Source organism: Priestia sp. USM5, assembly GCF_058323215.1.
Genome location: NZ_JBSGKN010000001.1, coordinates 288,357 through 749,729 on the forward strand (window position 1 = coordinate 288,357; position 461,373 = coordinate 749,729).

A 461,373-nucleotide genomic window follows, 5' to 3' on the forward strand; every position below is an offset into this window, starting at 1 on the left:
CTCAAGCGGGACGTTTCCGTCAATTCGTTCAGTTTGGCGTAGAAGCATTAGGGGTAAATGATCCAGCTATCGACGCTGAAGTTCTTGCCCTGTTAATGAGCTTTTACCAATCGCTTGGATTAAAAAAATTAAAGCTGGTTGTTAACAGTTTAGGAGATACAGAAAGTCGTCAAGCTCACCGTCAAGCACTTATCGATCACTTTGCACCTCGCATCGGAGAGTTTTGCAGCGACTGTCAAAGCCGATTGGAGAAAAATCCTCTTCGTATTTTAGATTGTAAAAAAGATCGTGACCACGAACTGATGGCTACAGCGCCGTCTATTCTTGATTATTTAAACGACTATTCAAAAGAATATTTTGAAAAAGTACAGCAGTACTTAACCGATTTAGACATTGACTATGTTGTAGATCCGACGCTAGTACGCGGGTTAGATTATTATAATCACACAGCATTTGAACTAATGAGTGAAGCAGAAGGATTTGGCGCCATTACAACTCTTTGCGGCGGAGGCCGTTATAATGGGCTGATTCAAGAAATCGGCGGACCTGAAACACCAGGTATCGGATTCGCTTTAAGCATTGAACGCTTATTATCTGCATTGGAAGCAGAAGGAATTGAGCTTCCGGTAGAAACTGGCGTAGATTGCTATGTAGTGACAATGGGCGATGAGGCGAAAGAAAAATCTGTTTCAATTGTAAATACGCTTCGACGTGCAGGTTTTGTAGCAGATAAAGATTATCAAGATAAAAAAATGAAAGCTCAGTTCAAAGCAGCTGATCGTGTACAAGCAAAATTTGTTGTTGTTCTAGGTGAAGATGAGCTAGCAAAACAAGTTGTAAACGTAAAGAATATGGAATCTGGCGAACAGCAAGAAGTATCAATTGATCAATTGGTTAGCTATTTGCAGGAACAAGTATAAGGGGGAACCATGATGACAAAACGTTCATACTACTGTGGAGATGTAACAGAACAAGCAACTGGCGAAACAGTTCTATTAAAAGGATGGGTTCAAAAGCGCCGTGATTTAGGCGGATTAATTTTTATTGATTTACGCGACCGCGGCGGAGTTGTGCAAGTTGTATTTAATCCTGAAAAATCTGCTGAAGCGCTAAAAATTGCTGAAGATGTGCGTAATGAATTCGTACTGGAAGTGCAGGGAACTGTTGTAGCTCGTGAAGAGGGAACTGTTAACCCGAACTTAAAAACAGGTAAAATTGAAGTTCACGCTGAGCAAATTACGGTGTTGAATAAAGCCAAAACACCTCCTTTTGCCATTGCGGATCAAACCGAAGTATCAGAAGATGTTCGATTAAAATATCGTTATTTAGATCTTCGACGTTCTGAAATGTTTAACACGCTTAAAATGCGCAATGACATTACAAAAACAATTCGCGACTTCTTAGATCAAAATGACTTTTTAGATGTTGAAACACCTATTTTAACAAAAAGCACGCCAGAAGGTGCACGTGATTATCTTGTGCCGAGCCGCGTACACGAAGGTGAGTTTTATGCTCTTCCTCAATCACCGCAAATCTTTAAGCAGCTGTTAATGGTAAGCGGAGTTGAGCGTTATTATCAAATTGCTCGCTGCTTCCGCGATGAGGACTTGCGTGCAGATCGTCAGCCTGAATTTACTCAAATCGATATTGAAACATCATTTTTATCTCAAGAGGACATCATGACAATGACGGAAGAAATGATGTCTAAAGTAATGAAGCACGTAAAAGATTTAGATGTAACGACGCCTTTCCCGCGCATGTCATATGATGAAGCGATGAGCCGCTACGGTTCAGATAAGCCGGATACACGTTTTGAAATGGAGCTAGTCAACTTATCAGAGCTTGTGAAAGACTGCGGGTTTAAAGTATTTAGCGCAGCAGTTGAAAACGGCGGAGAAGTAAAAGCGATTAACGTAAAAGGTGCCGCTTCTAGCTATTCACGTAAAGATATCGATGCTTTAACAGAGTTCGTGAAAATTTACGGTGCTAAAGGGTTAGCATGGCTGAAAGTTGAAGCAGACGGCTTAAAAGGACCGATTGCAAAATTCTTCAACGAAGATGAGCAAAAGCAATTTGCTGAAGCTCTTCAAACGGAAGAAGGAGATTTACTTTTATTTGTAGCTGATAAAAAGTCAGTTGTAGCAGATGCACTTGGCGCTCTTCGTCTAAAGCTTGCAAAAGAACAAGGGATTATTGATGAAACGAAATTTAACTTCCTATGGGTAACAGATTGGCCTCTTCTTGAGCATGACGAAGAAGACAACCGTTACTACGCGGCTCATCATCCATTCACAATGCCAGTTCGTGAAGATTTACCAATGTTAGAAAGCGATCCTGGACAAGTCCGTGCACAAGCATATGACTTAGTGTTGAATGGTTACGAACTTGGCGGAGGATCTTTACGTATTTATGAGCGTGATATTCAAGAAAAAATGTTTAAAACGCTTGGATTTACATTAGAAGAAGCATATGAGCAGTTCGGTTTCTTACTTGAAGCATTTGAATACGGTACTCCTCCTCACGGCGGAATTGCGTTAGGTCTTGACCGTTTGGTTATGCTTTTAGCAGGACGCACAAACTTGCGCGATACAATTGCCTTCCCTAAAACAGCAAGTGCAAGCTGTCTATTAACAAACGCACCTGGTGAAGTAAGTGAAGCGCAATTAGATGAGCTGCATTTGCAGGTAAAAAGGCAAAAAACAGAAGCGTAATCGATTAAACCATCTGTTAAATCGAGCCTGTCACTGGAGCACGACAGGCTCGATTTTTTTGTTTTACTTATTAATTGCAAAGTGATTTTTTCTGTGATAAGATACTTTCAAGAACTAAATAGTCCTGATGTGTTCGTCCTTAATCCAGTTTTGACCGAACAATTTTTTGCTTGGGAGCTCGGAGTTTTCAACGAGCGTACATGCCTCATCTCGAGGACTTACAATGGTTAAAGCAGAGCACCCACCTGCCGAGAGCGGGTTCAAAACGAAGGCACTCGAGACGGCACGATCGGGACTAGCATACATATAAGAAATCCTCTATGTAATGATTTGCATAGAGTTTTTTTATGGAGAAATATCGAATGCTCATGTTCGTTTTGCTAAAAATATGGTATAGTCAATTTCGTTGTTTATTTGAATTAATCATACACGTTGGTGTATTTAATAGAGGAGTGTTTTAACATGTTGCATCAGTTTTCGCGTAATGAACTGGCGATAGGAAAAGAAGGGTTAGCTACTTTAAAAGGCAGCACGGTTGCTATTTTAGGGATAGGAGGAGTAGGGTCGTTTTCTGCTGAGGCTTTGGCTCGATCAGGAGTAGGTCGTTTAATTCTTGTAGATAAAGACGATGTTGATATTACAAACGTAAATCGTCAAATTCATGCGCTGCTTTCGACGGTAGGTCAGCCCAAGACAGAATTAATGAAACAGCGTATTTTGGATATTAACCCAGACTGTGACGTCGTTTCTCTTCAAATGTTTTATACGGAAGAAACGTATGAAGAGTTCTTTAGTTACAAACCGGACTTTGTAGTGGATGCATCCGATACGATTTCGTATAAAATTCATTTAATGAAAGAATGTTTAAAACGTGATATTCCGATTATTTCAAGTATGGGTGCTGCGAATAAAATGGATCCAACACGTTTTAAAATTGCAGACATTTCAAAGACGCATACAGATCCGATTGCAAAAGTGGTTCGTACTCGTCTGCGTAAAGAAGGAATTCGCAAAGGAATTAACGTCGTTTTTTCTGATGAACGTCCAATCGTTATTCGCGAAGAAGTTCGCAAAGAAGTAGGAAACGATCAAGCGCAAATTCGAAAAGCGAAAATGCCCCCATCTTCTAATGCTTTTGTTCCATCTGTAGCGGGATTAATTATGGGCGGTCATGTTATCAATGAATTATTAAGTAATATTAAGATTCGCCGCGTAGGTGATCAATAAAAAGAAGGCTATCGCAGCCTTCTTTTTTTTATGGAAATATCTGTTCTATTTATGCTTTGGATGGAATCTTCTGTTTGATATGTATAAAAAGTACTAATAAATTGAAAAATATGGCTTGATGGTGAATTTACACTGTAGTAAAAAAAGAGATTTATGTAAATTTATTTAACGCTTTATTTACATAAAATTTACGTTTTGGCTTTCTTTCTGTTGTATCTTCTACAGTAATATTCAGAAAGTCTTATATATCAAGGGTTTGGATAGAAATAAGAAAAAATAAACCCCAAATAAGTAAGTTTACAGTAACTTAAAATTCACTTCATATAAAGACAACAATCTACTCGTATAATGTGTCTTGTACCTGTTGTTCGAGTACAAAGGACTAGTACTAATTACACATATATTTATTGGAGGGTAATGTAATGAAAACAAAGGGTTTTAAAGTAACATTAGCAGCTTTTTTAATGGTAGGAGCACTAGCAGCATGTGGTAAAGACGGAGCAAGCAACGACAGTGGTTCGGGCAGCAAAGAAGAAGTGTCAGGTACGTTAACAGCGGCGGGATCTACAGCTTTACAACCACTTGCAGAAGAAGCAGCGAATGGAATTACGGAAAAATATCCAAACCTTTCAGTAACGGTACAAGGTGGAGGTAGTGGAACTGGTGTTAACCAAGTAGCATCAGGAGCAGTTGACATTGGAAACTCTGACGTTCCAGCAGCCGATAAAATCGAAGATAAATCAAAAGCAGATAAACTTGTCGATACGAAAGTAGCGGGCATCGGGTTCGCACTTGTTGTAAATAAAGATGTAAAAGTAGAATCGTTAACAAAAGAGCAAATTCAAAAGATTTTCTCTGGCGAAATTAAAAACTGGAAAGAAGTTGGCGGAAACGACGAAAAAATCAACGTAATCAACCGTCCAGCATCTTCTGGTACACGTGCTACATTCGAGAAAACATTAATGGGTGACGCGAAAGTAAATGACAGCGTTGGTACAGCTCAAGATTCAAACGGAGCGGTTGAGCAATCAGTAAACTCAACGCCAGGAGCAGTGAGTTACCTTGCTATGTCGTATTTAATTGGCGATAAAAAAGAAAGTTTAAAAATGCTTAATATTGATGGTGTAGAGCCAACAACAGAAAATATTGTTTCTGAAAAATATCCGTTCTGGGCTTATGAGTACATGATTACAAACGGTGAGCCAAAAGATGGTGCAAAAGAGTACATTGATTATGTATCTGGTAAAGACTTTGCTAAGCAAGTAGAAGATATGGGCTATATCCCAATGACTGAATTCAAAAAATAAAAGTGTTTTTAAAAAGAATAGGGCTGACTAACACAGTCAGTCTTATTCTATTTGAATGTTAATAAAGTATATAGCAAATAAAAAGAAAAGCGAATATATACTGAATATGTAAGGAGACAGAGCGATGAAGGGGAAAAAATCCATTAATTATGTAAAAAGCGAATACATTGGCCGTACGCTTTCTACATTTTGCGGTATTTTAATTGTACTTGTTACGTTAGCTATTATCGTGTTTATTTGTGAAAAAGGCATACAGTCATTTTTACAAAGCAATATATCAATCGGTGAAATGTTGACTTCAACAAAATGGAGCCCAAACAATAAAGAATACGGGGCACTTGTATTTATACTAGGTTCCATGCTTGTATCAATCGGAGCCGTTATTATAAGTGCTCCAATTGGAATTGCTATTGCCATTTTTAACAACTATATTTCGCCTAAATTTGGTTCAACGGTTTTACGACCGGTTTTAGAACTTTTAGTCGGAGTTCCTTCAGTGGTATACGGTCTTTTAGGGGTTACCATTTTAGTGCCGCTTCTTCGCGATAACTTCGGCGGAGTGGGCTTTAGTTTGATTGCCGGAATTATTGTCTTAAGCGTCATGATTCTTCCGACAATTGCAAGTATTGCTGACGATGCAATTCGAAGCGTAGCACCTGAATATTTAGAAGCTTCTTATGGACTAGGTTCAACAAGATGGCAGGCAATTAGCCGAGTTATTATTCCATCTGCTAAAACAGGTATTTTAACAGGTATCGTGTTAGGGCTTGCCCGTGCATTCGGAGAAGCGCTAGCTGTGCAAATGGTTATCGGAAATACGGTTAAGCTTCCTGAAAGCTTATACAGCCCAACGGCAACATTAACAGGTATTTTAACAATGGATATGTCTAATACGTTAAACGGAACGGCATGGAATAACGCATTGTGGACGTTAGCCATGATTTTACTGCTTATTTCTTTCGTGTTCATTTTAATTATCCGAGCAATTGGGAAACGAGGTGCTCATCAATGAGAAACAAAAATGCACGCACAGTAAATAATATATGGACAGGTATTTTTTATGGCATTGCCGCTCTAGTTGTGGCGCTATTAGTGTATTTAGTTGTTGAAATTATCGCCAAGGGCTGGGGATTTTGGGATCCGAACTTTTTATTTGGAAAGCCAAGCAATACGATGGCAGGTGGTGGTATTGGACCGCAGCTGTTTAACTCGTTTTACATGCTTGTTTTAACGCTGATCATTTCTATTCCTCTTGGTTTAGGAGCCGGAATTTACTTAGCGGAGTACGCGAAGCAAGGTCGTTTCCTAAATTTCGTCCGCTTATGTATTGAGACAATGGCGTCATTACCGTCCATTGTAGTTGGTTTATTTGGATTATTAATTTTCGTCACATTTTCAGGCTGGGGCTATACGCTTATCGGCGGAGCACTTGTGATTACAATTTTAAATTTACCAGGTTTAACGCGCGTATGTGAAAGTGCGATTGCATCTGTTCCTGCGAGTGTAAAAGAAGCGAGTTTAGGCTTGGGTGCGACTAAATGGCAAACAATTGTTAAAGTAGTGATTCCATCAGCGATTCAACAAATTATCACGGGCGTTATTTTAACAGCGGGACGAATCTTTGGAGAGGCAGCTGCGCTGATTTATACAGCTGGCTTAACGACGCCGATGTTAAATTCAAATGCCGACTTAACGAGTCCTGTAAACCCGTTTAATATTTTTCGACCAGCGGAGACGCTTGCCGTCCACATTTGGAAATTAAACTCTGAAGGAATTGTACCTGATGCGAGATTGATTGCAACAAAGTCAGCTGCTATTCTAATCATTATGGTTCTGTTGTTTAATATCATCGCTCGTTTAGTAGCAAAACTTTTAGACAGCTACTTTAAAGGTTCAACAAAAACGAAAAAACGAAAAGACGTTAAAAGTGCAGCTTAATAGATAAAGACAAAAAAGAAAATGGCTTTGAAACTGAGCAACAGTTTCAGCCATTTTCTTTTTTTAATGTCTCTAAACGATTGAAAACTTTTGAAAAGTATTTTTCTTGTCCATTTTGTTTAGGATGAAAATATTGTTTGTTTTTGATGCGATCCGGTAAATACTGTTGAAGGACCCATCCGTTATCAAAATCATGCGGGTATTGATATTCAACGCCTCGTCCAAGGTTCTCTGCTCCTTTGTAATGAGCATCCTTCAAATGAATGGGAACGTCGCCGGACAACCCTTTTTTAATATCACTTATCGCTTCATCTAATGCTTTGTAAGCAGCGTTGGACTTCGGTGATAGGCAAAGCTCAATAACGGCGTTTGCAAGCGGGATGCGTGCTTCTGGAAGTCCTAATCGCTCAGTTGCTTGAATAGCTGCTAGTGTCCTCATGCCGGCATCCGGATCAGCTAGTCCAATGTCTTCATAGGCAATGACTAAAAGGCGACGATTGATGCTGATCAAGTCTCCTGCTTCAATTAGCCGTCCCAAATAATGAAGAGCGGCATTTACGTCGCTGCCGCGAATCGATTTTTGAAAAGCCGATAATACATCATAGTGAGCGTCACCATTTTTATCATGTGAAAAATACTTTTGCTGCAGACATTCTTCTGCCGTTTGTAAGGTAATAACGATTTTACCATCGCTTTCACTTGTTGATAAAACAGCTAGTTCCAGAGCATTCAAAGCCGAGCGCACGTCACCGTTACAGCTGTTGGCAAAGTGGTTCATGGCGTCATCTTCTACGGCAATTTTTCTATCCCCAAATCCGTTGGATGAGTCGTTGAGTGCTCTTGTTAGCGCCATTTTGATATCATCTGGCGTAAGAGATTTTAATTCGAAGATTTGGCATCTGCTTCGAATAGCAGGATTAATCGCGTGATAAGGATTGCTTGTTGTCGCTCCGATTAGAATGATCATGCCGTTTTCTAAATAAGGAAGCAAAAAGTCTTGCTTGGCTTTGTCAAGGCGATGAACTTCATCTAGCAGAAGAATTACTTTGCCTGACATTTTGGCCTCTTCGGCGACAATTTCCATATCTTTTTTATTGTTTACAACGGCATTTAACTGACGAAACGCCGTGTTGGTTGTTTTTGCGATAGCTGTCGCAATTGTTGTTTTCCCGACGCCTGGAGGCCCATATAAAATCATCGAGCTTAAGTGATTTGCTTTTACCATTCGATAAATCATTTTATCTTTGCTAACTAAATGCTGCTGCCCGATAACGTCATCTAAATGAGTCGGACGCATTCGAAATGCGAGAGGTTTTGTAGACATGTTTTTCTCCTTTCTTTTCTTTCACTGTATCACAAGAGGTGAATAGGTGGTGGAAATTTATCTTATAGGCATAGTATGTTATAATATCAACAGTTACATTTGCAAGAAACGCGTATAGAGAAGTTCATATAGCTTAGTAAAAAACGACTCATCACAGCATTCAGTGACAACGTGAGGGTCTTATTTTTTTCATAAATAAAAAAAGTGTATTGAAGGAGTGTATCGTATGAAAATTTCAACAAAAGGACGCTACGGTTTAACGATTATGATTGAGCTTGCGAAGCGCTTTGGAGAAGGTCCTATCTCGCTTAAAACTATTGCTCAAACGCATGATTTATCTGAACATTATTTAGAACAACTTATTTCACCGCTGCGTAACGCTGGGCTTGTAAAAAGCGTGCGCGGAGCTTATGGAGGTTACATCTTGGCACATGAACCTGCTAACATTACTTCTGGCGATATTATTTCCGTTTTAGAAGGTCCTATTAGTCCTGTAGAAGGAATTGAAGATGAAGAGCCTGCAAAACGCGAGCTGTGGATTCGTATTCGAGATGCAGTTAAAGAAGTGCTAGATAGTACAACGCTTGAAGATTTAGCCAATCATTCTGATGATGATCAAGCGTCTTATATGTTTTATATTTAATAATGAGCTAGGAGGCGTTTATTTTGGAACGTATTTATGTTGATCATGCAGCAACGTCTCCAATACATCCAGCAGTCGTTGAGAAAATGACGACTTTTATGCATGAGTACTTTGGAAATCCGTCTAGTATTCATCACTACGGGCGGGAAAGTCGACGCTATTTAGACGAAGCTCGCCAAACGATTGCAGCAAGTATTGGAGCACACGAAAATGAACTGATTTTTACAAGTGGTGGGACAGAAGCAGATAATATGGCACTGATCGGAGTCGCTCTTGCAAACCGCCATAAAGGAAATCATATTATTACCACGCAAATTGAACACCACGCTGTGCTTCATACGTGTGAATATTTAGAAACACAGGGCTTTGAAGTGACTTACCTACCAGTTAATGAGTACGGACAAGTATCTGTGGATGAAATAAAATCAGCCCTAACGGATCAAACAATTCTTGTGTCGGTGATGTTTGGAAATAATGAAGTAGGTGCTATTCAGCCAATTGGAGAAATTGGAGTTCTATTAAAAGAGCATGGAGCATATTTCCACACGGATGCAGTGCAAGCTTATGGATTAATTCCGTTAAATGTGCAACAATTAGGTGTCGATCTTTTATCCGTTTCGGCTCATAAAATTAACGGACCAAAAGGGATGGGCTTTTTATATGCAGCTGCTCACGTTTCACTGTCTCCTTTGCTATTTGGAGGAGAACAAGAGCGCAAACGACGAGCTGGAACTGAGAACATGACAAGTATCGTCGGGTTTGAAGAAGCTGTGAAAATTTCGCAACAAACGCTGCAAACACGTGCAGATGAATATAGAAGATACAAAGAAATAATGGTAGCTGTGTTGAAAGAAGAAGGTATTTCATTTGAAATTAACGGACATCTTGAAAATGCTCTGCCACATGTGTTAAATTTATCATTTCCAAAAACAAATGTTGAATCGATGCTCGTAAATTTAGACTTAGCAGGAATTGCGGCATCGAGCGGTTCAGCTTGCACAGCGGGAGCAATCGATCCTTCTCATGTGCTTGTTGCTATGTTTGGAAAAGGGTCTGAGCGTTTAACAACTTCTATTCGATTTAGCTTTGGCCTAGGAAACTCTGCTGAGCAAATTGAAAAAACCGCACGTCAAACAGCAAACATCGTTAAGCGACTAACGATGTAAATAGCAGCCATCAGTAGGGTCTTCATCCCTCACTGATGGTTTGTGTCGTTTCTTTCGCTTTTTAGCGAACAATTTAATTAAAATGAAGAAAACGGAGGTGGCGAAGTTGACAAAATCACCTAAAGATACACGTGTAGTAGTCGGAATGAGCGGAGGCGTTGATTCATCTGTAGCAGCTCTTTTATTAAAACAACAAGGATACGATGTGATCGGAATCTTTATGAAAAACTGGGACGATACGGATGAAAACGGCGTTTGTACTGCGACTGAAGATTATAACGATGTTATTCGCGTATGTAATCAAATTGGTATTCCCTACTATGCAGTCAACTTTGAGAAACAATATTGGGATAAAGTATTTACCTACTTTTTAGATGAATATAAAGCAGGTCGTACACCGAATCCTGATGTAATGTGTAATAAAGAAATTAAATTCAAAGCCTTTTTGGAGCATGCAATGACGCTAGGAGCAGACTATCTAGCGACAGGACATTATGCACGCGTTGCGTATCGTGACGGGGAGTATAAAATGCTTCGAGGCGTAGATGGAAATAAAGATCAAACGTATTTCTTAAATCAATTAGGACAAGATCAGCTTTCAAAAGTAATGTTCCCAATTGGAGAAATTGAGAAATCAAAAGTGCGTGAATTTGCAAAAGAAGCAGGCCTTGCTACAGCAACGAAAAAAGACAGCACAGGTATTTGCTTTATTGGCGAACGCAACTTCAAGGAATTTTTAAGTCAGTATCTTCCTGCTCAGCCAGGTGTGATGCAAACGCTTGACGGCGAAGTGAAAGGCAAGCATGACGGCCTTATGTACTACACGATTGGTCAACGCCATGGTTTGGGTATCGGAGGCAGCGGCGAACCTTGGTTTGTAGTTGGAAAAGATTTAGAAAAAAACGTTTTATACGTCGATCAAGGCTTTCACAATGAGCTGCTTTATTCTACATCTCTTACAGCAACAAATGTCAGCTGGGTAAGCGACCGTGACTGGTCGTCACCAATGACGTGCACAGCAAAATTCCGCTATCGTCAAACCGATTCAGCAGTAACCGTTGAGAAAGTCGATGATGATACAATTAAAGTTATTTTTGCTGAACCCGTGCGGGCAATTACGCCAGGTCAAGCAGTTGTGTTTTACAAAGATGACGAATGTCTTGGCGGAGCAACTATTGACAAAGTATTTCAAGAAGAAGAGCAAATTTGGTACGTATAATTTATATAAGCAAGAACGAAAAACCTCAGCTGTATATAGCTGAGGTTTTTCTATGATATACTTTACTTATTGGGTAAACTAATAACTTACATATTCTAGATTTTCATGATGTGAAAATCTTTTAAATCATAACTAAAACAGTGGAGTGAACGAAAAAATGACAGATAAAAATCAGCTAGGAATTCAGTATATGCAGGAAGGGAAATTTGAAGAGGCTGCTAAAACATTTTCAGAAGCAATTGAAGATAATCCAAAAGATCCAATTGTGTATGTGAATTTTGGCAATTTGTTAGCGGCTGTTAGTGAGATGGATCGTGCTTTGAAATTTTATGAACGTGCGATTGAATTAGATGAAGAAACGGCAACAGCGTATTACGGAGCAGGAAATATTTATTTTAATGCAGAGCAGCTTGAGCAGGCAAAGCACTACTTTGATTTAGCAATCAAAAAAGGCTTAGATTCATCCGATGCCTACTTTATGCTTGGTTTAACGCTGTTTCATATGGAAGAAATTCGTTTTGCGATGCCTTATCTGCAGCGAGCGGTAGAACTAAACGAACATGATGTAGAAGCAAAATTTCAGTACGGTCTTTGTTTAGCACAGCTCGAAATGGTAGATGAAGCGATTGCTGAATTTCTTAAGGTAGTAAATCAAGAGCCAGAACATGCCGATGCTTTCTATAATTTGGGCGTAGCGTATGCCATGAAAGATGATAAGGACAAAGCAATTGAGATGTTAGATGAAGCTTTAAACGTGCAGCCAGATCACGTAATGGCAGCAAATGCTAAACAAGTTCTGTCTACATTAGAACATTAAGAAAGCGGGTAAAGGAAGGATAACATGAACGAAGAACTAGTGAACCCTTCACAGCCAGAACGTCATTATATAAGCGGCACGTCAATTGTAACGGTTTTTCATAACGAAGAAAACTTATATAACGTTACGCGGATACGGATCAAAAAAACAAATTTAGAGATTGAAGATAAAGAAACGGTCGTTACAGGCTATTTTCCTAAGCTTAATGAAGATGAAGTATACACATTTTACGGGGACTTCAAAGAGCATCCAAAGTTTGGTCTGCAATTTCATGTTGAGCAGTTTAAAAAAGAACTTCCGCAATCAAGGCAAGGGGTTGTTCAGTACCTATCAAGCGATTTATTTCACGGAATCGGTAAAAAAACCGCTGAAAATATTGTGGACGCCCTAGGAGAACGCGCTATTTTTCGTATTTTGCAAAATGAGTCCGTGTTAAAAGAGGTTCCGAGGCTTTCAGCCGACAAGGCAGAGGCTTTAGTAACGCAGCTTCGTGAACATCAAGGGTTAGAAGAAGTAATGGTAAAGCTGACAGACCTCGGGTTTGGACCGCAGCTTTCGATGAAGATTTTCCAAGCGTACAAACAAGAAGCGCTTGAAATTGTTCAAAATAATCCTTATCAGCTCGTAGAAGATATTCAAGGTATTGGTTTTAGCAGGGCCGATGAACTTGGAAAGAGGCTTGGTATGGCAACCAACCATCCTGATCGTTTGCGTGCAGGTATTTTATACGTCATTGAGCAAGAATGTAATCAAATGGGACATGTATACGTCACGGCAGATCAGCTGTATGGAAAAACAGCAGAGCTTCTTCGAAAAAGCAGGCATGAGAATCTGTCTGAAATGGATCTTACAAGAGAAGTGGACGCATTAAAAGCAGACAAAAAGCTTATCATTCAAGACGAAAAAATTTATTTTCCTCCCCTTTTCTATGCTGAAAAAGGGCTGGTTAAAGCTATTCAAAAAATTATGGCCCAAACGCAATACGAAGAGCAGTTTCCAGAATCAGAATTTTTACTAGCTTTAGGTGAACTAGAAGAGCGATTAGACGTGCAATATGCACCGTCTCAGCGCAAGGGCATACAAACTGCTTTAATGTCTCCAATGCTTCTTTTAACAGGTGGACCAGGTACAGGGAAAACAACGGTTATTAAAGGAATAGTCGAACTCTATGCAGAACTTCACGGATGTTCGTTAAATCCAGGGGATTATAAAAAAGATGAAGCTTTTCCTGTTTTACTTGTGGCCCCTACTGGACGCGCTGCTAAACGAATGAGCGAAGCGACCGGACTTCCGGCAGTTACGATTCACAGATTATTAAAATGGAACGGACAAGAAGGATTTGACCATAATGAGGAGAATCCAATTGACGGAAAATTATTGATTGTGGATGAAGTATCGATGGTAGATTTGTGGCTTGCTCATCAGCTGTTTAAGTCTCTTCCTGCTAATTTACAGGTTATTTTAGTTGGAGACGAAGACCAGCTTCCTTCAGTAGGTCCGGGACAGGTGTTAAAAGATTTACTAAGTTCAGAAGTAGTTCCTACCGTCCGTCTGACAGATGTATACCGGCAAGCGGAAGGGTCGTCGATTATTGATTTGGCTCATGAAATAAAAAAAGGAAAGCTTCCGGAAGACTTATCGAGGCAGCAAGGAGATCGTTCCTTTATTCGCTGTCAAGGACAGCACATCACGAATGTCGTGCAACAAGTTTGCGGGAATGCGTTAAAAAAAGGCTATACGGCTAAAGATATTCAAGTTCTAGCTCCTATGTATAAAGGTCCTGCAGGGATTGATAAACTGAATGAAGTTCTTCAGGAATTATTTAACCCGGCTTCTGAGCAAAGAAGAGAGCTTAAGCACGGAGATATTACGTACCGAGTCGGAGATAAAGTGCTGCAGCTTGTAAATCAACCGGATAGCAACGTATTTAACGGAGATATGGGAGAAATCGTCTCAGTTTTCTTTGCCAAAGAAAATACGGAAAAACAGGATATGCTGGTTATTTCATATGAAGGAAACGAAGTAACTTATACAAAGCAAGACTTTAATCAAATAACTCATGCATACTGCTGTTCCATTCATAAATCGCAGGGAAGTGAATTTCCCATTGTTGTGCTTCCAATTGTCAAAAGCTATTACCGAATGCTGCGACGCAATTTACTTTATACCGCCGTTACGCGAAGTAAACAGTTTTTAATTTTATGCGGCGAAGACGAAGCGTTTCAGCTTGGAGTCAGCCGGAATGAAGACAGCATTCGACAAACGAATTTACAGCCCCTGCTTCGAGAAAGCTTGGATAACGACATAGAAGATCCCGAAATTCCATTTATGAAAGATGCAAATATTGGGATGGAAAACGTTACGCCGTATGATTTCATGTAACCTTTCGCATGCTAACAAAGAGTTAAATAAACTCCTTTGTTGCCATCCTTCTTTGCTAATTGTCAGAAAATAAAGTATGGGCGTGAAAAAAAGTGGACATAATGCGTTTATATAAGTAGAACGTATAAAGAGGTGTCGACTTTGTTTAAATGTCCAAACTGTAAAAGTATTGACGTTGGCAAAATTGGTGTAAATCAGTATTACTGCTGGAATTGTTTTATTGAAATGACTATTTCAAAAGGACAAATTAATACTCACCAAGTAGAAGAAGATGGAACATTGAGCTCGCTTGATGATTTGTTCTCAGATGACGAGCGCACAATCAATTTCTAATTCTTTTTTACCGGGAGGAAGAGCAATGGGCAGAATCATTCCGTCAGTAGTCGCTTTCGGTCTTGGAGCTTATGCATTTAAAATGGCAGATGATCGAGAGATGTTTACAAAAAGAAATATGAAAAAAATGCGTAAACGTATGATGAAAGCTATTCACTAATAAAAAAGCACTATTGCACTGAGCTGCAATAGTGCTTTTTTGCAGGCAGAAGATACAACTGCATGTATAAACTCCTTTCTTTATCAAAAAATAGAAGAGAGGAGGAGTTTACGTTGAAAGATAGTTCATTCAAATGGTTCTATAGATTCGGACTGCTGTTATTAGCACTGCTGTGCGTATTAGTCTTTTTTAAAGTCCAGTTTTTATGGCTTCCTGTTATTTACATGTTTTTAAAAGCACTGCTGCCTTTTTTTATTGCAGCATTCATTACATATTTACTTCATCCGCTTATTGAAAAAACGCATGATAAAGGCGTGCCTCGTCCTCTAGCTATTTTACTGATCTACATTATCTTTTTTGGAGGAATCGGGTTCGGAGCCTATAAGTCGTATCCTATTTTTGTGGAACAAGTAAAAGATTTAAATGAACAGCTGCCTCATTTTACGAATACATATAGACATTGGGTAGAATCGATTCATGATCGTACAACTTCACTTCCAAACGGTGTACATGAGAAAATTGAAGGCAGCATTGATGATGTAGAGGCTACGCTCAACGTGTGGCTTACAAAAGTGGCGGAAGGATTAAAATCATTGATTACCTCTTTTTTGATTTTAATCATTATTCCATTTATTGTTTTTTATATGCTGAAGGATTTTTCCTCTATTAAGAAAGCAACAGCTTATGTCACACCTAAAAAGTGGCACAAACCAGGCGAACGTTTTTTATCGGATGTGAATGAATCGCTTGGCAATTATATTAGAGGACAATTTTTTGTTTGTCTCATTATTGGTGTGATTGCCACAGCAGCACTTTGGTTCTTTCATGTACCTTATGCACTTCTTTTAGGCTTTATTATTGGCGTAACGAATATCATTCCGTATTTTGGCCCGATTATTGGTGCGGTTCCAGCAGCTATTATTGCAGCAACTATCTCGATAAAGTTGGTTATTACCATTGTCATTATTATCTTTGTGCTGCAGTTTCTAGAAGGAAATGTGCTGTCTCCGCTTATCGTAGGAAAGAGCCTTCATATTCATCCTTTGTTTATCATGCTTGCGCTCCTTTTAGGAGGAGAGTTTGGAGGAGTATTGGGTCTCATTTTGGCTGTGCCAATTTTAGCAGTCGTTAAAATATCTATTTTGCATATTCGCTCTTATACGCTCAAACATTGACAAAGAGCGGTTAATTTGTCATAATATCGCCATAAGAAAACGCTACATATTTTGAACACAATGATGGATCGAGTACGTTGCACACTGGTTTTTAGAGAAGGGCTTCCTTGGCTGAAAGAAGCGCTAAACAAAGAGCAGCTGAACGCTAGTCCAGAGTGCAGGCTAAAACCTGCCGTGTCAGCAACGTTAACGCTATGAAGGTGATAAATGCTTTTGGCATTTATAATCAGGGTGGTACCGCGAGTTCAACTCTCGTCCCTGCTACAGGGATGAGAGTTTTTTTGTGTGCAAATAACTAGCAATTACTTTTGGACACAGGGAAAATAGATGCTTTTATGTCATCATTTTTTTGTCTATAAATAAGAAGAGTATTAAAGGAGGACCAATCATGAAAAAACTGACGTCAGCACAAGTTCGTCAAATGTATTTAGATTTCTTTAAAGAAAAAGGCCATGATGTAGAACCAAGCGCATCTTTAGTTCCGCATGAAGATCCATCTTTATTATGGATTAACAGTGGAGTAGCTACATTAAAAAAATATTTTGATGGTCGTGTTATTCCTCAAAATCCGCGTATTTGTAACGCACAAAAATCTATTCGTACAAACGATATCGAAAACGTAGGTAAAACGGCTCGCCATCATACGTTTTTTGAAATGCTTGGTAACTTCTCTATCGGTGATTATTTCAAAGAAGAAGCAATCCAATGGGCATGGGAATTCTTAACGAGCGATAAATGGATTGGATTCGACGCAGATAAGCTATCTGTAACAGTTCACCCTGAAGATGAAGAAGCATTTAAGATCTGGAATGAAAAAATGGGCGTGCCTAAAGAGCGTATCATTCGTTTAGAAGGTAACTTTTGGGATATTGGAGAAGGTCCGAGTGGTCCAAATACAGAGATCTTTTATGATCGCGGAGAAGCATATGGAAATGACCTAACTGATCCCGAATTATATCCAGGTGGAGAAAATGAGCGTTATTTAGAAATTTGGAACCTTGTATTTTCTCAGTTTAATCATAATCCTGATAATACGTACACGCCGCTTCCAAAGAAAAATATTGATACAGGAATGGGCTTAGAGCGTATGGTTTCTGTTATTCAAGATGTGCAAACAAACTTTGATACAGATTTGTTTATGCCAATTATTGAAGCAACAGAAAATATTTCAGGCGCTAAATATTGTACAAATGATGAGCAAGATACGGCATTTAAAGTCATTGCTGACCACATTCGTACGGTAACATTTGCTGTAGGTGATGGTGCTCTTCCTTCAAATGAAGGCCGCGGGTATGTGCTGCGTCGTTTGTTACGCCGAGCAGTTCGCTATGCTAAAAAGTTAAACATTAATCGTCCGTTCATGTACGACCTAGTGCCGGTAGTAGGTGAAATCATGGTTGATTTCTATCCGGAAGTAAAGGAAAAAACGGATTTTATCCAGCGCGTAGTCAAAAATGAAGAAGAGCGTTTTCACGAAACGTTAAATGACGGACTAGCTATCTTGGCAACTGTTATTAAAAAAGAAAAAGCGCAAAACAGTGATACGGTACAAGGCGAAGATGTTTTCCGTCTATATGATACGTATGGCTTCCCTGTTGAATTAACGGAAGAATACGCAGAAGATGAGAACATGAAAATCGATCATGCTGGTTTTGAACGTGAAATGGAAGCACAGCGTGAGCGTGCGCGTGCTGCTCGTCAAGATTCTAGTTCTATGCAAGTTCAAGGCGGCGTACTTGGTGAAGTAACGGTTGCAAGTGAGTTTGTGGGCTATGATAAAAATGAAGTAGAAACAGTTGTTGAAGCAATTATTGTAGACGGTGAGCTTGTTGACCGTGCTGAAGCTGGAACAGAAGCGCAAGTCATCTTAAGCCACACGCCATTCTACGCAGAAAGCGGCGGTCAAATTGCGGACCAAGGTACGATCCAAAGTGCTTCAGGAAAAGCGGAAGTAAAAGACGTTCAAAAAGCGCCAAATGGTCAAAATGTCCAAACGGTATCTGTAACAAGCGGTGAGCTTGTAAAAGGTGAAACATACATGGCAACGCTTGATGAAGAAAACCGCAGTGCGATTGTGAAAAACCATACGGCAACGCATTTATTGCATCAAGCATTAAAAGATACGTTAGGAACGCATGTTAATCAAGCGGGTTCTTTAGTAACAGCGGATCGCTTGCGCTTTGACTTCTCTCACTTTGGTCAAGTGACACAAGAAGAGATTGAGAAAATTGAACAAATCGTTAATGAAAAGATTTGGGACAGCATCTCTGTACAAATTGAAAACAAAGCAATTGACGAAGCAAAAGCGATGGGTGCAATGGCGCTATTTGGTGAGAAATACGGAGATATCGTGCGCGTAGTACAAGTAGGCGACTACAGCTTAGAATTATGTGGTGGATGTCACGTACCAAATACATCTGTTATCGGTTTATTTAAAATTGTATCAGAATCTGGAATCGGTGCAGGTACTCGACGTATTGAAGCTGTAACTGGAAAAGCTGCCTATCAGTTAATGAATGATCAAGTAGGTTTACTAAAAGAAGCTGCGGCAAAAGTAAAATCCAACCCGCGCGATTTAGTAGGGCGCGTTGAAGGATTACTAGAAGAAATTCGTAATCTTCAGCGTGAAAATGATTCACTATCTACAAAGCTTGGCAATATTGAAGCTGGCAATCTTGTTGACCGCGTACAAAACATTAATGGTGTAAATGTCCTATCAGCAAAAGTGAATGCAACGGATATGAATAACCTTCGTGCAATGGTTGATGATTTAAAACAAAAATTAGAATCTGCTGTGATCGTATTAGCTTCTCCACAAGGTGAAAAGGTAAATATTATTGCAGGTGTAACAAAAGATTTAATTGCTAAAGGCCATCATGCTGGCAAACTTGTTAAAGAAGTAGCAACGATTTGCGGCGGAGGCGGAGGCGGACGCCCTGACATGGCGCAAGCTGGAGGAAAAGACGCTAGCCAAATTGAAAAAGCACTTGGCGCTGTAGAAGAATGGGTTAAATCCGTTTAATTCTCCTCTTTCTTGGTGTACAATATAAATAAGACTTAGCATAGTGCACAATGTGTTCACAAATTAAGAGAGTGAGGTGGGACCGTGAGTTCATTTGATAAAACCATGCAATTTAATTTTCAAGATGAGCCAGCTGAAACAAACGTACATGAAGTATTGTTTACGGTTTATGACGCACTGCAAGAAAAAGGCTACAACCCGATTAACCAAATCGTTGGGTATTTGTTATCAGGAGACCCTGCTTACATTCCTCGTCATAACGATGCGAGAAACACAATTCGCCAGTTAGAGCGAGACGAGCTCATTGAAGAACTTGTTAAATCTTATTTACAACAGCATCGAAAGGATTCATAAATGCGCGTATTAGGATTAGATGTAGGAACCAAAACAATTGGTGTGGCAGTTAGTGATGAAATGGGATGGACAGCGCAAGGAATTGAAACAATTAAAATTGCAGATGAGCAGATGGAGCAATCATATCCTCGTTTACAGCAGTTAATTGACGAATATTCCGTAGAGAAAATCGTAGTGGGTCTTCCTAAAAATATGAATGGTACGATTGGCCCTCGAGGCGAAGCGTGCATCGAGTTTGCTGACAACGTCAAAGAAAAACTTAACATTGAAACGATGATGTGGGACGAGCGCTTGTCAACGATGGCAGCAGAGCGAGTACTGCTGTCTGCCGACGTAAGCCGCAAGAAACGCAAAAAAGTAATCGATAAAATGGCAGCTGTTATGATTCTTCAAGGATACTTAGACAGCAAGCAATAAGAAAAGCAGCAGGCTTTGCTTAAGCTGACAAGTTATGACTTTCCCTTTTACATATTCTTTTGTACGTAAAAGGGAAGTGAAATAACTGAACAGCTTGCTTTTCGCTGAAGAAAAAGTTAAGCTAAGAGCTTACAATATAAAATGAGGTGCAAACATGAGCGTAGAAGAAAATAAAATTACAATCGTCGATGAGAATGGAAATGAGCAGCTATGCGAAATTTTATTCACATTTGATTCTGATCAATATAACAAATCATATGTAATTTACTATCCAATCGGAGCAGACCAAGATGATGAAGAAGAAATTGAAATTCATGCATCTGCTTTCACACCAAGTGAAGACGGTCAAGACGGCGAGCTTCAACCGATTGAAACAGAAGAAGAGTGGGACATGGTTGAGGAAATGGTTAACACATTCCTTGACGAAGAAGGCGAATAATTATAGTGAAAAAGCTGATGACAATCGTTATCAGCTTTTTTTTACATAGCGGCCGTTCTTTTTAGATATAAAAAGGTTTTTCCTTGCATTCTTAGGGGAGATTGTATGATAATGACGAAAAATGAGATAAATTGTAGTATAATAATTCCTGCGTGTGAGAGTGCATTTTAATAAAAGAATTCATTGTTTGAACGGATGAAACTAGACTTTGGGCAGACAATAACATAAATCATGGAAAAAATTTAGGAGAGGCGATAGTTTAAGGAAGCGATACCATCTCACACCTATAGGAGATACGAATGAATCGCAATCTCATGTATCCTCTCTGTTCATACTTACAAAAAATCAAGAAGAAAAGAGGTGAAACTGGTTGTATCTTCTTTTACAGAAGTAGATTTAACCAGGAAGCTGCTTGTCGCAACAAACATTTTTACCACCTAATCGTTCAAGGAAAAAACGAGTTATTTTTATTACAATTATCGTACTTCTTTTACTTGTTGGCGGTGCATTTTTCTATGCTCAATCCCGCTTAACACCCGTGGATCGAAACAGCAATAAAAAAGTAAATGTGACCATTCCACAAGGTTCTTCCGTTCAATCGATTGGTACGGTATTGAAAAAAGAAGATTTAATTAAAAGTAAAAGTGCCTTTCGCTATTACGTAAAATTAACTCATGTATCTGGATTTCAAGCTGGAACGTATTTATTTTCTCCTTCCATGAGCTTAGGGGAAATGGTTGAAAAAATGGAAAAAGGCGAGGTTTCAAAACAACCTGATATTCGTGTCACCATTCCAGAAGGACGCCAGCTTGTCGAAATTGCTGATATCATTGCTAAAAATACAAAGTTTACAAAAGACGAAGTCATGAAAAAGCTAGACGATAAGGCATTCATCAATAAAATGAAAGAAAAGTATCCAGATTTAGTAACGGATGAAGTGATGCAAAAAGATATTAAGCATCCGCTAGAAGGTTATTTATATCCCGTTACGTATGATTTTTATGATAAAAATGTGTCGTTAGATGAAATATTGGATAAAATGGTAGGGAAAACAAATAATGTATTAGGTCAGTACAGTGGGCAAATGGAAAAGAAAAAATTCAGTGCACATAAATTGTTAACCATGTCTTCTCTAATTGAAGAGGAAGCGACTGCGAAAGTCGACCGAGAAAAAATTGCCAGCGTCTTTTATAATCGCCTTGAAAAAAACATGCCTCTTCAAACGGATCCAACCGTATTATATGCCTTAGGAGAGCATAAAGACCGGGTGTTCTATAAGCATTTAGAAGTGGACTCTCCTTACAATACGTATAAAGTAAAGGGGTTGCCTCCAGGACCAATTGCCAGCTCTGGATTGATGTCAATCAAAGCTGCGTTACATCCAGCCAATACAGATTATTTATACTTCTTGGCTACACCTGAAGGAAAAGTTATTTTTACCAAAACGTTAGAAGAACATAACAAAGAAAAAGCCAAGCATATTACAGGTAAAGAAAAGCAAAATACCGAAAAATAATTGGAAATTTAAAATTGGGGAATCGCGATACTTCGCATTCCCCATCTTTTATGTTAAAATATATCGGGTTTACGTAAAAACGAAAAAAACTTATAATAGACTAGTTGTCTTACTATTTTGCAGTAATGAAACGTTATGAAAACATAATGTAAAATGTACTTCTGAGAACGGAGGAAGTGTTTTGCTTTTACAAAACGTAGAGCAGTATGTGGAAAAGCTTATTCCTAAGCGCCAGGAGCTTATTGAAGAAATGGAAGCTTATGCAGAAGAACATCACGTTCCGATTATGGAATTGATTGGTGTTGAAACGCTATTGCAAATTCTTCGTCTTCATCAGCCAAAACATATATTAGAAATTGGAACAGCGATTGCATATTCGTCTATTCGAATCACCCATACGCTTCCAGAGGCACGAGTGGTTACGGTAGAACGAAATGAAGAGCGTTACCAAAAAGCGCAAGAGTTTATTGAACGGGCGGGAAAACAAGATAAAATTGTGTCGTTGTTTGGAGATGCACTTGAGCTTAGAGATGAAATTGAACGTCATGGTCCTTATGATGCAGTCTTTATCGATGCAGCTAAAGGTCAGTATCAGCGTTTTTTCGAACATTATGAGCCGATGCTATCTTCTAAAGGAATGATTATTTCGGATAACGTACTATTTAAAGGTCACGTAGCGACCGATTTGGCGGAAGTAGAAACACGTCGACGCCGCAGCTTAATTAAAAAAATTCAGGCATACAATACGTGGCTGATGAATCATCCCGATTATTATACAACTATTCTCCCTATTGGAGACGGAATCGCGATTAGTATTAAAAGAGGTGACCAAGAATGAAAAAACCAGAACTATTAGTGACACCAACTGCAGTTTCGGAAATCGAATCATTACTACAAGCTGGAGCAACAGCTATTATGGTTGGTGAACAGCGCTACGGTTTGCGTTTAGCAGGTGAATTCAAACGTGAAGATATCGTAGAAGCTGTAAATATTGCTCATCAGCATGATGCAAAAGTCTACGTAGCGATGAACGGATTATTTCACAATGATAAAATCGCCGAATTAAATGAATATATTTTATTCTTAAAAGAAGCAAGCGTGGATGCGATTGTATTTGGAGATCCGGCTGTATTAATGGCAGTGCGTGAAACAGCTCCAGAAATGAAGATGCACTGGAGTACTGAAACAACGGGAACAAACTGGTATTCATGTAACTACTGGGGCCGCAAAGGAGCTAAGCGTGCAGTTCTTGCTCGTGAGCTAAGCATGGATAGCATCATTGATATCAAAGAAAAAGCCGAAGTAGAAATTGAAGTTCAGGTGCATGGCATGACGTGTATGTTCCAATCGAAACGTTCACTTCTTGGCAACTACTTTGAGTATCAAGGAAAAGTCATGGAAATTGAAAATCGTAAAGTAGAAAAAGATATGTTTTTACTTGATAATGAGCGAAACAATAAGTATCCAATTTTCGAAGATGAAAATGGAACGCACATTATGAGTCCAAATGATATGTGCATTATCGATGAGCTTTCCGAAATGATTGACGCTGAAGTAGATGTATTTAAAATTGACGGCGTATTAAAGTCACCGCAATATATTTTAGAAGTAACAAAAAAATATCGTCAAGCGATTGATTTATGTGTAGATGACCGTGAAGAATACGAAAACGTTAAAGACGATTTGTTAGAAGAAATTGAAAGCTTGCAGCCAATTAACCGCCCGCTAGACACAGGGTTTTTCTTTAAAGAAACGGTATATTAAAAAGCATGCAAAGAAAGATAAACAAAGGAGGTACAAACGATGGCTGTTCAAATCGATACTGTAGTAGAAGGTAAACGAGTTATTACTAAAAAGCCTGAGTTGTTAGCTCCAGCCGGTAACCTTGAAAAATTAAAAGTTGCCGTACACTATGGAGCAGATGCTGTGTTTATCGGAGGAAAAGAGTTTGGCCTTCGTTCAAATGCAGATAACTTTACATTTGAAGAAATGGCAGAAGGTGTTCAGTTTGCAAACAAATACGGCGCACGTATTTATGTTACAACAAACATTTTTGCTCACAATGAAAATATGGACGGACTTGAAGATTATTTAATGGGATTAGAGCGCGCTGGCGTTTCTGGAATCATCGTAGCTGATCCGTTAATTATCGAAACCTGTCGACGCGTTGCACCTAAGCTTGAAGTACACTTAAGTACCCAGCAATCACTTTCAAACTGGAAAGCCGTTCAATTCTGGAAAGAAGAAGGATTAGAACGTGTTGTACTTGCTCGTGAAACGGGTGCTGAAGAAATGCGCGAAATGAAAGAAAAAGTGGATATTGAAATTGAAGCTTTTATTCACGGAGCGATGTGTATTGCTTATTCAGGCCGCTGCGTGCTAAGTAACCACATGACAGCGCGTGATTCAAACCGTGGAGGCTGCTGTCAATCATGCCGTTGGGACTATGATTTATTTAAAGTAGAAGACGGTAAAACGGAAACGCCTTTATTTGATGAGCAAGACGATCCGTTTGCAATGAGTCCAAAAGATCTAAATTTAATTCAATCTATCCCTCAAATGATTGAGCTGGGTATTGATAGCTTGAAAATTGAAGGACGTATGAAGTCGATCCACTATATTGCAACAGTGGTGAGCGTATATCGCAAAGTGATTGACGCATACTGTGCAGATCCTGAGAATTTTGTGATTCAAAAAGAATGGCTTGATGAGCTAGACAAATGTGCGAATCGCGATACGGCTCCCGCCTTTTTTGAAGGGGTTCCTGGAGTGGATGAACAAATGTTTGGCGTACACGGCAAGAAAACAAAATTTGATTTTGCTGGTTTAGTATTGAATTATGATGAAGAAACAAGCATCGTGACATTGCAACAGCGTAACTATTTTAAACCGGGAGAAGAAGTGGAATTTTTTGGTCCGGAAATTAAAAACTTTACGCAAAAAATAGATAAAATTTGGGACGAAGATGGCAATGAACTAGATGCTGCGCGTCATCCGCTGCAAATTGTGAAATTTAAAGTGGACCAACCTCTATTTTCATATAACATGATGCGAAAGGGGATTTAAATATAAAATGGGGAAAAAGCCCGTTGTAATCGGTATCGCTGGTGGATCCGGTTCTGGTAAAACAACTGTAACCAAAGCTATTTATGAGTATTTTAAAGGGCATTCTATTATGCTTCTTGAGCAAGACTATTATTATAAAGATCAAAGCGATGTACCGTTTGAACAGCGTTTGCAAACAAATTACGATCATCCTCTAGCATTTGATAATGATTTGCTGATTGAACACTTGCAAAACTTATTAAATTATGAGAGCATTGACAAACCGGTATATGATTACGCAATTCATACGCGCTCTGAGAAGGTAATTAAAGAAGAACCAAAAGATGTTATTATCTTAGAAGGTATTCTTGTACTAGAAGATCAGCGCTTGCGTAATTTAATGGATATCAAGCTATACGTAGATACAGATGCGGATCTTCGTATCATTCGTCGTATGCTTCGTGATATTAAAGAACGAGAGCGTACGCTTGAGTCAGTTGTTGATCAATACGTATCTGTCGTTCGCCCGATGCATAATCAGTTTGTTGAACCAACAAAACGCTATGCAGATATTATCATTCCTGAAGGCGGTCAAAACCACGTAGCGATTGACTTGATGGTCACTAAAATTCAAACAATTCTTGAACAAAATGCCATTTTATAATAACATAGCATAGATGCAGGAATTTTTTTGAAGACAATGCAGACATATTCTGCTAACTAAACACAAACATTATAAAGAATAGAGAAACGAGCAGCTTCTATTTTGAAGCTGTCATTTCTCTATTAACTGATTTTTCCACAGAGTGGAAAATTTTTTGTACATACAGAAATCGACTGTATACACTAGAGATTTTGAGTTCAAGAAGGAGTGAAGGGATTATGGCACAAGAAAAAGTATTTCCAATGACAGAAGAAGGAAAGCTAAAGCTAGAGCAAGAGCTAGAATATTTAAAAACAGTAAAACGTAAAGAAGTTGTAGAGCGTATCAAGATCGCCCGCAGTTTTGGAGATTTATCGGAGAACTCTGAGTACGATTCTGCAAAAGACGAGCAGGCTTTCGTGGAAGGACGTATTACAACGCTTGAGAATATGATTCGCAATGCGAAAATTATTGAAGAAGATGTAGAAAATTCTTCTATCGTATCATTAGGTAAATCTGTAACATTTGTAGAGTTGCCAGATGGTGACGAAGAAACGTATACAATTGTAGGTAGTGCAGAAGCAGATCCATTTGAAGGGAAAATTTCAAATGATTCGCCAATTGCTAAAAGTCTAATGGGCAAACAAATTGGAGATCAAGTAACTGTTCAAACTCCTGGTGGAGATATGTCAGTGAAAATTGTATCTGTTAAGTAAAACATATGGTTGGAAGCGTTCTACTGAATGCTCGTAAGTAAAAAAGCTGACACGCGTCAGCTTTTTTTATATGATTTAAAAAAACGGAGAGAATAGAAAAGATATGTAGGAAAGGAAAGATGAAGATGAAAGATATCGATTTTACTAAAACAGCGCTTGTTTTAATTGATTTACAAAAAGGGATTGTTCCAATTGGAGGAGACGAAATTGTAGAAAAATCTGTTCAGCTTGTGAATCGTTTCCGCGAACAAAATGGATTTATTAGCTTTGTACGAGTAGATTTTCAAGATGGAAAAGATGCGTTGACGCCAGAAACGGATCAAAAGCCATCTGCTCCTCAAGAAAGACCTGCAGACTGGGCAGAATTCGATCCAAGACTTAATGTTCAAGAGAATGATTACATTGTGACAAAACGTCAGTGGGGAGCCTTTTTTGGGACAGATTTAGACCTTCAGCTTCGCCGAAGAGAAATTGATACAATTGTCCTTTGCGGAATTGCAACAAATATTGGTGTGGAAAGCACAGCTCGTGAAGCATTTCAGTATGGATATAACCAAATTTTTATCACGGATGCCATGGCGACATTTACAAAAGAAGAGCATGAAGCCACTCTTTCTTACATCTTTCCGAAAATAGGAAAGCTACGAACAACTCAACAATTTTTAACGGAAAATGAATAATAAAAACTTGCTGAATCAGCAAGTTTTTTTATGGAATGAAAAAAAGAATGAATATTTCTTAAGATAATGGTTTTAAAAGTAATGGCAACGTCGACACTTGTAAAGAGTGAGGTGTAGTCATGAAAATAATTCACAAGCGAATTTATATTACTCTTATTTTTATTTTATTATTAATTAGTGGACTGGGAGCACGGCTTGTTCAACTCCAGCTTGTCAGCACAGAATCTTTTACTGATAAAAATATTAACTTAATTGAAGGAAGCGTAAAACAGCGTACGCAGGAAATGGTGGTAGACGACGGACGAGGGAAATTCGAAGATAAAAATGGACAGTCTTTAACATCTATCACGCATAATCGCTTAGTCCTGTTTCCATTTTTAGAAAAAATGAAGTGGCCCGTTCAGCAAGTAAGCGAAATTGTGGGAATGCAACCACAGGAATTAACGAACAGACTAGCGAATGCTAAAACACCGGTTGTTATTACAAAAGAATTATCCCATGCACAAGTCGAAAAAATAAATGCATTAAAGGTACCTGGCGTGTTTGGAATTCCTCTAAAAGATGAGCGTCCAGTTCCTCTTGCTGAACATTTAATCGGACTAGAAGCACAAAGCAAACAAATAATTGAAGAGAAGTACAGTGATAAATTGAAAAATGGAGCTATTAAATCAACTACGCCTGTAGGTATCTCAGGGATGCAGAGGGCTTTTGACGAGTTTTTGCTGCCTGAACAAGAGTCTAAGCTCCTTTATCATGTTGATCGACTAGGTGGGCCTATGTTTGGCATCGATGTAAAATATACGGGCACAGCTAACCCTTATTATCCAGTCAGTGTGCGTACGACGCTTGATTTGTCTGCTCAGGAGCTAGTGGAGAATACATTGAATCATTATAAGTTAAAAGACGGAGGAGCCGTCTTAATTGATATAAAAAACAATAAAGTAATTGCGATGGCCAGCAGGCCTTCAATTAATAAGAAAGATCCATTTAAAAAGCAAAACGGTTCAGACAGCGTAGAAAATCGTTTGCTGACGCCGCAAACTCCTGGATCTATATTTAAAACCGTAACAGCAGCTGCAGCGCTTGAACAAAATAAAATTCAGCCTTCTTTTACCTATAACTGCGATAAAAGTATTTATGGCAATAATGTAGAAGAAGATCATCAAAAAGGGCAGCTGACGTTTGAAGAAAGCTTTGCGCAAAGTTGTAATGCAACGTTTGCCCAGCTAGCAAAAGAAATGATAATATCTAATCCGGATATCATTGAACAATATGCTGATAAGTTAGGGCTTCTTCAGCCTGTAGGATGGACGGGTGATGTGTTTCACTTTGAACATTTTAAGCAGTTTTTAGGAGAAAAATCGGGAAGAGTTTGGACAAATGATAGAGAAAAAAAAGTACCAAATGCTGTAGCGCAAACAGCAATTGGACAGCTTGATGTAAAAGTGACTCCGCTTGCAGTAGCAAATATGATGGCGACAATTGCACGGGGAGGAGAAAAGAAGCAGGTAAAAGCGGTAGATGCGCTGGACTATAAAAACAATACGTCACTGTATACGTTTAAAGAGCATGAGCTAAAAGGAGATACGATTAATGAAGCCACAGCTGCTTCTATGCAGCAGCTTTTAAAAGGCGTCGTACAGAGCGAAAAAGGAACAGGAAGAAGATTTCAAACGCTTCCTTATGAAGTGGCAGGAAAGTCAGGAACTGCTGAAATCAATGTGAAGGCCGATATCGTCAATAAATGGTTTGCGGGTTACTTTCCGGCAGATGATCCAAAATACGCAATGGTAGTAGTGGATTTAAATACAAAAAGTGCGATATCTCCCACAAACAGCGTATTTTATGATATTGTTAAAGGGATGTATGACTTAAATACACGTTAAAACAAGAAGAATTTGTAAAAAATATTACAAATATACTTCAAATAAATTTTGATGCTTCATGTATAAGAAAACACATGTTAGAATAAAGCATTATAAAAGTTGGAGGAAATTGTAGCAATGAATAACAATCGTTCTTCAAGACACGAAAACAAAGAAAAAAAAGTAAACCGATTATATAATCTGTTAATTGCTGTCGTAGCGGTTTTAATTGTATTTGTCGGTGGTACGATGATTCTTGGAAACAAGGATAAATCGGATAACCAGGCGGAAACAACTCAAAACAATCCGCAAACAAATGACCAAAAAACGGACAAGACGGCTAAAAAAGACGATGATTCTTCGAAAGATGATCAAGCAACAGAGGATCAAAGCTCTGAGGAAGATCAAAGCTCTGAAGATGACCAAAGCTCTGAAGATGATCAAGCAACCGATGAAGAATCAAACGACTCAGATTCACAGGCTGAAGTAGAGAAAAATCCAGAGCCTGGCGTGGCAGAACGCAAGGTAGATCCTTCATGGGATTCAGTAGGTACATCACAAGATGCTCCTGCAGCAACATATAAAAAAGGATCAACGGACTGGAACGAAATGCTAAAAGCTGTAGGCGAAGGGTCAGGCATTAGCCCAAGCAATATGACCGTATGGCGTCTAGGTAATAACGGTGGCGTAGGTAAAGCTGTAGCTACGGTTAGTCCTAAAGGCAACTCATCAACAAAATACCGCGTTCAAATTGAATGGGTAGATGGAGAAGGCTGGAAGCCCGCAGTAGTGGATAAGCTTCAATAAAAAAAGCAGCGCGCTAGCGCTGCTTTTTTATTTTGAAATGAACAACTGCAGAGTACAGTTTTTTACCTTGTTCATAGTCCACAGACATTTGATGAGATACGCTATGTACCTCAAGTAAAATCGCCTTATTTTGATCAATTTTTTCAGCAATTTGTTTTTCAAGCATTTTAACATCAGGCGCTTCAAAAAATTCTATTTTATCTTCAATCATTTCAAATTCAAAATTCATCTTACGGCCTCCTTACCTCATTACTATAGTATAGCAAATAGAAAGTTAAAAGCTTAAAATATTTGTAAATGAAGAACAAACGATGACTAAAAACATACTATATCCATAAGAATTATTAGTTATGAGGAGGCGTTTTTTATGGGGCTAGAGTTTTTAGATATCTTTGAAAAGTGGGCGAATGAGTATGATGCATCGGTAAGCGGGAAAGATGAACAGTATAGAGAAGTGTTTCGCAATTATAATGAAATCTTAGAATATGTAGCAGACCGTTCAATAGGGCATGTGATAGAATTTGGAACAGGCACTGGAAACTTAACAAAAAAACTTTTAGAAAAAGAACTTACGGTAGTAGGAATTGAGCCGTCAGTGCCAATGAGACAATTGGCACACCAGAAATTAGGAGCAGATGTTTTAGTCACACCGGGAGACTTTTTACAGTTTGATACATCGTTGTTTCCAGCAGAGAGCTTAGTTAGTACGTATGCATTTCATCATTTAACAGATAAAGAAAAAGAAGAAGCTGTGATAAACTATGGAAAGTTACTTCAAACCGGTGGTAAAATAGTGTTTGCCGATACAATGTTTGAAACAGCGGATTCATTTGCTGATACCATTGTTCAGGCAAAACAAAAAGGGTATACGCAACTAGCAGAAGATCTAGAGAGGGAATACTATACAACGATCCCTGTCTTAAAGCAAATCTTTGAAAGCAATGGTTTTCACATAACCTTTACACAATTTAATCACTTTGTGTGGGTATTGGAGGCAACGAAACAATAGTAGAAAGAGGTTTTAAAATGAAAGTAGCAATCATTGGAGCAATGGAAGAAGAAGTGACGATTTTACGCGATAAAATTGAGAATCGTCAAGAAACAGTAATCGCAGGATGTGAATACTCAACAGGAACAATCAGCGGCGTGGAGGTTGTATTATTAAAATCAGGTATTGGAAAAGTAAATGCGGCGTTATCTACAGCCATCTTACTAGAGAAGTTCAAACCTGATTACGTTATTAACACAGGATCAGCAGGCGGTTTCCATCCAGAGTTAAACGTAGGGGACGCGGTTATTTCAACAGAAGTTCGTCATCATGATGTAGATGTAACGGTATTCAACTATGAATACGGTCAAGTGCCAAACTTGCCTGCAGCTTTTAAAGCAGATGAAAAACTAGTTCGCCTTGCTGAAGAAAGCGCTCTTGAAGTAACGGATATGAAAATTGTAAAAGGATTAATTGCTACAGGAGATTCGTTCATGAACGATCCTGTGCGCGTAGAGTTTGTTCGCTCTAAGTTTCCAGACCTTTATGCAGCTGAAATGGAAGCAGCGGCTGTTGCTCAAGTATGCTATCAATTTGGCGTACCGTTTGTTATTCTTCGTGCTCTTTCTGACATCGCCGGCAAAGAATCAAATGTTTCTTTTGAGCAATTTTTAGAAAAAGCAGCTGTTAATTCAACGAAATTAGTATTGAATTTTATTACAAAATTAAAATAAGCTGTTCATAAAATATAGAGTTTGTTTTCGTCTACACTCTGCATCGTTTGTCATAACATGGGGTGTAGACTATATTTTTATCTTAATTCCTACTTTATTTATAGGTTAAGTTATATTATTTCGATAGCGAGGTGTTCAAGATTATGAAGGTAGTCAAAAACGTTCATGAATTGATTGGAAACACACCTATGATTGAGATTACACAATTTGATTTACCTAGGGAAATCAGGATATTTGCCAAGCTGGAATATGTTAATCCAGGAGGAAGTGTAAAAGATCGTTTAGGAAAAGAACTGCTGCAAGAAGCTCTTGGCTCTGGAAGACTGAAGCGAGGCGGAACGCTGGTTGAGCCTACTGCTGGGAATACGGGGATCGGGCTGGCTTTAGCTGCTCTTCAGTACGAAATAAACGTCATACTATGTGTTCCAGAAAAATTCAGTATTGAAAAACAGCAGCTTATGAAGGCTTTGGGGGCAACGGTGGTTCAAACGCCTACTGAAGCTGGTATGAAAGGTGCTATAAACAAAGCTCAAGAGCTGCTGCGTGAAATCCCTGGTTCTTATTGTCCTCAACAGTTTGCTAATCCGGCCAACCCTATGACTTATTATAAAACCTTAGGGCCAGAAATATATGAACAGCTTGATGGAAAAGTTGACGTGTTTGTAGCTGGAGCAGGTACAGGGGGGACATTTATGGGTACAGCGAAATTTTTGAAAGAAAAAAATCCTTCTCTAAAAACAGTCATCGTGGAGCCAGAAGGTTCAATTTTAAACGGGGGGAAATCCGGTCCTCACTTAACTGAAGGAATTGGAATGGAGTTCATCCCTGATTATATGGAGCGATCTTATTTTAATGCTATTCATACTGTTGAAGATGTTTATGCTTTTCAAAGAGTGAAAGAGCTGGCTTTAAAAGAGGGGTTACTAGTAGGTAGCTCTTCAGGAGCAGCCTTTGAAGCAGCCCTGATCGAAGCAAAAAATGCAGAAAAAGGGGCTCATATCGTCACGATTTTTCCGGATAGCAGTGAACGGTACTTAAGTAAAAATATTTACAGTGGAGGAAGATAAGATGAAACGTAAAACACAGTTGATTCATGGTGGAATTGTTGGCGATGAACAGACGGGTGCTGTCTCTGTTCCTATTTATCAAGTGAGTACTTATAAACAAGAGGGAGCGGGAAAACATACGGGATATGAGTATTCGAGAACCGGTAACCCTACACGTCATGCCCTAGAAGAACTTATCAAAGAAATTGAAGGAGGATATGCTGGGTTTGCGTTTGGATCTGGTATGGCCGCTACTACTGCCGTGTTCATGCTGTTTAACAGCGGAGATCATGTGTTAATTACAGATGACGTATACGGAGGAACGTATCGAGTGATCACAAAGGTACTAAGCCGTATCGGCATTGAGGCTACTTTTATTGATACAAGCGATATCCAAAATATCGAGAAAGAAATTCGCCCTAACACAAAAGCCATTTTGATTGAAACTCCAACGAATCCTCTTCTAAAAATTACTGACTTGCAGCATGCTTCTTCAGTAGCTAAACAACACCATTTACTTACCATCGTTGACAACACATTCAGTACGCCGTATTGGCAAAATCCTATCGAAAAAGGCGCAGATATTGTTCTGCACAGTGCAACTAAGTATTTAGGGGGACACAGTGACGTTGTAGCAGGGCTGGCAGTGGTGAATTCGCCTAAATTAGCTGAAGACCTTCATTTTATCCAAAATGCGACTGGAGGCATTTTAGGACCTCAGGATTCTTGGCTTTTAATGAGAGGGATTAAAACATTAGGAATACGAATGGAAGAACACGAATTCAACACGGGGAAAATAGTAGAATTTTTACTTGCCCATCCTGCTGTGGCAAAAGTATATTATCCAGGATTAAAAACCCACCCAAACCACCTCATTGCTAAAAAGCAAGCAAGAGGTTTTGGGGGAATGGTTTCGTTTGATGTGGGAAGCGAAGAGAAAGCGGAAGAAGTACTGAGCAAAGTGAAGTATTTTACATTAGCAGAAAGTTTAGGAGCCATCGAAAGCCTCATTTCCATTCCTTCTAAAATGACTCATGCTTCTATACCGAGCGACCGACGTAAAGAGCTAGGAATTACAGATGGATTAATTCGTATTTCTGTAGGTCTTGAAGATGTAGAAGATTTAATTGAAGACTTAGAAAGAGCATTGGAATAAAGGTGGTAAAAATAGGATTTTTATAGACCTATAGATCTATGATAGAGTAGAGTTATAACATTCTACTGAGAAGGTGATTGTATGAAAGCTCAACACATCAAAGCAAAAATTGAAGATTACAGCCGCTTTATTTACGTCCTTCTAGCCGTAAGTACATTCTTGTATATTGGTGTTATGATTGGCCAAGGTGAAAAAAGTGATATGCAGCTTGGAATAATGGAAGCGATCGTTATTCTTTTTACCGCCCTTGCTTTTTATTTTAGTTATCAAACTAAAAAACTAAAAAAAGAATTAATGAAAGAAAAAGAATAATAGATACAAAAAGGCGATGATCCATCGTCTTTTTTTTATGAGGGTTAAAAAATAAAAAAATTCCCTATTTTTCAAAAAAACAGTTTACTTTTTATAAGTTCGTGGATATAATTACCATTGTAAGGAAAATACTTTATTAAAAGGAGGTCGAGTCATATGTTAAGACGTTTATCAGGTATGGATCATTCAGTTTGGGCTATGTTCAAAAATCGTCTATATATGTATACTATTCGGCCGTGTTCCTGTATCAAGTAACTTTCTTACCTTGATCGTTAAAACACGTTAATTCACCACAGGTGCGAATAGTAGCCCTGTGGTTTTTATTGTTTTTCAGCCACAGGATGCTTATGCATAACTGTGGTTTTTTTTGTATAAGGAGGTGATTGGAATGACACTGAATATTTTCTTTTTAACTATTACCATAAAGTCCCGTCAATACTCAGAGGAAGAAATTAAGCATGAACAGTATGTAAGACAATTAGAAGAAGAAATAAAAGACCGCAAGTATGAATTTTATCGTCATTTCTAATTTGAATAGTGGAAAGGAGTGGATGAATGATGATTAATCAAAAAGGATATATCGTTGTATGGCTGCTTGTGGAGAAAGATTCCACCTAAATGACTAGTAGGGGGAGTAATGATGTGTTTGCTGCGGATTATCATTTGGAAATTATTTTAAAAAAAGAGCGGAAAGAAGGATTAATTCTCCTTCTTTCCGCTCTTTTTTTTCTCTTTTTCGGCTCTGTAAAATTCGTGAAACATTTTCATCAGCGCTCGCTTTTCAATTCGCGAAACATAACTTCTTGAAATATTTAATTCCTTTGCAATTTCTCGCTGGGTTTTTTCATCCTGCAAATCCAAACCGAAGCGGCCAACAATTACTTCTTTTTCTCGATCATCGAGGATATCGATGTATTCTTTTATTTTTTCTAATTCCATATTTAGTTGAATCATATCAATTACATCGTCTGATTCTGATTTTAATACATCAATCAAACTGATTTCATTTCCTTCTTTATCCTGGCCAATTGGATCATGCAGCGACACATCTTTTTTTGTTTTTTTGAGCGCTCGCAAGTGCATCAATATTTCATTTTCAATACAGCGTGCGGCATAAGTAGCTAATTTTGTTCCTTTTCCTTGCGAATAACTTTCGATTGCTTTAATTAAACCGATTGTCCCAATTGAAATTAAATCTTCCGCATCCTCTCCCGTGTTTTCAAACTTTTTAACAATATGCGCAACGAGTCGGAGATTGTGTTCAATAAGAAGGTTTCGCGCTTCTTGATCTCCTTGTTCCATTAAAGATAAATATCTCTTTTCTTCAGCAGCAGACAAGGGTTGAGGAAACGCATTGTTTTTTACGTAGGAAACAAGGAAAACCAATTCTTTAAAGAAATAGCCTAGTGCGGTAAATAATGCAGACATCTCTTCACCTCCATAAGGGGATATCAACCTGTGAGAGACTAACATTACACTATATGTAAAAAGAAGGATGTCTTTGCCTGTACGTTTAAAATTCCCCCCAGGGACAAGAGAGTTTGAAAAAGTCCACAGATTTTTCTTTAGAGATAGTTACCAGCCTATACAGAGAAAAAGTATGTACATACGCTAGTAGTAGTTCATAGTGTAAGGAGGGAGAGTATGTACGGTTACGGAGGCTGCTGTTATCCTAATTATCCAGCTTACCCATGCGGAGGAGGGTTCGGCTGGGGACTTGGATTGTTGATTGTTCTATTTGTTCTGTTATTAATTTTCGGAAGCTTCTATTGGTTTTTTAGCTGCTGGTGTTAAAAAAAACTCATGCATGTGCATGAGTTTTTTTAGATGACATATCCTACCGAATAGAACTATTCATTTTTAAGAATTCTTAAGGAATTTTCGCTTTGTTTCTTAAAGAAGATGATTTATTCTATAATTAAGAAAAGAAGCAAGATGATAATATTCCTTTGTAAAAGTAAATGGAGCTCTATACTTTTTTTAGCTTGAACGTACTAATCATCAAGCAAGCGAGTACGATAATTAAAAACATATAAAAGTGTGAAGGCAAATAAGGGACGCCCAAGTAGCTAAGAGTTAATAAACAACCTGCTGCGGTAATAGGGAGCCCTGTAAAATACCCAGTATTTTCTGTGATGTTAAAGCGGGCAAGACGAAGTGCTCCGCAAGCAATGTAACAGATGGTAACAATTGAACCTGCAGCACCAAAGTGAGATAAAATACTTTGATAAAGTAGTAGAGCTGGAGCGATGCCAAATGATATAATATCGCACATGGAGTCCAGTTGTTTTCCAAGTTCAGATTCAATTTGCAGCTTTCTGGCTACCATGCCGTCGAATCGGTCTGCTAACGCTCCTAAAAAAATTAGTAATAAACTTAAGTTCAATTCATTTTTCATGACAAATAAAATAGCAAAGCTTCCTAAACTTAAATTAACAATCGTTAAGGAGTTTGCCGCTTGGGATCTCAGCTTTTTAATTGTATGATCTAGATAGTCTAATAAAAACAATTTCCTCACTCCTTTAAAGGATGGAATGAACTAAAGGTAAAAATAATGGTAATTTCATTGTAGACGCAAACCTTATTCTAGTAAAGAACTATTCAGTATGTGGAGGTAAAATTATTGTTGCAGCACCTGTATCGAACGTTTATTGAGCTTACGAATCACCAGGGATCATCGAAGCTCATTCGAAAATTCACTTTCTCTAAATGGAGTCGGTTTATTATACCCTCCTATACAAAAGTTTTTAAAGTAAATAAAGAAGAAATGGACAAGCCTCTGCATCATTATCAAAACTTACACGAGCTATTTATTCGTCGTTTGAAGCCTTCTGCCCGTCCGGTCGATCAGCAGAAAGACAGCGTTGTCAGTCCTGTAGATGCAAAGATAGAAGCATATGGAGTCATTACGCCTCAAAAAGAAATGATTGTAAAAAACAAACCTTATTCTATACAGGAAATGGTTTCAAATGATCTCATTCTTGAAAAATATATAGAAGGACAGTTTATCATCCTCTATCTTAGTCCAAAAGACTATCATCGCATTCACAGTCCTCTTAAAGCACAAGTAGGGAATACGTGGACCGTTGGACAAAAGTCTTATCCAGTAAATTCATTAGGAATCAAGTATGGGAAAGAACCGCTTGTGAAAAATTTCCGGAAGCTCACGGAGTTAACATTTGAAAATGGTCACATGCTGATGGTAAAAGTAGGAGCCATGTTTATAAACAGCATTGAAGCGGTTTATAAAAAAGAAGTAGTCGAAAAAGGGGAAGAAATGGCTTACTTCACGTTTGGCTCGACTGTCATTTTATTATTTGAGAAGAACTCAATCACTTTTGATTCTAACGTCCACTCAGGTTCTTACGTAAAATGTGGAGAACCAATTGCTCATTTGAAAAAATAGAGCCTATATAATAAAAGAGTAGATAGATAAATGAAGATGCAGCTTTCTTTTATTAAGAAGGCTCTTTTATTCGTTAAGAAGGCTCTTTTATTCGTTAAGAAGGAATTTGTATGCTAATCTTTAATGATCTTCTTTCAATTTCCTCTTCAATTAATTTTATAAAATCAGGGCTTAATTGCAGTTCGGTTGCTTTGCTGTATGACTCAATAAGCAGCTCATCTGATAATTTTCTCATAAGATTGCCGCCACCTCCTACTAAAATAAATATCCTAAAAAGTTATATTTAAATGCTAATAAATTCCTTATTTATAATCTAACATGAATCAAATAAAGGAACAATCGTTCTGTTATCCACAGCTTTCGGTGGATAAAATGTGGGTATGTTGTTTATAATTACCATTAATTGCTGAACTATAACAGAGGATAATGTGTATAACCTTATCCACATAGTTGGGGTTATCATTTTTTGTCGAAAACTTTTAACAGAATTTGTTTACCACTTACCCTATTTGATAAGTAATAAACGTTTTCTGCACTATTTTTTATTTTAAGTTTGCAGTGGGTAAATATATCGTAAGCTCACGAACAAATGGAGGTTTACTGCCTTTTGTCAATAACTTTCTGTATAAAGTTAAAGCATTCACAAGGCATATCCTTTATACTAAGAAAAGACCTGTTTTTGAAGAGAATAAAATTTTAGGTTGGAAAATAACAAGAAGTCGTTATAATGATAGACGGCGTTAATTTTAGTATGTAACTATATATTCGAGGTGCATGATACGTGTTGAAACTTTTTTTACCAAATGAACATGTGAAAAACGTGTTTCAAATTAAGCCAGACGATTTGAAAGAGCGCGGGATAAAAGGAATTATTACCGACTTAGATAACACGTTGGTGGAATGGGATCGCCCTGATGCCACTCCGGAATTAATTGAGTGGTTTCAGTTAATGAAAGATAGTGGAATTAAAATTACGATTGTATCGAATAATGTGGAGAAACGAGTCAAGCTGTTTTCAGATCCAGTTGGACTTCCATTTGTATATAAAGCACGCAAACCGATGCGTAAAGCATTTAGAAGAGCTCTTCGTGATATGGAGCTGCAAAAAGATGAGGTTGTGGTCATTGGCGACCAGCTTTTAACGGATGTATTAGGAGGAAATCGCCTAGGCGTATATACGGTTTTGGTTGTACCAGTTGCGCAAACAGATGGATTTGTAACGAAATTTAACCGTAAAATGGAACGAAGAATTTTAGGTTGGATGAAACGAAAAGGTATGATTAACTGGGAGGATTAAAACGTGAGTGAAGAAAAAATACAGTGCGTAGGATGCGGAGTGGAGATTCAAACAGAACGACCGAATGAACTTGGCTACGCTCCAAAATCAGCATTAGAAAAAGAAGCTATTATTTGCCAGCGATGCTTTCGCTTGAAGCATTATAATGAAGTACAAGATGTTTCCTTAACAGACGATGATTTTTTAAAAATCTTAAATGGAATTGGTCAAACGGACGGTTTGGTTGTAAAAGTTGTAGATATCTTTGACTTTAACGGCAGCTGGTTACCTGGTTTGCATCGATTTGTTGGAAATAATAAGGTTCTTTTAGTGGGAAATAAAGCAGATTTACTGCCGAAGTCTATAAAGAAAAATAAACTAATTCATTGGATGAAGCGAGAAGCGAAAGAGCTTGGCCTAAAATCAGTGGATGTGTTCCTCATGAGCGCGCAAAAAGGACAAGGAATTCGAGAAATTGCCGAAGCCATTGAACATTATCGCGAAGGTAAAGATGTATATGTTGTTGGATGTACAAACGTTGGTAAATCGACATTTATTAATGCCATTATTAAAGAAGTAACGGGAGAAAAAGATATTATTACTACGTCTCAATATCCGGGCACAACGCTTGATATGATTGATATCCCGCTTGATAACGGCGCGTCTTTATATGATACGCCTGGCATTATTAATCATCATCAAATGGCTCACTATGTAGATAAACGAGACTTAAAGTTAATTTCTCCTAAAAAAGAAATAAAGCCGAAGGTTTATCAGCTAAACGAAGGGCAAACGTTATACTTTGGAGGACTGGCGCGCTTAGATTATGTACAGGGAGGCCGCAAGTCGTTAACATGTTATGTATCGAATGATTTGCATATCCATCGTACAAAGCTTGAAAAAGCAGATGAGTTGTATGAAAAGCAAGCAGGTGAACTGCTTCAGCCGCCGCGCCCAGAGCAAATGAGTGAGTTTCCTGAACTTGTTGCACATGAATTTACAATCAAAAATGAAAAGACGGATATTGTTTTTTCAGGGCTTGGCTGGGTGACGGTTAATGAGTCAGGTTCAAAAGTTGTGGCGCATGCACCAAAAGGAGTCGGCGTATTTGTGCGCGATTCTTTAATTTAAACAAAAAGGGGAAAAAATCTTGAGTACATTATATGGGCTAGTTGGTTATCCGCTTGGGCATTCACTATCGCCATTGATGCAAAATGATGCCTTTAAACGTCTGAACATGGATGCGCATTATGAGGCTTTTCCAATTGAACCTGTTCATTTTGAGTCAGCTATTGGAGAGCTAAAAGATAAAAACATTCAAGGATTTAATGTCACGATTCCGTATAAAGTTGATATTATGAATCATTTGGATGAAGTCGATTCATTAGCAAAGGCAATTGGCGCTGTAAATACAGTTGTTAATCAAGATGGCCGTTATATTGGATACAATACCGACGGAGAGGGGTATGTGACTTCTTTACTCAAAGCAGTAGAAGGCGGCTTATCCCAAAAAAGAATTTTAATTATTGGAGCTGGAGGAGCTGCAAAAGCTATTTTTTATACAATTGCAGCTCAGCACGCTCCCGATGTAATTGCGATATGCAATCGTACCGTCGAAAAAGCAGCTTTACTAGCCAACGAGCTGCCTTTTTCGACGAAAACGGCGGCGATGTCTATTTCTGATGCGGAAAAACAACTAGATACATTCGATATTATTATTAATACCACTTCGGTGGGGATGTATCCTAACGTTGATGAGCTGCCTTTAGCACTTACTTTATTGCAAAAAGAAGCGGTAGTCAGCGATATTATTTACAACCCTTTAAAAACAAAGCTTTTGAAAGAGGCTGAAGCAAAAGGGGCAGGCACTCATAACGGTGTCGGTATGTTTGTACTGCAAGGTGCACTTGCATTTGAAAAATGGACGAAGGTCCGTCCTGACGAAGAGGCAATGGAACACATTGTTCTTTCAACACTAACTAAGAGATAAGATACAACGGAGGTTTTTATGTTAACAGGTAAACAAAAACGTTTTTTACGTTCAAAAGCACATCATTTAAATCCAATTTTCCAAGTAGGAAAAGGTGGAGTCAATGAAAATATGATTGGTCAAATTGCTGATGCATTAGAAGCAAGAGAATTATTAAAAGTAAGCATTCTGCAAAACTGTGATGAAGATCGTGACACGGTTGCTGCTCGATTAACAAAAGGAACAAAAGCAGAGCTTGTACAAGTGATTGGAAATACAATTGTGTTATATAAAGAATCACGTGAAAATAAGCAGTTAATGCTTCCAAAAGTGAAATGAAATAGAGCGGGGAAACCCGCTCTATTTAAAAATGAAGTAAATTAAAGGAGTCGGGGATTGTTGAAGAGTATTGGAATTTTAGGTGGAACGTTCAATCCGCCTCATTTGGGGCATTTAATGATGGCAAATGAGGTTTTGCATGCCTTGAAATTAGATGAGATATGGTTCATGCCGTCATATATTCCACCTCATAAAACAATCAAAGAGCCTATTGAGCCATATCATCGTTTACAAATGCTAAAGCTAGCTATTGAAGAACATGATCAATTCACCCTGCAGCCGATTGAATTTGAGCGCAAAGAGCCTTCATATACATATGATACGATGAGAATACTAACAGAGAAATATCCAACGTATCAGTTTCATTTCATCATTGGTGCTGATATGGTAGAATATTTGCCGAAGTGGTATGAAATTGATGAATTAGTCAATTTGGTTACATTTGTAGGTGTAAAGCGCCCGGGGTATACCATTACGTCCCCTTACCCGATAAAAGAAGTAGAAGTTCCGCAGTTTGATGTCTCCTCTTCCTTTATTCGCGAACGAGTAGTAAAGAAAGAAACCATTCGTTATTTTATACCTGCTGGTGTTAAACAATATATCGAGGAGAATCAATTATATGAATCGAACTGAGGCATTAGAAATCGTAAAGAAACAGTTAACAGAACGTCGTTATATTCATACTGTCGGGGTAATGGAAACAGCAATTGAATTAGCTAAACGTTTTGAAGCAGACGAAAAAAAAGCAGAACTGGCTGCTATTTTTCATGACTATGCCAAGTTTCGTCCAAAGGAAGAGATGAAGCAAATTATTATTGATCAAAACATGAACTCTTCTTTATTGGAATACAATACCGAATTATGGCATGCTCCAGTAGGCGCGTTTTTAGTGAGAAATGAAGTAGGGATTACGGATAAGGAAGTATTGGATGCAATTGCTTACCATACATCCGGAAGACCTGGCATGACGTTACTTGAAAAAATTGTGTACGTTGCTGATTATATTGAACCTGGAAGGAGATTTCCAGGTGTTGATGAAGTGCGGGAGTTAGCTAAAACCGACTTAAATGCAGCACTTATTCAATCATTAAAGAATACTATTTCTTTTTTAATGACCAAACATCAGGCCGTTTATCCCGATACGATGATGACATATAATGATTTAATCTTAGGAGGTCAAACACATGACAGAACGTGAATTGCTATCTCTTGTTGTAGAAGCAGCCGATGATAAAAAAGCAATCGATATCGTAGCGTTAAATATGGAAGGAATCTCACTTGTGGCAGATTATTTTGTTATTTGTCACGGTAACTCAGATAAACAAGTGCAGGCAATTGCTCGTGAAATTAAAGAAAAAGCACACGAACAAGGCATTTCTGTGAAGCGTTTAGAAGGGTTTGAGCAGGCTAAGTGGGTGCTTGTTGATCTTGGAGATGTTGTGGTTCACATTTTCCATAAAGATGAGCGCGGATATTATAACTTAGAACGCTTATGGGGAGATGCACCATTTGTAAGTTCAGAAGAGCTACAGCTATGAGCAGGTACGGAGAATTTGCCTACGTATATGATCAGCTAATGGCAGACGTTCCGTATGACGATTGGGCTGAATTTTTTAATCAGCAGGTGGCAAAAGCAAAAACAAAGCCTAACAGTATATTAGACCTTGCCTGCGGCACGGGAGAACTCTCCGTTCGATTTGCAAAAGAAGGTTTCTCCGTAGTCGGCGTTGATTTGTCTGATGATATGCTTATGGTAGCTCAAGAGAAGGCAGCAGAAGCAGGGGTAACGCTATCTCTTTTTCAGCAAAACATGGCGGAACTTGAGTTATTGAAAGAGTTTGATTGTGTAGTAATCTTTTGTGATTCTTTGAACTATTTGCAAGGTGATAAAGAAGTTCAAGAAACCATTCAACGTGTATATAAACACTTAAAACCAGGTGGGCTCTTTATATTTGATGTTCATTCAGTGCACAAGATGAAGGACGTATTTGGAAATCAATCTTTTTCTTATGTAGATGAAGACGTGTCATATATTTGGAACTGCACCTATGACGATACGGACATGCGTGTAGAGCATGATATTACGTTTTTTGCTTATGATGAAGAAATCGATGCATATCATCGCTTTGATGAGGTGCATGCTCAGCGCACTTGGTCGATTGACCATTATCAATCATGGCTGAGCCAAGCTGGTTTTATAAATATAGAAGTAAGTGCAGATTTCAAAATGAGTAAGCCTACTTCAAACAGTGAGCGCATCTTTTTCTCTGCGCAAAAAAAAGAAGCCGAGTAGAGGCTTCTTTTTTTGTTTCAAAGCAGGATTTCTACAGAAATTATGGAATAAGACTATCAAACTGATTGTGAACAAGCTCAATGTCTTCGTCAAATTTTTCGTGTGTTTTTTGAAATACGTGCACAAACATCTCTCCGAGTTCAGCTTCTAAAACTTTAATACCTTCTCCGGTTACACCGCCTTTTACGCATACTTTATCCTGCAAGGTAGGAAGCGTAAATATTTCTTTTTCCAACAGTTTTCCCATTCCAATAATCATATCGCTGGCCATGACGGTAGCTTCTTCTTCAGAAATATTTGTTTCTTGAACTGCTGCATCAATAAAGCGTTGAAGCAAAAAGCTGAAGAATGCAGGACCGCAGCTTACGATATCGGATGATACGCGGGTAATCGTTTGATCAATAGCCACAGGCTTTGACATAGATGAAAATAATTCATGTAAATAATTTTGGTAAAAAGGCGTGCATCTTTCTCCAAACGTGAAAAGAGAAACACCTGCTAATGCCCGATTCGTAATGCTAGGGATAATTCTAGCTGCTTGACTCGGAATGAGGCGTTCGATTTGTTCTACGCTAATTGGACTGGTAATGGATACAATGCAGTGATCTTTCGTCAGCAGTGGTTCTAATTGTATTAAAAGGGGGTGAATATCCAATGGCTTAACACAAATAAAAATGACTTTGGATGCGTGAACAACTTCTTCAGCTGTATCAGCAACATGAATTTTTTTATGCTGCTGTTGAATCTCTTTGGCCCTTTTTTTTGTACGATTCATAATAGTAATTTTAGAAGGACGTACGGCTTTTGATTCAATAAACGCATCAATTAATATTTTCCCCATGTTTCCTGTTCCGATAAACCCTATGTTCACTGATTCATTCCCTCCTTCAAAAGCCTTTTCTTCTAAACACTATGAAGACGTAATGGAATTTATGACGTTACTTCAAAATTCAAAGGAGTGTACAAGTTGACTTTTTCAAAAAAACAATGGCTAATTGGGTGTATTTGCTTAGCAGTTGGGTTGGCTTTTTATATCTATCGAACAGGAGGAGAGAAACCGGAAAGTTCTCTTCAAACCTCAGATATAATCAAGGCAGAATCTTCTGGTACAAAAAAAGAAGGAGAGTCGTCTAATCAAGTAATTTCAAGCCAAGATTCCCCGTTTGTGATGGTGGATATTAAAGGAGCTGTTCAGAAGCCTGGTGTATACCAGCTTCCGAAAGATGCAAGGGTAAAAGATGCTCTAGCACAAGCCGGAGGCGCTACGAAAGAAGCGGACTTAAGACAGCTCAATTTAGCTAGCAAGCTACAAGATGAAATGGCTGTGTATATTCCAGCTGCTGGAGAAGAAATCCCCCCTTCATCTCCAGTTTCTTCAATTTCTTCCTCAGGAACTTCAAATGATCAGCCCCTTGTTAATATCAATACAGCGAACACTGATGAACTGCAAACGTTAAATGGCATTGGACCTTCAAAAGCCAGTGCCATCGTTTCATATCGAGAGGAAAATGGCTTGTTTCAAACAGTAGAGGATTTGGGAAAAGTATCAGGTATTGGCGAGAAGTCGCTAGAAAAAATCAAAGCTCAAATTACGGTACAGTAGAGACTTATTGACGAAAAAGGAAAAAAAACGCTACACTATGAAAGAGAAAAGTATCATTATTCAGTTTTAAATAAAAAGGCAGGGAATGAGATGAACCGGATTTCATGGGATCAATATTTTATGGCACAAAGCCATTTGCTAGCTTTAAGAAGCACTTGTGAACGTCTGGCTGTTGGAGCTACAGTGGTGCGTGATAAACGTATTATAGCTGGAGGATACAACGGTTCGATCAGCGGAGGCGTGCATTGTGCTGACGAAGGCTGCTATGTAATTGATGGCCACTGCGTAAGAACTGTCCATGCAGAAGTGAATGCACTCTTGCAGTGTGCTAAGTTTGGTGTAAAGACAGAAGATGCGGAAGTATACGTCACGCATTTTCCTTGTTTAAACTGCTGTAAAGCTCTTATTCAAGCGGGAATTAAAACAGTATATTATGCTAATGATTACAAAAATCATCCGTATGCTGTTGAGTTATTTGAACAGGCGGGAGTGAAAACAGCAAAAGTTGAACTTGATGAAGCAATCATTGACTTAAAAAGTAAAGAGAAGCTTCAATTTGTAACGGATGTTCTCGCTCGTTTAGAAAAAAGCGGAGCTGACGAAGCAGAAGTGATGAATTTACAGCGTGAAGCTCTCGCTTTGTTTACGGCAAATTAAAGGTAAAAGAGGTTTTTTACTTGGTAACAGTAAGAAGCCTCTTTCTTTTAAGGAAGAAAGGAGCTAAAAGTGAAAGGATATTATATTTACTGTGCTTTTAGCATGATGCTAGCCTTATATGTATATGATAATCATTCCGCTGTAAGCCTGTTTTTGCTAATCGTGCTTTTCATTTTTCAATGGCTACAATGTCCGAGGAAAGTGGTTATTGCTTCTGCACTGTTGAGCGTTTTGTGCGTCTACCTATTAGCTGAGGCAAATAACCATAACAAAACGGTTCTTTTAGCTGAATCTTCTACTTTTATAGGCGAAATTTCATCTGTTCCGCATAGTGACGGCGACAAGCTTACTTTTAAGTTTACGGTTCAAAATGAAGAAGTCATGGCTTTTTATAAACTAAAAACGCTGGAAGAGAAACAGCAGCTCGAAAAGCTAACGATTCATCAAGTTTGTCAACTAGCAGGGCAATTAACTTCTCCTTCAGCTGCTCGCAACCTTCATGCATTTGATTATCAGCAATATTTATACCATCAGTCTATTCATTGGCAGCTTAACGTCAAGAGACTTGATTTGGCAAAATGCCAGCTCCCCACCTTAACTCCACTTACGTACCTTACCTTTATTCGTCAAAAAGGAATTAATTATATTCAACAAAACATGTCGGATCCAGGCGCTGGATTTATGCAGGCACTAATTTACGGCGAGCGTACTGGGATCGAAGAAGAGAGTATCAAGCGCTATCAGCAATTTGGTTTAATACACTTGCTTGCCATATCAGGTCTTCATGTTGGACTGCTGACAGCGATGTGTTTTTATTTGCTTATTCGGATTGGAATAACGCGCGAGCGAGCCATTATGCTTTTACTTTTGCTTCTTCCTGTATACATGGTTTTGGCCGGTGGCAGCGCTTCAGTTGTCCGAGCTGTTTTTATGAGTATGCTGATGCTTATATCGATAAAAATACAAAGAAAAATTCTTTTGGTTGATAGCATCAGCCTTGCTTTTATGAGCATGCTGCTTTTCAAACCGTACTATTTATTTGATGTAGGATTTCAGCTTTCTTTTGCCGTTAGTTTTGCCTTGATTTTATCGAGTCAGACAATTTTACCTCGTTTTCATTCTTCTTTCAGCCAGCTCATGGCTGTTTCAGCGATTGCACAAGTCAGTTCACTTCCTTTATTGTTGTACTATTTTTATGGAGTATCTCTCCTCAGTTTGCCATTAAATATGGTTTTTGTACCGTTGTTTTCTCTTGTTGTATTACCTCTTTGTTTGCTCATTCTTTTTGTTCGTATCATCTTGCCGGGAGTGAGTGAATTGCTGGAGCAAATTCTTCATGTTCTTTTACTTGCTTGTGAAAAATTGCTTGATTTTTTTGAGTGGATTCCCGCTGATTTCGTAACGGGAAAACCCCATATTTTGCTGTTTTTGGGCATGTACCTATGCATTTATGCTTTATTTGTGGCGGTCGAAGAAGGGAAATTTTTCGTTCGCTATATGTTTCTTCTCGCGGCATTGTTAGCCGCACAATGTATGTATCCTTATTTGAATCCAAAAGGAACGGTCACAATGGTCGATGTAGGACAAGGAGACTGCTTTATCATTGAGCTTCCTTATCGAAAAGGCGTGTATATGATCGATACCGGAGGAACCGTTTCATTTCCAAAAGAACCATGGCAAAAACGCCGTTCTTCTTTTGACGTGGGAGAAGACGTACTTGTTCCCTTTTTGCATTCAAAAGGAATGACAAAGGTAGATAAAATGATTATTACACACGGCGATTATGATCACGCAGGGGCGGCACAGCATTTATTTTCACAAGTGGCTGTCGGAGAGCTGGTGCTTGGGAAAAAAGCCGAATTAAATGACGTAGAGACTGGCTTGGTGATCGCTGCTCAAAAACAAAGCGTGCCTGTTCAAATTGTTCAACAAGGAGATAGCTGGCAAGAAGGAGGTGTCTTATTTCAGGTTATTTCTCCCATAGGTTTCGAAGAAACGAGCAACAACGGCTCAATTGTAATAGACGCTAAGTTAGGAAATTTAAGATGGCTATTCACCGGAGATTTAGAAAAGGAAGGAGAACAAAGAATATTGAAAGACTTTCCCAACCTTAAAGCAGATGTATTAAAAGTGGGTCATCATGGCAGTAAAACCTCAACTTCAGAAGAGTTTGTTCAACATTTAAACCCTAAAGTAGCGCTTGTTTCAGCGGGGCAAAAAAATCGTTATGGTCATCCTCATCAAGAAATATTAGAGCTTCTGAAAAGCTACGGGGTGTATATTTACCGAACGGATGAAGATGGTGGGGTAATGTATGAATTTACAAAAAAGTCAGGAACGTTTTCGCAGCAACTTCCATAGTCTATAGTAAGAAAAACGAACTGAAAAAGACTGCTAAGAAGCAGCCTTGAAGCAATTTTACGAACCCAAGTAGTGAATCACAGTTGCAATAACAAATAAGGCAGTGAAAAAGCCAAATGAAACACCAAATCCTACGGCAGAATCGACAGCGTCGTTGCGTTTACTTTGGACACTTTCTTCAAATTGGTTCATTAACACCCCTCCTGTTTACAGTATAATCTAACTTTTTTTAAAAATCTAGACAATTTAAGAGCGTTTTCACAAACTGACAACAGTTAACAACTATACTTTATGAGCATGAGGAGAAAATAGAGATAAGGGTTTAATCATTAACAAATAAGTAACCTAGGGCTTATATTGTTGATGTTTATCATAAACTGAGGAATTGTCGTTTTAAGACAATTCCTTTTGTATTGTTGCCAAAAACTCATAACACCTTTACGATAGAAATTGTATTTTGTTTATCAGTAACTATACATAATCAATATAGATGAATAAAAAAAGAGGAGCGTATATACGTTGGCAGTTGATAGCTTAAAAAGTATTACCAAAAATAATATCGCCCCCGTTTATTTAATACACGGGGTTAATGCATTTATGAGTAAAAAGATTAGAGATAAAATCGTCGACTATACGTTGAATGAAGAAGATAAAGAATTTAACTTGTCCCTATACGATTTAGAAGAGACATCGATTGATCAAGTTCTAGAAGATGCTGAAACGCTTCCTTTTTTAGGAGACAAGCGTGTAGTGGTTGCGAAAAATGCAGCATTTTTAACGGCTGAAAAATCAAAAGATAAAGTTGAGCATGATCTGGCAAAACTTCAGCAATATGTCGAACAGCCCACGTCTTTTTCAACGTTAATTCTTCTAGCCCCTTATGAAAAGCTGGATGAAAGAAAAAAAATAACAAAATTATTAAAAAAACAAGCAGCTTACATCGAAGCGAACGAATTTGGTGAAAAAGAAATGAAGCAGTGGATTCATAATTTGCTTTCAAAAGATGGAGTGAATATGGATGAAGATGCTGAAACGCTGCTTATTCAGCTTGTGGGGCTTAATGTAACGCTCGTGACAAATGAAATTGAAAAAATGGTGTTATACGTTGGACAAGGAGGAGTCATTACAAAAGAAGTGGTGCTTAAGCTTGTGGCAAAAACGCTTGAACAAAACGTATTTACGCTTATTGATGCTGTTATTCAGCGAAAGGTTTCTATCGCTTTAAATATGTATCAGGATTTGCTGCGTAACAACGAAGAGCCTATTAAAATTTTATCTTTGTTAGCGACGCAGTTTCGTTTAATTTATCATACGAAGCAGCTGTCTAGTCAAGGGTACGGTCAGCAGCAAATTGCTCAAACGATTAAGGTTCATCCGTTTCGTGTGAAAATCGCTTTGCAGCAGAGCAGAAGTTTTGAGGAACAGCAGCTTAAAGGAATTTTAAAGGATTTAGCAGAGGCAGATTATGAAATGAAGACGGGAAAAATGGATAAAGCGCTTATTTTACAGCTGTTTTTATTAAAAAGAGCGCAATAAAAAAACGATCCTAATGGGATCGTTTTTGTCTCAATTATGCAGATAAACCGTTAAGTTTTACTGCTAAGCGAGATTTTTGACGAGCTGCAGCATTTTTGTGGATAAGACCAGATTGTGCGGCTTTGTCTAATTTTTTAGAAGCAACAGCAAATGCTGCTTTTGCGTTATCTACATCGTTGTTTTCAACTAAAGCTTCAAAGTTTTTGATTGCAGTACGCATAGCTGATTTAGCTTGAATGTTATGAGCACGGCGAGCTTCAGTAGTTTTTACACGTTTGATAGCTGATTTAATGTTTGGCATCCGTTTCACCTCCCGAAATGATAACAATCGAGATTATATAGAACTCGACATTCTTCACAATAAGAACAAAAGATATTTTATCAAACACAAGGACAGAATGCAATAGCCTTGACAAGGAATTTTATATGACAGACCTCTCTTTAAAAGCTTGTAGCTGATATTGCGCCCTTCCTTCTACTTTTCGTTTCTTAAATGCATGAATCTGCCAGTCCTCGGTGACAATAATTTCAACAAAGATTGTCTAGGAGGTTAAGAAATGGAAAAAGAACTTGATTTAAGTCAATATAGCGTGCGCACGGATCTAGCTGTCGAAGCAAAAGACATAGCGTTAGAAAATCAGCCTAAACCGAATAACCAGTCAGAAATCAACGGCGTAATTGTAAAAGAAAAAGAAGAACAAGGTGTCAAAATTTCAATGGTAGAAATTACGGAAGAGGGCGCAGAAGCAATCGGTAAGAAAAAAGGCCGATATGTAACCCTTGAATCGGTAGGCATTCGCGAGCAGGATACTGAAAAGCAAGAGGCTATGGAAGAAGTATTTGCTAAAGAGCTGAATTTTTTTATTAAAAGCCTCAACATTCCAGATGATGCTAGCTGTCTTGTAGTGGGTCTTGGAAACTTAAGTGTGACACCAGATGCGCTTGGACCAAAGGCAGTAGATAATTTGTTGATTACAAGACATTTGTTTGAGTTACAGCCTGAAAGCGTGCAAGATGGCTTTAGACCCGTTAGCGCCATTGTTCCGGGAGTAATGGGAATGACGGGTATTGAGACAAGTGATATTATCTTTGGCGTTGTAAAGAAAGTGAATCCGGATTTTATTATTGCAATCGATGCGCTGGCCGCTCGTTCGATTGAACGGGTAAATGCTACCATTCAAATTTCAGATTCAGGTATTCATCCTGGGTCTGGGGTTGGAAACAAGCGCAAAGAAATCAGTTATGAAACACTTGGCATCCCAGTTATTGCAATAGGTATTCCAACGGTGGTGGATGCTGTGTCCATTACAAGCGATACAATTGACTTTATCTTAAAACATTTCGGCCGAGAAATGAAAGAGCAGGGAAAGCCGTCTAAGTCGCTGCTTCCGTCCGGTATGACGTTTGGAGAAAAAAAGAAGCTCACGGAGGATGATTTACCCAATGAAGAGCAGCGTCAAACGTACCTCGGTATGATTGGCACTCTTCCCGATGAAGAAAAAAGACGTCTTATTCATGAAGTGCTTGCACCTTTAGGTCATAATTTGATGGTTACACCAAAAGAAGTGGATATGTTTATTGAAGATATGGCTAATGTAGTTGCAGGAGGACTTAACGCTGCTTTGCATCATGAAGTGGACCAAGAGAACTTTGGGGCATATACTCATTAATACGCTTTTAGATGAATGAGTTCTTCAGAATATAGTCATAATGGTTAGTACTACAGAAGATAAAGAAGTAAGGGGCCTAATAATATGATTAAATTTACTTTAAAATCAGTAGTGCTAACTATTTTTTTACTGTTCGTCGTATTTTTAGGAATGCAGACGGCTCAGCAAGGGCTGATTAAAATGAAGGGATATAATGATCCTTCGATTGAACATGTTATTAATGTGTCTAAAACGTCAGATGGTCAGGTGGAAGCTGCTGTTTTAGGTTCAAAAAAAGTTGTGAACATTGATGAAAAACAGCAGCTTTTAGAAAAACGAAAAGCTTTTAACTTTTTCTCCTCGCTAGGTCAAAGTCTAGCGGAAGGCGTGAAAAGTACAATAGGAAAAGCTTTTAAGGCTATCCATCATCTTCTTAATTAAAAGCAGAATCTCTTTCTGCTTTTTTGTATGGAAAAATCCCCAATGGAATGCTTATTGAATGTTGACGAATGTGTTGTTATAATTTAGTTTAGTGTATTTTGGCGATTTTCAGTAGGAGTGAAAAAAATATGGATAGAGAAGCAAGATTGAAACGACAATCGAAAATCAGAAACTTTTCGATTATTGCTCATATAGACCACGGTAAGTCAACATTAGCAGACCGTATTTTAGAAAAAACAAATGCGTTAACACAGCGAGAAATGAAAGCTCAGCTTTTAGATTCGATGGATTTAGAACGTGAACGTGGAATTACCATTAAATTAAATGCTGTGCAGCTTCAATACAAAGCAAAAGATGGAGAAGAGTATACTTTTCATCTAATTGACACACCGGGACACGTCGATTTTACATATGAAGTGTCGCGAAGTTTAGCCGCGTGTGAAGGTGCTATTCTAGTAGTAGATGCAGCTCAAGGTATTGAAGCTCAAACACTAGCAAACGTATATTTAGCGCTTGATAACAACCTTGAAATTTTACCTGTCATTAATAAGATTGACCTGCCGAGCGCAGAGCCAGAGCGAGTGCGCCAAGAGGTTGAAGACGTAATTGGATTAGATGCGTCGGAAGCTGTATTAGCTTCAGCTAAAGCAGGAATTGGAATCGAAGAAATTTTAGAACAAATTGTTGAAAAAGTTCCTGCTCCTGAAGGGGATCCAGATGCACCGCTTCAAGCGCTAATCTTTGATTCATTTTATGATGCATACCGAGGTGTAGTTGCATCTATTCGTATCGTACAGGGACGAGTAAAAGTAGGCGACAAAATTAAAATGATGGCAACAGGAAAAGAGTTTGAGGTAACGGAGCTAGGTGTGTTAACGCCAAAAGCCGTTGCTAAAGATGAACTTTCTGTTGGCGACGTAGGGTTTTTAACAGCAGCTATTAAAAATGTTGGAGATACGCGAGTAGGGGACACGATTACTCTTGCCAAAAACGGAGCAAGTGAACCTCTTCCTGGCTATCGTCGTCTGAATCCAATGGTATACTGCGGACTGTATCCGATTGATACAGCGAAGTATAACGATCTTCGTGAAGCACTAGAAAAGTTAGAGCTAAATGACTCCGCACTTCAGTTTGAGCCAGAGACGTCTCAGGCCTTAGGGTTTGGTTTCCGATGTGGATTCTTAGGACTGCTTCACATGGAGATTATCCAAGAGCGTATTGAGCGTGAATTTAAAATTGATTTAATTACAACAGCTCCAAGCGTTATTTATGACGTATATTTAACAGACGAGACTCATCTGTCTGTAGATAACCCTTCTAATATGCCGGATCCACAAAAGATTGAACGCGTGGAAGAACCGTATGTGAAGGCCACAATGATGGTACCAAACGATTATGTTGGTGCTGTGATGGAGCTTTGTCAGAAGAAGCGAGGCAACTTTATTGATATGCAGTACTTGGATGCTAATCGCGTGAGTATTGTATACGAAATTCCGCTGGCTGAAATTGTATATGATTTCTTTGATCAACTAAAATCAAATACAAAAGGCTACGCGTCGTTTGACTACGAGCTTATCGGATATCAGCCTTCGAAGCTTGTGAAGATGGATATTCTCTTAAACGGTGAAACGGTCGATGCGCTGTCCTTTATCGTTCACAGAGATTCAGCTTATGATCGTGGTAAAGTCATTGTAGAAAAGCTTAAAGAGCTTATTCCACGTCAACAGTTCGAAGTGCCGATTCAAGCGGCAATCGGTCAAAAAATTGTGGCGCGTTCAACAATTAAAGCCATTCGCAAAAACGTTTTAGCAAAATGTTACGGAGGAGATATCTCTCGTAAACGTAAACTTCTTGAAAAACAAAAAGAAGGTAAAAAACGTATGAAGCAGGTCGGTTCTGTTGAAGTACCGCAGGAAGCATTCATGGCTGTGCTTCGCATGGACGAAGATTAATAGCTGAAATTCTATTATTTAACATGTCAAATTAGTTTTGAAAATGAAGCGAATCTGATACGATAGTAAAGAGTTTTGAGCGCTGTAAATAAGTGTGAACGAACATAGATAAAAATACCGCAGAGAGACTCTGCGGTATTTTTATCATTTATAAATGTGATTGAGGTGAAAGTCCATGGTGAAGGCAGCATATCTGCATATCCCGTTTTGTCATCATATTTGTCACTATTGTGACTTTAATAAAGTGTTTTTCAAAAATCAGCCCGTTATGCCGTATTTGGAAAGCATGCGAGAAGAAATGAAACAAACAGTCGAACGTTATCCAACGACCAATTTGAACACGATATTCGTTGGGGGTGGAACGCCCACAGCCTTAGATGAACAGCAGCTGGAGTATTTTTTAGAATCCATTCGTATGTATCTTCCTTATGATGAGAAAGGTGAGTTTACATTTGAAGCGAATCCGAATGAATTGACAAAAGAAAAGCTTCAGCTTCTCCATGACTATGGCGTGAATCGTTTAAGTATTGGTGTACAAACGTTTAATGAAAGGTTATTGGAGAAAATTGGACGTGTGCATTCAAATAGGCAGGTATTTGATTGTATTGAGCAAGCGAGAAAGATTGGAATGTCGAATATAAGCTTAGACTTAATTTATAGCTTGCCGGAACAAACGGTAGCTGATTTTTCTTCTACGCTTCAAACCGCTTTTTCATTAGAGGTAGAGCATATGTCTGCCTATTCGTTAATTATTGAACCTAAAACGGTATTTTATAATTTAATGAATAAAGGGAAGCTGCCGCTGCCTGCTCAAGAAGAAGAAGCAGCTATGTATGAGCTGCTTATGAAAGAAATGGACAAACAAGGTTTTCATCAATATGAAATCAGTAATTTCGCAAAGTCAGGCTACGAGAGTATTCATAATCTAACATATTGGAACAACGACGATTATTACGGAATTGGTGCAGGCGCACATAGCTATATTGACGGAATAAGACGAGCAAATATTGGACCATTAAAAAAGTACATTGATTCAGTCGAGCAAAAAGGAAATGCATATCTTAATGAAGTGAGCGTGACCGAGGCTGAAAAAATGGAAGAAGAAATGTTTTTGGGCCTTCGTAAAACGAAAGGAGTCTCAAAAGAGGAGTTTAAGCAAAAATTCAATCGAGAATTAAAAGATGTATTTGGAGAACCTATTCAAGAATACAAAGAGAAAGGACTTTTGGGTGAAGACAATAGCTCCGTCTTTTTAACACACAATGGTCGATTTTTGGGGAATGAAGTTTTTCAAGCCTTTATTGGGATAATCTAATACCAAATCGTTGACATCGCTATAGTGATTTGGTAATTTATTATTAGATTTAGCACTCAGAGTTTTAGAGTGCTAACAGAGGTGATGAAGCGTGCTTACTGATCGACAGTTATTAATTTTACAAGTCATTATTGATGATTTCATTCGATCTGCGCAGCCGGTAGGCTCTCGAACATTATCTAAGAAAGAAGAGTTTAATTTTAGTTCGGCTACGATTCGTAATGAGATGTCAGACCTAGAAGAACTTGGATTTATTGAAAAAACTCATACTTCTTCAGGGCGCGTTCCGTCTGAGAAAGGCTATCGTTATTATGTTGATCACCTAGTGTCCCCGCAGCACTTGAAAGCAAGCGATGTTTCTACAGTACGTTCGGTATTTGCTGAGCGCATTGTAGAACTGGAGCAGCTCGTTCAAAAATCAGCGCAAATTTTATCTGATTTAACGAGTTTAACGTCCATTGTGCTAGGGCCAAAAGCGGTCAGCCATAAGTTAAAACAGCTGCAGATTTTACCTTTAACGGCTCAGTCAGCTGTTGCCATTATTGTGACTGATACAGGACACGTTGAAAGTCGGACGATTACGTTACCAAGCAGTATTCAACCTTCCGATATTGAAAAGATGGTTAACATTTTGAACGAAAAGCTCATCGGCGTTCGCATTACTGATTTACATGATAAAATGTACAAAGAAGTAGCGACGCTCTTAAAAAGCCACATTCAAGGGTATGAGCAGACGATGGATATACTCAATGATGCATTAAAGCTCAACATGAATGGTAAATTAGTAGTTGGCGGCAAAACGAATATGTTTGCTCAGCCGGAATTTCATGATCTTAATAAAATTCGCGGGCTGTTCAACATTATTGAACATGAACAGCAGTTTTATAAGCTGCTAAGCCCAAATGAGGCTGGCATACACGTGAAAATTGGTCATGAAAATAAGTTGAATGAAATGGTAGGCTGCAGCTTAATTACAGCTAGTTATTCTTTTGGTCACGAACAGCTCGGCACAATTGCTATACTGGGACCGACCCGCATGGAATATGCGCGTGTGATTAGTTTGCTTACACTGCTATCATCAGATATGTCTCAAGTGTTAACAAACTTGTATAAAGAATAAAGGAATCGGGTGGAATATATTACTTCCATCCTTTCCCTGTGATAAAATAAAAATCGTTGTTTAAAATGTGAAAATGTGTGTAAACATTTAAGGGAGGTGAATGAATTGTCAAACGAAAAGCAAGTAGAAGAACAAAACGAAGAAGTGGTTGAAGAAGTTCAAACAGAAGCTGCTGAAGCAACTGAAGCTGAAGCGTCTGAGGAAGTAAACCCTCTTCAACAAGAAAATGATCAATTAAAGCAACAGCTTGAAGAAGAAGAGAATCGCTACTTACGTCTACAAGCTGATTTCGATAATTTCCGTCGTCGTTCACGTCTCGATGCAGAAGCTGCTCAAAAATACCGTGCTCAATCATTGGTTGCGGATATTTTACCAGCACTTGATAACTTTGAACGTGCATTACAAGTTAACACAGCGGACGAACAAACTAAATCTGTGCTACAAGGTGTAGAAATGGTATACCGTCAATTGGTAGAGGCACTTCAAAAAGAAGGTGTTGAAGCAATTGAGTCAGTTGGGAAAACATTTGATCCATACGAGCATCAAGCAGTGATGCAAGTAGAAGACGATGAATGCGAACCGAACACGGTAGTAGAAGAGCTTCAAAAAGGTTACAAATTAAAAGATAAAATCATCCGCCCTGCGATGGTTAAAGTGAATCAATAACACTACATATTATGAAGGAGGTCATTGTCAATGAGTAAGATCATTGGTATCGATTTAGGTACAACTAACTCTTGTGTCGCTGTATTAGAAGGCGGCGAACCAAAAGTAATTCCAAACCCAGAAGGAAACCGTACAACGCCATCAGTTGTGGCATTCAAAAACGGTGAGCGTCAAGTTGGGGAAGTAGCGAAACGTCAAGCTATTACAAACCCTAACACAATTATTTCAGTTAAACGTCATATGGGTACAGACCATAAGGTGGAAGCTGAAGGCAAGCAATACACGCCTCAAGAAATGTCAGCTATCATTCTTCAACATTTAAAAGGTTATGCTGAAGAGTATTTAGGTGAGCCTGTAACAAAAGCTGTTATCACAGTTCCTGCTTACTTTAATGATGCTGAGCGTCAAGCGACAAAAGATGCTGGTAAAATTGCTGGTTTAGAAGTAGAGCGTATTATTAACGAGCCTACTGCAGCAGCGCTTGCATACGGATTAGAAAAAACAGATGAAGATCAAACAGTTTTAGTTTATGACCTTGGTGGCGGTACGTTTGACGTATCTATTCTAGAACTTGGCGACGGCGTGTTTGAAGTTCGCGCAACTGCAGGTGACAATCGCCTTGGTGGTGACGACTTTGACCAAGTAATCATCGACTATTTAGTAGCTGAATTCAAAAAAGAAAACGGCGTTGATTTAAGCAAAGATAAAATGGCGCTTCAACGTTTAAAAGATGCGGCTGAAAAAGCGAAAAAAGATTTATCAGGCGTAACATCTACACAAATTTCTTTACCATTTATCACTGCTGGAGAAGCTGGTCCTCTTCACTTAGAAGTATCTTTATCACGTGCTAAATTTGACGAGTTATCAGCAGGTCTTGTTGAACGTACAATGGCCCCTGTGCGTCAAGCTTTAAAAGATGCAGGTCTTTCTGCAAGCGAACTTGATAAAGTAATCTTAGTTGGTGGTTCAACTCGTATCCCAGCGGTACAAGATGCAATCAAAAAAGAAACTGGTCAAGATCCTCATAAAGGTGTAAACCCTGATGAAGTAGTTGCACTTGGTGCAGCAATTCAAGGTGGCGTATTAACTGGTGATGTAAAAGACGTTGTATTACTAGACGTAACGCCTTTATCACTAGGTATCGAAACAATGGGTGGCGTATTTACAAAGCTAATTGAGCGTAATACGACAATTCCAACAAGTAAATCACAAGTATTCTCAACGGCTGCAGATAGCCAAACGGCTGTAGATATTCACGTTCTTCAAGGTGAGCGTCCAATGTCTGCAGACAATAAAACGCTAGGACGTTTCCAATTAACAGACATTCCTCCTGCACCACGCGGAGTACCTCAAATCGAAGTATCATTCGATATTGATAAGAACGGTATCGTAAACGTTCGTGCAAAAGATTTAGGTACAAACAAAGAGCAGGCGATTACAATTAAATCTTCAACTGGCTTATCAGATGACGAAATCGAACGCATGGTAAAAGAGGCGGAAGAAAACGCAGATGCTGATAAGCAACGTAAAGAAGAAGTGGAACTACGCAACGAAGCAGATCAACTAGTGTTTACAACTGAAAAAACATTAAAAGATCTTGAAGGAAAAGTAGAAGAAGCTGAAGTAACAAAAGCTAACGAAGCAAAAGATGCTTTAAAAGCTGCGATTGAAAAGAATGACCTTGAAGAAATCAAAGCGAAAAAAGATGAACTTCAAGAAATCGTTCAAGCGTTAACTGTAAAATTGTATGAGCAAGCTCAACAAGCTCAGCAAGCAGGTGAACAAGGCGCTCAAAATGATGATGTTGTAGATGCAGAGTTTGAAGAAGTAAACGACGACAAAAAATAATGCATCTTGACGACTAACGTGAATGACGCCATGGTGCGATTCACATCTTTTTAAAAAGTCAAAGTCAAGCTTATTTCTTGGCTTTGACTTTTTTAACGTGGAAAAGCGAAAGGGGAAGTTTTTCTCTTGGCTCTCTGCGTGCACGTGAGCAATAGAAAGTAACTTTTATGTTGCTATGGAATTATTAATAATGATACAATTACGTTTATGTGAAACGATTCGGGAGTGAGTATTGATGAGTAAGCGAGATTACTATGAAGTACTCGGTATCAGTAAGAGCGCTACAAAAGATGAAATAAAAAAAGCATACCGCAAGCTTTCTAAACAATATCATCCAGATATTAATAAAGCGGAAGATGCTGCTGACAAATTTAAAGAAGTAAAAGAAGCATATGAAGTATTGAGTGATGACCAAAAAAAAGCACAATACGATCAATTTGGTCATACTGATCCAAATCAAGGCTTTGGCGGCTTTGGTGGAGGCGGCTCAGACTTTGGCGGCTTCGGCTTTGAAGATATTTTCAGCTCGATCTTTGGTGGTGGTGGTCGCAGACGTGACCCTAATGCTCCGAGACAAGGTGCCGATTTACAATACACGATGACACTTTCTTTTGAAGAAGCTGTTTTCGGAAAAGAAACAACAATTGAAATTCCACGTGAAGAAACGTGTGAAACATGTCACGGTTCAGGTGCAAAACCTGGAACAAAAGTTGATACATGTTCGCACTGTAATGGTTCAGGTCAGTTAAACGTTGAACAAAACACGCCGTTTGGTCGCGTGGTAAATCGACGTGCGTGTCATCATTGTAATGGTACGGGAAAAATCATTAAAGACAAATGTGCAACGTGCCACGGTGACGGTAAAGTAACAAAACGACGTAAAATTAATGTTAAAATTCCAGCTGGTGTAGATGATGGTCAACAGCTGCGCGTTAGTGCTCAAGGAGAACCAGGGGTAAATGGTGGTCCTCCGGGAGATTTATACGTAGTGTTCCACGTGCGCACTCATGAATTCTTTGAACGTGATGGAGACGATATCTACTGCGAAATGCCTTTAACGTTTGCTCAGGCAGCACTAGGTGATGAAGTAGAAGTACCAACTCTACACGGCAAGGTGAAGCTGAAGATTCCTGCTGGTACACAAACGGGGACGAAATTCCGTTTAAAAGGAAAAGGTGTGGCAAACGTACGAGGGTATGGCCAAGGAGATCAGCATATTCACGTTCGCGTTGTAACGCCAACAAAAATATCAGAAAAACAAAAACAATTATTGCGTGAGTTCGCTGAACTGAGCGGTCAAGAAGCCGTTGATGAGCAGCATGATTCCTTTTTTGCAAAAGTAAAACGAGCAATTAAAGGAGAATAATTGTCTTTCATAATAAACAGAGACAGGTTGGTAAAGGTACTTTGCCAACCTGTCATCTGTCATGTTCATATTTAAAATCCTATATTACTGAAGGCAGAAAGGATGAAGTTGGTAGCAATGAAATGGTCTGAAATTTGTATTCATACAGCGCAAGAAGCAATTGAACCCATCTCTCATATTTTACATGAATCAGGAGCTAGCGGGGTAGTCATTGAAGATCCTGCTGATTTAGTGAAGGACAGAGATACAACTTTTGGTGAAATCTATGATTTAAACGTAGAAGACTACCCAGAGGAAGGTGTAGTGATTAAAGCATACCTTCCAGTTAACAGCTTTTTAGCAGAAACTGTGGATGGTATCAAAAAAGAAATTAATGGACTGCTTGTTTACGACTTTGATTTAGGAGCTAACAAAGTTACGATCAGTGAAGTGAACGAGGAAGAGTGGGCCACTGCTTGGAAAAAATATTACCACCCTGTGAAAATTTCAGAGCGTTTTACGATTGTACCAACTTGGGAAAACTATGAAAAAGTAAGCACAGATGAATTGATTATCGAGCTTGATCCCGGAATGGCTTTTGGTACAGGTACGCATCCAACGACGGTTATGTCTCTTCAAGCATTGGAAAGAACAGTGAAAGCAGGAGATACCGTTATTGACGTGGGTACAGGCTCAGGAGTGCTAAGTATTGGCGCAGCCCTGTTAGGAGCAAGTAATGTACAAGCTCTAGATCTTGATGAAGTAGCCGTACGTTCTGCCCGCGAAAATATTGAACTGAATCAAGTTGGAAATATCGTAACAGTAGGTCAAAACAACTTATTGCAAGGCATAGAAGGGCCGGTTGACATTGTTGTGGCGAATATTCTAGCTGAGGTAATCGTTCGTTTTGTAGACGATGCTGCAAAGGTATTAAAGCCAGGAGGCATGTTCATTACATCAGGTATTATTAGTGCGAAAAAAGAAGATGTCAAAAAAGCGTTAACGGAAGCGGGCTTTGCTATTCAAGAAGTAACGCTTATGGAAGACTGGGTAGCAATTATTGCGCAAAAACAAGCTTAACAAGTGAGAAGGTGTCAAGATGCAACGTTATTTTCTGCCAAATGATCAATTTCAAGAGCAAAGTGTCACAGTGATACAAGATGATGCCCATCATATCTCACGCGTCATGAGAATGAATGAAGGATCACAGTTTATTGCCTGTAATGAACAGGGGCAAGCTGCTTTGTGTGAAATTGAAAATATTTCCGCTAACGAAGTGAAAGCATCTATTATAGAATGGATAAGCGAAGAAAAAGAGCTTCCAGTCCATGTTACAATTGTGAACGGTCTGCCTAAAGGGGATAAGCTCGAGCTTATTATCCAAAAAGGGACAGAACTTGGAGCGTATAGGTTTATCCCTTTTATTGCGGCTCGTTCAGTTGTTAAATGGGATGATAAAAAGAGTCAAAAAAAAGTAGATCGCTGGAACAAGATTGCTAAAGAGGCTGCAGAACAATCTCATCGTACGATTGTACCAGCAGTAGAAGCCCCAATTTCTTTTAAGAAACTAGTAGAAATTAGCGGTGACTATACTCATAAAGTTGTAGCCTATGAAGAAAGAGCAAAGCAAGGAGAAACATCTCATCTGCATGCTGTTCTTTCAGCTTTAAAACCCGGCAATTCCGTGCTTGTGGTTGTAGGCCCCGAGGGTGGTTTGACCGAGCAGGAAGTAGAAGTATTAGAAGAAAATGAATTTACAATAAGCGGATTTGGTCCGCGGATTTTACGAGCAGAAACAGCTCCATTATATGCGCTGTCTGCTATATCTTATCAAACTGAGTTAATGAGGTGACGATTATGTCAACAGTTGCTTTTCACACGCTAGGGTGTAAAGTAAATCACTATGAAACAGAAGCAATTTGGCAATTGTTCAAAGGCCAAGGCTATGAGCGTGTTGAATATGAACAAACTGCCGATGTATATGTAATTAATACATGTACGGTAACAAATACAGGAGATAAAAAGAGCCGTCAAGTTATTCGCAGAGCTGTGCGAAAAAATCCAGATGCGGTTATTTGTGTAACTGGATGTTATGCTCAAACTTCGCCAGCTGAAATTATGGCCATTCCTGGTGTTGATATCGTAGTAGGTACACAAGATCGTGTTAAGATGCTTGAGTATATTGAACAATTTAAAAAAGAGCGTCAGCCGATTAACGGTGTAGGAAACATTATGAAAACACGCGTATATGAAGAGCTAGATGTACCGGCATTTACAGACCGTACGCGTGCTTCGTTAAAAATTCAAGAAGGCTGTAACAACTTCTGTACATTCTGTATTATTCCATGGGCACGCGGTTTAATGCGATCTCGTGATCCTAAAGAAGTAGTAGCACAAGCACAGCAGCTAGTGGATGCAGGCTATAAAGAAATCGTGTTAACAGGTATTCACACTGGCGGATACGGAGAAGACATGAAAGATTACAATCTTGCCCAGCTTCTTCGTGATTTAGAGTCTCAAGTAAAAGGATTAAAACGCATTCGTATTTCGTCAATTGAAGCAAGTCAAATTACGGACGAAGTGATAGAGGTACTAGATCAGTCAGAAATGGTTGTACGTCATTTGCATATCCCTCTTCAATCAGGTTCAAATACGGTATTGAAGCGCATGCGTCGTAAGTATACAATGGAGTTCTTTGGCGAGCGCTTAAACCGTCTGAAAGAAGCTCTTCCTGGATTAGCGATTACATCAGATGTGATTGTCGGGTTCCCAGGTGAGACAGAAGAAGAGTTTATGGAGACGTATAACTTTATTAAAGAGCACGGTTTTTCAGAGCTTCACGTATTCCCGTATTCTAAACGTACAGGTACGCCAGCAGCTCGTATGACCGACCAGATTGATGAAGAAGTAAAAAATCAACGTGTGCACCGTTTAATCGAACTTTCAAACCAATTGGCAAAAGAATATGCTTCAACGTTTGAAGGAGAAGTACTGGAAGTAATTCCGGAAGAAAAATATAAAGAAGATCCTGAAAGTGGTTTATATGTAGGATATACTGATAACTACTTAAAGGTTGTGTTTAAAGCGTCTGAAGAAATGGTTGGAAAGCTTGTAAAAGTGAAAATTTCAAAAGCTGGATATCCTTATAATGAAGGTGAGTTTGTTCGCGTGCTAGATGAGGTTCATCTTCAAGATCAGGTGAAAATGAGCTCATAACACTTATTGGAAAGCTGCGTGTTTGCGCAGCTTTTTTCATACGTATAAAACAGCTGAGGAGTAATGTTTTATCAAGAAAGTTCATAAAATAAAGGGGGAATAACTGCATTACTTTATGTAAAGCGGTTGACCTTAAGGAATCATTATATTATAATTGCAAAAGACATGTCTAACATGTCATTTCATTATGATGTTAGTGGTTTTGTTCGGAGGGAGGGAATTAGAATGTCAAGAACAGTTGTTCGTAAAAACGAATCGCTTGAAGATGCTCTTCGTCGCTTCAAACGTTCAGTTTCAAAAACTGGTACGTTACAAGAAGCAAGAAAGCGCGAATTCTATGAAAAGCCTAGCGTAAAGCGTAAGAAGAAATCTGAAGCTGCTAGAAAACGCAAGTTCTAATAAGAGGGTGGATTTATGAGTCTTCTCGAGCGTTTAAATAGTGATATGAAACAAGCGATGAAAAACAAAGAGAAAGAGAAGCTTGGGGTCATTCGTATGGTCAAAGCATCTCTTCAAAACGAAGCCATTAAGTTAGGCACTGACCTAACTGAAGCAGACGAGTTGACGGTTATTTCTCGCGAATTCAAACAACGTAAAGACTCCCTCCATGAATTTGAGAAAGCAGGTCGTCAAGATCTTGTTGATAAAATTCATTCTGAATTAGCGGTTTTAGAAGTTTACGCTCCTAAACAGCTAACTGAAGAAGAGTTATCTGAAATTATTAAAACGACGATTGAAGAAACGCAGTCTTCCTCTAAAGCTGATATGGGGAAAGTTATGGGAGCGCTTATGCCGAAAGTAAAAGGCAAAGCGGATGGCTCTCTTGTTAATAAGCTTGTCCTTCAACACTTATCATAAAAAACACCTTACCTTGTGTAAGGTGTTTTTTATATAGATAATATCCGAACGTATGTTTTGTTTCTCTGGTGCAAAGAATAAAATAGATAAATTTTAAAAAATTTGAAACTATTGTTAAAGTTATTCGTATATACAGATACATACTCATACTATCTATGGAAGGAGGGAAGTGTATTCGGTGAAAACCTTATTTTCTTTCGTGTGCTTTCTTATTTTAGCCACTGGGTTATTCCCCACTATTAGCACCGCTGACGTGAAGCGTGTACACATTATTCCTGTCAATAAAACGGTAGAAAATGGACTGCTTTCTTTTTTAAACAGATCCATTGAAGATGCGGAAAATGACGGTGCAGATTTGATTATATTGGACATAGATACTCCTGGAGGAGCTGTAGATGCAGCTTCTGAAATAGCTAAAAGCTTAACCTCAACACCTATTCCTACCGCTGCTTTTGTCGACAAAAAAGCATTATCGGCCGGAGCGTATATTGCACTTAACGCCGATCAAATTTATATGACACCCGGTTCTACAATGGGATCGGCAGCTGTGATTGACCAACAGGGAAATGCAGCAGGAAAAAAAGCTCAGTCCTACTGGTTATCGGCTATGAAGAGCGCAGCAGAACAAAATAACCGAAACCCTAAATATGCAGAAGCGATGGCAAACACAAAGATGGTCATACCTGAGCTCAACTTAAAAGGAAACGAATTGTTGACGCTAACTCCGAAGCAAGCCGAGCAAGTTGGTTATTCAGAAGGAACTGTAAAAAATTTAGATAATCTCCTGAGCGTGCTTGGCTATGAAGATGCTAAACTGACGTATGCAAAAATGAGTGTAAGTGAACAAATTGCTCGTTTTCTTACCCATCCGCTTGTTGTTCCCATTTTATTATCTATTGGTGCTTTAGGAATTGTAATTGAATTGTTTACGCCTTCATTCGGTATTGCGGGCTCCATTGGAGTAGCTTCACTTCTTTTATTTTTCTATGGTCATATGGTAGCAGGATTAGCAGGAATGGAAGCCCTCGTTTTATTTATAGCAGGAATTATACTGCTTCTATTAGAGATTGTAGTGCCAGGCGGCGTTTTAGGGCTGCTAGGGCTTGGAGCTATCATTTTAAGTTTTTTTATGTCAACAGATAATAATGTCGAAATGGGAATTTCTCTTGTAATTGCAATAGTGGTGGCACTGGGAGGTGCGTTTGTGATGATGAAATTTTTTAAAAGAAAGCTTACACCTTTCAAAAAAATGGTGCTTAATGATTCACTTAATACCGAATCTGGTTATGTATCGAATCAAAATCGGTATGAATTAATAGGAAAACAAGGTAAAACAACAACACCGCTGCGTCCTTCAGGCACCGTGCTCATCGATGAAGAGTATGTGGATGTAGTCACTGAAGGCGGATATTTAGACAAAGATGTGTTAGTGAATATTATAAAAGTAGAGGGATCAAGGGTTGTGGTGCGGAAGCTCACAGAGCCTTTGAAAAAGGAGGACCTTAATTAATGGAAGCAGGTAGCGTATTGTTTTTTGTAGTTATTGGCCTAGCAATTATTGCTTTAGCCGTTTTTTTCACTTTTGTACCGATTATGTTATGGATCTCAGCATTAGCAGCAGGCGTTCGTATTAGTATTTTCACACTGGTCGGAATGAGACTTCGTCGAGTGATACCATCTCGCGTTGTGAACCCGTTAATTAAAGCAAGTAAAGCCGGTTTAGGTATTACCATTAATCAATTAGAAAGCCACTATTTAGCAGGCGGTAACGTGGACCGCGTGGTAAATGCGTTGATTGCAGCGCACCGAGCAAATATTGAGTTAACATTTGAGCGCGGAGCAGCTATCGACTTAGCGGGCCGTGATGTGCTAGAAGCTGTACAAATGAGCGTTAATCCAAAAGTTATTGAAACACCTTTTATTGCAGGGGTGGCTATGGATGGAATCGAAGTCAAAGCAAAAGCCCGAATTACCGTTCGTGCAAACATTGATCGACTAGTAGGGGGAGCTGGAGAAGAAACGATTATTGCCCGTGTTGGCGAGGGGATTGTTTCTACAATCGGTTCACAAAAAGATCACAAAAAAGTATTGGAAAACCCTGATATGATCTCTCAAACGGTTTTAGGAAAAGGGTTGGATTCCGGAACAGCGTTTGAAATCTTATCCATTGATATTGCTGATATCGACATTGGTAAAAATATTGGGGCAGTTCTTCAAACAGACCAAGCAGAAGCAGATAAAAATATTGCCCAAGCAAAAGCCGAAGAACGTCGTGCTATGGCCGTTGCTCAAGAACAAGAAATGCGTGCAAAAGTAGAAGAAATGCGTGCAAAAGTAGTAGAAGCAGAAGCAGAAGTACCATTAGCGATGGCAGAAGCACTGCGCTCTGGCAATATTGGCGTCATGGATTATATGAATATTCAAAACTTGACTGCTGATACGGATATGCGTGATTCAATTGGAAAAATGTCTAAAGAAGACGATGAGAAATAATGAATCAGTTTAACAAGGAGGTTTTCTCCTAATGAATATCGTTGAAACGCTTATTAAACTAATTATTAATAATGCTTTCATTTTTGTCATCATTGGAGGGATTATTTTTAACGTTGTGCAGCGTTTTATGGCTCAGTCAAAAGAGGAAGAACAGCAGCGTTCTAAAAGAGCTCCTATGCCTCCTGTAAACAATCCTTCAAGGCGGGAAAGACCTAGATATCGCCCTGTCAAAGAAGAGCCAAAAACAGCTCGTATGGAGCCAGAAACTGTTCCTTCAGCGGAAACAAATCCTTTGCAAGAAAAACTGGAAGAGCTAAAAAACCGTTCGTATCATGAACCTTCTATTCAAAAGAAAATTGCAGTTGAAAAACCAAAAACAACTAATGAGAAAAACGTTTTTAAGCCCATTTCTCGTAAAGAAGCTGTTCAAGGAGTGATATGGTCCGAAATTCTAGGGCCGCCAAAATCGAAACAACGTAAATATAAACGATAAATAGATGTGATACATTAACCCCCTTTCTCATAAACATGAGATGAAAGGGGGTTCTTTTTATGAGCAAAAAGTGGAGACACCAAATGAAAAGATGGATGACAAAAACAATGGAACTACCCGCTGATGTATTAATGGATCTTCCCCGTATTACGTTAGTTGGACAAATACACATTTATATTGAAAATCATAAAGGTTTATTAGCCTTTTCTGATACTGAAATACGCGTGTTACTAAAACAGGGACAAATGTTAATTCGAGGTGAAGGACTGGTCATTAAAGTAATACTGCCAGAAGAACTGGTTTTAGAAGGTAAAATCAATCAAGTTCTTTATTTAGAACAATAACACAAGGAGGAAAAAAATGAAGAATGGATGGACAAACTTTGTTATTGGTACCGTACGTATTCGAATTGTTGGAAAAGGAATTGAACGTTTTTTAAATAATTGTGTGAGACAACAGATTATGATTTCGAATGTCCATAAAGTTGACGGTCAGCTAGCGACAGCAACGATATTATTGAAAGATGTAAAGAAAATTCGTATACTAATTCGCAACGCAGACTGTAAAATTTATTTTATAAGAGGCCGAGGTTTTCCTTTTTTAACAAAACGAGTGATTAAAAATAGTGGATTTGCTTTAGGTTTTCTTTCTTTTTTTATTATTCTTGGTTTGCTTTCCAACATGGTGTGGAAAGTGGAAATTAGCGGTGCAGAACCACAAACAGAACATCAAATGACGAAGCAGCTGGCCAAAATAGGTGTAAAAAGAGGAGAGTTTCAATTTCTGTTAGAGAGTCCTGAAAAAATTCAGCGCTATTTAACGGATAATATGAACAATATTACCTGGGTGGGAGTAGAAGTGCGCGGCACTTCTTATCACTTCCAAGTGGTTGAAAAAAATGAGCCCAAGCCTCAGCAAAAAACACCTTACCAACATTTAATTGCTAAAAAGAAAGCTATTATTACGAATTTGTTTGTCGAAAAAGGACAACCTTTAGTCAAGGTTAATGATTTTGTCAACGAAGGCGAGGTCTTAGTTTCCGGTATTATTGGAAACGAAAAAAATAAAAAAGTAGTAGCTGCTAAAGGAAAAGTCTACGGTGAAACATGGTATAAGTCTGAGGTGGAAGTGCCTCTAAAAACTGATTTTCAAGTATTAACGGGTAATGGATATACGAAGCACTATTTAGATTTTCAAGCTTTTAAAATGCCTCTTTGGGCTTTTAACAAAGAAAAATACGCCTCAAAGGTGACAGAAAAAGTGGAGCATCCACTCTATTTTTTTAAATGGAAATTACCTCTGTCGTATGAGAAAGTTGCTGTACGAGAAGAACAAAACTCGCAGCGCGTCTATTCTAAACAAGAGGCGGTGGAAAAAGCTTTGGAAATCGGTCGAAAAAAATTACTATCAACTTTAGGTGAGGATGCTAAAATAAAAGGTGAAAAAGTTTTGCACCAAGAACAGGACAATGGTAAAGTTAGATTATCAATACATTACCAAGTTATAGAAAATATTGCGAACACTCAACCAATTATTCAAGGAGATTGATGAATGTCAGAACAGCTAGTAACAATTAACGTACAACTTGATGATTCAAACGAAGCCATTTCATTATTTGGCGTACAAGATGCGAATTTAAAGCGAATTGAAGAAGAAATGCAGGTCTCTATCATTTCAAGAGGTGAGACTGTTGTAGTCTCCGGAAGTACAGAAAATGTTCAGCTAGTGGAAGAAATGCTTAAAAAGTTACTGAACATTATCCGAAAAAATATTTCCATATCTGAACGAGATGTTGTGTATGCGATTCAATTAGCTAAGAAAAATTCTCTTGAGTTTTTTGAAGATGTATATGAAGAAGAGATTGGTAAAAATGTAAAAGGTAAGACTATTCGTGTTAAGACATTAGGACAAAGTCAATACATTTCGTCTATTAAGAAAAATGATTTGGTATTTGGAATTGGGCCTGCTGGTACCGGTAAAACGTATTTAGCCGTTGTCATGGCCGTTAATGCTCTTAAAAATGGTCACGTACAGCGCATTATTTTAACACGTCCTGCTGTTGAAGCAGGTGAAAGTCTTGGCTTCTTGCCAGGAGATCTGAAAGAAAAAGTAGATCCGTACTTGCGGCCTCTGTACGATGCATTACATGATGTATTAGGAACAGAACATACGCAACGCCTAATCGAACGCGGAGTTATTGAAATAGCACCCCTTGCTTATATGCGAGGTCGTACACTAGATGATGCGTTTGTTATCTTAGACGAAGCGCAAAACACCACGATGGCGCAAATGAAGATGTTTTTAACACGACTAGGATTTGGGTCTAAAATGGTGATTACAGGAGATATTTCACAAATTGATTTACCAAAAGGAGCTCAGTCTGGTCTAGCGGCTGTCTCGAAAATCCTGACCAATGTTAAAGGTATTTCGTTTGTTCATCTAGAACAGTCAGATGTTGTGCGCCATCCACTTGTGGGACGCATCATTCAAGCGTACGAACAAGCTGACCAAAAGACCCTTTCTTAATAGGGTCTATTTTTTGTAAAGGGGGTACGTTTGTGTCAACGTTTCGGATAATCAAGCAAACAATGGCACAGATCGAGCGATTACGGTTAATTCAAATTGGGTTATATGCCTTGTTAGGTATAATGATGTTTGCGTCTATGTATAGCAATGTAAAGCCGCAGGAATTAGATCTCAGACTATTGTCTATTTCCCCGCAAACCATTTACTCACCCGTTACCATTGAAGATAAAGAGAGCACAGAGAAAAAACGGGCAGAGGCAGAACAAGCCGTTGAAGATGTGTATACACAAAAAACAGAATACGCACAGAACCAAGTCGATCTTGTTGCATCTATTTTTGATGCGATGATGGAAGTTAATACAGAATATGAAAAAGAAGATCATGAAGATGACAGTATCGATGCCGTATTAAAAACCAAACAAAAAATGTTAGAGGACAAGCTTCCTGAAGACATTCAAAAAAACTTGCCAAAGGATACCATCAAGCAGCTGCTTCAGTCTTCTAACAGTGATTTATCGATTGCGAAAGACGCTGTAGTTACAGCCGTTCATCATGTGATGAAAGATCAAGTGAAGATTAGCGATGTAGAAGAGAAAAAAGACCAGGTAGAAGGTCAGCTTGTTTACACCAATGTCAGCAACTCTCTAAAAGATTCAATGAATGCAATTGCTAAATTCGCTATCATTCCAAATGTGATTTATGATCCCCAAAAAACAGCTGAAAACCGTCAAGCAGCTGTGGAAAAAGTGGAGCCTGTTCGAATTAAACAAGGTCAGATTATTGTAGAAGAAAATCAGCTTATTAATCCTGATATATATCGTCAGCTCCAGCTCGCGGGATTGTTGAATAATAAAGGATCTATTCAGCCTTTTGCGGGATTAGCTTTGCTGATTGTGATGATGATAGCGGGCCTCATTTACTATTTGCGTGAATTTCACACCAAGACATATCAGCCCTTGTTGTTGTATGTATTGGTAGCAACCATTACGATTGGCCTCATGAAAATCTTAAGCGTGTTTCAGCAAATTGATTTATCGGAAATAGGTTTCTTAGCTCCTGTTGCAGTGGGAGGTTTGCTGATTCGAATTTTAATGGATGAACGCATTGCTATTTTATCAAGCATTGTATTTGCTATTTGTGGAAGCATTATTTTTAATGGTGAATTGACAACCTCGTTTAATATGAACATCGGGATCTACTTTTTAATTAGCAATATTGCTGCTATTTTATTTTTAAGCAGGCAGCACAGGCGTTCACGGATTTTGCAGGCAGGTCTATTTGTGGCTATGGTAAACGTAATTATCAGCTTTGCTATTATTTTTATTAAAAATGGCCAAATTGGCACTGTAGAGCTTGGCTATTACAGTATGATGTCAATTGCATCTGGTGTTATTGCTTCCGTTTTAACTATAGGTTTGCTTCCGTTTTTTGAAAGTGGATTTGGCATTTTATCTACGATGAAGCTGATTGAATTATCGAGTCCTAATCATCCGCTATTACGTAAAATCTTAACCGAAACACCGGGAACGTATCATCACAGTGTAATGGTGGCAAACTTATCTGAAGCGGCGTGCGAAACGATAGGAGCTAACGGTTTATTAGCGAGAGTGGGGGCTTATTACCACGATATTGGTAAAACGAAGCGACCGCAGTATTTTATTGAAAATCAAATGAATATTACCAATCCGCATGATAAACTAAGTCCGAAGACTAGTAAAAATATTATAATCGCACATGCTACAGATGGAGCGACCATTTTGCGAAATCACAAGTTTCCAAAAGAGATTGTAGATATTGCAGAGCAGCATCACGGAACGACCCTGCTTAAGTTTTTCTATCATAAAGCACTTGAACAAACAGAAGAAAAAATTGATGAAAAAGAATATCGCTATCCTGGACCAAAGCCTCAGTCGAAAGAAGCAGCGGTTATTTGCATAGCTGATAGTGTAGAAGCAGCCGTAAGGTCAATGTCCAATCCGACTCCGGAAAAGATTGAGAACTTGGTGCGAAATATTATTAAAGATCGCCTGCAGGATGAGCAGCTTAGCGAGTGTAACGTAACGCTCAAAGAACTAGAGTTAATTCGCCAAGCACTATGTGAAACGCTAAATGGGATTTTTCATTCCCGAATCGAATATCCAGAGATAAAAAAAGAGAAGGTGAAGGTATGAGTTTAGTTATTGATTTTATTGATGAAACAAACGAAGTGAGTGAACAGCAGCAAAAAGAGCTTGAGAAGCTGCTTGAAGCCGCTGCTATATATGAAAATCTTCAAGAGGATGCAGAAGTATCCGTTACATTTGTGGATAATGATCGAATTCAAGAAATCAATCATCAATACCGCCATAAAAATCAGCCAACGGATGTAATATCGTTTGCGCTAGAAGAAATGGGCGAAGATGAAATGCAAATTATCGGAGATGAGATGCCAAGAGTCCTGGGGGATATTGTCATTTCGATTCCAAAAGCTCATGAGCAAGCAGAAGAATACAATCACTCGTTTATGAGGGAGCTAGGATTCTTAACGGTTCACGGTTTCTTGCACTTGCTTGGGTATGACCATGAAACATCAGAAGATGAAAAAGAGATGTTTACACGTCAAAAAGATATTTTAGAACAATATGGACTCTCGCGATAAAAAAGGGATAGCTAAAGTTGTCAGTAGCTTTGGTTATGCAATAGAGGGGTTTCTCTATGTTTGTAAAACACAGAGAAATATGCAAATTCACGTAGCAGCTTCTTTCATCGTCCTTCTCTTAGGAGCCGTGCTGTCAATTACAGCTGGTGAATGGACGGTTGTGCTGCTTCTCATTGCAGGCATGTTCAGCTTAGAGTTAATGAATACAGCGGTGGAAAAAGTTGTCGATTTAGTTTCTCCTGAATATCACATACTAGCAAAACACGCAAAAGATGCAGCCGCAGCAGCGGTGTTGGTCTATGCGTGTTTTGCTGTCCTTATAGGAGGAATTATTTTCTTAAAGTATTTGTTTTAAAAAGGATTCTTTTTGGTTCTTTACACCCCCGTGGTATAATAAAAAAGGACAAGTTAAAAGACATGTAGAAGCGCAAAAGGAGAGCGGATAAATGGATAAGACCGGACTGATTGATGAGGCGAAAAAAGCTCGTGAAATGGCTTATGTACCGTATTCAAAATTTAAAGTTGGTGCAGCTTTATTGACCAAAGATGGAAAGGTTTATCGCGGCTGCAATATTGAAAATGCGGCTTATAGCATGTGCAATTGTGCTGAGCGTACGGCTTTATTTAAAGCCTATTCAGAAGGAGATAAAGAGTATGCAGCACTTGTTGTAGTAGCTGATACTGATCGTCCTGTTTCTCCGTGTGGAGCATGCAGACAAGTAATCTCTGAGCTTTGTCCAAAAGAAATGAAAGTTATATTAACCAATTTAAAAAATAACATACAAGAACTAACTGTGGAAGAATTACTTCCAGGAGCATTTTCATCGGAGGATTTACATGAGTAATAATGAATTTAAGTCAGGTTTTGTTTCAATTATTGGAAGACCAAACGTAGGGAAATCAACTTTTTTGAACCGAGTAATCGGTCAAAAGATTGCGATTATGAGTGACAAACCGCAAACAACTAGAAATAAAATTCAGGGTGTGTACACGGAAGATCAGGCGCAAATTGTGTTTATTGATACACCAGGAATTCACAAACCAAAGCATAAATTAGGCGACTTTATGATGAAGGTAGCGCAAAATACGCTTAAAGAAGTAGATTTAATTTTATTTATGATTAACGCAACAGAGGGTTTAGGTCGAGGCGATGAATTTATTATCGAGCGTTTAAAAGATACAAAAACGCCTGTTTTCCTTGTGATTAATAAAATTGATGAAATTCATCCAGACGAATTGTTTTCAATTATCACGAATTATAAAGACTTATATCCTTTCGCTGAAATTGTGCCAATTTCAGCTTTACAAGGAAATAACGTGGAGCGCTTGCTTGATCAAATCAAGCAGCGATTGCCGGAAGGTCCGCAGTATTACCCGGCAGATCAGGTAACAGATCACCCAGAGCGCTTTATTATTACGGAATTAATTCGTGAAAAAGTACTGCATGCAACGAGGGAAGAAATACCTCATTCTATTGCCGTTGTGATGGATTCTATGCAAAGACGAGATAATGGCGCTGTTTACGTCGGCGCTACAATTATCGTCGAAAGAGATTCACAAAAAGGCATCGTAATTGGAAAGCAAGGAAAGATGTTAAAAGAGGTAGGAAGAAAAGCAAGAGCAGACATTGAAGCTCTTTTAGGTTCAAAAGTATTTTTAGAACTATGGGTAAAAGTGCAAAAAGATTGGCGAAACCGAGCGTCGCATCTCCGTGACTTTGGATTTAGAGAAGACGAATATTAATCATTTGAGTTCTTGTTGGCGTCGATTTATACCCCTTCATAAAAGAAGGTAATTTGTAAAAAATTGTGTTACATGATTTTACGTCGGAAGGCTATTCTAAACATAAGGAATTGAAATATGTATCTGATCTTTATGGTTAGAAAGGTGGGAGTTCTATGTTGAATTTTACTTGGAACATTTTTTCACAAACAGGTAGCATTGATACTTATCTCATTTTTAAGGAACTTGAAAATGAAGTGAAAGAAAGACCCGAAACATATGAGGACAACAGCGAAAGTCTCAATTCTCCCTTGTCTTAGCCTTCTGTAAGATGGCGGTGATGATGATTGTTTAAAAAGTGCGAAGGAATTGTCATTCGAACGAATGATTACGGTGAATCAAATAAAATTGTCACCATTTATTCACGTGAACTCGGAAAAGTGGGTCTTATGGCAAGAGGGGCAAAAAAGCCCAGTAGTCGCTTAGCTTCCGTCACACAATTATTTACGTATGGATACTTTTTTATACAAGCAGGTTCAGGAATGGGTACTCTCCATCAAGGAGAAGTTATCTCATCTATGAGAAGCATACGCGAAGATATCTTCACAACAGCGTATGCTTCTTATATTCTTGAATTAACAGATAAAGCTACTGAGAACAATAAACCAAATCCATTTCTATTTGAACTGCTGCACCAAACCATTCATTATATGAACGAAGAGTATGATGCAGAGATCTTAACATTTATTTATGAAATGAAAATGTTAAACGTTCTAGGTCTTCATCCTACATTAAATGAATGTGCAGTCTGCCATCAAGGTGAAGGAACATTTCATTTTTCCATTCGAGAAGGCGGGTTTATTTGTCATCGATGCTTAGAAAAAGATCCTTATCATTTGAAAATTAGTCCGATGACGGTTAAACTATTAAGGCTATTTTATTACATTGATTTAAAGCGGTTAGGTTCTATTTCTGTTAAACCCGAAACAAAAAAACAATTAAAGTTTGTAATTGATCAATATTATGAAGAATATTCAGGATTGTTTTTAAAAACAAAGCGGTTTTTGAATCAGATGGAGTCTTTAAAACAATCGCTCTCTGATAAGAAATAGAAAAGATAATCAGTGATATGCAAGGAATTGCTGTCGCTAGGGTGCCTCGTAGTGTGTAGAGGACACCCTTTTTACTGTGGAGCGAAGGGATAGTTTCGCTTATTGTAAGCGTAATGTCTGCTTTTTTTGAGAAGCCATGGTAAAATAAACGGCATTCTAAAAAGATAAAATGCTAAAATTAATAAGTTATAGCTTTTACTTTTGCTTAAAAAGTATATAATGTTTTATAAATAGTATGTCACATTTAATGATTAGGTGGTGAGTACAATCGAACTGAACAAACGACAAGAACAAATTTTACAAATTGTCAAAGACGAAGGCCCTATTACAGGCGAGCATATTGCAGATCAGCTTAGCCTTACGCGGGCCACGCTAAGACCGGACTTGGCTATTTTAACAATGGCTGGTTATCTAGAAGCGCGACCGCGCGTAGGTTACTTTTACACAGGTAAAACAGGAGCACAGCTTCTTACAGATAAAATAAAAAAAATACAGGTGCAAGAATATCAGTCTATCCCTGTAGTCGTGAACGAAAATGTGTCGGTATATGATGCTATTTGTACAATGTTTCTAGAAGACGTGGGGACCCTTTTTGTAGTGGATGAGAAATCACAGCTAGTGGGAGTACTGTCGCGTAAAGATTTATTGCGCGCGAGTATCGGAAAGCAAGAGCTCACATCTATTCCTGTTCATATTATCATGACGAGAATGCCCAACATTACATATTGTTATCGCGAAGATTTGTTAATTGATATTGCTAAGATCTTAATTGAAAAACAGATTGATGCTATGCCCGTTATTAAAGAGGGAGACGGCAATTTTGAAGTGGTGGGACGCATTACCAAAACAAATATTACAAAATTACTAGTAGCACTAGCAAATGATGAAGTATTATAAGTGAAAAAGGATTAAAAAGGGGATGCACAAAATATGAACAACCCATGTCTTTATGTCATTTCGGATTCTGTAGGTGAGACAGCTGAACTAGTTGTAAAGGCTGCATCAAGTCAGTTCAATATGACGGACTTTGTAATTAAAAGAGTACCTTACGTAGAGGACATTGCAACACTTTCAGAAGTGGTTTCAGTAGCGAAGTTGAACAACGCTATTATTGGCTTTACGCTAGTAAAGCCCGAAATGAGAGAATTTTTAATTCAAGAAGCGTCCAAAAACGGGGTAGAGGTATTTGATATTATTGGACCTTTAATTGATAAAATTCAATCTTCTTATCAACTTTCTCCTCGCTATGAGCCTGGAATGGCTAGAAAGTTAGACGAAGATTATTTTAAGAAAGTAGAAGCGATTGAATTTGCAGTGAAATATGATGATGGGCGTGATCCAAGAGGCATTCTTAGAGCGGATATCGTATTAATCGGTGTATCAAGAACATCTAAAACACCTCTTTCTCAGTTTTTAGCACACAAGCGTTTGAAAGTAGCCAACGTTCCGATTGTACCTGAGGTAGATCCACCAGAAGAGCTGTTTCACGTATCACCTGAGAAGTGTATAGGGCTTACTATCAGTCCTGAAAAATTAAACGATATTCGTAAAGAGCGTTTAAAGTCTCTTGGGCTAAACGATAAAGCAATTTATGCTAATATTGGCCGTATTAAAGAAGAACTTGAATTCTTCCAAGGAATTGTAGATAAGATTGGCTGTGAAGTGGTTGATGTATCCAACAGAGCCGTAGAAGAAACAGCTGGTATCATTCTCAATACCATCAAAAAGAAATAAACGATGAATCTCCTCTGTGCGTGACAGAAAGGAGATTGCTTTCTTATGTTTGTATGCTGTAAGCCTAAGAAAATATACCAAAGATGAATATGACAGAACTTTTAAAAACAAGTGACTTTGGTATAGAAAATATAGGTTGTTTATATTATAATAAAAAATTGTGATAAAAAAGAATAGTTTTAGGTTTAGACTTTGTTAAGAACGAATAAACTATTTATATAAAAGTCAAGTCAAAATCCAAAAAAGTATTCGACAAATGCCATCTACAGGAAATAACAAATTGTTAGAAGGAATCTCTGGAGGGATGTAGAATACAGAGTTATAGCAAAAGAAAAAGTAAAGTTTTTGTCGATGCTGATGCATGCCCTGTTAAAGCAGAAATCGTTGAACTTACACATACATATGACATCGAGCTTGTGTTTGTTGCTTCCTATGCTCACATGCAAACAAATCCTACACCAGGAAAATGGGTCTATGTAGATGCAGAAAAGGAAGCCGCAGATTTATATATTTTAAATCACGCAGCCAAGCAGGATATTGTCGTAACTCAAGATACTGGCTTAGCAAGCATGTTAGTAAGTCGAGGGGTTTACGCACTGTCTCCTCGTGGAAAGTACTATAATGACGACGAAATGAATACGGTGCTTTTCTTTCGCTATGTTTCTGCAAAAGAGCGACGGTCAGGGCGTCATACTAAAGGCCCAAAGGCATTTAGTGAAGAAGATCGCCAGCATTTCATTCAAGCTTTTGAAAAAATGTTGTCGAAACTTGCAGGAATTTAGCACTTAGTGAAGAATATTATATGAAATACGGAGCTGTTACTATGGCAAATCGAATTCCTGATGAAGTAATCGACCGTATTCGGCATTCAGTAGATATTGTCGACGTCATAAGCGATTATGTACAACTAAAAAAACAAGGGCGCAATTATTTTGGACTCTGTCCGTTTCATGGGGAAAGCACACCATCTTTTTCAGTATCGCCTGATAAACAAATTTATCATTGCTTTGGATGCGGTGCAGGAGGGAATTCATTTTCATTCATAATGGAATTAGAAGGACTGTCCTTCACGGAAGCAGCTCAGCAGCTTGCTGAAAAAGGAGACATTCCTTTTGAACATGAGATACATCCTCATGAAGAAGATAATCAAAAGCCTAGCAATAAAATGATTGAAGCACACGAGCTTTTAAAGAAATTTTACCATCATTTATTGGTAAATACAAAAGAAGGCCAAGATGCTTATGATTATTTAATAAATCGAGGGTTTTCACGAGAAATTATCGATGAATTTGAGATAGGTTTTGCTTTAGATTCGTGGGAATTTGTAAGTAAGTTCTTAACAAAACGTGGGTTTAATCCGCAAGAGATGGAACATGCAGGTTTAATCATTAAACGCAACCAAGATGAAACGTACTTTGATCGTTTTCGCGATCGAATTATGTTTCCTATTGCTGACTTGCAAGGCAAAACAATTGCATTTTCAGGGCGCCTGCTAAAAGAGATAAAAGGGCAGCCTAAATATTTAAACAGTCCCGAAACTTCTATTTTTAACAAAAGTCGCACACTCTACAACTTTCACCGCGCTAAAAAACATATACGCAAAAATCAGCAGGTTATTTTATTTGAAGGATTTGCAGATGTTATTTCAGCTGTTAAAGCGGGGTGCCCAAACGCAATTGCAACAATGGGAACTGCCTTAACAGAAGAACAAGCCAAAATTATTCGCCGAAATGTAGAGTCCGTTATCATTTGCTATGATGCAGATTCTGCTGGAATTGAAGCAGCGCACAAAGCAACTGCTATCTTAACAAATGTGGGTTGTACCGTTAAGATTGCTGTGATGCCGGATGGTTATGACCCGGATGATTATATTAAAGAATACGGGGCAGAGAAGTTTCAAAATGATGTTATTAATAGCAGCTTGACCTTTATGGCATTTCAAATGAGGTATCTCCGCCGAAAGCGAAATCTACAAAATGAATCTGAACGTATGCAATACATTGAAGACGTTTTGAAAGAAATAAGCCTCCTTACAAAAGCTGTAGAGCGAGATCATTATTTACGCCAATTGGCACAAGAGTTTTCCATTTCATTAGATGCGCTTAAAGAACAGCAGTATCAAGTGTATCGAACGGAAAAAAAGAAAAAGGATAATGATTCTCCAAATCGAAATAATATAAATAGACAACCAGTCGTAAAGAGAAGCTTATTACCGGCTTATCAAAATGCAGAACGTTTTTTGATCGCTCATATGTTGAAAGATAAGGATGTAGCATTTAGAATTCAAGACCGACTTCAAGGTCAGTTCAATGTCGAAGAACATCGTGCGCTTGTTCTATATTTGTATGCCTATTACGAGGAAGGACACGAGCCTAATCCGAGCGGATTTATTGAGCGGTTGCCCGAATCTTCGTTGTCTAGTCTAGCTTCAGAATTGGCGATGATGTCAATCAATGATGAATTGTCGGAGCAAGCTTTGAATGATTATATCCAAACGATATTGATTTATCCACAAAGGGTAGCGATAGAAAAAAAAGAAGCAGAAAAGCAAGAAGCAGAGCGTCAAAAAGATTATTTAAAAGCTGCGACAATAGCAATGGAAATTTTACAGTTGAAAAAAACGTTAAAATAAACGATGTTGCGTATTAGTCCCACTTTTAGAAGGTTTTCCTTAAAATTTTGGAAGGAGGGGATCTGATGGCTGAAAAATCAGCTCAATCAAAACAACTTGATTCAGATTTAACAATTGAACAAGTAAAAGATCAATTGACCGAAATCGGAAAAAAACGTGGTGTGCTAACATACGAAGAAATTGCAGAGCGTATGGCGAACTTCGAAATTGAATCCGATCAAATGGATGAATATTATGAATACCTTGGAGAACAAGGTGTTGAAGTAATGAGTGAATCTGAAGCAAATGATGACGATGCCGATCCCGATATTCAAGAACTGTCAAAAGAAGAAGAGTTTGATTTAAATGATTTAAGTGTACCTCCTGGTGTGAAAATTAATGATCCAGTTCGTATGTACTTAAAAGAAATCGGACGCGTTGACTTATTGTCGGCAGAGGAAGAAATCAATTTAGCAAAACGTATTGAAGAAGGCGATGAAGAAGCGAAACGTCGTCTTGCTGAAGCAAACTTACGTCTTGTGGTAAGTATCGCTAAACGCTATGTTGGACGCGGTATGCTGTTTCTTGATTTAATTCAAGAAGGAAACATGGGTCTTATTAAAGCGGTAGAAAAATTTGATTATCGCAAAGGTTATAAATTCAGTACGTATGCGACATGGTGGATTCGTCAAGCTATTACTCGTGCGATTGCTGACCAAGCAAGAACGATTCGTATCCCTGTTCATATGGTTGAAACGATTAACAAACTAATTCGTGTTCAACGTCAGCTTCTACAAGATTTAGGTCGCGAACCATCTCCTGAAGAAATTGCAGAAGATATGGACTTAACACCAGAAAAAGTTCGTGAAATCTTAAAAATTGCCCAAGAGCCGGTTTCTCTTGAAACGCCAATTGGTGAGGAAGATGATTCTCATTTAGGTGACTTCATTGAAGACCAGGATGCAACATCACCTTCTGAACATGCTGCATATGAATTATTAAAAGAGCAGTTAGAAGACGTCCTTGATACGTTAACAGATCGCGAAGAAAATGTTCTTAGACTCCGCTTTGGTCTGGACGATGGGCGTACGCGTACGCTTGAAGAAGTAGGAAAAGTATTTGGCGTAACGCGTGAGCGTATTCGTCAAATTGAAGCTAAAGCGCTTCGCAAGCTTCGTCACCCTAGTCGAAGCAAACGTTTAAAAGATTTCTTAGAATAGATAAAAGCGTAAATAGCGCTTATGAGATAGCTTCTTTCCCTGCGGAAAGAGGCTGTCTGTTTTTTTATGGAATAAATTTCATGAAAACGCATTTTAAAGAAGTATATTGATTTTTTTACCAACTTTTCTTCTTTCATATATTTTACTGAATTGTCCTTCGTTTTGCAAATGCTCCTTTATATTCTTTTGTTATAGAAGCGTAAGATGTTCAAATTTCATTTAAACATCCGAAAAAAATGGAATCGCTCTCATTTTATTCTTGCATTGATGAATACTCCTCTATTATAACATGAAAAAATTAAAACGTTTTAAAAGTTGAGAAAATTTACAAAAATGAATTATAATTAGATAATGTAAGCGTATACATTTTTAGGGGGAATAAAAATGAATTATGAATTAACCAATGAACAAAAGATGATTCAACGGACGCTGAGAGAATTTTCAGAAGCTGAAGTAGCACCAAATGCACTAGAGCGCGATCGAAGTAAGCAATTTCCGCTTGATGTTTTTAAAAAGTTAAGTGAGCTTGGTGTAATGGGCCTTCCTTTTCCTGAAGAGTATGGTGGCGGAGGCGCAGATACGGTTAGTTTTGCTATTGTCGTAGAGGAGTTAAGTAAAGCTTGTGGCTCTACAGGAATTACATACTCAGCTCATGTTTCGCTCGGGGGGGCACCTATTTATTTATTCGGAACAAAGGAGCAAAAAGAACAGTACCTACCTGCTTTATGCTCCGGGGAATCTTTTGGAGCGTTTGGTTTAACCGAACCGAACGCAGGAAGTGACGCGGGGGGAACGGAGACCGAAGCAGTGTTGAAGGATGGAACATTTAGGATTAATGGAAGTAAATGCTATATTACGAATGCCAGCTATGCAAAGTTTTTAGCTTTAACAGCTGTTACAAACCGTACAGAAGGTAAAAAAGAAATTTCAGCTATTATCGTGCCTACAGAAGCTCGAGGTTTTACTGTAATAGACAATTACGAGAAAATGGGTCTACATGCTTCAAATACAACTGAACTCGTTTTAGAGGATGTTGAAGTGCCTGAAGAGAATTTACTCGGTGTAAGAGGAGAAGGATTCAAACAATTTCTAATGACGCTTGACGGGGGAAGAATTGGAATTGGGGCAATGGCCGTTGGAATCGCTCAAGCGGCTTATGAAAAAGCACTGTCATATGCGCAGGAAAGAAAGCAGTTTGGGAAAGCTATTTCATCGTTTCAAGCGATTCAGTTTAAATTAGCTGATATGGCCATGAAAATTGAGTTAGCAAGAAATATGGTGTATAAAGCAGCGTGGTTAAAAGACCAAGGAAAGCCATTTACGAAAGAAGCAGCTATGTGTAAACTGTATGCTTCTGAAATTTGTATGGAAGTAGCCAGTCAAGCTGTGCAGATTCATGGAGGATACGGCTACATGAAAGAGTATCACGTGGAGCGGTATTTACGGGATGCCAAGCTTTTAGAAATTGGAGAAGGAACTTCGGAAATTCAGCGCTCTGTTATTGCAAGGCAAATTGGCTGTTAAGATAAGCAATAAGAAATTAGTTAATTATGTAAATAAAACCCTTTCACTTATGAGCATTTTCAAGTAAAATAAAAGTGCTTATACTATTTTGTTATTTCTAGGGATGGGAATACATAAAGGGGGTATAGTGAGTGAAGCGAAATCCGCTAATACCATTTTTATTAATTGCGGTAATCGGGATTGCTTTAATGTTAACGCTTTCGTTCAACGGATTGAACAATGCAAAAGAAATCGCGGCTGAAAAAGAAGGCGGTGGCGCGGAACAGCAGGCTTCAGCTAAACCAGAAGAAATTTATCAAAAAACTTGTATTGGTTGTCACGGCGATCAGTATCAAGGTGGAGTAGGTCCTTCGTTAAAAGGAATTGGGAAAAAAGTTTCTCAAGACGAAATTGCAGATATTGTTGTAAACGGTAAAGGAAACATGCCGCCGGGGCTGGTTCCTCCGGAAAAAGCGAAGGAAATGGCTAAATGGGTATCCGAAATTAAATAGAGTTCAGAAACATGATTTTCTGGAAAGCCGCTCATTTATAAAGCAGGCTTTTTTTTTATGATGTTTTTATATGCATTCAGCTAGAAGGAAAACATGAAGAGAAATAGGAATCATGCAGCTATCTATGTTAAAATAATGAACAGTAATCACATAGAGAATAGGTGACAAAATGAATGAATTAAACTTATCAGCAAGACTTGAAGAAGTAGTAAAGTCGATTCCTTTGGGAGCAAAGATAGCAGACATTGGCTCAGATCATGCGTATTTGCCATGTTTTGCTTATTTAAATGGATATATTAGCGGCGCTGTAGCAGGTGAAATTACAGAAGGTCCCCTGCAATCGGCTATTCAGCAGGTGAAAAAAACAAGCTTAACGGATGTTATTGATGTTCGAAAAGGAAACGGCCTAGAAGTAATATCGCCGAATGAAGTAGACTGTATTACAATCTGCGGAATGGGCGGAACGCTTATTACGATGATTTTAGAAGAAGGAAAGGCAAAATTAGAAGGAGTAAAACGACTTGTGCTTCAGCCAAATATTGGTTCACATCATATTCGCAGCTGGCTGATTCAACACAACTGGGAAATCATTGATGAAAAAATCATCGAAGAAGACGGTCGTATGTATGAAGTCATCGTCGCTGAACCTGGAAACCCTTTAGCTCCGTATAACGGGGAAGTGGAAGCCGGTGTGTTAATGGGCCCTATTTTAAAAGAAAAGCGCTCTTCTGCTTTTATGACAAAGTGGACGCATGAACTAAATCATCTTAAACAAATTGTCAGTCAAATGGAACAGGCTCAGTCAGAGGAAAGCAAAGCAAAACTTCAAAAACTTACCCAAGACATCTCATTAATTGAGGAGGCGTTAAAATGAGTAAAATCCCTAACGGATTTCAAGTAATTGAGGCATTTGAATCATTTTCTCCCAAGCATTTAGCGGTTGAAGGAGATAAAATTGGTTTACAGATTGGAACGTTAAACAAGCCTGTAAAAAAAGTAATGGTAACGTTAGATGTTCTTGAAACGGTCGTAGACGAAGCAATTGAAAAACAAGTGGATTTAATTATTGCTCATCATCCTCCTATTTTTAGACCTCTAAAACAAGTGGTTACAGATCGTCCTGAAGGGCGTATTTTAGAGAAATGCATTAAGCATGATATTGCCGTATATGCTGCTCATACAAACTTAGATATAGCTAAAGGCGGAGTAAATGACTTGTTAGCCGAAGCGTTGGGGCTACAAGAGACAAAAGTGCTGGTTCCGACAACGTCGATTCAATTGAAAAAGCTAGCTGTATTTGTTCCTTCAAATGACGCTGAAGCAGTGCGCACAGTTATTTGTGATGCGGGAGCTGGACATGTTGGCCTTTACAGCGACTGTACGTTTTCAACAGAAGGCGAAGGCACATTTAAACCTTCTTCAGAAGCCAATCCATACATTGGCTCAAAAGGAGAGCTAGAACGTGTCAATGAAACAAAAGTTGAAACTATTTTTGAAGCGGGTCAACAAAATAAAATTATTCGTGCCATGCTCAGTGCTCATCCTTACGAAGAAGTAGCCTATGACATTTATCCAGTGGAACAAACGGGCGAAACGCTTGGACTTGGACGAATTGGTAAGTTAAAAGAAGAGATGACGTTAAAACAGTTTGCCGATCACGTTAAACAAGCATTGGATGTAGATGGTGTCAGAGTAGTAGGGTCTATGGATGCCACTGTGAAAAAAGTAGCTGTTCTTGGCGGAGACGGAAACAAATATATTACAAACGCAAAATTTAGCGGAGCAGATGCCTATGTAACAGGTGATTTGTATTTCCACGTTGCGCATGATGCAATGGCAATGGGATTAAACGTTGTAGATCCTGGTCATCATGTTGAAAAAGTCATGAGACAAGGTGTAACACGCGTATTAAACAGTCTTTTTGAAGCGAAAAACTTTGAGTGTGAAGTATTTGATTCAAAAGTAGACACAAACCCATTTACGTTTATGTAACAAAGAAGGTGTTGACGAATGTCAACACCTTCTTTTGCGTCTATTAAGACGATTTTTTTGTTCGAACTTTTGGTAAAATTTTTGAAAGAGGCACACTTTTTTCACGTGTCCATGTTGTTTCATCTTCCGGATCGAACTGATCTAGAAAATTGATGACCTCTTTTGTGATTGGAGTAGGGGTAGATGCGCCTGCCGTAACAGCTACGGTTTTCGCGTTCATCAACCATTCGATCTGAAGCTCTGAGATGTCACCGATGCGATATGCCTCAGTGCCGGCAATCTCCATTGATACTTGAGCTAGACGGTTTGAATTGTTACTTTTAGGATCTCCTACTACGATTGTAACATCTGCTTCACCTGCTTGCTCAGCTACAGCTTCTTGGCGAACTTGTGTAGCTAAACAAATTTCCTTGTGAACTTCAGCGTGCGGATATTTTTCTTTTACTTTTTCCATGACATCTGCAACGTCCCACTGACTCATTGTTGTCTGATTGGTTACAATGACTTTTTCTCGTTGAATATTTAAATGGGCTACGTCTTCTGCTTTTTCAATTAAATGAACGATATCTGGTGCGATGCCAAGTGCACCTTCTGGCTCAGGATGATTTCTTTTTCCGATATAAATAACGTCATAACCTTCTTTTTCTTTTTGGCGAATAAGGTCGTGGGTTTTTGTAACATCCGGACATGTAGCATCGATTGTTGTTAAACCTTTTTCTTTTGCTCGTTCTTTTACTTCTGGAGATACTCCGTGCGCCGTAAAAATAACGGTTCCTTCATTTATTTGGTCTAAGATTTCTAGGCGATTAGCACCGTCCAGTGTGATAATGCCGTCCTCTTCAAACGCATCTGTAACGTGTTTATTATGAACAATCATTCCTAAGATATAGATTGGTCGAGGCAATGATTTATCTAAAGCGGCGTTTCGTGCAATGACCATTGCGTCTACTACACCATAACAATAGCCGCGCGGTGCGATTTTAATAACTTTCATTTCAATTTCCTCCTCATCATAATCCTGACGAGCAATTCAACTCGCTTCTATTATATAAAAGAGGAAGGAAGAATACAAAGATATTCTTTTTTTACTTACTGTCTTTACTTACGGAACTAGCAGATTTATCAAATATAAAGTTTTGGTTTAGACACTCGATCTCTAGAGGAAAGTTCAATTTCTTCTTCGAAGAAATCCAGCTCATCATCAGATGAATCCGTGCTTTCTGCGCCTGTTGACAAAACCTTACTGTCTTTGCTTTCATCAGTTTCAGCAACCTCTGTTCCTTCTGCTTCGAGTACTTCATCTGTATCGTCACTTGAGCGCAGGGCCTGATAGATTTTCCATAGAGAAGGAGCATTTTTGACAAGAGGTCCGTATTGTTGAATCATAGGTCCCATCGTTTCCGCAGCTTTTAATACTCGCTGAACATTTCCCATCATGGAGCTTAAGTTAGCAGGGTTCGTTAAACCTTGTAAACCTCCAAGCAGGGAAGAAGAGTTGGTCGCTCCTGCAGCACCTTGGGCTCCTGAAAGGCCTGAAAACAAAGAACCTCGAGGAGCAGCAGCTGCTGCTTGTTGAAAGGGGATGTTTCTATTCCCGCCTCTTCGGAATAGGCGAGTTAAGAAGTTACCTCCTCCACGGTTCAGGCCTTGCTGATTCGGGTAAAATGATTGTTGAGCATTTGTTTGCTGGGCAAAGTTACGAAACTGCTGTAATGGATTAAATTGGCCAAAGTTACCAGGTTGTTGCCCAAAACCGTTTTGCGGTGGCATTCCTGGCATCATTCTTCTTTGCATACCGGGTGGAAATGGTGGTCTTCGCTGTAGCAAAGGACGCACCTCCTTTAGTAAAGTAGATTTTCTTTTACTATCGTATGCAACTCGCGATAAAATGTTTTTGAAACAGGTAATAAGTTTTAGTAATATGAATGAGAAGTAGTCACAGAAGGAAAAATCGATTATAATCATATATTGTGCCTTAAAAGATGAACGTGAATGTAAAAAAGGAGACTATTATGGAAAAAACAAACTTTGAACGTTTTGAGTTTCAACCATTTTTAATAGAAGCAATTAAACAATTAGGTTTTTATCAGCCTACAGAGATTCAAGAGCGCTTAATTCCTTCCGTTTTAAAAGGGGAAAGTGTAATTGGTCAGTCACAAACAGGGACGGGCAAAACACACGCTTATTTATTGCCTTTACTTGAAAAGGTAGATCCTAAAAAAGAAGAAGTACAAGTTGTAATTACCGCTCCAACTCGTGAGCTTGCTTCTCAAATTTATCAAGAAGTCTTAAAGCTAACAAAACACAGTGCTGAAGGAGAAGAAATTTCAGCAAAATGTTTTATCGGCGGTACAGATAAGCAGCGTACAATCGACAAATTAAAGAAACAGCCTCAAGTGGTTGTAGGAACACCGGCTCGTTTGTTTGATTTAGTAAATGAAAAAGCGTTAGTTGTGTATACAACTAAGGCGTTAGTAGTAGACGAAGCTGATTTAATGCTTGATATGGGATTTTTAGAAGATGTGGACCGTTTGGCAAGCAACATGCCTGAAAAATTACAGATGCTTGTTTTTTCAGCAACGATTCCTGAAAAATTAAAGCCATTCTTAAAAAAATACATGGAAAATCCAAAATTTACGCATGTTTCGCCGAAGCAAGCAGCAGCGGCTAAATTAGAGCATGTATTAGTTCCACTACGTCATCGTAACAAGTTTAAGCTGCTGCACGATATGCTTATTTCGTATAATCCTTATTTAGCTATCGTCTTTACAAATACAAAGAAAATGGCGGACGAAGTAGCAGATGACCTACTGTCTAAAGGCTTAAAAGTAGGAAGAATTCACGGAGACTTATCTCCTCGTGACCGTAAGAAAATGATGAAGCAAATTAATAATTTAGAATTTCAATACGTAGTAGCGACAGATTTAGCAGCTCGCGGTATTGATATTGAAGGGATTTCACACGTTATTAACTTTGAGCTTCCTTCAGATCTAGATTTCTACATTCACCGCGTAGGCCGTACAGCTCGTGCTGGTCATTCTGGAATTGCTGCTACAATCTTCGATGTGGAAGATGAAGATGCAGTAAATAAGCTAGAGAAAATGGGAATCGAGTTTGTAAACAAAGATCTTCAAAAGCAAGAATGGGTTTCTATTGATGACCGTAACCGCCGTAAAAAGCGTGTGAAGAAAGCGGATGAAGTGGGAGAAGAGGCACATCGCTTTATTCAAAAGCCTAAGAAAGTAAAGCCTGGCTATAAGAAAAAACGTGCTCGTGAAATTACAAAGTACGTGCAAAAGAAAAAGCGTAGTGAAAGACGCAACAATCGTTAATCGCAATAGGTTAGAGGTGTAAAAAAGAATGTTGAAAATTGGTTCTCACGTATCGATGAGCGGCAAAAAGATGCTTTTAGGAGCAAGTGAAGAGGCAGCTTCTTATGGAGCAAATACGTTTATGATCTATACAGGCGCTCCACAAAATACTCGTCGCAAAAAGATTGAAGAGCTTAATATTGAAGCTGGTCTTTTGCATATGAAAGAGCATGGAATGAAAGATATTGTTGTACATGCTCCTTATATAATTAATTTAGGGAATACAACAAAGCCCGAAACATTTGAGCTTGGAGTAGATTTCTTAACGTCTGAAATTCAGCGCACCCATGCTCTTGGCGCAAAGCAAATTGTTCTTCATCCAGGGGCTCATGTGGGGGCCGGAGCAGATGCTGGTATTCAGCAAATTATCAACGGTCTAAACGAAGTGTTGACAGCTGATCAAGAAGTTCAAATTGCGCTTGAGACAATGGCTGGAAAAGGAACAGAGTGTGGAAGAAGCTTTGAAGAAATCGCCCAAATTATTGATGGTGTGACGTACAATGAAAAGCTCTCTGTTTGTTTTGACACATGTCACGTACATGATGCTGGTTACGATATCGTTCAAGACTTTGACGGTGTATTAAATGAATTTGACAAAACCGTAGGAATACAGCGAATTAAAGTGCTTCACATCAATGATAGTAAAAATGTATGCGGTGCTCGAAAAGACCGTCATGAAAACATTGGGTTTGGTGAAATCGGATTTGGTGCACTGAATTATATTGTTCATCACCCAGCGTTTAAAGAAGTTCCTAAAATTCTAGAAACTCCTTATGTAGGAGAAGATAAGAAAAATAAAAAAGCGCCATATCAATTGGAAATTGATATGATTCGTGCACAAAGCTTTGATTCAGAATTAAAACAAAAGCTTATGTAATTTCATATGTGATTGAAAGAGGTCATGTCTACAGACATGACCTCTTCTTTTACATTAACTGCTGAAATAATTCGTTCACGCGTCTGGCAGTTTCACGATCTGTTACTTGAGCAATTTGTTTGATTAAATTTCGGCGCTCTTCAAGGTTATAAATATTTACGGGCTGCTGTCTAATGACAGATACAAGGGTGTGTGCCTGCTGATCTGTAATGGGGATGTTGTATTGTTTGCTATACTTTAAAAGCTCTTTCGGGGTAATATTGTTTACTTTCTTATTGACAATCTGCTGTACAATTTTCATATGATTACCTCCTCGTCATATACAGTTTATGAATAAAAAAGAAAGATGTGACTATATTGTGTAATAAAACAACATTTTGAGTCGGATGAACCTACGGGGGTAAGAAAGCGAAAGAGTGAAACGGCTTAGTTTACAAATAAAAGACAATCCTGTATACTACATTAATGACTAAATCGTAATGATTCTGAGAAAGTAAATGGGTAACGGAGTATACGATAGAAACCGTGCCCTCTTTTGTATGGAGAAATATAAAAAAAGAATGGTGAGGCGCATATGAATACACCTGATATCATTGAAATTGATCATTTATCATTTCAATATGATGGAGTGAATGTATTAGAAGATATAAGTTTTTCAATTCCAAAAGGAGCTTTTTTGGGGCTCGTTGGTCCAAACGGTTCTGGGAAATCAACGCTAATCAAATGTTTGCTTGGTTTGCAAAAACCATCTCAAGGTTCAATTCGTTTATTTGGAAAAGATCAGAGAAGGTTTAAAGAACGAAGTAAAATTGGATATGTATCGCAAAAAGCGAATAGTTTCAACAGCGGCTTTCCTGCTACCGTTTTTGAAGTGGTTTCCACGGGCCTTACTTCAAAACTAGGTTTGTTTCGCTTTATGAATGCTTCTCATAAACAAAAGGTAAAAGAAGCGGTAGAAGCAGTGGGGATGAGCGAATTTTTAAATCGAAACATAGGAGAGCTATCCGGTGGTCAGCAGCAGCGAATTTTTATTGCACGCGCGCTTGTAAGTGAGCCCGAGCTGTTAATTTTAGATGAGCCTACGGTCGGAGTGGATGCACAAAATGTATACACTTTTTATGAGCTTCTTGAAAAGTTAAATAAAGAAAAAGGAATTACGCTTGTGCTTGTTACTCACGATATTGGAACTGTCTCGGAAAAAGTAACCCACGTTGCTTGTTTAAATAAATTTTTACACTTTCATGGGAATGCCAAAGAATTCGAACAGCTTTGTGAACATGACGTATCTATGTTTTATGGTCATAATGTTCATGTGTTAACCCATGATCATCATCATGGAGGGCAGCACGTATGATAAGCAGTTTATTTCAATTTGAGTTTTTGCGAAATGCATTTTTAACAGGTATGATTATTGGCGTCTTAGCTCCTTTATTGGGCACGTTCATCGTAGTAAGACGTCTTTCTTTAATTGCAGACGCGTTAAGTCACGTGACGCTAGCCGGAATTTCTGCGAGCTTGCTTCTTAGTCAGAAAATAGGGTTTATGCAAGGAGTGAACCCCGTCTATTTAGGAATGGTGTCTTCCGTTACAGGGGCTCTTTTTATCGAGAAGCTTCGAGGGGTCTACAAGCACTATCAAGAGCTGGCCATTCCGATTATTTTATCGGGCGGAATTGGTATTAGTGCAATTTGTATCTCGCTGGCAGACGGTTTTAATAATGATTTAATGAATTATTTGTTTGGAAGCGTGAGTGCAGTTAGTCGTTCGGATCTTTGGACAGTTGTTGTCATAGCCGTATTTGTAATAGCTATTGTCTTTTTCTTATATAAAGAATTATTTATTTTATCTTTTGACGAGGAGCATGCTTCTGCTTCTGGAATTAAATCGAAGTGGATGCACTTTTTATTTATCGTGATGGTTGCTCTTGTCATTGCTGTATCGATGCGTATCGTCGGTATTCTATTGGTGTCATCGCTTATGACTCTTCCTGTAGCAGCAAGCATTCGCTTAGCTAGAGGCTTTAAACAAACGATTCTGCTTTCGGTGATTTTTGGTGAAATATCTGTTTTAGGCGGATTATTTTCAGCGTACTACTTGGATTTAGCACCAGGCGGTACAATTGTTGTCATTGCTGTTGTTATTTTAATCATATCTATTATGATTAATAAAGGACGGAAGGGGAAACAAAAATGAATTTAACTGAAGCCATTCATTTATTAAAAGATCAAGGATATAAACATACAGGAAAACGTGAAGAAATGCTTGCCTTGTTTTCAAAATCAAATAAGTACTTAACGGCAAAAGATGTATTAGAATATATGAAGCCTGATTATCCTGGTCTAAGTTTTGATACAATCTACCGTAATTTATCATTATTTGTAGAGTTAGGCGTACTTGAAATGACGGAGCTTTCGAGCGAAAAGCACTTTCGATTTAAATGTGCAACTGCTCATCATCATCACCACTTCATTTGTTTAGATTGTGGAAAAACAAAAGAAATTGAAGCTTGTCCGATGGAGTATGTAGACGAGGATTTGCGAGGGTATAATATTACAGGCCATAAATTCGAAATTTACGGTCAATGTATAGAATGTAATCAATAAAAAAGAGAGGGTGCTATGCACCTCTCTTTTTTATTTTTGCTGTTCTTTTAACCAGTCGGCTACCCACTGATCTGCTTCTAGCCAGTTATATACGCGAACCACTCCTTTTGGAACAGGTAAGCGATTATAAGGAGTATCAAATAAGATAACGGGAATATTGCATTCTTCACTGATTTCACAAGCATTATCATGTTTGTCTTCAAAAAAGATATCAACATCGTATCGTTTTGCTGTCTCAACTTTAAAATGAGAGCCGACTAACTCAATGTGATGAAACGATAGCTCATTTTTTTGAAACCATTCTTCCGTGACGTCCAATAGCTGATCGTGCCTTGCACTAATAAAGAATAATTCGTGCTTTTGATGCCACTTTTGCAAAACCGCTTTTGCATCGTCTGCAAGTGGAGAGGTTTCGTAAATAGAGCGTTCATTTGCTTTAAACCATTTCCCGAGTTCTGCAGGTGATACATTTACAAAAGGGCTGAAATCATATTCTGTAATATCTTCAAGTGTTAAATTTAAGTTAAAGGCTTTATTTAAATGAGGAACAAAAGTTTCAGGAGAGGTAACAGTTCCATCAATGTCAATTCCAAACTTTTTTGTCAACTACGTGCACTCCTTTAATACGTTTATTCTACTTAGGTGCTTGATTATTCTTGTCTAGTGTAACATAAAGCCTAAAGAGAAACAGTAATACTTTTTATACTCCTTAAGAAAAAAGATAAGGATGATTATACGGTGTGGGAATCGTGCAGGTATCTATTTTTGCAAGAAAATGAGCAGCTGTATAAGATTAACACTTATAATTTTTTCTCGCATTCAGATACTATAAATGCTCCTTATTTACGAAAGCGAGGGATTAAGCATGGAGAATGAAGAACAAAGGCGTAGAAAAGATGTATATGAAGCTGATTTCATGGAAGAAACTGCAGCTGAAGTGGGCGTTCCTTACCGAGTAGGAGAGCCACATGCAGAGCGTGAAGTTATAGATATTGACCGCAATCGCAATCATGAAGTCGCTGGACGAGGAGAAGGAACGGGATACGGTCGTTTCGCACTCGTGCTTTCGATTCTTTCACTATTCTTTTTACCAATTATTCTTGGTGCCGCTGGGATTATTCTAGGGTTTATCGCACGCAGAAAAGGAGCACTTACGCTAGGAGCATGGGCAATAGGGATCGGAGTTGTATCGATTATTGTCGGTACGTTTATATTACCGTTCTTTTCATAAAAAAAGCGAGGCGCATATGCGCCTCGCTTTTTTTGGTTATGATTTAGCTGCAGCTTTTTCAGCTTCTTGCTTTGCGTGATATTCAGCAGCAATTTTATCAATTTCTTTTTTTAGTTCCTCAACCATTGTTTCTTCCGGAACTTTGCGTACGATTTCACCTTTGCGGAATAGAAGACCTTCACCGCGTGCTCCTGCAATCCCGATATCAGCTTCACGAGCTTCGCCAGGACCGTTTACAGCGCAGCCAAGTACCGCTACTTTAATCGGTGCTTTTACAGTTGAAATATACTCTTCAACTTCATTAGCAATGCTAATTAAATCAATTTCAATACGTCCGCAAGTTGGGCAAGAAATAAGCGTTGCAGCATTGGAAGCTAAACCGAATGATTTTAGCAACTCGCGTGCAACTTTTACTTCTTCTACAGGATCCGCACTTAAAGAAATACGTAATGTATTTCCGATTCCTTTAGACAAAATAGCGCCAAGACCTGCTGCACTTTTTACAGTTCCCGCAAATAATGTACCCGATTCTGTAATTCCTAAGTGAAGAGGGTAGTCAAAAGCTTGAGCAGCTTTTTCATATGCTTCAATTGCCAAGTTAACATCGGATGCTTTCATTGAAACGATGATGTCATGGAAATCAAGGTCTTCTAAAATTTTAATGTGATGAAGTGCACTTTCTACCATGCCATCTGCTGTCGGATAGCCGTATTTATCTAAAATACGTTTTTCCAGTGAACCGGCGTTAACTCCAATACGAATTGGAATATTTTTAGCTTTTGCAGCATTTACAACAGCTTCCACTTTTTCACGGCGTCCAATATTACCTGGGTTGATACGGATTTTATCCGCTCCGCCTTCAATTGCTTTTAACGCTAAGCGATAGTCAAAATGAATATCTACAACTAATGGAATGTTAATGCGTTTTTTAATTTCAGGGATTGCATCTGCTGCGCGCTCATCTGGACAAGCAACACGAACAACTTGGCATCCTGCTTCTTCTAAACGTTTAATTTCTGCAACCGTTGCTTCAACATCATGTGTTTTAGTGGTTGTCATACTTTGAATAACTAATTCGTTACTGCCCCCAATTGTTAAATCTCCAACTTTAACGGGGCGTGTTTTTGTACGATGTATAATTTCACTCACGTGATAATCTCTCCTTCAAAATGAAATCAAGAATTTGAATTCATTAATAGAATAACTCTTTATGAACAAAATAACTAGTAGAAAGTACTACCTTAGCTATTTTAACAATGACTATCCCATCTTGACAAGAAGAATGCTGTCATTACTTGTAAATAGGGAACTTATACGTTTTTCCAATTTGAATATCTTCAGGCGCTGTACCGTTATTTAACTTCTTAAAGTCTTTAATCATTTGGTTCATAGAAACCGGTATCGATTTTTTTGTAAGCTCTTCAATGACGGACAAAACTGTATCGCCTGGCTTAATTTTTATTTTTGTATAGGTGGAAGAAGAGCTGGCGGCTTTTGTTTCTGCAGGCTGCGCTTTGCTGACTTGAACTGCTTCAGTCGCAGTAGGAATGGTCCCGTATTTAATGTCGTAGTGACAAATATATCCGATAAAAGCGAAAGCGGCTAATGCACATAGCTTTTTCATTATGCTCCTCCTTCATTCTTTTGCTTATGTGTAAAGCCTATGCTTGTCTTACTTAAATATGATTGGAGAACGAAAATTGAAAGAAAAATTAATGATTGTTTCATTAGGCTTATTGCCTTTAATCATGGTGCTGGGAAATTCCATGCTCATTCCTCTGCTGCCAAGCATTCAAAAGTCACTTCACTTAAGTGGAGTCCAAACCAGTTTGATACTGAGTGTATTTTCGATTCCGGCTGCATTGTGTATTCCTGCGGTAGGAATTCTATCAGATCGATATGGACGTAAAAAATTAATTATGTATTCCCTCATCGTGATGATAATCGGTAGCCTTGTCGCTGCTAGTAGCGCTTTGGTCTCTTCTGGAAGCTTTGCTGTGTTGATGGCTGGAAGAGTGATTCAAGGGATTGGCGCTGCTGGTACTACAACGTTGGCAATGGCATTAACTGGAGATGTATTTACAGGGGAAAAAAGAGCAAAAGTCCTTGGGATTTTAGAAGTATATAATGGAGCTGGAAAAGTGGTTGCACCTATAATTGGAGCAACGGCGGCACTCGTTGTATGGTATGCCGCATTTTTTGTGTATCCTTTAGCTGCAGGTGCTGCTTTAGTAGGTATAGCCATGTATGTGAGAGAAGCGAAAACAGGTTCAGATTCAGTATCTGTTGGAGAGTATTTAAAGAGAGCCATTGGGATCGTCTATGATAAAAGAAAATCGCTTTTTCCTTTATTCTTTGTCGGGGGACTGGGGTTGTTTTTATTATTTGGCATTTTATATTACTTATCTTTTTTAATAGAGGAAACGTATCATATAGACGGTTTTTTCAAAGGAACCGCTTTTTTATTTCCTCTTGGCGCGATGACGCTCGTTTCTTATTGGACCGGTCAGCGAATCAAAACAGATGTAGTGCTCATGAAAAAATTGATGATAGTAGGAATGATTCTTTTATTCGTAATGTTTGGAGTATTAACGGTGATTTATACGCTTCCTGTGCTGATGTTTTGTTTGACAGTCGCCTTTGGCGGCTTAGGATTTGTTCTTCCTTGTATTAATATGATGATTACTTCAGCGGCTTCAGACGAAGAAAGAGGATTTATTGTATCCATTTATGGAACGGTGAGATTTTTAGGAGTAGCGTTGGGACCCGTTGTTTTTGAAGTGTGGATGCATACTGAAAGGCTGATGTTTATTTATAGCTTTAGTTTGCTCGCAGCAGGAGGTTTGTGGGTTTTGTATCAGTTGAAAATTTTTTCTTCTGCAATGGGGAGAAGAAAAGTTGTACAGAAATAAAGAGGCTGGGACAAAAGTATGTTAGTTGAAGAAGCTCCGAACAAATTTGATTCTTGATCAAGAATTAAATTCGTTCGGAGCTTTTCATTGGCAGGGTAAACATAGATTTTATGTATGTAGGTGCTTCTAGCCGTTGATTGGATTCATTTCGTTATGTTTCAATCGCTTTATTAGGTTTTACCTTTTTTCTCATAGGAACCCTTGTGACGAGCAATAAGTAAATGAAGAACGTTCCTATCCAGTAAAGAGAGCTATGTGTTGCTAGAGACAAAGAAAAAGCTTCAAAAAGCGTATAAAGCAGCGTGAAGGCTACCGTACTATAAGCGCTCAGTGCCCATAGCTGTTTGAAAGGAAGCTGCTTCTTAGTGATGAGTCCAATCAGTTTTCCAAGATAAGCAAGGCAGGTAATAGAAAGGAAGTTTAGTCCAGATGTTAATACGTACAGTAAAAGCATAGCGATAGGGACAAGTATGTATAAAGAAAATTTTTGTTCGTGCAGCAAGTTTAACAGTTCATTTTTATCTTTATGATGCCAGTTTAGCAACTCATATGAATACGTTTGTGTTTGTGAATTAGTCGTGATGTAAATTCCATCCTTTAAAAAACCAATTGCATGAGCAGGGGAATGAAACCGTTCAATAGACTGTGAGGGGTCTAAAATAAAAGCGGTACCGTTTACTTTTTTTGTGAAAGGTTGGCTTGACGTAAGCTGTGAATTTGAAATAGAAAAAGAAGAAACCGATTTCGGAAGCTCTGTTGTAGCAATGTGATAGCCGTTTACAATTGTCAACGTCATAAAGAAAAATGTAGGCAGCAAAGAAATAAGTGTTAAAAACAATATGAAGCCAATGGTTTTGTTTGTATGCTCAAAGCGAAGAGACCTCATTTTTTGAAAGGAAGTAAGACTCCATCCCATCTTTTTTAACATGATTATTGTAAACCCTCCTTTTATTAAAAAATTCTAACTATAATTTATTCTATAGCGGAAATTCAAGGTTTACAATAGATTCTAGAAATCGTTTCCAATTACAATGTAAATATACTGTTAAGTTATTGTAAACATTAGCGTAAAAACGTTTACAGTGCTTTTAAGATTCGTTAATAATAGTGAGGACTTCTCTATGTCGTTAGAAAAAAATCAAGGAGTTGAGGTGTTTGGAACTAGATGTTCAAAAAATGATTTTTGAATTTATCGGTGGACTCGGAATCTTTTTATTCGGGATTAAGTTCATGGGAGATGGGTTGCAAAAATCAGCAGGAGATAGATTGCGCGATATTTTAGACAGATTCACAACTAATCCGTTTATGGGAGTTCTAGCAGGTATTCTGGTTACCGTTCTTATTCAGAGCAGCTCAGGAACCACTGTTATTACGGTAGGCTTAGTAAGTGCCGGTTTTATGACTTTGCGCCAAGCTATAGGGGTTATTATGGGCGCAAATATCGGTACGACAGTTACAGCTTTTATAATCGGAATTGACATTTCGAGCTACGCTCTTCCTATTCTCGCAGTGGGAGCGATTTTACTCTTTTTCTTTAAAAGTAAACCTGTTCAAAATTTTGGTCAAATCGCTTTTGGGTTTGGAATGTTATTCTTTGGTCTAGAGCTTATGGGAAGCGGGATGAAGCCGCTTCGCTCACTTCAACAGTTTCATGATTTAACTGTAAGCATGAGTGATAATCCGATTTTAGGAGTTGTAATTGGCACTTTATTTACGGTGATTGTGCAAAGCTCTAGCGCTACTATCGGAATTCTACAAGAACTTTTTGGACAGGGCGCTATTGATATACATGCCGCGCTGCCTGTATTGTTTGGAGACAACATTGGTACGACTATTACCGCTATTTTAGCTTCAATCGGGGCAAGTGTGGCAGCAAGAAGGGCTGCTTTAACGCACGTAATGTTCAACTTAATTGGTACAACTATCTTTTTAATTATCTTGCCGTTATTTACTCGTCTTGTGGAGTACTTGAGAGAGACGATGGGCTTAAACCCAGAAATGACGATTGCATTTGCTCATGGTCTCTTTAACACAACCAATACAATTATTCAGTTCCCTCTTATCGGTCTGCTTGCGTTAATTGTTACAAAGCTGATTCCTGGTGAAGATGCTGTTATAGACTTTAAACCTAAACATCTTGATCCTATTTTTATTGAACAGTCTTCTTCAATTGCTCTTGGGCAGGCAAAAGCAGAGCTTATTCGTATGGGAGAATTCGCGACGATTGGGTTAGAAGAAGCCAATAGTTATTTGAAGACGCGCCATCCTAAACATTCTGATGCTACTATGCAAATTGAAAATGCCATTAACAATTTAGATAAAAAAATCACGAATTATTTAGTGTTGTTATCCCGCTCTTCCATGTCAGAAGCTGAAAGCGAAGAGCATTCTGTGCTTCTAGATACTGCGCGAGATATTGAGCGTATTGGCGATCATTTTGAAAATATCATTGAACTTGTTGATTATCAAATTACAAATAAGGTGAAAATGACAAAAGAAGCTAATACCGACTTAGCTGATATGTTCGAATTGACTATTGTAACAGTTAAAGAAGCTGTTTTTGCTTTAGAAAAAGTAGATAGAGAAAAAGCAGTCCAGGTCATTCAAAAAGAAGAGCAGATTGATGCAATGGAGCGTCTGCTTCGTAAGAAGCACATTTTACGTCTAAATGAAAATGTATGTACAGGTTCTGCTGCTATTGTTTTTGTCGATATCATTAGCAATTTAGAACGAATTGGAGATCATGCTGTTAATATTGCGGAAGCGGTACTCGGAGATCGCTATCTAAAGACATATTCAAAGGTAAAATAAAGAAAGGCCTTGCTCATGCAAGGCCTTTCTTTATAAGAGTGGTTATTGTATGATAAATAGTAATAATAAAAAGGATAGGTGCGGGCATGGCTATTTTATGTTGGGCATTAGTTATCATTAGCTTTGTTGTATCGTTTGTTGGGTTGGTTTATCCCATCATCCCAAGCGTGCTATTTGTAGCGCTAGGATTTGTCATATACGGTTTATTTTATGATTTTAGCTCCTATAGCTGGTTATTTTGGGTGATACAAGGATTGTTAGTTGTCGCACTTTTTTTAGCAGACTATATCGCTAATATTATTGGTGTGAAAAAATTCGGAGGCACTAAAGCAGGCGTTTGGGGAAGTACAGTTGGATTGCTTGTGGGTCCGTTTGTTATTCCGGGATTTGGAATTATTTTAGGGCCGTTTATCGGAGCGATTGTAGGAGAACTGATTGTTCATCGGACCACAATTAGCAACGCAGTAAAAATTGGAGTAGGTTCGGTTATTGGCTTTTTTAGTGGCGCTATCTCGAAAGGATTTATTCAACTGTTGATGATTGCCTATTTTTTATACGCTGTTTTAAAATAATATATTGACTTTAGGCCAGAAACATGTTAAATTTTTAATGTCGCTAGTAAATGTTATATTGTTCCACAGTAGCTCAGTGGTAGAGCTATCGGCTGTTAACCGATCGGTCGTAGGTTCGAGTCCTACCTGTGGAGCCATGGCGGTGTAGCTCAGCTGGCTAGAGCGTACGGTTCATACCCGTGAGGTCGGGGGTTCGATCCCCTCCGCCGCTATTTTCCAATTTACGTTTGTGACATACATAATTCATATTGTTCCACAGTAGCTCAGTGGTAGAGCTATCGGCTGTTAACCGATCGGTCGTAGGTTCGAGTCCTACCTGTGGAGCCATGTGGACCCTTAGCTCAGCTGGTTAGAGCAGACGGCTCATAACCGTCCGGTCGCAGGTTCGAGTCCTGCAGGGTCCACCATTTATAGGGTTGGAGGAATACCCAAGTCCGGCTGAAGGGATCGGTCTTGAAAACCGACAGGGGTGTTAAAGCCCGCGGGGGTTCGAATCCCTCTTCCTCCGCCATACTATTGTCTATTCAAAGCTTCTTTTGAGAAAAAGAAGCTTTTTTTTATGTTTAAAAGAATAGCGAATGGGAATTAGGTAAATATAAATCATGGATTAGGTACTTTTTATTTGAAAGAGTAGGGTAAATTTGCTAATCTAAACGTATATGGTGCTTTTGCGCCAAAATGCTTACATATTTTGAAGGAGGAATTATTCATGGCTTACAAATTACCAGAACTACCTTATGCATACGATGCACTGGAACCACATATCGACAAAGAAACAATGAATATTCACCACACAAAACATCACAACACATATGTTACAAACCTAAACGCTGCTGTTGAAGGCAAAGCGGATTTAGAAAGCAAAAGTATTGAAGAGTTAATTTCAAACTTAGATGCTGTTCCTGAAGATATCCGTACAGCAGTACGCAATAACGGTGGCGGTCATGCGAACCACTCATTATTTTGGACAATCCTTTGCCCTAACGGCGGCGGTGCTCCAACTGGTGAATTAGCAGACGCTATCGCTAGCAAATTCGGCAGCTTTGATCAATTCAAAGAAGAATTTGCAAATGCAGCTAAAACTCGCTTCGGTTCTGGCTGGGCTTGGTTAGTTGTAAACAACGGCGAATTAGAAGTAACAAGCACACCAAACCAAGATAGCCCATTAATGGAAGGCAAAACGCCAATTCTTGGTCTAGACGTTTGGGAGCACGCTTACTACTTAAATTATCAAAACCGCCGTCCAGATTACATTTCAGCATTCTTTAATGTTGTAAAATGGGACGAAGTTGCTAAGCGTTACGACGCTGCAAAATAAGCTGAAGACGTATTTAAGAGCCAGTAAAGTAATTATTACCTTTACTGGCTTTTTTGTTTTCCAATTCTTTTACATATCTCCTTTTCTTTTTCACACACTAGGTGTAGAAGAGAAAAGGAGTTTTTTGATATGCCTTTATTAAAAAAAGTAGTTGGAGATGTAGAAGTTAGTAAAGATTTACTTTTGCTTTTAATTATAGGCGGTCTTTATGCCTTGGCTATTTCAATTTCCAATTCGTTTGTTAACATTTATCTGTGGAAACAATCAGGCGAATTTTCGGATCTCGCTATTTATAATTTAGCGGTAGTGGTGCTTCAGCCGCTTACGTTTATTTTAGCAGGTAAATGGGCCAAACGAATTGACCGGGTTGTGGTTTTAAGGTTAGGCGTATCTTTTTTAGCTGTTTTTTATATCGCTGTATTGGTCAGTGGAGCTAACGCAGCCGAGTATTTAGTATTGCTTGGTGGACTGCTGGGTATAGGATATGGCTTTTATTGGCTAGCTTTTAATGTGCTAACTTTTGAAATTACAGAACCTGATACAAGAGACTTTTTTAACGGATTTTTAGGGATCTTAAACTCTTTTGCAGGGATGATTGGTCCTTTAGGAGCGGGCTTTGTTATTTCCGCTTTGTATGAATCACTTGGGTATAAAATTGTGTTTGGTGTATCTCTGCTATTGTTTGTCGGTGCCGTTGTGCTTAGTTTTTTTATTACAAGACGCGCAGCTGAAGGAGTATACAAATTTAAAGAAGTGTGGGCTGAACGAAAAGTCAACAAAGACTGGAATCGAATATTACAGGCTCATTTCTTTCAAGGATTGCGTGAAGGTACGTTCATTTTTGTCGTATCCGTTATGGTATTTATTACGACGGGAAGTGAATTAGCTTTAGGAACTTATGGACTGGTGAATTCAGCGGTGGCGTTTGTAGGATACTATGTAGCCTCAAGATTTATTAAGCAAAAAAACCGCCTTCGATTTATTTTCACCGGGGGCCTCCTTCTCTATGGAGCAGTCTTTTTGCTTATCTTTAACTTATCGTATCCAAAGTTAATTATATATGCTGTTTGTATTGCCATTGCCTATCCTATTTTGTTGGTTCCATTCATTTCTCTAACGTACGATGTGATTGGACGAGCAAAGGACGTTGTTTCAAAAAGAATCGAATACATTGTTGTCAGAGAAGTATTTCTGAATATTGGGCGCGTTGTTTCCATATCTTTATTTTTAATAGCCGTACTATTTTTTGATGAAGCAAAAAGTATTCCCATTTTATTAGCTATTGTTGGAGCAGGGCATACGATCATTTATTTTTGTGTAAGACATATCTCACAGCCTCTGCACAAAAAAGAAACGACTGTTACTCCTCCAGTATTAAATGAAGGAGACGGAGAGTCTCCAGCTTAGAGTATTATCAGCTCCTTCATTTGTACTATGGAAAATGCCTCGCTTTTCTTTTAGAATAAATACGTTGTGTAAATAGGCACCTGCCAGGTGTCTATTTATTTGCTAAATGTCTGATTTTATGGTGTTATGGTATATATGTTTTATAAAGTGTAGGTGTTGGTATGAAAAAGAAAAAAAGAAGAAAAAGTCACGTGCCTTTTCGTGTGAACTTACTTTTCTTGACCGTATTTGCCCTATTTTCCGTATTAATTTTGCGGTTGGGACTTGTTCAAATTGTGTACGGTGAGAATTACGAACGAGAAGTCGAAAAAACACAGGACGTTACAGTCAGTACGCCTGTTCCTCGAGGGAAAATGTACGATCGGTATAACCGCGTAATTGTAGATAATACCTCTTTAAATACGATTACATATACTCGTTTTCAAGGAAATACAGCTGAAGAAAGGCTGCGCATCGCTAAAAAGTTAGCCACTATGATCGATGTTCCTTACACCACAAATGTGATTGATATTCCAGAAAATAGAAAGAACAAAGATGCTAAAAACGTGGTAAAAATTACAGAACGCGACATGAAGGATTATTGGATTATGCTTCACCCTAAAGAAGCGGAGCAGAAAATTACGAAAGCTGATCGTAAAAAAGTTCAAGATGGTGAAATGACTGATGACGAACTGTATCAACGTCAGTTAGACCGCATTTCTAAAAAAGATTTAGAAAGTTTAAAGAGTGATTTAGAAGTTCTAGCTATTAAGCGCCAAATGGAGGCAGGGTATTCTAACACCCCGCAAATTGTTAAAAGCGGTGTGACAAATGAAGAGTATGCCGTTGTAAGTGAGCATTTAGATGAACTTCCGGGTGTTGATACAACAACGTATTGGGATCGCTCATACCCAGAAAACAGCACTCTCCGTACTTTGCTTGGAAATGTATCCTCTGCCAACGAGGGTCTGCCCAAAGATAAAGTACAGTATTACTTATCAAGAGGCTATAGTCGAAATGACCAAGTTGGGACGAGCTATTTAGAGAAGCAATACGAAGCTCAGCTCAGCGGTCAAAAAGAAAAAGTCCAGTATGTAACAGATGATAAAGGAAATCTCCTTGATACAATTCAAGTGTCGAAAGGCGAACGCGGCAGTGATTTAGTTTTAACTATTGATATGGAGCTTCAAAAAGCGGTAGAAAAACAAATTACGGACCAGCTTTTAGCCAAAAAGAAAATGAAAGGAACGCAGTTTTTAGACCGTGCTTTTGTGATTATGATGGATCCTCACACAGGAGAAATCTTAACAATGGCAGGTAAAAAATACACCATTGATAAGAAGACTGGGGTACCTAAAATAGAAGATTTTGCATTAGGGAATATTTCAACATCTTATACAATGGGCTCTGTTGTAAAAGGGGCAACGGTTCTAGCTGGCTTAGATTCAGGAGCTATTAAGCCAAACACAGTGTTCGTTGATGAACCGTTAAAAATTAAAGGAACACCAATTAAGAAATCAGCTGAGGCTGAGGGGTTAGGACCCTTAACGTATTCATCCGCGTTAAAATATTCATCCAACGTATTTATGTTTAAAACGGTAATGGCGATGGCTGGATTACAGTACCACAAGAACATGACTTTACCGATTAAACCTGACACATTCAGCGAACTGCGTTCGTACTACAGTCAGTTCGGCTTAGGCGTATCAACAGGCATAAACCTCGATAACGAATCAACAGGTGTACAAGGCGGAAGCAATGTTCCAGGTACAGCGCTTGATTTAGGAATTGGCCAGTATGATACGTACACGCCGCTGCAGCTTGTTCAATATACTTCTGCAATAGCTAATGGAGGGTATCGCATCAAGCCGCAGCTAGTAAAAGAAATCCGAAAGCCAACGATAAAAACCGATGAAATTGGCGGTACGCAGCATTCATTTGAACCTGATGTGTTAAATCGTATCACGATGAAAGAAGAATACATTAAAGATGTTCAAAATGGCTTTAAGCGGGTTACGCAGGAACAAGGCGGTACAGGGTACGCAGCTTTCCATACAGCGAACTATAATCCTGCTGGTAAATCTGGAACGGCACAAGCCTATGAGAAAAACCCAAGCGGAGGGGATCCAATTAAAGTTAATAATTCAAACTTTGTGGCCTTTGCTCCGGCAAATGATCCTGAAATTGCAGTAGCTGTCGTGGTACCATCGGCATTTGTGCCAAGTGCACCAAATACCATTACAAAAGAGCTTGCTCGTTCTGCGCTCGATACGTATTTTGATTTAAAGAAAAAAGGTGAACAAGAAGTAAAAGATCAAGAAGAGAATCAACAGGCTGTCATTGCAAACGACGCCAATTAAAGAGGCTGGGAAAAAGCATATTAGTTGAAGTAAGATCCGAACGACGTTGATTAAGAATCAACGCTGTTCGGATTTTTTTATTGAGAGGGTGAACGTAGATTTCATGTAAGTAGGTGCTTTAAGCGGTTGATTGGAGGGCAGGGCGAAGACTTCTGCCGGAAAAGCGGAAGAAGTGAGACCCCGCAGGAGCGGAAGCGACAACGAGGCTCACCGGCCGACTGCTTGCACGGAAATCAACAGTGGTGTCAGAAGAAGTGATTCGTACTGGCTTATTTATCTAATTTACTTATCTTTATATCAAATTAATTTAGTTATGTCTCAACCTCTTCTTTTTTGTTAGAAATCTTTACATATATGGTTTTTTATTGAATTTAAGGGTCGTAAGAACTAGTTTTTTACCTAAAAAACACGCAGATAGGCCTTCATTTACAAAAGCTTTACATTGAGTTAAAACACAATTAATAGTCGGCTATTATTCTGTAAGTGTAAGGATTAATAGAAATGATCAAAATAAGGGGAAGCGTTCGGCTTCTCGTATGTATTTACACTAATAGTAAACAATAGATATTAAATAGACATAGAGAGACTTTTATTGTGCTCAAAACGGTTAAAGACGATGAAGGAGGATTATCCAATGGCAATAACAATGGAATTGACTAACAAAGAAAAAGTGAATACTCCGCAAACAAAAGAAATTGTATATAAAACAAAAGGTTTGAATTTATGGTATGGCAACACACATGCCTTAAAAAATATTGATTTAGACATTCATGCTAACGAAGTTACCGCGATCATCGGTCCATCGGGCTGCGGAAAATCAACATATATTAAAACGTTAAATCGTATGGTAGAAATGACGCCAATTGTCCGTACATCAGGTGAAATTGAGTATAGAGGAAAAAATATTTTTGATAAATCGTACCATGTGGAAGAGCTGCGCACGCAAGTAGGAATGGTTTTCCAAAAACCAAATCCGTTCCCAAAATCTATTTATGATAATATCGCGTACGGTCCAAGAATTCATGGCGTTCGCAACAAGAAAAAACTAGATGAAATTGTTGAAAAAAGTTTACGAGGAGCAGCTATTTGGGACGAAGTTAAAGATCGTTTGAATCAAAATGCGAATGGGTTGTCAGGTGGACAACAGCAGCGTATCTGTATTGCGCGCTGCTTGGCTATTGAACCCGACGTTATTTTAATGGATGAGCCTACTTCTGCACTCGATCCAATTTCGACATTAAAAGTAGAAGAGTTAGTACAAGAATTAAAGAAAGACTTCAGCATTATTATTGTTACACATAATATGCAGCAAGCGGCACGTATTTCAGATAAAACAGCATTTTTCTTAAATGGAGAAGTGGTAGAGTACGCAGAAACAGATAAAATCTTCTCAATGCCATCTGATAAACGCACAGAAGATTATATTACAGGTCGTTTCGGTTAAGACATACAAGGAGATGGGATGAGTGGTTGTACGCGAAAAGTTTCATGGTGATTTAAAGATATTACGTGAAAAATTATTAGAAATAGGGCGCTTAACGCATGAGGCGTTATCAAAATCAATTGAAGCGTTGCAAACAAGTAACGTTGAGCTGGCGCTAGAAATTATCGACGGTGATTCATACGTGGATGACTTAGAAGAAGAAATTAATGACCTAGCTATCCTACTGATTGCAAAGCAGCAGCCCGTGGCTATTGATTTAAGACGTATTATTGTGGCAATTAAAATTGCTTCGGATGTTGAGCGTATGGCAGATTTTGCCGTTAATGTAGCAAAATCAGCTATACGAATTGGAAACGAAGAATTAATTAAGCCGTTAGAACATGTAAAGAAAATGCACGATATTTCGATTGAAATGCTGAGCCTTTCGTTAAAAGCTTATCACGAAGAAGATCTTGTGTTGGCTAAAAAAGTAGCGGAAATGGACGATCAAGTGGATGAGCTTTACGGAATAACAATTAAAGAACTTTTAAGTCTTGCTAAAGAAAAGCAGGAGGCTATGAATCAAATTACACAGCTTTTATTTGTAGCCCGTTATTTAGAGCGTATGGCTGATCATACCACTAACGTAGCAGAAAGCGTATTTTACCTTGTAAAAGGCAAACGCTACGATTTAAATGAATAGTGGAAAAAGAGGCTGGGACAAAAGTGTTTTAGTTGAAGGAAGATCCGAACGATGAATCGTTCGGATTTTTTTCATTGTATCGAGAAACGTAGGTTTAATGTAGCTGCTTCTAGCTGTTAATGAGAGGGAAGGGCAAAGACTCCTGCAGGAAAAGCGGAAGCGACGAGGAGGCTCATCGCCGCCCTCGGAAAGCGACATTTTGCACGGAAATCAACAGCGGTGTAACAAACGATTCATACAGGCTCATGCATCCAATTTGCTGGCCTGGATTTTTTAACACAAATCGACAAATTGCGTTTATTGTAGCAACTTTTTCTGAATGGTAAGATGTTAATAAGTTTATACGGCATTTATATGTAGAAAAAACAATCTAAGAAACGAAGTGATAAAACAGTGGCTCCTAATCTTATTCAAAACTTAAATGTGTGTATAGCTACTCAGCTTGACTCATCTCGTATTTATGTTCACTGGTCGTTTTCAGAGCATATTCGAGAAATGGTAGAAAGTATGTTTTCGACACGATGGGAAGAATTGAATCTAGCTATGTGTACGTATGATATAACAGGCCTTCATTTTAACGGCCATGAATCAAACCGCTATTATATGAAGGGTCTTACTCCTAAGCAAGACTTCATATTTATGAATAGCTTGGAAAGTGAGCGCACGTATGTAATAGATATTGGTATTCAAGATAAAGAAGGAAGTTTTTTTTCCCTTCTTCGTTCGAATCCGGTTTATTTGATGAAAGAACAGCATGAACAAGTGAATGTAACGTCGTTGAGCTGGATGTACGAACCTGTAAAAGTTCACCAGGGTGTTCAAAATGAATTTAGCACATATTCCTTATATTCAAATGACTTGGAGCAGGTGAAGAAGCAATATGAATAGTGATGACTGTATTCTTTTAACTTATATGCATTATCCGTTGCTACATGTACTTCAAGCAGAGAGTGAGTATCCGCTGTTTGAACAAGTAACGAACGAATTCATCCCTTTTTTAGATCAAATTGAGTCTGAAAAATTGATAGGTGCAACAGCTGTGATGTCTTGTGTATTTTTGAACGTATTAAACGACGAGGAGTTTAATACTCGTTACGCTCAGTATTTACACCAGTTTTCAAGCCGGCAGCATCAGAGAGCACTCACTTTTTTAAAAAAGTGGGACGGGAGCTTGTTCTCAGCCTGCAAATATTTCTTTCAGCATGACATGCTGGAATGTATTCCTACTACCGTAACGAACGCGTTCGTTTCCATCCTTAAAACAGAACAAACATTAAATCTCCAAATTACAGAAGCAATACGTGTTTTTCAACAGTTTTTTGAAAAAAAGCCCGTCGGTTTTTTTATACAGCAAGGAGAGTATACTCATCAAGTAGATATGCTCCTGAAATCTCATGAAATGCGCTATACCTTTGTGAAGTCATCAACAGATGAACTAAAAAAGTCCCCTGCTGGTATTATCTTGTTTCCATATCCTAAGCAAGGAAAACAAGTTGAGGAAGGAACAATGAATAAAGCGAGCGCTGTTTTGGATTTGAAAGCGAAGGACACGCTTGGCTTTCAGCGAATGCAAGCAGCAAGCGGTACATTTCAATATCCTTTAGATTACGCGAGGGATATAGAGTTTTATCAAAATGAAACTCTTGCACTCTACGGTGCAACAAAAAGCGCCGAATTTGTCAGTGAGAACAATCAATTGTTTATTTCAACCGTACAGAAGTCAGAGGCGATGCTAGGTGTGATCGATTTTAAACATCCTAGCGTGGTGAATGCCATCTACCGACAGTGGCTCCTTTTAAGTAGCAGCGATTGGCTTTATACTTTTGAAAAAGTCAGGGGTGAATACGAAAGGCAAATAAAGCTGTTTGATTTTCTCTGTCACGAAGAGAATCCAAGGATGGATAGTGAAAACAGTTTTCTTTCAGGAAGTTCTTTTTTATACCCTGTAAAAGAGATAGAGCCGTCGGCTTTATCAGTAAATCAATATAAAGGCGGTCTCTCCATTTTAATGCTTGCATGGGAATTCCCTCCTCTAGTTATCGGAGGACTTGCACGACATGTATTTGATTTATCCAGAGCGTTAGCTAGAGCGGGTCATCACGTTAGTGTATTAACGACGTATGTAGAGGGGCTGCCGGAATATGAACGTTTATACGGTGTTCACGTTTACAGAGTTAAAAGCCTGCAGCCTCATCATCCGGATTTTTTGACATGGGTAAACAGTTTGAACGTGGCTATGGCTCTTAGAGGACTGGAGTTAGGCTACAAGCTGTCTTTTGACGTTATTCATGCTCATGACTGGCTTGTTGCATCCGCAGCAAAATGTTTAGCAGATAAAACGGATAGGCCGCTAATTACGACCATTCATGCGACAGAACATGGGCGCAATAATGGTATTCATAATGACATGCAGCAGAAAATTCACTTGCAAGAAGAGGAGCTGATTCGACAATCAAGCTCAATCATTGTCTGCAGCGACTATATGAAGAAAGAATTAATCACTTTATTTCACGTAGAACAGGATAAAATTGCTATATTTCCAAATGGAATTGACAAGCAGCTGGTAGTCGACGCAGTAAATGAACGGTTAAAAGAAAGTTTACAAAAGAAATATAATTTTAGAAAGGCCCCTATTATTTTTTCAATTGGACGAATTGTATATGAAAAAGGATTTCAGCTATTTATTGAAGCAGCGGAACTATTTAAGAAAAAACAAATAGATGTTCAATTTGTTGTGGCGGGAAAAGGGCCTTTACTTCATGAATTTCGAACACAGGTAAGTGAAAAGCAATTAGACAAATACGTGTATTTTATTGGATACATTACCGATAACGAACGAAATCAACTTCTTCAAGCTTGCAAAATGGTTGTTTTTCCAAGTCTATATGAACCTTTTGGAATTGTGGCTTTAGAGGGGATGGTAGCCAAGAAGCCAACCATCGTTGCCGATACAGGAGGTCTAAGCGATATTGTTTCACATTTCGACACGGGCCTGACGTTTGCCAGAGGAGATACGCTCGAATTAATCAACTGTATTGAATTTTTGTTAAAAAATGAAAAAATAGCTGCGAAAATCAGCGAAAATGGGTATAGAAAAGCAACAACGATGTTTAGCTGGGAGAAAATCGCTATCGATACAAGTAAGCTGTTTCAACATCACATTTGCCAGGATAAAAAAAGGAGGGAGGCAAAAAATTGAAAGCCATTATACTTGCTGGCGGTAAAGGAACAAGACTGCAGCCCTTGACCTACACGATTCCAAAGCCTATGCTGCCGCTTTACGATAAACCTGTGATGGAATATAGCATTGAACTGCTTAAGAAACATGGAATTACAGAGATTGGGATTACGCTGCAGTATAGGCATGAACAAATTATTGAATACTTTGGGGATGGCTCTCAGTGGGGAGTGACGCTTACTTATTTTATCGAAAAAGAGCCTCTTGGAACAGCGGGCGGAATTAAGCGAGCAGAGGCCTTTATTGAGGAAGACTGTATTATTATTAGTGGAGATGCCTTAACAGAAATTAATCTTCAAGACGTTATTCATTTTCATTATGAACAAAAAAGCGAAATGACCATTGTTACAAAAGAAGTAAACGACGTGCGGGGTTATGGAGTGGTGACGATAGATGAAGGGAATCGAGTCACGGGATTTGTAGAGAAACCGACCTACGAACAGGCCAATAGCCGATTGATTAATACGGGAGTGTATGTGATCAAAAAATCCGTTCTTGATTACGTGAATTCTTATGGTCCTACAGATTTTAGCTTTGACATTATCCCGCTTCTTTTGGAATATAATCATACTGTGTGCAGTTTTGTAACAGAGGATTATTGGATTGATATTGGGCAAATCCACCATTATCGTCAAGCACACTATGATCTGTGGAGCAAGTGGTTTGGCGATAGACAGGAAAGTATTGTCTCAGATGACGCGCTTATAGAAGAAGGGGTGACTGTTTACGATCCGGTTTACGTAGGAGAAAATGTGGTGATTAGAAAAGGTGCTTCAATTGGTCCTTACACGATTATCGGAACCAATAGTATCATAGAAGCACATGCTGCAATCGATAAAACGATTTTGCTTCAAAACGTAACGGTGGGGGCAGAATCGTTTTTATACAACGCTACGATAGGTCCGTATGTAAATGTTCAAGCAATGACTACGTATGTCCAAGATACAGTAGCTGAAAATCAAGTGCTACCTCAACTTTCTGTAAAACCAGATGTTTCTATCTTCAAAAACGGTCGCCTGTATGTACATTCATCTGTTGATCGAGAAAGACTATACAATGCGTTATTACTTGTATGCAAACATCAAGGATCGTTCTGTCTAGCAAGCGATGATGAAGGAGAAGCCACTCAACTTCGCAAAGAATGCTTTTCTTTTTTACGGAGTAATCATTCAGCTGTGTATGATATTAAAAAAGAAGCTCTTCCGGTATTTCGATATTACATGATGACTTCACAAGCGAGCATTGGTATTTATATTGGTGTGGATAGCAAAAACAGCGGTCTGTTTTTAGAAATATATGATAATAAAGGACAATTAGTTAATCAGCTTATTGAAAAAAAGATTGAGCGGATGTATCTTCAAGCTAAAAAAGCAAACATAACGACTTCTGTTTCACTTAAAGAAACAAGCATAGGAAATATCAGGGAAGAATATTGTGATGCTTTAGTAAAATCAATTAATCAGCATGTTTTATTAGAAGACAGTACGCGGATTGGTGTGATTTGTTCACCGTTTATACAGGAAGTTGTCGAATTATTATGTAAGCGTCTTCGTATCCATGTGTTATTTTTAAACAAGTGGGAGAAAACAGAAGAAACCAAACGAATAATTAAACGAAATAAGCTGTCTTTTTGTATTCAGATTAAAGAAGATGGAGAAACATTTGCTCTATATGATGAAAAAGGCTGCAGCGTAAATGACTCAGAAATTATGTCGCTTTATATTTATAGCGTATACATGACAAAAAAAGTAGCATTCGTTCCTATTCCTATACACTATTCATCCACATTAGAAACATTTGCTCAATCTCTCAATCAATCATTTATGAGGACAAAAGCAAAAAAACGTGATTTGCTTAGTCTTTTGGGGCCTGTTCAATTTCAGTTAGATGCCATGTACGCTTTATGTCAGCTGATCGAATTAATTATGGTGCAGCAGCGGAAAATTTCTGAAATGATTCAATATGTCCCCCACGCTTATATGAACTGGCGCTATATTTCATGTCCGCTAGAAATTCAAGAACAAGTGATGAAGAAGTTATTAGAAGAAGCAATCGGTAAACAAGTGTATGTCATTGATGGTTTAAAAATTTACCATGATCCTCATGAATGGACGCTTATTTTGCCCGATGGTCACTTGCCTGTATTAAATATTTATTCAGAGGCGTTAAACACTCAGACTGCCAAGAAGCTGTCGGCATATTTTGTAGAAAAAATACAAGAATATCAAAGAGTGTAAATAATGGATTTTATTTAAAAGAAAGGAAGTACGCCTCTCATAAAAAGAGTTCCGCCTATTTTAAGAAACTTCATCTATATATAAGGCGTAGCAGAGAAGGAGCTCAGGACTCTAAGAGGAAAGAAAAAGTGAAGAAATGAAATTAAATGACTTTCTTCAAAAAAACAGACTGGCATTTCCTTTCGAAAAATGATATTATATTAAAGTCTGATTTATGTTTATAATGTTTGGAGGGAAAATAGATGCGCGTAAACGTTACATTAGCTTGCACTGAGACTGGTGACCGTAATTACATTACAACTAAAAACAAGCGTAATAACCCAGATCGTCTTGAGTTAAAAAAATACAGCCCAAGACTTAAAAAAGTTACACTTCATCGTGAAACAAAGTAAGCAGTAGGAGTACAATCCTGCTGTTTTTTTTTATAGGGGGGAATTAAAATGAAATCTCATCTGCGCAAAGAGATGAAGCGCGTTCTTAATTTAATTTCTGAAGAGCAGCACGAGGCACATTCAACGAGCATAGCAAATGCACTGTATGAAACTTGTTTATGGAAAGAGGCTAGAGTCATTGCAGCTACGGTTTCAAGAAATAAAGAAGTTAATACGAAAGCCATCATTGAACGGGCTTGGAAAGATGGAAAGAAAGTAGCTGTTCCAAAATGCAACCCCACAACATCTCAAATGGTTTTCTACGAGATTACGAATTTTTCACAGCTTGAAACAGTGTACTACGGGTTAGCCGAACCAATTGTTGAAGAAACGGTTCCCATTTCAAAATCTTCAATTGATTTACTCCTTGTGCCTGGCGTGGTATATAGCAAGAATGGATATCGTATCGGCTATGGAGGCGGCTATTACGATCGTTATTTAACAGATTATACCGGACAGAAGCTAAGCCTTGCGTTTGATTGTCAAGTCGTTTCAGAGGTTCCATATGAATCTCATGATATTCCCGTTGAATATATTTTGACAGAGAAGGAGCTTATTTGCTGTGAATCCGTTTGATGCTGTCATGATAATCGTGATATTACTCATGGCAGGAGCGGGCTACATAGCAAAAGCACTGACAGTATCGGGAGCCTGCATGTCTTTCATCGTAGGAGCGAGCGTTTATATCGGTTTTTCGCTTCAAGGTTTTTTACTCTTACTCTTATTTTTTAGCACTTCTACGTTGTGTAGTAAGTATAAAAAAGAAAAAAAACGCGCATTAGAAGAAAAGCTAGAGAAGCACGACAGGCGAGATTACATTCAAGTCCTTGCTAATGGAGGTGTAGCTGCTGCTTGCGGTTTGTTATATGCTGCAACAGCTTTGCCTGTTTACATGTGGATGTTTATGATTAGTATCTCAGCTGCTAATGCTGACACATGGGCATCTGAAATAGGGTCTCTTAGTAAGAAGCTGCCGTTTTACATTTGGACGTTAAAGAGAGTAGAAGCGGGTACTTCAGGAGCCGTTTCACTTTTAGGTACAGCAGCCGGAGCAGCCGGAGCTTTTCTTATTGCTGCCGCTTGTTATTTTGCTTTTCCATCCGTATCGCTGAGTAGTATATTGCTAGTTGGGTGCTTTGGTTTTATTGGAAACGCTATAGACACTCTTCTTGGAGCAAGTGTGCAAGTTCGCTTTCGCTGTCAAAGCTGCGGTATTGAAACGGAACGGAAAGATCATTGCGGCAAGCCAACCGTAAAAGAAAAAGGAATAACGTTCTTTAACAATGATGTTGTGAATCTTGCCGCTATTTTGCTTGCTGCTTTTACAGGCGGAATCCTTATCCTGCTTTTACCTATATAAGAGCATAAAATGTTCGTCATAGGAGCAAAGTAAACGTAAGGAGGCTTGAAAATGAGACATATTGTATTAGTACTTACGCTTTTAGTTGTTGGAACGCTGGGCTACCAAATGAGATACCGTGTTTTAAATTCGCTGTTTGGAAATTCATTTATCCGCAGTCTAGCTGTTCGTTCATTTTTTAATTTGCCGTTTGTTCGGGATCGTTTAATGAAGCAGGTCTTCCGCTAAGAGCGAAAGATACATAAAAAACACCTTACAGACATGTAAGGTGTTTTTTCGTAGAAAAAGAAAAAGGGAAAATCGTTGCTTTTTTCCTGGCTTTCTGCCATCTTTACATATAGAGAGTGTGAGGAGGTGACTATTTGTCTAGGCAAGATTTTTATTATTTGCAGGTGGTACAGCAATTGCTTGGCCATTCTTCATATGAGCTGATTTCGATGAAAGCTGATGCTTCAGAGCTATGGTTTCAATCTCACTATCGCAAAGATAAGTCAATAATCCGCATAGTCCGCCGTAATTTTAAATCAGTCGTTGAGCAGCAAAAAGATGTATTGTATGCATTACAAAGAGCTGAGAATGTGCGAAAGCAGAGCGGTAAATCAACGCTTACTCTTAACACAATTTACTTTGCTGATTTTGATCCTTTTTATACAGAGCAGTCCTTAGAAAGTGCGCCGAGTCCTTCTAAAGTGAATAGTTATGTTGAACAACTAACGGCAGAGAAAGCAAGCGCTTATGAACCTCTATTCGAACGGCTGGGTCTTACATTAGAAAGCGCAGACAATTTCTCTTCCGAAGAAGAAGCTCAGCGGATAGAACAGTGGAAACATAAAATTGTGCTTTTTGTGCAGAAAAAACAAAGCGAAGAACAGCAAATAGCTGGATACGGAAAGCCTATTTTTACATATATATTTTTAGCGATGCAAATCTTAATGTTTCTATTTCTGGAGTGGAAAAGCAGTACGCAAAATACGCTCACTCTGATTCAATACGGAGCTAAATATAACCCCTTAATTATAGAAGGCGAATGGTGGCGTTTTTTTACACCTATAATTTTGCATATAGGACTTCTGCATTTGCTTATGAATAGTGTAGCCCTGTATTATTTAGGAACGCTTGTAGAGAGGATATATGGCAGCGGGCGTTTTGTCTTTATTTATATATTTGCCGGGTTTGCAGGATCTCTAGGAAGTTTTATATGGAATACGTCTATTTCCGCAGGAGCCTCAGGGGCCATTTTCGGTTGCTTTGGAGCTTTACTGTTTTTAGCAAGAACAAATCCACGCTTCTTTTTTCGAACAATGGGATCGAGTTTCATTGTCATCATTGTGATTAACTTGATTTTTGGATTTGTTGCGCCGAACGTCGATAATGCAGGGCATATTGGCGGTTTGGTTGGCGGATTTTTAGCTGCAAGCATCGTCAGTTTACCGAAACAAAAAAAGCTGTATATTCAGATTCCGGCTTTCATTTGCACGCTTTTATTAGTAGGAAGTCTGCTTTTTTATGGATATCATGAGCGTTCTGTTTATCAAGATGAGCCATATGCACTCAGCGTAGCGGCTACGTATCTTCAGCAGAAGCAGTATGAAGAAGCAAAAGACGCCATCAAGCTTTTTATTGAAAAAGGGACAAGCAATAGTGACATATATTTTATCAGTGCTAGCGCAGAATTTTATCTTGAAAATTATAAAGAAGCTAAACAGCAATTGAATCAGGCTGTAAAGTATGATTCAACTTTTCATGAGGCGTATTACAATTTAGCTTTGGTGAATATAAAACTGAATGATATTACAGCGGCCACACAAAATATCGACAAAGCAATTGCGCTTGAACCACAAAGTAAAAAATATGAAAAGCTGAAGCGACAGCTAGAAAATTAAAACTGTTGAATGACGAATTTAATATTTTATACTTTACTATTGTGAGAACGTTTACTAGAATATTAATATGTAGACCTAGCAGTGGGCGTTAAATACGGCCGCTGTTTATGACTGAATGACTGTTGAGTTATCTCAAAATAAATGAATCATATCACCTAGAAAATAGGATAAAGGTGACAGAATGAATACGTTATATGATGTACAACAATTATTAAAGTCCTTCGGCATTTTTATATACGTAGGCGATCGTACTGCTGATTTAGAGCTGATGGAAGCGGAAGTAAAAGAATTATATCAGTCTAATTTGATTGATGTACGTGATTACCAAATGGCAATTCTTTTGCTTCGTCGAGAGTTAAAACAACAAAAAGAGAAAAAGGATGAATGAACATGGATGACAAATGGTTAGTTGGAGTTGATTTAGGCGGTACAACAATAAAAATGGCCTTTATTAATCATTATGGAGAAATCATTCACAAGTGGGAAATTAATACGGATGTGAGCGAGCAAGGCCGTAAGATTCCAACAGATATTGCAAAAGCAATTGATAAAAAGTTAAACGATCTTGGAGAAGTAAAGTCAAGGTTGGTGGGAATTGGTATTGGTGCACCGGGGCCTGTCAACTTTGCAAACGGTTCGATTGAAGTAGCTGTCAATTTAGGTTGGGAAAAATTCCCTATCAAAGATATCTTGGAAGTAGAAACTTCCCTTCCTGTTGTAGTAGACAATGATGCAAACATTGCAGCGATTGGAGAAATGTGGAAAGGTGCTGGAGACGGAGCAAAAGATTTGCTGTGCGTTACGCTTGGCACAGGTGTTGGCGGCGGCGTCATTGCCAACGGTGAAATTGTACAAGGCGTAAATGGAGCAGCTGGTGAGATTGGCCACATCACATCTATTCCTGAAGGCGGGGCACCGTGTAACTGCGGCAAAACCGGCTGTTTAGAAACAATTGCTTCAGCAACTGGGATTGTACGTTTAACGATGGAAGAGTTAACGGAAACGGACAAACCAAGTGAGCTTCGCACAGTGTTAGAACAAAACGGACAAGTTACATCTAAAGATGTATTTGATGCAGCTCGTTCAAAAGACGAGTTAGCTATGCATGTTGTAGATAAAGTTGCCTTTCATTTAGGCCTAGCACTAGCAAACTCTGCTAATGCATTAAACCCTGAGAAAATCGTTCTAGGTGGCGGTGTGTCTCGTGCAGGCGAGGTATTACTTGCACCGGTAAGAGATTATTTCAAACGTTTTGCATTTCCTCGCGTAGCGCAAGGTGCTGAGCTAGCAATCGCTACTTTAGGAAACGATGCGGGAATTATTGGAGGAGCTTGGTTAGTTAAATCCTATTTTGAATAATAAGCATGAATCTAACTGAGATAAAAAAGCGCTTTGACTAAATGTCAAAGCGCTTTTTTATCATGCATCTTTTCAATCTTTACATATACATAGTGTAAAGGAGTGAAGATTATGCGAATTATAGATATCCAAAAGCCTTACGATTACAAGCGAACCATAAAAGACATACAAACACTTTTGACTTATTATCCCTATGGTTCTCTTGAATGGATAGGGTGCAGCGTGCTTGGAAAGCCGATTCCACATATTTTAATTGGAAACGGAAAGAGAAAGGTTCATATCAATGCGTCGTTTCATGCTAATGAATGGATTACGACAAATGTTCTTCTACAGTTTATGGAAGATTATTTAGCTGCTCTTCATTATGATCAGGCGTTGAACGGGCAAGATTCAAGAGCTCTTTTTAATCAAATTACGCTTTCTGCAGTTCCAATTGTTAACCCAGACGGAGTAGATCTGGTCTTAAAAGGTCCTGGTGTAGGCGAACCTTATGCGTCTTTTCTTTCTAAAATAGGGAGGGATTTTCCAGATTTTCAAAGCTGGAAAGCAAATATCCGAGGGGTGGACTTAAACAATCAGTTTCCGGCTTATTGGGAAATCGAAAAAAAGCGTAAAGAACCTAAAGCGCCGCATTATCGAGATTTTCCAGGCTATGAATCTCTCTCTGAACCTGAAGCTCAGGCAATGGTAAAACTCGTTGAGCGTCATGATTTTGATTGTGTGATTGCTTTACATACCCAAGGAGAAGAATTTTATTGGGGGTATATGAATGAAGAGCCTGAGGAAGCAGAGGAAATAGCAAGCTATTTTGAAAGGGTAAGCGGTTATAAAGCTGTCAAAACGATTGATAGTCACGCGGGATTTAAGGATTGGTTTATTTTAGAAAAGAAAAAGCTGGGGTTCACCCTAGAATTGGGGAAAGGGATTAATCCGCTGCCTTTATCTCAAATATCGCGCGTATATAATCCGACTAAAGCTATTTTAGTTGCGGCAATGGATTATCTGTCTATTTAAAAAGCCACGCAAAGCATATGCTTTGCATGGCTTTTTTAATGATGTACCGCCGGATAGCCGTGATGTATGATGGTCATCACGGTAAACCATCCGAATACACCGAATGTTAGTACCGAAAAACCAATGCCTAATATGTTTTTATTTCTCAAAGATGAAATAGCTGCAAATACGCCTAGCAATGTTGTTAGTGCAAAAATAATCATAAGACCCACTCGAAGAAACCTCCTTTAGGTAACTTAAAATTAAAGCGCTATCATTAGCTTATCCCTTCAATTGTAAAACTTTTCTAACCGTTTGTCGAGATGAAAACCAATCTTTCTTTTGCTTCTTTGGCTTAGAAAGGTCCTTACTTTCATTTATAAGATGATGTGTGTATGATAATGCATATAACGGAAATAAATTTACACAAGGAGGACACATTATGAACTATCATCGTATACCGCTAGGACCTATTCAAACGAATTGTTATGTCGTTGCTAACGAAAAAAAAGAATGTTTAATTTTTGATCCGGGAGCTCAGGGAAAACAGCTCGTTGAATTTCTCGAAAAACAAACGTATAAACCATTAGCTATTTTGCTGACACACGCTCATTTCGATCACATTGGAGGAGTAGATGAGGTGATGAATCACTACTCTATCCCGCTTTATGTACATAAAAACGAAAAAGAATGGCTTCATAATAGTGACTTAAACGGGTCGAAATTTTTTGACCTAGGAGAAATTACAGCTCCAGATGCAACCGATATTATTTCATCAGAAGGCAATTTAACAATCGGTTCATTCCAATTCGAGGTGTATGAAACGCCTGGTCATTCTCCTGGCAGCGTTTCATATTATTTCAAACCGGGTAACTTTGTAGTATCTGGTGACGCGCTTTTTGCAGGCGGCATCGGGCGCACAGATTTACCTGGAGGTAATCAAGCTCAGCTGTTAGAAAGCATCGAATCGAAATTGCTGTCCCTTCCAGAAGATACGCTTGTACTAAGCGGTCACGGACCTGAAACAACTGTGGGACACGAAATGGATCAAAATCCTTTTCTAAATGGGTTTTAAGAATACAAAAAGCGATGGAAGCCCATCGCTTTTCTCTTTACTGTCCTGGTGTCATCATAAAAGTTGACCAGTACGTGAACCCCACAAAAAAGACGGTCAAATATGCTCCAAAAACGTAAATGTACATTCTTTCAGACAGCTTTAAATAACTAAGAATTACAAAAAAGCCTGTTTGAGCTAAAAAGAGTAAAGAAGTCTTATGCATGTGACCGAGGTAAAACATTACAGTGAAAATTGCTGTCCAGAACCCCATTACACGGTACATTCGTTCCACGTCCATTTCCTCCTTTATCAAACTTAGTTAGTGTCATGATGAATGTCATCGCTGTGTAAGCACTAGAAAGCACTTATGAAACTATATCGATACTTTTCCATTATAATACATCCTTTCTTTCCTGAAAACGCTATCTTTTCCTTGAAATACGACAGAAGAAAAAAAGTTATACAAAACGTATGCAAAATACTATACAAAGGTTATACAAAACGTGTACAATGTATATAAACAATCTATAACTAAAAAACGGGAGGGTTTCATATGGAAGAAATTAAATTTTATACGTACCCGAGCTGTACATCATGTCGTAAAACGAAAAAGTGGCTAGTGAAGGAAGATGTAAATTTTAAAGAGCGTCATTTATTTAGAGAAACACCTACTCATAAAGAAATGCTTGAACTTCTTTCTATGACAACAGAAGGGATGGATGAACTTCTTGCTAAAAGAAGTCAGGAATATAAAAAGTTAAATGTTGATGTGGACAGCATGACGTTATCACAAGTAGTCAATCTATTAATTGAACATCCTCGTTTGCTTCGCCGCCCCATTTTAACGGATGGCAAAAAGCTTGTAGTAGGTTATAACGAATCTGCACTTAAAAATTTGGTCAAGAAAAAAACAAGTCTTGCGTCTCTAGTTGTGTAAGCATACATGATGAAGAAGCTCAATTCAGTAAATAACGAATAAAACGACAGCGTAGAGTTTTACATCACGTTGTCTTTTTTTATGTAATCGTTTAGAGGTGTACAGAAGTTGTACATCGTGTACAAGGACTGAAGCGAAGAAAAGAAGCGTATACGAAAAAAATTATAAAAATGAAAAAAGAAGGAGGAAAATCTCGAAAAGGGTCGAAATTACTGTTTCTAGGTGTTTTAAGAATCATCTTCATTACAAATAAAGGAGTGATGATCGTTTGACCGAAATTGAACAGTTTGCTACTTACGTTATACGAGATGCATGTGAGTGTCGAAGTTCTGATGTGCATATTGTGCCCCGAAAGAAAGATGCTGTGATTCAGCTGCGAATTGACCAGGAGCTTATTTTAAAGAGGGTTATTTCAAAGGAAATGTCTGAACGGCTCATTTCGCATTTTAAATTTTTAGGGGGAATGGATATTGGGGAGCGCAGAAAACCTCAAAATGGTGCATTGACCACTTCCGTTGATCACTATCAAGTAAATTTGCGTTTATCAACTCTTCCTACTTCTCATGATGAAAGTCTTGTTATTCGGCTTTTGCCCCATCAACAATCTACCTCTCTCAAACATTTATCTCTTTTTCCTGAACATACTAAAAAGCTTATTTCTCTCTTGAAATTCTCTCATGGATTAATTATTTTTACCGGTCCTACAGGATCAGGTAAAACCACTACTCTATATACTCTTTTACACGAAGTAAAGCACCTTTTTAATCGAAATGTTATTACACTAGAAGATCCTATTGAAAAACCGAGTGAAACCGTGCTTCAAGTGCAGGTAAATGAACGCGCAGGGATTACGTATACGACTGGTTTAAAAGCTATATTGCGCCATGATCCAGACATTATCATGGTGGGAGAAATAAGAGATAGTGAGACCGCCAAAATTGCTGTGAGAGCAGCGCTTACCGGACACTTGGTTTTGACAACGATGCATACTAAAGATACAAAAGGATCTTTGTACAGGCTGCTTGAGTTTGGCGTTAGCTTTCAAGAAATGGAGCAGACTCTTGTAGCAGTAGCTGCACAGCGTCTTGTAGAAATTCGCTGTCCGCTGTGTTCGGGAAAATGCCACCCTGCTTGTAAAAAAATGAGGAAGCATCGTCAGTCCAGCATATACGAATTGCTTTATGGCAAGGAGCTTAGCGCAGTGATGAGAGAAGTGAAAGGAGAAAATGCGGATTATGATTATAAGACGCTCCGAGATGTTATTCTAAAAGGAATCGCGCTAGGCTATTTATATCCGCATTCGCTAGACGGATGGGGGTAAAGACAAATAGACAAAAAAGGTGGTCTCTCGCTCAGCAAGCAAAAATTCTTAAGCGGGTCTCCAAGCTCTTAGAAAAAGGCTACACTCTTTCTCAAGCTCTTTCATTTTTGACGTTTCAAGTATCTAACAAAGAAAAAACGGATATTGAAAAATGTCTTGAGCAGTTAAAACGAGGAGAATCTTTGCACGATGCTTTTGTTAAACTTCAGTTTCACCGTGATATTTTAAGCTATTTATATTTTGCGGAACAGCATGGAAACCTTCAATTTGCTTTAAAAGAAAGTAGCTCAATGATTGAAGAAAAAGTAAGGCATCGTAAAAAATTTCAAAAGCTTGTTCAATATCCCGTATTGCTACTTCTGTTTATTCTTTCCATTTTATTTGTTTTAAGTACGGTTTTACTTCCGCAGTTTGAAGCTCTGTACTTATCCTTTGGAAACAGGCAGTCTTCGTTTATCCTCTTATTTATGCAGGCGATGTCGTTCTTTCCTTTTGTGTTACCTGCAGTCATCAGTATGCCAATCATCCTTTATTTGTTTTATGTAATTTACATTAAAAAATTGCCTCCAGTAGTTCAAATGCAGCTTTTTATGAGAGTTCCCGTTATCCGAACGTTCACACGACTATTTAACTCCTACTTTTTTTCTGTTCATATGAGCAATTTATTAAACGGTGGTTTATCTATTTATGAATGTTTTGCTCTTTTTCAAAAGCAGGAGCATCATCCGTTCTTTCAAGTGGAAGCTTTTGCTTTTACAGATCAACTTTCCTCAGGAATGCGATTAGATCATATCGTTTCAGCTAAATCTCATTATGAAAAAGACTTGGCTCATGTTATTGTGCATGGCCAGCAGAACGGTGAGCTTTCTCAAGAGCTGTATGATTACAGTCTATTTATGATGGAAAGAATGGAACAATTTATTTTTCGTATTTTAAAATATGTACAGCCGCTTACATTTTTGTTCATCGGAATTGTCATTCTGCTTATGTATATGTCCGTTATGCTTCCGATGTTAGAAGTGATGTCGAGCTTGTAGAAGGGTGAAAGAATATGATTCTAAAAGGTAATAAAGGGTTTACCCTTATTGAAATGTTAATCGTTATGCTCGTTATTACCGTGCTTTTGCTCATTATGATTCCAAATGTATTAAAGCATAATACGGTTATTAACAACAAAGGCTGCTCAGCTCTTGTCAAAACCGTAGAGGCTGAGGTACAAGTATATGAGCTTGAAAACGGCGAAAAACCAAGTCTAGAAGAGCTTGAAGCAGGAGGTTACTTAAAAGAAGGCACCGTGTGTCCAAATGGTCAAGCTATTCAAATTGACGGTACCGGAAAGGTTACGGCTAGTGGTTCTTCTTAAGCAAAAAGGATTTACCCTCATTGAGATGCTGATGGTTTTATTTATTGTGCAAGTGATGATGTTTTCCATTATCGTAACCATTCGGCCGCTTGTGGAATATTACAAAATCACATTATTCTTGCGACAGCTGCAAAGCGACACGTTTTATGTGCAGCAGACAGCCATGAACCGAGAATCTCCAATTAAAATTAACTTTGCACCGAAGGGAACAGAATATATTGTTTCTGATTCTCGTGCCGTTCTTTATAAGCGCGCCTATGACTCCACCATTCATATCACGTTTGGAAGCGGCAATTCCACGATACAATACAACAAAAACGGCAATATTTCTCAAGCAAAGACCATTTTTATCAGCAGTCAAAAGTTTAAATACAAAGTTACTTTTCAAATAGGTAGAGGGCGTTTTTATGTGGACAAGATGTAAGGGTCAGCAGGGCTATACCTTGTTAGAAATGCTTGTTTCATTTAGCATGCTTTTACTCCTAACCGGTACAATTATTCCTTTGTATGTTCAGATGAAGGAAGAAGAAAAGAAGCAATATGTTTCGTATCAAGCTGATGCTATCTTGCACGAAGAGCTATTGAAATATAAATATGAAACAGGATATAAACGGCGAGAAAAAATCGTAAAAGAAAACGTTGTGTTTTATCTGAAGTGGAACGGAGAAAGTGCTCAAAAGCTTTGTGTAGAATGGACAGATTCCGCTGATAAAATGAAAAAGAAGTGTGATGTGATGTTGAAGTGAAAAGTGAAAAAGGCTTTACGCTTGTAGAGATGTTAGTCAGTTTTGCTCTTTTTTTGATCATTGTTTCATTTTTCCCCATTATCATTCCGCTAGCTAAGCAAACATATAATCCAGACTTTAGTATGAATGAAATGGAGTGGGAAATTTTTGTGAATCAACTTGCTATGGAATATCGAGAAGCAAAAGAAGTGAGAATTCATGCGACTACGCTTACGTTGAAAATGGAAAATAATCAGATCATCACTTATGAACGATACGAAGACAAGATAAGAAGACAAGTGGATGAAAGTGGTCATGAAGTTGTGCTGCAGCATATTAAGAATATCATGTATGAACAGCAAAAAGAAAGGCTGCTGATTCGTTCAACAGACGGTGTTAACAAAGTTAGAGAAGAAACCATTACGACGTTTTTGATGCTTGCTTATGAAACATAATGAGCAAGGGTTTATTCTCCCGGTTGTGTTGGCATTTTGTGCGCTTTTTCTTCTGTTAGTAGCTCAGCAAACTACTTATTTTGTGACGAAAAGTTCATTTTATCAAGAAGTAGAGCAGAAAAATCGTCTGCAGCATCTTTTAGAAAACGCGGTTGTACATGTAAAAAAAGAAATAAAAGAACATAATAAATCTCCATCTGCACCCTTAGTGTTAGAAACGGGTACGGTTTCATACGACGTAGTAAGTGAAGATGAACAGATGATTATCCTAAAAATAAAGTGTCAAACACTGCAAGGAAGAGCATTGACAGAAACCGCATATATTCAAAAAAAGGACCAACACATTGTGAAGTGGACGGATTAAGTCTCTTTCTCTCCGGATATAATAGTGCTGAGGAGATGATTATATGAAAACGAATGATTATGTAAAATATATGACTCAGCAATTTGTACAATATATGGATCAGCCAAAAGAAGAGAGGAAAACGAAAAAGATTCAAAAAAAAGAAGAGCGAGCACCTTTTGCGAACAGATGGTTTGGAATGATTCCACTGTCGTTTATGCTGTGGTACCGAAAGAAAAAAGAAAGATGAGCATATCATATGCTCATCTTTTTTTAACCGGCTTGTGTTTTATTAAATTGACGTGACATCGTTTCTGGCGATATGTAAAATAAGCCACCGTTTATAAACTTAAATAAGATCGTCGGCTCGTATAGCTCTTGAAGCGCTGTTTTTTCGGTCATATATATTTCTGGCAGCTCTTCTGCTGTTTCGTAAAAATGATCAAGAAGCGCTAAGTCTTCGTACCATCTTTCCTGCGCTTTTTCTGCCCATTCAGTCGGTTGAGTTTTAACGTAGTCAGTCACGTATGATGTGAGTCGTGCAATCGCACTTTTCGGCTTAATAAAAGGTGAAAGAGTAAAGCAATAGTCCGAGATTTTAGATGATAAATTTTGATTAATGATTGATTCATGAAATGATTCAACGATTTGTCCGTTAATTAAATTAATGCCAAGCGACAAGAGCTCATCCTTTTTACGGTCGCATTTGTATGAGACTTTAATATTTAACGCAAGCCAAGGGTGTAAAGGCTGATTTGTTGGCTGAGCTGATGAAACTTGTTCATACAGATGAATAAACCCGCCTAGCTTTTGAGTAGAAGCGAAAATTTGATGCAGCCTAGGTGAGCCAAAATGAATTCGTTCTCCTTGAACAGAATCGTCTTCAAACGCGGGATCTGTAATGAAAGTGAGTGAAGCAGGATTTGCTTCTCCGCCTGTCTTTTCAACATAATGCCAATAAAATGGACGATTCATCAACTCTTTGTCAAGTTCGATTGTTAATTGAACCTTTAGATAAGATGGTGTTTCTGTGACAATAGAACAATTATTAGCTAGAAAGTAACGCTTTAAAAATTGATGAATATCAGTTTGCTGCATGCTGATCCTCCTCGCTGTCTTCGTATTGAATAATAGACGTCAAGTTCTCCATTTTGATTTTTATTTCTCCTTCACTCCGTGAATGAAATAAAATATCTTGAATATGCTCTTCGATATTTTTTAAATCAAGCTTTGTTAAAATATCATCTAACTCTCCAACAACTCGTTCAAAAAGGTTTATTTTTTCGTATAACAATTTTAAAATATGTTCTTCGACCGTATGTTGAATCGCTAAATTGTAAATGTGAACATCATGCTTTTGACCTAAACGATGTACCCTTCCAATTCGCTGTTCTAGACGCATTGGATTCCACGGTAGATCATAGTTAATAATATGATGACAAAACTGAAGGTTGATTCCTTCTCCGCCCGCTTCAGTGGCAATAAATACTTGCGCGTGGCTTTCAAAAAGCTGCTTCATCCAGTCTTTTTTACCTCGCTTAAATCCTCCTCTAAACGGTACAGAGGTAATTCCATGCTGTTTTAAATACCACTGTAAGTACAGTTGAGTTGCTCTGTACTCAGTGAAAATAATAACTTTGTCATCAATTTTTTGAACGAGCTCCAGAACTTTTTCTGCTTTTGCATTTTGCGGCACTTGCTGAAGTAGTTGCATTAACGGAGTAATCATATGTTCCGTTAATGCGCTGTTTTGATCTTCCTGACGTTCCAGCATGTTTTTTAATGTCATATACACCGCTTCACGGCTGCTGCAGGCCTCTCGCTGCAGGGTTAAAATTGAAAAAGCACTTGAAGGGTGCAGTCCGTTTCCTTTAAAAGACGTAATCGCATCGTATAGCTCGCGTTCTTTCGGTGAAAATTCAACAGGAATGGTTTGAACAATTCGCTTCGTCCATTCGATACCAGTATCATGGCGGCGATTTCGAATCATAACTTTGTTAACAAGCTCTTTTAAGTGCTCATCGTTTTGCAAAGAGCGTTTTTTAGCAGAAAATAATTCTTCGAAATAGTCTTTATTGCCGAGATGGCCAGGCTTTAAAAGAGAGACTAAGTTGAAAATTTCTTCAATTCGATTTTGAATCGGTGTTGCGGTTAGCAACAGACAAAATTTCTTTTTCAGGCTTTGAACAAATTCATAGTTTTTTGTTTTGTTGTTTTTAAGTTTATGAGCTTCATCAATGATGATGAGGTCGTAGTCTTGTTCTAGCACAATTTCTCGATGAGGGGAACGTTTTGCTGTATCAATTGAAGATACAACGATGTCACACTGATCCCACACATATGATTTTCTTTGAGGGACCGCGGGAATATAAAATTTTTGATTCAATTCCATAGCCCACTGTGAAACAAGCGAAGCTGGAACTAAAATGAGAACTTTTTTAACAAGCCCGCGAATCATATATTCCTTCAAAATTAACCCTGCTTCAATCGTTTTCCCTAGTCCTACTTCATCTGCTAAAATGGCTTTCCCATTCATTGTTTCGACTACTTGTTTGGCTACTTCGAGTTGATGAGGAAGCGGCGTTAAATCGGCTAAATGTTTTGGGCTTTGTAGCCCTTCAAATTCTGAGATAAGCGTTTGGTCTTCTATTTCATAGGCAAGTTTATACAAATCCCATGCAGACCAAGGGCCGTCTTGCTCCAATTTAGTTGAGAAGGCTGCTTCCCATGTTTCATCGATGTTTAATTTCACTTTCATGATAAAAATGCTCCTTTGTAAAAAATTTTTATTGAACAAATGATAAGAATCAGGTAGGATAAAAATATATTTAGAAAATTTGAAAAAGAAAATAGATTAGCACTTTACAAATGATTGTGTGAATAAAGAAAGATACATCTTTCAGTAGTATGCCCAACTTTACCAACTTTATAGAAGCGAATGACGACACGGGGAGAGACTACTTGAATGTAGCGCCGAAGGAGCAAGCAATAAAATTGTGAATCTCTCAGGCAAAAAGACTCTTGTTTGACGCAGCTCTGGAGAGTGTCTATGCGTTTATAGACCACCCACGAGGCAAACCTATTCGTTTATAGGTAAACTTTCAGGTGAAAAGGACAGAGACTTCCTACTAAATACAGTAGGGGGTTTTCTGTCCTTTTTTGTTTGGATACATAGTGATCCCCACACTATTTGAAAACTCCCCGTTATGAAAAGTTTCACGTGAAAAAGAGGAGGACATAAATATGACAACAGAATTACACAAAACGCCGCTTTATGATACCTATCAAAAATATGGTGCCAAAACAATTGATTTTGGAGGATGGGCTCTTCCCGTTCAATTTTCTTCTATTAAAGAAGAGCATGAAGCTGTACGTACAAAGGCAGGTCTTTTTGATGTCTCTCATATGGGAGAAATTCTTGTGACAGGAGCTGATAGCTTAGCTTTTCTTCAGCATACGATGACAAATGACGTTTCTACCCTTGTAGATGGAAAAGCGCAGTATACGGCTATGTGTTATGAAGACGGAGGCACGGTAGATGATTTGCTGATTTACAAAAAAGCAGATCAAGAGTATTTGCTGGTCGTAAACGCTGCTAATATTCAAAAAGACTATGAGTGGCTTGTGTCTCACAAACAAGGAGATGTAACGCTCGTTAATCAATCTGATGAAACTGCGCAGCTAGCATTACAAGGTCCTTTAGCAGAAAAAGTTTTACAAACGTTAACGAATGAAAATTTAGCTTCATTAAAGCCATTTACATTTGCTGATGATGTAGAAGTAGCGAATGTAAATGCTCTCGTTTCACGTACTGGATATACCGGAGAAGATGGTTTTGAAATTTATTGTTCTTCAGCTGACGCCTCTCACTTGTGGACGGCTATTTTAGAAGCAGGAAGTGAGGACGGTGTGTTGCCTTGCGGACTAGGAGCTCGCGATACGCTTCGTTTTGAAGCTACTTTGGCTTTATATGGCCAAGAGCTTTCAAAAGATATTACGCCCATTGAAGCTCGAATTGGATTTGCAGTAAAGACGAACAAAGACAGCTTTATTGGAAAAGAAGTGTTAAAAGAACAGCGTGAAAGCGGGGCACCTCGTAAGCTGGTAGGAATTGAAATGATTGATAAAGGTATACCAAGACACGGTTACGAAGTATTTGCAGATGAAGAACAAATTGGATTTGTGACAACAGGTACACAGTCACCGACATTAAAGAAAAACATCGGTTTAGCGCTATTATCAGCAGAGTATACAGAGCTTGGTCAAGAAGTGGAAGTGCAGGTTCGGAAAAAACGCTTAAAAGCAAAAGTGGTTTCAACACCTTTTTATAAACGTTCAAAGTAAGCTTTGGGGAGGAATTTAACATGTTACATCGCTATTTACCAATGACAGAACAAGATCAGCAGCAAATGTTAGCAGCAATTGGTGTTTCATCTGTTGATGATTTATTTTCAGATATTCCGCAGCGCGTTCGTTTTCAAGGAGAATACAATATTAAAAAAGCGGCTTCAGAGCCTCAGTTGTTAAAAGAATTAAATAATATGGCTGCTAAAAATGCTCATTTAAAAGACTATGCTTCTTTTTTAGGAGCAGGAGTTTACGATCATTACATGCCGGTTATTGTTGATCATGTTATTTCTCGTTCAGAATTTTATACGGCCTATACTCCGTATCAACCGGAAATTTCTCAAGGAGAACTTCAGGCCATCTTTGAATTTCAAACAATGATTTGTGAGTTAACGGGGATGGACGTGGCCAATTCTTCTATGTATGACGGAGGAACTGCTTTAGCAGAAGCCGCTATGCTCAGTGCGGGTCAAACGAAAAAGAAAAAAGTACTTGTCTCTGCGGCCGTTCACCCTGAGTCAAAAGATGTGTTAAAAACGTATGCGAAGGGTCAATACATTGAAGTGGTAGAAATCCCTGCAGCAGACGGCGTAACAGATATGATTGCATTAGAAAAAGAGATGGGAAGTGACGTGGCAGCTGTTATTGTCCAGTATCCAAATTTCTACGGACAAATCGAGCCGTTAAAAGAAATTGAAGAAATTACTCATCAAGAAAAATGTATGTTTGTGGTTTCAAGCAATCCTTTATCATTAGGTTTACTTACGCCTCCTGGAGAATTTGGAGCTGATATTGTCATTGGAGATGCACAGCCATTTGGTATTCCAAGTCAATTTGGAGGCCCGCACTGCGGATACTTTGCAACTACGTCTAAGCTTATGCGGAAAATTCCAGGACGATTAGTAGGGCAAACGGTGGATGAAAACGGTAAGCGAGGGTTTGTTTTAACCCTTCAAGCTCGTGAGCAGCATATACGCCGTGATAAAGCGACGTCTAACATTTGTTCAAATCAAGCGTTAAATGCTTTAGCGGCATCAGTTGCCATGACAGCTTTAGGCAAGCAAGGTGTAAAAGAAATGGCGCTGCAAAACTTATCAAAAACGCATTATGCATATGAAGCGTTAAAGGCAAAAGGGGTAAATGTAGCATTTGAAGGACCGTTTTTTAACGAATTAGTCGTGAAGCTTCCTGTTTCGGTAACAGAAGCAAACAATCATTTATTAGCATCAAAAATAATTGGCGGTTATGATCTTAGCCGTGATAACCAAGCGCTTGAAAATCACATGCTGCTTGCTTTTACAGAACTCCGTACAAAAGAGGAAATTGACCAACTTGTAAATGAATTGGGGGATCTTCATGCTTAATCAAAATCAATCACTTATTTTTGAAAGCAGTAAAGAAGGGCGAATCGGCTATTCATTGCCGGAGTTAGATGTTCCGCAAGTAAATGCTGAAGAGCTGCTTGGAAAAGCGTATGTCCGTACCGAAGCTCCTGAGCTTCCTGAAGTATCAGAACTCGATATTATGCGTCATTACACCGCGCTTTCAAAACGAAATCACGGAGTGGACTCAGGGTTTTATCCGCTTGGTTCATGCACGATGAAATATAATCCAAAAGTGAATGAACAAGCAGCACGGATTGCTGGGCTAGCGCATATTCATCCGCTTCAAGATGAGCAAACGGTTCAAGGTGCTCTCGAACTTTTATATGATTTACAAGAGCATTTAACAGAAATTACGGGAATGGATGAAGTAACACTTCAGCCAGCAGCGGGTGCTCATGGCGAGTGGACCGGGCTTATGATGATTCGTGCCTATCATGAAGCAAATGGTGAGACGCAGCGAACAAAAGTCATTGTTCCAGACTCAGCTCACGGAACGAACCCTGCTTCGGCAACAGTTGCGGGATTTGAAACGGTAACGGTAAAATCAAATGAACATGGTTTAGTGGACTTAGAGGATTTACGCCGCGTAGTGGGAGAAGATACAGCCGCTTTAATGTTAACAAACCCAAATACGCTAGGGTTATTTGAAGAAGATATTTTAGAAATGGCTGAAATTGTTCACGCAGCAGGTGGAAAGCTTTATTATGACGGTGCAAATTTAAACGCAGTATTAAGTAAAGCCCGTCCTGGAGATATGGGGTTTGACGTGGTTCATTTAAACCTTCATAAAACGTTTACAGGCCCTCATGGAGGAGGCGGTCCTGGTTCTGGTCCGGTAGGGGTAAAAGCAGATTTAATTCCTTATTTGCCTAAACCAGTGCTTGTGAAAACAGAACAAGGCTATCACTTTGACTATAACCGTCCTCAGTCAATTGGACGCGTAAAGCCGTTTTACGGAAACTTCGGCATCAACGTTCGCGCTTATACGTATATTCGTTCAATGGGTCCAGACGGCTTAAAAGCCGTAACAGAAAATGCTGTGTTAAATGCCAACTATATGATGCGTCGTTTAGCAGAGCACTATGAGCTGCCGTTTGACCGTCACTGTAAGCACGAATTTGTTTTATCAGGAAAACGTCAGAAAAAGCTTGGTGTGCGCACATTGGATATCGCGAAACGACTGCTTGATTTTGGCTATCATCCGCCGACGATCTACTTCCCTCTTATCGTAGAAGAGTGCATGATGATCGAACCAACGGAAACAGAGTCGAAAGAAACGCTAGATGCGTTTATCGATGCGATGATTCAAATTGCAAAAGAAGCAGAAGAAACGCCTGAAGTCGTACAGGAAGCTCCTCATACAACGGTTGTGAAGCGCCTTGACGAAACGCTGGCAGCTAGAAAGCCAGTGCTTCGCTATCAGAAAGAACAGGCTGTTCAAAACGTCTAACAAAAAACCTCGCCCAAAGGCGAGGTTTTTCTATATACATACCATTATTTTTTCTTTTTCACTTTACCGTTCCACATTTTGAAGCCGCCTTTTAAATCATAGATTTCTTTAACACCGTGGCGACGAAGCATTTGTGCTGCGCGTCCTGTGCGCATTCCGCTTTGACAATAGATGTAGACAGGCTGATCTGAACGAAATTCTTTAATGCGCATACGGAACTGTGACAGCGGAATATTTCGTGCGCCTAAAATATGTCCGTTTTCGAATTCATTCGGTTCACGAATATCAACTAGCTGTGCCTTGCGGTAGCCGCTGCGGAATTCTTCTTCAGTTAACGTTTTCATAATGCGACGTTGGATAAAGAACATAACGACAGAGTATATGATGATTACTCCAAGTAAAATGAGTACTGCTGTAATTGCTGACATGCTGATTCTTCCTTTCTTCGACAAAATCCATACTCTTATTATATAAGTGAATGAAATTAGAAGTAAAGCGATTTTGCCTTGAATCTAGCGGATTTCTTCCCGAAAATGAAAAAACTACCACATTTGAATTCGCAGTTTTATGTTGCTCTTTGCTTTTCCTTAGCTCAATCTTTTGGTAGACTAAAAAACGGATTTATTTTTTATATTACATATAGCTGAGGATGAGGTAGATGAAAGCAAAGTGGAGATTTATTGATTCCAACAACCGTTCGCCTTATTACAATATGGCGTTAGATGAAGCGTTATTAGAATGGCATAGTAAAGGGGAAATTCCACCTACGATTCGTTTTTACGGATGGAACCCTCCAACGCTGTCGATCGGTTATTTTCAAAAAGCTGAAAAAGAAATTAACTTTGATAAAGTAAAAGAATTAGGATTAGGCTTTGTGAGACGTCCAACGGGCGGCAGGGGCGTGCTTCATGATGAAGAGCTTACTTACAGCGTCATTGTATCTGAAGAGTATCCTAATATGCCTAAGACAGTTACAGAGGCATATCGCGTCATCTCTGAAGGTTTACTGGAAGGATTTCGTTCGTTAGGGCTCGAGGCTTATTTTGCTATTCCTCGTTCAGAAGAAGAAAAAAATAGCTTAAAAAACCCTCGTTCGTCCGTATGCTTTGATGCTCCTTCTTGGTATGAACTTGTTGTAGAGGGCCGCAAAATTGCTGGAAGTGCCCAAACTAGACAAAAAGGAGTTATTCTACAGCACGGCTCTATTCTGTTAGAGATTGATGAAGATAAATTATTCAGCGTGTTTAATTATCCAAATGACCGCGTGAAAGAAAGAATGCAGCGCGCATTTCGTTCTAAAGCCGTAGCGATCAATGCAATTGCGGGCCGCAAAATTTCTATCGAAGAAGCAAAAGAAGCGTTTTATAAAGGATTTGCTTCTGCTCTTGATATCGATTTAGAACCGTATACACTGTCTGAAGAAGAGGAAGCATATGTAGAAGAACTAGCGCGCACAAAGTACGGATCGGATGAGTGGAACTTTAAGCGCTAAACGAATGCGGATGGTAAATAGATAAAAGTGCAACTTCTTATAAGTTGCACTTTTTATTGGAATTTTTAGAAACAATGCTTGGCTAATAGAATATATAGGGAAGAAAAGTCAAACACTTTTTTTACGAAAAAAAAAATATTTCACTTGACACCCTTCTATATGTAGATGTTTGGAGAAGTGTCAAATACTATATATTGAATTCGTCCAAGCCGTGTGGTAAGTTATTGATAGTTGATTGAAAAACTCTATTTCCTTTAAAAGGAAATAGAGTTAATAAATTTATAGATGTTCGATAGGTAAGGAGTTGTGAGAATGACTGTTTTGTTAAATCAAAAAGTGAATATGAATGTTGAAAAGCTCAATTCAGATATTGAACGCTTTCCGCAAGTACATCCGATTACACCGGATATGAAGTTAACTCATAAAGGTGTTTCAAGATTGGTAATGTTAGACCGCTATGCGTTTAAAGATACGGAAAAATTAACGTTATCAGAAGGAGATTTTGTTGTTCTAACTGTAAAAGAAGACCCAAAATTTCCAGCACGAGGACTTGGCTATGTGGAAAGCATTAATTTTGAGCAAAAAACCGCTGTTGTCAAGGTAGAAGATGAGTTTAGAGGAGCTTTATCACCTGAAGAAGCAGAAAATGGGTTAATTACTCGTTCTTTAGATGTTATTGAAAAACCTCTAGAGGTCTTCTATGAGCAAATTGCAAAACGTAATGCAACAGGCTTAGCTTCTGTGGAAAAAACAGAAGAAAAGCGCAAAGAGTGGTTTGAAAAGTTCTATCAAGAGCTTGTTCAGCTAAACTTTGTACCAGCTGGCCGCGTTCTTTACGGTGCAGGTGCTGACACGGACGTAACGTACTTTAACTGTTACGTAATGCCTTATGTAAAAGATTCACGTGAAGGTATTTCAGAACACCGCAAACAAGTAATGGAAATCATGAGCCGCGGAGGCGGTGTTGGAACGAATGGTTCAACTCTTCGCCCGCGCAACACGCTGGCTCGCGGTGTAAACGGCAAATCATCTGGTTCGGTTTCATGGTTAGATGATATTGCTAAACTGACGCATCTTGTTGAGCAAGGTGGGTCACGTCGTTAACAAACCGGCGACGTAATCTCGTGAATTGCTGGAACACCCTTAGAGCTTTCTTCACCACAACGTGATCGGCAACGATGAGCGTGATGGTTAGAAAAGAGGAAAGATTGGGCAATCAGCAGCCAAGTGTCTTTGGAAACGAAGATAAAGGTTCAACGACTATTGAAACTTCCTAAAAGTTCTAATGCAATAAAACTTTAGTGAATAAAGTAGGTGTTATGATGGAAGCAAAGGAAGGAGTAAACCATAGCAAACGGCAACGTCGCTATGGGGCACGAGACAAAGAAGAAATCATAAAATCAGTTATCAAGTTACATGATCAAGGTTATAGCCAAGTAGATATATCAAAAATGTTAGGTATAGCACGAAACACGATTAAAAGATGGAATGATGAACTTCACTTTTTTGAAGCTAGAACACCAGGCGAAGCAGGGAAATTAAAAAATAAAATCTATAGATATAATGAAGATTATTTTGAAAATATCCTCACGCCTAATCAAGCTTATGTAGTAGGTTACATCACTGGAGATGGAACAGTTTTCGACAGAAAGAAGTCGAAAAGGTTGGTCCTAGTTCTAGCGGAGCAAGATAAACAATTACTACAGGATATCAGTGAAGAATTGAATATAGAGGATGCTATCAAATTCAGAAAAAGAAATGCTAGCAACGAACAGAATAAATATTCATTAACCATCAATTCAACTAAAATGTGTAATGACTTAATAATGTTAGGAGTCGGCCCTAAAAAAACAGGCTTTGAAAAGTGGATCGATTTTGAAAATGAGGAATTACAATGGGCATACTTACGAGGATTCTTTGATGCAGATGGTCATATCAGAGTTTATGAAAGAAATGGGTATCAAAAAGCGAGAATAGGCTTCACAGGAAACTCTAAGATGCTAAAAGAAATCCTAGTATTTCTTAAGTCAAAGGGATTTGCAGTAAATGTTAACTGTATTACACAAAAACAGGGCTGTTGTGACTTATACCTTAGCAGTATTAAAGAAATTAAACTACTTGGAAAAGAACTATACAAACATGGAACCATTAAACTGAATCGAAAATATGAGAAATTTTCTTCTTTGATGATATAGTCTGATCTTACATGAAAGTGTAAGAGTACGGCAGAAATGACCGTACCCTTCTTAACGAAGAGTAACAAATTGGGGGCCCAAATGATCATGCTTGCCGACTGGCATCCTGACATTGTAGAATTTATTATTTCTAAAATGCAAAACCCTCGCATTTTACGTTTCTTAATTGAAAACACAAATGACGAAATGATTAAAAAGCACGCTCAAGATAAATTGAAGTTCACGCCGCTAACAGAGTCTGAAGAAGCAATGTACCAAGGAATCATTAACTATAAACAAATTCCTGGTCTTGGTGGATTTAATGAAAAAATCATTAAAGATGCAGAAGAAAAGCTGCAAACAGGCGGAACGTACAGCGTTCATAACTCAGAGTTTTTAACAGGAGCAAACATTTCTGTATGCTTAACAAAAGATTTTATGGATGCTGTTGAAAACGACGGTGAATACGAACTTCGCTTCCCAGACGTAGAAAGCTATTCAAAAGAAGAAATGGCTAACTACAATGAAAACTGGCACGAAGTAGGCGACGTGCGCGAGTGGGCAAAACAAGGAAACAAAGTTCGTACGTACCGTACTATCCGTGCAAAAGAGCTATGGAACTTAATTAATATTTGTGCAACGTACTCAGCTGAACCAGGCATTTTCTTCTTCGACAATGCCAATGACATGACAAATGCTCAAGCATATGGTCAGCACGTTGTTGCAACGAATCCATGTGGTGAACAACCACTTGCACCATTCTCTGTTTGTAACTTAGCTGCTGTTAACTTAGCGCAAATGGCAGATAAAGAAACAAAAACAGTTAACTTTGAAAAGCTACGTCAAACGGTTGAAACGGGCGTTAGAATGCAAGATAACGTTATTGATGCAACTCCTTATTTCTTAGAAGAGAACCAAAAGCAAGCGCTTGGCGAACGCCGCGTTGGTCTTGGTGTAATGGGTCTTCACGATCTTCTTATTTATTGTGAAACAGAATACGGCTCTGACAAAGGCAATGAGTTAGTAGATAAAGTGTTTGAAACAATTGCCACGACGGCTTACCGCGCGTCTGTAGAGCTTGGAAAAGAAAAAGGAAGCTTCCCGTTCTTAGTGGGCGAAACAGATGCTGAAACGGCTTCTTTACGTGAAGCATTCACAAATACAGGCTTCATGAAAAAAATGCCTGAAGATATTCGTGAAAACATTAAAGAGCACGGTATCCGAAACTCTCATTTATTAACAGTAGCGCCAACAGGCAGTACTGGAACGATGGTTGGAGTATCAACGGGTCTTGAACCTTATTTCTCATTCTCATACTTCCGAAGCGGTCGTTTAGGTAAGTTTATTGAAGTGAAAGCTGATATCGTTCAAGAGTATTTAGATCAGCATCCAGAAGCAGATCCAAACAATCTTCCTGAATGGTTCATTTCAGCTATGGAACTTGCACCACAAGCTCACGCGGACGTGCAATGTGTGATTCAGCGCTGGATTGATAGCTCAATTAGTAAAACAGTAAACGCTCCTCGTGGTTACACGGTAGAGCAAGTTCAAAAAGTGTACGAGCGTCTGTATAAAGGCGGAGCAAAAGGCGGTACGGTGTACGTAGACGGAAGCCGTGATGCACAAGTCTTAACGCTAAAAGCAGAAGAAAATACATTTGATGAAGAAATTGAAGTGCCAAAAGAAGAAACAAAACCACACGTTGTGTTAGTTGATACAATTAATGAAATTCGTTCAACTGATGTAACAATCGGTTCTGAAGTAGGTAATACGTGTCCGGTTTGCCGTCAAGGAACGGTAGAGGAAATGGGCGGATGCAACACATGTACAAACTGTGGTGCACAGCTGAAATGCGGCCTTTAATTTTTAATCATGATTGACTAGTAAAAGCTGACTCAAGTGAGTCGGCTTTTATTATGTATGAAAATGGGGCATAAATAAGAAGCGGGAGAGAACGGTTCTTGTATTTGTATAAGCATTGTAGTATGATTTTAATTGAATGTCTTTTATCCAGTTTTATCTTATGACATCGCTTTATTTACACGTTTTTTTCACATAGATTATCAAACATGAACACGATATCACTATAAGAAACAGACATTTATGACTTATTATTAGCAATACATAATATTAATTGGGGGAGATTTCATGCCTACACCGAGTATGGAAGATTATATTGAACAAATATATATGCTAATTGAAGATAAAGGATACGCTCGAGTGTCTGATATTGCTGATGCATTGGCGGTTCACCCCTCATCTGTAACAAAGATGGTTCAAAAACTAGACAAAGATGAGTACTTAATTTATGAAAAATATCGAGGCCTTGTTTTAACAGCTAAGGGACAGAAGATTGGAAAACGTCTTGTTTATCGCCACGAGCTCTTAGAGCAGCTATTGCGAATCATTGGCGTGGATGAGAAGAATATTTATGATGACGTAGAAGGAATTGAACATCATTTAAGCTGGAATTCCATTGATCGAATTGGGGACTTGGTTCAATACTTTGAAGAAAATCATAACCGTATTCAAGATCTTCGCAATGTACAGAAACGAAATGAAGAAGAGCAAAAATTATAAGGAAAAAGCAGCGGCCAATAGCGTCACTGCTTTTTTTCTTTTTATCATAACTTGTTGCTGAGTCGACTACAAATGTAGAGTAGGTAGTTTGGAGGAGAGGCTGTGTACGTCGACGGAGTATTTTCAGGTGGCGGTATTAAAGGGCTTGCACTGATTGGTGCGTTACAAGCTCTAGAAGAAAAAGGCTTTATTTTTCGGCGGTTAGCGGGAACGAGTGCGGGTTCCATTATTTGTGCATTTGTAGCAGCTGGTTATACAAGTGAAGAAATCGTTGAAATGATGAATGAAATTGAGTTATCTTCTTTCCTAGATCAAAGAATGTCCTTTTTACCATCGAGCTTGACAAAATGGCTGTTTTTATATTGGAAAATGGGATTATATAAAGGAGAAAGGCTTGAAAAGTGGATTGCTGAGAAGTTGCGGAGCAGAGGAATTCGTACATTTGCTGATTTGCCTGATCAGTCGCTGCGTATTATTGCGTCAGATTTGACCAACAGTACGATGCTTGTTCTTCCAGATGATTTGCCTAAATATCACATTGATCCGAATCGTTTTTCTGTAGCAAGAGCCGTTCGGATGAGCTGCAGCATTCCATATTTTTTTGAGCCGGTTAAATTAAAATCTACTCCAAGCAGTTTAATAGTCGACGGGGGAGTGTTAAGCAACTTTCCAATTTTTTTATTTGATGATGATAAAAGTTTGAAGAAACGACCGGTAATTGGTGTGAAGCTGAGTCCGAAGGACGAAGAGAGAGAACGGAATAAAATTAAAAATGCCGTTGGTTTATTCAGTGCGCTTTTTGAGACGATGAAAGATGCGCACGATGCAAGACATATTTCAAAACGTCACGAAAAAAATATTATCTTTTTACCTGTTAATCAAGTTTTTGCGACAGAATTTACCCTCACAGAAGAACGGAAGGAAGAGCTGATTGCGTTTGGCAAAAAGCGTACAAGGGCATTTTTGAAAAAATGGTGCTATTAAAAAAACAAGGAGGCTTTTCTCCTTGTTTTTTTAAAAGAATGCTCTATTTTTCTTTTTTCCTTTTTTACCTTCGATGACGGTCAAGTGTGAGTTGTTTTTCTTTTTCTTTAGCGGTTTCGTTGATTTGGATACCGGGCGCTTATTTGAGCTTCGGTACGTATGCATATCAACTTTGTTGCTTCCTCGCTCTTTTTCTTTTTGACGCAGTTTCGATTGCTTTACTGCGCGCACATAGCCTCTATCTTGACCTTTTGTCTGAGAAGGGCGGAGAATAAACCGATAAACTAAGTAAAACAAAATGATAAACAGAAAAATATAACCTGCTTGACGTAATAAAACAGCTGGATCTGTAATCAACGTAAATGCAAAGCCAATGACTCCTAACCCGATTAGACCATATACAAGTGGTTTCACGAATGGACGTCTCATTTTGTTCACCTCCTAAAATAGTAAAAAAAGAAAGCAAAACGGTGTGGATTAGACAACTTGTTCGTCAGTGGTAGAAGAAAGTTCATTTTCAACGCGTAAAAGTTCTTTAAATGAAGCAATCGCAACTTCAACTTGATCATCTTTTGGTTCTTTGGTTGTTAAAAGCTGAAGCCATAAACCGGGATAACCTAAAAAGCGAAGAAGAGGGACATGACGAACTTTATTGGTTAACTGTAACACTTCAAATGATAAACCAAGGACAACTGGAATTAATGCAAGGCGATCCACAATTCGTAACCAAAGAGGATCCGTTGGAACTAGTAGGTAGACAAACATTCCTACAACTACGGTAAAGAGGATAAAGCTACTTCCGCAGCGATAATGAAGTCGAGATTGTGCTTGAACGGCTTCTACCGTAAGTTCAGCATTGTTTTCATATGCATTAATGACCTTGTGTTCTGCTCCATGATATTGAAACACCTGTTTAATAAGTGGCGTTTGTGAAATCACATAAATATAGCCAAGGAGCAATAATAGTTTAAATACTCCTTCAATAAAAACTTGAGCTACACTTGAAGTGAAAACAGGACGTGTCAATTGTGCTAAAAACACAGGAATCAATGTAAATAGTACTTTCCCGAAAAGAAAGGATATTACACCAATAGTTGCAACGCCAAATATTAAAGATAGTTTTGATTCTTTTTTCTCTTTTTGTTGTTCTGCTGCTACTTGAGCATCATCTTCTGGATTCACGTCATAGCGTTCAGAGGAAAAGTTCAAGTGCTGCGTACCGTTTGCACTGGCTTCAACAATAGCAGCAATTCCTCGTAAAAAAGGAATTTTTTTTAAAGCAGTGAGTACGGAATTTGATTTTCTTTTTGAATGAAAATAATCAATAGATTGATCTTTGCGGCGAATAGCCGTCACCATCATACGTTTGCCACCGAACATGACACCTTCTATAACGGCTTGACCACCATACGCAGGTTTTTGTAATTTAGACATTTCAGGCACCAACCTAACTTAACTAGACTAGACTTCTTAGTATTTTATATTCTACAGCAAAATCAAATAAACCTCTAGGCGGATGCATGTTATCTAGTTTAGCCAATATTTTTCATCTCCACACCCTTCATATGAATTTTTTTCCTTTCATTTATAAAATTTGTTTATGAAACTCTGTGCGAAGTAGTTTTAAAATGTCTCTGCGATATCAGGCGCCCTTCTTGCGTATAGGAAGAGTAATAAACGTAAAAACTTAGAAATGAGTCGGTAGGAAATGAGAAAAAAGTTCATACTACATCAAGAGGTGATTAATATGTCAGAACCTAAAGAACAGCATGAAAAAAAACAGGATAACCAACCTACGCATAAACAGGAAATATCTTTTTTATTTAAAGCCATCTTTATTTCCTTTTTTGGAGGGGTTTTCTGGAGCTTTATTGGCTATTTAAATTATCTGTTTAGCTTTAGTGTTATCAATCCAAATATGCTTTTAGATCCATGGGCATTAGGTAATTGGAAGGATAAAGGAATAGGTGTTATCGTCAGTATTTTTCTCATAGGGGTATTATCTATTGTTGTCGGGTTGTTATACTACGTCCTATTAAAGAAGTTTAAAACAATTTGGATAGGTTTTGCTTACGGCTTATTATGGTGGGCAATCGTATTCGTTGTTTTGAATCCGCTCTTTCCTAACTTGAAAACAATTGGAGAGCTTCCAGCTAACACAATTATTTCATCCCTCTGTATTTATATTTTATATGGTGTATTCATCGGATATTCCATTTCTTTTGAAGCGGCAGAGCTTCAAACAAAAGATGAATCTACAGATTTTCAAACGGCGAATAAGTAGTGTGAATGTTCCAACGTATGCTAATATATTCTATATAATGATTTAAAAAGAAAAATAAAGTGTGAATTCACACAAGTGAGCTGCATAAAGGGTTCGTAGTAGGGGAGAGTGTTGAAATAAGATGAATAAGATTTTAGTAATAAACGGTCCTAATTTAAACCGTTTAGGCGTACGCGAACCAGCGGTATATGGGACAGATAATCTTCAAAATCTTGAAGAGAAGCTTCAGCGAGCAGGCAGAGACCATGGGGTAGAAGTTGAGTGCGTACAGTCTAATCACGAAGGTGTAATTATCGACTGGATTCACGAAGCGGATGAGAAGTTTGATGGGATTATGATCAATCCTGGTGCTTTTACTCACTACAGTTATGCCATTCGAGATGCGATTGCCAGTATATCTGTTCCTGTTATTGAAGTGCATATTTCGAACGTACATAAGCGTGAAGAGTTTCGCCACCATTCGGTGACGGCACCTGTTACGCATGGTCAAATTGTCGGGTTAGGTTTATACGGATACGAGCTTGCTCTGCAGGCACTTTTACAATTAAGGGGGAAATAAAATGAAAATCGAAAAACTACGCGAACAGTTTTCAAAGTTGAATGTAGACGGTGTTGTCGTTACAAGTGAATATAACAGACGCTATATGACCAATTTTACAGGATCTGCTGGTGTCGTTATCATTTCTGAAGACAAAGCGGCATTTGTAACAGATTTTCGTTATGTTGAACAAGCAACTAGTCAAACAGAAGGTTTTGATATCGTTCAGCACAAGGGTCCTATTGTAGAAGAAGTAGCGAATGTAGTGAAACAATTTGGAATTAAAAAGCTTGGTTTTGAACAGAATTATGTTACATATGGACAGCATCAATTATTTGATAAGCATATCGGCGCGGAACTTGTTCCAATCTCGCACGCAATCGAAAACTTACGCTTGATAAAGAGTGACTCAGAGATTAAGATATTAAAGGAAGCTGCAAAAATAGCAGATGCAGCATATGAACATATTTTAACCTTTGTTCGTCCTGGTTTAACAGAGCTTCAAGTATCGAATGAACTGGAGTTCTTTATGAGAAAACAAGGCGCAACATCTTCATCTTTTGATACAATTGTTGCTTCAGGGCATCGGGGGGCTTTACCGCATGGTGTTGCTTCTGACAAAGTAATTGAAAAAGGCGAACTTGTAACGCTTGATTTTGGCGCATACTATAATGGTTACTGTTCAGATATCACACGAACATTTGCCGTCGGTGAAGTAAGTGATAAGCTAAAAGAAATTTATAATGTCGTACTGCAAGCAGAGCTTAACGGAATGAACGGTATCAAAGCAGGTATGACGGGTAAAGAAGCAGATGCGCTAACGCGTGATTATATTACAGAACACGGATACGGCCAGTATTTTGGACATTCGACCGGTCACGGCGTAGGGTTAGAAGTACACGAAGGCCCATCGCTTTCTGTGAAATCTACAGATGTACTGCAGCCAGGTATGATTGTAACCGTTGAACCAGGTATTTACATACCAGACTTAGGGGGCGTTCGTATTGAAGATGATACGGTCGTCACAGCAGAAGGTAATGAGGCATTATCGCACTCATCAAAAGAGTTCATTATTTTATAAAATGTAGGAGGATTTCTTCATGATTTCAGTAAATGATTTTCGTACAGGTTTGACAGTAGAAGTAGACGGGGGTATTTGGCGTGTAATGGATTTCCAACACGTAAAGCCTGGTAAAGGCGCTGCATTCGTTCGCTCAAAACTACGTAACCTTCGTACAGGAGCTGTGCAAGAAAAAACGTTCCGTGCAGGTGAAAAGGTAGGAAAAGCTCAAATTGATAATCGTAAAATGCAATATCTATATGCAAGCGGCGATCAGCACGTATTCATGGACAACCAGTCTTATGAGCAATTAGAGCTTCCGGCGAGTGCAATTGAATATGAGCTAAAATTCTTAAAAGAAAATATGGAAGTCGCAATTATGATGTATCAAGGTGAGACATTAGGTGTTGAACTTCCAAACACAGTTGAGCTTAAAGTAACAGAAACTGAACCTGGTATTAAAGGTGACACAGCTTCTGGCGGTACAAAACCAGCAACTGTTGAAACTGGTTTAACAGTAAACGTTCCTTTCTTCGTAAATGAAGGCGACGTATTAATTATTAACACAACAGACAGCAGCTACGTATCACGCGCGTAATTCGGTCGTGTAAGCAAGCTGCAAACACACGAAAAAGGCAGAGAATGATTCTCTGCCTTTTTTGTGTGTTTTTTTGTGCTAACCCTTCCTTATTTTGCATAGGTTGTACTAAACAACGCAGAGATATAGGAGGGGCTTATGAAGCAGTGGTTGGATCATTTAAACGGTACGGTATTAACGATGGCGTGCCTTCGATTTATTTCTTCATTTATTGAGTTTATTGCCGCTATTTTAATTGTCACAAACAATGATGTGAAAAAAGCGTTAATGATTAATGGAATGCTAGCGCTTGTTGGTCCGATTGTAATGGTGAGTTCTTTCACCATTGGTTTAGTGTCCGTAGCAGATCAATTATCTTTTGGAAAATTAATCATGATTGTAATAGGAGTGCTCTTCATTTTAATCGGTGTTTTTAAATAAAAGGTAGGCATAAAATGGTCAAGCTCATAATACATTGAAGTGAGTTCAAATATGAGGGGATGAATATGTTAAACGAAATACTTGCAATTTTTCCGCCTAATTTAAAAAAGACTGTTGAATTTTATGTCACAAACCATTCTCATGTGCTAGAAGAAATTCGAGTGCGCATAGGAAGACCTGTCGAATTTACAATCAACAATCAGCCTTATTTCGAATCGTATCTTCCAAGTGCAGAAGATGCTTTATTTATCTTAAATAAACTAAGCCAGTTTTCGATTTATATGATTGAAGAAGAATTAAAAAAAGGATATGTCACCATTGAAGGTGGACACCGGGTTGGACTAGCGGGAAAAGTTGTAACGGAAAATGGACAGGTTCGTGTGATTCGTGATGTATCATCCTTTAATATCCGGATTGCTAAACAAAAGATTGGCATTTCGAATCAGCTTATTCCTTTTTTATACAATCGCTATTGGCAAAGTACGGTCATTATAGGACCTCCTCAAACAGGAAAAACAACCATGATTCGTGATTTAGCCAGAGTAATAAGCACTGGCATAGAGCGCTCTAAGATTCCTCCGTTTAAAGTAGGGATTGTAGATGAACGATCAGAAATTGCTGGGGCTGTTAAAGGGGTTCCTCAGCATACATTCGGATCTAGAATGGATTTATTAGATAGCTGTCCGAAAGCTGAAGGCATGATGATGATGATTCGCTCCATGAGTCCCGATGTACTGATCGTGGATGAAGTTGGAAGTGAAGAAGATTGTAAGGCCGTACTTGAAGCCGTTAATGCTGGTGTTCGTGTCATTATGACTGTTCATGGGTATGACATTGACGATTTAATGAAGCGTCCCACTTTGCAAGCTTTAATGAAACTTCACGTATTTAAAAGGTATGTTGTGCTATCGAACAGCCGAGGTCCTGGAACACTTCAGGCTATCTATGATGAGCATTATAACTCCATGAAATTGACCGCTGAAAAGTCGCTTATTGAAAATAGTAAAGGGTGATGGTGTATGAAACTGTTTGGTGCCATCTTTATCTTATTTGCTTCCACTTACACAGGATTTGAGTTTGCAAAGCAGCTTAGCGAAAGACCTAGGCAGCTCAGGCAATTAAAAACGGCTCTTCGGTCGTTAGAAGCGGAAATTATGTATAGCAACCGGCCTCTTCAAGAAGTTGCTCATTTGTTATCTCTACAGCTTCCTAACCCTTTAGCTTCTTTATTTAGTGAGTTTTCAATGAAATTAAAAGAAGGTACTGAAAGTGTCAAGGAAGCTTGGGAAAAGACGTTGGACCAATTTTGGAAACAAACCGCACTTAAAACAGGAGAACTGGAAATCTTAAAACAATTTGGTGAAACGCTTGGTCAGCATGATCGTTATTCGCAGCAAAAGCATATTTTGCTGACGCTGAACCATCTCGAACGCGAAGAACAAGATGCAGTTGATAAGCAGAATCGCTATGAAAAAATGGTTAAAAGTTTAGGCTTTCTATCTGGATTGCTACTGGTCATCCTATTGATGTAGCGATGGAGGAGGATTGAATGTGGGAATTGATATGAACACCATTTTTCAGATTGCTGGGATTGGTATCGTCGTAGCTTTTTTAGTCACCGTACTCGAACAGATGGGAAAAAAAGATTACGCGAATTGGGTTACCCTCATCGGTTTTATTTATATTTTATTTATGGTTGCTTCGATTGTGGAGGACTTATTTCAAAAAATCAAATCGGTTTTTTTATTTCAAGGGTAGAGGGGTGATTTGCCATTGAAATGCTTCAAATTGTGGGCTTAGGATTAGTAGCGACATTTTTGGCACTCATTTTAAAAGAACATAAATCACCTATTGCTTTTTTACTTGTCGTATTCGTGGGATCCGTGATCTTTCTTTTTTTAATTGATCAAATCTACGAGATTATTAAGATGGTCGAGCGGCTGTCGATCAATGCTCACGTTAACATGATTTATGTGGAAACCATTTTGAAAATCATTGGTATTGCCTATATCGCCGAATTTGGTGCTCAAATTACGAAAGATGCAGGACAAGGTGCCATTGCTTCTAAAATTGAATTAGGTGGAAAAGTGCTGATTCTCTCCATGGCAATTCCTATTTTGACGGTCATTATTGAAACGATTATTTCAATGCTGCCCAATTAATTTTACTTAATATGAGGTGACGAAATGAAGCGGTGGACGTTTAAAGTGAATATACTCGCTCTTCTTTTGTTCCTCTTTTTTTTCTTTCCAGAAAATGTACAAGCTTCCGAACCCCCGAAGCAGCAAGAACTTGTCAATGAACAAATTGATAAGCTCGGTATCGATGAAGTCAAACAGTTTTGGGACGATATTATTACCCAATACGGCGGCTTTTTACCCGAGAGTCAGAAGGGAAGTTTAGTCGATTTTTTAAAAGGAGAAAAAGAGTTCTCTCTTAAAGAATGGCTAGGAGGTCTTGTAAAGTTTTTATTTCACGAAGTATTAGCGAATGGAAAGCTCCTCGGTACACTCATTATGCTAACGGTTTTTAGCGTGTTTTTGCAAACGCTCCAAAGTGCGTTTAATCAGCAAACCGTAAGTAAAGTAGCGTATGCGCTTGTATATATGGTTTTGATCATCATTGCTCTTAATAGTTTTCAAATTGCTATTTCTTATGCAACAGGAGCGATCGAGACCATGACCAAATTCATTTTAGCTCTGGTGCCGCTGTTGCTTGCCTTAATGGCATCATCAGGAGGAGTTGTATCGGCAGCCTTTTTTCATCCGATGATTTTGTTTTTAATGAACACCAGCGGTTTGCTTATTCAATACGTAGTGATGCCGCTGCTTTTTCTTTCAGCACTGCTTAGCATTGTGAGTACGATTTCAGATGAGCATAAGGTTACACAGCTTGCTCAGCTGTTGAGAAATATAAGCATTGGCGTGCTTGGAATATTCCTAACTGTTTTTTTAGGTGTGCTATCCGTCCAAGGTGCCACATCAGCTGTTGCTGACGGTATTACGATTCGAACGGCAAAGTTCGTCACAGGGAACTTTATACCTGTTGTAGGACGTGTGTTCACAGATGCGGCTGATACAGTCATCAGTGCCTCGCTTCTATTAAAGAATTCAGTAGGGATTGCTGGAGTAGCAGTCTTACTGTTAATCGTCGCATTTCCGGCTATTAAAGTGTTAACGCTCGCTTTTATCTATAAGCTAGCAGCAGCTCTTCTTCAACCCATTGGAGGAGGACCGGTTATTTCCTGCTTGAGCATTATCAGCAAAAGCGTCATCTATATTTTTGCGGCGCTTGCTGTTGTCTCGCTTATGTTTTTCTTATGTTTAACGGTCATCATTACAGCGAGCAACGTCACAATGATGGTGAGGTGAAGAAATTGCAGGCCTTAACGACGTGGATTACGAATATCGTTCTTTTTATCTTATTAGCTACCATTATTAATTTACTGTTGCCCAATTCTAGTTTTCAAAAGTATACGAAGCTGGTGGTTGGACTTCTTTTGATGCTGATTATTATTACACCCGTTTTTCAAATTTTTAAAGTGGATGTTAATCAAATGCTGAAATCACTTAGCTTATCATCTATTCGATCCGATCAACAGGTAGAAAATTCAATAGAAAATCAGAAAAAAGAAATACAAGCTTCACAACGTGCATATATTTTAGAACAAATGGCTGTCCAAATGGAGGCAGATGTAAAAGAGGAGTTGATGGATCAGTATGGTGTAGCAATTGATCGAATTCACATTGAAACAAAAAAGCCGAACGACGAACCTACCGCTGATAATATTAAATCCATTTCAGTTGCCGTAAGTAAAAAAGCATCGGGTGATTCCGAGGTTGTTTCAGCTGTGAAAGTTATTTCTATTGATACCTCCACACCGATCGAAACAAACAAACCAACAGAATCCAAGAAATTATCCAACTATTTAGCAGCAAAATGGGATGTAAAACAAGGCCAAGTTGTTGTGAATATGGAGGAGGGAGACACGAAATGAGTCAAAAGCCAGAAAAAGGTGACCCATCATTTTTTCAGCGGTTCTTTTCACTTAAACAGTCATCAACTACGAAGAAACCTTCAAAGTTAATGTATATAGGTATTTTACTAGCTGCAGGCGTTATCTTTATGGTATTTAGCAACTCACTCACAACATCTATGAATTCAGGCGGATTATTAAAGAGTGCAAGCAAAGAAACCAGCGCACCACCCGTATCACAAGATATTCCCGCTTTTAGCTCCAAAAAGACAACAACGATGACAGGTTATGAAGAGCGGTATGAGGAAGAATTGAAAGATATTTTAGATCAAGTTAGAGGCGTAAGTAAGGTAAAAGTAATTGTGAACCTAGATGCAACAGAATCCAAAATATATGAAAAAAACAGCGTGACAAAATCGCAAACGACCAACGAGACGGACCGTGAAGGAGGGACTCGTAAAGTTGAAGATTCCTCAACAGATGAACAGCTGGTCATTGTAAGAAGTGGAGAACAAGAAAAGCCTGTTGTAGTCAAAACCGAAAAGCCAAAAGTCAGAGGTGTGTTAGTTGTCGCTAAAGGAGCTGATAATATCGAGGTAAAGAAATCTATTATTGAAGCCGTGACAAGAGCGCTCGATATACCAAGTCATAGAGTAGCAGTATTAGCGAAAAAAGGATGAGGGGGAAATGAATATGTTATTAAAAAAGCAAACGGTTTGGTTATTAACAATGTTAAGTTTAGTTGTTGTGTTATCGGTGTACTATATGACAACGCCAGAAAATCCTCAGAGTAATGTTGCGCTAGTAGACAATGAAAAACAAAGCGAAAAACAGGCTGATGACAAGGCTCCTGCAGAAGATACAAAACAACAGGCAGATGAGAAATCAGGAACAAAAGAAGATTCAAAAACTGAAGGCTCAGCAGAAGATGTAAAAAAGGAAACGGCTAAAAATGCAAAAGAATCAGCGGTTGTATCAAGCACAGATAGCGACGAGCTATTTACGGCGCTCCGCTTGGAATTAAATGATGAAAGAAGTCAGCTGAAAGAAGAGTATCAGGAAGTAGCGGCATCAAAAAATGTAACGCCTGCAGAAGTAAGCAAAGCGATGGATAAAATCGATGAATTATCAAAGCTCGGGGAAAAAGAAGCAACACTCGAAACATTAATTAAAGCAAAAGGATACAGCGACGCGCTAGTAAGAGCAGATGGAAAACAAGTGCAAATTACCGTTAAGACAGAAAAACACTCAAAAACAAAAGCCAATCAAATCATTCAGCTAGTCAAAAAAGAAATGGGTCCAAAAGAAGTAGCGGTAGAGTTTCAGCCAACTAAATAAAGGGAATAAAAGAAGTGTAAAACAGCCGCAAATTGGGGTTGTTTACACTTCTTTTTTTATGAAATGACTAAAATCTAAGCGAGACGGGAAAAATTTTAACATGGCTTTCTTTTTTTACTTCGGTTATAATAGGTTTCATAATCTTATATTAGTACTAGGTGACAAATGTTTTCATAAGTATTGTCATCTGTAAAGCTATGTTTCCATTTATAAAACAATAACGCTAAAAAGTTATTATAGAGTAAGTGGAACTTCTTTTTAATGTTTGCCAAACGAATTGAATGGCTGTAGCCATTTATCGTATTATTAACATTGTAGAGAATTCTATTTTCATGAGGTAGGAGTGTTCAATATGTTAAAAATTCAAGAGATCCGTGAGATCATTAAACTAGTTGATCAATCATCAATCGAGGAGTTCACCTATGAGCACGAAGGCTCCAAAATCAAGATGAAGAAAAAAGACGCAATTGTTTCCAAACAAGCGCAGCAAGTAGTGGTTTCGGCACCTGAACAAGCAGCAGCACCTGCACCGCAGGCAGCAGCGGCTCCAGCGCCAGCCCCAGCAGCACAGTCTGCTCAACCAAAAGAAGAACAAGCGGCCCCAGCGGTTGATGAAAGCTTACATAAAATTACATCTCCGATGGTAGGGACATTCTATGCGTCATCATCGCCAGAATCAGATGTATACGTAACGCCTGGAGATAAAGTACAAAAAGATTCGGTTGTATGTATCGTAGAAGCAATGAAATTATTTAATGAAATCGAAGCAGAAGTTAAAGGTGAAATCGTTGACGTATTAGTTGAAAATGGACAACTTGTAGAATACGGTCAACCTCTTTTCTTAGTAAAGCCTGAATAAGGAGCGGTAAATATGATTAAAAAGCTATTAATTGCGAATCGAGGAGAAATTGCGGTTCGAATTATTCGAGCGTGTAAAGAGTTAGGTGTAGAATCAGTAGCTGTTCATTCTCAAGCTGATCGCGACTCTTTGCATGTACAATTAGCAGACGAAGCGTATTGTATTGGACCAACGTCATCTAAAGACAGCTATTTAAACTTTACAAATATTATGAGCGTTGCGATGCTAACGGGCTGTGACGCCATTCACCCTGGATACGGCTTTTTAGCTGAAAACGCTGATTTTGCAGAGCTATGCAGAGAGTGTAACGTTACATTTGTAGGACCAAGTCCGGAGGCCATTAACAAAATGGGAACAAAAGACGTAGCGAGGGAAACGATGCGTGAAGCCGGTGTCCCAATTGTTCCTGGTTCCACTGGAATTGTAGAGTCAGTGGAAGACGGTATGTCAATTGCTAATGATATTGGCTATCCTGTTATTATTAAAGCAACGGCAGGAGGCGGAGGAAAAGGAATCCGCGTTGCGAAAAATGAACAAGAGCTTATTAAAGGTATTACAATTACGCAGCAAGAAGCTGCTACAGCTTTCGGTAACCCTGGTGTGTACATTGAAAAGTTCATTGAGGATTTCCGTCACGTTGAGATCCAAGTGTTGGCTGATTCTCATGGAAATACTGTACATTTAGGAGAGCGTGATTGCTCGATTCAACGCCGTCTTCAAAAATTAATTGAAGAAACGCCTTCTCCAGCGTTGGACGAAAAAACGCGTGAATTAATGGGCGACGCTGCTGTTAAAGCCGCTCAAGCCGTTAATTACACAGGAGCCGGAACCGTGGAATTCATTTATGATTATCGTGAAAACAAATTTTACTTCATGGAAATGAATACGCGTATCCAAGTAGAACATCCTGTTACAGAGATGGTGACAGGAGTTGACTTAATTAAAGAACAAATCAACGTGGCAAATGGTGAAACTTTACCGTTTACGCAAGAAGAAGTGACGTTTAACGGATGGGCAATTGAGTGCCGAATCAACGCAGAAAACCCAGAGAAAAACTTTATGCCATCACCAGGTACGATTCAAATGTACTTGCCGCCAGGTGGCTACGGAGTGCGCGTAGACTCTGCTGCATACCCGGGCTATGCAATCCCACCTTACTATGATTCAATGGTGGCTAAATTGATTGTTCATGCGCCAACTCGTGAGGAAGCTATTGAACGAATGAAGCGCGCGTTAGATGAATTTGTTATCGATGGCGTTGCGACCACTATTCCTTTTCACCAAAAGCTATTAAATCATGAAAAATTTGTTAGCGGTGAATTCAACACGAAGTTTCTTGAGCTATATGACGTAATGAATTCTTAGTATAATATAAACTATAGGAGGTGCTGTACATGAATGAAAATCATGTATTAGAAATGGAAGAACACCCAAATTCTCTTGGCAAAGTAGAAATTGCTCCTGAGGTTATTGAAGTCATTGCGGGTATTGCTGCTTCTGAAGTAGAAGGCGTTTCTGCAATGAGAGGAAATTTTGCAGCTGGCGTTGTGGAGAAACTAGGAAAGAAAAACCACGGTAAAGGTGTAAAAGTGGACTTAACAGAAAACGGGATAAAAGTAGACGTGTTTTGTATGATGAAGTTTGGTGTATCTATTCCAAACGTAGCGCAGCAAGTACAAGATAACATTCGTCAAGCCCTTAAAAATATGACAGCTATTGATCTCGATGAAGTAAACATTCATATCGTAGGGATTCAGTTTGATACGCAAAAAACTGATATTGAAGAAGTTGAATAAAACAAACGTTTACCTAACGGCTGTTGCTAAAATGGAATAACGTATGATTACTTGTTCCTTTTCAACACAAGCTATGGTAAAGTGAAAAAGACTGTCTCGTCATAAAGACGGTCTTTTTCGTGTTCTACAAACTTCGTATAAGAACAATCAAGTATCGTTTCATAAACTATGCTATTATCTAGGTATACTAGTTGAAGAAGATAAATAAAGGAGCAAAAATAATGAAAAGACATACAGCACGCCAAAAAGCATTACAAGCACTATTTCAGCATGATTTAGGGCAAACCGAGCCAATGGAGGCAATCGGAAATGTTGTACAAAACGAAAAGTCTGATCAATTTTTAGAAAGTCTTGTGCTAGGTGTAGTTGAGCATCAGCAAGAAATTGATGAACTTTTACGCAATCATTTAGAAAAATGGACGTTAGACCGCGTAGCTACTGTAGACCGCGTAATCCTGCGTATTGCCGTATACGAAATGAAGTATGAAGAAGAAATTCCTACGAGCGTTACGTTAAATGAAGCGATTGAATTAGCAAAAACATTTGGCGATGATCAATCAAGCAAGTTTATCAACGGCGTATTGTCTAAAGTGTTAACAACTTTATCTAAATAAACGTTCATCTTGCCAAATCAAGTGACTAAAATGCTTCTCTCCTTTATATAAAGGGGAGAGGGTGACTGCAAAGGAGGCAAAATGATGAGTGAAGTGCGTTATCTAACCGTTACCGCTCTTACACGATACATCAAGCGCAAGTTTGACGTAGACCCTCACATGCAAGATGTATGGATTAAAGGAGAAATTTCTAACTTTAAACGTCATAGTCGAGGACATATGTATTTCACCTTAAAAGATCAAAATGCTCGTATCGCAGCCGTTATGTTTGCTGGGCATAACCGTCAGCTTAATTTTCAGCCTGAAGAAGGAATGAATGTACTGATTCGAGCTGAAATTTCGGTTTATGAACCAAGCGGAAATTATCAAATGTACGTAAAAGAAATGCAGCCTGACGGCGTTGGAAACTTATACTTGGCCTACGAACAGCTGAAAAAAAAGCTGGAAAAAGAAGGCTTGTTTGATCATGCTAGAAAACGAAAACTTCCGAAGTATCCAACAACAATAGGTGTGATTACATCTCCTACTGGAGCCGCCGTACGTGATATTATTACGACATTAAAGCGCAGATATAACGCGAACATTATTGTTATGCCCGCTCTTGTTCAAGGAGTGAATGCGGCACCGTCTATCATCAAGGCAATTGAAGAAGCAAACCGTCGTAAAGAAGCAGACGTATTAATTGTCGGCCGCGGCGGCGGGTCAATTGAAGAGCTTTGGGCGTTTAACGAAGAAAGCGTAGCTCGTGCAATTTTCACTTCTACTATTCCCGTTATTTCAGCGGTTGGACATGAAACCGATTTTACAATTGCAGACTTTGTAGCAGATTTGCGAGCCCCTACTCCAACGGGTGCTGCGGAGCTGGCCGTACCTCATATCAGTGAAATTACAGAAAGATTGACTCAGCGAAATATCCGTCTTCTTCGTTCGATGAAAGAGATGCTTCAGTCTAGTAGCCGCAGGCTTGAACGATCTCAGAAATCATATGCTTTTCGTTACCCTCAAAAGTTGGTCGAGCAAAAAGAGCAGCAGTTAGATCAGCTGATGGAGCGTTTTTATCGTGAAGGTAGAAGGTACATTGAGCATAAACGGACGAACTACGAGCAGCTAACAGCCGCTTTGTTGCGCAATCACCCCGAGCATCAGTTAACGAAAGCGGCAGACCGTCAACAGCAGCTGACGAAAATGCTGACAAAAGAGATGCAGCAGCTGCTAAAGCAAAAACAGCTTTTATTTGCCACGGCAACGTCAAAATTACATACGCTTAGTCCATTAAAAACAATGGAAAGAGGCTACAGCTTAGTATACGATAAAGAAAAAGAGTTAATTAAATCAACCAAACAAGTATCCAAAGGTGATGTGGTAAACGTTCGTTTGACCGATGGACAGTTGCAGTGTGAAGTTTCGAAAATAGAGGAGCGATGAAAAATGGCGACAAATAAAGAGTATACGTTTGAAGAGGCGATGGAGCAGTTAGAAACCATCGTAAACAAGCTAGAAGAAGGCGACGTGCCTTTAGAAGAAGCAATTCAACAATTCCAAGAAGGAATGACTCTTTCAAAATTCTGTCACGATCGTCTTCAGCATATTGAAAAGCAAATGGAAACTATTTTACGTGAAGACGGAACGCTTGAGCCATTCTCGGTACAGGAGGAAGAGTGATGGTGAATGAAATGAATTTAAAAGAGTATATTTCTTTTACAAAAGATCGAGTAGAAACACGCTTGCCTGAAGTGGTAAAGGCATTACATGCTCCGGTTAACTTAAAGGAATCCATGCTTTACTCGCTTACGGCAGGAGGAAAGCGACTTCGCCCAGTGCTGTTGTTTGCAACGCTACATGCATTTGGAAAAGACGAGAGCATCGGACTAGAAACAGCCTGTGCAGTGGAAATGATTCATACATATTCGCTCATTCATGATGATTTACCTAGTATGGATGATGACGACTTAAGAAGAGGTAAACCGACAAATCACAAGGTGTACGGCGAAGCAACGGCTATATTAGCTGGAGATGCTCTTTTAACAAATAGCTTTCAGCTCATTTCTGAAGCGGTACATCCTGAAATTACATCACATATGAAACTTCAGCTCATTACAGAACTGGTAAAAGCAAGCGGAACAGAAGGTATGATCAGCGGACAGGTTGCAGATATGGAAGGTGAAAAAAAGCAGCTCACGCTAGATGAGCTTGAATATATTCATCTTCATAAAACGGGGAAGCTGCTAGGATTCTGTGTAAAAGCAGGAGCAATTCTTGCAAAAGCTACGCCTCTACAGCAAGAATTATTAGAAGAATTCAGTAAGCATGTAGGGTTAGCGTTTCAAATTCAAGATGATATCTTGGATGTGGAAGGGTCTGAAGAAAAGTTAGGAAAGCCAATTGGCAGTGATACAGAAAATGAAAAAACGACATATCCTTCTTTATTAGGTATGGAAGCGGCCAAAGAAAAGTTACAGTATCATGTTGAACAAGCACTTCTCTCGTTACGTCAAGCTCAAATTAAGCACGGATTACTAGAAGAAATTTGTTTATATATAGCAAAACGTGATAGTTAATGACGATTTCTGTCAGGTTTTTTGAGTGATACAGTAAAATAAGATTGAGTCCCAATAGGGGCTATGCTATAATGATTTTACTACTGTATAAAAGCGTAGTGCATAGGTTTGAAAGACATATACAATATCTTGGTGGCCGTTATCACATTTGTGTTAGCGGCTATTTTTTCACTATTTTCCTTTGAATATCACTGGTTTACTGATAGAATATCAAAGGTATTGTAAGTAATAAGGAAATACTAAAAATTGACTATACGTATAAAACAATAGACAATGTATTAAGGTAACTTTATAACAAGTACGAAAGTGAGTGATCCACCTTGGATCTTACAACGATAAAAAATCCTGAGTTTTTAAAGAAAATGTCAGTAACACAATTAGAAGAACTAAGTGAAGAGATTCGTCGTTTTTTAATTACAAAGCTTTCTGCAACTGGTGGTCATATAGGGCCAAATTTAGGGGTTGTTGAGTTAACGCTTGCACTCCATAAAGTGTTCGACAGTCCAAAAGATAAATTTTTATGGGACGTCGGGCATCAGTCGTATGTCCATAAAATTTTAACAGGACGAGCGGGAGAGTTTGATACAATCCGTCAATATAAAGGATTATGCGGCTTTCCAAAGCGAGATGAAAGTGAGCATGATGTATGGGAAACGGGACATAGTTCTACATCTCTTTCAGCCGCAATGGGAATGGCTGCTGCAAGAGATTTGCAAAAAACAAAAGCTCACATTGTTCCTATCATTGGTGACGGAGCTTTAACAGGTGGTATGGCTCTTGAAGCGCTTAACCACATCGGGCACGAGCAAACGGATATGACCGTTATTTTAAATGACAATGAAATGTCTATCGCTCCTAACGTCGGGGCTGTACACAGCATTCTGGGGCGTTTGCGCACGGCGGGCAAATACAACTGGGTAAAAGATGAGCTTGAAGTTCTACTGAAAAAAGTGCCTGCGGTAGGCGGTAAGCTCGCGGCAACGGCAGAACGTGTAAAAGATGGCCTAAAGTACATGGTTGTGTCAGGCATGTTCTTTGAAGATCTTGGCTTTACGTATTTAGGACCGGTTGACGGCCATAGCTATGACGATTTATTGGAAACGTTACAATATGCAAAGAAAACAAAAGGACCGGTACTGATTCATGTGATTACGAAAAAAGGGAAAGGGTACTTGCCAGCGGAAAGCGATAAAAGCGGAGCGTGGCATGGTACAGGCCCTTACAAAATTGAGTCCGGTGACTTTATTAAAGACAAAAATGTTCCGATTGCTTGGAGTAAATTAGTAAGTGATACGGTATTGAAAATGGCTAGGGAAGATGAGCGTATCGTAGCAGTAACGCCAGCAATGCCTGTAGGTTCAAAACTTGAAGCGTTTCAAAAAGAGTTTCCGCATCGCATGTTTGATGTTGGGATTGCAGAGCAGCATGCAACAACAATGGCCGCTGGTCTTGCAACTCAAAATATGAAGCCCTTTTTAGCTATTTATTCGACGTTTTTACAGCGTGCATACGATCAAGTGGTTCATGATATTTGCCGTCAGAAGCTAAATGTATTTATTGGGATTGATCGAGCTGGACTAGTAGGTGCTGATGGTGAAACGCACCAAGGGGTATTTGACATTGCGTTTTTACGTCATTTGCCTAACCTTGTTATTATGATGCCAAAAGACGAAAATGAAGGTCAGCACATGGTTCACACTGCTTTGACTTATGAAGAAGGTCCGATTGCGATGCGCTATGCGAGAGGAAACGGATTAGGTGTTGAACTAGATTCAGAACTGAAAAACATTCCGATCGGTACATGGGACGTATTAAAAGAAGGTTCGGATACAACCATTTTAACGTTTGGTACAACGATTTCAATGGCGATGGATGCAGCAGCAGAACTTGAGAAGCAAGGAATCAGCGTCAAAGTGGTCAATGCTCGTTTTATTAAACCGCTGGATGAAAAAATGCTTCACGAGATTTTCCAAACGAATAAGCCTGTGATTACGGTGGAAGAAGCGGTACTTCAAGGCGGTTTTGGAAGTGCGGTGTTAGAGTTTGCATCAGAGCACGGCTATTATAATACTCGCGTTGAACGTATGGGTATTCCTGATCGCTTTATCGAGCACGGCAGCGTAACAAAACTTTTAGAAGAAATTGGCTTAACCAAAGAAGAGATTATAAATCGAGTTAAAAAACTCGTAACACCAACACAAAAGAGGCTTGAAGTTAAGTGACAAAAAAAGAACGAGTAGATGTATTATTAGTAGAACGAGGTTTGATTGAAACAAGAGAAAAAGCAAAGCGTACAGTGATGGCAGGACTTGTTTATGCGAATGAAGTCCGTTTGGATAAGCCGGGAGAGAAAATTGAACGCGATACGCCGCTGACAATTAAAGGTGCAGTGATGCCTTACGTCAGCAGAGGCGGCTTTAAGCTTGAAAAAGCGATTAAAGAATTTAATGTCCATGTAGCGGATAAAATCATGATTGATATTGGTTCTTCTACTGGAGGCTTTACCGATTGTGCGCTTCAAAATGGAGCGAAGATGTCCTATGCGCTAGACGTAGGCTATAATCAGCTAGCTTGGAAGCTTCGTCAAGATGAGCGAGTAGAAGTAATGGAACGAACAAATTTCCGTTATGTGACACCAGCTGATTTATCAAGAGGCTTGCCTGAATTCGCTTCTATTGATGTATCGTTTATTTCCTTAAGACTCATTCTCCCTGTGTTAAAAACACTTCTTGTTCCATACAGCGATGTTGTTGCACTTGTTAAGCCACAGTTTGAGGCTGGAAGAGAGCAAGTTGGGAAAAAAGGAATCGTGCGTGACTCAAAAGTGCATGAAGAAGTCCTTCAAGGAATGGTGGATTTCTCCCTTCGTCAAGGATACGATGTATATAACATGTCGTATTCACCGATAACAGGAGGAGATGGAAATATCGAATTTCTTCTTCATCTGAGCTGGAAAGGCGAGCGTGAACTTGGTGAAAATCAAGCTCCGCTTACTGTGCGTGAAGTGGTCGAAGAAGCACATAAGACGTTAAAAGAGAAAAAGTAATAATGGCCAATGTTAAGCAAAAACTTAGCATTGGCGATTTGATTATGACTCTTTATACAAAAGGTGCATAATCAAGTTGAACACATTATGATACTTAATTAGTGAAAGACTTATAAACAACAAAACAAAAAGAAGATTACATATTAATGTGAGGTGCCAACATGAATAAAGGGCAAAGACATATTAAAATTCGTGACATTATCACGAATAATGATATTGAAACACAGGATGAATTGGTAGATATTTTAAAAAACCAAGGTTTTAATGTAACACAGGCAACAATCTCTCGTGATATTAAAGAACTGCACTTAGTCAAAGTGCCTTTGATGGACGGACGATACAAATACAGCTTGCCTGCAGATCAGCGTTTTAATCCCTTACAAAAGTTAAAGCGCTCTCTTATGGACGCATTTGTAAAAATTGATTCAGCCGGGCATATGCTGGTGATGAAAACATTGCCGGGAAACGCAAATGCGATTGGCGCATTAATTGATCATTTGGACTGGGATGAAATATTAGGAACAATTTGTGGAGACGATACATGTTTGATTATTTGCCGTACTCCTGAAGATACGCAAATTATATCAGACCGATTCTTAGAAATGTTATAAAGGTGAGTGAAGCAGGTTGTTAGCTGAATTATCCATTAAAAACTTTGCGATTATTGATGAACTTTCTGTTTCATTTGAAAAAGGCTTAACGGTATTAACAGGCGAAACAGGAGCGGGAAAGTCGATTATTATTGATGCCATTTCATTGTTAGTAGGTGGAAGAGGCTCTTCGGAGTTTGTCCGCCATGGAACAGACAGAGCCGAAATTGAAGGGCTTTTCTTATTTGATGAAGAACAGCATCCGAGTCACGAAAAAGCCAAACAAGTCGGTTTGGAAGTGGAAGATGGAATGATTGTGCTTCGCCGAGATATCACTACAAATGGGAAAAGTATTTGCCGTATCAATGGGAAGCTCGTCACGTTAGCTATCCTACGTGAAGTCGGACAGACGTTAATTGATATACATGGACAGCACGAGCACCAAGATTTAATGAATCAAGATCGTCACTTAACTCTTCTTGATCAATATGGAGGAGAAAAAGTAGAAGAGGCTTTGACGGAGTATCGAGAGGTATTTTCGAGGTATACGTCGCTAAAAAAGCAGTTGGATCAATTAACTGAAAATGAGCAGCAGATGGCACATCGCCTCGATCTTATTCAATTTCAATTAGATGAAATCAAAGCCGCAAATTTGCAGCTCAATGAAGACGAGGAACTAAATGAAGAGCGTTTGAAGATTTCCAACTTTGAAAAGATCTATACGTCGCTAAACGATGCGTACAATGCGCTGCACGGTGAACATCAAGGTCTGGATTGGGTAGGCGTAGCAATGAATCATACGGAGGATATTTCGTCACTGGAAAAAAACTATGCCGAAATTTCGGAGATTATTTCATCGAGCTTCTATCAGTTAGAAGACGCATCTTATAAAATTCGTCAGCAGCTGGATTTATTAGAATTTGATCCGAAACGCTTAGACTTTATTGAAGCGCGTTTAAATGAAATTAATCACTTAAAGCGTAAATACGGTCAAAGTGTAGATGAAATTCTAGAATATGCAGCACAAATTGAAGATGAAATTGATCGTATTGAAAATCGAGATACGCACGTGAGCAAGATCAAAGAACAGTTAAACAGCGTAGCACAGGATTTATTAGTAGAAGCTAACAACGTTTCAGCTATTCGAAAAAAACTTGCTCAGGAGTTAACGGACAGCATCCATCATGAGCTTCAAGAACTCTATATGGCTAAAACCGTATTTCAAATTAAATTCTCTGTCGTAAATGCAGGTAAAAATGACGTTGAAGTAAATGGCGAAAGAATAAAATTCACCAAAGACGGCATTGACAACGTAGAGTTTTATATTTCTACCAACCCTGGTGAACCGTTAAAGCCTCTTGCGAAAGTAGCATCAGGCGGAGAACTGTCAAGGATCATGCTGGCGTTAAAGAGCATCTTCTCTAAGCATCAAGGCGTGACGTCCATTATCTTTGATGAAGTTGATACAGGCGTAAGTGGAAGAGTAGCTCAATCGATCGGTGAAAAAATACATGCCATTTCCGTTGATTCGCAGGTTCTTTGCATATCTCATTTGCCGCAGGTAGCAGCTATGGCAGATACTCATCTCTTTATTGCTAAAGAGATAAAAGGTGATCGTACAACGACATCTGTTCTTCCATTAACTCTTGATGAAAAAGTAAAAGAAATTGGTCGAATGATTGCAGGAGCTGAAATTACAAGCTTAACGAAGGAGCATGCCAAAGAGCTTTTAGATTTAGCGGATAAGATGAAGCAGACCATTTAAAAAAACACCTTTTAACACGTAACAGTATGTGTTAAAGGTGTTTTTTTATACAAAATGGAGGAACTGAAAATGTTTCCTTGCACTTCTTTTCATTTTTCTCTGAACTTCTGTTATAAATGCGCTCTAAGAAGGCTAAATTAAATGTGTAGCCATTTAGGCGAGGAAGCGAGGAGAGTGAAAACATGCAAAATCGATACAGACATATAATTGGTGCGATTCTCCTTGTTTCGTTCATTTTTGTAGGATTTATTCCAGTTGTGCAACAATATATACACATTCCAAAACAAATCGTCTTATTTGAACAGCAAAAAGAAAAAATTAATACGACATTACCGCTTAGCGTAGAAGCTTCATCACCTGTTTACGATGTAACAAGTAACAAGGCGAAGCTGACCGTAGCAGGCAAACAGGTAGGCAAAGAAGAGTTGATGCTTCATTTGGCCGGTATTCCTGTAAAGCGTGTAGACGTGCAGGTATTATCTGATTTTAAAGTCATTCCTGGTGGACAATCAATCGGTGTGAAATTAAATTCAAAAGGTGTTCTTGTTGTAGGCTATCATCAGGTAGATACAGCAAAAGGTAAAAAATCTCCTGGCGAAATTGCGGGTATTCAAGTTGGAGATATGATTACGAAGATTAATGGTAAAACCATTGAAAAAATGAGTGATATTACACCGTTTATTCAGCAGGCAGGGAAAACGGGTGAACCATTAAATCTGCATATTTTAAGAGAAAAAAAGCAGTTTGACACGAAGCTGTATCCGTTAAAAGATAAGCAAGATTATGCGTACAGAATCGGTTTATACATCCGTGATTCAGCTGCAGGAATTGGCACAATGACTTTTTATGATCCAAAATCTAAAAAATACGGCGCTTTAGGCCATGTTATTTCGGATATGGATACAAAAAAGCCAATCGTAGTAGAAGATGGACAAATTGTCCGTTCGACCGTTACATCAATTGAGAAAGGTTCGAACGGCGTTCCCGGCGAAAAGCTAGCGAGGTTTTCTGAAGATAGACAAATCATTGGAAATATTACACGAAATAGTCCTTTCGGTATTTTTGGAAAATTGTCTTCAACGATGGAAAACGGAATAATGGATAAAGCAATGCCAATTGCTCTATCTCATCAAGTAAAAGAAGGACCTGCTAAAATTCTAACGGTAGTAGATGATGATCAAGTGGAAGAATTTGATATTGAAATTATGAGTACTATACCTCAAAAGTTTCCGGCTACTAAAGGAATGGTCATTAAAATTACAGATCCTAAATTGTTAAAGAAAACAGGTGGAATTGTTCAAGGAATGAGCGGGAGTCCGATTATTCAAAACGGTAAAGTCGTTGGAGCGGTTACCCATGTTTTTGTAAATGATCCTACCTCCGGTTACGGTGTCCATATTGAATGGATGCTTAATGAAGCAGGAATCGATATTTATAAAAATAATCGAAAAAAAGCGAGCTAATGTTGTCATTAGTTCGCTTTTTTTGATAAAAATTATTGTCGTAAATGTACGAGAAAAACGTCGAAAAACAAAGAAAATAAGAGAAAATCGAATAAATTCCATTTAAAAGACTTTTTTCTAAAAAAATAAAGGAAATAATGTTGCATTGTCGAATTTGTCCTTTAGAATAAAGAATAGAGACACGTAGGAAACGACGTATAACATAAAGGACTGAGGAGGAATCTGCATTGAAAAAAATTAAAGTATGCTTGGTTGATGATAATCGGGAACTAATTGGTTTGCTTGAAGATTATATTTCAGAGCAAGAAGACATGGAAGTAATCGGAGTAGCTTACAATGGACAAGAGTGTTTATCCATTTTAAAAGATAAAGATCCGGATGTTCTTGTATTAGACATTATTATGCCGCATCTAGATGGATTAGCAGTTTTAGGTCAGTTAAAAGAAATGAAAAAAGAAAATTATCCAAATGTCATCATGCTAACAGCATTTGGGCAAGAAGACGTAACGAAAAAAGCGGTTGATTTAGGAGCTGCTTATTTTATTCTAAAGCCGTTTGATATGGAAAACTTAGTGAATCATATTCGTCAAGTTAGCGGACAAACATCTTCATTTATGCAACGTTCATCTTCTTCCATGCGTTCGCATCGCGACAGCAAACCAGCAAATTTAGATGCAAGCATTACGAGCATCATTCACGAAATTGGTGTACCTGCTCATATTAAAGGCTATTTATATTTGAGAGAAGCCATTTCAATGGTATATAAGGATATTGAGCTGCTTGGGTCGATTACAAAAGTGCTGTATCCTGACATTGCAAAAAAATACAATACAACAGCAAGCCGCGTTGAGCGCGCCATTCGTCATGCCATTGAAGTAGCATGGAGCCGAGGGAACATTGATTCTATTTCTTCATTATTCGGATATACTGTCAGCATGTCAAAAGCAAAGCCGACAAATAGTGAATTTATCGCCATGGTTGCGGATAAATTACGCCTTGAACATAAAGCGAGTTGAAAGGGATAGGACTGCTGGAATTACGGGGTTTTGAGTGAGCTGATACCTTTTGTAATACAGAGTACATGCCGATAAACTTTTGGAATTTACACTAGATAGCAAACTGAAAATCAATAAACTTTTTACTGGAGGGCCGATGAATTTTAATCATTCATGGGTCCTTTCATTTTGTTTTAAGAGTTGGAAATAGGGAGGTTAAGGGAATGTACATCTTGTGATCCATAGTAGTGTATTTTATTGAAATAATTTATTTAATTGTTATGAGGGCTTTGTGTTTGAAAGAAGATTTAGAAGATGTGTTAAAAAATTCATCTACATATATGGATAAGTAAATGATAAAAAAAGCAGCCTTCAGAAAAGGCTGCTTTTTTTAATCCATTAATTTAGCAATCGGTTTTGAAAGGAACAAAACAATAATTCCAAGTACAATTGTTACAGCTCCGATTAAGCTGAAGATGTCGAAATAACCTAACGACTGTGTATAAGATGCAAGAACACCCGCTAGCTTATTAGCAACAGCAGAGCTTGCCATCCATACGCCCATTAAAAGAGAAGCAAGCTTTAATGGAGCCAGTCTACTTACCATAGACAACCCTACTGGCGAAATCATAAGCTCAGCTAGCGTGTGCAGGAAGTAAGTGAAAATCATAAATAGAATATTTACTTTTAAAGCTGGGTCATTACCAGTATACATAACGGCTGGAATTAAAATTAAGAATCCTAATCCGACTGTTACAAGTCCCATACCCATTTTTGTTGGTGTTTTAAAATCACCGCGTTTTGAATTTCCTAGCTTGTACCAAACAAGTGACATAATTGGTGCTAAAATCATGATAAACAGTGGATTCAATGATTGGAACCACTCTGTTGGAACCGTAAAACTACCGATTTGACGATCAATTTGATCTTGAGCATATAGCGTTAAAGAACTTCCAGCCTGTTCAAAAGCTGTCCAGAAAGCAATAACAACGAAAGCTAGAATAACGATAGCAACCGTTCTTTTCTTTTCTCGTGCTGTCAGCGGAGCAGTTGATGTTTGAGATGCTGCTGCATGAACTTTTCCTGTAGGCTCTTTCCCAATATCACCTAAATAGCGATTAGCCAGTAGGTTAAATAAAATTTGTCCAACAACCATTCCGATAGCTGCTGTTAAAAATCCGTATTTATAACTCATTAATCCAACAACTAATGGGGCGAAAAATGCACCAAAGTTAATACCCATATAAAAAATGGTAAAAGCACCGTCACGGCGAGGATCATTTTCTGCATAAAGATCTCCGACCAATGTGGAGATATTTGGTTTGAAAAAGCCGTTTCCGATAATTAATAAAGCAAGTCCGATATACAAAGCGGCTACGCTTTGATGAATGAAGATGGAAAAATTCCCGAGTGCCATAATCACACCACCGATTGTGATGGCTAGCCTTCTTCCGAGGAAGCGGTCTGTTAAATATCCGCCAATCATCGGCGTAATGTAAACAGCACTAGTGAATGTTCCATATAAGCTCAGTGCAGTTGCTTTATCTACCCCGAGTCCACCTTGAGCAGCGGTAGCAGTTAAATAAAGAACCAGAATGGCTCTCATTCCATAATAACTAAATCTTTCCCATGCCTCAGTCGCGAATAATAAGTACAGTCCAGGAGGGTGTTTTTTCCTAGACTCATTTGGCTGCTGATTTTCGTGTTGTACAGCTGCTTGCATAATGAAGTCCCCCTAAAATTTCTCTCATACTATTTAATTCTTTTATTTGAATTGATCAAAAAATCAAAATATAAGTACTGGAATAAATATAATGTATTTTTATTTTAGTAGAAAAACAATAATTTCGTCAATGAAATTATATGGAAAAATCAAAAAATAATTAAATATACACAAAAAAGTATTAAATTACTTATTTAAAAGCATTTTTAAAAATATATTTATATTATTAAATATTCTAATATATGTTATGGGAAATGAAGTAAGAAAGTAATACTATTTTTGGAAACGAAAACTCGAAAGAAAAAAGGATCTGTTATTCAGATCCTTTTTTATCTTCGCCCGCATTTAATTCAGCAAGCTTCTGCAGCAAAATATGCTGAGGCATATGCATCAATTGCTCGAGGGGGATATTTAATTGTTCTGCTAATTTTACGGCTGTATCCGGAGAAATTTGCAGTGGTCTCATACACAACGACCTCCTTTTGCATATAAAGTAATGAAAGTGAAGAAGTATAAACAGTAAATTCGTGCTTTCACTATTAAGTAATGCTAAAGTTAATAATAAGTGATAATAGAGGAGTTGAGCAAGTATGTTTGTAATAGGTCATCGCGGCGCAGCTGGAACGTTTCCTGAAAATACGATGATTTCCTTCAAAGAAGCAGCGAGAGTCGGAGCACACGGAATTGAACTTGATGTGCATATGACAAAGGATGGAGAACTTGCTGTAATTCATGATGAAAAAGTAGATCGAACGACGAATGGAAAAGGGTATGTAAAAGATTTTACGTATCAAGATTTACAAAAATTAGATGCGAGCTATAAGTTCAAAAAAAAGTACGGGGGATGTAAAATTCCCATGTTAAATGAAGTAATGGAGTGGGCTTCAAGTGAAGGAATTAGCGTAAATATTGAGTTGAAAAACAATATATTTGACTATCCATACTTAGAAATGAAAGTTTTAGATTTAATTTATTTATACAAGATGAAGGATCGAACGATGATTTCATCTTTTAATCATAACAGCTTAGCCCGAATTGGTTCTTTGGATTCTACGATTGAAACAGCTATTTTATATTCTTATCCGATGTATGAGCCTTGGGTATATGCGCAGCATCTTGGCGCAAAAGCTCTTCACCCTAATCAGCGTACCGTGAATGAAGTAAATGTAGCCGCTTCAAAAGATTGTCAAATTCCAGTGCGACCTTACACAGTAAATGATGTAAAAGTAGCTGAGCAGCTTCGGAAATATGGATGTGAATCCATTATTACTGATTATCCTGAAAAAATGGTGAAGCAATTTGGGGGACGCTTTTCGTAAAAAAACATCGCATTAATGCGATGTTTTTTTATCTTTTTGAAATCTGTTTTGAACTTTGTTTCGCTTGCGGTCTCTGTGCAGAATAAAGCCAGCAACAAATCCAAGGCCGATTACAAATAACAGAAGGCCGACTGAAAATTGCAAAAATAAAGAAGGGAACGGGAATTGCAGGATGCCAAAAATCATATCTCTCATCAGTTTAATGCCATATCCAGCGAGTATACCAGGAATAAGTAAGATTAGCAGGGCAATAATTCGAACCATAGCTTCTCCTTTCGCTTCTCTTTTTTAAAATGAATGCGTTTACATTATAAAACCGTTATACTTGAATCATAAAAGAACTAAATAAATTGTCAAGAGCGTTTCTTTTTTTATATGATAGGTATATGCAATATTTTGCACGGAACATGTACATATTAAGTAGAAAAGGTGAAAAAATATGCAAAATGTGTTGATCGTTGGAGGAGGAAAAGGCGGATTAGCTATTCTGAAAATCTTGTTGGAAACCGAATTTATGAAAGTGATTGGTGTAGTAGACGTACGAGCTGACGCGCCGGCTGTTTTGCATGCGAAAGAACAAGATATTTCAACCGGAATGAATTGGGAGCCTTATATGACAAAGCAGCTCGATGTCATTGTTGAAACAACAGGTAAACAAGGTGTTTTTCAACAATTGCAGAGAAGCAAACCAGCTGATGCACTGGTAGTTCCGGGATTGGTTGCTGAAATTATGGCCAATCTGATGGAGGAAAAAGAAGAGTTAATTCAGCGGTTAAAGCAAGAATCGTATAAATATGATCTTATTTTTAACGCGGCTCATGATGCGATGGTCGTGATTGATAGGAATGGATATATTACGCTATTTAATCAAAGTGCCGAGCGTTTGACGAACTTTTCACACAGAGATGTAATTGGTAAGCATCTTCATGAAGTCATTCCAAATAGTAAACTTGTTGATGTTCTTCATACAAAAACGATTGATCAAAATAGTGAATTTGTGTTAGATAGCGGACGGAAGGTCATTACGACTAGAATACCAATACTCGACGAGAATAGAGAGCTGTTTGGTGCCTTTTCGATTTTTAAAGATATTACGGACGTTGTCGGATTGGCAGAAGAAGTTACGAACTTAAAAGAAGTACAAACTATGCTTCAAGCTATTATTCAATCTTCTGAAGAAGCTATTTCGGTTGTCGATGAAGAAGGAAGAGGGATTTTAATTAATCCTGCTTATACGAGAATTACGGGTTTAAAAAAGACGGATATTATTGGTCAGCCCGCGACTGCCGATATCTCTGAAGGAGACAGTATGCACATGAAGGTGCTGCAAACAAGACGTCCTGTTCGAGGTGTAAGAATGAGGCTTGGTCCGAGTAAAAGAGACGTAGTTGTGAATGTTGCCCCTGTTATTGTGGATGGAAAATTAAAAGGCAGCGTTGGCGTTATTCATGATATGTCTGAAATTCAAGAGCTTACAAATGAACTCAAAAGAGCGCGTCAAATTATCCGAACGCTTGAAGCGAAATATTCATTTGCTGATATCATTGGTCAGTCTGAAGAATTTCAGTTAGCAATTGAGCAGGCTAGACTTGCTGCTAAAACACCAGCTACTGTTTTGCTTAGAGGTGAATCTGGGACGGGTAAGGAGCTGTTTGCACATGCGATTCATAATGCGAGCAGCCGAAAGTTTAATAAATTTGTTCGGATCAACTGTGCTGCACTTTCTGAGTCTTTGCTTGAAAGTGAACTTTTTGGGTATGAAGAAGGAGCTTTTTCCGGGGCAAAACGAGGCGGAAAACGAGGTGTTTTTGAAGAAGCCAATAACGGTAGCATCTTTTTGGATGAAATCGGGGAGCTTTCAGCTCATATGCAGGCTAAGCTGCTTCGAGTGCTTCAAGAAAAAGAGCTTATTCGCGTTGGAGGCACGACCCCTATTCCGGTGAATGTTCGCGTGATTGCAGCTACGAATGTGAATTTAGAAAAAGGAATGGCTGATGGAAGCATTAGACAGGACTTGTATTATCGGCTAAACAAAATTCCGATTCACATACCTCCTCTTCGGAAGAGAAAAGAGGATATTGGAGCGCTTGTTACACACTTAATTACAAAAATTAATCAAGATTACGGCCGACATGTTGAAGGGGTAACAGATCGGGCCTTACAATCATTGAGATCATACGACTGGCCAGGAAACGTCAGAGAGCTTGAAAACATATTAGGAAGAGCTATTATTTATATGCACTATACGGAAACAATGATTGATTCTGTTCATCTCCCTTCACTTGAAGGCAAGGGCAAAAAAGAAAAAAATCAGGCGAATGAAGAGGTAGTATTCGAAGGGAAGACTTTAGCGCACATGATGGAAAATTATGAAGCTGAACTTATTCAAAAAGTGCTGATTGCAAACAAGTATAACCGAACGAAAACAGCAAAACAGCTCAATATTTCCCTGCGTTCTCTGTATTATAAGTTGGAAAAATACAATCTTGCAAATAACAGCATGCAATAAAATGCATGGTGTGCAAGTTATTGCATATAAATAGAGAGGTATTCTTTTTTTCTGTTTGTCGTTAGAATCAATAAAAAAATTTTTTTGTGCGTAGAAACGGATATAAGCAGCTATATTATGTAATATATGCAGAGTGTGGCACAAATCTTGCATATATTTTAAGTGACTGCATAAACGCGCAGTATGCTCTTTAAAAAGGGGCAAAAGAAAGAATGAAAAAGGAGAGGTCGAACATTCCATGACTCTTGCTACCATCTTATCTCGGGTTGCTAAGCAGTCTTCTTTGACTGTTGCTGTTGCTGCAGCTGAAGACTTAGAAACAATTGAGGCAGTGTATGAAGCTGTGTCAAGGGAAGTTTCTGAATTTATTTTGTTTGGCAACGAAACAACAATTAATGAATTATTCAGGCAGTACCGCCCATCCTTACTCACTCATAAGGCTGTGACGGTCGTACATACGGAGTCCGTTTTAGAAGCGGCTCAATTGGCTGTGCGTTCAGTTCAGCAAGGTCAAGCTCATATCGTAATGAAAGGGAATTTATCCACATCGCTTATTTTAAAAGCTGTGTTAAATAAAGAGCATGGTTTGCGTACGGGAAATGTTTTATCACACGTAGCTGTGTTTGATGTTCCTCACTATGACCGCCCTATTCTTGTAACAGATGCAGCTATGAATATTACGCCATCTCTGGAAGAGAAAGTTCAAATCATTCAAAACGCGGTGAACGTTGCTCACTCGATTGGGATAGAGGTGCCAAAGGTAGCTCCTGTTGCAGCGGTTGAAGTTGTGAACCCTTTGATGCCTGCCACAGTAGAGGCTGCACTTCTTACACAGATGAACCGCAGAGGACAAATTAAAGGTTGCGTTATTGATGGACCTTTAGCACTCGACAATGCCATTAACATAGAAGCAGCCAAGCAAAAAGGCATTCAAAGTGAAGTTGCCGGTCAAGCAGATATATTACTCGTTCCAGCAATTGAAACAGGGAACGTCTTATATAAATCCCTTATTTATTTTGCTAAAGCAAAAGTTGGAGCTATTCTAGCGGGGGCAAAAGCTCCGGTCGTCTTAACATCCAGAGCAGATTCATCAGAAAGTAAATTATACTCACTGGCGCTTGCTATCAGCGTCGCTCAACAGAATTCTTAGGAGGCACTAACAATGAAAATTTTTGACTATATGGAAACATACGATTATGAGCAGTTATTATTTTGCCAAGATAAAGATTCAGGCTTAAAAGCCATTATTGCGATTCATGATACAACAATTGGACCAGCTCTAGGCGGTACGAGAATGTGGACATATGAATCAGAAGAGGCTGCAATTGAAGATGCGCTTCGTTTATCACGCGGAATGACTTATAAAAATGCAGCAGCAGGCTTGAATTTAGGAGGAGGAAAAACGGTTATTATGGGAGATCCTCGCAAAGACAAAAATGAAGCGATGTTCCGTGCATTTGGCCGCTTTATTCAAGGGTTAAATGGTCGATATATTACAGCAGAAGATGTGGGCACAACGGTAGAGGATATGGATATTGTATATGAGGAAACGGATTATGTAACGGGTGTATCTCCTGCCTTCGGTTCATCAGGCAATCCATCACCAGTCACAGCCTACGGCGTATACCGAGGAATTAAAGCAGCAGCAAAAGAAGCATTTGGAACAGATATGCTTGAAGGAAAAGTAGTAGCTGTCCAAGGTGTAGGAAACGTAGCATATAATTTATGCCGCCACCTTCACGAAGAAGGGGCAAAACTTATTGTAACGGATATTAATAAAGAAGCTGTTCAGCGTGCGGTAGAAGAATTTGGTGCGCAAGCAGTAGACCCAAATGATATTTATGGTGTAGAATGTGATATCTATGCTCCTTGTGCACTCGGAGCAACGATTAACGATGAAACGATCCCTCAAATAAAAGCAAAAGTTATTGCAGGGGCAGCTAATAATCAATTGAAAGAAACGCGTCATGGTGATTTAATTCATGAATTAGGCATTGTATATGCACCGGACTATGTTATTAATGCAGGAGGCGTTATTAACGTAGCTGATGAGCTAGTTGGATATAACCGTGAGCGTGCGCTGAAAAAAGTTGAAGGTATTTATGATAATATTGAAAAGGTAGTTGAAATCTCAAAGCGAGATGGCATTCCAACCTATCTAGCAGCAGATCGCTTAGCTGAAGAAAGAATTGAAAAGCTGCGTCGTTCACGCAGTCAATTTTTACAAAATGGACAGCATATTTTAAGTAGACGTCATACGCGCTAATGTTTGAGCTGAAGGCTAGGCAAAAGGAATAAATGAAATCCTTTCGACCTAGCCTTCGTTTATGAGAATGATAAGGTAGGAGGACATGTGTTGGATATGCACGAATATCGAATGCTGATAATAAATCCGGGTTCAACGTCCACAAAAATTGGCGTGTTTCACAACGATAAACCAATTTTTGATCGAACAATCCGCTACGATTCACAGCAAATGAATCAGTTTGAGACGATATATGCACAGTATGAGTTCCGTAAAAACTCGATTTTAGAGGCACTTGATGAAGAAGGGATTAATTTATCTAAATTAAGTGCAGTATGTGGAAGAGGAGGGCTTTTACGCCCGATTGAAGGCGGCACATACGAAGTAAATCAAGCCATGCTCAAAGATTTAAAAGACGGTTATGCCGGCCATCATGCTTCAAATTTAGGCGGGATTTTAGCGTTTGAGATTGCGTCTGGATTAAATATTCCAGCATACATTGTTGATCCAGTGGTGGTAGATGAGCTAAGTGACATCGCTCGTATCTCAGGAACTCCTTTTATGGAAAGGAAAAGCATCTTTCATGCGCTGAATCAAAAATCGGTGGCTCGAAAAGTGGCCAAAGAAATGAATAGCACATACGAACAAATGAACGTTATTGTTACCCATATGGGCGGGGGCATTACAGTTGGAGTTCACAAGTGCGGAAAAGTAATTGATGTGAACAATGGCCTGCACGGCGACGGTCCTTTTAGTCCAGAGCGCGCTGGCGGTGTACCGGTTGGTGAATTAGTTCGTCTTTGCTTTTCAGGTCAGTATTACCGCGAGGAGATTATGAAAATGCTTGTAGGAAAAGGCGGACTTGTCGGTTATTTGGGCACATCTGACGTGCAGAAAGTCGAAGCGCTAGTGAAAAATGGAAACGAAAAAGCTAAGCTTATCTACGAAGCAATGGCTTATCAAATTTCGAAGGAAATTGGAGCTGCCAGTACGGTATTGCATGGAAAAGTAGATGCCATTATTCTAACGGGAGGCATTGCTTATTCAAAAGCGTTTGTTGAGCTGATTATTAATCATGTAAAGTGGATTGCAGATGTCATTGTTTATCCTGGAGAAAATGAGCTTCAAGCGCTAGCTGAAGGGGCTCTCCGAGTGCTTACAGGTGAAGAAGAAGTAAAGGAATATAAAGGCGCTTAATAGCGTTTGCAGAAAGGTGTGAAGCAGTGTGGCAAAAGAATATGATTTGGTCATTCTCGGCGGTGGAACCGGAGGGTACGTAGCAGCTATTCGTGCCTCTCAGTTAGGTCTATCGGTAGCGGTTGTGGAAAAAAATAAGTTAGGCGGCACATGCCTGCACGCAGGGTGTATCCCAAGCAAAGCTTTACTAAGAAGTGCAGAAGTCTATCAAACGGCTAAGAAAAGCAGTGAATTTGGCGTAGAAACGTCCAATGTACTATTGAACTATGCTCGTGTACAAGAACGAAAGTCAGAAATTGTTTCACAGTTACATAATGGTGTCAAACAGCTAATGAAAAAAGGTAAAATTGACGTATATGAAGGGATTGGACGTATTTTAGGACCTTCTATTTTTTCTCCTATGCCAGGAACCATCTCCGTCGAATTAAAAAGCGGTGAAGAAAACGAAATGCTTATTCCAAAGAATGTAATTGTCGCAACAGGGTCTCGTCCTAGAACATTACCTGGTTTAACAATCGATGGAGAGAAAGTAATCACTTCAGATGAAGCATTAAAGCTGGAAACACTTCCTGCTTCTATTATTATTGTGGGAGGCGGCGTCATCGGAATTGAATGGGCGTCAATGCTCACAGATTTTGATGTTGATGTAACGGTTGTTGAATACAGCGATCGAATTTTACCAACAGAAGATCAAGATATCTCCCGTGAAATGACGAAGCTTTTAAAAGCAAAAGGAGTGACCATTATTACTTCTGCTAAAGTAATGGCTGATACACTGTCTGTTGGTGGTCAGGTGAAAATTTCTGCTCAAGTAGGAGACGATATGCAAGAATATGAAGCAGAAAAGCTGCTTGTATCTGTAGGGCGTCAAGCGAATGTCGAAGGAATTGGTCTCGAGAATACCGATATTGTAGTAGAAAACGGTGTGATTGCCACAAATGATTTTTATCAAACGAAAGAATCTCATATCTACGCAATTGGAGATGTGATTGGTGGACTGCAGCTTGCACATGTAGCTTCTCATGAAGGAATTGTAGCTGTTGAGCATTTACACGGTGAAAAGCCTTTGAAGATTGATTATACAACAATCTCTAAATGCATATACAGCAGCCCGGAGGCAGCAAGTGTAGGATTAACAGAACAAGAAGCAAAACAGCAAGGATTTCAGCTGAAGGTTGGAAAGTTTCCGTTTAAGGCCGTTGGAAAAGCTCTTGTATATGGAGAGGCAGAGGGATTTGTTAAAATTATTGCCGATGCCGACACAAATGATGTTCTTGGTGTGCATATGATTGGACCTCACGTGACGGATATGATTTCTGAAGCGGGTCTTGCAAAGGTATTGGATGCTACACCATGGGAAATTGCTCATACCATTCATCCTCATCCTAGCCTTTCAGAAGCGATGGGAGAAGCTTCATTAGCTGTAGATGGAAAAGCGATTCATTTTTGATGATTAAAGGAGGTTTAAACATGACAAAAAACCGTCATGAATCATTAGGATTAACTGATGAACAAGTACTTGAAATGTACCGCACTATGCTGCTTGCACGAAAAATTGATGAGCGTATGTGGCTATTAAACCGTGCAGGGAAGGTGCCTTTTGTTATTTCATGTCAAGGTCAAGAAGCCGCTCAGGTTGGCGCAGCTTTTGCCTTAAACAGAGAGAATGATTACATATTACCTTATTACCGCGATCTGGGTGTTGTGCTGGCATTTGGAATGACTGCGCGCGATTTAATGCTTTCTGGGTTTGCTAAAGCAGAAGATCCAAACTCAGGAGGTCGTCAAATGCCAGGTCACTTTGGCCATAAGGAAAAGCGAATTGTAACAGGATCTTCTCCAGTTACAACACAGGTGCCTCATGCAGTAGGAATCGCTTTAGCAGGACGATTGGAGAAAAAAGACTTAGTCACGTTTGTTACGTTTGGAGAAGGATCTTCTAACCAAGGAGACTTCCACGAAGGCGCGAACTTTGCAGGTGTTCATAAGCTTCCTGTTATCTTTATGTGTGAAAATAACAAGTATGCGATTTCTGTTCCGGTTGAAAAGCAGCTAGGGTGCGCAAAAGTATCTGATCGTGCGATTGGATATGGTATGCCAGGCTACACAATTGATGGAAACGACGTCCTTGAAGTATACCGAGTGGTAAAAGAAGCAAGAGATCGTGCATCCAGAGGAGAAGGGCCTACTCTTATTGAAACTGTTTCAGAGCGTTTGACTGCCCATTCAAGTGATGACGATGATCGTGCATATCGCGGCGCAGAAGAATTGTCTGAAGCTAAAAAGAGTGATCCGCTTGCGTACTTTGCGGCTTATTTAAAAGAGGTTAACGTGTTAACCGATGAACGAGAAAAACAAATGCTTGATGATATTATGAACATCGTTAATGATGCAACAGATTATGCTGAAAACGCTCCTTATGCAGAAGCGGAATCGGCTTTAAAATACGTGTACGGTGAGTAAGGAGGAGAACATATGCCGGTTATTTCATATATTGATGCAGTAACAATGGCCATTCGTGAAGAAATGGAAAGAGATTCCCGCGTGTTTGTATTAGGAGAAGACGTAGGGAAAAAAGGCGGCGTATTTAAAGCAACCAACGGACTGTACGAACAGTTCGGAGAAGAAAGAGTCATTGACACACCTCTTGCAGAGTCCGCCATTGCGGGGGTAGGAATCGGAGCGGCAATGTACGGCATGCGTCCAATTGCTGAAATGCAGTTTGCTGATTTTATTATGCCTGCAGTCAATCAAATTGTGTCAGAAGCAGCAAAAATTCGCTATCGTTCTAATAATGATTGGAGTTGTCCAATTACAATTCGAGCTCCTTACGGCGGCGGAGTTCACGGTGCTCTTTATCATTCTCAATCTGTTGAAGCACTCTTTGCCAATACGCCAGGGTTAAAGATTGTGATGCCTTCTACGCCTTATGATGTAAAAGGATTATTAAAAGCAGCTATTCGTGATGATGATCCAGTTCTTTTCTTTGAGCATAAGCGTGCGTACCGTTTGATTAAAGGAGAAGTCCCTGAAGATGATTATGTACTTCCGATTGGCAAAGCAGATGTAAAGAGAGAAGGAGACGACATCACGGTTATTACATATGGTCTTTGTGTACACTTTGCTCTTCAAGCTGCTGAAAAGCTAGAAGCAGACGGTATTTCAGCACACATCTTAGATTTAAGAACGGTCTATCCACTTGATAAAGAAGCTATTATAGAAGCAGCATCTAAAACAGGTAAGGTCCTGCTTTTAACGGAAGACAACAAAGAAGGCAGCATTATGAGCGAAGTAGCAGCTATTATTGCTGAACACTGCTTATTTGATTTAGATGCGCCAATTCAGCGCCTTGCTGGCCCCGATGTTCCAGCTATGCCGTATGCACCAACAATGGAAAAATATTTTATGGTGAATCCAGATAAAGTAGAAAAAGCAATGAGAGAATTAGCTCAATTTTAAAAGGAGTTGTATCAATTGGCTATTGAAAAAATTACGATGCCGCAGCTCGGTGAAAGTGTAACAGAAGGTACAATTAGCAAATGGCTCGTTTCTGTTGGAGATCACGTAAATAAGTACGACCCGTTAGCTGAAGTCATGACGGATAAAGTAAATGCTGAAGTGCCTTCTTCTTTTAGTGGAACAATTAAAGAGTTAATTGCAGGTGAAGATGATACTTTACCCGTGGGAGAAGTGATTTGTTTAATTGAAGTAGAAGGAACTGTACCTCAAAAAGAACAGAAAACGTCTGATAAGACTGTAGAAGAATCAGCGCCAAAAACAGCGGACAGTCAATCCAATAAAAGCCGATACTCTCCAGCTGTTATGCGTCTGTCACAAGAACATAATATTAATTTAGATACCGTGACAGGAACAGGAGCGGGCGGCCGCATTACGAGAAAAGATATTTTAGCTGTTATCGAAAAAGGCGGAGCTGCTGAAGTGAAAGAAACACCTGCATCAACAGTTCAGCCAGAAGCATCCGTAGCGGCAGCTGCTCCAAAAACGAAGCAACCCGCGCCGGTTGTGTCTGCAGCCGGAGATCAAGAAATCCCTGTTTCAGGCGTGCGTAAAGCTATTGCAGCAAATATGCTTCGCAGTAAACACGAAATTCCGCATGCATGGACAATGGTTGAAGTTGATGTAACGAACTTAGTTTCTTATCGTGATGCATTAAAGACGGAGTTCAAACAAAAAGAAGGTTTTAACTTAACTTATTTTGCGTTCTTCTTAAAAGCAGTGGCTCAGGCTTTAAAAGAATTCCCTCAAATGAATTCAATGTGGGCAGGAGACCGTATTGTTCAGAAAAAAGATATTAATGTATCCATTGCTGTTGCAACAGACGATGCTTTATTTGTGCCGGTTATTAAACAAGCCGATGAAAAGACAATCAAAGGCATTGCGCGTGAAATTACAGAGCTTGCGCAAAAAGTTCGTACGGGTTCATTGAAGTCTGAAGACATGCAGGGCGGAACGTTTACTGTTAACAACACAGGCTCATTTGGTTCCGTGCAATCAATGGGGATTATTAATTACCCGCAAGCGGCTATTTTACAAGTAGAATCTATTGTAAAACGTCCGGTTATTATTGATAACATGATTGCTGTTCGAGATATGGTTAACTTATGTTTATCACTTGATCACCGCGTGTTGGACGGCTTGGTGTGCGGCAGGTTCTTGGCAAGAGTTAAAGAGATTTTAGAATCTACGTCTAAAGAGAATACGTCCGTCTATTAAAAAAAGCAAATGGAGCTTTCTCCATTTGCTTTTTTATTTTGAAGCAATGATTGAACAATTTGTAAAAGATGTATTAAAATAAAAGAAGAATCATCAAACTTCAAAGTGTAATCATCTAGGTCTAGCAGGCAGCTATTAACTGTAAAGGGGCATGGAAATGAAAACAAATACATTATCATTTCATGAATTTACACGTACACCTAAAGAAGATTGGGCACAGGAAGTTAGCAAAAACACCGCGCTCCGCTCAAAAGAAACGTTAGAAAACATCTTTTTGAAACCGCTTTATTTTGAAAGTGATACGGCACATTTAGACTACTTGCAGCAGAGTCCGGCGGGAATAGATTGTTTAAGAGGAGCCGGTAAAGAATCATACATACTAGGGGAATGGGAAATCACCCAAAAAATCGACTTACCTTCTATTAAAGAAAGCAATAAACTTCTTTTACACAGTTTGAGAAATGGACAAAATACGGCCGCTTTTACGTGCAGTGAAGCAATGAGGCAAGGAAAAGACGTTGATGAAGCAACTGAAGCTGAAGTAGCCTCAGGCGCTACAATTTCTACTTTAGAGGATGTTGCTCATTTGTTTCAGCATGTAGCTCTTGAAGCTGTGCCTTTATTTTTAAATACGGGATGTACATCCGTTCCACTTCTTTCGTTTCTAAAAGCATACTGTGTTGATCATAACTTTGATATGAGACAGCTAACAGGTACGGTTGGAATGGATCCGCTCGGCACTCTTGCTGAATACGGGAGAGTTCCACTTTCTACTCGAGATTTATACGATCATTTAGCTTACGCAACGCGTTTGGCTCACAGTAATGTTCCAGAGCTCAAAACGATCATTGTATCAAGCATTCCTTACCATAACAGCGGTGCAAACGCTGTTCAAGAACTAGCTTATATGCTTGCTACAGGAGTGCAGTATATTGATGAATGCATGAAACGCGGTCTGTCCTTACATCAAGTTTTACCTCACATGACCTTTTCTTTTTCAGTTAGCTCACATTTATTTATGGAAATATCAAAACTTCGTGCTTTTCGCATGCTTTGGGCAAATGTGGTTCGTGCTTTTGATGACACGGCCGTTTCAGTGCCGTTTATTCATACGGAAACGTCACGTCTTACACAGTCTAAAGAAGATATGTATACAAATGCATTAAGGAGCACGGTTCAAGCGTTTGCTTCTATTGTAGGAGGAGCGGATAGTCTGCATATTGAACCATATGATTCCGTTACATCCTCATCTTCTCAGTTCGCTCATCGCCTTTCCCGTAATACTCACTTAATTTTGCAGCACGAAACACATATATCAAAAGTAATGGATCCTGCCGGAGGCTCTTGGTACGTTGAAGCTTACACACATGAATTAATGACAAAAGCTTGGGAGTTATTTGGCAACATTGAAGACCACGGCGGAATGGAAGAAGCTTTAAAACAAGGGCGAATTCAAGATGAAGTTGAACAAATGAGAGTAAAAAGACAAGGAGATATAGAGTGCCGAATTGAGCGCTTGATCGGAGTCACACACTATGCTCCTAAGCAACACGCTGCATCTGAAGAGATAAAAAGCACTCTGTCTAAAAAAGAAGAAAGAAAAATGAATAAATACAGTGACCAGAACACTTCGGAATTTTCATCAAATCTTTCGCTAGAGGACTATACAAAGCTAGCATCTAAAGGGGTAACAGCAGGGTGGATGCTAAAACAAATGGCGAAGCAGTCACAGCCAGACAGTGTTGTGCCGCTCACTAAGTGGAGAGCAGCAGAGAAGTTTGAAAAAATACGGGTTTATACAAAGGGAATGAGCATTGGCATTATGGAGCTCGCCGATCCTAGCAGCCATAAAAAAGCTGAGATTGCCCGGTCTTTATTTGAAAGCGCAGGCTTTGCGTGTGAAACAATTAAAAACATAGATTCCTACGTCGAGATAGCAGATTGGATGAATGAACAAAAGCACGAAGCATATGTAATCTGTGGAAGTGATGAACTCGTGGAAAAGCTCTTAACAAAAGCGATGACTTATTTTGAGGAAGATTCCGTTTATGTGTACGTAGTAGGGGAAGAACACGTATCACGCAAAACGCAGTGGCAGCAAAAAGGTGTAATGAGCGTCATACATCCTAAGACAAATGTTATTCAATGCGTTAAGAAGTTATTATGTGCTTTGGAGGTAGAAGTTCATGTATAAAAAGCCTTCTTTTTCTAATATTCCATTATCATTTTCAAAGCAGCAAAGGGAAGAGGACGTGGCTCAAAGTTCATTCACTGCTTTTCAAACAAATGAACAAATTGAATTAAAATCATTATATACAAAAACAGACAGAGATGACCTCGACTTTATTCACTTTGCACCTGGTATTCCACCGTTTGTGAGAGGACCGTATGCAACGATGTATGTGAATCGGCCTTGGACGATTAGACAGTATGCAGGATACTCAACGGCGGAGGAAAGCAATGCCTTTTACCGCCGAAACCTAGCTGCTGGACAGAAAGGGCTATCTGTTGCTTTTGACCTCGCTACCCACCGCGGCTATGACTCTGATCATCCAAGAGTTGTTGGAGATGTAGGGAAAGCAGGAGTGGCAATTGATTCAATGATTGATATGAAGCAGCTGTTTGAAGGGATTCCGCTTGATCAAATGTCCGTGTCGATGACGATGAACGGGGCGGTTCTTCCTATTTTAGCTTTCTACATCGTAACAGCTGAAGAACAAGGAGTAAAAAAAGAAAAGCTGGCTGGAACGATTCAAAACGATATTTTAAAAGAATATATGGTGCGCAATACGTATATTTATCCTCCTGAAATGTCCATGCGAATCATTGCGGATATTTTTAAATATACAGCGGAGCATATGCCGAAATTTAACAGTATTAGTATATCAGGCTATCATATGCAAGAAGCAGGCGCTCCAGCAGACTTAGAGCTTGCTTATACGCTTGCAGATGGACTTGAATATGTACGAACCGGCTTGAAAGCAGGAATTTCAATTGACGCGTTTGCACCGAGACTATCCTTTTTCTGGGCAATTGGAATGAACTACTTTATGGAAGTAGCGAAAATGAGAGCGGGGAGGCTGCTGTGGGCAAAACTCATGAAACAGTTTGAGCCGGACAACCCTAAATCACTCGCTCTTAGAACGCATTCTCAAACGTCCGGATGGAGCTTAACCGAGCAGGATCCATTTAATAATGTTATTAGAACATGCGTCGAAGCTCTGGCTGCAGTGTCAGGACATACGCAATCGCTTCATACAAACGCACTGGATGAAGCGATTGCTCTTCCGACTGATTTTTCAGCTAGAATTGCTCGAAATACGCAGCTTTATTTGCAAAATGAAACGGAGATTTGTTCCGTCATTGACCCTTGGGGAGGCTCTTATTATGTGGAATCATTAACGAATGAATTAATGATAAAAGCGTGGAAGCACCTTGAAGAAATAGAACAGCTCGGCGGAATGACAAAAGCAATAGAAGCAGGCGTACCTAAAATGAAGATAGAAGAAGCTGCTGCGCGCAGACAAGCAAGAATAGACTCGCAGGTAGAAATTATTGTAGGTGTGAATCAGTTTCAGCCGGAGCAAGAAGAACCGCTTGATATTCTTGATATTGATAACACAGCAGTTCGAATGAAGCAGCTGGAAAAGCTAAAGAAAATACGCAGTGAACGTAACGAACAAGCGGTACTCGAAGCGCTTAATCGACTGACCACTTGTGCCAAAACAGGCGAAGGGAATCTCCTTGCTTTTGCGGTTGAAGCTGCAAGAGCTAGAGCTACACTAGGTGAAATTTCAGAAGCCATTGAGAAAGTGGCTGGAAGACATCAGGCTACTTCTAAGTCAGTCAGCGGGGTATACAGTGCGGAGTTTGCGCATCGAGATCAAATCGAAGAAGTTCGAAAGCTCACGGCTGAATTTTTAGAGGAAGAAGGAAGACGCCCAAGGATTTTAGTGGCGAAAATGGGGCAAGACGGTCATGACAGAGGATCAAAAGTGATTTCAACAGCCTTTGCTGACCTTGGATTTGATGTGGATATTGGCCCTTTATTTCAAACGCCTGAAGAGACAGCAAGACAAGCTGTAGAAAACGACGTACATGTGATTGGGATAAGCTCTTTGGCAGCCGGGCATAAAACGTTACTGCCGCAGCTTGTTGATGAGTTAAAGAAATTAGAGCGCGACGATATCGTTGTTATTGTCGGAGGCGTTATTCCTAAACAAGACTACTCATTTCTTTTAGAGCACGGCGCTTCTGCAATCTTTGGACCTGGAACAGTAATCCCAAAAGCGGCCGTTTCCGTCTTACATGAAATAAAGAAACGGTTAGAAGAATAGTTGGTGAAGACAATTGGTGAAATTAAAAACGGTACAAGATTATAAACAAGGGCTGCTTGAAGGGAAAAGAACAGCGTTAGCTCAAGCCATTACTTTAATTGAAAGTAAAGCGCCGAAGCATAAAGCAATAGCACAACAGCTGATTAAAGAAATCTATCCCCATACGGGGCATTCAGTGCGCATTGGTTTTACTGGCGTACCAGGAGCAGGAAAAAGTACGCTGATTGACAAATTTGGATCGTATCTATGCAAAAATGGCCATTCCGTTGCAGTTTTAGCAGTCGATCCAAGCAGTACCTTGTCTGGAGGAAGTATTTTAGGAGATAAAACCAGAATGGAGCTGCTTGCCAAACAAGAGAACGCTTTTGTCCGTCCTTCACCTTCTCAAGGAACGCTTGGAGGTGTTCATCTTAAAACGAGAGAAGCCATTTTTCTTTGTGAAGCGGCTGGGTATAACATCATATTTGTCGAAACGATGGGTGTTGGCCAAGGTGAAATGATTGTAAAAGAGATGGTAGACTTCTTTGTTTTGCTTGCTTTAACCGGAGCAGGAGATGATTTGCAAGGAATTAAAAAAGGGCTGCTTGAATGGGTTAATTTAATTTGTGTAAATAAAGCAGACGGGGATAACCGGCTAAAAGCAGAAGTGACTGCAAAAGAATACAAAAGTGTCATCGGTTTTCTTCACGGTCATTCCGGAGGGTGGAAACCACAGGTCATCACAACTTCTGCTTATGAAGAAGCGTCGTTTCAACATTTATGGCAGATAATTTGTGACTATAAGGAATGGATGAATAAAAAAGATCTGTTTTATGCAGTAAGACAAAAGCAAATGAAGGCATGGTTACAAGCAAGTGTTAATGAATATTTACAAGAATCATTTTATGAACATCCTTTAGTTAAGCAAACATTAGGGGATGTTGAAAAACAAATGATGACCGGAGATGCCACAATGGCTGAAGCTCTCCAACACTTGATTAAAATCTATCAGCAGGCGATGAAAGAAATGTAAAAAAGGATCCTGCATTTTATGCGGATCCTTCTACACTAGGGAGTTAAGAGTATGGTTTTCTAGCTGTAAAAACAGTATCACCATTTCTTTTCTTGTTTAATCTTGATTACCAAGAAAAAATGAGTCAAAGCAATCGCCTTTTTAGTTTTCGTTTGCTATGATAAAGGATAGATAGCAAAAGGGAGGTATGAAAATGAATATCGATTTTAACTTGTTTATGAACGACGTTGTTCGTCAGGCCCGTAAAGAAATTACAGCTGCTGGTTATACAGAATTAACGACGGCTGAAGCGGTAGATGAAACGTTTAAACAGCCTGGCACAACGCTTGTAATGGTGAATTCAGTTTGCGGTTGTGCAGGAGGTATTGCAAGACCTGCTGCAGCGCACGCTGTACATTATGATAAACGTCCAACAAACTTGGTTACAGTATTTGCTGGGCAAGATAAAGAAGCAACTGCGCGTGCACGCGAATACTTTGAAGGTTATCCGCCTTCATCTCCATCTTTCGCTTTATTAAAAGACGGAAAAATTATCACAATGGTAGAGCGTCACGAAATTGAAGGCCATGAGCCAATGTCAGTTGTGATGAAGCTGCAAGAAGCGTTCGAACAGAACTGTGAAGAAGTGTAAGAGAGAAGCCGTTTTGAACGGCTTCTTTTTTTATGCATTTTTTTATCCGTCTGTATGCAGGCTTTCTAATGAGTGGAAAATGTTGAGAAAAGGTATTTTCAAATAGTGAAACTTATATTTAAAAAAGATATTGCATATTTATAATGTTGTGTTAAAATACATTTATATGAATATATATTTAAATTTCGACATTTACTTGCAATAGTAAAAAACTTATTTCATAATATTATTAATTTTTAAAAAATAATGTAAGGAATAAACTAGGGGGAACGAAGATGAAATTGAAAAAGTGGTTATCGGTAACGGCAATTGGTCTCTTAACAGCAGGCGTTTTAGCTGCATGCGGAGCAGGAGAAGGAACGTCTAATGGCGGAGCAAGCAGCGACGACAAAGATAAAAAAGTACTTGTAATGGGAACATCAGCAGATTACCCACCATTTGAATATATTGATACGGCAAAAGGTGATAGTGAAGCAATCGGATTTGACGTAGATTTAGCAAAAACAATCGGTAAAAAGTTAGGCTATGACGTGCAGGTAAAGGATATGGAATTTGGCGGATTAATTCCAGCTTTACAATCTAACAAAGTCGATTTAGTTTTAGCCGGTATGACGCCAACTGAAAAGCGTAAAAAGAACGTGGACTTCTCAGACGTATACTATGAAGCAAAAAACATGATTGTATCGAAGAAAGATGCGCCAATTAAAAACGCAGAAGAACTAAAAGGAAAAACAGTCGGTGTACAAACTTCTTCTATTCAAGCAGACGAAGCAAAAGAAATTGCAAAAGAAGTTGACGGAGTAAATGTAACAACGCGTGACCGTATTCCAGAACTAATTCAAGAAATGAAATCAAATCGTATCGATGCAGCGATTATTGAAGATACAGTAGCTAAAGGGTATGTGAACAAAGACAAAAGCTTGCAAATGTCTGATACAGGACGTCCCGATTCAAGTAAAGGATCAGCAATCGCATTTCCTAAAGACAGCAAGCTAACGAATGACTTTAACCGTGAATTAAAGAAAATGAAAGAAAACGGTGAATTGGATAAATTAATCGTTAAGTGGTTTGACGACCAAAAATAAGAATGATAGTTAGAGAGGAATGGAACTAGGCATGAATTTGGATTTTTCGCAAATCGTGCCTTCTATGCCTTATATTTTAAAAGGGATAGGGGTAACGATACAGATAGTCCTAGCTTCAGCAATTTTAGGGTTTGTGCTGGGAGTTATTTTATCTTTATGTAAAATCAGCCGCAATAAACCTCTTCAATGGTTTGCGGATGCATATACGTCCGTGTTTCGCGGAACACCGCTTGTACTGCAATTATTATTAATATACTTTGGATTACCTCAGCTGCTCGGGTTTGATATTGCCCCGTTTCCAGCGGCCGTTGCTGCGTTCGGGCTAAACTCTGCAGCATATATATCTGAAATTATTCGCGCTGGTATTTTAGCTGTTGATAAAGGACAGCGTGAAGCGGCATTAGCGTTAGGAATTCCTTATCGCCGCATGATGGGACAAATTATTTTGCCACAGGCACTTAAAAATATTTTACCTGCTTTGATGAATGAGTTCATTACATTAACAAAGGAATCAGCTATCGTTACAGTTATTGGAGCACTCGACATTATGCGACGTGCTTACATTGTAGGTGGAGAAAAATTCGCCTACCTTGAACCGTTAATTTTTGCAGGGTTGATTTATTATGTAATGGTAATGGGCTTAACGCTCCTTGGTAAAGCAGTCGAGAGGAGAATGAGAAAAGGTGATTAACGTTGAAAATTTACACAAATCATTTGGTAAGAATGACGTTTTAAAAGGTATTTCAACTACGATTAAGGAAAAAGAAGTCGTAGCTGTTATTGGCCCTTCTGGTTCTGGTAAATCTACTTTTTTACGCTGTATGAACCTGCTTGAAGAACCGACGAGCGGATTAGTTTCCATTAACGGTCAAGTGATTACAGATAAAAAAACAAACATTATGCGTGTGCGTGAAAATGTAGGAATGGTATTTCAGCATTTTCACTTGTTTCCACATATGACAGTGCTTGAAAATTTGACGTATGCTCCGATGACGGTAAAAGGCGTGTCAAGAGAAACGGCTGTTGCTAAAGGCAAAGAATTACTCCAAAAAGTTGGACTTGCTCAAAAAGCCAACGAGTTTCCAAGTCGCTTATCGGGCGGTCAAAAGCAGCGTGTAGCTATTGCAAGAGCATTGGCAATGGAGCCGAAAGTAATGCTGTTTGACGAACCAACATCAGCATTGGATCCAGAGATGGTAAAAGAAGTGCTAGATGTAATGAAGTCGCTAACAGAAACAGGAATGACGATGGTCATTGTAACGCATGAAATGGGATTTGCACGAGAAGTAGCGGATCGTGTGCTGTTTTTAGACGGCGGTGTGCTTGTTGAAGATGCGCCTCCGGCCGAATTTTTCTCAGCCCCTAAAAGCAAGCGTGCTAAAGATTTCTTAGAAAAGATTTTATAATAAAAAAAGTGCAGGAAGAGTACGATCTTTTCTGCACTTTTTTTATTGAAATTTATAAAGTACAGCAAGATTTAAGGTTGTGTTATTTTTCTATTCGTGTTAATAAAGAATAGAGTATTTTATCACACTAAAAAGAAACCAACATGTAGGAGTCTAGAAAATGAAATTTAAAATTGGGTACCGGACAATTAAAACAGCCGTCGGTACATCACTGGCTATTATTATAGCTCAGTTCTTTCACCTCGAGTTTTTTGTATCAGCTGGAATTATCACCATTTTGTGCATTCAAAATTCAAAGAAAAAATCGCTGCGAAGCGCAAGCGATCGTTTTATTGCTTGTTCTTTATCCATTCTGTTTTCGTTTATATTCTTTGAAGGGATTGCTTATCATCCACTTGTTATAGGACTGATGCTGCTTTTGTTTATTCCGGTTACGGTTATATTCAAAGTTAATGCAGGCATTGTTACAAGCTCCGTTATTTTGCTTCATATTTACTCCAAAGGCAATATGACGTGGGGAATCGTCTTTAATGAACTTGGCTTAATTGTAATTGGGATAGGGGTTGCCCTGCTTGTGAATTTATATATGCCAAGTTTAGATCAAGAGCTTCGCACGTATCAGCAAGAAATTGAAGAAAATTTCCGATCGATGTTAAAGGAAGTTGCCCTGTATCTCAGAACCAATGACAGCAGCTGGGACGGTAAGGAAATTGCAGATACGGTAAAAATTTTAGAAAAAGCAAAAAGCCTTGCGTTTCGTGATGTAGAAAATCATTTTGTACGTGGGGAAAATTATTATTACCGCTATTTTAAAATTCGTGAAAAACAGCTTGAAATTATTGAGCGTACGCTTCCTCTCATTACCGCTATTGATTTGGTGGTAGAACAGCGCTACATGATTGCCGATTTCATTGAAGAATTAAGTCTATCCATCCACCCCGGTAATACAGCAAAATTATTTTTAGCCAAACTTCAGCATTTACGAGAAGCGTTTGCAGAGATGCCGCTTCCCAAAACGCGGGAAGAGTTTGAAGCGCGTGCCGATTTACTGCACGTAGTCAAAGAAATTGAACAATATTTGGTTATTAAACAAACCTTAAAAATAAGTTAAACAGCATGCATGTTGTGTATCTTGCTTACGAACACTAAATAAGACAAGAGATGTCTCTCTTGTCTTTTACTTAGGACTAACGTAAGGTGGTGGATTACGTGCATGTGTTTGCTTTTATCCTTTTACTACTATCTCCGGTTTGGCCATTAGGAGAAAATCCGTTGCCAAATGATCCTTATATTATTATTAATAAACAAAGCAATGAGCTTGCTTACATTCAAAATAAAGAAATTAAACAAATTATTAAAGTAGCAACGGGGAAAACAGTTAATCTGACGCCCGAAGGGGAGTTCACGGTAACAGTAAAAGCTGTTAATCCTTATTATCGGAGAAGTAACATTGAAGGAGGCGCTCCTCAAAATCCTCTAGGTGTAAGGTGGATTGGGTTTGATGCAAGAGAGACTGACGGACGTATTTATGGCATTCACGGTACAAATCAGCCGGATTCCATCGGTAAATATGTATCGAATGGCTGTATTCGCGTAGAAAATCGTGAAGTAAGCCATTTATACGATCAAGTCCCGTTAGGTACAAAAGTATGGATTGTATCTACAGATCAATCTTTTGAAGAGTTAGCCGCTCAAAAAGGCATTGTGAATATACAGCAAAAGACTGGTGACTAGTCACCAGTCTTTTTTATATGTTTGCATTGCACAAAGAAACAGCAGTGCATCTATGTTTTTAGTCATCAGTCTCGATTAAAACCACATCGCAAGTCCCGCTAGAAGCGTAGATATTAACATGACAAGAAGCATTAAAAACACAATGGTTTTTTGGATTTTCTTATTAGACATACAACCAAAGTCCTCCTACACGTTTTTTTCTTATTTTACATGTCTTCCGCTGCTTAGACAAGCAACTTTCTGTACATACGCGAGCAGGAGATTTCTTTTGTTTTCAAGAATATGTGTAAATGAAAACGCTTTTTTAAAGAGGTGAGAAAGTGATAAAAGGAATTGATCACATAGGAGTAGCTGTAAAATCAATTGAAGGCAGCCTCCCTTTTTACGAAAAGGTATTAGGACTGTCTCTATTAAAAGTAGAAAAAGTAGAAGAACAAGGAGTAAAAGTGGCTTTTATTCAGTGCGGCAACGTAAAAATTGAATTATTAGAGCCGCTCTTTGAAGACAGTGCAGTCGGTGCGTTCATCAAAAAGAGAGGTGAAGGTCTTCACCATGTTGCTTTAGGTGTACGTACGATTGAAGAACGGATTAACGAGTTAAAAGAAAAAGGTGTACAAATGATTGACGATGTTCCGCGAAAAGGCGCAGGGGAAGCATCCATTGCTTTTTTGCATCCTAAGTCAGCAAACGGTGTTCTTTATGAGCTCTGTGAAAAAACACTAGAGGAGGAGAAGAAGCATGGTTGACATTTATGATAAATTAAATGAATTGTACGATAAGCGCCGGAAAATCGAGTTAGGCGGTGGAGACGAAAAAATTGAAAAACAGCACCATAAAGGGAAGCTAACGGCACGTGAACGAATCGAAATTCTTTTGGATGAACATACATTTGTCGAGTTAAATCCGTTTATTGAGCATCGGTGTGCTGACTTCAGTATGAATAATCAAGTAGGACCAGGAGACGGGGTAGTAACAGGCTACGGCAAGATAAACGGTCGCTCAGTCTATTTGTTTTCGCAAGATTTTACGGTATTTGGAGGCGCGTTAGGTGAGATGCATGCTAAAAAAATTGCGCACGTAATGGATTTAGCGGCTAAAACAGGCGTGCCGTTTATTGGTTTAAATGACTCAGGCGGGGCTCGTATTCAAGAGGGCGTCATGTCTCTTGATGGATACGGTCATATTTTTTATCGAAACGCCATTTATTCAGGTGTTATGCCTCAAATATCTGTTATTATGGGTCCTTGTGCAGGCGGAGCCGTGTACTCACCGGCGATTACGGACTTTGTTTTTATGGTAGAAGAAACAAGTCAAATGTTCATTACCGGACCAAAAGTAATTGAAACCGTAACGGGGGAAAGCATTTCCTCTGAAAATCTTGGAGGAGCAGCTGTTCATAACGAAATTAGCGGTAACGCCCATTTCAGAGGTTCAACAGAACAAGAGGTACTAGAACAAGTACGAACGCTCTTAAGCTATCTTCCGCAGTCTAGTCAAGAGCAGCCTCCTTTAGCTTCAGAGGCACAGAGTGATCATTACCGTCCGGATTTATTAGACGTTGTCCCGTTTGATGCCGTGCGTCCTTACGATGTGCGTCAAGTCATTCACCAAGTAGTGGACGAGCACTCCTTTTTTGAAGTGCAAAAAGACTTTGCCAGAAATATTGTCATTGGTTTTGCCCGCATAGATGGAAAAGTTGTCGGACTTGTGTGTAACCAGCCTAAAGTAATGGCAGGCAGTTTAGATATTAACTCCTCAGATAAAGCAGCAAGGTTTATTCGGTTTTGCGATTCATTTAATATCCCACTTATTACATTTGAAGATGTTACAGGTTTTTTCCCAGGTATCAAGCAGGAACATGGCGGAATTATACGACATGGTGCTAAAATTTTATATGCATACTCCGAAGCTACCGTTCCGAAAATCACGGTGATCTTGCGAAAGGCGTACGGAGGTGCGTATGTAGCTTTAAATAGTAAATCGATTGGAGCCGACCTTGTGTATTCGTGGCCGAATGCAGAAATTGCTGTTATGGGTCCTCAAGGTGCTGCAAATATTATCTTTGCAAACGACATTCGAGGCAGTGAAAACCCAGATGAAACAAGACATGAAAAAATTGAACAGTATCGCGAGAAATTTGCTAATCCTTACGTAGCAGCAAGCGCTGGAATGGTGGATGATGTGATTGATCCTCGGGAAACACGAATAAAATTAATACAAGCGCTTGAAATGTTGCACAATAAAAAGGAAGAGCGTCCAGCAAAAAAACATGGTAACATACCATTGTAGGTTATTTTTGGAGGGATTACATATTATGATTAATGAACAACGAATCGTTGATTTATTTATTGAATTAGTACAAGTAGACTCAGAAACAAAGCATGAAGAAAAAATTGCTGTTGTACTAAAAGAAAAATTTACTGCATTAGGCGTCGAAGTAGTAGAAGATGATGCCAAAGAAAAAACCGGACACGGAGCCAACAACTTAATCTGCACACTGCCAGCTACAAAAGAAGGAGTAGACACAATCTACTTTACTTCTCATATGGATACAGTCGTACCTGGAAACGGTATTAAACCGTCTATTGAAGATGGCTATATTAAAAGTGACGGCACGACAATTCTTGGAGCGGATGATAAAGCAGGCTTAGCAGCAATGCTAGAAGCCATTACCGTATTAAAAGAAGAAAACATCGCGCACGGCAAAATTGAATTTATTATTACAGTAGGAGAAGAATCTGGCTTAGTGGGCGCTAAAGCTCTTGATTCTAGTCTCGTAACGGCAAAATTCGGCTATGCTTTAGATAGCGATGGCAAAGTGGGAGACATTATTGTTGCTGCGCCGACGCAAGCAAAAGTAAATGCAACAATTTATGGAAAAACAGCTCATGCAGGTGTAGCTCCTGAACGAGGCGTTTCTGCTATTACGATTGCTTCAAGAGCCATTTCTAAAATGCCGCTTGGACGTATTGATGAAGAGACTACAGCGAATATTGGACGTTTTGAAGGTGGAACGCAAACGAATATCGTGTGTGACCGCGTTGATATTTTAGCAGAAGCTCGTTCATTAATTCCAGAAAAAATGGAAGCACAAGTAGCGAAAATGAAAGAAGCGTTTGAAACAGCTGCACAAGAAATGGGCGGACGTGCAGAAGTTGATATTAAAGTGATGTATCCAGGCTTTAAATTTGGCGATGGAGATCATGTTGTCGAAGTTGCTAAAAAAGCTGTGGCTAATATCGATCGTCCTTCACGCCTGCTTCAAAGCGGAGGCGGAAGCGATGCAAATGTAATCGCAGGGTTTGATATCCCAACAGTAAATTTAGCAGTTGGTTATGAAGACATTCATACAACCAATGAAAAAATTCCGGTAGAAGAACTGGTGAAGACATCTGAACTAGTAGTGTCGATTATTAAAGAAGTAGCAAAATAATAGTTGTAGCCTTGCTTTTATATAAAAGCAAGGCTTTTTACATAGTGAATAGTAAATAGTCTGAATTTTTTAACATAATGTATAATGAAGAAAAGACGGTCGTTTTGTACAATAAAGTTAGTAATACATTTTACCAAAGTAGAAGTTGAAAATAACGTATATAAAAAATATGTAAGCGCTTTCAATTTTGGTTTTATCAACAGATATCCTTGGGAGGTTGATGCAATGAAATCACAGGAAAGTTTGCAGTCCATCATTCAAAACTTTAATGAAGTAGAAAAAGGGTTGTCAAATAGAGAAGCAGTCGAAGAATCTAATCGATGTTTGTACTGTTATGATGCACCCTGTATTCAGGCATGCCCTACAGGAATTGACATCCCGACGTTTATTAAAAAAATTGCATCGGGCAATTTAAAGGGGTCTGCCGAAACGATTATGTCTTCTAATCCCGTAGGAGCAAGCTGTTCGAGAGTTTGTCCAACCGATGAACTATGTGAAGGAGCGTGTGTGCTTAACCACTCAACCAAACCAATTATGATTGGAGATTTGCAGCGCTACGCAACGGATTGGGCTATTCAAAATGAACAGGTGCTGTTTGAGAAAGGAAGAGCAAACGGCAAAAAGGTAGCAATTGTTGGTGGAGGTCCGGCGGGTCTCTCTGCAGCAAGAGAACTGGCGCGATTTGGGTATGACGTAACCATTTTTGAAGCGGAAAAACAAGCAGGAGGGTTAAATACATATGGAATCGTGTCGTTTCGTCTTCCTCAAGCGATTTCATTTTGGGAAGTTGAACAAGTAAAAAGCTTGGATGTAAAAATTAAAACAAACGTAAGAATCGGAGAAGATGTTCTTCCAAGCGAATTGCTGCAGTCATATGACGCGGTTGTATTAGCTATTGGTATGAGCAAGGTGCCTTCTCTACATGTTGAAGGTGAAGAGCTAGACGGTGTGTATGATGCGATTGATTTTGTGAAAAAAACGAAGTCAGAAGCCCTATCAACAGAATTTGTGGGTAAGCGTGTAGCCGTCATTGGAGCGGGAAATACTGCGATTGATGGTGCTACGTGTTCCGTGCGCTTGGGAGCTGAAAATGTTCAAATTTTATACCGTCGTACACGAGAAGAAATGACGGCCTATGATTTTGAATTTGAATTTGCGAAACAAGATGGTGTTGAATTCCGCTGGTTAACGGCGCCTATACGAATTATTGGAGATGAAAATGGTAAGGTGAGCGGGATTGAATGCGTAAAAATGACGTTAACAGATCCAGATGCAGACGGCCGCAGAAAGCCTGTTCCTGTTGAAGGTTCAACGTTTACGATTCCAGTCGATGCTGTTGTTAAAGCAATTGGTCAAGAACGGTACCTGTCTTTGATTCAACAATTCCAGCTGCATCATGAAGACGGAGTTGTCTTAATCAATCAAGAGACGTTCCAAACATCAAATCCAAAAGTATTTGCTTGTGGAGATGTCATTTTTGGTAAAGGACAAGGAGAAGCGATGGTCGTGACCGCTGCTCAGCAAGGAAAACAAACGGCGTTAAATATTCATATGCAGTTAACAAAAGAAACAATGGAAACAGCTTAAAATCAGGAGGAGGAGAAATCTATGGCAGATTTAACAACAAATTTAGCAGGTATTCAATCACCAAATCCGTTTTGGCTGGCATCCGCACCGCCAACCAATTCAGGTTATCAAGTGCAGCGTGCATTTGAAGCAGGATGGGGAGGCGCAGTTTGGAAAACGCTTGGTGATCCGATTTTAAATGTTTCCTCTCGATTTGCTGCCGTTGGCTTCAACGGTCAGCGCGTAGCCGGCTTTAACAATATTGAGTTAATCACCGATCGTCCGCTTGAAGTTAATTTGAAGGAAATCTATGAAACGAAAAAGAAGTTTCCTAACCACGCAATTATTGCCTCTCTTATGGTAGAGCCTCAGCAAGAAAAATGGCATGAGATTGTCAAAAAAGTAGAAGACGTAGGAGTGGATGGACTAGAGCTGAACTTTGGCTGTCCGCATGGAATGGCAGAACGAGGGATGGGTGCTGCCTCTGGGCAAGTCCCTGATTTAGTTGAAAAACAAACGTATTGGGCTAAAGAAGTTGCTCAAACACCGGTCATTGTTAAATTAACCCCAAATATCACAGATATCACCGTTACAGCAGAAGCAGCGGTTCGAGGCGGTGCTGACGCTGTTAGTATGATTAACACCATTAATAGTTTAGCAGGAGTAGACATTCATTCATGGAATACAATTCCACACGTAGCGGGAAAAGGCGCTCACGGAGGCTATTGCGGCCCGGCTGTTAAGCCGATTGCATTAAACATGGTTGCTGAATGTGCAAGAAGTCCGTTTATTAACGTTCCAATATCTGGTATGGGGGGCGTTTCGAACTGGCAAGAAGCAGTGGAATTTATGCTCATGGGTGCTACAGGTGTGCAAGTATGTACAGCTGCTATGCATCACGGATTCCGCATTGTAGAGGATATGATTCAAGGTCTCAACTATTACTTGGATGAAAGAGGAATCGAAAAAGTAAGCGATATTGTAGGGAAAGCCGTTTCAAAATATTCCGACTGGGGCAACTTAGATCTCAATTATAAAGTAGTGGCTCGCATCGACCCTGATACGTGTATTAACTGCAATAAGTGTCATATTTCTTGTGAAGATACTTCTCACCAATGTATTGATATGTTGAAAGATCCTTCAGGGAAACCTTATTTAAAAGTACGAGAAGAAGATTGTGTAGGCTGTAATTTATGTTCGATTGTATGTCCTGTGGACGGAGCTATATCTATGGTTGAATTACCAAATGAACAACCGCCAATGACGTGGAATGAACGCCAAGCTGCTTTACAAGCGACGGCTGCACAGCGATTGGACGTATAAATACAAAGGGGATGAAGAAATGAAGAAAATCGTTAAAAATGGTGTCATAGTCACAGCAACAGATACGTATAAAGCCGATATTTTAATTGAAAATGGAGTGATTTCGGCAATTGGCTCAGCTTTTGAAGAACAGGGATGCGAAGTGATTGATGCAAAAGGCAACTATGTATTCCCAGGAGGCATCGATCCCCATACTCATTTGGATATGCCGTTTGGAGGGACCGTTACAAAAGACGACTTTGAAACAGGTACAAGAGCAGCAGCTTTTGGAGGTACGACAACTGTTATTGATTTTTGCTTAACCAATAAAGGCGAACCGCTCCAAAAAGCGATCGGCACATGGCATGAAAAATCAAAAGGAAAAGCGGCTATCGATTACAGCTTTCATCTAATGATTGGAGAAATCACGGAAGATGTATTAAATGAGCTTCCTACGATTATTGAAAAAGAAGGAATTACTTCTTTTAAAGTGTTCATGGCCTATAAAAATGTTTTTCAAGCAGACGATGCTACCCTTTACCAAACGCTAGTGCAAGCTAAAAAACTAGGGGCGCTTGTGATGGTACATGCTGAAAATGGAGATGTTATTGAGTATTTAACGGCAAAAGCGCTGGAGCAAGGACAAACTGATCCTATCTATCATGCACTCACTCGTCCTCCGGAAATAGAAGGAGAAGCTACGGGAAGAGCCGCAGTGCTAACCGAGCTTGCTGACTCACAGCTCTATGTTGTTCACGTATCTTGCGCTGAAGCAGTTAAAAAGATTGCTGAAGCAAGGGAAAAAGGCGTAAATATCTGGGGCGAAACGTGTCCGCAGTATTTGACGCTTGACCAAACCTATTTAGAGAAACCGGATTTTGAAGGAGCAAAATACGTATGGTCGCCGCCTTTACGTGAAAAATGGAACCAAGATGTTTTGTGGAATGCCCTGCGTAATGGCGACTTGCAAACGATTGGATCAGATCAGTGCTCGTTTGATTTTAACGGTCAAAAAGATCTAGGAAAAGGAGATTTTACAAAGATTCCAAACGGAGGACCTATTATCGAGGATCGCATGAGCCTTTTATTTTCAGAAGGAGTAGTGAAAAACCGAATTAATATCAATCAGTTTGTGGATATAACGTCAACAAAAATCGCGAAGCTGTTCGGACTGTATCCGAAAAAAGGAACGATAGCAGTTGGTGCAGACGCGGATCTGCTTATATTTGACCCTTCTGTTGAACGTGCGATTTCAGCTAAAACGCATCATATGGCAGTTGATTATAGCGCATTTGAGGGAATGAAAGTTACAGGTGAGCCGGTTTCAGTGCTTTGCCGAGGAGAATTTGTCGTAAAAGATAAGCAGTTTGTCGGTCAAAAAGGCTATGGACAGTATACAAAAAGAGCAAAGTTTAATGAGTTAAACACGGCTAACGAAGCTGAAAAATTAACGTTATAAAAACAGATGCCAAAATAGATTGGAGGCAGGGGAATGTCAAGTTACCATGAATATATGGCAGAGCGGGAAAAGATTGATTTTTTGCTGCAAAAAGGATTTAAAATAACGGCTGTAACAGAGAATCTAAGCGGGGCGTTTGTGACGTTTGAACGCATCGAAAAGAATCAAACCGAACAAGAAACGCTTCATATATTGACGGCGGATGCTAGAAAGTATTTTTCATCCTTACTGATTCAACAAGTATAAAAACGAAGGCTGAGACAAAATTATTTTAGCTGAAGGAAGATCCGAACGATGAATCGTTCGGATTTTTTTATTGGTAGGGTGAACGTAGGTTTCACGTATGCAGGAGCTCCTAGATGTTGATGGAAGTAATTTAGTTATGTCTCAATCCCTTTCTTTGTTTACTAAGACCTATAAGTTTTTTACTATATTGGCTGACAAAAGTGATCCGTTTTTGTGTTTTTTTCGTTTTGGATGTGAAACAAAATAACTAGATATTATCCATTGACTGTATTACAGTTGTTACATTTCGTTTACATCGAAAGAGAAAAGGTTTAGTTATCTAGTAAATTGTAGTAAATATTATAGTAGAACGTTTTCACAATAAATCTATTAAATATAAAAAGGGTGTGACACGGATGGATCAAGCTACGCAGTGTATGACACAAGAAGAAACAAAAATTATTGATAAATTAAAAATGGAAATGTTAAATGCAGTGTCACTACAAGATTTGCGTTTTTATAAAAAAGAAATTCACCGAATTAAAGAACAAGCGGTTAAGCGCCACGGTTTTTTTAATAAATTACAGCAAACGGCTCAGAAGCTGTAACGATCCATTATCGTTACAGCTTTTTTCGTTTCTTTTATTAAATATTTTATTTCTTCTAAATATTTAATATAATGTAAGAAGATATAGCTTTTGTTCTACACATATGCGAAATACGCGTTAATGATCCAGGAGACATGATGTGAAATTCGCTAGGGGCGGTGTTGACTTGAAATCATATTTAACAGTAACAGAGATTTTAACAAGGAAACATTTTGTAAACTGTGAAGTAATAGCTGGAGAGAAAGGGCTTACTAATTCTGTGAAGTGGGTGCACGTGATGGAAGTGACGCGCATTAATGAGCTGCTAAAAGGAAACGAGCTCATTTTATCAACAGGGGTAGGCTGGGGAGAAGATCCTCAATCTTGTTTATCATTTCTTCAGCAATTAATTTCTTGTAAGGCATCAGGACTGTGTATTGAACTTGGCACTTATACTTCTAAGATTCCGCAAATTGTCATTGATAAAGCGAACGAATGTGATTTTCCGATTATTTTATTTCACGAAGAAGTTCCGTTCGTTGAAATTACGCAAGATGTTCACTCACTTTTAATTAATCAGCATTATCAAATGATTTCCGATTTAGAACAGTATTCTCATCGGCTAAATCAGCTGCTGTTAACAGTTAATGACCCGGCCGTTATCTTACAGTGTTTATATGAATCTACGGGGCTTCTTGTCGGCCTTAAAGTTTCAAATGAATTATTTACCTTTGCTCCGGAGATGGACTTACTCAAACAGCAGCTTCTACTTCATTATATAAGCAGGGAAAATGAGAGTCCGCATTTTAATGAGCAGCCTATTCATTTATTAGGACAAGATTATGCTCAGCTGTATGTCGCCTCTATAAATGAAGCGTTAACAGAACTTGAAGTGCTCACCGTTGATCGGACGGCAACTGCACTTGCTCAGCATTTTTTGAAGGACTTGTATGTCGAAGAGAAAAAAAGAGTAGATGAAACTGAATGGATGACGAAATGGATGAACGGAGAGCTAACTCTTGAACAAATAAAAGATTCTATGCACGAGGTGTGTTCAGATTCTCCTATTCGCGGGGGTATCGTTGTTTGCTGTAAGTGGCAAAGACGGGAAAAGTTTGATCGAACGTATTTTAAGCTGATCTTACGAAGCATCTTTGAACAAGAAGGCTTTCACTTATTAGTCTCCGAGCGAAATCGCGAAGTGTTATTTATTCTTTTGAACAAACGAATGGTTAGCACGTGGAGAGAGAGATTAGAAAGCAGCCTTCACCGCTGGATGAATCAATACGAATCGGATGAAAACTCAAAGCGGAACGCTATTAGCTTTATCGGAATTGGCCAATACTGTGAACAGCTTGACTGTATGCATAAAAGCTATGAAACGGCTAAAGAAACAATTTCGATTCAAGAAATGCTGCAAAAACAAACCATTATTCATTTTTATGATGATTTGCATATGTACCGAATTATTTCGCTTTTACATCAGCATGAAGACTTACAGGAAGTGGTGTTTGAATATCTGCAGCCCGTTATTACATATGATGAAACGTACAATGCAAAACTCATGGAAACATTAAAAATTTATTTAGCATGCAACGGATCTAAACAAGAGACGGCTAAGCGTTTATACATTGTGCGGCAAACGCTGTATCACCGCATTGAAAAACTAGAAAAGCTGCTGGGTGAAGATTTTATGGAGCCGGAAAAACGATTGGCGATTGAATTTATGATTATGGCATATGAATATTTGTTTATGATGAAAAAGTCGCGTGCGGAATTTATAAACGGATAAGTAAGCAGCTGGAAACAGCTGTTTTTTTATGTTGAGGATGATTTTACTATATGTTCATTTTAGTTCATGCTTTCTCCGAGTTCACTGCGCAAAATGTGAAACGAGAATCTAGAGTTGTTTCACATTTTGTCTAATGCAACCACCATTTATTTATTCAATAATAAAGGTAGATTTGTCATTTCTTATTTTTTGAGGAGGCCAAGCGATATGTCAGTTGTGAATAATGATACGCAAGTTTTAAAAAATTACGTGGGCGGAAAATGGGTTGATACGGCAGGGCAAAAATTTGGAGAGGTAATTAATCCATCGACGGGCGAAGTAATTGCAAAAGTACCGCTTTCTACAAAAGAAGACGTAGCCAATGCGGTGGAAACAGCGCAAAAAACATTTGAAACATGGCGTAACGTTCCTGCTCCAAAACGAGCAAGATTAATGTTTGCGTTTCAGCATTTACTAGTTAAGCATCACGAAGAGTTAGCGAAATTAGTTGTACAAGAAAACGGCAAGGCTTTTAAAGAAGCTTACGGTGAAGTACAGCGCGGTATTGAATGCGTGGAGTTTGCTGCGGGTGCTCCTACTTTATTAATGGGAGAATCATTAAATAACATAGCGGAAGAAATTGATTCTGAAATGTTCCGTTTCCCACTTGGTGTTGTCGGAGGCATCACACCTTTTAATTTTCCAATGATGGTACCGCTGTGGATGTTCCCACTTGCCATTGTATGTGGAAATACGTTTGTATTAAAACCGTCTGAGCGAACGCCGCTTTTAGCAACGCGACTTGCTGAACTTTTTACAGAAGCAGGAGCACCGGATGGATTATTAAATATTGTACACGGGGCACATGATGTCGTGAATGGATTAATAGAGCACGAAAAAGTTAAAGCGATTTCATTCGTCGGATCGCAGCCGGTAGCAAAGTATGTTTATGAACAAGCTGCAGCTCAAGGGAAACGAGTTCAGGCTTTATCCGGAGCTAAAAATCATCATGTTGTGATGCCAGACTGCGATATGGATAAAGCGGTATCCCATATTATCAGCTCGGCTTATGGAAGTGCCGGCCAGCGATGCATGGCTTGCAGCGCGGTGGTCGTAGTTGGTGAAAAAGGAGATGAATTCGTCGCGAAATTAAAGCAAAAAGCAGATGAATTAATTATGGGAAGCGGATTTGATGATGAAGTGCTTCTAACGCCCGTGATTCGAAAAGAGCACCGTGATAAGGTGCTGGATTATATTGAACTTGGCATGAAAGAAGGGGCGGAACTCATTCGTGACGGACGTAAAGAAATGGATGAACATGCAGAAGGAAATTTCTTAGGAGCAACCATTTTTGACCGCGTAACTCCTGATATGACCATTGCTAAAGAAGAGATTTTTGCACCTGTACTAAGCTTGCTTCGCGCTGACACATTAGATGAAGCACTTCGCTATATGGAAAAATCTCGTTTTGGAAATGGAGCAACGATTTATACAAAAGATGCAAAAGCGGTGCGTCAATTTAGAGAAGAAGCAGATGCGGGTATGCTCGGCATTAACGTAGGAGTACCTGCTACGATGGCCTTCTTCCCATTCTCCGGCTGGAAAGACTCTTTTTACGGAGATTTGCATGTAAACGGCAAAGACGGTTTGAACTTCTTTACACGTAAAAAGATGGTTACATCACGCTTTGACTTTTAACATATAGATGAATATAGCAAGTGGCTTCGGCATTTTGTCGAAGTCTTTTCATACAGAAAAAAATACCGCGCTAGCGATTTGGGAGTGGATAAGATGGTACAGGTCAGTCAAAATGAAAAAGATCTGCGTGCAAAAGATGAGCAGTATGTATGGCATGGAATGAAACCATACAGTCCGGATGCAACGATGGTAGCTACAAAAGCAAAAGGTGCTTGGATTACAGATGAACAAGGAAATCGCTATTTAGATGCAATGGCAGGGCTTTGGTGTGTAAATACCGGGTATGGACGGGATGAGTTAGCGCTCGCAGCTTACGAGCAGCTAAAAGAACTGGCTTATTTTCCGCTCACTCAATCTCACGTACCTGCTATCAAACTAGCAGAGAAGCTAAATGAAATGCTAGGTGATGACTATGTTATCTTCTTTTCAAATAGCGGATCTGAAGCAAATGAAACGGCTTTTAAAATTGTGCGTCAATACCATCAGCAAAAAGGAGAGCATTCTCGCTACAAATTTATTTCGCGTTACCGAGGGTATCACGGAAATTCAATGGGCGCACTAGCAGCAACGGGCCAAGCTCAGCGTAAATATAAATATGAACCGCTTGCTCCTGGCTTTATTCACGTTGCGCCGCCTGATTCATACCGAGGGCAAGATGACTACCATGCGCCAAAAGAAGAGCTTCAATCTGTAAAAGATATTGACAATGTCATGACGTGGGAGCTAAGCGAAACGATTGCCGCTGTTATTATGGAGCCAATTATTACAGGTGGAGGAATTCTTTTACCGCCTCAAAATTATATGAAAGGCGTAAAAGAAACGTGTGAAAAACACGGTGCACTTCTAATTGTAGATGAAGTTATTTGCGGCTTTGGACGTACAGGAGAAGCCTTTGGTTTTATGAACTACGATGTAAAACCAGATATCATTACCATGGCAAAAGGAATTACAAGCGCATATCTTCCGCTCTCGGCAACTGCTGTTAAAAAAGAAATCTATGAAGCGTTCAAAGATAGCGATCAGTACGAGTATTTTCGTCACGTTAATACATTTGGAGGAAGCCCGGCTGCGTGTGCACTGGCATTAAAGAATTTAGAAATTATGGAAAGAGAAAATCTGTTTGATCGTTCTAAACAGCTCGGGGCTTACGTATTAAGTGAGCTAACGCCGCTTATTGATAGCCACCCATACGTTGGAGATGTAAGAGGTAAAGGGCTTTTAATCGGAATTGAACTTGTAGCTGATAAGCAAACGAAGGAACCGCTAGACGTTAATCTTGTAAATGAAGTGATTGCTAAATGTAAAAGCAAAGGAGTCATTATTGGGAAAAATGGAGCAACGGTAGCCGGCTATAATAATGTTCTCACGCTCTCGCCGCCGCTCAACATTGAGGAAAGTGATATTGAGCTGTTATTAGCTACTATTACGTATGCGCTTGACAGCATCAAATAGGTAAGTTTGCAAAAAGCCTGTATAATATACTTACAGGCTTTTTGTGCGTGTGAAGGAGGAAGTAGAAAATGGAATTGTTATTTTTAGGAACGGGTGCAGGAGTACCAGCAAAACAGCGGAATGTTTCATCTCTTGCGCTCGAACTTTTGCAAGAAAGAGGGGCGGTGTGGCTTTTTGATTGCGGAGAAGCAACGCAGCATCAAATTTTACATACAACCGTTAAACCGAGACGAATTGAGAAAATTTTTATTACGCACCTTCACGGTGATCATATTTATGGCTTACCTGGACTCCTTGGAAGCCGTTCGTTTCAAGGCGGAGAATCGCTGCTTACTGTATACGGGCCAAAAGGAATTAAAGAATTTATTGAAGTCACGCTGGCTGTAAGTCAAACTCATATGCAATATCCTCTAGAGGTTGTTGAAATAGAAGAGGAAAGTGAAAGTGGAACGATTTTTGAAGATGAAACTTTTTCAGTGAAGTTTGGCAAACTTGAACATGGCATTTTATCTTATGGATATCGCGTTGTCGAAAAAGATTTGCCAGGGTCACTGGACGTTCAGCGTTTAAGAGAAATGAATATTCCCCCAGGGCCTCATTATCAGCAGTTAAAAGAAGGGAAAGAAGTAGTATTAAAAGATGGGCGTCTAATCAATGGACAAGAGTTTGTAGGAGAACCTAAAAAAGGGAAGGTCATCACGGTTTTAGGAGATACAAGAAGGTGCACGCAAAGTGTTCAGCTTGCTATGCATGCGAATGTGTTAATCCATGAAGCTACGTTTGCAGCGGGAGACGAGGAGCTTGCTTACAACTATTTTCATTCTACTGCAAAAGAAGCCGCTGAAATTGCTAAAACAGCATCGGCCGAGCGTCTTATTTTATCTCATATCAGTTCGCGTTACCAAGGAGACGCAGTCAGCCAGTTAGCAGAAGGAGCAAAAGAAATTTTTCCGAATACCGATATAGCAGAAGACTTAAAAAGGTTTACGATTTCATAAAAAAAGCCGAGGATATCCTCGGCTTTTTTTACCATCCGCGTTCGTACTGAACGGGTGCTGAAAGTGTTTCATTTAATTCTTTTGCCGCCGTGCGCGGGAAGTACGGATCGCGCAGAAGTTCGCGCGCAACAAAAATTAAATCAGCGCGTTCGCTTTGTAAAACCTCTTCAGCTTGTCGTCCAGTTGTAATTAATCCAACTGCGCCTGTATCAATATTTGCCTGCTGCTTAATTTTATCTGCAAACGGAACTTGATAGCCAGGGTATACGTTAATTGGAGCATGTACAAGAGCACCGGAACTAACGTCAATTAAGTCGACGCCTTGTTCTTTCATCCATTTTGCAAATACAACGTGATCATCGACTGTTAATCCGCCTTCTGTATAGTCAGAAGCAGAAACACGGACAAATAAAGGACCGTCCCACTCTGTTTTCACAGCGTCAATAATTTCCTTTAAGAAACGATAGCGGTTTTCTGCGCTGCCGCCATATTCGTCGCTGCGTTTATTGCTTAGCGGTGATAGGAATTGATGTACTAAATAACCGTGTGCCGCGTGAAGCTCGATAATATCAAATCCAGCTTCCTTTGAGCGTCGAGCGCTTTCTTTAAAGGCAGAAATCGTTTCATGAATTTGTTCTGTGGTCATTTCCACAGGTTTTTTACTTTTATCATCAAAAGCAATCGCAGAAGGAGCATAAATATCGCCTTCAACAGTTGCTTTACGTCCTGCGTGTGCAAGTTGAATGGCCGTTTTTGCACCGTTTTCTTTTAGCTGTGTCACAAGTTTTGTTAATCCATCTCTTTGCTCATCATTCCAAATCCCTAAGTCTTGAGCTGAAATACGACCTTGTGGGACGACAGCTGAGGCTTCAACCATAATGAGACCTACTTGTCCAACCGCGCGAGTTGTGTAGTGAACCATATGAAAGTCGGTTACTACTCCGTCTTCTTTTTCGCATGAATACATGCACATTGGTGACATTACAATTCGGTTTTTTAATGTTACGTCTTTCACTGTATAAGGTGAAAATAGTTTTGTTGTCATTCGGTTTAACCTCCAATTATTTCGATACTCTAAACAAAAGTTATTATATCACCGCATTGAAATATCTTTCACATAATCTGCTTATCCATTTTTAATCATAAAAAAACCTCTTTCTTTTTTTAGAAAGAGGTGAACCTTTACGAACGTTTACTCGAGATTTTTTCGTCAATCGTATCTCCTAAATATTTAGAGCGAATGGTAGCTTGTTCAATACACTGCATCATCGCTTCTTGGAAGTTATGAGAAATAAGCTGTTCGATTCCTGCTTCTGTTGTACCGCCAGGACTCATAACTTCTTTTCGAAGTACGGCCGGTGTTTTAGGTGACTGTTTCAGCATTTCTGCAGCACCGATAAGCGTTTGAAGAATTAGTTCATTTGACACTGACGTATCCAAGCCTTGTTTTTCAGCTGCTTTTTCCATTGCTTCTACTAAATAATAGACATACGCTGGGCCGCTTCCAGATAGTCCTGTTACAGCGTGAAGCTGCTCTTCCTCTACAGTTGTAACCGTACCAATCGTTTCAAATAAAGCAGTAGTAACGTTCATATGCTCCGCTGTAGCAAACTTCCCGGGTGCAATGGCTGTAGCCGATAATCCAATAGAAGCAGATGTATTTGGCATAGCTCTTACAACCGCTACTTCTTGGTCAAACAAGTTTACAATTGTGGCAGTCGATACACCCGCTAAAACAGAGAGAACGAGGTGATGGGGACGAATATAGGACTTAATCGTATTGATGCTTTCGGCTACGTCTTTTGGTTTAATAGCAAGCACGACGATATCGCTTTTTTCTATGAACAAGGCATGATTACGCGTAATGTTAATTCCATAGGCGTTTCGAAGTTCGTGAAGTCTTTTATCGCTGCTATGATTTGTTACGGTGATTTGATTGGGGCGAAGCTTTTTATCTGACAGCAGCCCTGAGATCATGGCTTCAGCCATTGATCCAGCTCCAATAAAGGCGATGTTTAAATCCGTTTTCATTAAAATTTCCTCCAGTCATTTGCTATCCAATGAAAACAGATACTGAAATTTCAGTATCTGTTAAAGGTTTGTGTTTGTGTATCTCTTCTTTATAAAATGCATAGTTATCTAAAGATATGAATAAAACTTCACTATATTTCTGTCATTATGCAATGAAAAAGAGAGGGATGTCAATGTAATTTTCAGAAAACGAAAGCAATTGTATAAATAAGGGGAAAAATCGTGTAAACTTAAAAGAAAATGCGATGGTAAAGGAGCAAAAATACAGATGAATGAGCAATTGTATAAAATTGTGCTGCCTACTCCTTTTGCGGTAGGAGATGTGAATGTTTTTGTTATAAAAGGTCAGACCGTTACGCTAATCGATGCTGGTATTAAAACGGAGGCAGCGTGGTCTGTATTTAAAGAAAAGCTTAATGAAATAGGATTAAAACCAGATGATATTAAACAAGTTGTCCTAACTCATCACCATCCTGATCACGTAGGAATGCTTGATTTTTTTGATAAAGATATCGCCATAGTCGGTCATGCGAAAAATCAGCCTTGGATCTCTCAGAATCCGGATTTTTTTGAGTGGTACGATGCGTTTTTTGAAGATCACTTTATGAAAGCGGGCGTAGATGAAAGATTTCGCCCCTATTTAAAACGTTTAAAAGCATCAATGAAGTATTCATGTCACCGTTCTCTTACGACTTCTGTGCAGGAAGGAGATTACATTCCGGGCCTAGAGAGTTGGAAAGTGCTTGAAGTGCCCGGTCATGCTCAAAGCCATATTGCATTATACAATGAAAAAACAGCGGTTATGATTGGAGGAGATTTGCTGTTAAAGCATATTTCATCTAATCCGCTTATTGAACCTCCTATGAAACCAAGCGGCGAGCGGCCTAAAACGCTTCTTCAATATAATCATTCGTTAAGACGTCTGCTTGACTTAGAGATAAGCTGTATCTATACAGGTCATGGAGATGAAGTATTACATGTCCGTGAACTTGTACAAGAGAGGTTACAAAAGCAAAGCGACCGAGCGGATAAAGTGCTTAGCATGATAAAAGAACGCCCTCAAACAGCGTTTGATATTTGCAAACAGCTATTTCCTACTATTTATGAAAAAGAACTAGGGCTAACTCTTTCTGAAACAATTGGTCAGCTCGATTTTTTAGAAGATGCAAATAAAATCAGTACACATGAAAAGGAAAGTACGCTTATTTATTCTGTGTGCTCTTAACTTACAAAAAAGGTGTGTTATATTTGAAATCCTCGTTAAAGAACCAACATGTCGTGATTACAGGCGCTTCAGGAGGTCTTGGAGAACATTTAGCTTATGAAGTGGCCAAAAGAGGGGGCGTCCCCGTTTTACTTGCACGTACAGAAGAAAAGCTGCAGCGAGTAGCTGAGCAAATTAATCAAAAGTATGGGATTACCTCTTACATATATAAAGCTGACGTAGCGAACGTAGAGGAAGTCAGAAGTGTTGTTCAGAAAATGATAAGTGAAATTAAGCGTGTTGATGTGCTGATTAATAATGCAGGCTTTGGTGTATTTGAAGAAGTGAAAGAAGCATCCATTTCGACAATTGCATCAATGTTTCAAGTCAATGTTATTGGATTAATTGCATGTACACAAGAAATTTTAGCTTATATGCTAAAAGAAAACAAAGGACATATTATTAACATTGCTTCTCAAGCAGGCAAACTAGCAACGCCTAAATCCAGTGGCTATTCAGCTTCTAAACATGCCGTGCTAGGGTTTACCAACAGCCTGCGAATGGAATTAGCAAAAACGGATATCTATGTAACCGCAGTGAATCCAGGTCCTATTCAAACCAACTTTTTTTCAATAGCGGATCAGTCAGGAAACTATGAAAAAAGTGTAGAAAAGTTTATGTTAAAACCTCAATACGTAGCTGAAAAAACGGTCAATATTATTGGGAAATCAAAACGAGAAGTCAACTTGCCTAAGTGGATGAACATGGGTTCGAAGGTGTATCAGCTTGCCCCGGGGCTCGTAGAAAAATTGGCAGGGGATGCGTTTAATAGAAAATAACCTGTGCTTTAATCACAGGTTATCAATGTTTTTCGTTAATGCTTTCGTTCAGTAAAGCTGTATTTCTATGAATCTACTGCTCGTCTAAAACTTTTGCAGCGCGCACACAAGAGTCGAATTTTCCTTTATGATTTCCGTCGCAAAAGGGCATCTTTTGCGACTGGCCACATCGGCATAGTGAAAATGTCGGCTTTGTTTCAAATTTATTGCCGTCTGCATCAATTAATTCAACGTCTCCAGTGACACGGAAAGAACCGTTATCCATTACTTTAATTTGTACTTTTGACATAGAAAAACCTCCTTTTTGTACACACCTATATGAAGCGCCAGAGTTTAATGAAAGCAAGATGTGTATTATACTCATTATATAAGCAATTTTCGTTTGTTTATACAATTAGTTTAAAAGGAGTTAAAGGAAAATGAATATTACCTTTACAGATAAAGCAATAACAAAAATACAAGAAAAGTACGGAAAAGATTCTTCACTATATTTAAAATTGAAATACGATACGGATGGATGCGGCTGTGTGGTGAGCGGTGTAACGACGCTATGGATTGTTGATGAAAAAGAGAGCGATGATGTGACCATCGAGACGAATTTTGTTCCCGTTCTTGTCGAAAAAACAAAGCAAGTATTTCTAGATGATAATATGACGGTTGACTACAATGAAAGTGCATATGCGTTTATGCTAAAATGTCCTTCTCAAATTTTAAATCCGCGCATGTCATTCATCGATAAAACAAAAGAAGCGCTTTAATGCGCTTCTTTTTGTATTTTTTCTAAAAATGATTCAATAACTTGTTCATATTCCCCTGGATTATCAGCATACGAGCGGGCATGAGTGCCTACAGGTGCCAAATACATCCGTTTTGCACCCATTTTTTTGGCATGCAGCTGCTCCGTCATTTTAGGAAGAATATAGTCATCTTCTTTACTATGGATAAACAGAACAGGATGTTTTATTTGATCTACGACTGAAATGGGGGATACGTCTTTAAATGAATAGCCTTCTCGCCATTTTAAAATAATATTGGCTGCTGGCATCACAAGCTGTTTGGGCAGATGGAAATCTTGTTTTAAGCGATAGGCAAGAAGTTCTTCCAAGTCTGAAAAAGGGCAGTCGACAATATAAAAATCAGCTCCGTCTTCCATTCCAGCATACAAAAGAGTGGTCGCAGCTCCCATAGACTCCCCGTGAATCCCAAGGGAAATAGTTGAACCGAATTGTTCTTTTACCCAGTGAACAACAGATTGAAGGTCCAGCTTTTCATAATAGCCGTAGCTCGTTGTTTTCCCTTCAGACTTGCCGTGACGGCGATGATCATAAAGAACGACGTTCCATCCAAGCTTCAGAAAAAGCCGAGCATATTTCATAGAATTCAGTGAATGAACTGTGACTCCATGCGAAAGAATCATAAATCGGTTGTTATCGTGTTGTTTAATAACGGTTCCAGCTATGTTATAGCCTAGAGAAGAAGGAAGTACAAATGCTTCTTTAGGAAGAGTGCTATAGACTTTCTCATCATAAAAGCCATCTTCCGTATCGCGGTCAATAATAACTTTGTCGGTCTTTTTACGGATGTACATCATTTGATTTGTAAAAAAGATGCCAAGAGCGGCAAATGCTCCGAGAACGCTTCCTACTAATAATAGCCATTTTTTCATGATTAGCGGCTCCTTTTGTTAATATAGCTATTAGTTATTATAGCATCGCTCTCATAAAAACCTAATTTTTAACGCTGTGCAAATAAAGAGTATTGCTTGCTTTCAATCGGTCTTGAAATGTAAGGAGCGATAAAATCGACCGCTTCGAGCAGCTTTTCTTCATTAATAGAAGTGGAAATACCCATTTCATGAAGCATAAAGACAAGATCTTCGGTAGCTACGTTTCCCGTTGCTCCCTTAGCAAATGGACATCCTCCTAGCCCGCCAGCGGATGAATCGAACCTGTTAATACCGGCTTGCAGAGCTGCATAGATATTGGCAATAGCCAATCCTCTCGTATCGTGAAAGTGCGCAGCAAGTAGCGTGTGGGAAAAACTTTGTTTTAATTTCGAGAAAAGTGAAAATACATCTTTAGGATTTGCCATGCCAATTGTATCGGCAACGCTTAGCTCATCTACTCCAGCTTCCACAAAGCTTTCGCAAAGGCTCAGCACGTCACGTTCATTTATTTTTCCTTCATATGGGCAATAAAAGGCGGTGGAAATGCAGGTGCGAATAAAACATTCTTGCTGCTTAAGCTGCTGAATGAGAGGAAGCAGCGTTTGGACAGCTTCTTCGGTGTTTTTGTTAATATTTTTTTGATTAAAAGTATCGCTTACGCCAATAAAAAGCGCAACCGAGCGGCAATCAGCTTGCAGTGCCTTTTCCAAGCCTTTTTGATTCGGCACCAGTACAATGTTTCGGCATGTATCAGGCTGGAATATAGGTGCAATAGTAGAAGCATCTTTCATTTGAGGAACCCATTTTGGAGAAACAAAGGATGTAATTTCGATTTCAGATAGTCCAGCTTCTTTTAATTTTTTGATAAAATTAATTTTTTTATCAGTTGGAACAAAATTTTTTTCATTTTGAAGTCCATCTCGTGGACCAACTTCTATAATTGTTACTTTTTCAGGAAATCCCATAAACCGCTCTCCTCCCACAATGTAAACGCTTACTAATATTTATTTTAATTCTAAAAAATTAAAATTCAATAAAAATTATAAATTTTTACAAAAAAAGAGGAATTTCGCAAGCGATGTCGAAATTAATACAAGTGACAGTTAATCACAGTAATCAAACAGTAAGGAGAGGTTTTCGACATGGGTCAAACAGAAGTAGTCATTGTAAGCGCTGTACGTACAGCAATCGGCAGCTTTGGGGGAAGCTTACAAAATGTATCCGCAACAACTTTAGGTGGTACTGTAATTAAAGAAGCTTTAAACAAAGCAGGGGTATCAGCAAACGAAGTAGATGAAGTTATTATGGGAAATGTCTTACAAGCAGGTTTAGGACAAAATCCAGCACGACAAGCAACTTTAGCAGCAGGGTTACCTGAAACTGTTTCAGCATTAACCATCAATAAAGTATGCGGATCAGGACTAAAAGCAGTACATCTCGCTACACAGGCGATTCTTGCTGGGGATGCTGATGTGATTGTTGCTGGTGGAATGGAAAACATGAGCCAAGCACCATACCTATTAAAAAATGCACGCAACGGGTTTAAAATGGGCGATCAAAAAGTAGTCGACAGCATGATCCAAGATGGATTATGGTGTGCATTTAACGACTACCATATGGGCGTTACAGCTGAAAACCTGTGTGATAAATATGAAATTACTCGCGACGAACAAGATGCATTTGCAGCTTCAAGTCAGCAAAAAGCAGAAGCAGCTATTCAATCTGGCCGTTTCGCAGATGAAATTGTGCCAGTAGAAGTGCCTGGAAGAAAAGGCCAAGTAACAATTTTTGAACAAGATGAGTTCCCACGCGCAGGCACAACGGCTGAAAGTCTAGGAAAGCTACGTCCAGCTTTCAAAAAAGACGGTTCAGTAACAGCTGGTAATGCATCTGGTATCAATGACGGTGCAGCTGCAGTAGTGGTAATGAGCCGTAAAAAAGCAGACGAGTTAGGCCTAACACCATTAGTGTCTATTAAAGCTAATGCAACTGCTGGAGTAGACCCAAGCATTATGGGAATCGGTCCTGTAAGCGCAGTGAAAAAGGCGCTTGAAAGAGCTGCTGTTTCATTAGAAGACGTTCAACTAGTAGAAGCAAACGAAGCATTCGCTGCACAGTCAATCGCTGTGGATCGTGAACTTCAATTTAACCATGATATTTTAAATGTAAACGGTGGAGCAATTGCGCTTGGACATCCTATTGGTGCAAGTGGTACACGTGTCCTGGTTTCACTTATTCATGAAATGCAAAAACGCGACGCAAAACTTGGTTTAGCAACGTTATGTATTGGCGGAGGCCAAGGTGTTGCAACAATCGTTGAACGTCCTTAATTTTTGATATAGCTTTAACAAACATTAAAGCTATATCACAACGCCACAGATTCCAAACATACTGCTTTGGAACTCGTGGCGTTTTTGTTTTTCTTTGAATTTTGTCTACTAATATAACTTTTTTGACAAAAAAATGATTAAATTATAATTTTTAGTTATATATATATTTAAAAAGAAATAAAAATCTTTTATAATAGATTAGAAAGCGTTTTCAAAAATAACGAAGGGGTGGTTATGTATGAAACAAGTACATACGTCGTTTAAAGAAGCGGTGAAAGATATTCACGACGGTGCTACGATGATGGTCGGTGGTTTTGGTTTATGTGGAATTCCGGAGAATTTGATTTTAGCGTTAGTTGAAACAGGGGTAAAAGATTTAACCGTAATTTCAAATAACTGCGGCGTAGACGACTGGGGACTTGGACTGCTTCTGAAAAACAAACAAATTAAAAAGATGATTGGCTCTTACGTGGGAGAAAATAAAGAGTTTGAAAGACAAGTATTGTCAGGAGAAATTGAAGTAGAATTGCTACCTCAAGGCACGCTAGCTGAAAAGATTCGCGCCGGCGGAGCGGGCATACCTGCATTTTATACACCAGCGGGAGTGGGAACACCCATTGCTGAAGGAAAAGAAGTTCGTGTGTTTGATGGGAAAGAATATTTACTAGAAGAGGCGTTAAAAGCTGATTTTAGTTTGGTTAGAGCTTGGAAAGCCGATCATATGGGGAATTTAGTGTATAACAAGACAGCGCGCAATTTCAGCCCAATGATTGCAGCAGCAGGAAAAGTGACGATAGCAGAAGTAGAGGAACTTCATCCAACAGGTTCACTTGATCCAAATATTATCCACACACCTAGTGTATATGTTCAATCGTTAATTATTGGTGAACAAGAAAAACGTATTGAGCGTTTAACCGTTCAAAAATAACAAAAGGGGAGAGATTTTTCATGATTGAAAACGGCGTGAACGTGAGAGAGCGAATTGCAAAACGTGCTGAAAAAGAAATTTTGGACGGATTTTATGTAAACCTTGGAATTGGTATTCCAACGCTTGTGGCTAATCATATCTCAGATAATAAAACGGTTGTGCTTCAGTCCGAAAACGGTCTGTTAGGCATTGGACCATATCCGAAAGAAGGAGAAGTAGATCCTGATTTAATTAATGCAGGCAAAGAAACCGTAACGGCGACAAAAGGGGCTTCTTACTTCGACAGTGCTGAATCGTTTGGCATGATTCGCGGAGGGCATATTAATATTGCGATTTTAGGAGGCATGGAAGTCTCAAAAACTGGTGACTTAGCTAACTGGATGATTCCTGGAAAAATGATTAAAGGAATGGGCGGTGCAATGGATTTAGTTCATGGAGCGCAGCGCATCATTGTTATTATGGAACATGTGACGAGAAAAGACCAACCTAAAATCTTAAATGAGTGCACCCTCCCTCTGACAGGAAAAGGGGTAGTAGATCGTATTATTACAGATCGAGCGGTCATTGACATTACGGCAGAAGGCCTAAAACTTGTCGAAGTAGCGAAAGGCTATACGGTAGAAGATATTCAACAGTCTACAGAGCCAACTTTAATCATTGATGAACATGTAAAACTAGATGCATTTTGATTTTTGGTAACAAAAGCAAGAATATGATACAATATCTCTCAATTAAAGTAGCGGGGGAATTGTGATGGCTAAAAAAAAGCAAAAACAATCAGCACAAAAACAAAATGATCAGCTCAGTATCAAAGATCAGCTAAATGATAGCTTATTAAAACAGCTTCAGGCTAAAAAACAGGCGCTTTCTTTAAAAGAAGAAGAGCAGAAAGAAACAGAACGTAAAGAAGCTGCTCGAATTCGAAAAGAAAAAGAAAAACATAAATCGTTTGAAGAGCTGTTAAATGAAAGTGATATGAACTGGTCCGAATTTAAAAAATAAAAGCGCCGATAAAGGCGCTTTTATTTTTTAACGATGAGCTTCATATTGGTTTGCTTTAAAGATCGAGTGCAGTTTGTTAACTTCAGTAGGCTGTAGGGGGGAGGTCTCGACAGCCTTTACGTTTTCACGAAGCTGTGAAGAAGAGCTTGCTCCCGCTACAACTGAGGCTACCGTAGGATTAGCTAAACAGTATTGAAGTGCAGTTGAATTCAGAGAGTGATTTGGTCGTACGTGACGAAATGCTTCAATCGTTTTTGATAATTCCGTACCGCTATAGTCTAAGTATCCCTTACCTTCGAATGCAGCAAGCTTTTGCTCTCCTTTTTCGGTTAGCAGCCCTTTGGCTACTGGACCTCTGGCTACAACGCTAATGCCGTTATCGTGCAAAAGGGGAAGTGCACTTTCTTCAGGACGTCTGTCTAACAAGCTATATTGCATCATGACACTGACAATAGAAGAGTTTTGCACATACTCTCGAATCACATTCGGCCGGATAGATGAAATACCATAGTAGCGAATGACGCCTTCTTGTTTTAATTCTTCAAATGCTTCAATCGTTTCTTCAATATTGTCTTCAACAGTCCCTCCGTGCAGTTGATATAAATCGATGTAATCCGTTTGAAGCCGGCGCAGGCTTTCTTTTACTTCATCTTTTATGTAAGCTTTAGACGGATCCCACGTCCAGCTGTCTTTTGCATCATTCCAGCGATTTCCTACTTTTGTGGCTAAAACAATATCATGTCTGCGGTTTTTTAAAGCTTGTCCCACAAACTCCTCGTTTAAGCCAAAGTCATATAAATCTGCTGTATCAAAATAATTAATGCCATATTCCAGAGCTTCATCAATCATATTGACAGCGTGTTTCTGTTCCGTGCCAAGAGACATGCATCCTAAACCTAATGTACTGACCAGCAAATCTGAAGTACCTAAGCGTCTTTTTTCCATATATGCCACTCCTTATTTTTTACTTGTTTCTATCTATTGTAGCGCTATGATAGAGAGAAACTCAAATAAGAAGATTAAAAAACTGCAGCACAATTAGTGTCTGCAGTCTGCTTGTTGTTTGTAAGAATTAAAATTTTGAGAGATAGCGTTCGTCCACTCATCAACATACTGAAATTGTTCGCCGTATTCTTTTAACTTTTGCTTAATTTCCCATGCTTTACCGACTAAAATGATTTGCTTCTCGTGAACATAAACTTTCATTTTTTCTACCTCCCAAGATTCGTATGATAGAATATATGTAAGAGTCAAAAAAATAGAACGAGGTGGAGAAAATGGATCATTTAACAGAAAAAATGCGGTCTTCTGAAAAGCTGTTTGGAGGCAGAGTGATTGATTTGTACTTAGAAGAAGTAGAGCTTCCGAACGGAAAAACGAGTACAAGAGAAGTAGTTAAGCATCCTGGAGCTGTCGCTGTCATTGCGTTAACAAGCGATCATAAAATGGTTATGGTCAAACAGTATCGCAGACCGATGGATCGTATTTTAGTGGAAATTCCAGCCGGCAAGCTGGAAAAAGGAGAAGAGCCGATTGTAACGGCAAAACGTGAGTTAGAAGAAGAAACGGGCTATACAACAGATTCCCTTAGCCATATTATTTCTTTTTACACATCGCCAGGTTTTGCAGATGAGTTGGTTCACGTTTATTTAGCAGAAGATTTAAAAGTGATGACCACCAAAGCGGAATTGGACGAAGATGAATTTGTTGAAGTGATGGAAGTTACTGTAGATGAGGCCCTTACTCTTATTCAAAACAAAGAAATTTACGATGCAAAAACAGCATATGCTGTGCAGTACTTACAGTTAAAAAGCGGATTAGGAGAGTAAGAGAGTTTTTTCTTTTACATACGTACGGCAATCTAGCAATTTAGAGGTTTACATTGAAACGTCATTTGATGTGAGAAAAAACAGGCATGCGCGTATCTCTAGCTTAAAAAATGTGTGACAACCATATATTAGTTGAAGAAAAATCCGAACGATAAATAGAGATTCTTGATTTAGAATCAAATTCGTTCGGATTTTTTTTAAGTTGATGGTGAACGTAGCTTTCATTTATGTAGTTGGTTCTAGCGGTTGATTGGAGGTCAAGGCGAAGACTCCTGCGGGAAAAGCGGAATAGGTGAGACCCCGCAGGAGCGTACGCGACGAGGAGGCTCACCGGCCGCCCGCGGAAAGCGAAGCCTTGCATGAAAATCAACAGCGGTGTCACAAGCTATCCATACTATCTCATTTGTTCTTATTTAGATTAGATTAATTTCATTATGTCTTAATCTCTTTTTTATGTGATAGATTTAAAAGATTCTTGGCATAGTTTTTGTACTCTATCATACACTCTATTAAGCGATTAATAGGAGGAAGACGATGAGAAAAAAACAATTGCCATTATCGTATGCAAGACATTTTCAAGAAAACAGTTCTATTTATTTATTTGTAACCGTGCTGTTTTTAATGGGAATCATTTTTGGGGCTATTGTTGTAAATAGTTTGACGCTTGATCAAAAAGAAGACCTGTACTTCTATTTAAACCGGTTTTTCGGACAGGTAAAGAGTGGGGAAGTAGCAAGCAGCGTTGAAATGTTTCAGCAAAGTTTTTTTCACAATGTTAAATACTTAGGGCTCATTTGGATACTAGGAATTGCTATTATTGGTTTGCCTGTAGTGTTAATTCTGCTGTTTTTAAAAGGAATGGTGATTGGTTTTACCGTAGGCTTTTTAGTCAATCAAATGGGACTCTCTGGGTTTGCGCTATCTTTTGTATCTGTTATGCCGCAAAATATCTTTCTCATACCGGCATTTCTGATTCTGTCTGCAGCTTCAGTTGCCTTTTCTTTGAAGCTCGTGCGGCAGCAGTTTTTTAAAAAAGCAGCGGAGCCAATTTCTGCATCCTTTTTACGCTATAGCGGCACGATGATTGCAATGATATGCTTGGTTGCCTGTGCAGCTACAGTTGAAGCTTACGTATCACCTACTTTAATGAAAAGTGTAATGGCTCTATTAAATAAGTAAGAATAAGTATTAAATAAAAAGAATTCTTTTTTCTTATTAAGAATAACTTTATTTTGACACCCTCGACACATCTGATATAATGGATTAGTGAATGGCGAGGGAGGGAATAATTATGGAAAGTCGAATTGAGCGAATTAAGCAGCAGTTGCACTCAGCTAGCTATAAATTGACACCTCAACGTGAGGCGACTGTAAGAGTACTTCTTGAACATGAAGAGGATCATTTAAGTGCCGAAGATGTATATCTCCTCGTCAAGGAAAAGTCTCCGGAAATTGGATTGGCAACTGTTTATCGTACGTTAGAATTGTTAACTGAACTTAAAATTGTTGATAAAATAAACTTTGGCGATGGCGTTTCTCGCTACGATTTAAGACAAGAAGGAGCCGCACACTTTCATCATCACCTTGTGTGTATGGAATGTGGATCTGTGGACGAAATTCAAGAAGATTTGCTTGAAGACGTTGAAGAAATTGTGGAAAAGCAATGGAATTTTAAAATTAAAGATCACCGCTTGACATTTCATGGCATTTGCCATCGCTGTCAGGATAAAGAAGACAAGCAGTAAAAGCCTTTTCCATAATGGAGAAGGTTTTTTGTTGTACATAAATAGAAAAAATAACGAGGTTACAAGCTATATGGTTTTATAGAAAGGAAGGAAATGACAAGGAGAGAACTCAGCGTATAAAGGCAAGAAACATGTATAAAACCTGTCCCAATTGGCATATCTTCTAATAGAATCAAAAATTGGAGGAATTGTTTCATGAAATCATGGGCTGAAATGGTATATAATACATGTAAAGTATTTATCTTATTTACCGGGTTTACTCTTTTGTTTTATTTTGGAATGATATGGGTATCTCAAGAGTATCAAAATTATAAACGTTATGATGAGCCGTCGGGTTCAGCAGTTAAGGTCATGCAAGCAAGTGTGAACAAAGATCAGACGTGGCTGGAGCGTTTATTTATGTTTTATCAAAACGGGGAGTAGAGGCTATTGAATGATCAAATTCAAGATTTTATTCATTATTTAGTAGTAGAGCGGGGACTGGCGAAAAATACGATTGATTCGTATGAACGAGATTTAAAAAAGTATGCTCAATATTTAGAGCATGTAGAGCAGCTGAAATCATTTAATGAAGTAACAAGACTCCACATCGTTAATTTTCTGAAATATTTAAGTGATCAGCAAAAATCATCTAAAACGATTGCGAGACATGTGGCTTCAACTAGATCTTTTCATCAATTCTTACTAAGGGAAAAAGCAGCGGATACAGATCCATCCGTTCATATTGATACTCCGCAGCTTGAGCGCAAGCTGCCAAAAGTGCTAAATGCAGAGGAAGTAGAGGCGCTGTTAAATGTGTTTGATACTTCGACGCCTTTTGGCATACGAGACAAAGCGATGCTTGAATTGCTTTATGCTACTGGAATTCGTGTATCTGAACTCGTTAACTTAAATATTGATGATGCACATTTGACGATGGGATTTATTCGGTGTATCGGAAAAGGGAATAAAGAAAGAATTGTCCCCATCGGAAGGTTGGCAACAGAGGCGATTGAAGAGTACTTACAGCATGGCCGGAGTATTTTAACAAAGCAAAAGGAACAGGACAAAGCACTTTTTGTTAATCATCATGGAAGGCGCTTGACAAGGCAGGGGTTTTGGAAAATATTAAAAAAGTTAGCTTCTGAAGCAAAAATTGAAAAAGAATTAACTCCACATACGTTACGCCATTCGTTTGCTACTCATTTGTTAGAGAACGGCGCGGATTTGAGAGCTGTTCAAGAAATGCTCGGGCATGCGGATATTTCGACCACTCAAATTTATACACATGTCACAAAAGCGCGTTTAAAAGATGTATACAATCAGTTTCACCCGCGAGCGTAGGAAGATCCCAATGTCCAGTAAGTTCATAGACATTGGTTTTTTTGATTGAAAACACTTTCATTCCTGTGTACAAAAAAATAAAAAGCGTCTATACTAATAGAGAGGTCAGACTTCTGACCAATAAGAGAAGATGGTTAAATTATTTCCAAACGGGAATTTTATAGAGAATAAATAAATTGATATTTGGAGGGAATAAAATGGCGCATACATATAAACGCGTATTTTTAGTTGTCATGGATTCAGTAGGTATCGGTGAATCACCGGATGCTGAAAAATACAATGATAAAGGTGCCGATACGTTTGGTCATATTGCAGAACACTGCAACGGTCTTCATATGCCTAATATGGCTAAGCTTGGTCTAAGCAATATCCGTGAAATTAAAGGAATTGATAAAGCCGAAAAGCCGTTGGCTTACTATACAAAAATGCAGGAAGCTTCTGCCGGAAAAGATACAATGACAGGTCATTGGGAAATTATGGGTCTTAATATTGATACGCCTTTTAATGTGTTTCCAGACGGATTTCCAGAAGAGCTGATTTCACAATTAGAAGAAAAAACAGGCCGTAAAATTATTGGAAACAAACCAGCATCTGGTACAGAAATTTTAGATGAGCTAGGAAAACAGCATATGGAAACAGGTGACTTAATCGTCTATACATCAGCAGATTCTGTTTTGCAAATTGCTGCTCATGAAGAAATTGTTCCAATTGATGAATTGTACAAAATTTGTGAGATTGCTCGTGAATTAACGCTTGATGATCCATATATGATTGGACGTGTTATCGCTCGCCCGTTTTTAGGTGAACCAGGTAACTTCACTCGTACATCCAATCGTCATGACTATGCATTAAAGCCTTTTGGACGTACAGTAATGAATGAATTAAAAGACAATGACATCGATGTTATTGCTATCGGTAAAATTTCTGATATTTACGACGGAGAAGGGGTCACAAAATCTCTTCGTACCAAGTCGAATATGGACGGCATGGATAAGCTAGTTGATACATTAAACATGGACTTCACAGGCTTAAGCTTCTTAAATTTAGTTGATTTTGATGCTCTCTATGGCCATCGCCGCGATCCACAAGGATATGGGCAAGCGCTTGAAGAATATGATGCACGCTTGGAAGAAGTATTTGATTTATTAAAAGAAGATGATTTATTGATTATTACAGCGGATCATGGAAATGACCCTGTTCATCATGGGACAGACCATACGCGTGAATACGTGCCGCTTCTTGTGTACAATAAAGGCATGAAAGAAGGAAAAGAACTTTCTATTCGTCAAACGTTTGCGGATATTGGCGCAACGGTAGCAGAAAATTTTGGCGTAGCAATGCCTAAGCATGGAAAAAGTTTTTTACAAGAGCTGAATTAAGCAGGGGGAATGGAGTATGAAAAAAGAATATATTGAAAAAGCAGCAGCATATATTAAAAATCAATCAGCTGTTACACCAACCATTGGGCTTATTTTAGGTTCTGGACTAGGGGTATTAGCTGACGAAATTGAAGGCGCGGTAAAAATTCCGTACAACGACATTCCTGAGTTCCCGGTTTCAACAGTTGAAGGTCACGCAGGTCAATTAGTAATAGGTACTATTCATGACGTACCGGTTGTAGCTATGCAAGGACGTTTTCACTTTTATGAAGGGTACGCCCTTGATAAAGTAACATTTCCAGTGCGCGTAATGAAAGAAATCGGTGTAGAAACGTTGATTGTAACGAATGCAGCAGGCGGAGTAAACGAATCCTTTAATCCAGGAGACTTAATGATTATTTCTGATCATATTAATAACTTTGGAACGAACCCTTTGATTGGACCTAATGACTCTGATTTTGGCGTAAGATTCCCGGATATGTCAACTGCTTACTGCAAGGACCTTCGTCAATTAGCGAAGAAAGTAGGAGCTGATTTAAATATCGCCTTACAAGAAGGTGTATATGTAGGAAATACAGGTCCAACATATGAAACGCCTGCTGAAGTACGAATGCTTCGCATTATCGGGGGAGACGCGGTCGGTATGTCTACAGTACCAGAAGTTATTGTAGCACGCCATGCAGGTATGAAAGTACTGGGTATTTCTTGTATTTCTAATATGGCAGCTGGTATTTTAGATCAGCCGTTAAATCATGAAGAAGTGATTGAAACGACTGAAAAAGTAAAACAGCAGTTTTTATCGCTTGTAAAAGAAGTAGTAAAGCAACTTCCAGCTGATCAAAAATAAGAAGAAAATATGACTTCAAGCATCGAGAATTTCTCGATGCTTTTTTTATTTCGTTTAGTATAAATCGATTATACCTTGGAAAAAATAGGTTGTATAAAGAATGGAGGTTTGTGGAGATGAAGCGAACTATTGTAAAGTTACTCGTTGTCATATTTTTATTTCCACTTATGACGCAACCTGTTTTAGCCGCAGAAAAAAAGAGTTCTGAGCTTGCTGACAGTGCTAGGTCAGCTATTTTAATTGAACGGGATACAGGAAAAATTCTATACGAAAAAAATAGTAATCAAGAACTTCCCCCTGCCAGTATGACTAAAATTATGACAATGATTTTAATTATGGAGGCTTTGGATAAAGGGAAAATTACCTTAAAAGATAAAGTGCGAGCAAGTGAATATGCCGCTTCAATGGGAGGCTCACAAATCTTTTTAGAGCCCGGAGAAGAAATGACGGTAAATGATTTGCTAAAAGGGATTGCGATAGGTTCTGGTAACGATGCTTCTATGGCAATGGCTGAATATTTAGCTGGATCAGAAGAAAAGTTTGTAGCAAAGATGAACCAAAAAGCGAAAGAGCTTGGTTTGACTCATACAAAATTTCAAAATCCGACAGGCCTGCCTGTAGAAAATCACTATAGTACAGCTCATGATATGGCCATGATGGGCAGAGAGCTACTAAAGTATGAAAAAATTATTAACTATACAAGTAAATACGAAGCTTATTTACGCACGGATACAGATAAGAAGTTTTGGTTAGTAAATACGAATCGCTTAGTGAAGTTTTATCCCGGGGTTGATGGACTCAAAACGGGATTTACAGGTCAAGCTAAGTATTGCCTAACAGCTACCGCTAAAAAGGGAAATATGCGTGTGTTAGCGGTTGTATTCGGTGCAAGCACGCCAAAAGATCGCAATAATCAAGTAACCAAAATGTTAGACTACGCATTCAGTCAATATACAACGAAGCCTTTATACAAAAAAGGAGACGTTATTGCCAAGATAGATGTAAACAAGGGTAGTGAAGATCAGGTAACAGCCGTTACGTCAGAGCCTATTTCTGTTTTATTGAAAAAAGGAAATGCAGCCAAAGATGTTAAAACAGAAGTGAAAATGAACGAGAAGTTAAATGCGCCTATTCAAAAAGGCGACAAAATTGGAACGTTGACCATTAAGAAGGACAACAAAGTAATGAGTTCTTCACCGCTTCTTGCAAAAGAAGATATCGATGCTGCTTCTTGGTGGAAGCTATTTAAACGTACGTTCTCTATTTTCTCTCAAACATCTTAAACAGCTAAATGTGACGAAATAGAACTAGTTTTGTCGGTGAGAAGGATTCTATTCTGTTGGCAGCGAAAGATTGACTATAAGATTTCCGAGGAGGTTTGTATAGTGAGTCTTTCAATTGAACTGGAATTCAAACAAGATGTCTTGTTGGTTCGATTAACAGGAGAATTAGATCATCATACGGCAGAAGAGCTAAGAAGCAAAATCACCCAAGCGATAGAGAAGGAATCTATCAGCCATTTGATTTTAAATCTACAGCATTTAACCTTTATGGACAGCTCTGGCTTGGGGGTTATTTTAGGGAGATACAAACAAGTTCATAATAACGGTGGGGAAATGGTTGTATGCGCTATTTCTCCCGCTGTAGAACGTTTGTTTAATATGTCAGGCTTATTTAAAATTATTCGTTTTGAACCTAATGAAGAAAACGCTCTTCAAAAATTGGGGGTGGCATAATGAAAAATCAAATGAACCTCCAATTTTCCGCGCTTAGTCAAAATGAATCGTTTGCCCGCGTCACGGTAGCATCATTTATTACACAGTTAGATCCAACAATGGATGAGTTAACAGAAATTAAAACAGTCGTATCTGAAGCAGTAACAAATGCTATTATTCACGGCTACGAAAGCAATCCGGATGGTGTGGTATATATTTCTGTGACGCTTCATGAAGACGGTGTAGTGGAGCTGATGATTCGTGATGAAGGAATTGGTATCGATAACGTGGATGAAGCAAAGCAGCCTTTATACACAACGAAACCAGATCTAGAACGCTCTGGAATGGGTTTCACCATAATGGAAAACTTTATGGACGAAATTCGAGTAGAGTCTACTGTATTAGAAGGTACGACCTTATATTTAAAAAAGCACTTAACAAATAGTAAAGCGCTATGTAATTAAGGAGACTTGCCAATGGATGTGGAGGTCAAAAAAAATAAAAACGAACCGTATTTAAAGGATCATGAAGTTAAAGACCTCATCAAGCGCAGTCAGCAAGGTGATCAAATTGCACGAGATACAATCGTCCAAAAAAATATGCGGCTCGTTTGGTCGGTTGTTCAACGTTTTATTAACCGTGGTTATGAGCCCGATGATTTATTTCAAATTGGATGTATAGGACTATTAAAGTCCGTTGATAAATTTGACCTATCGTATGATGTTAAATTTTCAACATATGCTGTTCCGATGATTATTGGTGAAATTCAGCGGTTTATTCGTGATGATGGCACGGTAAAGGTTAGCCGTTCTCTGAAAGAAATGAGCAATAAAATACGTAAAGCAAAAGATGAGCTTTCCAAATTGCTTGGACGCGTCCCTACAGTCGCTGAGGTTGCAGAACATTTGGATCTCACTCCTGAAGAAGTAGTGCTGGCTCAAGAAGCTAATCGTGCTCCTTCGTCTATTCACGAGACCGTCTATGAAAATGATGGAGATCCAATTACCCTTCTTGACCAAATTGCTGATCATACGGAAGCGAAGTGGTTTGATAAAATTGCTTTAAAAGAAGCAATTGAAGAACTTGATGAGCGTGAAAAGCTCATTGTCTATTTGAGGTATTACAAAGATCAAACTCAGTCCGAAGTGGCCGCAAGGCTGGGAATTTCTCAGGTTCAGGTATCGAGGCTTGAGAAGAAAATCTTAAAACAAATGAAGCTGCATATGAATGACACGTAATACTTAAGAAGCAATCCGTTTTGCTATTCAAAGAAGAATAGTGAAACGGATTGCTTTTTTTATTTGGTAATTAATGGTCTGTTCAGAAACGTGAATTAGAAAATTTAAGAAAATCCATACTACACGTACAGGGAGATAATGAATCGTAAGGTGTGATATGAATGGAAAACGTTCTTTATCTTAAAATGAGGCATCGTATTCAAGTAAAACCTGATGAAGCTGTAAATATTGGACAATTAGCAATGGTTATAGCAGGAGATTCTGTTCAAAAGCAAATTGAAAAGCTAATTGTCTATCAAGTAAGTATGAGTGATCGAAATATTATCATTGTTGATTTAATGAAGGTAATTGAAAAAGTTGCCTCTCAGTATCCGCACTTAGACATTCAGACGATTGGACCCGCTCAAACAATTGTAGAGGTCGTGTATAAAAAGAAACAATATTCCTTTTTGTTTTTTCTAGCTGTTTGGTTTCTTCTCTTCATCGGAGCTGCTTTAGCAATTATGAACTTTCACGAAGATGTGAGTATGAGACAAGTACATCAAAAATTGTTCTATATGCTGACCGGTCTGAGAGATAAGCAGCCTTTGCTGATTCAAGTGCCTTACTCTATCGGTTTAGGGTTGGGAATGATTCTGTTTTTTAACCACGTCTTTAGAAAACGAATTAATGAAGAGCCTAGTCCTCTCGAAGTCGAAATGTTTAATTACCAGCAAGACTTAGATCAATACGTCATTATGCACGAGAATAAAGAAAGTATGAAAAAAATTGATGATCATTAACATTGTGATGACCATTGTAATTGGACTTGCGGGAGGATTGGCTGCAGGTGCTGGGTTTGTAGCATTTTTAACGGTGCTGGGCATTATTCCGCGTTTGATGCAGCTGACCAAAACCATGAAATACATTCAAGCATATGAGTGGGGAGTCGTAGGTGGTGCCGTTACAGGCGGTTGGTGCAGTCTTCATCAATACACGTGGCAGTTTCCTGCGGTGCTTATTATGATCATAGGTCTAACGAGCGGTATTTTTATTGGGATGCTGGCAGCAGCGTTAACAGAAGTGCTTAATGTATTGCCGACGTTAACGAAACGAATAGGAATGGAAGGCAAGCTTATTTTATTGTTAATGGCCATTGTACTCGGCAAAGTATGCGGGTCATTATTTCATTGGATTTATTTTGTTAATCAATAAGAAAAGGATGTATGTAACATGGCAAATAATCAAAAATTAAAAGATAACTATCAAGAAAGCATTAAACCATTTCAGCCTAAACCTTCATATGTGGCAAATTGCCTAAAGGCCTTTTTGGTAGGGGGAATCATTTGTACATTAGGACAGGCAATTCAAAATTTCTATATTGCATTTTTTGACTTTAATGAAAAAAATGCAGGTAATCCTACCGTCGCAACCCTTATTTTAATATCTGCGCTCTTAACCGGGTTTGGGATATATGATCGTATTGGTCAATTCGCAGGTGCAGGTTCAGCCGTTCCTGTTACGGGTTTTGCCAATTCCATGACGAGTGCAGCGCTTGAACATCGAAGTGAAGGAATTGTTCTCGGCGTTGCGACCAACATGTTCAAGCTGGCTGGAAACGTCATTGTATTTGGAACGGTTTCGGCTTACGTTGTAGGAATCATTCGCTACCTTTTTAAAACTTATTTGCTATGAAAAGAGGGGGATTATGAGAAAAACTGGAAAGCAAACGTGGGTTTATGAAAATCCTATTTACATTAATGCTACAGGAACAGCAGTAGGGCCAAAAGAAGCAGATGGACCATTGGGAGAAACATTTGATATTACACATAAAGATTTGCACTGTGAAGAAGACAACTGGGAGTTAGCTGAAAGAAGACTGATGACGGAGTCCATTGACTCCTGCTTGCAAAAAATAAATTTATCCTATGAAGACATTGATTTGTTTTTGGCTGGAGATTTATTAAATCAAAACGTAACGGCTAATTTTGTAGCTCGACATAACCAAATTCCATTTCTATGCATGTTTGGCGCTTGCTCCACATCAATGGAAACGCTGGCAACAGGGGCAGCTCTTGTGGATGCGGGATTTGCTAATCGTGTTATTGCATCAGCGAGCAGTCATAACGCAACCGCTGAGCGCCAATTTCGAAATCCTACCGAGTACGGAGGACAAAAACCAGATACGGCAACGGCAACTATTACGGGAGCAGGGGCAGCGCTGGTCTCGAAAGAAAAAGGTATTGTGCGTCTCACGTCTGCAACGATTGGGCGTGTAATGGATTATGGGATTAAAAACGCAAACGATATGGGTTCTGCTATGGCACCAGCTGCTGCGGATACCATTCAAAGGCATTTGGAAGACTTAAACGTCGCGCCAAGCGAGTATGATCTTATTTTAACAGGAGATTTATCTGGTGTAGGCAGTCCAATTTTAAAACAGCTGCTCAAGGACGAAGGCTACGATATATCAACCAATCATAATGATTGCGGATTAATGGTATATCGCCCCGACCAAAATGTATTTGCAGGAGGAAGCGGCTGCGGCTGCTCGGCTATTGTCACGTATGGTCATATTTTAAATGAATTAAAATCGGGAAACTTAAAGAAAGTGTTTATGGTGGCAACAGGAGCTCTTTTAAGTCCAACGATGATTCAGCAAAAAGAGTCAATTCCAACAATTGCTCATGGCGTCGTCTTAGAACATATCGGGGAGGGGGATGATCAATGGAGTATGTAATAGCTTTTGCTGTAGGAGGAATCATTTGCGTTATTGGGCAGCTGCTGCTGGATCTTGCTAAACTTACTCCAGCGCATGTTATGAGTTCGTTTGTAGTTGCGGGAGCGATTTTAGATGGATTTGGTCTTTATGATAAGTTGATTGAATTTGCTGGCGCCGGAGCGACGGTTCCAATTACAAGCTTTGGTCATTCCTTGTTGCACGGAGCGATGAAGCAAGCGGATGACCATGGATTTATCGGGATTGGGATTGGGATTTTTGAACTTACCTCGGCTGGAATTTCAGCAGCTATTTTATTTGCTTTTATTATCGCGTTAATCTTTAAACCGAAAGGATAAAAGATTATGAAAAAAAGAAGGATCATTATTGTAACCGATGGCGATGAATATGCGCGCAAAGCAATTGAGCATGTAGCTAAATCCGTTGGTGGCAGGTGCATTTCGAGGTCATATGGAAACCCTACTACGTTAACAGGGAGTCAAACGGTAGATTTAATTCTTCAAGCACCATATGATCCCGTCTTTGTGATGTTCGACGATAGCGGTTTCTTAGAGGAAGGACCTGGGGAAATTGCTTTGCTGCATGTAGCAAAGCATCCTCAAGTAGAAGTTCTTGGAGTGATTGCCGTTGCATCACGTACTCATCAAAGCGAATGGACAAGAGTGGATGTGACCATTGATCGTTTTGGGGAAATATCGCATTACGGCGTGGATAAAAGCGGAATTCAAGAGTTAGAAGTCGGACGAATTAATGGAGATACAGTTTACTGCTTGGATCAGCTCGATATTCCCTTAGTTGTAGGAATAGGAGATATCGGCAAAATGGCTAGGATGGATGATGTCAAACTGGGATGTCCTATTACTGAAAAAGCAGCAAGACTTATTTTAGAAAGGAGCGGTTCGTTTGGGTAAGCTAGCAGAGAAGAAAACAGCTATTTTTTCAAAAGTGCAAAAAAACGATCAGTGGTTCAAGGAAAACGCTAGTATGAACACAAGCTTTGATGTGGGCGTACGTAAACTGCTTATTTTGGATCGAGAAGTTCATATTTACTACGTAACGGGGCTGTGTGATAGTTCATTTATTATTGAAATTGCAAAAGTACTCATTCAAATTAATGATAATGAAGTTGAACGAGCAAAGTTAAAGGATATTGTTGAAAACCGTCTTATTCATCAGCAAGTCAAGCCTTTAAAGACGCTGGATGATGGAATGGTATCGGTTTTATCAGGACTGCTATTCGTTTTAATTGACGGTGAAGAAGTTGGCTTTGAAGTCGATGTGCGTACATATCCTGGCAGATCCCCTGAAGAAGCGGATACAGAGAAAGTGATTCGCGGAGCACGAGATGGATACACTGAAAACATCATTATCAATACAGCGTTAACAAGAAGACGAATTCGTGACGGAAGATTTCGTTTTGAAATTATGAAGGTAGGCGAACGATCAAAACTGGACGTAGCGATTGGGTACATAAATGGCGTAGCTGATCCAGGGCTGGTTAAACTGATAAAAGATGAACTGGAAGCAATTGATATAGATGGTTTGCCGATGGCTGACAAATCAATTGAAGAGTTTTTAGTCAAACAAGGAATTAATCCTTTTCCAATGGTACGCTATACAGAACGTCCGGACACAGCAGCAGCTCATGTGCTGGAAGGGCATGTGATTATTATTACCGATACGTCTCCAAGCGTTATTATTACGCCAACTACGCTGTTTCATCACGTGCAGCATGCGGAAGAATACAGGCAGGCTCCTTCTGTCGGTACGTTTATCCGCTGGATACGGTTTTTAGGAATTCTTGCTTCTCTTTTCTTATTACCGTTATGGCTGTTATTTGTACTTGAGCCAGACTTGCTGCCGTCAAAATTGCAGTTTATTGGGCCAAACGAAGCAACAAATATTCCAACTGTTGTTCAAATTTTCCTAGCTGATTTTGGGATTGAATTTCTGAGGATGGCGGCCATTCATACGCCGACGCCGCTTGCCACGGCGATGGGCTTGATTGCCGCTGCGCTTATTGGGCAAATTGCTATTGATGTAGGTCTTTTTGTTCCCGAGGTTATTTTGTATGTGGCTATTGCAGCAATTGGTTCATTCGCGACGCCAAGCTATGAGTTAGCGGTAGCAAATAAAATGCTGCGATTGTTTCTGTTAATTTTCGTGGCGGCCTTTCATACTCCAGGGTTTCTTATTGCGACAACGTGTATCATTCTCTACATGGCGCGACTAAAATCATTAAATACGCCTTATTTGTGGCCGTTTCTTCCATTTAATCCGCAGGCTTTGTGGCAGATTCTCATCCGCACACCGGTTCCTGGAGCGAATCCGCGACCTAGTATTGTGCATCCGCAGGATAAAGACCGCCAGCCTGCAAAACCTTAAACAAAATATGTGGTTGAAACCTGTATGAAGATGTGATAAATTTGTTTTAAATATGGAAAATAATAAATATTTAGACAGTTAGCAGCGAATTGCCGTTAACTGTCTTTTTTACACTATACACAGGAACGGGGTCTAAACATGTTTTTACACGGAACAAGTCGCATAAATAAGCAGGGGCATCTTGAAATTGGTGGAGTTGATACGGTTGAATTAGCATCAAATTTTGGGACACCCCTTTACGTATATGACGTGGCTTTAATTCGGCAGCGTGCTAGAGGATTTAAAGAAACATTTGAAAAGCATGGGGTAAAAGCACAGGTCGCTTATGCAAGCAAAGCTTTTTCGACAATTGCAATGGTCCAAGTCGTTCATGAAGAAGGTCTTTCGTTAGACGTTGTTTCGGGGGGAGAACTGTATACGGCTTTAGCAGCTGACTTTCCAAAAGAACGGATTCATTTTCACGGAAACAATAAAAGCCGAGCAGAACTAGAAATGGCCGTCAAAGAAGATGTAGGATGCATTGTAGTTGATAATTTTTATGAAATTGCATTGCTTGAGGAAATAACGGAACAGTATCAAAAAAAGATGCCTGTTCTTCTCAGATTAACACCTGGAATTGAAGCTCATACACATGATTATATCTTGACAGGGCAAGAAGACTCGAAGTTTGGATTTGATCTTCAAAACGGTCAAGCAGACGAAGCTGTGCGTCTTGTGCAAAATAGCAAGGGGCTAGAACTTTTAGGTATTCACTGTCATATAGGATCGCAAATTTTTGAAACAACGGGATTTATTATGGCGACTCAAAAGCTTTTTGCAAAAATGAAAGAGTGGAAACAACGTATAAAATTTGTTCCGCAAGTATTAAATTTAGGCGGGGGTTTTGGCATTCGTTATACGGAAGAAGATCAGCCTATCCCTGTTTCTCAGTATGTGGAGGTTATTATAGAAGAGGTCAAAAAGCAGTCCAAACAGTTAGAAGTAGAAATTCCTGAAATTTGGATTGAGCCCGGGCGCTCTCTTGTAGGAGATGCTGGAACGACCCTGTATTCAATCGGTTCTCGTAAACACGTACCGAATGTACGTGAATATGTAGCGATTGATGGAGGCATGAACGACAATATTCGTCCCGCACTGTATCAAGCGAAATATGAAGCGGTCATTGCCAATCGAATGAATGATGAGAGTGATGAGCTCGTATCCATCGCAGGTAAGTGCTGCGAATCGGGGGATATGCTGATGTGGGATGTACATCTTCCAAAAGCAAACCCAGATGATTTATTAGCGATGTTTTGTACAGGCGCATACGGTTATTCTATGGCAAGTCACTATAACCGTTTGCCAAAGCCAGCTGTCGTGTTCGTAGAAGATGGAGAAGCACAGCTAGTCGTAAAACGCGAAACGTATGAAGACATTGTAAAAAATGACGTGAAATACAAAGTGACGGTAAAAAAGTAACGAGTGATTAACGTAAAAAAAGAGCCTCTTGTTCAAGAGGCTCTTTTTTATGAGAATAACGATTTAATAGCATCAATAATATCAACAAAGAATTGCTTTAATTTATCAAGAAATGATTGGCCTTCTTCTGACTGAAGAAATGTTGTTACTTTTTCCTTTGTCGCAGAAAGCTGGTCTTTTACTTGGTTCCAATCGATGTTCATATCTTTTAACCGATTGAAAAAGTCAACCAGTGTATTAAGCTCTGAATCTGTTAATTTAATACCTAAATCATCAGCCACGCGCTGAATTAACGTGCGTAAATCGTCCTTTGTTTGAGGATTTTCTTTAGCAATTTCTTCTTTAATCGTTGCCATAAACTGCGCTGCTTTTTCTTTACCGATTTTTTCACCAAGTTCAGATGTTTGAACCATCTCTTCGTTGGCTGCTTTTTTTACTTCTTCTGGGATTTTTTGATCTGTTTGAACTTCATATGCTTTCATAATACCTGTTAAAGCGGCTGTACCAGATACTTCAAATGGAGCAGTAATCTGGATTTTTGCATCTTTAACGCCGGCGGTCATTAAAGCATTAATATACATGTCATCTGTAATACCATTAATATTTTGAGTTGATACGCTTAAACCAGAATCTTTTGAGCCAAGGGTAATACTAGAAGATGAAATAGCACGAGATCCAATAGTAGCCTTTGGAATAAAGTCACCTAAGTATTCATGCTCTTCTTGGTTTGTCACGGTTACTGTTTGAGCATTGCTTGGTGCATCAAGGTCATTTAATACCTGTTGCTTCTGAGAGCTGGTTAAGTCCTGACCTAATGTAATAATCACATCGCCCGGAGCAGCATCTGCAAAACTTTTTAAGGGTGCGGTTAGGAATAGAAGAAGACCTAATGTCACCATCATTGCTTTTATCGTTAATTTCAAACCTTTTTCCTCCTTTAATCCCATACTTGCCCTATTATAATACGGGCAGGTCTGAAGTAACAGAGCCAATTCATCATTTTCCCATAAATCAGTCTAGAGGCGTAGATTTCTATATAAAATGAAATCTATGTATCTCCATCACTGTATTAGACGGATGATACTATAAAAAGTTTCATCTCACAACTACTATTTTTTATTTAGAGCCCTACGAGAAGAAAGTGAAAAAGTGCATTCATTGAATTCATGAGCTTGTTTGTAGTAGAATAGAGTGAGTTTATAAATGTAAGTGTTCTGCCTCTAGGTGGCATTTACAACTTTTACGTTTTGCCGCTTTGACGGGGAAGATAGAGCCTGTAGCGGTACTAATACATATATTGGAGGTCATTTATATGAAAAAAGCAAGTATTTTAATGGAAAATGGTGAAAAAATTCTAATCGATTTATTTCCGAACGAAGCACCAGGAACAGTAGAAAACTTTGAAAAGTTAGCTAATGAAGGATTCTACAACGGCGTAACGTTCCACCGCGTTATCCCTGGATTTGTTTCTCAAGGAGGAGACCCAACTGGTACAGGTGCTGGCGGCCCTGGCTATTCAATTAAATGTGAAACAGAAGGAAACCCTCACAAACACGAAGCGGGTTCTCTATCAATGGCGCATGCTGGTAAAGACACAGGCGGCAGTCAGTTCTTTCTTGTTCATGAGCCACAGCCTCATTTGAACGGTGTTCACACTGTATTTGGAAAAGTAACAGAAGGACTTGATACAGTGTTGAAAATGAAAAATGGCGACGTAATGAAAGAAGTAAAAGTCTGGGAAGAATAAGAGCATACTGCTATAAATGGATATCAGCTAATAAAACGTCATAACAACCTTTTACAGGGGGTTACGGCGTTTTTTCTTCGCGCAACAGCTCAAAAAGCGTAATAGATTAGGTTTCTCATACACGCGTGACATATGACAAGCTTTTGTGTAATATTGCTATTTACTTATAAATTTTGTATGATAAAAGCAGTAAAAAACGCAGCGCATTAATTTGTAGGAAAGTTTGAGGACGAGGGAGAATCGTATGCTTATTCGCTATAAACGAAACTATGAAAAAATTGCCATGGGTCTTCTATCGTTTGTACCTACGGAAAAAGATTTAAAAAAACTTCAACAAACGATGAAAGAATATGAGCAAAACGAACATTGGCAGCTGTATCTTTGGAAGCAAGAAGAAGATATTATTGGAATTGTTGGCATTTCCATGCTCGATAAAAGTTTGATTGAGGTTCAACACGTCAGTGTAAACCCTTCACACCGCCAACAGGGCATTGGCAAAAAAATGATTAAAGCTCTTAAAGAAATGTATACGACTGCACAAATTAAGCCGAGTGAAATCATCGCTCCTTTTTATGAAAAGTGTCAGGCGGATGAATAAAGAAAAGCATGATTAGTTGAGGTGCGAAAGCGTCTTTCACATCTTAGTCATCATAAAACAACAGGTAGCTTCTAGCTACCTGTTGTTTTGTTTTGCCAATAAGTTCGCTTGTCTTTCCGCAATCACATCTGAACGATCTCGTGTACTGTGACGATGAACAATCGCATCATTTTGCAGATTAGAAGCTGATAACCAGACAAGCTGTTTATCAGTGCTTCTTCGTTTGCAAGCTCGTAATAATGCTGGATCTTCAATAGGTAAGTTAATGCTTTTATATGGCTGATAGGTATCGATTAAAGCTAATTGTTTGCGAAGAAGTTTAAGCAGTGAAGGATAATTAAGTCCAAGCTGTGCAATGTTTTCTTCTTCCTTCGTTAAAATTGCCAGTGCCTTTTGCATCGTTCTTTTGGCTCCGGCGAAATTTTGACGTCGATGATGATAGAGTGAAACAGCAATTTGAATAAGGCCAACCCAAATAATATTGCGGTGTCCTCTTTCGTCTTTTTTCCAGTGTTCTTCTAGCAGTTCATGGCATTCAAAGTAATCCCGGTCGCCATGAAAATGAACTAAATAATCAATATAGGCTTGTGAATACAATCTTGTTCCCTCCTGGTAAGACTCTATATGTAGTGTATCACAAAAATTAGCTATTCATCAGCGCTGTGCCTTTAAAGAGACAAACGTGCTCAAGGTATGGCGAACACGTTTGTTTTTATTCAATATGTGTGGTTAGAAGCGTAAGCAAGAACAACCAACAATAATTAATAAAATAAACAGTACAACAATTAAAGCGAAACCGCTACCGTATCCACAAGATTTTTCACCCATGCGAGTTCCTCCTTCAGCCATTTGAAAATGTTATTACCTTGACATCATATGTATGTTTAAACTTTTTGTATGGGCAAATGACCTATTTTTACGTTAATTTGTATTGGACATGTGTCTATAATCCTCTATACTAATGATAGTAACGTTATATAAAGCAGCAGAAATGATAAGCAATTGAAAAGTGTTGGTGAGATAAAAGTGGAGTACAGTGTAAAAGTAGATGCGTTTGAAGGACCTTTAGATCTTCTTCTGCATTTAATTAACCGATTTGAAATTGATATTTACGATATCCCAGTAGCGACAATTACTGAGCAATATATGATGTTTATACATACAATGAATGAGCTTCAGCTAGACGTTGCCAGTGAGTATCTAGTCATGGCAGCAACTTTGCTTCAAATTAAAAGTAAAATGCTTCTGCCTACGTATGAAGAAGATATGGATGAAATTGAAATGGTCGATGAAGAAGATCCGCGTGAAGAATTGATGCAGCGCTTAATTGAATATCGAAAGTTTAAAGAAGCGGCAGTAGAGCTTCAAAAGCTGGAAGAAGACCAAAGTCATGTGTATACAAAACCTCCAAGTAATGTGCAAATAAATGCAGAAGAACGTACGCAGCCTCAGGACGAAGGGTTGGATATATCACTGTATGATATGCTAAGTGCTTTTCAAAAGTTAATGAAACGAAAGCAAAACAAAAAGCCTATGCAGACGAAAATAGCAAGACAAGATATTCCAATTGACAAGCGCATGAGTGAAATTGTGAATGAATTAAAAGCCTTTAAAGGGAAAAAAAGTTTTTATCAGCTGTTTCCTTATCAAGAGCGTGATCATATTGTTGTAACGTTTTTAGCTGTGCTGGAATTAATGAAAGAAAATGAAATCGTTGTGGAACAGCAGCACAATCTAGACGAGCTTTATGTATCGTATCGAGAAAGGAATGAAGAGGAATGACAACGAATAATCTACAGGCTATTATTGAGAGCTTACTTTTTGTTTCTGGTGATGAAGGTCTGTCTATTAGCCGGTTAGCTGAGATTATAGAAAAGCCTCATGAAGACATTCAAGGTGCTTTGGAAAGCTTAGAGCAAGAGTGTAAGTTCAGAGGAGTTACACTTGTTGAAATAGGCGGGGCCTATCAGCTTGTTACAAAAAAAGAGCATGCACCATATATTGAGAAGCTCGTAGAAGCTCCTGCTAATCAATCATTGTCACAAGCAGCGCTTGAAACGTTAGCTATTGTAGCTTATAAGCAGCCAATTACAAGAGCTGAAATCGAAGAGATTCGCGGAGTGAAAACGGAAAAACCTCTTCAAACTTTAATTGGAAAGGTTCTGTTAAAAGAAGTGGGACGAGCGGAAGGCGCAGGGCGTGCCATCTTATACGGAACGACAAAAGAATTTTTAGGCTATTTTGGGCTTAAAAGTATCGAAGAGCTGCCGCCGCTTCCAGAAGATTTGTTACAAGAAGCAACCGATCAAGAGGCAGATTTATTTTTTCAATCGTTTCAAGAAATGAAGTGAAACCGTAAAAGAACATAGAGTTTTTCTATGTTCTTTTTTGTATGGACAAATCTTTTCATTCATAACCAAAAAAGACGAGCATAAACTTGTACAAACAGGTAGAGGGACGGGGATGACATGAAAAGAAGCAAAAAAAGTATCATCTATCTATTTATTGTATTGCTATGTCTCAGCGGTTGGCCTTCCGTATCATCTGCAGCAGGTAGCGTAAGTGCTCATAGTGCTATTTTGATGGAACAGAAGTCAGGAAGAGTGTTATACGCTAAAAATGCAGATCAAGTTAGCCGAATTGCTAGCATCACAAAAATTATGACAGCAATACTGGCGATTGAATCTGGCAAAATAAATAAAAAAGTTACCGTTAGCCACAACGCAGTTGGCGTTGAAGGTTCTTCTGTGTATTTAGTTGAAGGTGAAAAAATAAAATTAAAAGATTTAGTGTATGGCTTGATGCTTCGCTCAGGTAATGATGCTGCTGTAGCTATCGCAGAAGCCGTTGGAGGAAGCGAAGATGGATTTGTTTATTTGATGAATAAAAAAGCAGAAGAAATTGGCATGACGAATACAACATTTCAAAATCCGCATGGATTAGACGATCATGAAAATCATCGCTCAACAGCGCACGATATGGCTCTGCTTATGCGCTATGCAATGAATAATAAAATTTTCAAAGAGATTTCAGGAACAAAAGTCTATCGAATGAAGCACCCTGAAGAGAAATGGGATCGAGTGTGGAAAAACAAAAATAAACTGCTGACAACACTATATGCATACTGTACTGGCGGAAAAACAGGATATACAAAATTAGCAAAACGAACGCTTGTGACAACTGCTACAAAAGATGGAATGGATTTAATCGCCGTAACGATTAATGCGCCAGATGATTGGAACGATCACATTTCCATGTATGAAAATGCATTTGATAAATATGATATGACCAGTTTAGCTGCAAAAGGCGAATTGGCAGATATAAAAGATTCTTTCTATAAAGATCAGTTGTATATTAAACGAAATGTCGTCTATCCTCTTACAAAGAAAGAACAGAGCTCTGTAGAAGTGAAAACAACGTTAATTCAGCCTAAAAAGCAGTGGGAAGAAACAGGGAAAGTTCCTAATGTTGTAGGGAAGCTCGATATTTATAGAAGTGGAGAAACGATTGACAGTGTTCCTATTTATTTCGAAAAGCAGGCCGAGCAGCAAGAAGGTTTCTTTAATCGAGTGAAGCGATTAATGTTTATTCAGTCTGGAGCCAAAACAGATGGTTAATATTATTTGGATGCTGCTGACCATTATCGGAATTGTTTTTGCAATTATAAATGGGAAAATTGGTGATGTAAACAAAGCAATTTTTCAAGGAGCAGGCGAAGCGGTGACCATCAGCATTGGATTAATCAGCGTGCTGGTCTTTTGGTTAGGTATGATGAATATTGCTCAAAGTGCAGGGCTTCTCGACAAGTTAGCGAAACTATTTCGACCCATTATTACTAGACTTTTCCCTGATGTTCCAAAAGATCATCCGGCCTTAGGATACATATTGTCCAATATGATGGCGAATATGTTTGGGCTGGGGAATGCGGCAACTCCTCTTGGTATTAAAGCGATGGAGCAGCTTAAAAAACTGAACGGCGACAGAGACGAAGCAAGCCGTTCTATGATCACACTTTTAGCACTTAACACAACCAGTTTAACGCTTATACCGACCACAGTTATTGCCATTCGAATTACGTATAACTCGGCTAATCCTACTGAAATTGTGGGTACTACGCTTTTAGCAACTGTTGTAGCTACGATAGGAGCTATCATCATCGATCGCTTCTTTTATTATCGACGTACGCGAAAAGGAGGAAAACGAAAATGACGATGCTTAATCAAGTATCATTGATGTTTATTCCTCTTATCGTAGGCTGTATTTTACTTTATGGAACCTACAAAAAAATTCCTACGTATGAAAAGTTTGTAGAGGGAGGGAAAGACGGATTACAAATTGCTTTTTCCATCATTCCTTACTTAGTCGGCATGTTAGTGAGCATCTCTATTTTTCGAGCTTCAGGAGCCCTTGATTTTTTCTTATCTGTTTTAAAACCTATGCTGCAAGCAGTCGGCGTTCCGGCTGAAATTGTACCTTTAGCTCTTATTAAACCGATATCTGGAACGGCTGCCCTTGGTATCACAACGGATCTAATTTCTACATATGGACCTGATTCTTTTATCGGTCGTTTGGCATCGACCATGCAGGGAAGTACAGATACCACGTTTTATATTTTAACGGTTTATTTCGGAGCAGTAGGTATTAAAAAAATGGGAGATGCGCTGAAGGTTGGTTTACTGGCGGATTTGGTAGGGATTATTGCATCAGTTGTGATCGTAATCCTTGTATTTGGCCGGTAAGAAATCGAAAATTCTACCTCTGTGTGGCAAATAGACTTGTGTATTACTTCGTAAACAAGTAAGATGTTACAAGAGGTGAAGTGTTAATGGAACGATTACAAAAAGTGATTGCTCACGCAGGTGTAGCATCAAGACGTAAAGCTGAAGAATTAATCGGCCAAGGCCGAGTGAAAGTAAATGGAAAAGTTGTAAAAGAATTGGGCACGAAAGTAGGTCCTAACGATAAAATTGAAGTAGACGAAGTGCCGGTAGAAAGCGAAGCGCCCGTTTATTTTATGCTATACAAACCAAGAGGCGTGATTTCAGCTGCTAACGACGACAAAGGAAGAAAAACAGTCGTTGACTTCTTTCCGCATGTAGAAGAAAGAATTTACCCGATTGGACGTCTGGACTATGATACGTCGGGTCTACTTCTTTTAACAAATGATGGTGAATTTGCTAATCAGCTAATGCACCCGAAATTTGAAGTGGATAAAGTGTATGTAGCTAAAATTAAAGGAATCCCAAGTCGTGAAAGCATCAGACAGCTGCAACGCGGAGTGATGCTTGAAGACGGAAAAACAGCACCAGCTCGTGCAAAAGTTCTTTCCATTGATAAAAGCAAGCAGACGGCGATCGTAGAACTGACGATTCACGAAGGGAAAAATCGTCAAGTACGTCGCATGTTCGATGCAATCGGACATTCTGTATTAAAGTTAAAACGTGAGCGCTACGGACCTTTAGACTTACGCGGATTAAATGCAGGAGAAGCACGCGAGCTTACGGCTCATGAAGTCAAACAATTATATTCAATGTCTCAAACAGGTAAGTAATTTTCACTTACCTGTTTTTTTTATGAAAAATGTCGTGAATTAGAAAATCAAGCAAGGTTTTTTGAAAAAATGTCGAACTTGTAGAATGAGAGGAAGACTTCACAGAAACGTCGAAATATTATCGGAAAGCCACTACCAAAAAAATGATATAATGGTAGAAAAAAAGCGTATTGAAAGCGGTTAAAAGGAGTTCGTGCTATGAAAAAAAAGCGCTTGATTATTCGAACAGTTATATTAGCAGTTTTACTGTGCGCGGTTGGATATACCCTTTATGCTCAATTTTTTGCTGATAAACAAAAGGTATCGGTAGGAGATGAGGCACCTGACTTTATATTAAGAGATATTAATGGAGAAACTCATCAGCTATCAGATTACAAAGGCAAAGGAGTTTTTTTGAATTTTTGGGGAACATGGTGCAAGCCCTGTAAACAAGAGATGCCGGCGATGGAAAAGCAGTATGCAGCATATAAAAAGCAAGGCGTTGAAATTTTAGCTGTTAACGTTGCAGAAACGAATATAGCGGTAGAGCAGTTTGCTAAACAGTATGGGCTATCTTTTCCAATTTTGATGGATAAAGATTCACAAGTGTTGGGTGCGTACGGGATAGATCCTCTTCCGACTACGTTTTTAATTGATAAAAACGGAAAGATTGTAGACAGCTTTATTGGCGGATTAGAAGAATCTAAAATAAAAGAATATATGGAAGAAATTAAACCATAGGGAGTGTTGACAATGAAACACGTAAAATGTGAATGTGGACACGTTAACCCGCATGGTACGATTTTGTGTGAAGCCTGTGGTAAACCAATTGCAGAAGAAACAACTGAAAAATTAGTAGATATGCGTTATGAAGGAAGCGCAAGGCGATCGCAAACGTACAATAAAACAGTTATCGATAAAATATGGAATTTTTTCTCTTCTGTAAAGGTAGGCATTTGGATCATTATTGTGACGCTTGTTGCGTCTGCAGTCGGAACCATTTATCCTCAAGAAGCTTACATACCTCCTAATGTGACAGCAGGTGAGTATTATCAAAAGGAATATGGATGGACAGGAGAGCTTTATTATAAGTTAGGTTTTCATCATCTCTATGAATCGTGGTGGTACTTGCTTTTAATTGCTGCTTTAGGAATGTCGTTAGTCATTTGCAGTTTAGATCGAGTAGTGCCTTTGTACCGAGCTCTAAAAAAGCAGAGTGTAACAAAACATCCAAACTTCTTAAAGAGACAGCGTTTATACAGCACTTCATCATCGTGGACGGATCAAGATTATGAACATGTAAAAAGCATGCTGAAAAAAAGAAGATACTCTATTCGCGAAGAAAAGGGCAATCTGCTGGCTGAAAAAGGACGCTTCTCAAGATGGGGTCCATACGTTAATCATATCGGTCTCATTATCTTTTTACTAGGTGCTATGCTTAGATTTGTACCAGGTATGTATATAGATGAAGTTCTTTGGATCCGTGAAGGTGAAACAAAAGTTATTCCTGGGACGAACGGAGAGTATTTTTTGAAAAACCATCGTTTTACTGTGGAAACGTATGATAAAGATAGCGAAAGCGCCGTGTTTCAAGAAGCAATTGATCGTGCAGGGAATAATAAAGTAGCCAAAAAATATGAAGCGGATGTTAGTCTGTATAAGCGCGAAGGAAAGCTTATACCGGGAGCAGATCCAAAGCTAAAGAAAATAAAAGATTCAGAGATTCGTGTGAATCAGCCGCTTAAGTTTGAAGGATATGCCATGTACCAAGTGGACTTCAAGTTAAATGAGTTTAGCTCTATGTCTTTCCATTTAACAGATAAAAATGCAAATAAAAACGTTGGTTCACTTACAGTAGATTTACATAATCCAAAAGCAACATATGATTTAAAAAACGGATATAAAGTCAAGCTCATGAGCTACTTTCCAGACTTTTTCTTTGATGATGAAGGAAACCCAAATACAAAAACAAGAGTGCCTAACAACCCGGCTTTTGTATTTAAAATGATTACGCCTCAGCATAAAAAAGGCGAAGTTGCTTTTGTTGGAATTAGAGAGAACTTGGAACCACTAGGAAATAACGATTATAAAATGACCTTTGCTGGTGTGGAAACGAAAAATGTAACGGGATTAACCGTTCGCAGAGACTATACGCTTTGGTTTTTAGGGATTGGCGGAGCCATCTTTATGATTGGTGTGATTCAAGGGATGTATTGGAATCATCGCCGCATGTGGATTCAAAAAGTCAATAATGAGATATGGTTGGCCGCACATACAAATAAAAACTGGTATGGTCTTAAAAAAGAATTAAATGGTTTATTAGAATCCACATCCCTCACACAGCTGAAGGACCAAAATGATAAAGAAACAAAATAGGAGGAAAAAGCATGGATTACGCGAGTATAAGTAGTAATTTACTGTATGTGGCGTTTATTGCTTATTTAGTTGCAACCTTTTTTTTCGGAGGAGCTATTCGAGATAAGCGAGCAGCTCAAAAGAAAACAAAGTGGGCAACGTTTGGAATTGCGGTTACCATCATCGGTTTTATTGCACAGATTGGCTATTTCATTACAAGGTGGATTGCATCAGGCCACGCTCCTGTTAGTAATTTATTTGAATTTACGACGTTTTTTGGCATGATGCTTGTTGGCGCATTTATTGTTATTTACTTTATTTATCGTCTTAGCATGCTTGGACTTTTTGCCTTGCCGGTGGCTCTTTTAATCATTGCTTATGCAAGCATGTTTCCAACTGAAATTACGCCGCTGATACCAGCTCTCCAGACGAATTGGCTGCATATTCACGTTACAACGGCAGCTACGGGTGAAGCCGTGCTTTCCATTAGCTTTGTTGCAGGATTGATTTATTTAATCAAAACAATTGATCAATCCAAGCGAAATAAAAAAGCATTTTGGCTGGAATTCATCCTGTATACGCTTATTAGTACGCTTGGGTTTGTAGCGGTGACGCTGGCTTTTAATGCGGCTCACTACGAGTCATCATTTAATTGGGTTAATAAAAGTGGCGAACAAGAGCAAGTCGTATATCATATGGTTCCGCTAGTGGGGCCTCATCAAAGTGAGTGGACAGACGGGAACGACATACAGCCGCTTGTTGATATGCCGGCTATTATCAATGCTAAAAAATTAAATACGGTTATTTGGTCGTTAGCCGGTGGGTTTGTCTTATATTGGCTGATTCGTCTTATTTTACGGAAGCGAATTGGAGCCGCGCTGCAGCCGCTTGTGAAGCAGGTAAACAGCGACTTGCTTGATGAAGTAAGCTACAGAGCAGTGGCGATTGGATTTCCTATTTTTACATTAGGAGCACTTATTTTCGCTATGATTTGGGCTCAGATGGCCTGGACGCGCTTTTGGGGATGGGACCCCAAAGAGGTGTGGGCGCTGATCACCTTTTTATTTTATGCCGCTTTTCTTCATCTTCGGCTGTCTAAAGGATGGCACGGTGAAAAATCAGCTTGGCTGGCAGTTGGCGGATTTGCCATCATCATGTTCAACTTAGTGGCCGTGAACCTAGTTATTGCAGGTTTACATTCATATGCGTAACCTTTAAAAATAGAATAGAGGCTGAAATAAAGATATTTTAGTTGAAGAAGATCCGAACGATGAGTTGAGATTCTTGATGGAGAATCACATTTGTTCGGATTTTTTTATTTGCATGGTGAACGGAGGCTTCATATATGTAGTTGCTTCTAGCTCCTGTATTTTATTTGTCCATCTGTAGATTGGATGGATTTCGATATGTCTCAACCTCTTTTTTGAGGAAAAAAGCTATTTTTCATAAAGGTGTTCACGAATTGTCACATTGTTTGGGTAACATAAGTAGAACTCGCCGGTTTTTTTTTGTACACTAAGACTAGGAGGTTGAAAATACATGCAAAACGAACAAAGATTACTGCTAGTAGACGATGAAGATCGCATTAGACGATTGTTAAAAATGTACTTAGAAAAAGAAGGATACATCATTGAAGAAGCAGCCGACGGGCATGAAGCAATCGAAAAAGCGTTACACATAGATTATGATTTGATTGTATTAGATTTAATGATGCCTGGCATAGACGGTATTGAGGTCTGTAAACAAATTCGCGAGAAAAAAGCAACTCCTATTATCATGCTTACAGCTAAAGGTGAAGAAGTAAACAGAGTCCAAGGGTTTGAAGTAGGTACAGATGATTACATCGTTAAGCCGTTTAGCCCAAGAGAAGTGGTTCTTCGCGTAAAAGCACTGCTTCGACGTTCTTCTCAAGCAACGTTTATTCAGCCAGAAACGAGCGTGAAAAACCTCATTGTCTTTGATCACTTAACGATTGATAATGATGCACATCGCGTTACAGCAGACGGAAAAGAAGTTAACTTAACTCCAAAAGAATATGAATTATTATGCTACCTTGCAAAAACGCCAGATAAAGTATACGACAGAGAGCAGCTGCTGCGTGAAGTGTGGCATTATGATTTCTTTGGAGATCTTCGTACGGTAGATACGCACGTCAAGCGTTTGCGTGAAAAGTTAAATCGCGTATCGTCACAAGCGGCGAAAATGATCGTAACCGTTTGGGGAGTAGGGTATAAATTTGAGGTTGAAAATAACTGATGTTTTGGAGAAGTGTAGTTGGTAAACTATGGTTTACTATCCTATTGCTCGTTACGCTTGTTTTATTTATTTTGACCATTTTACTGCTTCAGTTTTTTGAAAATTATCATGTTGTAGACGCAGAAAACCGTTTAACTAAAACGGCTGCTAAAATCTCTACCATTGTGCAGGAAACAGAGGATGAAAAGCTAGGACTATCCATTGCTCGTGAACTTGCAGATCAAGCAAGTGTAGTTATTGTTCAAGATAAAGATTTCTATTGGCATTCCACACATCCTGATAAAGAAAATAAGAAAGCTATTTCGGCCATTGTTAAACAAAACGATCAGCTAAATCAAGTGGTTGAAAAAGGTAAAGTAATACGGGAAAAAATGTACATGACCACAAAGAAAGACACGAGTGATGAGCCTTTAATGTTTGTTGTCGGTGTACCTTTAATGAAAGATAATAAACCGACAGGCGGCGTTTATCTGTATCAATCTCTTTCTGAAATTGAAGAGCCCGCTCAATATACGACTAAGTTCATTTTATTGGCTGCAGGTATTGCTATTATTTTAACTACTATCTTTGCTTTTTTCTTATCCACTCGAATTACAGCACCTCTTAGAAAAATGAGGCAGGCGGCATTTGAAGTAACAAAAGGGAACTTTGATACAAAAGTACCTATTTTAACTCACGATGAAATTGGAGAGTTAGCGATTGCTTTTAATCAAATGGGCAGGCAGTTAAAGTTTAATCTCAATGCGCTCAATCAGGAAAAAGAACAGCTTTCAAGTATTTTAAGCAGTATGGCAGACGGTGTTATTACGTTTAGTAGAGACGGATCGATTTTAATTACCAATCCCCCAGCGGAGCATTTTCTTCAGACTTGGTATTACGAGCAGGATGTGAACAACCAGCAGGTGCCTGAGCTTCCAGCAAACGTCGTGCATTTGTTTCAAACGGTAGTAGAGACTGAAACGGAGCGAAGTGCAGAGTTGAAAATTCAAGGGAAAACGTGGGTCATTTTAATGTCACCGCTCTATAATCAAACGAAAATCCGCGGTGCTGTAGCTGTACTGCGAGACATGTCTGAAGAGCGTAAACTTGATAAATCAAGAAAAGATTTTATTGCAAACGTGTCTCATGAATTGCGTACACCCATTTCTATGCTTCAAGGTTATAGTGAAGCTATTATTGACGATATTGCAAGTACGGATGAAGAAAAGAAAGAAATTGCACAGGTGATTTATGATGAATCACTCCGTATGGGCCGGCTTGTAAATGAACTTTTAGATTTAGCGCGAATGGAAGCGGGACATGTGCAGCTTCACTTAGAATCTGTAGCAATGGTTGAATTTACAGAACGTGTTTTGCGCAAGTTTCAAGGGTTAGCTAAAGAAAAACATATTAAACTGTCTCTTAATGGAAAAATAGAAGATGAATTTGAAGCGATGATTGATTCAGACCGTATGGAACAAGTGCTGACAAACTTAATTGATAATGCCATTCGTCATACGGATGACTACGGAGAAGTAAAGCTGCATCTTGATAAAAGTCAATCCGAAATCCATCTTTCTGTTCAAGATACGGGAGCAGGGATTCCAAAAGAAGATCTTCCGTTTGTATTTGAGCGATTTTATAAAGCTGATAAAGCCAGAACGAGAGGAAAGTCAGGAACTGGTCTTGGGCTTGCGATCGCTAAAAATATCGTGGAGGCACATCAAGGGATTATTGCAGTTGAAAGTGAATTAAATGAAGGAACAACTTTCTTTATCAAACTGCCAAAGTAAACACATGCTAAATAACAGTTTGTCTTCGGCTGAAATAATAAGAATAGCAAAGAGATGTGATTCATTGGAGAATCACATCTCTTTATTTTTTCTATAAACAAGTCTAAAAGAGAAGGAATTGGCATATAGTATGTTTTGTGTGCAATGATCTACATAGGAGGTTCTTTCTTCATGATTGACGTGTTAAGAAGAATATTGGTTGTATTAGTGATGGGATTGTGTATAGGTCTTTTATTTTTGGGCGGGCAAATGGTAAAGGCAGAAGAGAAGCAGTGGGAGTGGCCGGTTGAAGGAGTCTTAACTGATATATTTGGTTCTCGTCACGCCAAACACTTTGGAATCGATATAGCAGCACCTGTTGGTACACAGGTGTATGCTGTTGCAAAAGGAGTGGTGAGCCGCTCTTATTATTCAAATACATACGGGCAAGTTGTTTTTATCAAACAAACGAATGGATACGAAACGGTCTATGCTCATCTAGAGAAACGACTTGTTGCAGAAGGAAATTCTGTATCCGCAGGTCAAAACATTGGATGGGTTGGCAATACAGGACGATCTTCAGGTGCACATTTGCATTTTGAAGTTCATCAAGGAAGTTGGAATCCGGATAAAACCAATGCGGTAAACCCACTCGCCAAATTGGACAAGCAAAAACTATCGGCATACGTAAAAAACGATTTAGCTGCCACGGTTTTTCAGCAGTTACATCAGGCTTCTGATAACTGTATTCTTATCCATCAAGGAGATACATTATCTGAACTTGCGGCCAAATATGAAGTCGATGTGGAGCAGCTAAGAAAGTGGAATCATTTAGAGAACACCGCTTTAAATGCAGGACAAGTGTTAAAAATAAGTCCATAAAAAAAGAGCCGCTAAGGCTCTTTTTTCAATGTCACAACTCAATGCGCTGTATGGTCACGATTTCGCTTGTTTGTTTTAATGAATTGATGACAGAATCATCTAAAAGTTTATCAAACGTGAGCATCATAATGGCTTCTCCGCCTTTTTGCTTACGGCCCACTTGCATGGTAGCAATGTTAATACGTAAATCTCCAAGTACTTTCCCTACATTTCCAATAACTCCGGGCTGATCACTGTGACGGATATAAAGAAGATGTCCTTCTGGATAAAAATCAATATCAAACGAATCAATATTAACAATTCGAGGTCCATATCCTGCTATATAAGTGCCCGTAATCGTAAATGTACGCTGTTCGCCTGTTACTGTAACGTCAATTATATTAGAATATCCTTGCGTATCTTCCGATGTTTTTTCACCAAATGTAATTCCTCGTTCTTTGGCAATCATAGAAGCATTGACTTCGTTAACAGGTGAGTCAATACGATGGGTTAAAAAGCCTGATAACAAGCTCCGTGTAATATAAGTGGTTTCTAAATCCGTCACTGTACCTCCGTAGGAGATCGAGATATGCTGAACGGGTTCTCGCATGCATTGAGATAAAATAGCTCCCATTTGTTTAGTAAGGCTCGTAAACGGCTGAATTTTTTCAAAAACTTCTTTAGAAAGCGTTGGTAAATTAATGGATGAACTTACAGGATTACCTTCTAGAAAACGCAGAACGTCATGTGCCACGTCTTCAGCAACGTTAAGCTGGGCTTCTTTTGTAGAAGCTCCTAAATGGGGAGTTGTAATAACTTGATCAAAATGTAACAAAGGGTTATCAATCGGCGGTTCAACTTCAAATACGTCAATAGCTGCACCTTGAACATGGCCAATTTCTAAATAATGAACTAAGGCTTTTTCATCAATGATCCCGCCGCGTGCGCAGTTTAATAAAAATACACCCTTCTTTGTTTTGGCTAATGTTTCATGATTGAGCAATCCCTTGGTTTCTTTCGTAAGCGGAGTGTGTACGGTAATTACATCCGCTGCTGCTAGTAATTCATCCAGGGATAATAGTTCTACGCCTAGCTTTTCAGCTCGGGAAGAGGTTAAAAAAGGATCGTAAACGTGAACGCTCATATTGAAGGCTTTTGCGCGTTTAGCAAGCTCTGAGCCAATTCGTCCAAATCCGATAATGCCCAGGTGTTTGCGATTAAGCTCTGTTCCAACAAATGCTGAGCGGTTCCATTCGCGCGCTTTGACTGAAGCATTTCCTTGGGGGATATGCCGAAACAAGCTAGCCATCATAGCAAATGTATGTTCCGCCGTTGAAATGGTATTTCCGTTCGGCGCGTTAATAACGACAACCCCTCGTTTGGTTGAGGCTTCAATATCAATATTATCGACACCTACTCCAGCGCGAGCAACAATTTTTAAATTCGGCATTTTTGCCAGCAAATCCTCTGTAACCGTCGTAGCACTCCGTACTAAAAGCGCATCGTACGTATGCAAATCATTCTCAACTTCTTCAACTTTTTTTCGCGTAAGATTCACATGAGGAGCTTCGAGTAGTGGAGCAAGACCTTCATTGCTAATTGAATCAGCTACTAATACGTTATACATGACGTGAACATCTCCCTTGGATTTTACTATCATCAAATATTTGATAATTTACCATGTTAAAAAAATTCTGTCAATTATATTTTTTAAACTTTACAATTAGTTATCAAATACACAATTGTAAACGTAAAATTGAAACTATAAATATGTCATAATGCTGTTGGTTATGCACTTATTTCCTTATTTTACATATAAAACAGTAATGAAGTTTATAAAAGACATCAATTTAATAGGAATTAAAAAAACTTCTTTATTTACTTTTAATTCGAGATAACATATAATAAATTCATAATTAAATATTGGTCTATCTTCGGGGCAGGGTGAAATTCCCGACCGGCGGTAAAAAAACAAATTGTTTTGAGCCCGCGAGCTTATATGTAATACATACGAGCAGATTTGGTGAAATTCCAAAGCCGACAGTACAGTCTGGATGGGAGAAGGTGGAGGTTCAGCGTTCAAAACCTAATGTGATGAACGTTTATTAAATATGCCTGCCATGTCTCCTCTCAACGAATCATTTGTTGGGAGGTTTTTGCGTTGGGATATGAAGTTGAACCTTTCTTCTTTGAAGAGTGGATCACAAAGAAGGAGAGAGGCAAGATGCAACAAAGTAAGAAAACTCAAAAGCTGGTTATACTAGGAATGTTAAGCAGTATTGCTTACATTTTAATGATGATTAATTTTCCGATTCCTGGATTACCTCCGTTTTTAACAATTGATTTTAGCGAAATTCCTGCACTCGTAGCAGCACTTGTATTTGGACCTATGGCTGCTGTTATAGTAGAAGGAATAAAAAATTTATTGAATTATTTAATTCAAGGAAGTGCTACAGGGGTTCCGGTTGGTCAAGTGGCGAACTTTGTAGCTGGTTTACTGTTCGTTCTTCCTGTATCATATATGTTCCGTCGATTTAAAACAGCTAAAGGCGTAACGATAGGTTTGGTTACGGGTACGGTTGTAATGACGGTACTCATGGCTGTCTTAAATTATTATGTCTTTTTACCGGCGTATACAATCTTCTTACAATCGCCAGAAATGTCTAGTGAACAGGCCCGTCAATATATCGTTGCAGGTATTTTGCCGTTTAACTTAATAAAAGGAGCAGCAACAGGGGTTATTTTTGTCTTATTGTTTTCAAAAATGAAGCAATGGATCACGCGCCGCGTTGCTGTTTAATTCAATCGCTCTCCCGGGGAGAGCGATTTTTATATATAAAAAAACCTGCAGCATGTACTATACTACAGGTTTGTTCAATACTTATTCGAATTTATTAGCATCGCCTTCGAATTTTTCATCCGCTACGCGAATTGAATCCGTAGGGCAGCCTTCCATTGCATCCATCATATCATCTTCTAGATCTTCTGGAATTTCTACTACACCTTGGTTATCATCTAATGTTACGAATGCAATACCTTCATCATCATAATCATAAATGTCTGGTGCTGCTGCTCCGCAAGCGCCGCATGCGATGCAAGTATCTTTATCAACAATTGTATATTTTGGCATAACAAGACCTCCTGTAAAGTGTTCGAAAATTTCTTATTATATAATCTCTTCGCGAATCAAGAGTGAAATTTCTCCTTATTCATTGTAAAATGATTTATAAAACTTTTCAATAGAAAAGTCACTGAGAATGCTTATCAAATCAAGGTTTCTTCACTTATCCAAACGTTTTGATACATAAAGGAAAGAGCTAAAAAGCCTTTATCTCACATGCTATTGGTCACTTTTGGTACAATGAATGAGAAAGGAAGTTGACACCTTTGAATTATATTCAAGTTAGCATTTTATTTTGTATAAAACAGTTAAAAGGTGAGCGAACCGCCTATGGTATTTATCATTTATTAACAGGTAAAAAGTCAGCGCAAACAATTCAAGACGGAAAAATTTTTGGAATCTCTTTTCTTTTTCAGTCATTTCTTTACTTAGATAAACGGTCTTTTGAAACCTGCGTTGCATATTTAAAAGAACAGCAGTATATCGAAGAAACTGAAAATCAAAAGTATGTGATGACAGATAAGGGACGAACACGCCTTGAAGATGAACTGACGGCTCGGCCCTTTCATCCAGCTTTAGACGGATGGAAATTCGCAAGCAGTACTCAATTATTTTTAGCAAGAATCACTTTGTTCATTCAGACCTTATCAAACCTACAGTATTTTCAAAAAGGGTTTTTACCCATTTCCAAAAATCCTGAGGTCATTCAATGGGTCAAAACGTATATTATGTCTCAAAAGCAAACGCGTCAAGAGTTAGCCGCCGAGCTATTCAAAGAGCTCCGAACGTGCTTGAAAGATTGTACGGAACGGGATGCGTCTCTTTTTGTTTTGCAACTGACTGGATACGAAAGAGTAGGCTTTACAAAAAATCAGTTAGCATATCAATATGAACTCGATGAGCATTATGTGCATATTCAACTTTTAGGGGTTATTCATCATATCATTGAAAAAGTGAGTCAAAATAATGAAAGCTTTCATGTACTTTCTTCTTTTTTGCATGATCTATATTTAGAATTGCCTTTGACAAGCTCGACGTTAAAAACGTATAGCTGGCTTCAAAAAGGAAAGGCGCTTGAAGAAATTGCTTATATAAGGCGTTTAAAAGAAAGTACAATTGAAGATCATATTGCAGAATTAGCTCTGTTTGTTCCATCTTTTTCAATCGATGCATACGTATCGCCTAAGCAGCAGGAAGAAATTATCTCGGCTTTTGAAAGTTTGCGTACAAATAAATTAAAGGCGATAAAGGAAGAAGTAAAAGACGACGTTACCTATTTTCAGATTCGTCTCGTATTAGCAAAACATTTTACCTGATACTAAAAAAAGTGGTGTTTGATGTGAAGATAGAACAACTTCTACAGAAACAATTTGGCTATAGCCAATTTCGACTAGGACAAAAAGAGATTATTCAAGATATTTTAACAGGTCATAATGTGTTAGCGGTTCTTCCTACAGGAACAGGGAAATCATTGTGCTATCAGCTCCCCGCTTATGTGTTGAACCGACCGGTGCTGATTGTATCTCCTTTAATTTCACTGATGGAAGATCAAGTTCAACAACTAAAGGCAAGTGGAGAAAAGAGAGTTATTGCCTTAAATAGTTTCCTACAACAAGAAGAAAAAAGACGGGCGCTAAAAGATTTAGCTTTTTATCGTTTTATTTATGCATCTCCTGAAATTTTGCAAAACGCTGTTGTGGTAGAAGCATTAAAACAGGCAAAGGTAGGCCTTTTCGTTGTGGACGAGGCGCACTGTATTTCTCAGTGGGGACATGATTTCCGTTTGGATTATCTTCAGTTAGGAGATATATGGAAGGAACTTGGCAGTCCGCTATGTCTGGCACTAACAGGAACTGCGACTAGGGAAGTAGTGGAAGATATTAAGCGTTACTTATCGCTGCCTGCTGTCAACGAGCACATCTATTCCATGAATCGAAGTAATATTGCGATGAAAGTTGATTTTGTTGCAAGTATTGAAGAGAAAAAAGAGAAGTTGCTGATGTACGTTAGTGAACTGCAAAGTCCAGGAATTATCTATTGTTCCAGCCGATCTTGGACAGAAGCATTAACACAGCTTCTAAAGGAAAATGGGATACAGCGAGTGCAGTATTACCATGGGGGAATGGAACCGAATGAAAGAATGCTTGTTCAACAGCAATTTTTAGAAAATCAGCTGGATATCATTTGCTGCACAAGTGCATTTGGAATGGGGGTTAATAAATCGAATGTTCGCTTTGTTATTCATTTTCATACACCTACGCAGCTAGAAGCATACGTACAGGAAATTGGAAGAAGTGGACGCGATCAGCAAAACAGTATTGCGATTTTGCTTTATGCTGAAGGAGACGATGATTTTGCTCATTCTTTACTTGAAATTGAGCTTCCTTCTTCAGATATCATCTTATACTGCCTGTCGTATTTACGAAATCATGATCAGGCCATTCCTTTAAAACAAGTAGAGTCTCATTTTCTTTATACAGTGGGTATTCAAGAAACACATTGGCGATTTATTCGTTATTATTTGTACAGAGAAAATGTAGTGGAAAATGAACATGTTGAACCTAGGAAAATCCCTGAATCGCTGCATGAAACGATTGTTGCAGCTGTAAATAAACGTCTTCGAAACAAACATGACAAGTACCGTGCGATGAAGGAGTTTATTGAGGCAAAAGAATGCCGTCGTCAGGTGCTGCTTGGCTATTTCAATGAGCTAGGAAAATCAGAGCTTCAGAATTGTTGCGATTGCTGCGGATTGGATTTAGAAGCCTATAAAAAAACAAATGGTGAGCAAGAGCAATGGACATTTCAAGGCTGGGAATTAGAATTAGCTCGTTTGCTTCGTCAAGGAGAGATATAATGGCAAAGTCACAGCAAGAGCTTATTTCATCCATGACGGATGCAGAGCTGGTTAAAAATTTATATGTAACGCAGCTGCTCATCTGCTTTATTGCTTTAGGCATCGGTTTTTTCACATTTGATTCGTGGCATTCCTTTTTACAGTTTTTTGAGCTGGATTGGGCTTCTATTTTATTGTACGGGGGAGGTACAGCTCTCTTGGTAGTAGGAGGAGATATGCTTCTAATGAAGTGTGTACCCGAGCATTTATATGATGACGGAGGGATTAATGAACGTTTATTTGCTAATCGTTCCATTCCTCATCTAGCCCTTATTTGCCTAATCGTTGCATGTTCAGAAGAAATATTATTTCGAGGGGTTATACAAGTTCAGTTCGGCCTTTTTTGGGCGAGTATCGTATTTGCACTCGTTCACATTCGATATTTAAAAAAGTGGTTTCTTTTTATTTCGGTTGTGGTTTTAAGCTTTTTAATAGGGTTGCTGTTTTGGTGGACTGAAAATTTGTATGTCACGATTTTCACTCATTTTCTCATTGATTTTTTATTAGGCCTGCAGATACGAAAGTCAAAAGGGAAATCTGTACAGCCAGAAGAACTCATGCAGTAAAGGTTAAGGAAACAGCCATTATTTTCAGTGTTATCCACATAATCTTTTATATTCACTCATATGTTGTACTAGCATACGAGGGGGTGGAATGTTGGAAAACAAGTTGATAGACTTTGAAAGCGATGAAACACTTCAATATATATTAGCGAGCGTTATCAAAAGAAAAGAGACGGTTAATAAGCTGAAAGCTAAAGAGAAAAGATGGAAGCTTTTGTTTTTAGCCAGCTTAACGGCTGTTATTAGCTACTTTTTTTTCATATTTCAAAGCGGTTTTTTTACGACGTTTAGCGAATTTTTCTCATTTTTGTTAGGTAACATAGGGCATTTGATGTTTCTATTGTTCACCGTCTCCCTTTATTTTTATACTGTACAGCTGCAGAAAAAAAGCGAGAAAGCGGAAAAGACTTTTCAAGACTTGCGCTGTGAGATTATTAAAAGAAGCAAAGAGCTATGGGCGACGCCTGAAACATGGGAGAACCGAAAAGAAACGTTCCGCTGGATGCAGTCCACTTATGGAATTAATTTATATCATGAAAATAAATAGAATCGCATGAAAAAGCCTCTTTTTACATAGAAGTTTAGTGAAGGGGGTTTTTTTGTGAGAGATTGGTTTAACTTGCTGGGTGCGTGGTTATGCAGTTATTATATCAGCAGTTTAACGGCTGTAGGCTCAAAAGCTTCGTTAACCTATTTACTTATTCAAATGATTTTACATCCGTTAGATGTGTTTGGTATTATAATCTTATTTTTCACGGCTCTTTTTTGTCTGTCGGCGGCAGTTCGTAAAGTGTTTCTGCAAAGTCGGTTGTTTCTAAAAGGCTATAAGGTAAAATGGCATGAATATCTTGTTTCATGTCTATGTGTGATAGGAGTTTTATCGTTAAGTACAGTTGCGCTTTATCAAGTAGTAGGTTTGTTAACAATTGCGACAATTTATGCCCTTTCTTCTTTAACAGAAACACACCGTGTATAAAATGAAAAGAAGGAGAATATATGGTTATTTCTTTAATTATTTTAGCGTTAGGCATAGGCCTGCTGATTTTTATGTTTTCGGAAGCTCATCGTACATATGTAGAAGAAAGAACGATTCATTTATCAACATTTCCCGGAAATCAGCAGCCTTTACGCCTGTTTTTTATATCGGATGTACATAAGCGAACAGTTTCGTCGAAGCTGTTGGAAAAAATACCTGGTGAAGTAGATTTTGTGATCATAGGCGGTGACTTACTAGAAGGAGGAGTACCTTTATTGCGTGCTCGTCAAAATATTCAAAAGCTTAAAACGCTTGGACCGGTCTATTTTGTATGGGGAAATAATGATTACGAAGTAAGTCAAGTGCAATTGAAGCAGATGCTTAAGGATGAGGGAGTTATTACCCTTAAAAACGAGCATGTCTCTGCAGTTTCTAAACATGGTACTACATGCAATTTTGCGGGAGTAGATGATTTATCCGAAGGTGAGATGGATCTAAAGCGAGCTGTTTCTTCCATTGAACCTGACCAGCTTACCATTCTTCTAAGCCACAATCCTGATGTTATCTATTATGTAGATGAAAAATCAAAAGTAGATTTAATTTTGAGCGGACATACACACGGAGGACAGATACGCTTATTTAATTTTGGTATGTATGAATTAGGAGGGCTGAAAGAGAAAAGACAGATTCCTCTTTTTGTTAGTAATGGATATGGTACAACCTCCCTGCCTCTCCGTTTACAAGCTAGAGCACAAACGCATTATATCACTTTAAAAAGGAAAGAATAGCCTTGAACAAACTCTTTACATAGCATATACAAATTTTACACACAGGATAACTTATCCTATAATTCAATTAATAGAAACAGTTCACGAAGAGTAGTTGGAGGTTACGTATGGCTCACGAAGGGAAGTATAATATTAAAGCCATCTCAAATATGGTCGGGATCCAGCCGGGAACTTTGCGTGCATGGGAACGACGCTATCAAATTTTAAATCCTGTCCGCAATGAATCGGGGCATCGGTTATATACAGAGGAAGATTTGCGGAAATTAAAATGGCTCACGGAAAAAGTGAGCGGAGGTTTTACGATTAGTCAAGCGGTTTCGTTATTAGAAACGGAAAGTAGTACAGTAGGAGCGTTTGAAGAAGAAGGAGAAGTAGATTCCCCTCAGAAAATTAGGGATGAGCTGTTAACGATGCTTCTATCTTTTGAAGAAGGAAAAGCACAGGATTTAATTAATCATGCGTTTAGCCTGTATTCGGTAGAAAAAGTGGTTATTGATATTTTGGGTTCTCTACTCGTGACGGTTGGAGATATGTGGGAAAAAGGGCAAATCACAAGTGCTCATGAGCATTATACGACTCAAGTATTAAAAACGCGTATCAGCATGATTTTTTATTCGCTGCCTTCAAATGGCTTATTGCCTAAAGCGATTGCTGTATGTGGGCCTAATGAGACACATGAAGTTGGACTTCTAGTCTTTACGCTATTTTTACGCCGTAAAGGGTTTGAGGTTATTTATTTAGGAAGCAGCATTGAAGATAAAGATGTTGAGCTAATTGTTAAAGAAGTAGACCCAACGTTTTTATTTATGTCATGCACAATGATGGAAAATGCCGAGAAAACACTGAATTTGACGAACCAAATGATAAAGAAATTCCCGCATCTTAAAGTAGGATTAGGCGGTTATGTGTTTGATGGTTTAGATAGCAAAAGAAAAGGCGAGGCTCAGCCGTTTATTTTAGGAAATACAAAAGAAGAGTGGAACAGCTGGCTAACAAAAAAATTAGCAGAAATTGATTGAGAATAGCTTGTCTTTCCTTTCATAAACCTGTAAACTCGTAAGTAAACATCACGAACCGTTTTCCAAAAAATACATATACTGCATTATCGAACCATGTGGTTATGAGTGCAAGCGGGGAGGGACGCTAATGAGGCTTGAACGATTAAACTATAATAAGCTAAAAGTTTTTTTGACCTACGATGATTTAAAAGAAAGAGGGTTAACAAAAGAAGATCTATGGACAGATACATTCAAAGTAAAACAGCTCTTTCGTGAGATGATAGAGCAAGCTTCTCAAGAACTGAACTTTGAACCTACAAATTCTCTTTCGGTAGAAGTTTTTTCACTTCAAGCACAGGGAATGGTTGTATTTGTGACAAAGCAGTATGAAGAAGAAACTAGCTACGGTGAGTTCGATGAAGACGAGTTCGAGGACTTCATTGAAATGCAGGTCATGCTAGATGAAAGCGAAGACATGTTTTTTGAGTTTGATTCATTTGAAGATGTCATTCAGCTGACCAAGCGCATGTCAAACTTTTACGATACGGATAGCGTGCTCTATTCATTCGAAAAACGTTTTTACGTGCTGTTGGATTATCACATGCTGTCACCGGCTGAAGTTGGGAATATGATTGCGGTTTTGGCGGAGTATGGAAATCCCTCTACAATTACAAAGCACCGCGTAAATGAATATGGAAAAATATTAGTAGAAAAGAGAGCTCTGGAGTATATTAACTCTGTCTTTTCTTAACTGTTTAATTGAAATAATTACACCCGTGAAGGATAAAGCACTTTTATTAAAATAAGAGTGGCTGCACTTTCAGCTTGTACAAAGTTGTTGAAAGTGCTCTTTATCACCGGGTGTTTTTTATTTTTTTAAGACGATTAACGCATACTAGGAAAGAGGCAGACTTAAAACATTGTAGCATACCTTGTAAAGTTATTGGAAGCGTTTTCTTGGGAGAACACAAAAAATACTAAAAGTTCGATATTTTCCTTTGCAATGTAAAACTAAGGGTGTATACTATGTCATGAAAGAAGCACCATTCAATTAAAAACGAATAATTTTCGATACATTTTAGGAGGTTTACAGATGGTAGCCGACAAGATGCAAGACAGTAAAAATAGTCAAGAAGAGAAGCATGATGTTTTAAAATCTACACAAACAGTGATACATAAAGCGTTAGAAAAACTAGGCTATCCTGATGAAGTGTATGAACTATTAAAAGAGCCATTACGAATGATGACAGTAAAAATTCCTGTTCGTATGGATGACGGATCAGTTAAGATTTTTACAGGTCACCGAGCGCAGCATAACGATGCAGTTGGTCCTACGAAAGGTGGAATTCGTTTTCACCCAAACGTAACTGAAAAAGAAGTAAAAGCTCTATCTATATGGATGAGTTTAAAATGTGGAATCGTTGACCTTCCTTACGGTGGAGGAAAAGGTGGAATTGTTTGTGATCCTCGAAATATGTCTTTTGGAGAATTAGAGCGTTTAAGCCGCGGATATGTTCGTGCGATTAGCCAAATTGTTGGACCAACAAAGGATATTCCAGCGCCGGATGTGTTTACAAATTCACAAATTATGGCTTGGATGATGGATGAATACAGCCGGATTGATGAATTTAACTCGCCTGGCTTTATTACTGGAAAGCCCCTTGTCTTAGGTGGTTCGCACGGCCGTGAAACAGCGACTGCAAAAGGAGTAACTATTTGTATTCGTGAAGCAGCGAAAAAACGAGGCATTGAATTACAAGGTGCACGGGTAGTAGTACAAGGGTTTGGAAATGCAGGAAGCTTTTTAGCTAAGTTCATGCACGACGCTGGTGCTAAAATTGTAGGGATATCTGATGCATACGGAGCGCTGCATGATCCTAATGGTTTAGACATTGATTATTTATTAGATCGACGCGATAGCTTTGGTACAGTAACGAAATTATTCAATAATACTATCAGCAACAAAGAGCTGCTTGAACTTGACTGTGACATCCTGGTTCCAGCTGCGATTGAAAATCAAATTACAGAAGAAAATGCCCATAACATTCAAGCGAGTATTGTGGTGGAAGCAGCAAATGGACCAACAACTCTTGAAGCAACGCGCATCTTGTCAGAGAGAGGGATTTTATTAGTTCCAGACGTTTTGGCAAGTGCTGGCGGTGTAACAGTCTCTTATTTTGAATGGGTGCAAAATAACCAAGGTTATTATTGGACGGAAGAAGAAGTAGAAGAAAAGCTTGAAAAAGTAATGGTGAAATCATTTAATAACATCTACGAAACTTCTACAACTCGAAAAGTCGACATGCGTCTAGCTGCTTATATGATAGGCGTAAGAAAAATGGCAGAAGGCTCTCGATTCAGAGGCTGGATTTAAAAACAGAACAGCAGAACAGCAGAACAATTGCGTAAATAGAAAAAATCTCCTATCATTAATGAGGAGATTTTTTTGTTTTACACTGCGTTAAAATAAAAAAAAGGTGCGTTTACAACTGAAGGAGTGACAGGCATGAAGAAAGAAAAAGTAATTATTGTTGGCGGAGGACCATGCGGGCTTTCAGCAGCTATTGAGCTTCAACATACAGGTATTGATGCCCTTGTAATTGAAAAAGGCAATATTGTGAATGCAATTTATAACTATCCGACCCACCAAACGTTTTTTAGTTCAAGTGAAAAACTAGAAATTGGGGATGTCCCTTTTATTACCGAAAATCGTAAGCCTGTGCGCAACCAAGCTCTTGCTTACTACCGAGAAGTGGTGAAGCGCAAGCAAGTTCGAATTCAGCCGTTTGAACGTGTCTTGCAAGTAGACAAACAAGCGGAAAATCAAATTATTGTCACAACATCCAAAGAGACATATGAAGCGGAGAATGTCATTATAGCTACGGGCTATTACGATCATCCTAATTATATGAATGTTCCTGGTGAAGATTTATCAAAGGTATTTCATTATTTCAAAGAAGCGCATCCGTATTTTGATAAAGATGTAGTCGTTATAGGCGGAAAAAACTCTAGCGTCGATGCAGCTCTGGAATTGGTGAAGTGTGATGCAAGGGTGACGGTTATTTATCGTGGCTCAGATTACTCCCCTAGCGTAAAACCTTGGATATTGCCTGAATTTGAAGCGCTGGTTCGAAATGGAACGATTGGGATGCATTTTAACGCTCATGTAACAAAGATAACGGATGAAGCAGTAACATATGAGCAGGAAGGGAAAGAATTTACGATTAGTAACGATTTCGTTTTTGCCATGACTGGCTATCACCCTGATCACTCGTTTTTAACAAAAATGGGTGTGGAATTAGATGATGAAACAGGCCGCCCTTCTTTTACCGAAGAGACGATGGAAACAAACGTGGAAGGAATTTATATCGCTGGTGTGATTGCTGCAGGAAACAATGCTAATGAGATTTTTATTGAAAATGGACGTTTTCATGGGAAATCAATCGCTTCTCATATTATCAACAAAAACAACGCATAGGCTTCTATGCGTTGTTTTACTAATGATTAAATAGCTGCTGCAGCTCATCATGATTCGTTGTTACTTGGAGAGCAACCAACAGTTTAATGCGTGCTTTAGGACCATTTAAGCCATTTGAAAAAATAACGCCCATCTCTTTTAACAGCTTGCCACCGCCTTCATACCCATATACATCTTGAGCAATTCCATTAAAACAGCGAGAAACGAGCACGATGGGTATCTTTCGCTTCAAAAGCAATTGAATTCCTGGAATGGTGAGAGGAGGCAGATTTCCTTGACCGAGGGCTTCAATTACAAGTCCGTCAACATTCATTGAAGCCACTGCTTGAAATAAATGGTCGTCCATTCCTGCATAAGCTTTTAATAAAGTGATTTGTTTATCTATTTGATTAACAGGATAAAATTCATGTTCTGTAGGCATGTGGTGAAAAGATACGCCGCGTTTTGTGATTAATCCTATTGGCCCGTACTGAGGGCTTTGAAATGTCGCCACGTTGCTTGTGTGGGTCTTGGTCACATTTTCAGCGGTATGAATTTCATCGTTCATCACAACTAAGACACCTTTTCCTTTTGCCCCGTCACTAATAGCCACCCGAACCGCAGATATAAAATTATAAGGACCGTCTGAACCGATTTCATTGCTTGATCTCATAGCTCCAGTTAAGACAATTGGAATATCTGTATGCACTGTTAAATCTAAAAAATAAGCGGTTTCTTCCAGCGTGTCCGTGCCGTGGGTTAACACGACTGCATCAATTTTGCCTTCATTAATTTTATCGCGTATTTTTTTTGAAAGTATAAGCATTTCCTTAGGAGTAATGTGAGGAGAAGGCAGATGAAATGCTTCTTCTACGATTACATTGGCCATACCTGAAACAGATGATGTTGAGCGGTGAAGCGGGTTTTGAATATCTGGTGCTACCGCTCCAGTTGCCATGTCTTCTTTCATCGAGATTGTGCCGCCGGTGTGAAGAATATAAACAGTTTTCATAGAGAGCTCCTTTCAATTTTTCGTATAAGTATGATACATTTTTTGGTATACTTGTTTAAGGTCTTTGTTAGGCTTTGTAAATCGACAGCAAGTTATGTGAGCATTTACATATAAAGATAAGGACATTATAGACGGAGATTTTCATCCTAAAGATAACATGTTACTATTAAAAAAAATAGAGGAGATGAGGCGCTATTTATGTTGGCGATTGTATCTGCAGGCATTGCGCCAGGATTGGCATTGTTAAGTTTTTTTTATTTGAAAGATGAATATGAAACTGAGCCTATTTCAATGGTATTAAAAACATTTATTTTTGGAGCAATGCTTGTTTTGCCAATTATGTTTATTCAATATGTATTTGGTGAAGAACACGTTTTTCAATCACCTTTTCTTGAAGCATTTTTTACGACAAGCTTTTTAGAAGAATTTTTCAAATGGTTCATTTTATATTTCACGATTTATCAGCATGTGGAATTTGATGAGCATTACGATGGAATTGTTTACGGGGCAGCTGTTTCATTAGGTTTTGCTACCGTTGAAAATATTTTATATTTATTTGCAAATGGTTTAGAATCAGCGCTAGGAAGAGCCATTTTACCCGTATCTAGTCATGCTTTATTCGGCGTCATTATGGGGTATTATTTAGGAAAAGCAAAGTTTTCTGAAGGAAAGGAAAAAACGAAGTGGACGCTGTATTCCGTATTTGCGCCGCTCATTTTACATGGAACATATGATTATATTTTAAAAACAATGGATCATTGGGTATTTATTATTATTCCATTTATGATTTATTTATGGTGGCTGGCATTAAGAAAAGTAAAAAAGGCCAAACAGCCATCGATTGTCTAGGCTCAGCTTGTAAATCTTTTTTGAGAGATTTACGAGCTGAGTTTTTTCATTTCGGTAAATTTTGCGCATCTTGTATAAAAAAACAACCTTTACAAAAAATACTCCTATCATCTTATCAGTTACATACGATGTAGGAGGTTTTGTCATGTTATCATTTCGATGTTTTAAAAAGTATGCATGTCTCATATGCATATGTTCATTTATTGCAGCGTCCGTTGTGAGTCCAAAGGCCGCTCACGCGTTTTCAAATCAAGTCATTCAGCACGGAGCAGTTGGAGATGACGTTATTGAGCTGCAGTCGAGACTTCAGTATTTAGGTTATTATAACGGGAAAATTGACGGTGTATTTGGATGGAGCACATACTGGGCACTGCGCAATTTTCAATATGAATTTGGCATTAAAAAGATTGACGGTTTAGCAGGCTGGCAAACAAAGATTAAATTAGCTAACGCAACAAAATATCACGAAAGCTATGTGAAAAATCAAATTAGAAAAGGCAATAAGTTTACGCACTATGGCGGTAAGCCTCTTGATCAGCAGTCTAAAGGAAGCGGTAGCAGTGGAAAAAGCAGCGGGAACAATGGTCAGCAAAAAGCACAAAGCGGATCTTCTCAAGCAAAAAAACCTGCCAGTCAGCCGCAGCGTAATACGTCTAAAGGAAATTCTGAACAACAGAAAGAAAAAGCACAAAAGCCAACAGCGGTGAATGTACCGAGCGGGTTTTCACAAAATGATATTCAGCTCATGGCAAATGCTGTGCATGGTGAAGCGCGGGGTGAACCATATAATGGCCAAGTAGCCGTAGCGGCCGTTATTTTAAACCGAGTTAACAGTCCGTCATTTCCAAATACAGTCGCTGGAGTTATTTTTGAACCGCGTGCATTTACTGCCGTAGCAGATGGGCAAATTTGGCTTGAACCCAATCCAACATCTAAAAAAGCGGTTATGGATGCGATTAACGGATGGGATCCTACTGGGAATGCTATTTATTACTTTAATCCGGATACAGCAACAAGCGCATGGATTTGGTCACGTCCTCAAATTAAGCAAATCGGGAAACACATTTTCTGTCGATAAAGAGAGGTGAAGGAAACATGATTCGAACAATTTTAATTGTATTATTAGCTATTGGTGTTGTAGGTGTAGGGTATTGGGGGTACAGCGAACATCAAGAAAAAGATGCTGTGCTGCTTCAAGCGGAGAATACGTATCAACGAGCATTTCATGATTTGTCGTATCAGCTAGATTTATTAAATGATAAAATCGGTGGCACGCTTGCCATGAGTTCGAGAGATCAGCTTTCGCCCGCGCTTGCAGAAGTATGGCGTTTAACTTCTGAAGCTCATAACAATGTAGGACAGCTACCTTTATCGCTTTTACCGTTCAATAAAACAGAAGAGTTTCTTTCAGATGTTGGTGACTTTACGTACAAAGTGGCGGTAAGGGATTTAAGCAAATCTCCCCTAACAGATAAAGAGTATAAAACGTTAAATTCGCTTTATGATCAGTCAGGCGAAATTCAAAATGAAATGCGCCAAGTACAGCATCTAGTCATTGATAATAACTTGCGCTGGATGGATGTTGAGCTAGCTCTAGCCACAAAAGAAAAGCAAGGGGACAATACGATTATTGACGGATTAAAAACCGTTGAAAAAAGTATGGATTCTTTTGCCGAAACAGATTTAGGCGTTATGAATGCAACGAATGAACAGGAAAAAAACGCTTTTCATCAATTAAAAGGTAGAGAAGTTAGTGAAGATGTTGCCAAACAAGTGGCGCGTTCGTTTTTGAATTTAAAAGGAAATGAACAAATTCATATTGTAAAGAGCGGAAAAGATGCCGACTATGAGGTGTACAGCTTAACCATTACAGATCCAAAGACTAAACAAGAGACTTATATGGATATTACCCAAAAAGGTGGATATCCGCTTTGGGTGCTCGAAGATCGAGATATTAAAAAACAAAATATTAGTTTAAACGATGCTATGAACAAAGCGACTAAGTTTTTAAAAGATCATCGTTTTGAAAGCCTAGTGATGGCTGAAAGCGCTCAATACGATAACATGGGAGTCTTTACATTCGTAGAGCAAACGGAAAGTGGAGTTCGGATTTATCCGGATTCAGTTAAAATGAAAATGTCTTTAGAAGATGGATCTGTGATTGGATTCTCAGCTAAAGACTTCTTATTAAAACATCGTACAAGAGATATTCCAAAACCTAAAATTTCGAAAGAACAGGCAAAAACCAAGCTGAACTCGAATGTAAAAGTGATGGAAGACCGCTTGGCAATTATTACAAATGATTTAAACGAAGAAGTGCTATGCTATGAGTTTTTAGGGACAATTAAAAATGATACGTATCGTATTTTTATCAATGCCGATACGGGTTTTGAAGAGAAAGTCGAAAAACTGCAAAACTCAGAACCTTTATATAATGAAGTATAAAGCTGAGAAATCGGTGTCTATAGACACCGGTTTTTTTGTGTTGTATAAGTTTTTTTGAGTCTAAATGACTAATTTTTATTTACAAAATAAATATATTTGACTATGTTTAAATAAAGGGAGAAAGTGTATATAGTGGAACTGAAGGAGAGAGAAGATGATAAAAGCGGGAATGAGGTTGACGTTAGAGAGCGGGCACAGAGAGTCTACCTTACAACAAACGTATCGATGTAAGGTAGTTGAGTTTACGGAAGACGTGATTTATATTAGCTATCCGCTAAATGAAGAAACGCAGCGAAGTGCTTTTTTACTAAAAGGTACAAAATTGCTGGCTACGTTTATTGGATATAATCAAAATGTATATACCTTTCCAACTGAAGTAACAGGACGCGAAATAAAAGGCATGCCTGTTGTGAAGCTCTTTTACCCGGGCGATAAAAAGTTAAAGTCCATCCAAAGAAGAAATTTTTTCCGTGTGCCGCTTACAGTGAAGGCGGTGATAGAAAGTGAACAAGAACAGCAGGCCGTAATGGAAATCATGACTAAAAACATCAGTGCAGGTGGCATAGCCGGCTCCTTCCATCATTCGCTGCTTTTTAATGAGAAAGATTCCGTTGTTGTACGATTAAGTCTTCCTAATCGTGAGGGAACTTTGCAGCATCTTGAATTAAAAGGGGAAGTTGTACGAATTACCGCCCCGACTTCCTGTAAAGTAGGTCAGCTATCTATTAAATTTATGGACATTGAAAAACAAACGAAAGAAATGATGATTCGTTATACCTTAAAGCGTCAGCTCGACCTAAGGAGAAAAGGTCTTCTTTAGCGTATAAAAAAAACTTCTCTTTCCTAAACTGTAAGCAAAGGTATTACTTCTTACAAAAGGAGAAAAAGATGAATCGAATAGAACGAATTTTAATTAAATTAGTGGTTATTCAATTTGTGTTTTTAATAATTGCCCAATGTATTTTACTATCTAGCAGTCACAGTACATATTTCTCAAAGGTCATTCAGTATGAGGGAGTTAGCAAAAATAATTTTAATAAAATTATTGAAACATTCGACCAGTAGTCGGACGTATGGTAGAATAACTAGGAAAGAAACATGGAGTGAACACCAGGCAGGAGAAGACCCCCTGCTCTTTTTTTCGTTTATAAACGTTTCATATAAAATGGCTCATTGTATAAAAGATGAAAGTGGTTTGTTCCTGTTTTGAAATTAAGGGAGGCACTTATGGAAAAACAAATTTCAATCGCGATTGACGGTCCTGCAGCTGCTGGGAAAAGTACAGTGGCAAAGATTATAGCAGAAACCTTATCATATATTTATGTTGATACAGGAGCGATGTATCGTGCTCTAACGTATCAAGCGCAGAAAAACCAGGTGGATTTGCAAAATGAAGAAGAGCTATTGCATTTGCTTAATGAAACAGTAATCGATTTAAAACCGTCTGAATCTGGGCAGGTAGTCATCTTAAATGGACAGAATGTTACAAGTGAAATTCGTTCCGCAGAAGTAACTAACTCTGTATCCATCGTAGCGAAACATCGTGCAGTTCGTGAAGAGATGGTAGCGAGACAGCAGGGCCTTGCTAAAGATGGAGGCGTTGTAATGGATGGACGTGATATCGGTACACACGTGCTTCCTCAGGCAGAAGTCAAAATCTTTTTATTAGCGTCTGTGGATGAAAGAGCACAGCGACGCCATGATGAAAACATAAAAAAAGGTTTTGAATCAGATTTAGAGCGTTTAAAAGAAGAAATTGCCCGCAGAGACAAGCTGGACTCTGAGCGTGAAGTAGCACCTCTTAAAAAAGCTGAAGATGCAATTGAAATCGATACAACTTCCTTATCGATTGAAGGAGTTGTAGAAAAAATACTTTCTATTACAAACGAAAGGATTGGATGATTTTGAGCTTTTATATGTTTGCACGTGGCATTGTAAAAGGTATTTTAACACCAGTTTATCGTTATGAAGTAATCGGTGCAGAAAATATCCCTTCAGAAGGCGGAGTTTTGCTTTGTTCAAATCATATTGACAACTTAGATCCGCCTACGGTAGGTGTGACATGTCCAAGGCCTATTTCGTTTATGGCAAAAGCAGAGCTGTTTAAAGCACCTTTTCTGAAGACGGTTCTGCCAAAGTTAGAAACGTTCCCTGTAAAGCGGGGGATGGCAGATCGTGAAGCTTTGCGCCAAGGGTTAAAGATTTTAAAAGAAGGAAAAGTGCTTGGATTATTTCCAGAAGGAACAAGAAGTAAAGATGGAAAATTAGGAAAAGGAATGGCTGGAGTAGGCTTTTTTGCTTTGCGTTCAAAAGCAGCTGTTGTTCCTTGTGCTGTTATTGGTCCATATAAGCGTTTTGCAAGGTTAAAAGTAGTGTACGGACCGCCAATTCAGATGGATGAACTTCGTGAACGAAAGGCATCAGCCGAGGAAGTAACCGAAGTTATTATGAAAAACATTGGTGAATTAATTGAAAAATATCAATAGTTTGTAACCTTATGACTTGACAAAAGATTCTATTTATTAGAAGTTAGTAACAAAGAGAGTTTTTTCTATACAGAGCTATATACAATAATGATGAGCTAAAAGAGTGAAGAACTCTTACAAGGGAATACATATTGTAGATGGATATTGGAGGAGGAAAAGACGATGACAGAAGATATGAATCAAGTAGAGGTAACGTCATTAAAAGTAGGAGAAACAGTAAAAGGTACTATTACAAAAGTAGAAGAAAAGCAAGTGTATGTAGATGTGCCTAACAGCAAACTAGACGGTATTATTCCAATTAGTGAATTAGCGAGCTTACATATTGAAAAAGCAGGGGATGTAATCCAAGAAGGTGCCGAAGTCGAAGCGAAAGTAATTAAAGTGGAAGACGATGTGCTTGTGTTATCTAAACGGGCTGTAGATGCTGAAAAAGCATGGGACGGTTTAGAAGCAAAACTTTCTTCAGGTGAAGTGTTTGAAGCGGTAGTCAAAGAAATTGTCAAAGGCGGATTAGTAGTAGACATTGGTGTAAGAGGGTTCATTCCAGCTTCTCTTGTTGAAACTCATTTCGTTGATGATTTCGCAGAATATCAAGATCAAACTCTTACAGTCAAAGTAGTGGAATTAGATAAAGAAAAAAATCGCGTAATCCTTTCGCATCGTGCAGTTGTAGAAGAAGAGCTTGTACAACAAAAAGAAAATGTTCTTGAGTCATTAAAAGAAGGTCAGGTTTTAGAAGGAACCGTTCAGCGCTTAACAGACTTTGGTGCGTTTGTAGATGTAGGCGGAGTAGATGGGCTAGTGCATATCTCTCAGCTTTCACATACGCGTGTAGAAAAGCCTTCAGACGTAGTAGCTGAGGGAGATACTGTGAAAGTCAAAGTATTATCTGTTGACAAATCAACGGGTCGTGTTTCATTATCTATTAAAGATACGTTAGAAGGTCCATGGTCCAACATTTCTACGAAGCTTCGCCAAGGTGATGTAGTAGATGGAACTGTTAAAAGACTTGTATCTTTTGGAGCTTTTGTGGAAGTTCTACCTGGAGTAGAAGGACTTGTACACATTTCTCAAATTTCACATAAGCATATCGGGACACCGCATGAAGTTCTTTCTGAAGGCGAAAAAGTGACGGTAAAAGTACTTGATGTGAATGAACAAGAACGACGCGTTTCGTTAAGCATTCGTGACCTTGAGGAAGAAGAACAAGAAGATTACGGTGACTATGAATTACAAGAAGAGTCAAAAGGCTTCCAATTAGGTGATATGATTGGGGATCAATTAAAAAAATTAAGATAAGTAATGGTGATGATTTGTGAGCAGAGCAAAACGTAAAATTGATCACATTCATCATGCGATTCAAACGGGACAGCATCGGCTGCACGGGCTAGATGATATTCGCTTCGTTCATAATAGCTTACCAAATACAGGCGTGCACGATGTTCATATGGATACAAAAATTGGCGAACTTTTGTTAAGTTCGCCAATTTTTATAAATGCTATGACGGGTGGAGGCGGACAAGAAACGGAACGGATTAACCGTTCGTTTGCTCAAATTGCTCATCATGGTCAATTAGCAATGGCCGTTGGATCGCAGATGGCTGCGATTAAAGATGAAAAGGAAGAACAATCATACAGAGTAGTGCGTCAAGAAAACCCTAACGGAATTATTTTTGCCAACCTAGGCAGTGAAGCTACAGTTGAACAAGCTAAAAAAGCGGTTGATATGCTTGAAGCAAATGGACTTCAAATTCATTTAAATGTTATACAAGAACTGGTCATGCCAGAGGGAGATCGTGATTTTACCGATGCATTACGTCGTATTGAACGAATTGTCCGAGAAGTAACCGTTCCTGTAATTGTCAAAGAAGTAGGTTTTGGGATGAGCGCTCAAGCAGTGCAAAAACTTAAAGATGTTGGTGTTGAAATCGTTGATATTGGTGGGTACGGTGGTACCAATTTTTCGAAAATCGAAAATGAAAGACGAGCAAAACATTTTCACTTCTTTAATGATTGGGGAATTTCCACAGCAGCTTCTTTAGCGGAAGTATCTCAGCACGTAGAAGGTATATCCATTATTGGTTCAGGAGGTATTCAAACCTCTATGGATGTTGCTAAGTCCATTGCGTTAGGAGCTTCTGCAACGGGAATGGCAGGATATTTTCTATCCATTTTAATGAAGTCTGGTTTAGAAGCAGTCGTAGAAGAGATAGCCGAGCTGCATGAGGAGTTAACGTTTATCATGGCTGCATTAGGAGCAACTTCTATTGCTAAGCTTCAGCAAATGCCTCTAGTTATTACAGGGGATACCCATAGCTGGCTGACTCAGCGAAATGTATCTATAGAAACATTTAATAACAGATGATAAAAAAGCAAGCAGTTAACTGCTTGCTTTTTTATTTCCTTAGAAGATGAATGATCGCGTTTTCATTAAAAAAAACAAAAAATATTGGCAGAAGAAGTGACAAAAAGCATGAAATCCCAAACTTTAGCCACTTATAATAAGTTAAATAAACAGAAAGATCAGAAAAAAGAGGTGGCGTAATGAAAAAGGGACATCCTATATTTACAATTTTTCTTTTCTTTTTAGGCTGGGTTTTCATGTATGCAGATCGTAATATTTTATCTCCAGTTATGGGAGATATCGGTGCGCAGTGGGACCTTAATAAAGCTGAACTTGGTCTAATGTCTACTGTGTTTTTTGCAGCGTATGCAGCTATGCAGATTCCAACGGGTTTTTTGGCAGATCGATTTGGTCGCGTTAAGATCTTAGTAGCTGGATACATTTTGTTTGGAGTTGCCACATTCTTTACAGGACTTACGACTACTTTCGGTATGTTCTTACTCATGCGGGCGCTGACAGGACTTGGAGAAGGAACGTATTATGGTTCACAATACGGAATTTCTTCAAGCATCACGTCTGAACGATACCGAGGTCTAGTGTCTGCGCTCATCAATAGTGGAATGGCTTTTGGTATATCGCTTGGTTTTATCGGTTCTACATACATTACATATACGTTAGAAAAAGACTGGCAGTTTACTTTTTACTTATTTGCTATTCCGACTATAGTAATAGCTATTTTAATAGCTTTCTTTGTAAAAGATAAGCAAAGGGATCAGGAAAAAAATTCGCTAAATAAAGAAACAAAGCAGTCGCTAAAAGTATTATTTACAAAAAATCATATTTTCGTATACATTTTAATCTTCTGCTCTCTTTACGGATTTTTTGGGATGCTGACGTGGCTTCCTTATTATTTGCAGCACTCGCGCGGCTTAGAAGGGTCTCAAACAGGCATCATAGCATCTTTAGTACCGTGGGCGTCTATTCCAGGAGCAATCTTCTTTGGATATATATCGGATCGAATTGCAAATAAAAAAGCATTAATTGTGAGTTTGTCAGTAGCGGGCGCTTTATGTCAATTTTTTATTCCCTATACAGAGAGTTATTCTTGGCTATTAATCGGCTTAATTGTGTACGGTCTGATAGGGAAATTAGCATTAGATCCGATTTTAATTTCGTATATGGCGGATATTACTCCCTCTTCCATGTACTCTAAAGTGTACGGTTTTTTTAACTTCAGCGGCATGCTGTCATCGATCTTTGCACCATACATTACCGGATATTTTGCAGATAAACTTGGAAGTATGGAATTCGGATTTTATTTGTCAGGAGCACTATTGTTAGTGGGAGGAGTTCTCTTTTTGTTTACAGGAAAGAAAGAACGTTCCTATCCTGTTTCACATCCAGTTTTAAAATAAAAAATGCGCTGACTTAGTCAGCGCATTTTTTATTTATGCTCATTTAACTCGCGCGCTTCTTCAGGACTTTGCAAGCTAGTTGCTCCCGGATAGTGAAGTCCTTGATCACGGTCAGATTCAACTCGTTTTGATTCCTTTAATTTTTTCTCTTGACGATCTTTTCCCATTTTATATTCCCTCCTTTTTTCTGATAGGTTGTCCAAAATAAGCGGTTCTATTCTAAAACCCCGATTAAGTTTTCCAAAATTGATACATACTGATGACAGATAGGGGAGGTGCCATATTCAGTGGACGGAATTTTTTTTTATTGGCTTTCGTGGATGGGATGGATTGTTGCGACTTTTCTTATGCCCAAAACAGCTAGGCGTTGGAAGGTAGCAGCCATTATATTAATCAGTATACTCCTAAGCGGAATGAACATGCATATGACTCAGTTTTCATGTAGCTACACCGCTTTGTTTTTAGTGGGAGTAGCGTGTGTGTATGCTTCAGGCTACAGCCGATTTCAGCAGTTATATTATGTTATTGTATGCGGCATTATAATAATTGCCTATGCTAGTTTTTGTTTACTTGAGCTCTATGATCCTGTCTGGATTTTTATTGATCGTAAGTGGATTTTGACTGGACTTATCTTATATATTTGCTTTATGGTGGTTAAAGATGCTGAAAAAAGATTCGCAGCGATCATTTTAGGTGTAGTTGGAGGAGACTTTTTATACGCAGTTGTCATTCGGGATATCGCATCTTATGAAATAGGGTCTCTTCGTACACTCGACGTTTTAGCCACAGCAGTAGGAGCGATGTTTATTTGGGAGATGCTGGTTTATTTCTCTGCTTATTTAGATTTGTACGTGCTGAAGTCTCACAGGCAAAAGCAAAGTACTTACAAATAGAAGAAGAGATTTCGTAAAATTATATTGTTGTTACCGGTGATTTTTGATAAAATTGTTTGATTGAAAGAGTAATGCTTATTCAGCGGATAGGCAGTTAATTAGTTCAGTGTAAGAAAGAGCTGATAAAAATCCTGCTTTATCGCTTATGATCGATTAGTAGAGGTCATGCCACGCTGCATGGCCTCGATTTTTGAAAAAAGAATGATCTTATTTATTTGTACATGTAGATAAATACCTTTAGTCGATTAAAGACTGGTTGCCGATACATAAAAAAGATCAAGGAAAGGGAAGAATCGTATGCCAAAACCAATTATTGCGATTGTTGGTCGTCCCAACGTAGGAAAATCAACAATTTTCAACCGAATTGTAGGAGAGCGAGTATCTATTGTAGAAGATATTCCGGGTGTAACTCGTGATCGTATCTATAGTTCAGGTGAGTGGCTGAATTTGGACTTTAACATTATTGATACTGGCGGTATTGATATTGGAGATGAGCCATTTTTAGAACAGATCAAACAGCAGGCAGAAATTGCAATTGATGAAGCGGACGTAATCATTTTTCTAGTGAATGGACGCGATGGAATTACTGCAGCTGATGAAGAAGTGGCGAAAATTTTATACAAATCCAAAAAGCCCGTCGTCCTAGCCGTTAATAAAGTAGATAATCCTGAAATGAGAGAATTAATCTATGATTTCTACGCACTAGGATATGGAGAACCGTTCCCAATCTCAGGAACCCATGGCTTAGGTTTAGGTGACCTGTTAGACGAGGCAGCTAAGCATTTTCCAAAAGAAAAAGACGAAGACTACGGAGAAGAAGTCATTAAATTTTCATTGATTGGTCGTCCTAACGTAGGGAAATCTTCATTAGTTAATGCTCTTCTAGGTGAAGATCGTGTTATTGTCAGTGATCTTGCCGGTACGACACGCGATGCTATTGATACGAAGTTTACAAAAGAAGATCAAGAATATGTTGTTATTGATACAGCTGGAATGAGAAAGCGTGGAAAAGTGTACGAGAGTACTGAAAAATACAGCGTACTTCGCGCATTAAAGGCAATTGAACGCTCAGACGTTGTCTTAATTGTATTAAATGCTGAAGAGGGTATTATTGAACAAGATAAGAAAATTGCTGGCTATGCACAAGAAGCTGGAAAAGCTGTCGTCATTGTTGTGAACAAATGGGATACAGTAGAAAAAGATGAAAAAACAATGAAAAAATTTGAAGAAAATATACGCGAGCATTTTCAGTTCTTAACATATGCTCCAATTGTATTCCTTTCAGCTAAAACGAAAAAACGTACGCATACCCTATTGCCAATGATTGATCTTGCAAGCGAAAGCCATGCTGTACGTGTAGAAACAAGCATCTTAAACGATGTAATTATGGATGCAGTAGCAATGAACCCTACGCCTACTCACAACGGCAACCGCTTAAAAATCTATTACACAACTCAAGTAGCAATCAAGCCGCCAACTTTTGTTGTGTTTGTAAATGATCCTGAGCTAATGCATTTTTCATATAAACGTTTCTTAGAAAATAAGCTTCGTGAAGCTTTTGGATTCGAAGGAACTCCAATTAAAATTATTGCAAGACCAAGAAAATAACAGAGGATGTGATCGGCGTGGAAAGAATAGCTGTACTAGGAGCAGGGAGTTGGGGAACTGCATTAGCTTTCGTATTGGCGGAAAATGGACACGATGTTCGCATTTGGGGACATAGACAACAAGTCATTGATCAAATCAACGAGACGCATCAGAATGAAAAATATCTGCCTGGTGTAGAGCTTCCTCATCAGATTAAAGGTTTTACGTCATTAGAAAAGGCAATAGAGGGTGTTGAAACCCTTATTTTAGCTGTTCCAACGAAGGCCATTCGTGAAGTGTTGCAACAGCTAAAATCCCTTACCGATGAACTGTTTACAATTGTTCACGTAAGTAAAGGAATTGAACCGGATTCTCTTTTACGTATATCTCAAATGATTCAACAAGAAATTGATACAAAAGACATCGTTGTCTTATCAGGTCCGAGTCATGCTGAAGAAGTAAGTAGAAGGCAACCGACAACCGTGACGTCAGCTTCAACAAATATACAAGCAGCAGAAAAAGTGCAGGATTTATTTAATAATCAACAGTACTTCCGTGTTTATACAAATCCTGATGTGATTGGTGTGGAAATTGGGGGAGCGTTAAAAAATATTATTGCTCTTGCTGCTGGTATCACGGATGGACTTGGATATGGTGACAATGCGAAGGCCGCTCTTATGACTCGTGGCTTAGCTGAAATCGCTCGTTTAGGTACGGTGCTTGGCGCCAATCCTCTGACGTTCTCAGGTTTAACCGGGATTGGAGACTTGATTGTAACGTGTACAAGCGTTCATTCTCGAAATTGGCGCGCTGGTAATCTTCTTGGAAAAGGCAAAAATTTAGACGAAGTATTAGAAAATATGGGAATGGTTGTAGAAGGTGTACGCACGACGAAAGCAGCTTACCAGCTATCTCAAAAATACGACGTAAAAATGCCGATTGCTGATGCTTTATATAATGTACTGTTTAATGATGTGAAGGCAAAAGATGCAGTAGACGCGCTTATGTCTCGTACTAAAACACATGAAATGGAAGATTTAGCGAATGTTTTAGGAGAAAAATTAAATTAAGTGCAAAGAAATATGAAAAAATAGGCAATTGGTGATACCCAAAATCATTTACTTGCATAAAATAACGTGTAAATAAAGATGAGTAGAACTGTTAGTATGGGAATATTTAGTTACGGTCGAAGCGAAGAGCCCCCTTCGCTTCGATTTTTTTTATGTGAAAAAGCAGGAATTTGTCAATTTAATAGGAAAGTAATTACTATAGAGCGTAAATCAATGGAAGGTAAATAAATATTAAATTTAGAATGTTCTATTAATATCCATCTTAACTATAAGTCCTTATGTTATAATAACGGTGAAAAAAGGAGTGGATGCAATTTGTCGCCAGGTTTGTTAAAGATGTGGATTTCATTGGGTTCCATTGTATTTATGTTTATTGCGGTATTTTCTATTTACTTTAGTCGTTATAAAATCACGAACCGCGTTGGTAAAATTGTACTCGCTTTCATTGCCTATTCGCTCATGATTGTAGCAGGTCTTATTATGGTAATTGTTGTATTCAGTGGTCCGACAGATGCTTAATGTACATATGGTAGGGTGAGGAAAATGAAAAAATTCATGCTAACGTCTATTGTTGGGTTAACCATTTTTGTATTATCCGGTTGTTTGTACCCGACGGAAAGAATGTCTCAAAATCAAGTTCCTTATAAAGATCAAGTTGCTTCCGTACAAACGGCCGTTGATCAATTTAAAGAAGAAAGCGGAGGCTTATTGCCGATAAAAACGAAAGATATGGACACGCCGATTTATCAAAAATATCCGATTGACTTTACGAAAATTGTTCCTAGATACATGCAAGACGCACCTGGGAATTCGTATGAAAGCGGAGGGATATTTGCGTACGTGCTTGTGGATGCAGAAACAAAGCCCACGGTTAAATTATTAGACTTACGGATGGCGGATACGATTCAAGATGTTAATGTACATTTGAATATATACCGTCAAAACCATAAAGGATACGTACCGTTTAAAGACGTCATCGCTCCCGGCGTATTCTCTATTAACTATAAGAAATTGAATATGAAAGAACCCCCTGTCGTTACTAGCCCGTATACAGGGAATAGTCTTTCTTTAATTGTTAATGGGCAGGGAGATGTATTTGTAGATTATCGTCCTGATTTGTATGATGCCATTCAAAAGCATAAAAGCTCCTACAAACCGGGTGAAGATATCCGAAAGCTCCTTGTGGAAAACAGTGATTTTGTACCTGCTTACTCTCTTCCTTATACAGTTAACGATAAGAATGAACCAATATTTTTTAAAAAATAAGTCATGAACCCCTTCTCCTTGAATAATATTCAGAGAGAAGGGGTTTTCTCTTTCTTGTACACCAATAATGAAAATCAGAATGACTAAGTCAGCATGTGCATGAAAAAAATCATAAATTTTTCTATCAAAAGTCATATTTTAATAGGACAACGTCATAACTATATAGTGTCCTAATTTACTCTCGCAATGGATGTCATATTCCATGAACTCATAGATCGGAGGGGATCTTTTGGAAAAGGTGGATGTATTTAAAGATATCGCTGAACGTACAGGAGGCGATATATATTTAGGTGTGGTGGGAGCAGTTCGAACAGGAAAATCTACATTTATTAAAAAGTTTATGGAGCTGGTGGTCCTGCCTCACATCGAGAACGAGGCAGAAAGAGCTCGCACACAAGATGAACTACCACAAAGTGCAGCTGGAAAAACGATTATGACAACTGAGCCGAAATTCGTACCGAATCAAGCAGTCAATGTTTTGGTAGATGACGGGCTAGAAGTTAACATACGGTTAGTAGATTGTGTAGGATATACAGTGCCAGGCGCTAAAGGGTACGAAGATGAAAATGGACCTCGAATGATCAATACACCTTGGTATGAAGAACCAATTCCATTTCACGAAGCGGCTGAAATTGGAACGAGAAAGGTCATTCAAGAACACTCAACGATTGGTGTCGTCATTACAACAGATGGCTCAATTGGAGATATACCTCGTCAAGATTATGTGGAAGCAGAAGAGCGCGTCATTAATGAGCTAAAAGAAGTAGGCAAACCCTTTATCATGGTTATTAATACCGTACAGCCATATCATCCCGATACAGAAAAGCTTCGTGCAAAGCTTAATGAAAAATATGATATCCCAGTATTAGCGATGAGTGTGGAAAGCATGCGCGATACTGATGTGATGAATGTATTAAGAGAAGCACTATACGAGTTCCCTGTATTAGAAGTCAACGTTAATCTACCAAGCTGGGTAATGGTTTTAAAAGATAAACATTGGCTGCGTGAAAGCTATCAAGAAGCCGTTAAAGAAACGGTAAAAGATATTAAGAGACTGAGAGACGTTGAACGGGTAGTAGAGCAATTTAGCCAGTTTGAGTTTATCGATCAGGCTCGATTAGCCGGAATTGAGATGGGGCAGGGGATTGCCGAAATTGACTTATACGCTCCAGATGACTTATATGATCAGATTTTGAAAGAAATCGTGGGAGTAGAAATTCGCGGAAGAGATCATTTGCTGCAGTTAATGCAAGACTTTGTGCATGCAAAAACCGAGTATGATCAAGTCTCTGATGCACTTCGCATGGTTAAGCAAACGGGTTATGGTGTAGCTGCACCTTCGCTTTCAGATATGAGCCTTGATGAACCTGAAATTATTCGCCAAGGATCGCGTTTTGGAGTTCGTTTAAAAGCAGTGGCACCTTCTATACACATGATTAAAGTGGATGTAGAATCAGAATTTGCGCCGATTATCGGAACGGAGAAGCAAAGCGAAGAATTAGTTCGTTATTTGATGCAAGACTTTGAAGATGATCCGCTTTCAATTTGGAATTCAGATATATTTGGCCGCTCTCTAAGTTCAATCGTAAGAGAAGGGATTCAAGGAAAGCTGTCGCTGATGCCTGAAAATGCGCGATATAAGTTAAAAGAAACGCTAGAACGGATTATTAACGAAGGATCTGGAGGTTTAATCGCGATTATTTTATAAGAATACAAGGTTAGGCTCCTCATAAAGGAGCCTCTTCTTTTTGGATAGATCATACAAAACTTTACATATATTGTGATAGATCGCGTGGTTATCCTATTCCTGCGTTATTTTCTGCTTGCTATGCCTTGTTCAATATGTTAATCTTTTAACAGAAATCGATCGATCATACTGTTTTCACTACATACATACGGCAGATGAATGAAAAACATTGAATTATTTAGTTCAATCGTTTATGATTAGGCTTGTCGATACATAGGTTATGTATAATATCCATTTGTTTTGTTAAAGAATGAGATATAACGAATTACTAGATTCCTTTTCTAACAAGGTTTTTAGTTATTATATGATCCGATTTTGGGAGGAGGTGAATGGCATGAACAAGACAGAATTAATTAATGCTGTTGCAGAAGCAAGTGAGCTTTCAAAAAAGGATGCTACAAAAGCAGTTGATGCTGTTTTCGATACAATTTTAGAAGCTTTAAAAGCTGAGGACAAAGTTCAACTTATCGGTTTTGGTAACTTCGAAGTACGTGAACGTGCTGCTCGTAAAGGACGCAATCCACAAACTGGCGAAGAAATCGAAATTCCTGCTAGCAAAGTTCCTGCATTCAAACCAGGTAAAGCTCTTAAAGATGCTGTAAAATAATATCTACATAAAATGGCTTTATTCATAGCCGTTGATGAAGAGCTTTGAAAGGTCGCACATTTGCGACCTTTCTTTTTTGCCTTTGGTATATACATATGCTAGAATTTTTTTCATAAAGTCGTAATGCAACGAATTGGAGGGCAACAACATGTCATCTGTAAATAAACCACAGATCGAACAAGCTGTGAGACTAATTTTAGAAGCAATTGGCGAAGATCCAAACCGTGAAGGATTATTAGATACACCAAAGCGAGTAGCTAAAATGTATGAGGAAGTCTTTTCCGGGTTGAATGAAGATCCAAAAGAGCATTTTAAAACAGTTTTTGGAGAAGATCATGAAGAGCTAGTGCTTGTAAAAGATATTCCTTTTTACTCTATGTGTGAACACCACTTAGTGCCTTTTTACGGAAAAGCTCATGTTGCGTATATTCCAAAAGGCGGACGAGTGACCGGTTTAAGTAAGCTGGCAAGAGCGGTAGAGGCTGTTGCGAAACGTCCTCAGCTTCAGGAGAGAATTACATCTACAGTGGCGGATTCTATTGTAGAAACATTAGAGCCGCACGGGGTAATGGTAGTAGTGGAAGCAGAGCACATGTGTATGACCATGCGAGGCATTAAAAAGCCTGGGGCTATGACAATCACTTCTGCTGTGCGTGGAGTGTTAGAACACGATGCAAGTTCTAGAGCTGAAGTTTTATCATTGATTAAATCATAATGTGGATGATGAAGGAGAAGAGAATATGACACAAAAAGGAACGCCAGAGTATATTGTCATTAAAGCGGTCGAAGATGGAGTTAACGTAATTGGCTTAACGCGAGGAGCAGATACGCGATTTCATCATTCAGAAAAACTAGATAAAGGCGAAGTGATGATTGCGCAGTTTACTGAGCATACATCCGCAATTAAAATTCGTGGCAAAGCCGTCGTTCAGACTGTTCACGGAGAAATTGAATCCGATACGAAAAAATAAGCAGGGATTTTCCTGCTTTTATTTATATTTAAAATAAATGAATAAGAACAGGAAAAACATGGTGAAACTAAAAGCAATATCTTAAATTACTGTCTAAGAAATCAAGATGGTATGTAGATGAACGGTGTTCAAGCGGATGAGCAGCTAAAGGATTTAAACCGTGAAAAAGCTTCAAAAGAATTTAAAGGATATTTTATAATGTAATTATGTTATAATTGACACTATCGATTTGGAGTTAAAAGAACTTTAAACAAATAGTGATGGAAAGGGAGACAAGGATGATGAGCGTAAAAACCATCTATGATATTGTGGCCAACATGAAAGAACAGCTTCATGTTGAATTAAGTCATCCATATGTAAAAAAATATATTCATCATCCGCGTATTGATGAAAATAGATTACTGTACATGTGTTCGTTCTTAGATACTCTTTCAATGGAAGAAGAAAAAAAGAACAGCTCTGTGCTATCTGTGATGCTCGTTCAAACCGCACTTGATACCCACGATCTAGTCTCCACTCAAAATGTTAGCGGAAATGAAGGGAAGCTGCATGAGAGGCAGCTGGTAGTTTTGGCCGGAGATTATTACAGCGGCCTGTACTATTACTATTTAGCTCAAAGCAGCCAGCTGAATTTAATGAAAGTTATAGCATCTGCTATTAAAGAAATTAATATCGCTAAGATACACATTTATAACAATCGCTCTACTAATCCACACGACGTTATGAATAGTTTTTTAGCAGCAGAATCATCGTTTGTAAGATGCTTATGTGACTATTTTGAACGTGAAGAGTGGAAAGAACTTTTAAAACATGCAGCGTATTTGAATGGGATATTAAAGCAATTAAAGTCATTACAGCATAAAGAGCCTACTCTCTTGCTAAACTATTGCAAACAAATTGGCATGAATCAAGAACAAATAAAAGAATACCTTTATTCGTATACTCAACAGTCTGTAAATATTGTTAGAGGGTACTTGCGAAGTGAATTTGCGATGAATGAGTTTTTAAGAGAGCACTTAGATGAACTTACATCTAGCTTAGAAGTGTTGAAAAATGTCGTAGGAGAAGGATAGAGATATGCAGCAATCAAAAGAACAGCGTGTCCATGGCGTATTTGAAAAAATATACAAAAATTATGATCAAATGAATTCTGTTATTAGTTTTCAGCGTCATAAGGCATGGCGCAAAGATACGATGAAGCGAATGAATGTTCAAAAAGGAACAAAAGCTTTAGATGTTTGTTGCGGAACTGCGGATTGGACGCTAGCTATGGCTGAAGCAGTTGGAGAAACAGGAGAGGCAGTTGGCCTGGATTTTAGTCAAAATATGCTAAAGATTGGTGAAGAGAAAGTAAAAAACTCACCTTTTTCAAATATTACTTTACTACATGGCAATGCAATGGAGCTTCCTTTTGAAGATAATTCATTTGACTATGTAACGATTGGATTCGGACTGCGCAACGTGCCCGATTACCTTCAAGTTTTAAAGGAAATGCAGCGCGTCGTGAAACCTGGCGGAAAAGTGGTTTGCCTTGAAACGTCTCAGCCAACGATGATTGGTTACCGACAAATGTACTTGCTTTATTTTAAGTATATTATGCCTGCGCTTGGAAAGATGGTCGCTAAAAGCTATGATGAATATTCATGGCTTCAAGAGTCAGCTAGGGACTTTCCAGGTCAAAAGCAATTGGCTGATATGTTCCGTGAAGCCGGTTTGACAGATGTTGAAGTGAAATCTTACACAGGTGGAGTAGCGGCGATGCATCTAGGGTACAAACGATAAAAGAGAAAAAGCTTGTCCTACAGGTGCAACAGCCTGTAGGATAAGGAGTAAAGAATGAATATATAATGCAAGGTGAGTCCAATGAAACTAAAAATGATGTACGCTTTTTTGAATACGGATATTACCCTTATTGAGAAAGAACTTGAACAAACTGTTCATACCGATGAAACACTTATCACAGATGCTTCTCTTCACCTTTTACAAGCAGGGGGGAAACGAATTCGCCCTGTATTTGTTTTGTTGGCAGCTAAATTTGGGCATTACAATATCGACCAAATCAAACATGTGGCAGTAGCGCTTGAGCTGATTCATATGGCGTCTCTTGTTCATGATGATGTTATTGATGACGCTGATAAGCGACGGGGAAAACCAACAATTAAGGCAAAATGGGACAATCGTATTGCTATGTATACAGGGGATTACATCTTTGCTCGTGCACTTGAAGTTATGAGTGAGGTTAAAGATGTGGAAGCACATAAAATTTTATCTAATACGATGGTGGAATTAACGCTCGGTGAAATTGAACAGATTAAGGACAAATACAACCTAAACCAAAACTTACGCGTGTATCTGCGTAGAATTAAACGTAAAACGGCACTGCTAATTGCTGCAAGCTGTCAGTTAGGCGCAATTGCAGCGGGAGCTCCTGAAGATATACATAAACGTTTATTTTGGTTTGGATATTACGTGGGAATGTCATTTCAAATTACGGATGACATTTTAGATTTTATCTCATCAGAAGAACAGCTTGGGAAACCAGTTGGCAGCGACTTACTGCAAGGAAATATTACGCTGCCAGTTTTGTATGCCATTGAAAATGCTGAGTTTCGAGATAAAGTAGAACAGCTTTTCGAGAGGGAATATGAGCAAGAGCTGATCGATGAAATTATTTCTGATATTAAATCTTCTAACGCCATTGAACGTTCATTTGAGATGAGCGATCGTTATCTGCAAAAAGCGATGAGCATTTTAGAAGAACTGCCGCCAAACAAGGCGAAAAAAACGCTGCATCAAATTGCGAAGTACATTGGAAAACGGAAATTTTGATTTATTTACTTTCATAAGTTGTAAACTGCTCGAAACAATGTTAATATCTTCATGAGGTGTGATTGCGCTTTCAAAACTTGTTTACATATCATGAACTTCAGGGGTGGAGAGTAAAATGATACAAAAAACGTTTTTAATGGTCAAACCAGACGGGGTACAAAGAAGCATTATTGGTGAGGTTATTTCTCGCTTTGAGAAAAAAGGTTTTCAATTAGTTGGAGCTAAGCTTATGCATATTTCGCAGGAATTAGCTGAAACACACTATGGTGAACATAAAGAGAAACCTTTCTTCGGTGAGTTAGTGAAATTTATCACATCAGGTCCAGTTTTTGCTATGGTATGGGAAGGTGAAAACGTGATTTCAGTATCACGTCAAATGGTGGGGAAAACTAACCCTCAAGAAGCGCTTCCTGGAACTATTCGAGGTGATTATGGACTGATTGTGGATAAGAATATTATTCACGGCTCAGATTCACCAGAAAGTGCGGAGCGTGAAATCAGCTTATTCTTTGAAAGTGAAGAGCTGACTTTCTATAAAAAAGACGCAGACGCTTGGATTTACTAATTTAGATAGCGCAAAAAGACGAATGAATTTTCATTCGTCTTTTTTATTGTGTGTATAAACAGGCTTCTAGGCTATTAAGTGCAAAGATTTCCCCGCATAAACATTTTCATAATGTATTCCGATATATTAATAAGAAGATAAGCGTATATAAAGGTTTTATTTCTTTATACGTCTAACATAAACGTATAGGAATGAGAAAGGAGAGTCAAAAATGATAGATGAATACGACGCGTTTGTGGAGAAAATAAAAACAAAAACAGGCATTGATTTATCACTATATAAGCAGTCTCAAATGCACCGCCGCCTCACCTCGCTGTATGAAAAAAAAGGTTTTTCTAGTTTTTTTGAATATTATCGAGCAATGAACAGTAACAACGAACTGCTTGAGGAGTTTTTAGATCGGATGACGATTAACGTGTCAGAGTTTTATCGCAACTATCAGCGGTGGGATATATTGGAGCAAAAAATTTTACCGACTCTTGTAAAAGGAAAATCAGATCTGAAAGTGTGGAGCGCTGCCTGCTCAACAGGGGAAGAGCCGTATACACTAGCGATGGTTTTATCAACATTTTTTCCGCTTTCGCGTATTTCTATATTGGCGACCGATCTGGATGAAAAAGTGATAGAAAAAGCAAAAATAGGCTTTTATGATGAACGTTCACTTCAGGAAATGCCTGTTTCGATGAAAAATAAGTACTTTCAACAAAGAGGAACCGGGTACTTATTAGATGAAAAAATCAAAAAAACAGTTATTTTTCAAAAACATAACTTACTGTCAGACTCTTTTCCTAAAAACGTTGACTTGATTGTTTGTCGAAACGTGCTTATTTATTTTACCGATGAAGCAAAGCATGCTTTATATGAAAAGTTTAGCAGAGCTTTAGCACCTGGAGGCATCTTATTTGTAGGGAGCACAGAGCAGATTTTCACTCCGCAAAAGTATGGGTTTGAAACGGCTGATACGTTTTTTTACAGAAAAGTAAAGACCATTTAATTGAGATAACCTGAAGCGATTTCTTACAAGCTGAGGTGAAACTTTTTATATATTCTTATGTTATAGTATGGTATAGTCATATTTAAAAATGGAAAAATTCTGACGAATAATACATATTAAGCGGAGGTACGATTATGCGATATTTAACAGCAGGAGAATCACATGGTCCACAGTTGACTACTATTTTAGAGGGTGTTCCCGCAGGGCTTCCTTTAACAGCCGAAGACATCAATACAGATTTAGCGCGAAGACAAAAAGGTCATGGTCGCGGAAGACGTATGCAAATTGAAAAAGATCAAGCGGAAATTTTAAGCGGTGTTCGCCACGGCTATACGCTAGGATCTCCTATTACGTTAGCGGTAGAAAATAACGACTGGAAACACTGGACAAAAATTATGGGCATCGAGCCAATTTCTGAAGAAGAATCAGAAGAAGTAAAGCGTAAAATCTCAAGACCAAGACCAGGGCATGCCGATTTAAACGGCGCTATTAAATATGGTCATCGCGATATGAGAAATGTATTAGAACGTTCTTCAGCTCGTGAAACAACTGTAAGGGTAGCAGCAGGTGCTGTGGCTCGTCAAATCCTTGCTCAGTTCGGGATTTCTGTAGCTGGACATGTATTAGAAATTGGCGGCGTACAGGCAAATCCTCCTCAATACAAAAGCTTAGAGGAACTTCAAGAAGTCACTGAAGCTTCTCCAGTAAGATGTTTTGACTCAGCTGTTGAGAAAGACATGATGCAAGCAATCGATGATGCTAAGAAAAACGGCGATTCGATCGGAGGCGTAGTAGAAGTTATTATTGAAGGCGTGCCAGCAGGAGTGGGCAGCTATGTCCATTACGATCGTAAATTAGATGCGAAGATTGCTGCAGCTGTTATGAGCATTAATGCATTTAAAGGCGTTGAGTTTGGGATTGGATTTGAAGCGGCTCGCAGACCAGGAAGCGAAGTTCATGACGAAATTCTATGGGATGAAGAGAATGGATATACCCGTAAAACAAACAACTTAGGCGGCTTTGAAGGTGGCATGACAACAGGTATGCCAATTGTAGTACGTGGTGTAATGAAACCTATTCCAACGCTTTACAAGCCGTTAAAAAGTGTTGATATTGAAACGAAAGAAGCCTTCGAGGCAAGCATCGAACGTTCAGACAGCTGTGCTGTGCCGGCAGCAAGCGTTGTAGCAGAAGCCGTTGTAGCTTGGGAATTGGCTGATGCGCTAATCGAACAGTTTGGACAAGACCGAATTGATTTAATTGCTGAAAATATTGAGAAAATGCGTGTACATGCGAGGGAGTTTTAATGTTGCAAATTGATATTCAAACTTTATCCAAAACATATCCTCTTTATTTAGGAAATGGATTAATTGAAAAGCTGCCTTCTATTATTGAGAGTGTAAAACCTAATCTGTCGTCGGTGTTAATCATCACTGATTCAGCTGTAGATTCATATTATGGAGAAGCGGTTGTAAAAGCGATTGAGACGCAGTTTAAAGTGGCTAAATACGTAGTACCAAGCGGTGAACACGCAAAGTCATTTCAACATTACTACGATTGTCAGACTTTTGCACTCGAGCAGCAGCTTGACCGCAATGCGCTCGTTATTGCTTTCGGCGGAGGGGTAGTTGGCGATTTAGCTGGATTTGTAGCCGCTACATACATGAGAGGGGTTTCGTTTATTCAAGTGCCAACGACGCTTCTTGCTCACGATAGTGCTGTAGGCGGTAAAGTAGCCATTAATCATGAGCTTGGAAAAAATATGATTGGCGCTTTTTATCAGCCTGAAGCGGTTGTTTATGACATTGATCTTCTTAAAACGCTTCCTGAAAGAGAGTGGCGTTCTGGTTTTGCAGAAGTGATTAAACATGCTTTTATTCACGATGAAGCATTTTATGAATGGCTTCAGCAAAATATACAATCGCTGACTGATTTACAAGATGAAAAATTAATTTATGCTATTCAAAGCGGTATTTTAGTCAAAGCATCTGTTGTAAAAGAAGATGAGACAGAAGCTGGCGTTCGCGCTCACCTGAACTTTGGACATACGTTAGGTCATGCGATCGAAGCAGAGTGCGGCTATGGACAAATCAGTCACGGAGAAGGCGTAGCCATTGGGATGCTGTTTGCTATGAAAGTCAGCAATACGCTTGGGAAAAGCGAGTTCCCTGTAGCTGAAATTGCGAAATGGTTTGAAAAATTTGGCTATGAGACGTCTGTTCCAAACCACCTTTCAGCTGAAAAGCTGCTCGTGAGAATGAAAGCAGACAAGAAGTCCAAATCAAGCAATGTTCATATGGTACTGCTTGAAGGCGTAGGAAAACCTTTTGTTCAACAAGTAGAAGATGAAGTGATTCTTAAGCTGCTGAATGAAGAGCTTCAAGCGTAGTTTCTTCAAAAGCCAAGTAGATAGTAGTTGACAAATGAATTTGAAACGTACTACAATTGGTAACAAGTTAGTTTAGAGATTTTAGTTATGAGAAAAAAATAGACAGTTTAGTTGAGATTAGGGTAGACGAGAATGAGACAGTTGAGCAGAGTTTAGTTGAGTGAATTTTACCATTCGTATACCCAAAGGCCCATTTTTGATGTGTCTTTGGGTTTATTTATTATATCCTCTTTTATATAACCTCATCTATTCTCATTCTCCATGAAATGGAGGATTGAAAGATATGACGAACACGTATACTTCTTTTTTAGAAGACTCTACAAAGTATTTAACCATTCCAATCATAAAAAAAATATTTATCGATAGCATGACACCTGTTGATCTTTTTCAGCAAGTAAAAGATGAAGCTGTATATTTGCTTGAAAGCAATGATGAATCATCACCATGGTCCAATTATTCTTTTATTGGCTTGAATCCGTTTTTGTATGTAGAAGAAGAGAACGGAACCTATCTAGCAAAAAACAAGCAGCTTCAACCTGTGCTGCAAGGAGACAGCTTTAAAGAGGTATTTTGTAAAATTCAGCAAGAGCTGAAAGTGAAAGTACCAGACCTTGCACTTCCTTTTAAAGGAGGAGCAGTAGGATTTATCAGCTACGACGCAGTATCGCAAATTGAAAAAGTAAACGTACATGCCCAAAACGATTTGAACATGCCTACTTTTCACTTTATCTATTGTCAAACGATGCTCGCTTATAATCACCAAACAAAAGAGCTTATGGTGATTCACTACATTCAGCTTGATGAGCAAGATAAAGAACAGCAGAAAAAAGAAAAACATGATGAAGCTCTAGCAGAGATCAATCGATATGTTGAAAGAATAGCGCAGACGGTGAAAGAAAAGCCGATGATGTTTGAAAGCGAGCAGCGCGAAGTTAGCTTTGAAGGCGTGACATCGTCATACCAAAAAGATAAATTTGTGCAAGATGTGGAAAAAATTAAGGAATACATTAAAAGCGGAGATGTTTTTCAAGCCGTATTGTCGCAGAGATTTCAAATTGATACGACCGTAGCTGGATTTGATATTTACAGAGTATTGCGATTAGTTAATCCATCTCCTTATTTATTTTACGTGAAAGTAAAGGGAGTGGAATTGATCGGAAGTTCCCCTGAGCGGTTGATTCAAATTGAAAACGGCCATTTAGAAATTCATCCAATTGCAGGAACGAGAAGACGCGGCAGAGATGCAGAAGAAGATGCGCGCTTGTATGAAGACTTAATTAACGATGAAAAAGAGCGGGCAGAACACTATATGCTCGTGGACTTAGCAAGAAATGACATCGGCCGAGTTGCACAGTATGGAAGTGTCCAAACGCCGGTATTAATGCAGCAGGTTAACTTTTCGCACGTCATGCACTTGATTTCTAAAGTGACAGGACGCCTAGATGAAAAAGTACATCCTATTGATGCGCTGCTTTCTGCATTTCCAGCGGGTACCGTATCTGGCGCTCCAAAAGTGCGGGCGATGCAAATCTTAAATGAAATTGAACCAGTTGCGCGAAATGTATATGCAGGAACCGTAGCATATCTCGGATTTGATGGAAACATTGATTCGTGCATTGCAATTCGTACCATTCTTTTGAAAGACCAAACCGCTTATATACAGGCTGGAGCAGGAGTGGTTGCTGACTCAAAACCGGAGCTTGAGTGGAAAGAAACCCGCAATAAAGCTAGCGCTTTAATTAAAACAATTCAATTAGCTCAAGACATCTACGATAAAAAGGAGGATGTATATGTTTAAAGAATTGTTGAAAAAGTGTTTGCGCGGCGAGTCACTTTCAGCGGAAGAAGCAGAAAAAATTATGAATGATATTATGAACGGTAAAGTCCCGGCAGCTCAAATTGCTAGCGTGCTAACCATTTTAACGTACCGAGGAGAAACCGTCGATGAAATTGTTGGTTTTGTCCGGGGGATGAAAAACAATATGAATGCTATTTCTCTAGAAGAATTAAACGTAGTAGATACGTGCGGTACGGGAGGAGACGGCGCCTCTACGTTTAATATTTCGACGGCTAGTGCGATTGTGGCATCTGCTGCTGGAGTAAAGGTTGCGAAACATGGGAATCGCGCGGTGTCTTCTAAAAGCGGAAGTGCAGACGTGTTAGAACATCTGGATATATGGATTCAAGGAAATGAAAAAGAAGTGAAAAATGCGGTGTCTGACCTCAACATGTCCTTTTTATTTGCGCCGCTTTATCACCCTGCTATGAAGCACGTTGCTGCTACTCGAAAGGAATTAGGGTTTAGAACCGTTTTTAATGCATTAGGTCCGTTAGCAAACCCTACTAATTGCACAAAGCAAGTAATTGGCGTTTATTCTATTGAGCTTGCACGGAAATTAGCAGAAGCCCTTGTTGTACTGGGAGCTAACCACGTTCTTCTCGTTGCGGGCAGGGACGGTTTGGATGAAATTAGTGCTACGGATGTAACGGATATTGTAGAAGTGCAAGACAATGTTATTACAGAATATACGCTTGCACCAGAGGATGTACACTTACAGAGAGGTAAGCTTGAAGACTTGGTGGTAGAAGACGCGAAATCGAGTGCAGATCTCATTGAATCGCTATTTTTAAATAAAAGTAATGTAACTGCTAAAAATGCAGTCGTGTTGAACTCTGCTGCAGCTATTTACGTTAGCGGAAACGTTTCTACTTTTGAAGAAGGAGTAGCTGTAGCTTTAGAAACAATTGAATCAGGTGCTGCATACACGCAATTACAACGATTGAAATCGAAAAAGGTGGTTGAACATGCTCAATAAAATTATTGAAACAAAAAAAGAAGAAATTCAAAACCTACAGTTACCCGAACAGCAAAATGTTACAAAACGATCATTTTTAGAAGCTTTATCAAATCCAAATCGAGAGCTGGCTCTTATTGCAGAAGTAAAAAAAGCCTCTCCTTCCAAAGGATTAATAAAGGAGAATTTTCAGCCTGTGGAAATTGCTAAAGCCTACGAGGAAGGAAAAGCAGATGCTTTGTCTGTGTTAACGGATCAGCACTATTTTCAAGGACACCGAACGTTTTTAAGTGATATTAAACAGCATGTCTCTATTCCTGTGCTTCGTAAGGATTTCATCATTGATTCCATTCAAGTGGAAGAAAGTGCAAGAATCGGTGCCGATGCTATTTTACTCATCGGAGAAGCACTTGAACCATTAAAGTTGCAAGAGCTTTATCTTCAAGCTACTGAAAAAGAGTTAGATTGTTTAGTAGAAGTGCATTCTTTAGAAACGCTTGAACAGCTGTTAGCTGTATTTACACCGAAGATTATCGGGATTAATAATCGAAATCTTCATACGTTTGAAACCAGCGTGCAGCAGACAAAAGAAATCGCTAAGCACGTGCCGAAAGATCAGCTTTTAGTAAGTGAAAGCGGGATTTACTTATACGATGATGTTTCCTACGTAAAAGAAGCCGGAGCAAAAGCTATTTTAGTAGGAGAATCGCTTATGAGACAGGATAATCAAACCAAAGCGATTAAAAAGCTGTTTGGGGAAAGTGAATATGCTTATTAAGTACTGCGGTATTCGATCAAAACAAGATATAGCTTTAATCGAAAAGTCGGCTGCTACTCACATTGGCTTTATTTTCTACCCTAAAAGTAAACGATATGTAAAGCCTGAACGAGTAAATGAGTTTGTAACGGATGAAATAAAAAAACAAGTCTCGCTAGTAGGGGTATTTGTCAATACACCGGTGGATCAAATACTTGAAATTGCCTCCGTGACAAATTTAGATGTGATTCAGTGCCACGGGCAAGAGACTGCTGCTGAAGTACGTGAGTTAAAGCAGCGTGGATATGAAGTATGGAAAGCACTCCCGCACAATAACGAGACGCTGCAGCAAATGCATGTATATGAAGAAGCTGACGGTTATGTAATTGACAGCAAGGTTAAAGAACAATTCGGAGGAACGGGCGTCGCTTTTGATTGGAGCTTCGTTCCTCAGTATGAATCAGCTGCACAAAAGTTAGGTAAAAAATGCTTTATTGCTGGAGGAATCAATGCTTTTAACATTGAGAACTTGTTACCCTACAAGCCTGGGGCGATTGATATTTCTGGCGGTATTGAAACAAATGGAACGAAGGACTATACAAAAATTATAGAGATTGAAAGGAAGATCATACTATGACATACAATCACCCTGATGAATTTGGCCGCTTTGGTGAATTTGGCGGAAAATACGTACCTGAAACATTAATGAAACCACTTGAAGAAGTAGAAGCAGCTTTGAATGAAGCAATGAAAGATCCGGCATTTAAAGATGAGTATCTATCCTTACTCGTCAATTACTCAGGGCGACCAACGGCTTTAACATATGCTGATAATATTACCGAAACACTCGGCGGGGCAAAAATTTATTTGAAACGTGAAGACTTAAATCATACGGGTGCTCACAAAATCAACAATGCCATTGGACAGATTTTACTTGCTAAACGGATGGGCAAAACAAAAATTATTGCTGAAACAGGAGCGGGTCAGCACGGGGTAGCCACAGCTACAGTAGCTGCAAAGTTCGGAATGGAATGTAAAGTATTCATGGGAGAAGAAGATATTGAACGTCAGGCGTTGAACGTCTTTCGCATGAAGCTTCTAGGCGCGGAAGTCATTCCTGCAACTTCTGGAACAAAAACGCTAAAAGATGCAACAAATGAAGCAATCCGCTACTGGGTTCAACACTGTGAAGATCATTTTTACTTAATTGGTTCGGCAATTGGACCGCATCCTTATCCTAAAATGGTTCGAGATTTCCAAAAAATTATTGGAGAAGAAGCAAAAGAACAGTTTACAGCGGTAGAAGGAAAACTTCCAAATGCTGTCGTGGCATGCGTCGGAGGCGGCAGTAATGCAATCGGTATGTTTTATGATTTTATTAAAGAAGAACATGTACGCTTGATTGGAGTAGAAGCAGGGGGGAAAGGACTAAATACAGCTCTTCATGCTGCTAAAATGGCTAAAGGCACAAAAGGTGTTATCCACGGAACGCTCACGTATTTACTTCAAGATGAAAATGGTCAAATTACAGAGCCTTATTCTATTTCAGCAGGTTTGGATTATCCGGGTATCGGTCCAGAGCATTCTCACCTTTCATCTATTGGACGAGTAGAATATGAAAGTGTAACGGATGATGAATCAATCGAAGCTCTTCAGCTGCTGGCGAAAACGGAGGGAATCATCCCGGCTATCGAATCCGCCCATGCGCTGGCAAAAGCATTTGAACTGGCTAAAAGCATGACGAAAGAAGAAACCATTTTAATTTGCTTATCAGGTCGAGGAGATAAGGACGTTCATACATTAGTAAACTTGCTAGAAGGGAAGGAAGAAGAACATGAATACGTTTGAAGCGAGACTACCTAAACATGAAACATTATTTATTCCATTTATTACAGCAGGAGATCCTCATGAAGATGCAACGGTGGAGATTGCTTTGTCTTTGCAAAAGCAAGGTGCTTCTATTTTAGAGCTGGGCGTACCGTATTCCGATCCTTTAGCAGATGGTCCGATTATTCAAGAGGCGTCCAAAAGAGCTTTATCTGGCGGTATGTCTATTTCAAAAGCTATTAAGCTTGTATCGGTGATGAGAAAAAAAGGTGTGAAAATACCGGTAATTCTCTTTACCTATTTTAATCCTGTGTTACAATTAGGTTTAGAATCCTTTTTCGCGTTAATGCGAGAAAATGAAATAGATGGAGTGCTAATTCCGGATTTACCGTACGAAGAGAGTGGCCGTATCCGGGAGCTTGCCGCTGAAAATGAAGTTGCGTACATTTCAATGGTTGCTCCTACATCTAAAGAGCGTATTCAAAAAATTGCTGCAGATGCAACGGGCTTCTTATACTGCGTGTCGTCTTTAGGCGTTACTGGGGTTCGCTCTACGCTGCCGGCTGATATTGGCACCTTTTTAGAAGATGTGAAAGCAGCAGCTTCTATACCGGTTGCCGTCGGTTTTGGGATTTCAACAAGCGAACAAGTAGAGATATTAAAAGAACACAGCGACGGCATTGTAATTGGAAGTGCAATTGTTAATAAAATTGGCCAGCTTGAAGAAGTTCTTTTAAATAAGGATACACGCCGAGACGGATTAAATCAAATTGAGGAGTATGTTGCATCCATCGTTTCGCCTATACAAAAATGCGAGGTGTAACACGGTGAAGGTAAAAGAACAATTACTAACTTTATCTCCATATAAACCAGGTAAGCCAATTGAAGAAGTGAAGCGTGAATTTAATTTAGATCGCGTTGTAAAATTAGCATCCAATGAAAATCCTTACGGCAGCTCTGCTTTAGTAAAAGAGGCGATTGCTGCAGAAATTGAAAATATGGCGCTTTATCCAGACGGTTATGCAGCTGAACTGCGTGCAGCAGTAGCAAAACACGTAGGTGTAGAGCAAGATCAGCTGATTTTTGGAAATGGGTCTGATGAAGTCATTCAAATTATTTGCCGAGCTTTACTATCGGCTGATACAAACACTGTCATGCCAACGCCATCATTTCCTCAATATAAGCACAATGCCGTAATTGAAGGTGCAGAAATTCGTGAAGTACCGCTGCGCGGCGGAGATCATGATTTAAATGCTATGCTTCGTGCAATTGATGAAAATACGACAATTGTATGGGTATGCAGTCCTAATAATCCAACGGGAACGTATGTGAAGGGCGATGAGTTAATTTCCTTTATGAAGCAAGTTCCTAAGCATACGTTAATCGTTATGGATGAAGCGTATTTTGAGTATGCAGCAGATCAAGCCGACTATCCGAATACGGTAGAGCTTTTGAATGAATACGAAAACTTAATTGTACTTCGCACATTTTCAAAAGCATACGGCTTAGCTTCTTTGCGTATTGGTTACGGTATTGCAAACGAATCATTGCTACAAAAAATTGAGCCGGCTCGCGAACCTTTTAATACAAGCCGCATGGCTCAAAAAGCAGCAATCGTTGCTCTTGAAGACCAAGCGTTCATTGAAGAGTGCAAAAAGAAAAATGAAGCAGGTTTGCAGCAGTACTATGCTTTCTGTGATAAGAATGGCTTAAACTATTATCCTTCTTTCACTAATTTTGTTCTAATTGATTTTGGCCGTCAAGGCGATGAAGTGTTTCAATTTTTATTGGAGCGCGGATTTATCGTTCGTTCAGGGAATGCATTAGGCTTCCCAACTTCCGTTCGTATTACGGTGGGAACAAAAGAACAAAATGAACAAATCATTGAATTGCTTCAGCAGTTTGTTAACCAAGAAACGGCGAAAGCTTAATACCTAATATAGTAAAAGATGAGAGTGTGATTTCACACTCTCATCTTCATATGCACAATGAGGTGAAGGAAAGTGAAAGAAAATGTTTTTGTTATAGGCCTAGGATTAATTGGAGGATCTCTTGCACTTAATATAAAAAAGACGCATCATCATCTTGATGTAATAGGTTTTGACATTAATCAAGAGCAGCTGGAGCTCGCTAAAACTCTAGGCGTAATTGACCAAGCGGCTTCTTCTTTGCAACAAGGCGCTGAGCAAGCGGATTATATTGTTATTGCCATTCCAGTCACCCAAGCAGCGGAAGTGCTAAAACAGTTCGAACATTTTACGCTCAAACAGTCTGTCATCGTAACAGACGTAGGAAGTACAAAAGAAGAAGTAGTGAAGACAGCCGAGGCTCTTATTTCTAAAGGCATTGAGTTTATCGGGGGTCATCCAATGGCGGGGTCTCATAAAAGCGGAGTAGCTGCTTCTAAAGCTCATTTATTTGAAAATGCAATGTATGTATTAACACCTTCATCTTCTACTTCTTCGGAGGCTTTAAACAGCTTAAAGGAATTGCTAAGTGGTACAAAAGCTAAAATTATTGTAATGTCACCAAAAGAACATGATAAATTAGCAGGTGTCATTAGCCATTTTCCACATATTATTGCTGCAAGCCTTGTTCATCAAGCAGAATATTACCAACAAGACAATCAGCTAGTTTCGCAGCTTGCGGCTGGAGGGTTTCGTGATATTACACGTATTGCTTCAAGCAGTCCAGCGATGTGGAGAGATATTTTGCTTCATAACCAGGATGCGCTTCTTTCAATGTTTGACCACTGGCTTGAAGAAATGAACGACGTGCGAAATATGATCGAACGAAAAGATGCGAATGATATCTATACATATTTTTCACAAGCGAAACAATTTAGAGATCAGCTTCCTGTACGAACCAAAGGAGCGATTCCATCCTTTTATGACCTCTATGTGGATGTTCCTGACTATCCGGGTATTATCTCAGAAGTAACCGGTTATTTAGCAGAAGATGAAATCAGTATTACAAACATTCGAATTTTAGAAACACGAGAAGATATATACGGAGTATTACGTTTGAGCTTTCAAACAGAGGAAGATAGAAAGCGGGCAAGAGCGTGTCTCCATCAGCATCAATATCAGACGTTTATTTCTTAATGTACGAAAGGTGTGAATGAAATGAGTGGAAAACCATTAAAAACGAATCTTTCATCTCTTCAAGGAGAAATTTCTATTCCCGGGGATAAGTCGATTTCTCACAGAGCTGTGATGTTCGGAGCGATGGCAGAAGGGAAAACTACGATTAATCATTTTTTAGCAGGTGAAGATTGCTTAAGTACCATCTCTTGTTTTGAAAAGATGGGCGTATCGATTAAAAGAGAAGGCGAGTATGTTGAAGTGGAAGGTAAAGGTATCGAAGGATTAAGTGAACCTACTTCCATCTTAGATGTAGGAAATTCAGGAACAACTACTCGTTTAATGCTGGGGATTCTTGCCGGTGTGCCATTTCATACGTCTCTAATTGGAGATGAGTCGATTGCCAAGCGTCCAATGAGCCGTGTTACGGTGCCGCTGCGCTCTATGGGTGCAAAGATTGATGGGCGTGAGCATGGCCAATATACGCCTTTATCTACTAGAGGAGGAGCATTAAAAGCAATTCATTACCATTCTCCTGTAGCAAGTGCACAAGTAAAATCGGCGATTTTACTAGCGGGACTTCATGCCGAAGGCACAACAAAAGTAACCGAGCCTTTTACATCACGCGACCATACCGAGCGTATGCTTCGCGCATTTGGAGTAGACGTAGAGGTAGATGGAACGACTGTAAGTATTGAAGGGGGACAATCCCTGCGCGGAACGGATGTGTACGTCCCTGGAGACATTTCTTCAGCTGCATTCTTTCTTGTTGCAGGAGCCATTGTTCCAAACAGCCGAATCGTTTTGAAAAACGTCGGACTCAATCCTACAAGAACAGGTATTATTGATGTGCTTCAGCAAATGGGTGCACGCCTTACAATTTCCAATGAACGTATTCAAAATGGAGAGCCTATTGGCGATTTGACGATTGAAACGTCTCAGTTGAAAGGGATTGAAATTGGGGGCGATTTAATTCCTCGTTTAATTGATGAAATTCCGGTAATCGCTCTTTTGGCGACTCAGGCAACTGGGAAAACGGTGATTAAAGATGCGGAAGAACTAAAAGTAAAAGAAACGAACCGCATCGATACGGTTGCAACCGAGCTAAGCAAGCTGGGTGCCTCTGTTACGCCAACACCTGATGGACTTATTATCGAAGGCAAGACGGTTTTACAAAGCGGGGAAGTAGACAGCTACGGAGATCATCGAATTGGAATGATGCTTGCGGTCGCAGCAGCCATTGCAACGGGAGAGGTAACGCTAAAGAGAAGTGATGCCATTCACGTCTCCTACCCTACTTTTTTTGAAGATCTTGATGAGCTAAGCCAATAAGGAAGAGGCTGGAACAAACGTATTTTGGTTGAAGGGAAATCCGAACGAGGAATTGATATTGTTGATGAAAAATCAAACTCGTTCGGATTTTTTATTGAGATGGTGAACGAAGGTTTCATGTCTCAATCTCGTTTTTACCTAAAAAAATGTAAGCGTATTCAAATTGATTTGTTGAACAAACGCTCAAACTATTTTATCATTGTGTATAGAAGCATGTGTTCTTGCTTCGAGTTTGGAAAAATAGAAAATTAATTCGTTTTATTTTTATATAAAAAGTGAATGTAATAATAAAGGAGAATTGTGTGTGAAAGAACTAGACCGCGCGATAGGTTACGTAGAATCCAATGAAATTGAAAAAGGTCTTGCCCTTATTCATGAATTGAAAGATAAAGCTACAGACGAAGAAAAGTTTTTAATGGCTGAACAGCTGCAGGAGTGGGGACTAGTAAATGATGCGCTGCCTTTAATAGACGAGCTCATCGCTAAATACCCAGAAGAAGGCGAGCTGTATTTATTAAAAGCTGAAATGCTCATTGATTTAGAAGAAGAAGAAGAAGCCATTCATATTTTAAATCAAATTAGCAGCGAAGACGATAATTATGTGCCAGCTCTGCTTCTTGTAGCTGACTTATATCAAATGCAAGGCCTTAGTGAAGTAAGTGAGCAAAAGTTAATGGAAGCGAAAAAAATGCTTCCAAATGAGCCGGTTATCGATTTTGGGCTCGGTGAATTTTACAGCAGTCAAGGAATTTATCAAAAGGCAATTCCTTTTTATCAAACGCTGCTAAAAACAGAAAAAGAATTTAACGGTACGGATCTTCGTCAGCGATTAGCTGAAAGTCTAGCAGGTATCGGCCAGTTCGAAGAAGCGCTTCCTTACTTTGATCAAGCGTTAAAAGATAAGCTTGAGATTAACACACTATTTGAATATGCGATTTCAGCGTATCAAGCAGGTCATTATCAGACCGCTATTGAAAAGTTTACAGAACTAAAAGAGTTAGACCGTGAGTACCATTCTCTTTATTTATATTTAGCAAAGTCATATGAACATGAAGAGATGCTAGAAGAGGCTGCGGTGGCTGTCAACGAAGGTATTGCGCAGGATGAATTTCAAAAAGAACTTTACTTTTTTAAAGGTAAAATAGCATTAAAGCGCGGTCTAGAAGAAGAGGCTGAATCGGCGTTTCAACAAGCGATTGCACTAGATCCAGGGTACATTGAAGCTATTTTAACTCTCTCTAAACTTTATATGAGTCAAGAGAGATATGAAGATGTAGTAGAGAATATCGAGCATGCCAAAGAATATAATGAGCATGACCCTCATTTTGAATGGGATTTAGCAAAAGCTTATCAGGAATTAGAAAATTATGAAGAAGCGCTAAAATACTACGAATCTGCATATACTGTTTTTAAAGAAGAGTATGCGTTTTTAGAAGAGTATGGCTATTTCTTATTAGAAGAAGGACAGCGCTCGAAAGCGAAGGGGATTTTCCAAGCTTTATTAGCCATGGATCCAACAGTAGATGAAATTCAAGACATATTATTTCAATTAGAAGAATAAATAATAGTTCAGAGGATTTTATTGCTGCCGTGTGGAATAAATAACTGTAAAAGGTGTTTTAACTGAGAGTTTAAACACAGAGGAGGGAAGTGAGAATATGACGACCCCTGTTACTGTCAACGAGAAAAAAGAATTTGTTCGCTGGTTTTTAACGAATTATCAGCTGAAGCGCAGAGAATGTGTATGGATTTTAAATTATTTGATGAGCCATGATCAATTGATGAAACGAGTTCACTTCGTTGAGCAAGCACAGTTTTGTCCTCGCGGGATGGTGATGTCTACGCACTGTGTGGAAGACCCTCCATTTCGTTTTTATAAAGAAAATATCATGACAACCGATGCAGAAAAATCATTTCATGATATTCGTTTGAATCGAGAAGAAGACATTTATATTCAATTAAACTTCCGATCGTTGTATTCATCGCCTCAATATGTGGCTGTACTGGAAGACAATCCGTATATGCCAAAAGCTAATCAAACAAATGAAAAAGACAGAGTATTAGCTGAGCAAATATTGGAAGAATCTATTCAGAAATTTCAACGATCAAAAATCATGGAACTAATTGATAAAGCATTAGATGAAAATGATAAAGAGGAATTTCAGCGCTTAAGCGAATATTTAAATAACCATTATGTACAGTAGATAAACGAGAGATTGGCTAGCTTCTTAGAAAAAGGTCAATCTCTTTTTTTATCTCCTTATTCAGTTTGAAAAATAAATAAGACAAGCCTTAGCAAGCTTGCTGAGAGGAGAAGAAAGTTGAAGCTGCAGGCGAAGGAAATGGATGTGTATTTACAATCCAAAAGTTATGTTGATACCGTATTGGTTCCACTCATTCCCATTGATTTCGGAGAAGATTTAAAGCTTACTGCATCTATGAGTGAATATACGACTGCTCTTACTGAAGAGTTAGAGAGACAATTTAAAGGAAGAGTGATTTTAACACCTAGTTTTACATACTTAAAAAAAGATGGAGTAGCTGCTGTTTATGAAACATTACTTCGTTGGAATGAGCATATAAATGACAATGAAGTCAAACATCTTTTTGTGCTTACTAGCGACCGAGATTGGCTGCAGTATGAAAAAGAAATAGGAGCTCACTGCATTTGGATACCTGCTTTACCGCTTGAGCATATAGACGACTCGCATAAGTATACGCTCATACATGAACAAGTCCAACAGCTCCTGCCGATTTTTGTAGAGAAATGGAGTGTTTAAAAAGGCTGTAGAATAAGCAATGGAAGCGCAAACAAAATAATGACGAAAAATTTAGAAAAATAAAGATTATTTCCATGTTTTAGGTTTTTATTGTATTGACCTTCCAGAAATATTAATATATCATGATTATGTCCTAGTTTAATAGAATGGTCCATCATGTGTCCAAAATTCTCTGGACTGAACTTTTTTAAAGGGGGGAAAAGCATGGGTGATCGGGTATCAAGACGACAGTTTTTAAACTATACGCTCACTGGTGTAGGGGGATTTATGGCTGCTGGAATGTTAATGCCAATGGTGCGCTTTGCAGTAGATCCAATTTTGGAAAAAGAAGCGGGTCAGGATTTAGTAGCTGTAGCGCAGGTTAAAGACATTACAAAAGAGCCGAAACGTGTCGATTTTAAAATCAAGCAAGTGGATGCGTGGCATAAATCAGAAGAACCAAGATCGGCTTGGGTGTACAAAACTGATAAAGGTGAAATCGTCGCGCTGTCACCAATTTGTAAGCATTTAGGCTGTACGGTTAACTGGGCTGGTGACAAAAACTATCCACATCGTTTCTACTGCCCTTGTCATGGGGGAATGTATGAAAAAAGCGGTAAAAATGTACCGGGGACACCACCGATGGGACCGTTAGATGTATACGTTCAAAAGGTAAAAGGCGGTACGGTATATCTAGGAAAAGCCAAACCACAAGGAGGGGCATAGAAAATGTTGAATAAAATCTATGACTGGGTGGATGAACGGCTAGATATTACTCCTTTATGGCGAGATGTGGCCGATCATGAAGTGCCAGAACACGTAAATCCTGCACATCACTTTTCAGCATTTGTGTATTGTTTTGGTGGATTGACGTTTTTTGTTACCGTTATTCAAATTTTATCAGGCATGTTTTTGACCATGTATTATGTACCAGATATAAAAAATGCATGGGAATCCGTTTATTATCTGCAAAATGAAGTCGCTTTCGGACAAATTGTTCGAGGTATGCATCACTGGGGAGCAAGTTTGGTTATCGTCATGATGTTTTTACATACACTTCGTGTTTTCTTCCAAGGAGCATACAAAAAACCCCGCGAGTTAAACTGGATTGTGGGTGTGTTAATTTTCTTTGTTATGTTAGGTTTAGGTTTTACAGGTTATTTGTTGCCGTGGGATATGAAAGCGCTATTTGCAACGAAAGTAGGTTTGCAAATTGCTGAATCCACACCAATTATAGGCCAGCAAGTGAAGACATTACTCTCAGGACATCCAGACATCGTTGGTGCTCAAACACTAACTCGCTTTTTCGCCATTCACGTATTCTTTTTACCCGGAGCCCTGCTTGGCTTAATGGGTGCCCACTTCTTAATGATTCGTAAACAAGGAATTTCAGGACCACTATAAAAGTGTATACGCTTTATTCAATTAGTCAATCACACTAGTCATCATATGCATCAAGCACATACTCCGTTGTTAGTACTTTCACTAGAACAGTGAGAAAAAGGAGGGAGAACATGCATCGTGGTAAAGGGATGAAGTTTGTTGGAGATTCACGTGTTCCTGCAGAACGAAAACCCAATATTCCAAAAGATTACTCTGAATTTCCAGGGAAAACAGAAGCATTCTGGCCAAACTTTTTACTAAAAGAATGGATGGTAGGAGCAGTTTTTTTAATTGGTTATTTATGTTTAACCATCGCTCATCCATCTCCGCTTGAACGTATTGCCGATCCGACTGATACGGGCTACTTGCCTCTTCCCGACTGGTATTTTTTGTTCCTATATCAATTGCTTAAATATTCATTTGCTTCTGGTCCATATAATATTATAGGTGCATTTATTATTCCTGGGATTGCATTTGGCGCATTAATGCTTGCTCCTTTCATTGATCGGGGACCAGAAAGAAGACCGGCTAAGAGACCGTTTGCGACAGGATTCATGCTTCTGGCTATAGCAGCAGTCTTTTTCCTAACGTGGCAGTCAGCGACACAGGTAGATTGGAAAGCACGTGAAGAGCAAGGGAAAATTAGAGAAGAAGTAGCGATTGACAAAAATTCAGAAGGCTACAAAATTATGCAAAAGCAAACGTGCTTGACCTGTCATGGTGATAATTTACAGGGAGGCCCTGCGGCTCCGGCTTTAACAGGAATTGATTTATCTCCTGAAGAAATCGCCAATATCGCAAAAAATGGTAAAGGCAATATGCCAAAAGGTGTTTTCAAAGGTTCAGATAAAGAATTGAAAACGCTCTCGGAATTTGTCGGAAACTTAGGAAAAAAATAATGAAAACCAGCCAAAAGGCTGGTTTTTTTTGAATTTATTTAATGTTGTGGTTTATATCAATGAGATAGGTGCTTGCTATTGTCCAAAAACTGTACATAATAAAGAAGAGATTAAATGTAAAGGAGACTTTCTGAATGGCTTGGTTATGGTATACCTTAAAAGATAAGCGTTTTTTAACGCTTTTGCTGATTGTAAATATACTAGGAACAATCTACGGATATATTTGGTATGGGAGTCAATTAGCGGAAACACCTAAGAAGTTTTTATTATTTGTACCTGATAGTCCAACGGCAAGCTTGTTTTTTGTTATCGTACTTATCGGTCTTTTACTCGGAAAACATTTTTCACTATTTGAAGCTTTAGCCATGGTCACGCTGTTTAAATACGGGATTTGGGCCGTTATAATGAATGTATTGGTCTATGTGTTAACAGGATACATTGATTGGATGATGCTTATGTTAATGGCTTCTCATGCAGCAATGGCTTTTCAAGGGCTTTTATACGTACCGTTTTACCGGATTAAGTTATGGCATGTAGCGGTTGCCGCTGTATGGGCCGTACATAATGATATCATTGATTACGTTTTTTCTATGATGCCAAGATACAGCATGCTCAATGCGTATATGTCTGAAATTGGTTATTTTACATTTTGGCTAAGCATTTTATCTATTTTCATTACATACTGGTTCACAGTTCGTGCTTCTTCAAAAAAACAGCTATAAAAAATTTTTGAAATAGGCGCACGAAACGAGCTCTCTTTTTCTAAGATATAGTAGGCTATATTTAAGTATGAGGTGAGTGACTGTGAAGGAAACCAAACGAGAGCTTCATCCGTCCGTTGTGGAATTTAAACAATTTGTAAAATCACATCCCAAATTAGTAGAACAGGTTCGAAAGCAGCAAAAAACGTGGAAAGAGCTTTATGAAGATTGGTATTTATTCGGTGCAGAAGACCCAATGTGGGAGGCATATCGTTCAGAAGAAAGTGAAAAGGCTGAACCAGCTGCTACCACAGAGGAGAAAAAAGATATTATGGGTACAATCGTATCCTCGCTGAAAAACATGGACTTGAATCAAATGCAAAATCATATCACAAATGTAAATTCCGCTATTTCGAATATTCAACAAGTACTGCAACAATTTCAGCCATCTAAGCCATCCGGTGGAGGAGCAGCTTCCGGGCCAGGGAATCCATTTGGCTTTAGGAAAGATTAAACGCAATGAGAAAAGATATATACGAGTATATGCAGTCTCGTCCTAAACTCAACGACTTCGTTCGTGAACAGCCAATGTGGTACCGGCGTTTATCTAGGAATCCTGAAGAACTGGAGAAATTTGAATTAGAATCCAAACACTACTACAAACAAACCATTCCTCATAAAGTTGAAAAGTTTTCGAATTCGATTCAAATGGCAAACATGATGTTTCATATGTTTCAATCCATGAAAAATCAATGATCTCTGCATACATAGCGATGCAGAGATTTTTGCACGTCATGAGTAAAAATAAAGAGTTTGTAAACACTATGGAGAAACGAATGATAAAGGAATGGTATTATGCGCTTACTATTAACGACGGCCTTATGTGTAGTTTCTCTGCTAGGATGCAACCATGATAAACCAAAACCTGAGACTAAAACTTCCTCTCAACCACGGGCAGCTGAAACGTTTGGTGCAATGAATACAAAACCTTCACTGATGGTACACCAGCATGTGAAAGGACAGAACGTATACGTCGAATGTATTCTAAGCGGGTTTTCATTTTCAACAGAGAGTGGATTCCTTCAAATCACAGTAGATGGAAAACCATTTAAAGAAATGAAGCAAGCAGCCTTTGTTTTAAGTGATCTTCCAAAAGGATCTCATACTGTTACGATTGAACTGATGAAATCTAAAGAAGAAAGTTATCAAGTGAGGAATACCTTTACGGTTGAAATTATATAGTTAAAAAGTAGAACTTGTAGTAAATCAGTGTAAGCTGTTTTAGCAAGTTCTTTTTCTTTAGATCCAAAACGTGATAAGATAAAAACGGAGGTGCACAGCCATGCTGACAACAATGAGAACTGTTGAATTACTCGACGAGTCTGATCACGTAGCGAACATGGTGTTACAATCAGACGTAGCCGAGAACTATCGTCAATGTTTATATAGATTAAATAAAGATTCACATGCACAGGCATTAATTGCTCAATTTGTGAAAATAAAGGAACAGTATGAGGATGTTCAGCGATTTGGAAAATATCATCCTGACTATAAAACCATTACGAGACAAGTACGTGATGTAAAGCGTCAAGTTGATTTACATGCGACAATCGCTGCGTTCAAAAAAGCAGAAAATGAATTGCAAAAACTGCTTGATGAAATTAGCGTTATCCTTGGTCAAGCTGTTTCAGAGCATGTTAAAGTACCGACGGGAAATCCGTTTTTTGATACGGGAAGCAGCTGCGGCGGTGGCTGCGGATCTGGTGGAAGCTGCGGGTGCAGCGCATAAGCCGTTCACTGTATAAATCGAACGCAATCAGCACAGGAATTTCCGCAGCAGGCCATTTTACGCTGTGGAACGTAAAACCTATGCTGATAGACATAAGTAAGATGCTGACTTCTGACAAAACTTGAGCGCCACGTAGCATTTGTATTGGATGTAGCAAAAATAGATGAAGCTTCTAGAAGCTCATCTATTTTTCTACGCTCAATTGATGTGTTTATATACAAAAAGGGTATATTTGTGATTTTTTTGAAAATGACTTGTTCAATAGCTCTGTGCTCGTTAAAATGAGTAAGAAAGAGCATCCAGATATCATCTAAATTCATACATAAAGCACCTACTTCATATAAAAGAATTTATGATAAAGAAAACCAATATAACGTATGCAAAAGGGGAACTAAATATGTTTGTTGAACGTCAAGGAATTGTGGCGTATGTGCATTCTGTTAAGCAAGCAAAAGCATTGCGAAAGTACGGAAATGTACATTACGTATCTAAAGAATTAAAGTATGTTGTCTTATATTGCAACCAAGATGGCATTGAAAAAACAATCCATAAACTTCAGTCTCTACCTTTTGTGAAGAAAGTAGATCCTTCTTATCGGCCGTTTTTAAAAACAGAATTCGAAAATTCAAAGCCGGATAAAGCGAAGGAATATGACTATAAGATAGGAATTTAAACAAAAAAGGAATGTAATGTACATTCCTTTTTTTATTTTACTTGGCCTTAGCAAACGAATAGGCAGGGATGAGGTTATTGCATTGGCGGAATAAAGCGGTTCATTCGCAAAATGCCAATAAGGTGCTGATAGTATAGTGCTGTTTCTGGAAAGGTAGTAGATGGTTTGACATCGAGTACCACAATTTCTTTTCCCGCTTCCTCAGCTGCTCGTTTAAATAACTCAACGCGCTTGCTGTCGTTTTGTTTTAAAACAATTCCTTCTCGGCAAACGTAAAGCGGTTGGAAATTCCCTTCAGCTGTTGGATGCAAGACAGCGACAAAAGAAGCTACTTGTCGATCTTTTTTTACTGTTCGCAGCATAATAAGATGGGCAAGACGATGTTTGTTGCTTTTGACAATCTCTAACAGCTCATAAATATCTGAATACCCTTCTCCGAGCTCAATAAAACGCTGAATCATATGTATTTCCCCCTCTATGTATTAAAAAAGCAAACTCACGTAGTTTAATGTATCACTGAATATTTTAGGAGTAAATAAAAAAATCCCTACAACTACTCATTGTAGGGCCCTTCAATAAAGGGGTGTAATCACCTCTGCGATTACAAGCACCTTGATGAAGGCAAAGGGAGAGGAGAAACCGGAGGAAGAACTTATGGGGAAACGTAAGTCTTCTCCGCGGTTGGCAACAACATCGGTTAGATGATGTTGTTACTAGTCAGTATGTCCGTTTTAAACGTTCATATACCTGTCTCGTGAAATTCACTTTTTAAAATATAAAAGACTGATAACATGACAGAGAAAAAGGGTAAATTTACGTTTATGATGACATATTAAAGTAAAGGAAATCTTTTATGAACGAAATGCCGAATGATCTGCATAGGTGTATCTAAGGAGACGGTCGTAAAAGTCCAGCATAAAAGCAAGCTGCTGGGTTATTGCACAGAATGCATACAGCATTGAATAAATTGAGGATTTTTGCTAGTCTTTGTAATTCAAAATATGTTAGGATAATGAAGAATAAGGAAGTAAAAGTAAGGTAGTGATAAGGATGAGAGTAGTAGCAGGTTTATATAAAGGCCATGCGTTAAAGGCGGTTCCAGGATACTCAACCCGCCCTACAACAGATAAGGTGAAAGAAGCTATTTTTAATATGATTGGACCGTTTTTTGAAGGTGGAACAGCTCTTGATTTGTTCGGTGGAAGCGGTGGCTTGGGAATTGAAGCTCTAAGTCGAGGAATAGATAAAGTCATTTTTGTGGATCGGGATGGCAAAGCGATTCAGACGATTAAAGCAAACTTAGCATCCTGTCGGTTAGAAGACCGCGCTGAAGTGTATCGAAATGATGCAGAGCGTGCACTGAAAGCGATAAAGAAAAGGGAGCTGACTGTCGATTTACTTTTGCTTGACCCACCGTATAAAGCACAAAAGTTGAAAGCGCTTATCGAAACGGTAAGTGAAGAAAACCTTCTGGCAAAAACAGGAATTATTGTAGCGGAGCATTCTCATGATGTACATTTAGATAATGAGATTGGTTTATTTGAAAAAATAAAAAGCGAAACGTACGGTATCATTGGTGTTTCTATTTATACATACAAGAAAGAAGAATCAGTTGAATAAATCAATGAGCTGTTAGATGTAGAAAGGGGATACGTATGGGCAGTATAGCTGTTTGTCCAGGAAGCTTTGATCCAGTTACGAATGGACATTTTGATATTATTAAACGAGGCGCAAATGTATTTGATACGATTTATGTGGTTGTTTTAAATAACTCCTCAAAAAGTCCTCTATTTACAGGGGAAGAGCGAGTAGCTTTGCTGAAAGAAGTAACAAAATCACTTCCTAATGTGGTAGTAGAGTCGTACAGCGGATTATTAATGGAGTATGCAAAAGAAAAGCAGGCAAAGACCATTTTAAGAGGTTTGCGTGCAGTATCAGATTTTGAGTACGAGATGCAAATCACATCTGTAAATCGCGTATTAGATAAAGAAATCGAAACGTTATTTATGATGACAAATAATCAATACTCGTTTTTAAGTTCTAGTATTGTAAAAGAGGTAGCTAAATATGGCGGGAATATTTCTGAATTAGTTCCTCCCCCTGTTAGAGAAGCGCTTGCAGAAAAATTTGAACAGCTGTCTCAAAAATAAGATAAAAAAGAACGTGACGTTTTCTTTGCCGATAAGAAAACGTCACGTTCTTTTTTTACTAGGAACGATGAAGAAACGCTCGTTTTGAATATAGATAAATATAGCAGCACAGCGTAAAAATCGTTAGGAGGGGGCCGTACACGTTTAGCCACTGCGATAGAATCGTAACGGACTCCAAGTGAGAAAAAACCGGCAGTGCTCCTTCAGATGCTTGAAAAGTAGTAATGGATTCCCGAAGAGGACCCCATAGAAAGATAGTGAATACTACCGCAAAACAGCCGTGAAAAATTCGGGCAATAAAAAACGGGAAAAATCGAATATCTGTTTCGGCGAGTATGCTAGCTACTTGTGCTTGAACAGAGAAACCGCTAAAGCCTAATACAAAGCTAACGATGATAATTTGATGAAACAGCAGCGTGTCCGGTGCTTCGCTTGCTAGGCGGCTTCCTAACGTAATTTCAAAAAGCCCCGAAATAAAGGGAAGGCTCAGCTCAGTCCCTATATGACAAAGGGAAAATAAATAAGCTAGACCGCTGCTTAAAACGGCCGTGATATGAGTCACATATAAAAGTTTGTTTAATACAGAAAATAAAATGATAAAACCGCCAATCATTAAGAGAGATTGAACTGCAGAAGTAACCGCATCTCCTAAAAGCTTCCCGATAGGACGCTTATCTTTTAATCGCGTTTTATGCATTTCGTGAAAAGCTAACGATAAAGAAGGTTTTTGAATTACTTGTCCTTTAGGTTTTGCTGATCCATAAAACCGCATCACCAGTCCTACACAAATATTCCCTATGTAATGAGAGAGAGCTAATATGATACCGACAGCTGGATTGTGAAAAAAGCCAACTGCCACAGCTCCAAAAATAAAAATAGGGTTAGATGAGTTAGTAAATGATACGAGTCTTTCAGCTTCAATAGCTGTTAGCTGTTTTTCTTGGCGCAGCCGGGAAGTGATTTTTGCACCTGAAGGAAATCCAGAAGCCATGCCCATTGCTAAAGCAAAACCCCCTACTCCAGGTACTCGGAATAAAGGCCTCATAAACGGCTCTAATAAGATCCCAATGAACTTCACTACGCCAAACCCAATAAGCATTTCTGAAACAATAAAAAAGGGCAGCAGAGAAGGAAAGACGACCTTCCACCATGTGTTGAGACCTCTTACTGAACCTTCTAGCGCTTCTTTTGGATATACAATAAGCGCAATAGCGAGAAGTGTTACGCTCGTCCCGAGCAGAAGTGTTTTCACCATCGATTTATTCAACGAACGATTCATCTCCTTTTCTAAGCTCACGTCATTTTGATAGGAATGAAATGAGGAGTTTTAGGCAAATGTACAAGTTCTTCTATATATCAATATACGAAGCTATGCATCGACTTTATGCCTATGTGTAAGGAGAAAATAAATTCATACTGAATAAAAAGGCGTCTTGTCACATTTGGAAATACAATTCATATACATAAATCAATGCACTTCTAGAATAGTCAAGGAGTAAAAAAACGTATACGCAGCAAGAGAAGAGTAAGAATTTCTTAAAACAACCTTCAGTATAGTATAATGCTTAATAACCACCGTTGATTGAGCAAAACATATCTTTAGCTTCATACAAAATGAACAAATAGAAAATGAAGAATAGTCCTATTGAAGACAGGGCAACAATGATAGAGAAGCTCATCAAAAGTTTTTACATTTTTAGAAGTCTATAAGGTAAAACGAGGGGGCAGGTAAAGTGGAAAGCCCAAAAATAGGAGTTGCGTTAGGCTCAGGTGGAGCTAGAGGTTTTGCACATTTAGGAGTAATCAAAGCGCTAACAGAAAATAACATTCCTATTGATTTTCTAGCTGGCAGCAGCATGGGAGCTTTAGTTGGTGCACTATATGCGTCAGGTATTGAACTGGCAACTCTTTATAAAATGGCGCTAACGTTCAAACGAAAGTATTATTTGGATTTTACCGTGCCAAAAATGGGATTTATTACGGGCAACAGAGTAAAGTCGTTGGTTCGCACTTTTACGCAAAATAGAAACATTGAACAGTTATCTATACCGTTTGCCATTGTAGCGACAGATTTGAAAACAGGAGAGAAAGTGGTGTTTAAAAAAGGACCTATCGCTGAAGCGGTGAGAGCAAGTATTTCAATTCCAGGAATTTTTGCTCCCGAAGTAATTGATGGGCGATTGCTTGTAGACGGCGGGGTAGTGGACCGTATTCCTGTATCGGTTGTAAAAGAGATGGGATCTGATATTGTCATTGGAGTCGATGTATCAAAAGCGAAAGTGAATGCAGAAATCAGCTCCATTTTTGATGTCATTATGCAAAGTTTAGATATTTTGCAAGATGAGCTAGTAGCTCACCGAACTATTGCTTCAGACGTTATGATTCGTCCTAATCTCGATACTTTTAGTTCCAGAGCATTTACAAACATTCAAGAAATGATGTCAATTGGTGAACAAGCAGCACATGAGCAGTTGCCTTCTATTCTACAAGCAATTGATCATTGGAAGGAGAACAAAAAAAGTGAAATCTAGAATTAGAATTTTGGTATATTTGGCTGTTATTGCAGTGGTGGCAATGCTTTGTTTTTATCCATTACCGTACTACATTACAAAGCCTGGAATGGCAGAAGAACTTGCGCCTATTATTAAGGTAGAAGATGGATACCATGAAAAAGGGACGTTTATGCTTACAACTGTAAGAATGGGCAGAGCAACTCCTCTTTCATATGGTCTTGCGAAAATACAGGACTTTCATGAAATTTTCCCTACAAAGCAAATTTTGCAGCAGGGTGAAAGCGATGAAGATTACTCGACAAGGCAATTACATATGATGGATACGTCAAAAAATGCCGCTATTTCAGTAGCATATGAAGCAGCTGGAAAGAGCGTTTCCTACCACAATAAAGGCGTATATGTTACATATGTTGTAGAAAATATGCCTGCACATGGAAAACTTCATGTTGGAGATGTCGTGACAAAAGTAGATGAGAAAAAAATTCAAACTGCTGAGGACTTAATCAACTACGTATCGACTAAAAAAGCAGGAGATTCAGTATCAATTTATGTGAAAAGAGATGGCAAAGAAAGCAAACATACTCTAAAAGTTAAAGCATTTCCTGATGAGCCGAAACGAGTAGGCCTAGGAATTGCCTTAGAAACGAACCAAGAATTAAAAGTCAAGCCCGATATACATATTGATACTGAAAAAATAGGAGGGCCTTCAGCGGGACTGATGTTCTCACTTGAAATCTATAATCAGCTTGTTAAAGAGGACATGACAAAAGGCCACCGCGTTGCAGGTACAGGGACTATCAATGATAAAGGAGAGGTAGGACCAATCGGAGGTATTTCACAAAAGATTGTAGCCGCAGATAAAGAAGGAGCAGAGATTTTCTTTGCACCAAATGAAAAAGGGGCTGCTGGCTCTAACTACCGAGAAGCAGTGAAGACAGCCAAAAAAATAAACAGTGATATGAAAATTGTACCCGTAGATTCATTTTCGGATGCCGTAACCTATTTAGAAAAGCTGAAACCATAAAAAAATCGTCTCTTGCAGACGATTTTTTTATGGCCAAATGATAGGAGGCTGCGTATATTCTTGTTTCATAAACTGAGAGCGCAGAGGCTCCTGAAACGGCGTACTATAAACATGTGTCGCTTTAATATCGGTATCAATTTCTTTTAGTTTACATTGCGATACAGTGGATACAATAGGAAGGGACAGCTTTTTCTTAATTGTTTTTAAATAGGCTTGTCCGGTCTTTGACATTCCCAATAAGCGAATATAAGGATCAGCTTGTTGCATCTCACTTTTTGTTGTATTGGTTAAAAGGTGAACGCACATGCGCTGTAAACGGGTTCTCGTATATCGCTTCGTTTTAACATTTGTTAAAAAATCTTCAAATGAAGTAGATGAAGAAATATAAGATAGCAGTCGATGTTCAATACCTTCTTCTATTTCATAAATACGCTGTAAGTCATAAAGTGGAGTAGTTAATAATTTGTATTTCAAAAATGGGAAATAGTGCTCCCAATGATGAAACTGTCCGTGTGCTTGTTTGTAAGCTGCTAATTCGTTTGCTGTACTAACTGGCATATGCTTGCCCAGGTCCCCATTGCTGCTGCTGTCAAAAATAGCTTTACGTATGCTTGTAGCGCTTGAAATAAAAGAGGAAGACAGGGAATCATCGTGATAATGTGATTGAATTCGAGTGATTGTATATGGTTTAATAGATGCATGCTGTTTTTTTATGGCAGCTACATAGCTCATTCCAAGCACATTATTTGGCTGAGATAGATCAATAGGAGCCTCCGTGAAAAGCTGTAAGAAAGCATTGGAAGCTGATTTTGGATAACTGTTTCCTTTTTTCATCTCTTGTTGAATTAAGGCAGATAGTTCTGATTCATGAGCTTCGAGCAAATCAGCGGTGCGGGTAAATGAGTCAATATTGCCATTTTCGCTGCCAAAGCATACAAAGTCAGCGTGAAGGGATTCCAAAATAGAAATAGCGCCGCTTGCGAATGTTTCAGCTTTTTGAGTAGAAAAAGCATAGGGTAATTCAACGACTAAGTCTGCACCAGCGGCTAAAGCCATTCTTGTGCGGGACCATTTCGATACAAGAGCAGGCTCTCCGCGCTGCAAAAAGTGCCCGCTCATCACAGCAATCACACAATCTGCTCCGGTTTGTTGTTTGGCTTGCTGCAAATGATAAGCGTGTCCGTTATGAAAAGGATTATATTCGACAATTATTCCAACTGCTTGCATAATGTCTCCTTTTAATTTATTATTTTTAGTCTAGCTCTTTGTTTTAAAAACGTTTTTTTATGAAAGTAAGAAATTTTTACAAAAAAGCATATTTAAGTACATTATAGTGTAAAGAAAAAATATTGACAAATAATCTTGTGAAAGCTATAATAACCTTTGTTGCCTTGAGGTGATTAACAATGAAATGGACAATACATCAATTGTATCAGTTGCAAAATAAAGGTCTAACATTTGACGAAGTGATTGACGGCAAAGAGTTTATGAATGCTGATCCTCAAATTCGTAGAATGTCAGATGTAAACGTGAAAGGAAGAGCCGACATTAGCTCTTCGAAAGTAACGTTTCACCTTAAAATTTCAGGAGAAATGACGTTGCCTTGTGCTCGTACATTAGTTGACGTTCCGTATCCGTTTGAAATTAACGCAACTGAAACGTTTTTATTGAATGTGAATGCTGATTATGAAGAAGATGCTGAAGTACGCATTGTAGAGGGAGAAACGGTTGATTTACAACCTTTGATTCAAGAGTTAATTATTGTTGAAATTCCTCTGCAGGTATTTAGTGAAAATCAGCAAGCGGCAGGAGCAGCTCCACAGTCAGGAAAAGACTGGGAAGTTGTTACCGAAGAAGAACAGCAGGAAAAAGTAGATCCCCGCTTAGCCGTACTCGAAAATTTCTTTAAAGACAAAAAGAAATAAAAATGCGAAGATCCGGCTTTCGGGCCTTCATATGATTTTAAAATTCTTTTAAGGAGGTGGGAATAATGGCTGTACCTTTTAGAAGAACATCTAAAATGAAGAAAAGAACGCGTCGTACGCACTTTAAATTACAAGTTCCTGGTATGGTAGAGTGCCCAAATTGTGGTGAAATGAAACTATCACACCGCGTATGTAAAGCTTGTGGTACTTACAAAGGAAATGACGTAGTAAGCAAATAATTGCTTATTTAAATAAAAGACCCTCTTAAAGGGTCTTTTATTTTTTTTGCCTTTTTTCCTTCTCTGCCCTTTGGAAGAGAAGGATTTTTCTTATAGAACAAGAACTCTTTTTAAATAAACAATTACTGTTGTAAAAGGATTCATACCTTGTCCATAAGGAGGAAAAAGCATGAAAAAAAGCGAGCTGTTTACTACAAGCCAAGGCATTGCTACATTTGTGATTAATCGCCCTGAAAAGCGTAATGCCATTGATTATGATGTGATGAATGAACTGCAGCAAGCTGTAGATTATGTGAAACATAATCAGTTAGTAAAAGCTTTTGTAATTACAGGTGCTGGTTCAGACGCATTTTGCAGTGGAGGAGATTTAAGCGTATTTCATGAGCTAAAGACTTCGAAAGAGGCGTCTCAAATGTTAACGAAAATGGGGAGAATTCTTTATGAAATTTTAACGCTCCCAAAACCAACAGTTGCCCTTTTGAATGGAACATCGGTTGGGGGGGGGTGTGAGCTTGCGATTGCATGTGACTTCCGTATAAGTGCAACACATAGCGAAATGGGCTTTATTCAAGGGAATTTAGGAATTACAACAGGCTGGGGAGGAGGAACCATTCTTCTTGAAAAGCTGCGGTATCAAGAAGCGATGGAAATGATCTACAGTGCTCAGCTGTATGGAGTAGAACGAGCAAAGCAAATTGGATTTCTTTCCTATGTTACGTCGTTTAAAGAGCTAACTATGAGGTGTGAGGAGTGGTTAGCTCCTATTACTCATAAATCGACCCAAGTATTGCAAGCTTACAAAGAAATCGCTATTGAGAAATGGGAGCAAAGCCGGGTTTGGAATCGAATGGAACAAGAAATTCATCGCTGTTCGATATTGTGGGAATCGCCTGAACATGAAGAAGCGGTTCAAAAGGTCATCGTTAAAAAAACATAGTTATGAACTGCATTTCCATAGCAATATAGTTAATAAGCAAAAGATGAAAGAATCACGGATTTCCCATTTTGCTTCAAAGTATATGAAAGATTTTCTTGATTGAGAAGAGGAACAATAGTCTATCTTATCTAGTAGGTGCATATTCATTTAATAAGTACGGATAAGGAGGGATAGAAAAATGACTTCTTCTCGTCAAGATGCATGGACTCATGATGAAGATTTATTACTCGCAGAAATTGTACTGCGTCATATACGTGAAGGTGGCACTCAGCTAGCTGCATTTGAAGAAGTGGGGAAGAAACTTACACGAACATCAGCAGCTTGTGGCTTCCGCTGGAATTCTTTTGTGCGCAAACAATACAAGACTGGTATTGACCTTGCGAAAAAACAGAGAAAAGAATTAAAAGCAAGAACTGTTTCAAAAGACGACGAGCAGCCTGCACGCTTATCATATATGGAAGCAGAGAAACATATTTCGCTTAATGAGGTAATTAAGTATTTAGAAAATGTAGATCAAGGGCAAAAACACTCGTCGGAGCTTCTCGAAGCTAATGAAGAACTGCAGCAAAAGATTGAACGTTTACAAGAGAAAGTAACGATTTTGGAAAAAGAAAAAAAAGCTTTGCAAAACAATTTGTTAATTGTGGAAGATGACTATAAAGCTCTTATTGAAATTATGGAGAGGGCTCGTAAAATGGTTGTATTAAAAGAGGATGAAAAAAGTAGAAAAGTGAAATTTCAAGTGGATAAAAATTTAAATTTAGAAAAAGTTCAAAAGTAAAGCGATAGCTTGAATGCTCCCTACTTCATGTTAATCATATATACCACATAGATATAAAATAAACAGCTGGAAATCAGCTGTTTATTTTTGTTCGCTTACACCGTTTGGTAGCCAAATAAGAGGGTTTTCTCCCAAATCACGATCGATATCATACGTTACAGGTACGAACCCCATTTTTGACCAAAAATCACTCGATTTTACTCGCGGGCTTGTTTTGATAGGTAATTGAAAGGATTTGGCATATTCAACGAGCGTTTGACCTAATCCTTTGCGCTGAAAATCGCTGAGCACTTCAAGTTTCCACACTTCAATATACGTTTGAGGCGGCTCGAAATATTGATCGTACTGTTTGTTTCGTTTATAGAGACTCATGCGAGCCACTAAGCTATTTCCAAAATAAATGCCGTAAAACGGAGAATTTATTTCATTATCGGAAATCTTGGCATGTAATTCTTCTAGCATTGAAAGTTCTTGAATGCCATATTCTTTGAATTTCTTGAACTCTTCTAGCGTTTTAAAATTAATTTTTAAATGCTTCACTTCGTAATTCATCCCATATCCCCCTTGTTATGTCTCCTTGCTAGATGAACGAACTGGATTGGTTCGTTCATCTAATATTATATAACAAAAATACAAAATATTCTGTTTTCGTGATTGGTGAACGAATATTCAATGCGCACAAAGAAAAATGAATTCTTTCGGTTAAACACGAAGAATACATTACTATAAACATCACTTTTTAGAAAGGAGGCAAAAGGGAAACAGAATTCAAATAGAAAGCGTTTTCAAAAATTGTAGAGGAGTTTTAAAATTATTGTAGAATTATATGGGGGAAAGTAGAAATTTGAGGAAAGGGGAGAGAAAGGTGAAAAAAATACTGATTGCAAATCGAGGAGAAATTGCTCTTCGTATTATTCATACATGCAAACAAATGGGCATTGAAACGGTGGCTGTCTATTCCGATGCAGATGCAGAACTTCCTTATGTTCAAGCGGCTACAAAAGCACGTCGAATTGGAGAGCCTCCTGTGCAAAAGTCATATTTGAATGTGGAAGAGCTGCTTAGAATTAGTCATGAAGAAAAAGTAGACGCCATTCATCCTGGATATGGATTTTTATCGGAAAATAGTGCATTTGCTAAAAGAGCGATTGATGAAGGTTTTTGTTTTATCGGTCCTTCTCCCGAAATCATTTCGATGATGGGCGACAAAATTGCTGCCCGCGCTGCGATGAAAGAAGCGGGTGTACCTGTTGTCCCCGGCAGCGAAGGTGATGTGACGTCGGTTGAAGAGGCTTGTAAAGTAGCGGGGGTAATTGGATATCCCGTTATGTTAAAAGCAAGCGGAGGCGGCGGAGGAATTGGAATGGTGCGCTGCGATAACGAAGAAGCAGTAAAACAAGTATATGCCTCAACAAAAGCAAGAGCAAAAGCATATTTTGGTCATGAAGGAATGTTTATTGAAAAGCTTATAACAAACGCAAAACATATCGAGGTACAGGTCTTTGGAGATCAGCATGGTAATGTCGTTCATCTTTTTGAACGCGATTGTTCTGTACAAAGAAGAAATCAAAAAGTGATTGAAGAAGCCCCTGCGCTTTCTTTAAAAGAAAGTACGCGACAAGCCATGCAAAACCAAGCCGTTCAAGCGGCTAGAGCAATCGGCTATTATAATGCGGGTACGGTGGAGTTTATCGTGGATGAAGACGAAAATTTTTATTTTCTTGAAATGAACACGCGGCTGCAAGTTGAGCATCCGATCACCGAGCAAATTGCAGGGGTCGATTTAGTTAAGTGGCAGATCTTAGCTGCGCGCGGTGAAAAGCTTCCTCGTATGCAAGAGGAAATAGCAGCAAATAACTACGCCATTGAATTTCGAATTTATGCAGAAGATCCGTTTACTTTTTTACCGGCTCCGGGGAAAATTACGGGTTATCACTTGCCGGAGCGAACCTACGCGCGCGTAGATAGCGGCTACAGTGATATGAATGCGGTTACACCTTTTTATGATCCAATGATTGCAAAGGTTATCATTACTGGTCGTACGCGTTCAAATGCAATTGAACTAGCTAAATCATATTTTACAGAAGCTGTTGTAGAGGGAATCAAAACAAATATTCCTCTATTTAAGCAGTTGTTAAATGAAGAGTTATATGAAAAGGGCACCTATAACACATCGTTATTATCAACAGTATTAAATAAAGGAGGAGCACCACAATGAGTGAAATCAAAGCGACAATGGCAGGCATGGTATTTAATGTGTTTGTTCAGCAAGGAGCAAGTGTAACTAAAGGAGAAGTTGTTGTTGTATTAGAATCTATGAAAATGGAAATTCCTATTGAAAGCGATCAAGCTGGTATTGCAGAGACTGTCCATATAGCCGTGGGGGATTTTGTGAACGAAGGCGACGTTTTGGTGACTATTTCATAACTCATAAAGGGGAGATATCATGATACATACAGGTGAATCTCAGAAAAAATATGATGAAAACCGTCAAAAAGTAGAGCGGGGCAACGCTGAAAAGTACAAAGAGAAACTTGCAAAACAACAGAAGCTTTTTGTAAGAGATCGTTTAGCCCTTTTATTCGATGACGGGAAATATGAAGAAGACGGCATGTTTGCAAATAATAAAGCCGAAGGGTTGCCGGCAGACGGTGTTGTAACTGCGATTGGAAAAGTAAACGGTGAAACGGTTTGTGTAATGGCTAATGATTCTACTGTAAAAGCAGGGTCTTGGGGAGCTAGAACAGTAGAAAAAATTATTCGGATTCAAGAAGTTGCAGAAAAACTGCATGTGCCTTTACTGTACCTAGTGGATTCTGCTGGAGCGCGTATTACGGATCAATTAGATATGTTTCCAAACCGCCGAGGAGCTGGAAGGATCTTTCACAATCAAGTAAAACTTTCCGGCGTCATTCCTCAAATTTGTTTGCTTTTCGGTCCGTCAGCAGCTGGAGGGGCTTATATCCCTGCATTTTGTGATATTGTTGTGATGGTAGATGGGAACGCTTCTATGTACTTAGGGTCGCCGCGTATGGCGGAAGCCGTTATTGGAGAAAAGGTTACGCTAGAAGAAATGGGAGGAGCACATATGCACTGCAGCGTTAGCGGGTGCGGGGATGTGCTGGCTTATTCTGAAGAAGAAGCTATTTCGTATGCCAAATCTTATTTAACGTACTTTCCACAAAACTATCAAGAGAAGCCTAAAGTACAAAAAGCTAAAGAGCCTAAGCAGACAAAAGATTTAGTAGAACTAATTCCGGAGAATCAAAATGTTCCATTTGATATCTATGAAGCAATTGATACCCTTATTGACGAGGGGAGCTTTTTTGAAATAAAAAAACTGTTTGCCGCCGAATTGGTAACAGGGCTTGCACGAATAGATGGAAAAGTAGTAGGGATTGTTGCTAATCAGCCAAAAGTTAAAGGGGGAGTGCTGTTTGTAGATTCAGCAGATAAAGGCGCAAAATTTATTCAATTGTGCGATGCATTCCATATTCCTTTGCTGTTTTTAGCTGACGTGCCTGGATTTATGATTGGAACCAAAGTAGAAAGAGCTGGCATCATTAGACATGGAGCCAAATTAATTGCAGCGATGAGTTCAGCTACAGTTCCTAAAATTTCCGTAGTCATGCGTAAAGCTTATGGCGCAGGGCTTTACGCTATGGCTGGTCCGGCTTTTGAACCAGATTGCTGCATTGCATTGCCTACTGCTCAAATTGCCGTAATGGGTCCTGAAGCTGCAGTAAATGCCGTCTATTCTAATAAAATTAATGAAATTGAAGATCCGAAAGAGCGGTTCATGTTTGTTAAACAGAAACAGCAAGAGTATAAAGAACACATCGATATCTATACGCTGGCATCTGAACTTATTATTGACGACATCGTTCCTGCTAACGAACTGCGTCGAACGTTAATTGACCGCTTTCGCTTATATGAAACAAAGAATGTGACCTTTAGCCGTCGTAAACATCCGGTGTATCCCGTATAATAGAAAAAAACGGGATCACTCTAAATAATTTACAATAAGCCCGGTGATTTTTAATCACACGGGCTATATGAATAGGTAAAATTTAAAGAATGCATTTAATTCAAAGCATTTTTTTGCTAAAATGAAACTCAATAATAGAAAGAGGAACAAAAAATACGATGAAAACTATAGGTATTATTGGAGGCGGATCATTAGGTCTGTTGTTTAGCGCGTATTTATCAGATTGTTATGATGTAACCTTGTACACGAAAACACCAACTCAAGCAAAGTGTATTAACGAAAATGGAATTACCTTACATAGACAAGGGGAACATCACACGAAAAAAGTCAGTGCTATCCCTCTGGAAAAAAACATAAAAGAAGCAGATTTAATCATTATTACTGTAAAACAGTATCATTTAAAAGAGATTATTCCTTTTATTAAAACCCTTACTATACATACTCCCCTTTTGTTTATCCAAAACGGTATGAGCCATATTGAAATTCTCAAAAACCTCCCGCAGCGCACTCTCTATTTGGGTACAGTTGAACATGGGGCAATGCGTACAAATATGGATAGCGTCCATCATACAGGAATAGGAACAACCCGTATTGCTTCGTACAGAGGAGAAATGGAGTCTATCTTACCAATTGTGAATTTTCCTTGGGTAATTGAAAAAGATTGGTATGCGATGCTGGTGAAGAAATTAGTTGTAAATGCGCTCATTAATCCTCTTACGGCGCTGTATCGCGTGAAAAATGGGCAGCTGATTCACAACAGCTATTTTTATAAAACGATGCGTCTATTGTTTGAAGAGATTGCGGATGTATTAAAACTAGATTCAGCTTTTAATTATTGGGAAAATGCGCTGGGGGTTTGTTCGCGCACGAGTACCAATCAATCTTCTATGCTAAAAGATATACAGGAGGGGCGGCAAACCGAGATTGATGCTATCTTAGGTTATATCCAAACACAAGCTGCTGAAAAAAGAACGTCGACGCCTATTGTTGACTTTTTATATAGGTCAATAAAAGGAATCGAAGAAGAAAAGGGTGAGTAACATGGGAAGTTTTATTGCTGGCGTTTTTGCGACGTTTGTCACTCTGCCGCTCGTCGGTTTTTTTATTCTATACATGCTTTTACGCAAACTGACGAAAAATAAAAGGAAATCTGTCCACATAGCAACGTACATTACTACGGTTTTTCTTATTTTGTCCGTGCATTATGCAGCTGTGGAAATTTTCGGGCACTCTTTTTTGTGGTTGATTGCGTTAGTCCTTTTAGTTGTGGCAATGATTATGATGTTTGTACATTGGAAAGTCAAACATGACTTAGAAATGAAGCTTATTGCGAAAGGGTTCTTTCGGATGAATTTCGTTTTGTTTCTTATTGCACATATTGTGTTAAATATAGGTGGAATCGCTTTTCGTATTTCCTCTCTGTAAAGCATGTTACTAGACGTGAGCAGTTACATTATGGATAATGAAGCTATATGTAGAGAATATAAGTATTAGGAAAAGAAAGGAAGTTCTTTCATGGAGATTACAGACGTCTCTTTAAAGGCGGGAAACAAACTAACGAACGATTACATAAAAGGTGAAAAGCAAGCACTTTCCTTTTTTCATTATAATATACACGAAAAAGACGTATATGAAAAACGTTTAGCGGACGTTCAAAAGCAGTCTTATCCAAGAGAACAGCTTGCTGAGTATCTGCTTGATTTTAATAAGCGCTACGGAGCATCTTCTAAGACGATTGAAAATATTGAAAAGCTAAAAGATCCTAACAGCGTAGTGGTCGTTGGAGGTCAGCAAGCGGGGCTGCTTACGGGTCCTTTGTACACCATTCATAAAGTGATTTCAATTGTGCTGCTAGCTAAACAACAAGAGGCAGCTCTAAACGTGCCCGTGCTTCCGGTATTTTGGATTGCTGGAGAAGATCATGATTTTGCTGAGATCAACCATGTATACACAGAGCATAAAAACCAGCTTTTAAAGAAAACGTTAAAGCATTCTTTAAAGAAAAAGCAAATGGTTTCTCAAATCGAATTAGATCATGAAGCCTGTAGAAGCTGGGTTCGTGATGTTTTTCAAACGTTTAACGAAACGGCGCATACAAATCAGGTGTTACACTTTGTTTTAGAGGCGTTAGATAAATCACGTACCTATGTCGATTTCTTTGCTCATTTGGTTACCACATTGTTTGCAGAGTCAGGTCTTATTTTAATGGATGCAGCTTCTAAAGAAGTGCGCAGCATTGAATCTTCTTTCTTTGTGACGTTAATTGAACAAAATGACAAATTATCGTCAGCCGTTGTGGAACAGCAAACAGAGATTCAAAAACAATACGGACGAATGATTGAAGTGGGAGAAGAAACGGCCCATCTCTTTTATTCACACAACGAAAACAGAGTACTTTTAGAAAGAGACGCAGAGCAAGAGCAGTTTGTTGGAAAGCAAAATGAACTCGCGCTGTCTAAAGAAGAGCTGGTTCAAATTGCTAAACAAACGCCAGAGCTTCTTAGTAATAACGTTGTGACTAGACCCCTTATGCAGGAGTACTTACTTCCTACCCTTGCGTTTATTGCAGGTCCAGGGGAAGTAGCGTATTGGGCAGAGCTTGAAAAAGCATTTTCTTTATTTAGCTTTAAAATGCCTCCCGTGGTTCCGAGGTTATCCTATGCAATCGTAGAAAGACATATCGAGAAGTATATGGATGAACTTCAGTTAGACCTTTCGAATGTCATTAACAAAGGCGTAGATGCAGAGAGGGAGCACTGGCTTAAGACAGAAGTTCACAACCCGTACGAAATGTATTTTGAAAAAGCGAAAGAAGATTTTGAAAAAATTCATAAAACTCTTCGTGAAAATATTCAAAAAGAAGACAAAACATTTGATGAAGTCATGCTTAAAAATCGAGCGATTATTCAAAAGCAGTTTGAAACCATTCAAAAGATTGTCGAATCCAAACAGCTCATTAAGCACGATGTGAAGCATTCAAAATATGCTCAAATTGAACTTGCTCTTCGTCCCTACAATGCTCCACAAGAACGCATGTGGAATATTATGTATTATTTAAACGGCTATGGTATGCAATTTGTGTCAGATTTACTAAGTGCTGAAGTCGAATTAAATCACCAGTTAAAAGTCTGCTATGTCTAATAAAATCCTGCTGAAAAGCAGGATTTTTATTTTGGAAAAGAGAACAAGTTTACAAGGTGAATGTCAGCCAATTGGATCCTTATAAGGTATTTATTTCTAATTACACAAAAAAACCTTATATTCCTTACATTTTATTCTACGAATATGTCCTACTTTTAACAAAATGACACTATTTGTGACAAAAAGACAAAATTCTACTTAATTCTTATATAAATAGCTGAAATAATGTTGAACTTTGATATATAATATAAACGTGTATATATATCAAAGAAAAACACCGTTTTTTGCTTTTTGTATACATAACTAAGTAGTTTAGAAAGAAGTAGGTGTCATAATGTTTAATCACACAACTGTTTTGCTTAAAGAAGCAGCGGAAGGCTTAAATATTAAGCCGGATGGAGTATATGTCGACTGCACGCTTGGCGGAGCAGGTCATAGTGAATATATCGTAAAACAGCTATCAGAAAAAGGGAAATTAATTGCGTTTGATCAAGACGATGTTGCTCTTGAAAATGCAAAAGAAAAATTAGCCCCGTATCTAGACAGAGTTATTCTAATCAAAAGTAATTTTCGCTATTTAAAAGAGCAGCTAATGAAACATGGAATTGAAGAAGTAGATGGAGTATTGTTTGACCTAGGCGTCTCGTCTCCTCAGTTGGATACACCAGAGCGAGGGTTCAGCTTTCATCATGAGGCCCCGCTTGATATGCGCATGGATCAAAACTCAAAGTTTTCTGCGTACAACGTAGTAAATGAATGGCCTTATGAAAAACTTGTAAAAATCTTTTTCCAATATGGAGAAGAAAAGTTTTCGAAACAAATTGCCCGCAAAATTGAGGCATATCGAGAGTCTAAACCAATTGAAACAACGCTAGAGCTGGTTGATCTTATTAAAGATGGTATTCCAGCGCCAGCTAGACGAACGGGTGGACATCCGGCAAAACGGATTTTCCAGGCTATTCGAATTGCTGTAAATGATGAGCTTCAAGTATTTGAAGATGCAATTGAACAGGCCATGGATGTAATCAAAAAAGGTGGACGTGTAAGTGTTATTACCTTCCATTCACTTGAAGACCGAATTTGTAAAGTAGCGTTTAAAAATGCAAGCACGGTTCCGCAGCTTCCTCATGGACTGCCGGTTATTCCAGAAGAATTTAAACCTAAAATGAAAGTCATTACAAGAAAACCTATTTTACCTTCAGAAGAAGAGGTAGAAGAAAATAAGCGCGCGCGTTCGGCAAAGCTTCGAATTGTTGAGAAATTAGTCTAATAAAAGGGTTTAATCAAAGAGGAGGGGACGAGAATGAACAATGCAGCATACAAAGTAAGAGAGCAAGACCAGCAGCAGAAGCAGCAAAAGACGGTACGTCAAGTTGTTCGAAAGACAAAAAGAAAAATCACGGTTGGTGAAAAAATTGTGTATTCTGGGTTTGTCGCACTCATGCTGTTTGGGTCTGTGCAAATCATTTCAAATCAATCTTCGCTTTATAGCATCAGTGAAGAAGTGCAATCACTCGATGGAAAGATTGACAAGCAAGAAGCAAAAAACAATGAGTTAAAATTACAGGTAACAGAGTTAAGTGCATACGATCGTATTTGGACAAAAGCAAAAGAACTTGGACTAAAATTGAATGAAAATAACGTAAAAGTCGTTAACGATTAATTGCGATGACTACGCCAAGAAAAAATAGCAATATTAGTACAGGAGCAGCAATATTAATTTTAATATTTGCATTGCTCTTTTTTGTATTAGCCATCAGGTTCTTTTACATCCAAGCGACGGGCAAAGCAGACGGAGAAGCTTTAGCCGAAATTGCACAAAAACAGCATACGCGAACGTCTAAAATTGAAGGACAGCGCGGTACGATTTACGATCGAAATGGAGAAGCAATCGCCCAAGACACGGGTGCTTATACGGTTGTGGCGATTTTAGATAAAAAACAAACAAAAGATAAAGATCACCCGCAACATGTGGTAGACCCAGAAAAGACGGCTCAAAAATTAGCCCCATTGTTGAAGATGGACGAATCCAAAATTGAAAGCATGTTAACGAGAGGAATTAAACGTGGTACCTTCCAAGTAGAACTTGGCCCAGGCGGACGTGATATTGATAACGTGCTAAAGCAAAAAATTGAGAAGCTAAATCTCCCGGGCATCACGTTTTTACGCGATTCGAAGCGCTTCTATCCAAACGGTGTATTTGCCTCAAGTATTTTAGGATATGCACAAAAAGATGATACGGGTAAAATCGTAGGGAAAATGGGAATTGAAAAAGTATTTGATAAGCAGCTTTCTGAAGAAGATGGATATGTGAAATACGAAGCTGCTAAAAACGGAATTAAGCTTCCGGATCCAAAAGAGTCAATTGTAGCTCCTAAAAACGGAGACAGCGTTACGCTTACGATTGATGAAAAAATTCAAACGTTTTTAGAGGATGCGATGACAGCTGCTGCTAAAGAATATAAACCAGAAGAGCTAATGGCAACGGTAGTGAATCCGAAAACCGGTGAAATTTTGGCGATGTCAAACCGACCTTCATTTGATCCAAATATTCGTGATATCACTTCTTATCGCAATCCGTTTGTTGAAAACAGCTATGAGCTTGGTTCAACGATGAAAATCTTTACGCTAGCAGCCGCGATTGATGCAGGCGTTTATAACGGCGAAGACCGCTATCAGTCGGGATCTTATAAAGTAACGAAAAACAGCGTTCCGATTAACGATCACAACGGCGGAGTCGGCTGGGGAGCTATTACATTTAATGAAGGAATTCAAAGGTCTTCAAATGTAGCGGTTGCCATTTTAGCCAACGAAAAATTAGGTACCGACCGTTTGTATAAATACTTGGACAAGTTTGGCTTTATGGATAAGACGGGAATTGACTTGCCAAACGAAGCTTCTAGCAAGTTAGTGACGAAGTACCCGAGAGACCGCGTAACCACTGCGTTTGGACAGGCGTCTGCTTTTACGCCTATTCAAGAAATTCAAGCGGCTACTGCGATTGCAAATGACGGGAAAATGATGAAGCCTTACGTGATTAAACAAGTAGTCGATGAAACAAATAAGAAAACAATTAAGAAAACAAAACCTACCGTAGTAGGCCAGCCTATTTCTAAAAAAGCAGCGAACGAAACGCTAGGTATTTTAGAAACCGTTGTTTCTTCTGATGATGGAACAGGCAAACCTTACGCGATTGAAGGATACGATGTCGCTGGAAAGACGGGAACAGCTCAAATTCCTGGGCCTACCGGAGGTTACCTGCATGGACACGGGAAAAATTTCATTTCCTTTATGGGCTTTGCACCTGCTAAGGATCCAAAGCTCCTTGTCTATGTAGCCGTTAAAAATCCAACTCTCACGCCTCAAGAAACGGGTACTGCGCCGCTTACAGCTGTATTTAATCCGGTGATGAAAAATAGTCTGCAGTATTTAGGAGTGGAGCCTCAAAAAACGGATGAAGACGGAAAAGAAACGAAAGAAAAGAAAGTGGATTCAGAAATCAAGCTTAAATCTTACGTTAATGAATCAGTTGATAGTACCGTGAAAGACTTAAAACAAAAAGGGCTTGTTCCTGTTGTAATAGGTAAAGGAGATACGGTAGAAAGCCAATCACCGACTTCTGATACCAGTGTCACTGGTCAACGCGTGTTCATTAAGACAAACGGAAAAGCCACAATGCCTGATTTAACAGGTTTTTCACATCGTGACGTTATTCGCTTTAGTGAATTTGTCAACGTTCGACCTAGCGCACTTGAAAATGGTTATGTTGTAAGTCAAAGTATTAAAGCAGGAGATCCGCTAAAAGCAGGAACGTACCTGAAAGTGGAACTTGAAACGCCTAAAGAATTTTCAAGCACGTTAAATAAGCTAAAAGAAACGGAAAAAAGTGAATCTGACAGTAAAAAAGACGATAAGCAACTTGACTAGAAAATAAGTTCTAGTGAATCCTGTACAAGCATATATTGGAACGAGCCGATTCAGAGGAGGTTCTAATATATGCGGGTATCAGGAGTCACAGTTCGTAAAAGGCTAGCCATTGTTTTGTTTGTCGGTTTTATTGTGTTTTTGATTATTGATACAAGGCTTGGATATGTACAGTTGCTGACTGGGGATACGCTAACTGAAAAAGCCAAAGACTTATGGAGTCGGAATATTCCTTTTGAACCTGAAAGAGGAAAGATACTAGATCGCAATGATGTGGCACTTGCTACAAATAAAAGTGCACCGACCGTTTTAGTTATGCCAAGACAAGTTGAAAATCCAGCTGTTACGGCTGAAAAGTTAGCAAAAGTGCTGGGAGCATCAAAAGAAAAAGTATATGAACAAATAACAAAAGCTTCTTCTAGCGTATATTTGCGTCCTGAAGGAAGAAAAATTTCACATGCGAAAGCAAATGAAGTGCGAAATTTAAATTTAAAAGGCGTATATATAGCTGAGGATTCGAAGCGGTACTATCCGTTTGGAAGTTATTTGTCGCATGTATTAGGCTTTGCGGGAGTAGATAATCAAGGGTTAACGGGCCTTGAATTATATTATGATAAAGAGCTAAAAGGACAAAAAGGTTCAGTTAAATTGTATTCTGATGCTAAAGGTAAAAAGATGCCCAATATAGCCGATGACTACACAGCGCCTGTGGACGGGCTCGATTTGAGATTGACCATTGATTCACGTGTGCAAACAATCATGGAGCGTGAGTTGGATAATGCTCAGACAGCTTATAATCCAGATGGTATGATTGCCATTGCCATGAATCCTAAAAACGGTGAAATTTTAGGTATGTCAAGTCGTCCAGGCTTTGATCCGACGGATTTTAAAAATGTGAAGCCTGAGGTGTATAATCGCAATCTTCCAATCTGGAGCGTATATGAGCCCGGATCAACGTTTAAGATTATTACACTGGCAGCTGCTCTTGAAGAAAAGAAAGTGGATTTACTAAAAGATCAATTCTACGATGATGGAGCCGCGGAAGTTGGAGGAGCGAGACTTCGCTGCTGGAAAAAAGGCGGACACGGACAGCAGTCTTTTTTAGAAGTTGTACAGAACTCATGTAACCCTGGTTTTGTGGAGCTTGGGGAACGTTTAGGAAAAGAGAAATTGTTCAAATACATTAAAGAATTTGGCTTTGGTCAAAAAACAGGTATTGATTTACAAGGGGAAGCAAAAGGAATTTTGTTCCCGCTTGAGCGCGTGGGTCCGGTTGAACAAGCTACAACAGCTTTTGGGCAAGGGGTTGCTGTTACTCCTATTCAACAAGTAGCTGCTGTTTCAGCAGCCGTAAACGGTGGAACGCTTTATGAACCTTATATTGCAAAAGAGTGGGTGGATCCAACTACCGGAAAAGTTGTAAGCAGTCATAAACCGGTTGCTAAGCGAAAAGTTATTTCCGAGGAAACGTCTAAGCAAGTGCGTTTTGCTCTTGAAAGTGTAGTCGCGCAAGGAAGCGGAAAAGGAGCTTTTGTGGAAGGGTACCGCGTTGGAGGAAAGACGGGTACGGCGCAGAAAGCTCAAAATGGAAAGTATTTAAAAAATAATCACATCGTTTCTTTTATCGGTGTTGCACCAGCAGATAACCCTGAAATTGTCGTGTATGTTGCGGTTGATAATCCAAAGGGCACCATTCAGTTTGGTGGAGTGGTAGCAGCTCCGATTGTAGGTAAAATGATTGAAGACAGTTTGCGTGTGATGGACGTTAAACCGCGTAAAGGACAAATTGAAAAAGAGTTAACGTGGCTGGACACACCAATGATAAAAGTACCAAATGTCGTAGGAATGTCAAAAAAAGAGTTACAAGAACAGCTACTTAATTTAAAATTAGATGTGAGTGGCGAAGGAGATAAAGTGGTCAAGCAGTCTCCTGCAGCCGGAACGAAAGTTAAAGAAGGCGAAACGGTTAGAATTTATATGGGAAAATAAAAATCTCTATAAACTATTATTCTTCCTTGCATGATAATCAGCAGGTTACGCTGCGTGTGAACATGAAATCAACAAATAAGCCTTGGGGGTGTTCCCTCCGGGCTTCTTTTTCTGTAAAATGTAATAGGTTAGGTGCTAGAAAAAGAAGAATAGTTGCCATAGCGTCTTATAACAAACGTTTCACTTTACAAATAGAGAGGACATGGTAGGAATGGATTTACGAGAACTACTAACACATTTACATGATTTTGTTCAGCTTCCTGAACAGAATATTGATATTACGTCAATTGAAATGGATTCAAGAGAAGTTAAGCCCGGAGCATTGTTCATTTGTATAGACGGCTATACGGTTGATGGTCATAGCTTTGCACAGATGGCTGTGGAAAAAGGGGCAGTAGCAATCTTAGCAGAAAAGCCTGTGGATGTAGAAGTGCCCGTTGTACGCGTGAAGAGTACAAAGCGAGCAATGGCAGTGCTGGCGGATGCTTTCTACAATCAGCCCACACAAAAAATGCATTTAATTGGTGTAACAGGCACAAATGGAAAAACAACGATTACACATTTAATTGAGCATATCTTTAAATCACAGCATAAAAAGACGGGTCTAATTGGAACGATTGAAATTCGTATTGGTGATACGTCTTATGATGTGAAAAACACAACGCCTGAATCGCTGACTCTTCAAAAAACATTTAATCAAATGGTGGAAGAGAATGTAGAAGTAGCGATGATGGAAGTATCATCTCACGCGCTTGACTTAGGACGCGTACACGGGTGCGACTTTGACGTGGCGGTATTTAGTAACTTAACGCAAGATCACCTCGACTATCATCATACAATGGAAGATTATCGTCGTGCGAAAGGGTTGCTATTTGCACAGTTAGGAAATGCTTATAACCATACTCGTCCTAAATTTGCTGTTCTTAATGTCGATGATGCGGCAACCGAGGAATATATTAAAAACACGGCTGCTACAGTGATTACGTACGGTATTGACCGTGAAAGTGATATTCGTGCAACGAATATTCAAATTACAAACAGCGGCACAACGTTCGATTTGACAACACCGACAGAAACGGTTTCTGTAGAAATGAAGCTTATTGGGAAATTTAGCGTCTACAACGTATTAGCGGCTACGGCTGCATGTTTAGTATCTGGTCTCCCTCTGTCAGTTATTGTCGAGGAAATAAAAGTGTTAGAAGGTGTGTCTGGGCGTTTTGAAGTGGTTGATGCGCAGCAAGATTTTACGGTTATCGTGGATTATGCCCACACGCCGGACAGCTTAGAGAACGTGTTAAAAACTGTAAAAGAATTCGCAAAACGCAATATATATGTTATTGTTGGTTGTGGCGGAGATCGAGATCGTACAAAACGACCAATCATGGCTCGGATTGCAGCTGAATACAGTACACAAGCTATTTTGACATCTGATAATCCACGAAGTGAAGATCCATTGGCTATTTTAAAAGATATGGAAGAAGGTTTGGATACAGATAACTATGTGACGATTGCTGATCGTGCAGAAGCTATTCGCTATGCAGTGGAAACAGCGCATGCAGATGATGTTATTGTCATTGCTGGAAAAGGGCACGAGACCTATCAAATTATTGGTAAAAAAGTATTCGATTTTGACGATCGAGAAGTAGCACGCAAAATGATTGAGGAGCGAAAGTAGTAATGAAATGGGTAGAGAACAAAATGAGTCGGAATGAGTTAGAAGTTAAGGAGGGGGCATCGTGCTAGAACAATCAATTTTATTGACAATCGGCGTAGCCTTTTTGATTACGGTTGTATTGTCGCCGATTTTTATTCCCTTCTTAAGAAGATTAAAGTTTGGTCAAAGTATTCGTGATGAAGGCCCGAAATCTCACCAAAAAAAATCAGGTACACCTACAATGGGCGGTATCATGATTTTATTATCTATTATTGTGGCAACTCTTATTATGGTCAATCAATATGCAGAACTTACATATAAGACGTTTCTATTATTATTTGTCACAATCGGATTTGGTTTATTAGGATTTTTAGATGATTTTATAAAAGTAGTGTTAAAGCGTAACCTTGGATTAACATCTAAACAAAAGTTTTTAGGTCAGGTTGTCATTTCAATTATTTTTTACTTTATTGCAAGACAGTTTGAGTTTTCAACTGAAGTGACGATTCCAGGAATTAAAGACCCAATCGATTTAGGTTGGTTTTATGTTGTTTTCCTCATCATCTGGCTTGTTGGTTTTTCAAACGCGGTCAACTTAACGGATGGATTAGACGGACTTGTATCTGGTACAAGTGCGATTGCTTTTGGTGCATTTGCAGTTCTCGCCTGGAATGCAGAGCAGTTTGAACTATCTATTTTCTCAGTTGCTGTAGTAGGAGCTGTGTTAGGATTTTTAGTTTTTAATGCCCATCCTGCAAAAGTATTTATGGGAGATACGGGTTCTTTAGCGCTAGGAGGAGCTATCGCTACGGTGGCTGTCTTAATGAAAATGGAATTCTTGCTTGTTATTATCGGTGGTGTGTTTGTTATTGAAACATTATCTGTTATTATTCAAGTCGCATCTTTCAAAACAACAGGAAAACGTGTGTTTAAAATGAGCCCGCTTCATCACCATTACGAGCTAAGCGGCTGGTCGGAATGGCGCGTAGTTATGACTTTTTGGGCTGTAGGACTATTATTTGCAATGCTTGGAATTTATATCGAGGTGTGGATTTAAATGAAATCAGTCAATACGTATCAAGGTAAACAAGTACTTATTTTAGGATTAGCCAAGAGCGGTTTAGCAGCCGCTCAGTTAGTTAAACAGCTTGGTGCTAAAGTAGTCGTTAATGATCAAAAACCGTACGAAGAGAACGCAGCAGCACAGGAGTTAGAAAAAACGGGCATTGAAGTTGTCTGTGGACATCATCCGCTTGAGCTTTTAGACAAAGCGGACGTTATTGTAAAAAACCCTGGGATTCCGTATTCAAATGTTCTATTGCAAGAAGCATTAAAGCGACATATTCCGATTTTAACAGAGGTAGAATTAGCTTATGAAATTAGCGAAGCTCCTTTTATCGGAATTACGGGAAGCAATGGGAAGACAACAACAACAACGCTCATTTATAAAATGTTAGAAGAAGATCAAAAGCAGCCGTTGATTGCTGGAAATATTGGAACAGTAGCTTGTGAAGTGGCGCAAAAAGCAACAAAGGACAATGTAATTGTAACGGAGCTTTCTTCTTTTCAGCTGATGGGAATTGAAAAATTCCGTCCGAAAATCTCTTTATTATTGAATTTGTTTGATGCTCACTTAGACTATCATGGTACAAAAGAGGAATATATTAAAGCGAAAGCAAATCTCTTTAACAATCAAACAAGTGAAGACTTTGCCGTTATTAATGCGGATGATGAGCTAGTGATGAAAGCTAGTGCAAATATTAAAGCGACAAAAGTACCTTTTTCTGTTACAGCTCAAACGACAGAAGGAGCGTATATTAAAAACGAAACGATTTTCTTTAAAGATGAAGAAGTGATGTCGTTAAAAGATGTGGTGCTGCCAGGCAAACATAATCAAGAAAATATTTTAGCAGCTGTATCCGTTGTGAAGCTGTACGGCTGTTCAAATGAAGCTATCTACTCCGTGCTCACAACGTTTGCTGGTGTTAAACACCGCGTTCAATATGTCACGACAATCAACAAACGTAAGTTTTATAATGACTCTAAAGCTACAAATATGCTTGCTACAAAAGTAGCTCTTTCCGCTTTTTCACAGCCGACGATTCTACTTGCAGGCGGACTCGATCGCGGCAATGAGTTTGATGATTTAAAAGAAGAGTTTAAAAATGTGAAAGCTGTTATTACGTTTGGTGAAACGGCTCCTAAAATTGAACGCGTAGCCAAAGAAGAGGGAATACAAATTGTAAAACGTGTCGATAATGTTAAACAAGCAGTTTCAGAAGCATATGCTTGTTCAGATGAAGAAGATGTTATTTTATTATCTCCTGCTTGTGCAAGCTGGGATCAATTTAAAACTTTTGAAGAACGTGGTGACATCTTTATTGAATCTGTGCATAAACTGAAATAAGGGCTTGTCTAAACACCTAGAAAATACACTAGCCCTAATCTATTTTTAGAGGTGTGTGACAGTGTCGACAAAAAGGTCTACCCCAGATTTTTTTCTCATAATCGTTACGCTTTCCTTGCTAACCATCGGCCTTATCATGGTATACAGTGCAAGTGCGGTATGGGCTACATACAAGTTTAATGATTCTTTTTTCTTTGCTAAACGCCAGCTCTTATTTGCAGGGCTTGGAGTATGCGCGATGTTTGTCATCATGAATATTGATTATTGGATGTGGCGTACGTGGGCAAAGCCAATTGTAATCATTTGCTTTGTTATGCTGGTACTTGTATTGATTCCGGGAGTAGGGCTAGTACGGAATGGGTCGCAAAGTTGGATAGGAGTTGGAGCGTTTTCGATTCAGCCTTCAGAATTTATGAAGTTTGCTATGATTATATTTTTAGCGAAATATTTATCAGAAAACCAGAAGAAAATTACATCCTTTAGAAAAGGAATGTTACCGGCGTTATTACTGGTTTTCTTACCGTTTGGCATTATTATGATGCAGCCGGATTTAGGAACTGGAACGGTGCTTGTTGGAACTTGTTTAGTCATGATTTTTGTTTCAGGAGCAAAGGTAAGTCACTTTGCAGGTCTTGGGTTGCTTGGCGTTGCCGGTTTTGTAGGGCTTGTTTTATCAGCTCCTTATCGGATTAAACGCATCACCTCATTTTTAAATCCTTGGGAAGATCCGCTTGGAAGCGGGTTTCAAATCATTCAATCTCTTTATGCAATTGGGCCGGGGGGATTGCTTGGATTAGGGTTAGGGCAAAGTAGACAAAAGTTCTTTTATCTGCCGGAGCCTCAAACTGATTTTATTTTTGCTATTCTGGCAGAAGAGCTCGGTTTCATCGGCGGAACGCTTGTTCTGCTTTTGTTTAGCTTATTGCTTTGGAGAGGAATTAAAGTAGCGCTCGGAGCACCTGATCTTTACGGAACGTTCTTAGCCTTAGGAATTATTTCAATGGTTGCGATTCAAGTCATGATTAATATAGGCGTGGTAACAGGTCTTATGCCTGTTACGGGAATTACGCTTCCATTTTTAAGTTACGGCGGATCGTCGCTGACGCTCATGCTGGCAGCAGTTGGAGTTTTGTTAAATGTTAGTAGATATTCTCGCTATTAATTGAAAAAAATTGTATAATGTCAAGTAGGCAATGGTCTACTGAAGTAAACCGTCATCTTAAATCCAAGTGCACGCCGGATTTTGTTGGCGGTTTATTTTCGATTTTTTACAGATAGATGATATTTTTGTATGAAATGTTTTTAAAATGTAATGTTGTGATAACCAATTTTGAGTCCAACTATGGTATGATGTGTAAGGTTAAATGTTTTATCTTAGTGAGTAGGTGAACGTATGTGCACTTATGAGCGTAGCGTTTTTTTATGACTGTCAGCATGTGTTTAACTTCTAAATGAAAAACGATAAAAAAACAATCAAAATTACTTTATATAGCAGATGAACGTACATTCTATGGGTGAATGTCATACGATAAATAAAAATGATGAAATTGACAACAGAATAGAGTGCCTTCGTAGAAAAAAGGTATCTTACAAGGTGCTGCTGCTTAGTTATGAATCTGTTCTTATTATTCTTATGCATTAGAAGTAAGGGCGCATTGACATGAAAGTTTTATAACAGCAAAGAGGGTTTTAGGAGGTTCTTATGGAAGCGTTAGTAAAAGAGTTAGTCGAAGCGAATATTGGAAAGGTTCGTGAAAATGAACCGCTAGCAAAACATACAACAATGAAAATTGGTGGTCCAGCAGATGTGCTTGTAGAACCTGATTCTGTTGATCACTTAAAAGTTACAATGGATATGATTAAAAAACACGGCGTGAAATGGAGAGCGATTGGTCGAGGATCTAATCTTCTTGTTTCTGATAAGGGAATTGAAGGTGTGGTCATTAAGCTCGGAGCCGGATTAGATGATTTAACAGTAGATGGAGAGACGGTTACTGTAGGTGGGGGATACCCTAGCATCAAGCTTGCAACAGTTATTACAAAACAAGGTCTGTCTGGATTGGAGTTTTCAAGTGGAATTCCTGGATCTGTGGGAGGCGCTGTTTATATGAATGCAGGTGCCCATGGTTCTGATATGTCTCATGTAGTCGAAAAAGCGCTGATTTTATTTGAAGATGGCACTCTGGAGTGGCTGACAAATGAAGAGCTTCAATTTTCGTATCGTCATTCCATTCTACAAAAAGACCGTCCTGGAGTATGTGTAGAAGCTGTGCTGCGTTTGAAAAAGGGAACGAAAGATGATATTGTGGCGGTCATGCAGAAAAATAAAGACTATCGCCGCGAAACACAGCCTTGGAATTTCCCTTGTGCAGGAAGTATTTTTAGAAATCCGCTTCCAAATTATGCAGGAGACTTAATTGAAAAGTCCAACTTAAAAGGTTTTTCAGTAGGCGGTGCGCAAATTAGTGAACAGCATGCGAACTTCATTGTCAATACAGGAGATGCAACGGCTTCAGACGTGCTGAATTTAATTGCTCATGTTAAGAAAACAATTAAAGAGAAATTCGATATTGATATTCATACAGAAGTTGAGATTATCGGTCGCTAATTACTCAGCCCTTCGCTGTATGGTTATGCGTGAAAAGGTAGCTTTTATGTGTTTATTCTATGCTATAATGGGGATATTCTCATGAAGCAAAGATTGGAAATAAATAGATGGTAAGTCCTCGTTTATTTTCTCAAATGGATAAGGGTGAAAAAAATGGAAAAAGGTAAGTTAATTGTTTTAGAAGATCGTGTACCGAAGCTGCAAGAACAGCGAAAGCAAAAAGCAAATAGACGGCTTATTTTGTATTTATCACTCTTTTTCATCCTTATTTTATTTATTGTATATTCTCAATCTTCTCTGAGTAATGTTTCTAACATTGAAGTACAAGGGAATAAACATGTAAGTGATAAGGATATTGTCAAAGCGAGTGGTCTGTCCAAAAAAACCAGCTACTGGAAAGCTGACGCTGATCAAATTCAAGAAAAAGTCGAAAAAAACCCTGAGGTAAAGGAAGCTGTCATTCATAAAACATTTCCTAATAAGGTTGTAATCGACGTAAAAGAGTACGCAAGAATTGCATATGTAACCTCGGGGAATAAATATTTCCCTGTGAATGAAAATGGAAAAGTTTTAAAAGAAGTAAGTGCTAAGAAAGTGTCATCCGACGCTCCGTTGCTAATTGACTGGAAAGACGGAGACGCTATACAAAGCATGGTTCAAGAATTAGCTAAAACGCCTAAGAGTATAAAAGGGGCTATTTCTGAGATTTACTACGCGCCGACAAAATCAGAACCTCTTCACATCGAGGTGTTTATGAATGATACGCGTGAAGTAAGCGGGAAAATTAGCAACTTCTCTGATAAAATTATTCATTACCCAGCTATTGCAAGTAAATTGAGTGATGATCAAAAAGGCATTATTGATTTAGAAGAAGGATATGCATTTAAACCTTATAAAAAGAGCAAGCAGTAATTATTTTTTATAAGTGTTAATTAAAGGAAATAGATGAGTTGAGACTGGCAAACTAGCCCTTGTACATTGTATAATCACATGCAAGTATTCTGCATACATATGATTTTCTTCTCCGCTGCTGTGAAATGGAAATGTAATATTTGTTCTAGGTAAGTTTCGCTTTTCTCAGTGTACATCTTAGTGTAGACTTGTAGTTAAATAGCTTTTTTTCAGTGAATTTGAGGCTTAAATCTAAAAAAAAGTCAAAACAAGAACGTTTTGTTCTTTGAAAGAGATAAAGTCTGTGAAAAACTTGAAAAAAATTGATTTTACAAAAGGGAAACAGATGTATTTGTTGAATATTTTCATATAATAAAAAATTAATATTGTTGTTCTTCTTAATTTATTTAAGATGACATGTGCAGAAAGAAAAAGGAGGTGCCAAAGAATGAACAGCAATGAAATATACGTTAGTTTAGACATCGGTACATCCAGTGTGAAAGTAATCATCGGAGAGATGAGTAACGATTCATTGAATATCATTGGTGTAGGGAATGTTAAATCACACGGACTAAAAAAAGGTTCTATCGTTGATATAGATGCAACAGTTCAATCTATTAGAAAAGCAGTAGAACAAGCTGAACGAATGGTAGGCATTACAATTAAAAAGGTTGTAGTGGGCATAAGCGGAAATCATGTATTTTTACAGGATTGTCACGGAGTAGTAGCCGTGTCAAGCGAAAATCGTGAAATTACAAACGAAGATATTCATCGAGTAATTGATGCTGCTCAAGTCATGTCTATCCCGCCAGATCGTGAAATCATTGATGTTATTCCAAAGCAATTTATCGTAGATGGCTTAGAAGGTATTAACGATCCTAGAGGTATGATTGGGGTACGTTTAGAAATGGAAGGCACAATCATAACAGGATCTAGAACGGTTTTACATAACTTATTACGCTGTGTAGAAAGAGCTGGTTTAGAAATCAGTGATATTTGTTTACAGCCTCTAGCCGCTGGTTCAATTGCATTATCTCGTGATGAAAAAAACTTAGGTGTCGCACTGGTAGATATCGGTGGAGGTTCAACAACGGTTGCGATCTTTGACCAAGGACATTTGAAAGTAACAAATGTACTAGCTGTTGGCGGAGAGCACATTACCAAAGATTTATCGATTGGCCTTCGCACATCGACTGAAGACGCGGAAAATATTAAGATAAAGCATGGACATGCTTTCTACGATCATGCTTCTGAAGAAGAAGTATTTAGTGTACCGATCATTGGAAGCGATCAGCATCAGCAGTTTAATCAGCTCGAAATCTCTGATATTATTGAAGCTAGATTAGAAGAGATTTTAGATATGATTACGCAGGAGGTAAACCGCCTAGGATACAAAGATATTCCAGGAGGATTTGTTCTAACAGGCGGAGTAGTAGCGATGCCTGGTATTCTTGAGCTAGCTCAAGTGATTTTAAAGAATAACGTGCGCATAGCAGTGCCTGATTATATTGGAGTACGTGAGCCGCATTATACAACAGGCGTAGGATTAATAAAATTTGCATATAAAAATGCTAAAATACAAGGCCGGGAAATTGGAGCGCCAGTTGTGGAAGAAGAGCCGATTGAGCAAGAAATGATTAAACCTAGCCCGAAACCACAGCAGCCGCAACAATCAGCTGAGCAGCCGAAAAAGAAAAATGACCAAAATTTAATGAAGAAGTTTTTTGGATACTTCTTTGATTAACGTTACGGATTGGTAATTTCGAAGAATTAGGAGGAACTATCATGTTGGAGTTTGATACAAGTGTAGACCAATTAGCGACGATTAAAGTAATCGGTGTCGGAGGCGGCGGTAACAACGCGGTTAACCGAATGATTGAACATGGCGTCCAAGGTGTAGAATTTATTGCAGTTAATACAGATGCACAGGCATTAAATTTATCAAAAGCTGAAACAAAAATGCAAATCGGCGCTAAATTAACAAGAGGATTAGGTGCAGGTGCTAATCCAGAAGTTGGTAAAAAAGCAGCTGAAGAAAGTAAGGAACAAATCCAAGAAGCACTAAAAGGTGCAGACATGGTTTTCGTAACAGCTGGTATGGGTGGAGGAACTGGAACTGGTGCAGCTCCAGTCATTGCCCAAATTGCTCGTGAGCTAGGAGCACTAACGGTAGGCGTTGTTACTCGTCCATTTACGTTTGAAGGCCGTAAGCGTTCTACTCAAGCGGCAGGCGGCATTGCGTCAATGAAAGAAGCAGTGGATACGCTGATTGTTATTCCAAATGATCGCTTATTAGAAATCGTTGATAAAAACACGCCAATGCTAGAAGCGTTCCGTGAAGCGGATAACGTATTACGACAAGGTGTGCAAGGTATTTCAGATTTAATCGCAGTTCCTGGATTAATTAACTTAGACTTCGCGGACGTGAAAACAATTATGTCTAACAAAGGATCTGCACTTATGGGTATCGGTATTGCGACTGGTGAAAACCGCGCTGCTGAAGCAGCTAAAAAAGCTATTTCAAGTCCACTTCTTGAAACATCTATCGATGGAGCTCAAGGTGTATTAATGAATATCACAGGCGGTACAAACCTAAGTCTTTACGAAGTACAAGAAGCTGCAGATATCGTTGCTTCGGCTTCTGACCAAGAAGTGAACATGATCTTTGGATCTGTTATTAACGAAAACCTAAAAGATGAGATTGTTGTTACAGTTATTGCAACTGGCTTTAGTGACCAAGATTTATCACAGCCAAAACCAGGTCGTCCTTCGTTATCGGCGAATCGCATGCAGCAATCGACACAGCAACCGGCTCCACAGCCGAAGCGTGAAGTAAAGCGTGAAGAACCTGTACAGCAAGAATATACGCGTCCATCTCAGCCACAGTCTGAAGATGCGCTAGATATTCCAACATTCTTACGAAACCGTAATCGTAGACGCTAAGAAAATAAAAAGCCAAGACCTCTGTTTTATACAGAGGTCTTTTTTTATGCAATGAATCTAGAAAACTCAAAAAGAGTATAAAAAACATTCGACATGGTCAATATGACGCCTTCAAAGGGTTTGTGTTTTCTTTCTAAAAGTAGTGTGACAAATATCGAATGATTTCCTCAAAAATACTGCTTGTTTCTCGGCATGAACTGACAGACTTTCTAATAGGATGTACTATATACTAATTTTTAACAGAAAAATTCAGAAAGAATGGAGAGGTTATAAACATTGCCAATCTATTTAGATTTAATATGGATGCTGAATTTTGGGTTAGATACGATCTTACTAATGTTATGTGCTGTTGTACTTAAACGGAATTACAAGTGGTGGCGGCTTTTGCTTGGCGGCTTTATCGGTTCATTGATTGTCCTTCTTATGTTTACACCTTTTTCTCATCTTATGGTTCACCCTGCTATTAAAATTTTATTCTCGTTTTTTATGGTATTGATGGCGTTTGGTTATAAACGACTGCGCTTTTTCTTTGAGAATTTATTAACATTTTATTTTGCAACCTTTGTTGTGGGTGGAGGGTTAATGGGCGTTCACTTTTTATTTCAAGATCAGTTCCTTGTTCTTAATCAAATGGTTGATACGAAATCTCCACAGTTTGGTGATCCTATTAGCTGGATATTTGTTCTTATTGGTTTTCCGCTATTATCTTATTTTTCAAAAGCACGAGTTGATGATTTGCGAATGAAAAATATTACATTTGATCAGCTGGTAGATGTAGAAGTTATTTTAAACGAACAGACGCTGTCGATGAAAGGACTTATTGATAGTGGGAATCAGCTTGTAGATCCGCTGACGAAAACCCCGGTTATGATTGTTACAGCAGATTCTTTAAAAGAAATATTGCCTGAAGGCTTAATGGAATTAAGCAAAAATGTTCAATCCTTTTCACACAGCGAAGATATTGATCAAGAGTGGTATTCAAAAGTCCGCTTTGTCCCTTATCGAAGCGTAGGCCAAGCCAATCAGCTGCTGCTTGCTCTAAAGCCAGATATGGTAAGGCTGGTTCATCAGTCCAACACGATTGAAGTCACTAAAGTATTAGTAGGTATTAGTCATACAACGCTTTCAGTGGAGAAGCAATATGAATGTATTGTTCATCCGAAGCTTATCGTTATTGGAGAAGTAAGTTCCGCATCGTAAAAGGTGTGAACAAATAAAGGAGGATACACAATGGCTACATATCGAATTCGATTTCAATTATGGTGGTACAAATTATTAATTAAACTTAAGCTAAAAACAGATGAAGTGTACTATATAGGAGGAAGTGAAGCTCTTCCACCACCTTTAACAAAAGATGAAGAAGAAGTGCTCTTGAAGAAACTTCCATCAGGAGATGAAGCAGCACGTTCACTGTTGATTGAGCGTAATTTGCGACTTGTTGTTTATATTGCCCGCAAGTTTGAAAATACGGGAATCAATATTGAGGATTTAATTAGCATCGGCACCATCGGTTTAATTAAAGCAGTAAACACGTTTAATCCTGAAAAGAAAATTAAGCTAGCGACGTACGCCTCTCGCTGTATTGAAAATGAAATTTTAATGTATTTGCGCCGCAACAATAAAATTCGATCTGAAGTTTCATTTGATGAGCCGTTAAATATTGATTGGGATGGAAACGAACTGTTATTGTCTGACGTGATGGGAACCGAAGAAGATATCATCACAAAAGACCTAGAAGCGAATGTAGATCGAAAACTTTTGCTGAAAGCACTGCACCAATTAAATGATCGTGAAAAGCAAATTATGGAGCTGCGCTTTGGGCTAGCCGGCGGAGAAGAAAAAACGCAAAAAGATGTAGCCGATATGCTAGGCATTTCTCAGTCTTATATTTCAAGGCTCGAAAAACGAATTATTAAACGGCTGCGAAAAGAATTTAATAAAATGGTTTAAGTAAAAAAGCTGATTGTATAAGGGCTGAGAAGCATCTTATACAATCAGCTTTTTTAGCGTGGAATTGTCAGAATTGTAAAAGTGCATATTTTTTCCTCCGGAGGAGATACTGAATTCAGAACATCATCTCCTGTTAGGAGGGAAAGAGTTGACAAGAAATAAAGTAGAAATTTGTGGAGTAGATACTTCGAAACTTCCCGTATTAAAAAATGAAGAAATGCGAAAGTTGTTTAAACAAATGCAGGCTGGAGATGGAACAGCAAGAGAAAAGCTAGTAAGCGGAAATTTACGTCTCGTACTCAGCGTGATCCAACGTTTTAACAATCGTGGAGAATTTGTTGATGACTTATTTCAGGTTGGGTGTATTGGATTAATGAAATCCATTGACAATTTTGATTTAAGTCAAAACGTGAAGTTTTCTACATATGCTGTCCCAATGATTATAGGGGAAATTCGCCGCTATTTACGTGACAATAATCCAATCCGTGTTTCTCGTTCCCTTCGTGATATTGCTTATAAAGCTCTTCAAGTTCGTGAAAGGCTTATGAGTGAAACATCCAAGGAACCTACAGCTGAGGAAATTTCAAAAGTCCTAGAAGTACCGCATGAAGAAATTGTGTTTGCTTTAGATGCTATCCAAGATCCGGTTTCTTTATTTGAACCTATTTACAATGATGGCGGAGACCCAATCTATGTGATGGATCAGCTAAGCGATGAACGCAACCGTGATTCAACTTGGATTGAAGAAATTGCTTTGCAAGAAGGTATGAGAAGATTGAACGAGCGAGAAAAACTAATTTTACGAAAGCGCTTCTTCCAAGGTAAAACACAGATGGAAGTTGCTGAAGAAATTGGTATTTCTCAAGCGCAGGTTTCTCGTTTAGAAAAAGCTGCTATTAAACAGATGAATAAAAATATTCAAAGTTAACAAAAGCTCTCTAAACTGGCAGCTGCTCTTGTTCATACAATCAATACCATTCACTTTATTTGATGTTCAACTTAATAAGCATCGTGTCTATAAAAACAGACACGATGCTTATTTTGTATGTATCAATGAATACATAACCAAAAGATATTCATGTTAGATTTCCTATTGCTATGAGGACTTCTCGCTGCTTATTGAGAATGTCTCTTGATGAAAAACTGTGTAATTAGTGAACAAAATGCTTATAGAAAGAGAATGGCAGAGAAAAAATAAGCTTTTCCTTCATGAAATGAAAATTTGAAAATATATATAGGCTAAGGAATAAAGTTGGCTATAGGAGGAGAGAGCATGTTAAAGATTTCAGAGTTTCAGCTGAAAGATGTAGTGAATGTGGCTGATGGCAAAAAACTTGGAAATGTAGGGGATATTGATATTGACTTAACAACGGGAAAAATACAGGCCGTCATTATCGGAGGCTCTCGTGTATTGGGCTTCTTTGGAAAAGATGATGAAATTGTGATTCCGTGGAAAAATATTGTGAAAATTGGTTCCGATGTCATTTTAGTACGTTATAAAGACGCATTTCAGCCTGAAGAGAATTAGTTTTTTGTCAACAGCACCTAGCAATCTGTGGTACAATATGTGAGAACAAATGAAACAAGGGATGTGTCACATACATGAATCCTGAGCCATTAAAAAAAAGCCATCACGAGTCGTTTATGTGGCTGAGCCCTTGGGTAGAAAAGAATGATATGCTTGTTGCTGGTTTCACCACAAAAAATGGTGGCGTGAGTAAACCTCCATTTGCTTCTTTTAACCTAGGGCTTCACGTAAACGATAACGTAGAAGATGTTATTACAAATAGAAAAATTTTAGCAGCCGAACTAGACATGTCTTTTGAAAGCTTTGTATGTGCTGAACAAGTACATGAAGCAACTGTTCAAAAAGTAACAAAAGCCGACTGTGCAAAAGGACTCTACAAGTATGAAGAGGGCATAAAAGCAGCGGATGGCATTTATACAAATGAATCTGATATTTTGTTAGCTTTATGTTATGCAGATTGTGTTCCGCTGTACTTCTATGCGCCTGATCACCATTTAGTTGGTCTTGCTCATGCTGGGTGGAAGGGAACAGTAAAAGATATTGCAGGAAATATGATTCGACGTTGGGTAGAGCAAGAAAATGTTCCGGTTGAAGATATTTACGTGGCGATTGGCCCTTCGATTGAAGATTGCTGTTATGTTGTCGATAACCGCGTCATTACACAAGTAAACGAAGTAGTTGGCCAAAATGGATATCAAGAAGTAAGCCCTGGACAATACGCGCTTAATTTAAAAAAAGTCAATAAGCTGCTGATTCAAAACGCAGGCGTATTGCCGGAACGAATTTTAACATCGTCGTATTGTACAAGCTGTGAAGATGACCTGTTCTTCTCACATCGCCGCGACCAAGGGAAAACAGGACGCATGTTTAACTTCATAGGCTTTAAGGAGGAGTAATTACATAGTGACAGCTAGCGTAAGTGAAAATCTAGAAGCAGTTCAACAAACAATTGCTGAAGCATGTAAAAAAGTTAATCGAAATCGAGAAGATGTAAAGCTGATTGCTGTAACAAAATACGTTTCCACAAAACGAGCAGCAGAAGCAGTGGATGCAGGCATTTTACATCTTGGAGAAAACAGGGATGAAGGTCTTCTAGAAAAGTATGAATCAATCGGTGAGAAAGCGACCTGGCATTTTATCGGAAGCTTACAAACAAGAAAAGTAAAAAATGTGATTGATAAAGTTGACTATATTCATTCACTAGACCGATTATCTTTAGCAAAAGAAATTGATAAACGTGCAGGACATCGTATAAAATGTTTTGTACAAGTTAATGTTGCCGAAGAACAATCAAAGCATGGCCTTGCTGTAGAAGAGGTAATTCCATTTATTCAATCTCTTGAAACATTTACAAATATCCAAGTAGTTGGATTAATGACCATGGCTCCTCACACAGATGACGAGTCCTTGCTTCGCAGCTGTTTTCAAGGTCTAAAGAAATTGCAGGATCGTATACAAGAACTAAACCTCCCGTATGCACCTTGTACGGAGCTATCAATGGGAATGTCAAACGATTATGCAATTGCAATTGAAGAAGGAGCAACATTTATTCGACTAGGAACCACGCTAGTTGGGAATGAACGTTAAGGAGGTGTAATTCAAGATGAGTATGAAAAATCGCTTTAGAAGTTTTTTTGCTCTTGATGACGATACTGAATATGTAGAAGAACATTACGAACAAGAAGAGTCGGTAGAAGAGCCTGTACAGCAGTCGAGACCAGTGAAAGCTAGTCAGCAGCCGAATCAGCAGCAAAACGTGATTAGCTTGCAAAGCGTTCAAAAATCATCAAAAATGATGCTTTGCGAACCTCGCGTCTATGCCGAAGCACAAGAAATTACGGATCATTTAAAAAATCGTAAAGTCGTAGTTGTTAATTTACAGCGCATTCAACGAGATCAAGCAGTGAGAATTGTCGACTTTTTAAGTGGTACAGTTTATGCTTTAGGCGGGGACATTCAAAAAATTGGAACCGACATCTTTTTATGTACACCTGATAATGTAGACGTAAGCGGAAGCATTTCAGATATGATGGGAGAACACGATACAACAAACGTAAAGAGGTGGTAGTTTTTGGACATCGTTTTTGGGATTCTCGCAAAATTGATTGGGCTTTACTCATGGGCACTGATTATTTACATTTTGATGTCTTGGGTACCCGATGTAAGGGCCTCTAAGTTTGGTCAGCTGCTTGGCAGTATTTGCGAGCCTTACTTAGAGCCTTTTCGTAAAATCATTCCGCCTATTGGCATGATTGATATTTCACCTCTTGTTGCAATCTTTTTACTACGATTTGCGGAAAGAGGCGTGTATTCACTTAATAATGTGATGGGGTTTATTTAAAAAAGGAATCGCTGGATTCCTTTTTTACATACCAATAGTAGGAGTAATAATATGTCTATTTATGAACATTTTAGGCAAGAAGAACATGGGTTTATTGATCAAGTTCTTCAGTGGAAAGAAGATGTCCTACATCAATACAGCCCAAAATTAACGGATTTTTTAGATCCAAGAGAGCAGCAGATTGTGACGGTTATTGTCGGGACTGAAGGAGAGGTTCAAGTTTCATTTGATGGTGGACAACCGTTTGCTGAACGCAAGCGTGCGCTGCTATATCCGGATTACTATGTGCCTGAAAGCGAAGATTTTCAGTTGCATATGTACGAATTGAATTATCCTAAAAAGTTTGTGACGATTGAACATCCTCAAGTTCTTGGTTCGGCGATGTCCTTAGGACTGCGCCGTTCAAAATTTGGCGATATTTTGGTTGCGGGAGACGATATTCAGCTTGTAGCCGCAGAGGAAATTTCTTCTTATATTGAGATGAATTTAACATCAATTGGAAAAGCCAAAGTTTCACTTTCTTCTATTCAAAGAGAGCAGCTGCATGTGGTAAAAGAAGAGCTGATTGAACACGTTTATACAGTTTCTTCAATGAGGCTTGATGTTTTGCTGTCGACCATTCACAATTTATCAAGACAAAAAGTCCAGCCGTTTATTGCAAATGGAGCGGTAAAAGTAAATTTTAAAGTCATTGAACAGCCTTCTTTTGAATGTCATGAAGGTGATATTTTGTCGCTTCGTGGCCACGGCAGAAGTCGTATCGTTTCACTTGAAGGCAAAACCAAAAAAGAAAAATGGCGAATTGTTGTAGGAAAGCAGAAATAAAGAAATCTACTAGCAGGAAATTTTAAAAATATGTCGAATAAACCATTACTAATGATGTAATGAGACAACACGGAGGTGGCCTAGATGCCTTTAACCCCTTTGGATATTCATAACAAAGAGTTTAATCGCGGATTTCGCGGATATGATGAAGATGAAGTAAATGAGTTTCTTGACCAAGTAATTAAAGACTATGAGCTGGTAATGCGTGATAAAAAGGAGTTAGAAGGAAGAGTATCTGAATTAACAGATCGTCTTGGACATTTTACTAACATCGAAGAAACGTTAAATAAATCAATTTTAATTGCTCAAGAAGCAGCGGAAGATGTAAAGCGAAACGCTGAAAAAGAAGCGAAGCTCATTATAAAAGAAGCAGAAAAAAATGCGGACCGTATTATTAATGAAGCACTGTCTAAGTCTCGTAAAATTGCGATGGACATTGAGGAGACGAAAAAGCAGTCTAAAGTATTTAGAACTCGTTTCAAAATGTTAATTGAAGCACAGCTTGAAATGTTAAACAGCGATGACTGGGATCAGTTGATGGATTATGAGATGCCAGCGCTAGAAGAAAAAATTGACTAGTCAAGACATCATCTTGACTTCTCACGTTTTGTTGTCATATAATTTGGTAACAGATGAAATTTCATATCAAACAGTACGGAGACAGGGACAGTAGCTTTTTTAGTTTGTCAAAGCGAATCGAGGATGGTGCGAGCTCGATAACAAACAAAAAAGTGAAAATCACCCTAGAGTACCATTGCTGAAATGATGATAGTAAGCAGTGGCGGTTTATTCACGTTACGAATGCAAAGAGGATTTGCGTGCAGCAAATCTACTAGGGTGGTACCGCGGGAGGCCTTCTCGTCCCTTTTTGGGATGAGGAGGTCTTTTTGTTATGGTGCAAAAAGATATGAAATTTACGTTTTTTTTTGGAGGGTAAAACATGGAATATAAAGATACATTATTGATGCCAAAAACTGAATTTCCGATGCGTGGAAATTTACCGAACCGCGAGCCTAAAATGCAAGAACAGTGGGCTGAAATGAATATTTATGAAAAAGTACAAAAACGTACGGAAGGCCGTCCGCTATTCGTCCTGCATGATGGACCTCCATATGCCAATGGCGATATTCACATGGGACATGCCTTAAATAAAATTTTAAAAGATTTTATCGTTCGCTATAAGTCGATGTCAGGCTTCTGCGCACCTTATGTGCCAGGCTGGGATACACACGGCTTGCCAATTGAAACGGCTTTAACAAAAAATAAAAAAGTAAACCGCAAAGAAATGACAGTAGCTGAATTCCGTAAGCTTTGCGAACAGTATGCTTGGGAACAAGTAAACGGCCAGCGTGAGCAGTTCAAGCGTTTAGGCGTACGCGGAGATTGGGATAATCCATATGTAACGCTTCAGCCACAGTACGAAGCGCAGCAAATCAAAGTATTTGGCGATATGGCGAAAAAAGGCTATATCTACAAAGGATTAAAACCTGTATACTGGTCCCCTTCAAGTGAATCTGCTTTAGCAGAAGCGGAAATTGAATACTATGACAAGCGTTCAGCTTCTATTTACGTAGCGTTTAATGTGAAAGATGGTAAAGGCGTGCTTGAACAAGATGAAAAATTCATCATTTGGACGACAACACCATGGACAATGCCAGCTAACCAAGGGATTGCTGTCAATCCCGAGCTTCAGTACAGCGTAGTTGAAGCAGATGGAGCAAAATATGTAGTAGCAACTGAACTTATTGAAACAGTTGCTAAAGAAATTGAATGGGCTGACTATAAGACACTTCGTACAGTAAAAGGTTCAGAACTTGAACGCGTGGTAGCTGAACATCCAATCTACAAGCGTGATTCTTTAGTTGTTCTTGGCGATCACGTAACGACTGATGCTGGTACTGGCTGTGTTCATACAGCACCGGGACACGGGGAAGACGACTTTATCGTTGGTCAAAAATATGGTTTGGAAGTTCTTTGTCCAGTTGATAGTAAGGGTCATATGACGAATGAAGCACCAGGATTTGAAGGATTATTCTATGATAAAGCGAATAAGCCGATTACAGACAAACTAGAAGAAGAAGGCGCGCTGTTAAAATTAAGTTTCATTACCCACTCATATCCACATGACTGGCGTACGAAGAAACCAACAATTTTCCGTGCAACAGCACAGTGGTTTGCGTCTATTAAAGATTTCCGTGAAGATTTATTAAAAGCAGTAGAAAAAACAGAATGGGTGCCTACTTGGGGTGAAACGCGACTTTATAACATGGTGCGTGACCGCGGAGACTGGTGTATTTCTCGTCAACGTGCATGGGGCGTTCCGATTCCAGTATTTTATGCTGAAAATGATGAGCCAATCATTACGGACGAGACAATTGAGCACGTATCAAATCTATTTAGAGAACATGGATCAAACGTATGGTTTGAGCGTGAAGCAAAAGACTTGCTTCCAGAAGGCTTTACTCATGAAGGAAGCCCAAATGGCCGTTTCACAAAAGAAACAGACATCATGGACGTATGGTTTGACTCTGGTTCTTCACATCAAGCTGTTCTTGAAGAGCGTGAAGACTTACAGCGTCCGGCTGATTTGTATTTAGAAGGTTCTGACCAATACCGCGGCTGGTTTAATTCAAGTCTTTCTACAAGTGTAGCTGTAACAGGTGAAGCACCTTATAAAGGCGTACTTAGCCACGGATTTGCTTTAGACGGTGAAGGTCGCAAAATGAGTAAGTCATTAGGGAATGTTGTAATTCCAGAAAAAGTAATGAAACAACTAGGTGCGGATATTTTACGTCTATGGGTAGCTTCTGTAGATTACCAAGCGGATGTTCGTGTATCTGATAACATTTTAAAACAAGTAGCAGAAGTATACCGTAAAATCCGCAACACGTTCCGTTTCTTACTAGGAAACCTAGCGGACTTTAATCCAACAACTGACGCTGTAGCCGTTGAAGACCTTCGTGAAGTAGACCGCTACATGCTTGTGAAGCTGAACAAATTAATTGATAAAGTGAAAAAATCTTATGATTCATATGAATTCTCAAGCATTTATCACGCAGTGCATAATTTCTGTACAATTGATATGAGTTCATTCTACTTAGACTTTGCAAAAGATGTATTGTACATTGAAGCAGAAAATAATGTAGAGCGTCGCAGCATTCAAACGGTTCTTTATGAAACGTTATTATCGTTAACGAAATTAGTGTCTCCAATTCTTTCTCATACAGCAGACGAAGTATGGGTTCACATTCCGAACGTAACGGAAGAAAGCGCGCAGCTAGTTGATATGCCAGAGGTTCAAGAAATTGAAGGAGCAGATCAATTAGTAGAGAAATGGGATGCGTTCATGGAGCTTCGCGATGAAGTCTTAAAAGCGCTAGAACAAGCTCGTAATGAAAAAGTAATCGGTAAGTCTTTAGAAGCAAAATTAACGCTGTATCCAACAGCAGATACGAAAGAGCTGTTAGCCTCTATTTCTGAAAATGTAGGTCAACTCTTCATCGTTTCAGATCTCGAGGTAGCAGAAGGTGAAGCGCCTGCTGAAGCACAAAAATTCAGCTATGCTTCAATTGTTGTAAGTAAAGCAGAAGGTGAGAAGTGTGAGCGCTGCTGGGTAGTATCACCAACAGTTGGCGAAGATCAAGATCACCCAACTTTATGTACACGCTGTGCGGATGTTGTGAAAAATCACTACGTTCAGCAGTAATGAACAAAAGCACGTCCTTTTTGGGCGTGTTTTTTGCTGTACGAAATTCCCAAATACAATGGTATAAAGCATTCAAAGCCTTAGGAAAAACTTGTGTTGTAGATTCGATGGAAAACTCGGTAAACCTAACATCATTAATACTTCATCTTATCAGCACAGGAGGCGTTTGCATGTATGAAAATTATCTTTCCATTGGACAGGAATTAGCTCTTATCAAAGAAGAATTACAAGATCGCCTATTGAGATATGCTACAGAACAATCTGGTTATATAGATGAAAAGGAACGTTACGTAATAGAAATGATTAAAGCCGATTTAAAAGATGTAGAACACGCGCTAGCAAAGCTTGACGTTGGTGCGTTCGGAATTGATGAACTAACTGGCGAAGTGATGTCTATTCATAAATTAAAAGTAATGCCGACGGCCCGCACAAACGAAGATTTATTTGTTTTATGGTGAGAAGCGAGAAAAAAAATGAATTATGTGCTAAAATGCTTTAGTATGGATTCGTTTGATTTTATTGCGGGAGGAAAACGTTTGTGTTTTATTATCTTATCGCTTTAGCTGTTATACTTATTGATCAGGTAACAAAATGGATGATTGTAAAAGAAATGTATTATGGACAAAGCATCACCGTAATTGAAAACTTTCTTTACATTACCTCTCATCGTAACAGAGGAGCCGCGTGGGGGATTTTACAAGGACAGATGTGGTTCTTTTATCTCATTACGGTGGTTGTGGTAGTCGGTTTAATAATTTATATTCAAAAGCTCAAAAAACAAGATAAATGGTTCGGTATTGCGCTAGCATTAATGTTAGGCGGCGCCATTGGAAACTTTATTGATCGAGTGGTCCGTAAAGAAGTAGTTGATTTCGTAAATACATACATCTTTACGTATGATTTTCCGATTTTTAACGTAGCTGATTCGGCACTTGTCGTCGGAGTAATCATCATGTTTATTATGACGCTGTTTGAAGGGAAAATGAAGAAGGAGCACAAAGAATGAATGTAATTGAAACAGTTATAAATGAAGAACAAGCGGGAGAACGTATTGATAAAGTACTTTCGACTGTAAATGCAGAATGGTCACGTTCACAAGTGCAGCAATGGATCAAAGAAGGTCATGCAAAAGTGAATGATAAAACCGTTAAAGGAAACTATAAATGTAAAACAGGAGACGCTATTATTATTGAAGTGCCGGAACTAGAGGAGCTTGATGTGGTAGCGGAAGAAATGGATTTAGATATTTATTATGAAGATCAAGATGTGCTTGTTGTAAATAAACCTCGCGGCATGGTTGTACATCCAGCTCCAGGTCATCATAGCGGCACGCTTGTAAACGGCTTAATGGCTCACTGTAAAGATTTATCCGGTATTAACGGCGTTATGCGCCCTGGGATCGTTCATCGAATTGATAAAGATACGTCAGGTTTACTTATGGTTGCAAAAAATGATTTAGCTCATGAATCACTAGTTAGTCAGCTTGTAGCTAAAACAGTGACGCGTCGCTATAAAGCTATCGTTCACGGAGTAATTGCGCACGATCACGGTACAATTGATGCGCCAATCGGCCGAGATAAGCAAGATCGTCAAAGCATGACGGTGACTGATGAAAACAGTCGTGATGCAGTGACGCACTTTACTGTATTACAGCGTTTTAAAGATTTTTCACTTGTCGAATGTAAGCTAGAAACGGGGCGAACACACCAAATTCGCGTTCACATGAAGTATATTGGCTTTCCGCTTGCCGGGGATCCGAAGTACGGACCGAAAAAAACGCTTCCGATTGACGGACAAGCGCTTCATGCAGGTGTATTAGGCTTTATTCACCCTCGTACAAATGAATATATGGAATTTGAAGCACCGGCTCCAAAAGAGTTTAATGAGATGCTAGAGCTTATTGAAAAAAGAAGTTGACAACTGCCATAAGTGATGGCATACTTGTATTAACTTAATAAGAACCTTTAAGAACAGTCCAGAGAGGCTGAGAAGGAAACGGTGCAGAAAAGGCATACTTATAGCCTTTTTGAAGAAATATGTCTAAAACCAAATCCTCTTGCCTCAAGGCAAGAGGATTTTTTTATGTCAACAACTTGAGGTGAAAAACAGTGAACGTAAAAGCTACCGTCCTTGACGAACAGGCTATCCGCCGCGCTTTAACTCGAATTGCACATGAGATTATTGAAAAGAATAAAGGAATCGAAAATTGTGTGCTAGTGGGGATTAAAACGCGAGGTATTTATATTGCAAAACGTTTAGCAGAACGAATTGCACAAATTGAAGGAAACACATTGCCAGTCGGAGAACTAGACATCACGCTTTACCGAGATGATTTATCGAAAGTGACAAGCAATGACGAACCTCTCGTAAAAGGATCAGATATTCCGACAGACATTGCAAATAAGAACGTCATCTTAGTAGACGATGTGTTATATACGGGCCGTACGGTTCGAGCAGCACTTGATGCACTAATTGATATCGGTCGACCGGAACTCATTCAGCTGGCTGTTTTAGTGGATAGAGGACACCGCGAGCTGCCGATTCGAGCAGACTATGTTGGTAAAAACGTACCGACAGCTAAAAGTGAAAAAATTGCGGTGCATTTGATGGAAGTAGACGAAAAAGACCACGTGTCTATTTACGAAAAATAAATTATATACCCTTTTAAATAGTAGTCCCGTGAGGCTGCAAAAGGGGGGTCACTATACAAGGAAAACTATACTGCGGTATAGCGTCTTCCTTGTATGCTGAAAACCTCTTTGCCTCTGCGTAAAGAGGTTTTTTTATAGTGATAGGAGGAAAAACATATGAGTCAACAACGAGATTTTGTACTTGATATACATGATAAACCAAAAGCAGTAAATTGGTTAACATTGAGTCTGCAGCATTTGTTTGCAATGTTTGGATCGACGGTGCTAGTGCCGTTCCTAGTCGGATTCAGCCCGGCAATTGCTTTGATTTCAAGCGGGGTAGGAACGCTTGCTTTCCTGCTCATTACAAGAGGTCAAATTCCTTCTTACCTTGGTTCATCGTTCGCGTTCATCACGCCAATCATTTTCGCAAAAGCTTCGTTTGGACCTGAAGAAACGATGGTTGGCTGTTTCTTAGCCGGACTTGTGTATGGAATCGTTGCTTTGATTATAAAAGGAACAGGAATTAATTGGATTATGAAGCTGCTTCCTCCGGTTGTAGTAGGACCAGTTATTATGGTTATAGGCTTAGGATTAGCTAATACAGCAGTAGGCATGGCGATGAACGATGCAAAAGGAAATTACAGCTTAACTTACCTGATGGTTGCGCTTGTGACACTAGCGATAACAGTTGCTTGCTCAATCTTCTTTAAAAACATTATCAGCCTGATTCCGGTACTGATGGGAATTATCGGCGGATACATCTTCGCTTATACACAAGGATTGGTAGACTTTTCAAAGGTAATGAAAGCAGAGTGGATTGAAATACCTCACTTCTACGTGCCGTTCGTCACATACACGCCGTCCATTTCATTAGGGATTGTGCTTATCATGGTACCTGTAGCAGTCGTAACACTTTCAGAACATATTGGACACATTCTTGTTTTAAATAAGATTGTGGATCGAAACTATATTGAAAAGCCAGGGCTGCACAGATCGATTTTAGGAGACGGAGTAGCCACTATGCTTGCTGCGCTGATCGGCGGACCTCCAAACACAACATATGGTGAGAACATCGGAGTGTTAGCCATCACAAAGGTGCTTAGCGTATTTGTAATAGCAGGAGCAGCAGTCTTCGCGATTTTGTTCGGGTTTGTCGGCAAAATCAACGCTCTTATTTCAAGTATACCAACGCCGGTCATGGGTGGGATTTCAATTCTCTTATTCGGAATCATTGCTTCATCAGGCTTGCGCATGATGGTGGATGCAAAGGTAGATCTTGGATCAAAACGAAACTTAATGATTGCTTCGATTATCTTAGTGTTAGGAATCGGAGGAGCACACTTAGATATCTCAGAACATGTAAAGATTGATAGCATGGCACTGTCTGCTATCATGGGAGTTCTGCTGAATCTAGTTCTGCCGAAAGAGAAGATAAAAGAAGCAGAAAACGTTCAACAAACGTCAGCACGAAAAATTTCATAGAACGCCTTTTAATTGAAATCCAGAGAGGTTTCTAAGGGTGTGTGAAAAGCGCGTTATAGACGAAGCTTGTTTTCTTACACCCTTTCTAAGTTAGAAAGGGTGTTTTTTATAAAGAAATGCGAGGAAAGCAAAAATGGAGGGAATCGATATGAAACATTTAGTGACAGTCTCAACACTAGAAACAAATGAAATTCTAGAGATTTTAGACAGCGCTGAAAACTATCGAACGAATAAACAAGGATGGAAACCGGAAGAGAAAATGTTTGTTGCCAACTTATTTTTTGAAGCGAGCACGCGTACTCGATGCAGCTTTGAAATGGCAGAACAGCAGCTAGGATTAACAACAATTCCGTTTGAAGTAACAACTTCAAGCGTCCAAAAAGGAGAAACGCTTTATGACACGATTGAAACATTAGCTTCAATCGGTGTTCAGTCAGTTGTTATTCGCCACCCGCAAGATCGTTATTATGAAGCACTGCAGGAAAAAGTATCGATTCCCATCATTAATGCAGGAGACGGATGCGGTCAGCATCCAACTCAGTGTCTGCTTGATCTACTGACAATTCGCCAAGAGTTCGGCTCGTTTAAAGGATTAAAAGTCGCAATAGTCGGAGATTTGCGACATAGCCGCGTAGCGAGATCGAATGCAGAAATGCTGACAAAACTAGGGGCGACCGTATATTTTGCGGGACCTGAAGAATGGAAAGATGAAGAGAACAGACACGGTACATATCTTGATATCGATGAAGCAATCGAAACGGTCGATGTTGTGATGCTACTGCGTATTCAATTTGAAAGGCATGAAGAGAACACTTCAGAGCTTGCAAAGAACTACCATAGCCGCTTCGGATTAACCGTTGAACGAGAGCGGAAAATGAAATCACATAGCATTATTCTTCATCCAGCTCCGGTGAACAGAGGAGTCGAAATTGCAGATGAGCTCGTTGAATGTGAACGCTCAAGAATTTTTAAACAAATGCAAAATGGCGTATACATTCGCATGGCAGTATTAGCAAGAGCGCTACAACCAATTGAAAGGGGACTTAATAATGACAACAATTATCAAAAATGCTACATGGTTAAATGAAGGAAAAATTGAAAAAGTCGAACTGAAAATTGAAAATGGTGTAATTGCTGAAATAGCTTCACACATTGACGTACAGAATGAAGAAGTCATTGATGCAGGCGGGAACTTCTTATCACCGGGTTTAATCGATGTCCACGTTCACTTGCGTGAGCCAGGGGGAGAAAAGAAAGAAACAATTGAAACAGGTACTCTAGCAGCTGCAAAGGGCGGTTTTACAGCAATTGCTGCAATGCCGAACACGCGTCCAGTGCCTGATACTGTTGAACAAATGGAGTGGGTAAACAAGCGCATTGAACAAACAGCACATGTGCGCGTATTACCGTACGCATCGATTACTACTCGTCAATTGGGAAAAGAATTAACGGACTTTGAAGGCTTAAAAGAAGCGGGAGCATTTGCTTTTACAGATGATGGAGTAGGGGTTCAGTCAACAGGAATGATGCTAGAAGCGATGAAAAAAGCCGCTTCATTAAACAAAGCAATCGTTGCACACTGTGAAGATAATGATTTAATTAACAAAGGCTGCGTACACGACGGGAAATTTGCAAAAGAACATGGACTAAACGGTATCCCATCTATCTGCGAAGCCGTTCAAATTGCACGAGATGTCCTGCTTGCTGAAGCAGCAAACTGTCACTACCATGTGTGTCACGTAAGTACAAAAGAATCCATTCGCGCCATTCGTGATGCGAAAAAAGCAGGCATTCGCGTAACTGCAGAAGTAACGCCTCATCATCTGTTACTAAATGAAGAAGATATCCCGGGACTTGATTCGAATTTCAAAATGAATCCGCCGCTTCGAGGAAAAGATGATCAACAGGCATTAATTGAAGCTTTATTAGACGGAACGCTTGATTTTATCGCCACTGATCACGCACCGCACACAGCGGACGAAAAAGCAGAAGGCATGGAGCTTGCGCCGTTTGGAATTGTGGGACTTGAAACAGCTTTCCCGCTTCTTTATACAAACTTGGTATTAAAAGAAGTAATGACGCTAGCGCAGCTAGTATCGTATTTAACAAACAAGCCGGCTGAAACATTCAATCTTCCTTATGGCACGATTGAAGTGGGAAAAACAGCGGATTTAACCATCATTGATCTTGAAACAGAAAAAGCAATTAATCCAGAAGAATTTGTATCCAAAGGTAAAAACACGCCGTTTGCTAACTGGGTATGCAAAGGTTGGCCGGTAATGACATTAGTAGAAGGTAAACGAGTATGGGAGGATGTTAAAGCATGCAACGTCAACTAATTTTAGAAGATGGAACAGTATTTATCGGAAAAGGATTCGGCAGCGACAAAGAAATGACAGGAGAAGTGGTTTTCAACACTGGAATGACAGGATATCAAGAAATTCTATCTGACCCATCATACTGTGCACAAATTGTGACATTAACATATCCTTTAATCGGAAACTACGGTATTAACCGCGATGACTTTGAGTCCATTGAACCAGCTGTCCACGGTTTAATTGTAAAAGAAATTTGTGATGCTCCTTCAAACTTCAGAAGCGAACTATCAGTAGATGAATTTTTAAAACAAAAAGACATTCCAGGATTAGCTGGAATCGACACGAGAAAATTAACGCGGAAAATTCGTCAGCACGGTGCGCTTCGCGGACGCGTATGCAACATGGAAGTCAATGTAGAAGAAGTGGTAGCACAGCTTCAAAATCATGAACTTCCGACTGATTCAGTTAAAAAAGTATCAACAGTGAAGCCTTACCCAAGCCCAGGCAGAGGTAAAAAAGTGGTACTCGTTGACTTTGGAATGAAACACGGAATTTTACGCGAATTAACAGCTCGTCAATGCGACGTGATTGTGGTTCCTTATAACGTAACTGCGCAAGAAATTCTTCAATTAAATCCAGATGGCATCATGTTAAGCAACGGACCTGGAGACCCAAAAGACGTACCTGAAGCAATCGAGATGATTCAAGGGGTTTTAGGAAAGGTTCCGCTGTTCGGAATTTGTTTAGGACATCAGCTGTTTGCGCTAGCATGCGGAGCAGATACAGAAAAAATGAAATTTGGTCATCGTGGATCCAACCATCCTGTAAAGGATCTAAAAACCAATAAAGTAGCTCTTACATCTCAAAACCACGGCTATACAGTATGTGAGCCATCTCTTGTCAACACGCCATTAGAAGTGACGCACGTTGCGCTTAACGATGGAACAGTTGAAGGAGTAAAGCATAAAGAATATCCGGCATTTACGGTTCAATATCACCCTGAAGCATCACCGGGGCCTGAAGATGCAAACGGATTGTTCAACGAATTTATGGATCTTATGAAAAACAATCAGAAAGTAGGTAATTGCTAATGCCAAAACGTCAAGATATTAACACAATTCTCGTAATCGGATCAGGACCAATCGTCATCGGACAGGCGGCAGAGTTTGACTATGCAGGAGCGCAAGCATGTATTGCGCTAAAAGAAGAAGGATACAAAGTTATTCTTGTGAACTCCAATCCTGCAACAATCATGACAGACTCAGAAATGGCAGATAAAGTATATATTGAACCTCTAACGGTTGAATTTGTAAGCTCAATTATTCGTAAAGAACGCCCGGATGCACTGCTTCCAACGCTTGGCGGTCAAACGGGACTGAACCTAGCGGTAGAATTACACGAAACGGGTATTTTAGAAGAATTTAATGTAGAAATTCTCGGGACAAAATTATCGGCGATTGAACAAGCTGAAGACCGTGAGCAGTTCCGTTCATTAATGAACGAACTAAATCAGCCTGTCCCAGCAAGTGAAATCATTCATTCGCTAGACGAAGCGTATGCGTTTGTTGAACAAGTAAACTATCCGGTAATCGTGCGTCCTGCTTATACACTTGGCGGTACGGGAGGCGGAATTTGTAATAACGAGCAAGAGTTGATTGAAATTGTAACAAGTGGATTAAAACACAGTCCTGTAACACAATGCTTACTTGAGAAAAGCATTGCAGGCTTTAAAGAAATTGAATATGAAGTAATGCGCGATGCAAACGATAATGCGATCGTAGTATGTAATATGGAAAACTTTGATCCGGTCGGTATTCATACGGGAGATTCAATTGTTGTAGCACCAAGCCAAACGCTAAGCGACCGTGAGTATCAGTTGCTTAGAAATGCGTCACTCACAATTATCCGAGCGCTTAAAATCGAAGGCGGATGTAACGTTCAGCTAGCACTAGACCCAGAAAGCTTCCAGTATTACGTAATTGAAGTAAACCCTCGTGTAAGCCGCTCATCGGCTTTAGCATCAAAAGCAACAGGGTATCCAATTGCAAAATTAGCAGCAAAAATTGCGGTAGGGCTAACATTAGATGAAATGATGAACCCGGTAACTGGGAAGACATACGCATGTTTCGAACCGGCACTAGATTACATCGTATCTAAAATTCCACGCTGGCCGTTTGATAAATTTGAATCAGCTAATCGTAAACTAGGTACACAGATGAAAGCAACAGGGGAAGTAATGGCAATTGGCCGCACGTTCGAAGAGTCAATTTTAAAAGCCGTACGCTCACTAGAGTCAAACGTTCATCACTTAGAGCTGAAAGATGCGCATGAATTTGATGATGCCATTATTGAAAAACGTATTCGCAAGGCTGGCGATGAGCGATTATTCTACGTCGCAGAAGCCATTCGCCGCGGCGTAACGATTCAGCAAATTCACGAGTGGAGCAAAATCGATCTTTTCTTCTTAGTAAAACTTGAAAAAGTGATTGCTTTTGAAAATGTGTTAAAAGAAGAGATTCATAACGTCGAAGTTTTACAGGAAGCAAAAGAAATGGGATTTGCAGACTGCACGATTGCTAAGCTATGGAATCAAACAGAGCGTGAAGTATACGACTTCCGCAAACAAAATGGCGTGATGCCAGTATACAAAACGGTAGATACATGTGCAGCAGAATTTGAATCGACAACGCCATATTTCTACGGCACGTTTGAAGATGAAAATGAATCGATTGTTACAGATCGTAAAAGCGTTGTGGTGTTAGGATCAGGTCCGATCCGTATCGGGCAAGGAATTGAGTTTGACTATGCAACGGTTCACTCCGTGTGGGCGATTAAAGAAGCCGGATACGAAGCGATTATTGTCAATAACAATCCAGAAACAGTATCAACTGACTTCAGTATTTCAGATAAATTATACTTCGAGCCGCTGACGATTGAAGATGTGATGCATATCATCGATTTAGAAAAACCAGAAGGTGTGGTTGTACAGTTCGGTGGTCAAACAGCAATCAACTTAGCAGATGAGCTAGAGGCAAGAGGGGTCAAGATTTTAGGAACGTCGCTTGAAAGCTTAGATGCAGCGGAAGATCGTAAAAAATTCGAAGCGACGCTAGCACGTTTAGAAGTACCTCAGCCGCTTGGAAAGACGGTTACATCCGTAGAAGAAGCAGTGGTTGTGGCAAAAGAAATTGGTTATCCGGTGCTTGTACGTCCTTCATATGTACTAGGCGGACGCGCAATGGAAATTGTGTATAAAGAAGAAGAACTGCTTCACTATATGAAACACGCGGTAAAAGTACACGCTGATCATCCTGTATTAATCGACCGCTACTTAACGGGAAAAGAAATTGAAGTCGATGCCATTTCAGACGGTGAAACAGTGGTTATTCCAGGGATCATGGAACATGTAGAGCGCGCGGGTGTACACTCAGGTGACTCCATCGCTGTATATCCACCGCAAACTCTGTCACAGGACGTAAAAGATACAATCATTGATTACACAACACGTATTGCAAAAGGCTTAAACATTATTGGACTGCTTAACATTCAGTTCGTCTTATCAAAAGGAGAAGTGTTTGTTCTTGAAGTAAATCCTCGTTCAAGCCGTACGGTGCCGTTCTTAAGTAAAATCACGCGTATTCCGATGGCGAATGTGGCAACAAAAGTTATTTTAGGAACAAGTTTAAAAGATCTTGGCTATGAATCAGGCATGCACCCTGAAGAAGAGGGCGTGTACGTAAAAGTGCCGGTCTTCTCATTTGCAAAACTACGCCGCGTAGATATTACGCTTGGACCTGAAATGAAATCTACTGGAGAAGTAATGGGGCAAGATTCAACGTACGAAAAAGCGTTATATAAAGGACTAATTGCGTCAGGTATGTCCATTAAGCCGTACGGTTCAGTACTTATGACAGTAGCAGATAAAGATAAAGAAGAGGCAACAGCGCTGGCGAAGCGTTTTGCTAACATCGGCTATCAGGTAATTGCAACGGAAGGAACAGCTTCAACGTTTACAAAAGAAGACATTCGCGTAAAAATAGTAAATAAAATTCATCATGAAGATCACAATCTTTTAGATGTGATACGAAAAGGTGAAGCGCAGCTTGTCATCAACACGCTAACAAAAGGAAAACAGCCTGCGCGTGACGGATTTAAAATTCGCCGTGAAGCAGTTGAAAATGGCGTACCTTGCTTAACATCACTTGATACAGCAGAAGCGATTTTACGAGTGCTTGAAACGATCAGCTTCCATACAACGCCAATGAAAAAAGTTCGTCCAACTAAAGAGGTGACAACCGTATGATCAAACATGAAATGATGCAAGTCGTCAGTCAGCGACCGTTAACACACAATGTATATGAATTAACCCTTCAAGGCGAGCTTGTTCGTTTCATGAATGAGCCGGGGCAGTTTGTGCATATCCGCGTTAACAACGACTATTTGCCACTGCTTCGCAGACCAATAAGTATTGCAGAAATTGATCAAACGCACGAACAATTTACGATGATTTACCGTGCAGAAGGGGCGGGAACATCACTGCTGGCCGAAAAACAAGCCGGACAGTCGATTGACGTGTTAGGTCCGCTTGGCCACGGTTTTCCATTAGATGCGATAGAGTCAGGTCAAACGGCTTTATTAGTAGGGGGAGGCATTGGAGTGCCTCCGCTCTATGAGCTTTCAAAAAGACTTCGTGAAAAAGGTGTGCAGGTTATCCACGTCCTGGGTTTTCAATCGAAAGCAGACGTATTTTACGAGCGAGAGTTTTTAGCTTTAGGAGAAACATATATTGCAACGGTAGACGGCTCTTACGGAACAAAAGGTTTTGTCACAACGGTGATTGACGAGCAGCAGTTTTCATATGACGTTATGTTTTCATGCGGTCCAACTCCGATGTTAAAAGCACTAGAAAATAATTATACAAACAAGCCGCTTTACATTTCTTTAGAAGAAAGAATGGGCTGTGGAATCGGCGCTTGTTTTGCATGTGTATGTAGGGAAAGTGAAAATTCTACGGCATATAAAAAAATCTGCAGCGACGGTCCCGTCTTTCAAGCAGGGGAGGTGCTTCTATGAGTATGCTAAAAACGACATTGCCAGGATTAGATTTGAAAAATCCAATTATGCCAGCATCCGGCTGCTTTGGATTTGGGCGTGAGTATGCTCAATTTTATTCACTTGATGCACTTGGAGCCATTATGATTAAAGCGACTACTGCTGAAACTCGTTTTGGCAATCCAACTCCTCGCGTAGCGGAGACATCTGCAGGAATGTTAAATGCGATTGGATTACAAAATCCTGGGCTAGAAAAAGTAATGAATGAAGAGCTCGTTTGGCTTCAGCAATATGATGTGCCGATTATCGCGAACGTAGCCGGTGCTTCAATTGAAGAATATGTGCACGTAGCAAAAGAAATTTCAACCGTATCAAATGTGAAAGCACTTGAATTGAATATTTCATGTCCTAACGTAAAGGAAGGCGGAATTGCGTTTGGCGTAGATCCTGTCATCGCTGCTCGTTTAACAAAAGCGGTAAAAGATGTTTCAAATGTTCCAGTTTATGTTAAACTATCACCAAACGTATCCAATATTGTAGACATGGCAATGGCTGTTGAAGAAGCTGGCGCGGATGGCTTAACGATGATTAATACGCTTCTTGGGATGCGTCTGGATTTGAAAACAGCTCAGCCGGTTTTAGCGAACGGCACAGGCGGACTGTCAGGACCTTCAATTAAACCGGTAGCGATTCGAATGGTGTATGAAGTGAGCCAAAAAGTAAACATTCCAATTATCGGTATGGGCGGAGTGACGACTGCTGAAGATGCACTTGAATTTTTATATGCAGGTGCAAGTGCCGTAGCGGTTGGTACAGCAAACTTTGTCGATCCGTATGTATGCCCAACCATCATTGACGAACTGCCAAGGCTATTAACATCATTAGGATACGAGCATGTTTCAGAATGTATCGGAAGGAGCTGGAAAAAGCGTGAAGCAACCGTTAATCATTGCTCTTGATTTTTCATCAATTAACGATGTACAGCAGTTTTTAATGCCTTTTCAACAAGAATCATTATTTGTGAAAGTAGGCATGGAACTGTTTTATAAAGAAGGGCTATCCATTATTTCTGCATTAAAAGAGCAAAACCACCAGATTTTCTTAGACTTAAAGCTTCATGATATTCCCAATACGGTAAAGCAAGGAATGAAGTCTTTGGCTTCTCTTGAAGTGGATTTGGTTAACGTTCACGCAGCCGGCGGAACGAATATGATGCAAGCAGCCGTTGAAGGACTTGACTTAGGAACCGCTGCTGGCAAAAAACGTCCGGATTGTATTGCGGTTACTCAGCTAACAAGTACATCGGATGAAATGCTAAAAGAGCAGCAGCTGATTACGCACTCGATGCAAGAAGTGGTTACGCATTATGCAGCGCTTGCTAAAAAAAGCGGACTAGACGGCGTTGTATGTTCTACTCATGAAGTGCCTTCGATTCGAAAAGCAGCAGGAGAGGACTTTTTGACCGTAACGCCGGGTATTCGTATGGGGGCAGATTCAGTAGATGACCAAGTCCGCGTAGCAACGCCTCAGCTAGCGAGAGAATATGGCTCAAGTGCCATTGTGGTTGGACGTTCTATTACTAAAGCAAAAGACCCGCTTAAAGCATATTATGAGATGTTACAGCAGTGGAAAGGGGAGCGTATTACGCGATGACAAAACTACGAAAAGAAATTGCAAAACAATTAATTGATATTGAGGCAGTAAGCCTTCAACCGAACGATCCGTTTACGTGGGCCTCTGGAATTAAGTCGCCTATTTATTGTGACAACCGTCTAACGCTTAGCTACCCAAAAGTGCGAAAAGAAATTGCAAAAGGTCTGCAGCATTTAATTAAAACGTATTTTGCCAATGCAGAAGTGATTGCTGGTACAGCTACAGCTGGTATTCCTCATGCAGCATGGGTAAGTGAAGCGCTAGAGCTTCCAATGTGCTATGTGCGAAGCAAAGCAAAAGAACATGGACAAGGAAATCAAATTGAAGGAAAAGTAACAAAAGGTCAAAAAGTAGTTGTGATTGAAGATTTGATTTCAACTGGCGGAAGTGTATTTACCGCAGTCGATGCATTAAAAGCGCAGGGTTGTGAAGTACTGGGAGTTGTTTCTATCTTTACATATGAGCTGGAAAAAGCGCGTCAGCTGTTTAAAGAAAAAGAACTTCAAGTTTATTCTTTAACAGACTACTCTACGCTAGTAGAGGCGGCAAACGAAGCGGGATACATTGAAGAAGAAGCGATGGAAAAGCTATTTAAATGGCGTGAAAATCCTTCAGATCCTTCATGGATGAACTAAACTAAAAACCCCCTTTCTATATAGAAAGGGGGTTTTTGTTATGACTGACGCAGCTTCAGTACAAGTTCTTCGCTAGGCGTTACGTACACCGTTTGCTGATTATCGTACGTCACAAAACCAGGTTTAGCACCGCTTGGTTTTTTTACATGGCGAATTTTTGTATAGTCCACTGGTACCGAACTTGAATTCTTGGCTTTACTAAAGTAAGCAGCAAGGTGAGCCGCTTCTAAAATTGTTTCTTCTGAAGGCTCTTGGCTGCGGATAACAACGTGAGAACCCGGTATATCTTTCGTATGAAACCAAACGTCATCACGAGCAGCAAGGCGATTTGTTAAATACTCATTTTGCTTATTGTTTTTTCCAACTAAAATCGTCGTGCCGTCGCTTGAAACGTATTGTTCAAGTGTAGGCGTGGTGTTTTTTTGTTTTTTTGCTTGCTTTTGCTGACGGTTGCGCAAATATCCTTCTTCCACAAGCTCTTCGCGAATCTCGGCAATGTCTTTGTGAGTAGCAGTATCCATTTGCTGAATAAGTGATTCAAAATACTGTACTTCTTCGTTTGCTTTTTCAATCTGTTCGATTACAATCGAAACGGAATTTTTCGCTTTTTGATACTTTGTAAAATAGCTTTGAGCATTTTGAGACGGTGATTTTTGCGGATCTAATGAAATCGTAAGTGTACCGCTATTTTCATCGTAATAATTAATAACATCCACTTTCGCATCTCCTTTTTTGACAAGGTGTAAATTTGCCGTAAGGAGTTCACCGGCTAGCTGATAATCAGATGCTTTTTCTGCATTTTGCAGCGTTTGCTCAAGTTTTTTTATTTTTTTCTCATTTTTCTTTTTCTCGGTGGAAATAAACTGTACTAAATCATGCGCTTGCTGCTTTACACGATCTCGCTCTGCTTTCCCGTAGTAATAGCGGTCAAGAAGCTCGCTGATAGTTGCATACGTTTTTTTCGTACCCTCTAAATGCGTTAATTCGAGTAAATAAAAATAGTCTTTTTGATTAACGGTTGTCAGAGTCGGTGTAAACTGACCTTCTTTGATCAGCGTCATGGTTTCGACGAATGATTTTGGAAGGGTAGAACGATTCGCTAAGCCAGAGCGAAACACTACTTCATTTGCAATTAAAGGAGAAAGCCCTGAGAAGGTCTGCACTAGCTGGTTAGCTAGCTTTCCGCTATTAAAATCAATTTTTTTAACCACGGTTTCCTCGTCCGCTTCAAATGGATGAAGCTTATCTTGGCTAGGAGGCAGTACGTAAGGAGCTCCGGGTAGAAGCGTACGATGCCTGTTCAAGGCCATTGGAACATGCTTAATACTGTCGATAATCGTTTGTTTTTCTTTATCTACAAGTACAACATTACTATGTCTTCCCATGATTTCAATAATAAGCTGCTTGTACGTCACGTCGCCAATTTCATTTCGTCCTTTTGTTTCAATGACTAAAATGCGGTCTAATCCAAGCTGATACACTTGTTCAATAATGCTTCCTTCTAAATGCTTGCGAAGAAGCATACAAAACATAGGAGGCTCAGATGGATTTTCATAGGGCTCATTTGTAAAATGAACGCGTGAATAGTTAGGGTGAGCTGAGATTAAAAGTTTGCGGTTTTCACCTTTAGCGCGTACTTGTAAAATCAACTCGTTTGGAAACGGCTGATATATTTTTGAAATTCGTCCTGAAACCAAGGTCTCAGATAATTCTTGTAAAATGCCATATGTAAAAATACCATCAAATGACACAGTGCTCACATCCTTAAGTAATTGAAAATTGTCCTATAGAAAAGTATAGCATTTTTTAGGACGAGTCTGAATAAGCATACGATATAAGATTGTAACAATCTAATAGGTGCATTTACAAATAAAAGGGTGTGAAAAGATGCAATGAAATGGTATGAATTAGGTGAAAAAGCAATAGTAGAAGTAACAAAAACAGACAGGCAGCATGGTCTTACACACAAAGAAGTAAAAGCACGTCAGCAGCAACAAGGGTTTAATGAATTGACTGAAGGAGAGAAAAAACCAGCCATTCTTGTGTTTCTAGAGCAATTTAAAGATTTTATGGTACTGGTTTTACTAGCTGCCACGCTTATTTCAGGGCTTTTAGGAGAATACATCGATGCAATTGCTATCATTGCTATTGTGGTAATTAATGGATTTCTCGGGTTCTTCCAAGAAAGAAAAGCAGAGAAATCTCTTCATGCATTAAAAGAGCTTTCGGCTCCTCAAGTAGCAGCCATTCGTGAAGGGAAATGGGTTAAGTTACCATCTAAAGAGCTGGTGGTAGGAGACGTTGTAAAGTTTTCGAGCGGAGACCGTATTGGAGCTGACCTTCGGATTATGGAAGCCAAAAGTCTAGAAATTGAAGAATCAGCGCTTACGGGAGAGTCTTTGCCTGTTGGTAAGCAAATAAAAGCATTGTCAGGAGATGAAGTGCCGCTTGGAGATCAGGACAATATGGCGTTTATGGGTACCCTTGTAACCAGAGGAAGCGGAACAGGTATCGTTGTAGGGATTGGAATGAAAACAGCAATGGGGCAAATTGCTGATTTACTTCAAAATGCTGAAGCCATGATTACTCCTCTTCAACGGAAGTTAGAGCAATTGGGCAAAATTTTAATTGTTGTAGCTCTTGCACTTACTGTATTAGTTGTTGGGATTGGTGTGCTGCAAGGGCATGATTTATACAGTATGTTCTTAGCGGGAGTTTCCTTAGCTGTTGCTGCCATACCCGAAGGTCTTCCTGCCATCGTAACCGTGGCGCTATCTCTTGGTGTACAGCGCATGATTAAGCAAAGATCCATTGTTCGCAAACTTCCTGCTGTTGAGACACTAGGATGCGCGTCAGTCATTTGCTCAGACAAAACGGGCACATTGACGCAAAATAAAATGACGGTTACCCACCTCTGGTCGGGAGGAATGACGTGGAGAGTATCAGGGACAGGGTATGAACCTACGGGCGTATTTTCACGAGAGGAAAGAGAAGTTGATACACGGAGTGAAAAACCGCTTCAGCAGCTTTTGGTGTTTGGTCTGCTTTGCAATCAAACGTCCATCTCGAGAAAAGATAAAGAATATGTTATCGACGGGGATCCTACTGAAGCGGCTTTGCTTGTTGCCGCGATGAAAGCGGGGCTGACAAAAGAAAATATTCAAAAGCAGTTTACGATTATTGAAGAGTTTCCATTTGATTCAACGCGTAAAATGATGAGTGTAGTCATTGAAGACGCATCTCATAAACGCTATGTGATAACAAAAGGTGCTCCGGATGTGCTGCTTATAAACAGCAAAAATATTTTGTGGGAAAGCAGACAACAAACGCTGTCGGTAACGGTTCATAATGAAGTAAAAGGAGCGATTGATCAGTTAGCTAGCCAAGCGCTTCGAACCATTGCTATTGCATATCGACCGTTAGGAGAACATGAGAGCGTTCATACAGAGAAGGAAGCAGAAAAAGACCTGACTTTCCTCGGGCTTCAAGGAATGATTGATCCGCCAAGACCAGAGGTCAAGCAAGCGGTCAAAGAATGCCGAGACGCAGGCATCAAAACCGTTATGATTACAGGTGACCACGTTATTACAGCACAGGCGATTGCAAAACAGCTCGGAATTTTACCGAAAAACGGTCAAGTCTTGGAAGGAACGGATTTATCCAAAATGACGCAGGAAGAGCTAGAAGAAGTAGTAGATGATGTTTATGTATATGCAAGGGTATCACCTGAGCATAAGCTTAAAATTGTTAAAGCTCTTCAAGCAAAAGATCACATTGTAGCGATGACGGGCGACGGCGTAAATGACGCACCGGCTATTAAAGCAGCAGACATAGGAATTGCGATGGGCATCACCGGGACAGACGTAGCAAAAGAAGCGTCTTCACTCGTTTTGCTTGATGATAATTTTGCCACTATTAAATCAGCGATCAAAGAAGGGCGAAATATCTATGAAAATATTCGGAAGTTTATCCGTTACTTGCTTGCATCAAATGTAGGAGAAATTTTAGTTATGCTCTTTGCGATGATTTTAGCACTTCCGCTTCCGCTAGTGCCCATTCAGATACTATGGGTAAACTTAGTAACAGACGGTTTGCCTGCGATGGCTCTTGGCTTAGACCAGCCAGAGGACAACGTGATGAAGCGCCATCCAAGGCATCCGCGCGAAGGTATTTTTGCAAGAGGATTAGGATGGAAAGTAGTCAGCCGTGGATTTTTAATTGGAGCTGCTACACTTGCTGCGTTTATGATTGTTTACGACAATGACCCAGATCGGTTGCAGTATGCTCAGACGATTGCATTTGCCACACTTGTCATGGCACAGCTTATTCACGTATTTGACTGCCGAAGTGAAAAATCAATTTTTGATCGGAATCCATTTCAGAACTTATATCTTGTAGGGGCTGTTATTTCATCTATTATCCTTATGCTGGTGGCCATCTACTATCCGCCGCTGCAGCCTATTTTCCATACAATGGCCATTGCACCGCGGGAATGGCTCGTTATTTTAGGACTTGCAAGCCTTCCAACTTTTTTACTTGCTGGTTCACTTTTAACAAGAAAACCTTCATAAATTGTGCTATACTTTAATACAGGCTGTCCCAAATGAGAAAACTCATGAAGGCAGCCTTTACAGGTTGAATAAAGAAGAGAGATTTCTTTTTTTTGCTAACACTTTCTTTTACGATACTTTTTATGTAAGATGTACATAGTGGATGTGATGATAATGATAAAAAGTATGACTGGTTTTGGCCGCGGAAAAGCGGAAGTGGAAAATCGATCAGTAACAGTGGAAATGAAGTCTGTTAATCATCGTTTTTGTGAAATTGTTATCCGTATGCCAAGACAATTAATTGAAATTGAAGATAAAATAAAAAAAATCGTTCAAACATACATAAAACGTGGTAGAGTAGAAGTATTTGTTACTATTTCAGGTGAAGAAATGGCAAAAAAGAAACTGCAGACGGATTGGCAGCTGCTTGATGAATACATGAATGCGTTGCAGCAAGTAAAAGAAAAGCACGGGCTGTCACAATCTGTTCAAATTCAAGACATTTTACACATGCCTGAAGTGATGACAACTTATGAAGAAGAAGCTGATCAGACGAGTATTCATGGTGCAATCTTTGAAGCCGTTGAAGCTGCTGTTCATCAGTTAGTGGATATGCGGAAACGAGAGGGATCAGAGCTGTATCACGATTTAATGGGATACTTACAGGACATTCAAGACATTCGCGAAAAAATTACACAGCTTGCTCCTGAAGTTGCTGAACAATATCGCGAGCGTATTAAAAGAAAGCTGAGCGACTATTTAGAAGGTACTTTCGATGAGCAGCGAGTGCTGACTGAAGTAGCTATTTTTGCTGAAAAAGCAGATATTAGCGAAGAACTTACGCGAATTCAAAGTCATGTTTCACAATTTATTCAAGCATTAAATACACCTGATTCAGTGGGACGCAAGCTGGATTTTCTTGTTCAAGAGCTGAATCGTGAAATGAATACAATCGGTGCGAAGGCAAATAATGGTACTATTGCTCAGTATGTTATTAGTATGAAAGCACAATTAGAACGCATAAAAGAGCAGGTTCAAAATATTGAATAGCCTTCGTGTAAGATAAAGATTATATTGGTATAGCAGGAGGCTTCTTATGAGCGGTAAATTAGTGAACGTTGGATTTGGAAATTTTATTTCTTCTAATCGTATAATCTCTGTCGTTCATCCTGAATCAGCTCCAATCAAACGCATTATTCAAGATGCAAAAGATCGAGGCTCTTTAATAGATGCAACGCAAGGACGTAAAACACGATCTGTTATTGTTATGGATAGCGATCATGTTATTTTAGCTCCTGTACAGCCAGAAACTGTGTCGCAGCGACTTATAAACAAAGAAGAATTATTAGAAGGGTAGGTCACTTGAACCGATGATTGAAAGAGGTTTATTAATTGTTCTTTCCGGACCATCAGGTGTTGGAAAAGGAACGGTACGAAAAGCATTGTTTGAGCAAGAAGACATTAAATTGCAGTATTCTATCTCTGCAACAACAAGAAAGCCCCGCGAAGGTGAAGTAGACGGCGTTGACTATTTCTTCAAACCACGCGAAGAGTTTGAGCGCATGATTGAAAACAAGAAATTATTAGAGTGGGCTGAATACGTAGGCAACTACTACGGTACCCCGGTTGATTATGTAGAACAAACGTTATCTGAAGGAAAAGACGTATTTCTAGAAATTGAAGTGCAAGGTGCTCTTCAAGTGAAAGAAGCATTTCCAGAAGGTTTGTTCATCTTCTTGGCACCGCCGAGTTTATCAGAGCTTAAAAGTCGTATCGTAAACCGCGGTACTGAAACAGAAGACTTAATCAATAACCGTATGCGCGTGGCAAAAGAAGAAATTGAACTTATGGACGCCTACGATTATGTTGTAGAAAATGACAAAGTAGAAAATGCTTGTGCTCGCATCCGTGCTATCGTAACGGCTGAACACTGCCGTCGTGATCGTATTTCTGCGCGCTATAAAAGAATGCTGGAGGTAGAATAAACATGCTTTATCCATCAATTGATTCCCTAATGGAAAAATTAGATTCTAAGTACACGCTTGTGACAGTAGCTGCAAAACGCGCTCGTCAATTACAGCTTCACAATGATACGCCGATTGAAAAGCCGGTTTCTTATAAGTTTGTAGGCTGTGCTTTAGAAGAAATTAATGCTGAACAATTAAGCTATAAGCAAGGTGTAGCAGAAGAAGATTCTAAACATCAGTAAGTGAAAAAATAACAACCTACTTTATAGGTTGTTATTTTTTTGATGCTTTTGTTTGTATTCAAGCAGGATAGTGAATGTCTCACTACAAAAATGGTATAATAATTGAATTGAAAAGCTTTAGATAGTTACCCGAGTAAACAAGCGGATGCTGGTTGAGCGGGATAAATAGATGGGGGCATAATGATGAAGGGAAAACGAATTTTATTATGTGTTAGCGGCGGAATCGCCGTATATAAAGCCGTAGCTTTAACAAGTAAATTAGTACAAGCAGGAGCGGAAGTTAAAGTAATGATGACTGCTTCAGCACGCGAGTTCGTAACGCCGCTTACGTTTCAAGCTCTGTCTCGAAACCCAGTTTATACAGATACGTTTGATGAAAAAGATCCATCTGTGATTGCACATATTGATTTAGCCGATTGGCCCGATTTAATTTTAGTGGCTCCTGCTACGGCTAATATGATAGGGAAAATAGCAAATGGTCTTGCAGATGATATGATTTCCACAACGCTGCTTGCTGCTACTGCACCTGTGTGGATTGCGCCTGCAATGAATGTTCATATGTACGATCATCCCGCTGTTAAAAAAAATATGAGCACTCTTTCATCATTTGGTTACTCTTTTGTAGAACCAGGAGAAGGGTATTTGGCATGTGGTTATGTAGGAAAAGGTCGTCTTGAAGAGCCAGAAACAATTGTTTCACTAATCGGCTCTTATTTTTCCAAAGTATCAGATACACAAAAAATCTTTGACGGTATCAATGTATTGGTTACAGCAGGACCTACGGTAGAACGCGTTGATCCCGTCCGATTTTTCACCAATCGCTCTACTGGGAAAATGGGTTATGCTCTTGCAGAACAAGCTGCTAAGTTAGGTGCATCGGTAACACTTGTAACGGGACCGACGAATTTAGAGTATCCAAAAGGGGTGCAGGTTGTTCAAATTGAAAGCGCGCAGCAGATGCTTGAAGCTGTTATGCAGCGCTATCATGAAGCAGATGTTGTCATTAAATCAGCCGCAGTGGCAGATTACCGACCAAAGTATGTGTTTGATCAAAAGATGAAAAAGCAGCCTGGTGAAGCAGTATTAGAGCTAGAGAGAACACCAGATATTTTACGCACGCTTGGAGAGCGAAAAGAACACCAGCTTTTAGTCGGCTTTGCAGCAGAAACAGAACAAGTGGATGAATATGCACAAAAGAAACTTGCATCTAAAAACTTGGATATGATTGTAGCCAATAACGTGACGACAGAAGGAGCAGGTTTTGGGACGGACACAAATATTGTGACGCTCTATAAGCGAAGCGGAGAGTCTAAAGAACTTCCCATTCTTTCAAAACACGATGTAGCTACCGAGGTGTTAAAAGAAGTGAAGGAAATGTTAGAAGGGCGGAGAAAATGAGTGTAGCTAGTGTAATTGTGGACGTGGCTGCTAAACAAACAGATCGAGCTTTTGACTACGCCATTCCTGACAAATGGAAAGGAATTATTGTTCCGGGTATGCGAGTTGTCGTTCCGTTTGGTCCAAGAAAAGTTCAAGGGTTTGTGGTGGCTCTTAAAGAAGAGGCTGAAGTTAAGCGTGTTAAACCAATCGCTGACTTGCTTGATTTAACGCCGGTTCTGACTCCTGAACTGTTAGAGATTGGGCACTGGCTAACAGAAAAAACGCTTTGTTTTATGATATCGGCTTTTCAAGTCATGCTGCCTGCGGCGATGAAAGCAAAATATGATAAAGAACTGTCACTCCTTTCAAAAGAGGCATACGAACAGCTTCATGAGCAAGTCAAGCCGTTTTTTCAGTCAAGATCCTCGCTGAAGTGGAGTGAAGTGGAAAAAACAGCCGCTGCTCCTGCTTTTCACTGTGATATTCAAAAAGGTCTAATTGAAGTCGTCTACGTGGTGAAAAACAAAGGAAACAAAAAAACGGCAAAAGGCGTAAAACTGAATCAAAGCCTTGAAGACATTCAACAGTTTATGAACGAGTTAAATAAGCAGGCAGAAAAGCAAAAGCAAGTGCTGTCTTTTATGCTCGAGCGAAATGAAGAAGTAGCCATAAAAGAAATAGCGGAAGATTTGCAGATTACCTCCGCTCCTATAAAAGCGCTGATTAACAAAGGACTCTTAGAGGAAACGGAAATTGAAATATACCGTGATCCTTATCAAGATCGATACTTTACACCGTCAAAGCCATTTCAATTGACCGATGAACAAGCTGAGGCAATCGCACCGATTCTGCAGGACATCGAAGAAAATCTTCACGATGTGTTTTTAATGTATGGAGTAACGGGAAGCGGAAAAACAGAAGTGTATCTCCAATCGATTGATCAAGTATTAAAAAAAGGAAAAGAAGCGATTATGCTTGTTCCGGAGATTTCACTTACCCCTCAGATGGTCAAGCGGTTTAAAGAGCGGTTCGGCTCAAAAGTTGCTGTGCTTCATAGCGGCTTGTCTACTGGAGAAAAATACGATGAATGGCGAAAAATTCAGCGAAAAGAAGTATCCGTTGTGGTAGGGGCCCGCTCTGCTGTATTTGCTCCATTTGAAAATTTAGGCCTTCTTATTATCGATGAAGAACATGAGACGAGTTATAAACAAGAAGAAAACCCCCGTTATCATGCAAAAGATGTAGCCATTTACCGAGGGCAGCATCATCAGTGTCCAGTCATTTTAGGAAGTGCAACACCAACGCTTGAGTCCTTTGCAAGAGCGCAAAAAGGTGTATATAAGCTACTGACGTTAAAGCAAAGAATGAATAAGTCATCGATGCCGTCGGTGGATATTGTTGATATGAGAGAGGAACTTCGCAGCGGCAATCGCTCTATGTTTTCAACTATGCTGTTTGAAAAGATGAAAAACCGTTTGGAAAAAGGAGAGCAAATCGTTTTATTTTTAAATAAAAGAGGCCATTCTTCTTTTGTTATGTGCAGGGACTGCGGTTACGTTCCGACATGTGAGCACTGTGAAATTTCACTAACGTATCACCGCTATCAAAATAAATTAAAATGCCATTACTGCGGACACGAAGAACATGTGCACACTGAGTGCCCGGAATGCCACAGCGAACATATCCGCTTTTTTGGATCTGGTACACAAAAAGTGGAAGAAGAATTAACAAAAGTGCTGCCTGAGGCTAGAGTCGTGCGAATGGATGTTGATACGACAAGCCGAAAAGGCGCGCATGAAAAGCTCCTGAACAAGTTTGCAAGTGGAGAAGCGCAAATTTTACTAGGGACGCAGATGATTGCCAAAGGGCTAGACTTTCCAAACGTCACGCTTGTAGGCGTTTTAACAGCAGATACGATGCTGAATTTACCTGACTTTCGTGCATCTGAAAAAACGTTTCAGCTTTTAACACAAGTAAGCGGAAGAGCAGGACGCCACAAGCTTCCAGGAGAAGTAGTGATTCAAACGTACACGCCTGAGCACTACAGCATTCAACTTGCGAGTCAGCATGATTACGATGCGTTTTATAAGCAGGAGATGGAAATTCGTAAAATGCATAAATATCCGCCTTTCTTTTACTTGGCGCTTGTCACCGTATCTCATGAAAATATTGCAAAAGTGGTGTCTGTTACAGACAAAATTTCGCAGTATCTGGGTCAGAAACTTTCGCCGCAAACAACGATCTTAGGGCCAGTCGCATCTCCCATTGCTAAGATAAAAGATAGATATCGCTATCAATGCATGTTAAAATACAAGCTGGAACCAAGCCTGATTCCGCTGTTGAAATATATATTAGAACGTTATCAAGCGGAAATGCAGAAGGAAAATTTAACGATTACAATTGATTTGAATCCATACTCGATGATGTAACTAGTCGTCTTGATGGCGTTAAAGAAGAAGCTTTTTGGATATAAATAGAAAGAATAAAGGAGGTGCCTATTTGGCTAAGCTTAAGCTTGTTTACCATCCTAATGAAGTACTTGAACAAGAGTGTGAAGTCGTTAAAAACTTTGATAATAAATTAGCGAAATTACTAAACGGCATGTATGATTTAATGCTTGAAGCAGACGGTGTGGGTCTAGCTGCTCCTCAAGTAGGAGTTCTGCAGCAAGTGGCAGTGGTAGACGTGGACGATCGACACGGTAAAATTGAGTTAATTAATCCGGTAATTATTGAGCAACGAGGCGAACAAATCGGTCCAGAAGGCTGCCTAAGTTTTCCGGGCCTTTTTGGTGACGTGGCTCGAGCTGATTATGTGAAAGTACGTGCGCAAAATCGTAAAGGAAAACCTTATTTTATAGAAGCAAAAGGTTTTTTAGCACGAGCCATTCAACATGAAATTGATCACTTACACGGTGTATTGTTCACGGAAAAAGTAACAAAGTATTACGAAGAGGATGAACTAGAAGGGTAGGTTTTACACGATGAAAGTCGTATTTATGGGAACGCCGGATTTTTCAGTGCCGGTTTTACAAACATTACTTAAAGATGGATATGAAGTGGTCGCAGTGGTTACACAGCCGGACCGACCAAAAGGACGCAAGCGCGTATTAACACCTCCTCCTGTAAAAGTTGAGGCGTTAAAACATGAAATACCTGTACTGCAGCCAGAAAAGATTCGTTTAGAAGAAGAATATCAGCAAGTGTTAGCGTATGAGCCTGACCTAATTGTAACAGCGGCTTTTGGTCAAATTTTACCAACTCCTATTTTAGAAGCGCCTAAATACGGCTGTATTAACGTACATGCTTCTCTGTTACCTGAACTGCGCGGAGGCGCGCCGATTCACTATTCAATTCTACAAGGTAAGCCGAAAACTGGTGTTACAATTATGTATATGGTAGAAAAATTAGATGCAGGTGATATCTTAACACAGGTAGAAGTTCCGATTGAAGAACGTGATCACGTGGGCACACTTCACGATAAACTCAGCGCTGCTGGTGCAAAATTGCTTTCAGAAACCATTCCTTCTCTTGTGAAAGGTGAAATTACGCCGGTTAAACAAAACGATGGCGAAGCGACATTTGCTTCTAATATTAAGCGTGAACAAGAGAAAATTGATTGGGCCCGTACAGGAGAAGAAATTTATAATCATATCCGCGGACTTCATCCTTGGCCCGTTGCTTATACAACAGCAGACGGTCAAGTCATGAAAATTTGGTGGGGAGAGAAAGTATCCGCATCAGGCAAACCGGGTACCGTTTTATCACTTGAAGAGGACGGATTTGTAGTAGCAACTGGAAATGAAACAGCTATTAAAGTGACGGAACTTCAGCCGGCTGGAAAAAAACGTATGGATGCAGCGCAGTATTTACGAGGTACATCTGTTGAAGTCGGAACAGTATTAGGGGATGTCAATGAGTAAGTACAACGTTCGAGACATAGCTTTAGATATTTTACTAGCTATTGAAAAAAATCAGGCATTCAGCAATCTATTGTTAAATAACAGTATACAAAAACGTGGTATTCAAGGGAAAGATGCAGGGCTGTTAACGGAAATCGTGTATGGAACGATTCAAAGACGCGATACGTTAGATTACGGGTTAGCCCCTTTCTTGAAAAATCCCAAAAAACTTCAGCCTTGGGTGCGAGTGCTGCTTCGTTTATCTCTTTATCAGATGATGTATTTAGACCGAGTACCTGACCGGGCAATCCTTCATGAAGCAGTAGAAATTGCTAAAAAACGTGGTCACAAAGGAATTGCCTCAATGGTAAACGGCGTTTTACGAAATATTCAGCGCAGCGGCACGCCTTCTTTAGAAGAAATACAAAATCCTGTGGAGCGCTTGGCAATTGAAACGAGTCATCCAGTATGGCTTGTAAAACGCTGGGTGGAACAATATGGATTGGACAAAACACGCGGAATCTGTTTAGCTAATTTAATGGCCCCTAAACAAACAATCCGAGTAAACAGTGCACGCTTTACGCAAAATGAAGTAAAAGAAGCGCTAGAAAAAGAAGGTATTGTTGTAGAACCAGGCCATTTTGTAGAAGAAGCGCTAGAAGTTCAAAAAGGAAATGCAGCTCATACACAAGCATTTCGTGAAGGAATGTTTACCGTTCAAGATGAAAGCTCTATGTTAGTAGCTCATGCACTAGGCGCAGAAGCAGAAGAGCTGATTTTAGATAGCTGTGCTGCACCGGGAGGAAAATCAACTCATATTGCAGAGCAGCTTAAAAACAGTGGTAGAGTTATTTCCTTGGACATTCATGACCATAAAGTAAAGCTGATTGCCCAGCAGGCAGAGCGTCTGCATCTTACCAATATTGAGCCAACGGTTCAAGACAGCCGCAAAGCCGGTGAACAGTTTGATAAAGAAATGTTTGACCGCATTTTAGTAGATGCCCCGTGCTCAGGTTTTGGTGTGATGAGACGTAAACCTGATTTGAAATATACAAAAACTGAGCAGGATGTAAAGCAGCTGGCGCGTATTCAACAAGATATTTTAAATGCGGTTGCGCCTTTATTAAAAAAAGGTGGGACCCTCGTATATAGTACATGTACAATTGATCGGGATGAAAATGGGGATGTTGTAGCAGCATTTTTAGCAGATCATGCTGATTTTCAAAAAGACGAAACGCTTGCTGCACGCATGCCGCAAAGACTTAAACAAAACGTAAAACATGGTGAAATTCAATTGCTGCCAGATGCACAAAGCGATGGATTTTATATTGCATGTTTACAGAAGAAGGTGTAAAAATGGAAGAAGTAGCTAAAAGAAAAGCAAAAGCAGAAGAAAAAACGCAAAAACCATCTATTTATTCATTAGAAATGCACGACCTAGAAAATTGGTTAGTGGAACATGGTGATAAGAAGTTCCGTGCTAAACAAATTTTTGACTGGTTATATGTTAAACGCGTAACGGACTTTGACGATATGTCAAACTTATCTAAAGGATTACGTGAACAATTAAAAGACAAATTTGCATTAACGACATTAAAAACAGTTGTTCAGCAAACGTCTGGAGACGGCACGATGAAGTTTTTATTCGAACTCCATGACGGTTATACGATTGAAACGGTGCTTATGCGTCATGAATACGGAAATTCTGTCTGCGTAACAACTCAAGTTGGCTGTCGCATCGGCTGTACGTTCTGTGCGTCTACTCTTGGAGGTTTAAAGCGTAACTTAGAAGCTGGAGAAATCGTAGCGCAAGTAGTAAAAGTACAAAAAGCGCTAGATGAACAAGGAGAACGCGTGAGCTCTGTCGTAATTATGGGTATTGGGGAGCCATTTGATAACTATGATGAAATGATGCGCTTCTTAAAAACAATTAACAGTGATGATGGATTAAATATTGGTGCACGTCATATCACAGTATCGACAAGTGGAATCATTCCAAAAATCTATAAGTTTGCTGATGAAAAAATGCAAATCAATTTTGCGATTTCACTTCACGCTCCAAACAATGACATCCGCTCACGCTTAATGCCGATTAACCGCGCGTATAAACTTCCTGATTTGATGGAAGCCATTAAATATTATACGGATAAAACGGGAAGACGTATTAGCTTTGAGTATGGTCTATTCGGAGGAGTAAACGATCAAGTAGAGCATGCGGAGGAATTAGCGGATTTGATTAAAGACGTTAAATGTCACGTGAACTTGATTCCGGTAAACTATGTGCCTGAGCGTGATTATGTTCGTACACCGCGTGAACAGATTTTTGCATTTGAACGTACGCTTAAAAAGCGTGGCGTTAACGTGACTATTCGACGTGAGCAAGGTCATGACATCGATGCAGCTTGTGGCCAATTACGTGCGAAGGAGCGTAAAGAAGAGACGAGGTGATTGTATGGCAACTGTCTTCATGACAGACCGAGGGAGAGTTAGACAACACAATGAAGATAACGGAGGGGTATTTTTGAACCAACATAATCAGCTGCTTGCAATTGTGGCTGATGGTATGGGAGGTCATCGAGCTGGCGACATCGCCAGTGAGATGGCGGTTCAAAAATTGCAAATAGCGTGGGAAGAAGCGAACAAAGTAACGTCTCCTGATGAGGCGACGCAGTGGATTCGTACGCATGTTTCCCAAATTAATCAAGATATTTATCGGTATGCTCAGGAGCATGAAGAGTGTAAAGGCATGGGTACGACAGTTGTACTTGCTTTATGCGCCGATACGTTTTGTGCGATTGGTAATATAGGAGACAGCAGGTGCTATATTTCCAATGAATATGGATTTCAACAAGTAACAGAAGATCATTCTCTTGTGAATGAACTCGTAAAAAATGGTCAAATCACAAAAGAAGATGCTGAACATCATCCGCGAAAAAATATCTTATTGCGAGCACTAGGTACCGAAGAAAATGTTAGTTTAGATGTAAAAACAATTGAAGTGGAAAAAGAAGATCGATTATTATTATGTTCAGATGGACTGACAAATAAGGTAACGGAACAAAAGCTGAACGAAACGTTATCAACAAGTTCATCACTTCACGAAAAGGGTACGAGCCTGATTCAATTAGCAAATGAGCTTGGTGGAGAAGACAATATTACACTTGCAATTGTGGACTTTACATCTGAAAGTGGGTGAGAGTGTTGCTAATAGGTAGACGGCTAAACGACCGTTATAAGGTATTGCAAGTAATTGGTGGAGGCGGAATGGCAAACGTCTATTTAGGTCGCGACATGATTTTGGATCGTGATGTGGCAATTAAAGTGCTTCGTTTAGACTTTGCAAGTGACGATGCGTTTATAAAGCGTTTCCATCGAGAAGCTCAATCTGCTACGAGTATTGCTCATCCTAATATTGTCAGCATTTATGATGTTGGAGAAGAAGAAGATATTTACTATATCATCATGGAATATGTACCGGGTATGACATTAAAGCAATACATTCTGCAAGAATCACCATTATCTCTTGATAAAGCCATACATATTATGACGCAGATTACATCAGCTATTGCCCATGCTCATCAGTACGGAATTATTCACCGGGATATTAAGCCTCAAAATATTTTAATTGATCATGATGATACCATTAAAGTTACTGACTTCGGCATTGCCGTAGCACTAAGTTCTACAACCATTACGCATACTAATTCTGTTTTGGGCTCTGTTCATTATTTATCTCCTGAACAGGCAAGGGGAGGGCTTGCGAATAAGCGTTCTGATATTTATTCGCTTGGCATCGTCCTATTTGAATTGCTAACGGGTCGAGTCCCTTTTTCTGGGGAATCGGCTGTGTCAATTGCATTAAAACATTTACAGACAGAAACACCTTCTCCAAAAAGGTGGAATCCATCTATCCCTCAAAGCGTGGAGAATGTTGTATTAAAAGCAACAACTAAAGATCCATTTTACCGATACAGTTCCGTCGAAGAACTCGAAGCGGATTTACAGTCTGCTGTTCATCCAAATCGTTATAATGAACAAAGATTTACGGTGCCTGATGATGAAGAAGTGACAAAAGCCATTCCCGTTATTAAGGAGGATTTTGTTGAATCCGAAGAAACGCACGTACCTGTGAGAAAACCACCTCACTTAGAGCGCGAAGAACAAGAAGAAGAAGAAGTAAAGCCGAAGAAAAAAAAGAAGAAAAAGAAAAAAGGCAAAAGCAAGCTGATTGTAACGCTTGTTTTAATTTTTTTGCTGCTGGCAGCTGCTAGCGTAGCCGCCGTTACATTCATTCCGGCTTTATTACTGCCAAAAGACGTAAAGGTTCCTGATTTACATAATCAAGATTATGAATCAGCTGTAACCGATTTAGTTTCTTTAGGCTTTAAAGTGAAGAATCCTAAAGATATATCTGATAATGAGGTGGAAGAAGGCGACGTGGTTAAAACGATGCCAGAAGCGGGAGACGTGATCAAAGAAGGCTCTAACGTCATTATTTATCGAAGTACAGGAAAGAAAAAAGAAGCATTTAACCGGTACATTGGAAGAAGCTTTACGGAAGTAAAAAGTCTGTTAGAAAAGCAGAATTATAAAGATATCCAATCCATCGAAGTTGAAAGCACAGAACCAAAAGGCAATATTACAGATCAGACGCCTAAAGAAACCGAACAAGTCGTGCCGGAAGATACAACGGTTACGCTATGGGTAAGTAAAGGTCCGCCGAAGATTGCATTAAAGGATTTCTCGGGCTGGACGGAAAAAAGCGTAAAAGATTATGCATCAGATGAAGATATTGAAGTGGACGTAAAAACAGCGTATTCCGACACTGTTGAAAAAGGTCTTGTGATGTCTCAAAAGCCTGCAGCGGAGCAGAGTATTGAGCAAGGTGATAAGCTCACCATTACGGTCTCAATGGGCAAAGAGCCAAAAGCTCCTCAAACGGTGTCAGTGGATGTTACCATTCCGTATAAAGAAGAGGCTGACACCGAAGCAAGCACGGAACAAGGCGACGCAACGGAAACAGGCGATGCCACTGAAACAGAAGAGGAAAAGCCAAAGCCGCAAAAAGTACAAATTTATATCGAAGATGCAGATAACGATATGTCGGTTCCTGCTAAAGAACTAACGATTACTGAAACAACAAAAGAATCATTCGATGTTTTAGTTGATGAAAATGAAAAAGCGTCTTATAAAATTGTCCGAGACGGGGAAGTTATTGAAGAAAAAGACGTTGAATATCCAGAGTGATAGGAGTGAGGTTATGCCAGAAGGAAGAATTATTAAATCCCTTAGCGGATTTTATTATGTTCTTCATGACGGACAAGTAACGCAATGTCGAGGACGAGGTGTTTTTCGTAAAAAGAAGGTAACGCCTTTAGTCGGTGACAATGTAGTATTTCAGGCGGAAAATAAGCTTGAAGGATATATACTTGAAATTAAAGAACGTAAAAATGAATTAGTTCGTCCCCCAATTTCAAATGTTGATCAGGCGCTGCTTGTTTTTTCAGCGATTGAACCTGATTTTAGTACAATGCTTCTTGACCGATTTTTAGTGTTAGTGGAGTCTAATCATATTGAACCTATTATTTGTATTTCAAAAGTAGATCTTTTATCACAGCAGCAAAAGCAAGAAATCGAGCAATATGCCGAAGAATATCGTAAAATAGGATATGAGGTCATTTTAACGTCGACAGTCACAGAAAAAGGCATGGAACAAATTCAGCCGTTATTTGAAGATCGCGTAACGGTTATTGCTGGACAGTCAGGTGTAGGTAAATCTTCACTGCTAAATACGCTTAAACCAGAGCTTGAGTTAAAGACAAATGATATTTCAATGTCACTTGGAAGAGGAAAGCATACAACACGTCATGTAGAACTGATTTCGTTTGGTGAAGGTTTAGTAGCTGATACGCCAGGCTTTAGCTCACTGGAATTTTTAACGTTAGAAGTAGAAGAGTTGACCGATTGTTTTCCTGAAATGTCGCGTTTGAGTGAACAGTGTAAATTTCGAGGTTGTTTGCATGTGAAAGAACCAAAATGTGCGGTGAAAGAAGCATACGAACAAAAAGAAATTCCGAGTTATCGCTACGAACATTACTTGCAATTTATTGAGGAAATTAAGCAAAGAAAGCCGAGGTATTAAAAATGACAAAAATCGCACCTTCCATTTTATCTGCCAATTTTTCAAAGCTTGCTGAAGAAATTCGTGAAGTTGAAGCAGGTGGAGCAGACTACATCCATATAGACGTCATGGATGGCCATTTTGTTCCTAATATTACAATTGGACCGCTTATCGTTGAGGCTGTACGCCCTGTCACAACACTGCCATTAGATGTGCATTTAATGATTGAAAACCCAGATCAATACGTTCCAATGTTTGCAAAGGCGGGTGCTGATATTTTAACGGTACATGCTGAAGCGTGTACTCATTTGCACCGCACCATTCAATTAATCAAAGAGCACGGCATGAAAGCAGGCGTTGCTTTAAATCCTGCAACGCCAATTGACGTGGTAAAGCATATCTTAGAAGATATCGATCTTATTTTATTAATGACGGTGAACCCAGGCTTTGGAGGACAAAACTTCATTCCAAGTGTACTGCCGAAAATTGAGCAAATCTCTCAGCTTATTGAAATCCGTCACCTTTCTATTGAAGTAGAGGTTGATGGAGGAATTAATGAAGAAACAGCAAGAAAATGTGTAGAAGCAGGAGCAAATGTCTTAGTGGCTGGCTCAGCTATTTATAATCAAGAAGATCGAGCTGGCGCAATCAGCCAAATTCGCACAACTGTTCAAGCGTAAGTAATAAAAGCTGCTGTGTACAACGGGTAGAACTTGTACACAGCAGCTTTTTCTTTTAGGATAAAGAAAACATATTTATTTCGTTCATTTTTTAATAGAAAAGGAGCATATACATAATGAAAATTCATATTCTAGCAGGGGGACCGGATGAACATATGCCACTCCTGCACCAATCAAATGATGTAAAGTGGGTAGGAGTAGACCGGGGCGTATTCCTGCTTCTTCAACAAGACATTTTGCCCGTGAAAGCATTCGGAGATTTTGATTCCATTACAAATGCGCAGCTTAAGCGAGTGAGAGAAGCATTACAAGATGTTGAATTGTATCCTGCGGAAAAAGATGCAACTGATTTGGAACTTGCTTTTGAGTGGGCAATAGAGCAAAAACCGGACAGTATTTGTATCTTTGGAGCAACAGGTGGAAGACTTGACCACATGTTTGGAAGCATTCAGCTCCTGTACAAAGGCTTAAAAAAGAAAGCGAATGTACAAATGATTGACAATCAAAATATCATTCAATTGTTTGAACCAGGCACTTATCATGTTGATCGTTTAAAGGAGTTTCACTATATTTCATTCGTTCCTTTTGCAGGCGGTGTAAAAGAGCTTACGCTAGAAGGTTTCAAATATCCGCTCAATAAGCATGAAGTAGAACTCGGCTCAACTTTATGTATTAGCAATGAACTTATTCAACAAAGAGGTACTTTTTCATTTACAAAAGGCATATTAATGATGGTAAGAAGCAATGATAAACGTTGCTTGTGATGAAGTATGGAAAATGAGAGCAGGACATAGGGCTTTCTTTAAAAGGAGATAAAGTGTGGAGACGGTTAGGAGGGACAGTATGAAATTCTATACAATCAAACTTCCAAAGTTTTTAGGTGGGATCGTAAAGGTCATGCTTAATTCGTTTAAAAAAGATTAACAACGCCGGAATAATAAAAGAAGCACCATAAAATATGGTGCTTTTTCATTATAAAGATTAAACGCGTTGAACTTTACCAGACTTAAGGGCTCTAGCTGAAACGTACACACGTTTTGGTTTACCGTTCACTAAGATACGTACTTTTTGAACGTTAGCACCCCATTTACGCTTAGTAGCGTTCATTGCGTGAGAACGTGCGTTACCTGAACGAGCTTTTCTACCAGTTACTACACATTTGCGTGCCATGATTTTCCCTCCTAACACCAAAAAAACTACTCAATTCTGTTTTGAGAAATACTATATTAATTTATCACAGCCTTAAAGAGAATGCAATAGTTCTGGAGAAAAGCTTTCAAGAAATTTTCCTTGACATATAAAATGAATCTATGTTCAATAATATAGAGAGTAGAAATAGGTATAACTTGGGCAATTACTTATTTTAAGACAAGTTGATACCCAATACTGTCATCTTTAAAAGGGACAAGCTGGACGCCTCTTTTAAAACGAGATTGATTATAGTAGAATATTTATAACCTATGAAAGTAGAAAGGGGAACGAGTATGTCCATCGAAATGAAAACGAAGTATGGTCAAATTGATATTTCTACAGATGTAATTGCAACAATTGCTGGAGGAGCAGCTGTTGATTGTTACGGGATTGTCGGAATGGCTTCAAAAAATCAGCTTAAAGATGGTCTTACAGAAATTCTTCGCAAAGAAAACTTTACACGAGGTATTGTGGTAAGACAAGAAGAGGATGACGTACATATCGACATGTACATTATCGTAAGCTATGGAACAAAAATTTCTGAAATTGCTCATAATGTGCAAACAAAAGTAAAATACACGCTGGAACAAACGGTTGGTCTAACGGTTGATTCAGTAAATATTTATGTGCAGGGTGTTCGTGTAACGAACGTTTAATTAAGGAGGAAGATTCGTGTCAATGACAACGTTGGACGGAAAGCGGTTTAGAGAAATGGTGCTTCAAGGAGCCCAGCATCTATCTAACAATGCAGATTACGTGGATGCGCTGAACGTTTTTCCTGTACCAGATGGTGATACTGGAACAAATATGAACTTATCGATTACGTCTGGTGCTAAAGAAGTGAAAAATAAACTATCTGATCACATCGGTCAAGTGAGTCAAGCTTTGTCTAAGGGCTTATTGATGGGCGCGCGCGGTAATTCAGGAGTTATTTTATCTCAATTATTCCGCGGTTTTGCGAAATCGGTTGAGCAAAAGTCAGCGATTACAACAGTTGAGTTTGCTGAAGCTCTTGAGCTTGGTGTAGAAACTGCTTATAAAGCTGTTATGAAACCAATCGAAGGAACCATTTTAACAGTAGCTAAGGATACTGCTAAAAAAGCAGCGGCTGTTGCTAAAAAGCAATCTGATATGATTCTGTTCATGGAAGAAGTACTTAAGGAAGCTAATGCTTCGTTAAATCGCACGCCAGATCTTTTACCCGTGTTAAAAGAAGTAGGCGTAGTGGATAGCGGAGGTCAAGGGCTTGTTTTAATTTATGAAGGGTTTTTAGCTGAATTAAAAGGTGAAAAACTTCCGGGTGTACCCATGTCAGCTCCTTCGATGAATGAACTTGTAAATGCTGAGCATCATAAGCATGCGCAAAGCCATATGAATACAGAAGATATTGAATTTGGCTATTGTACAGAATTTATGGTAAGGCTGGAAGAGGATAAGCCCGCAGCTAAAACATTTTCTGAAGAAACGTTTCGCCAAGATTTAAGTAAATGGGGCGACTCGTTGCTTGTAGTATCTGATGATGAAATTGTGAAAGTTCATATTCACGCCGAGCATCCTGGAGAAGTGTTAAACTACGGGCAGCAATATGGAAGTTTAATTAAAATGAAGATTGAAAACATGAGAGAACAGCATAGCAGCATTGTTTCAGATGAAGAAAAGCCTGCAGTAAAAAAGGCTGAAAAACAGCCCTTTGGCATTGTTACTGTATCAATGGGAAAAGGAATTGCTGAATTGTTCAAGAGCCTTGGGGCAACGGTTGTCATTGAAGGCGGACAAACAATGAATCCAAGTACGGAGGATATTGTCAAAGCGATTGAAGAAACAAATGCAGAACAGGTACTTATTTTACCTAATAACGGAAATATTGTAATGGCTGCTAACCAAGCGGCTGCTGTTGCCGGCAGTCACGTTTCGGTTGTCCCGTCTAAAACGGTTCCTCAAGGAATGACAGCGCTGCTATCATTTAATCCTCAGCAAAGCTTAAAAGAAAACGAGGAAGCAATGACAGAAGCTCTGCAGCACGTAAAAACAGGGCAAGTAACGTATGCAGTTCGCGATACAAATATTGATGGTCTTGAATTAGCTAAAGGCGATTTTATGGGTATTGCCGAAAAGAAAATCGTCGTAAAAGATTCAGAGAAATTAGAAGCAGCGAAAAAGCTATTGACTTATATGATTGATGACGAAGCGGAAATCCTTACGATTCTTCAAGGAGAGGATGTCTCAGACGATGAAGCTGAAGCGCTAACATCGTTTGTAGAAGAAACGTTTGAAGAAGTTGAGGTAGAGCTTCATAAAGGAGATCAACCTTTATATTCTTACATTTTTGCAATTGAATAACAAAAAAAGAAGCACTCCTCTCAAGGGGCGCTTCTTTTTTTGTGTTTTTTAAGTTAAATACGAACTATTTTATTTTTACATGTTGTAATCGTTCGTTATATTAGGTATATTAGTTGAAAAGAACCCGTTTGTATGGTAGTTTTGAAAACTGATTGAGTCAAATGTGAAAGAAAACAGCATGAGAGGAGAGGCAACAGTGGATATTTTAAAAGGAACAGGTTTATTGTTATTAGTTTTATTTTTATTTTGGTTGTTTAGCAACAAGGCACCTTATGGCATGAAAGCGATGGGGGCTCTGGCAAGCGGAGCGGTGGCTGCGTTTCTCGTAGAGGCCTTTCAGTCATATGTAGGAGGAGATTTACTAGGTATTTCATTCTTAGGTGAAGTTGGAAAGGCTGCAGGAGGAATGGGAGGAGTTGCAGCAGCTGCACTAGTTGCTTTGGCGTTAGGAGTATCTCCTGTATATGCTCTTATGATGGGCGTGGTGTGTTCAGGACTAGGCTTGCTCCCTGGATTTTTTGCGGGATACCTCATGGCATTTGTAGTGAAATTTATTGAGAAAAAGGCACCTGCTGGTCTAGACTTATTAGGCAATATCTTAATTGCAGCACCTTTAACAAGATTAATTGGTAATGCATTCTCACCTATTGTAGATGCGACGCTTTTAAATATTGGAGGAATTATTAAAGATACAACAAGTGCTAGCCCTATTTTGATGGGAATTATTTTAGGGGGAGTTATTACAGTAGTAGCAACGGCTCCGCTTAGCTCAATGGCTTTAACGGCTATGCTAGGGTTAACGGGATTGCCTATGGCGATTGGAGCTCTTGCTGTGTTTGGTTCTTCTTTCATGAACTATGTGCTGTTTGATCGATTAAAAATTGGGGATCGTCGTACAACCATTTCAGTTGCAGTTGAACCTTTAACACAAGCGAATATTATTTCAGCCAATCCAATTCCTATTTACATTACCAACTTTGTTGGAGGGGCACTAGCGGGTGTAGTTGTGGCTCTGTTCGGATTAGTAAATGATGCTGCAGGCACGGCAACGCCAATCGCAGGACTTGCAGTGATGTTTGGGTTTAATGACCCTATGAAGGTCACAATTTGTGCAGTACTTTGTGCACTAGCGGGAGCATTAGCTGGGTTTATAGGTTCAGTTGTTTTTAAAAACTTTAAAATTAAAACAGTAGACGATGTAGCTTCAGAGCAAGAAGCAGCGTAAGTAATTCATCTTTTCCTGCATAACATAGCAAAAAAAGCGGTGTACTTATCCTATTTTTATGGATAAATACACCGCTTTTTTTGTGCGTGAATCTCTAACAAAAATGAGAATTTTTAAATTTTTTAAGAGCGTGAAACAAAGCTTCCAAAAAGTCAAAAGCTCAAGTAACATATAAGTAATAACAATGTCTAAATAGCAGGGGGAAAATCCTTATGAAATATAAATCTGTCTTTGATATTATTGGTCCGGTAATGATTGGACCATCTAGTTCACATACGGCTGGTGCAGCGCGTATTGGACGCGTTGCCCGAACACTCTTTGGTAAGCAGCCCACAAAAGTTGTGGTTTCATTGTACGGTTCTTTTGCTCAAACGTATAAAGGGCACGGAACAGACGTAGCGTTGATTGGCGGTATTTTAGATTTTGATACATTCGATCAGCGTATTCCGGAGTCTTTGGACTTGGCTAAAAAAGAAGGAATTGACGTCACATTTGTTGAGGAAGCGGCAATCACAGACCATCCGAATACTGCTCGCATCAAAATGAGCGACGGATTAAAGGAAATTGAAGTTGTTGGAATTTCAATTGGCGGAGGAAAAATTCAAATTACGGAGCTTAACGGATTTGAATTAAATTTATCAGGCATGAATCCAGCTATTCTCGTTGTGCATAATGATCGATTTGGTGCCATTGCGACCGTTACAAATATTTTGATGAAACATTCAATTAATATCGGACATATGGAAGTATCTCGCAAAGAGCGCGGCGAAGTAGCGCTTATGGCAATTGAAATGGATACGAATATTGAAGATGATGTAATTGAAGAGTTAAAAACATTGCCTCACATTATTCAAGTAACAAGAATGGTTGAATAGGAAAGGCCTGGGAGAATAAATCGAATAATTATATATGGTTCTAAAGTGAAAATAAGACAGAATAATAGCGGAGGTTACTATGTTTCGAAATGTAGCAGAACTAGTAGAATTAGCAGAAAGTCAAAATGTAAAAATTGCAGAAATTATGATTCAACAGGAAATAGATATCACGGGAGTTACTCGTGAAGAAATCATGGAAAAAATGGACCGGAACTTAACGGTTATGGAAGAAGCGGTTGAACGCGGTTTAAAAGGGGTACAGTCTGTTACAGGTTTAACAGGCGGGGATGCAGTGCTGCTTCAAAACTATATTCAAAGCGGAAAATCTTTATCTGGAAATTTGATTTTAGATGCAGTTAGCAAAGCTGTAGCGACAAACGAAGTAAATGCGGCAATGGGGACAATCTGTGCAACGCCTACTGCTGGATCTGCGGGGGTAGTGCCAGGAACGCTGTTTGCAGTGCAACATAAGCTAAACCCAACTCGTAAAGAAATGATTGAATTTTTATTTACATCAGGTGCTTTTGGGTTTGTTGTAGCCAATAATGCGTCTATTTCAGGAGCAGCAGGCGGATGTCAAGCAGAAGTTGGTTCAGCTTCAGGTATGGCAGCGGCAGCGATTGTTGAAATGGCAGGAGGTACACCGAGTCAGGCAGCTGAAGCAATGGCAATTACTCTCAAAAATATGCTAGGATTAGTATGTGACCCAGTAGCGGGGCTAGTAGAAGTTCCATGTGTGAAACGAAACGCAATGGGAGCGGCGAATGCAATGATTGCAGCAGATATGGCCTTAGCAGGCATTACAAGTCGTATTCCATGTGATGAAGTCATTGATGCTATGTATAAAATTGGTCAAACAATGCCGGTTGCATTACGAGAAACTGCACAAGGAGGCTTAGCGGCAACACCAACAGGTCGCGAGCTTGAAGCGAAGATCTTTGGTATTGCATTAAATAAAAGTGAATGAACTAACAACTATTTCAATTAAAACCATTAAAGGTATTGGAGATGAAACAGCACAAGCATTAGAGGATATGCATATTCACAGTGTGCATGACTTGTTAGAACATTTCCCATACCGCTATGAAGATTATGAGTTAAAAGATTTGGCTGAAGCAAAGCACGACGAAAAGGTCACCGTAGAAGGAAAGGTTCACAGCGTCCCCTCGCTTACGTATTACGGCAAAAAACGTTCGCGCCTTACGTTTCGGCTGCTAGTAAACCGCTATTTGATTACGGTTACTTGTTTTAATCGCCCTTACTATAAATCAAAGTTAGAAATCGATCAAACTGTTACGGTTACAGGGAAATGGGATCAGCATCGGCAAACGATTAACTTGCAGGAGCTTCAATTTTCTCCGTTTGTTAAAAATCAAACGATTGAGCCTGTTTACTCAGTTAAAGGCAGCTTAACGGTCAAAGGAATGCGGAAGTTCGTCTCTCTTGCGTTGAAGAATTATGGCAGCAGCATTCAGGATATGCTCCCGGCCTCTATTCGTTCTAGGTACAAACTAGTAACGCGTGAAGAAGCGGTTAGAAGTATTCACTTACCTCGTGATCATGAAGATTTAAAACAAGCGAGACGTCGATTTGTCTATGAAGAATTTCTACTTTTTCAATTAAAAATGCAGGCGCTGAGAAAGCGCGAAAGAGAAGAAACGCCTGGAATGAAGCAAGCATTTGATTCAACTGAGCTAGTAAACTTCACGAACTTGCTGCCGTTTCCGTTAACAAGCGCTCAAAAACGTGTAGTAAACGAAATTACGCACGATATGAAATCGCCTTATCGCATGAATCGCTTGCTGCAAGGTGATGTAGGGTCAGGTAAAACAGTCGTAGCAGCGGTTGCTTTATACGCCACTGTTTTAGCGGGACATCAAGGTGCTTTAATGGTACCGACTGAAATTTTAGCTGAACAGCATGCAGAGTCATTAACTGCGATGCTTGAAAAGGTAGGCATCAGCGTAGGCTTGCTAACAGGGTCTGTTAAAGGAAAAGCAAGAAGAGAGCTGCTTCAGCGAGTGAGAGACGGAGATGTTCATGTATTAGTAGGTACACATGCCTTAATTCAAGACGAAGTTATATATAATAGTTTAGGGCTCGTCATTACGGATGAACAGCACCGCTTTGGAGTTGGACAGCGCCGGGTTTTACGTGAAAAAGGAGAAAGTCCGGATGTACTGTTTATGACGGCGACTCCTATTCCAAGAACCCTTGCTATTACGGTGTTTGGAGAAATGGATGTGTCCATTATCGATGAAATGCCAGCAGGACGTAAGGCTATTGAAACGTACTGGGTAAAACATGATATGCTTGAACGTATTTTACATTTCGTTGAAAAAGAAATACACGATGGCAGACAAGCTTATGTTATTTGTCCGTTGATTGAAGAATCGGACAAGCTGGATGTTCAAAATGCAATTGATGTGCATGCAACACTCACTCACTATTTTAATGGAAAAGCAAGCGTTGGTCTCATGCACGGAAGATTGTCACCTGATGAAAAAGAAGAAGTGATGAAACAGTTTAGCGTAAATGACGTGCAGATTTTAGTATCAACAACGGTTGTAGAAGTAGGAGTGAACGTTCCGAATGCAACCGTAATGGTCATTTATGATGCAGAGCGCTTTGGGTTATCTCAGCTTCATCAGCTAAGAGGACGCGTAGGACGAGGAGATGCACAGTCATATTGTATTCTACTCGCGGATCCGAAATCAGAAGTTGGAAAAGAACGAATGACCATCATGACGGAAACAAACGATGGATTTGTATTATCAGAAAGAGACCTAGAGCTTCGTGGGCCTGGTGATTTCTTTGGTAGAAAGCAAAGCGGGATGCCTGAGTTTAAAGTAGCAGACATGGTGCACGATTACCGTGCGCTTGAAGTAGCTCGAGAAGATGCTGCTAAGCTTGTAAATTCCGACAGCTTTTGGACAGAAGATCAGTTTGCACTGCTGAGAATACAATTAGAAGCAACGGGCGTATTAACTGGAGAAAAATTTGATTAGTAAAAGAGGCTGAAAGTAGTTTAGTTGAAGGGAAATCCGAACGATGAATCGAGATTCTTGATGAAGAATCCAACTCGTTCGGATTTTTTCATTGGTAGGGTGAACGTCGGTTTCATGTATGTAGATACTTTTAGCGGCTGTTAATAGTCATGAATATCCATAGTGTGATGCACAGAATACAGCATGTGAAAAATGTTGCAATTAGAAGGCAATGATTATATACTGCTATTAGTACCTAGTATTAAAAGTTCGGATGGTGGACAATGAAGCGCAGTAAAAAAGAAAGACAGCAGCTATTAAAAACGACAATTGAAGAAAACCCATTTATTACGGATGAAGAACTAGCAGACCGTTTTTCAGTGAGCGTTCAAACAATTCGATTAGACCGCCTAGAGTTGTCGATTCCTGAACTGCGAGAACGTATTAAGCATGTAGCTTCAAAACAACTAGACGAGGAAGTGCGTTCGCTTCCGATTGAAGAAGTAATTGGAGAAGTTATCGACATTGAACTAGATCAATCAGCGATATCTATTTTTGATGTGAAAACAGAGCATGTGTTTCAGCGTAATCAAATTGCTCGTGGTCACCACCTTTTTGCGCAAGCTAATTCGTTAGCTGTCGCTGTTATTAACAACGAACTAGCGCTCACAGCAGATGCGTCGATCCGTTATCATCGCCCTGTGAAGCTTCATGAGCGAGTGATAGCAAAAGCGAAAGTTCTGTCAACTAGTGAAGTGCGAACCACCGTTGAGGTAAACAGCTATGTAGGGCAAGAGCAAGTGTTCTCTGGCACTTTTAAAATGTATCGTTCTACAAAGGATAAATAATAAAAAGGATGAGACCCAGCATGAAACTAGCTATTGATGCAATGGGCGGAGATCATGCACCGAAAGCCATTATTGAAGGTGTAGAAAAAGCTACTGCTCAATTTAAAGAATTACATATTACGTTAATTGGAAACGAATCAGAAATAAAAAAGCATTTAACAAATTCAGATCGTATTTCAATTATTCATACAGAAGAAACCATTGATGCAACTGATGAGCCAGTGCGAGCTGTGCGCCGTAAAAAACAAGCATCTATGGTATTAATGGCAAATGAAGTAGCCGAAGGTCGTGCTGATGCTTGTATTTCAGCAGGAAACACAGGTGCGTTAATGACAGCGGGACTTTTTATTGTAGGTCGCATCAAAGGCATTGAACGCCCAGCACTTGCTCCGACGCTTCCGACACTAGATGGAAAAGGCTTTTTAATGCTAGATGTTGGTGCAAATGTTGATGCCAAGCCTGAACATTTGCTCCAGTACGCTGTGATGGGGTCGGTGTATGCCGAAAAAGTACGCGGCATTCAAGCTCCTAGAGTGGGACTGTTGAACATTGGAACTGAAGATAAAAAAGGAAATGACTTAACCAAACAAGCTTTTCAGCTACTAAAAAACGCTGATCTCAATTTTGTAGGCAACGTAGAATCTCGTGATTTGCTAAACGGCGTAGCCGATGTGGTTGTAACAGATGGTTTTACAGGAAATATGACTCTTAAGAGCATTGAGGGAACGGCGCTTTCCTTGTTTTCAATGATTAAACAAGAATTAATGAGCACGTTAAAAAGCAAGTTAGCCGCAGCGGTACTCAAGCCTCAGCTGCAGGGTTTAAAAGCGAAAATGGATTACAGTGAATATGGAGGAGCAGGGCTGTTTGGATTGCATGCGCCTGTTATCAAAGCGCACGGTTCGTCGGATGCGAATGCAGTATTTAGCGCGATTAAGCAAGCTGTGAATATGGTGGAAAACAATGTGTCTTCCACTATTCAAAAAGCAATCGAACAAACTGCTAATGAAGAAAAGGAGAGATAAGAAATGGGGAAAATTGCTTTTATCTTTCCAGGCCAAGGGTCACAAACTGTTGGTATGGGAAAAGATTTATATGATGAAACAGAGGAAGCAAAAAAGCTGATTGATACAGCTGACGAAGCTTTAGGGTTCAGTCTTTCAAACATTATTTTTGAAGGGCCTCAAGAAGAATTGACTTTAACTTATCACGCTCAACCTGCTCTTTTAACAACGAGTACAATGCTGCTTGAAGCGTTTAAAACGAGCGGAATTACACCCGATTTTGTTGCGGGTCACAGTCTAGGAGAATACAGTGCGCTTGTGGCTGCTGAGGTTTTATCGTTTAAAGATGCTGTTGTGGCTGTTCACAAAAGAGGTCGCTATATGGACGAAGCTGTACCAGCAGGTCAAGGTACAATGGCAGCAGTGCTTGGCATGTCTGCGGAAGATCTAGAAGCCGTTACCGCTCAAATTACAAACGAAGGCGACGCTGTTCAGCTTGCAAATATTAACTGTCCGGGTCAAATTGTTATTTCAGGTACGGTAAATGGCGTAGAAAAAGCAGGAGCTCTTGCCAAAGAAAAAGGGGCAAAACGCGTGATTCCTCTAGTGGTAAGCGGTCCGTTTCACTCTAGTTTAATGAAGCCAGCTGCTGAAAAATTACGTGATACGCTAGAAACAGTGGGCTTTAGCGATGCGAAAGTTCCAGTCATAGCAAACGTAACAGCAAAGCCGGTTACTGACAGTCAAGATATTCAAAACAAGCTAGTGGAACAACTGTATTCTCCAGTGAGATGGGAAGAAACAGTTGAGACACTTCTTGCAGAAGGTGTAGATACATTTGTTGAAATTGGACCAGGAAAAGTATTATCAGGTCTTGTGAAAAAAGTAAATCGCCGTGCGGCTGTTTACGCTGTTAATGATCTTACATCATTAAAATCAACGATTGACGCACTAAAAGGGGGAGAATAAAATGTTACAAGGGAAAGTTGCAGTTGTAACAGGCGCTTCTCGCGGAATTGGTCGTGCCGTTGCAATTGAGCTGGGAAAGCTTGGTGCTAAAGTAGTTGTAAACTATTCTGGAAGCGAAGCGAAAGCTCTTGAAGTTGTGGATGAAATTAAAGGACTAGGAACGGATGCAATTGCTGTACAAGCAAATGTGGCAGAAAGTGATTCTGTACAAGCAATGATAAAAGAAGCGATTTCTACATTTGGTTCAGTAGATATTTTAGTAAACAACGCGGGCATCACACGTGATAATCTTCTTATGCGTATGAAAGAAGACGAATGGGATGATGTTATTAATACAAACTTAAAAGGCGTGTTTTTGTGTACAAAAGCGGTTACTCGTCAAATGATGAAGCAGCGCGCAGGACGCATCATTAACATTTCATCAATTGTCGGCGTCAGCGGTAATGCTGGACAAGCAAATTATGTAGCAGCAAAATCAGGCGTGATTGGTTTAACAAAAACAACTGCCAAAGAATTAGCAAGCCGCAATATTACAGTGAATGCAGTTGCTCCTGGTTTCATTGCAACAGACATGACGGATAAATTGAATGAAGAAGTTCAGGCGGAAATGTTAAAGCAAATTCCTCTTGCAAGTTTTGGCCAGCCTGAGGATGTTGCGAACGCAGTTGCGTTTTTAGCATCAGATGCAAGCCGTTATATTACCGGTCAAACGATTCACGTTGACGGCGGAATGGTGATGTAAAAAAGGCACTTTACGAAAAGTGCAATTTGGTGATAAAGTACAAAGGGACGTTTACTAGGCGACCGATAAACTTTATTATTCAACCATAGTATTTTAGATGGGAATCATCTATAATGACTTGAGGGGAGGTGAAGAACAATGGCAGAGGTACTAGAACGCGTAACAACAATCATTGTTGATCGTCTTGGTGTAGACAAAAGTGAAGTGAAACTAGAATCTAGTTTCAAAGAAGACTTAGGTGCTGACTCTCTAGACGTAGTTGAATTTGTAATGGAGCTTGAAGAGGAATTCGATATCGAAATTTCTGACGAAGAAGCTGAAAAAATTTCAACTGTAGGAGATGCAGTTAATTACATACAGAGCCAAATTTAATCTGTAGTATATGTATGAAAAGCCCCGTTAAACAGCGGGGCTTTCTCTTCTTTTTAAGAATTTCAAAAAAAGACCTCTTTTTTTGAAAAGGTAGTGTATCTTTTAGGATACCTCGTTTTATAATGAGAGATGGTAGGGAAAAACTACGAAACAATTGAAGCAGGTAAGCGGAGGTATTTTATGCCTAAACAATATTCAAATCGAGATCGAAAGATGAACGTGAAATTCAAGCAAAATTTTGCCGAGTTTCAAAAGGAAATTGGTATTCAGTTTACAAATGAAGCGCTTCTTTTTCAAGCATTTACACATTCATCCTATGTGAATGAGCATCGCAGAAGACCGTATGAAGACAACGAGCGTCTTGAGTTTTTAGGAGATGCCGTATTAGAGCTAACCGTATCACAATTTTTATTTAAAAAGTATCCAACGATGAGTGAAGGTGAGTTAACGAAGCTTCGTGCAGCAGTTGTGTGTGAACCGTCGCTTGTTACTTTTGCAAATGAAATGGATTTTGGTAAACTAGTGTTACTTGGAAAAGGTGAAGAGATGACGGGCGGCCGATCTAGACCGGCTTTACTGGCCGATGTGTTTGAAGCATTTATCGGAGCTCTTTATTTAGACCAAGGGCTTGATACGGTAGTAACGATTCTAAAAAAAGTTGTCTTTCCAAAAATTAATGAAGGTGCTTTTTCTCATGTGATGGATTTCAAAAGCCAGCTTCAAGAAGTGATTCAACGTGATGGAGTTGGACAATTAGAATACAAAGTTTTGCAAGAAAAAGGTCCAGCGCATAATCGCGAATTCTTATCTCGCGTATCGTTAAATGGTGAAGAGCTCGGCGTTGGTGTAGGCCGTTCGAAAAAAGAAGCAGAGCAAAAAGCAGCTCAAGTAGCTATTACGAAAATTAGAGCAAGTCAAACGAAATAAAATGATCCCCCTCTTAACGCATTCGTTATAAAGGGGGATTTGCTATGAAAAGATTACATGTGTGAGGGGGGATTTCTATGTTCCTCAAACGATTAGATATTGCAGGGTTCAAATCGTTTGCAGAAAAAGTATCGATAGATTTTGTGCCAGGTGTAACGGCGGTAGTAGGACCGAATGGGAGCGGAAAAAGCAACATTACGGATGCTATACGCTGGGTGCTTGGAGAACAGTCAGCCAAATCGCTTCGTGGAGGGAAAATGGAGGACATTATTTTTGCAGGAAGCGAATCACGCCGTGCGGTAAACGTGGCTGACGTAACGCTGACTTTGGAAAATGATGACCAGTTTCTCCCGCTTGATTATCATGAAGTTAGTATTACAAGGCGCGTGTACCGCTCAGGAGACAGTGAATTTTTTATTAACAACCAGCCGTGCCGTTTAAAAGATATTGTCGATTTATTTATGGACTCAGGACTTGGAAGAGAAGCTTTTTCGATTATCAGTCAAGGAAAAGTAGAAGAAGTACTAAGCAGTAAATCTGACGAGCGCCGTAAAATTTTTGAAGAAGCAGCAGGTGTATTAAAATACAAAACGCGTAAACGAAAAGCAGAGCTTCGGCTTCTCGAAACGCAAGAAAATTTAAATCGAGTAGTAGATATTCTTCATGAAATTGAAGGTCAGTTAGAGCCTTTACAGATTCAATCGTCTATTGCAAAAGATTATTTGCAGAAAAAAGAAGAATTAGAGCACATTGATGTGGCTGTTACGGTATTTGAAGTTGAAGATCTTCATCAGAAATGGGAAAAATTAAAAGCTGAAATGGCTCAGCACGAGCAGCTTGAAGAATCTCTCGCGACCAATATTCGCACGCGTGAAGGAGAAATCCAGACCCTTCGTTCGCATATTCAGCAAATCGATGAACAGCTAGACTCTTTACATAAAAAACTACTATATGTAAGTGAAGAAGTAGAAAAGCTAGAAGGCAAAAAAGAAGTATTAAAAGAGCGTAAGAAAAATGCTTTTCAAAATAAAGAGCAGCTGGAACGTTTAGTAAAAGAGTATACTCATAAGCATCAAGAGCTAAGTAAAGCAAAAGACAGCGAAGGAAAAGATCTTGAGCAATCTCAAAAAGAAGTGCAAGAGATACGTCTGAAGCTTACTGAGCAGGAACAGTTGTTCAGGCAGTACAGTGAGAATCTAGAAGAAAAACTTGAACAGATGAAAAGCGAATATTTTGAATTAGCGAACGCTCAAACATCCGCTCGAAATGAAATTTCATTTTTAGAGCAGCAAAAAATGCAAACGTTTGAAAAAGAGCAGCGCTTAACAAAATCCAACGAGCAATACGTCCAACAGCGCCGTGAATTAACGCAGCGAAAAGAAGCGGCGATCAAAAGGCTCGCTCAGTTTCGTCAAGAGCTTCAGCAGGCTGTACAAGTGTATAAGCAGCAAGGAGAGAAGCTTGAGTCATTAAGGCAAGCCTATCGTAAACAAGAGTCTACGCTTTATCAAGCTTATCAGTACGTGCAACAGACAAAATCACGAAAAGAAATGCTTGAAGAGATGCAAGAAGACTATGAAGGTTATTTTCACGGTGTAAAAGAAGTATTAAAAGCGCGTGATGGGAAGCTTGCAGGTATTAAAGGTGCCATTGCTGAGCTAATTAATGTCCCAAAAGAGTATGAAACAGCGCTTGAAATTGCGCTTGGAGGAGCAGCTCAGCACATTGTCGTTCAAGACGAACAAAGTGCCCGTCAGGCAATTGGCTTTTTGAAACAAAACGGTTACGGAAGAGCTACATTTTTACCACTGACGTCTGTAAAAGACCGTTATGTTCCGGCTCAAACTATTTCTATGCTAGAGAGTCACGAAGCGTATGTAGGAATCGCTTCATCTCTTGTTAAATACGAAGCTACTTACGACCGAGTTATTAAAAATTTGCTTGGAACCGTTATTGTTGTCAATGATTTAAAAGGCGCGAATGAACTTGCCCGTCTTGTGCAGCATCGCTATCGTTTTGTGACCGTTAAAGGGGATGTGGTCAACCCCGGTGGTTCGATGACAGGCGGTTCAATAAAGCAAAAGTCCAACTCTTTGTTAGGCCGTCAGCGTGAAGTGGAAGCCATTACGGCAAAAATAGAAGAGATGGAACAAAAGACGCTTGTGCTCGAGCAAGATGTGAAAGATGAAAAGTCACAGATTGAAGAGCTTCAACAGGAAATTAATAAACAGCAGGCATTTGTGGAACGCTTGAAAGACAAAGAGCAGGAATCTGACCGAGAAGTAAAGCAAATTGACATCGAAGAAAAAGCAGTGAATGACCGCTTAACCATGTATGATCATGATATTGCTAGCTTTAGACAAGATCAAACAAGCTTGTCCGCTCGAATTGATGAGCTGCATACGAGTTTGCAGGGAAATCAGCAGCAGGCAAATGTATTAGAGAAAAACATTGAAGAGTTAGCTGCACGCAAGCATACACAGCAAACGTCTAAAGAAACGGTTCAACATGAGCTTACAGAAGTAAAAGTGCTTCTTGCGAAAAAAGAACAGTTCCTCACAAATCAGCAAGAAAAATACGAAAGAGTGTGCTTTGAGCTTGATCAAACCATTCAGCGTTTGTCTGAAGCTACAGATGATCTTTCTCTTTTAACGAGTGAAATCACGAGCAACGACTCGGGTGAACTTCAGCTCGAAGAAGCGGCGCATGAGCGAATAAAAGAAAAGACAGAAACGTTACAATTAATGGATGACTGCAGATCAGAGCGGTTGAAAGCCCAGAATAAACTTGAAGACGAAGAAAGGGTTGTAAAAGAGCTCCAGCGTCAGTACAAACAAATTACGGATGCTTTAAAAGATGAAGAAGTCAAAATCAATCGAATTGACGTAGAGCTAGACAGCCGTCTCCAGCAGCTGACAGAAGAGTACGAAATTAGCTTTGAAGCAGCAAAAGAAAAGTATCCTTTAACATTAGATATTCAAGAAGCAAGGAAAAAAATCAAGCTCATTAAGCTGGCAATTGATGAATTAGGAACCGTAAACTTAGGTTCTATCGAACAATACGAACGCGTTTCAGAACGCTATGAATTTTTAAATACGCAGCGAGCTGACCTCGACGAAGCGAAAAATACCCTGTATCAAGTGATTGAAGAAATGGACGAGGAAATGAAGAAACGTTTTTCTGATACGTTCTCTCGTATCCGCAATGAATTTGGTACAGTGTTCTCTTCACTATTCGGAGGAGGAAAAGCGGATTTGAAATTAACGGATCCGAAAGATTTATTAAATACAGGGGTGGAAATTGTTGCCCAGCCTCCTGGGAAAAAACTGCAGAATCTAGGGTTGCTGTCAGGCGGCGAGCGTTCGTTAACAGCCATTGCCCTCCTGTTTTCTATTTTGAAAGTACGTCCGGTGCCGTTTTGTGTGCTAGATGAAGTGGAAGCGGCGCTTGATGAAGCAAACGTTCATCGCTTCGCTACGTATTTACGCAAATTTAGTAATCAAACACAGTTCATTGTTATTACTCACCGAAAAGGTACAATGGAAGAAGCTGACGTACTGTACGGTGTGACAATGCAAGAATCTGGCGTATCGAAATTAGTCTCTGTTCGTTTAGAAGAATCAAAGCAATATGTTTAACTCATAGAATGAAAGGGTGGTAAGAATGAGCTTTTTTAAGAAATTAAAAGAAAAAATTACAATGCAAACGGATTCTGTTACACAAAAATTTAAAGATGGACTATCAAAAACACGCAATTCTTTTTCGGAACGTGTGAATGATCTAGTGTCTCGCTATCGTCAAGTAGACGAAGAGTTTTTTGAAGAATTAGAGGAAATTTTAATTAGCGCTGATGTCGGTGTGGCTACCGTGTTGGATTTAATTGATGACTTAAAATCGGAAGTGAAACGCCGTAATATTAAGGACCCTCAAGATGTACAGGCTGTCATCTCTGAGAAATTAATTGATATTTATGAATCTGGTGAAGAGCAGATTGGTGAATTAAATATGCAGCAAAATGATTTAACGGTTATTTTGTTTGTAGGGGTAAACGGCGTTGGGAAAACAACAACAATTGGGAAAATTGCGCATAAATTCAAACAAGAAGGCAAAAAAGTCGTAATGGCGGCAGGAGATACGTTCCGTGCCGGTGCGATTGAGCAGTTAGAAGTATGGGGAGAACGCGTTGGTGTTGATGTTATTAAGCAATCTGCAGGCTCTGACCCTGCCGCTGTCATGTATGATGCTGTTCAGTCAGCCAAGGCTCGAAAAGCAGATGTTTTATTATGTGATACAGCAGGTCGCCTTCAAAACAAAGTGAATTTAATGAAAGAATTAGAGAAAGTAAAGCGTGTTATTGAGCGAGAAATTCCTGGTGCTCCGCATGAAGTGCTTCTCGTACTTGATGCGACGACGGGTCAAAACGCTTTGAGTCAGGCTAAAACATTCTCAGAAGCAACGAACGTGACTGGAATTGTGTTAACAAAACTAGATGGTACGGCTAAAGGCGGAATTGTTCTTGCCATTCGAAACGAACTGAAGCTTCCTGTTAAATTCGTTGGACTTGGAGAAAAAGTAGACGACCTTCAGCCGTTTGACACGGAGCAATATATCTATGGGTTATTTGCCAATGCTGTAGAAGAAGAAACAGAAAAAGAGGCGTAATCTAAAAAGAGGCTGGGATAAAAGTATCTTCGTTGAAGGAAGATCCGAACGATTAATCGTTCGGATCTTTTTATTAGTAGGGTGGACGCAGGTTTCATATTTAGTCGTCTTTAAATCGAAGTAATTTAGTTATGTTTCCATCTCTTTTAAGTGGAAAAATGTGAGGTGTTAAGGAAAAAACTTGACATTCAAACCTCGCCTAGTTAAACTAATAACATGTAAAGGCTTTTCACTTAACAAGGGGGCGGTCAGATGGTTGAAAAGAGCGTGCATATGCTCGAGAAAACAACAAGAATGAATTACTTATTTGACTTCTATCAGGCGCTGTTGACGCCCAAACAAAGAAGTTATATGTCACTTTATTACTTGGATGATTATTCCCTCGGTGAAATAGCGGAAGAATTTGATGTGAGTCGTCAAGCAGTTTATGATAATATAAAACGTACAGAGCAAATGCTTGAACAATATGAGGAAAAGCTATTGTTATTTCAACGGTTTCAAGAGCGTCAATCAATTGTTCAACAACTGAAAGACGAACTTGCAGCCGACTTACACAAGAACAGTAAGCTTTCTTCTCTTCTTGATTCGCTCGAGAAATTAGATTAGGGGGCGGCGTATATGGCATTTGAAGGATTAGCCGACCGTTTGCAAAGCACACTGCAAAAGTTAAAAGGAAAAGGAAAAGTTAACGAAGCTGATGTTAAAGAAATGATGCGTGAAGTTAGACTTGCCCTTTTAGAAGCCGATGTAAACTTTAAAGTAGTAAAAGACTTTGTTAAGCGCGTAAGCGAACGTGCTGTAGGTCAAGACGTTCTTAAGAGCTTAACGCCTGGACAGCAAGTTATTAAGGTTGTACAAGAAGAATTAACTGCACTTATGGGCGGAGAGCAAAGCAAGATTGCAGTAGCTCCAAAAGCTCCAACTGTAATTATGATGGTTGGACTTCAAGGTGCAGGTAAAACAACAACAACTGGTAAACTTGCCAATTTATTACGTAAAAAATATAACCGTAATCCATTGCTTGTAGCAGCAGATATTTATCGTCCGGCAGCTATTAAACAGCTTGAAACACTAGGGAAACAGCTTAGCATGTCTGTTTTTTCATTAGGTGATCAAGTAAGTCCTGTGGAGATTGCGAAACAAGCTATTGCTCATGCGAAAGAAGAGCATCACGATTATGTATTAATTGATACAGCGGGACGTTTGCATGTTGATGAAAATCTAATGGAGGAGTTAGAACAGATCAAAGAGCTTTCTAACCCAGACGAAATTTTCCTTGTTGTCGATGCGATGACGGGTCAAGATGCAGTAAACGTTGCGGATAGCTTTAATAAGCAATTAGGATTAACTGGCGTTGTATTAACGAAACTAGACGGCGATACGCGCGGTGGTGCAGCGCTTTCTATTCGTGCAGTAACTGATACACCAATTAAGTTTGTCGGTCTTGGAGAAAAGATGGATGCTATTGAAGCATTCCACCCAGAGCGTATGGCTTCCCGTATCTTAGGTATGGGTGATGTGCTGACGCTTATCGAAAAGGCTCAGGCAAATGTAGATGCTGAAAAGGCAAAAGAGCTTGAAGCTAAGCTGCGCACGCAGTCATTTACATTCGATGACTTTTTAGATCAACTTGCTCAGGTGCGTCAAATGGGACCGCTTGATGAGCTAATTGGTATGCTTCCGGGCGCCAATAAAGTAAAGGGGCTCAAAAACCTGCAGGTTGATGAAAAGCAAATTAATCATGTAGAAGCAATTATTCGTTCGATGACGAAAGCGGAAAAAACAAACCCTGAAATCATTAATTCAAGTCGAAGAAAGCGTATTGCAAAAGGAAGCGGACGTTCTGTACAAGAAGTCAACCGTTTGCTTAAACAATTTGAAGACATGAAAAAAATGATGAAACAAATGACAAATATGTCAAAAGGCAAGAAAAAGGGTATGAAACTTCCATTCTTTTCATGATAAAATGCTTGATTTGAACTGAAAAAACCAAAGAAAATAAAATATTTTTCTAGTGTTAAGAAAAAAACCTTTACAAACATTTTACCTATTTGATATTATATTATCTTGTTGAAACATATTCGGAGGTGCTTTATAAAATGGCAGTAAAAATTCGTTTAAAACGTATGGGAGCTAAAAAATCTCCTTTCTATCGTATCGTAGCAGCAGACTCTCGTTCACCACGTGATGGACGTTACATCGAAGTAGTTGGAACTTACAATCCTGTAGTTCAACCAGCTGAAGTTAAAATCGATGAAGAGCTAGCTCTTAAATGGTTACAAAATGGTGCTAAACCATCTGATACAGTTCGTAACCTTTTCTCTAACGAAGGCATCATGGAAAAATTCCATAATGCTAAATTAGGAAAATAGTTTCACTCGAGATGACATCACTAATCGAAACAATTGTAAAGCCGCTTGTTGATTATCCAGCTGATGTTAAAGTGGAGGAACAAGAAGATGAACGTCAAGTGACTTACATCCTTACTGTTCACCAAGAAGATGTCGGCAAAGTAATCGGCAAACAAGGCCGCGTTGCAAAAGCGATTCGAACTGTTGTGAATGCAGCAGCATCACAGCAAGGTAAAAAAGTGTATGTGAAAATTCAAGAGTAATCAAAAAGGGAGAGGGATAACCTCGCCCTTTTTTTATGTTATGATAAGATGAACGTTTTGATTACAGTAAGTCTTTTGCGAGCAAGAAGCAGCTATTTCAATATGCATGTAAAAAGCACAAGGTCACTATCTTGAGGGCGGAGGGAACGTTTTGAACATTATTCAAAAAGTGGTTGTGAAACAAGTGTTAACTGAAGCAAGCAAACAAGATCTTGAAAAACGTTTTATAAACCGCAAGCAGGCGCTTGAAAAGGAAATGGAACAGCTGAAATTTCAGTTAAAGCACATGGAAAAAGCCAATAAAGGTTCTTCTTTATTACATAGTCAATTTGAAAAAGAAAAATCCGCTCGCCTTGAAAAAATTGAAGTGTTGAACTTTCAGCTGACGCAATTAGAAAAGCTTCCTTTAGGGAGCGAACTCGTTGAAACGGAACTGGATGCCTTAGTAGAGGTAAAAATCGGCGATGATTGGGAAAAGATAAAAGAAAGTAAAACAATTATTATAAAAGATAGCAAAGTTGTTGAGATTAGATAGAGGTGAAGAAGCATGAAATGGTTTAAGGTTGGAAAAATTGTGAATACCCATGGTGTAAAAGGAGAAATTCGTATTGTATCAACTACGGATTTTGCTGATGAGCGCTATGAAAAAGGAAATAAACTTTATATCTTCAAAGAAAAGCAAAGCGAGCCGGTGGAAGTAACGGTAGCAAGCCATCGCAGGCATAAAAATTTTGATCTGCTTACATTCGAAGGCTATCACAACGTAAATGATGTTGAGCAGTACAAAAACTGCGAAGTGAAAATTCCTGAGGAGCAGCTAACGGATTTAGAAGACGGTGAATTTTATTTCCACGAAATTATTGGCTGTACAGTAAAAACAGAAGACGGAGTAGAGGTAGGAACGGTCAAAGAAATTTTAACGCCGGGAGCTAATGATGTGTGGGTCGTTAAAAAAGGCGGAAAAGAAGTTCTTATTCCTTACATCGACGACGTTGTACAATCTATTGATATAGAGGAAAAAGAGATTGTTATTACAGTAATGGAAGGGTTATTGGACTAATGAAAATTGATGTACTATCGCTATTTCCTTCTATGTTTGACGGTGTTTTTGGTGAATCAATTTTGAAAAAAGCACAGGAAAAAAATGCGGTTGAACTGAATGTAGTTAATTTCCGAGAATATTCTACGAACAAACATCAAAATGTGGACGATTATCCTTACGGCGGAGGTGCTGGAATGGTATTGACACCTCAGCCTATTTTTGACGCTGTAGAAAAGCTGACTGAAACAGCTAAGAAGCCCCGGGTAGTTTTGCTTTGTCCGCAGGGCGAACGCTATACACAGGCAAAAGCAGAAGAACTAGCAGCAGAAGAGCATTTAATTTTTATTTGCGGTCATTACGAAGGGTATGATGAACGAATTCGTGAGCAGCTGGTAACTGATGAAATTTCAATTGGTGACTATGTATTAACTGGAGGAGAGCTTGGTGCAATGGTTGTGATCGATAGCATTGTTCGCCTGCTTCCTGATGTCCTTGGCAATAATCATTCAGCTGTGCAAGACTCACACAGTACAGGTTTACTAGAGCACCCCCACTATACGCGTCCTGCTGATTTTAGAGGCTTAACAGTTCCTGAAGTACTTATGTCAGGAAATCATAAAAAAATTGAACAGTGGCGCCAAAAAGAGTCTTTAAAGCGCACGTTGCTTCGAAGACCGGATATGCTTGAAAAGATGGAGCTAACGGAAGAGCAAAAGAAACTAGTAGCTCAATTAAAAGAGGAAAACAACCTTTCATAAATCCATAAAATTTATGCATAAACTCTGTTGCATACGGTATAAGAGTGTGCTAAGATAGATTTTGTGGCTTGGGCAGATGTCTGGTCACCTATAACGATGTTCCGCTGCAATGATTGAAAAGCATTGGTATGAGCGTCTGTTGGAAGGAGTTGAAACACGCGATGCAAAAATTAATCGAAGAGATTACAAAAGAACAATTAAAAACAGATCTTCCTACGTTCCGTCCTGGTGATACTGTACGTGTACACGTAAATATCGTTGAGGGTACTCGTGAACGTGTTCAGGTATTTGAAGGTGTTGTTATTAAGCGTCGTGGCGGTGGTATCAGCGAAACATTTACAGTACGTAAGATTTCTTACGGTGTAGGTGTAGAGCGTACATTCCCACTTCATACGCCAAAAATTGCAAAAATCGAAGTAATGCGCCGCGGTAAAGTACGCCGTGCGAAACTTTATTACCTACGTGAATTACGTGGTAAAGCTGCGCGTATTAAAGAAATTCGATAATAGTAAAGGGGAGCTTGTTTATACAAGCTCCTTTTTTCAAATGTTTTTTTAGAACGATTCGTTCTCTGACAGTGAAAAATAGACGTACAAGTCATCATTTTTTTATTCTATTTATTTATTAGGCGTTTCAAACATTATCGTTTAAAATAAAGGTATGACATAAGAGTTGGAGGACTGAAGATGGCTCGAAAGAAAAATGAACTGTGGGAATGGATAAAAGCAATCGCCATTGCCGTACTGTTAGCTGTTGTAATTCGCTATTTTTTGTTTGCACCGATTGTAGTAGATGGACTTTCTATGATGCCTACGCTGCATGACCAAAATCGAATGATTGTAAATAAGTTCTCCTATAAGATTGGTGATCCTGATCGCTTTGATATTATTGTTTTTCATGCTACAGCGGAAAAAGATTACATAAAACGTATTATCGGACTGCCGGGTGATCATATTGAGTATCGAAATGATACGCTATATGTAAATGGAAAAGCTTATAAAGAGCCCTATTTAGATCAGTATAAAAAAGAAGTGATTGACGGTAATTTAACCGAAGATTTTAAACTAGAAGACGTAACGGGTAAAAAGACCGTGCCAGAAGGCTATTTGTTCGTGATGGGAGACAATCGACGCTACAGTAAAGACAGCCGTCAGATTGGCTTTGTGAGCATGGACAAGGTGCTTGGTAAAACGAGTGCCGTATACTGGCCGATTAAAGAAGCGCGTTTTGCAAAGTAAAATATAAAAGGTGAGTAAAATATGACAATTCAATGGTTTCCTGGCCATATGGCCAAGGCCAGAAGACAAGTAACTGAAAAGCTAAAATTGATTGATATTGTATACGAACTGGTTGATGCACGCATTCCGCAATCATCGCGAAATCCAATGATTGATGAGATTATTGTGAACAAGCCCAGAATCGTATTGTTGAATAAAGTGGACAAAGCGGATCCGCGCGTCACTCAGCAGTGGTTAGATTATTACAAAGAACAAGGTATTTATGCCTTAGCTATTGACGCACAAGCAGGTAAAGGAATGAAACAAATTGTTTCGTCTTCTAAAGAGCTTCTTCAAGAGAAGTTTGACCGCATGCGCGCAAAAGGAGTTAAAAAACCCCGCGCTATCCGTGCGATGATTGTAGGGATTCCTAACGTCGGTAAATCAACGCTAATTAATCGCCTTGCCAGCAAAAAAATCGCCAAGACGGGAGATCGTCCAGGTGTGACGCAGGCACAGCAGTGGATTAAGGTAGGAAACGAGCTAGAGCTGCTTGATACGCCAGGTATTTTGTGGCCTAAGTTTGAAGATGAAACAGTTGGATATAAGCTTGCGACAACGGGTGCTATCAAAGATACCATTTTAAATATGCAAGATGTCGCTGTTTATGCGCTGCGCTTCTTAACTAGCCATTACCCAGAACAATTAAAGCAGCGTTATGATTTAAATGAAATCCCTGAAGACATTGTAGAGCTTTTTGATGCAATTGGGTCGCGCCGCGGCTGTTTAATGGGTGGCGGCATGGTGGATTACGATAAAACAGCTGAGCTTGTTCTTCGAGAAATTCGAACGGATAAAATTGGCACCTTTACATTTGATGATCCAAGTGAAGCTGAACAACAGCTGTAAGCAACACATTGCGAACTGAAGCAAAAAACGCCTCTGCCTTTTCAGCATGAGGCGTTTTTTATGTGAAAGTGCCGCGTGAAAATGTTGATATAAAGAAGGTGGAGCTAATGAAAAAGAGTATTAAGGAAATAAAAGAGGAACTAAAGCAAGTGAGAAGCCCGGAAGATGCTTTATTTAAGGCATATGCGCAAGATGAGCGTAAAGGTGTGCAGCAGGTTATTATTCAAAAACAAAGGCAATTTGAAGCGGCTGAGCGCTTGAAGCAACAGTTTGATGAAATGATGGCATATGAAAATGAATTATATAGGCAAGGAGCAACTTATATTGCCGGAGTAGACGAAGTAGGAAGGGGACCGTTAGCAGGACCGGTAGTAGCAGCTGCTGTTATTTTGCCTCCCGATTTTTTTCTCCCTGGTCTGACGGATTCAAAGAAGTTATCAGAAGCAAAGCGAGAAGCGTTTTATGAAGAAATTTGTAAAAAAGCTGTCGCTATCGGTATAGGGATTATAGACGCAGAGGTCATTGATTCTATTAATATTTACGAAGCAACAAAAAAGGCAATGACTGAAGCCATTGAACTGCTGGCAGTTCAGCCTGATGAACTGCTCATTGATGCGATGAAGCTGCCGGTGCCTATTTCGCAGCAGTCAATCATTAAAGGCGATGCTACAAGCATTTCAATTGCTGCAAGTTCTGTTATTGCAAAAGTGACGCGAGATCGAATGATGAAAGAACTTGGTGAACGCTATCCTGCATACGGATTCGAAAAACATATGGGATATGGAACAAAACAACATTTAGAAGCAATCGAACAATATGGAATTTTGCCAGAACACCGCCGATCTTTTGCACCGATAAAAAACCAAGTAAACTAGAACATGATACCCGAGCATATCTCTGCTTTTTAGCGCATGTTTCAATGCGGGATTCTAGGCTTAAAAAGAATATAGCCTATGTAAGCGGAGATATTGCAGCGGGAAAAATTCGTAAATTATTTTCCTCTCAGTCTGCTTTAGTTATGAAGGTTGATTTACATGATCAACCACACGTTTAACGTCCGCAGAGCCTCATCTACTTCATAAGGTATGGTTAAGTACTATCTCCATAAAAATATCAATTTTCTTATTATTTCAATATTTTTCACTAGAATAGTAGACAATTAGACAATTATTTTTATACAATGAAAGCGCAGTCTATTTTGTGCAGTATAGTTTTGTGGTTGATTATGTTAGGAGGATGGGAAATGAATATCCATGAGTATCAAGGAAAAGAACTACTCAGAAAATATGGGGTTGCAGTACCAAACGGTCGAGTAGCTTTTACTGTTGAAGAAGCAGTTGAAGCAGCAAAGGAATTAGGTTCACAAGTATCAGTGGTGAAAGCACAAATCCATGCTGGTGGACGCGGTAAAGCGGGCGGTGTCAAAGTAGCAAAAAACTTAGATGAAGTTCGTACATATGCACAAGATATTTTAGGAAAGACCCTCGTAACGCACCAAACAGGCCCTGAAGGAAAAGAAGTTAAGCGCTTGTTAGTTGAAGAGGGATGCGATATTAAGAAAGAATACTACATCGGTTTAGTTCTTGATCGTGCAACGTCTCAAGTTGTATTGATGGGTTCTGAAGAAGGTGGAACTGAAATTGAAGAAGTGGCGGAAAAAACGCCTGAAAAAATCTTTAAAGAATATGTAGATCCGGCGATTGGTTTACAAGCATTCCAAGCTCGCAGACTTGCATTTAATATTAATATTCCAAAAGAATTAGTTGGAAAAGCAGTTAAATTCATGACAGGTTTATATACAGTATTTGTTGAAAAAGACTGCTCAATTGCAGAGATTAACCCTCTAGTTGTAACAGGTGACGGAGACGTTATGGCATTGGATGCGAAGTTAAACTTTGATTCAAATGCGCTGTATCGCCAAAAAGATATTCTTGAATATCGTGACCTTGAAGAGGAAGATGCTAAAGAAATTGAAGCATCTAAATACGACTTAAGCTACATTTCACTAGACGGTAATATCGGTTGTATGGTAAACGGTGCAGGTTTAGCGATGGCAACGATGGATATTATTAAGCATTACGGAGGCGACCCTGCTAACTTCCTGGATGTTGGGGGCGGCGCAACTGCTGAAAAAGTAACAGAAGCATTTAAAATTATTTTATCTGACCAAAATGTAAAAGGTATTTTCGTTAATATTTTCGGCGGAATTATGAAATGTGATGTTATTGCAACAGGTGTTGTTGAAGCAACAAAACAAGTTGGATTAAGCCTTCCATTAGTTGTTCGCTTAGAAGGAACAAACGTTGAACTTGGAAAAGAAATTTTACAAAAATCAGGCTTAAATATCACAGCTGCTGAATCTATGGCAGACGGCGCACAAAAAATCGTTTCACTAGTGAAATAGAAAGGCTGGGGGATAGGAATGAGCGTATTTATTAATCAAGATACAAAAGTAATTGTACAAGGAATTACAGGCGGAGTTGGCCTTTTTCATACACAGCAAATGTTAGAATATGGAACAAAAATTGTTGGTGGCGTAACGCCGGGTAAAGGCGGATTAGAAGTAGAAGGTGTTCCGGTATTTAATACGGTTGCCGAGGCGAAAGAAAAAACAGGCGCAACGGCTTCTGTTGTATATGTTCCACCAGCATTCGCAGCTGACTCCATTATTGAAGCAGTTGACGCAGATTTAGATTTAGTTATTTGTATTACAGAAGGTATTCCAGTATTAGATATGGTAAAAGTAAAGCGTTATATGGAAGGAAAACGTACGCGTCTTGTAGGGCCTAACTGCCCAGGTGTTATTACACCGGAAGAATGTAAAATTGGCATTATGCCAGGGTACATTCACAAAAAAGGTCATGTAGGTGTAGTTTCGCGTTCTGGTACATTAACATATGAAGCTGTTCACCAACTTTCTGAAGCTGGAATTGGCCAATCAACAGCTGTTGGTATCGGCGGTGACCCGGTGAATGGCACGAACTTTATCGATGTATTAAAAGCGTTTAATGAAGATGAAGATACGTATGCAGTAATTATGATTGGGGAAATCGGCGGTACAGCAGAAGAAGAAGCGGCAGAATGGGTAAAAGCAAATATGACAAAACCTGTTGTCGGCTTCATTGGCGGTCAAACAGCGCCTCCAGGAAAACGTATGGGCCATGCTGGTGCGATTATTTCAGGTGGTAAAGGGACAGCGTCTGAAAAAATTAAAACAATGAATGAGTGCGGTATCCAAGTAGCTGAAACACCATCTGTTATGGGAGAAACACTTATTAAGGTGTTAAAAGAACAAGGCATTTACGAGCAGTGTAAGACTCATTAATAGAAGACATATAGCCTCCTTTGACCGGGGGCTATTTTGTCCATTTAAAAAGGAGATTGTAGAATGTCTGGTTTACGGGAAAAATTAATTCATTTAGCACATTGTCCATCTGTTAATTGGAAACAAATTTTTACGCTACTTCAACAGAATTCTTCATTACAAAATCTCTACGAGTACTCTCCATCACAGCTTCAAAAACTATTGACTCTCTCGATTGAACGTGCTAATCAAATAAAAAAAGATTTGCAAACTATTCCAATACGAGATATTCTAGATAAATATGACGCTGAGAATATTCGATGTGTCACCATCTTAGATGATGAATATCCTGAACTTTTGCGCCATATTTATGATCCGCCTTGGGTATTATTTGCAAGGGGGAACTTGTCTCTTTTACACGCTCCGGCAAGCTTAAGCGTTGTAGGAACAAGAAATCCTACTTCATATGGAACTGCAGCTTTAACTCGTATTGTTAAGCCGATGCTGCATGAAGAATTTGTCGTTGTGAGTGGGCTAGCCTTAGGAATTGACCAGGCTGCTCATGAACTGGCTATCGCTGAAAAAGCTAAAACGATTGCAGTTTTAGGCGGAGGGTTTTATAATATTTACCCAAGAGGAAACCAAAATTTAGCAAGAGAAATTGCGCAGCATCATTTGCTGCTTTCTGAATATGCCCCGTTTATGAAGCCGACGAAATGGTTTTTCCCTCGCAGAAACAGAATCATTAGCGGATTAACAGGAGGCACGTTGGTGGTGCAAGCAAAAGAAAGAAGTGGATCTTTTATTACCGCCGACCAGGCGCTTCAGCAAGGAAGAGAAGTATTTGCCATACCGGGTTCTATTTTTGAAGAAACATCATGTGGAACGAATAAGTTAATCCAATTAGGGGCAAAACTTGTGCAAAGCGCTGCTGATATTACAGATGAAATGATGTATATAAGATGAATGTTTCAAAGTAGTCATATTCTTGCATGGTATGAAATACTAGTGAGATACGTAGGAAAATCGTATGACTTATCTTTTTGACATTTGACAAACAAGAACCAAATATTTAATAATAATGAAGATTTTATTCTACCTCTTGAGGAGGAACAAATAGATGTCTGACTACCTAGTAATTGTAGAATCGCCTGCAAAGGCTAAAACAATTGAACGTTATTTAGGAAAGAAATATAAAGTAAAAGCATCGATGGGACATGTTCGCGATTTACCTAAAAGTCAAATGGGAATTGATATTGAACAAGATTACAACCCGAAATATATTACAATTCGCGGGAAAGGCCCGGTTTTAAAAGAACTAAAAACAGCGGCTAAAAAAGCAAAAAAGATTTACCTAGCAGCCGATCCAGACCGTGAAGGAGAAGCGATTGCATGGCACTTGGCGCACAGTTTGGATGTAGACATTGCATCGGACTGCCGCGTAGTATTTAACGAGATTACAAAAGAAGCGATTAAAGAATCTTTTAAACATCCACGAGCAATTAATATGGATTTAGTAGATGCTCAGCAAGCACGCCGTATTCTTGACAGACTGGTTGGCTACAACATCAGTCCATTGCTGTGGAAAAAAGTGAAAAAAGGATTAAGTGCCGGAAGGGTTCAATCAATTGCAGTGCGGTTAATTATTGATCGTGAAAAAGAAATTGCAAAGTTTATCCCAGAAGAATACTGGACGGTAAAAGCAACTTTCCAAAAAGGAAACGACCAATTTGAAGGCCAGTTGATCGAATATCAAGGGAAAAAAGTAGAGCTATCGAATGAAAATGATGTAACCAACATTGTTAAACAATTAGATGGAAATGAATTTTCAATTTCTAAAGTAACAAAACGTGAGCGAAAGCGTAATGCGGCTCCTTCTTTTACCACGTCTTCATTACAGCAAGAGGCAGCGCGGAAACTGAACTTCCGAGCGAAAAAAACAATGATGATTGCGCAGCAATTATATGAAGGAATTGATTTAGGAAAAGAAGGTACAGTAGGTCTTATCACGTATATGCGTACCGATTCTACTCGTATTTCAGAAACAGCTCAAACAGAAGCTAGAGATTACATTACGAACGCATACGGAAATCAGTTTGTGGCAACGGAAAAGCGCAAAGAAAAGAAAAATTCGAACGCGCAAGATGCCCACGAAGCGATTCGTCCAACTTCAGCTCTTCGTAAACCAGGAGAGGTAAAAGAGTTCTTATCGCGTGATCAGTATCGACTGTATAAGTTAGTATGGGAGCGCTTCGTTGCTAGTCAAATGGCACCTGCAATTATGGATACAATGGCTGTAGATTTGAAAAATGGGGACGTAACATTTAGAGCAAACGGCTCGAAAGTTAAATTTCCAGGCTTTATGAAAGTGTATGTTGAAGGCAATGATGATCAAGTGGAGGAAAAAGAAAATCTTCTTCCAGATTTAGAAGAAGGAGAAGTAGCTTATTCTAAGGACATCGATGAAAAGCAGCACTTCACACAGCCGCCGCCAAGATATACTGAAGCTCGTTTAGTCAAGACATTAGAAGAGCTAGGCATTGGACGACCGTCTACATATGCTCCAACACTTGACACGATTCAAAAGCGCGGGTACGTAGCGCTCGATAACAAGCGTTTTGTTCCAACAGAACTTGGAGAAATTGTACTGGAGCTTGTATTGGAGTTTTTTCCGGAAATTTTAGATGTAGAGTTTACAGCTAAAATGGAAAACGATTTGGATGAAGTGGAAGATGGTAATGTTCAATGGGTGCGTGTTATTGACGAATTTTACAGTGATTTTGAAAAACGCTTAGAACATGCTGAAAAAGAAATGCGCGAAGTGGAGATTAAAGATGAACCTGCCGGAGAAGATTGTGAAGAATGCGGTTCACCTATGGTATACAAAATGGGACGCTACGGAAAATTTATGGCATGCTCTAATTTCCCTGACTGCCGCAACACAAAGCCAATTGTAAAAGAGATTGGCGTAAAGTGTCCGAAATGTGAAGAAGGAAATATCGTTGAGCGAAAATCGAAGAAAAAGCGTACATTTTATGGCTGTGATCGATTCCCGGGCTGTGATTTCGTATCTTGGGATAAGCCGATTGCAAGAAAATGTCCGAAATGTGAAAATCTGCTTGTGGAGAAGAAACAGAAAAAAGGAACTCAAGTCGTCTGTACAAGTTGTGATTATAAAGAGGAAGCTCAGCAGTAAAAGAGAATGGGATGAATTCCCACACTTTAAATTTACAAATAGCAGTTATATAAGATGCGGCGACATTGCTTCATGTGCTAAAATGGAAACGTTATTAGCGACATTGAGTAATGTCGCATTTTCTTTGTCTCGTTAAAAAGAAAAGACAAGTGAATGAATAAGGAAAATGATAGAAAAGATAGAAATGAAGTTGGAGGATTTACAATGAATGAACAAGTAATTAATGTTATCGGAGCAGGTCTTGCTGGAAGTGAAGCAGCTTGGCAAATCGCAAAGCGTGGTTTGAAAGTCCGTCTTTATGAGATGAGACCAGTAAAGCAAACACCTGCTCATCATACGGACAAATTTGCTGAATTAGTATGTAGTAATTCACTGCGTGCGAATACATTAACAAATGCAGTGGGTGTGCTAAAAGAAGAAATGCGATTATTAGACTCTGTCATTATTCGTTCAGCAGACGAGTGTGCGGTTCCAGCAGGTGGAGCACTGGCTGTTGATCGTCACGAATTTGCCTCTCGTGTGACGGAAAGCGTTAAAAACCATCCGAACGTAACGGTTGTTAATGAAGAGATTACGGAAATTCCACAGGGACCAACTGTTATTGCAACAGGTCCGCTAACGTCAAAAGATTTATCGGAACAGCTGCGCGCGTTAACAAGTGAAGATTATTTATATTTTTACGATGCGGCTGCACCTATTATTGAAAAAGACAGCATTGATATGGATAAAGTATATCTTAAATCTCGCTATGACAAAGGGGAAGCTGCCTATTTAAACTGTCCGATGACAAAAGAAGAATTCCAGCGCTTTCATGAAGCATTAATCAATGCAGAGACGGTTCCTTTAAAAGAATTTGAGAAGGAAATTTATTTTGAAGGATGTATGCCAATTGAAGTAATGGCTTCACGCGGAGAAAAAACAATGCTCTTTGGACCAATGAAACCAGTTGGGTTAGAAGATCCGAAAACAGGAAAGCGACCTTATGCAGTTGTTCAGCTTCGTCAAGATGATGCAGCAGGTACACTATATAATATTGTAGGTTTCCAAACACATTTAAAATGGGGAGCACAAAAAGAAGTATTAAGCTTAATCCCAGGTTTAGAAAATGCAGAAGTAGTACGCTACGGGGTTATGCATAGAAATACGTTTATTAATTCTCCTAAATTGTTAAAGCCTACGTATCAATATCGCGAGCGTGATGACTTATTCTTTGCTGGACAAATGACGGGAGTAGAAGGATATGTAGAATCAGCTGCGAGCGGATTAATGGCAGGAATGAACGCGGCTCGACTTGTGCTTGGTGAAGAATTGGTTGTATTGCCGCAGGAAACAGCGATTGGCAGTATGGCTCACTATATCACACATACAAACGCCAAAAACTTCCAGCCGATGAATGCCAACTTTGGCTTATTCAAAGAATTGGAAGTGCGAATCAAAAACAAACAAGAACGAAATGAAACGCTGGCTAAACGAGCATTGGAAACTATTCAGAATTTTACAACAAAATAATCAAAATTGTTTGCAAGGGCTACTTAATTGTGATAATATTTAGTAGCCCTTGTGAGGTGATAACATTGGAATTTGTTAAAGATGTATTAAATTCCTTTCTAGAATATTTACAAATTGAGAAAAATTATTCAAAATATACAGTTGACTGCTATGAAAAAGACATAGGTATCTTCATGTCTTTTATGCAGGAAGAGCAAATACAAAACCTACAAAGTGTTACATATGCTGATGCAAGGCTGTTTTTAACACGCCTATATGAAAAGCAGTATTCAAAAAGATCGATGTCACGCAAAATTTCTTGTTTGAGAACGTTTTATCGTTACTTAAATAGAGAAGAATTAGTAGAAGATAATCCATTTGCGCTCGTTACCCTTCCTAAAAAGGAAGAGAGAAATCCTCGCTTCCTGTATGAAGAGGAGATTGTGAAATTATTTCAAATGAATGACTTAACAACTCCGTTAGGGCAGCGTAATCAGTCTCTCTTAGAATTGCTGTATGCCACCGGAATACGAGTGAGTGAATGTGCATCTATTAAGCTTAGCGATATAGATTTTTCACTTCAAACTTTGCTCGTATATGGCAAAGGGAAAAAACAACGGTACGTGCCATTTGGCTGTTATGCCAAGGACGCTCTTAGAGTATATATAGATAATGGAAGAAAGCTTCTTTTAAAAAAGGCTCCTTCTGATACTCATTCGCTCTTTTTAAATTATAAGGGGACACCGTTGACAGACCGAGGCATACGCTTAGTCATTGATCAGTTAGTAAAGAAAACCGCTGAGAATATACATATTAGTCCACACGTTTTGCGGCATACTTTTGCGACTCATATGTTAAATGAAGGGGCAGATTTACGTACAGTTCAAGAAATGCTAGGTCATGAACATTTATCAACCACTCAAATATACACACATGTGACGAAGGATCGTTTAAAGGCAGTTTATATGAATCACCATCCTCGCGCATAAAAGGAGGAGTTAATTTGTCTACTTTCCATGCTACTACGATTTTTGCAGTTCAGCATAACGGTCAATGTGCCATGTCTGGGGACGGACAAGTAACGTTTGGAAATGCTGTTGTGATGAAACATACTGCTCGAAAAGTAAGACGTCTATTTCAAGGGCAAGTTCTTGCCGGCTTTGCAGGTTCAGTAGCTGATGCATTCACTCTTTTTGAATTATTTGAAACGAAGCTTGAAGAGTATAACGGAAATCTTCAGCGTGCAGCCGTGGAGCTTGCTAAACAATGGAGAAGTGACAAAGTATTGCGAAAGTTAGAAGCAATGCTTATTGTTATGAACAAAGATAACTTACTGTTAGTATCAGGAACGGGTGAAGTTATTGAACCGGACGACGGCATTTTAGCAATTGGATCAGGCGGAAATTATGCTTTATCAGCGGGACGTGCATTAAAACAACATGCAGGCGAACATTTAACAGCTAAAGAAATTGCAAAAGCAGCTTTAGATGTAGCAAGTGAGATATGTGTTTATACAAATGATCATATTATTGTAGAAGAACTGTAGGAAAGGGGATTTTTTTATGAATTCTCATTTAACACCTCGACAAATTGTAGAAAAGCTCGATCAGTATATTATTGGTCAAACGAAGGCAAAGAAAGCGGTCGCTGTTGCGCTGCGAAATCGCTATCGCCGCGGTCTGCTAGACGAATCTTTACGTGATGAAGTTGTGCCGAAAAACATTTTAATGATTGGTCCTACAGGTGTGGGTAAAACCGAGATTGCACGCCGCTTAGCTAAGCTTGTCGGTGCACCTTTTATTAAGGTTGAGGCAACAAAATTTACGGAAGTTGGATATGTAGGACGCGATGTGGAATCAATGGTTCGTGATTTAGTGGAAACGTCAGTTCGACTTGTGAAAGAAGAAAAAATGAACGGCGTGCGTGATCGTGCAGAAGAAAATGCAAACAAGCGGATAGTGGAGCTTCTTGTTCCAAGCAAAAAGAAGCAGCAATCGTTTAAAAATCCGTTTGAAATGATTTTTTCAAACGGTACACAGTCAAGCGATGCGGATCCTGATCAAGATGAGGAAACGAATATTGCAACGAAGCGCAAGCAGATTGCTCATCAGCTTGCTCTAGGAGAGCTTGAAAATCATTATGTCACAATTGAAGTAGAAGAGCAACAGCCTTCTATGTTTGATATGTTACAAGGTTCGGGTATGGAACAAATGGGCATGAACATGCAGGATGCCTTAAGCAATTTTATGCCTAAAAAACAAAAAAAGCGCAAACTTACTGTTAAAGATGCACGAAAAGTATTAACAAATGAAGAAGCGCAAAAATTGATTGATATGGATGAAGTGACGCAAGAAGCTGTGAATCGTGCAGAACAATACGGAATTATTTTCATTGACGAAATTGATAAAATTGCTCAAAAAAGTGGTAATTCATCTTCCGCTGATGTTTCACGTGAAGGCGTGCAGCGAGATATTTTACCAATTGTAGAAGGATCAACGATTGTTACCAAATATGGTGCAGTCAAAACTGATCATGTTTTATTTGTAGCAGCTGGTGCTTTCCATGTATCAAAACCGTCGGATTTAATTCCAGAATTGCAAGGTCGATTCCCAATTCGCGTTGAATTAACGAAGCTAACCGTTGAAGATTTTATAAACATTTTAGTAGAGCCAGATAATGCGTTATTAAAGCAATATGCGGCATTATTGGAAACTGAAGGTATACAAATTGAATTTTCTGACGATGCTATACGTAAGATTGCAGAAATTGCATATCAGGTAAATCAAGATACAGACAATATTGGTGCAAGAAGGCTTCATACGATTTTAGAACGTTTGCTAGAGGATTTATCGTTTGAAGCACCAGAAGTAACATTAGAGAAAATTGTGATTACTCCGCAGTATGTGGAAGAAAAATTAGAAAAAATTGCTAAAAACAAAGATTTGAGTCAATTTATTTTATAGAACTGAAATCGCAGGAGGAAGAGTACTAATGGATTTATTAGGGAAAACTAGAAAGATTAATGCAATGCTACAAAAAGCAGCTGGTAAACCAGTAAACTTTAAAGAAATGGCTGAAACACTTTGCGAAGTGATCGAATCAAACGTATTCGTAGTAAGTCGTCGCGGTAAATTATTAGGAATCGCTGTTAAACAGCAAATTGAGAATGCGCGCATGAAAGATATGTTAGAAGCACGCCAGTTCCCAGAAGAATATACTCAAAGCCTATTTAACATTCAAGAAACATCTTCTAATTTAAACATTGAAAGTCAATATACAGCTTTCCCAGTTGAAAATAAAGACTTATTTGATGCAGGACTAACAACAATCGTTCCAATTATCGGAGGCGGAGAGCGTCTAGGTACGCTTGTACTATCTCGTTTAGACCGTCAGTTCGAAGACGATGATTTAATCCTTGCTGAATACGGTGCAACGGTAGTAGGTATGGAAATTCTTCGTGAAAAAGCAGAAGAGATTGAAGAAGAAGCGCGTAGCAAAGCTGTTGTACAAATGGCAATTAGCTCATTATCATACAGTGAGTTAGAAGCTATTGAGCACATCTTTGAAGAGTTAAATGGAAATGAAGGACTATTAGTCGCAAGTAAAATTGCTGACCGCGTTGGAATTACACGTTCAGTAATCGTAAATGCGCTACGTAAATTAGAAAGTGCTGGCGTTATTGAATCACGTTCGCTAGGAATGAAAGGAACTTACATTAAAGTTCTTAACAACAAATTCTTAGTAGAGCTTGAAAAATTAAAATCTAACTAAGTTTATGAACCAAAAAGCACACGGGCAAAGCCCGTGTGCTTTTTTTATATGCTCTCAGTATGAAAAGGTTCGCTCTGGGTTAAGACGATTCGTTCACTATTTTTATAAATCTTTAACAAACTTCATATAAAAATCTAAAAATTATATTATAGAATCTTTAAATAGTAAAAAGATACTAGTTGATTACAAATCGTTACTTTTATTACAAATTGTTCAGGACTTATGGTATGTATTTTGATTTTAAATTAAAAAAATAGAGCTAAAGTACAGCATTGATGTTAAAATATGCTTGGAAATCGAATGAAAATTTTGGTTTATAGTCCAAAAGTTCTTAAAAAAGGATAGACATTGCATGAAGTTTTTCTTACAATAAGTTCTATGGTACTAAAGTCGAAATTTGTCTCATTTTGAGAAAAATAGAATAGATAAGCAGGTGTAAGAATTGAGTTTGTTTTCAACTACTTTTCAAACAATTGAAAATGGAATTAGCTATGCGTCACAAAAGCAGCAGACGATTGCACAAAATATCGCAAACGTTGATACTCCAAATTATAAATCGAAAACAGTATCGCGTACGAGTGAATTTCGAGATTTATTACATAACGAGTTAGAAGCATATCAGACTGATTCAAAACATATCCCATTTTCCGATTCATCCCAGCGAGTGATTACCCAGCAAGGAAACACTTCCTATCAAGCAAATGGAAACAATGTGGATATGGATAAAGAGATGGCGGATATGGCTGAAAATCAAATTTACTATGAGGCGCTAGTAGATCGTTTAAACGGAAAATTTAATTCTCTTCAAACAGTCATTAGAGGGGGGAAATAAGTTTGACTATTTTTCAAAATATGAATATTACATCTTCAGCTTTAACTGCCAATCGTTTAAGGATGGACGTTGTTTCATCTAACATGGCGAATGCTGAAACGACAAGAAGGACGTACGTTAATGGTGAGTGGCAGCCTTACAAAAGAAAAATGGTTGTCATGCAGTCTGATCGTTCGCCTTCTTTTTCGTCTCTCTTACACTCCGAAATCAATAAAAGTCAAAACAACGGTGTAAAAGTCACAGATATCGTAGAAGATAATACTCCTTTTAATTTAGTATATAATCCGACGCATCCAGATGCGAATGACCAAGGGTACGTGCAGATGCCGAACGTAGATCCTTTAAAGGAAATGACGGATTTAATTAGTGCTACTCGATCCTATGAAGCAAACGTGACGGTCTTTAATACAAACAAAAGTATATTAACAAAGACGTTAGAAATTGGAAAATAAAGGAGCGATAAAATGATTAATGGTATCAGCAATCAAATAGCAATAGCAAAAACAGCCGCTTCGACTGGCACTGGACAAACAACTCAACAGTTTTCAACGTTTTTAAAAGACTCAATCAATGAGTTAAACAATGCTCAACGCGCTTCGGATATAGCGACTGAAAAGCTTGCTAAAGGAGAAAATGTCGAACTCCAAGATGTAATGATTACTGCTCAAAAAGCAAGTATTACGATGCAAACGGCTCTTGAAATACGCAATAAAGCTGTTGAAGCCTATCAGGAAATGATGAGAATGCAAATGTAATTGAGCGGTTATTAAAGAAAATGAAAATAGTAATAACCGGAGGAATACCATGAATGAAAGAATAGCTCTTTATCGAGATAAGATGAAAGTCTTTTGGAATAACCGCAAAAAAGGACAGAAAATAGCCCTTATCGCTGCTCCTCTTGCGGCTATTCTAGTCATTAGTTTAGCATCTGTTTTCTTAAACAAAGATAAATTTGTCCCTCTTTATAGCAATCTATCGGCTCAAGAAACAGGACAAATCAAAGCAGAGCTTGATGCTAGAAGCGTTCCTTCAGAAATCTCTGATAATGGAACAACCATTTCGGTGCCTGAACAAAGCGTTGACTCGCTAAAAGTTGATTTAGCTGCACAAGGAATTCCTGATAGCGGAAGTATCGACTATTCGTTTTTTGGGAAAAATGCGAGCTTTGGTATGACAGACAATGAATTTGATGTGTTAAAACTCGATGCGATGCAAACTGAATTGGCTAACTTAATGAAAAACATTCAAGGAGTCAACGATGCAAAAGTGATGATTACCCTTCCCAATGAAAGTGTATGGGCGAATGAAAAGCAGGGAGAAGCCTCTGCATCGATTGTGCTTAATACAAAGGCTGGTTATAAATTTGATGATCAGCAAATTAAATCTCTTTATCATTTAGTATCCAAAAGTGTGCCAAACCTTCCTACAGATAATATCGTCATTATGAACCAATATTTTGAGTACTTTGATTTAAAAGGAAATGAAACGGATTCAGCTTCTAGCTCATTTGCTTCGCAGAACGAAGCGAAAAAAGAAGTTGAGCGGGATATTCAGCGTCAAGTACAGCAAATGCTAGGAAGACTGGTCGGTCAAGACAAAGTAATGGTCTCTGTTACAGCAGATCTTGATTTTACACAGGAAAATCGCGAAGAAAAGCTAGTAGAGCCTGTTGATAAAGATAATATGCAAGGAATTGCCGTTAGCGCTGAAAAAATCAATGAAACATTTTCTGGTAAAAATGCTCAAGATGGAGGCGTTGCTGGAACAGGAGAAGAAGATACAACAAATTACTCATCTAGCACAGCAAGTGGAGACGGAGACTACGAAAAAAACGAAGAACGTATTAATTATGAAGTGAATCGAATTCATAAAGAAATCGTTGAAAGTCCATACAAAATTCAAGACCTTGGCATTCAAGTAATGATAGATCCCTCCAATGCAAAAGGGAAATCACAAGTGTCCGATACGCTTGAGTCAGACGTTCAAAAAATGTTAGGTACAATTGTCCGTACTTCTATTTCAAAAGATGCAAATACGAAAGCTCTCTCGGATAACGCGGTCAGCGATAAGATTACCGTTTCCGTTCAGCCGTTTAATGGACAAGAAACAGCTGACAGCACAGCAAGTTCGATTCCATTGTGGATGTATATAATCGGAGGAGCACTGCTGCTTATTATTGTTGTTCTTATTGTGCTGTTGGTTAGGAAAAGGCGTCAAGACTTAGATGAAGACGAATATGATGAAGAGTATGATGAAACTTTTGAAGCATATGAAGCGGCACAAAAAGCCCCTGTTTTAAGTGCTGAACAGCAAACAAAAAGCAATCTTGAAACGTTAGCGAAGCAAGACCCGGAAGAGTTTGCAAAGCTGCTGCGAACATGGATTAGTGAGGATTAGGAGGAAAGCTAATGGTAAAGGCTATGCAAAAAAATGAGTTAACTGGAAAGCAAAAAGCAGCAATTTTGTTGATTTCTCTCGGTCCGGATGTATCAGCTTCTATCTATAAACATCTCAGTGAAGATGAAATTGAGCAACTAACGCTTGAAATTTCTTCAGTGAGAAAGGTAGAGCCGTCCCTAAAAGAAGCTGTGCTTCATGAGTTTGAACAAATAACGCTTGCTCAAAACTACCTTGAAAAAGGAGGAGTAAGCTATGCGAAACAGGTGTTAGAAAAAGCACTTGGACCAGAGCAGGCTATGATGATTATCAATCGATTAACTTCTTCTTTGCAAGTTCGTCCGTTTGACTTTGCCAGAAAAGCTGATCCTATGCAGCTGTTAAATTTTATTCAGCATGAGCATCCTCAGACGATTGCCCTTATTTTATCTTACTTAGAATCGCCGCAGGCAGGACAAATCTTATCATCACTGCCTCAGGAAAGGCAAGCGGATATTGCAAGGCGGATTGCAACGATGGGAAGTACGTCTCCGGAAGTCATTAATGAAGTGGAGCAAATTTTAGAGAGAAAGCTTTCAGCTACCGTTACCCAAGACTATACCCAAACAGGTGGTTTAGAAGCAGTAGTTGAAGTATTAAATGGAGTGGACCGAGCGACTGAAAAAATTATTATTGATACGCTTGAAATTCAAGATCCGGCATTAGCAGAAGAAATCAAACAGCGAATGTTTGTATTTGAGGATATCGTAACGCTCGATAACCGTTCTATTCAGCGTGTGATACGAGATGTAGAAAATGATGATTTATTGTTGAGCTTAAAAGTAGCAAGTGAAGAAGTGAAATCTATTATTTTTAAAAATATGTCTAGCCGTATGGTGGAAACGTTTAAAGAAGAAATGGAATTTATGGGCCCTGTGCGTTTGAAAGATGTAGAGGAAGCCCAGTCACGTATCGTTGCTGCAATTAGACGTTTAGAAGATGCTGGTGAAATTGTACTAGCTCGAGGTGGAGGAGACGATATTATTGTCTAATATCATTAAATCAACTTATACGAACAAACTTTCAGACGAAAATGCTAAGCACATTCAAGTCATTCCATTTGGTTTTCCGATACAAGATGAGCCGACAGAAGAACATCTTCAGCAAGAAAATGCACAGCACGTTATTGAACAAGCGCATAGTGAAGCTGAAATGATAAAGGCCGAGGCAGACGCTTACCGCAAACAAGCTCAAAACGAAGTTGAACGTTTGAAAAAGCAGTGGGAAGAAGAGAAGGTGCTGCTGTTTCAACAAGAAAAAAAACGCGGCTATGAAGAAGGGTACGAAGAAGGGCTGCTTCAAGGGAAACAAGAGTACGAACATGTATTAGCCATGTCGCGAAACATTGTTGACGAAACAAAGAATCAGTACTACGAATATATAAATCAGTCTGAAGAAGTCATTTTTGAATTAGGTTTCACCCTAGCAGAAACGCTTTTAAATGAGCAGCTTCAAAGAGATGAATCATTTTTATCACTTGTTGCAAGGTCTTTAAAAGAAGTTAGAGAACATAAAGAAATCCAGCTTTTTGTTTCTCCCAAAAAATATGCATATGTATGTGAACATAAACGAGAACTGTTCGATTTATTAAACGGAGAAACCGGGCTGTTTATTTATGCAGATGAAAATCTTCAGGAAATGGATTGTGTCATCGATTCCTCTTATGGGCGTCTTGTTGCTTCTTTTGATAGTCAGTTAACGGAAATGAAGAAAAAATTAAAAGAACGTTTGTTAGAGGGGAGTAAACATGAAAGTCGCACAACTCATTCATGAAATCCCGCGCACATCTTCTTTTAAACGGTACGGGAAAGTCAGCCGAGTAGTAGGAATGATGATTGAATCTAAAGGACCTAGAACGTCAATAGGAGATGTTTGTTTTATTCATCTCAGTGAACGAGGAGATAAAATTCGTGCAGAAGTTGTTGGTTTTAACGGTGAGCACGTCGTTTTAATGCCTTATACGTCTGTTCGATATATCGGACCTGGCTGCCTAGTGGAAACAACAGAAAAACCTCTGCAGGTAAGCGTGGGGAAAGAGTTAATAGGTCAAGTGCTTGATTCGTTAGGCAACCCTTTAGATGGGTCTGAACTTTCTCATTATTTGCCTTTTGTTTTAACCGATCAAGACCCCCCTAATCCTTTAGAGCGCCCGCCTATTGAACAGCCTATTGAAGTAGGTGTACGGACGATTGATAGTTTGTTAACCGTAGGCCGAGGGCAGCGCATAGGTATTTTTGCAGGAAGCGGTGTTGGGAAAAGTACGCTGCTCGGGATGATTGCTCGTAATACAAAAGCAGATATCAATGTCATTGCCCTTGTAGGCGAGCGAGGAAGAGAAGTTAGAGAATTTATTGAACGAGATCTTGGAGAGGAAGGGTTAAAGCGCTCCGTTGTAGTAGTTGCTACCTCGGATCAGCCTGCTCTACTTCGAATGAAAGCAGCATATACAGCTACTTCTATTGCTGAATACTTTCGAGATGAGGGGCTGAGCGTCATGATGATGATGGATTCTGTTACCCGTGTAGCAATGGCTCAGAGAGAAATTGGATTAGCCGTAGGTGAACCTCCGACTACCAAAGGTTATACACCATCTGTTTTTGCTAGCTTGCCAAGGCTGCTTGAACGTACAGGGACTAATCAACATGGATCTATTACCGCTTTTTACACTGTATTAGTAGACGGTGATGATATGAACGAACCTATTTCGGATACGGTGCGAGGCATTATAGACGGACATATTGTACTAGACAGGGAGCTTGCCAATAAAGGTCAATATCCGGCCATCAATGTCTTAAAAAGCGTTAGTCGCGTGATGAACCATATCGTAAGTGAACGGCATAAAGAAGCAGCTGAAAAACTGCGTTCATTAATGGCTACCTACGCTAATTCTGAAGACTTAATTAACATAGGTGCCTACAAAAGAGGATCTTCTGCTTACATTGATGAGGCAATCCACTATCATCCTGTCATTGAGGCATTTTTAAAGCAAAAAACGAACGAACATCCATCGTTTGAAACAAGTGTAACAAAGCTCTGTGAACTGTTTGTGAAAGGTGAGTAAATATGGCATATGAATTTAGGTTATCTAAAATAATGGCAATTAAGTCAAATGAAAAAGATGAACTGCTATCTCAATATAATCAGTCCCTAGAGCAGTTTGAAACAGCGGGTGAAAAGCTTTATAAAAAGTTAAAAGAAAAAGAAACGCTGATTGAACAGCATACGGGCAAAATGAAGCAGGGGCTTTCTATTTTAGAAATTACATCATTTCAGCAGTTTTTAACAAGTGCCGAACGAGTGATTGAAAGGCTGCAACAAGAGGTCATGTTTGCCAGACAGCAAATGAACTTAAAGAAACTGAAGCTAGAAGAAAAGAATATAGAAGTAAAGAAGTATGAAAAATTAAAAAAGAAAGACTACGATTCTTATATAACAGCGGAAAAACAATTAGAAGCGAAGCAAATGGATGAGCTGTCTTTACAGCAGTACATGCTGCATAGAAATTAGGTGAAAAACATGGCTAAACGAAAAGAATTAAGAGAAGAGTACGAAGAAGAAAACTATGAAGATGGGAAATCTTACAGTAAAAGCCAGGTGTTTTTATTTTTAATCTTTATTCCAGCGGTGTTCCTCATCTTGGCAGCTTACATTGTCCTGACACTTTTAGGCGTCAATATAAATGATAAGGTTTCTGCTGTTACACACGCCATTCCATTTGTATCAAGTGAGCAGTCACAAAAAAATGAAAATATTCAAGAAAGCAATGAAGAAATACAAAAGCAGGTTGAGAGCCTTCAAAAGAAGCTGAGCACGAAAGAAAAGCAAATTTCAGCCTATGAGAAAACGATCAGTACAAAAGATCGTCAAATGGATGAACTAAAAATTGAAATGCGCGATATGGAAGAAAAAGCCGATGACGAAGCGAAAAAACAAAAGAACAATCAGCTGGCGAAAAAAGATGTCATTGCTACCTATGAAAACATGTCTCCTAAAAATGCAGCGCTCATTTTTGCCGAATTAAAAGAAGACAAAGCGGTCGCGATGCTTAAGCAGTTCAAAGCAAGTACAAGAACGGCAATCTTAGAAAAAATGGATCCGAAAGTAGCTGCACGCTATACGACATTGTTAACAGATCAGATTGATGAATAAAAGCAGAGGTGAAAACAGTGGGAATTTCACTACGTCCAGCAGCTGCATCAAAGGTAAACTGCGATGAAAAAGCGGCTGTTATTCAGACTCAGGGTTTTTTTGAAGAAATCGTTCAGCAGCTTCAGCAGCTAAATGCGCAACCTTTAGCGAGCCGGGAGAAATCATTGAATGAACAAGCGATAAATCAAGACGTCTTTAACGCGGTCGGGTTAATTGCGATTCAGTTAAGCGAAGCAGAATATGAAGGAGATGAAGGAGATGAACCGTCTGTCTTATACGAACATCTAGCCGAGATGATCAGTAGTATTCCAAGTAGTCTAGATTTGGAACAGCCGCTTCTAAAGCTGCAGCACGTGTTAACAGAAATGCAGCAGGAACCTGTTTCATCTAAAACAGACAGTCAAGAACAATATTTGTCTTCTATTTCTAGCTTGTTGACTATATGTAAAAACACGTCGTCTGCGTTTCAAACAGAGTTTGCTCAGCTGATGGAAGAACTACAAAAACCGCAGCTACAGTCAGTGAAGCTTTCAGATTCGCAGCTTCAAGGCTTGCGGAAAGCTGCTGTTGAAAAAATAGAGAAAATTCATAAACAACCACGTGTATTAACCGATACCTTACATGAAAAGCGCTCAGCTGGTTTTTTCGCCGTTGTTCATTCAACTTCAAAAAATTCTCTAAAAGATATGAGCGCTGTTCGTAAAGAAGAAAAAGGGCCGCTATTTAATCAGCTTCCATGGAAAAAAGATGTGGTTTTAGGTAACCCAAGTATAGATAGTGAAAGTTCTTTCACTGCTAAAACAGCCGGGTTGACGTTAAAAAATAACCCATCAGCTTTTGGAGCTGGAGAAATGCTTAAGATCCAAGAGTTTTCTATTGATCTAGGGCAAGCAAACTCTGATCATCAACAGTCTGACGATCTGGTAAATGAGCTGCAAAAAATATGGAGTAAAGCTTCGATCAGTACTGAAGAAGGAGCATCTAAGCTTTCCATTAAATTGTTTCCAAAGCAGCTAGGGACGATTTCGATTGAAGTGCTTCAACAAGACAATGAAACAATTGCGCAGGTTGTGGTAACGTCAGCGAAAACAAAAGAGCTGTTAAATTCCAACCTTTTCAGTTTACGACAAGCTCTTGCGTCTCAACGCGTAGCGGTTGATCAAGTGGATGCGGCCGGCGTTCAAGCAGCTCCAGAAAGTTCTGTAACAGAGATGAATGCTTTTGGTAAAGAAGAAAAAGAGCCGCAGTTTTCTATTGATTTAAGCCAAGCAAAATCAGACTATCAGCAGTCTAGGGATTTGGTAAATAATCTGGAAAAAATATGGAGTGAAGCTTCCATCAGTATTGAAGAAGGAGCATCCAAGCTTTCCATTCAGTTATTTCCAAAGCAGCTAGGGACGATTTCAATTGAAGTGTTTCAACAAGACAATGAAACGGTTGCACAAGTAGCTGTATCGTCAGCGAAAACAAAAGAGCTGTTAAATGCCAACTTTTTCAGATTACGACAAGCTCTCACGTCTCAGCATGTATCCGTTGATGAAGTGGATGTGGCTACTGTTCAAGCAGCTCCAAAAAGTTCAGTAACAGAGATGACTGCTTTTGGTAAAGAAGAAAAAAGGCCGCAGTTTTCTATTGATTTAGGGAAAGCGAAATCAGATTATGAACAGTCTAGCGATCTGGTAAACGAGCTGCAAAAAATATGGAGTAAAGCTTCAGTTGGATCTGAAGAGGGGGCGTCCAAGCTTTCCATTCAGCTATTTCCAAATCAGCTAGGGACAATATCAATTGAAGTGCTTCAACAAGACGATGAAACGATTGCGCAGGTTGTGGTAACGTCGGCAAAAACAAAAGAGCTGTTAAATGCCAATCTTTTCAGATTACGGCAAGCTCTCGGGTCTCAGCATGTATCGGTTGAACAAGGGGATGTGGACGCTGTTCATACAGCTTCAGAAAGTTCTGTGAAAAATATGACTGCTTTTCCTAAAGAAGAAAAAGTACCGTTTTTTAATCAGCTTCCATGGAAAAAAGATGTGGTTGTACCCAGCGGAAGTATAGATACCAATAGCTTTTCGAAAAATAGCGAAAGTTCGGCAGGTACACACACAACCGGGGCGCCAGTAGAGAATCAGCCATCATCCTTTGGAAGTGGAGAAATGCCTAAGCTTCAGCAGTTCTCTATTTATCTAGGGCAAGCAAAATCTGACTATCAGCAGTCTAGCAATTTGGTAAACGAGCTTGAGAAAGTATGGAGTAAAGCTTCGTTTAGTGCCGAAGAGGGAACATCCAAGCTTCTCATTAAGTTATTTCCTAAACAGCTAGGTGCGATTTCAATTGAAATGCTTCAGAAAGACAGCGAAACGGTTGCGCGAATTGTCGTATCGTCAGCAAAAACAAAAGAGTTATTGGACTCCAATCTTTCAACTTTGCGGCATGGTCTCGCGTCTCAGCATGTATCAATTGATAAAATCGATGTGCTACTGTCAGAACAAGCGATGTCGTATAACAATGAAAACGACCAGCAAAAAGAAAGACAGGAAAAAGAAGCGTTTAAAAAAGAAGAAGAAGATCAAGATTCACAACAATTGGAAGAATCGGCTTCCTTTCTATCTTCTTTTGAATCAGCGCTCATTAACTACAACGTATAGGTGATAACAATGACAAATGAAATTACGTCTGACTTGTATTTAAGCAATAGGGACACACAAGTGAAGCAAACGGGAAACAGCTCGCTTGGCAAAGATGACTTTTTGAAGCTTTTGATTGCTCAGCTTCAAAATCAAGATCCAATGAATCCAATGGAAGACAAAGACTTTATTGCTCAAATGGCTCAGTTTTCATCCCTTGAACAAATGACAAATATGAGCACATCGCTCAATACGTTTGTAACGCAGTCTCAGGCTTCTCCTATTTTAAAAGGAAGCGAATTAATTGGTAAAACCGCTGCATGGTTAGATGAAGAAGGAAATAAAAAGCAAGGAGTCATTTCAACAGCATCCGTCAAAAACAATGAGATATCGTTTACGATCAACGATGAAAATCATACGGTACTTTCGCTAAACGATATCTTAGAAGTAAGCAGTTAACCAACCAAATTTAAGGAGTGATTTTATGTTACGTTCGATGTATTCAGGAATCAGCGGCATGAAAAATTTTCAAACTAAATTAGATGTCCTAGGAAATAACATTGCCAATGTTAATACATACGGCTATAAAAAAGGACGTACAACGTTTCAAGATTTAGTAAGTCAGCAGGTAGCAGGAGCGACGGCACCGGGAGCTAACCGTGGAGGTGTTAATGCTAAACAAGTCGGGTTAGGTTCACAGATTGGCACGATTGATACAGTTCAAACGGCAGGAAGCATTCAGTCAACGGGACGTCCGCTTGATTTGGCTATTTCTGGGGATGGGTATTTTGTTGTAAATGATGGAAACACAAATTATTACACAAGAGCAGGTAATTTTTATTTGGATAGCAGCGGTAATTTGGTAACGGGTGATGGACTGTATGTACAAAAAACTGGAGGAGGGAATATTAATATTCCTTCAACAAGTAAGAGCTACAGTATAGGAGCAAATGGGAAGGTTAATATCATAGATGCTAACGGAAATATAACTCCAAATACACCAACAATTGAACTTGCTAAATTTGCAAATAATGAAGGACTCCAAAAGGCAGGAGGAAATTTATTTACTCAAAGCGTAAACTCAGGAAATCCTTTGCTAGGAGCTCCAGGAGCCAACGGTACAGGAACCTTCGTCTCAAGCGCCCTTGAAATGTCCAACGTTGATTTATCCGAGGAATTCACGGACATGATTGTTGCACAGCGCGGATTTCAAGCGAATACAAGAATTATCACAACATCCGATGAAATACTGCAAGAATTAGTGAATCTAAAACGATAGGCGGGAGGAAGGAGTAGGTATTACTCCGGTTGATTATGATCACTTTAACGAGGCTAAACGGCAAAACATTTACGTTAAATGCTCTTTACATCGAGCAGGTTGAGGCATTTCCAGATACAACTATTACGCTAACAAATAACAAAAAGCTAGTGGTAAAGGATTCAGTTGAAGAAGTGAATGAGAAAGTGACGAGTTATTATCAGCGAATTAACGTATTAGGGTTGCAGCAAACGACGGAGGAATAAAGTGTGTTCAAAAATAAGCTAATTAGTAAGATGATTATTATCCTGCTTTCTCTTACTTTAATAGGAAGCATTGCGGTTATTGTGACGTTAAAGTATACGGAGCAGGTAAGTACCGAAAAAGGTCCATCTATCGACGATGTGATTAAAGCTTCTGTGGATGTAACGGATATCAAAACCAATTTAAAAAGCAATAACTACATCAGCATCTCCTTTAAAATTCAAATGGATAGTAAAAAAGCGGCAGCAGAGCTTCAAAAAAGAGACTTTCAAGTAAGAGACATTATTATCAAACGGCTCTCCGATATGAGTGCTCAAGATTTTGAAGGAACGCAAGGGCTCAGTACGTTAGAAACAGATATTGCAAAGCAAATTGATCAATTAATGGAAAACGGACATGTTGTTAAAATTTATACAACGTCTAAAGTGTTGCAGTAAAGAAAAAGGGAGGGAAGCTAGTGGCTGGGGATGTATTATCACAAAATGAAATTGATGCCCTATTATCCGCGTTATCAACCGGAGAGATGGATGCGGATGAGCTAAAAAAGGAAAATAAAAAACAGCGCATTCGTACATATGATTTTAAACGCGCGCTGCGTTTTTCAAAAGATCAGATTCGCAGTTTGACGCGAATTCATGAAAATTATGCGCGCATGCTCATCAACGTCTTTTCGGCACAGCTTCGTAACGTTGTACAAGTGTCCGTTGTATCAGTGGATCAAATTCCGTATGAGGAGTTCATTCGCTCTGTTCCGAAAGTAACCATATTAAATGTGATAGCTGTCCCTCCTTTAGAAGGGCATATCATTATGGAAGTCAATCCGAACATTGCCTATGCGATGCTTGACCGCTTGCTCGGGGGACAAGGCGAGAGCGGTGGGAAAATTAGTAACTTAACGGAGATTGAAACGAGCTTGGTTCGAAACTTGTTAGAGAAAACGTTAGACAGTATGAGAGAAGCTTGGAGTTCTATTGCGGAAATTGAACCTGAAACATCAGAGTTTGAAGTGAATCCTCAGTTTTTGCAGGTAATTTCACCAAATGAAATTGTCATCGTCATTTCATTAAACGTACAAATTGGAGATGAAACGGGCATGATCAATCTATGTATTCCGCACGTGACGCTTGAGCCGATTGTGTCCAAACTGTCCGTTCATTACTGGATGCAATCTTCGAAAAAAGAACCTAACGTACAAGAGGTTGAGCAGCTAAAGGAACAAATTAATGATGCGGAATTGCAGGTTGTAGCCGAGCTAGGAAAAGCGGATATTTCCATTGAAGATTTCCTAGCATTAGATGCGGGAGATGTTATTCGACTGCAAACAAGCGTTCATAATCCGTTAACTATTTACGTCGGAGAACAACCTAAATTTATTGCACAGCCTGGAAAAGTCAGTCGGAAAGTCGCTGTGCAAATTCTAGATGATGTTAAGAGGAGGAACGAAAGGAATGAACGATGACATGCTTTCGCAAGATGAAATTGATGCGTTGTTAAAAGGAACTTCTTCACTTGACGAGTTTTCAGAGCCGAATAAGTCAAGTCAAGTAGACGATTACTTTACGGAAATGGAAAAAGACGCGCTTGGCGAAATTGGAAATATTTCGTTTGGCAGTTCAGCAACAGCGTTATCGGCTTTATTGAATCAAAAAGTCGATATTACCACACCGTTTGTATCGCTCGTGTATAAAGAAGAGCTGACGGATGAATTTCCAAATCCTCATGTCGCTGTGCAAGTTCAGTACACAGAAGGCTTTTCTGGTACGAATTTGTTAGTTATTAAACATGAAGATGCAGCTGTTATTTCAGATTTGATGCTTGGTGGAACGGGTGAGAATCCGACGGAAATCATGGATGAAATTAAGCTGAGTGCAGTGCAGGAAGCGATGAATCAAATGATGGGTTCTGCAGCGACGTCTATGTCTACGGTATTTCAAAAGAAAATTGATATCTCTCCGCCGAGCTTAGATATTTTAAATATTCAAAAAGGGGAAGGCACAGAGCTGATTCCCCAAGATGACGTCTTTGTAAAAGTCTCTTTTAATTTGAAGGTAGGCACATTAATCGATTCGAATATTATGCAGCTGTTATCGATATCTTTTGCCAAAAGTTTGGTGGAAGAGCTCTTAGTTCCAAGCGCAGAAGGTACCGCAGCTTCTATTGAAAAAGAATCAGACCTTAACGAAAAGCAAACAGAACCGCCGACAGCTGAATACATACAGCATGAAGAAACACAGCAGGCAGAACCTGTTCATGTACCAGTTGATGTTCAGCCCGCATCGTTTTCAGAGTTCGAGCACGTGTCTTCTCCTCAAGGGGATTCGCGAAATTTAGACATGCTGCTTGATATCCCGCTTCAAGTTACCGTGGAGCTTGGAAGGACTAAGCGAACGGTTCAAGAGATTTTAGCATTATCTTCTGGTGCAATCATTGAACTTGATAAACTAGCAGGCGAACCGGTAGATATCTTGATTAATAGCAAATTAATTGCAAAAGGTGAAGTGGTCGTCATTGACGAGAATTTTGGCGTTCGCGTAACTGATATTATTAGTCAAAGAGACCGTATTAACAAACTAAAGTAATGATTTTTAGGAGGAGTAGAGATGGGAAACCGAATTTTAATTGTAGATGATGCTGCATTCATGCGCATGATGATTAAAGATATTTTAACGAAAAATGGATATGAAGTAGTAGCGGAAGCGGCAGATGGCCAGCAGGCTGTGGAGTTATTTAAAGAGCATGCACCAGATCTTGTCACAATGGATATTACGATGCCTGAAATGGATGGAATTACGGCCTTAAAAGAAATTAAAAACATAAAAAGTGATGCCAAGGTGATCATGTGTTCAGCGATGGGACAGCAGGCAATGGTGATTGATGCCATTCAAGCAGGGGCAAAAGATTTTATCGTTAAGCCGTTTCAAGCAGATCGTGTAGTAGAGGCAATTTCAAAAGCAATTGGATAAACAACAGATTGGCGGGACTTTCCCGCTAATCTTACACTATGTTGAAGTAAGAGGTGGCAGACATTGCTGCGAAAGTTCGTAATTGTTGCGCTGTTAATAAGCGTATTAGCAGGATCAAATCAAATTGTCTATGCAGAAAGTGGATCTGCATCGGTAAAAGAATGTTTGGAGAAAACGGAGAAGTGTTCAGAGAGTAAGAGTACTGATTCAAAAGAAAAAACTGAACTCCAGGCGACGCCTGCGCTTTCAGCTGGAGATATCGTGAAGATGATATTCGCGTTTTTACTTGTAATTGGGCTGCTTTTTGCGCTCTTAAAATTTGTAAATAAAAAAGGAAGGCTTCTACAAAAAAATAAAGTCGTACAAAACTTGGGTGGTACAAATGTTGGAAGCAGCAAGTCTGTACAAGTAGTCAAAGTTGGAAATCAGCTTTTTGTTATTGGAGTCGGTGAAAATGTGCAGCTTCTTTCAGAAATTACAGGGCAAGAGAAACAGCAGCTGCTTACGCAGTATGAGGAACAACAGAAAAACGAGGGCGAATATAAAGTCGTACTACCGTCTTTTTTAGAAAAATTCACTTCTAAAAAAGAAGAGAAATCTAGTCATTCTTTTCAGCAGCTTTTTCAGCGAGAAATGAATGAAATGAAAATAAAAAGACAAAACGCACTGAAAGAGTTAGAAAGGAACAAAAAGAACGATGAATGAAGTTATGAATCTCTTTAACTCGAGCAGTCCTACAAATATTTCAACTTCTGTCCAGCTTTTGTTGCTGCTGACGGTGTTTTCAGTAGCTCCTGGAATTTTAATCATGATGACCTGCTTTACACGAATTGTCATTGTGCTTTCATTTGTACGTACGTCGCTTGGGACACAGCAAATGCCTCCTAATCAAGTATTAGTTGGTTTATCGCTGTTTTTAACATTTTTTATTATGGCACCAACTTTTTCTCAGGTAAATGAACAGGCGCTTCAGCCGCTTTTAAAAGAAAAAATCACGTTGAATCAAGCCTATAAAAAAGCAGCTGAACCAATGAAAGAATTTATGAGTGCTCATACAAGACAAAAAGATTTAGCTCTTTTTTTAGAATATGCGGATATAGATAAACCATCCTCTGTTCAAGATATTCCCTTAACTGCGCTCGTTCCAGCTTATGCGATCAGTGAGCTAAAGACAGCATTTCAAATTGGATTTATGATTTTTATTCCTTTTCTCATTATCGATATGATTATAGCAAGCGTGCTGATGTCTATGGGAATGATGATGCTTCCTCCCGTTATGATTTCGCTCCCATTTAAAATTTTACTATTTGTACTGGTTGACGGCTGGAATTTAGTTGTTAAATCATTATTAATAAGTTTTCAATAGGTGATAGACAATGAATGGAGAATTTGTCATTTCGTTAGCAGAAAAAGGCGTGTATACAATTTTAATTGTATCTGGTCCTCTATTACTGCTGGCCCTTGTAGTTGGGCTCATTATTAGTATTTTTCAAGCAACTACCCAAATTCAAGAGCAAACTCTTGCTTTTGTTCCTAAGATTGTAGCGGTCTTAGTAGGGATTGTATTTTTTGGTCCGTGGATGTTATCGAAAATGATTTCATTTACATATGAAATTTTTGCAAATCTGTATCGGTACGTAGGATAGCTATGAGTCAGTTGATCTTATCCTATCCCGCGTTTTTACTAGTACTAGTGCGGGTAACGTCTTTTTTCATCACTGTTCCGCTATTTTCATACAAAACGATTCCCGCAGTTCATAAGGTAGGTTTGTCTGCCTCGCTATCCGTCATTATTGCGACAACGATTGATTTACCCGTCGTTTCGTTAGATGCACAGTTTGTACTTTTAGTAGTAAAAGAATGTGCTGTTGGGTTGTGTATTGGTTTGACTGCGTATGTATTTATTATGGCTATTCAAATCGCCGGAGGTCTCATCGATTTTCAAATTGGGTTTGCCATTGCCAATGTAATAGACCCGCAGACAGGGGCGCAAAGTCCGATACTAGGTCAATATTTATATGTATTTGCTCTTCTATTTTTATTATCGACCAATGGGCATCATTTATTAATAGACGGCATTTATAATAGTTATTTAATTATTCCGTTAGACAAAGTAGCTTTCCCTGTGGGAAGCCAAGCATTTGCTACACACATCATAACTGTTTTTTCATCGATGTTTTTAGTAGCCGTTCAAATGTCTTTGCCTTTGGTTGGTTCATTATTTTTAGTCGATATCGCGCTTGGCATCGTCGCGAGAACGGTTCCGCAGTTAAATATTTTCGTAGTTGGATTTCCGGTGAAAATCATCGTTGCTTTTATTTTACTAATTGTAGTGATGGGGAGCATGTTTTATATGATGCAAATCATATTTGAACAAATGATAGAAGCGATGCGCGCGATGATCCGCATATTAGGAGGGGTGTAGCTTTGTTTTTAATAAAAGTTGATTTGCAATTTTTTGCAGGAGAAAAAACGGAAAAAGCTACACCTAAAAAAAAGCAGGACTCTCGAAAAAAAGGACAGGTAGCTAAAAGTCAAGACGTTACCACTGCGCTCATTCTTTTAATGGTTTTTCTTTATTTTTTGTTTGGAGCCAAACAATTTTTACAGCAAATGATGAAGCTGTTAAGAGAAGCTTTTCAAACGTATATGCTTGAGGAAGTGACGGCAGAGCGCGTATTTGCGATGTTTAAGCATCTTCTTCCTTCAATTGCTCTTGCAGCGGGTCCTGTCATGCTCGCAGCTTTTGTTGCTGCGCTCGGAGCGAATTATATGCAGGTTGGCATTCTTTTTTCCACGGAGTCCCTTCAGCCTAAGTTAGAAAAGATTAACCCTATTAGCGGAGCCAAACGAATTTTTGCCATGAGAGCGCTGGTAGAACTAATCAAGTCAACGCTGAAAATTATGTGTATCGGAGCCGTCACGTTTTTTATCTTATGGATTCACATAGAAGATGTATTAAATTTATCTCAAAAAAGTATAGGGGACTCGCTGGTTGTTCTGTCTAAGCTTGTTTTTCAAATGGGACTTGCAGCTTCGCTTATGCTTTTATTTTTATCGCTGCTTGATTATTTGTACCAAAAGTTTGATTTCGAGAAAAATATTCGAATGTCAAAGCAAGATATCAAAGATGAGCATAAAAACATTGAAGGAGATCCTCTAATCAAATCAAAAATAAAGCAAAAGCAGCGTGAAATGGCAATGTCTCGCATGATGCAAGAAGTTCCAAAAGCAGATGTCGTCATTACAAACCCTACTCATTATGCTATTGCTTTAAAATATGATGAAGAAAAAATGGATGCTCCCTATGTTGTAGCCAGCGGCGTAGATTTTATTGCTCAAAAGATCAAAGGAATTGCCAAAAGTCATGAAATTATCATGGTAGAGAACCGCCCGCTGGCAAGAGCGCTTTTTGATCAAACCAAAGTAGGGGATGCGGTTCCAGAAGAGTTTTTTAAAGCGGTGGCTGAAATATTAGCTTACGTATACCGCATTCAAAATAAAATGTAACGTTACGCTATTGTAAGGAGAGAAAAATTAATGTCTGCAAGAGAACTGCCAGTTGTTATAGGTGTTGTACTCATTATCGTTATGCTTGTTATTCCGTTGCCTTCATGGTTATTAAGTATTTTAATCATGATTAACATTTCTCTTGCGCTGCTTGTACTGCTCGTTTCCATGAACATGAAAGAACCTTTAGAGCTATCGGTGTTTCCGTCTTTGCTGCTGGTTCTTACGCTGTTTCGATTAGGTTTGAACGTATCGACAACCCGTTCAATTTTAGGAACAGGAGAAGCAGGCGGAGTAGTGGAAACATTTGGCCACTTCGTGATTGGTGGAAATCCGTTAGTGGGGTTTGTTGTCTTTATTATTTTAATTATCATTCAGTTTCTCGTTATTACAAAAGGAGCGGAGCGTGTTTCTGAAGTAGCCGCACGTTTTACCTTGGATGCGATGCCAGGGAAACAAATGAGCATTGATGCAGATTTAAATGCAGGTATGATTTCAGAAAAACAAGCAATTGACCGCCGTGAAAAAATTCAGCGCGAAGCAGATTTTTACGGAGCAATGGATGGAGCTAGTAAATTCGTCAAAGGTGATGCCATTGCAGGGATTGTCATTACCCTTATTAACATCTTGTTTGGAATTATTATCGGCATGCTGCAAATGGGAATGTCCATCACTGAAGCATCCCAAACGTTTACTTTGTTAACAGTAGGCGATGGATTAGTTAGTCAAATTCCAGCCCTCATGATTTCAACAGCGACGGGAATTATCGTCACGAGAGCTGCTTCAACAGGCAATTTGAGCGAAGATATTACACGGCAGCTGTTTGCTTTTCCCGTTATGCTTTATGTAACTGGAGGAACAATTGCCGCTCTTGGTTTAATCACGCCAATTAATGATGTCATTACAATGCCTATTGCTATTTTATTAGGGGTGGGAGGCTATTATTTGTCTCAGGCTAAAAATCAGGCGGTTCGTGAAGAAATGGCCCCTACTGAAGAAGAGCTAGAAGACAATGAAATGAAAAGTCCAGAGAGTGTTGTCAATCTATTAAGCGTTGATCCGATTGAATTTGAATTTGGGTATGCATTAATTCCGCTTGCTGATACGAATCAAGGAGGCGATTTACTCGATCGAATTGTTATGATTAGGCGCCAGCTGGCACTTGAGCTAGGATTAGTCATTCCAGTTGTTCGTATCAGAGATAACATTCAGCTTCAGCCCAACGAATACTGTCTTAAAATAAAGGGCAATGAAGTGGCGAAAGGGGAGCTGCTGCTCGATCACTACTTAGCAATCAGTCCCGGAATGGATGATGAATTGATTGAAGGAATTGATACGTTAGAACCAGCTTTTAAAATGCCTGCGAAATGGATTAGCGAGTCGGTGAAGGAGCAGGCTGAGATGTTTGGGTATACCGTTGTGGACCCACCGTCGGTTGTGTCTACGCACATAACAGAAGTTATAAAATCGTATGCGCATGAGCTGATTGGAAGGCAGGAGACAAAGCAACTAATTGATCACACAAAAGAAACGTATCCTATTTTAATTGAGGAAGTAACGCCTAACCCGCTTTCCGTTGGAGACATTCAAAGGGTACTGGCAAAACTTTTAAAAGAGAGCGTCTCAATTCGAAATTTACCCATTATTTTTGAGGTGCTGGCCGACTACGGAAAAATGACGTCAGACACCGATTTGTTAACTGAATATGTCAGGCAAGGACTTGCAAGGCAAATTACCAGTCAATATACGGTCCAAGAAGGTCTGCTTCGAGTTCTTACCCTTTCAGGAAAAGTTGAAAAAACGATGGCGGAAGCTGTTCAACAAACGGAGCATGGGAACTATTTATCACTAGACCCTAACGTTTCACAAGCTATTGTGGAAAGTATAGCTAAGCAAATAGAAACACTTTCTTTTCAAGAACAGTCTCCAATTGTGTTATGTTCTCCTGCAGTGAGGATGTACGTTCGTCAAATCACTGAGCGGTATTTTCCTCATATGGCGGTTTTATCATATAACGAGTTAGAAGCAAATGTTGAAGTTCAAAGTGTTGGAGTGGTGGATATCTGATGAAAGTAAAAAAATATGTAGTAGAATCTATGCCGCAAGCTATGAAAGCCATTCGTTCAGATTTAGGTGAGGAAGCGGTTATTTTACATTCGAAACAAATTCGAACAGGAGGTTTTCTTGGCTTATTTACTAAGGCGAAAATAGAAGTATTGGCAGCTGTCGATCCCGTAGAAAAGCTGAGCGTAAAGAAGAACTCAGCGCCGCCAGAACACAGTATGGAAGATAATCAATCTTTTATGAAGCAGCAGCTCAGTGAGTTAAATACTCTTGTCTCACAAATGAGTCAAATGCCAAAGGTTTCTTCAGGTTCATATCCAAAAGTAGTGGAAGATGTGCTTGCTTATTTGCGTTTGCAAGAAATAGACGAAGCTATTTTAGAAAACTTGGAGGCTCCTATGCTAGAGTACTACTACTTACATCGCCCTAACTCAAACCAACTCATGAAGTGGACGAAAAACTGGTTTACCAATCAGTTTAAAGCAAGTGAATGGAGCGGTCCTTTCAAAAAATATGTAAGTGTAGTAGGGCCAACAGGTGTCGGTAAAACAACCACTCTTGCTAAATTGGCTGCAAAGTGTGTCCTAGAACAAAATCAAAAAATAGCATTTATCACAACGGACACCTATAGAATTTCAGCGATTGAGCAGCTCAAGACGTACGCTTCGATCTTAAATGCGCCTTTAACGATTTGCTATAACGGAGAAGATTTTAAAAAAGCTTTGCTGGAAACAAAAGCATACGATGTGATTTTTATTGACACAGCAGGCCGTAACTTTTTAGAACCGCAATATGTAAATGATTTAAAGAAAATTATTACGTTTCAAGAAGATTTGCAAACGTTTCTTGTTCTAGCACTAACGTCAAAAGCATCAGATATGAAAGCTATATATGAACGTTTTGCTAGTCTCCCTGTTGATCAACTGATTTTTACGAAGCGAGATGAAACAACTCACAAAGGCTCGCTTTTAAATATGTTGTATCGTTACGGCCAACGAGCTGCTTTTACAACAAACGGGCAGGATGTACCAGAAGATGTTTCGTCATTTAAAATAGAAGAGTTTATCGACGATGTGTTTGGAGATTGGAAAGATGAATGATCAAGCAGCAGTTTTAAGAGAAAAAGTGTTAAAGAAACATCAAAACTCTTTAAGGAATTGTAAAACGATAGCCGTGTTAAGCGGAAAAGGAGGAGTTGGAAAGTCGAATCTATCATTAAACTTATCTCTTGCGCTAACGAAGCAAAAGCAAAGAGTTCTTCTTTTTGACATGGATATAGGGATGGGAAATATTGATATTTTGATTGGACAAACTGCTTCCTATACGATGGTTGATTTGCTAGAAAAAAAGCTTTCCATCCAGCAAATTATTAAAAAAGGTCCTGAAGATTTAGCTTATGTGGCTGGTGGAACGGGAATTTCCTCTGTATTTGAATGGTCTCCATCGGACCTTGCTCATTTAATACAAGAATTGAGTTCTTTGACAAATCAATACGATTACATGATTTTTGATATGGGAGCGGGCATGTCAGAGAGTGTGCTTAAGTTTTTAAAAGCTGTAGATGAAATGATCGTGGTCACAACACCCGAACCTACATCTATCACAGATGCTTACGCTGCTATTAAGCTAGCAGCTTCCTATTCTGTATCAGCACCGGTTCGTCTTATTATTAACAAAACGCTTTCTGACAAAGAAGGAAATGAGACGTATGAACGATTTAACCGAGCTGTTCAGCAGTTTTTGAACATATCTATTTCTCTATTAGGTATTGTGCCAAACGATCAAGCTGTCCAGAAAGCGGTCAATCGCCAAATGCCTTTTTTGCTTCAAAACCCAACATCTAAAGCAAGTGTATCACTAATAGAAATGGTGAATATTCTTATTCCTCAAGACAATAGGATAACGGCTAAAAACGAGGGAATGTTTATTCGGCGCCTCAAACGATTTTTTCTTGAAAGGTAGGAAATGAGAGTGAATGAAATAAAGGTGCTTATTGTAGATGATTCTGCATTTATGCGAAAGCTAATCGGCGATTTTTTAGCATGTGACAGTCGTTTTCACGTTGTGGGTACCGCACGTAACGGTGAAGAAGGGTTGAAAAAAGCGCTCGAGCTGTCGCCAGACATTGTGACACTCGATATCGAAATGCCTAAAATGAATGGCTTAGATATGTTAAAGCAGCTTATGCGTGTGAAGCCCCTTCCTGTTGTCATGTTATCGAGTACAACAATAGAAGGGGCTGAAAATACGCTGACCGCTATGCAGTACGGCGCAGTTGATTTTGTTGCTAAACCTTCGGGAGCTATTTCGCTGGACTTACATAAAGTGAAAGATGAGCTTATCTCTAAACTATTGCTTGCTAGTAAAGCCAACATATCTTCAAGCAGTCATCAGCACGTGCAAAACAGAAGTGTATATAACCTCCCGATGGGGACGAAAGTGAACAAAATGATTTGTATTGGCACTTCTACTGGAGGACCGCGTGCGCTGCAAGAAGTATTATCAACTGTTTCAAAAGACATACACGCACCTATTTTTATTGTGCAACATATGCCTCCAAATTTCACAAAATCATTAGCGGTTAGACTAGATCAGCTAGCTGATATTGAAGTGAAAGAAGCACAAGACAATGAAATCGCGCGCTCAGGATGTGCGTACATTGCGCCTGGAGGTTTTCATATGACGGTTGTAGAGAAAGAAGGACAGCTCAGCATTTGTTTAGACACTTCTTCACCTGTAAAGGGACATCGCCCCTCAGTGGATCGTTTGTTTCAGTCGATTAGTAAAATTTCAGGTTATCAAAAACTTGCTATTGTGTTGACGGGAATGGGGGCGGATGGAACGGAAGGCATTATTGATTTAAAGAAAAATAAAGACGCGCTTATATTGGCTGAATCTAAAGAAACAGCTGTCATTTATGGGATGCCCAAATCAGCTGTTTCTACAAAGCTTGTTGATTATATTGAACCGCTGCGAAACGTTGGAAGCTTTATTTCTCGCTACGCACAGAAATAGGAGGGAAAGTTACGATGGATATGAATCAATATCTAGAAGTGTTTATTGAAGAAAGCAAGGAACATCTTCAAAACGTTAACGACCAGCTAATGCGTTTTGAAAAAAATACCGATGATCTTGGTTATGTAAATGAAATTTTTCGGTCTGCTCATACGTTAAAAGGTATGTCTGCAACAATGGGATTTGATGATTTAGCACAATTAACTCACAAAATGGAAAACGTGCTAGATGCCGTTCGAAATCATCAAATCGACGCTCACACGGAAGTTCTTGATGCTTTGTTTGAATCAGTCGATGCGCTAGAAATAATGGTTCAATCTATTTCTGAAGGCGGCGATGGTCAGCTTGATGTCAAATTGCTTGTTCAAAAGCTGCAGCGTATTGTAGCAGAGGAACCCGCAGCAGAGCATGCGGCTTCTTCTATTGAGTATGATGAGTTCGTACAAACGCTGCTCAGTCAAACAGCAGGGCAAGGATTTAATGCGTTTGAAATAACCGTACAGCTCGAACGCACCTGTCTGTTAAAAGCTGCGCGTGCATATATGGTATTTGATGTGTTAGAGCAAGTGGGAGACGTCATTAAGTCAGCGCCAACTGTTCAAGATATCGAACAAGAAAAATTTGAATCATCTTTTATCGTTATATTAGTAACAAGCGAATCGCAAGAAAAGCTGAAAGCGAGCATTATGGAGGTCTCTGAAGTAGAAAGCGTGAAAATTGCTGCGGTCCCCATAAAAAAGGAGACAGAAATGCAGGAGCTTGTTTCACAAGAAGAAGCAGCAGCTATACAGGAAGTTACTGTGTCAGCACCTTCTAAATCGCCTGTTGAAGAGAAAAGACAGCTCTCAAATAACAAGACGATTCGAGTCAATATTGACCGTTTGGACAGTCTCATGAACTTGTTTGAAGAACTAGTTATTGATAGAGGCAGGTTAGAACAAATATCAAAAGAATTGAATAATAGCGAATTAGACGAAACGGTAGAGCGGATGTCCCGTATTTCTGGAGATTTGCAAACGATTATTTTAAATATGCGTATGGTGCCTGTAGAAACCGTTTTTAATCGGTTTCCCCGTATGGTGAGACAGCTTTCAAAAGATTTAGGGAAACAAATTGAACTTCAAATTGTCGGAGCTGATACAGAGTTGGACCGGACCGTCATTGATGAAATTGGAGATCCGCTTGTTCACTTATTAAGAAATGCCGTTGACCACGGAATTGAAATGCCTCAAGCACGCTTAAAGAACGGAAAGAATGAAAAGGGAACGATTCGCCTTAAAGCTTATCATAGCGGAAATCATGTCTTTATTGATTTAGAAGATGACGGGGCGGGCATCAATCGTGAAAAGGTACTGCAAAAAGCGTTAGATCGAGGAATTATCGATGGGAAAACTGCTGAAACGCTGACGGATAAACAAGTGTACGAGCTCATTTTCGCTTCGGGCTTTTCGACGGCTGAACAAATTTCAGATGTTTCCGGACGAGGAGTAGGTCTAGATGTCGTGAAAAACACGATTGAATCGCTAGGGGGTTCTGTAACGATCGATTCTAACGAAGGATACGGTTCGCGTTTTTCTATTCAACTGCCGCTCACTCTGTCTATCATTTCTGCTTTACTCGTGCAAATGAGTGAAGAGCGCTATGCCTTGCCGCTTTCTTCGATTATTGAAACAGCTATTGTTCAGCCGAAAGAGGTCATGCATGTACATGGTCAAAAGGTTATTGACTTTCGAGGAGCCATTATTCCTCTTATTGATTTAAAAGAACTATTTACTGTGCCTAACTCGGTACAAAGAGATCATTATTCCGTCGTTATTGTGAAAAAAGGAGAAAAGACCGCCGGGCTAATTGTTGATTCTTTTATCGGTCAGCAGGAAATCGTTTTAAAATCTTTAGGTCATTATCTGCCGGGTGTATTTGCTATTTCAGGAGCCACGATTTTAGGCGATGGACAAGTAGCACTTATCATTGATTGCAACGCTTTGATCAAATAACAAATGCTGTAAAAAGAAAGGGAGAAAGGCATGAAAATTATTGTGTTTCAATTGGGGGACGAGGAGTACGGAATTTCAGTAGAAGAAGTGCAATCGATTGAAAAGATTCAGCACATAACACGCGTTCCTGGAGTAAAAGAATATGTAAAAGGTGTTATTAATCTTCGCGGTGTTATTACACCGATTATTGATTTGCGCACTCGTTTTAACTTACAAGAACAGCTTAACCATGAGCTGACACGTATTATTATGGTTCGTCTTAATGATGTAGAAGCAGGTTTGATTGTGGATGCGGCAAATGATGTAGTAGACATTGATGAAAAAACGATTGCTTCAGTGCCTGAAACAGTTGAAGGAACAGCTGTAGAATACTTGAACGGAGTTGTTAAAGTAGATAGCCGTTTAATTGTTCTTCTAAATTTACCTAAAGTGCTCTCTTTAGAAGACCACCTCCAGTGAGCCAAGCGAATAATGGATATCACGCTGAAGTTTGTAGGAGTTGAAGAATCGTGAGAGATGATAAACAAGTGATTAAGGTAGGAATTGCCGAGATGAATGTTACACATGCACCCGCAGTGCTTCGAACAACGGGATTAGGGTCATGTGTAGGAGTTGTCGTTTACGACTCTGTTCACTCAGTAGCTGGGCTCGCTCATGTAATGCTTCCCGATTCAAGCGGGGCTAAATGTCCTTTTAATAGAGCTAAATATGCAGATACAGCTATTTTTGATTTGATAAATATGTTGATTAAACAAGGTGCACATAGAAGATTATTAAAAGCAAAAATAGCAGGGGGCGCACAGATGTTTCAATTGGAACCAAGAAATGATGTGATGCGAATTGGCCTTCGAAATGTTCAAGCAGTGGAGAGAGAACTGCATAGAAACAGTGTAGAAATTGCAGCAAAAGCTACAGGAGGACACAACGGACGCACAATTGAATTTGATCCTCAAACGGCTATTTTAAAGGTTCGTACGATTAATGAAGGGATAAAAACGATATAAAGCGCGCTCTTACCGTTGACCGTTTAATAGCGCTATAAAAAGGAGTTGAAAGACCCTTGAAAAGTATACAAGAAGTTGAAGAACATAAAATTTGGCAGGAATGGATAGAGACGAGAGACTCCCATGCGGGAAACATGCTTGTTAAAAAGTATATGCCGCTTGTTAACTATCACGTTCAGCGGATTAGTGTAGGGCTGCCGAAGAATATTCATAAAGAAGAGCTTCGTAGTTTAGGATTAATCGGCCTTTACGATGCTTTGGAAAAGTTTGATTACGGTAGAGACTTAAAGTTTGATACATATGCGTCTTTTCGAATTCGAGGGGCGATAATAGACGGGCTTCGTAAAGAAGATTGGTTATCAAGAAGCGCAAGGGAAAAGACGAAAAGAATTGAGCAAGCAACAGAAGCACTTGAACAAAGATACTTGCGCAGAGTTGCACCAAGTGAGGTTGCAAAAGAAGTAGGCATGACAGAAGCAGATGTTGTTCATACAATGAATGAAGGCTTCTTAGCTAACGTTTTGTCAATGGAAGAACAGCCAAAAGAGTATGAAGATGGAGAGCAAAAATACACGATTAAAGATGAAAAAACGCTCTCTCCTGAAGAGGAGCTAATTAACGACGAACGATATCAAGAGCTCGCTGAAGTTATCGAGCAGCTAAATGAAAAAGAGCAGCTTGTTGTTTCATTATTTTATAAAGAGGAGTTGACTTTCACAGAGATCGCGCAGCTGTTAGGGCTATCCACTTCACGCATTTCTCAAATTCATTCGAAAGCGCTGTTTAAAATGCGTACGAGTTTAAGCAAAATAATTTAACAAAGAGGTAAAGTGATGGGGTTTTTACTCACAGTTAGTTTTTTAATTCATGGTCTATCACTGTTTTGCATTATTCTTTTATATATGCAAGTGACCAAAGTGAAAAGGATTGAACGCTTGCACCAGCAAAATATAAATAAAATGGAAGCTGCAATGAGTTCATATCTCGCTGAATTTCAGGAACAAAACGAGCAGTTTTTACGGCAGCTTCGTGAGCGTTCAACTTCGCTTTCTTCCGAAATGGAAGAAAGCAGCGCCAAATCACCTTTGGTAGATGAAGAAGACGTGCCTGTTCAAAGGGTGGATCTAAAAAGTGAGCCTTCCCAGTCGCTGCATGAACTTCTCTCTATAGAAGAAAATCAGAAACATATAAGCACATCTTTTGATGAATTAACTACAGACCAAATTCAAGATTTGTCAGGTGAAGAGATAAAAGAATTTTCTGTTTATTTAAAGGGAAAAGGTTTAACAATTGAAGAAATTGCAAAACATTTACACAGAGGGAAAACTGAAATTGAATTATTATTGAAATTTCATCAATAAACTTAATGAAACGCTTGCTTGTGAAAAAGGAGTATGCTATATTAGTTTTTGGTGTTATTACACACGCTTGTTGATTCGGTTGATGGTGCTACTTTTTGTAGTTTCGGCTGAAGATGATATAAGCGGAGGAGACTTAAAACCATTAGGAGGAAAAACACATGTCAGTAATTTCAATGAAACAATTACTAGAAGCTGGTGTACATTTCGGTCACCAAACTCGCCGTTGGAACCCAAAAATGAAGAAATATATCTTCACTGAGCGTAACGGCATCTACATTATCGATCTTCAAAAAACAGTTAAGAAAGTAGAAGAAGCGTACAAATTCGTTAAAGAATTAGCTGCAGACGGCGGTACTGTTTTATTCGTAGGTACGAAAAAACAAGCTCAAGATTCTGTTAAAGAAGAAGCAGCTCGCGCTGGTATGTACTTTGTTAACCAACGTTGGTTAGGTGGTACATTAACTAACTTCTCAACTATCCAAAAACGTATCAAACGTTTAAAAGATATCGAAAAAATGCAAGAAGACGGTACTTTCGAAGTACTACCTAAGAAAGAAGTAGTTCAACTTAAAAAAGAGTTAGAGCGTCTTGAAAAATTCTTAGGCGGCATTAAAGATATGAAACAACTTCCAGATGCATTATTCATCATTGACCCTCGTAAAGAGCGTATTGCAGTAGCGGAAGCTAAAAAATTACACATTCCAATCGTTGGTATCGTAGACACTAACTGTGATCCAGACGAAATTGATTATGTAATCCCTGCAAACGATGATGCAATTCGTGCTGTTAAACTTTTAACTTCTAAAGTTGCTGATGCTATTCTAGAAGCTAAACAAGGTGAAGAAACAGCAGTTGAAACTGAAACAACTACTGCTTAATTCCGTGAAAGGTGATAAGAGGGAATAGCCTTTTATCACCTTTTTTTGAAAAGATTTAACCCATTTATATACATTAATTACATACCCAAACAAGGAGGCTACACATTATGGCAATTACTGCTCAAATGGTAAAAGAACTACGTGAAAAAACAGGCGCTGGTATGATGGATTGTAAAAAAGCGTTAACTGAAACTAACGGTGATATGGAGCAAGCAATCGATTTCTTACGTGAAAAAGGTATTGCAAAAGCTGCTAAAAAATCAGACCGTATTGCTGCTGAAGGTCTAACTTACATCGAAACTCAAGGTAACGAAGCTGTTATCTTAGAAGTTAACTCTGAAACTGATTTCGTTGCGAAAAACGAAGGTTTCCAAAAACTAACAAAAGAATTAGCTGCTCACATCTTAGCTAACAAACCAGCTGACGCTGCTGAAGCTGCTACTCAAAAAATGGAAAACGGTGCAACTGTTGAAGAACACATCAACTCTGCAATCGCTACAATCGGAGAAAAATTATCTCTACGTCGTTTCGCTGTAGCAACAAAAACTGATGCTGATGCATTCGGTGCTTACCTACATGCTGGCGGACGTATCGGTGTGTTAACAGTATTATCTGGTACAACTGAAGAAGCTGTTGCAAAAGACGTTGCTATGCACATCGCTGCAATCAACCCTAAATACATCTCTCGTGACCAAGTTTCTGCTGAAGAAACTGAGCGTGAGCGCGAAGTATTGACTCAACAAGCATTAAACGAAGGCAAACCAGAAAAAATCGTTGCAAAAATGGTTGAAGGTCGCCTTGGCAAATTCTTCGAAGATATTTGCTTACTAGATCAAACATTTGTTAAAAATCCTGATCAAAAAGTACGTCAGTTCGTTGAGAGCAAAGGCGCTACTGTTGAAAGCTTCGTTCGTTTTGAAGTAGGAGAAGGTATTGAGAAACGTCAAGACAACTTCGCTGAAGAAGTAATGAACCAAGTTAAAAAGTAAGGGTTTGACCGTATAGGGAACACTGTGTGTTCCCTTTTTTACAAAAGAGATCTCACCGTTAACGATGGAGGTAAGCATGAGTCAAGCAAAATATAATCGTATCGTATTAAAGTTAAGTGGAGAAGCATTAGCTGGTGAAGATGGTTTTGGTATTAACCCATCCATCATCAAATCTGTTGCTGAACAAGTAAAAGCCGTTTATGAATTAGGTGTGGAAATTGCTGTAGTCGTTGGTGGTGGAAACATTTGGCGTGGTAAAATTGGTAGTGAAATGGGTATGGATCGTGCAGCTGCTGATTATATGGGAATGCTAGCAACAGTAATGAACTCGCTGGCTCTTCAAGATAGCTTAGAGAACATTGGTGTGCAAACACGAGTTCAGACTTCTATCGAGATGAGACAAGTAGCAGAGCCTTATATTAGAAGAAAAGCTGTTCGACATCTTGAGAAAAAACGCGTTGTTATTTTCGCTGCGGGTACAGGAAACCCTTATTTCTCTACAGATACAACAGCAGCTTTGCGTGCAGCTGAAATCGAAGCTGACGTTATCTTAATGGCTAAAAACAACGTAGATGGCGTTTATAATGCAGATCCTAAGCTTGTACCTGATGCTGTAAAATATGAAACATTAACATATATTGATGTTTTAAAAGATGGACTAGCTGTTATGGATTCTACAGCTTCTTCATTATGTATGGACAACGATATTCCGCTAATTGTTTTCTCAATTACGGAAGAAGGCAATATTAAACGTGCCGTTACAGGCGAAAACATTGGAACAATTGTAAAGGGGAAATAAACATGCCAAAACAAGTGTTGCAAAACGCAAAAGAAAGAATGGAAAAAGCAATTCAATCATTTAGCCGCGAACTAGCATCAATTCGCGCTGGACGTGCAAGCGCGTCACTTCTTGACCGCGTAACGGTAGAATACTACGGTGCACCAACACCGATTAACCAATTGGCGCAAGTAAGCGTACCGGAAGCTCGTATGCTTGTTATTCAGCCTTATGACAAATCACAAATTGGTGAAGTTGAAAAAGCTATTTTAAAATCTGATTTAGGATTAACACCTACAAGCGATGGAACTATTATCCGTTTATCGATTCCTGCTTTAACGGAAGAGCGTCGTCGTGAGTTAGTGAAAATGGTTAAAAAATATGCTGAAGAAGCAAAAGTTGCGGTTCGTAACGTACGCCGTGATGCAAACGATGATTTCAAAAAGTTAGAGAAAAAAGGTGAAATTACTGAAGACGATCTACGTGGCTACAGTGATGACATTCAAAAACTAACAGATGACCATATCGTAAAAGTGGATAAAGTGGCAAAAGATAAAGAAGAAGAAATTATGGCAGTTTAAGTCATTTCAAGGTAAAATATATTGTAAAAGACCCTCTATTGTTTACAGGGGGTTTTTTTGTTAATAATGTGTAGTAAGAAAAAACTCACATAAGCTACACGTTTATGTGAGAGCGTACAACGGGGGACCTTTGCATGTTAAGAAAATTTCAAGCATGGAAGAAAAGTCAAGATTTAAATACACTGTCTTTGTCAGAACGAAAAGATCAAGTGAAACAGCACCCTGTTCCTGAACATATTGCAATTATTATGGATGGGAACGGTCGTTGGGCGCAAAAACGAGCTCTTCCTCGCATGATGGGCCATCATGAAGGAATGAAAGTAGTACGTCATGTGACCAGACTGGCCAATGAATTAGGTGTTAAAGTATTAACTTTATATGCATTTTCCACTGAAAATTGGAAGCGCCCCAAAACTGAAGTTGAGTTTTTAATGAAACTGCCAGAGGAATTTTTAACAACCTTTTTGCCTGAGCTAATTGAAAAAAATGTGCAAGTTCGTATTATGGGAGATAAAAGTGAGCTCCCTGCCCATACGATTCGAGCCGTGGATAAGGCAATTGAAAAAACAAAGCATAACACGGGGATGATTTTAAACTTCGCGCTTAATTACGGTAGCCGTCACGAAATTGTGGGCGCTATTCGGTCATTGGCAGAAGATGTAGAACAGGGAAAAGTGGCTTCCTCTTCTATTTCAGAAAATTTATTTTCTTCCTATTTAATGAGCAAAAGCCTTCCAGATCCGGATTTGCTTATTCGCACAAGTGGTGAGCTTCGCTTAAGTAACTTTATGCTTTGGCAGCTAGCGTACACAGAGTTTTGGTTTACAAAAGTATTATGGCCAGATTTTAAAGAAAATCATTTAATCGAAGCAGTCGAGGCGTTTCAAAAGCGCGGTCGCCGCTTTGGTGGTGTATAAGAAGGTGTGGAAAACAAGATGAAACAGCGCATTATCACCGCGATTGTAGCACTTGCGGTATTTGTGCCGATTGTTTTAATTGGAGGGTTACCTTTTACCCTTATCATGTATGTGATCGGAACAGTTGGTGTAATTGAGCTTTTAAAGATGAAACATTTGAAAGCAATGTCTTTTCCAAGTATCATTAGTTTATTACTAACTTGGGTGTTTTTACTACCAAACGGAAGAGATGTTGCATTTCAATTCTTAAGTGAACATAAGATAGAAGTAGCGCTTGCTGCTGTCCTTCTTTTATTAATGTACACGGTTGTAGTTAAAAATAAATTTACCTTCGATGACGTTGGGTTTATTTTATTAACAACAGTATATGTTGGCTTTGGCTTTCATTATTTTATCGAGGTTCGTCAAGAGTTCGGGTTAGCTTATTTGTTCTTTGCTTTCCTTATTATTTGGGCGACGGATTCCGGAGCTTATTTTATTGGACGAGCAATGGGGAAGCGAAAGCTATGGCCGGAAATCAGTCCCAATAAAACAATTGAAGGTTTTGTTGGTGGCGTCGTATGCGCTATTATAGTAGCCGTTGTATTTAAGCTGTTAGCAAATATTGATCAAACTATGATCGAGCTACTTGTAATTGGTATTATCGTATCGTTATTTGGACAGATGGGTGATCTTGTACAATCAGCGTTCAAACGTCACTATGGCGTAAAAGATTCAGGGAAAATTTTACCGGGTCATGGTGGGATTTTAGACCGTTTTGACAGTTTAATGTTCATCATGCCAATTTTAGCTTTTTTATTATCTCTATAAAAAAGATGTCTTTGTTTTAATAGGAGTGAATATACTTGAAGAAAATTTCCTTGTTAGGAGCTACAGGTTCAATCGGTACTCAAACCGTTGATATTGTTCGAGCGCATCCTGAGCATTTTGAGCTCTCAGCAATCTCTGTAGGTCGAAATATTAACGAAGCAAGAAAGATTATTCAGCAGTGTAAGCCAGCCCTTGTTTCTGTAATGAAGAAAGAAGATTGTCTGTCACTGCAAGCAGAATTCCCTTCTATTCGATTTGTTTATGGAGAAGAAGGACTTGTGGAAGTAGCAACTGATCCTTCTACAGAAGTGTTGGTAAACGCTGTTCTTGGAAGTGTAGGGTTGACTCCTACGCTAGAAGCAATCAAAATGAGAAAAACAATTGCTATTGCAAATAAGGAGACACTTGTTACCGCTGGTCACCTTGTCATGGAAGCAGCCAAGGAATATGGCGCTGATATTTTACCGGTAGACAGTGAGCATTCAGCTATTTTTCAAAGTTTGCAAGGGCAAGATCAAAAAGCAATAGACCGTTTAATTTTAACGGCTTCTGGAGGGAGCTTTCGAGATAAGACGAGAGCAGAACTACAGGGAGTAACGGTTGAAGATGCGTTAAATCATCCAAACTGGTCAATGGGAGCTAAAATTACAATTGATTCGGCAACGATGATGAATAAGGGACTAGAAGTGATTGAAGCACATTGGCTTTTTGATCTTCCCTATGAGAAAATTGATGTATTGTTACATAAGGAAAGCATCATTCATTCTATGGTAGAGTATTCTGATACAAGCGTTATTGCTCAGCTTGGAACGCCCGATATGCGCGTGCCAATTCAATACGCGTTAACGTATCCAAGACGCATGTCTTTGCCTGACACCAAGCGTTTAAGTTTGGCGGATATTGGTCAGCTTCACTTCGCTAAAATGGATGAAGAGCGTTTTCGCTGTTTAGCTTTTGCATTTGAGGCTGGCAAAGCGGGTGGAACACTTCCGACTGTTTTAAATGCAGCTAATGAAGAAGCTGTTCAAGCCTTTCTAGATGGTCACATTACATTTTTACAAATTGAAGATGTGATTGAAAAAGCAATGAATGAACATACTGTAATACAGAAACCTTGTTTATCTACTATTAAAGAAGTAGATTTAGAAGCAAGAGAGTTTGTTAGATCCGCCATCTCTCGATAATGTGCGTGCGAGAGAAGCCACTCCCTTATTTTTGGTGGGTGGAGGTTTGACTCTATTACATGAAGGGGGTAATACCCATTGAACACAGTCATTGCGTTTGTCGTCATTTTTGGAGCTCTTGTATTCTTTCATGAGCTTGGTCATTTAGTTTTTGCAAAGCGTGCAGGCATCTTATGCCGTGAGTTTGCCATTGGGTTTGGTCCCAAAATCTTTTCATTTAAACGAGATGAAACAGTTTATACCATTCGCTTACTGCCTCTAGGTGGATTTGTTCGAATGGCTGGAGAAGACCCGGAAATGATTGAAGTTAAGCCTGGTCAAATGGTGGGCCTCATGTTTGATAAGGAAGGCAAAGTAAATAAAGTCATTATTAATAACAAGGAACAGCATCCAAATGCAAAAGTTATTGAGGTAGAGCAAGCAGACTTAGAGCATAATCTATTTATTTCAGGTTATGAAGAAGGTGAAGATGAACATCTGCAAAAATTCGAGGTAGCAGAAGAATCTTACTTTGTTATGGACGGAGAAGACATTCAAATTGCACCTTACAGCCGTCAGTTTGCTTCCAAAACTCTTGGTCAACGTGCGCTAGCCATTTTCGCTGGTCCGCTAATGAACTTTATATTAGCCTTTGTTATTTTTATCGTTCTTGGGATTTCTCAAGGATATGTTGTTGACAAACCTGTGATGGGCAAATTAACATCAGATGGAGTAGCCGTTGATGCGGGACTTAAACAAGGAGATAAAGTTCAAGCAATTGATGGACAAAGTGTTTCAACGTGGGATGATGTCGTAAAAGTAATTCAAAAACATCCTGAACAGCAAATTACATTCACGGTTCAGCGCGGCGGCAAAACCTTAGATATTCCAATTACACCTGAAAGCCGCAAGGTTGGGGAACAGACAATTGGATTAATTGGCGTATATGCACCGGTTGAAAAGTCATTCATTGGTTCGATCACGCACGGAGCTACTGAAACATATACGTGGATGAAAGAAATCTTAACGGGCCTTGGGAAGCTTGTGACAGGACAGTTCAAACTGGATATGCTTTCTGGTCCTGTAGGTATTTACGCAGCAACCGATCAAGTAGCACAGTCAGGCATTTATTACCTAATGAAATGGGCAGCCGTTTTAAGTATTAACTTAGGGATTGTCAATTTGCTTCCACTTCCTGCTTTAGATGGAGGACGACTATTATTCTTCGCTGTAGAAGGAATTCGCGGTAAGCCAATTGATCGTCAAAAAGAAGGGATTGTTCATTTTATCGGTTTTGCTTTATTAATGCTGCTGATGCTCGTTGTAACGTGGAACGATATTCAAAAGTTCTTTTTATAAGACATACGCTCAGCGAGGGATATTCCCTCGCTGATTATATGAAAATTGCGGCATGGTCCGCCTTAAAAAATAAGATAGAGAAGTAAGCAAAGAGGTGCGAGGTTATGAGACAAAGTTCTACATTGATTCCTACATTAAGAGAAGTGCCAGCTGATGCGGATATAAAAAGCCATCAGCTTCTACTGCGCGCAGGTTATATGCGCCAAAATGCAAGCGGCGTGTACAGCTTTTTACCGCTTGGTAAGCGTGTATTGCAAAAAGTTGAACAAATTGTTCGTGAAGAGATGGACCGTGCAGGTTCTGTCGAATTATTGATGCCTGCTTTACAACAAGCTGAATTGTGGCAAGAGTCTGGCCGCTGGTATTCATATGGGCCTGAGTTAATGCGTATGAAAGATCGTCACGGCCGTGAATTTGCTTTGGGAGCAACACACGAAGAAGTTATCACAAGCTTGCTTCGTGACGAAGTGAAGTCATACAAACGTTTACCGCTAAATTTATATCAAATTCAAACGAAGTTCCGCGATGAAAAACGTCCACGCTTTGGCTTATTACGCGGTCGTGAATTTATTATGAAAGATGCATATTCGTTTCATGCTTCTCAAGAAAGTTTAGATGAAGTGTATGATAAAATGTTTGCTGCCTACAGCCGCATCTTTGAGCGCTGCGGATTAAATTTCCGTGCGGTTATCGCTGATTCAGGTGCAATGGGCGGAAAAGATACGCATGAATTTATGGTTCTTTCTGAAATCGGGGAAGATACAATTGCTTATTCAGATACATCTTCTTATGCAGCAAATGTTGAAATGGCACCGGTTGTAAATACGTATGAAAAATCAGATGAAGCTGAAAAAGAATTAACAAAAGTGGAAACACCAAATCAGCATAGCATTGAAGACGTAGCTGCTTTCTTAAATGTTGAAGCGACTTCTTGTATCAAGTCCCTTTTATTTAAAGTAGATGATCGTTTTGTGCTTGTACTTGTTCGCGGGGATCACGAAGTAAACGATATTAAAGTGAAAAACTATTTTGAAGCTTCCGTCGTTGAACTGGCAACTCCAGAAGAAACAAAAGAAGCATTAAAATGCGCAGTTGGTTCGGTAGGACCGATTGGTGTAAGTGATTCAGTAGAAGTGGTAGCTGATCATGCGGTAAAAGCAATCGTTAACGGTGTATGCGGAGCAAATGAAGAAGGTTATCACTATACAAATGTGAATGAACGTAACTTTAATGCAACTTACGAAGATTTCCGCTTCATCCAAGAAGGAGATCAGTCACCGGATGGACAAGGTGTTATTAAGTTCGCTAAAGGTATTGAAGTCGGACATGTCTTTAAGCTAGGAACTCGCTACAGTGAAGCGATGGGAGCAACGTATCTAGATGAGAACGGACGCAGCCAGCCAATGATTATGGGTTGCTATGGTATCGGTGTTTCTCGTACAGTAGCTGCGATTGCAGAACAATTCAATGATGAAAACGGTCTTCTATGGCCAGAGGCTGTTACGCCTTATCAAGTGCACGTTATTCCAGTTAACGTGAAAAATGATGAACAGCGTGAACTAGGTGAGAAATTATATAATGAGTTATTAGATAATCGCTTTGAAGTGCTGTTAGATGACCGCCAAGAGCGTGCAGGAGTAAAATTTGCAGATTCAGATTTAATTGGTCTTCCTGTTCGAGTAACAGTTGGTAAACGTGCATCTGAAGGAATTGTAGAAGTAAAAGTACGGAAAACTGGGGAGTCACTAGAAGTGTCAGTTGACAATCTTGTTTCAACAGTGAAAGAACTGCTAGCGAAGTAATGAAGCAGCGGGGATTTGTATCCCTGCTGTTTTTATGTTTATAAACAGAACATATGACAGAATAGAAGTCATTTATGTTAAAATAGATTGCACTCATTTATAAAAGGAGGCAGAAAACTTGGAAGCACAAACGCTAGGAAAAAAAGAGCGTTTTAAGTTGCTGCTGCAGCAGTTAGAGCTGACGAGTGATCAAATTGTTCCTTATTTTGAAAACGCAGCGATTGAAAAGCTCATCATTCAGAAAGAACAAAAAAAATGGCATTTTCATTTTTCTTTAGAAGGGTTATTACCTTTTGAGATCTATGAGTTATTCCATGCTCGCATGTCTTCAGCTTTTTCTCATATTGCGAGTGTTTCTTTTTCTGTTCAAACCGTTAATAAAGAATGTACGGAAGAGCATGTACAGTCATATTGGAAGCATTGTATTGGAGAAATGCAGGGAATATCCCCGCTTTTACAGTCGCTTTTACAAGATCAAATGCCGAGATTGAACGGTGCCAAATTGATTGTGAACGCACGACATGATGCAGAAGGAACGGCTTTACGTAAAAAGTACAGTCAGTTAATTGCTGATCAGTATGCGTCCTATGGCTTTCCGAACCTTCAGCTAATGACGGAAGTTGTACATTCAGAAGAAGCATTTCAGCAGTTTGTAGAGCAACGAAAACAAGAAGATACAGAAAAAGTATTACAAGCCATCACAGAAATGCAAAATAAAGAAAATGAAAAAAGTGATGGACCAGACCTACCAAAAGGTCCGCTTACAATTGGATATACGATTAAAGACGAGACGGTTCGCCTAGACTCCATTGTGGATGAAGAAAAGCGAATTGCCGTTGAAGGATACGTATTTGATGCAGAAACTAGAGAATTACGAAGCGGACGTACGCTTCTTATTTTTAAAGTGACAGATTATACAAACTCTATTATGGTTAAAATGTTTTCACGTGACAAAGAAGATATTCCTTTACTTCAAGCGATTAAAAAAGGAATGTGGGTAAAGGTTCGCGGAAGTGTACAAAATGATACATTTGTCCGTGATTTAGTTATGATTGGAAATGATGTCAACGAGATTACCGGTCCTGCTAGACAAGATACAGCGCCTGAAGATGAAAAGCGTGTGGAGCTTCACTTGCATACGCCAATGAGTCAAATGGATGCCGTTTCATCTGTTGGAGCTTTAGTCGGACAAGCTAAAAAATGGGGACATCCGGCTGTAGCGATAACTGATCATGCGGTTGCGCAGTCGTTTCCTGAAGCATATGGAGCCGGGAAAAAGAACGGCATTAAAATACTGTACGGAGTGGAAGTTAATTTAGTAGACGACGGCGTGCCGATTGCCTATAATCCGAAGCATGTGGATTTGACAGAAGCAACTTACGTAGTATTTGACGTCGAAACAACCGGTTTGTCAGCCGTATACGATACCATTATTGAACTTGCTGCCGTGAAGATGAAAGAAGGAGAAATCATTGATCGATTTGAACGGTTTGCAAATCCTCATCATCCTCTGTCTGCAACAACAATTGAGCTGACGGGTATTACAGATGATATGGTCCAAAATGCGCCTGAAATCTCAGAAGTACTTCGTGATTTTCACGAGTGGATGGGTGACAGTATTTTAGTCGCTCATAATGCAAGCTTTGATATGGGATTTTTAAATATGGGACTGCAAAAAATCGGTTTAGAAAAAGCAGCTAACGGCGTTATTGATACGCTTGAACTCGGAAGATTTTTGTACCCGCATATGAAAAACCATCGTTTGAATACTCTTGCTAAAAAGTTTGATATTGAACTTGTGCAGCATCACCGCGCGATTTATGATGCGGAAACAACTGGCTATTTGTTAAATAAAATGCTGAAAGATGCATTTGAACGGGAAATTACAATGCATGATCGCTTAAATGATTATATGGGAGAAGGGAATGCCTATCAGCGGGCCCGTCCTTATCATGCGACTCTTTTAGCACAAACCGACGTAGGATTAAAAAATCTATTTAAACTTGTTTCGATTTCTCATTTAAATTACTTTTATCGAGTTCCGCGAATTCCAAGATCTCAGCTCGACAAATATCGAGAAGGCATCTTGATTGGAACCGCATGTGACCGAGGCGAAGTATTCGAAGGCATGATGCAAAAAGGAATTGATGAAGTAGAAGGAGTAGCTGAATTTTATGATTACATCGAAGTACAGCCTCCTGACAACTACAAGCACTTAATTGAACTAGATTTAGTGCGAGATGAGAAAGCCTTAAAAGATATTATTAGCAATATTGTGAAGCTTGGTGAAAAGATTGGAAAGCCGGTTGTAGCAACAGGAAATGTTCACTATCTCAATCCGGAAGACAAAATTTACCGAAAAATTTTAATTGGTTCACAAGGCGGGGCTAATCCTTTAAACCGTCATCAGCTGCCGGATGTTCACTTTAGATCAACGGATGAGATGCTGAATTGTTTTTCATTTTTAGATGGGGACAAAGCGAAAGAAATTGTTGTTCATAATACGCAAAAAATAGCCGATATGATCGATGATATTAAACCAATTAAAGATGATTTATATACGCCGAAAATTGAAGGTGCGGACGAAGAAATGCGTGAAATGAGTTATGCGATGGCACGCAGCATCTACGGTGAAGAGCTGCCTGAAGTAGTAGAAGCTCGTCTAGAGAAAGAGTTGAAAAGTATTATCGGCCACGGGTTTGCCGTTATTTACTTGATCTCGCATAAACTCGTTAAAAAATCATTAAATGATGGTTACTTAGTTGGTTCACGTGGTTCCGTAGGGTCTTCATTTGTTGCGACGATGACGGAAATTACAGAAGTAAACCCACTGCCGCCGCATTATGTGTGTCCAAAATGTAAGAAATCCGAGTTTTTTAATGACGGTTCCGTAGGTTCTGGATTCGATCTGCCGGACAAAAGCTGCGACGATTGTGGCGTACCGTTTATTAAAGATGGACACGATATTCCGTTTGAAACGTTCTTAGGATTCAAGGGAGACAAGGTTCCCGATATCGATTTGAACTTCTCCGGAGAGTATCAGCCGCGAGCTCATAACTATACAAAAGTACTGTTTGGAGAAGATAATGTATACCGTGCGGGAACAATCGGTACAGTTGCCGAAAAAACAGCTTATGGCTATGTAAAAGGCTATGCTGGTGACCGTGATTTACATTTACGAAACGCAGAAGTGGATCGTTTAGTAGCAGGATGTACGGGCGTAAAACGTACAACTGGTCAGCATCCAGGAGGAATTATTGTTGTACCGGACTATATGGATATTTTCGATTTTTCACCCATCCAGTTTCCAGCTGACGACCGTAATTCCGAATGGAGAACAACTCATTTTGACTTCCATTCGATTCATGATAATTTATTAAAACTTGATATACTCGGACACGATGATCCGACCGTGATTCGCATGCTTCAAGATTTAAGTGGAATTGATCCAAAAACAATTCCGACGGATGATCCTGAAGTGATGAAAATTTTTAGTGGAACGGAATCACTTGGCGTAACAGAAGAACAAATTATGTGTAAAACAGGAACGCTTGGCATACCTGAATTTGGAACGCGCTTTGTGCGTCAAATGTTAGAAGATACGAAGCCAACGACGTTTTCAGAACTTGTTCAAATCTCGGGACTGTCGCACGGGACGGACGTATGGCTTGGTAATGCGCAGGAGCTAATTCGCAATGATATTTGCAACTTAAGTGAAGTAATCGGCTGTCGTGATGACATCATGGTTTATCTAATTTATCAAGGTCTTGAACCTTCACTTGCTTTTAAAATTATGGAGTCTGTGCGTAAAGGGAAAGGGCTAACACCTGAATTTGAAGAAGAAATGATCAAAAATGGTGTTCCGGACTGGTATATTGATTCTTGTAAAAAGATTAAGTATATGTTCCCTAAAGCCCATGCGGCTGCTTATGTATTGATGGCCGTGCGTATTGCTTATTTCAAAGTGCACCACGCGCTTCTTTATTACGCAGCATACTTTACGGTTCGTGCAGATGACTTTGATATTGATACGATGATTAAAGGATCAACTGCCATTCGAGCGAAGATGGAAGAAATCAATGCCAAAGGTTTAGATGCATCTCCTAAAGAGAAAAACTTATTAACGGTGCTTGAGCTTTCTTTGGAAATGTGCGAACGAGGCTATTCATTTAAAAAAGTAGATTTATATGAATCGAGCGCAGACGAATTTTTAATTGACGGCACATCTTTAATTCCACCGTTTAATGCCATTCCTGGTCTTGGCACAAATGCAGCGCTGAACATTGTAAAAGCTCGTGAAACGGGAGAGTTTTTATCGAAAGAAGACTTGCAGCAGCGAGGCAAAGTATCAAAGACGATTTTAGAGTATCTAGACAACCATGGATGCCTTGAATCATTACCTGATCAGAACCAGCTTTCTCTTTTCTAACATTTGCATAAAATAAGCGGTTATGATATAGTAATTGTGGAAATGCTAAGGATACGGACGAGAAAGAGTGGGGAAACCCGCTCTTTCTTATTGATATGAACTTACTGTCATAGTAAGTAGTATGGAGAACGAATCGGCTTCTAGCATGATTCGTTTTTTCTGTAGATTTTCAATCACCATGATTGATTTATTATGTGACGTTTAAAATCCTGCAACACAAATGACAACATTTCCACTCTAGTAGGTTAGACCTCTTATAGAGTGCAAAATAAAAATAGCAAATAAACCACTCTTTTTTGATATAAGAGACATAAAAAACGCGTAACCTAAACATACCATGCAATGTCTCGAAGGGAGGATTAGAATGAGTAAAAATGTAAAACAAACAGTGGAAGAAATGGTTTCCCCTATCTTAGAGGAAATGAATTTAGAGCTTGTTGAAATTGAATACGTAAAAGAAGGAAAAGATTGGTTTTTACGTGTGTTTATCGACTCTGATACCGGCGTGGATATCGAAGACTGCGGAGCAGTAAGTGAAAAATTGAGTGAGAAAATGGATGCAGTAGATCCAATCCCTCATAACTATTTTTTAGAAGTATCATCGCCTGGTGCGGAACGCCCATTAAAAAAAGATAAAGATTTTGAACGTGCAATTGGTAAGCATGTATACATAAAAACATATGAACCAATTGAAGGTGCAAAAGAATTTGAAGGCGAATTACAATCATTTGACGGAGAAACTGTCACATTATCTATTCGTATCAAAACACGCACAAAAACGGTGATTTTACCATATGACAAAGTCGCTTTTGCTCGATTAGCGATTGTATTTTAATGTGTAGGGGCCAATATTAAAGGGGGATTATCCAACGATGAGCAGTGAGTTATTTGATGCCTTAGTCATTCTTGAAAAAGAGAAAGGCATTAGCAAAGATGTAATTATTGAAGCAATTGAAGCAGCGCTAATTTCTGCTTACAAACGCAACTTTAACCAAGCGCAAAACGTACGCGTTGATTTAAATTTAGAAAGAGGTTCAATGCGCGTGTTTGCTCGCAAAGATGTGGTTGATGAAGTATATGATCCACGTCTAGAAATTTCGGTTGAAGAAGCACAAACAATCAACCCTAACTTCCAGCTAGACGATGTGGTTGAAATCGAAGTAACGCCAAAAGACTTTGGACGCATCGCGGCTCAAACAGCAAAACAAGTTGTTACACAGCGTGTTCGTGAGGCGGAGCGCGGCGTTATCTACTCAGAGTTCAGCGATCGTGAAGAAGATATTATGACAGGTATTGTTCAGCGTCAAGATTCTCGCTTCATTTACGTGAGCCTTGGCAAAATTGAAGCATTGCTTCCTCAAAGCGAGCAAATGCCAAATGAGCAGTATAAACCTCATGATCGTATTAAAGTGTATATTACGAAAGTAGAAAAAACAACAAAAGGACCACAAATCTATGTTTCACGTACGCATCCAGGTCTTTTAAAACGTCTTTTCGAAAAAGAAGTTCCGGAAATCTATGACGGTACAGTTGAATTAAAATCAGTAGCTCGCGAAGCTGGAGACCGTTCAAAAATCTCTGTTCATTCTGAGTATGCTGAAGTAGATCCGGTCGGCTCTTGTGTTGGGCCAAAAGGTCAGCGCGTACAGGCTGTTGTGAATGAACTAAAAGGTGAAAAAATTGACATCGTTCGCTGGTCAAATGACCCAGTTGAATTTGTTGCCAATGCCCTAAGTCCATCTAAGGTAGTAGATGTGATTGTAGATGAAAATGAAAAAGCAACAACTGTTATCGTTCCTGACTATCAGCTGTCACTTGCAATTGGTAAGCGTGGACAAAATGCACGTCTAGCCGCTAAGCTGACAGGCTGGAAAATTGATATTAAAAGTCAATCAGAAGCTGAGCAAGAAGGTATGGTTGTAAAAAGTAGCGATGATATGCTAGTAAGTCAACATGCATTTGATTCAGATGAAGATATGGAATAAGAGGTGAGCCAAGGTGAACAATCGTAAAAAAGTCCCGATGCGAAAATGTGTGGCCACTGGAGAAATGAAGCCTAAAAAAGAGCTAGTACGCGTTGTACGTTCAAAAGAAGGCGACGTTTCAGTTGATGTAACGGGTAAAAAGTCCGGGCGCGGAGCTTATGTAAGCAAGGATAAAGAAGCAATTTTATTGGCAAAAAAGAAAAATGTGCTTTCGACACATTTAGGCGCGTCAATAGATGAAGCGGTTTATGAAGAGTTGCTAGCGCTTGTAGAAAAGGAGAAACAGTCACGCTAATGAATGAACAGTGGATCTCTTTTTTAGGGCTTGCAAACCGTGCACGCAAATTGATTTCTGGAGAAGAACTTGTGGTTAGAGAAGTTCGGAAACAAAAAGCAAAGTTAGTACTTTTAGCAAGCGATGCGTCTGAAAACACAAAGAAAAAAGTAACGGATAAATGTTCTTACTACAACGTTTCGGTTAGAATGGTTCCCGATCGCTACACGCTAGGTCAAGCGATTGGTAAAGATGCTCGAGTTGTGGTAGCCGTTATGGACGAGGGATTTGCTAAAAAGCTAGCAACGATGCTCGGTTAATTTTATGGGGGTGAAAGTATTGAATAAAAATACAAAATCAACAGCTAACAAAGGAAACAATAAAGGTAACAAAAAGCCACAGGCACAAAAGTCACAGGCACCAAAAGGTAGACCAGCTCCAGCAGCTGCAAAAGAGTTACCGGAAAAAGTAACGTTTGTCGGAAGCTTAACGGTTTCTGAGTTAGCAAAAGAATTAGGCAAAGAGCCTTCTGAAATTATTAAAAAATTATTTATGCTTGGTGTAATGGCAACAATTAACCAAGAGTTAGATAAAGATTCTATCGAACTAATTGCCGGAGAATACGGTGTAGAAGTTGAAGAAGAAGTAGTAGTAGATGACACTGCTTTTGAATCATTAGAAATTATTGACGACGAAAAAGACCTTCAAGTGCGTCCTCCAGTTGTTACAATCATGGGTCACGTTGACCACGGTAAAACGACGCTTCTTGACTCTATCCGTAACACAAAAGTAACGGCTGCAGAAGCAGGCGGTATCACGCAGCATATCGGTGCTTATCAAGTTGTGGTTGATGAAAAGAAAATTACATTCCTTGATACACCAGGGCATGCTGCATTTACAACAATGCGTGCTCGCGGTGCGCAAGTAACGGATATTACAATCCTTGTTGTTGCAGCAGACGATGGTGTAATGCCTCAAACAATTGAAGCGATTAACCATGCAAAAGCGGCAGAAGTGCCAATTATTGTTGCGGTTAACAAAATGGATAAAGAAGCAGCAAATCCAGATCGCGTTATGCAAGAACTAATGGAGCACGGCCTTGTAGCTGAAGAGTGGGGCGGAGAAACAATCTTCTGTAAGCTTTCAGCCATTTCAGGTGAAGGGATCGATCAATTACTTGAAATGATTTTACTTGTAAGTGAAGTAGAAGAGTTAAAAGCAAATCCTAACCGTCGTGCAGCAGGTACAGTTGTAGAAGCACAGCTAGATAAAGGCCGTGGGTCTGTAGCAACGCTTCTTGTTCAAACTGGTACACTACGCGTAGGTGATCCAATCGTAGTCGGAAATACGTTTGGCCGCGTTCGCGCAATGGTAAATGATATCGGCCGCCGTGTGAAGGAAGTAGGACCATCTACTCCGGTTGAGATTACTGGCTTAAACGAAGTTCCATTAGCTGGAGATCGTTTCTTAGTATTTGAAGATGAGAAAACAGCTCGTCAAATCGGAGAAGCTCGTGCTCAAAAGCAGCTTGAACAACAGCGCGGTGAAAAATCTCGCGTAAGCTTAGATGATTTATTTGAAAAAATTAAACAAGGTGAAATGAAAGACTTAAACCTTATCGTAAAAGCAGACGTACAAGGTTCTGTAGAAGCATTGGCTGCTGCTCTTCAAAAGATTGATGTAGAGGGTGTAAATGTTCGTATTATCCATACGGGTGTAGGCGCAATTACAGAATCTGATATCATTCTTGCAACTGCTTCTAACGCAATCGTTATCGGCTTTAACGTGCGTCCAGATGCTGGAGCAAAACGTACAGCTGACGTAGAAAACGTAGATATTCGTCTTCACCGCATTATTTATAAAGTAATTGAAGAAATTGAATCTGCGATGAAAGGAATGCTTGACCCTGAGTTTGCTGAAAAAATCATCGGTCAAGTGGAAGTACGTCAAACATTCAAAGTATCAAAAGTTGGTACAATCGCAGGAAGTTACGTAACAGACGGTAAAATTACGCGTAACAGTGGAATTCGTTTAATTCGTGACGGAATTGTTATCTTTGAAGGTGAAGTAGATGTGCTAAAACGCTTTAAAGACGATGCAAAAGAAGTCGCTCAAGGATATGAGTGTGGTATTACAATTAAAAACTTCAATGATATTAAAGAAGGAGATATTATTGAAGCATATGTAATGGAGCAAATTGATCCTAAATGATTGGACTAGTGGAGTGTGAATGCTTAATTTACGATGCTGCTTCTCTTAAAGAAAAACGTGCCGTGCTTCAGCGCATCTTGATGCGCTTGAAGCAGCGGTTTAACGTATCGGTTTCAGAAACTGATTTTCAAGATGTGTGGCAACGAACAAAAATTAGCATTGTCGCAGTCTCATCTAGCCGTGTCACAACGGAACAAGAACTGCAAAAAGCGCTAAGCTTGATTGATTCTTTTCCAGAGATTGAACGTACCATTACAACTTTTGATTGGTTATAAAAGGGGTGACACAGATGAACATAAGAGCAACTAGAGTCGGAGAACAAATGAAAAAAGAGATGGGCGAGATTTTAAATCGTAAAATCAAGGATCCGCGCATCGGTTTTGTGACTGTAACAGATGTTCAAGTATCAGGCGATTTACAGCAAGCGAAAGTTTATATCTCTGTTTTAGGAGATGCTGAACAGCGTGAGAATACGTTAAAAGGCCTTGCGAAAGCAAAGGGATTTATCCGCTCAGAAATCGGTCAGCGCATTCGCTTACGTAAAACACCTGAAATTACGTTTGAGTTTGATGAATCAATTGATTATGGTAATCGAATTGAATCATTGCTTCATGAAATAAAAAAAGAAAGCGATGACCATCAAGAGAACGAATAAGATCAGTGAATGTAGAAACAAAAAAGGGTGTCTCAAAAGTGGTTTTTGCTTCTGAGACACCCTTTTTTAAATGAAAAGGAGATGAAGAATGAGTGGACGGTGTTTTAGTTTTACATAAACCAGCTGGCCTGACTTCGCACGACTGTGTGTTTAAAGTCCGAAAGCTGCTTCGCACTAAAAAAGTAGGGCATACAGGCACATTAGACCCAGACGTTACAGGAGTATTGCCTATTTGTATCGGTAGAGCTACCAAGATTGTAGAATATCTAACAGGAGCTACTAAAACCTATGAAGGGGAAGTTACACTCGGGTTTTCTACAACAACAGAAGATTCTTCCGGAGAGGTTGTAGAAGAAAAGAAAGTAGCGGATTCTTTTTCACGTGCTCAAATCGAAGAAGTGCTGTCTTCGATGACAGGAGAACTTCAGCAAGTCCCTCCAATGTATTCAGCGGTAAAGGTCAAAGGTAAAAAACTATATGAATATGCAAGGCAAGGAATCGAAGTAGAGCGCCCAGTTAGAACCATTCATATCTATAACTTTGAACTGCTGGATGATCGCGCTACATTTGAGGGAGAACAAATTTCCTTCAAATTCCGCGTAACGTGCAGCAAAGGTACATATGTGCGAACGCTTGCTGTGATGATTGGAGAAGCTCTTGGCTATCCATCTCATATGTCGTATTTGCAGCGAACGGGTTCCGGGCAGTTTTCACTCGAAGATTGTGTGACATTTGAAGATATTGAACGGGCGGTAGAAGAAGAAACGATCAATGAGAAACTACATTCGATCGAAGAAGCTCTTAATCATTTGCCGAAACTTCAAATTAGTGATACATTAGCAGAGAAAGTGAAAAATGGCGCGGTATTGCCGTGTACGGAAGATGAAGAGTTAAAAAAAGAACCCTTCTTTTTAATGATAAATTCTGCAGGCAAGTGCTTAGCAATTTATGCTCAGCACCCAACAAAAAAACATTTAATGAAGCCGGTTAAAGTGTTGGCAATCGACTAGACCGGTTAGGGAAAAGGTGAACTGTGTTTTGGAAACGATTGAAATTCGACATCCACACCACTTTCAACGAGAAGCTGTTCAACAATCAGTGTTAGCGCTTGGTTATTTTGATGGTGTGCATTTAGGGCATCAGCAAGTGATAAATTCAGCAAAACAGTTAGCCGATGAAAAAGGCATAGCTAGTGCTGTGATGACGTTTACTCCTCACCCTTCTGTGGTGCTCGGGCGCAATGTGCAGCACATTGATATGATCACACCGCTTCAAGAAAAAAAGAAACTCATTGAGGAAATGGGAATTGACTTTTTATATATCGTTCATTTTGATAAACAGTTTGCAGCACTATTGCCTCAAGAGTTTGTTGATCAGTATATTATTGGACTGAATGTACAGCATGTGGTAGCTGGATTTGACTATACGTATGGAAAGTTAGGTAAAGGAACAATGGAAATACTACCATTTCATTCTCGATCAAAATTCACGCAAACAACAATTGATAAGTTAACAAATGGCGAAGAAAAAATTAGTTCAACGCTTATTCGCGAAAGTTTAGCAAATGGAGATATGCATCGAGTAAAAGAGCTGCTTGGCCGCTATTATGAAGTGTCAGGTACAGTGACTCATGGAGAAAAGCGAGGCAGGCAAATAGGTTTTCCTACTGCTAACATCGCTTTAGACGATGAGTATTTACTTCCACGCATCGGCGTGTATGCTGTTGAGCTTCAGCTTCACGGTAAGTGGTATGCAGGAGTGTGCAACGTGGGCTACAAGCCGACTTTTCACGATAATTTAGAAAAGCCAACAATCGAAGTCCACTTATTATCATTTGACGAGCAAATCTACGATCAGCACGTAACGGTGAAATGGCACCGAATGATTCGCTCAGAAAAAAAGTTCAGCGGCATCGAAGAGCTTGTCGGTCAGATCTCAAAGGACAAGGAAGAAGCCCTTGCTTATTTTGAAGGAATTCAAAAAAACAAGAAATAAAAAAATATATATAAATAGCTCCTACGACTTGCTTTTTGTTCTAATAAGTAGTAACATAACACTTGTATGTAAAACAACCATTGCTTGGCATTACGATTCACCAACGTTTTGCTCGGTAACTGGGGTTTAATAATAAGGAGGTGAATAGGATGGCTATCACACAAGAGCGTAAAAATGAAATCATTAGTGAGTACAAAACTCATGCGAACGACACTGGTTCTCCAGAAGTTCAAATCGCTGTCCTAACAGAGCAAATTAACAATCTAAACGGTCACTTACGTACTCATAAAAAGGATCACCATTCACGTCGTGGTCTTTTAAAAATGGTAGGTCGACGTCGTAACTTACTTAACTACCTACGTAACAAAGACGTTACTCGTTATCGTGAGTTAATCAACAAACTTGGTTTACGTCGATAATAAGAAGAAAGCGGGAGCATTCCCGCTTTTTTAGTATGTACATTTAAGAAACATTAAAGATGCTACATAATGTGAAAAAAGCTATTGTTTTTGGATATTTCGTTTATAATAAAACTATCACATTTGATTACATACATATTTTATATGTAGAGAGGGGTACTCGTCGATATGGAACAAGAAAAACGAGTGTTCTCTGTAGATCTAGCTGGACGAAAGCTAGAAGTTGAAGTTGGCCAGTTGGCAAAACAAGCAAATGGCGCAGCATTAATCCGCTATGGAGACACAGTTGTATTAAGTACAGCAACGGCTTCAAAAGAGCCTAAAAATGTAGATTTCTTCCCGTTAACAGTAAACTATGAAGAGCGTTTATATGCAGTCGGTAAAATCCCAGGTGGATTCATTAAACGTGAAGGCAGACCAAGTGAAAAAGCAATCTTGGCTAGCCGTTTAATCGACCGTCCGATTCGTCCTTTATTCGCAGATGGTTTCCGAAACGAAGTTCAAGTTGTCAGCGTTGTAATGAGCGTAGACCAAAACTGTTCTTCAGAAATCGCAGCAATGTTTGGTTCTTCATTAGCATTATCAGTATCTGATATTCCATTTGAAGGTCCTATTGCAGGCGTAATCGTAGGCCGTGTAGACAATGAATTTGTTGTAAACCCAACGGTAGATGAGCTTGAAAAAAGCGATATTCATCTGACGGTTGCTGGTACAAAAGACGCGATCAACATGGTTGAAGCAGGCGCTGATGAAGTACCGGAAGAAGTAATGTTAGAAGCAATTATGTTTGGACACGAGCAAATTAAAAAATTAATTGCGTTCCAAGAAGAAATTGTAGCAGCAGTAGGCAAAGAAAAAGTTGAAGTTGAGCTTTATACTGTTGATGCTGACCTTGAGCGTCAAGTTCGTGAAATTGCAGAAGGTGACATGAACCGTGCTGTTCAAGTTCAAGAAAAGCATGCGCGCGAAAATGCGATTAAAGAAGTGAAAAGCGCTGTAGCTGCAAAATTTGAAGAGCAAGATGTAGAAGAAGAAGTACTAAATCAAGTGAATGAAATTTTGTCGAAGCTTGTTAAAAGTGAAGTGCGTCGCTTGATCACAGAAGAAAAAGTACGTCCTGATGGCCGTAGTATTGACGAAATTCGTCCACTTTCTTCTGAAACAAACTTGCTTCCACGTACACACGGATCTGGATTATTTACGCGTGGACAAACTCAAGCGCTTAGCATCTGTACATTAGGTGCACTTGGCGATGTGCAAATTTTAGATGGTTTAAGTGTAGAAGAATCTAAACGCTTCATGCATCACTATAACTTCCCTTCATTTAGTGTTGGTGAAACTAGACCGATGCGCGGACCGGGTCGTCGTGAAATTGGACATGGTGCGCTAGGTGAACGTGCACTTGAACCGGTTATTCCAAATGAAAAAGATTTCCCTTATACAATTCGTCTTGTATCTGAAGTATTAGAGTCAAACGGTTCTACTTCACAAGCAAGTATTTGTGCAAGCACGCTTGCAATGATGGATGCTGGGGTTCCAATTAAAGCACCTGTAGCAGGGATTGCAATGGGTCTGATCAAAT

The 461,373-nt window shown here is 39.1% G+C and carries 477 protein-coding genes, 5 tRNA genes, 1 other RNA gene, 4 pseudogenes, 2 riboswitches and 1 other annotated feature (2 of these 490 running past the window's edge); of the genes and pseudogenes, 440 read left to right on the top strand and 47 right to left on the bottom strand.

Annotated elements, in window-relative coordinates:
- The 7 genes from hisS to pstA all read left to right on the top strand — a co-directional run.
- Positions 1-920, top strand: the 3' portion of a protein-coding gene (gene hisS / locus ACWATA_RS01455; RefSeq protein WP_028410586.1) for a histidine--tRNA ligase. The gene continues 349 nt to the left of window position 1, outside the view; only the last 920 of its 1,269 coding nucleotides appear in the window; the start codon falls outside the window, past its left edge; its stop codon occupies positions 918-920.
- Positions 921-932: 12 nt separating this feature from the next.
- The gene (aspS, locus tag ACWATA_RS01460; RefSeq protein WP_165635129.1) at positions 933-2,711 is read left to right on the top strand and encodes an aspartate--tRNA ligase; all 1,779 of its coding nucleotides are present in this window, start codon (positions 933-935) and stop codon (positions 2,709-2,711) included.
- 118 nt (positions 2,712-2,829) lie between these two features.
- Positions 2,830-3,011: non-coding RNA, 6S RNA (gene ssrS, locus ACWATA_RS01465), on the top strand.
- A gap of 162 nt (positions 3,012-3,173) precedes the next feature.
- Positions 3,174-3,938: a tRNA threonylcarbamoyladenosine dehydratase gene (locus tag ACWATA_RS01470; protein ID WP_028411687.1), complete on the top strand. Its 765-nt coding sequence runs from the start codon at positions 3,174-3,176 to the stop codon at positions 3,936-3,938.
- Positions 3,939-4,360: 422 nt separating this feature from the next.
- A complete protein-coding gene (locus ACWATA_RS01475; RefSeq protein ID WP_028411686.1) occupies positions 4,361-5,245 on the top strand; it encodes a phosphate ABC transporter substrate-binding protein PstS family protein in 885 nt (294 codons plus the stop codon).
- Between the two features lie 124 nt (positions 5,246-5,369).
- Complete coding sequence (gene pstC, locus ACWATA_RS01480; protein WP_013059300.1) at positions 5,370-6,257, top strand: phosphate ABC transporter permease subunit PstC; 888 nt, start codon at positions 5,370-5,372, stop codon at positions 6,255-6,257.
- Positions 6,254-7,183: a phosphate ABC transporter permease PstA gene (gene pstA, locus ACWATA_RS01485; protein ID WP_025750576.1), complete on the top strand. Its 930-nt coding sequence runs from the start codon at positions 6,254-6,256 to the stop codon at positions 7,181-7,183. The genes pstC and pstA overlap by 4 nt, the downstream gene beginning before the upstream one ends.
- Positions 7,184-7,229: 46 nt before the next feature.
- Here pstA and ACWATA_RS01490 read toward each other — a convergent pair whose 3' ends face one another.
- On the bottom strand, positions 7,230-8,507 hold the full coding sequence (locus ACWATA_RS01490; RefSeq protein WP_223546262.1) for a replication-associated recombination protein A: 1,278 nt from the start codon (positions 8,505-8,507) through the stop codon (positions 7,230-7,232).
- A 226-nt stretch (positions 8,508-8,733) separates the two neighbouring features.
- Between ACWATA_RS01490 and cymR the strand changes: the two genes are divergently transcribed.
- The 21 genes from cymR (at position 8,734) to ACWATA_RS01595 (ending at position 29,906) form a co-directional block, all read left to right on the top strand.
- Positions 8,734-9,150 (top strand): cysteine metabolism transcriptional regulator CymR, encoded by a 417-nt coding sequence (gene cymR / locus ACWATA_RS01495; protein ID WP_013059297.1) that lies wholly within the window; start codon positions 8,734-8,736, stop codon positions 9,148-9,150.
- Between the two features lie 23 nt (positions 9,151-9,173).
- Positions 9,174-10,316 carry a cysteine desulfurase family protein gene (locus tag ACWATA_RS01500; protein ID WP_028411684.1) on the top strand — a complete coding sequence of 381 codons (1,143 nt, stop codon included), beginning with the start codon at positions 9,174-9,176 and terminating at the stop codon, positions 10,314-10,316.
- 106 nt (positions 10,317-10,422) lie between these two features.
- Positions 10,423-11,535, top strand: coding sequence for a tRNA 2-thiouridine(34) synthase MnmA (gene mnmA / locus ACWATA_RS01505; RefSeq protein WP_473049551.1), 1,113 nt, complete (start codon positions 10,423-10,425; stop codon positions 11,533-11,535).
- Positions 11,536-11,692: 157 nt separating this feature from the next.
- Positions 11,693-12,352, top strand: a complete 660-nt coding sequence (locus ACWATA_RS01510; protein WP_013085089.1) for a tetratricopeptide repeat protein — start codon at positions 11,693-11,695, stop codon at positions 12,350-12,352.
- 24 nt (positions 12,353-12,376) lie between these two features.
- Complete coding sequence (gene recD2 / locus ACWATA_RS01515) at positions 12,377-14,734, top strand: SF1B family DNA helicase RecD2 (protein WP_168761310.1); 2,358 nt, start codon at positions 12,377-12,379, stop codon at positions 14,732-14,734.
- Between the two features lie 141 nt (positions 14,735-14,875).
- Positions 14,876-15,067, top strand: a complete 192-nt coding sequence (locus tag ACWATA_RS01520) for a YrzR-like zinc ribbon domain (RefSeq protein WP_013059292.1) — start codon at positions 14,876-14,878, stop codon at positions 15,065-15,067.
- Between the two features lie 25 nt (positions 15,068-15,092).
- Positions 15,093-15,227 carry a YrzQ family protein gene (locus ACWATA_RS01525; protein ID WP_013059291.1) on the top strand — a complete coding sequence of 45 codons (135 nt, stop codon included), beginning with the start codon at positions 15,093-15,095 and terminating at the stop codon, positions 15,225-15,227.
- A 113-nt stretch (positions 15,228-15,340) separates the two neighbouring features.
- Positions 15,341-16,402, top strand: coding sequence for an AI-2E family transporter (locus tag ACWATA_RS01530; protein ID WP_028411681.1), 1,062 nt, complete (start codon positions 15,341-15,343; stop codon positions 16,400-16,402).
- A 388-nt stretch (positions 16,403-16,790) separates the two neighbouring features.
- Positions 16,791-19,424: an alanine--tRNA ligase gene (alaS, locus tag ACWATA_RS01535; RefSeq protein ID WP_473049552.1), complete on the top strand. Its 2,634-nt coding sequence runs from the start codon at positions 16,791-16,793 to the stop codon at positions 19,422-19,424.
- An 84-nt stretch (positions 19,425-19,508) separates the two neighbouring features.
- On the top strand, positions 19,509-19,778 hold the full coding sequence (locus tag ACWATA_RS01540; RefSeq protein WP_013059287.1) for an IreB family regulatory phosphoprotein: 270 nt from the start codon (positions 19,509-19,511) through the stop codon (positions 19,776-19,778).
- Positions 19,779-20,195: a Holliday junction resolvase RuvX gene (gene ruvX / locus ACWATA_RS01545; RefSeq protein ID WP_013059286.1), complete on the top strand. Its 417-nt coding sequence runs from the start codon at positions 19,779-19,781 to the stop codon at positions 20,193-20,195.
- Between the two features lie 154 nt (positions 20,196-20,349).
- Complete coding sequence (locus ACWATA_RS01550) at positions 20,350-20,634, top strand: DUF1292 domain-containing protein (RefSeq protein WP_013059285.1); 285 nt, start codon at positions 20,350-20,352, stop codon at positions 20,632-20,634.
- A 412-nt stretch (positions 20,635-21,046) separates the two neighbouring features.
- Positions 21,047-22,150 carry an endolytic transglycosylase MltG gene (gene mltG / locus ACWATA_RS01555; protein ID WP_028411679.1) on the top strand — a complete coding sequence of 368 codons (1,104 nt, stop codon included), beginning with the start codon at positions 21,047-21,049 and terminating at the stop codon, positions 22,148-22,150.
- Positions 22,151-22,331: 181 nt separating this feature from the next.
- Complete coding sequence (locus tag ACWATA_RS01560) at positions 22,332-22,988, top strand: O-methyltransferase (RefSeq protein ID WP_048019730.1); 657 nt, start codon at positions 22,332-22,334, stop codon at positions 22,986-22,988.
- Positions 22,985-23,914, top strand: coding sequence for a peptidase U32 family protein (locus ACWATA_RS01565; RefSeq protein WP_028411677.1), 930 nt, complete (start codon positions 22,985-22,987; stop codon positions 23,912-23,914). Before ACWATA_RS01560 ends, ACWATA_RS01565 begins: the two co-directional genes overlap by 4 nt.
- A 39-nt stretch (positions 23,915-23,953) precedes the next feature.
- Positions 23,954-25,216 carry a peptidase U32 family protein gene (locus ACWATA_RS01570; RefSeq protein ID WP_028411676.1) on the top strand — a complete coding sequence of 421 codons (1,263 nt, stop codon included), beginning with the start codon at positions 23,954-23,956 and terminating at the stop codon, positions 25,214-25,216.
- A gap of 7 nt (positions 25,217-25,223) precedes the next feature.
- Positions 25,224-25,859, top strand: coding sequence for a uridine kinase (gene udk, locus ACWATA_RS01575; protein ID WP_028411675.1), 636 nt, complete (start codon positions 25,224-25,226; stop codon positions 25,857-25,859).
- A 218-nt stretch (positions 25,860-26,077) separates the two neighbouring features.
- On the top strand, positions 26,078-26,554 hold the full coding sequence (greA, locus tag ACWATA_RS01580; RefSeq protein WP_013059279.1) for a transcription elongation factor GreA: 477 nt from the start codon (positions 26,078-26,080) through the stop codon (positions 26,552-26,554).
- Positions 26,555-26,673: 119 nt separating this feature from the next.
- Positions 26,674-27,234 (top strand): isochorismatase family protein, encoded by a 561-nt coding sequence (locus tag ACWATA_RS01585; RefSeq protein WP_373921253.1) that lies wholly within the window; start codon positions 26,674-26,676, stop codon positions 27,232-27,234.
- A 119-nt stretch (positions 27,235-27,353) separates the two neighbouring features.
- Positions 27,354-29,120 (top strand): peptidoglycan D,D-transpeptidase FtsI family protein, encoded by a 1,767-nt coding sequence (locus tag ACWATA_RS01590; RefSeq protein WP_028411673.1) that lies wholly within the window; start codon positions 27,354-27,356, stop codon positions 29,118-29,120.
- Positions 29,121-29,237: 117 nt separating this feature from the next.
- The gene (locus tag ACWATA_RS01595) at positions 29,238-29,906 is read left to right on the top strand and encodes a YrrS family protein (RefSeq protein WP_473049553.1); all 669 of its coding nucleotides are present in this window, start codon (positions 29,238-29,240) and stop codon (positions 29,904-29,906) included.
- 13 nt (positions 29,907-29,919) lie between these two features.
- On the opposite strand, the gene ACWATA_RS01600 is transcribed toward ACWATA_RS01595, so the two are convergent.
- Complete coding sequence (locus ACWATA_RS01600) at positions 29,920-30,135, bottom strand: YrzA family protein (protein WP_033579671.1); 216 nt, start codon at positions 30,133-30,135, stop codon at positions 29,920-29,922.
- A gap of 138 nt (positions 30,136-30,273) precedes the next feature.
- On the opposite strand from ACWATA_RS01600, the gene ACWATA_RS01605 reads away from it, so the two are divergent.
- From ACWATA_RS01605 to ACWATA_RS01630, 6 genes are all read left to right on the top strand, one after another.
- Entirely contained in the window at positions 30,274-30,915 is a 642-nt protein-coding gene (locus ACWATA_RS01605) for a class I SAM-dependent methyltransferase (RefSeq protein WP_013059274.1), read from the top strand.
- 17 nt (positions 30,916-30,932) lie between these two features.
- A complete protein-coding gene (gene mtnN, locus ACWATA_RS01610) occupies positions 30,933-31,628 on the top strand; it encodes a 5'-methylthioadenosine/S-adenosylhomocysteine nucleosidase (protein WP_028411671.1) in 696 nt (231 codons plus the stop codon).
- 143 nt (positions 31,629-31,771) lie between these two features.
- Positions 31,772-32,695 carry a PLP-dependent cysteine synthase family protein gene (locus ACWATA_RS01615; RefSeq protein WP_028411670.1) on the top strand — a complete coding sequence of 308 codons (924 nt, stop codon included), beginning with the start codon at positions 31,772-31,774 and terminating at the stop codon, positions 32,693-32,695.
- Between the two features lies 1 nt (position 32,696).
- Positions 32,697-33,830 (top strand): bifunctional cystathionine gamma-lyase/homocysteine desulfhydrase, encoded by a 1,134-nt coding sequence (locus ACWATA_RS01620; RefSeq protein WP_165635132.1) that lies wholly within the window; start codon positions 32,697-32,699, stop codon positions 33,828-33,830.
- A gap of 81 nt (positions 33,831-33,911) precedes the next feature.
- Positions 33,912-34,142, top strand: a complete 231-nt coding sequence (locus tag ACWATA_RS01625; protein WP_028411668.1) for a YrhC family protein — start codon at positions 33,912-33,914, stop codon at positions 34,140-34,142.
- 388 nt (positions 34,143-34,530) lie between these two features.
- On the top strand, positions 34,531-34,671 hold the full coding sequence (locus ACWATA_RS01630) for a YrzI family small protein (RefSeq protein ID WP_014458165.1): 141 nt from the start codon (positions 34,531-34,533) through the stop codon (positions 34,669-34,671).
- 170 nt (positions 34,672-34,841) lie between these two features.
- Here ACWATA_RS01630 and sigK read toward each other — a convergent pair whose 3' ends face one another.
- The gene (gene sigK / locus ACWATA_RS01635; RefSeq protein WP_013059268.1) at positions 34,842-35,570 is read right to left on the bottom strand and encodes an RNA polymerase sporulation sigma factor SigK; all 729 of its coding nucleotides are present in this window, start codon (positions 35,568-35,570) and stop codon (positions 34,842-34,844) included.
- 216 nt (positions 35,571-35,786) lie between these two features.
- Here sigK and ACWATA_RS01640 point away from each other — a divergent pair, with 216 nt between their 5' ends.
- Positions 35,787-35,936: a hypothetical protein gene (locus tag ACWATA_RS01640; protein ID WP_014458166.1), complete on the top strand. Its 150-nt coding sequence runs from the start codon at positions 35,787-35,789 to the stop codon at positions 35,934-35,936.
- 175 nt (positions 35,937-36,111) lie between these two features.
- Here the strand turns inward: ACWATA_RS01640 and pssA are convergent, their stop codons facing one another.
- Positions 36,112-36,651 carry a CDP-diacylglycerol--serine O-phosphatidyltransferase gene (gene pssA, locus ACWATA_RS01645; protein WP_165635133.1) on the bottom strand — a complete coding sequence of 180 codons (540 nt, stop codon included), beginning with the start codon at positions 36,649-36,651 and terminating at the stop codon, positions 36,112-36,114.
- A 114-nt stretch (positions 36,652-36,765) separates the two neighbouring features.
- On the opposite strand from pssA, the gene ACWATA_RS01650 reads away from it, so the two are divergent.
- Positions 36,766-37,548 (top strand): phosphatidylserine decarboxylase, encoded by a 783-nt coding sequence (locus tag ACWATA_RS01650; RefSeq protein WP_099331299.1) that lies wholly within the window; start codon positions 36,766-36,768, stop codon positions 37,546-37,548.
- Positions 37,549-37,642: 94 nt separating this feature from the next.
- On the opposite strand, the gene ACWATA_RS01655 is transcribed toward ACWATA_RS01650, so the two are convergent.
- Complete coding sequence (locus tag ACWATA_RS01655; protein WP_013059264.1) at positions 37,643-37,783, bottom strand: sporulation histidine kinase inhibitor Sda; 141 nt, start codon at positions 37,781-37,783, stop codon at positions 37,643-37,645.
- Positions 37,784-38,332: 549 nt separating this feature from the next.
- On the opposite strand from ACWATA_RS01655, the gene ACWATA_RS01660 reads away from it, so the two are divergent.
- The 8 genes from ACWATA_RS01660 to ACWATA_RS01695 are packed head-to-tail and all read left to right on the top strand — an operon-like array spanning position 38,333 to position 43,425.
- A complete protein-coding gene (locus ACWATA_RS01660; RefSeq protein ID WP_013059263.1) occupies positions 38,333-38,845 on the top strand; it encodes a YqeG family HAD IIIA-type phosphatase in 513 nt (170 codons plus the stop codon).
- 3 nt (positions 38,846-38,848) lie between these two features.
- The gene (gene yqeH / locus ACWATA_RS01665; RefSeq protein WP_028411666.1) at positions 38,849-39,955 is read left to right on the top strand and encodes a ribosome biogenesis GTPase YqeH; all 1,107 of its coding nucleotides are present in this window, start codon (positions 38,849-38,851) and stop codon (positions 39,953-39,955) included.
- Between the two features lie 19 nt (positions 39,956-39,974).
- On the top strand, positions 39,975-40,814 hold the full coding sequence (gene aroE, locus ACWATA_RS01670) for a shikimate dehydrogenase (protein ID WP_028411665.1): 840 nt from the start codon (positions 39,975-39,977) through the stop codon (positions 40,812-40,814).
- 18 nt (positions 40,815-40,832) lie between these two features.
- Entirely contained in the window at positions 40,833-41,132 is a 300-nt protein-coding gene (yhbY, locus tag ACWATA_RS01675; protein WP_013059260.1) for a ribosome assembly RNA-binding protein YhbY, read from the top strand.
- A 60-nt stretch (positions 41,133-41,192) separates the two neighbouring features.
- On the top strand, positions 41,193-41,765 hold the full coding sequence (locus ACWATA_RS01680; protein WP_025750563.1) for a nicotinate-nucleotide adenylyltransferase: 573 nt from the start codon (positions 41,193-41,195) through the stop codon (positions 41,763-41,765).
- Positions 41,752-42,330, top strand: a complete 579-nt coding sequence (gene yqeK, locus ACWATA_RS01685) for a bis(5'-nucleosyl)-tetraphosphatase (symmetrical) YqeK (RefSeq protein ID WP_165635134.1) — start codon at positions 41,752-41,754, stop codon at positions 42,328-42,330. Before ACWATA_RS01680 ends, yqeK begins: the two co-directional genes overlap by 14 nt.
- Positions 42,317-42,670 (top strand): ribosome silencing factor, encoded by a 354-nt coding sequence (gene rsfS, locus ACWATA_RS01690; RefSeq protein ID WP_013085071.1) that lies wholly within the window; start codon positions 42,317-42,319, stop codon positions 42,668-42,670. Before yqeK ends, rsfS begins: the two co-directional genes overlap by 14 nt.
- Positions 42,667-43,425: a class I SAM-dependent DNA methyltransferase gene (locus ACWATA_RS01695; protein WP_165635135.1), complete on the top strand. Its 759-nt coding sequence runs from the start codon at positions 42,667-42,669 to the stop codon at positions 43,423-43,425. Before rsfS ends, ACWATA_RS01695 begins: the two co-directional genes overlap by 4 nt.
- A gap of 40 nt (positions 43,426-43,465) precedes the next feature.
- Here ACWATA_RS01695 and comER read toward each other — a convergent pair whose 3' ends face one another.
- The gene (comER, locus tag ACWATA_RS01700) at positions 43,466-44,296 is read right to left on the bottom strand and encodes a late competence protein ComER (protein WP_154973095.1); all 831 of its coding nucleotides are present in this window, start codon (positions 44,294-44,296) and stop codon (positions 43,466-43,468) included.
- Between the two features lie 96 nt (positions 44,297-44,392).
- Here comER and ACWATA_RS01705 point away from each other — a divergent pair, with 96 nt between their 5' ends.
- From ACWATA_RS01705 to ACWATA_RS01715, 3 genes are all read left to right on the top strand, one after another.
- The gene (locus ACWATA_RS01705) at positions 44,393-45,028 is read left to right on the top strand and encodes a helix-hairpin-helix domain-containing protein (RefSeq protein ID WP_028411662.1); all 636 of its coding nucleotides are present in this window, start codon (positions 44,393-44,395) and stop codon (positions 45,026-45,028) included.
- A 90-nt stretch (positions 45,029-45,118) separates the two neighbouring features.
- Positions 45,119-45,685: a ComE operon protein 2 gene (locus ACWATA_RS01710; RefSeq protein WP_028411661.1), complete on the top strand. Its 567-nt coding sequence runs from the start codon at positions 45,119-45,121 to the stop codon at positions 45,683-45,685.
- A gap of 69 nt (positions 45,686-45,754) precedes the next feature.
- Complete coding sequence (locus tag ACWATA_RS01715; protein ID WP_473049555.1) at positions 45,755-48,046, top strand: DNA internalization-related competence protein ComEC/Rec2; 2,292 nt, start codon at positions 45,755-45,757, stop codon at positions 48,044-48,046.
- A gap of 57 nt (positions 48,047-48,103) precedes the next feature.
- Here the strand turns inward: ACWATA_RS01715 and ACWATA_RS01720 are convergent, their stop codons facing one another.
- On the bottom strand, positions 48,104-48,238 hold the full coding sequence (locus ACWATA_RS01720) for a YqzM family protein (protein WP_013059251.1): 135 nt from the start codon (positions 48,236-48,238) through the stop codon (positions 48,104-48,106).
- A 327-nt stretch (positions 48,239-48,565) separates the two neighbouring features.
- Here ACWATA_RS01720 and holA point away from each other — a divergent pair, with 327 nt between their 5' ends.
- A complete protein-coding gene (gene holA / locus ACWATA_RS01725) occupies positions 48,566-49,582 on the top strand; it encodes a DNA polymerase III subunit delta (RefSeq protein WP_473049556.1) in 1,017 nt (338 codons plus the stop codon).
- A gap of 34 nt (positions 49,583-49,616) precedes the next feature.
- Here the strand turns inward: holA and rpsT are convergent, their stop codons facing one another.
- The gene (gene rpsT, locus ACWATA_RS01730) at positions 49,617-49,883 is read right to left on the bottom strand and encodes a 30S ribosomal protein S20 (RefSeq protein WP_013085065.1); all 267 of its coding nucleotides are present in this window, start codon (positions 49,881-49,883) and stop codon (positions 49,617-49,619) included.
- A 256-nt stretch (positions 49,884-50,139) separates the two neighbouring features.
- Here rpsT and gpr point away from each other — a divergent pair, with 256 nt between their 5' ends.
- From gpr to ACWATA_RS01905, 35 genes are all read left to right on the top strand, one after another.
- Positions 50,140-51,252, top strand: coding sequence for a GPR endopeptidase (gene gpr / locus ACWATA_RS01735; RefSeq protein ID WP_028411658.1), 1,113 nt, complete (start codon positions 50,140-50,142; stop codon positions 51,250-51,252).
- Positions 51,253-51,336: 84 nt separating this feature from the next.
- The gene (locus ACWATA_RS01740; protein ID WP_028411657.1) at positions 51,337-51,672 is read left to right on the top strand and encodes a YqxA family protein; all 336 of its coding nucleotides are present in this window, start codon (positions 51,337-51,339) and stop codon (positions 51,670-51,672) included.
- 128 nt (positions 51,673-51,800) lie between these two features.
- A complete protein-coding gene (gene lepA, locus ACWATA_RS01745; protein WP_013059246.1) occupies positions 51,801-53,624 on the top strand; it encodes a translation elongation factor 4 in 1,824 nt (607 codons plus the stop codon).
- Positions 53,625-53,799: 175 nt separating this feature from the next.
- Positions 53,800-54,939 (top strand): radical SAM family heme chaperone HemW, encoded by a 1,140-nt coding sequence (gene hemW / locus ACWATA_RS01750; RefSeq protein WP_047749825.1) that lies wholly within the window; start codon positions 53,800-53,802, stop codon positions 54,937-54,939.
- Between the two features lie 91 nt (positions 54,940-55,030).
- Positions 55,031-56,059, top strand: coding sequence for a heat-inducible transcriptional repressor HrcA (gene hrcA, locus ACWATA_RS01755; RefSeq protein ID WP_013059244.1), 1,029 nt, complete (start codon positions 55,031-55,033; stop codon positions 56,057-56,059).
- Positions 56,060-56,164: 105 nt separating this feature from the next.
- Positions 56,165-56,725, top strand: coding sequence for a nucleotide exchange factor GrpE (grpE, locus tag ACWATA_RS01760; protein WP_289578453.1), 561 nt, complete (start codon positions 56,165-56,167; stop codon positions 56,723-56,725).
- A 30-nt stretch (positions 56,726-56,755) separates the two neighbouring features.
- Complete coding sequence (gene dnaK / locus ACWATA_RS01765; protein WP_014458181.1) at positions 56,756-58,573, top strand: molecular chaperone DnaK; 1,818 nt, start codon at positions 56,756-56,758, stop codon at positions 58,571-58,573.
- A 235-nt stretch (positions 58,574-58,808) separates the two neighbouring features.
- Positions 58,809-59,939 (top strand): molecular chaperone DnaJ, encoded by a 1,131-nt coding sequence (gene dnaJ / locus ACWATA_RS01770; RefSeq protein ID WP_013059241.1) that lies wholly within the window; start codon positions 58,809-58,811, stop codon positions 59,937-59,939.
- A 117-nt stretch (positions 59,940-60,056) separates the two neighbouring features.
- A complete protein-coding gene (gene prmA, locus ACWATA_RS01775; protein ID WP_165635204.1) occupies positions 60,057-60,998 on the top strand; it encodes a 50S ribosomal protein L11 methyltransferase in 942 nt (313 codons plus the stop codon).
- Between the two features lie 19 nt (positions 60,999-61,017).
- Entirely contained in the window at positions 61,018-61,770 is a 753-nt protein-coding gene (locus ACWATA_RS01780; RefSeq protein ID WP_033579675.1) for a 16S rRNA (uracil(1498)-N(3))-methyltransferase, read from the top strand.
- Positions 61,771-61,775: 5 nt separating this feature from the next.
- The gene (gene mtaB / locus ACWATA_RS01785; protein ID WP_049166213.1) at positions 61,776-63,134 is read left to right on the top strand and encodes a tRNA (N(6)-L-threonylcarbamoyladenosine(37)-C(2))-methylthiotransferase MtaB; all 1,359 of its coding nucleotides are present in this window, start codon (positions 61,776-61,778) and stop codon (positions 63,132-63,134) included.
- Between the two features lie 225 nt (positions 63,135-63,359).
- Positions 63,360-63,533: a 30S ribosomal protein S21 gene (rpsU, locus tag ACWATA_RS01790; protein ID WP_013059237.1), complete on the top strand. Its 174-nt coding sequence runs from the start codon at positions 63,360-63,362 to the stop codon at positions 63,531-63,533.
- A 15-nt stretch (positions 63,534-63,548) separates the two neighbouring features.
- A complete protein-coding gene (locus tag ACWATA_RS01795; RefSeq protein ID WP_013059236.1) occupies positions 63,549-63,992 on the top strand; it encodes a GatB/YqeY domain-containing protein in 444 nt (147 codons plus the stop codon).
- Positions 63,993-64,170: 178 nt separating this feature from the next.
- On the top strand, positions 64,171-65,502 hold the full coding sequence (locus ACWATA_RS01800) for an NfeD family protein (protein ID WP_033579677.1): 1,332 nt from the start codon (positions 64,171-64,173) through the stop codon (positions 65,500-65,502).
- Positions 65,502-66,485, top strand: a complete 984-nt coding sequence (gene floA / locus ACWATA_RS01805; protein ID WP_028411651.1) for a flotillin-like protein FloA — start codon at positions 65,502-65,504, stop codon at positions 66,483-66,485. The genes ACWATA_RS01800 and floA overlap by 1 nt, the downstream gene beginning before the upstream one ends.
- Before the next feature lie 31 nt (positions 66,486-66,516).
- Positions 66,517-66,978, top strand: a complete 462-nt coding sequence (locus tag ACWATA_RS01810) for a YqfB family membrane protein (protein ID WP_473049557.1) — start codon at positions 66,517-66,519, stop codon at positions 66,976-66,978.
- A gap of 59 nt (positions 66,979-67,037) precedes the next feature.
- Positions 67,038-67,322, top strand: a complete 285-nt coding sequence (gene yqfC / locus ACWATA_RS01815) for a sporulation protein YqfC (protein ID WP_013059232.1) — start codon at positions 67,038-67,040, stop codon at positions 67,320-67,322.
- A gap of 16 nt (positions 67,323-67,338) precedes the next feature.
- Positions 67,339-68,526, top strand: coding sequence for a sporulation protein YqfD (gene yqfD, locus ACWATA_RS01820; protein WP_016765592.1), 1,188 nt, complete (start codon positions 67,339-67,341; stop codon positions 68,524-68,526).
- Positions 68,527-68,529: 3 nt separating this feature from the next.
- Complete coding sequence (locus ACWATA_RS01825; protein ID WP_014458188.1) at positions 68,530-69,504, top strand: PhoH family protein; 975 nt, start codon at positions 68,530-68,532, stop codon at positions 69,502-69,504.
- A 62-nt stretch (positions 69,505-69,566) separates the two neighbouring features.
- Positions 69,567-71,675 carry an HD family phosphohydrolase gene (locus ACWATA_RS01830; protein ID WP_033579829.1) on the top strand — a complete coding sequence of 703 codons (2,109 nt, stop codon included), beginning with the start codon at positions 69,567-69,569 and terminating at the stop codon, positions 71,673-71,675.
- The gene (gene ybeY / locus ACWATA_RS01835; RefSeq protein WP_033579681.1) at positions 71,672-72,142 is read left to right on the top strand and encodes an rRNA maturation RNase YbeY; all 471 of its coding nucleotides are present in this window, start codon (positions 71,672-71,674) and stop codon (positions 72,140-72,142) included. Before ACWATA_RS01830 ends, ybeY begins: the two co-directional genes overlap by 4 nt.
- Positions 72,126-72,497 carry a diacylglycerol kinase family protein gene (locus tag ACWATA_RS01840; RefSeq protein WP_016765589.1) on the top strand — a complete coding sequence of 124 codons (372 nt, stop codon included), beginning with the start codon at positions 72,126-72,128 and terminating at the stop codon, positions 72,495-72,497. Before ybeY ends, ACWATA_RS01840 begins: the two co-directional genes overlap by 17 nt.
- A gap of 91 nt (positions 72,498-72,588) precedes the next feature.
- Positions 72,589-72,987, top strand: coding sequence for a cytidine deaminase (locus tag ACWATA_RS01845; RefSeq protein WP_165635137.1), 399 nt, complete (start codon positions 72,589-72,591; stop codon positions 72,985-72,987).
- The gene (gene era, locus ACWATA_RS01850; protein WP_013059225.1) at positions 72,980-73,885 is read left to right on the top strand and encodes a GTPase Era; all 906 of its coding nucleotides are present in this window, start codon (positions 72,980-72,982) and stop codon (positions 73,883-73,885) included. Before ACWATA_RS01845 ends, era begins: the two co-directional genes overlap by 8 nt.
- 155 nt (positions 73,886-74,040) lie before the next feature.
- Positions 74,041-74,184, top strand: coding sequence for a YqzL family protein (locus tag ACWATA_RS01855; protein WP_014458193.1), 144 nt, complete (start codon positions 74,041-74,043; stop codon positions 74,182-74,184).
- Positions 74,185-74,211: 27 nt separating this feature from the next.
- Positions 74,212-74,976 carry a DNA repair protein RecO gene (recO, locus tag ACWATA_RS01860; protein ID WP_033579683.1) on the top strand — a complete coding sequence of 255 codons (765 nt, stop codon included), beginning with the start codon at positions 74,212-74,214 and terminating at the stop codon, positions 74,974-74,976.
- Between the two features lie 258 nt (positions 74,977-75,234).
- Positions 75,235-75,873, top strand: coding sequence for a transcriptional regulator CcpN (ccpN, locus tag ACWATA_RS01865; RefSeq protein ID WP_025750542.1), 639 nt, complete (start codon positions 75,235-75,237; stop codon positions 75,871-75,873).
- A gap of 33 nt (positions 75,874-75,906) precedes the next feature.
- Positions 75,907-76,710 (top strand): pyruvate, water dikinase regulatory protein, encoded by an 804-nt coding sequence (locus tag ACWATA_RS01870; RefSeq protein WP_014458195.1) that lies wholly within the window; start codon positions 75,907-75,909, stop codon positions 76,708-76,710.
- Positions 76,711-77,021: 311 nt separating this feature from the next.
- The gene (locus ACWATA_RS01875) at positions 77,022-77,492 is read left to right on the top strand and encodes a YaiI/YqxD family protein (RefSeq protein ID WP_028411643.1); all 471 of its coding nucleotides are present in this window, start codon (positions 77,022-77,024) and stop codon (positions 77,490-77,492) included.
- Between the two features lie 41 nt (positions 77,493-77,533).
- The gene (gene dnaG / locus ACWATA_RS01880; RefSeq protein WP_016765586.1) at positions 77,534-79,342 is read left to right on the top strand and encodes a DNA primase; all 1,809 of its coding nucleotides are present in this window, start codon (positions 77,534-77,536) and stop codon (positions 79,340-79,342) included.
- 65 nt (positions 79,343-79,407) lie between these two features.
- Positions 79,408-80,541 carry an RNA polymerase sigma factor RpoD gene (rpoD, locus tag ACWATA_RS01885; protein WP_013059219.1) on the top strand — a complete coding sequence of 378 codons (1,134 nt, stop codon included), beginning with the start codon at positions 79,408-79,410 and terminating at the stop codon, positions 80,539-80,541.
- A gap of 384 nt (positions 80,542-80,925) precedes the next feature.
- Positions 80,926-82,065 (top strand): acyl-CoA dehydrogenase family protein, encoded by a 1,140-nt coding sequence (locus tag ACWATA_RS01890; RefSeq protein ID WP_028411642.1) that lies wholly within the window; start codon positions 80,926-80,928, stop codon positions 82,063-82,065.
- A 131-nt stretch (positions 82,066-82,196) separates the two neighbouring features.
- The gene (gene cccA / locus ACWATA_RS01895) at positions 82,197-82,556 is read left to right on the top strand and encodes a cytochrome c550 (RefSeq protein ID WP_013059217.1); all 360 of its coding nucleotides are present in this window, start codon (positions 82,197-82,199) and stop codon (positions 82,554-82,556) included.
- 169 nt (positions 82,557-82,725) lie between these two features.
- A complete protein-coding gene (locus ACWATA_RS01900; protein WP_154991833.1) occupies positions 82,726-83,430 on the top strand; it encodes a tRNA (adenine(22)-N(1))-methyltransferase in 705 nt (234 codons plus the stop codon).
- Positions 83,427-84,548 carry a Nif3-like dinuclear metal center hexameric protein gene (locus tag ACWATA_RS01905; RefSeq protein WP_165635139.1) on the top strand — a complete coding sequence of 374 codons (1,122 nt, stop codon included), beginning with the start codon at positions 83,427-83,429 and terminating at the stop codon, positions 84,546-84,548. The genes ACWATA_RS01900 and ACWATA_RS01905 overlap by 4 nt, the downstream gene beginning before the upstream one ends.
- Before the next feature lie 43 nt (positions 84,549-84,591).
- On the opposite strand, the gene ACWATA_RS01910 is transcribed toward ACWATA_RS01905, so the two are convergent.
- Positions 84,592-85,542, bottom strand: a complete 951-nt coding sequence (locus ACWATA_RS01910) for a 4-hydroxy-3-methylbut-2-enyl diphosphate reductase (RefSeq protein ID WP_028411638.1) — start codon at positions 85,540-85,542, stop codon at positions 84,592-84,594.
- Between the two features lie 128 nt (positions 85,543-85,670).
- On the bottom strand, positions 85,671-86,375 hold the full coding sequence (locus tag ACWATA_RS01915; RefSeq protein WP_028411637.1) for a YqfQ family protein: 705 nt from the start codon (positions 86,373-86,375) through the stop codon (positions 85,671-85,673).
- 185 nt (positions 86,376-86,560) lie between these two features.
- On the opposite strand from ACWATA_RS01915, the gene ACWATA_RS01920 reads away from it, so the two are divergent.
- Both ACWATA_RS01920 and ACWATA_RS01925 read left to right on the top strand, forming a co-directional pair.
- Complete coding sequence (locus ACWATA_RS01920; RefSeq protein ID WP_013059212.1) at positions 86,561-87,880, top strand: DEAD/DEAH box helicase; 1,320 nt, start codon at positions 86,561-86,563, stop codon at positions 87,878-87,880.
- A 28-nt stretch (positions 87,881-87,908) separates the two neighbouring features.
- The gene (locus tag ACWATA_RS01925; RefSeq protein ID WP_165635140.1) at positions 87,909-88,796 is read left to right on the top strand and encodes a deoxyribonuclease IV; all 888 of its coding nucleotides are present in this window, start codon (positions 87,909-87,911) and stop codon (positions 88,794-88,796) included.
- 49 nt (positions 88,797-88,845) lie between these two features.
- Here ACWATA_RS01925 and ACWATA_RS01930 read toward each other — a convergent pair whose 3' ends face one another.
- Positions 88,846-89,097, bottom strand: a complete 252-nt coding sequence (locus ACWATA_RS01930; RefSeq protein ID WP_013059210.1) for a DUF2624 domain-containing protein — start codon at positions 89,095-89,097, stop codon at positions 88,846-88,848.
- Positions 89,098-89,370: 273 nt separating this feature from the next.
- On the opposite strand from ACWATA_RS01930, the gene ACWATA_RS01935 reads away from it, so the two are divergent.
- Genes ACWATA_RS01935 through ACWATA_RS01945 form a run of 3 tightly spaced genes read left to right on the top strand, consistent with a single transcriptional unit; the run spans position 89,371 to position 91,399 of the window.
- Positions 89,371-90,150, top strand: a complete 780-nt coding sequence (locus ACWATA_RS01935) for a metal ABC transporter ATP-binding protein (protein WP_028411634.1) — start codon at positions 89,371-89,373, stop codon at positions 90,148-90,150.
- Positions 90,147-90,989: a metal ABC transporter permease gene (locus ACWATA_RS01940; RefSeq protein WP_028411633.1), complete on the top strand. Its 843-nt coding sequence runs from the start codon at positions 90,147-90,149 to the stop codon at positions 90,987-90,989. Before ACWATA_RS01935 ends, ACWATA_RS01940 begins: the two co-directional genes overlap by 4 nt.
- Positions 90,986-91,399 carry a Fur family transcriptional regulator gene (locus ACWATA_RS01945; RefSeq protein ID WP_013059207.1) on the top strand — a complete coding sequence of 138 codons (414 nt, stop codon included), beginning with the start codon at positions 90,986-90,988 and terminating at the stop codon, positions 91,397-91,399. The genes ACWATA_RS01940 and ACWATA_RS01945 overlap by 4 nt, the downstream gene beginning before the upstream one ends.
- 30 nt (positions 91,400-91,429) lie before the next feature.
- Here the strand turns inward: ACWATA_RS01945 and ACWATA_RS01950 are convergent, their stop codons facing one another.
- Positions 91,430-92,005 carry a 5' nucleotidase, NT5C type gene (locus ACWATA_RS01950; RefSeq protein WP_034271152.1) on the bottom strand — a complete coding sequence of 192 codons (576 nt, stop codon included), beginning with the start codon at positions 92,003-92,005 and terminating at the stop codon, positions 91,430-91,432.
- A gap of 259 nt (positions 92,006-92,264) precedes the next feature.
- On the opposite strand from ACWATA_RS01950, the gene ACWATA_RS01955 reads away from it, so the two are divergent.
- Entirely contained in the window at positions 92,265-92,630 is a 366-nt protein-coding gene (locus ACWATA_RS01955) for a G protein-coupled receptor family protein (RefSeq protein WP_013059205.1), read from the top strand.
- Between the two features lie 36 nt (positions 92,631-92,666).
- Here the strand turns inward: ACWATA_RS01955 and ispG are convergent, their stop codons facing one another.
- Positions 92,667-93,770: a flavodoxin-dependent (E)-4-hydroxy-3-methylbut-2-enyl-diphosphate synthase gene (gene ispG, locus ACWATA_RS01960; RefSeq protein WP_201763664.1), complete on the bottom strand. Its 1,104-nt coding sequence runs from the start codon at positions 93,768-93,770 to the stop codon at positions 92,667-92,669.
- Positions 93,771-93,921: 151 nt separating this feature from the next.
- Positions 93,922-94,254: a hypothetical protein gene (locus tag ACWATA_RS01965; protein ID WP_028411630.1), complete on the bottom strand. Its 333-nt coding sequence runs from the start codon at positions 94,252-94,254 to the stop codon at positions 93,922-93,924.
- Positions 94,255-94,330: 76 nt separating this feature from the next.
- Here ACWATA_RS01965 and ACWATA_RS01970 point away from each other — a divergent pair, with 76 nt between their 5' ends.
- Positions 94,331-95,542 (top strand): MFS transporter, encoded by a 1,212-nt coding sequence (locus ACWATA_RS01970; protein ID WP_028411629.1) that lies wholly within the window; start codon positions 94,331-94,333, stop codon positions 95,540-95,542.
- A 151-nt stretch (positions 95,543-95,693) separates the two neighbouring features.
- On the opposite strand, the gene ACWATA_RS01975 is transcribed toward ACWATA_RS01970, so the two are convergent.
- Positions 95,694-96,470, bottom strand: coding sequence for a DUF1189 domain-containing protein (locus ACWATA_RS01975; RefSeq protein ID WP_205689537.1), 777 nt, complete (start codon positions 96,468-96,470; stop codon positions 95,694-95,696).
- Positions 96,471-96,697: 227 nt separating this feature from the next.
- Here ACWATA_RS01975 and ACWATA_RS01980 point away from each other — a divergent pair, with 227 nt between their 5' ends.
- The 23 genes from ACWATA_RS01980 (at position 96,698) to ACWATA_RS02090 (ending at position 117,637) form a co-directional block, all read left to right on the top strand.
- Entirely contained in the window at positions 96,698-98,353 is a 1,656-nt protein-coding gene (locus ACWATA_RS01980) for a Na/Pi cotransporter family protein (protein ID WP_176343412.1), read from the top strand.
- Between the two features lie 86 nt (positions 98,354-98,439).
- Complete coding sequence (locus ACWATA_RS01985; protein WP_028411626.1) at positions 98,440-98,925, top strand: DUF456 domain-containing protein; 486 nt, start codon at positions 98,440-98,442, stop codon at positions 98,923-98,925.
- A gap of 62 nt (positions 98,926-98,987) precedes the next feature.
- Positions 98,988-99,062 (top strand) — tRNA-Asn (locus ACWATA_RS01990).
- Position 99,063: 1 nt separating this feature from the next.
- Positions 99,064-99,137: transfer RNA gene (locus tag ACWATA_RS01995), tRNA-Met, on the top strand.
- Positions 99,138-99,177: 40 nt separating this feature from the next.
- Positions 99,178-99,252: transfer RNA gene (locus ACWATA_RS02000), tRNA-Asn, on the top strand.
- A 3-nt stretch (positions 99,253-99,255) separates the two neighbouring features.
- Positions 99,256-99,332 (top strand) — tRNA-Ile (locus tag ACWATA_RS02005).
- A gap of 11 nt (positions 99,333-99,343) precedes the next feature.
- A tRNA-Ser gene (locus ACWATA_RS02010) sits at positions 99,344-99,436 on the top strand.
- A gap of 198 nt (positions 99,437-99,634) precedes the next feature.
- Entirely contained in the window at positions 99,635-100,243 is a 609-nt protein-coding gene (gene sodA, locus ACWATA_RS02015; protein ID WP_013059198.1) for a superoxide dismutase SodA, read from the top strand.
- Positions 100,244-100,372: 129 nt separating this feature from the next.
- Entirely contained in the window at positions 100,373-101,650 is a 1,278-nt protein-coding gene (locus ACWATA_RS02020) for an MFS transporter (RefSeq protein WP_047749833.1), read from the top strand.
- Positions 101,651-101,811: 161 nt separating this feature from the next.
- The gene (locus ACWATA_RS02025) at positions 101,812-103,989 is read left to right on the top strand and encodes a peptidoglycan D,D-transpeptidase FtsI family protein (RefSeq protein ID WP_033579690.1); all 2,178 of its coding nucleotides are present in this window, start codon (positions 101,812-101,814) and stop codon (positions 103,987-103,989) included.
- Positions 103,990-104,635: 646 nt separating this feature from the next.
- Positions 104,636-105,433, top strand: coding sequence for a phosphate ABC transporter ATP-binding protein PstB (gene pstB / locus ACWATA_RS02030; RefSeq protein WP_370506071.1), 798 nt, complete (start codon positions 104,636-104,638; stop codon positions 105,431-105,433).
- A 22-nt stretch (positions 105,434-105,455) separates the two neighbouring features.
- Positions 105,456-106,115, top strand: coding sequence for a phosphate signaling complex protein PhoU (gene phoU, locus ACWATA_RS02035; RefSeq protein ID WP_013059193.1), 660 nt, complete (start codon positions 105,456-105,458; stop codon positions 106,113-106,115).
- A gap of 393 nt (positions 106,116-106,508) precedes the next feature.
- Entirely contained in the window at positions 106,509-107,003 is a 495-nt protein-coding gene (locus ACWATA_RS02040; RefSeq protein ID WP_034271122.1) for a DUF4912 domain-containing protein, read from the top strand.
- Positions 106,996-109,314, top strand: a complete 2,319-nt coding sequence (locus ACWATA_RS02045) for a glycosyltransferase (protein ID WP_165635142.1) — start codon at positions 106,996-106,998, stop codon at positions 109,312-109,314. Before ACWATA_RS02040 ends, ACWATA_RS02045 begins: the two co-directional genes overlap by 8 nt.
- Positions 109,311-111,590, top strand: coding sequence for a sugar phosphate nucleotidyltransferase (locus tag ACWATA_RS02050; RefSeq protein WP_049166203.1), 2,280 nt, complete (start codon positions 109,311-109,313; stop codon positions 111,588-111,590). The genes ACWATA_RS02045 and ACWATA_RS02050 overlap by 4 nt, the downstream gene beginning before the upstream one ends.
- Positions 111,591-111,832: 242 nt before the next feature.
- Positions 111,833-111,982: a 50S ribosomal protein L33 gene (gene rpmG, locus ACWATA_RS02055; RefSeq protein ID WP_013059189.1), complete on the top strand. Its 150-nt coding sequence runs from the start codon at positions 111,833-111,835 to the stop codon at positions 111,980-111,982.
- A gap of 48 nt (positions 111,983-112,030) precedes the next feature.
- Positions 112,031-112,597, top strand: a complete 567-nt coding sequence (locus ACWATA_RS02060; protein WP_049166202.1) for a 5-formyltetrahydrofolate cyclo-ligase — start codon at positions 112,031-112,033, stop codon at positions 112,595-112,597.
- Positions 112,584-113,381 (top strand): DUF92 domain-containing protein, encoded by a 798-nt coding sequence (locus tag ACWATA_RS02065; RefSeq protein WP_165635143.1) that lies wholly within the window; start codon positions 112,584-112,586, stop codon positions 113,379-113,381. The genes ACWATA_RS02060 and ACWATA_RS02065 overlap by 14 nt, the downstream gene beginning before the upstream one ends.
- Positions 113,382-113,432: 51 nt before the next feature.
- Entirely contained in the window at positions 113,433-113,609 is a 177-nt protein-coding gene (gene yqgO, locus ACWATA_RS02070; protein ID WP_013059186.1) for a protein YqgO, read from the top strand.
- 134 nt (positions 113,610-113,743) lie between these two features.
- A complete protein-coding gene (locus tag ACWATA_RS02075; RefSeq protein WP_165635144.1) occupies positions 113,744-115,264 on the top strand; it encodes a rhomboid family intramembrane serine protease in 1,521 nt (506 codons plus the stop codon).
- A 181-nt stretch (positions 115,265-115,445) separates the two neighbouring features.
- Positions 115,446-115,652, top strand: coding sequence for a YqgQ family protein (locus ACWATA_RS02080; protein ID WP_028411617.1), 207 nt, complete (start codon positions 115,446-115,448; stop codon positions 115,650-115,652).
- Positions 115,653-115,654: 2 nt separating this feature from the next.
- A complete protein-coding gene (locus tag ACWATA_RS02085) occupies positions 115,655-116,623 on the top strand; it encodes an ROK family glucokinase (RefSeq protein ID WP_013059183.1) in 969 nt (322 codons plus the stop codon).
- Between the two features lie 111 nt (positions 116,624-116,734).
- The gene (locus tag ACWATA_RS02090; RefSeq protein WP_028411615.1) at positions 116,735-117,637 is read left to right on the top strand and encodes a M14 family metallopeptidase; all 903 of its coding nucleotides are present in this window, start codon (positions 116,735-116,737) and stop codon (positions 117,635-117,637) included.
- A 35-nt stretch (positions 117,638-117,672) separates the two neighbouring features.
- On the opposite strand, the gene ACWATA_RS02095 is transcribed toward ACWATA_RS02090, so the two are convergent.
- The gene (locus ACWATA_RS02095) at positions 117,673-117,849 is read right to left on the bottom strand and encodes a DUF2759 domain-containing protein (RefSeq protein ID WP_028411614.1); all 177 of its coding nucleotides are present in this window, start codon (positions 117,847-117,849) and stop codon (positions 117,673-117,675) included.
- Positions 117,850-118,058: 209 nt separating this feature from the next.
- On the opposite strand from ACWATA_RS02095, the gene ACWATA_RS02100 reads away from it, so the two are divergent.
- Positions 118,059-118,691 carry an MBL fold metallo-hydrolase gene (locus ACWATA_RS02100; RefSeq protein ID WP_028411613.1) on the top strand — a complete coding sequence of 211 codons (633 nt, stop codon included), beginning with the start codon at positions 118,059-118,061 and terminating at the stop codon, positions 118,689-118,691.
- Between the two features lie 37 nt (positions 118,692-118,728).
- Here the strand turns inward: ACWATA_RS02100 and ACWATA_RS02105 are convergent, their stop codons facing one another.
- The gene (locus ACWATA_RS02105) at positions 118,729-118,965 is read right to left on the bottom strand and encodes a DUF2626 domain-containing protein (RefSeq protein ID WP_013059179.1); all 237 of its coding nucleotides are present in this window, start codon (positions 118,963-118,965) and stop codon (positions 118,729-118,731) included.
- A gap of 261 nt (positions 118,966-119,226) precedes the next feature.
- Between ACWATA_RS02105 and ACWATA_RS02110 the strand changes: the two genes are divergently transcribed.
- From ACWATA_RS02110 to ACWATA_RS02150, 9 genes are all read left to right on the top strand, one after another.
- Positions 119,227-119,610 (top strand): Spx/MgsR family RNA polymerase-binding regulatory protein, encoded by a 384-nt coding sequence (locus ACWATA_RS02110; protein WP_028411612.1) that lies wholly within the window; start codon positions 119,227-119,229, stop codon positions 119,608-119,610.
- Positions 119,611-119,878: 268 nt separating this feature from the next.
- Entirely contained in the window at positions 119,879-120,931 is a 1,053-nt protein-coding gene (gene comGA / locus ACWATA_RS02115) for a competence type IV pilus ATPase ComGA (protein ID WP_028411611.1), read from the top strand.
- A complete protein-coding gene (comGB, locus tag ACWATA_RS02120) occupies positions 120,922-121,968 on the top strand; it encodes a competence type IV pilus assembly protein ComGB (protein WP_473049559.1) in 1,047 nt (348 codons plus the stop codon). The genes comGA and comGB overlap by 10 nt, the downstream gene beginning before the upstream one ends.
- 14 nt (positions 121,969-121,982) lie before the next feature.
- Positions 121,983-122,294 carry a competence type IV pilus major pilin ComGC gene (comGC, locus tag ACWATA_RS02125; RefSeq protein ID WP_016765560.1) on the top strand — a complete coding sequence of 104 codons (312 nt, stop codon included), beginning with the start codon at positions 121,983-121,985 and terminating at the stop codon, positions 122,292-122,294.
- Entirely contained in the window at positions 122,281-122,718 is a 438-nt protein-coding gene (comGD, locus tag ACWATA_RS02130; protein WP_016765559.1) for a competence type IV pilus minor pilin ComGD, read from the top strand. The genes comGC and comGD overlap by 14 nt, the downstream gene beginning before the upstream one ends.
- Entirely contained in the window at positions 122,702-123,040 is a 339-nt protein-coding gene (locus tag ACWATA_RS02135; RefSeq protein ID WP_033579698.1) for a type II secretion system protein, read from the top strand. The genes comGD and ACWATA_RS02135 overlap by 17 nt, the downstream gene beginning before the upstream one ends.
- Positions 123,037-123,474: a competence type IV pilus minor pilin ComGF gene (gene comGF, locus ACWATA_RS02140; protein WP_473049560.1), complete on the top strand. Its 438-nt coding sequence runs from the start codon at positions 123,037-123,039 to the stop codon at positions 123,472-123,474. The genes ACWATA_RS02135 and comGF overlap by 4 nt, the downstream gene beginning before the upstream one ends.
- Entirely contained in the window at positions 123,464-123,838 is a 375-nt protein-coding gene (gene comGG, locus ACWATA_RS02145; protein WP_033579700.1) for a competence type IV pilus minor pilin ComGG, read from the top strand. The genes comGF and comGG overlap by 11 nt, the downstream gene beginning before the upstream one ends.
- 43 nt (positions 123,839-123,881) lie before the next feature.
- On the top strand, positions 123,882-124,067 hold the full coding sequence (locus ACWATA_RS02150) for a YqzE family protein (RefSeq protein WP_013059170.1): 186 nt from the start codon (positions 123,882-123,884) through the stop codon (positions 124,065-124,067).
- A 23-nt stretch (positions 124,068-124,090) separates the two neighbouring features.
- On the opposite strand, the gene ACWATA_RS02155 is transcribed toward ACWATA_RS02150, so the two are convergent.
- Both ACWATA_RS02155 and ACWATA_RS02160 read right to left on the bottom strand, forming a co-directional pair.
- Positions 124,091-124,915, bottom strand: a complete 825-nt coding sequence (locus ACWATA_RS02155; protein WP_033579701.1) for a YqhG family protein — start codon at positions 124,913-124,915, stop codon at positions 124,091-124,093.
- Complete coding sequence (locus tag ACWATA_RS02160) at positions 124,902-126,575, bottom strand: DEAD/DEAH box helicase (RefSeq protein WP_033579702.1); 1,674 nt, start codon at positions 126,573-126,575, stop codon at positions 124,902-124,904. The genes ACWATA_RS02155 and ACWATA_RS02160 overlap by 14 nt, the downstream gene beginning before the upstream one ends.
- Positions 126,576-126,755: 180 nt before the next feature.
- A riboswitch (glycine riboswitch) is annotated at positions 126,756-126,848 on the top strand.
- Positions 126,849-127,060: 212 nt separating this feature from the next.
- Here ACWATA_RS02160 and gcvT point away from each other — a divergent pair.
- From gcvT to gcvPB, 3 genes are read left to right on the top strand one after another with little or no spacing between them, the layout of a single operon-like run.
- Positions 127,061-128,161 carry a glycine cleavage system aminomethyltransferase GcvT gene (gene gcvT / locus ACWATA_RS02165; protein WP_098112942.1) on the top strand — a complete coding sequence of 367 codons (1,101 nt, stop codon included), beginning with the start codon at positions 127,061-127,063 and terminating at the stop codon, positions 128,159-128,161.
- A 20-nt stretch (positions 128,162-128,181) separates the two neighbouring features.
- A complete protein-coding gene (gcvPA, locus tag ACWATA_RS02170; RefSeq protein WP_034271036.1) occupies positions 128,182-129,528 on the top strand; it encodes an aminomethyl-transferring glycine dehydrogenase subunit GcvPA in 1,347 nt (448 codons plus the stop codon).
- Positions 129,521-130,999: an aminomethyl-transferring glycine dehydrogenase subunit GcvPB gene (gene gcvPB, locus ACWATA_RS02175; RefSeq protein WP_328132614.1), complete on the top strand. Its 1,479-nt coding sequence runs from the start codon at positions 129,521-129,523 to the stop codon at positions 130,997-130,999. The genes gcvPA and gcvPB overlap by 8 nt, the downstream gene beginning before the upstream one ends.
- 44 nt (positions 131,000-131,043) lie before the next feature.
- Here the strand turns inward: gcvPB and ACWATA_RS02180 are convergent, their stop codons facing one another.
- Positions 131,044-131,427 carry a rhodanese-like domain-containing protein gene (locus ACWATA_RS02180; protein ID WP_034271027.1) on the bottom strand — a complete coding sequence of 128 codons (384 nt, stop codon included), beginning with the start codon at positions 131,425-131,427 and terminating at the stop codon, positions 131,044-131,046.
- 230 nt (positions 131,428-131,657) lie between these two features.
- Between ACWATA_RS02180 and ACWATA_RS02185 the strand changes: the two genes are divergently transcribed.
- From ACWATA_RS02185 to ACWATA_RS02210, 6 genes and pseudogenes are all read left to right on the top strand, one after another.
- Entirely contained in the window at positions 131,658-132,491 is an 834-nt protein-coding gene (locus ACWATA_RS02185) for a lipoate--protein ligase family protein (protein WP_013085005.1), read from the top strand.
- Positions 132,492-132,803: 312 nt separating this feature from the next.
- Positions 132,804-133,592: pseudogene (locus ACWATA_RS02190) on the top strand (ribonucleotide reductase N-terminal alpha domain-containing protein); the annotation flags it as partial.
- 221 nt (positions 133,593-133,813) lie between these two features.
- Positions 133,814-134,686: an LAGLIDADG family homing endonuclease gene (locus ACWATA_RS02195; protein ID WP_257041533.1), complete on the top strand. Its 873-nt coding sequence runs from the start codon at positions 133,814-133,816 to the stop codon at positions 134,684-134,686.
- Positions 134,687-134,749: 63 nt separating this feature from the next.
- A pseudogene (locus ACWATA_RS02200) lies at positions 134,750-136,528 on the top strand (vitamin B12-dependent ribonucleotide reductase); the annotation flags it as partial.
- 285 nt (positions 136,529-136,813) lie between these two features.
- Positions 136,814-137,245, top strand: a complete 432-nt coding sequence (mntR, locus tag ACWATA_RS02205) for a transcriptional regulator MntR (protein WP_013085004.1) — start codon at positions 136,814-136,816, stop codon at positions 137,243-137,245.
- A 102-nt stretch (positions 137,246-137,347) separates the two neighbouring features.
- Entirely contained in the window at positions 137,348-138,229 is an 882-nt protein-coding gene (locus tag ACWATA_RS02210; protein ID WP_028411603.1) for a patatin-like phospholipase family protein, read from the top strand.
- 30 nt (positions 138,230-138,259) lie between these two features.
- Here ACWATA_RS02210 and ACWATA_RS02215 read toward each other — a convergent pair whose 3' ends face one another.
- Both ACWATA_RS02215 and ACWATA_RS02220 read right to left on the bottom strand, forming a co-directional pair.
- On the bottom strand, positions 138,260-138,658 hold the full coding sequence (locus ACWATA_RS02215) for an SA1362 family protein (protein WP_013059160.1): 399 nt from the start codon (positions 138,656-138,658) through the stop codon (positions 138,260-138,262).
- A gap of 48 nt (positions 138,659-138,706) precedes the next feature.
- Positions 138,707-139,663 (bottom strand): DUF1385 domain-containing protein, encoded by a 957-nt coding sequence (locus tag ACWATA_RS02220; protein ID WP_275036493.1) that lies wholly within the window; start codon positions 139,661-139,663, stop codon positions 138,707-138,709.
- Positions 139,664-139,976: 313 nt separating this feature from the next.
- On the opposite strand from ACWATA_RS02220, the gene ACWATA_RS02225 reads away from it, so the two are divergent.
- From ACWATA_RS02225 to spo0A, 26 genes are all read left to right on the top strand, one after another.
- Positions 139,977-140,513, top strand: coding sequence for a YqhR family membrane protein (locus ACWATA_RS02225; RefSeq protein ID WP_033579707.1), 537 nt, complete (start codon positions 139,977-139,979; stop codon positions 140,511-140,513).
- Between the two features lie 121 nt (positions 140,514-140,634).
- Positions 140,635-141,072, top strand: coding sequence for a type II 3-dehydroquinate dehydratase (gene aroQ, locus ACWATA_RS02230; RefSeq protein ID WP_013059157.1), 438 nt, complete (start codon positions 140,635-140,637; stop codon positions 141,070-141,072).
- 1 nt (position 141,073) lies between these two features.
- Positions 141,074-142,132 carry a M24 family metallopeptidase gene (locus ACWATA_RS02235; RefSeq protein ID WP_033579709.1) on the top strand — a complete coding sequence of 353 codons (1,059 nt, stop codon included), beginning with the start codon at positions 141,074-141,076 and terminating at the stop codon, positions 142,130-142,132.
- Positions 142,133-142,151: 19 nt separating this feature from the next.
- Positions 142,152-142,709, top strand: coding sequence for an elongation factor P (gene efp, locus ACWATA_RS02240; RefSeq protein WP_013059155.1), 558 nt, complete (start codon positions 142,152-142,154; stop codon positions 142,707-142,709).
- Between the two features lie 138 nt (positions 142,710-142,847).
- A complete protein-coding gene (locus ACWATA_RS02245; protein WP_028411599.1) occupies positions 142,848-143,129 on the top strand; it encodes a YqhV family protein in 282 nt (93 codons plus the stop codon).
- A gap of 65 nt (positions 143,130-143,194) precedes the next feature.
- Positions 143,195-144,142 carry a stage III sporulation protein AA gene (gene spoIIIAA, locus ACWATA_RS02250; RefSeq protein WP_274862995.1) on the top strand — a complete coding sequence of 316 codons (948 nt, stop codon included), beginning with the start codon at positions 143,195-143,197 and terminating at the stop codon, positions 144,140-144,142.
- A gap of 6 nt (positions 144,143-144,148) precedes the next feature.
- Positions 144,149-144,661: a stage III sporulation protein SpoIIIAB gene (gene spoIIIAB, locus ACWATA_RS02255; RefSeq protein ID WP_028411597.1), complete on the top strand. Its 513-nt coding sequence runs from the start codon at positions 144,149-144,151 to the stop codon at positions 144,659-144,661.
- Between the two features lie 19 nt (positions 144,662-144,680).
- Positions 144,681-144,887 (top strand): stage III sporulation protein AC, encoded by a 207-nt coding sequence (gene spoIIIAC, locus ACWATA_RS02260; RefSeq protein WP_013059151.1) that lies wholly within the window; start codon positions 144,681-144,683, stop codon positions 144,885-144,887.
- A 20-nt stretch (positions 144,888-144,907) separates the two neighbouring features.
- On the top strand, positions 144,908-145,291 hold the full coding sequence (gene spoIIIAD / locus ACWATA_RS02265; protein WP_013059150.1) for a stage III sporulation protein AD: 384 nt from the start codon (positions 144,908-144,910) through the stop codon (positions 145,289-145,291).
- Positions 145,292-145,315: 24 nt separating this feature from the next.
- Positions 145,316-146,500 (top strand): stage III sporulation protein AE, encoded by a 1,185-nt coding sequence (spoIIIAE, locus tag ACWATA_RS02270; RefSeq protein WP_013059149.1) that lies wholly within the window; start codon positions 145,316-145,318, stop codon positions 146,498-146,500.
- Positions 146,497-147,126 (top strand): stage III sporulation protein AF, encoded by a 630-nt coding sequence (spoIIIAF, locus tag ACWATA_RS02275; RefSeq protein ID WP_224980536.1) that lies wholly within the window; start codon positions 146,497-146,499, stop codon positions 147,124-147,126. Before spoIIIAE ends, spoIIIAF begins: the two co-directional genes overlap by 4 nt.
- On the top strand, positions 147,123-147,785 hold the full coding sequence (spoIIIAG, locus tag ACWATA_RS02280) for a stage III sporulation protein AG (protein WP_028411595.1): 663 nt from the start codon (positions 147,123-147,125) through the stop codon (positions 147,783-147,785). Before spoIIIAF ends, spoIIIAG begins: the two co-directional genes overlap by 4 nt.
- Positions 147,786-147,792: 7 nt before the next feature.
- Positions 147,793-148,443, top strand: a complete 651-nt coding sequence (locus ACWATA_RS02285; RefSeq protein WP_223268967.1) for a SpoIIIAH-like family protein — start codon at positions 147,793-147,795, stop codon at positions 148,441-148,443.
- 352 nt (positions 148,444-148,795) lie between these two features.
- A complete protein-coding gene (gene accB, locus ACWATA_RS02290) occupies positions 148,796-149,302 on the top strand; it encodes an acetyl-CoA carboxylase biotin carboxyl carrier protein (protein ID WP_013059145.1) in 507 nt (168 codons plus the stop codon).
- 12 nt (positions 149,303-149,314) lie between these two features.
- Positions 149,315-150,667, top strand: coding sequence for an acetyl-CoA carboxylase biotin carboxylase subunit (accC, locus tag ACWATA_RS02295; RefSeq protein WP_028411593.1), 1,353 nt, complete (start codon positions 149,315-149,317; stop codon positions 150,665-150,667).
- A gap of 29 nt (positions 150,668-150,696) precedes the next feature.
- Positions 150,697-151,098, top strand: coding sequence for an Asp23/Gls24 family envelope stress response protein (locus ACWATA_RS02300; RefSeq protein ID WP_013059143.1), 402 nt, complete (start codon positions 150,697-150,699; stop codon positions 151,096-151,098).
- A 221-nt stretch (positions 151,099-151,319) separates the two neighbouring features.
- On the top strand, positions 151,320-151,712 hold the full coding sequence (gene nusB, locus ACWATA_RS02305) for a transcription antitermination factor NusB (protein WP_013059142.1): 393 nt from the start codon (positions 151,320-151,322) through the stop codon (positions 151,710-151,712).
- Between the two features lie 84 nt (positions 151,713-151,796).
- Positions 151,797-153,137, top strand: coding sequence for an exodeoxyribonuclease VII large subunit (gene xseA, locus ACWATA_RS02310; protein ID WP_034271010.1), 1,341 nt, complete (start codon positions 151,797-151,799; stop codon positions 153,135-153,137).
- A gap of 3 nt (positions 153,138-153,140) precedes the next feature.
- Positions 153,141-153,374, top strand: a complete 234-nt coding sequence (locus tag ACWATA_RS02315; RefSeq protein ID WP_013059140.1) for an exodeoxyribonuclease VII small subunit — start codon at positions 153,141-153,143, stop codon at positions 153,372-153,374.
- The gene (locus ACWATA_RS02320) at positions 153,374-154,270 is read left to right on the top strand and encodes a polyprenyl synthetase family protein (protein WP_028411591.1); all 897 of its coding nucleotides are present in this window, start codon (positions 153,374-153,376) and stop codon (positions 154,268-154,270) included. The genes ACWATA_RS02315 and ACWATA_RS02320 overlap by 1 nt, the downstream gene beginning before the upstream one ends.
- Positions 154,271-154,590: 320 nt before the next feature.
- Positions 154,591-156,492 carry a 1-deoxy-D-xylulose-5-phosphate synthase gene (gene dxs / locus ACWATA_RS02325; RefSeq protein WP_028411590.1) on the top strand — a complete coding sequence of 634 codons (1,902 nt, stop codon included), beginning with the start codon at positions 154,591-154,593 and terminating at the stop codon, positions 156,490-156,492.
- The gene (locus ACWATA_RS02330; RefSeq protein WP_028411589.1) at positions 156,489-157,316 is read left to right on the top strand and encodes a TlyA family RNA methyltransferase; all 828 of its coding nucleotides are present in this window, start codon (positions 156,489-156,491) and stop codon (positions 157,314-157,316) included. Before dxs ends, ACWATA_RS02330 begins: the two co-directional genes overlap by 4 nt.
- A 161-nt stretch (positions 157,317-157,477) precedes the next feature.
- Positions 157,478-157,927, top strand: coding sequence for a transcriptional regulator AhrC/ArgR (gene ahrC, locus ACWATA_RS02335; RefSeq protein WP_013059136.1), 450 nt, complete (start codon positions 157,478-157,480; stop codon positions 157,925-157,927).
- 16 nt (positions 157,928-157,943) lie between these two features.
- Complete coding sequence (recN, locus tag ACWATA_RS02340) at positions 157,944-159,671, top strand: DNA repair protein RecN (RefSeq protein ID WP_028411588.1); 1,728 nt, start codon at positions 157,944-157,946, stop codon at positions 159,669-159,671.
- A 182-nt stretch (positions 159,672-159,853) separates the two neighbouring features.
- Entirely contained in the window at positions 159,854-161,134 is a 1,281-nt protein-coding gene (spoIVB, locus tag ACWATA_RS02345; RefSeq protein WP_028411587.1) for a SpoIVB peptidase, read from the top strand.
- 227 nt (positions 161,135-161,361) lie between these two features.
- The gene (gene spo0A, locus ACWATA_RS02350) at positions 161,362-162,150 is read left to right on the top strand and encodes a sporulation transcription factor Spo0A (protein WP_013084985.1); all 789 of its coding nucleotides are present in this window, start codon (positions 161,362-161,364) and stop codon (positions 162,148-162,150) included.
- Between the two features lie 370 nt (positions 162,151-162,520).
- Here spo0A and ACWATA_RS02355 read toward each other — a convergent pair whose 3' ends face one another.
- Entirely contained in the window at positions 162,521-163,852 is a 1,332-nt protein-coding gene (locus ACWATA_RS02355) for a peptide MFS transporter (RefSeq protein ID WP_033579713.1), read from the bottom strand.
- Between the two features lie 313 nt (positions 163,853-164,165).
- Complete coding sequence (locus tag ACWATA_RS02360; RefSeq protein WP_064504589.1) at positions 164,166-164,318, bottom strand: YycC family protein; 153 nt, start codon at positions 164,316-164,318, stop codon at positions 164,166-164,168.
- A gap of 124 nt (positions 164,319-164,442) precedes the next feature.
- On the opposite strand from ACWATA_RS02360, the gene ACWATA_RS02365 reads away from it, so the two are divergent.
- Positions 164,443-165,171 carry a glycerophosphodiester phosphodiesterase gene (locus tag ACWATA_RS02365; protein WP_165635152.1) on the top strand — a complete coding sequence of 243 codons (729 nt, stop codon included), beginning with the start codon at positions 164,443-164,445 and terminating at the stop codon, positions 165,169-165,171.
- Positions 165,172-165,183: 12 nt separating this feature from the next.
- On the opposite strand, the gene ACWATA_RS02370 is transcribed toward ACWATA_RS02365, so the two are convergent.
- On the bottom strand, positions 165,184-165,435 hold the full coding sequence (locus ACWATA_RS02370; protein ID WP_320518010.1) for a DUF2627 domain-containing protein: 252 nt from the start codon (positions 165,433-165,435) through the stop codon (positions 165,184-165,186).
- Positions 165,436-165,610: 175 nt separating this feature from the next.
- On the opposite strand from ACWATA_RS02370, the gene ACWATA_RS02375 reads away from it, so the two are divergent.
- From ACWATA_RS02375 to ACWATA_RS02460, 18 genes and pseudogenes are all read left to right on the top strand, one after another.
- Positions 165,611-167,680 (top strand): sigma-54 interaction domain-containing protein, encoded by a 2,070-nt coding sequence (locus ACWATA_RS02375; RefSeq protein ID WP_034271001.1) that lies wholly within the window; start codon positions 165,611-165,613, stop codon positions 167,678-167,680.
- A gap of 238 nt (positions 167,681-167,918) precedes the next feature.
- On the top strand, positions 167,919-168,830 hold the full coding sequence (gene yqiS / locus ACWATA_RS02380; RefSeq protein ID WP_028411582.1) for a phosphate butyryltransferase: 912 nt from the start codon (positions 167,919-167,921) through the stop codon (positions 168,828-168,830).
- Between the two features lie 12 nt (positions 168,831-168,842).
- Positions 168,843-169,946 carry a branched-chain amino acid dehydrogenase gene (gene bcd / locus ACWATA_RS02385; RefSeq protein WP_473049561.1) on the top strand — a complete coding sequence of 368 codons (1,104 nt, stop codon included), beginning with the start codon at positions 168,843-168,845 and terminating at the stop codon, positions 169,944-169,946.
- 96 nt (positions 169,947-170,042) lie between these two features.
- Entirely contained in the window at positions 170,043-171,122 is a 1,080-nt protein-coding gene (buk, locus tag ACWATA_RS02390) for a butyrate kinase (RefSeq protein WP_372492011.1), read from the top strand.
- A 28-nt stretch (positions 171,123-171,150) separates the two neighbouring features.
- Complete coding sequence (gene lpdA, locus ACWATA_RS02395) at positions 171,151-172,572, top strand: dihydrolipoyl dehydrogenase (protein WP_275210714.1); 1,422 nt, start codon at positions 171,151-171,153, stop codon at positions 172,570-172,572.
- Positions 172,573-172,592: 20 nt separating this feature from the next.
- Complete coding sequence (locus ACWATA_RS02400) at positions 172,593-173,585, top strand: thiamine pyrophosphate-dependent dehydrogenase E1 component subunit alpha (RefSeq protein ID WP_014458261.1); 993 nt, start codon at positions 172,593-172,595, stop codon at positions 173,583-173,585.
- A 12-nt stretch (positions 173,586-173,597) separates the two neighbouring features.
- The gene (locus tag ACWATA_RS02405) at positions 173,598-174,581 is read left to right on the top strand and encodes an alpha-ketoacid dehydrogenase subunit beta (protein ID WP_013084975.1); all 984 of its coding nucleotides are present in this window, start codon (positions 173,598-173,600) and stop codon (positions 174,579-174,581) included.
- Between the two features lie 15 nt (positions 174,582-174,596).
- Positions 174,597-175,032 (top strand): annotated as a pseudogene (locus tag ACWATA_RS02410) (biotin/lipoyl-containing protein); the annotation flags it as partial.
- A 5-nt stretch (positions 175,033-175,037) separates the two neighbouring features.
- Complete coding sequence (locus tag ACWATA_RS02415) at positions 175,038-175,856, top strand: dihydrolipoamide acetyltransferase family protein (RefSeq protein WP_473050208.1); 819 nt, start codon at positions 175,038-175,040, stop codon at positions 175,854-175,856.
- Between the two features lie 157 nt (positions 175,857-176,013).
- Entirely contained in the window at positions 176,014-178,050 is a 2,037-nt protein-coding gene (locus tag ACWATA_RS02420) for a methylmalonyl-CoA mutase family protein (protein WP_099000487.1), read from the top strand.
- Positions 178,043-180,193 carry a methylmalonyl-CoA mutase gene (scpA, locus tag ACWATA_RS02425; RefSeq protein ID WP_165635153.1) on the top strand — a complete coding sequence of 717 codons (2,151 nt, stop codon included), beginning with the start codon at positions 178,043-178,045 and terminating at the stop codon, positions 180,191-180,193. The genes ACWATA_RS02420 and scpA overlap by 8 nt, the downstream gene beginning before the upstream one ends.
- A 16-nt stretch (positions 180,194-180,209) precedes the next feature.
- Positions 180,210-181,205 (top strand): methylmalonyl Co-A mutase-associated GTPase MeaB, encoded by a 996-nt coding sequence (meaB, locus tag ACWATA_RS02430; protein ID WP_033579718.1) that lies wholly within the window; start codon positions 180,210-180,212, stop codon positions 181,203-181,205.
- A gap of 193 nt (positions 181,206-181,398) precedes the next feature.
- Positions 181,399-181,836, top strand: a complete 438-nt coding sequence (locus ACWATA_RS02435) for a BrxA/BrxB family bacilliredoxin (protein ID WP_028411575.1) — start codon at positions 181,399-181,401, stop codon at positions 181,834-181,836.
- Between the two features lie 281 nt (positions 181,837-182,117).
- Entirely contained in the window at positions 182,118-182,921 is an 804-nt protein-coding gene (locus ACWATA_RS02440; RefSeq protein ID WP_026106695.1) for a transporter substrate-binding domain-containing protein, read from the top strand.
- Positions 182,922-182,952: 31 nt separating this feature from the next.
- Complete coding sequence (locus ACWATA_RS02445; RefSeq protein WP_013059114.1) at positions 182,953-183,612, top strand: amino acid ABC transporter permease; 660 nt, start codon at positions 182,953-182,955, stop codon at positions 183,610-183,612.
- Positions 183,605-184,327 (top strand): amino acid ABC transporter ATP-binding protein, encoded by a 723-nt coding sequence (locus tag ACWATA_RS02450; protein ID WP_028411574.1) that lies wholly within the window; start codon positions 183,605-183,607, stop codon positions 184,325-184,327. Before ACWATA_RS02445 ends, ACWATA_RS02450 begins: the two co-directional genes overlap by 8 nt.
- Positions 184,328-184,487: 160 nt before the next feature.
- Positions 184,488-185,438 carry an aromatic acid exporter family protein gene (locus ACWATA_RS02455; protein ID WP_473049562.1) on the top strand — a complete coding sequence of 317 codons (951 nt, stop codon included), beginning with the start codon at positions 184,488-184,490 and terminating at the stop codon, positions 185,436-185,438.
- A 98-nt stretch (positions 185,439-185,536) separates the two neighbouring features.
- Positions 185,537-186,061, top strand: a complete 525-nt coding sequence (locus ACWATA_RS02460) for a L,D-transpeptidase (RefSeq protein WP_014458269.1) — start codon at positions 185,537-185,539, stop codon at positions 186,059-186,061.
- Positions 186,062-186,136: 75 nt separating this feature from the next.
- Here ACWATA_RS02460 and prli42 read toward each other — a convergent pair whose 3' ends face one another.
- Positions 186,137-186,232: a stressosome-associated protein Prli42 gene (gene prli42, locus ACWATA_RS02465; RefSeq protein WP_149917156.1), complete on the bottom strand. Its 96-nt coding sequence runs from the start codon at positions 186,230-186,232 to the stop codon at positions 186,137-186,139.
- Positions 186,233-186,381: 149 nt separating this feature from the next.
- Here prli42 and mce point away from each other — a divergent pair, with 149 nt between their 5' ends.
- The 12 genes from mce to rnz all read left to right on the top strand — a co-directional run bounded on the left by mce (position 186,382) and on the right by rnz (position 200,552).
- Positions 186,382-186,807 carry a methylmalonyl-CoA epimerase gene (mce, locus tag ACWATA_RS02470; RefSeq protein WP_080754463.1) on the top strand — a complete coding sequence of 142 codons (426 nt, stop codon included), beginning with the start codon at positions 186,382-186,384 and terminating at the stop codon, positions 186,805-186,807.
- Positions 186,800-188,350: an acyl-CoA carboxylase subunit beta gene (locus ACWATA_RS02475; RefSeq protein ID WP_033579719.1), complete on the top strand. Its 1,551-nt coding sequence runs from the start codon at positions 186,800-186,802 to the stop codon at positions 188,348-188,350. The genes mce and ACWATA_RS02475 overlap by 8 nt, the downstream gene beginning before the upstream one ends.
- A gap of 25 nt (positions 188,351-188,375) precedes the next feature.
- Positions 188,376-189,494 (top strand): tripeptidase T, encoded by a 1,119-nt coding sequence (locus ACWATA_RS02480; RefSeq protein ID WP_013084962.1) that lies wholly within the window; start codon positions 188,376-188,378, stop codon positions 189,492-189,494.
- A 225-nt stretch (positions 189,495-189,719) separates the two neighbouring features.
- Entirely contained in the window at positions 189,720-191,081 is a 1,362-nt protein-coding gene (locus tag ACWATA_RS02485; protein ID WP_028411571.1) for an NAD(P)-dependent oxidoreductase, read from the top strand.
- A 21-nt stretch (positions 191,082-191,102) separates the two neighbouring features.
- Complete coding sequence (gene preA, locus ACWATA_RS02490) at positions 191,103-192,383, top strand: NAD-dependent dihydropyrimidine dehydrogenase subunit PreA (RefSeq protein WP_028411570.1); 1,281 nt, start codon at positions 191,103-191,105, stop codon at positions 192,381-192,383.
- Positions 192,384-192,402: 19 nt separating this feature from the next.
- The gene (gene hydA, locus ACWATA_RS02495; protein WP_033579723.1) at positions 192,403-193,821 is read left to right on the top strand and encodes a dihydropyrimidinase; all 1,419 of its coding nucleotides are present in this window, start codon (positions 192,403-192,405) and stop codon (positions 193,819-193,821) included.
- Between the two features lie 33 nt (positions 193,822-193,854).
- Complete coding sequence (locus ACWATA_RS02500; RefSeq protein ID WP_028411568.1) at positions 193,855-194,067, top strand: hypothetical protein; 213 nt, start codon at positions 193,855-193,857, stop codon at positions 194,065-194,067.
- A 395-nt stretch (positions 194,068-194,462) separates the two neighbouring features.
- The gene (locus ACWATA_RS02505; RefSeq protein ID WP_013059103.1) at positions 194,463-194,654 is read left to right on the top strand and encodes a hypothetical protein; all 192 of its coding nucleotides are present in this window, start codon (positions 194,463-194,465) and stop codon (positions 194,652-194,654) included.
- 139 nt (positions 194,655-194,793) lie between these two features.
- Positions 194,794-196,425 (top strand): PucR family transcriptional regulator, encoded by a 1,632-nt coding sequence (locus tag ACWATA_RS02510; RefSeq protein WP_034327230.1) that lies wholly within the window; start codon positions 194,794-194,796, stop codon positions 196,423-196,425.
- A 207-nt stretch (positions 196,426-196,632) separates the two neighbouring features.
- Entirely contained in the window at positions 196,633-198,102 is a 1,470-nt protein-coding gene (locus tag ACWATA_RS02515) for a CoA-acylating methylmalonate-semialdehyde dehydrogenase (protein ID WP_028411566.1), read from the top strand.
- Positions 198,103-198,195: 93 nt separating this feature from the next.
- Positions 198,196-199,554: an aspartate aminotransferase family protein gene (locus ACWATA_RS02520; protein ID WP_028411565.1), complete on the top strand. Its 1,359-nt coding sequence runs from the start codon at positions 198,196-198,198 to the stop codon at positions 199,552-199,554.
- A 68-nt stretch (positions 199,555-199,622) separates the two neighbouring features.
- Positions 199,623-200,552 carry a ribonuclease Z gene (rnz, locus tag ACWATA_RS02525; RefSeq protein WP_154973111.1) on the top strand — a complete coding sequence of 310 codons (930 nt, stop codon included), beginning with the start codon at positions 199,623-199,625 and terminating at the stop codon, positions 200,550-200,552.
- 28 nt (positions 200,553-200,580) lie between these two features.
- On the opposite strand, the gene namA is transcribed toward rnz, so the two are convergent.
- Positions 200,581-201,597 (bottom strand): NADPH dehydrogenase NamA, encoded by a 1,017-nt coding sequence (namA, locus tag ACWATA_RS02530; protein WP_028411563.1) that lies wholly within the window; start codon positions 201,595-201,597, stop codon positions 200,581-200,583.
- 137 nt (positions 201,598-201,734) lie between these two features.
- Complete coding sequence (gene proI, locus ACWATA_RS02535) at positions 201,735-202,583, bottom strand: pyrroline-5-carboxylate reductase ProI (protein WP_028411562.1); 849 nt, start codon at positions 202,581-202,583, stop codon at positions 201,735-201,737.
- Between the two features lie 268 nt (positions 202,584-202,851).
- On the opposite strand from proI, the gene ACWATA_RS02540 reads away from it, so the two are divergent.
- Entirely contained in the window at positions 202,852-203,808 is a 957-nt protein-coding gene (locus ACWATA_RS02540) for an MBL fold metallo-hydrolase (RefSeq protein ID WP_028411561.1), read from the top strand.
- Between the two features lie 23 nt (positions 203,809-203,831).
- Complete coding sequence (locus ACWATA_RS02545; protein WP_028411560.1) at positions 203,832-204,626, top strand: SDR family NAD(P)-dependent oxidoreductase; 795 nt, start codon at positions 203,832-203,834, stop codon at positions 204,624-204,626.
- 73 nt (positions 204,627-204,699) lie between these two features.
- Here the strand turns inward: ACWATA_RS02545 and ACWATA_RS02550 are convergent, their stop codons facing one another.
- The gene (locus ACWATA_RS02550) at positions 204,700-204,915 is read right to left on the bottom strand and encodes a CDGSH iron-sulfur domain-containing protein (protein WP_028410691.1); all 216 of its coding nucleotides are present in this window, start codon (positions 204,913-204,915) and stop codon (positions 204,700-204,702) included.
- 130 nt (positions 204,916-205,045) lie between these two features.
- Between ACWATA_RS02550 and ACWATA_RS02555 the strand changes: the two genes are divergently transcribed.
- Positions 205,046-205,384, top strand: a complete 339-nt coding sequence (locus ACWATA_RS02555; protein WP_028411559.1) for an iron-sulfur cluster biosynthesis family protein — start codon at positions 205,046-205,048, stop codon at positions 205,382-205,384.
- On the opposite strand, the gene ACWATA_RS02560 is transcribed toward ACWATA_RS02555, so the two are convergent.
- Positions 205,381-206,292: an alpha/beta hydrolase gene (locus tag ACWATA_RS02560; protein WP_028411558.1), complete on the bottom strand. Its 912-nt coding sequence runs from the start codon at positions 206,290-206,292 to the stop codon at positions 205,381-205,383. The genes ACWATA_RS02555 and ACWATA_RS02560 overlap by 4 nt on opposite strands.
- A 68-nt stretch (positions 206,293-206,360) precedes the next feature.
- Entirely contained in the window at positions 206,361-207,257 is an 897-nt protein-coding gene (locus tag ACWATA_RS02565; RefSeq protein ID WP_028411557.1) for a hydroxymethylglutaryl-CoA lyase, read from the bottom strand.
- Between the two features lie 177 nt (positions 207,258-207,434).
- Between ACWATA_RS02565 and ACWATA_RS02570 the strand changes: the two genes are divergently transcribed.
- From ACWATA_RS02570 to ACWATA_RS02585, 4 genes are all read left to right on the top strand, one after another.
- Positions 207,435-208,622: an acetyl-CoA C-acetyltransferase gene (locus ACWATA_RS02570; protein ID WP_028411556.1), complete on the top strand. Its 1,188-nt coding sequence runs from the start codon at positions 207,435-207,437 to the stop codon at positions 208,620-208,622.
- A 238-nt stretch (positions 208,623-208,860) separates the two neighbouring features.
- The gene (locus ACWATA_RS02575; protein ID WP_028411555.1) at positions 208,861-209,550 is read left to right on the top strand and encodes a CoA transferase subunit A; all 690 of its coding nucleotides are present in this window, start codon (positions 208,861-208,863) and stop codon (positions 209,548-209,550) included.
- Between the two features lie 20 nt (positions 209,551-209,570).
- Complete coding sequence (locus ACWATA_RS02580; RefSeq protein ID WP_028411554.1) at positions 209,571-210,239, top strand: CoA transferase subunit B; 669 nt, start codon at positions 209,571-209,573, stop codon at positions 210,237-210,239.
- A 64-nt stretch (positions 210,240-210,303) separates the two neighbouring features.
- A complete protein-coding gene (locus ACWATA_RS02585; protein ID WP_028411553.1) occupies positions 210,304-210,552 on the top strand; it encodes a YqkE family protein in 249 nt (82 codons plus the stop codon).
- A gap of 27 nt (positions 210,553-210,579) precedes the next feature.
- Here ACWATA_RS02585 and ACWATA_RS02590 read toward each other — a convergent pair whose 3' ends face one another.
- Both ACWATA_RS02590 and mciZ read right to left on the bottom strand, forming a co-directional pair.
- The gene (locus ACWATA_RS02590; protein WP_028411552.1) at positions 210,580-211,497 is read right to left on the bottom strand and encodes an aldo/keto reductase; all 918 of its coding nucleotides are present in this window, start codon (positions 211,495-211,497) and stop codon (positions 210,580-210,582) included.
- A gap of 93 nt (positions 211,498-211,590) precedes the next feature.
- Positions 211,591-211,758 (bottom strand): Z-ring formation inhibitor MciZ, encoded by a 168-nt coding sequence (gene mciZ, locus ACWATA_RS02595; protein WP_033579730.1) that lies wholly within the window; start codon positions 211,756-211,758, stop codon positions 211,591-211,593.
- Between the two features lie 71 nt (positions 211,759-211,829).
- On the opposite strand from mciZ, the gene ACWATA_RS02600 reads away from it, so the two are divergent.
- The 19 genes from ACWATA_RS02600 (at position 211,830) to lysA (ending at position 227,189) form a co-directional block, all read left to right on the top strand.
- Positions 211,830-212,381, top strand: a complete 552-nt coding sequence (locus ACWATA_RS02600; RefSeq protein ID WP_028411551.1) for an NUDIX hydrolase — start codon at positions 211,830-211,832, stop codon at positions 212,379-212,381.
- Between the two features lie 534 nt (positions 212,382-212,915).
- Positions 212,916-213,560 carry a stage II sporulation protein M gene (gene spoIIM / locus ACWATA_RS02605; RefSeq protein ID WP_025750451.1) on the top strand — a complete coding sequence of 215 codons (645 nt, stop codon included), beginning with the start codon at positions 212,916-212,918 and terminating at the stop codon, positions 213,558-213,560.
- 112 nt (positions 213,561-213,672) lie between these two features.
- On the top strand, positions 213,673-214,125 hold the full coding sequence (gene fur / locus ACWATA_RS02610; protein ID WP_013059082.1) for a ferric iron uptake transcriptional regulator: 453 nt from the start codon (positions 213,673-213,675) through the stop codon (positions 214,123-214,125).
- A 195-nt stretch (positions 214,126-214,320) separates the two neighbouring features.
- The gene (locus ACWATA_RS02615; RefSeq protein ID WP_013059081.1) at positions 214,321-214,548 is read left to right on the top strand and encodes a YqzK family protein; all 228 of its coding nucleotides are present in this window, start codon (positions 214,321-214,323) and stop codon (positions 214,546-214,548) included.
- 6 nt (positions 214,549-214,554) lie between these two features.
- Positions 214,555-215,448, top strand: coding sequence for a site-specific tyrosine recombinase XerD (gene xerD, locus ACWATA_RS02620; protein WP_028411550.1), 894 nt, complete (start codon positions 214,555-214,557; stop codon positions 215,446-215,448).
- A 197-nt stretch (positions 215,449-215,645) separates the two neighbouring features.
- On the top strand, positions 215,646-216,827 hold the full coding sequence (deoB, locus tag ACWATA_RS02625; protein ID WP_028411549.1) for a phosphopentomutase: 1,182 nt from the start codon (positions 215,646-215,648) through the stop codon (positions 216,825-216,827).
- Positions 216,828-216,843: 16 nt separating this feature from the next.
- Positions 216,844-217,674 (top strand): purine-nucleoside phosphorylase, encoded by an 831-nt coding sequence (locus ACWATA_RS02630; RefSeq protein WP_028411548.1) that lies wholly within the window; start codon positions 216,844-216,846, stop codon positions 217,672-217,674.
- A 116-nt stretch (positions 217,675-217,790) separates the two neighbouring features.
- Complete coding sequence (locus tag ACWATA_RS02635; RefSeq protein WP_033579732.1) at positions 217,791-218,957, top strand: D-alanyl-D-alanine carboxypeptidase family protein; 1,167 nt, start codon at positions 217,791-217,793, stop codon at positions 218,955-218,957.
- 102 nt (positions 218,958-219,059) lie between these two features.
- Positions 219,060-219,410 carry an anti-sigma F factor antagonist gene (spoIIAA, locus tag ACWATA_RS02640; protein WP_014458299.1) on the top strand — a complete coding sequence of 117 codons (351 nt, stop codon included), beginning with the start codon at positions 219,060-219,062 and terminating at the stop codon, positions 219,408-219,410.
- Positions 219,410-219,853, top strand: coding sequence for an anti-sigma F factor (gene spoIIAB / locus ACWATA_RS02645; RefSeq protein WP_013084935.1), 444 nt, complete (start codon positions 219,410-219,412; stop codon positions 219,851-219,853). The genes spoIIAA and spoIIAB overlap by 1 nt, the downstream gene beginning before the upstream one ends.
- A 12-nt stretch (positions 219,854-219,865) precedes the next feature.
- Positions 219,866-220,627, top strand: a complete 762-nt coding sequence (gene sigF / locus ACWATA_RS02650; RefSeq protein WP_013059074.1) for an RNA polymerase sporulation sigma factor SigF — start codon at positions 219,866-219,868, stop codon at positions 220,625-220,627.
- Positions 220,628-220,788: 161 nt separating this feature from the next.
- Entirely contained in the window at positions 220,789-221,409 is a 621-nt protein-coding gene (locus ACWATA_RS02655; RefSeq protein ID WP_045292952.1) for a stage V sporulation protein AA, read from the top strand.
- Positions 221,399-221,821, top strand: a complete 423-nt coding sequence (locus tag ACWATA_RS02660; RefSeq protein WP_014458301.1) for a stage V sporulation protein AB — start codon at positions 221,399-221,401, stop codon at positions 221,819-221,821. The genes ACWATA_RS02655 and ACWATA_RS02660 overlap by 11 nt, the downstream gene beginning before the upstream one ends.
- An 18-nt stretch (positions 221,822-221,839) precedes the next feature.
- Positions 221,840-222,301 carry a stage V sporulation protein AC gene (spoVAC, locus tag ACWATA_RS02665; protein WP_028411545.1) on the top strand — a complete coding sequence of 154 codons (462 nt, stop codon included), beginning with the start codon at positions 221,840-221,842 and terminating at the stop codon, positions 222,299-222,301.
- 13 nt (positions 222,302-222,314) lie between these two features.
- Positions 222,315-223,346 carry a stage V sporulation protein AD gene (gene spoVAD / locus ACWATA_RS02670; RefSeq protein ID WP_028411544.1) on the top strand — a complete coding sequence of 344 codons (1,032 nt, stop codon included), beginning with the start codon at positions 222,315-222,317 and terminating at the stop codon, positions 223,344-223,346.
- Positions 223,334-223,684 (top strand): stage V sporulation protein AE, encoded by a 351-nt coding sequence (gene spoVAE / locus ACWATA_RS02675; RefSeq protein WP_013059069.1) that lies wholly within the window; start codon positions 223,334-223,336, stop codon positions 223,682-223,684. The genes spoVAD and spoVAE overlap by 13 nt, the downstream gene beginning before the upstream one ends.
- 6 nt (positions 223,685-223,690) lie before the next feature.
- Positions 223,691-224,257 (top strand): stage V sporulation protein SpoVABEA, encoded by a 567-nt coding sequence (gene spoVAEA, locus ACWATA_RS02680; RefSeq protein ID WP_014458304.1) that lies wholly within the window; start codon positions 223,691-223,693, stop codon positions 224,255-224,257.
- Positions 224,250-225,731 (top strand): spore germination protein, encoded by a 1,482-nt coding sequence (locus ACWATA_RS02685; RefSeq protein ID WP_028411543.1) that lies wholly within the window; start codon positions 224,250-224,252, stop codon positions 225,729-225,731. Before spoVAEA ends, ACWATA_RS02685 begins: the two co-directional genes overlap by 8 nt.
- A gap of 138 nt (positions 225,732-225,869) precedes the next feature.
- On the top strand, positions 225,870-227,189 hold the full coding sequence (gene lysA, locus ACWATA_RS02690; protein WP_028411542.1) for a diaminopimelate decarboxylase: 1,320 nt from the start codon (positions 225,870-225,872) through the stop codon (positions 227,187-227,189).
- A 47-nt stretch (positions 227,190-227,236) separates the two neighbouring features.
- Here lysA and ACWATA_RS02695 read toward each other — a convergent pair whose 3' ends face one another.
- Positions 227,237-228,112 carry a DUF1002 domain-containing protein gene (locus ACWATA_RS02695; RefSeq protein ID WP_014458307.1) on the bottom strand — a complete coding sequence of 292 codons (876 nt, stop codon included), beginning with the start codon at positions 228,110-228,112 and terminating at the stop codon, positions 227,237-227,239.
- 389 nt (positions 228,113-228,501) lie between these two features.
- Here ACWATA_RS02695 and ACWATA_RS02700 point away from each other — a divergent pair, with 389 nt between their 5' ends.
- Together ACWATA_RS02700 and ACWATA_RS02705 are read left to right on the top strand one after the other, a co-directional pair.
- The gene (locus tag ACWATA_RS02700; protein ID WP_013059064.1) at positions 228,502-228,936 is read left to right on the top strand and encodes a peptidylprolyl isomerase; all 435 of its coding nucleotides are present in this window, start codon (positions 228,502-228,504) and stop codon (positions 228,934-228,936) included.
- A gap of 244 nt (positions 228,937-229,180) precedes the next feature.
- Complete coding sequence (locus ACWATA_RS02705; protein WP_013059063.1) at positions 229,181-229,534, top strand: GNAT family N-acetyltransferase; 354 nt, start codon at positions 229,181-229,183, stop codon at positions 229,532-229,534.
- 75 nt (positions 229,535-229,609) lie between these two features.
- On the opposite strand, the gene ACWATA_RS02710 is transcribed toward ACWATA_RS02705, so the two are convergent.
- The gene (locus ACWATA_RS02710) at positions 229,610-230,131 is read right to left on the bottom strand and encodes a DUF309 domain-containing protein (RefSeq protein WP_028411540.1); all 522 of its coding nucleotides are present in this window, start codon (positions 230,129-230,131) and stop codon (positions 229,610-229,612) included.
- Positions 230,132-230,263: 132 nt separating this feature from the next.
- Positions 230,264-230,362, bottom strand: coding sequence for a YjcZ family sporulation protein (locus ACWATA_RS02715; protein WP_170836726.1), 99 nt, complete (start codon positions 230,360-230,362; stop codon positions 230,264-230,266).
- A 198-nt stretch (positions 230,363-230,560) separates the two neighbouring features.
- Here ACWATA_RS02715 and ACWATA_RS02720 point away from each other — a divergent pair, with 198 nt between their 5' ends.
- The 12 genes from ACWATA_RS02720 to ACWATA_RS02775 all read left to right on the top strand — a co-directional run bounded on the left by ACWATA_RS02720 (position 230,561) and on the right by ACWATA_RS02775 (position 242,308).
- A complete protein-coding gene (locus tag ACWATA_RS02720) occupies positions 230,561-231,316 on the top strand; it encodes a segregation/condensation protein A (protein ID WP_013059060.1) in 756 nt (251 codons plus the stop codon).
- Positions 231,313-231,885 (top strand): SMC-Scp complex subunit ScpB, encoded by a 573-nt coding sequence (scpB, locus tag ACWATA_RS02725; RefSeq protein ID WP_473049563.1) that lies wholly within the window; start codon positions 231,313-231,315, stop codon positions 231,883-231,885. Before ACWATA_RS02720 ends, scpB begins: the two co-directional genes overlap by 4 nt.
- Before the next feature lie 117 nt (positions 231,886-232,002).
- Complete coding sequence (locus tag ACWATA_RS02730; RefSeq protein ID WP_033579737.1) at positions 232,003-233,151, top strand: D-alanyl-D-alanine carboxypeptidase family protein; 1,149 nt, start codon at positions 232,003-232,005, stop codon at positions 233,149-233,151.
- Positions 233,144-233,743, top strand: a complete 600-nt coding sequence (locus ACWATA_RS02735) for a nucleoside recognition domain-containing protein (protein WP_013059057.1) — start codon at positions 233,144-233,146, stop codon at positions 233,741-233,743. The genes ACWATA_RS02730 and ACWATA_RS02735 overlap by 8 nt, the downstream gene beginning before the upstream one ends.
- Entirely contained in the window at positions 233,740-234,273 is a 534-nt protein-coding gene (locus ACWATA_RS02740) for a spore maturation protein (protein WP_013084923.1), read from the top strand. Before ACWATA_RS02735 ends, ACWATA_RS02740 begins: the two co-directional genes overlap by 4 nt.
- Positions 234,274-234,359: 86 nt before the next feature.
- Positions 234,360-235,085 (top strand): pseudouridine synthase, encoded by a 726-nt coding sequence (locus ACWATA_RS02745; protein ID WP_028411537.1) that lies wholly within the window; start codon positions 234,360-234,362, stop codon positions 235,083-235,085.
- A 198-nt stretch (positions 235,086-235,283) separates the two neighbouring features.
- Entirely contained in the window at positions 235,284-235,805 is a 522-nt protein-coding gene (gene resA / locus ACWATA_RS02750) for a thiol-disulfide oxidoreductase ResA (protein WP_028411536.1), read from the top strand.
- Positions 235,806-235,817: 12 nt separating this feature from the next.
- Positions 235,818-237,440, top strand: coding sequence for a cytochrome c biogenesis protein ResB (resB, locus tag ACWATA_RS02755; RefSeq protein WP_028411535.1), 1,623 nt, complete (start codon positions 235,818-235,820; stop codon positions 237,438-237,440).
- A gap of 11 nt (positions 237,441-237,451) precedes the next feature.
- Entirely contained in the window at positions 237,452-238,630 is a 1,179-nt protein-coding gene (gene ccsB / locus ACWATA_RS02760) for a c-type cytochrome biogenesis protein CcsB (RefSeq protein WP_034270935.1), read from the top strand.
- A gap of 328 nt (positions 238,631-238,958) precedes the next feature.
- A complete protein-coding gene (locus ACWATA_RS02765) occupies positions 238,959-239,675 on the top strand; it encodes a response regulator transcription factor (protein WP_013059051.1) in 717 nt (238 codons plus the stop codon).
- Positions 239,675-241,447, top strand: coding sequence for an ATP-binding protein (locus ACWATA_RS02770; protein ID WP_033579740.1), 1,773 nt, complete (start codon positions 239,675-239,677; stop codon positions 241,445-241,447). Before ACWATA_RS02765 ends, ACWATA_RS02770 begins: the two co-directional genes overlap by 1 nt.
- A gap of 171 nt (positions 241,448-241,618) precedes the next feature.
- Positions 241,619-242,308: a peptidoglycan DD-metalloendopeptidase family protein gene (locus tag ACWATA_RS02775; protein ID WP_421544822.1), complete on the top strand. Its 690-nt coding sequence runs from the start codon at positions 241,619-241,621 to the stop codon at positions 242,306-242,308.
- Between the two features lie 31 nt (positions 242,309-242,339).
- Here ACWATA_RS02775 and serA read toward each other — a convergent pair whose 3' ends face one another.
- Positions 242,340-243,914: a phosphoglycerate dehydrogenase gene (gene serA, locus ACWATA_RS02780; protein WP_045292938.1), complete on the bottom strand. Its 1,575-nt coding sequence runs from the start codon at positions 243,912-243,914 to the stop codon at positions 242,340-242,342.
- A gap of 299 nt (positions 243,915-244,213) precedes the next feature.
- A riboswitch (FMN riboswitch) is annotated at positions 244,214-244,357 on the top strand.
- A gap of 154 nt (positions 244,358-244,511) precedes the next feature.
- Here serA and ACWATA_RS02785 point away from each other — a divergent pair.
- Positions 244,512-245,087 (top strand): ECF transporter S component, encoded by a 576-nt coding sequence (locus tag ACWATA_RS02785; RefSeq protein WP_028411530.1) that lies wholly within the window; start codon positions 244,512-244,514, stop codon positions 245,085-245,087.
- Positions 245,088-245,168: 81 nt separating this feature from the next.
- Here the strand turns inward: ACWATA_RS02785 and ACWATA_RS02790 are convergent, their stop codons facing one another.
- The gene (locus tag ACWATA_RS02790) at positions 245,169-245,417 is read right to left on the bottom strand and encodes a ferredoxin (protein ID WP_013059046.1); all 249 of its coding nucleotides are present in this window, start codon (positions 245,415-245,417) and stop codon (positions 245,169-245,171) included.
- 257 nt (positions 245,418-245,674) lie between these two features.
- On the opposite strand from ACWATA_RS02790, the gene ACWATA_RS02795 reads away from it, so the two are divergent.
- From ACWATA_RS02795 to ACWATA_RS02840, 10 genes are all read left to right on the top strand, one after another.
- Positions 245,675-246,724: a YpbB family protein gene (locus tag ACWATA_RS02795; protein WP_048019801.1), complete on the top strand. Its 1,050-nt coding sequence runs from the start codon at positions 245,675-245,677 to the stop codon at positions 246,722-246,724.
- A gap of 23 nt (positions 246,725-246,747) precedes the next feature.
- Positions 246,748-248,265: a RecQ family ATP-dependent DNA helicase gene (locus tag ACWATA_RS02800; protein WP_028411528.1), complete on the top strand. Its 1,518-nt coding sequence runs from the start codon at positions 246,748-246,750 to the stop codon at positions 248,263-248,265.
- Positions 248,265-248,870, top strand: coding sequence for a CPBP family intramembrane glutamic endopeptidase (locus ACWATA_RS02805; RefSeq protein ID WP_047749868.1), 606 nt, complete (start codon positions 248,265-248,267; stop codon positions 248,868-248,870). The genes ACWATA_RS02800 and ACWATA_RS02805 overlap by 1 nt, the downstream gene beginning before the upstream one ends.
- An 88-nt stretch (positions 248,871-248,958) precedes the next feature.
- Positions 248,959-249,414 (top strand): DUF2663 family protein, encoded by a 456-nt coding sequence (locus ACWATA_RS02810; protein ID WP_275210735.1) that lies wholly within the window; start codon positions 248,959-248,961, stop codon positions 249,412-249,414.
- A gap of 54 nt (positions 249,415-249,468) precedes the next feature.
- Positions 249,469-249,843: a hypothetical protein gene (locus ACWATA_RS02815; protein ID WP_421544824.1), complete on the top strand. Its 375-nt coding sequence runs from the start codon at positions 249,469-249,471 to the stop codon at positions 249,841-249,843.
- Between the two features lie 20 nt (positions 249,844-249,863).
- Entirely contained in the window at positions 249,864-250,631 is a 768-nt protein-coding gene (locus tag ACWATA_RS02820) for a metallophosphoesterase (protein WP_421544825.1), read from the top strand.
- Positions 250,632-250,738: 107 nt separating this feature from the next.
- Entirely contained in the window at positions 250,739-251,650 is a 912-nt protein-coding gene (locus tag ACWATA_RS02825; RefSeq protein WP_028411523.1) for a MerR family transcriptional regulator, read from the top strand.
- Between the two features lie 127 nt (positions 251,651-251,777).
- Complete coding sequence (locus tag ACWATA_RS02830; RefSeq protein WP_025750420.1) at positions 251,778-252,380, top strand: genetic competence negative regulator; 603 nt, start codon at positions 251,778-251,780, stop codon at positions 252,378-252,380.
- Positions 252,381-252,737: 357 nt separating this feature from the next.
- Complete coding sequence (locus tag ACWATA_RS02835; RefSeq protein ID WP_370506064.1) at positions 252,738-254,003, top strand: Glu/Leu/Phe/Val family dehydrogenase; 1,266 nt, start codon at positions 252,738-252,740, stop codon at positions 254,001-254,003.
- A 132-nt stretch (positions 254,004-254,135) separates the two neighbouring features.
- Positions 254,136-255,107, top strand: a complete 972-nt coding sequence (locus tag ACWATA_RS02840; RefSeq protein WP_028411522.1) for a YpdA family putative bacillithiol disulfide reductase — start codon at positions 254,136-254,138, stop codon at positions 255,105-255,107.
- A gap of 19 nt (positions 255,108-255,126) precedes the next feature.
- Here ACWATA_RS02840 and ACWATA_RS02845 read toward each other — a convergent pair whose 3' ends face one another.
- Positions 255,127-256,098, bottom strand: coding sequence for an asparaginase (locus ACWATA_RS02845; RefSeq protein WP_028411521.1), 972 nt, complete (start codon positions 256,096-256,098; stop codon positions 255,127-255,129).
- A gap of 198 nt (positions 256,099-256,296) precedes the next feature.
- Between ACWATA_RS02845 and prsW the strand changes: the two genes are divergently transcribed.
- The 10 genes from prsW (at position 256,297) to ACWATA_RS02895 (ending at position 265,637) form a co-directional block, all read left to right on the top strand.
- A complete protein-coding gene (prsW, locus tag ACWATA_RS02850; RefSeq protein WP_028411520.1) occupies positions 256,297-256,947 on the top strand; it encodes a glutamic-type intramembrane protease PrsW in 651 nt (216 codons plus the stop codon).
- A 145-nt stretch (positions 256,948-257,092) separates the two neighbouring features.
- On the top strand, positions 257,093-258,025 hold the full coding sequence (sleB, locus tag ACWATA_RS02855) for a spore cortex-lytic enzyme (RefSeq protein ID WP_028411519.1): 933 nt from the start codon (positions 257,093-257,095) through the stop codon (positions 258,023-258,025).
- 17 nt (positions 258,026-258,042) lie between these two features.
- On the top strand, positions 258,043-259,392 hold the full coding sequence (gene ypeB / locus ACWATA_RS02860; protein ID WP_014458333.1) for a germination protein YpeB: 1,350 nt from the start codon (positions 258,043-258,045) through the stop codon (positions 259,390-259,392).
- Positions 259,393-259,546: 154 nt separating this feature from the next.
- Positions 259,547-260,212 (top strand): flagellar brake protein, encoded by a 666-nt coding sequence (locus ACWATA_RS02865; protein WP_421544826.1) that lies wholly within the window; start codon positions 259,547-259,549, stop codon positions 260,210-260,212.
- Between the two features lie 68 nt (positions 260,213-260,280).
- The gene (locus ACWATA_RS02870) at positions 260,281-260,457 is read left to right on the top strand and encodes a YpfB family protein (protein WP_013059030.1); all 177 of its coding nucleotides are present in this window, start codon (positions 260,281-260,283) and stop codon (positions 260,455-260,457) included.
- Between the two features lie 162 nt (positions 260,458-260,619).
- Positions 260,620-261,294, top strand: a complete 675-nt coding sequence (gene cmk / locus ACWATA_RS02875; protein WP_473049564.1) for a (d)CMP kinase — start codon at positions 260,620-260,622, stop codon at positions 261,292-261,294.
- Positions 261,291-261,878, top strand: coding sequence for a lysophospholipid acyltransferase family protein (locus ACWATA_RS02880; RefSeq protein ID WP_421544827.1), 588 nt, complete (start codon positions 261,291-261,293; stop codon positions 261,876-261,878). Before cmk ends, ACWATA_RS02880 begins: the two co-directional genes overlap by 4 nt.
- A gap of 162 nt (positions 261,879-262,040) precedes the next feature.
- Positions 262,041-263,177 carry a 30S ribosomal protein S1 gene (gene rpsA / locus ACWATA_RS02885; protein ID WP_473049565.1) on the top strand — a complete coding sequence of 379 codons (1,137 nt, stop codon included), beginning with the start codon at positions 262,041-262,043 and terminating at the stop codon, positions 263,175-263,177.
- Between the two features lie 16 nt (positions 263,178-263,193).
- Positions 263,194-264,243 (top strand): type 2 isopentenyl-diphosphate Delta-isomerase, encoded by a 1,050-nt coding sequence (gene fni / locus ACWATA_RS02890; RefSeq protein WP_176343444.1) that lies wholly within the window; start codon positions 263,194-263,196, stop codon positions 264,241-264,243.
- Positions 264,244-264,422: 179 nt separating this feature from the next.
- Positions 264,423-265,637 (top strand): MFS transporter, encoded by a 1,215-nt coding sequence (locus ACWATA_RS02895; RefSeq protein WP_028411514.1) that lies wholly within the window; start codon positions 264,423-264,425, stop codon positions 265,635-265,637.
- Between the two features lie 29 nt (positions 265,638-265,666).
- On the opposite strand, the gene ACWATA_RS02900 is transcribed toward ACWATA_RS02895, so the two are convergent.
- Positions 265,667-265,804 (bottom strand): YpzI family protein, encoded by a 138-nt coding sequence (locus tag ACWATA_RS02900; protein ID WP_013059024.1) that lies wholly within the window; start codon positions 265,802-265,804, stop codon positions 265,667-265,669.
- 120 nt (positions 265,805-265,924) lie between these two features.
- Between ACWATA_RS02900 and ACWATA_RS02905 the strand changes: the two genes are divergently transcribed.
- The 36 genes from ACWATA_RS02905 to ACWATA_RS03080 all read left to right on the top strand — a co-directional run bounded on the left by ACWATA_RS02905 (position 265,925) and on the right by ACWATA_RS03080 (position 297,880).
- Positions 265,925-266,530 (top strand): YphA family membrane protein, encoded by a 606-nt coding sequence (locus ACWATA_RS02905; RefSeq protein WP_028411513.1) that lies wholly within the window; start codon positions 265,925-265,927, stop codon positions 266,528-266,530.
- A gap of 297 nt (positions 266,531-266,827) precedes the next feature.
- On the top strand, positions 266,828-268,138 hold the full coding sequence (der, locus tag ACWATA_RS02910; protein WP_014458340.1) for a ribosome biogenesis GTPase Der: 1,311 nt from the start codon (positions 266,828-266,830) through the stop codon (positions 268,136-268,138).
- 17 nt (positions 268,139-268,155) lie between these two features.
- Entirely contained in the window at positions 268,156-269,187 is a 1,032-nt protein-coding gene (locus ACWATA_RS02915) for an NAD(P)H-dependent glycerol-3-phosphate dehydrogenase (RefSeq protein WP_013059021.1), read from the top strand.
- Positions 269,188-269,502: 315 nt separating this feature from the next.
- Positions 269,503-269,706, top strand: a complete 204-nt coding sequence (locus ACWATA_RS02920; RefSeq protein ID WP_028411511.1) for a DUF2768 domain-containing protein — start codon at positions 269,503-269,505, stop codon at positions 269,704-269,706.
- Between the two features lie 24 nt (positions 269,707-269,730).
- Entirely contained in the window at positions 269,731-270,453 is a 723-nt protein-coding gene (locus ACWATA_RS02925; RefSeq protein WP_028411510.1) for a YphF family lipoprotein, read from the top strand.
- Positions 270,454-270,682: 229 nt separating this feature from the next.
- Positions 270,683-272,161 carry a stage IV sporulation protein A gene (spoIVA, locus tag ACWATA_RS02930; protein ID WP_013059017.1) on the top strand — a complete coding sequence of 493 codons (1,479 nt, stop codon included), beginning with the start codon at positions 270,683-270,685 and terminating at the stop codon, positions 272,159-272,161.
- Between the two features lie 373 nt (positions 272,162-272,534).
- Positions 272,535-272,807: an HU family DNA-binding protein gene (locus ACWATA_RS02935; RefSeq protein ID WP_013059016.1), complete on the top strand. Its 273-nt coding sequence runs from the start codon at positions 272,535-272,537 to the stop codon at positions 272,805-272,807.
- Positions 272,808-272,955: 148 nt separating this feature from the next.
- Positions 272,956-273,522, top strand: a complete 567-nt coding sequence (gene folE / locus ACWATA_RS02940) for a GTP cyclohydrolase I FolE (protein ID WP_013059015.1) — start codon at positions 272,956-272,958, stop codon at positions 273,520-273,522.
- A 25-nt stretch (positions 273,523-273,547) separates the two neighbouring features.
- Complete coding sequence (gene mtrB, locus ACWATA_RS02945; RefSeq protein ID WP_028411509.1) at positions 273,548-273,778, top strand: trp RNA-binding attenuation protein MtrB; 231 nt, start codon at positions 273,548-273,550, stop codon at positions 273,776-273,778.
- A gap of 281 nt (positions 273,779-274,059) precedes the next feature.
- A complete protein-coding gene (locus ACWATA_RS02950; RefSeq protein WP_230624662.1) occupies positions 274,060-274,851 on the top strand; it encodes a heptaprenyl diphosphate synthase component 1 in 792 nt (263 codons plus the stop codon).
- Positions 274,852-274,855: 4 nt separating this feature from the next.
- Positions 274,856-275,560: a demethylmenaquinone methyltransferase gene (locus ACWATA_RS02955; RefSeq protein ID WP_013059012.1), complete on the top strand. Its 705-nt coding sequence runs from the start codon at positions 274,856-274,858 to the stop codon at positions 275,558-275,560.
- Between the two features lie 81 nt (positions 275,561-275,641).
- Positions 275,642-276,607, top strand: coding sequence for a heptaprenyl diphosphate synthase component II (gene hepT, locus ACWATA_RS02960; RefSeq protein WP_028411507.1), 966 nt, complete (start codon positions 275,642-275,644; stop codon positions 276,605-276,607).
- Between the two features lie 115 nt (positions 276,608-276,722).
- Positions 276,723-277,172, top strand: a complete 450-nt coding sequence (gene ndk / locus ACWATA_RS02965; RefSeq protein ID WP_013059010.1) for a nucleoside-diphosphate kinase — start codon at positions 276,723-276,725, stop codon at positions 277,170-277,172.
- 211 nt (positions 277,173-277,383) lie between these two features.
- Positions 277,384-278,166 carry a CheR family methyltransferase gene (locus tag ACWATA_RS02970; RefSeq protein WP_033579750.1) on the top strand — a complete coding sequence of 261 codons (783 nt, stop codon included), beginning with the start codon at positions 277,384-277,386 and terminating at the stop codon, positions 278,164-278,166.
- Between the two features lie 134 nt (positions 278,167-278,300).
- The gene (gene aroC / locus ACWATA_RS02975; RefSeq protein WP_028411505.1) at positions 278,301-279,473 is read left to right on the top strand and encodes a chorismate synthase; all 1,173 of its coding nucleotides are present in this window, start codon (positions 278,301-278,303) and stop codon (positions 279,471-279,473) included.
- The gene (gene aroB, locus ACWATA_RS02980) at positions 279,473-280,555 is read left to right on the top strand and encodes a 3-dehydroquinate synthase (RefSeq protein WP_028411504.1); all 1,083 of its coding nucleotides are present in this window, start codon (positions 279,473-279,475) and stop codon (positions 280,553-280,555) included. Before aroC ends, aroB begins: the two co-directional genes overlap by 1 nt.
- 283 nt (positions 280,556-280,838) lie before the next feature.
- Positions 280,839-282,353, top strand: coding sequence for an anthranilate synthase component I (gene trpE / locus ACWATA_RS02985; protein ID WP_028411503.1), 1,515 nt, complete (start codon positions 280,839-280,841; stop codon positions 282,351-282,353).
- Positions 282,346-283,371 carry an anthranilate phosphoribosyltransferase gene (trpD, locus tag ACWATA_RS02990; protein WP_473049568.1) on the top strand — a complete coding sequence of 342 codons (1,026 nt, stop codon included), beginning with the start codon at positions 282,346-282,348 and terminating at the stop codon, positions 283,369-283,371. The genes trpE and trpD overlap by 8 nt, the downstream gene beginning before the upstream one ends.
- Entirely contained in the window at positions 283,361-284,128 is a 768-nt protein-coding gene (trpC, locus tag ACWATA_RS02995) for an indole-3-glycerol phosphate synthase TrpC (RefSeq protein ID WP_473049569.1), read from the top strand. Before trpD ends, trpC begins: the two co-directional genes overlap by 11 nt.
- Positions 284,118-284,744, top strand: coding sequence for a phosphoribosylanthranilate isomerase (locus tag ACWATA_RS03000; RefSeq protein WP_063248556.1), 627 nt, complete (start codon positions 284,118-284,120; stop codon positions 284,742-284,744). The genes trpC and ACWATA_RS03000 overlap by 11 nt, the downstream gene beginning before the upstream one ends.
- Complete coding sequence (gene trpB / locus ACWATA_RS03005; RefSeq protein WP_047749877.1) at positions 284,741-285,955, top strand: tryptophan synthase subunit beta; 1,215 nt, start codon at positions 284,741-284,743, stop codon at positions 285,953-285,955. Before ACWATA_RS03000 ends, trpB begins: the two co-directional genes overlap by 4 nt.
- Complete coding sequence (trpA, locus tag ACWATA_RS03010; RefSeq protein ID WP_047749878.1) at positions 285,942-286,757, top strand: tryptophan synthase subunit alpha; 816 nt, start codon at positions 285,942-285,944, stop codon at positions 286,755-286,757. Before trpB ends, trpA begins: the two co-directional genes overlap by 14 nt.
- A 4-nt stretch (positions 286,758-286,761) precedes the next feature.
- Complete coding sequence (gene hisC / locus ACWATA_RS03015) at positions 286,762-287,865, top strand: histidinol-phosphate transaminase (protein ID WP_033579752.1); 1,104 nt, start codon at positions 286,762-286,764, stop codon at positions 287,863-287,865.
- Positions 287,866-287,937: 72 nt separating this feature from the next.
- On the top strand, positions 287,938-289,038 hold the full coding sequence (locus ACWATA_RS03020; protein ID WP_028411498.1) for a prephenate dehydrogenase: 1,101 nt from the start codon (positions 287,938-287,940) through the stop codon (positions 289,036-289,038).
- Between the two features lie 21 nt (positions 289,039-289,059).
- Positions 289,060-290,349 (top strand): 3-phosphoshikimate 1-carboxyvinyltransferase, encoded by a 1,290-nt coding sequence (aroA, locus tag ACWATA_RS03025; protein WP_033579753.1) that lies wholly within the window; start codon positions 289,060-289,062, stop codon positions 290,347-290,349.
- Between the two features lie 298 nt (positions 290,350-290,647).
- Positions 290,648-291,910, top strand: a complete 1,263-nt coding sequence (locus ACWATA_RS03030; protein ID WP_205689540.1) for a tetratricopeptide repeat protein — start codon at positions 290,648-290,650, stop codon at positions 291,908-291,910.
- A 97-nt stretch (positions 291,911-292,007) separates the two neighbouring features.
- Entirely contained in the window at positions 292,008-292,553 is a 546-nt protein-coding gene (locus ACWATA_RS03035) for a ReoY family proteolytic degradation factor (protein ID WP_013058996.1), read from the top strand.
- A 117-nt stretch (positions 292,554-292,670) separates the two neighbouring features.
- Complete coding sequence (locus tag ACWATA_RS03040) at positions 292,671-293,129, top strand: YpiF family protein (RefSeq protein WP_028411494.1); 459 nt, start codon at positions 292,671-292,673, stop codon at positions 293,127-293,129.
- A gap of 204 nt (positions 293,130-293,333) precedes the next feature.
- The gene (locus tag ACWATA_RS03045) at positions 293,334-293,834 is read left to right on the top strand and encodes a QcrA and Rieske domain-containing protein (RefSeq protein WP_473049570.1); all 501 of its coding nucleotides are present in this window, start codon (positions 293,334-293,336) and stop codon (positions 293,832-293,834) included.
- Positions 293,835-293,837: 3 nt separating this feature from the next.
- Positions 293,838-294,512 (top strand): menaquinol-cytochrome c reductase cytochrome b subunit, encoded by a 675-nt coding sequence (qcrB, locus tag ACWATA_RS03050; RefSeq protein ID WP_013058992.1) that lies wholly within the window; start codon positions 293,838-293,840, stop codon positions 294,510-294,512.
- 110 nt (positions 294,513-294,622) lie between these two features.
- Positions 294,623-295,390, top strand: a complete 768-nt coding sequence (locus ACWATA_RS03055; RefSeq protein ID WP_034270862.1) for a menaquinol-cytochrome c reductase cytochrome b/c subunit — start codon at positions 294,623-294,625, stop codon at positions 295,388-295,390.
- Between the two features lie 134 nt (positions 295,391-295,524).
- On the top strand, positions 295,525-296,112 hold the full coding sequence (lhaT, locus tag ACWATA_RS03060; RefSeq protein ID WP_028411492.1) for a lipoprotein heptaprenylglyceryl N-acetyltransferase LhaT: 588 nt from the start codon (positions 295,525-295,527) through the stop codon (positions 296,110-296,112).
- Between the two features lie 82 nt (positions 296,113-296,194).
- On the top strand, positions 296,195-296,605 hold the full coding sequence (locus tag ACWATA_RS03065) for a YlbD family protein (protein ID WP_034270859.1): 411 nt from the start codon (positions 296,195-296,197) through the stop codon (positions 296,603-296,605).
- Between the two features lie 5 nt (positions 296,606-296,610).
- Positions 296,611-296,847, top strand: a complete 237-nt coding sequence (locus tag ACWATA_RS03070; protein ID WP_013058988.1) for a YlbE-like family protein — start codon at positions 296,611-296,613, stop codon at positions 296,845-296,847.
- Between the two features lie 99 nt (positions 296,848-296,946).
- Positions 296,947-297,333: a carbohydrate-binding protein gene (locus ACWATA_RS03075; RefSeq protein WP_033579756.1), complete on the top strand. Its 387-nt coding sequence runs from the start codon at positions 296,947-296,949 to the stop codon at positions 297,331-297,333.
- Between the two features lie 100 nt (positions 297,334-297,433).
- Positions 297,434-297,880 (top strand): YlbF/YmcA family competence regulator, encoded by a 447-nt coding sequence (locus ACWATA_RS03080; RefSeq protein WP_028411490.1) that lies wholly within the window; start codon positions 297,434-297,436, stop codon positions 297,878-297,880.
- Between the two features lie 5 nt (positions 297,881-297,885).
- Here the strand turns inward: ACWATA_RS03080 and ACWATA_RS03085 are convergent, their stop codons facing one another.
- Positions 297,886-298,200 carry a hypothetical protein gene (locus ACWATA_RS03085; protein WP_033579757.1) on the bottom strand — a complete coding sequence of 105 codons (315 nt, stop codon included), beginning with the start codon at positions 298,198-298,200 and terminating at the stop codon, positions 297,886-297,888.
- A 77-nt stretch (positions 298,201-298,277) separates the two neighbouring features.
- Here ACWATA_RS03085 and ACWATA_RS03090 point away from each other — a divergent pair, with 77 nt between their 5' ends.
- On the top strand, positions 298,278-298,553 hold the full coding sequence (locus ACWATA_RS03090) for a YlbG family protein (RefSeq protein WP_013058985.1): 276 nt from the start codon (positions 298,278-298,280) through the stop codon (positions 298,551-298,553).
- Between the two features lie 74 nt (positions 298,554-298,627).
- Here the strand turns inward: ACWATA_RS03090 and ACWATA_RS03095 are convergent, their stop codons facing one another.
- Positions 298,628-299,014, bottom strand: coding sequence for a DUF7147 family protein (locus ACWATA_RS03095; protein WP_034270854.1), 387 nt, complete (start codon positions 299,012-299,014; stop codon positions 298,628-298,630).
- 589 nt (positions 299,015-299,603) lie between these two features.
- Here ACWATA_RS03095 and rsmD point away from each other — a divergent pair.
- Together rsmD and coaD are read left to right on the top strand one after the other, a co-directional pair.
- Complete coding sequence (gene rsmD, locus ACWATA_RS03100; protein ID WP_013084870.1) at positions 299,604-300,173, top strand: 16S rRNA (guanine(966)-N(2))-methyltransferase RsmD; 570 nt, start codon at positions 299,604-299,606, stop codon at positions 300,171-300,173.
- Positions 300,174-300,208: 35 nt separating this feature from the next.
- Entirely contained in the window at positions 300,209-300,703 is a 495-nt protein-coding gene (gene coaD, locus ACWATA_RS03105) for a pantetheine-phosphate adenylyltransferase (RefSeq protein WP_013058982.1), read from the top strand.
- A gap of 58 nt (positions 300,704-300,761) precedes the next feature.
- Here the strand turns inward: coaD and ylbJ are convergent, their stop codons facing one another.
- Positions 300,762-301,970, bottom strand: a complete 1,209-nt coding sequence (gene ylbJ, locus ACWATA_RS03110; RefSeq protein WP_033579758.1) for a sporulation integral membrane protein YlbJ — start codon at positions 301,968-301,970, stop codon at positions 300,762-300,764.
- A gap of 466 nt (positions 301,971-302,436) precedes the next feature.
- Between ylbJ and ACWATA_RS03115 the strand changes: the two genes are divergently transcribed.
- Together ACWATA_RS03115 and ACWATA_RS03120 are read left to right on the top strand one after the other, a co-directional pair.
- Positions 302,437-303,234: a patatin-like phospholipase family protein gene (locus ACWATA_RS03115; protein ID WP_028411486.1), complete on the top strand. Its 798-nt coding sequence runs from the start codon at positions 302,437-302,439 to the stop codon at positions 303,232-303,234.
- On the top strand, positions 303,224-304,240 hold the full coding sequence (locus tag ACWATA_RS03120; protein WP_028411485.1) for a SepM family pheromone-processing serine protease: 1,017 nt from the start codon (positions 303,224-303,226) through the stop codon (positions 304,238-304,240). Before ACWATA_RS03115 ends, ACWATA_RS03120 begins: the two co-directional genes overlap by 11 nt.
- A 27-nt stretch (positions 304,241-304,267) precedes the next feature.
- Here ACWATA_RS03120 and ACWATA_RS03125 read toward each other — a convergent pair whose 3' ends face one another.
- Entirely contained in the window at positions 304,268-305,467 is a 1,200-nt protein-coding gene (locus ACWATA_RS03125; RefSeq protein ID WP_221817794.1) for a nucleotidyltransferase, read from the bottom strand.
- 179 nt (positions 305,468-305,646) lie between these two features.
- On the opposite strand from ACWATA_RS03125, the gene ACWATA_RS03130 reads away from it, so the two are divergent.
- The 4 genes from ACWATA_RS03130 to ACWATA_RS03145 all read left to right on the top strand — a co-directional run bounded on the left by ACWATA_RS03130 (position 305,647) and on the right by ACWATA_RS03145 (position 308,122).
- Positions 305,647-306,165: a YceD family protein gene (locus ACWATA_RS03130; RefSeq protein ID WP_014458367.1), complete on the top strand. Its 519-nt coding sequence runs from the start codon at positions 305,647-305,649 to the stop codon at positions 306,163-306,165.
- A 65-nt stretch (positions 306,166-306,230) separates the two neighbouring features.
- Positions 306,231-306,404, top strand: a complete 174-nt coding sequence (gene rpmF, locus ACWATA_RS03135) for a 50S ribosomal protein L32 (protein WP_013058976.1) — start codon at positions 306,231-306,233, stop codon at positions 306,402-306,404.
- 169 nt (positions 306,405-306,573) lie between these two features.
- Positions 306,574-307,341, top strand: a complete 768-nt coding sequence (locus tag ACWATA_RS03140) for an enoyl-CoA hydratase/isomerase family protein (protein ID WP_028411483.1) — start codon at positions 306,574-306,576, stop codon at positions 307,339-307,341.
- 178 nt (positions 307,342-307,519) lie between these two features.
- Entirely contained in the window at positions 307,520-308,122 is a 603-nt protein-coding gene (locus ACWATA_RS03145; protein WP_028411482.1) for an RsfA family transcriptional regulator, read from the top strand.
- Positions 308,123-308,203: 81 nt separating this feature from the next.
- Here the strand turns inward: ACWATA_RS03145 and ACWATA_RS03150 are convergent, their stop codons facing one another.
- Positions 308,204-308,674 (bottom strand): N-acetyltransferase, encoded by a 471-nt coding sequence (locus ACWATA_RS03150; protein WP_013058973.1) that lies wholly within the window; start codon positions 308,672-308,674, stop codon positions 308,204-308,206.
- 313 nt (positions 308,675-308,987) lie between these two features.
- On the opposite strand from ACWATA_RS03150, the gene ACWATA_RS03155 reads away from it, so the two are divergent.
- The 42 genes from ACWATA_RS03155 (at position 308,988) to pyrE (ending at position 355,790) form a co-directional block, all read left to right on the top strand.
- Positions 308,988-310,340 carry an acetyl-CoA carboxylase biotin carboxylase subunit gene (locus tag ACWATA_RS03155; RefSeq protein ID WP_034265301.1) on the top strand — a complete coding sequence of 451 codons (1,353 nt, stop codon included), beginning with the start codon at positions 308,988-308,990 and terminating at the stop codon, positions 310,338-310,340.
- Positions 310,337-310,549: a biotin/lipoyl-containing protein gene (locus ACWATA_RS03160; protein ID WP_033579761.1), complete on the top strand. Its 213-nt coding sequence runs from the start codon at positions 310,337-310,339 to the stop codon at positions 310,547-310,549. Before ACWATA_RS03155 ends, ACWATA_RS03160 begins: the two co-directional genes overlap by 4 nt.
- Positions 310,550-310,568: 19 nt before the next feature.
- Positions 310,569-312,110, top strand: a complete 1,542-nt coding sequence (locus ACWATA_RS03165) for an acyl-CoA carboxylase subunit beta (RefSeq protein ID WP_154973126.1) — start codon at positions 310,569-310,571, stop codon at positions 312,108-312,110.
- 158 nt (positions 312,111-312,268) lie between these two features.
- Positions 312,269-313,150, top strand: coding sequence for a 2-dehydropantoate 2-reductase (locus ACWATA_RS03170; protein ID WP_034265299.1), 882 nt, complete (start codon positions 312,269-312,271; stop codon positions 313,148-313,150).
- Between the two features lies 1 nt (position 313,151).
- On the top strand, positions 313,152-313,535 hold the full coding sequence (locus ACWATA_RS03175; RefSeq protein WP_013058968.1) for a DUF3397 domain-containing protein: 384 nt from the start codon (positions 313,152-313,154) through the stop codon (positions 313,533-313,535).
- A gap of 90 nt (positions 313,536-313,625) precedes the next feature.
- A complete protein-coding gene (gene bshC, locus ACWATA_RS03180) occupies positions 313,626-315,251 on the top strand; it encodes a bacillithiol biosynthesis cysteine-adding enzyme BshC (protein ID WP_034265296.1) in 1,626 nt (541 codons plus the stop codon).
- Between the two features lie 334 nt (positions 315,252-315,585).
- On the top strand, positions 315,586-316,521 hold the full coding sequence (gene rsmH / locus ACWATA_RS03185; RefSeq protein ID WP_028411477.1) for a 16S rRNA (cytosine(1402)-N(4))-methyltransferase RsmH: 936 nt from the start codon (positions 315,586-315,588) through the stop codon (positions 316,519-316,521).
- A 33-nt stretch (positions 316,522-316,554) separates the two neighbouring features.
- A complete protein-coding gene (gene ftsL, locus ACWATA_RS03190; protein WP_028410764.1) occupies positions 316,555-316,914 on the top strand; it encodes a cell division protein FtsL in 360 nt (119 codons plus the stop codon).
- A gap of 5 nt (positions 316,915-316,919) precedes the next feature.
- Entirely contained in the window at positions 316,920-319,178 is a 2,259-nt protein-coding gene (locus tag ACWATA_RS03195) for a penicillin-binding protein (protein ID WP_473049571.1), read from the top strand.
- Between the two features lie 69 nt (positions 319,179-319,247).
- Positions 319,248-321,164, top strand: a complete 1,917-nt coding sequence (locus tag ACWATA_RS03200) for a stage V sporulation protein D (protein WP_013084856.1) — start codon at positions 319,248-319,250, stop codon at positions 321,162-321,164.
- Between the two features lie 211 nt (positions 321,165-321,375).
- Positions 321,376-322,839: a UDP-N-acetylmuramoyl-L-alanyl-D-glutamate--2,6-diaminopimelate ligase gene (locus ACWATA_RS03205; RefSeq protein ID WP_028411475.1), complete on the top strand. Its 1,464-nt coding sequence runs from the start codon at positions 321,376-321,378 to the stop codon at positions 322,837-322,839.
- A 61-nt stretch (positions 322,840-322,900) separates the two neighbouring features.
- Positions 322,901-323,875 carry a phospho-N-acetylmuramoyl-pentapeptide-transferase gene (mraY, locus tag ACWATA_RS03210; RefSeq protein ID WP_013058961.1) on the top strand — a complete coding sequence of 325 codons (975 nt, stop codon included), beginning with the start codon at positions 322,901-322,903 and terminating at the stop codon, positions 323,873-323,875.
- A complete protein-coding gene (murD, locus tag ACWATA_RS03215; RefSeq protein WP_028411474.1) occupies positions 323,876-325,225 on the top strand; it encodes a UDP-N-acetylmuramoyl-L-alanine--D-glutamate ligase in 1,350 nt (449 codons plus the stop codon).
- A 61-nt stretch (positions 325,226-325,286) separates the two neighbouring features.
- A complete protein-coding gene (gene spoVE / locus ACWATA_RS03220; RefSeq protein WP_013058959.1) occupies positions 325,287-326,387 on the top strand; it encodes a stage V sporulation protein E in 1,101 nt (366 codons plus the stop codon).
- A 540-nt stretch (positions 326,388-326,927) separates the two neighbouring features.
- Entirely contained in the window at positions 326,928-327,833 is a 906-nt protein-coding gene (murB, locus tag ACWATA_RS03225) for a UDP-N-acetylmuramate dehydrogenase (protein ID WP_028411473.1), read from the top strand.
- 153 nt (positions 327,834-327,986) lie between these two features.
- Positions 327,987-328,745, top strand: a complete 759-nt coding sequence (locus tag ACWATA_RS03230) for a cell division protein FtsQ/DivIB (protein ID WP_033579764.1) — start codon at positions 327,987-327,989, stop codon at positions 328,743-328,745.
- Positions 328,746-329,172: 427 nt separating this feature from the next.
- Complete coding sequence (gene ftsA, locus ACWATA_RS03235; protein WP_013058956.1) at positions 329,173-330,468, top strand: cell division protein FtsA; 1,296 nt, start codon at positions 329,173-329,175, stop codon at positions 330,466-330,468.
- A 41-nt stretch (positions 330,469-330,509) separates the two neighbouring features.
- Positions 330,510-331,667 (top strand): cell division protein FtsZ, encoded by a 1,158-nt coding sequence (ftsZ, locus tag ACWATA_RS03240; RefSeq protein WP_013058955.1) that lies wholly within the window; start codon positions 330,510-330,512, stop codon positions 331,665-331,667.
- A 276-nt stretch (positions 331,668-331,943) separates the two neighbouring features.
- On the top strand, positions 331,944-332,867 hold the full coding sequence (spoIIGA, locus tag ACWATA_RS03245) for a sigma-E processing peptidase SpoIIGA (RefSeq protein ID WP_014458377.1): 924 nt from the start codon (positions 331,944-331,946) through the stop codon (positions 332,865-332,867).
- Between the two features lie 30 nt (positions 332,868-332,897).
- The gene (sigE, locus tag ACWATA_RS03250; RefSeq protein ID WP_013058953.1) at positions 332,898-333,617 is read left to right on the top strand and encodes an RNA polymerase sporulation sigma factor SigE; all 720 of its coding nucleotides are present in this window, start codon (positions 332,898-332,900) and stop codon (positions 333,615-333,617) included.
- Positions 333,618-333,765: 148 nt separating this feature from the next.
- The gene (gene sigG / locus ACWATA_RS03255; RefSeq protein ID WP_013058952.1) at positions 333,766-334,545 is read left to right on the top strand and encodes an RNA polymerase sporulation sigma factor SigG; all 780 of its coding nucleotides are present in this window, start codon (positions 333,766-333,768) and stop codon (positions 334,543-334,545) included.
- Positions 334,546-334,890: 345 nt separating this feature from the next.
- Positions 334,891-335,145, top strand: a complete 255-nt coding sequence (locus ACWATA_RS03260; protein WP_013058951.1) for a YlmC/YmxH family sporulation protein — start codon at positions 334,891-334,893, stop codon at positions 335,143-335,145.
- A 74-nt stretch (positions 335,146-335,219) separates the two neighbouring features.
- Positions 335,220-336,041 carry a peptidoglycan editing factor PgeF gene (pgeF, locus tag ACWATA_RS03265; RefSeq protein WP_028411472.1) on the top strand — a complete coding sequence of 274 codons (822 nt, stop codon included), beginning with the start codon at positions 335,220-335,222 and terminating at the stop codon, positions 336,039-336,041.
- 7 nt (positions 336,042-336,048) lie between these two features.
- Positions 336,049-336,732 carry a YggS family pyridoxal phosphate-dependent enzyme gene (locus ACWATA_RS03270; RefSeq protein WP_154989731.1) on the top strand — a complete coding sequence of 228 codons (684 nt, stop codon included), beginning with the start codon at positions 336,049-336,051 and terminating at the stop codon, positions 336,730-336,732.
- 16 nt (positions 336,733-336,748) lie between these two features.
- Positions 336,749-337,213, top strand: coding sequence for a cell division protein SepF (locus tag ACWATA_RS03275; RefSeq protein WP_028411470.1), 465 nt, complete (start codon positions 336,749-336,751; stop codon positions 337,211-337,213).
- 3 nt (positions 337,214-337,216) lie between these two features.
- The gene (locus ACWATA_RS03280) at positions 337,217-337,486 is read left to right on the top strand and encodes a YggT family protein (RefSeq protein WP_028411469.1); all 270 of its coding nucleotides are present in this window, start codon (positions 337,217-337,219) and stop codon (positions 337,484-337,486) included.
- A gap of 51 nt (positions 337,487-337,537) precedes the next feature.
- Positions 337,538-338,311 carry a YlmH family RNA-binding protein gene (locus ACWATA_RS03285; RefSeq protein WP_154989733.1) on the top strand — a complete coding sequence of 258 codons (774 nt, stop codon included), beginning with the start codon at positions 337,538-337,540 and terminating at the stop codon, positions 338,309-338,311.
- Between the two features lie 84 nt (positions 338,312-338,395).
- On the top strand, positions 338,396-338,890 hold the full coding sequence (locus ACWATA_RS03290) for a DivIVA domain-containing protein (protein ID WP_013058945.1): 495 nt from the start codon (positions 338,396-338,398) through the stop codon (positions 338,888-338,890).
- A 69-nt stretch (positions 338,891-338,959) separates the two neighbouring features.
- Positions 338,960-339,180, top strand: a binding site (T-box leader).
- A 71-nt stretch (positions 339,181-339,251) separates the two neighbouring features.
- Positions 339,252-342,017, top strand: a complete 2,766-nt coding sequence (gene ileS, locus ACWATA_RS03295; RefSeq protein WP_014458384.1) for an isoleucine--tRNA ligase — start codon at positions 339,252-339,254, stop codon at positions 342,015-342,017.
- A gap of 170 nt (positions 342,018-342,187) precedes the next feature.
- Positions 342,188-342,475 (top strand): conjugal transfer protein TraR, encoded by a 288-nt coding sequence (locus ACWATA_RS03300; protein WP_013084845.1) that lies wholly within the window; start codon positions 342,188-342,190, stop codon positions 342,473-342,475.
- Between the two features lie 80 nt (positions 342,476-342,555).
- Positions 342,556-343,023, top strand: coding sequence for a signal peptidase II (lspA, locus tag ACWATA_RS03305; protein WP_013084844.1), 468 nt, complete (start codon positions 342,556-342,558; stop codon positions 343,021-343,023).
- Positions 343,020-343,934: an RluA family pseudouridine synthase gene (locus ACWATA_RS03310; protein ID WP_013058941.1), complete on the top strand. Its 915-nt coding sequence runs from the start codon at positions 343,020-343,022 to the stop codon at positions 343,932-343,934. The genes lspA and ACWATA_RS03310 overlap by 4 nt, the downstream gene beginning before the upstream one ends.
- A gap of 191 nt (positions 343,935-344,125) precedes the next feature.
- Positions 344,126-344,668: a bifunctional pyr operon transcriptional regulator/uracil phosphoribosyltransferase PyrR gene (gene pyrR / locus ACWATA_RS03315; RefSeq protein ID WP_013058940.1), complete on the top strand. Its 543-nt coding sequence runs from the start codon at positions 344,126-344,128 to the stop codon at positions 344,666-344,668.
- Positions 344,669-344,824: 156 nt separating this feature from the next.
- Complete coding sequence (locus tag ACWATA_RS03320) at positions 344,825-346,132, top strand: uracil-xanthine permease family protein (protein ID WP_028411467.1); 1,308 nt, start codon at positions 344,825-344,827, stop codon at positions 346,130-346,132.
- A 148-nt stretch (positions 346,133-346,280) separates the two neighbouring features.
- Positions 346,281-347,219 (top strand): aspartate carbamoyltransferase catalytic subunit, encoded by a 939-nt coding sequence (locus ACWATA_RS03325; protein WP_028411466.1) that lies wholly within the window; start codon positions 346,281-346,283, stop codon positions 347,217-347,219.
- On the top strand, positions 347,182-348,471 hold the full coding sequence (gene pyrC, locus ACWATA_RS03330) for a dihydroorotase (RefSeq protein WP_367030997.1): 1,290 nt from the start codon (positions 347,182-347,184) through the stop codon (positions 348,469-348,471). The genes ACWATA_RS03325 and pyrC overlap by 38 nt, the downstream gene beginning before the upstream one ends.
- On the top strand, positions 348,456-349,541 hold the full coding sequence (locus tag ACWATA_RS03335) for a carbamoyl phosphate synthase small subunit (protein ID WP_013084840.1): 1,086 nt from the start codon (positions 348,456-348,458) through the stop codon (positions 349,539-349,541). Before pyrC ends, ACWATA_RS03335 begins: the two co-directional genes overlap by 16 nt.
- Positions 349,541-352,753 carry a carbamoyl-phosphate synthase large subunit gene (gene carB, locus ACWATA_RS03340; RefSeq protein WP_014458390.1) on the top strand — a complete coding sequence of 1,071 codons (3,213 nt, stop codon included), beginning with the start codon at positions 349,541-349,543 and terminating at the stop codon, positions 352,751-352,753. The genes ACWATA_RS03335 and carB overlap by 1 nt, the downstream gene beginning before the upstream one ends.
- Positions 352,750-353,523, top strand: coding sequence for a dihydroorotate dehydrogenase electron transfer subunit (locus ACWATA_RS03345; protein WP_014458391.1), 774 nt, complete (start codon positions 352,750-352,752; stop codon positions 353,521-353,523). Before carB ends, ACWATA_RS03345 begins: the two co-directional genes overlap by 4 nt.
- A complete protein-coding gene (locus tag ACWATA_RS03350) occupies positions 353,520-354,461 on the top strand; it encodes a dihydroorotate dehydrogenase (protein ID WP_013058933.1) in 942 nt (313 codons plus the stop codon). The genes ACWATA_RS03345 and ACWATA_RS03350 overlap by 4 nt, the downstream gene beginning before the upstream one ends.
- The gene (pyrF, locus tag ACWATA_RS03355; protein ID WP_028411462.1) at positions 354,433-355,155 is read left to right on the top strand and encodes an orotidine-5'-phosphate decarboxylase; all 723 of its coding nucleotides are present in this window, start codon (positions 354,433-354,435) and stop codon (positions 355,153-355,155) included. Before ACWATA_RS03350 ends, pyrF begins: the two co-directional genes overlap by 29 nt.
- Complete coding sequence (pyrE, locus tag ACWATA_RS03360; protein WP_029715075.1) at positions 355,152-355,790, top strand: orotate phosphoribosyltransferase; 639 nt, start codon at positions 355,152-355,154, stop codon at positions 355,788-355,790. Before pyrF ends, pyrE begins: the two co-directional genes overlap by 4 nt.
- Before the next feature lie 38 nt (positions 355,791-355,828).
- Here the strand turns inward: pyrE and ACWATA_RS03365 are convergent, their stop codons facing one another.
- On the bottom strand, positions 355,829-357,541 hold the full coding sequence (locus ACWATA_RS03365; protein WP_028411460.1) for an Rqc2 family fibronectin-binding protein: 1,713 nt from the start codon (positions 357,539-357,541) through the stop codon (positions 355,829-355,831).
- Positions 357,542-357,682: 141 nt separating this feature from the next.
- Here ACWATA_RS03365 and ACWATA_RS03370 point away from each other — a divergent pair, with 141 nt between their 5' ends.
- The 17 genes from ACWATA_RS03370 to spoVM all read left to right on the top strand — a co-directional run bounded on the left by ACWATA_RS03370 (position 357,683) and on the right by spoVM (position 375,555).
- Positions 357,683-360,361: a cation-translocating P-type ATPase gene (locus tag ACWATA_RS03370; RefSeq protein ID WP_221817791.1), complete on the top strand. Its 2,679-nt coding sequence runs from the start codon at positions 357,683-357,685 to the stop codon at positions 360,359-360,361.
- A 153-nt stretch (positions 360,362-360,514) separates the two neighbouring features.
- Positions 360,515-361,390, top strand: a complete 876-nt coding sequence (locus tag ACWATA_RS03375) for a YicC/YloC family endoribonuclease (RefSeq protein WP_028411458.1) — start codon at positions 360,515-360,517, stop codon at positions 361,388-361,390.
- A 46-nt stretch (positions 361,391-361,436) separates the two neighbouring features.
- Positions 361,437-361,697: a DUF370 domain-containing protein gene (locus ACWATA_RS03380; protein ID WP_013084831.1), complete on the top strand. Its 261-nt coding sequence runs from the start codon at positions 361,437-361,439 to the stop codon at positions 361,695-361,697.
- A 13-nt stretch (positions 361,698-361,710) separates the two neighbouring features.
- Positions 361,711-362,325 carry a guanylate kinase gene (gmk, locus tag ACWATA_RS03385; RefSeq protein WP_013058927.1) on the top strand — a complete coding sequence of 205 codons (615 nt, stop codon included), beginning with the start codon at positions 361,711-361,713 and terminating at the stop codon, positions 362,323-362,325.
- A gap of 2 nt (positions 362,326-362,327) precedes the next feature.
- Positions 362,328-362,549: a DNA-directed RNA polymerase subunit omega gene (gene rpoZ / locus ACWATA_RS03390; RefSeq protein WP_013058926.1), complete on the top strand. Its 222-nt coding sequence runs from the start codon at positions 362,328-362,330 to the stop codon at positions 362,547-362,549.
- Between the two features lie 180 nt (positions 362,550-362,729).
- Positions 362,730-363,947 (top strand): bifunctional phosphopantothenoylcysteine decarboxylase/phosphopantothenate--cysteine ligase CoaBC, encoded by a 1,218-nt coding sequence (gene coaBC / locus ACWATA_RS03395; protein WP_221817790.1) that lies wholly within the window; start codon positions 362,730-362,732, stop codon positions 363,945-363,947.
- Positions 363,944-366,358, top strand: coding sequence for a primosomal protein N' (gene priA / locus ACWATA_RS03400; protein ID WP_473049572.1), 2,415 nt, complete (start codon positions 363,944-363,946; stop codon positions 366,356-366,358). Before coaBC ends, priA begins: the two co-directional genes overlap by 4 nt.
- A gap of 70 nt (positions 366,359-366,428) precedes the next feature.
- Complete coding sequence (gene def / locus ACWATA_RS03405) at positions 366,429-366,902, top strand: peptide deformylase (protein WP_013084828.1); 474 nt, start codon at positions 366,429-366,431, stop codon at positions 366,900-366,902.
- 10 nt (positions 366,903-366,912) lie between these two features.
- Positions 366,913-367,851, top strand: a complete 939-nt coding sequence (gene fmt / locus ACWATA_RS03410; RefSeq protein ID WP_028411455.1) for a methionyl-tRNA formyltransferase — start codon at positions 366,913-366,915, stop codon at positions 367,849-367,851.
- Positions 367,844-369,184, top strand: a complete 1,341-nt coding sequence (gene rsmB / locus ACWATA_RS03415; protein WP_028411454.1) for a 16S rRNA (cytosine(967)-C(5))-methyltransferase RsmB — start codon at positions 367,844-367,846, stop codon at positions 369,182-369,184. The genes fmt and rsmB overlap by 8 nt, the downstream gene beginning before the upstream one ends.
- Before the next feature lie 2 nt (positions 369,185-369,186).
- Complete coding sequence (gene rlmN, locus ACWATA_RS03420) at positions 369,187-370,278, top strand: dual-specificity RNA methyltransferase RlmN (protein WP_028411453.1); 1,092 nt, start codon at positions 369,187-369,189, stop codon at positions 370,276-370,278.
- A 4-nt stretch (positions 370,279-370,282) separates the two neighbouring features.
- Positions 370,283-371,026 (top strand): Stp1/IreP family PP2C-type Ser/Thr phosphatase, encoded by a 744-nt coding sequence (locus tag ACWATA_RS03425; RefSeq protein WP_028411452.1) that lies wholly within the window; start codon positions 370,283-370,285, stop codon positions 371,024-371,026.
- Between the two features lie 5 nt (positions 371,027-371,031).
- A complete protein-coding gene (pknB, locus tag ACWATA_RS03430; protein ID WP_047751791.1) occupies positions 371,032-373,077 on the top strand; it encodes a Stk1 family PASTA domain-containing Ser/Thr kinase in 2,046 nt (681 codons plus the stop codon).
- A 13-nt stretch (positions 373,078-373,090) separates the two neighbouring features.
- Positions 373,091-373,972, top strand: a complete 882-nt coding sequence (rsgA, locus tag ACWATA_RS03435) for a ribosome small subunit-dependent GTPase A (RefSeq protein ID WP_013058917.1) — start codon at positions 373,091-373,093, stop codon at positions 373,970-373,972.
- 2 nt (positions 373,973-373,974) lie between these two features.
- Positions 373,975-374,631, top strand: a complete 657-nt coding sequence (rpe, locus tag ACWATA_RS03440; RefSeq protein ID WP_013058916.1) for a ribulose-phosphate 3-epimerase — start codon at positions 373,975-373,977, stop codon at positions 374,629-374,631.
- A 116-nt stretch (positions 374,632-374,747) separates the two neighbouring features.
- Positions 374,748-375,395 carry a thiamine diphosphokinase gene (locus ACWATA_RS03445; protein ID WP_028411450.1) on the top strand — a complete coding sequence of 216 codons (648 nt, stop codon included), beginning with the start codon at positions 374,748-374,750 and terminating at the stop codon, positions 375,393-375,395.
- 79 nt (positions 375,396-375,474) lie between these two features.
- Positions 375,475-375,555 (top strand): stage V sporulation protein SpoVM, encoded by an 81-nt coding sequence (spoVM, locus tag ACWATA_RS03450; protein ID WP_016765421.1) that lies wholly within the window; start codon positions 375,475-375,477, stop codon positions 375,553-375,555.
- A gap of 57 nt (positions 375,556-375,612) precedes the next feature.
- On the opposite strand, the gene rpmB is transcribed toward spoVM, so the two are convergent.
- Positions 375,613-375,801, bottom strand: coding sequence for a 50S ribosomal protein L28 (gene rpmB / locus ACWATA_RS03455; RefSeq protein WP_013058914.1), 189 nt, complete (start codon positions 375,799-375,801; stop codon positions 375,613-375,615).
- A gap of 314 nt (positions 375,802-376,115) precedes the next feature.
- On the opposite strand from rpmB, the gene ACWATA_RS03460 reads away from it, so the two are divergent.
- From ACWATA_RS03460 to pnp, 86 genes and pseudogenes are all read left to right on the top strand, one after another.
- A complete protein-coding gene (locus ACWATA_RS03460) occupies positions 376,116-376,478 on the top strand; it encodes an Asp23/Gls24 family envelope stress response protein (RefSeq protein WP_013058913.1) in 363 nt (120 codons plus the stop codon).
- A 16-nt stretch (positions 376,479-376,494) separates the two neighbouring features.
- Positions 376,495-378,162 carry a DAK2 domain-containing protein gene (locus tag ACWATA_RS03465; RefSeq protein WP_028411449.1) on the top strand — a complete coding sequence of 556 codons (1,668 nt, stop codon included), beginning with the start codon at positions 376,495-376,497 and terminating at the stop codon, positions 378,160-378,162.
- Positions 378,163-378,358: 196 nt separating this feature from the next.
- Positions 378,359-379,387: a PTS sugar transporter subunit IIC gene (locus tag ACWATA_RS03470; RefSeq protein ID WP_016765419.1), complete on the top strand. Its 1,029-nt coding sequence runs from the start codon at positions 378,359-378,361 to the stop codon at positions 379,385-379,387.
- Positions 379,388-379,599: 212 nt separating this feature from the next.
- Complete coding sequence (sdaAB, locus tag ACWATA_RS03475) at positions 379,600-380,262, top strand: L-serine ammonia-lyase, iron-sulfur-dependent subunit beta (RefSeq protein WP_028411448.1); 663 nt, start codon at positions 379,600-379,602, stop codon at positions 380,260-380,262.
- A gap of 79 nt (positions 380,263-380,341) precedes the next feature.
- Positions 380,342-381,229, top strand: a complete 888-nt coding sequence (gene sdaAA / locus ACWATA_RS03480; RefSeq protein WP_013084817.1) for an L-serine ammonia-lyase, iron-sulfur-dependent, subunit alpha — start codon at positions 380,342-380,344, stop codon at positions 381,227-381,229.
- Positions 381,222-383,270, top strand: a complete 2,049-nt coding sequence (recG, locus tag ACWATA_RS03485) for an ATP-dependent DNA helicase RecG (protein ID WP_154973139.1) — start codon at positions 381,222-381,224, stop codon at positions 383,268-383,270. Before sdaAA ends, recG begins: the two co-directional genes overlap by 8 nt.
- A 263-nt stretch (positions 383,271-383,533) precedes the next feature.
- Positions 383,534-384,097: a transcription factor FapR gene (gene fapR / locus ACWATA_RS03490; protein WP_013058909.1), complete on the top strand. Its 564-nt coding sequence runs from the start codon at positions 383,534-383,536 to the stop codon at positions 384,095-384,097.
- Positions 384,098-384,117: 20 nt separating this feature from the next.
- Positions 384,118-385,122 carry a phosphate acyltransferase PlsX gene (gene plsX, locus ACWATA_RS03495; RefSeq protein WP_028411446.1) on the top strand — a complete coding sequence of 335 codons (1,005 nt, stop codon included), beginning with the start codon at positions 384,118-384,120 and terminating at the stop codon, positions 385,120-385,122.
- A gap of 3 nt (positions 385,123-385,125) precedes the next feature.
- On the top strand, positions 385,126-386,070 hold the full coding sequence (fabD, locus tag ACWATA_RS03500) for an ACP S-malonyltransferase (protein WP_034265275.1): 945 nt from the start codon (positions 385,126-385,128) through the stop codon (positions 386,068-386,070).
- Position 386,071: 1 nt separating this feature from the next.
- A complete protein-coding gene (gene fabG / locus ACWATA_RS03505) occupies positions 386,072-386,812 on the top strand; it encodes a 3-oxoacyl-[acyl-carrier-protein] reductase (protein ID WP_013058906.1) in 741 nt (246 codons plus the stop codon).
- Positions 386,813-386,950: 138 nt separating this feature from the next.
- Positions 386,951-387,184 (top strand): acyl carrier protein, encoded by a 234-nt coding sequence (gene acpP, locus ACWATA_RS03510; protein WP_013058905.1) that lies wholly within the window; start codon positions 386,951-386,953, stop codon positions 387,182-387,184.
- 180 nt (positions 387,185-387,364) lie between these two features.
- Entirely contained in the window at positions 387,365-388,111 is a 747-nt protein-coding gene (rnc, locus tag ACWATA_RS03515) for a ribonuclease III (RefSeq protein ID WP_013058904.1), read from the top strand.
- A gap of 77 nt (positions 388,112-388,188) precedes the next feature.
- Positions 388,189-391,749: a chromosome segregation protein SMC gene (gene smc / locus ACWATA_RS03520; RefSeq protein WP_473049574.1), complete on the top strand. Its 3,561-nt coding sequence runs from the start codon at positions 388,189-388,191 to the stop codon at positions 391,747-391,749.
- Positions 391,750-391,774: 25 nt separating this feature from the next.
- Complete coding sequence (ftsY, locus tag ACWATA_RS03525; RefSeq protein ID WP_013058902.1) at positions 391,775-392,773, top strand: signal recognition particle-docking protein FtsY; 999 nt, start codon at positions 391,775-391,777, stop codon at positions 392,771-392,773.
- A 273-nt stretch (positions 392,774-393,046) separates the two neighbouring features.
- On the top strand, positions 393,047-393,379 hold the full coding sequence (locus ACWATA_RS03530; RefSeq protein ID WP_025750337.1) for a putative DNA-binding protein: 333 nt from the start codon (positions 393,047-393,049) through the stop codon (positions 393,377-393,379).
- Between the two features lie 12 nt (positions 393,380-393,391).
- Positions 393,392-394,735: a signal recognition particle protein gene (gene ffh, locus ACWATA_RS03535; RefSeq protein ID WP_028411443.1), complete on the top strand. Its 1,344-nt coding sequence runs from the start codon at positions 393,392-393,394 to the stop codon at positions 394,733-394,735.
- Positions 394,736-394,872: 137 nt separating this feature from the next.
- Complete coding sequence (gene rpsP, locus ACWATA_RS03540; RefSeq protein ID WP_013058899.1) at positions 394,873-395,145, top strand: 30S ribosomal protein S16; 273 nt, start codon at positions 394,873-394,875, stop codon at positions 395,143-395,145.
- Between the two features lie 11 nt (positions 395,146-395,156).
- Positions 395,157-395,387, top strand: a complete 231-nt coding sequence (locus ACWATA_RS03545; RefSeq protein ID WP_013058898.1) for a KH domain-containing protein — start codon at positions 395,157-395,159, stop codon at positions 395,385-395,387.
- Between the two features lie 151 nt (positions 395,388-395,538).
- Complete coding sequence (locus tag ACWATA_RS03550) at positions 395,539-395,922, top strand: YlqD family protein (protein WP_323873945.1); 384 nt, start codon at positions 395,539-395,541, stop codon at positions 395,920-395,922.
- 12 nt (positions 395,923-395,934) lie between these two features.
- Positions 395,935-396,447, top strand: a complete 513-nt coding sequence (gene rimM, locus ACWATA_RS03555) for a ribosome maturation factor RimM (RefSeq protein WP_028411442.1) — start codon at positions 395,935-395,937, stop codon at positions 396,445-396,447.
- Entirely contained in the window at positions 396,447-397,187 is a 741-nt protein-coding gene (gene trmD / locus ACWATA_RS03560; protein ID WP_323873946.1) for a tRNA (guanosine(37)-N1)-methyltransferase TrmD, read from the top strand. Before rimM ends, trmD begins: the two co-directional genes overlap by 1 nt.
- Before the next feature lie 161 nt (positions 397,188-397,348).
- Entirely contained in the window at positions 397,349-397,693 is a 345-nt protein-coding gene (gene rplS / locus ACWATA_RS03565) for a 50S ribosomal protein L19 (RefSeq protein WP_013084808.1), read from the top strand.
- A gap of 180 nt (positions 397,694-397,873) precedes the next feature.
- The gene (gene lepB / locus ACWATA_RS03570) at positions 397,874-398,425 is read left to right on the top strand and encodes a signal peptidase I (protein ID WP_013058893.1); all 552 of its coding nucleotides are present in this window, start codon (positions 397,874-397,876) and stop codon (positions 398,423-398,425) included.
- Positions 398,426-398,446: 21 nt separating this feature from the next.
- Positions 398,447-399,313 (top strand): ribosome biogenesis GTPase YlqF, encoded by an 867-nt coding sequence (gene ylqF / locus ACWATA_RS03575; protein ID WP_025750333.1) that lies wholly within the window; start codon positions 398,447-398,449, stop codon positions 399,311-399,313.
- A 107-nt stretch (positions 399,314-399,420) separates the two neighbouring features.
- Entirely contained in the window at positions 399,421-400,188 is a 768-nt protein-coding gene (gene rnhB / locus ACWATA_RS03580) for a ribonuclease HII (protein WP_033579775.1), read from the top strand.
- Between the two features lie 368 nt (positions 400,189-400,556).
- A complete protein-coding gene (gene sucC / locus ACWATA_RS03585; protein ID WP_013058890.1) occupies positions 400,557-401,717 on the top strand; it encodes an ADP-forming succinate--CoA ligase subunit beta in 1,161 nt (386 codons plus the stop codon).
- Positions 401,718-401,735: 18 nt separating this feature from the next.
- Positions 401,736-402,638 carry a succinate--CoA ligase subunit alpha gene (gene sucD / locus ACWATA_RS03590; protein WP_013058889.1) on the top strand — a complete coding sequence of 301 codons (903 nt, stop codon included), beginning with the start codon at positions 401,736-401,738 and terminating at the stop codon, positions 402,636-402,638.
- A 63-nt stretch (positions 402,639-402,701) separates the two neighbouring features.
- The gene (gene dprA, locus ACWATA_RS03595; protein WP_033579776.1) at positions 402,702-403,583 is read left to right on the top strand and encodes a DNA-processing protein DprA; all 882 of its coding nucleotides are present in this window, start codon (positions 402,702-402,704) and stop codon (positions 403,581-403,583) included.
- A 154-nt stretch (positions 403,584-403,737) separates the two neighbouring features.
- Entirely contained in the window at positions 403,738-405,813 is a 2,076-nt protein-coding gene (gene topA / locus ACWATA_RS03600) for a type I DNA topoisomerase (RefSeq protein WP_013058887.1), read from the top strand.
- Between the two features lie 204 nt (positions 405,814-406,017).
- Positions 406,018-407,322: an FADH(2)-oxidizing methylenetetrahydrofolate--tRNA-(uracil(54)-C(5))-methyltransferase TrmFO gene (gene trmFO, locus ACWATA_RS03605; RefSeq protein ID WP_028411436.1), complete on the top strand. Its 1,305-nt coding sequence runs from the start codon at positions 406,018-406,020 to the stop codon at positions 407,320-407,322.
- 65 nt (positions 407,323-407,387) lie between these two features.
- Entirely contained in the window at positions 407,388-408,290 is a 903-nt protein-coding gene (xerC, locus tag ACWATA_RS03610; RefSeq protein WP_014458427.1) for a tyrosine recombinase XerC, read from the top strand.
- Positions 408,291-408,304: 14 nt separating this feature from the next.
- Entirely contained in the window at positions 408,305-408,847 is a 543-nt protein-coding gene (gene hslV / locus ACWATA_RS03615; RefSeq protein WP_013058884.1) for an ATP-dependent protease subunit HslV, read from the top strand.
- A gap of 16 nt (positions 408,848-408,863) precedes the next feature.
- A complete protein-coding gene (gene hslU, locus ACWATA_RS03620) occupies positions 408,864-410,264 on the top strand; it encodes an ATP-dependent protease ATPase subunit HslU (protein WP_013084801.1) in 1,401 nt (466 codons plus the stop codon).
- Between the two features lie 28 nt (positions 410,265-410,292).
- The gene (gene codY / locus ACWATA_RS03625; RefSeq protein WP_013058882.1) at positions 410,293-411,072 is read left to right on the top strand and encodes a GTP-sensing pleiotropic transcriptional regulator CodY; all 780 of its coding nucleotides are present in this window, start codon (positions 410,293-410,295) and stop codon (positions 411,070-411,072) included.
- Between the two features lie 442 nt (positions 411,073-411,514).
- Positions 411,515-411,904: a flagellar basal body rod protein FlgB gene (gene flgB / locus ACWATA_RS03630; RefSeq protein ID WP_028411435.1), complete on the top strand. Its 390-nt coding sequence runs from the start codon at positions 411,515-411,517 to the stop codon at positions 411,902-411,904.
- Positions 411,905-411,906: 2 nt separating this feature from the next.
- Positions 411,907-412,356, top strand: coding sequence for a flagellar basal body rod protein FlgC (gene flgC / locus ACWATA_RS03635; protein ID WP_473049575.1), 450 nt, complete (start codon positions 411,907-411,909; stop codon positions 412,354-412,356).
- Between the two features lie 12 nt (positions 412,357-412,368).
- Complete coding sequence (fliE, locus tag ACWATA_RS03640; protein WP_028411433.1) at positions 412,369-412,659, top strand: flagellar hook-basal body complex protein FliE; 291 nt, start codon at positions 412,369-412,371, stop codon at positions 412,657-412,659.
- A gap of 49 nt (positions 412,660-412,708) precedes the next feature.
- Positions 412,709-414,301 carry a flagellar basal-body MS-ring/collar protein FliF gene (fliF, locus tag ACWATA_RS03645; RefSeq protein WP_048019845.1) on the top strand — a complete coding sequence of 531 codons (1,593 nt, stop codon included), beginning with the start codon at positions 412,709-412,711 and terminating at the stop codon, positions 414,299-414,301.
- Positions 414,302-414,312: 11 nt separating this feature from the next.
- Complete coding sequence (fliG, locus tag ACWATA_RS03650; RefSeq protein WP_473049576.1) at positions 414,313-415,332, top strand: flagellar motor switch protein FliG; 1,020 nt, start codon at positions 414,313-414,315, stop codon at positions 415,330-415,332.
- Positions 415,325-416,113: a flagellar assembly protein FliH gene (gene fliH, locus ACWATA_RS03655; protein WP_033579779.1), complete on the top strand. Its 789-nt coding sequence runs from the start codon at positions 415,325-415,327 to the stop codon at positions 416,111-416,113. Before fliG ends, fliH begins: the two co-directional genes overlap by 8 nt.
- Entirely contained in the window at positions 416,088-417,401 is a 1,314-nt protein-coding gene (gene fliI / locus ACWATA_RS03660; protein WP_034265238.1) for a flagellar protein export ATPase FliI, read from the top strand. Before fliH ends, fliI begins: the two co-directional genes overlap by 26 nt.
- 2 nt (positions 417,402-417,403) lie before the next feature.
- On the top strand, positions 417,404-417,847 hold the full coding sequence (gene fliJ, locus ACWATA_RS03665; RefSeq protein ID WP_473049577.1) for a flagellar export protein FliJ: 444 nt from the start codon (positions 417,404-417,406) through the stop codon (positions 417,845-417,847).
- 9 nt (positions 417,848-417,856) lie between these two features.
- Positions 417,857-418,489, top strand: coding sequence for a MotE family protein (locus tag ACWATA_RS03670; RefSeq protein ID WP_033579781.1), 633 nt, complete (start codon positions 417,857-417,859; stop codon positions 418,487-418,489).
- Positions 418,490-418,506: 17 nt separating this feature from the next.
- On the top strand, positions 418,507-421,134 hold the full coding sequence (locus ACWATA_RS03675; protein WP_473049578.1) for a flagellar hook-length control protein FliK: 2,628 nt from the start codon (positions 418,507-418,509) through the stop codon (positions 421,132-421,134).
- A 9-nt stretch (positions 421,135-421,143) separates the two neighbouring features.
- Positions 421,144-421,572, top strand: a complete 429-nt coding sequence (gene flgD / locus ACWATA_RS03680; protein ID WP_033579782.1) for a flagellar hook assembly protein FlgD — start codon at positions 421,144-421,146, stop codon at positions 421,570-421,572.
- A gap of 25 nt (positions 421,573-421,597) precedes the next feature.
- Positions 421,598-422,392 carry a flagellar basal body rod protein FlgG gene (flgG, locus tag ACWATA_RS03685; protein ID WP_033579783.1) on the top strand — a complete coding sequence of 265 codons (795 nt, stop codon included), beginning with the start codon at positions 421,598-421,600 and terminating at the stop codon, positions 422,390-422,392.
- Positions 422,393-422,427: 35 nt separating this feature from the next.
- A complete protein-coding gene (locus tag ACWATA_RS03690) occupies positions 422,428-422,637 on the top strand; it encodes a flagellar FlbD family protein (RefSeq protein WP_025750317.1) in 210 nt (69 codons plus the stop codon).
- A 3-nt stretch (positions 422,638-422,640) separates the two neighbouring features.
- Positions 422,641-423,072, top strand: a complete 432-nt coding sequence (fliL, locus tag ACWATA_RS03695; RefSeq protein ID WP_473049579.1) for a flagellar basal body-associated protein FliL — start codon at positions 422,641-422,643, stop codon at positions 423,070-423,072.
- 20 nt (positions 423,073-423,092) lie between these two features.
- Positions 423,093-424,094 carry a flagellar motor switch protein FliM gene (gene fliM / locus ACWATA_RS03700; RefSeq protein ID WP_028410819.1) on the top strand — a complete coding sequence of 334 codons (1,002 nt, stop codon included), beginning with the start codon at positions 423,093-423,095 and terminating at the stop codon, positions 424,092-424,094.
- A complete protein-coding gene (gene fliY / locus ACWATA_RS03705) occupies positions 424,084-425,214 on the top strand; it encodes a flagellar motor switch phosphatase FliY (RefSeq protein ID WP_261763691.1) in 1,131 nt (376 codons plus the stop codon). The genes fliM and fliY overlap by 11 nt, the downstream gene beginning before the upstream one ends.
- Before the next feature lie 21 nt (positions 425,215-425,235).
- Positions 425,236-425,598, top strand: coding sequence for a response regulator (locus ACWATA_RS03710; protein WP_098622936.1), 363 nt, complete (start codon positions 425,236-425,238; stop codon positions 425,596-425,598).
- Between the two features lie 63 nt (positions 425,599-425,661).
- A complete protein-coding gene (locus ACWATA_RS03715) occupies positions 425,662-426,303 on the top strand; it encodes a flagellar biosynthetic protein FliO (RefSeq protein ID WP_047749903.1) in 642 nt (213 codons plus the stop codon).
- Complete coding sequence (gene fliP, locus ACWATA_RS03720; protein WP_028411420.1) at positions 426,296-426,964, top strand: flagellar type III secretion system pore protein FliP; 669 nt, start codon at positions 426,296-426,298, stop codon at positions 426,962-426,964. The genes ACWATA_RS03715 and fliP overlap by 8 nt, the downstream gene beginning before the upstream one ends.
- A gap of 10 nt (positions 426,965-426,974) precedes the next feature.
- Positions 426,975-427,244, top strand: a complete 270-nt coding sequence (gene fliQ / locus ACWATA_RS03725; protein WP_033579787.1) for a flagellar biosynthesis protein FliQ — start codon at positions 426,975-426,977, stop codon at positions 427,242-427,244.
- 2 nt (positions 427,245-427,246) lie between these two features.
- Complete coding sequence (gene fliR / locus ACWATA_RS03730) at positions 427,247-428,023, top strand: flagellar biosynthetic protein FliR (protein WP_165635191.1); 777 nt, start codon at positions 427,247-427,249, stop codon at positions 428,021-428,023.
- 2 nt (positions 428,024-428,025) lie between these two features.
- Positions 428,026-429,108 carry a flagellar biosynthesis protein FlhB gene (flhB, locus tag ACWATA_RS03735; protein WP_165635192.1) on the top strand — a complete coding sequence of 361 codons (1,083 nt, stop codon included), beginning with the start codon at positions 428,026-428,028 and terminating at the stop codon, positions 429,106-429,108.
- A 30-nt stretch (positions 429,109-429,138) separates the two neighbouring features.
- Positions 429,139-431,175 carry a flagellar biosynthesis protein FlhA gene (gene flhA / locus ACWATA_RS03740; protein ID WP_033579790.1) on the top strand — a complete coding sequence of 679 codons (2,037 nt, stop codon included), beginning with the start codon at positions 429,139-429,141 and terminating at the stop codon, positions 431,173-431,175.
- Complete coding sequence (flhF, locus tag ACWATA_RS03745; RefSeq protein ID WP_155010520.1) at positions 431,175-432,272, top strand: flagellar biosynthesis GTPase FlhF; 1,098 nt, start codon at positions 431,175-431,177, stop codon at positions 432,270-432,272. The genes flhA and flhF overlap by 1 nt, the downstream gene beginning before the upstream one ends.
- Positions 432,265-433,134 carry a MinD/ParA family protein gene (locus ACWATA_RS03750; protein WP_028411415.1) on the top strand — a complete coding sequence of 290 codons (870 nt, stop codon included), beginning with the start codon at positions 432,265-432,267 and terminating at the stop codon, positions 433,132-433,134. The genes flhF and ACWATA_RS03750 overlap by 8 nt, the downstream gene beginning before the upstream one ends.
- Before the next feature lie 9 nt (positions 433,135-433,143).
- The gene (locus ACWATA_RS03755; RefSeq protein ID WP_033579791.1) at positions 433,144-434,187 is read left to right on the top strand and encodes a protein-glutamate methylesterase/protein-glutamine glutaminase; all 1,044 of its coding nucleotides are present in this window, start codon (positions 433,144-433,146) and stop codon (positions 434,185-434,187) included.
- A 14-nt stretch (positions 434,188-434,201) separates the two neighbouring features.
- The gene (locus ACWATA_RS03760; protein ID WP_165635193.1) at positions 434,202-436,181 is read left to right on the top strand and encodes a chemotaxis protein CheA; all 1,980 of its coding nucleotides are present in this window, start codon (positions 434,202-434,204) and stop codon (positions 436,179-436,181) included.
- Positions 436,182-436,211: 30 nt separating this feature from the next.
- The gene (locus ACWATA_RS03765; RefSeq protein WP_014458457.1) at positions 436,212-436,640 is read left to right on the top strand and encodes a chemotaxis protein CheW; all 429 of its coding nucleotides are present in this window, start codon (positions 436,212-436,214) and stop codon (positions 436,638-436,640) included.
- Positions 436,641-436,690: 50 nt separating this feature from the next.
- Positions 436,691-437,185 (top strand): chemotaxis protein CheD, encoded by a 495-nt coding sequence (locus ACWATA_RS03770; RefSeq protein WP_165635194.1) that lies wholly within the window; start codon positions 436,691-436,693, stop codon positions 437,183-437,185.
- A 56-nt stretch (positions 437,186-437,241) separates the two neighbouring features.
- Entirely contained in the window at positions 437,242-438,003 is a 762-nt protein-coding gene (locus ACWATA_RS03775) for a FliA/WhiG family RNA polymerase sigma factor (protein ID WP_025750299.1), read from the top strand.
- Positions 438,004-438,018: 15 nt separating this feature from the next.
- Positions 438,019-438,546, top strand: a complete 528-nt coding sequence (locus tag ACWATA_RS03780; RefSeq protein ID WP_033579793.1) for a hypothetical protein — start codon at positions 438,019-438,021, stop codon at positions 438,544-438,546.
- Positions 438,547-438,704: 158 nt separating this feature from the next.
- Positions 438,705-439,424: a 30S ribosomal protein S2 gene (rpsB, locus tag ACWATA_RS03785; protein ID WP_013058850.1), complete on the top strand. Its 720-nt coding sequence runs from the start codon at positions 438,705-438,707 to the stop codon at positions 439,422-439,424.
- A 107-nt stretch (positions 439,425-439,531) separates the two neighbouring features.
- A complete protein-coding gene (gene tsf, locus ACWATA_RS03790) occupies positions 439,532-440,413 on the top strand; it encodes a translation elongation factor Ts (protein ID WP_013058849.1) in 882 nt (293 codons plus the stop codon).
- Positions 440,414-440,489: 76 nt separating this feature from the next.
- The gene (gene pyrH, locus ACWATA_RS03795) at positions 440,490-441,212 is read left to right on the top strand and encodes a UMP kinase (protein ID WP_028411409.1); all 723 of its coding nucleotides are present in this window, start codon (positions 440,490-440,492) and stop codon (positions 441,210-441,212) included.
- Between the two features lie 2 nt (positions 441,213-441,214).
- Entirely contained in the window at positions 441,215-441,772 is a 558-nt protein-coding gene (frr, locus tag ACWATA_RS03800; RefSeq protein ID WP_013058847.1) for a ribosome recycling factor, read from the top strand.
- Positions 441,773-441,906: 134 nt separating this feature from the next.
- A complete protein-coding gene (gene uppS / locus ACWATA_RS03805) occupies positions 441,907-442,689 on the top strand; it encodes an undecaprenyl pyrophosphate synthase (protein WP_028411408.1) in 783 nt (260 codons plus the stop codon).
- A gap of 18 nt (positions 442,690-442,707) precedes the next feature.
- The gene (locus ACWATA_RS03810; RefSeq protein ID WP_028411407.1) at positions 442,708-443,499 is read left to right on the top strand and encodes a phosphatidate cytidylyltransferase; all 792 of its coding nucleotides are present in this window, start codon (positions 442,708-442,710) and stop codon (positions 443,497-443,499) included.
- Between the two features lie 35 nt (positions 443,500-443,534).
- Complete coding sequence (gene dxr, locus ACWATA_RS03815; protein ID WP_028411406.1) at positions 443,535-444,683, top strand: 1-deoxy-D-xylulose-5-phosphate reductoisomerase; 1,149 nt, start codon at positions 443,535-443,537, stop codon at positions 444,681-444,683.
- A gap of 78 nt (positions 444,684-444,761) precedes the next feature.
- Positions 444,762-446,021: an RIP metalloprotease RseP gene (gene rseP / locus ACWATA_RS03820; RefSeq protein ID WP_028411405.1), complete on the top strand. Its 1,260-nt coding sequence runs from the start codon at positions 444,762-444,764 to the stop codon at positions 446,019-446,021.
- Between the two features lie 104 nt (positions 446,022-446,125).
- Positions 446,126-447,823 (top strand): proline--tRNA ligase, encoded by a 1,698-nt coding sequence (locus ACWATA_RS03825; protein WP_028411404.1) that lies wholly within the window; start codon positions 446,126-446,128, stop codon positions 447,821-447,823.
- A gap of 118 nt (positions 447,824-447,941) precedes the next feature.
- A complete protein-coding gene (locus ACWATA_RS03830) occupies positions 447,942-452,252 on the top strand; it encodes a PolC-type DNA polymerase III (RefSeq protein ID WP_049166117.1) in 4,311 nt (1,436 codons plus the stop codon).
- Positions 452,253-452,616: 364 nt separating this feature from the next.
- Positions 452,617-453,087: a ribosome maturation factor RimP gene (rimP, locus tag ACWATA_RS03835; protein ID WP_028411402.1), complete on the top strand. Its 471-nt coding sequence runs from the start codon at positions 452,617-452,619 to the stop codon at positions 453,085-453,087.
- A gap of 37 nt (positions 453,088-453,124) precedes the next feature.
- Positions 453,125-454,237 (top strand): transcription termination factor NusA, encoded by a 1,113-nt coding sequence (nusA, locus tag ACWATA_RS03840; protein WP_028411401.1) that lies wholly within the window; start codon positions 453,125-453,127, stop codon positions 454,235-454,237.
- Between the two features lie 13 nt (positions 454,238-454,250).
- On the top strand, positions 454,251-454,532 hold the full coding sequence (rnpM, locus tag ACWATA_RS03845; RefSeq protein ID WP_013058838.1) for an RNase P modulator RnpM: 282 nt from the start codon (positions 454,251-454,253) through the stop codon (positions 454,530-454,532).
- Complete coding sequence (locus tag ACWATA_RS03850; RefSeq protein WP_028411400.1) at positions 454,532-454,831, top strand: YlxQ family RNA-binding protein; 300 nt, start codon at positions 454,532-454,534, stop codon at positions 454,829-454,831. Before rnpM ends, ACWATA_RS03850 begins: the two co-directional genes overlap by 1 nt.
- A gap of 22 nt (positions 454,832-454,853) precedes the next feature.
- Positions 454,854-456,722: pseudogene (gene infB / locus ACWATA_RS03855) on the top strand (translation initiation factor IF-2); the annotation flags it as partial.
- Positions 456,719-456,997, top strand: coding sequence for a DUF503 domain-containing protein (locus ACWATA_RS03860; RefSeq protein WP_013058835.1), 279 nt, complete (start codon positions 456,719-456,721; stop codon positions 456,995-456,997). The pseudogene infB and the gene ACWATA_RS03860, both read left to right, overlap by 4 nt.
- A 14-nt stretch (positions 456,998-457,011) precedes the next feature.
- A complete protein-coding gene (gene rbfA / locus ACWATA_RS03865) occupies positions 457,012-457,377 on the top strand; it encodes a 30S ribosome-binding factor RbfA (RefSeq protein ID WP_013058834.1) in 366 nt (121 codons plus the stop codon).
- Positions 457,378-457,469: 92 nt separating this feature from the next.
- Positions 457,470-458,387: a tRNA pseudouridine(55) synthase TruB gene (gene truB / locus ACWATA_RS03870; RefSeq protein ID WP_033579797.1), complete on the top strand. Its 918-nt coding sequence runs from the start codon at positions 457,470-457,472 to the stop codon at positions 458,385-458,387.
- A 28-nt stretch (positions 458,388-458,415) separates the two neighbouring features.
- Positions 458,416-459,372, top strand: a complete 957-nt coding sequence (gene ribF, locus ACWATA_RS03875; RefSeq protein WP_028411397.1) for a bifunctional riboflavin kinase/FAD synthetase — start codon at positions 458,416-458,418, stop codon at positions 459,370-459,372.
- Between the two features lie 149 nt (positions 459,373-459,521).
- On the top strand, positions 459,522-459,791 hold the full coding sequence (rpsO, locus tag ACWATA_RS03880) for a 30S ribosomal protein S15 (RefSeq protein WP_013058831.1): 270 nt from the start codon (positions 459,522-459,524) through the stop codon (positions 459,789-459,791).
- A 168-nt stretch (positions 459,792-459,959) separates the two neighbouring features.
- A protein-coding gene (gene pnp / locus ACWATA_RS03885; RefSeq protein WP_014458473.1) for a polyribonucleotide nucleotidyltransferase crosses the window boundary here: on the top strand, positions 459,960-461,373 show its 5' portion. Its footprint extends 713 nt past the window's final position; the window shows 1,414 of its 2,127 coding nt (coding positions 1-1,414); its start codon is at positions 459,960-459,962; its stop codon lies beyond the right edge, outside the window.

What these genes read in the sequence shown, in the direction of transcription:
- ftsY (WP_013058902.1), top strand. Translation starts at nt 391,775, where the DNA reads ATGAGCTTTTTTAAGAAATTAAAAGAAAAAATTACAATGCAAACGGAT.
- xseA (WP_034271010.1), top strand. Translation starts at nt 151,797, where the DNA reads ATGAGTGAAGTGCGTTATCTAACCGTTACCGCTCTTACACGATACATC.
- ACWATA_RS02635 (WP_033579732.1), top strand. Translation starts at nt 217,791, where the DNA reads ATGAAGCGAACTATTGTAAAGTTACTCGTTGTCATATTTTTATTTCCA.
- cmk (WP_473049564.1), top strand. Translation starts at nt 260,620, where the DNA reads ATGGAAAAACAAATTTCAATCGCGATTGACGGTCCTGCAGCTGCTGGG.
- ACWATA_RS01570 (WP_028411676.1), top strand. Translation starts at nt 23,954, where the DNA reads ATGGCTGTTCAAATCGATACTGTAGTAGAAGGTAAACGAGTTATTACT.
- ACWATA_RS02180 (WP_034271027.1), bottom strand. Translation starts at nt 131,427, where the DNA reads ATGTCAGCAATTACAGCAGTACTCATTTTACTTGGAGTAATCATCATA.
- ACWATA_RS02220 (WP_275036493.1), bottom strand. Translation starts at nt 139,663, where the DNA reads ATGTCTAAATTACAAAAACCTGCGTATGGTGGTCAAGCCGTTATAGAA.
- carB (WP_014458390.1), top strand. Translation starts at nt 349,541, where the DNA reads ATGCCAAAACGTCAAGATATTAACACAATTCTCGTAATCGGATCAGGA.
- ACWATA_RS01640 (WP_014458166.1), top strand. Translation starts at nt 35,787, where the DNA reads ATGTACGGTTACGGAGGCTGCTGTTATCCTAATTATCCAGCTTACCCA.
- sdaAA (WP_013084817.1), top strand. Translation starts at nt 380,342, where the DNA reads ATGTTTCGAAATGTAGCAGAACTAGTAGAATTAGCAGAAAGTCAAAAT.
- ACWATA_RS03165 (WP_154973126.1), top strand. Translation starts at nt 310,569, where the DNA reads ATGATACATACAGGTGAATCTCAGAAAAAATATGATGAAAACCGTCAA.
- rsgA (WP_013058917.1), top strand. Translation starts at nt 373,091, where the DNA reads ATGCCAGAAGGAAGAATTATTAAATCCCTTAGCGGATTTTATTATGTT.
- ACWATA_RS02090 (WP_028411615.1), top strand. Translation starts at nt 116,735, where the DNA reads ATGCGAATTATAGATATCCAAAAGCCTTACGATTACAAGCGAACCATA.
- plsX (WP_028411446.1), top strand. Translation starts at nt 384,118, where the DNA reads ATGAAACTAGCTATTGATGCAATGGGCGGAGATCATGCACCGAAAGCC.
- spoIIIAE (WP_013059149.1), top strand. Translation starts at nt 145,316, where the DNA reads ATGAAGCGGTGGACGTTTAAAGTGAATATACTCGCTCTTCTTTTGTTC.
- trpB (WP_047749877.1), top strand. Translation starts at nt 284,741, where the DNA reads ATGACATACAATCACCCTGATGAATTTGGCCGCTTTGGTGAATTTGGC.
- ACWATA_RS03075 (WP_033579756.1), top strand. Translation starts at nt 296,947, where the DNA reads ATGCGCTTACTATTAACGACGGCCTTATGTGTAGTTTCTCTGCTAGGA.
- ACWATA_RS03825 (WP_028411404.1), top strand. Translation starts at nt 446,126, where the DNA reads ATGAGACAAAGTTCTACATTGATTCCTACATTAAGAGAAGTGCCAGCT.
- comGB (WP_473049559.1), top strand. Translation starts at nt 120,922, where the DNA reads ATGGGGGTAAAGACAAATAGACAAAAAAGGTGGTCTCTCGCTCAGCAA.
- ACWATA_RS02455 (WP_473049562.1), top strand. Translation starts at nt 184,488, where the DNA reads ATGAAATTTAAAATTGGGTACCGGACAATTAAAACAGCCGTCGGTACA.
- resB (WP_028411535.1), top strand. Translation starts at nt 235,818, where the DNA reads ATGAAACACGTAAAATGTGAATGTGGACACGTTAACCCGCATGGTACG.
- rpoZ (WP_013058926.1), top strand. Translation starts at nt 362,328, where the DNA reads ATGCTTTATCCATCAATTGATTCCCTAATGGAAAAATTAGATTCTAAG.
- ACWATA_RS02825 (WP_028411523.1), top strand. Translation starts at nt 250,739, where the DNA reads ATGGCTCACGAAGGGAAGTATAATATTAAAGCCATCTCAAATATGGTC.
- flhA (WP_033579790.1), top strand. Translation starts at nt 429,139, where the DNA reads ATGTCTGCAAGAGAACTGCCAGTTGTTATAGGTGTTGTACTCATTATC.
- sucD (WP_013058889.1), top strand. Translation starts at nt 401,736, where the DNA reads ATGAGCGTATTTATTAATCAAGATACAAAAGTAATTGTACAAGGAATT.
- ACWATA_RS02655 (WP_045292952.1), top strand. Translation starts at nt 220,789, where the DNA reads ATGGAAAACGTTCTTTATCTTAAAATGAGGCATCGTATTCAAGTAAAA.
- ACWATA_RS03300 (WP_013084845.1), top strand. Translation starts at nt 342,188, where the DNA reads ATGTATGAAAATTATCTTTCCATTGGACAGGAATTAGCTCTTATCAAA.
- rimP (WP_028411402.1), top strand. Translation starts at nt 452,617, where the DNA reads ATGAGTAAAAATGTAAAACAAACAGTGGAAGAAATGGTTTCCCCTATC.
- rlmN (WP_028411453.1), top strand. Translation starts at nt 369,187, where the DNA reads ATGGAAGAAGTAGCTAAAAGAAAAGCAAAAGCAGAAGAAAAAACGCAA.
- lepB (WP_013058893.1), top strand. Translation starts at nt 397,874, where the DNA reads ATGGCTCGAAAGAAAAATGAACTGTGGGAATGGATAAAAGCAATCGCC.
- ACWATA_RS02835 (WP_370506064.1), top strand. Translation starts at nt 252,738, where the DNA reads ATGCAAGACAGTAAAAATAGTCAAGAAGAGAAGCATGATGTTTTAAAA.
- ACWATA_RS02590 (WP_028411552.1), bottom strand. Translation starts at nt 211,497, where the DNA reads ATGGAAAAAAGACGCTTAGGTACTTCAGATTTGCTGGTCAGTACATTA.
- ACWATA_RS01780 (WP_033579675.1), top strand. Translation starts at nt 61,018, where the DNA reads ATGCAACGTTATTTTCTGCCAAATGATCAATTTCAAGAGCAAAGTGTC.
- ACWATA_RS02245 (WP_028411599.1), top strand. Translation starts at nt 142,848, where the DNA reads ATGAAGCAGTGGTTGGATCATTTAAACGGTACGGTATTAACGATGGCG.
- hslU (WP_013084801.1), top strand. Translation starts at nt 408,864, where the DNA reads ATGAATTCTCATTTAACACCTCGACAAATTGTAGAAAAGCTCGATCAG.
- ACWATA_RS01630 (WP_014458165.1), top strand. Translation starts at nt 34,531, where the DNA reads ATGACACTGAATATTTTCTTTTTAACTATTACCATAAAGTCCCGTCAA.
- ACWATA_RS03090 (WP_013058985.1), top strand. Translation starts at nt 298,278, where the DNA reads ATGTTTGTTGAACGTCAAGGAATTGTGGCGTATGTGCATTCTGTTAAG.
- spoIIIAA (WP_274862995.1), top strand. Translation starts at nt 143,195, where the DNA reads ATGTTAAACGAAATACTTGCAATTTTTCCGCCTAATTTAAAAAAGACT.
- ACWATA_RS01945 (WP_013059207.1), top strand. Translation starts at nt 90,986, where the DNA reads ATGAATTTAACTGAAGCCATTCATTTATTAAAAGATCAAGGATATAAA.
- ACWATA_RS03460 (WP_013058913.1), top strand. Translation starts at nt 376,116, where the DNA reads ATGTCCATCGAAATGAAAACGAAGTATGGTCAAATTGATATTTCTACA.
- ACWATA_RS03205 (WP_028411475.1), top strand. Translation starts at nt 321,376, where the DNA reads ATGGATTTACGAGAACTACTAACACATTTACATGATTTTGTTCAGCTT.
- coaD (WP_013058982.1), top strand. Translation starts at nt 300,209, where the DNA reads ATGGGCAGTATAGCTGTTTGTCCAGGAAGCTTTGATCCAGTTACGAAT.
- gcvT (WP_098112942.1), top strand. Translation starts at nt 127,061, where the DNA reads ATGACAACAGAATTACACAAAACGCCGCTTTATGATACCTATCAAAAA.
- rsmD (WP_013084870.1), top strand. Translation starts at nt 299,604, where the DNA reads ATGAGAGTAGTAGCAGGTTTATATAAAGGCCATGCGTTAAAGGCGGTT.
- ACWATA_RS02355 (WP_033579713.1), bottom strand. Translation starts at nt 163,852, where the DNA reads ATGCAAGCAGCTGTACAACACGAAAATCAGCAGCCAAATGAGTCTAGG.
- ACWATA_RS02365 (WP_165635152.1), top strand. Translation starts at nt 164,443, where the DNA reads ATGTTTGTAATAGGTCATCGCGGCGCAGCTGGAACGTTTCCTGAAAAT.
- ACWATA_RS03200 (WP_013084856.1), top strand. Translation starts at nt 319,248, where the DNA reads ATGCGGGTATCAGGAGTCACAGTTCGTAAAAGGCTAGCCATTGTTTTG.
- ACWATA_RS03810 (WP_028411407.1), top strand. Translation starts at nt 442,708, where the DNA reads ATGAAACAGCGCATTATCACCGCGATTGTAGCACTTGCGGTATTTGTG.
- ACWATA_RS02520 (WP_028411565.1), top strand. Translation starts at nt 198,196, where the DNA reads ATGGTACAGGTCAGTCAAAATGAAAAAGATCTGCGTGCAAAAGATGAG.
- yqgO (WP_013059186.1), top strand. Translation starts at nt 113,433, where the DNA reads ATGAGACATATTGTATTAGTACTTACGCTTTTAGTTGTTGGAACGCTG.
- resA (WP_028411536.1), top strand. Translation starts at nt 235,284, where the DNA reads ATGAAAAAAAAGCGCTTGATTATTCGAACAGTTATATTAGCAGTTTTA.
- ACWATA_RS01720 (WP_013059251.1), bottom strand. Translation starts at nt 48,238, where the DNA reads ATGAACCAATTTGAAGAAAGTGTCCAAAGTAAACGCAACGACGCTGTC.
- trpC (WP_473049569.1), top strand. Translation starts at nt 283,361, where the DNA reads ATGCTCAATAAAATTATTGAAACAAAAAAAGAAGAAATTCAAAACCTA.
- ACWATA_RS02155 (WP_033579701.1), bottom strand. Translation starts at nt 124,915, where the DNA reads ATGCAGCAAACTGATATTCATCAATTTTTAAAGCGTTACTTTCTAGCT.
- ACWATA_RS01910 (WP_028411638.1), bottom strand. Translation starts at nt 85,542, where the DNA reads ATGAAAGTTATTAAAATCGCACCGCGCGGCTATTGTTATGGTGTAGTA.
- accB (WP_013059145.1), top strand. Translation starts at nt 148,796, where the DNA reads ATGTTAAAAATTCAAGAGATCCGTGAGATCATTAAACTAGTTGATCAA.
- ACWATA_RS02840 (WP_028411522.1), top strand. Translation starts at nt 254,136, where the DNA reads ATGAAGAAAGAAAAAGTAATTATTGTTGGCGGAGGACCATGCGGGCTT.
- ACWATA_RS03670 (WP_033579781.1), top strand. Translation starts at nt 417,857, where the DNA reads ATGGCTAAACGAAAAGAATTAAGAGAAGAGTACGAAGAAGAAAACTAT.
- dnaJ (WP_013059241.1), top strand. Translation starts at nt 58,809, where the DNA reads ATGAGTAAGCGAGATTACTATGAAGTACTCGGTATCAGTAAGAGCGCT.
- acpP (WP_013058905.1), top strand. Translation starts at nt 386,951, where the DNA reads ATGGCAGAGGTACTAGAACGCGTAACAACAATCATTGTTGATCGTCTT.
- ACWATA_RS02880 (WP_421544827.1), top strand. Translation starts at nt 261,291, where the DNA reads ATGATTTTGAGCTTTTATATGTTTGCACGTGGCATTGTAAAAGGTATT.
- ACWATA_RS03350 (WP_013058933.1), top strand. Translation starts at nt 353,520, where the DNA reads ATGAGTATGCTAAAAACGACATTGCCAGGATTAGATTTGAAAAATCCA.
- lysA (WP_028411542.1), top strand. Translation starts at nt 225,870, where the DNA reads ATGTTTTTACACGGAACAAGTCGCATAAATAAGCAGGGGCATCTTGAA.
- proI (WP_028411562.1), bottom strand. Translation starts at nt 202,583, where the DNA reads ATGAAAACGGATTTAAACATCGCCTTTATTGGAGCTGGATCAATGGCT.
- trmFO (WP_028411436.1), top strand. Translation starts at nt 406,018, where the DNA reads ATGAATGAACAAGTAATTAATGTTATCGGAGCAGGTCTTGCTGGAAGT.
- ACWATA_RS01965 (WP_028411630.1), bottom strand. Translation starts at nt 94,254, where the DNA reads ATGAAAAAGCTATGTGCATTAGCCGCTTTCGCTTTTATCGGATATATT.
- ACWATA_RS02900 (WP_013059024.1), bottom strand. Translation starts at nt 265,804, where the DNA reads ATGGGAAAAGATCGTCAAGAGAAAAAATTAAAGGAATCAAAACGAGTT.
- ACWATA_RS03335 (WP_013084840.1), top strand. Translation starts at nt 348,456, where the DNA reads ATGCAACGTCAACTAATTTTAGAAGATGGAACAGTATTTATCGGAAAA.
- rpmF (WP_013058976.1), top strand. Translation starts at nt 306,231, where the DNA reads ATGGCTGTACCTTTTAGAAGAACATCTAAAATGAAGAAAAGAACGCGT.
- frr (WP_013058847.1), top strand. Translation starts at nt 441,215, where the DNA reads ATGCCAAAACAAGTGTTGCAAAACGCAAAAGAAAGAATGGAAAAAGCA.
- ACWATA_RS01940 (WP_028411633.1), top strand. Translation starts at nt 90,147, where the DNA reads ATGATAAGCAGTTTATTTCAATTTGAGTTTTTGCGAAATGCATTTTTA.
- ACWATA_RS03150 (WP_013058973.1), bottom strand. Translation starts at nt 308,674, where the DNA reads ATGAATTACGAAGTGAAGCATTTAAAAATTAATTTTAAAACGCTAGAA.
- spoIIM (WP_025750451.1), top strand. Translation starts at nt 212,916, where the DNA reads ATGAGAAAAAAACAATTGCCATTATCGTATGCAAGACATTTTCAAGAA.
- ACWATA_RS02435 (WP_028411575.1), top strand. Translation starts at nt 181,399, where the DNA reads ATGAATATCGATTTTAACTTGTTTATGAACGACGTTGTTCGTCAGGCC.
- ACWATA_RS02745 (WP_028411537.1), top strand. Translation starts at nt 234,360, where the DNA reads ATGGAACGATTACAAAAAGTGATTGCTCACGCAGGTGTAGCATCAAGA.
- ACWATA_RS02505 (WP_013059103.1), top strand. Translation starts at nt 194,463, where the DNA reads ATGGATCAAGCTACGCAGTGTATGACACAAGAAGAAACAAAAATTATT.
- rpsA (WP_473049565.1), top strand. Translation starts at nt 262,041, where the DNA reads ATGACAGAAGATATGAATCAAGTAGAGGTAACGTCATTAAAAGTAGGA.
- ylqF (WP_025750333.1), top strand. Translation starts at nt 398,447, where the DNA reads ATGACAATTCAATGGTTTCCTGGCCATATGGCCAAGGCCAGAAGACAA.
- ACWATA_RS01890 (WP_028411642.1), top strand. Translation starts at nt 80,926, where the DNA reads ATGAATTATGAATTAACCAATGAACAAAAGATGATTCAACGGACGCTG.
- ACWATA_RS03080 (WP_028411490.1), top strand. Translation starts at nt 297,434, where the DNA reads ATGCTGACAACAATGAGAACTGTTGAATTACTCGACGAGTCTGATCAC.
- ACWATA_RS02150 (WP_013059170.1), top strand. Translation starts at nt 123,882, where the DNA reads ATGAAAACGAATGATTATGTAAAATATATGACTCAGCAATTTGTACAA.
- ACWATA_RS02500 (WP_028411568.1), top strand. Translation starts at nt 193,855, where the DNA reads ATGTCAAGTTACCATGAATATATGGCAGAGCGGGAAAAGATTGATTTT.
- ACWATA_RS03285 (WP_154989733.1), top strand. Translation starts at nt 337,538, where the DNA reads ATGTCTATTTATGAACATTTTAGGCAAGAAGAACATGGGTTTATTGAT.
- ACWATA_RS01595 (WP_473049553.1), top strand. Translation starts at nt 29,238, where the DNA reads ATGAATAACAATCGTTCTTCAAGACACGAAAACAAAGAAAAAAAAGTA.
- rpsP (WP_013058899.1), top strand. Translation starts at nt 394,873, where the DNA reads ATGGCAGTAAAAATTCGTTTAAAACGTATGGGAGCTAAAAAATCTCCT.
- comGC (WP_016765560.1), top strand. Translation starts at nt 121,983, where the DNA reads ATGATTCTAAAAGGTAATAAAGGGTTTACCCTTATTGAAATGTTAATC.
- accC (WP_028411593.1), top strand. Translation starts at nt 149,315, where the DNA reads ATGATTAAAAAGCTATTAATTGCGAATCGAGGAGAAATTGCGGTTCGA.
- ACWATA_RS02955 (WP_013059012.1), top strand. Translation starts at nt 274,856, where the DNA reads ATGCAGCAATCAAAAGAACAGCGTGTCCATGGCGTATTTGAAAAAATA.
- ACWATA_RS03445 (WP_028411450.1), top strand. Translation starts at nt 374,748, where the DNA reads ATGAAAATTCATATTCTAGCAGGGGGACCGGATGAACATATGCCACTC.
- ACWATA_RS02570 (WP_028411556.1), top strand. Translation starts at nt 207,435, where the DNA reads ATGGGTCAAACAGAAGTAGTCATTGTAAGCGCTGTACGTACAGCAATC.
- efp (WP_013059155.1), top strand. Translation starts at nt 142,152, where the DNA reads ATGATTTCAGTAAATGATTTTCGTACAGGTTTGACAGTAGAAGTAGAC.
- ACWATA_RS02555 (WP_028411559.1), top strand. Translation starts at nt 205,046, where the DNA reads ATGAATATTACCTTTACAGATAAAGCAATAACAAAAATACAAGAAAAG.
- ACWATA_RS02135 (WP_033579698.1), top strand. Translation starts at nt 122,702, where the DNA reads ATGTGGACAAGATGTAAGGGTCAGCAGGGCTATACCTTGTTAGAAATG.
- ffh (WP_028411443.1), top strand. Translation starts at nt 393,392, where the DNA reads ATGGCATTTGAAGGATTAGCCGACCGTTTGCAAAGCACACTGCAAAAG.
- coaBC (WP_221817790.1), top strand. Translation starts at nt 362,730, where the DNA reads ATGATGAAGGGAAAACGAATTTTATTATGTGTTAGCGGCGGAATCGCC.
- ACWATA_RS03710 (WP_098622936.1), top strand. Translation starts at nt 425,236, where the DNA reads ATGGGAAACCGAATTTTAATTGTAGATGATGCTGCATTCATGCGCATG.
- ACWATA_RS01840 (WP_016765589.1), top strand. Translation starts at nt 72,126, where the DNA reads ATGGACTCTCGCGATAAAAAAGGGATAGCTAAAGTTGTCAGTAGCTTT.
- ACWATA_RS01585 (WP_373921253.1), top strand. Translation starts at nt 26,674, where the DNA reads ATGAAGATGAAAGATATCGATTTTACTAAAACAGCGCTTGTTTTAATT.
- ACWATA_RS01625 (WP_028411668.1), top strand. Translation starts at nt 33,912, where the DNA reads ATGAAAGCTCAACACATCAAAGCAAAAATTGAAGATTACAGCCGCTTT.
- sucC (WP_013058890.1), top strand. Translation starts at nt 400,557, where the DNA reads ATGAATATCCATGAGTATCAAGGAAAAGAACTACTCAGAAAATATGGG.
- ACWATA_RS02970 (WP_033579750.1), top strand. Translation starts at nt 277,384, where the DNA reads ATGATAGATGAATACGACGCGTTTGTGGAGAAAATAAAAACAAAAACA.
- topA (WP_013058887.1), top strand. Translation starts at nt 403,738, where the DNA reads ATGTCTGACTACCTAGTAATTGTAGAATCGCCTGCAAAGGCTAAAACA.
- qcrB (WP_013058992.1), top strand. Translation starts at nt 293,838, where the DNA reads ATGTTGAATAAAATCTATGACTGGGTGGATGAACGGCTAGATATTACT.
- pyrH (WP_028411409.1), top strand. Translation starts at nt 440,490, where the DNA reads ATGAGTCAAGCAAAATATAATCGTATCGTATTAAAGTTAAGTGGAGAA.
- ACWATA_RS02560 (WP_028411558.1), bottom strand. Translation starts at nt 206,292, where the DNA reads ATGAAAAAATGGCTATTATTAGTAGGAAGCGTTCTCGGAGCATTTGCC.
- ndk (WP_013059010.1), top strand. Translation starts at nt 276,723, where the DNA reads ATGATACAAAAAACGTTTTTAATGGTCAAACCAGACGGGGTACAAAGA.
- ACWATA_RS02540 (WP_028411561.1), top strand. Translation starts at nt 202,852, where the DNA reads ATGAATGAGCAATTGTATAAAATTGTGCTGCCTACTCCTTTTGCGGTA.
- ybeY (WP_033579681.1), top strand. Translation starts at nt 71,672, where the DNA reads ATGAGTTTAGTTATTGATTTTATTGATGAAACAAACGAAGTGAGTGAA.
- ACWATA_RS03345 (WP_014458391.1), top strand. Translation starts at nt 352,750, where the DNA reads ATGATCAAACATGAAATGATGCAAGTCGTCAGTCAGCGACCGTTAACA.
- hepT (WP_028411507.1), top strand. Translation starts at nt 275,642, where the DNA reads ATGAAACTAAAAATGATGTACGCTTTTTTGAATACGGATATTACCCTT.
- rplS (WP_013084808.1), top strand. Translation starts at nt 397,349, where the DNA reads ATGCAAAAATTAATCGAAGAGATTACAAAAGAACAATTAAAAACAGAT.
- ACWATA_RS02515 (WP_028411566.1), top strand. Translation starts at nt 196,633, where the DNA reads ATGTCAGTTGTGAATAATGATACGCAAGTTTTAAAAAATTACGTGGGC.
- fliQ (WP_033579787.1), top strand. Translation starts at nt 426,975, where the DNA reads ATGAATGGAGAATTTGTCATTTCGTTAGCAGAAAAAGGCGTGTATACA.
- ACWATA_RS02575 (WP_028411555.1), top strand. Translation starts at nt 208,861, where the DNA reads ATGAAACAAGTACATACGTCGTTTAAAGAAGCGGTGAAAGATATTCAC.
- ACWATA_RS03780 (WP_033579793.1), top strand. Translation starts at nt 438,019, where the DNA reads ATGGGGTTTTTACTCACAGTTAGTTTTTTAATTCATGGTCTATCACTG.
- fliR (WP_165635191.1), top strand. Translation starts at nt 427,247, where the DNA reads ATGAGTCAGTTGATCTTATCCTATCCCGCGTTTTTACTAGTACTAGTG.
- trmD (WP_323873946.1), top strand. Translation starts at nt 396,447, where the DNA reads ATGAAAATTGATGTACTATCGCTATTTCCTTCTATGTTTGACGGTGTT.
- ACWATA_RS02235 (WP_033579709.1), top strand. Translation starts at nt 141,074, where the DNA reads ATGAAAATCGAAAAACTACGCGAACAGTTTTCAAAGTTGAATGTAGAC.
- rpsB (WP_013058850.1), top strand. Translation starts at nt 438,705, where the DNA reads ATGTCAGTAATTTCAATGAAACAATTACTAGAAGCTGGTGTACATTTC.
- ACWATA_RS03275 (WP_028411470.1), top strand. Translation starts at nt 336,749, where the DNA reads ATGAGTATGAAAAATCGCTTTAGAAGTTTTTTTGCTCTTGATGACGAT.
- ACWATA_RS03125 (WP_221817794.1), bottom strand. Translation starts at nt 305,467, where the DNA reads ATGCAAGCAGTTGGAATAATTGTCGAATATAATCCTTTTCATAACGGA.
- ACWATA_RS01845 (WP_165635137.1), top strand. Translation starts at nt 72,589, where the DNA reads ATGGATAAGACCGGACTGATTGATGAGGCGAAAAAAGCTCGTGAAATG.
- ACWATA_RS03310 (WP_013058941.1), top strand. Translation starts at nt 343,020, where the DNA reads ATGAATGTAATTGAAACAGTTATAAATGAAGAACAAGCGGGAGAACGT.
- trpA (WP_047749878.1), top strand. Translation starts at nt 285,942, where the DNA reads ATGAATACGTTTGAAGCGAGACTACCTAAACATGAAACATTATTTATT.
- ACWATA_RS03140 (WP_028411483.1), top strand. Translation starts at nt 306,574, where the DNA reads ATGAAAAAAAGCGAGCTGTTTACTACAAGCCAAGGCATTGCTACATTT.
- aroA (WP_033579753.1), top strand. Translation starts at nt 289,060, where the DNA reads ATGAGTGGAAAACCATTAAAAACGAATCTTTCATCTCTTCAAGGAGAA.
- spoIIIAB (WP_028411597.1), top strand. Translation starts at nt 144,149, where the DNA reads ATGAAACTGTTTGGTGCCATCTTTATCTTATTTGCTTCCACTTACACA.
- aroQ (WP_013059157.1), top strand. Translation starts at nt 140,635, where the DNA reads ATGAATAAGATTTTAGTAATAAACGGTCCTAATTTAAACCGTTTAGGC.
- ACWATA_RS02805 (WP_047749868.1), top strand. Translation starts at nt 248,265, where the DNA reads ATGGCAAAGTCACAGCAAGAGCTTATTTCATCCATGACGGATGCAGAG.
- pstB (WP_370506071.1), top strand. Translation starts at nt 104,636, where the DNA reads ATGGAATTGACTAACAAAGAAAAAGTGAATACTCCGCAAACAAAAGAA.
- ACWATA_RS03850 (WP_028411400.1), top strand. Translation starts at nt 454,532, where the DNA reads ATGAATGAACAGTGGATCTCTTTTTTAGGGCTTGCAAACCGTGCACGC.
- bcd (WP_473049561.1), top strand. Translation starts at nt 168,843, where the DNA reads ATGAAAATTTTTGACTATATGGAAACATACGATTATGAGCAGTTATTA.
- ACWATA_RS02600 (WP_028411551.1), top strand. Translation starts at nt 211,830, where the DNA reads ATGGATCATTTAACAGAAAAAATGCGGTCTTCTGAAAAGCTGTTTGGA.
- ACWATA_RS02770 (WP_033579740.1), top strand. Translation starts at nt 239,675, where the DNA reads ATGTTTTGGAGAAGTGTAGTTGGTAAACTATGGTTTACTATCCTATTG.
- ACWATA_RS02285 (WP_223268967.1), top strand. Translation starts at nt 147,793, where the DNA reads ATGAATATGTTATTAAAAAAGCAAACGGTTTGGTTATTAACAATGTTA.
- ACWATA_RS02480 (WP_013084962.1), top strand. Translation starts at nt 188,376, where the DNA reads ATGATTAATGAACAACGAATCGTTGATTTATTTATTGAATTAGTACAA.
- ACWATA_RS03130 (WP_014458367.1), top strand. Translation starts at nt 305,647, where the DNA reads ATGAAATGGACAATACATCAATTGTATCAGTTGCAAAATAAAGGTCTA.
- spoVAE (WP_013059069.1), top strand. Translation starts at nt 223,334, where the DNA reads ATGGAGTATGTAATAGCTTTTGCTGTAGGAGGAATCATTTGCGTTATT.
- mtrB (WP_028411509.1), top strand. Translation starts at nt 273,548, where the DNA reads ATGACACAAAAAGGAACGCCAGAGTATATTGTCATTAAAGCGGTCGAA.
- sigK (WP_013059268.1), bottom strand. Translation starts at nt 35,570, where the DNA reads ATGTCTGCATTATTTACCGCACTAGGCTATTTCTTTAAAGAATTGGTT.
- ACWATA_RS02485 (WP_028411571.1), top strand. Translation starts at nt 189,720, where the DNA reads ATGAAATCACAGGAAAGTTTGCAGTCCATCATTCAAAACTTTAATGAA.
- scpB (WP_473049563.1), top strand. Translation starts at nt 231,313, where the DNA reads ATGACAACGAATAATCTACAGGCTATTATTGAGAGCTTACTTTTTGTT.
- sodA (WP_013059198.1), top strand. Translation starts at nt 99,635, where the DNA reads ATGGCTTACAAATTACCAGAACTACCTTATGCATACGATGCACTGGAA.
- dprA (WP_033579776.1), top strand. Translation starts at nt 402,702, where the DNA reads ATGTCTGGTTTACGGGAAAAATTAATTCATTTAGCACATTGTCCATCT.
- rsmB (WP_028411454.1), top strand. Translation starts at nt 367,844, where the DNA reads ATGAGTAAGTACAACGTTCGAGACATAGCTTTAGATATTTTACTAGCT.
- ACWATA_RS01830 (WP_033579829.1), top strand. Translation starts at nt 69,567, where the DNA reads ATGGCACAGATCGAGCGATTACGGTTAATTCAAATTGGGTTATATGCC.
- recD2 (WP_168761310.1), top strand. Translation starts at nt 12,377, where the DNA reads ATGAACGAAGAACTAGTGAACCCTTCACAGCCAGAACGTCATTATATA.
- prsW (WP_028411520.1), top strand. Translation starts at nt 256,297, where the DNA reads ATGTTGGCGATTGTATCTGCAGGCATTGCGCCAGGATTGGCATTGTTA.
- rbfA (WP_013058834.1), top strand. Translation starts at nt 457,012, where the DNA reads ATGAACATAAGAGCAACTAGAGTCGGAGAACAAATGAAAAAAGAGATG.
- flgG (WP_033579783.1), top strand. Translation starts at nt 421,598, where the DNA reads ATGTTACGTTCGATGTATTCAGGAATCAGCGGCATGAAAAATTTTCAA.
- fliG (WP_473049576.1), top strand. Translation starts at nt 414,313, where the DNA reads ATGGTAAAGGCTATGCAAAAAAATGAGTTAACTGGAAAGCAAAAAGCA.
- ACWATA_RS02160 (WP_033579702.1), bottom strand. Translation starts at nt 126,575, where the DNA reads ATGAAAGTGAAATTAAACATCGATGAAACATGGGAAGCAGCCTTCTCA.
- flgD (WP_033579782.1), top strand. Translation starts at nt 421,144, where the DNA reads ATGACAAATGAAATTACGTCTGACTTGTATTTAAGCAATAGGGACACA.
- mtaB (WP_049166213.1), top strand. Translation starts at nt 61,776, where the DNA reads ATGTCAACAGTTGCTTTTCACACGCTAGGGTGTAAAGTAAATCACTAT.
- ACWATA_RS02730 (WP_033579737.1), top strand. Translation starts at nt 232,003, where the DNA reads ATGAAAAGAAGCAAAAAAAGTATCATCTATCTATTTATTGTATTGCTA.
- ACWATA_RS03045 (WP_473049570.1), top strand. Translation starts at nt 293,334, where the DNA reads ATGGGTGATCGGGTATCAAGACGACAGTTTTTAAACTATACGCTCACT.
- fliE (WP_028411433.1), top strand. Translation starts at nt 412,369, where the DNA reads ATGATTAATGGTATCAGCAATCAAATAGCAATAGCAAAAACAGCCGCT.
- floA (WP_028411651.1), top strand. Translation starts at nt 65,502, where the DNA reads ATGGAAGCAGGTAGCGTATTGTTTTTTGTAGTTATTGGCCTAGCAATT.
- sigF (WP_013059074.1), top strand. Translation starts at nt 219,866, where the DNA reads ATGGATGTGGAGGTCAAAAAAAATAAAAACGAACCGTATTTAAAGGAT.
- ACWATA_RS02185 (WP_013085005.1), top strand. Translation starts at nt 131,658, where the DNA reads ATGAAAGCAAAGTGGAGATTTATTGATTCCAACAACCGTTCGCCTTAT.
- namA (WP_028411563.1), bottom strand. Translation starts at nt 201,597, where the DNA reads ATGACAACAAAACTATTTTCACCTTATACAGTGAAAGACGTAACATTA.
- spoVAC (WP_028411545.1), top strand. Translation starts at nt 221,840, where the DNA reads ATGGCAAATAATCAAAAATTAAAAGATAACTATCAAGAAAGCATTAAA.
- ACWATA_RS02630 (WP_028411548.1), top strand. Translation starts at nt 216,844, where the DNA reads ATGAAAAAAGAATATATTGAAAAAGCAGCAGCATATATTAAAAATCAA.
- murD (WP_028411474.1), top strand. Translation starts at nt 323,876, where the DNA reads ATGAAATCAGTCAATACGTATCAAGGTAAACAAGTACTTATTTTAGGA.
- ACWATA_RS02080 (WP_028411617.1), top strand. Translation starts at nt 115,446, where the DNA reads ATGAATACGTTATATGATGTACAACAATTATTAAAGTCCTTCGGCATT.
- ACWATA_RS02020 (WP_047749833.1), top strand. Translation starts at nt 100,373, where the DNA reads ATGCCTTTATTAAAAAAAGTAGTTGGAGATGTAGAAGTTAGTAAAGAT.
- ACWATA_RS02740 (WP_013084923.1), top strand. Translation starts at nt 233,740, where the DNA reads ATGACGATGCTTAATCAAGTATCATTGATGTTTATTCCTCTTATCGTA.
- ACWATA_RS02215 (WP_013059160.1), bottom strand. Translation starts at nt 138,658, where the DNA reads ATGAGACGTCCATTCGTGAAACCACTTGTATATGGTCTAATCGGGTTA.
- prli42 (WP_149917156.1), bottom strand. Translation starts at nt 186,232, where the DNA reads ATGTCTAATAAGAAAATCCAAAAAACCATTGTGTTTTTAATGCTTCTT.
- spoVAEA (WP_014458304.1), top strand. Translation starts at nt 223,691, where the DNA reads ATGAAAAAAAGAAGGATCATTATTGTAACCGATGGCGATGAATATGCG.
- ACWATA_RS02085 (WP_013059183.1), top strand. Translation starts at nt 115,655, where the DNA reads ATGGATGACAAATGGTTAGTTGGAGTTGATTTAGGCGGTACAACAATA.
- ACWATA_RS02375 (WP_034271001.1), top strand. Translation starts at nt 165,611, where the DNA reads ATGCAAAATGTGTTGATCGTTGGAGGAGGAAAAGGCGGATTAGCTATT.
- spoIIAB (WP_013084935.1), top strand. Translation starts at nt 219,410, where the DNA reads ATGAAAAATCAAATGAACCTCCAATTTTCCGCGCTTAGTCAAAATGAA.
- fliY (WP_261763691.1), top strand. Translation starts at nt 424,084, where the DNA reads ATGAACGATGACATGCTTTCGCAAGATGAAATTGATGCGTTGTTAAAA.
- pyrE (WP_029715075.1), top strand. Translation starts at nt 355,152, where the DNA reads ATGACAAAACTACGAAAAGAAATTGCAAAACAATTAATTGATATTGAG.
- scpA (WP_165635153.1), top strand. Translation starts at nt 178,043, where the DNA reads ATGTATAAAAAGCCTTCTTTTTCTAATATTCCATTATCATTTTCAAAG.
- ypeB (WP_014458333.1), top strand. Translation starts at nt 258,043, where the DNA reads ATGATTCGAACAATTTTAATTGTATTATTAGCTATTGGTGTTGTAGGT.
- ACWATA_RS01930 (WP_013059210.1), bottom strand. Translation starts at nt 89,097, where the DNA reads ATGAAAATTGTACAGCAGATTGTCAATAAGAAAGTAAACAATATTACC.
- ACWATA_RS02585 (WP_028411553.1), top strand. Translation starts at nt 210,304, where the DNA reads ATGGCTAAAAAAAAGCAAAAACAATCAGCACAAAAACAAAATGATCAG.
- ACWATA_RS01710 (WP_028411661.1), top strand. Translation starts at nt 45,119, where the DNA reads ATGAACCGGATTTCATGGGATCAATATTTTATGGCACAAAGCCATTTG.
- udk (WP_028411675.1), top strand. Translation starts at nt 25,224, where the DNA reads ATGGGGAAAAAGCCCGTTGTAATCGGTATCGCTGGTGGATCCGGTTCT.
- rimM (WP_028411442.1), top strand. Translation starts at nt 395,935, where the DNA reads ATGAAATGGTTTAAGGTTGGAAAAATTGTGAATACCCATGGTGTAAAA.
- ACWATA_RS02045 (WP_165635142.1), top strand. Translation starts at nt 106,996, where the DNA reads ATGAATAGTGATGACTGTATTCTTTTAACTTATATGCATTATCCGTTG.
- ACWATA_RS03860 (WP_013058835.1), top strand. Translation starts at nt 456,719, where the DNA reads ATGATTGGACTAGTGGAGTGTGAATGCTTAATTTACGATGCTGCTTCT.
- ACWATA_RS03055 (WP_034270862.1), top strand. Translation starts at nt 294,623, where the DNA reads ATGCATCGTGGTAAAGGGATGAAGTTTGTTGGAGATTCACGTGTTCCT.
- fliF (WP_048019845.1), top strand. Translation starts at nt 412,709, where the DNA reads ATGAATGAAAGAATAGCTCTTTATCGAGATAAGATGAAAGTCTTTTGG.
- ftsL (WP_028410764.1), top strand. Translation starts at nt 316,555, where the DNA reads ATGAACAATGCAGCATACAAAGTAAGAGAGCAAGACCAGCAGCAGAAG.
- mntR (WP_013085004.1), top strand. Translation starts at nt 136,814, where the DNA reads ATGCCTACACCGAGTATGGAAGATTATATTGAACAAATATATATGCTA.
- ACWATA_RS01590 (WP_028411673.1), top strand. Translation starts at nt 27,354, where the DNA reads ATGAAAATAATTCACAAGCGAATTTATATTACTCTTATTTTTATTTTA.
- fabD (WP_034265275.1), top strand. Translation starts at nt 385,126, where the DNA reads ATGGGGAAAATTGCTTTTATCTTTCCAGGCCAAGGGTCACAAACTGTT.
- ACWATA_RS01550 (WP_013059285.1), top strand. Translation starts at nt 20,350, where the DNA reads ATGAGCGTAGAAGAAAATAAAATTACAATCGTCGATGAGAATGGAAAT.
- ACWATA_RS03425 (WP_028411452.1), top strand. Translation starts at nt 370,283, where the DNA reads ATGGCAACTGTCTTCATGACAGACCGAGGGAGAGTTAGACAACACAAT.
- ACWATA_RS01510 (WP_013085089.1), top strand. Translation starts at nt 11,693, where the DNA reads ATGACAGATAAAAATCAGCTAGGAATTCAGTATATGCAGGAAGGGAAA.
- ACWATA_RS01855 (WP_014458193.1), top strand. Translation starts at nt 74,041, where the DNA reads ATGTTGAATTTTACTTGGAACATTTTTTCACAAACAGGTAGCATTGAT.
- ACWATA_RS02060 (WP_049166202.1), top strand. Translation starts at nt 112,031, where the DNA reads ATGAAATCTCATCTGCGCAAAGAGATGAAGCGCGTTCTTAATTTAATT.
- era (WP_013059225.1), top strand. Translation starts at nt 72,980, where the DNA reads ATGAGTAATAATGAATTTAAGTCAGGTTTTGTTTCAATTATTGGAAGA.
- ACWATA_RS03760 (WP_165635193.1), top strand. Translation starts at nt 434,202, where the DNA reads ATGGATATGAATCAATATCTAGAAGTGTTTATTGAAGAAAGCAAGGAA.
- aspS (WP_165635129.1), top strand. Translation starts at nt 933, where the DNA reads ATGACAAAACGTTCATACTACTGTGGAGATGTAACAGAACAAGCAACT.
- ACWATA_RS02100 (WP_028411613.1), top strand. Translation starts at nt 118,059, where the DNA reads ATGAACTATCATCGTATACCGCTAGGACCTATTCAAACGAATTGTTAT.
- ACWATA_RS02420 (WP_099000487.1), top strand. Translation starts at nt 176,014, where the DNA reads ATGAAAACAAATACATTATCATTTCATGAATTTACACGTACACCTAAA.
- fliJ (WP_473049577.1), top strand. Translation starts at nt 417,404, where the DNA reads ATGGCATATGAATTTAGGTTATCTAAAATAATGGCAATTAAGTCAAAT.
- ACWATA_RS01490 (WP_223546262.1), bottom strand. Translation starts at nt 8,507, where the DNA reads ATGTCTACAAAACCTCTCGCATTTCGAATGCGTCCGACTCATTTAGAT.
- rnz (WP_154973111.1), top strand. Translation starts at nt 199,623, where the DNA reads ATGGAATTGTTATTTTTAGGAACGGGTGCAGGAGTACCAGCAAAACAG.
- ACWATA_RS03375 (WP_028411458.1), top strand. Translation starts at nt 360,515, where the DNA reads ATGATAAAAAGTATGACTGGTTTTGGCCGCGGAAAAGCGGAAGTGGAA.
- gcvPA (WP_034271036.1), top strand. Translation starts at nt 128,182, where the DNA reads ATGTTACATCGCTATTTACCAATGACAGAACAAGATCAGCAGCAAATG.
- spoIIIAD (WP_013059150.1), top strand. Translation starts at nt 144,908, where the DNA reads ATGCTTCAAATTGTGGGCTTAGGATTAGTAGCGACATTTTTGGCACTC.
- pyrC (WP_367030997.1), top strand. Translation starts at nt 347,182, where the DNA reads ATGACAACAATTATCAAAAATGCTACATGGTTAAATGAAGGAAAAATT.
- sleB (WP_028411519.1), top strand. Translation starts at nt 257,093, where the DNA reads ATGTTATCATTTCGATGTTTTAAAAAGTATGCATGTCTCATATGCATA.
- rpsO (WP_013058831.1), top strand. Translation starts at nt 459,522, where the DNA reads ATGGCTATCACACAAGAGCGTAAAAATGAAATCATTAGTGAGTACAAA.
- dnaG (WP_016765586.1), top strand. Translation starts at nt 77,534, where the DNA reads ATGGCAAATCGAATTCCTGATGAAGTAATCGACCGTATTCGGCATTCA.
- lhaT (WP_028411492.1), top strand. Translation starts at nt 295,525, where the DNA reads ATGGCTTGGTTATGGTATACCTTAAAAGATAAGCGTTTTTTAACGCTT.
- fliI (WP_034265238.1), top strand. Translation starts at nt 416,088, where the DNA reads ATGAAAGTCGCACAACTCATTCATGAAATCCCGCGCACATCTTCTTTT.
- ftsZ (WP_013058955.1), top strand. Translation starts at nt 330,510, where the DNA reads ATGTTGGAGTTTGATACAAGTGTAGACCAATTAGCGACGATTAAAGTA.
- ACWATA_RS01620 (WP_165635132.1), top strand. Translation starts at nt 32,697, where the DNA reads ATGAAACGTAAAACACAGTTGATTCATGGTGGAATTGTTGGCGATGAA.
- mtnN (WP_028411671.1), top strand. Translation starts at nt 30,933, where the DNA reads ATGAAAGTAGCAATCATTGGAGCAATGGAAGAAGAAGTGACGATTTTA.
- ACWATA_RS02870 (WP_013059030.1), top strand. Translation starts at nt 260,281, where the DNA reads ATGAATCGAATAGAACGAATTTTAATTAAATTAGTGGTTATTCAATTT.
- rsfS (WP_013085071.1), top strand. Translation starts at nt 42,317, where the DNA reads ATGACAGAACGTGAATTGCTATCTCTTGTTGTAGAAGCAGCCGATGAT.
- gpr (WP_028411658.1), top strand. Translation starts at nt 50,140, where the DNA reads ATGGAAAAAGAACTTGATTTAAGTCAATATAGCGTGCGCACGGATCTA.
- fabG (WP_013058906.1), top strand. Translation starts at nt 386,072, where the DNA reads ATGTTACAAGGGAAAGTTGCAGTTGTAACAGGCGCTTCTCGCGGAATT.
- ACWATA_RS03035 (WP_013058996.1), top strand. Translation starts at nt 292,008, where the DNA reads ATGACGACCCCTGTTACTGTCAACGAGAAAAAAGAATTTGTTCGCTGG.
- ACWATA_RS02935 (WP_013059016.1), top strand. Translation starts at nt 272,535, where the DNA reads ATGAACAAGACAGAATTAATTAATGCTGTTGCAGAAGCAAGTGAGCTT.
- rpoD (WP_013059219.1), top strand. Translation starts at nt 79,408, where the DNA reads ATGGCTGAAAAATCAGCTCAATCAAAACAACTTGATTCAGATTTAACA.
- ACWATA_RS03765 (WP_014458457.1), top strand. Translation starts at nt 436,212, where the DNA reads ATGAAAATTATTGTGTTTCAATTGGGGGACGAGGAGTACGGAATTTCA.
- ACWATA_RS03370 (WP_221817791.1), top strand. Translation starts at nt 357,683, where the DNA reads ATGAAATGGTATGAATTAGGTGAAAAAGCAATAGTAGAAGTAACAAAA.
- ACWATA_RS02025 (WP_033579690.1), top strand. Translation starts at nt 101,812, where the DNA reads ATGAAAAAGAAAAAAAGAAGAAAAAGTCACGTGCCTTTTCGTGTGAAC.
- ACWATA_RS02785 (WP_028411530.1), top strand. Translation starts at nt 244,512, where the DNA reads ATGCAACAAAGTAAGAAAACTCAAAAGCTGGTTATACTAGGAATGTTA.
- ACWATA_RS03260 (WP_013058951.1), top strand. Translation starts at nt 334,891, where the DNA reads ATGTTAAAGATTTCAGAGTTTCAGCTGAAAGATGTAGTGAATGTGGCT.
- yqfD (WP_016765592.1), top strand. Translation starts at nt 67,339, where the DNA reads ATGAAGAATGGATGGACAAACTTTGTTATTGGTACCGTACGTATTCGA.
- ACWATA_RS03195 (WP_473049571.1), top strand. Translation starts at nt 316,920, where the DNA reads ATGACTACGCCAAGAAAAAATAGCAATATTAGTACAGGAGCAGCAATA.
- spoIIIAG (WP_028411595.1), top strand. Translation starts at nt 147,123, where the DNA reads ATGAGTCAAAAGCCAGAAAAAGGTGACCCATCATTTTTTCAGCGGTTC.
- ACWATA_RS01870 (WP_014458195.1), top strand. Translation starts at nt 75,907, where the DNA reads ATGAACAACCCATGTCTTTATGTCATTTCGGATTCTGTAGGTGAGACA.
- gmk (WP_013058927.1), top strand. Translation starts at nt 361,711, where the DNA reads ATGATTGAAAGAGGTTTATTAATTGTTCTTTCCGGACCATCAGGTGTT.
- ACWATA_RS01955 (WP_013059205.1), top strand. Translation starts at nt 92,265, where the DNA reads ATGGAGAATGAAGAACAAAGGCGTAGAAAAGATGTATATGAAGCTGAT.
- ACWATA_RS02315 (WP_013059140.1), top strand. Translation starts at nt 153,141, where the DNA reads ATGGCGACAAATAAAGAGTATACGTTTGAAGAGGCGATGGAGCAGTTA.
- rpsT (WP_013085065.1), bottom strand. Translation starts at nt 49,883, where the DNA reads ATGCCAAACATTAAATCAGCTATCAAACGTGTAAAAACTACTGAAGCT.
- pstA (WP_025750576.1), top strand. Translation starts at nt 6,254, where the DNA reads ATGAGAAACAAAAATGCACGCACAGTAAATAATATATGGACAGGTATT.
- ACWATA_RS03070 (WP_013058988.1), top strand. Translation starts at nt 296,611, where the DNA reads ATGAGAAAAGATATATACGAGTATATGCAGTCTCGTCCTAAACTCAAC.
- spoVM (WP_016765421.1), top strand. Translation starts at nt 375,475, where the DNA reads ATGAAATTCTATACAATCAAACTTCCAAAGTTTTTAGGTGGGATCGTA.
- rpmB (WP_013058914.1), bottom strand. Translation starts at nt 375,801, where the DNA reads ATGGCACGCAAATGTGTAGTAACTGGTAGAAAAGCTCGTTCAGGTAAC.
- ACWATA_RS01565 (WP_028411677.1), top strand. Translation starts at nt 22,985, where the DNA reads ATGAAAAAACCAGAACTATTAGTGACACCAACTGCAGTTTCGGAAATC.
- ACWATA_RS02700 (WP_013059064.1), top strand. Translation starts at nt 228,502, where the DNA reads ATGAAAAAAGCAAGTATTTTAATGGAAAATGGTGAAAAAATTCTAATC.
- fliP (WP_028411420.1), top strand. Translation starts at nt 426,296, where the DNA reads ATGAATGAAGTTATGAATCTCTTTAACTCGAGCAGTCCTACAAATATT.
- hemW (WP_047749825.1), top strand. Translation starts at nt 53,800, where the DNA reads ATGGTGAAGGCAGCATATCTGCATATCCCGTTTTGTCATCATATTTGT.
- buk (WP_372492011.1), top strand. Translation starts at nt 170,043, where the DNA reads ATGCACGAATATCGAATGCTGATAATAAATCCGGGTTCAACGTCCACA.
- ACWATA_RS02225 (WP_033579707.1), top strand. Translation starts at nt 139,977, where the DNA reads ATGTCAGAACCTAAAGAACAGCATGAAAAAAAACAGGATAACCAACCT.
- ACWATA_RS02445 (WP_013059114.1), top strand. Translation starts at nt 182,953, where the DNA reads ATGAATTTGGATTTTTCGCAAATCGTGCCTTCTATGCCTTATATTTTA.
- ACWATA_RS02895 (WP_028411514.1), top strand. Translation starts at nt 264,423, where the DNA reads ATGAAAAAGGGACATCCTATATTTACAATTTTTCTTTTCTTTTTAGGC.
- uppS (WP_028411408.1), top strand. Translation starts at nt 441,907, where the DNA reads ATGTTAAGAAAATTTCAAGCATGGAAGAAAAGTCAAGATTTAAATACA.
- ileS (WP_014458384.1), top strand. Translation starts at nt 339,252, where the DNA reads ATGGAATATAAAGATACATTATTGATGCCAAAAACTGAATTTCCGATG.
- tsf (WP_013058849.1), top strand. Translation starts at nt 439,532, where the DNA reads ATGGCAATTACTGCTCAAATGGTAAAAGAACTACGTGAAAAAACAGGC.
- deoB (WP_028411549.1), top strand. Translation starts at nt 215,646, where the DNA reads ATGGCGCATACATATAAACGCGTATTTTTAGTTGTCATGGATTCAGTA.
- ACWATA_RS01985 (WP_028411626.1), top strand. Translation starts at nt 98,440, where the DNA reads ATGGCTATTTTATGTTGGGCATTAGTTATCATTAGCTTTGTTGTATCG.
- ahrC (WP_013059136.1), top strand. Translation starts at nt 157,478, where the DNA reads ATGAATAAAGGGCAAAGACATATTAAAATTCGTGACATTATCACGAAT.
- fur (WP_013059082.1), top strand. Translation starts at nt 213,673, where the DNA reads ATGGAAAGTCGAATTGAGCGAATTAAGCAGCAGTTGCACTCAGCTAGC.
- codY (WP_013058882.1), top strand. Translation starts at nt 410,293, where the DNA reads ATGGATTTATTAGGGAAAACTAGAAAGATTAATGCAATGCTACAAAAA.
- ruvX (WP_013059286.1), top strand. Translation starts at nt 19,779, where the DNA reads ATGCGCGTATTAGGATTAGATGTAGGAACCAAAACAATTGGTGTGGCA.
- ACWATA_RS02845 (WP_028411521.1), bottom strand. Translation starts at nt 256,098, where the DNA reads ATGAAAACTGTTTATATTCTTCACACCGGCGGCACAATCTCGATGAAA.
- preA (WP_028411570.1), top strand. Translation starts at nt 191,103, where the DNA reads ATGGCAGATTTAACAACAAATTTAGCAGGTATTCAATCACCAAATCCG.
- ACWATA_RS02360 (WP_064504589.1), bottom strand. Translation starts at nt 164,318, where the DNA reads ATGAGACCACTGCAAATTTCTCCGGATACAGCCGTAAAATTAGCAGAA.
- fmt (WP_028411455.1), top strand. Translation starts at nt 366,913, where the DNA reads ATGAAAGTCGTATTTATGGGAACGCCGGATTTTTCAGTGCCGGTTTTA.
- ACWATA_RS03230 (WP_033579764.1), top strand. Translation starts at nt 327,987, where the DNA reads ATGGAAAAAGGTAAGTTAATTGTTTTAGAAGATCGTGTACCGAAGCTG.
- ACWATA_RS02370 (WP_320518010.1), bottom strand. Translation starts at nt 165,435, where the DNA reads ATGGTTCGAATTATTGCCCTGCTAATCTTACTTATTCCTGGTATACTC.
- ACWATA_RS02300 (WP_013059143.1), top strand. Translation starts at nt 150,697, where the DNA reads ATGAATGAAAATCATGTATTAGAAATGGAAGAACACCCAAATTCTCTT.
- rnc (WP_013058904.1), top strand. Translation starts at nt 387,365, where the DNA reads ATGCCTAAACAATATTCAAATCGAGATCGAAAGATGAACGTGAAATTC.
- ACWATA_RS01975 (WP_205689537.1), bottom strand. Translation starts at nt 96,470, where the DNA reads ATGTTAAAAAAGATGGGATGGAGTCTTACTTCCTTTCAAAAAATGAGG.
- ACWATA_RS02320 (WP_028411591.1), top strand. Translation starts at nt 153,374, where the DNA reads ATGGTGAATGAAATGAATTTAAAAGAGTATATTTCTTTTACAAAAGAT.
- ACWATA_RS01615 (WP_028411670.1), top strand. Translation starts at nt 31,772, where the DNA reads ATGAAGGTAGTCAAAAACGTTCATGAATTGATTGGAAACACACCTATG.
- ACWATA_RS03000 (WP_063248556.1), top strand. Translation starts at nt 284,118, where the DNA reads ATGCTTATTAAGTACTGCGGTATTCGATCAAAACAAGATATAGCTTTA.
- ACWATA_RS02715 (WP_170836726.1), bottom strand. Translation starts at nt 230,362, where the DNA reads ATGGGTGAAAAATCTTGTGGATACGGTAGCGGTTTCGCTTTAATTGTT.
- ACWATA_RS02865 (WP_421544826.1), top strand. Translation starts at nt 259,547, where the DNA reads ATGATAAAAGCGGGAATGAGGTTGACGTTAGAGAGCGGGCACAGAGAG.
- rpsU (WP_013059237.1), top strand. Translation starts at nt 63,360, where the DNA reads ATGTCAAGAACAGTTGTTCGTAAAAACGAATCGCTTGAAGATGCTCTT.
- trpE (WP_028411503.1), top strand. Translation starts at nt 280,839, where the DNA reads ATGACGAACACGTATACTTCTTTTTTAGAAGACTCTACAAAGTATTTA.
- ACWATA_RS02475 (WP_033579719.1), top strand. Translation starts at nt 186,800, where the DNA reads ATGGTTGACATTTATGATAAATTAAATGAATTGTACGATAAGCGCCGG.
- murB (WP_028411473.1), top strand. Translation starts at nt 326,928, where the DNA reads ATGGAAGCGTTAGTAAAAGAGTTAGTCGAAGCGAATATTGGAAAGGTT.
- ACWATA_RS02820 (WP_421544825.1), top strand. Translation starts at nt 249,864, where the DNA reads ATGGTTATTTCTTTAATTATTTTAGCGTTAGGCATAGGCCTGCTGATT.
- ACWATA_RS01825 (WP_014458188.1), top strand. Translation starts at nt 68,530, where the DNA reads ATGTCAGAACAGCTAGTAACAATTAACGTACAACTTGATGATTCAAAC.
- rnhB (WP_033579775.1), top strand. Translation starts at nt 399,421, where the DNA reads ATGAAAAAGAGTATTAAGGAAATAAAAGAGGAACTAAAGCAAGTGAGA.
- ACWATA_RS02950 (WP_230624662.1), top strand. Translation starts at nt 274,060, where the DNA reads ATGAGCGTAAAAACCATCTATGATATTGTGGCCAACATGAAAGAACAG.
- ACWATA_RS03160 (WP_033579761.1), top strand. Translation starts at nt 310,337, where the DNA reads ATGAGTGAAATCAAAGCGACAATGGCAGGCATGGTATTTAATGTGTTT.
- ACWATA_RS01525 (WP_013059291.1), top strand. Translation starts at nt 15,093, where the DNA reads ATGGGCAGAATCATTCCGTCAGTAGTCGCTTTCGGTCTTGGAGCTTAT.
- ACWATA_RS03530 (WP_025750337.1), top strand. Translation starts at nt 393,047, where the DNA reads ATGCTCGAGAAAACAACAAGAATGAATTACTTATTTGACTTCTATCAG.
- ACWATA_RS01655 (WP_013059264.1), bottom strand. Translation starts at nt 37,783, where the DNA reads ATGAGAAAATTATCAGATGAGCTGCTTATTGAGTCATACAGCAAAGCA.
- spoIVB (WP_028411587.1), top strand. Translation starts at nt 159,854, where the DNA reads ATGCAAAATCGATACAGACATATAATTGGTGCGATTCTCCTTGTTTCG.
- fapR (WP_013058909.1), top strand. Translation starts at nt 383,534, where the DNA reads ATGAAGCGCAGTAAAAAAGAAAGACAGCAGCTATTAAAAACGACAATT.
- ACWATA_RS02110 (WP_028411612.1), top strand. Translation starts at nt 119,227, where the DNA reads ATGGAAGAAATTAAATTTTATACGTACCCGAGCTGTACATCATGTCGT.
- comGG (WP_033579700.1), top strand. Translation starts at nt 123,464, where the DNA reads ATGAAACATAATGAGCAAGGGTTTATTCTCCCGGTTGTGTTGGCATTT.
- ACWATA_RS03290 (WP_013058945.1), top strand. Translation starts at nt 338,396, where the DNA reads ATGCCTTTAACCCCTTTGGATATTCATAACAAAGAGTTTAATCGCGGA.
- pgeF (WP_028411472.1), top strand. Translation starts at nt 335,220, where the DNA reads ATGAATCCTGAGCCATTAAAAAAAAGCCATCACGAGTCGTTTATGTGG.
- yqfC (WP_013059232.1), top strand. Translation starts at nt 67,038, where the DNA reads ATGAGCAAAAAGTGGAGACACCAAATGAAAAGATGGATGACAAAAACA.
- ccsB (WP_034270935.1), top strand. Translation starts at nt 237,452, where the DNA reads ATGGATTACGCGAGTATAAGTAGTAATTTACTGTATGTGGCGTTTATT.
- ACWATA_RS03145 (WP_028411482.1), top strand. Translation starts at nt 307,520, where the DNA reads ATGACTTCTTCTCGTCAAGATGCATGGACTCATGATGAAGATTTATTA.
- ACWATA_RS01925 (WP_165635140.1), top strand. Translation starts at nt 87,909, where the DNA reads ATGTTGAAAATTGGTTCTCACGTATCGATGAGCGGCAAAAAGATGCTT.
- yhbY (WP_013059260.1), top strand. Translation starts at nt 40,833, where the DNA reads ATGTTAACAGGTAAACAAAAACGTTTTTTACGTTCAAAAGCACATCAT.
- ACWATA_RS02765 (WP_013059051.1), top strand. Translation starts at nt 238,959, where the DNA reads ATGCAAAACGAACAAAGATTACTGCTAGTAGACGATGAAGATCGCATT.
- ftsA (WP_013058956.1), top strand. Translation starts at nt 329,173, where the DNA reads ATGAACAGCAATGAAATATACGTTAGTTTAGACATCGGTACATCCAGT.
- spoVAD (WP_028411544.1), top strand. Translation starts at nt 222,315, where the DNA reads ATGAGAAAAACTGGAAAGCAAACGTGGGTTTATGAAAATCCTATTTAC.
- lepA (WP_013059246.1), top strand. Translation starts at nt 51,801, where the DNA reads ATGGATAGAGAAGCAAGATTGAAACGACAATCGAAAATCAGAAACTTT.
- ACWATA_RS01605 (WP_013059274.1), top strand. Translation starts at nt 30,274, where the DNA reads ATGGGGCTAGAGTTTTTAGATATCTTTGAAAAGTGGGCGAATGAGTAT.
- priA (WP_473049572.1), top strand. Translation starts at nt 363,944, where the DNA reads ATGAGTGTAGCTAGTGTAATTGTGGACGTGGCTGCTAAACAAACAGAT.
- yqeK (WP_165635134.1), top strand. Translation starts at nt 41,752, where the DNA reads ATGAATCGAACTGAGGCATTAGAAATCGTAAAGAAACAGTTAACAGAA.
- ACWATA_RS02580 (WP_028411554.1), top strand. Translation starts at nt 209,571, where the DNA reads ATGATTGAAAACGGCGTGAACGTGAGAGAGCGAATTGCAAAACGTGCT.
- aroC (WP_028411505.1), top strand. Translation starts at nt 278,301, where the DNA reads ATGCGATATTTAACAGCAGGAGAATCACATGGTCCACAGTTGACTACT.
- ACWATA_RS03085 (WP_033579757.1), bottom strand. Translation starts at nt 298,200, where the DNA reads ATGAATTTAGATGATATCTGGATGCTCTTTCTTACTCATTTTAACGAG.
- ACWATA_RS03690 (WP_025750317.1), top strand. Translation starts at nt 422,428, where the DNA reads ATGATCACTTTAACGAGGCTAAACGGCAAAACATTTACGTTAAATGCT.
- ACWATA_RS01795 (WP_013059236.1), top strand. Translation starts at nt 63,549, where the DNA reads ATGAGTCTTCTCGAGCGTTTAAATAGTGATATGAAACAAGCGATGAAA.
- ACWATA_RS02705 (WP_013059063.1), top strand. Translation starts at nt 229,181, where the DNA reads ATGCTTATTCGCTATAAACGAAACTATGAAAAAATTGCCATGGGTCTT.
- ACWATA_RS01920 (WP_013059212.1), top strand. Translation starts at nt 86,561, where the DNA reads ATGGAAAAAACAAACTTTGAACGTTTTGAGTTTCAACCATTTTTAATA.
- ACWATA_RS02735 (WP_013059057.1), top strand. Translation starts at nt 233,144, where the DNA reads ATGGTTAATATTATTTGGATGCTGCTGACCATTATCGGAATTGTTTTT.
- ACWATA_RS01905 (WP_165635139.1), top strand. Translation starts at nt 83,427, where the DNA reads ATGAGTAAAATCCCTAACGGATTTCAAGTAATTGAGGCATTTGAATCA.
- pstC (WP_013059300.1), top strand. Translation starts at nt 5,370, where the DNA reads ATGAAGGGGAAAAAATCCATTAATTATGTAAAAAGCGAATACATTGGC.
- ACWATA_RS02810 (WP_275210735.1), top strand. Translation starts at nt 248,959, where the DNA reads ATGTTGGAAAACAAGTTGATAGACTTTGAAAGCGATGAAACACTTCAA.
- rpe (WP_013058916.1), top strand. Translation starts at nt 373,975, where the DNA reads ATGACAAAAATCGCACCTTCCATTTTATCTGCCAATTTTTCAAAGCTT.
- hydA (WP_033579723.1), top strand. Translation starts at nt 192,403, where the DNA reads ATGAAGAAAATCGTTAAAAATGGTGTCATAGTCACAGCAACAGATACG.
- nusB (WP_013059142.1), top strand. Translation starts at nt 151,320, where the DNA reads ATGAAAAGACATACAGCACGCCAAAAAGCATTACAAGCACTATTTCAG.
- ACWATA_RS02400 (WP_014458261.1), top strand. Translation starts at nt 172,593, where the DNA reads ATGACAAAAAACCGTCATGAATCATTAGGATTAACTGATGAACAAGTA.
- ACWATA_RS01470 (WP_028411687.1), top strand. Translation starts at nt 3,174, where the DNA reads ATGTTGCATCAGTTTTCGCGTAATGAACTGGCGATAGGAAAAGAAGGG.
- nusA (WP_028411401.1), top strand. Translation starts at nt 453,125, where the DNA reads ATGAGCAGTGAGTTATTTGATGCCTTAGTCATTCTTGAAAAAGAGAAA.
- ACWATA_RS01695 (WP_165635135.1), top strand. Translation starts at nt 42,667, where the DNA reads ATGAGCAGGTACGGAGAATTTGCCTACGTATATGATCAGCTAATGGCA.
- ACWATA_RS01475 (WP_028411686.1), top strand. Translation starts at nt 4,361, where the DNA reads ATGAAAACAAAGGGTTTTAAAGTAACATTAGCAGCTTTTTTAATGGTA.
- prmA (WP_165635204.1), top strand. Translation starts at nt 60,057, where the DNA reads ATGAAATGGTCTGAAATTTGTATTCATACAGCGCAAGAAGCAATTGAA.
- flhF (WP_155010520.1), top strand. Translation starts at nt 431,175, where the DNA reads ATGAAAGTAAAAAAATATGTAGTAGAATCTATGCCGCAAGCTATGAAA.
- ACWATA_RS02790 (WP_013059046.1), bottom strand. Translation starts at nt 245,417, where the DNA reads ATGCCAAAATATACAATTGTTGATAAAGATACTTGCATCGCATGCGGC.
- der (WP_014458340.1), top strand. Translation starts at nt 266,828, where the DNA reads ATGCCAAAACCAATTATTGCGATTGTTGGTCGTCCCAACGTAGGAAAA.
- rsmH (WP_028411477.1), top strand. Translation starts at nt 315,586, where the DNA reads ATGTTTAATCACACAACTGTTTTGCTTAAAGAAGCAGCGGAAGGCTTA.
- ACWATA_RS03545 (WP_013058898.1), top strand. Translation starts at nt 395,157, where the DNA reads ATGACATCACTAATCGAAACAATTGTAAAGCCGCTTGTTGATTATCCA.
- bshC (WP_034265296.1), top strand. Translation starts at nt 313,626, where the DNA reads ATGGAGATTACAGACGTCTCTTTAAAGGCGGGAAACAAACTAACGAAC.
- ACWATA_RS03325 (WP_028411466.1), top strand. Translation starts at nt 346,281, where the DNA reads ATGAAACATTTAGTGACAGTCTCAACACTAGAAACAAATGAAATTCTA.
- rpmG (WP_013059189.1), top strand. Translation starts at nt 111,833, where the DNA reads ATGCGCGTAAACGTTACATTAGCTTGCACTGAGACTGGTGACCGTAAT.
- yqiS (WP_028411582.1), top strand. Translation starts at nt 167,919, where the DNA reads ATGACTCTTGCTACCATCTTATCTCGGGTTGCTAAGCAGTCTTCTTTG.
- ACWATA_RS01935 (WP_028411634.1), top strand. Translation starts at nt 89,371, where the DNA reads ATGAATACACCTGATATCATTGAAATTGATCATTTATCATTTCAATAT.
- cymR (WP_013059297.1), top strand. Translation starts at nt 8,734, where the DNA reads ATGAAAATTTCAACAAAAGGACGCTACGGTTTAACGATTATGATTGAG.
- ACWATA_RS02405 (WP_013084975.1), top strand. Translation starts at nt 173,598, where the DNA reads ATGCCGGTTATTTCATATATTGATGCAGTAACAATGGCCATTCGTGAA.
- smc (WP_473049574.1), top strand. Translation starts at nt 388,189, where the DNA reads ATGTTCCTCAAACGATTAGATATTGCAGGGTTCAAATCGTTTGCAGAA.
- mciZ (WP_033579730.1), bottom strand. Translation starts at nt 211,758, where the DNA reads ATGAAAGTTTATGTTCACGAGAAGCAAATCATTTTAGTCGGTAAAGCA.
- ACWATA_RS01810 (WP_473049557.1), top strand. Translation starts at nt 66,517, where the DNA reads ATGAATATCGTTGAAACGCTTATTAAACTAATTATTAATAATGCTTTC.
- serA (WP_045292938.1), bottom strand. Translation starts at nt 243,914, where the DNA reads ATGTATAACGTATTAGTAGCTGATTCAATTAGCAATGAAGGTCTTGCT.
- ACWATA_RS03750 (WP_028411415.1), top strand. Translation starts at nt 432,265, where the DNA reads ATGAATGATCAAGCAGCAGTTTTAAGAGAAAAAGTGTTAAAGAAACAT.
- ACWATA_RS02925 (WP_028411510.1), top strand. Translation starts at nt 269,731, where the DNA reads ATGAAAAAATTCATGCTAACGTCTATTGTTGGGTTAACCATTTTTGTA.
- ACWATA_RS02195 (WP_257041533.1), top strand. Translation starts at nt 133,814, where the DNA reads ATGGAAGCAAAGGAAGGAGTAAACCATAGCAAACGGCAACGTCGCTAT.
- ACWATA_RS01900 (WP_154991833.1), top strand. Translation starts at nt 82,726, where the DNA reads ATGAATGAATTAAACTTATCAGCAAGACTTGAAGAAGTAGTAAAGTCG.
- greA (WP_013059279.1), top strand. Translation starts at nt 26,078, where the DNA reads ATGGCACAAGAAAAAGTATTTCCAATGACAGAAGAAGGAAAGCTAAAG.
- aroB (WP_028411504.1), top strand. Translation starts at nt 279,473, where the DNA reads ATGTTGCAAATTGATATTCAAACTTTATCCAAAACATATCCTCTTTAT.
- ACWATA_RS03320 (WP_028411467.1), top strand. Translation starts at nt 344,825, where the DNA reads ATGAGTCAACAACGAGATTTTGTACTTGATATACATGATAAACCAAAA.
- ACWATA_RS01600 (WP_033579671.1), bottom strand. Translation starts at nt 30,135, where the DNA reads ATGAATTTTGAATTTGAAATGATTGAAGATAAAATAGAATTTTTTGAA.
- ACWATA_RS03175 (WP_013058968.1), top strand. Translation starts at nt 313,152, where the DNA reads ATGGGAAGTTTTATTGCTGGCGTTTTTGCGACGTTTGTCACTCTGCCG.
- ACWATA_RS02550 (WP_028410691.1), bottom strand. Translation starts at nt 204,915, where the DNA reads ATGTCAAAAGTACAAATTAAAGTAATGGATAACGGTTCTTTCCGTGTC.
- ACWATA_RS02775 (WP_421544822.1), top strand. Translation starts at nt 241,619, where the DNA reads ATGATTGACGTGTTAAGAAGAATATTGGTTGTATTAGTGATGGGATTG.
- ACWATA_RS02660 (WP_014458301.1), top strand. Translation starts at nt 221,399, where the DNA reads ATGATCATTAACATTGTGATGACCATTGTAATTGGACTTGCGGGAGGA.
- sdaAB (WP_028411448.1), top strand. Translation starts at nt 379,600, where the DNA reads ATGAAATATAAATCTGTCTTTGATATTATTGGTCCGGTAATGATTGGA.
- dnaK (WP_014458181.1), top strand. Translation starts at nt 56,756, where the DNA reads ATGAGTAAGATCATTGGTATCGATTTAGGTACAACTAACTCTTGTGTC.
- ACWATA_RS02565 (WP_028411557.1), bottom strand. Translation starts at nt 207,257, where the DNA reads ATGGGATTTCCTGAAAAAGTAACAATTATAGAAGTTGGTCCACGAGAT.
- sigE (WP_013058953.1), top strand. Translation starts at nt 332,898, where the DNA reads ATGGCTACATATCGAATTCGATTTCAATTATGGTGGTACAAATTATTA.
- ACWATA_RS02830 (WP_025750420.1), top strand. Translation starts at nt 251,778, where the DNA reads ATGAGGCTTGAACGATTAAACTATAATAAGCTAAAAGTTTTTTTGACC.
- ACWATA_RS03380 (WP_013084831.1), top strand. Translation starts at nt 361,437, where the DNA reads ATGAGCGGTAAATTAGTGAACGTTGGATTTGGAAATTTTATTTCTTCT.
- ACWATA_RS02615 (WP_013059081.1), top strand. Translation starts at nt 214,321, where the DNA reads ATGAAATCATGGGCTGAAATGGTATATAATACATGTAAAGTATTTATC.
- trpD (WP_473049568.1), top strand. Translation starts at nt 282,346, where the DNA reads ATGTTTAAAGAATTGTTGAAAAAGTGTTTGCGCGGCGAGTCACTTTCA.
- ACWATA_RS01740 (WP_028411657.1), top strand. Translation starts at nt 51,337, where the DNA reads ATGATTAAATTTACTTTAAAATCAGTAGTGCTAACTATTTTTTTACTG.
- gcvPB (WP_328132614.1), top strand. Translation starts at nt 129,521, where the DNA reads ATGCTTAATCAAAATCAATCACTTATTTTTGAAAGCAGTAAAGAAGGG.
- ACWATA_RS03095 (WP_034270854.1), bottom strand. Translation starts at nt 299,014, where the DNA reads ATGATTCAGCGTTTTATTGAGCTCGGAGAAGGGTATTCAGATATTTAT.
- ACWATA_RS03170 (WP_034265299.1), top strand. Translation starts at nt 312,269, where the DNA reads ATGAAAACTATAGGTATTATTGGAGGCGGATCATTAGGTCTGTTGTTT.
- alaS (WP_473049552.1), top strand. Translation starts at nt 16,791, where the DNA reads ATGAAAAAACTGACGTCAGCACAAGTTCGTCAAATGTATTTAGATTTC.
- folE (WP_013059015.1), top strand. Translation starts at nt 272,956, where the DNA reads ATGTCATCTGTAAATAAACCACAGATCGAACAAGCTGTGAGACTAATT.